The 461,373-nt window shown below is 60.2% G+C and carries 376 protein-coding genes, 2 tRNA genes, 1 other RNA gene, 12 pseudogenes and 2 riboswitches (2 of these 393 only partly in view); of the genes and pseudogenes, 189 read left to right on the plus strand and 202 right to left on the minus strand.

Annotated elements, in window-relative coordinates; all coding sequences use genetic code 11:
- Window positions 1-53: the final stretch of a LexA family transcriptional regulator gene (locus tag PCPL58_RS25345; protein ID WP_042930418.1), read on the plus strand. It extends 679 nt beyond the left edge of the window; the window shows 53 of its 732 coding nt (coding positions 680-732); its start codon lies off the left edge, out of view; its stop codon occupies window positions 51-53.
- Between the two features lie 409 nt (window positions 54-462).
- Complete coding sequence (locus PCPL58_RS25350; RefSeq protein WP_065350724.1) at window positions 463-705, plus strand: helix-turn-helix domain-containing protein; 243 nt, start codon at window positions 463-465, stop codon at window positions 703-705.
- A 92-nt stretch (window positions 706-797) separates the two neighbouring features.
- On the opposite strand, the gene PCPL58_RS25355 is transcribed toward PCPL58_RS25350, so the two are convergent.
- The 12 genes from PCPL58_RS25355 to PCPL58_RS25410 all read right to left on the minus strand — a co-directional run bounded on the left by PCPL58_RS25355 (window position 798) and on the right by PCPL58_RS25410 (window position 12,212).
- Window positions 798-1,649 carry an alpha/beta hydrolase gene (locus PCPL58_RS25355; protein WP_003431886.1) on the minus strand — a complete coding sequence of 284 codons (852 nt, stop codon included), beginning with the start codon at window positions 1,647-1,649 and terminating at the stop codon, window positions 798-800.
- On the minus strand, window positions 1,649-3,928 hold the full coding sequence (locus tag PCPL58_RS25360; protein WP_065350725.1) for an autotransporter family protein: 2,280 nt from the start codon (window positions 3,926-3,928) through the stop codon (window positions 1,649-1,651). The genes PCPL58_RS25355 and PCPL58_RS25360 overlap by 1 nt, the downstream gene beginning before the upstream one ends.
- 193 nt (window positions 3,929-4,121) lie before the next feature.
- Window positions 4,122-5,165, minus strand: a complete 1,044-nt coding sequence (locus PCPL58_RS25365) for a WavE lipopolysaccharide synthesis family protein (RefSeq protein ID WP_065350726.1) — start codon at window positions 5,163-5,165, stop codon at window positions 4,122-4,124.
- A gap of 54 nt (window positions 5,166-5,219) precedes the next feature.
- Complete coding sequence (locus PCPL58_RS25370; protein WP_065350727.1) at window positions 5,220-5,825, minus strand: hypothetical protein; 606 nt, start codon at window positions 5,823-5,825, stop codon at window positions 5,220-5,222.
- Window positions 5,822-7,597, minus strand: a complete 1,776-nt coding sequence (locus PCPL58_RS25375; protein WP_065350728.1) for a hypothetical protein — start codon at window positions 7,595-7,597, stop codon at window positions 5,822-5,824. Before PCPL58_RS25375 ends, PCPL58_RS25370 begins: the two co-directional genes overlap by 4 nt.
- 2 nt (window positions 7,598-7,599) lie before the next feature.
- Window positions 7,600-7,920: a hypothetical protein gene (locus PCPL58_RS25380; RefSeq protein WP_003317241.1), complete on the minus strand. Its 321-nt coding sequence runs from the start codon at window positions 7,918-7,920 to the stop codon at window positions 7,600-7,602.
- On the minus strand, window positions 7,917-8,648 hold the full coding sequence (locus PCPL58_RS25385) for a glycosyltransferase family 2 protein (protein ID WP_065350729.1): 732 nt from the start codon (window positions 8,646-8,648) through the stop codon (window positions 7,917-7,919). Before PCPL58_RS25385 ends, PCPL58_RS25380 begins: the two co-directional genes overlap by 4 nt.
- A complete protein-coding gene (locus PCPL58_RS25390) occupies window positions 8,645-9,283 on the minus strand; it encodes an HAD family hydrolase (protein ID WP_065350730.1) in 639 nt (212 codons plus the stop codon). The genes PCPL58_RS25385 and PCPL58_RS25390 overlap by 4 nt, the downstream gene beginning before the upstream one ends.
- Window positions 9,284-9,290: 7 nt before the next feature.
- A complete protein-coding gene (locus tag PCPL58_RS25395; protein WP_065350731.1) occupies window positions 9,291-9,905 on the minus strand; it encodes a PI-PLC domain-containing protein in 615 nt (204 codons plus the stop codon).
- Window position 9,906: 1 nt separating this feature from the next.
- Window positions 9,907-10,668: a glycosyltransferase family 2 protein gene (locus tag PCPL58_RS25400; protein ID WP_065350732.1), complete on the minus strand. Its 762-nt coding sequence runs from the start codon at window positions 10,666-10,668 to the stop codon at window positions 9,907-9,909.
- Between the two features lie 66 nt (window positions 10,669-10,734).
- The gene (locus PCPL58_RS25405) at window positions 10,735-11,439 is read right to left on the minus strand and encodes an ABC transporter ATP-binding protein (protein WP_065350733.1); all 705 of its coding nucleotides are present in this window, start codon (window positions 11,437-11,439) and stop codon (window positions 10,735-10,737) included.
- Complete coding sequence (locus PCPL58_RS25410) at window positions 11,436-12,212, minus strand: ABC transporter permease (protein WP_065350734.1); 777 nt, start codon at window positions 12,210-12,212, stop codon at window positions 11,436-11,438. Before PCPL58_RS25410 ends, PCPL58_RS25405 begins: the two co-directional genes overlap by 4 nt.
- A gap of 306 nt (window positions 12,213-12,518) precedes the next feature.
- On the opposite strand from PCPL58_RS25410, the gene yghU reads away from it, so the two are divergent.
- The 7 genes from yghU to PCPL58_RS25445 all read left to right on the plus strand — a co-directional run bounded on the left by yghU (window position 12,519) and on the right by PCPL58_RS25445 (window position 20,405).
- Window positions 12,519-13,361 carry a glutathione-dependent disulfide-bond oxidoreductase gene (gene yghU, locus PCPL58_RS25415; RefSeq protein WP_065350735.1) on the plus strand — a complete coding sequence of 281 codons (843 nt, stop codon included), beginning with the start codon at window positions 12,519-12,521 and terminating at the stop codon, window positions 13,359-13,361.
- 202 nt (window positions 13,362-13,563) lie between these two features.
- Window positions 13,564-14,580 (plus strand): PDDEXK nuclease domain-containing protein, encoded by a 1,017-nt coding sequence (locus tag PCPL58_RS25420; protein WP_003317233.1) that lies wholly within the window; start codon window positions 13,564-13,566, stop codon window positions 14,578-14,580.
- A 78-nt stretch (window positions 14,581-14,658) separates the two neighbouring features.
- Window positions 14,659-15,825 carry a cystathionine beta-lyase gene (gene metC, locus PCPL58_RS25425; RefSeq protein ID WP_065350736.1) on the plus strand — a complete coding sequence of 389 codons (1,167 nt, stop codon included), beginning with the start codon at window positions 14,659-14,661 and terminating at the stop codon, window positions 15,823-15,825.
- 102 nt (window positions 15,826-15,927) lie between these two features.
- The gene (locus tag PCPL58_RS25430; RefSeq protein ID WP_002551852.1) at window positions 15,928-16,173 is read left to right on the plus strand and encodes an exodeoxyribonuclease VII small subunit; all 246 of its coding nucleotides are present in this window, start codon (window positions 15,928-15,930) and stop codon (window positions 16,171-16,173) included.
- Complete coding sequence (locus PCPL58_RS25435) at window positions 16,170-17,057, plus strand: polyprenyl synthetase family protein (protein WP_010407759.1); 888 nt, start codon at window positions 16,170-16,172, stop codon at window positions 17,055-17,057. The genes PCPL58_RS25430 and PCPL58_RS25435 overlap by 4 nt, the downstream gene beginning before the upstream one ends.
- Before the next feature lie 162 nt (window positions 17,058-17,219).
- Window positions 17,220-19,112, plus strand: coding sequence for a 1-deoxy-D-xylulose-5-phosphate synthase (dxs, locus tag PCPL58_RS25440; protein WP_003366371.1), 1,893 nt, complete (start codon window positions 17,220-17,222; stop codon window positions 19,110-19,112).
- Window positions 19,113-19,184: 72 nt separating this feature from the next.
- A complete protein-coding gene (locus PCPL58_RS25445) occupies window positions 19,185-20,405 on the plus strand; it encodes an AGE family epimerase/isomerase (protein ID WP_065350737.1) in 1,221 nt (406 codons plus the stop codon).
- Between the two features lie 50 nt (window positions 20,406-20,455).
- Here the strand turns inward: PCPL58_RS25445 and PCPL58_RS25450 are convergent, their stop codons facing one another.
- From PCPL58_RS25450 to PCPL58_RS25475, 6 genes are all read right to left on the minus strand, one after another.
- Window positions 20,456-21,220: an SDR family oxidoreductase gene (locus PCPL58_RS25450; protein WP_003431917.1), complete on the minus strand. Its 765-nt coding sequence runs from the start codon at window positions 21,218-21,220 to the stop codon at window positions 20,456-20,458.
- A gap of 720 nt (window positions 21,221-21,940) precedes the next feature.
- Window positions 21,941-22,657 (minus strand): ABC transporter ATP-binding protein, encoded by a 717-nt coding sequence (locus PCPL58_RS25455; RefSeq protein WP_065350738.1) that lies wholly within the window; start codon window positions 22,655-22,657, stop codon window positions 21,941-21,943.
- Window positions 22,654-23,529 carry an ABC transporter ATP-binding protein gene (locus PCPL58_RS25460; protein ID WP_065350739.1) on the minus strand — a complete coding sequence of 292 codons (876 nt, stop codon included), beginning with the start codon at window positions 23,527-23,529 and terminating at the stop codon, window positions 22,654-22,656. Before PCPL58_RS25460 ends, PCPL58_RS25455 begins: the two co-directional genes overlap by 4 nt.
- Window positions 23,526-24,839 carry a high-affinity branched-chain amino acid ABC transporter permease LivM gene (gene livM, locus PCPL58_RS25465; RefSeq protein WP_003366361.1) on the minus strand — a complete coding sequence of 438 codons (1,314 nt, stop codon included), beginning with the start codon at window positions 24,837-24,839 and terminating at the stop codon, window positions 23,526-23,528. Before livM ends, PCPL58_RS25460 begins: the two co-directional genes overlap by 4 nt.
- A gap of 2 nt (window positions 24,840-24,841) precedes the next feature.
- Window positions 24,842-25,756: an ABC transporter permease subunit gene (locus tag PCPL58_RS25470; protein WP_065350740.1), complete on the minus strand. Its 915-nt coding sequence runs from the start codon at window positions 25,754-25,756 to the stop codon at window positions 24,842-24,844.
- Window positions 25,757-25,917: 161 nt separating this feature from the next.
- A complete protein-coding gene (locus PCPL58_RS25475) occupies window positions 25,918-27,054 on the minus strand; it encodes a branched-chain amino acid ABC transporter substrate-binding protein (protein ID WP_024662692.1) in 1,137 nt (378 codons plus the stop codon).
- A gap of 500 nt (window positions 27,055-27,554) precedes the next feature.
- Between PCPL58_RS25475 and PCPL58_RS25480 the strand changes: the two genes are divergently transcribed.
- The 3 genes from PCPL58_RS25480 to nadE all read left to right on the plus strand — a co-directional run bounded on the left by PCPL58_RS25480 (window position 27,555) and on the right by nadE (window position 30,637).
- Window positions 27,555-28,460 carry a LysR substrate-binding domain-containing protein gene (locus tag PCPL58_RS25480; RefSeq protein ID WP_003366356.1) on the plus strand — a complete coding sequence of 302 codons (906 nt, stop codon included), beginning with the start codon at window positions 27,555-27,557 and terminating at the stop codon, window positions 28,458-28,460.
- Between the two features lie 99 nt (window positions 28,461-28,559).
- Entirely contained in the window at window positions 28,560-29,783 is a 1,224-nt protein-coding gene (gene pncB / locus PCPL58_RS25485) for a nicotinate phosphoribosyltransferase (protein ID WP_065350741.1), read from the plus strand.
- A gap of 26 nt (window positions 29,784-29,809) precedes the next feature.
- Entirely contained in the window at window positions 29,810-30,637 is an 828-nt protein-coding gene (gene nadE, locus PCPL58_RS25490) for an ammonia-dependent NAD(+) synthetase (protein ID WP_003317217.1), read from the plus strand.
- 209 nt (window positions 30,638-30,846) lie between these two features.
- On the opposite strand, the gene azu is transcribed toward nadE, so the two are convergent.
- From azu to rnr, 12 genes are all read right to left on the minus strand, one after another.
- The gene (gene azu / locus PCPL58_RS25495; RefSeq protein ID WP_003366351.1) at window positions 30,847-31,293 is read right to left on the minus strand and encodes an azurin; all 447 of its coding nucleotides are present in this window, start codon (window positions 31,291-31,293) and stop codon (window positions 30,847-30,849) included.
- A 152-nt stretch (window positions 31,294-31,445) separates the two neighbouring features.
- Window positions 31,446-32,339, minus strand: coding sequence for a transglutaminase family protein (locus tag PCPL58_RS25500; RefSeq protein WP_003431929.1), 894 nt, complete (start codon window positions 32,337-32,339; stop codon window positions 31,446-31,448).
- Entirely contained in the window at window positions 32,339-34,834 is a 2,496-nt protein-coding gene (locus PCPL58_RS25505) for a circularly permuted type 2 ATP-grasp protein (RefSeq protein WP_065350742.1), read from the minus strand. The genes PCPL58_RS25500 and PCPL58_RS25505 overlap by 1 nt, the downstream gene beginning before the upstream one ends.
- Window positions 34,835-34,923: 89 nt before the next feature.
- Window positions 34,924-38,202, minus strand: a complete 3,279-nt coding sequence (locus PCPL58_RS25510; protein ID WP_065350743.1) for a transglutaminase family protein — start codon at window positions 38,200-38,202, stop codon at window positions 34,924-34,926.
- Window positions 38,203-38,696: 494 nt separating this feature from the next.
- Window positions 38,697-41,006 (minus strand): YgiQ family radical SAM protein, encoded by a 2,310-nt coding sequence (locus PCPL58_RS25515; protein ID WP_065350744.1) that lies wholly within the window; start codon window positions 41,004-41,006, stop codon window positions 38,697-38,699.
- 107 nt (window positions 41,007-41,113) lie between these two features.
- Entirely contained in the window at window positions 41,114-42,508 is a 1,395-nt protein-coding gene (gene dnaB / locus PCPL58_RS25520) for a replicative DNA helicase (protein ID WP_003366338.1), read from the minus strand.
- Window positions 42,509-42,631: 123 nt separating this feature from the next.
- Window positions 42,632-43,078 carry a 50S ribosomal protein L9 gene (rplI, locus tag PCPL58_RS25525; protein WP_003317208.1) on the minus strand — a complete coding sequence of 149 codons (447 nt, stop codon included), beginning with the start codon at window positions 43,076-43,078 and terminating at the stop codon, window positions 42,632-42,634.
- A 19-nt stretch (window positions 43,079-43,097) separates the two neighbouring features.
- Window positions 43,098-43,994 (minus strand): YybS family protein, encoded by an 897-nt coding sequence (locus PCPL58_RS25530; protein WP_065350745.1) that lies wholly within the window; start codon window positions 43,992-43,994, stop codon window positions 43,098-43,100.
- Between the two features lie 39 nt (window positions 43,995-44,033).
- Window positions 44,034-44,264 (minus strand): 30S ribosomal protein S18, encoded by a 231-nt coding sequence (gene rpsR / locus PCPL58_RS25535; RefSeq protein ID WP_002551829.1) that lies wholly within the window; start codon window positions 44,262-44,264, stop codon window positions 44,034-44,036.
- Window positions 44,265-44,292: 28 nt separating this feature from the next.
- Window positions 44,293-44,718, minus strand: coding sequence for a 30S ribosomal protein S6 (rpsF, locus tag PCPL58_RS25540; protein ID WP_002551828.1), 426 nt, complete (start codon window positions 44,716-44,718; stop codon window positions 44,293-44,295).
- 214 nt (window positions 44,719-44,932) lie between these two features.
- Window positions 44,933-45,694, minus strand: a complete 762-nt coding sequence (rlmB, locus tag PCPL58_RS25545) for a 23S rRNA (guanosine(2251)-2'-O)-methyltransferase RlmB (protein WP_003317206.1) — start codon at window positions 45,692-45,694, stop codon at window positions 44,933-44,935.
- Window positions 45,691-48,324, minus strand: coding sequence for a ribonuclease R (gene rnr, locus PCPL58_RS25550; RefSeq protein WP_065350746.1), 2,634 nt, complete (start codon window positions 48,322-48,324; stop codon window positions 45,691-45,693). The genes rlmB and rnr overlap by 4 nt, the downstream gene beginning before the upstream one ends.
- Before the next feature lie 225 nt (window positions 48,325-48,549).
- Here rnr and PCPL58_RS25555 point away from each other — a divergent pair.
- Window positions 48,550-48,636, plus strand: a tRNA-Leu gene (locus PCPL58_RS25555).
- A gap of 160 nt (window positions 48,637-48,796) precedes the next feature.
- Window positions 48,797-48,883 (plus strand) — tRNA-Leu (locus tag PCPL58_RS25560).
- 83 nt (window positions 48,884-48,966) lie between these two features.
- On the opposite strand, the gene PCPL58_RS25565 is transcribed toward PCPL58_RS25560, so the two are convergent.
- The 13 genes from PCPL58_RS25565 to PCPL58_RS25625 form a co-directional block, all read right to left on the minus strand.
- On the minus strand, window positions 48,967-51,801 hold the full coding sequence (locus PCPL58_RS25565; protein WP_065351106.1) for a hypothetical protein: 2,835 nt from the start codon (window positions 51,799-51,801) through the stop codon (window positions 48,967-48,969).
- A gap of 311 nt (window positions 51,802-52,112) precedes the next feature.
- Window positions 52,113-54,047 (minus strand): methyl-accepting chemotaxis protein, encoded by a 1,935-nt coding sequence (locus PCPL58_RS25570; RefSeq protein ID WP_024663640.1) that lies wholly within the window; start codon window positions 54,045-54,047, stop codon window positions 52,113-52,115.
- A gap of 171 nt (window positions 54,048-54,218) precedes the next feature.
- Window positions 54,219-55,511 (minus strand): adenylosuccinate synthase, encoded by a 1,293-nt coding sequence (locus tag PCPL58_RS25575; RefSeq protein ID WP_065350747.1) that lies wholly within the window; start codon window positions 55,509-55,511, stop codon window positions 54,219-54,221.
- Window positions 55,512-55,565: 54 nt separating this feature from the next.
- Complete coding sequence (locus tag PCPL58_RS25580; RefSeq protein ID WP_065350748.1) at window positions 55,566-56,753, minus strand: ATP phosphoribosyltransferase regulatory subunit; 1,188 nt, start codon at window positions 56,751-56,753, stop codon at window positions 55,566-55,568.
- A 270-nt stretch (window positions 56,754-57,023) separates the two neighbouring features.
- Window positions 57,024-57,893 carry a protease modulator HflC gene (gene hflC, locus PCPL58_RS25585; protein ID WP_003366315.1) on the minus strand — a complete coding sequence of 290 codons (870 nt, stop codon included), beginning with the start codon at window positions 57,891-57,893 and terminating at the stop codon, window positions 57,024-57,026.
- Window positions 57,893-59,098, minus strand: a complete 1,206-nt coding sequence (hflK, locus tag PCPL58_RS25590; RefSeq protein ID WP_003366313.1) for an FtsH protease activity modulator HflK — start codon at window positions 59,096-59,098, stop codon at window positions 57,893-57,895. The genes hflC and hflK overlap by 1 nt, the downstream gene beginning before the upstream one ends.
- A 96-nt stretch (window positions 59,099-59,194) precedes the next feature.
- Complete coding sequence (gene hflX, locus PCPL58_RS25595; RefSeq protein WP_002551820.1) at window positions 59,195-60,496, minus strand: ribosome rescue GTPase HflX; 1,302 nt, start codon at window positions 60,494-60,496, stop codon at window positions 59,195-59,197.
- A gap of 12 nt (window positions 60,497-60,508) precedes the next feature.
- Window positions 60,509-60,769 carry an RNA chaperone Hfq gene (gene hfq, locus PCPL58_RS25600; protein ID WP_002551819.1) on the minus strand — a complete coding sequence of 87 codons (261 nt, stop codon included), beginning with the start codon at window positions 60,767-60,769 and terminating at the stop codon, window positions 60,509-60,511.
- Between the two features lie 92 nt (window positions 60,770-60,861).
- Window positions 60,862-61,833, minus strand: coding sequence for a tRNA (adenosine(37)-N6)-dimethylallyltransferase MiaA (gene miaA / locus PCPL58_RS25605; RefSeq protein WP_065350749.1), 972 nt, complete (start codon window positions 61,831-61,833; stop codon window positions 60,862-60,864).
- Entirely contained in the window at window positions 61,834-63,780 is a 1,947-nt protein-coding gene (gene mutL, locus PCPL58_RS25610; RefSeq protein ID WP_003431939.1) for a DNA mismatch repair endonuclease MutL, read from the minus strand. It lies immediately after the preceding gene.
- On the minus strand, window positions 63,780-65,207 hold the full coding sequence (locus PCPL58_RS25615) for an N-acetylmuramoyl-L-alanine amidase (protein WP_197676929.1): 1,428 nt from the start codon (window positions 65,205-65,207) through the stop codon (window positions 63,780-63,782). The genes mutL and PCPL58_RS25615 overlap by 1 nt, the downstream gene beginning before the upstream one ends.
- A gap of 2 nt (window positions 65,208-65,209) precedes the next feature.
- Window positions 65,210-65,680 (minus strand): tRNA (adenosine(37)-N6)-threonylcarbamoyltransferase complex ATPase subunit type 1 TsaE, encoded by a 471-nt coding sequence (gene tsaE, locus PCPL58_RS25620; RefSeq protein WP_065350750.1) that lies wholly within the window; start codon window positions 65,678-65,680, stop codon window positions 65,210-65,212.
- A complete protein-coding gene (locus PCPL58_RS25625) occupies window positions 65,668-67,158 on the minus strand; it encodes a bifunctional ADP-dependent NAD(P)H-hydrate dehydratase/NAD(P)H-hydrate epimerase (protein WP_065350751.1) in 1,491 nt (496 codons plus the stop codon). The genes tsaE and PCPL58_RS25625 overlap by 13 nt, the downstream gene beginning before the upstream one ends.
- Window positions 67,159-67,221: 63 nt before the next feature.
- On the opposite strand from PCPL58_RS25625, the gene queG reads away from it, so the two are divergent.
- A complete protein-coding gene (queG, locus tag PCPL58_RS25630; RefSeq protein WP_065351107.1) occupies window positions 67,222-68,310 on the plus strand; it encodes a tRNA epoxyqueuosine(34) reductase QueG in 1,089 nt (362 codons plus the stop codon).
- Window positions 68,311-68,421: 111 nt separating this feature from the next.
- Here queG and PCPL58_RS25635 read toward each other — a convergent pair.
- Window positions 68,422-69,034 (minus strand): annotated as a pseudogene (locus PCPL58_RS25635) (trimeric intracellular cation channel family protein).
- 94 nt (window positions 69,035-69,128) lie between these two features.
- Window positions 69,129-69,665, minus strand: a complete 537-nt coding sequence (orn, locus tag PCPL58_RS25640) for an oligoribonuclease (protein ID WP_065350752.1) — start codon at window positions 69,663-69,665, stop codon at window positions 69,129-69,131.
- 108 nt (window positions 69,666-69,773) lie between these two features.
- Here orn and rsgA point away from each other — a divergent pair, with 108 nt between their 5' ends.
- A complete protein-coding gene (rsgA, locus tag PCPL58_RS25645; RefSeq protein ID WP_003366295.1) occupies window positions 69,774-70,805 on the plus strand; it encodes a small ribosomal subunit biogenesis GTPase RsgA in 1,032 nt (343 codons plus the stop codon).
- 61 nt (window positions 70,806-70,866) lie between these two features.
- Here the strand turns inward: rsgA and motB are convergent, their stop codons facing one another.
- Both motB and motA read right to left on the minus strand, forming a co-directional pair.
- Complete coding sequence (gene motB / locus PCPL58_RS25650) at window positions 70,867-71,937, minus strand: flagellar motor protein MotB (protein ID WP_065350753.1); 1,071 nt, start codon at window positions 71,935-71,937, stop codon at window positions 70,867-70,869.
- 3 nt (window positions 71,938-71,940) lie between these two features.
- A complete protein-coding gene (motA, locus tag PCPL58_RS25655; protein WP_003342993.1) occupies window positions 71,941-72,792 on the minus strand; it encodes a flagellar motor stator protein MotA in 852 nt (283 codons plus the stop codon).
- Between the two features lie 207 nt (window positions 72,793-72,999).
- On the opposite strand from motA, the gene PCPL58_RS25660 reads away from it, so the two are divergent.
- The 4 genes and pseudogenes from PCPL58_RS25660 (at window position 73,000) to PCPL58_RS25670 (ending at window position 78,454) form a co-directional block, all read left to right on the plus strand.
- Window positions 73,000-74,535 (plus strand): HDOD domain-containing protein, encoded by a 1,536-nt coding sequence (locus PCPL58_RS25660; RefSeq protein ID WP_003431943.1) that lies wholly within the window; start codon window positions 73,000-73,002, stop codon window positions 74,533-74,535.
- A gap of 45 nt (window positions 74,536-74,580) precedes the next feature.
- Window positions 74,581-75,393 (plus strand): annotated as a pseudogene (locus PCPL58_RS32250) (rhodanese-like domain-containing protein); the annotation flags it as partial.
- Window positions 75,394-75,549: 156 nt separating this feature from the next.
- Window positions 75,550-76,413: an archaetidylserine decarboxylase gene (gene asd, locus PCPL58_RS32255; RefSeq protein ID WP_032634688.1), complete on the plus strand. Its 864-nt coding sequence runs from the start codon at window positions 75,550-75,552 to the stop codon at window positions 76,411-76,413.
- Between the two features lie 256 nt (window positions 76,414-76,669).
- Window positions 76,670-78,454, plus strand: coding sequence for a molecular chaperone (locus tag PCPL58_RS25670; protein ID WP_065350754.1), 1,785 nt, complete (start codon window positions 76,670-76,672; stop codon window positions 78,452-78,454).
- 66 nt (window positions 78,455-78,520) lie between these two features.
- Here the strand turns inward: PCPL58_RS25670 and serB are convergent, their stop codons facing one another.
- On the minus strand, window positions 78,521-79,735 hold the full coding sequence (gene serB, locus PCPL58_RS25675) for a phosphoserine phosphatase SerB (protein ID WP_065350755.1): 1,215 nt from the start codon (window positions 79,733-79,735) through the stop codon (window positions 78,521-78,523).
- Window positions 79,736-79,865: 130 nt separating this feature from the next.
- On the opposite strand from serB, the gene PCPL58_RS25680 reads away from it, so the two are divergent.
- A complete protein-coding gene (locus PCPL58_RS25680; RefSeq protein WP_003431947.1) occupies window positions 79,866-81,410 on the plus strand; it encodes a HAMP domain-containing protein in 1,545 nt (514 codons plus the stop codon).
- 393 nt (window positions 81,411-81,803) lie between these two features.
- Here PCPL58_RS25680 and PCPL58_RS25685 read toward each other — a convergent pair whose 3' ends face one another.
- The 9 genes from PCPL58_RS25685 to PCPL58_RS25725 form a co-directional block, all read right to left on the minus strand.
- Complete coding sequence (locus tag PCPL58_RS25685) at window positions 81,804-82,499, minus strand: PqiC family protein (protein ID WP_024661443.1); 696 nt, start codon at window positions 82,497-82,499, stop codon at window positions 81,804-81,806.
- Between the two features lie 183 nt (window positions 82,500-82,682).
- Window positions 82,683-84,938 (minus strand): DNA topoisomerase IV subunit A, encoded by a 2,256-nt coding sequence (gene parC, locus PCPL58_RS25690; RefSeq protein ID WP_065350756.1) that lies wholly within the window; start codon window positions 84,936-84,938, stop codon window positions 82,683-82,685.
- 10 nt (window positions 84,939-84,948) lie between these two features.
- On the minus strand, window positions 84,949-85,470 hold the full coding sequence (locus PCPL58_RS25695) for a retropepsin-like aspartic protease family protein (RefSeq protein WP_044309298.1): 522 nt from the start codon (window positions 85,468-85,470) through the stop codon (window positions 84,949-84,951).
- Entirely contained in the window at window positions 85,467-86,444 is a 978-nt protein-coding gene (locus PCPL58_RS25700) for an esterase-like activity of phytase family protein (protein WP_003366272.1), read from the minus strand. The genes PCPL58_RS25695 and PCPL58_RS25700 overlap by 4 nt, the downstream gene beginning before the upstream one ends.
- Complete coding sequence (gene parE / locus PCPL58_RS25705; RefSeq protein WP_003431952.1) at window positions 86,441-88,345, minus strand: DNA topoisomerase IV subunit B; 1,905 nt, start codon at window positions 88,343-88,345, stop codon at window positions 86,441-86,443. The genes PCPL58_RS25700 and parE overlap by 4 nt, the downstream gene beginning before the upstream one ends.
- A gap of 85 nt (window positions 88,346-88,430) precedes the next feature.
- The gene (locus PCPL58_RS25710; protein WP_065350757.1) at window positions 88,431-89,048 is read right to left on the minus strand and encodes a YqiA/YcfP family alpha/beta fold hydrolase; all 618 of its coding nucleotides are present in this window, start codon (window positions 89,046-89,048) and stop codon (window positions 88,431-88,433) included.
- An 88-nt stretch (window positions 89,049-89,136) separates the two neighbouring features.
- Complete coding sequence (gene cpdA / locus PCPL58_RS25715) at window positions 89,137-89,943, minus strand: 3',5'-cyclic-AMP phosphodiesterase (protein WP_083188495.1); 807 nt, start codon at window positions 89,941-89,943, stop codon at window positions 89,137-89,139.
- Between the two features lie 145 nt (window positions 89,944-90,088).
- Window positions 90,089-90,541 (minus strand): DUF1249 domain-containing protein, encoded by a 453-nt coding sequence (locus PCPL58_RS25720; protein ID WP_003431956.1) that lies wholly within the window; start codon window positions 90,539-90,541, stop codon window positions 90,089-90,091.
- Complete coding sequence (locus PCPL58_RS25725; RefSeq protein WP_065351108.1) at window positions 90,532-91,149, minus strand: NUDIX domain-containing protein; 618 nt, start codon at window positions 91,147-91,149, stop codon at window positions 90,532-90,534. Before PCPL58_RS25725 ends, PCPL58_RS25720 begins: the two co-directional genes overlap by 10 nt.
- A gap of 207 nt (window positions 91,150-91,356) precedes the next feature.
- Here PCPL58_RS25725 and PCPL58_RS25730 point away from each other — a divergent pair, with 207 nt between their 5' ends.
- On the plus strand, window positions 91,357-92,103 hold the full coding sequence (locus PCPL58_RS25730; protein ID WP_065350759.1) for an RsiV family protein: 747 nt from the start codon (window positions 91,357-91,359) through the stop codon (window positions 92,101-92,103).
- Here the strand turns inward: PCPL58_RS25730 and cytX are convergent.
- Complete coding sequence (gene cytX, locus PCPL58_RS25735) at window positions 92,072-93,361, minus strand: putative hydroxymethylpyrimidine transporter CytX (RefSeq protein WP_065350760.1); 1,290 nt, start codon at window positions 93,359-93,361, stop codon at window positions 92,072-92,074. The genes PCPL58_RS25730 and cytX overlap by 32 nt on opposite strands.
- A 295-nt stretch (window positions 93,362-93,656) precedes the next feature.
- The gene (gene thiC / locus PCPL58_RS25740) at window positions 93,657-95,546 is read right to left on the minus strand and encodes a phosphomethylpyrimidine synthase ThiC (RefSeq protein ID WP_065350761.1); all 1,890 of its coding nucleotides are present in this window, start codon (window positions 95,544-95,546) and stop codon (window positions 93,657-93,659) included.
- Window positions 95,547-95,700: 154 nt separating this feature from the next.
- Window positions 95,701-95,805, minus strand: a riboswitch (TPP riboswitch).
- Between the two features lie 167 nt (window positions 95,806-95,972).
- Here thiC and PCPL58_RS25745 point away from each other — a divergent pair.
- Window positions 95,973-97,412 carry a TolC family outer membrane protein gene (locus PCPL58_RS25745; protein ID WP_065350762.1) on the plus strand — a complete coding sequence of 480 codons (1,440 nt, stop codon included), beginning with the start codon at window positions 95,973-95,975 and terminating at the stop codon, window positions 97,410-97,412.
- A 193-nt stretch (window positions 97,413-97,605) separates the two neighbouring features.
- Here the strand turns inward: PCPL58_RS25745 and waaA are convergent, their stop codons facing one another.
- Entirely contained in the window at window positions 97,606-98,886 is a 1,281-nt protein-coding gene (gene waaA / locus PCPL58_RS25750; protein WP_065350763.1) for a lipid IV(A) 3-deoxy-D-manno-octulosonic acid transferase, read from the minus strand.
- A gap of 69 nt (window positions 98,887-98,955) precedes the next feature.
- On the opposite strand from waaA, the gene PCPL58_RS25755 reads away from it, so the two are divergent.
- The 4 genes from PCPL58_RS25755 to PCPL58_RS25770 are packed head-to-tail and all read left to right on the plus strand — an operon-like array spanning window position 98,956 to window position 102,323.
- Entirely contained in the window at window positions 98,956-99,288 is a 333-nt protein-coding gene (locus PCPL58_RS25755) for an SMR family transporter (RefSeq protein WP_002551789.1), read from the plus strand.
- A 48-nt stretch (window positions 99,289-99,336) separates the two neighbouring features.
- Window positions 99,337-100,512 carry an NAD(P)/FAD-dependent oxidoreductase gene (locus PCPL58_RS25760; protein ID WP_065350764.1) on the plus strand — a complete coding sequence of 392 codons (1,176 nt, stop codon included), beginning with the start codon at window positions 99,337-99,339 and terminating at the stop codon, window positions 100,510-100,512.
- Window positions 100,509-101,324 carry an aldo/keto reductase gene (locus tag PCPL58_RS25765; RefSeq protein WP_065350765.1) on the plus strand — a complete coding sequence of 272 codons (816 nt, stop codon included), beginning with the start codon at window positions 100,509-100,511 and terminating at the stop codon, window positions 101,322-101,324. The genes PCPL58_RS25760 and PCPL58_RS25765 overlap by 4 nt, the downstream gene beginning before the upstream one ends.
- A 36-nt stretch (window positions 101,325-101,360) precedes the next feature.
- Window positions 101,361-102,323: a metal ABC transporter ATPase gene (locus PCPL58_RS25770; RefSeq protein ID WP_065350766.1), complete on the plus strand. Its 963-nt coding sequence runs from the start codon at window positions 101,361-101,363 to the stop codon at window positions 102,321-102,323.
- Between the two features lie 65 nt (window positions 102,324-102,388).
- Here the strand turns inward: PCPL58_RS25770 and hldE are convergent, their stop codons facing one another.
- Entirely contained in the window at window positions 102,389-103,810 is a 1,422-nt protein-coding gene (hldE, locus tag PCPL58_RS25775; protein WP_065350767.1) for a bifunctional D-glycero-beta-D-manno-heptose-7-phosphate kinase/D-glycero-beta-D-manno-heptose 1-phosphate adenylyltransferase HldE, read from the minus strand.
- Window positions 103,811-103,938: 128 nt separating this feature from the next.
- Window positions 103,939-105,741: a lipid A export permease/ATP-binding protein MsbA gene (msbA, locus tag PCPL58_RS25780; protein ID WP_003431965.1), complete on the minus strand. Its 1,803-nt coding sequence runs from the start codon at window positions 105,739-105,741 to the stop codon at window positions 103,939-103,941.
- A 178-nt stretch (window positions 105,742-105,919) separates the two neighbouring features.
- Here msbA and PCPL58_RS25785 point away from each other — a divergent pair, with 178 nt between their 5' ends.
- Window positions 105,920-106,558 (plus strand): BUD32 family EKC/KEOPS complex subunit, encoded by a 639-nt coding sequence (locus tag PCPL58_RS25785; protein WP_003366239.1) that lies wholly within the window; start codon window positions 105,920-105,922, stop codon window positions 106,556-106,558.
- 48 nt (window positions 106,559-106,606) lie between these two features.
- Here the strand turns inward: PCPL58_RS25785 and PCPL58_RS25790 are convergent, their stop codons facing one another.
- The 7 genes from PCPL58_RS25790 to PCPL58_RS25820 are packed head-to-tail and all read right to left on the minus strand — an operon-like array spanning window position 106,607 to window position 114,731.
- A complete protein-coding gene (locus tag PCPL58_RS25790; RefSeq protein ID WP_065350768.1) occupies window positions 106,607-107,776 on the minus strand; it encodes a hypothetical protein in 1,170 nt (389 codons plus the stop codon).
- Complete coding sequence (locus PCPL58_RS25795) at window positions 107,766-108,539, minus strand: glycosyltransferase family 2 protein (protein ID WP_044309310.1); 774 nt, start codon at window positions 108,537-108,539, stop codon at window positions 107,766-107,768. Before PCPL58_RS25795 ends, PCPL58_RS25790 begins: the two co-directional genes overlap by 11 nt.
- A 31-nt stretch (window positions 108,540-108,570) precedes the next feature.
- Window positions 108,571-109,527 carry a glycosyltransferase family protein gene (locus PCPL58_RS25800; protein ID WP_065350769.1) on the minus strand — a complete coding sequence of 319 codons (957 nt, stop codon included), beginning with the start codon at window positions 109,525-109,527 and terminating at the stop codon, window positions 108,571-108,573.
- A gap of 30 nt (window positions 109,528-109,557) precedes the next feature.
- The gene (locus PCPL58_RS25805) at window positions 109,558-110,967 is read right to left on the minus strand and encodes a PIG-L deacetylase family protein (protein ID WP_065350770.1); all 1,410 of its coding nucleotides are present in this window, start codon (window positions 110,965-110,967) and stop codon (window positions 109,558-109,560) included.
- Window positions 110,964-111,860: an antimicrobial resistance protein Mig-14 gene (locus PCPL58_RS25810; protein ID WP_024663062.1), complete on the minus strand. Its 897-nt coding sequence runs from the start codon at window positions 111,858-111,860 to the stop codon at window positions 110,964-110,966. Before PCPL58_RS25810 ends, PCPL58_RS25805 begins: the two co-directional genes overlap by 4 nt.
- Window positions 111,860-112,990 (minus strand): glycosyltransferase, encoded by a 1,131-nt coding sequence (locus tag PCPL58_RS25815; protein WP_065350771.1) that lies wholly within the window; start codon window positions 112,988-112,990, stop codon window positions 111,860-111,862. The genes PCPL58_RS25810 and PCPL58_RS25815 overlap by 1 nt, the downstream gene beginning before the upstream one ends.
- Window positions 112,974-114,731: a carbamoyltransferase family protein gene (locus PCPL58_RS25820; protein WP_003431977.1), complete on the minus strand. Its 1,758-nt coding sequence runs from the start codon at window positions 114,729-114,731 to the stop codon at window positions 112,974-112,976. Before PCPL58_RS25820 ends, PCPL58_RS25815 begins: the two co-directional genes overlap by 17 nt.
- 301 nt (window positions 114,732-115,032) lie before the next feature.
- Between PCPL58_RS25820 and PCPL58_RS25825 the strand changes: the two genes are divergently transcribed.
- Window positions 115,033-121,161 (plus strand): membrane-targeted effector domain-containing toxin, encoded by a 6,129-nt coding sequence (locus PCPL58_RS25825; RefSeq protein ID WP_065350772.1) that lies wholly within the window; start codon window positions 115,033-115,035, stop codon window positions 121,159-121,161.
- Window positions 121,162-121,288: 127 nt separating this feature from the next.
- Here PCPL58_RS25825 and PCPL58_RS25830 read toward each other — a convergent pair whose 3' ends face one another.
- The 8 genes from PCPL58_RS25830 to glnE all read right to left on the minus strand — a co-directional run bounded on the left by PCPL58_RS25830 (window position 121,289) and on the right by glnE (window position 131,358).
- Window positions 121,289-122,734, minus strand: a complete 1,446-nt coding sequence (locus PCPL58_RS25830; protein ID WP_003431983.1) for a lipopolysaccharide kinase InaA family protein — start codon at window positions 122,732-122,734, stop codon at window positions 121,289-121,291.
- Entirely contained in the window at window positions 122,734-123,513 is a 780-nt protein-coding gene (locus PCPL58_RS25835) for a lipopolysaccharide kinase InaA family protein (protein WP_065350773.1), read from the minus strand. Before PCPL58_RS25835 ends, PCPL58_RS25830 begins: the two co-directional genes overlap by 1 nt.
- A complete protein-coding gene (locus PCPL58_RS25840) occupies window positions 123,510-124,244 on the minus strand; it encodes a lipopolysaccharide kinase InaA family protein (protein ID WP_003431987.1) in 735 nt (244 codons plus the stop codon). The genes PCPL58_RS25835 and PCPL58_RS25840 overlap by 4 nt, the downstream gene beginning before the upstream one ends.
- Entirely contained in the window at window positions 124,244-125,050 is an 807-nt protein-coding gene (gene rfaP, locus PCPL58_RS25845) for a lipopolysaccharide core heptose(I) kinase RfaP (protein ID WP_065350774.1), read from the minus strand. Before rfaP ends, PCPL58_RS25840 begins: the two co-directional genes overlap by 1 nt.
- Window positions 125,050-126,171, minus strand: a complete 1,122-nt coding sequence (locus PCPL58_RS25850; RefSeq protein ID WP_065350775.1) for a glycosyltransferase family 4 protein — start codon at window positions 126,169-126,171, stop codon at window positions 125,050-125,052. Before PCPL58_RS25850 ends, rfaP begins: the two co-directional genes overlap by 1 nt.
- Complete coding sequence (waaC, locus tag PCPL58_RS25855; RefSeq protein WP_003366216.1) at window positions 126,171-127,235, minus strand: lipopolysaccharide heptosyltransferase I; 1,065 nt, start codon at window positions 127,233-127,235, stop codon at window positions 126,171-126,173. Before waaC ends, PCPL58_RS25850 begins: the two co-directional genes overlap by 1 nt.
- Before the next feature lie 2 nt (window positions 127,236-127,237).
- Entirely contained in the window at window positions 127,238-128,272 is a 1,035-nt protein-coding gene (gene waaF, locus PCPL58_RS25860) for a lipopolysaccharide heptosyltransferase II (protein ID WP_003366215.1), read from the minus strand.
- 128 nt (window positions 128,273-128,400) lie between these two features.
- Complete coding sequence (gene glnE, locus PCPL58_RS25865) at window positions 128,401-131,358, minus strand: bifunctional [glutamate--ammonia ligase]-adenylyl-L-tyrosine phosphorylase/[glutamate--ammonia-ligase] adenylyltransferase (RefSeq protein WP_065350776.1); 2,958 nt, start codon at window positions 131,356-131,358, stop codon at window positions 128,401-128,403.
- Between the two features lie 384 nt (window positions 131,359-131,742).
- On the opposite strand from glnE, the gene aceE reads away from it, so the two are divergent.
- The 5 genes from aceE (at window position 131,743) to yccS (ending at window position 141,548) form a co-directional block, all read left to right on the plus strand.
- Entirely contained in the window at window positions 131,743-134,388 is a 2,646-nt protein-coding gene (aceE, locus tag PCPL58_RS25870; protein WP_065350777.1) for a pyruvate dehydrogenase (acetyl-transferring), homodimeric type, read from the plus strand.
- A gap of 142 nt (window positions 134,389-134,530) precedes the next feature.
- On the plus strand, window positions 134,531-136,177 hold the full coding sequence (gene aceF / locus PCPL58_RS25875; protein ID WP_065350778.1) for a dihydrolipoyllysine-residue acetyltransferase: 1,647 nt from the start codon (window positions 134,531-134,533) through the stop codon (window positions 136,175-136,177).
- 300 nt (window positions 136,178-136,477) lie between these two features.
- The gene (gene dbpA, locus PCPL58_RS25880) at window positions 136,478-137,857 is read left to right on the plus strand and encodes an ATP-dependent RNA helicase DbpA (protein WP_065350779.1); all 1,380 of its coding nucleotides are present in this window, start codon (window positions 136,478-136,480) and stop codon (window positions 137,855-137,857) included.
- A gap of 176 nt (window positions 137,858-138,033) precedes the next feature.
- Window positions 138,034-139,212: a BaiN/RdsA family NAD(P)/FAD-dependent oxidoreductase gene (locus tag PCPL58_RS25885; protein ID WP_065350780.1), complete on the plus strand. Its 1,179-nt coding sequence runs from the start codon at window positions 138,034-138,036 to the stop codon at window positions 139,210-139,212.
- A gap of 137 nt (window positions 139,213-139,349) precedes the next feature.
- Window positions 139,350-141,548 carry a YccS family putative transporter gene (gene yccS / locus PCPL58_RS25890; RefSeq protein ID WP_065350781.1) on the plus strand — a complete coding sequence of 733 codons (2,199 nt, stop codon included), beginning with the start codon at window positions 139,350-139,352 and terminating at the stop codon, window positions 141,546-141,548.
- Here yccS and PCPL58_RS25895 read toward each other — a convergent pair.
- Window positions 141,511-142,266 carry a substrate-binding periplasmic protein gene (locus PCPL58_RS25895; RefSeq protein ID WP_058397739.1) on the minus strand — a complete coding sequence of 252 codons (756 nt, stop codon included), beginning with the start codon at window positions 142,264-142,266 and terminating at the stop codon, window positions 141,511-141,513. The two genes, yccS and PCPL58_RS25895, sit on opposite strands and share 38 nt — an antisense overlap.
- Before the next feature lie 294 nt (window positions 142,267-142,560).
- Between PCPL58_RS25895 and PCPL58_RS25900 the strand changes: the two genes are divergently transcribed.
- Window positions 142,561-143,019, plus strand: a complete 459-nt coding sequence (locus PCPL58_RS25900) for a GNAT family N-acetyltransferase (protein WP_065350782.1) — start codon at window positions 142,561-142,563, stop codon at window positions 143,017-143,019.
- A gap of 7 nt (window positions 143,020-143,026) precedes the next feature.
- Here PCPL58_RS25900 and PCPL58_RS25905 read toward each other — a convergent pair whose 3' ends face one another.
- The 3 genes from PCPL58_RS25905 to PCPL58_RS25915 are packed head-to-tail and all read right to left on the minus strand — an operon-like array spanning window position 143,027 to window position 146,045.
- Window positions 143,027-143,323 (minus strand): winged helix-turn-helix domain-containing protein, encoded by a 297-nt coding sequence (locus PCPL58_RS25905; protein ID WP_003366205.1) that lies wholly within the window; start codon window positions 143,321-143,323, stop codon window positions 143,027-143,029.
- 26 nt (window positions 143,324-143,349) lie between these two features.
- Window positions 143,350-143,874: a M48 metallopeptidase family protein gene (locus PCPL58_RS25910; RefSeq protein WP_003366203.1), complete on the minus strand. Its 525-nt coding sequence runs from the start codon at window positions 143,872-143,874 to the stop codon at window positions 143,350-143,352.
- A gap of 32 nt (window positions 143,875-143,906) precedes the next feature.
- Complete coding sequence (locus PCPL58_RS25915; protein ID WP_065350783.1) at window positions 143,907-146,045, minus strand: two-component system response regulator; 2,139 nt, start codon at window positions 146,043-146,045, stop codon at window positions 143,907-143,909.
- Window positions 146,046-146,362: 317 nt separating this feature from the next.
- Here PCPL58_RS25915 and PCPL58_RS25920 point away from each other — a divergent pair, with 317 nt between their 5' ends.
- The gene (locus PCPL58_RS25920; protein WP_065350784.1) at window positions 146,363-147,034 is read left to right on the plus strand and encodes a polysaccharide lyase family 7 protein; all 672 of its coding nucleotides are present in this window, start codon (window positions 146,363-146,365) and stop codon (window positions 147,032-147,034) included.
- An 83-nt stretch (window positions 147,035-147,117) separates the two neighbouring features.
- Here PCPL58_RS25920 and putP read toward each other — a convergent pair whose 3' ends face one another.
- On the minus strand, window positions 147,118-148,605 hold the full coding sequence (putP, locus tag PCPL58_RS25925) for a sodium/proline symporter PutP (protein ID WP_065350785.1): 1,488 nt from the start codon (window positions 148,603-148,605) through the stop codon (window positions 147,118-147,120).
- A 448-nt stretch (window positions 148,606-149,053) separates the two neighbouring features.
- On the opposite strand from putP, the gene putA reads away from it, so the two are divergent.
- On the plus strand, window positions 149,054-153,010 hold the full coding sequence (putA, locus tag PCPL58_RS25930; RefSeq protein ID WP_065350786.1) for a trifunctional transcriptional regulator/proline dehydrogenase/L-glutamate gamma-semialdehyde dehydrogenase: 3,957 nt from the start codon (window positions 149,054-149,056) through the stop codon (window positions 153,008-153,010).
- 226 nt (window positions 153,011-153,236) lie between these two features.
- On the plus strand, window positions 153,237-155,039 hold the full coding sequence (locus PCPL58_RS25935; protein ID WP_065350787.1) for an acyl-CoA dehydrogenase: 1,803 nt from the start codon (window positions 153,237-153,239) through the stop codon (window positions 155,037-155,039).
- A gap of 22 nt (window positions 155,040-155,061) precedes the next feature.
- Here the strand turns inward: PCPL58_RS25935 and PCPL58_RS25940 are convergent, their stop codons facing one another.
- Together PCPL58_RS25940 and PCPL58_RS25945 are read right to left on the minus strand one after the other, a co-directional pair.
- Entirely contained in the window at window positions 155,062-157,683 is a 2,622-nt protein-coding gene (locus PCPL58_RS25940; protein ID WP_065350788.1) for a dermonecrotic toxin domain-containing protein, read from the minus strand.
- 103 nt (window positions 157,684-157,786) lie between these two features.
- Entirely contained in the window at window positions 157,787-160,915 is a 3,129-nt protein-coding gene (locus PCPL58_RS25945) for a dermonecrotic toxin domain-containing protein (RefSeq protein ID WP_065350789.1), read from the minus strand.
- A 249-nt stretch (window positions 160,916-161,164) separates the two neighbouring features.
- Here PCPL58_RS25945 and PCPL58_RS25950 point away from each other — a divergent pair, with 249 nt between their 5' ends.
- Together PCPL58_RS25950 and mscK are read left to right on the plus strand one after the other, a co-directional pair.
- On the plus strand, window positions 161,165-162,907 hold the full coding sequence (locus PCPL58_RS25950) for a potassium/proton antiporter (protein ID WP_003432036.1): 1,743 nt from the start codon (window positions 161,165-161,167) through the stop codon (window positions 162,905-162,907).
- A 38-nt stretch (window positions 162,908-162,945) separates the two neighbouring features.
- Window positions 162,946-166,335 carry a mechanosensitive channel MscK gene (mscK, locus tag PCPL58_RS25955; RefSeq protein WP_065350790.1) on the plus strand — a complete coding sequence of 1,130 codons (3,390 nt, stop codon included), beginning with the start codon at window positions 162,946-162,948 and terminating at the stop codon, window positions 166,333-166,335.
- A 50-nt stretch (window positions 166,336-166,385) separates the two neighbouring features.
- Here mscK and PCPL58_RS25960 read toward each other — a convergent pair whose 3' ends face one another.
- From PCPL58_RS25960 to PCPL58_RS25980, 5 genes are read right to left on the minus strand one after another with little or no spacing between them, the layout of a single operon-like run.
- Window positions 166,386-168,119, minus strand: a complete 1,734-nt coding sequence (locus PCPL58_RS25960) for an acetyl/propionyl/methylcrotonyl-CoA carboxylase subunit alpha (protein WP_065350791.1) — start codon at window positions 168,117-168,119, stop codon at window positions 166,386-166,388.
- Window positions 168,116-169,720, minus strand: coding sequence for a 5-oxoprolinase subunit B/C family protein (locus tag PCPL58_RS25965; RefSeq protein ID WP_065350792.1), 1,605 nt, complete (start codon window positions 169,718-169,720; stop codon window positions 168,116-168,118). Before PCPL58_RS25965 ends, PCPL58_RS25960 begins: the two co-directional genes overlap by 4 nt.
- 9 nt (window positions 169,721-169,729) lie before the next feature.
- A complete protein-coding gene (locus PCPL58_RS25970; RefSeq protein WP_003366165.1) occupies window positions 169,730-170,524 on the minus strand; it encodes a putative hydro-lyase in 795 nt (264 codons plus the stop codon).
- Window positions 170,525-170,526: 2 nt separating this feature from the next.
- A complete protein-coding gene (locus PCPL58_RS25975; RefSeq protein ID WP_003366163.1) occupies window positions 170,527-171,291 on the minus strand; it encodes a LamB/YcsF family protein in 765 nt (254 codons plus the stop codon).
- A gap of 15 nt (window positions 171,292-171,306) precedes the next feature.
- Complete coding sequence (locus PCPL58_RS25980; protein WP_065350793.1) at window positions 171,307-172,539, minus strand: NRAMP family divalent metal transporter; 1,233 nt, start codon at window positions 172,537-172,539, stop codon at window positions 171,307-171,309.
- Window positions 172,540-172,792: 253 nt separating this feature from the next.
- Here PCPL58_RS25980 and PCPL58_RS25985 point away from each other — a divergent pair, with 253 nt between their 5' ends.
- Both PCPL58_RS25985 and selO read left to right on the plus strand, forming a co-directional pair.
- Window positions 172,793-173,458: a GntR family transcriptional regulator gene (locus PCPL58_RS25985; RefSeq protein WP_005778794.1), complete on the plus strand. Its 666-nt coding sequence runs from the start codon at window positions 172,793-172,795 to the stop codon at window positions 173,456-173,458.
- 138 nt (window positions 173,459-173,596) lie between these two features.
- Window positions 173,597-175,060 carry a protein adenylyltransferase SelO gene (gene selO / locus PCPL58_RS25990; RefSeq protein WP_065350794.1) on the plus strand — a complete coding sequence of 488 codons (1,464 nt, stop codon included), beginning with the start codon at window positions 173,597-173,599 and terminating at the stop codon, window positions 175,058-175,060.
- A 109-nt stretch (window positions 175,061-175,169) separates the two neighbouring features.
- Here selO and PCPL58_RS25995 read toward each other — a convergent pair whose 3' ends face one another.
- From PCPL58_RS25995 to pilG, 6 genes are read right to left on the minus strand one after another with little or no spacing between them, the layout of a single operon-like run.
- Window positions 175,170-175,640, minus strand: coding sequence for a chemotaxis protein CheW (locus PCPL58_RS25995; protein ID WP_058397746.1), 471 nt, complete (start codon window positions 175,638-175,640; stop codon window positions 175,170-175,172).
- On the minus strand, window positions 175,633-181,620 hold the full coding sequence (locus PCPL58_RS26000) for an Hpt domain-containing protein (RefSeq protein ID WP_065350795.1): 5,988 nt from the start codon (window positions 181,618-181,620) through the stop codon (window positions 175,633-175,635). The genes PCPL58_RS25995 and PCPL58_RS26000 overlap by 8 nt, the downstream gene beginning before the upstream one ends.
- 47 nt (window positions 181,621-181,667) lie before the next feature.
- A complete protein-coding gene (locus PCPL58_RS26005; protein WP_032609251.1) occupies window positions 181,668-183,710 on the minus strand; it encodes a methyl-accepting chemotaxis protein in 2,043 nt (680 codons plus the stop codon).
- A gap of 50 nt (window positions 183,711-183,760) precedes the next feature.
- Complete coding sequence (locus PCPL58_RS26010) at window positions 183,761-184,300, minus strand: chemotaxis protein CheW (RefSeq protein WP_003432055.1); 540 nt, start codon at window positions 184,298-184,300, stop codon at window positions 183,761-183,763.
- Window positions 184,301-184,314: 14 nt separating this feature from the next.
- On the minus strand, window positions 184,315-184,680 hold the full coding sequence (gene pilH / locus PCPL58_RS26015; protein ID WP_003316741.1) for a twitching motility response regulator PilH: 366 nt from the start codon (window positions 184,678-184,680) through the stop codon (window positions 184,315-184,317).
- 46 nt (window positions 184,681-184,726) lie between these two features.
- Entirely contained in the window at window positions 184,727-185,137 is a 411-nt protein-coding gene (gene pilG, locus PCPL58_RS26020) for a twitching motility response regulator PilG (RefSeq protein WP_002551738.1), read from the minus strand.
- Window positions 185,138-185,391: 254 nt separating this feature from the next.
- Here pilG and gshB point away from each other — a divergent pair, with 254 nt between their 5' ends.
- The 7 genes from gshB to PCPL58_RS26055 all read left to right on the plus strand — a co-directional run bounded on the left by gshB (window position 185,392) and on the right by PCPL58_RS26055 (window position 191,561).
- Complete coding sequence (gene gshB, locus PCPL58_RS26025) at window positions 185,392-186,351, plus strand: glutathione synthase (protein WP_003316740.1); 960 nt, start codon at window positions 185,392-185,394, stop codon at window positions 186,349-186,351.
- Between the two features lie 166 nt (window positions 186,352-186,517).
- The gene (locus tag PCPL58_RS26030; RefSeq protein ID WP_065350796.1) at window positions 186,518-187,420 is read left to right on the plus strand and encodes an energy transducer TonB; all 903 of its coding nucleotides are present in this window, start codon (window positions 186,518-186,520) and stop codon (window positions 187,418-187,420) included.
- A 75-nt stretch (window positions 187,421-187,495) separates the two neighbouring features.
- Window positions 187,496-188,068: a YqgE/AlgH family protein gene (locus PCPL58_RS26035; protein ID WP_003366147.1), complete on the plus strand. Its 573-nt coding sequence runs from the start codon at window positions 187,496-187,498 to the stop codon at window positions 188,066-188,068.
- The gene (gene ruvX / locus PCPL58_RS26040) at window positions 188,068-188,508 is read left to right on the plus strand and encodes a Holliday junction resolvase RuvX (protein ID WP_002551734.1); all 441 of its coding nucleotides are present in this window, start codon (window positions 188,068-188,070) and stop codon (window positions 188,506-188,508) included. The genes PCPL58_RS26035 and ruvX overlap by 1 nt, the downstream gene beginning before the upstream one ends.
- Window positions 188,509-188,763: 255 nt before the next feature.
- A complete protein-coding gene (gene pyrR / locus PCPL58_RS26045; protein WP_003366144.1) occupies window positions 188,764-189,276 on the plus strand; it encodes a bifunctional pyr operon transcriptional regulator/uracil phosphoribosyltransferase PyrR in 513 nt (170 codons plus the stop codon).
- 12 nt (window positions 189,277-189,288) lie between these two features.
- On the plus strand, window positions 189,289-190,293 hold the full coding sequence (locus tag PCPL58_RS26050; protein WP_003366142.1) for an aspartate carbamoyltransferase catalytic subunit: 1,005 nt from the start codon (window positions 189,289-189,291) through the stop codon (window positions 190,291-190,293).
- A complete protein-coding gene (locus PCPL58_RS26055; RefSeq protein ID WP_003366140.1) occupies window positions 190,290-191,561 on the plus strand; it encodes a dihydroorotase in 1,272 nt (423 codons plus the stop codon). The genes PCPL58_RS26050 and PCPL58_RS26055 overlap by 4 nt, the downstream gene beginning before the upstream one ends.
- 91 nt (window positions 191,562-191,652) lie before the next feature.
- On the opposite strand, the gene PCPL58_RS26060 is transcribed toward PCPL58_RS26055, so the two are convergent.
- Entirely contained in the window at window positions 191,653-192,057 is a 405-nt protein-coding gene (locus tag PCPL58_RS26060) for an NINE protein (protein WP_065350797.1), read from the minus strand.
- A 250-nt stretch (window positions 192,058-192,307) separates the two neighbouring features.
- On the opposite strand from PCPL58_RS26060, the gene PCPL58_RS26065 reads away from it, so the two are divergent.
- Window positions 192,308-192,985 carry a C40 family peptidase gene (locus PCPL58_RS26065; protein WP_003432065.1) on the plus strand — a complete coding sequence of 226 codons (678 nt, stop codon included), beginning with the start codon at window positions 192,308-192,310 and terminating at the stop codon, window positions 192,983-192,985.
- Between the two features lie 95 nt (window positions 192,986-193,080).
- On the opposite strand, the gene PCPL58_RS26070 is transcribed toward PCPL58_RS26065, so the two are convergent.
- On the minus strand, window positions 193,081-194,115 hold the full coding sequence (locus PCPL58_RS26070; RefSeq protein ID WP_065350798.1) for a type IV pilus twitching motility protein PilT: 1,035 nt from the start codon (window positions 194,113-194,115) through the stop codon (window positions 193,081-193,083).
- 55 nt (window positions 194,116-194,170) lie between these two features.
- Here PCPL58_RS26070 and PCPL58_RS26075 point away from each other — a divergent pair, with 55 nt between their 5' ends.
- The 8 genes from PCPL58_RS26075 (at window position 194,171) to PCPL58_RS26110 (ending at window position 200,549) form a co-directional block, all read left to right on the plus strand.
- Window positions 194,171-194,857, plus strand: a complete 687-nt coding sequence (locus tag PCPL58_RS26075) for a YggS family pyridoxal phosphate-dependent enzyme (protein WP_003366136.1) — start codon at window positions 194,171-194,173, stop codon at window positions 194,855-194,857.
- A gap of 21 nt (window positions 194,858-194,878) precedes the next feature.
- Window positions 194,879-195,697: a pyrroline-5-carboxylate reductase gene (gene proC, locus PCPL58_RS26080; RefSeq protein ID WP_065350799.1), complete on the plus strand. Its 819-nt coding sequence runs from the start codon at window positions 194,879-194,881 to the stop codon at window positions 195,695-195,697.
- A 25-nt stretch (window positions 195,698-195,722) separates the two neighbouring features.
- Window positions 195,723-196,313, plus strand: a complete 591-nt coding sequence (locus PCPL58_RS26085; protein WP_065350800.1) for a YggT family protein — start codon at window positions 195,723-195,725, stop codon at window positions 196,311-196,313.
- 297 nt (window positions 196,314-196,610) lie between these two features.
- Complete coding sequence (gene metX / locus PCPL58_RS26090) at window positions 196,611-197,750, plus strand: homoserine O-succinyltransferase MetX (RefSeq protein WP_003432070.1); 1,140 nt, start codon at window positions 196,611-196,613, stop codon at window positions 197,748-197,750.
- Window positions 197,751-197,757: 7 nt separating this feature from the next.
- Window positions 197,758-198,378, plus strand: coding sequence for a methionine biosynthesis protein MetW (metW, locus tag PCPL58_RS26095; RefSeq protein ID WP_003316724.1), 621 nt, complete (start codon window positions 197,758-197,760; stop codon window positions 198,376-198,378).
- A 33-nt stretch (window positions 198,379-198,411) separates the two neighbouring features.
- Window positions 198,412-199,005, plus strand: coding sequence for an RdgB/HAM1 family non-canonical purine NTP pyrophosphatase (gene rdgB, locus PCPL58_RS26100; RefSeq protein WP_003366128.1), 594 nt, complete (start codon window positions 198,412-198,414; stop codon window positions 199,003-199,005).
- Window positions 199,002-200,216, plus strand: a complete 1,215-nt coding sequence (gene hemW, locus PCPL58_RS26105; RefSeq protein ID WP_003366127.1) for a radical SAM family heme chaperone HemW — start codon at window positions 199,002-199,004, stop codon at window positions 200,214-200,216. The genes rdgB and hemW overlap by 4 nt, the downstream gene beginning before the upstream one ends.
- Before the next feature lie 9 nt (window positions 200,217-200,225).
- Window positions 200,226-200,549, plus strand: a complete 324-nt coding sequence (locus PCPL58_RS26110) for a DUF3392 domain-containing protein (RefSeq protein ID WP_002551720.1) — start codon at window positions 200,226-200,228, stop codon at window positions 200,547-200,549.
- A 69-nt stretch (window positions 200,550-200,618) separates the two neighbouring features.
- Here PCPL58_RS26110 and ilvD read toward each other — a convergent pair whose 3' ends face one another.
- Complete coding sequence (gene ilvD, locus PCPL58_RS26115) at window positions 200,619-202,466, minus strand: dihydroxy-acid dehydratase (protein ID WP_003432076.1); 1,848 nt, start codon at window positions 202,464-202,466, stop codon at window positions 200,619-200,621.
- Window positions 202,467-202,803: 337 nt separating this feature from the next.
- Between ilvD and alaC the strand changes: the two genes are divergently transcribed.
- The 7 genes from alaC (at window position 202,804) to otnI (ending at window position 210,111) form a co-directional block, all read left to right on the plus strand.
- Entirely contained in the window at window positions 202,804-204,012 is a 1,209-nt protein-coding gene (alaC, locus tag PCPL58_RS26120; RefSeq protein WP_065350801.1) for an alanine transaminase, read from the plus strand.
- 173 nt (window positions 204,013-204,185) lie between these two features.
- Window positions 204,186-204,641, plus strand: coding sequence for a YkgJ family cysteine cluster protein (locus PCPL58_RS26125; RefSeq protein ID WP_065350802.1), 456 nt, complete (start codon window positions 204,186-204,188; stop codon window positions 204,639-204,641).
- Window positions 204,642-204,866: 225 nt separating this feature from the next.
- Window positions 204,867-205,772, plus strand: coding sequence for an L-threonate dehydrogenase (gene ltnD / locus PCPL58_RS26130; protein WP_003316718.1), 906 nt, complete (start codon window positions 204,867-204,869; stop codon window positions 205,770-205,772).
- A gap of 10 nt (window positions 205,773-205,782) precedes the next feature.
- Complete coding sequence (otnK, locus tag PCPL58_RS26135; RefSeq protein ID WP_054081278.1) at window positions 205,783-207,072, plus strand: 3-oxo-tetronate kinase; 1,290 nt, start codon at window positions 205,783-205,785, stop codon at window positions 207,070-207,072.
- Window positions 207,072-207,710: a 3-oxo-tetronate 4-phosphate decarboxylase gene (gene otnC / locus PCPL58_RS26140; RefSeq protein WP_065350803.1), complete on the plus strand. Its 639-nt coding sequence runs from the start codon at window positions 207,072-207,074 to the stop codon at window positions 207,708-207,710. The genes otnK and otnC overlap by 1 nt, the downstream gene beginning before the upstream one ends.
- A 135-nt stretch (window positions 207,711-207,845) precedes the next feature.
- Window positions 207,846-209,303, plus strand: coding sequence for a GntP family transporter (locus tag PCPL58_RS26145; protein ID WP_003432081.1), 1,458 nt, complete (start codon window positions 207,846-207,848; stop codon window positions 209,301-209,303).
- 22 nt (window positions 209,304-209,325) lie between these two features.
- The gene (gene otnI, locus PCPL58_RS26150) at window positions 209,326-210,111 is read left to right on the plus strand and encodes a 2-oxo-tetronate isomerase (RefSeq protein WP_065350804.1); all 786 of its coding nucleotides are present in this window, start codon (window positions 209,326-209,328) and stop codon (window positions 210,109-210,111) included.
- Window positions 210,112-210,231: 120 nt separating this feature from the next.
- Here otnI and PCPL58_RS26155 read toward each other — a convergent pair whose 3' ends face one another.
- Complete coding sequence (locus tag PCPL58_RS26155; RefSeq protein WP_003316713.1) at window positions 210,232-210,627, minus strand: acyl-CoA thioesterase; 396 nt, start codon at window positions 210,625-210,627, stop codon at window positions 210,232-210,234.
- Between the two features lie 220 nt (window positions 210,628-210,847).
- Window positions 210,848-210,958: riboswitch (S-adenosyl-L-homocysteine riboswitch) on the plus strand.
- 23 nt (window positions 210,959-210,981) lie between these two features.
- Between PCPL58_RS26155 and ahcY the strand changes: the two genes are divergently transcribed.
- The 3 genes from ahcY (at window position 210,982) to PCPL58_RS26170 (ending at window position 215,588) form a co-directional block, all read left to right on the plus strand.
- Window positions 210,982-212,391 (plus strand): adenosylhomocysteinase, encoded by a 1,410-nt coding sequence (gene ahcY / locus PCPL58_RS26160; RefSeq protein WP_003366112.1) that lies wholly within the window; start codon window positions 210,982-210,984, stop codon window positions 212,389-212,391.
- 150 nt (window positions 212,392-212,541) lie between these two features.
- Entirely contained in the window at window positions 212,542-213,387 is an 846-nt protein-coding gene (gene metF, locus PCPL58_RS26165) for a methylenetetrahydrofolate reductase [NAD(P)H] (RefSeq protein WP_003346344.1), read from the plus strand.
- A 311-nt stretch (window positions 213,388-213,698) separates the two neighbouring features.
- The gene (locus tag PCPL58_RS26170; RefSeq protein WP_003366109.1) at window positions 213,699-215,588 is read left to right on the plus strand and encodes a DEAD/DEAH box helicase; all 1,890 of its coding nucleotides are present in this window, start codon (window positions 213,699-213,701) and stop codon (window positions 215,586-215,588) included.
- Between the two features lie 277 nt (window positions 215,589-215,865).
- Here PCPL58_RS26170 and PCPL58_RS26175 read toward each other — a convergent pair whose 3' ends face one another.
- From PCPL58_RS26175 to PCPL58_RS26185, 3 genes are all read right to left on the minus strand, one after another.
- Entirely contained in the window at window positions 215,866-216,444 is a 579-nt protein-coding gene (locus PCPL58_RS26175) for a YceI family protein (protein WP_002551707.1), read from the minus strand.
- 27 nt (window positions 216,445-216,471) lie between these two features.
- Window positions 216,472-217,020 (minus strand): cytochrome b, encoded by a 549-nt coding sequence (locus PCPL58_RS26180; protein ID WP_065350805.1) that lies wholly within the window; start codon window positions 217,018-217,020, stop codon window positions 216,472-216,474.
- 347 nt (window positions 217,021-217,367) lie between these two features.
- Complete coding sequence (locus PCPL58_RS26185) at window positions 217,368-219,242, minus strand: flavin monoamine oxidase family protein (RefSeq protein WP_003432088.1); 1,875 nt, start codon at window positions 219,240-219,242, stop codon at window positions 217,368-217,370.
- A 209-nt stretch (window positions 219,243-219,451) separates the two neighbouring features.
- On the opposite strand from PCPL58_RS26185, the gene PCPL58_RS26190 reads away from it, so the two are divergent.
- Together PCPL58_RS26190 and PCPL58_RS26195 are read left to right on the plus strand one after the other, a co-directional pair.
- Window positions 219,452-220,858: an adenosylmethionine--8-amino-7-oxononanoate transaminase gene (locus PCPL58_RS26190; protein ID WP_065350806.1), complete on the plus strand. Its 1,407-nt coding sequence runs from the start codon at window positions 219,452-219,454 to the stop codon at window positions 220,856-220,858.
- A gap of 134 nt (window positions 220,859-220,992) precedes the next feature.
- Complete coding sequence (locus PCPL58_RS26195) at window positions 220,993-221,712, plus strand: 16S rRNA (uracil(1498)-N(3))-methyltransferase (protein ID WP_003366101.1); 720 nt, start codon at window positions 220,993-220,995, stop codon at window positions 221,710-221,712.
- 106 nt (window positions 221,713-221,818) lie between these two features.
- Here the strand turns inward: PCPL58_RS26195 and trhA are convergent, their stop codons facing one another.
- Complete coding sequence (gene trhA, locus PCPL58_RS26200; RefSeq protein ID WP_065350807.1) at window positions 221,819-222,433, minus strand: PAQR family membrane homeostasis protein TrhA; 615 nt, start codon at window positions 222,431-222,433, stop codon at window positions 221,819-221,821.
- Between the two features lie 154 nt (window positions 222,434-222,587).
- On the opposite strand from trhA, the gene PCPL58_RS26205 reads away from it, so the two are divergent.
- Entirely contained in the window at window positions 222,588-223,514 is a 927-nt protein-coding gene (locus tag PCPL58_RS26205; protein ID WP_065350808.1) for a LysR family transcriptional regulator, read from the plus strand.
- Window positions 223,515-223,580: 66 nt separating this feature from the next.
- Here PCPL58_RS26205 and madM read toward each other — a convergent pair whose 3' ends face one another.
- The 9 genes from madM to mdcA form a co-directional block, all read right to left on the minus strand.
- Window positions 223,581-224,345, minus strand: coding sequence for a malonate transporter subunit MadM (gene madM / locus PCPL58_RS26210; RefSeq protein ID WP_003366094.1), 765 nt, complete (start codon window positions 224,343-224,345; stop codon window positions 223,581-223,583).
- 1 nt (window position 224,346) lies between these two features.
- Entirely contained in the window at window positions 224,347-224,763 is a 417-nt protein-coding gene (gene madL, locus PCPL58_RS26215) for a malonate transporter subunit MadL (protein ID WP_003366092.1), read from the minus strand.
- 69 nt (window positions 224,764-224,832) lie between these two features.
- Window positions 224,833-225,768, minus strand: coding sequence for a malonate decarboxylase subunit epsilon (gene mdcH / locus PCPL58_RS26220; protein WP_065350809.1), 936 nt, complete (start codon window positions 225,766-225,768; stop codon window positions 224,833-224,835).
- Complete coding sequence (locus tag PCPL58_RS26225) at window positions 225,765-226,403, minus strand: malonate decarboxylase holo-ACP synthase (protein ID WP_003432096.1); 639 nt, start codon at window positions 226,401-226,403, stop codon at window positions 225,765-225,767. Before PCPL58_RS26225 ends, mdcH begins: the two co-directional genes overlap by 4 nt.
- Complete coding sequence (gene mdcE, locus PCPL58_RS26230; protein ID WP_044308705.1) at window positions 226,397-227,197, minus strand: biotin-independent malonate decarboxylase subunit gamma; 801 nt, start codon at window positions 227,195-227,197, stop codon at window positions 226,397-226,399. The genes PCPL58_RS26225 and mdcE overlap by 7 nt, the downstream gene beginning before the upstream one ends.
- Window positions 227,194-228,045: a biotin-independent malonate decarboxylase subunit beta gene (locus PCPL58_RS26235; RefSeq protein WP_065350810.1), complete on the minus strand. Its 852-nt coding sequence runs from the start codon at window positions 228,043-228,045 to the stop codon at window positions 227,194-227,196. Before PCPL58_RS26235 ends, mdcE begins: the two co-directional genes overlap by 4 nt.
- Window positions 228,038-228,337, minus strand: a complete 300-nt coding sequence (locus tag PCPL58_RS26240) for a malonate decarboxylase subunit delta (protein WP_003414308.1) — start codon at window positions 228,335-228,337, stop codon at window positions 228,038-228,040. The genes PCPL58_RS26235 and PCPL58_RS26240 overlap by 8 nt, the downstream gene beginning before the upstream one ends.
- A gap of 1 nt (window position 228,338) precedes the next feature.
- The gene (locus tag PCPL58_RS26245) at window positions 228,339-229,214 is read right to left on the minus strand and encodes a triphosphoribosyl-dephospho-CoA synthase (protein WP_065350811.1); all 876 of its coding nucleotides are present in this window, start codon (window positions 229,212-229,214) and stop codon (window positions 228,339-228,341) included.
- Window positions 229,214-230,890 carry a malonate decarboxylase subunit alpha gene (mdcA, locus tag PCPL58_RS26250; protein ID WP_065350812.1) on the minus strand — a complete coding sequence of 559 codons (1,677 nt, stop codon included), beginning with the start codon at window positions 230,888-230,890 and terminating at the stop codon, window positions 229,214-229,216. The genes PCPL58_RS26245 and mdcA overlap by 1 nt, the downstream gene beginning before the upstream one ends.
- Window positions 230,891-231,309: 419 nt before the next feature.
- Between mdcA and PCPL58_RS26255 the strand changes: the two genes are divergently transcribed.
- A complete protein-coding gene (locus PCPL58_RS26255; protein ID WP_065350813.1) occupies window positions 231,310-231,714 on the plus strand; it encodes a PAAR domain-containing protein in 405 nt (134 codons plus the stop codon).
- Window positions 231,715-231,900: 186 nt separating this feature from the next.
- On the opposite strand, the gene PCPL58_RS26260 is transcribed toward PCPL58_RS26255, so the two are convergent.
- Window positions 231,901-232,680, minus strand: a complete 780-nt coding sequence (locus tag PCPL58_RS26260) for a ParA family protein (protein WP_003432106.1) — start codon at window positions 232,678-232,680, stop codon at window positions 231,901-231,903.
- Window positions 232,681-232,988: 308 nt separating this feature from the next.
- Here PCPL58_RS26260 and PCPL58_RS26265 point away from each other — a divergent pair, with 308 nt between their 5' ends.
- The 14 genes and pseudogenes from PCPL58_RS26265 to PCPL58_RS31770 form a co-directional block, all read left to right on the plus strand.
- Window positions 232,989-233,708, plus strand: coding sequence for a beta-ketoacyl synthase chain length factor (locus tag PCPL58_RS26265; protein WP_003366073.1), 720 nt, complete (start codon window positions 232,989-232,991; stop codon window positions 233,706-233,708).
- Entirely contained in the window at window positions 233,684-234,496 is an 813-nt protein-coding gene (locus tag PCPL58_RS26270) for a lysophospholipid acyltransferase family protein (RefSeq protein WP_044308707.1), read from the plus strand. Before PCPL58_RS26265 ends, PCPL58_RS26270 begins: the two co-directional genes overlap by 25 nt.
- Complete coding sequence (locus PCPL58_RS26275; RefSeq protein WP_003316688.1) at window positions 234,471-234,731, plus strand: phosphopantetheine-binding protein; 261 nt, start codon at window positions 234,471-234,473, stop codon at window positions 234,729-234,731. Before PCPL58_RS26270 ends, PCPL58_RS26275 begins: the two co-directional genes overlap by 26 nt.
- A gap of 9 nt (window positions 234,732-234,740) precedes the next feature.
- A complete protein-coding gene (locus PCPL58_RS26280; RefSeq protein WP_003432110.1) occupies window positions 234,741-234,995 on the plus strand; it encodes an acyl carrier protein in 255 nt (84 codons plus the stop codon).
- Window positions 234,992-235,537, plus strand: a complete 546-nt coding sequence (locus PCPL58_RS26285) for a COG4648 family protein (RefSeq protein WP_065350814.1) — start codon at window positions 234,992-234,994, stop codon at window positions 235,535-235,537. The genes PCPL58_RS26280 and PCPL58_RS26285 overlap by 4 nt, the downstream gene beginning before the upstream one ends.
- Window positions 235,538-235,547: 10 nt before the next feature.
- On the plus strand, window positions 235,548-237,230 hold the full coding sequence (locus PCPL58_RS26290) for an acyl-CoA synthetase family protein (RefSeq protein WP_065351109.1): 1,683 nt from the start codon (window positions 235,548-235,550) through the stop codon (window positions 237,228-237,230).
- Window positions 237,223-237,957, plus strand: a complete 735-nt coding sequence (locus PCPL58_RS26295) for a glycosyltransferase family 2 protein (protein ID WP_003366060.1) — start codon at window positions 237,223-237,225, stop codon at window positions 237,955-237,957. The genes PCPL58_RS26290 and PCPL58_RS26295 overlap by 8 nt, the downstream gene beginning before the upstream one ends.
- Window positions 237,954-238,901, plus strand: a complete 948-nt coding sequence (locus PCPL58_RS26300; RefSeq protein ID WP_003432116.1) for an LpxL/LpxP family acyltransferase — start codon at window positions 237,954-237,956, stop codon at window positions 238,899-238,901. Before PCPL58_RS26295 ends, PCPL58_RS26300 begins: the two co-directional genes overlap by 4 nt.
- A gap of 65 nt (window positions 238,902-238,966) precedes the next feature.
- Complete coding sequence (locus tag PCPL58_RS26305) at window positions 238,967-239,416, plus strand: acyl-CoA thioesterase (RefSeq protein WP_065350815.1); 450 nt, start codon at window positions 238,967-238,969, stop codon at window positions 239,414-239,416.
- Entirely contained in the window at window positions 239,413-240,027 is a 615-nt protein-coding gene (locus PCPL58_RS26310; RefSeq protein WP_065350816.1) for an outer membrane lipoprotein carrier protein LolA, read from the plus strand. The genes PCPL58_RS26305 and PCPL58_RS26310 overlap by 4 nt, the downstream gene beginning before the upstream one ends.
- Window positions 240,011-242,373: pseudogene (locus PCPL58_RS26315) on the plus strand (MMPL family transporter). The gene PCPL58_RS26310 and the pseudogene PCPL58_RS26315 overlap by 17 nt, the downstream one beginning before the upstream one ends.
- Window positions 242,374-242,427: 54 nt before the next feature.
- Complete coding sequence (locus PCPL58_RS26320) at window positions 242,428-243,675, plus strand: NAD(P)/FAD-dependent oxidoreductase (RefSeq protein WP_065350817.1); 1,248 nt, start codon at window positions 242,428-242,430, stop codon at window positions 243,673-243,675.
- On the plus strand, window positions 243,672-244,406 hold the full coding sequence (locus tag PCPL58_RS26325; protein WP_058397756.1) for a class I SAM-dependent methyltransferase: 735 nt from the start codon (window positions 243,672-243,674) through the stop codon (window positions 244,404-244,406). Before PCPL58_RS26320 ends, PCPL58_RS26325 begins: the two co-directional genes overlap by 4 nt.
- Window positions 244,403-244,825: pseudogene (locus PCPL58_RS31770) on the plus strand (hypothetical protein); the annotation flags it as partial. The gene PCPL58_RS26325 and the pseudogene PCPL58_RS31770, both read left to right, overlap by 4 nt.
- 545 nt (window positions 244,826-245,370) lie before the next feature.
- Here PCPL58_RS31770 and PCPL58_RS26335 read toward each other — a convergent pair.
- Window positions 245,371-246,261 (minus strand): LysR family transcriptional regulator, encoded by an 891-nt coding sequence (locus PCPL58_RS26335; protein WP_065350818.1) that lies wholly within the window; start codon window positions 246,259-246,261, stop codon window positions 245,371-245,373.
- A gap of 115 nt (window positions 246,262-246,376) precedes the next feature.
- On the opposite strand from PCPL58_RS26335, the gene PCPL58_RS26340 reads away from it, so the two are divergent.
- Window positions 246,377-247,645, plus strand: coding sequence for an MFS transporter (locus tag PCPL58_RS26340; RefSeq protein WP_083188500.1), 1,269 nt, complete (start codon window positions 246,377-246,379; stop codon window positions 247,643-247,645).
- Here the strand turns inward: PCPL58_RS26340 and PCPL58_RS32365 are convergent.
- The gene (locus PCPL58_RS32365) at window positions 247,642-247,776 is read right to left on the minus strand and encodes a hypothetical protein (RefSeq protein WP_269453973.1); all 135 of its coding nucleotides are present in this window, start codon (window positions 247,774-247,776) and stop codon (window positions 247,642-247,644) included. The genes PCPL58_RS26340 and PCPL58_RS32365 overlap by 4 nt on opposite strands.
- Between PCPL58_RS32365 and PCPL58_RS26350 the strand changes: the two are divergent.
- From PCPL58_RS26350 to PCPL58_RS26370, 5 genes and pseudogenes are all read left to right on the plus strand, one after another.
- A pseudogene (locus PCPL58_RS26350) lies at window positions 247,723-248,987 on the plus strand (AAA family ATPase). The gene PCPL58_RS32365 and the pseudogene PCPL58_RS26350 sit on opposite strands and share 54 nt — an antisense overlap.
- Window positions 248,984-249,631, plus strand: a complete 648-nt coding sequence (locus PCPL58_RS26355; RefSeq protein ID WP_065350819.1) for a retron system putative HNH endonuclease — start codon at window positions 248,984-248,986, stop codon at window positions 249,629-249,631. The pseudogene PCPL58_RS26350 and the gene PCPL58_RS26355 overlap by 4 nt, the downstream one beginning before the upstream one ends.
- Window positions 249,632-249,898: 267 nt before the next feature.
- On the plus strand, window positions 249,899-251,248 hold the full coding sequence (locus PCPL58_RS26360; protein WP_058416545.1) for a GntP family permease: 1,350 nt from the start codon (window positions 249,899-249,901) through the stop codon (window positions 251,246-251,248).
- On the plus strand, window positions 251,249-252,109 hold the full coding sequence (locus tag PCPL58_RS26365; RefSeq protein ID WP_003432135.1) for a MurR/RpiR family transcriptional regulator: 861 nt from the start codon (window positions 251,249-251,251) through the stop codon (window positions 252,107-252,109).
- Between the two features lie 3 nt (window positions 252,110-252,112).
- Window positions 252,113-253,588: an N-acyl-D-amino-acid deacylase family protein gene (locus PCPL58_RS26370; protein WP_065350820.1), complete on the plus strand. Its 1,476-nt coding sequence runs from the start codon at window positions 252,113-252,115 to the stop codon at window positions 253,586-253,588.
- 60 nt (window positions 253,589-253,648) lie between these two features.
- Here the strand turns inward: PCPL58_RS26370 and hemE are convergent, their stop codons facing one another.
- The 12 genes from hemE to PCPL58_RS26430 form a co-directional block, all read right to left on the minus strand.
- Entirely contained in the window at window positions 253,649-254,713 is a 1,065-nt protein-coding gene (gene hemE / locus PCPL58_RS26375) for a uroporphyrinogen decarboxylase (RefSeq protein ID WP_065350821.1), read from the minus strand.
- A gap of 139 nt (window positions 254,714-254,852) precedes the next feature.
- Window positions 254,853-258,113, minus strand: coding sequence for a dermonecrotic toxin domain-containing protein (locus tag PCPL58_RS26380; protein ID WP_065350822.1), 3,261 nt, complete (start codon window positions 258,111-258,113; stop codon window positions 254,853-254,855).
- Between the two features lie 425 nt (window positions 258,114-258,538).
- Window positions 258,539-259,957, minus strand: a complete 1,419-nt coding sequence (locus PCPL58_RS26385) for an FAD-dependent oxidoreductase (protein WP_065350823.1) — start codon at window positions 259,955-259,957, stop codon at window positions 258,539-258,541.
- Window positions 259,958-260,078: 121 nt separating this feature from the next.
- Window positions 260,079-264,524, minus strand: coding sequence for a glutamate synthase large subunit (gene gltB, locus PCPL58_RS26390; RefSeq protein WP_054081260.1), 4,446 nt, complete (start codon window positions 264,522-264,524; stop codon window positions 260,079-260,081).
- Between the two features lie 356 nt (window positions 264,525-264,880).
- Window positions 264,881-266,503: an SPOR domain-containing protein gene (locus tag PCPL58_RS26395; protein WP_058397764.1), complete on the minus strand. Its 1,623-nt coding sequence runs from the start codon at window positions 266,501-266,503 to the stop codon at window positions 264,881-264,883.
- A 10-nt stretch (window positions 266,504-266,513) separates the two neighbouring features.
- Complete coding sequence (aroB, locus tag PCPL58_RS26400; protein WP_065350824.1) at window positions 266,514-267,617, minus strand: 3-dehydroquinate synthase; 1,104 nt, start codon at window positions 267,615-267,617, stop codon at window positions 266,514-266,516.
- A gap of 115 nt (window positions 267,618-267,732) precedes the next feature.
- The gene (aroK, locus tag PCPL58_RS26405; RefSeq protein ID WP_003365999.1) at window positions 267,733-268,251 is read right to left on the minus strand and encodes a shikimate kinase AroK; all 519 of its coding nucleotides are present in this window, start codon (window positions 268,249-268,251) and stop codon (window positions 267,733-267,735) included.
- Between the two features lie 4 nt (window positions 268,252-268,255).
- Entirely contained in the window at window positions 268,256-270,361 is a 2,106-nt protein-coding gene (gene pilQ, locus PCPL58_RS26410) for a type IV pilus secretin PilQ (protein WP_003432146.1), read from the minus strand.
- 47 nt (window positions 270,362-270,408) lie between these two features.
- The gene (pilP, locus tag PCPL58_RS26415) at window positions 270,409-270,936 is read right to left on the minus strand and encodes a type 4a pilus biogenesis lipoprotein PilP (protein WP_003350151.1); all 528 of its coding nucleotides are present in this window, start codon (window positions 270,934-270,936) and stop codon (window positions 270,409-270,411) included.
- On the minus strand, window positions 270,933-271,556 hold the full coding sequence (gene pilO, locus PCPL58_RS26420) for a type 4a pilus biogenesis protein PilO (protein WP_003432147.1): 624 nt from the start codon (window positions 271,554-271,556) through the stop codon (window positions 270,933-270,935). Before pilO ends, pilP begins: the two co-directional genes overlap by 4 nt.
- Window positions 271,553-272,128 (minus strand): PilN domain-containing protein, encoded by a 576-nt coding sequence (locus PCPL58_RS26425; protein ID WP_003365994.1) that lies wholly within the window; start codon window positions 272,126-272,128, stop codon window positions 271,553-271,555. Before PCPL58_RS26425 ends, pilO begins: the two co-directional genes overlap by 4 nt.
- The gene (locus PCPL58_RS26430; protein ID WP_003365992.1) at window positions 272,128-273,192 is read right to left on the minus strand and encodes a pilus assembly protein PilM; all 1,065 of its coding nucleotides are present in this window, start codon (window positions 273,190-273,192) and stop codon (window positions 272,128-272,130) included. The genes PCPL58_RS26425 and PCPL58_RS26430 overlap by 1 nt, the downstream gene beginning before the upstream one ends.
- Before the next feature lie 209 nt (window positions 273,193-273,401).
- Here PCPL58_RS26430 and PCPL58_RS26435 point away from each other — a divergent pair, with 209 nt between their 5' ends.
- Window positions 273,402-275,843, plus strand: a complete 2,442-nt coding sequence (locus PCPL58_RS26435) for a penicillin-binding protein 1A (protein ID WP_414860623.1) — start codon at window positions 273,402-273,404, stop codon at window positions 275,841-275,843.
- Window positions 275,844-276,570: 727 nt separating this feature from the next.
- Here PCPL58_RS26435 and PCPL58_RS26440 read toward each other — a convergent pair.
- The 3 genes from PCPL58_RS26440 to rpmE all read right to left on the minus strand — a co-directional run bounded on the left by PCPL58_RS26440 (window position 276,571) and on the right by rpmE (window position 279,060).
- Window positions 276,571-277,839, minus strand: a complete 1,269-nt coding sequence (locus PCPL58_RS26440; protein ID WP_003365988.1) for a malic enzyme-like NAD(P)-binding protein — start codon at window positions 277,837-277,839, stop codon at window positions 276,571-276,573.
- 182 nt (window positions 277,840-278,021) lie between these two features.
- On the minus strand, window positions 278,022-278,825 hold the full coding sequence (locus PCPL58_RS26445; RefSeq protein ID WP_065350826.1) for a thermonuclease family protein: 804 nt from the start codon (window positions 278,823-278,825) through the stop codon (window positions 278,022-278,024).
- 13 nt (window positions 278,826-278,838) lie between these two features.
- A complete protein-coding gene (rpmE, locus tag PCPL58_RS26450; RefSeq protein WP_002551648.1) occupies window positions 278,839-279,060 on the minus strand; it encodes a 50S ribosomal protein L31 in 222 nt (73 codons plus the stop codon).
- Window positions 279,061-279,229: 169 nt separating this feature from the next.
- On the opposite strand from rpmE, the gene PCPL58_RS26455 reads away from it, so the two are divergent.
- The 6 genes from PCPL58_RS26455 to PCPL58_RS26480 all read left to right on the plus strand — a co-directional run bounded on the left by PCPL58_RS26455 (window position 279,230) and on the right by PCPL58_RS26480 (window position 286,591).
- Window positions 279,230-281,449: a primosomal protein N' gene (locus PCPL58_RS26455; RefSeq protein ID WP_003365984.1), complete on the plus strand. Its 2,220-nt coding sequence runs from the start codon at window positions 279,230-279,232 to the stop codon at window positions 281,447-281,449.
- 97 nt (window positions 281,450-281,546) lie between these two features.
- Entirely contained in the window at window positions 281,547-283,283 is a 1,737-nt protein-coding gene (gene argS, locus PCPL58_RS26460) for an arginine--tRNA ligase (RefSeq protein WP_003432149.1), read from the plus strand.
- A gap of 1 nt (window position 283,284) precedes the next feature.
- Complete coding sequence (locus tag PCPL58_RS26465) at window positions 283,285-283,980, plus strand: SPOR domain-containing protein (protein ID WP_002551645.1); 696 nt, start codon at window positions 283,285-283,287, stop codon at window positions 283,978-283,980.
- A gap of 206 nt (window positions 283,981-284,186) precedes the next feature.
- Window positions 284,187-284,717 (plus strand): ATP-dependent protease subunit HslV, encoded by a 531-nt coding sequence (gene hslV, locus PCPL58_RS26470; RefSeq protein WP_003392345.1) that lies wholly within the window; start codon window positions 284,187-284,189, stop codon window positions 284,715-284,717.
- Window positions 284,718-284,783: 66 nt separating this feature from the next.
- Window positions 284,784-286,121 carry an ATP-dependent protease ATPase subunit HslU gene (gene hslU / locus PCPL58_RS26475; RefSeq protein WP_003365974.1) on the plus strand — a complete coding sequence of 446 codons (1,338 nt, stop codon included), beginning with the start codon at window positions 284,784-284,786 and terminating at the stop codon, window positions 286,119-286,121.
- Window positions 286,122-286,213: 92 nt separating this feature from the next.
- Window positions 286,214-286,591, plus strand: a complete 378-nt coding sequence (locus PCPL58_RS26480; protein WP_065350827.1) for a gamma-butyrobetaine hydroxylase family protein — start codon at window positions 286,214-286,216, stop codon at window positions 286,589-286,591.
- 153 nt (window positions 286,592-286,744) lie between these two features.
- Here the strand turns inward: PCPL58_RS26480 and PCPL58_RS26485 are convergent, their stop codons facing one another.
- The 3 genes and pseudogenes from PCPL58_RS26485 to PCPL58_RS26490 form a co-directional block, all read right to left on the minus strand.
- Window positions 286,745-287,443: a phasin family protein gene (locus PCPL58_RS26485; RefSeq protein WP_065350828.1), complete on the minus strand. Its 699-nt coding sequence runs from the start codon at window positions 287,441-287,443 to the stop codon at window positions 286,745-286,747.
- A 10-nt stretch (window positions 287,444-287,453) separates the two neighbouring features.
- Window positions 287,454-287,652 (minus strand): annotated as a pseudogene (locus PCPL58_RS30285) (phasin family protein); the annotation flags it as partial.
- Between the two features lie 61 nt (window positions 287,653-287,713).
- Entirely contained in the window at window positions 287,714-287,992 is a 279-nt protein-coding gene (locus tag PCPL58_RS26490) for a polyhydroxyalkanoic acid system family protein (protein ID WP_003316638.1), read from the minus strand.
- Between the two features lie 144 nt (window positions 287,993-288,136).
- Between PCPL58_RS26490 and ubiE the strand changes: the two genes are divergently transcribed.
- The 13 genes and pseudogenes from ubiE to PCPL58_RS26545 all read left to right on the plus strand — a co-directional run bounded on the left by ubiE (window position 288,137) and on the right by PCPL58_RS26545 (window position 298,382).
- Window positions 288,137-288,907, plus strand: a complete 771-nt coding sequence (ubiE, locus tag PCPL58_RS26495) for a bifunctional demethylmenaquinone methyltransferase/2-methoxy-6-polyprenyl-1,4-benzoquinol methylase UbiE (RefSeq protein ID WP_002551635.1) — start codon at window positions 288,137-288,139, stop codon at window positions 288,905-288,907.
- Window positions 288,907-289,530, plus strand: a complete 624-nt coding sequence (locus tag PCPL58_RS26500; RefSeq protein ID WP_003316636.1) for a ubiquinone biosynthesis accessory factor UbiJ — start codon at window positions 288,907-288,909, stop codon at window positions 289,528-289,530. Before ubiE ends, PCPL58_RS26500 begins: the two co-directional genes overlap by 1 nt.
- Window positions 289,527-291,146 carry a ubiquinone biosynthesis regulatory protein kinase UbiB gene (gene ubiB, locus PCPL58_RS26505; protein WP_003365970.1) on the plus strand — a complete coding sequence of 540 codons (1,620 nt, stop codon included), beginning with the start codon at window positions 289,527-289,529 and terminating at the stop codon, window positions 291,144-291,146. The genes PCPL58_RS26500 and ubiB overlap by 4 nt, the downstream gene beginning before the upstream one ends.
- Before the next feature lie 67 nt (window positions 291,147-291,213).
- Entirely contained in the window at window positions 291,214-291,606 is a 393-nt protein-coding gene (gene hisI, locus PCPL58_RS26510; protein ID WP_003432368.1) for a phosphoribosyl-AMP cyclohydrolase, read from the plus strand.
- A 2-nt stretch (window positions 291,607-291,608) separates the two neighbouring features.
- Window positions 291,609-291,941, plus strand: coding sequence for a phosphoribosyl-ATP diphosphatase (locus PCPL58_RS26515; RefSeq protein ID WP_002551631.1), 333 nt, complete (start codon window positions 291,609-291,611; stop codon window positions 291,939-291,941).
- A gap of 44 nt (window positions 291,942-291,985) precedes the next feature.
- Window positions 291,986-292,261 (plus strand): twin-arginine translocase TatA/TatE family subunit, encoded by a 276-nt coding sequence (locus PCPL58_RS26520; protein ID WP_003316632.1) that lies wholly within the window; start codon window positions 291,986-291,988, stop codon window positions 292,259-292,261.
- Between the two features lie 4 nt (window positions 292,262-292,265).
- Complete coding sequence (gene tatB, locus PCPL58_RS26525) at window positions 292,266-292,742, plus strand: Sec-independent protein translocase protein TatB (RefSeq protein ID WP_003365964.1); 477 nt, start codon at window positions 292,266-292,268, stop codon at window positions 292,740-292,742.
- The gene (gene tatC / locus PCPL58_RS26530; protein WP_003365962.1) at window positions 292,739-293,539 is read left to right on the plus strand and encodes a twin-arginine translocase subunit TatC; all 801 of its coding nucleotides are present in this window, start codon (window positions 292,739-292,741) and stop codon (window positions 293,537-293,539) included. The genes tatB and tatC overlap by 4 nt, the downstream gene beginning before the upstream one ends.
- Window positions 293,536-294,243: a 16S rRNA (uracil(1498)-N(3))-methyltransferase gene (locus tag PCPL58_RS26535; protein WP_065350829.1), complete on the plus strand. Its 708-nt coding sequence runs from the start codon at window positions 293,536-293,538 to the stop codon at window positions 294,241-294,243. Before tatC ends, PCPL58_RS26535 begins: the two co-directional genes overlap by 4 nt.
- 178 nt (window positions 294,244-294,421) lie before the next feature.
- A pseudogene (locus PCPL58_RS32900) lies at window positions 294,422-295,345 on the plus strand (methyl-accepting chemotaxis protein); the annotation flags it as partial.
- 198 nt (window positions 295,346-295,543) lie between these two features.
- The gene (locus PCPL58_RS32905) at window positions 295,544-296,248 is read left to right on the plus strand and encodes a methyl-accepting chemotaxis protein (RefSeq protein WP_445323164.1); all 705 of its coding nucleotides are present in this window, start codon (window positions 295,544-295,546) and stop codon (window positions 296,246-296,248) included.
- 327 nt (window positions 296,249-296,575) lie between these two features.
- A pseudogene (locus tag PCPL58_RS32825) lies at window positions 296,576-296,686 on the plus strand (methyl-accepting chemotaxis protein); the annotation flags it as partial.
- 106 nt (window positions 296,687-296,792) lie between these two features.
- Window positions 296,793-298,382, plus strand: a complete 1,590-nt coding sequence (locus PCPL58_RS26545; RefSeq protein ID WP_414860604.1) for a methyl-accepting chemotaxis protein — start codon at window positions 296,793-296,795, stop codon at window positions 298,380-298,382.
- 711 nt (window positions 298,383-299,093) lie between these two features.
- Here PCPL58_RS26545 and mdoH read toward each other — a convergent pair.
- The 4 genes from mdoH to pip all read right to left on the minus strand — a co-directional run bounded on the left by mdoH (window position 299,094) and on the right by pip (window position 305,324).
- A complete protein-coding gene (mdoH, locus tag PCPL58_RS26550; RefSeq protein ID WP_065350831.1) occupies window positions 299,094-301,676 on the minus strand; it encodes a glucans biosynthesis glucosyltransferase MdoH in 2,583 nt (860 codons plus the stop codon).
- On the minus strand, window positions 301,669-303,612 hold the full coding sequence (locus PCPL58_RS26555; protein WP_065351112.1) for a glucan biosynthesis protein G: 1,944 nt from the start codon (window positions 303,610-303,612) through the stop codon (window positions 301,669-301,671). The genes mdoH and PCPL58_RS26555 overlap by 8 nt, the downstream gene beginning before the upstream one ends.
- Before the next feature lie 263 nt (window positions 303,613-303,875).
- Entirely contained in the window at window positions 303,876-304,313 is a 438-nt protein-coding gene (dtd, locus tag PCPL58_RS26560) for a D-aminoacyl-tRNA deacylase (RefSeq protein ID WP_003317268.1), read from the minus strand.
- 39 nt (window positions 304,314-304,352) lie between these two features.
- Window positions 304,353-305,324 (minus strand): prolyl aminopeptidase, encoded by a 972-nt coding sequence (gene pip / locus PCPL58_RS26565; protein ID WP_003365948.1) that lies wholly within the window; start codon window positions 305,322-305,324, stop codon window positions 304,353-304,355.
- 280 nt (window positions 305,325-305,604) lie between these two features.
- Here pip and PCPL58_RS26570 point away from each other — a divergent pair, with 280 nt between their 5' ends.
- The 6 genes from PCPL58_RS26570 (at window position 305,605) to PCPL58_RS26595 (ending at window position 314,736) form a co-directional block, all read left to right on the plus strand.
- Complete coding sequence (locus PCPL58_RS26570; protein ID WP_003365946.1) at window positions 305,605-308,055, plus strand: glycogen/starch/alpha-glucan phosphorylase; 2,451 nt, start codon at window positions 305,605-305,607, stop codon at window positions 308,053-308,055.
- Between the two features lie 267 nt (window positions 308,056-308,322).
- Window positions 308,323-311,127 carry a DUF2339 domain-containing protein gene (locus tag PCPL58_RS26575; RefSeq protein WP_065350832.1) on the plus strand — a complete coding sequence of 935 codons (2,805 nt, stop codon included), beginning with the start codon at window positions 308,323-308,325 and terminating at the stop codon, window positions 311,125-311,127.
- 26 nt (window positions 311,128-311,153) lie between these two features.
- Window positions 311,154-312,503: a DUF3999 domain-containing protein gene (locus tag PCPL58_RS26580; protein WP_065350833.1), complete on the plus strand. Its 1,350-nt coding sequence runs from the start codon at window positions 311,154-311,156 to the stop codon at window positions 312,501-312,503.
- 134 nt (window positions 312,504-312,637) lie between these two features.
- A complete protein-coding gene (locus PCPL58_RS26585; protein WP_003341445.1) occupies window positions 312,638-313,648 on the plus strand; it encodes a class 1 fructose-bisphosphatase in 1,011 nt (336 codons plus the stop codon).
- 251 nt (window positions 313,649-313,899) lie between these two features.
- On the plus strand, window positions 313,900-314,154 hold the full coding sequence (bamE, locus tag PCPL58_RS26590; RefSeq protein WP_003403102.1) for an outer membrane protein assembly factor BamE domain-containing protein: 255 nt from the start codon (window positions 313,900-313,902) through the stop codon (window positions 314,152-314,154).
- A 3-nt stretch (window positions 314,155-314,157) separates the two neighbouring features.
- The gene (locus PCPL58_RS26595; protein ID WP_003365938.1) at window positions 314,158-314,736 is read left to right on the plus strand and encodes a lipocalin family protein; all 579 of its coding nucleotides are present in this window, start codon (window positions 314,158-314,160) and stop codon (window positions 314,734-314,736) included.
- 180 nt (window positions 314,737-314,916) lie between these two features.
- On the opposite strand, the gene PCPL58_RS26600 is transcribed toward PCPL58_RS26595, so the two are convergent.
- The gene (locus tag PCPL58_RS26600) at window positions 314,917-316,281 is read right to left on the minus strand and encodes a formimidoylglutamate deiminase (RefSeq protein ID WP_003365936.1); all 1,365 of its coding nucleotides are present in this window, start codon (window positions 316,279-316,281) and stop codon (window positions 314,917-314,919) included.
- 204 nt (window positions 316,282-316,485) lie between these two features.
- Here PCPL58_RS26600 and hutC point away from each other — a divergent pair, with 204 nt between their 5' ends.
- From hutC to PCPL58_RS26630, 6 genes are all read left to right on the plus strand, one after another.
- Window positions 316,486-317,196, plus strand: coding sequence for a histidine utilization repressor (gene hutC, locus PCPL58_RS26605; protein WP_161420743.1), 711 nt, complete (start codon window positions 316,486-316,488; stop codon window positions 317,194-317,196).
- The gene (locus PCPL58_RS26610; RefSeq protein ID WP_065350834.1) at window positions 317,193-317,789 is read left to right on the plus strand and encodes a HutD/Ves family protein; all 597 of its coding nucleotides are present in this window, start codon (window positions 317,193-317,195) and stop codon (window positions 317,787-317,789) included. The genes hutC and PCPL58_RS26610 overlap by 4 nt, the downstream gene beginning before the upstream one ends.
- 49 nt (window positions 317,790-317,838) lie before the next feature.
- Complete coding sequence (gene nhaA / locus PCPL58_RS26615; RefSeq protein WP_065350835.1) at window positions 317,839-319,014, plus strand: Na+/H+ antiporter NhaA; 1,176 nt, start codon at window positions 317,839-317,841, stop codon at window positions 319,012-319,014.
- Between the two features lie 105 nt (window positions 319,015-319,119).
- A complete protein-coding gene (locus tag PCPL58_RS26620) occupies window positions 319,120-319,653 on the plus strand; it encodes a DUF3455 domain-containing protein (protein ID WP_003365928.1) in 534 nt (177 codons plus the stop codon).
- A gap of 104 nt (window positions 319,654-319,757) precedes the next feature.
- The gene (locus tag PCPL58_RS26625; protein WP_065350836.1) at window positions 319,758-320,324 is read left to right on the plus strand and encodes a sigma-70 family RNA polymerase sigma factor; all 567 of its coding nucleotides are present in this window, start codon (window positions 319,758-319,760) and stop codon (window positions 320,322-320,324) included.
- Complete coding sequence (locus PCPL58_RS26630; protein WP_044308739.1) at window positions 320,321-321,028, plus strand: anti-sigma factor; 708 nt, start codon at window positions 320,321-320,323, stop codon at window positions 321,026-321,028. The genes PCPL58_RS26625 and PCPL58_RS26630 overlap by 4 nt, the downstream gene beginning before the upstream one ends.
- Before the next feature lie 12 nt (window positions 321,029-321,040).
- Here PCPL58_RS26630 and epsC read toward each other — a convergent pair whose 3' ends face one another.
- Window positions 321,041-321,994: a serine O-acetyltransferase EpsC gene (epsC, locus tag PCPL58_RS26635; protein ID WP_003432332.1), complete on the minus strand. Its 954-nt coding sequence runs from the start codon at window positions 321,992-321,994 to the stop codon at window positions 321,041-321,043.
- Between the two features lie 197 nt (window positions 321,995-322,191).
- On the opposite strand from epsC, the gene PCPL58_RS26640 reads away from it, so the two are divergent.
- From PCPL58_RS26640 to PCPL58_RS26705, 13 genes are all read left to right on the plus strand, one after another.
- A complete protein-coding gene (locus tag PCPL58_RS26640; protein WP_060708552.1) occupies window positions 322,192-323,190 on the plus strand; it encodes a D-cysteine desulfhydrase in 999 nt (332 codons plus the stop codon).
- 220 nt (window positions 323,191-323,410) lie between these two features.
- Entirely contained in the window at window positions 323,411-324,208 is a 798-nt protein-coding gene (gene tcyJ, locus PCPL58_RS26645; protein ID WP_065350837.1) for a cystine ABC transporter substrate-binding protein, read from the plus strand.
- Window positions 324,205-324,873 (plus strand): cystine ABC transporter permease, encoded by a 669-nt coding sequence (tcyL, locus tag PCPL58_RS26650; RefSeq protein ID WP_003341471.1) that lies wholly within the window; start codon window positions 324,205-324,207, stop codon window positions 324,871-324,873. Before tcyJ ends, tcyL begins: the two co-directional genes overlap by 4 nt.
- 3 nt (window positions 324,874-324,876) lie before the next feature.
- The gene (tcyN, locus tag PCPL58_RS26655; protein WP_065350838.1) at window positions 324,877-325,620 is read left to right on the plus strand and encodes an L-cystine ABC transporter ATP-binding protein TcyN; all 744 of its coding nucleotides are present in this window, start codon (window positions 324,877-324,879) and stop codon (window positions 325,618-325,620) included.
- A gap of 577 nt (window positions 325,621-326,197) precedes the next feature.
- On the plus strand, window positions 326,198-326,917 hold the full coding sequence (locus PCPL58_RS26660) for a hypothetical protein (RefSeq protein ID WP_042930404.1): 720 nt from the start codon (window positions 326,198-326,200) through the stop codon (window positions 326,915-326,917).
- 388 nt (window positions 326,918-327,305) lie between these two features.
- Entirely contained in the window at window positions 327,306-328,628 is a 1,323-nt protein-coding gene (locus PCPL58_RS26665) for an SfnB family sulfur acquisition oxidoreductase (protein ID WP_083188504.1), read from the plus strand.
- Window positions 328,629-328,653: 25 nt separating this feature from the next.
- Complete coding sequence (locus tag PCPL58_RS26670) at window positions 328,654-329,859, plus strand: SfnB family sulfur acquisition oxidoreductase (protein WP_065350839.1); 1,206 nt, start codon at window positions 328,654-328,656, stop codon at window positions 329,857-329,859.
- Window positions 329,859-331,217 (plus strand): LLM class flavin-dependent oxidoreductase, encoded by a 1,359-nt coding sequence (locus PCPL58_RS26675; RefSeq protein ID WP_065350840.1) that lies wholly within the window; start codon window positions 329,859-329,861, stop codon window positions 331,215-331,217. Before PCPL58_RS26670 ends, PCPL58_RS26675 begins: the two co-directional genes overlap by 1 nt.
- Window positions 331,218-332,049: 832 nt before the next feature.
- A complete protein-coding gene (locus PCPL58_RS26685) occupies window positions 332,050-332,838 on the plus strand; it encodes a MetQ/NlpA family ABC transporter substrate-binding protein (protein ID WP_065350842.1) in 789 nt (262 codons plus the stop codon).
- Window positions 332,835-333,965 carry a methionine ABC transporter ATP-binding protein gene (locus tag PCPL58_RS26690; protein WP_065350843.1) on the plus strand — a complete coding sequence of 377 codons (1,131 nt, stop codon included), beginning with the start codon at window positions 332,835-332,837 and terminating at the stop codon, window positions 333,963-333,965. The genes PCPL58_RS26685 and PCPL58_RS26690 overlap by 4 nt, the downstream gene beginning before the upstream one ends.
- Window positions 333,955-334,599 carry a methionine ABC transporter permease gene (locus tag PCPL58_RS26695; protein ID WP_044308745.1) on the plus strand — a complete coding sequence of 215 codons (645 nt, stop codon included), beginning with the start codon at window positions 333,955-333,957 and terminating at the stop codon, window positions 334,597-334,599. The genes PCPL58_RS26690 and PCPL58_RS26695 overlap by 11 nt, the downstream gene beginning before the upstream one ends.
- Before the next feature lie 56 nt (window positions 334,600-334,655).
- Window positions 334,656-335,282 carry a class I SAM-dependent methyltransferase gene (locus PCPL58_RS26700; protein ID WP_054081245.1) on the plus strand — a complete coding sequence of 209 codons (627 nt, stop codon included), beginning with the start codon at window positions 334,656-334,658 and terminating at the stop codon, window positions 335,280-335,282.
- Window positions 335,283-335,419: 137 nt separating this feature from the next.
- Window positions 335,420-335,920: a hypothetical protein gene (locus PCPL58_RS26705; protein WP_003432318.1), complete on the plus strand. Its 501-nt coding sequence runs from the start codon at window positions 335,420-335,422 to the stop codon at window positions 335,918-335,920.
- A gap of 52 nt (window positions 335,921-335,972) precedes the next feature.
- Here the strand turns inward: PCPL58_RS26705 and PCPL58_RS26710 are convergent, their stop codons facing one another.
- From PCPL58_RS26710 to PCPL58_RS26745, 8 genes are all read right to left on the minus strand, one after another.
- Window positions 335,973-339,074, minus strand: a complete 3,102-nt coding sequence (locus PCPL58_RS26710) for an efflux RND transporter permease subunit (RefSeq protein WP_065350844.1) — start codon at window positions 339,072-339,074, stop codon at window positions 335,973-335,975.
- Entirely contained in the window at window positions 339,071-340,156 is a 1,086-nt protein-coding gene (locus tag PCPL58_RS26715; RefSeq protein WP_003365897.1) for an efflux RND transporter periplasmic adaptor subunit, read from the minus strand. The genes PCPL58_RS26710 and PCPL58_RS26715 overlap by 4 nt, the downstream gene beginning before the upstream one ends.
- Window positions 340,153-341,271: an efflux RND transporter periplasmic adaptor subunit gene (locus PCPL58_RS26720; RefSeq protein ID WP_065350845.1), complete on the minus strand. Its 1,119-nt coding sequence runs from the start codon at window positions 341,269-341,271 to the stop codon at window positions 340,153-340,155. The genes PCPL58_RS26715 and PCPL58_RS26720 overlap by 4 nt, the downstream gene beginning before the upstream one ends.
- Window positions 341,272-341,577: 306 nt before the next feature.
- Window positions 341,578-342,561 carry an RHS repeat-associated core domain-containing protein gene (locus tag PCPL58_RS26725; RefSeq protein ID WP_104685632.1) on the minus strand — a complete coding sequence of 328 codons (984 nt, stop codon included), beginning with the start codon at window positions 342,559-342,561 and terminating at the stop codon, window positions 341,578-341,580.
- A 614-nt stretch (window positions 342,562-343,175) separates the two neighbouring features.
- The gene (locus tag PCPL58_RS26730) at window positions 343,176-344,195 is read right to left on the minus strand and encodes an ABC transporter substrate-binding protein (protein WP_003432311.1); all 1,020 of its coding nucleotides are present in this window, start codon (window positions 344,193-344,195) and stop codon (window positions 343,176-343,178) included.
- Window positions 344,196-344,233: 38 nt separating this feature from the next.
- Window positions 344,234-345,100, minus strand: a complete 867-nt coding sequence (locus tag PCPL58_RS26735; RefSeq protein ID WP_002551588.1) for an ABC transporter permease — start codon at window positions 345,098-345,100, stop codon at window positions 344,234-344,236.
- A gap of 91 nt (window positions 345,101-345,191) precedes the next feature.
- Window positions 345,192-346,073 carry an ABC transporter ATP-binding protein gene (locus tag PCPL58_RS26740; RefSeq protein WP_065350846.1) on the minus strand — a complete coding sequence of 294 codons (882 nt, stop codon included), beginning with the start codon at window positions 346,071-346,073 and terminating at the stop codon, window positions 345,192-345,194.
- Between the two features lie 16 nt (window positions 346,074-346,089).
- Window positions 346,090-346,986 (minus strand): TauD/TfdA dioxygenase family protein, encoded by an 897-nt coding sequence (locus tag PCPL58_RS26745; protein ID WP_003432305.1) that lies wholly within the window; start codon window positions 346,984-346,986, stop codon window positions 346,090-346,092.
- Window positions 346,987-347,203: 217 nt separating this feature from the next.
- Here PCPL58_RS26745 and PCPL58_RS26750 point away from each other — a divergent pair, with 217 nt between their 5' ends.
- The 4 genes from PCPL58_RS26750 (at window position 347,204) to PCPL58_RS26765 (ending at window position 353,132) form a co-directional block, all read left to right on the plus strand.
- Complete coding sequence (locus PCPL58_RS26750; RefSeq protein ID WP_065350847.1) at window positions 347,204-350,302, plus strand: autotransporter domain-containing protein; 3,099 nt, start codon at window positions 347,204-347,206, stop codon at window positions 350,300-350,302.
- 159 nt (window positions 350,303-350,461) lie between these two features.
- A complete protein-coding gene (locus PCPL58_RS26755) occupies window positions 350,462-351,832 on the plus strand; it encodes a DUF6861 domain-containing protein (RefSeq protein WP_065350848.1) in 1,371 nt (456 codons plus the stop codon).
- 10 nt (window positions 351,833-351,842) lie between these two features.
- Window positions 351,843-352,460: a GAD-like domain-containing protein gene (locus tag PCPL58_RS26760; RefSeq protein WP_065350849.1), complete on the plus strand. Its 618-nt coding sequence runs from the start codon at window positions 351,843-351,845 to the stop codon at window positions 352,458-352,460.
- A gap of 54 nt (window positions 352,461-352,514) precedes the next feature.
- The gene (locus PCPL58_RS26765; RefSeq protein WP_024661533.1) at window positions 352,515-353,132 is read left to right on the plus strand and encodes a GAD-like domain-containing protein; all 618 of its coding nucleotides are present in this window, start codon (window positions 352,515-352,517) and stop codon (window positions 353,130-353,132) included.
- 120 nt (window positions 353,133-353,252) lie between these two features.
- Here the strand turns inward: PCPL58_RS26765 and PCPL58_RS26770 are convergent, their stop codons facing one another.
- The 5 genes from PCPL58_RS26770 to PCPL58_RS26790 form a co-directional block, all read right to left on the minus strand.
- Window positions 353,253-354,479 carry an MFS transporter gene (locus PCPL58_RS26770; protein ID WP_065350850.1) on the minus strand — a complete coding sequence of 409 codons (1,227 nt, stop codon included), beginning with the start codon at window positions 354,477-354,479 and terminating at the stop codon, window positions 353,253-353,255.
- A 345-nt stretch (window positions 354,480-354,824) separates the two neighbouring features.
- Complete coding sequence (locus tag PCPL58_RS26775; protein WP_003365877.1) at window positions 354,825-355,607, minus strand: MetQ/NlpA family ABC transporter substrate-binding protein; 783 nt, start codon at window positions 355,605-355,607, stop codon at window positions 354,825-354,827.
- A gap of 203 nt (window positions 355,608-355,810) precedes the next feature.
- Window positions 355,811-356,761 (minus strand): sigma 54-interacting transcriptional regulator, encoded by a 951-nt coding sequence (locus PCPL58_RS26780; protein ID WP_065350851.1) that lies wholly within the window; start codon window positions 356,759-356,761, stop codon window positions 355,811-355,813.
- Window positions 356,762-356,844: 83 nt separating this feature from the next.
- On the minus strand, window positions 356,845-357,426 hold the full coding sequence (locus tag PCPL58_RS26785; RefSeq protein WP_003365875.1) for an alpha/beta hydrolase: 582 nt from the start codon (window positions 357,424-357,426) through the stop codon (window positions 356,845-356,847).
- A 213-nt stretch (window positions 357,427-357,639) separates the two neighbouring features.
- The gene (locus PCPL58_RS26790; protein ID WP_065350852.1) at window positions 357,640-358,923 is read right to left on the minus strand and encodes an MFS transporter; all 1,284 of its coding nucleotides are present in this window, start codon (window positions 358,921-358,923) and stop codon (window positions 357,640-357,642) included.
- 637 nt (window positions 358,924-359,560) lie between these two features.
- On the opposite strand from PCPL58_RS26790, the gene PCPL58_RS26795 reads away from it, so the two are divergent.
- On the plus strand, window positions 359,561-360,553 hold the full coding sequence (locus PCPL58_RS26795; protein ID WP_003365871.1) for an AraC family transcriptional regulator: 993 nt from the start codon (window positions 359,561-359,563) through the stop codon (window positions 360,551-360,553).
- A 203-nt stretch (window positions 360,554-360,756) separates the two neighbouring features.
- Here PCPL58_RS26795 and PCPL58_RS26800 read toward each other — a convergent pair whose 3' ends face one another.
- The 4 genes from PCPL58_RS26800 to PCPL58_RS26815 all read right to left on the minus strand — a co-directional run bounded on the left by PCPL58_RS26800 (window position 360,757) and on the right by PCPL58_RS26815 (window position 365,185).
- Window positions 360,757-361,986: a 2-octaprenyl-3-methyl-6-methoxy-1,4-benzoquinol hydroxylase gene (locus PCPL58_RS26800; RefSeq protein ID WP_003432291.1), complete on the minus strand. Its 1,230-nt coding sequence runs from the start codon at window positions 361,984-361,986 to the stop codon at window positions 360,757-360,759.
- Window positions 361,987-362,037: 51 nt separating this feature from the next.
- The gene (gene ubiH, locus PCPL58_RS26805; protein ID WP_065350853.1) at window positions 362,038-363,225 is read right to left on the minus strand and encodes a 2-octaprenyl-6-methoxyphenyl hydroxylase; all 1,188 of its coding nucleotides are present in this window, start codon (window positions 363,223-363,225) and stop codon (window positions 362,038-362,040) included.
- Window positions 363,222-364,556, minus strand: coding sequence for a Xaa-Pro aminopeptidase (gene pepP, locus PCPL58_RS26810; protein WP_065350854.1), 1,335 nt, complete (start codon window positions 364,554-364,556; stop codon window positions 363,222-363,224). Before pepP ends, ubiH begins: the two co-directional genes overlap by 4 nt.
- Before the next feature lie 74 nt (window positions 364,557-364,630).
- Window positions 364,631-365,185: a YecA/YgfB family protein gene (locus PCPL58_RS26815; protein WP_003432285.1), complete on the minus strand. Its 555-nt coding sequence runs from the start codon at window positions 365,183-365,185 to the stop codon at window positions 364,631-364,633.
- Window positions 365,186-365,335: 150 nt separating this feature from the next.
- On the opposite strand from PCPL58_RS26815, the gene PCPL58_RS26820 reads away from it, so the two are divergent.
- The 4 genes from PCPL58_RS26820 (at window position 365,336) to PCPL58_RS26835 (ending at window position 366,786) form a co-directional block, all read left to right on the plus strand.
- A complete protein-coding gene (locus tag PCPL58_RS26820; protein ID WP_002551573.1) occupies window positions 365,336-365,545 on the plus strand; it encodes a TIGR02449 family protein in 210 nt (69 codons plus the stop codon).
- Window positions 365,542-365,871, plus strand: a complete 330-nt coding sequence (locus PCPL58_RS26825) for a cell division protein ZapA (protein WP_003317331.1) — start codon at window positions 365,542-365,544, stop codon at window positions 365,869-365,871. Before PCPL58_RS26820 ends, PCPL58_RS26825 begins: the two co-directional genes overlap by 4 nt.
- A gap of 30 nt (window positions 365,872-365,901) precedes the next feature.
- Window positions 365,902-366,080, plus strand: a non-coding RNA gene (gene ssrS, locus PCPL58_RS26830) — 6S RNA.
- Window positions 366,081-366,174: 94 nt separating this feature from the next.
- Window positions 366,175-366,786 carry a 5-formyltetrahydrofolate cyclo-ligase gene (locus PCPL58_RS26835; RefSeq protein WP_065350855.1) on the plus strand — a complete coding sequence of 204 codons (612 nt, stop codon included), beginning with the start codon at window positions 366,175-366,177 and terminating at the stop codon, window positions 366,784-366,786.
- A gap of 45 nt (window positions 366,787-366,831) precedes the next feature.
- On the opposite strand, the gene PCPL58_RS31620 is transcribed toward PCPL58_RS26835, so the two are convergent.
- The gene (locus PCPL58_RS31620) at window positions 366,832-366,984 is read right to left on the minus strand and encodes a hypothetical protein (RefSeq protein WP_003317333.1); all 153 of its coding nucleotides are present in this window, start codon (window positions 366,982-366,984) and stop codon (window positions 366,832-366,834) included.
- A 194-nt stretch (window positions 366,985-367,178) separates the two neighbouring features.
- On the opposite strand from PCPL58_RS31620, the gene PCPL58_RS26845 reads away from it, so the two are divergent.
- A complete protein-coding gene (locus tag PCPL58_RS26845; RefSeq protein WP_046718820.1) occupies window positions 367,179-367,628 on the plus strand; it encodes an EVE domain-containing protein in 450 nt (149 codons plus the stop codon).
- Window positions 367,629-367,634: 6 nt separating this feature from the next.
- Here PCPL58_RS26845 and PCPL58_RS26850 read toward each other — a convergent pair whose 3' ends face one another.
- On the minus strand, window positions 367,635-368,042 hold the full coding sequence (locus PCPL58_RS26850) for a flagellar basal body-associated protein FliL (protein ID WP_065350856.1): 408 nt from the start codon (window positions 368,040-368,042) through the stop codon (window positions 367,635-367,637).
- 130 nt (window positions 368,043-368,172) lie between these two features.
- Here PCPL58_RS26850 and PCPL58_RS26855 point away from each other — a divergent pair, with 130 nt between their 5' ends.
- The 4 genes and pseudogenes from PCPL58_RS26855 (at window position 368,173) to PCPL58_RS26870 (ending at window position 372,779) form a co-directional block, all read left to right on the plus strand.
- The gene (locus PCPL58_RS26855) at window positions 368,173-369,156 is read left to right on the plus strand and encodes an NADPH:quinone oxidoreductase family protein (protein WP_065350857.1); all 984 of its coding nucleotides are present in this window, start codon (window positions 368,173-368,175) and stop codon (window positions 369,154-369,156) included.
- An 895-nt stretch (window positions 369,157-370,051) separates the two neighbouring features.
- Window positions 370,052-371,683: pseudogene (locus PCPL58_RS26860) on the plus strand (S-type pyocin domain-containing protein).
- Window positions 371,680-371,949, plus strand: coding sequence for a bacteriocin immunity protein (locus PCPL58_RS26865; RefSeq protein WP_003350197.1), 270 nt, complete (start codon window positions 371,680-371,682; stop codon window positions 371,947-371,949). The pseudogene PCPL58_RS26860 and the gene PCPL58_RS26865 overlap by 4 nt, the downstream one beginning before the upstream one ends.
- Before the next feature lie 47 nt (window positions 371,950-371,996).
- Window positions 371,997-372,779, plus strand: a complete 783-nt coding sequence (locus PCPL58_RS26870; RefSeq protein ID WP_065350858.1) for a hypothetical protein — start codon at window positions 371,997-371,999, stop codon at window positions 372,777-372,779.
- Between the two features lie 70 nt (window positions 372,780-372,849).
- Here the strand turns inward: PCPL58_RS26870 and PCPL58_RS26875 are convergent.
- Together PCPL58_RS26875 and PCPL58_RS26880 are read right to left on the minus strand one after the other, a co-directional pair.
- Window positions 372,850-373,484: pseudogene (locus PCPL58_RS26875) on the minus strand (energy transducer TonB).
- A complete protein-coding gene (locus PCPL58_RS26880) occupies window positions 373,481-374,146 on the minus strand; it encodes an energy transducer TonB (protein ID WP_414860605.1) in 666 nt (221 codons plus the stop codon). Before PCPL58_RS26880 ends, PCPL58_RS26875 begins: the two are co-directional and overlap by 4 nt.
- Window positions 374,147-374,420: 274 nt before the next feature.
- Here PCPL58_RS26880 and glpT point away from each other — a divergent pair, with 274 nt between their 5' ends.
- Entirely contained in the window at window positions 374,421-375,770 is a 1,350-nt protein-coding gene (gene glpT, locus PCPL58_RS26885) for a glycerol-3-phosphate transporter (protein WP_054081231.1), read from the plus strand.
- On the opposite strand, the gene PCPL58_RS26890 is transcribed toward glpT, so the two are convergent.
- The 6 genes from PCPL58_RS26890 to PCPL58_RS26915 form a co-directional block, all read right to left on the minus strand.
- Complete coding sequence (locus PCPL58_RS26890; RefSeq protein ID WP_003365840.1) at window positions 375,771-376,439, minus strand: gamma-glutamylcyclotransferase; 669 nt, start codon at window positions 376,437-376,439, stop codon at window positions 375,771-375,773.
- A gap of 208 nt (window positions 376,440-376,647) precedes the next feature.
- Window positions 376,648-377,616, minus strand: coding sequence for a CDP-6-deoxy-delta-3,4-glucoseen reductase (locus tag PCPL58_RS26895; RefSeq protein WP_065350860.1), 969 nt, complete (start codon window positions 377,614-377,616; stop codon window positions 376,648-376,650).
- The gene (ubiD, locus tag PCPL58_RS26900) at window positions 377,616-379,082 is read right to left on the minus strand and encodes a 4-hydroxy-3-polyprenylbenzoate decarboxylase (protein WP_065350861.1); all 1,467 of its coding nucleotides are present in this window, start codon (window positions 379,080-379,082) and stop codon (window positions 377,616-377,618) included. The genes PCPL58_RS26895 and ubiD overlap by 1 nt, the downstream gene beginning before the upstream one ends.
- Before the next feature lie 127 nt (window positions 379,083-379,209).
- Window positions 379,210-380,469 carry a transcription termination factor Rho gene (gene rho, locus PCPL58_RS26905; protein ID WP_002551560.1) on the minus strand — a complete coding sequence of 420 codons (1,260 nt, stop codon included), beginning with the start codon at window positions 380,467-380,469 and terminating at the stop codon, window positions 379,210-379,212.
- 230 nt (window positions 380,470-380,699) lie between these two features.
- Entirely contained in the window at window positions 380,700-381,029 is a 330-nt protein-coding gene (gene trxA / locus PCPL58_RS26910; RefSeq protein WP_003365837.1) for a thioredoxin TrxA, read from the minus strand.
- A gap of 121 nt (window positions 381,030-381,150) precedes the next feature.
- Window positions 381,151-381,855 carry a FadR/GntR family transcriptional regulator gene (locus tag PCPL58_RS26915; RefSeq protein ID WP_003365835.1) on the minus strand — a complete coding sequence of 235 codons (705 nt, stop codon included), beginning with the start codon at window positions 381,853-381,855 and terminating at the stop codon, window positions 381,151-381,153.
- A gap of 250 nt (window positions 381,856-382,105) precedes the next feature.
- Here PCPL58_RS26915 and PCPL58_RS26920 point away from each other — a divergent pair, with 250 nt between their 5' ends.
- The 5 genes from PCPL58_RS26920 to ppx all read left to right on the plus strand — a co-directional run bounded on the left by PCPL58_RS26920 (window position 382,106) and on the right by ppx (window position 388,495).
- Window positions 382,106-382,891, plus strand: a complete 786-nt coding sequence (locus PCPL58_RS26920) for a transporter substrate-binding domain-containing protein (RefSeq protein ID WP_003432256.1) — start codon at window positions 382,106-382,108, stop codon at window positions 382,889-382,891.
- A gap of 29 nt (window positions 382,892-382,920) precedes the next feature.
- Window positions 382,921-383,586, plus strand: a complete 666-nt coding sequence (locus PCPL58_RS26925; protein ID WP_003365831.1) for an amino acid ABC transporter permease — start codon at window positions 382,921-382,923, stop codon at window positions 383,584-383,586.
- Window positions 383,583-384,233 (plus strand): amino acid ABC transporter permease, encoded by a 651-nt coding sequence (locus PCPL58_RS26930; RefSeq protein WP_032609283.1) that lies wholly within the window; start codon window positions 383,583-383,585, stop codon window positions 384,231-384,233. Before PCPL58_RS26925 ends, PCPL58_RS26930 begins: the two co-directional genes overlap by 4 nt.
- Window positions 384,220-384,954 (plus strand): amino acid ABC transporter ATP-binding protein, encoded by a 735-nt coding sequence (locus PCPL58_RS26935; RefSeq protein WP_003432251.1) that lies wholly within the window; start codon window positions 384,220-384,222, stop codon window positions 384,952-384,954. Before PCPL58_RS26930 ends, PCPL58_RS26935 begins: the two co-directional genes overlap by 14 nt.
- A gap of 2,038 nt (window positions 384,955-386,992) precedes the next feature.
- Complete coding sequence (gene ppx, locus PCPL58_RS26940; RefSeq protein ID WP_003367359.1) at window positions 386,993-388,495, plus strand: exopolyphosphatase; 1,503 nt, start codon at window positions 386,993-386,995, stop codon at window positions 388,493-388,495.
- Here ppx and ppk1 read toward each other — a convergent pair.
- Entirely contained in the window at window positions 388,482-390,692 is a 2,211-nt protein-coding gene (gene ppk1, locus PCPL58_RS26945) for a polyphosphate kinase 1 (RefSeq protein ID WP_065350862.1), read from the minus strand. The two genes, ppx and ppk1, sit on opposite strands and share 14 nt — an antisense overlap.
- Window positions 390,693-390,708: 16 nt before the next feature.
- A complete protein-coding gene (gene hemB, locus PCPL58_RS26950; RefSeq protein WP_003432248.1) occupies window positions 390,709-391,719 on the minus strand; it encodes a porphobilinogen synthase in 1,011 nt (336 codons plus the stop codon).
- A 231-nt stretch (window positions 391,720-391,950) separates the two neighbouring features.
- On the opposite strand from hemB, the gene PCPL58_RS26955 reads away from it, so the two are divergent.
- From PCPL58_RS26955 to PCPL58_RS26975, 5 genes are all read left to right on the plus strand, one after another.
- Window positions 391,951-392,613, plus strand: a complete 663-nt coding sequence (locus PCPL58_RS26955) for a DedA family protein (protein WP_003367362.1) — start codon at window positions 391,951-391,953, stop codon at window positions 392,611-392,613.
- A 208-nt stretch (window positions 392,614-392,821) separates the two neighbouring features.
- Window positions 392,822-393,490: an isoprenoid biosynthesis glyoxalase ElbB gene (gene elbB, locus PCPL58_RS26960; RefSeq protein WP_065350863.1), complete on the plus strand. Its 669-nt coding sequence runs from the start codon at window positions 392,822-392,824 to the stop codon at window positions 393,488-393,490.
- A gap of 120 nt (window positions 393,491-393,610) precedes the next feature.
- Entirely contained in the window at window positions 393,611-394,669 is a 1,059-nt protein-coding gene (locus PCPL58_RS26965) for a PA0069 family radical SAM protein (RefSeq protein WP_003432244.1), read from the plus strand.
- Window positions 394,670-394,876: 207 nt separating this feature from the next.
- The gene (locus PCPL58_RS26970) at window positions 394,877-395,617 is read left to right on the plus strand and encodes a carbonic anhydrase (RefSeq protein ID WP_003432243.1); all 741 of its coding nucleotides are present in this window, start codon (window positions 394,877-394,879) and stop codon (window positions 395,615-395,617) included.
- A gap of 104 nt (window positions 395,618-395,721) precedes the next feature.
- The gene (locus PCPL58_RS26975; protein WP_003432242.1) at window positions 395,722-397,254 is read left to right on the plus strand and encodes a SulP family inorganic anion transporter; all 1,533 of its coding nucleotides are present in this window, start codon (window positions 395,722-395,724) and stop codon (window positions 397,252-397,254) included.
- 119 nt (window positions 397,255-397,373) lie between these two features.
- Here the strand turns inward: PCPL58_RS26975 and PCPL58_RS26980 are convergent, their stop codons facing one another.
- Complete coding sequence (locus PCPL58_RS26980) at window positions 397,374-398,024, minus strand: hypothetical protein (RefSeq protein WP_003367366.1); 651 nt, start codon at window positions 398,022-398,024, stop codon at window positions 397,374-397,376.
- Between the two features lie 280 nt (window positions 398,025-398,304).
- Here PCPL58_RS26980 and PCPL58_RS26985 point away from each other — a divergent pair, with 280 nt between their 5' ends.
- Both PCPL58_RS26985 and PCPL58_RS26990 read left to right on the plus strand, forming a co-directional pair.
- Entirely contained in the window at window positions 398,305-398,799 is a 495-nt protein-coding gene (locus PCPL58_RS26985; RefSeq protein ID WP_065350864.1) for a cytochrome c oxidase assembly protein, read from the plus strand.
- Between the two features lie 69 nt (window positions 398,800-398,868).
- Complete coding sequence (locus PCPL58_RS26990) at window positions 398,869-399,501, plus strand: SCO family protein (RefSeq protein ID WP_065351116.1); 633 nt, start codon at window positions 398,869-398,871, stop codon at window positions 399,499-399,501.
- A gap of 234 nt (window positions 399,502-399,735) precedes the next feature.
- Here the strand turns inward: PCPL58_RS26990 and PCPL58_RS26995 are convergent, their stop codons facing one another.
- The 3 genes from PCPL58_RS26995 to PCPL58_RS27005 are packed head-to-tail and all read right to left on the minus strand — an operon-like array spanning window position 399,736 to window position 402,241.
- Window positions 399,736-400,509 (minus strand): MetQ/NlpA family ABC transporter substrate-binding protein, encoded by a 774-nt coding sequence (locus PCPL58_RS26995; RefSeq protein WP_065350865.1) that lies wholly within the window; start codon window positions 400,507-400,509, stop codon window positions 399,736-399,738.
- Between the two features lie 50 nt (window positions 400,510-400,559).
- Window positions 400,560-401,234 carry a methionine ABC transporter permease gene (locus PCPL58_RS27000; protein WP_065350866.1) on the minus strand — a complete coding sequence of 225 codons (675 nt, stop codon included), beginning with the start codon at window positions 401,232-401,234 and terminating at the stop codon, window positions 400,560-400,562.
- A complete protein-coding gene (locus PCPL58_RS27005) occupies window positions 401,234-402,241 on the minus strand; it encodes a methionine ABC transporter ATP-binding protein (RefSeq protein WP_065351117.1) in 1,008 nt (335 codons plus the stop codon). Before PCPL58_RS27005 ends, PCPL58_RS27000 begins: the two co-directional genes overlap by 1 nt.
- 307 nt (window positions 402,242-402,548) lie before the next feature.
- Between PCPL58_RS27005 and katE the strand changes: the two genes are divergently transcribed.
- Window positions 402,549-404,699 carry a catalase HPII gene (gene katE / locus PCPL58_RS27010; RefSeq protein WP_003367375.1) on the plus strand — a complete coding sequence of 717 codons (2,151 nt, stop codon included), beginning with the start codon at window positions 402,549-402,551 and terminating at the stop codon, window positions 404,697-404,699.
- A gap of 151 nt (window positions 404,700-404,850) precedes the next feature.
- On the opposite strand, the gene PCPL58_RS27015 is transcribed toward katE, so the two are convergent.
- Genes PCPL58_RS27015 through PCPL58_RS27030 form a run of 4 tightly spaced genes read right to left on the minus strand, consistent with a single transcriptional unit; the run spans window position 404,851 to window position 407,651 of the window.
- Window positions 404,851-405,567, minus strand: coding sequence for a PA5502 family lipoprotein (locus PCPL58_RS27015; protein WP_044309708.1), 717 nt, complete (start codon window positions 405,565-405,567; stop codon window positions 404,851-404,853).
- A gap of 38 nt (window positions 405,568-405,605) precedes the next feature.
- Window positions 405,606-406,394 (minus strand): zinc ABC transporter permease subunit ZnuB, encoded by a 789-nt coding sequence (znuB, locus tag PCPL58_RS27020; RefSeq protein ID WP_003367378.1) that lies wholly within the window; start codon window positions 406,392-406,394, stop codon window positions 405,606-405,608.
- Window positions 406,387-407,169, minus strand: a complete 783-nt coding sequence (gene znuC, locus PCPL58_RS27025) for a zinc ABC transporter ATP-binding protein ZnuC (protein ID WP_065350867.1) — start codon at window positions 407,167-407,169, stop codon at window positions 406,387-406,389. The genes znuB and znuC overlap by 8 nt, the downstream gene beginning before the upstream one ends.
- Window positions 407,169-407,651, minus strand: a complete 483-nt coding sequence (locus PCPL58_RS27030) for a Fur family transcriptional regulator (RefSeq protein WP_003425978.1) — start codon at window positions 407,649-407,651, stop codon at window positions 407,169-407,171. Before PCPL58_RS27030 ends, znuC begins: the two co-directional genes overlap by 1 nt.
- A 67-nt stretch (window positions 407,652-407,718) precedes the next feature.
- On the opposite strand from PCPL58_RS27030, the gene znuA reads away from it, so the two are divergent.
- Window positions 407,719-408,660: a zinc ABC transporter substrate-binding protein ZnuA gene (gene znuA, locus PCPL58_RS27035; protein ID WP_083188507.1), complete on the plus strand. Its 942-nt coding sequence runs from the start codon at window positions 407,719-407,721 to the stop codon at window positions 408,658-408,660.
- A 139-nt stretch (window positions 408,661-408,799) separates the two neighbouring features.
- Here znuA and PCPL58_RS27040 read toward each other — a convergent pair whose 3' ends face one another.
- Together PCPL58_RS27040 and PCPL58_RS27045 are read right to left on the minus strand one after the other, a co-directional pair.
- A complete protein-coding gene (locus PCPL58_RS27040; RefSeq protein WP_065350869.1) occupies window positions 408,800-409,750 on the minus strand; it encodes a homoserine kinase in 951 nt (316 codons plus the stop codon).
- 36 nt (window positions 409,751-409,786) lie between these two features.
- The gene (locus tag PCPL58_RS27045; RefSeq protein WP_003367388.1) at window positions 409,787-410,074 is read right to left on the minus strand and encodes a DUF2782 domain-containing protein; all 288 of its coding nucleotides are present in this window, start codon (window positions 410,072-410,074) and stop codon (window positions 409,787-409,789) included.
- Window positions 410,075-410,148: 74 nt separating this feature from the next.
- Here PCPL58_RS27045 and polA point away from each other — a divergent pair, with 74 nt between their 5' ends.
- A complete protein-coding gene (gene polA, locus PCPL58_RS27050; protein ID WP_065350870.1) occupies window positions 410,149-412,914 on the plus strand; it encodes a DNA polymerase I in 2,766 nt (921 codons plus the stop codon).
- 241 nt (window positions 412,915-413,155) lie between these two features.
- On the opposite strand, the gene yihA is transcribed toward polA, so the two are convergent.
- Window positions 413,156-413,791, minus strand: a complete 636-nt coding sequence (yihA, locus tag PCPL58_RS27055; protein WP_003341625.1) for a ribosome biogenesis GTP-binding protein YihA/YsxC — start codon at window positions 413,789-413,791, stop codon at window positions 413,156-413,158.
- 294 nt (window positions 413,792-414,085) lie between these two features.
- Here yihA and PCPL58_RS27060 point away from each other — a divergent pair, with 294 nt between their 5' ends.
- The 4 genes from PCPL58_RS27060 (at window position 414,086) to PCPL58_RS27075 (ending at window position 418,559) form a co-directional block, all read left to right on the plus strand.
- On the plus strand, window positions 414,086-414,730 hold the full coding sequence (locus tag PCPL58_RS27060; RefSeq protein ID WP_003432225.1) for a thiol:disulfide interchange protein DsbA/DsbL: 645 nt from the start codon (window positions 414,086-414,088) through the stop codon (window positions 414,728-414,730).
- 9 nt (window positions 414,731-414,739) lie between these two features.
- Window positions 414,740-415,615 carry an endonuclease/exonuclease/phosphatase family protein gene (locus PCPL58_RS27065; RefSeq protein WP_003367393.1) on the plus strand — a complete coding sequence of 292 codons (876 nt, stop codon included), beginning with the start codon at window positions 414,740-414,742 and terminating at the stop codon, window positions 415,613-415,615.
- On the plus strand, window positions 415,612-417,684 hold the full coding sequence (locus tag PCPL58_RS27070; RefSeq protein ID WP_065350871.1) for a GGDEF domain-containing protein: 2,073 nt from the start codon (window positions 415,612-415,614) through the stop codon (window positions 417,682-417,684). Before PCPL58_RS27065 ends, PCPL58_RS27070 begins: the two co-directional genes overlap by 4 nt.
- A 95-nt stretch (window positions 417,685-417,779) precedes the next feature.
- Window positions 417,780-418,559, plus strand: coding sequence for an N-acetylmuramoyl-L-alanine amidase (locus PCPL58_RS27075; protein WP_054081224.1), 780 nt, complete (start codon window positions 417,780-417,782; stop codon window positions 418,557-418,559).
- Between the two features lie 53 nt (window positions 418,560-418,612).
- On the opposite strand, the gene PCPL58_RS27080 is transcribed toward PCPL58_RS27075, so the two are convergent.
- Window positions 418,613-420,400 carry a KinB sensor domain-containing domain gene (locus tag PCPL58_RS27080; RefSeq protein WP_065350872.1) on the minus strand — a complete coding sequence of 596 codons (1,788 nt, stop codon included), beginning with the start codon at window positions 420,398-420,400 and terminating at the stop codon, window positions 418,613-418,615.
- Between the two features lie 10 nt (window positions 420,401-420,410).
- Entirely contained in the window at window positions 420,411-421,757 is a 1,347-nt protein-coding gene (algB, locus tag PCPL58_RS27085; protein WP_003367401.1) for a sigma-54-dependent response regulator transcription factor AlgB, read from the minus strand.
- A 197-nt stretch (window positions 421,758-421,954) separates the two neighbouring features.
- On the opposite strand from algB, the gene PCPL58_RS27090 reads away from it, so the two are divergent.
- The 4 genes from PCPL58_RS27090 (at window position 421,955) to PCPL58_RS27105 (ending at window position 424,000) form a co-directional block, all read left to right on the plus strand.
- A complete protein-coding gene (locus PCPL58_RS27090) occupies window positions 421,955-422,794 on the plus strand; it encodes a BON domain-containing protein (RefSeq protein WP_065350873.1) in 840 nt (279 codons plus the stop codon).
- Window positions 422,795-423,022: 228 nt separating this feature from the next.
- The gene (locus PCPL58_RS27095; protein ID WP_003432215.1) at window positions 423,023-423,310 is read left to right on the plus strand and encodes a hypothetical protein; all 288 of its coding nucleotides are present in this window, start codon (window positions 423,023-423,025) and stop codon (window positions 423,308-423,310) included.
- Between the two features lie 55 nt (window positions 423,311-423,365).
- Complete coding sequence (locus tag PCPL58_RS27100) at window positions 423,366-423,530, plus strand: DUF1328 domain-containing protein (RefSeq protein ID WP_002555679.1); 165 nt, start codon at window positions 423,366-423,368, stop codon at window positions 423,528-423,530.
- Window positions 423,531-423,532: 2 nt separating this feature from the next.
- Window positions 423,533-424,000, plus strand: a complete 468-nt coding sequence (locus PCPL58_RS27105; RefSeq protein WP_003367410.1) for an inhibitor of vertebrate lysozyme family protein — start codon at window positions 423,533-423,535, stop codon at window positions 423,998-424,000.
- Between the two features lie 254 nt (window positions 424,001-424,254).
- Here PCPL58_RS27105 and PCPL58_RS27110 read toward each other — a convergent pair whose 3' ends face one another.
- Entirely contained in the window at window positions 424,255-425,565 is a 1,311-nt protein-coding gene (locus PCPL58_RS27110; RefSeq protein WP_003432212.1) for an ATP-binding protein, read from the minus strand.
- Window positions 425,566-425,728: 163 nt separating this feature from the next.
- Entirely contained in the window at window positions 425,729-426,469 is a 741-nt protein-coding gene (gene ompR, locus PCPL58_RS27115; RefSeq protein WP_003318889.1) for an osmolarity response regulator transcription factor OmpR, read from the minus strand.
- A gap of 299 nt (window positions 426,470-426,768) precedes the next feature.
- Between ompR and PCPL58_RS27120 the strand changes: the two genes are divergently transcribed.
- The 3 genes from PCPL58_RS27120 (at window position 426,769) to gshA (ending at window position 431,305) form a co-directional block, all read left to right on the plus strand.
- Window positions 426,769-429,087, plus strand: a complete 2,319-nt coding sequence (locus PCPL58_RS27120; protein ID WP_003367415.1) for a Tex family protein — start codon at window positions 426,769-426,771, stop codon at window positions 429,085-429,087.
- Complete coding sequence (locus PCPL58_RS27125) at window positions 429,087-429,470, plus strand: PaaI family thioesterase (RefSeq protein WP_003367417.1); 384 nt, start codon at window positions 429,087-429,089, stop codon at window positions 429,468-429,470. Before PCPL58_RS27120 ends, PCPL58_RS27125 begins: the two co-directional genes overlap by 1 nt.
- Before the next feature lie 242 nt (window positions 429,471-429,712).
- Window positions 429,713-431,305 carry a glutamate--cysteine ligase gene (gene gshA, locus PCPL58_RS27130; RefSeq protein WP_065350874.1) on the plus strand — a complete coding sequence of 531 codons (1,593 nt, stop codon included), beginning with the start codon at window positions 429,713-429,715 and terminating at the stop codon, window positions 431,303-431,305.
- 330 nt (window positions 431,306-431,635) lie between these two features.
- Here the strand turns inward: gshA and argA are convergent, their stop codons facing one another.
- Together argA and argE are read right to left on the minus strand one after the other, a co-directional pair.
- The gene (gene argA, locus PCPL58_RS27135; protein ID WP_065350875.1) at window positions 431,636-432,934 is read right to left on the minus strand and encodes an amino-acid N-acetyltransferase; all 1,299 of its coding nucleotides are present in this window, start codon (window positions 432,932-432,934) and stop codon (window positions 431,636-431,638) included.
- A 139-nt stretch (window positions 432,935-433,073) separates the two neighbouring features.
- Window positions 433,074-434,222 (minus strand): acetylornithine deacetylase, encoded by a 1,149-nt coding sequence (argE, locus tag PCPL58_RS27140; protein WP_065350876.1) that lies wholly within the window; start codon window positions 434,220-434,222, stop codon window positions 433,074-433,076.
- A gap of 163 nt (window positions 434,223-434,385) precedes the next feature.
- Here argE and PCPL58_RS27145 point away from each other — a divergent pair, with 163 nt between their 5' ends.
- A complete protein-coding gene (locus tag PCPL58_RS27145; RefSeq protein ID WP_065350877.1) occupies window positions 434,386-435,753 on the plus strand; it encodes a CYTH domain-containing protein in 1,368 nt (455 codons plus the stop codon).
- A gap of 172 nt (window positions 435,754-435,925) precedes the next feature.
- Here PCPL58_RS27145 and PCPL58_RS27150 read toward each other — a convergent pair whose 3' ends face one another.
- Complete coding sequence (locus tag PCPL58_RS27150) at window positions 435,926-436,396, minus strand: Lrp/AsnC family transcriptional regulator (RefSeq protein ID WP_003305413.1); 471 nt, start codon at window positions 436,394-436,396, stop codon at window positions 435,926-435,928.
- 125 nt (window positions 436,397-436,521) lie between these two features.
- On the opposite strand from PCPL58_RS27150, the pseudogene PCPL58_RS27155 reads away from it, so the two are divergent.
- From PCPL58_RS27155 to PCPL58_RS27165, 3 genes and pseudogenes are all read left to right on the plus strand, one after another.
- A pseudogene (locus PCPL58_RS27155) lies at window positions 436,522-436,868 on the plus strand (hypothetical protein).
- Window positions 436,869-436,978: 110 nt separating this feature from the next.
- Window positions 436,979-438,763, plus strand: a complete 1,785-nt coding sequence (gene tfpB, locus PCPL58_RS27160; protein ID WP_003432204.1) for a type IV pilus assembly ATPase TfpB — start codon at window positions 436,979-436,981, stop codon at window positions 438,761-438,763.
- 140 nt (window positions 438,764-438,903) lie between these two features.
- Window positions 438,904-439,224, plus strand: a complete 321-nt coding sequence (locus PCPL58_RS27165) for a DUF2388 domain-containing protein (RefSeq protein ID WP_002551535.1) — start codon at window positions 438,904-438,906, stop codon at window positions 439,222-439,224.
- Between the two features lie 69 nt (window positions 439,225-439,293).
- Here PCPL58_RS27165 and gcvH read toward each other — a convergent pair whose 3' ends face one another.
- The 5 genes and pseudogenes from gcvH to PCPL58_RS27190 form a co-directional block, all read right to left on the minus strand.
- Entirely contained in the window at window positions 439,294-439,680 is a 387-nt protein-coding gene (gene gcvH / locus PCPL58_RS27170; RefSeq protein WP_003367432.1) for a glycine cleavage system protein GcvH, read from the minus strand.
- A 44-nt stretch (window positions 439,681-439,724) separates the two neighbouring features.
- Complete coding sequence (gene gcvT / locus PCPL58_RS27175; RefSeq protein ID WP_003367434.1) at window positions 439,725-440,807, minus strand: glycine cleavage system aminomethyltransferase GcvT; 1,083 nt, start codon at window positions 440,805-440,807, stop codon at window positions 439,725-439,727.
- Between the two features lie 154 nt (window positions 440,808-440,961).
- Window positions 440,962-442,578, minus strand: coding sequence for an ABC transporter permease (locus tag PCPL58_RS27180; RefSeq protein ID WP_003367436.1), 1,617 nt, complete (start codon window positions 442,576-442,578; stop codon window positions 440,962-440,964).
- A gap of 249 nt (window positions 442,579-442,827) precedes the next feature.
- Window positions 442,828-443,829, minus strand: a pseudogene (locus PCPL58_RS27185) (extracellular solute-binding protein).
- 116 nt (window positions 443,830-443,945) lie between these two features.
- Entirely contained in the window at window positions 443,946-444,656 is a 711-nt protein-coding gene (locus PCPL58_RS27190; RefSeq protein ID WP_024663333.1) for a Crp/Fnr family transcriptional regulator, read from the minus strand.
- An 81-nt stretch (window positions 444,657-444,737) separates the two neighbouring features.
- On the opposite strand from PCPL58_RS27190, the gene PCPL58_RS27195 reads away from it, so the two are divergent.
- Entirely contained in the window at window positions 444,738-445,262 is a 525-nt protein-coding gene (locus PCPL58_RS27195) for an Mpo1 family 2-hydroxy fatty acid dioxygenase (protein WP_065350878.1), read from the plus strand.
- A 54-nt stretch (window positions 445,263-445,316) separates the two neighbouring features.
- On the opposite strand, the gene PCPL58_RS27200 is transcribed toward PCPL58_RS27195, so the two are convergent.
- The 6 genes from PCPL58_RS27200 to dadA form a co-directional block, all read right to left on the minus strand.
- The gene (locus PCPL58_RS27200; protein WP_003432195.1) at window positions 445,317-447,248 is read right to left on the minus strand and encodes an acetyl-CoA hydrolase/transferase C-terminal domain-containing protein; all 1,932 of its coding nucleotides are present in this window, start codon (window positions 447,246-447,248) and stop codon (window positions 445,317-445,319) included.
- Window positions 447,249-447,533: 285 nt separating this feature from the next.
- A complete protein-coding gene (locus tag PCPL58_RS27205) occupies window positions 447,534-447,857 on the minus strand; it encodes a c-type cytochrome (RefSeq protein WP_060708519.1) in 324 nt (107 codons plus the stop codon).
- A gap of 24 nt (window positions 447,858-447,881) precedes the next feature.
- Window positions 447,882-448,430 (minus strand): cupin domain-containing protein, encoded by a 549-nt coding sequence (locus PCPL58_RS27210; RefSeq protein ID WP_003314015.1) that lies wholly within the window; start codon window positions 448,428-448,430, stop codon window positions 447,882-447,884.
- Window positions 448,431-448,555: 125 nt separating this feature from the next.
- The gene (gene alr / locus PCPL58_RS27215; RefSeq protein ID WP_065350879.1) at window positions 448,556-449,629 is read right to left on the minus strand and encodes an alanine racemase; all 1,074 of its coding nucleotides are present in this window, start codon (window positions 449,627-449,629) and stop codon (window positions 448,556-448,558) included.
- Window positions 449,630-449,703: 74 nt separating this feature from the next.
- Window positions 449,704-450,057, minus strand: coding sequence for a RidA family protein (locus tag PCPL58_RS27220; protein WP_003432191.1), 354 nt, complete (start codon window positions 450,055-450,057; stop codon window positions 449,704-449,706).
- Window positions 450,029-451,330, minus strand: coding sequence for a D-amino acid dehydrogenase (gene dadA, locus PCPL58_RS27225; protein ID WP_003367454.1), 1,302 nt, complete (start codon window positions 451,328-451,330; stop codon window positions 450,029-450,031). The genes PCPL58_RS27220 and dadA overlap by 29 nt, the downstream gene beginning before the upstream one ends.
- Before the next feature lie 157 nt (window positions 451,331-451,487).
- On the opposite strand from dadA, the gene dadR reads away from it, so the two are divergent.
- A complete protein-coding gene (gene dadR, locus PCPL58_RS27230; RefSeq protein WP_003314011.1) occupies window positions 451,488-451,976 on the plus strand; it encodes a transcriptional regulator DadR in 489 nt (162 codons plus the stop codon).
- A gap of 7 nt (window positions 451,977-451,983) precedes the next feature.
- Here the strand turns inward: dadR and PCPL58_RS27235 are convergent, their stop codons facing one another.
- Window positions 451,984-452,337 (minus strand): YkgJ family cysteine cluster protein, encoded by a 354-nt coding sequence (locus tag PCPL58_RS27235; protein ID WP_003314010.1) that lies wholly within the window; start codon window positions 452,335-452,337, stop codon window positions 451,984-451,986.
- Window positions 452,338-452,442: 105 nt separating this feature from the next.
- Between PCPL58_RS27235 and PCPL58_RS27240 the strand changes: the two genes are divergently transcribed.
- Window positions 452,443-453,756, plus strand: a complete 1,314-nt coding sequence (locus PCPL58_RS27240; protein ID WP_065350880.1) for an NAD(P)/FAD-dependent oxidoreductase — start codon at window positions 452,443-452,445, stop codon at window positions 453,754-453,756.
- 2 nt (window positions 453,757-453,758) lie between these two features.
- On the opposite strand, the gene PCPL58_RS27245 is transcribed toward PCPL58_RS27240, so the two are convergent.
- The gene (locus tag PCPL58_RS27245) at window positions 453,759-454,010 is read right to left on the minus strand and encodes a DUF1127 domain-containing protein (protein ID WP_003432188.1); all 252 of its coding nucleotides are present in this window, start codon (window positions 454,008-454,010) and stop codon (window positions 453,759-453,761) included.
- Between the two features lie 175 nt (window positions 454,011-454,185).
- On the opposite strand from PCPL58_RS27245, the gene PCPL58_RS27250 reads away from it, so the two are divergent.
- Together PCPL58_RS27250 and PCPL58_RS27255 are read left to right on the plus strand one after the other, a co-directional pair.
- Window positions 454,186-455,607 carry an aminotransferase-like domain-containing protein gene (locus PCPL58_RS27250; RefSeq protein ID WP_003432187.1) on the plus strand — a complete coding sequence of 474 codons (1,422 nt, stop codon included), beginning with the start codon at window positions 454,186-454,188 and terminating at the stop codon, window positions 455,605-455,607.
- 72 nt (window positions 455,608-455,679) lie between these two features.
- Window positions 455,680-457,260, plus strand: coding sequence for a phospholipase D family protein (locus PCPL58_RS27255; protein WP_046718806.1), 1,581 nt, complete (start codon window positions 455,680-455,682; stop codon window positions 457,258-457,260).
- Here PCPL58_RS27255 and PCPL58_RS27260 read toward each other — a convergent pair.
- Window positions 457,257-458,405: an MFS transporter gene (locus PCPL58_RS27260; protein WP_065350881.1), complete on the minus strand. Its 1,149-nt coding sequence runs from the start codon at window positions 458,403-458,405 to the stop codon at window positions 457,257-457,259. The genes PCPL58_RS27255 and PCPL58_RS27260 overlap by 4 nt on opposite strands.
- A gap of 306 nt (window positions 458,406-458,711) precedes the next feature.
- Entirely contained in the window at window positions 458,712-460,205 is a 1,494-nt protein-coding gene (locus PCPL58_RS27265; protein WP_058397904.1) for an aldehyde dehydrogenase, read from the minus strand.
- Window positions 460,206-460,444: 239 nt separating this feature from the next.
- Between PCPL58_RS27265 and PCPL58_RS27270 the strand changes: the two genes are divergently transcribed.
- A complete protein-coding gene (locus PCPL58_RS27270) occupies window positions 460,445-460,813 on the plus strand; it encodes a cupin domain-containing protein (protein WP_002551516.1) in 369 nt (122 codons plus the stop codon).
- A 77-nt stretch (window positions 460,814-460,890) separates the two neighbouring features.
- The gene (locus PCPL58_RS27275) at window positions 460,891-461,094 is read left to right on the plus strand and encodes an I78 family peptidase inhibitor (RefSeq protein WP_003367470.1); all 204 of its coding nucleotides are present in this window, start codon (window positions 460,891-460,893) and stop codon (window positions 461,092-461,094) included.
- A 164-nt stretch (window positions 461,095-461,258) separates the two neighbouring features.
- Here the strand turns inward: PCPL58_RS27275 and rpmG are convergent, their stop codons facing one another.
- A protein-coding gene (gene rpmG, locus PCPL58_RS27280; protein WP_002551515.1) for a 50S ribosomal protein L33 crosses the window boundary here: on the minus strand, window positions 461,259-461,373 show its 3' portion. 41 nt of this gene lie beyond the right edge of the window; 115 of the gene's 156 nt are visible here — the last part of the coding sequence; the start codon falls outside the window, past its right edge — the gene reads right to left on this strand; the stop codon is at window positions 461,259-461,261.

Consider the following 461,373-nt stretch of genomic DNA (forward strand, 5'->3'; position numbering starts at 1 on the left):
TATTCTGGTGGTCGACCCTGAACAGCCGACGCAATGCCATGCTGCTGTTATGAGGTGTTTACGGCTGAAAGGCATTCGGGCTGGGCATGGGAGGCGAAGTTCAGTATCCTGTTCGCCATCCAGAGCACCTGACGCAGTCATGCGATGCGGTGTTTGAACGGGGCATGTGATCCGTTTGCCCTGTTGCCTATTCGCGCTTCTTCAAGAGGCGCACCTGTTGAAGGCGATTGCGGTCTATCAAAAATAGATCAGAGCCGCCTACGAGAAGCCGGCCACAAGCCGGCTTTTTAATGTCTGCTGCTTTCTTCCTGCGGCTGGGCAGTGGATATCATCTGCTTGAGAAGCTTCCCGCCAAATCAGCCGCTGGCAGCACCTTGCTGGTTGTCCCGGTCGAAACCCACTTTAGGATAATCCCAAGTCAGGTTTATTCAGGTAGCCGGACTATTCAGACGGCGTGCCCAAGTGAAAACCATCCATAACGCTCGCTACCAGGCGTTGCTTGATCTTTTGCTGGAAGCGCGCAACGCAGCCGGTATGACGCAAAAAGAATTAGCGGTCCGGCTAGGGCGACCGCATTCGTTTGTCTCAAAGACAGAGAATGCCGAGCGCAGGCTCGATGTCATTGAGTTCATGGATTTCTGTCGGGGGATCGGGACTGATCCGTACACGTTGCTCAGCAAGCCGGACTCGATGGCTCGCCCATGATCGACAATCGCGAAGCTTTGCTGGATGAGCGCTTGCGAGAGGAATGACTCATAGCGATTCAATGCAGTCCGTTCTGGTCAGATACAGGACGATCACGGACAGCCTACTACGTCCCGCCCTCTCCACAGCTTCCAGACCTGTTCCCAACCGTCTTCGTGACTCGGCCCCGAGACGACAATCAGTTGGCTGCACGCACCGTTGCCCAGTTGCCTGCTGTAACCCTTTGCCAGTTCAGTCGGGATCATTTCGTCACGAGTGCCCGACAAGTGACGCTGAGGTATCAATGCCAGGCGCTGAATGTAATCGAGTGGGTCCAACGATCCATTGAGAGGCGAAAGTCCTTTTAGTGCTGTCCACTGATTCGGGGCCAGATTGCCAGCGATGGTCTGGATCCGGGTGATGTCGTTTCGTTGTCCAGCCAGTAGCAACGCGAGGGTTGCGCCGCCTGAATAACCAATCAGCTCGAACTCGTTATTACCGTAACGTTGTTTCATCTGGTCCAGCGCACTGCTGAGGCTGGTGACCACTGCCTGGGAGAAACGGCGATTGGTCCAGAGGGCAGCGTTGCAGGCCGGGGCCGTGATGAATTGGCAAGGTCGTGCCAGATAGGCGCTGGGCGTCGGGTCGTTGACTGCCAGCTGCGGCACGAGGAGCTTACGTGGGCTCGGGTCGAGACTGGGTTGAGTGGCGGTGGCCCAGGCATGACCGTCGCCTTCCAGATAGACCCGCAGACGGTTCGCTCTGAAGGTCTCTGGCGGTAACAGCGCCGCCAGAGGAAAGGGCTGTGCCGACAGAATCTGCATCTGTCGGCCATGCTGGTCGGCCAATTGCTGTAGATCAGCGCGCGGCGACTGACAACCGGCGATGGCTCCGCTCAACAGCAGCGCCATCACGACTGCAAGGGTACCGCCCAAGCGTTTTCGACCAAGGCGGTAACTCCACATCAAAAGTCGTAACGCACTTTTGCAGAGAACACATCGGCATCGAAGCCCGATTTACCGATGTAGTCGTAGTTGACGCCCAGTGTGACGGCCCCCAGTTTGTAATCGGCACCCACACCCGCTTCGTAACTGTCACGCACGGCCTTGGCGCCGCTGGTAACAAACGGTGTACTGCCGAGCAGAAAGGTGGACGTGCTCTGCGCTTCGGCGGCGGCGAAGTCGTGGTAGGCCATCAGTTTGGCCTGTGGCTCCAGCGTTCCGGCACCCAGGAGGAAGCTGCCAGCCACGCGCATGCCTGCGCCCAGCTCAATGGTTTCGTAACGCTGATCTTCAACCTTTAACGCAGCCGACGAGCCTTTCTCACGATAGCCGTCGATGTTCACTTGGCTGTAACGCGCCGCCAGGCGTGGTTCGACCAATACTTGCGAGTTGACGTGATAGGTGTAACCACCCACCAGATTCAGGCCCAGCAGGTCACTGTCGTAATCTGCCTTGGCACGCGTACCTGCAATGCTGCGTTTGCCCTGGTTGTCATTGAGGCCGTAAGTCAGGCTTGTATCGACAAAGTAATTGCCTTGTTCGAAGCCGCCGTACAGTGTGAATGCATGGCTGTCGACTTCGGTTTTGTTACCACTTTTGCCATTCACGTCGGTATTGATGAAGCTGTAGGCCAGCCCCAGCGTCAGGTTGTCGTTGAGTTTGCCGTCGGCGCCCACCGCAATTCCGCTGCTGTACGCGTTATAGCCCGCAATCCCGTCACGCTGGCCTTGAGTGGCGTCGCTGTAAAGCGACTGGACCCAGACACCTGCATTTTTGAAGCTCTCACCAGAAGAAGCACCGCGTATCGAGCTGGTGCGGCTGCCAGTCACGTTGCTGATCAGGCCCTGGCTGGTAGTAGCGGCGCTTCTGGCCCCGCCGTTGACCTCCGGCGATAGCTGAGAGGCCAGCTTGGCGAGCTGCCCACCGTCAGCGTTCAACAAAAGCTGTTTGAACGCATCACTGTCGTTCAGCTTGCTGATGATGCTGTCGCCGGTCAGGTTGACCAGTGTGGCCTGTTCATTGACTGAGCCACCGTTGTTGGCAACTACCTGAGCGACCTCTTCCTTGCCCTTGGCGGTGACCACAGCCACAACGTCTTTGCCGTCAACGGTATAGCTGTCGATTTTAAGTAGCGCCGAGGTACTGACTACATCCAGTTTGCCAGCAGGGTCGACCGCGCTTCCATCCTTGGTCAGCAGTTCGATCTTGCCTGATTCGATAAGCGTGTAAGCAGTGCCGTTGGCATTGAAGTCATCACCCTTGGCCGCGAGCTTTACTTGCGCTCCTGGTTCGAACTGAGTAGTGCCGGTAACTTTGAGCACCGCGGTTTTAGCATCAGTGGCCTTACTCAGATTCAGACCGAGCGCCGAATTGCCGTCGACATAGAGATCGCCGCCAATGCTGCTGTGTGCGGACTCGAAAGTCATGGTAGTAGGACTATCGGAGGTGCCACCAACGTAAACCGATCCGCCGCTCTTCAGGCGAATGTTGTAGCCATCTTTACGGCTGTCAGTACCCGTGAAGGAAGTATCCCCTTCCAGCTCGATATTGCTCACGTCGATCAGGTTACCGACAACGATGCTGCCCTTTCTCAGGATCAGCTCGATCGGACGATTGCTTCCAGAAGCGTCGATGGCCCTGTCAGCAGAAATGATCGAACCTTCGTTATAGATATTGAAGTCGCCCCGTTCGATGTACCAAGGCTGAGCGCCGATCATAGAGAACTTAGTGGTGCCCATCACAATAGCAGCGCTCTCGCCGCGGATCGTCCCGGTGTTGGTTATGTCCGCACTATTGCCTATCATGGTGGCCCCGTCGATTCGAAGACCTTGAGATCCCGCGCCGCTAGCGGAGAGGCCGCCATGGTTTTCGAAATATCTCAGACTCGTGGCGACATCCAGGGCCGTCGCGCCTTGACCAGTAACGTCAACCAGACCTCGGTTGATAACGTTGCCGCTAATCTTGCCGCCCTCAAGGCTGATGCCTTTGACTACTTCACCATTGGCAAAGGTGCCGGAACCGCTGATATTCGCGTTGAGGATCAGGTTCTTTTCAATGGTCGAACCACTTAGCTGAATCGCATCTTTAACCGCACTCCCCGTATAGGCACCGTTGATCTCAAGGTTGCCGGTATGGGTCTGACCCTCGCTTTTATAACCAGCGTTGGTCAGTTCGACTGTTTCAGCAAAAGCAGGAACAGCAGTTGCAGCTACAGCCATGGCGAGAAGGGTCCTGCGAAACATCACAGAGTTCACGATTCATTCCTTATGTGGGGGGGGGGGCGCTTCCATGCGTAGCGAACATGCCGCAGCAAAAAGTGGCGATTGGCCACACAGAAGAGCGCGGCGAGAATAAAGTAACCGACTTGAAATAACATCAAATATTATCGATACAGTTACACTTCGTTAAGATCGTTTAAGCACTCGGGTCAGATTGCTAGACCCGATACGACTCCGCATGCGCCACGTTCCTCAGCGTGCGCCAGTAAGAGCGAACGCGCTTCGCAAGAGTCGGCGAGGTGCTGAACAGTACGATGGTCGCAAAGGACACCCACCAGCCGGGGCGCAGGCAGGTCAGCAGGTATTGATTGAGCCAGATGCGCGCTATTCTCAGCCTGTAGCCCTTCGGATCGAGCCTTTGCAATTGCTCTATCGCAGAGGCTTTGTAGAGTGTCGTCAGTACTCGGGGGCTGGTCAGAAAACGTTCCGGGAAGTCGACGCCAGCCTCGCAGTGGTTGAGGACTCTGAAGTTGCGTCTCAAGACGTTGTCCCATAACTTCAGGTTGCTCAGCCCTACCTCGCAGGGTCGTGCGAGCCGGGCGTCGATGCCCTTCCTGCGCATGACACCCAGCATCAGTGCCTGCTCGCTCACCAGGCGCACGGACGTGTAGCCAATGAAGTTGTCAAACGGGTTGCGAGACGGCCTGTCGTTGAAAAGCGCGTCCCTTGCGAACAGTGGTTGCTCCCACATGGCGAGCATTGCTTCGCGCGTGCCGAATTGAACGAGATCCGATATGTGGAACAACATCGGCAACCGTTCAGGGTCGCGAATATAAAGCGTCGTGGTGGTGATGGGCGTGTCGAACAGCTGTGTCTCGCCCGGCTCGGTATCATCGGACTGACCTATGACAGCCAGTGCAGCGCTGGTCAGGTTGTGATCGGCGCGCATTTTCATGACATAGGGTCTTGAAGCGCTTTGAATACCGCATAGCGTCGACCGCAGCATGCGATTGATGTTGATCTGATTACCGGCGTCATCAACGAAGGCACCCGGATCATCCGACATGACGATCTGGTCCGACTTCACATCGGACGTATCTTCATGACGCCAGGTCGAAACGATGATTTCGGCATCTGGCAGGTGCGTCCGGATCGATGCGATGCAGGCGAAGATATTTCGTTTGGAACTGAGGTTGCGATACAGGGGCCCCTGAATAACCACGCTGATTTTTCTGGAGTCGACGGCCACAAGATGAGGCATGTGTTTAACCTTGTAATGAGAAGCGCCTGCTACCGACGGCTAGCGGCAGATCGGTCAATGGGATCTTGCAACACGCCGAAAGACGCGCAGAGCAACACGCCGCATTCGACGCAGGATGCCCGCCAGCAATGGAAGACTTATCAGTACTCTTTCAAGACGAGTGACCATGAATAGCCTGCCAATCTGAACGGAACGGGCTGAGGCTGTTGTGCTTGCCGGCAAATTGTTGAACGACGCATTGAGGGTTCGCGAATAAATGCCCAGGTGCATGGCGGGCACCATGATCACGAGGTTTCGCTTTCGCAGCTTGGTGCTCAGATAGTTGTAGCGAGCAATTTTCTGGATGAAGTCCATGCAGGTAGCAGAGTCATGCTGGCCAAAATCGATCAGCACCCAGTCGCTTTCGACTTTATCCATGTGCTGGGCAACTCTGTTTGCCACGATGCCGCTTAGAGCATTGCAGTGAAGAAAATCATCCAGGCTGAACAAAGCGTGTTCGGTCGATGAATCGCTGGCGGGTAGTTCGGCCAGGTTGTAACGGTCATCAATCACAAGGACGGGAACGGTCGTCCTATGCTCGTGCTGAATGCGCGCCAACTGACAGATCAACTGATGGCTGGCGGTGCTGGGGCTCAAATGAGAAACGACGAATACCTTCACTTCGCCCCCTTGCTGTAGGACATAAAGGGAGTCGAGTTGTAGATGGCCTTCACAGCAGCCCACAGGCTTTCAAAATAGAAACTTTTCCCGTTGTTTCGATAAGCCCGAATGGCCGAAATCAAAATGCCGGGGAGCGACAGAAGGTTGTGGTGAAAGTAATCATCCTGCTGGCGAGCAAACCAGGTCTGCGTGCCGCGTTGACGCAACATATTGCGCACCTCGGAGCTCTGTGTAATCAGTGTCTGTTTGGCCAGCACAGGGTCTGTGAGGAAGCGATTGACCAGAAACTCCTGACGCATGCTCGGTAGCTGGTCGAGCAACACGAGCCTCTCGAAGTCGTTGATAAACGCTCTGACCGTCTCACTGTCGTTTTTGAACGTGGACTGCTGCACCACATTATCGATCAGTTCGATCCAGGCTCGAACAGGGAGGTGATCAAGACCGGTTGGAATAACGACCGCCGACGGGTTGGCCAGGTATTTGTCAGCGAACTGCCGCAATCTGGCCAGTGCGGTCTCGGCAGACAGGTTCAAAAGAGGTTTCTTTTCCAGCAGGGACACATAACAAGGCCCGGATATTCCGAGACATCCGTCAACGGATTCGACCGGAGCATTGCCACCCAGCAGCGCCCGGGAGGTCATCGACTGAGTGATGCCAAAGGGATTGATACGGTTTGGAATACCCGAGCGCGACGCTCGCAACGCATGCTCAATGTCTTCGTACTCCACCCAGTGCAGGGACTCGTCCAGCGGGCAGGCATTCCAGACATCCTTGCGACAAATGTAGAGGCTGCCTGTCGGGTAACTTGCATCGTTGTTGTAGCGCATCGGGCTGGCGAAACAGAACCCGGTCCGGTCGACGTCCGGGAATATTGAAGGCGCAATGGACTGGGCATTACCGCTGGTGCGGTGCAGCCCCAGCAGCCCCTGCGCGACCTCGTCCATAGCCATGCCGTAATCCGAGTAACGCCGCGGATGCATGCTGATTCGGTTATCGAAGAACATGCTTTGCAAGGTCATCAACGGATAGCGCGGGCCAAAGCGGCGGACAACTTCCCCGAAGTGTTTTGGCAGAAAGACGCGGTCGTGCAGGATCACCAGATTGCTGTGTCTGGCCTCCAGTGCGAGACGGTTTTTCTTCTTGCAGATCTGCACGGGCGGGGCAGTGATGTCCTCCCCCACGATGCGGACCTTGTCGAAATAGGCGAAATTACTTCCCGGTGTGCCGCACAGCAGTATCTCCTTGTGCGGGATGTCAATTTCCAGAATGCGCTTCACGACGGCATTGAGAACAGTGGCGTCGCCTGGACCGACAGGAATGCCGAAGGTCCAGCTGTCGAGATCGTCGTTAGATTCCGCAGTCAGCCTGGATACTTTCCTGTAAGTGACCGAGTTGGCCGAACGCGCAATGACCTTGAGCGATTCCGCGAAGTAATCACGATCCAGATAACACTCGATTGGCGTGTCTTCGATAACCGTGATCTTTTCGCCAACATTCAGAAAGTGCGCACCGTCCCACAGCAGCAGCGGAGACAGCGGTGAATCACTCTGGACACCATAAAAACAATAGCTACCCGCGCCATACATACGCAGCGGACGCTGCGCGGCATGTAGTTTCCTGATCACCCGTTCAGGCTTGCGAAAGGGATGCGCGCGGAACGAGATGAAGCTGGAGCACTCATGAGGCAGCAGTAGCCCCACCGGGAGGCTGCGCAGACTGCCCGCCGCTATGTAACCGAGGCTTGGGTGGTGCTGGAGATGGGTCGTTTTCATGGTCAGACGACGTACTTGTCAGCAAGCGCACCCGGCACCTTCACGACAACGGTGGTCGCATCGGTGAGCGCTTCAAACGCCGTGATATCGCCCGGCTCCAGAACGATGATGTCGCCGGCATGCCAGACCTGATCGCGCATGTTGACCGACCCGGCAATGAGTACGGTTATCTCGGTGGCGACCTTGTGGTAATGAGCCGCTTCCTTTTCACCTGCCTTGTAGGTCTTGACCCCGACCTCACAGGACTCGGTACTGAAAACTGCAGGTTCGAATCCGCCCACGAACCAGCCTTTGACCATGTCTTCCAGTCTGGCCGTTTTCATCGCATGTCTCCTGCTTCGAAAGCGTGGAGCTGACTGTCGGTTTTCAGTGGCCGGTACTGATTGGGTTCGATCCGGTAGGCGCCGATCTTTTTCTGCAACAGCACCAGCTCATTGAGAGCGGGGGCTATGTAGAAGTTGTCGTTGACCCTGGCGTCCTTGCGAATCATCTCCTTGGCTGCCGATACGAATAGCGAGCCGGACTTGAACCAGTACACACCGGCAATGGCGTTTGAGCTGATCGGGTTCTTTTCGGCTGCTTCGATAACCCGGCAGTCGCTGTCCAGGCGCGCGAATGAATAACGAGGGTGCAGAGAATTGAAGATGACCACTCCGGCATCCTCATGACGTTGCCGAAACGCACGCACTGCATCCAGCAGCTGGATATCCAGAAAGTCGCTGACGCTGAGAATCAGCAGTTCGTCATCGTTGTCGATTTCTTCGCTCGCCAGAAGCGCTGTGCAAGCCGCACCACGGGTGATGTTGTGGACCGGTAGAACACTGGCCGACGGGTGCATTTGCGGGACCATGTTGCGAAGGTGCAGCCGGGCGATCTCGTTGTTCGAGAATGTGCAGATCATCCTGCGCGGCTGAAGTACTGCGCAGTTGTCTATCAGCGTATGAATCAGCGGCTTGCCTTTGTGTTCGCACAGGTAGTGCGGGTACTCGCCCTCATCATGCGGCGCCTCTGTCTGCCTGCCGGTCAGAAGAATGATATTCAACGCGCTCACAGGACTGCCGCCTTGTCGAAGTTGATCTGTTCAACTTTGCCAAGAATGTTATTGAGGTTTACATCGCAGGTTTCAGCCACGACCAGAAGATGTGCGCCTGAGTCTCTGGCGGCCTTGATGCCATTCTCGTTGTCCTCGACGATGAGGCATTCTTCAGGCTGAAGACCCAGTTGGCTGATGGCCTTGGTGTAGATATCCGGCGCTGGTTTGGCATGCTTGACGTCTTCGTTGGAGAGCCGCAGATCGAGGTATTGGTCGAGATCTGCCCTGTTCATCATGACCTCCACGGTGTTGCGAATGGAGTTGGACGCCACTGCCAGCTTGTAACCCAGCGTTTTCAGTGATGACAACGCGTACTGATGCACAAAGGTCGGTTTGCACTGGGCGTAAACGATCTCCATGGTGTACTGCTGCTTCATCTCGTTGATGAAGGCGTGCAACGCAACCGGCAGGTCGCGTTCGACACTCAGCATGTCGAGTTTGCGCGAGGTGGGCAGACCGTCGTAGGCGGTGAGATGTTCGTGGCGACTGATATTGTAACCGAACAGGCTGAGCGCTCTGTTGAGTGCGTTGTAATGCCATTCCTTGGCGTCGATAAGGACACCGTCCATATCGAAAATCACTGCCTTGATCATGATTGCCTCACGTGAAGAAAGTGGCTGCGTCTGCGGGAAGATCAGTACACAGCATCAAACGGTCCTGCGACCTGAACTCGAGCAATTGCTGCCACAGGGCGCCATGACCACGCCCGTGCAATTCGGGTGACACCACACAAACCTGCTTGCCCAGGGAAAAAAGATCGCCAATGATCTGGTTGGAGAACCACTCACCCTCAAAACCGTCAAGCCAGACGCCTGCAGCCTGTTTGAGCCAGGCTGGCGACGGCTCTACATCGCTGAGACGGGTGTAAGTGGTGAGGTTGGCGTTGAGGTAACTCCGCATGTCCGGCACCGCCATATCGAAGGCGAACCAGTTGGTATGGCCGTAACGGGCGAAGGTTGCAGCGAGAGCCTGTGCCAGGCCATCCGCCTTGACGTTGATGGCCAGAGGCAGGTTGCGGCCCGCCATGATGTCGAGCAGGCCGTCCAGCGTCAGCTCGCCGCCCGCAGGCATGTCGTGGGAGATGACCAACTGGCGAGCCACATCACGGACATCGGTTTCGGTGCCGAAGCCAAGGTCGAATGATCGATGAAAGGCTTCGGGCAGATTGCGCTGCGGCCTTTGCAGCCAATAGCCGCGATGGCTGATGATCTGCATGTCAGGCCTCTTTTCCCGAGGCTGCCTGCCTGCTCAGCGGCAACGACAGGAACTGGTTGAGGTCTGCCGGGATGCCCAGGCCATAAATGCCATGACCTTCTGCACCAATGCTGTAATGAATGACCCTGGCGCCCTGCCCGATGAGCTCGTTGTAAACCGGTGCGACATAGAACTCGCCGTTGACGCGAAGATCTTTCGCGACCATCGCCTCAATGGCCGATATCAGTTGACCTGCGCGGCGAACGTTATAGATGCCGACAGTGGCCTCGTCAGAGATAACCTCCTTTTCCACCACACGGTCGATCAGGCCTGCTGCACTGAAGCCAACGAAAGACCATTTCGGATCGTTGGCTTTCATGGTCATGATCAAACCCTCTGCATCGCTCTCGCTCATTGCCTGCAGATAGGCATTTATATCCACATCGACGTACTGGTCGCTGTTGGCAATCATCACTTGCTGGCTGTCGTCGAGCAGGTGCCGCGCTGCATACACCGAGCACGCAGCGCCCCCGGTCAGGCCGCCGAGCTCGACGATCTCGCAGCCGGGCGCCCAGGCATTCAGTCTTTCCCTCAGCCCGTAACGTGCGACCTGTTCCGACTGACAGATAAAGATGAATCTGTGCGGGCACTTCGGCGTCAGGTTGTCGATCACGACCTTGATCATCGGTACACCATGTACAGGGATCAAGGGTTTGGGGTCGGTGTAGCCCGCAACCGCAAAGCGACTCCCGGCCCCGGCCATCGGAACGATAATTTGCAACATGGAAATACCTTTATGAATTGAGTGATGGCCAAGTTGACTGGAAGCATGGCATCACGAAACAATGAATCAGTAATAACCCTGCTCGGTCATCCGGCCGCGCTCAAGCGTCAAGTAACGCTGGCAAAACTCTTTACCTTCTTCTACTGCGTGGGTAACAAGGATCAAGGCCATCCCGTCATCCTGCATCATTCGAATTCGTTCGTGGCATTTGCGCTTGAGCTCTTCATCACCCACCGCAAGTACTTCGTCAGCCAGTAATGTCTGAGGCTCGACATGAACGGCAACTGAAAAACCCAGCCTCATGTACATGCCTGACGAATAGTTCTTTACCGGTGTATCGATGAAGTTTCCCAACCCGGAAAAATCGACAATCTCGTTGAAGCGCGAACGCACTTCCTTGTTACTCAATCCAAACAGACTGGCATTGAGGTAGATATTTTCCTCGCCGGTCAGTTCAGGGTGAAAACCCACTCCTATTTCGATTAGCGGTGCTACTCGCCCCACACTGGTCAGCCGCCCACTGGTGGGCACAAGAATGCGTGAGACCAGTTGCAACAAGGTACTTTTACCTGAACCGTTATGCCCCACCAGTGCAAGCGACTCACCTTTGTGCAAGGTGAACGAGACATCACTGACTGCCGTGAATGTTTCGGCACGCTCACGATATCGAGTGTCAAACAGCCCCAGAAACTTCTTCTTCAAACCGCCTCTGTTATGGCGCAGAACAAACTGTTTGGTAAGGTTCTCTGCCTTGATGACGACGCGACTCATAGATATTCCACCACGCGGTCCACCTTCCTGAACATCAACAGGCCCACCAGCAGCGACGCAGCGCCCATGAACACGCACAGCAGCAAATCACGGGGCTCGGGAACGATTCCGGCATGCAGAATGCGGGTAAAACTGTTGAAGTACAGGCCTACCGGGTTATAGGCCGCAATGCGGGCGACACCGTCGGGCAGCGATGAGGTCACCCATACGATGGGTGTAAGCCAGAACAACAAGGGTAGAAACACATCGGTGAAGTGCTTGGCATCCCGTACGGTGACCTGGATGACGCTGAGTGCCAGACCAACGCCCATGATCAATGCCATGAATGCGATCAGCACAATCGGATAAAACAACAGTGCACGCGAAAAGACACCGCCCAGCATGGCAAATAGCGATGCATAGACGAGCATGCAGCCGGCCCAGAAAACGACGATGGCCAGCGCACCGGAAACAGGCAGTAAAAGACGAGGAAAGCGCAACTTTCGAATGAGGTTGCCGTTATTGATCAGCCACTCTCCGCTTTGCGAAACAATTTGTGCCAGAAGCATCCAATGGACAACCCCTGTCACCAGGTGCAGCGCAAAGCGGTCCTGACTACTGGGCAGAATATAAGTGAACACCGTGTAATACGTGAGCGTGACAACCAATGGGTTACCCAACGACCAGACAAAACCCAACGTTGCACCCATGTAACGGATTTTTATTTCCTTGGAAACAAGATTGATGATCAGGTCACGCCACTTCATCACGCCCGGACTGCAGAAAGACGGCATACGGTATCCAGCTATTAATAGGTAAATCAGAGAGAGCGACTTTGACAACCAAGATCATAAATGGATAACCTTATGACCTCACGCTGCGAACACATGTTCTCTTCTTTTACCCAGCTACAGCTATAGGACGCCGCCTTAGTTCCTGTGGGAATATTCCACAAGCTACCAACGGCAGCGAACTGAGCCCCTCGTTACACTCGTTCACGATCGCAAGGCACTTCCCTGCACGCGCGTTGATCTATAACATCAATGGTCCTTTGCAACACGACCGGTCCAGCGATCCCCCTTGAACAAGCGAGGCTTCTCATGACGCAAACGCCCTACACTCCGCCGAAGGTCTGGCACCAGCAAACAAAAGCGGGCGGCACGTTCGCCAGCATCAACCGGCCCGTCGCCGGCCCCACGCACGACAAGGAGCTGCCGGTCGGCAAACACCCGCTGCAGCTTTATTCACTGGCCACACCCAACGGTGTAAAGGTCACGATCATGCTCGAAGAGCTGCTGGCGCTCGGGCACAGCGGCGCGGAATACGATGCCTGGCTGATCCGCATCTCCGAGGGCGATCAGTTCTCCAGCGGCTTTGTCGAGATCAATCCCAATTCCAAGATCCCGGCATTGCTGGACCGAAGCCATGAAACACCTGTTCGGGTATTCGAGTCCGGCTCTATCCTGCTGTACCTGGCTGAGAAGTTTTCCAGCTTCCTGCCGGCCGACCCGGCAGGCCGTACCGAAACGCTGAACTGGCTGTTCTGGCAGATGGGCGCCGCGCCTTATCTGGGTGGCGGTTTCGGGCATTTCTATGCCTACGCGCCCGAGAAACTCGAATACCCCATCAACCGCTTCGCGATGGAGGCCAAGCGCCAACTCGATGTGCTCAACCGCCGCCTGGGCGAGCATCGCTACCTGGCTGGCGATACCTACACGATTGCCGATATCGCGGTCTGGCCATGGTATGGCGCGCTGGTGCGGAACAAAGTGTATTCGGCTGCCGAATTCCTCTCGGTACACGAATACCCGAACCTGATTCGCTGGACGGAAGAAATCGCCGCACGCCCGGCCGTTATCAAAGGCCAGAAGGTCAATCGCACCTGGGGCGAAGAAGCCGATCAGGTTCCGGAGCGGCATCAGGCATCCGATCTGGATAAATAAGGCACACGTCAAGTCCTTCGCGAACAGAAACCTGATGCTACAAACCCACAGGAAACTCTGGAACAGAACGTCCTGATCTGCACGTAAAGTAGCCGACCTTAACCACCGCCCAAGGACGCGCCTTTATGAGCCGAACAACCGTTCTTCCAGACTTTCGCTCGCAATCGCCCATCAGGTTGCTACGCAGTGGAGTACTTTCAGTATGAGTACTCCCAACACACCGCATACGCCTGTACATGATCGCTTTGATGAAGTGCTCGCCATGATCCGGAGCGCTCGACAGCAGGCCGCACAGGCGGTGAACACGCAATTGATCGAGCTTTACTGGCAAGTCGGCGCTTACATCAGTCGCAAGCTTGAAAACGCTGAATGGGGTGACGCGGTGGTCACCCAGCTTGCCGAACATCTGGCCACCACCCAGCCAGGACTGCGTGGTTTCACACGTCGTAATCTGTTTCGCATGCGCCAATTCTTTGAGGTCTACCGCGACGATGAGGTAGTGTCAGCGGTGCTGACACAATTGCCGTGGACCCATCACCTGATCATCTTCAGTCAAAGCAAGCGCCCCGAAGAGCGTGAGTTTTATCTGCGTATGGCAATCAGGGAAAAGTGGTCCAGTCGCGAACTTGAGCGCCAATTCAAGAACGCTCTATTCGAGCGCACTGTCACCCAGCCAGCCAAAGCCTCGGCGATGCTCAAGGAAACCCGGCCGGCCGCACTGGATATATTCCGTGATGCCTACATGGTGGAGTTTCTGGAGCTGCCACCGGGGCACGCCGAAGCGGACCTGCATGGCGGTTTGTTGAAACGCCTGAGGGACTTTCTGATCGAGCTAGGCCGCGACTTCTGTTTTGTCGGCTCCGAGTACGCGTTGCAGGTCGGCGGCCAGGACTTTGCTCTGGATCTGCTGTTTTTCCATCGAGGCCTCAATTGCCTCGTTGCCATTGAGCTCAAGGTCGGCCGCTTTGAGCCCGAATACCTCGGCAAACTGGACTTCTACCTGGAAGCGCTGGACCGCAACGAACGCAAACCCCATGAAAACCCGGCCATTGGCGTCTTACTCTGCGCCAGCAAAAACGACGAAGTCGTCGAGTACGCTCTGAACCGCTCGCTTTCACCCGCGTTGATTGCCGAGTACCAGACCCGCCTGCCGGACAGACAGTTACTGCAAGCGAAACTGCATGAGTTCTACGCGAGCGCTGTGTTGAACGATCAGTGATACCTGCCAGGCGCACGATGCATTACGCTTGCGGGTACCTGAGCCGCAGCCTGCAAGCCTTTTCACCCGGAGCCTCCAATGCCGCAAGACAAAGACCCTCGTGCCCACACCGCCCTTTCGCAACGCGGTCGCAGTGCTGCCAGCGGGCCGGGGATTGCGGTCAACCCACCCGTCGTGCGCCTCAGTACGGTGCTGTTCGACAGTCTGGAAAGCTTGCGGCAGGCGGAAATTCGCACCGCAGGACCGGAGCGCTCGCTGACTTACGGCGCCAACGGCAGCCCGACTGCGTTTGCCTTGCAGGACCTGATCTCCGAGCTCGAAGGTGCACACGGCACCTGCCTGTACCCGACCGGGCTGGCCGCAGTGGCACAGATGTTTCAATCGTTTCTACGCCCTGGCGATCATGTCCTGATCACCGAATCGGTCTATGGTCCTGTTCGGCGGCTGGCGAAAACCATGCTGACCGCCTTCGACATCCAGTTCGATTTCTACGCGGCCAACGGCAGTAACGTGGAATCGCTGATCAAGGCCAACACCCGGATGATCTATGCCGAAGTGCCCGGCTCGCTGACATTCGACATGTGTGACCTGCCATCCCTGTCACAGCTGTGCAAAGCAAGGAATCTGCTGCTGGCTGTGGATAACTCCTGGGGCTCGGGGGTGCTGTACAAGCCGCTGGAGCTGGGCGCGGACATTTCGCTGATGGCCCTGACCAAGTACGTGGCCGGCCACTCCGACGTGATGATGGGCAGCGTCAGCACCACCGAAGCGCACTGGCATACCCTGAAAACCATGAACACCGCCGTGGGCAATACCGTCAGCCCCGACGATGCCTATCTGGTGCTGCGTGGCGCCCGCAGTCTGGCGGCGCGCATGGCCATGCATGAGCGTCACGCGCTGCAGATCGCACAATGGCTGCAGACTCAGCCCCAGGTTGCCCGCGTGCTGTATCCCGCGTTGCCGGACGATCAGGGCCACGCGATCTGGAAGCGCGACTTCCATGGCTGCAACGGCTTGCTCAGTTTTGAATTCAACACCGTTGACCGGCAGGTGCTGGATCGCTTTACCGGCGCGTTGAAACTGTTCGGCGTCGGCTACTCCTGGGGTGGTTTTGAAAGCCTGATCACGGAAGTCGAACAACACGGTCCCGAGCACGGTAGCGGCCCGATGCTGCGGCTGCAGGTCGGCCTGGAAAGCCCGGAAGACCTGATCGCGGATCTGCAGAACGGATTCGCGGCAGGTTGACCCCGGCAGCCGCTTGAAGAGCGCAGGTCCGTCGCCGCAATTTGCCCAGACGCCAACGCTCTGCTAGTGTCGCGCGGTTTAACCTCTACCGGAAATGCCCTCATGGCCCGCAAGAAAGCTGCACTGGATTTCGAACAGTCACTCGCTGACCTGCAAGCGCTGGTAGAGCGGCTGGAGAATGGCGAGTTGTCGCTGGAAGACTCCCTGACCGCCTTCGAGCAAGGTGTACGCCTGACCCGCGACTGCCAGAGCGCCCTCACCCAGGCCGAGCAGAAGGTTCAGGTATTGCTGGAACGCGATGGCGAGCTCAGCGAAGAGCCGTTCGACGATGCGGAACTCCCCGAATGATCGCGAGCTATCAAGCGCAAAGCCAGACTCGCGTCAACGCAGCACTCGACGGGCTGTTCAAGGCCCCGGGCCCTGAGCTCGAACGCCTCTACGAAGCCATGCGCTACAGCGTGATGAACGGCGGCAAGCGCGTACGCCCGCTGCTCGCGTATGCCGCCTGCGAAGCACTGGGCGGTGTAGCCGAGGATGCCAACGGCGCCGCCTGTGCCGTTGAACTGATTCATGCCTACTCGCTGGTCCATGACGATTTGCCGGCAATGGACGACGACGACTTGCGTCGCGGCCAGCCAACCACACACAAGGCCTTCGATGAAGCCTGCGCGATCCTCGCCGGTGACGGCCTGCAGAGCCTGGCCTTCACGGCCCTGCTCGCCCCTCACCTAACGTCGCGCGATGCCGAGACGCGTCTGCAGATGGTCACGGCCCTCGCGACGGCGGCCGGACCGGCGGGCATGGTGGGTGGTCAGGCTATCGATCTGGGTTCAGTGGGACTGAAGCTCGATCAGGCGGCGCTGGAATACATGCATCGCCACAAGACCGGTGCATTGATCGAAGCCAGCGTCCGCCTTGGCGCACTGGCCAGCGGTCACGCCGATCAGCCCCGCCTCGATGCCCTACAGGTCTACGCGCGTGCGATCGGTCTGGCGTTTCAGGTTCAGGACGACATTCTCGATGTCGAAAGCGATACCGCGACCCTCGGCAAGCGCCAGGGCGCCGACATCGCCCGTGACAAGCCGACCTACCCGGCGCTGCTGGGCCTGGAAGCGGCCAAACACTACGCACTGGAACTGCGTGATCAGGCGCTGCAGGCGCTGAGCCCGTTCGATGCCGCCGCAGAGCCGTTGCGCCAGCTGGCACGCTACATCGTCGAACGTCGCCACTGATCACTGTCACCCGAACCGGAAAATCCGCTGAATCAACCACGCGTCACCGTGGTCTCAGTGAGTACACATGTCAGTCGGCAGGTCATCCGCCGACTCACTTCATGGGCAGCGTGCGATGCATAAGGTAAACTGCCGCCTCTTTTACTTATAACGATTCGCCTGATGCCCACGACGTTCAAAGAGATCCCACGCGAGCGCCCGGTCACGCCGTTGCTCGACCGAGCCGACACCCCGCACGGCCTGCGCCGTCTGGGCGAAGCCGAGCTGGAAACCCTGGCCGATGAACTGCGCCTGGAATTGCTGTACTCCGTTGGCCAGACCGGAGGGCATTTTGGTGCCGGCCTCGGGGTCATCGAGCTGACCATCGCGCTGCATTACGTTTTCGACACCCCGGACGACCGTCTGGTGTGGGACGTGGGTCATCAAGCCTATCCGCACAAGATCCTCACCGGCCGTCGCGCGCGCATGTCCACGCTGCGCCAGAAGGACGGGGTTGCGGCCTTTCCGCGTCGCAGCGAAAGCGAGTACGACACCTTTGGTGTCGGGCACTCCAGCACCTCGATCAGCGCCGCGCTGGGCATGGCGATTGCCTCGCGCCTGCAGGGCAGCGAGCGCAAATCGATTGCCGTGATCGGCGACGGTGCGCTGACTGCCGGCATGGCCTTCGAAGCGCTGAACCACGCGCCGGAAGTGGCCGCCGACATGTTGGTGATCCTCAACGACAACGACATGTCGATCTCGCGCAATGTCGGCGGGCTATCGAATTATCTGGCCAAGATTCTTTCCAGCCGCACCTACAGCAGCATGCGTGAAGGCAGCAAAAAGGTGCTTTCGCGCCTGCCCGGTGCCTGGGAAATCGCGCGGCGCACCGAAGAGTACGCCAAAGGCATGCTGGTCCCGGGTACGCTCTTCGAAGAGCTGGGCTGGAATTACATCGGTCCTATCGACGGCCACGACCTGCCGACCCTGATCGCCACCCTGCGCAATATGCGTGACCTGAAAGGCCCGCAGTTTCTGCATGTGGTGACCAAGAAGGGCAAGGGGTTTGCGCCGGCCGAAGTCGATCCGATCGGCTATCACGCCATTACCAAGCTCGAGCCGCTGAATGCGCCTGCCGCGCAGAAAAAGATCAGCGCACCGAAATACTCCGGCGTGTTCGGCCAGTGGATCTGTGACATGGCCGACGCTGACTCACGGCTGGTCGGCATCACGCCGGCGATGAAGGAAGGTTCGGACCTCGTTGCGTTCAGCGAACGCTTTCCCGAGCGCTACTTCGACGTGGCCATTGCCGAGCAACACGCAGTGACCCTGGCGGCCGGTATGGCGTGCGAAGGCAGCAAGCCGGTGGTGGCGATCTATTCGACCTTCCTGCAGCGTGGTTACGATCAGCTGATCCACGACGTCGCAGTACAGAACCTCGACGTGCTGTTCGCCATCGACCGCGCCGGGTTGGTGGGCGAAGACGGTCCGACTCACGCGGGCAGCTTCGACCTTTCGTACCTGCGCTGCATCCCCGGCATGCTGGTGATGACGCCGAGCGATGAAAACGAACTGCGCAAGCTGCTCAGCACCGGTTACCTGCATACCGGCCCCGCGGCAGTACGCTACCCACGCGGCACCGGCCCTAACGCGGTGATCGAGGCCAGTCTTGACCCGGTCGAGATCGGCAAGGGCGTTGTGCGGCGTCAGGGCCAGGGCGTTGCGATATTGGCGTTCGGCGTGCAACTGGCCGAGGCGCTGGTGGTGGCCGAGAAGCTCGATGCAACGGTGATCGACATGCGTTTCGTCAAGCCACTGGACGAAGCCTTGGTCAGCGAAGCTGCCGCCAACCACGAGTTGCTGGTCACACTGGAAGAAAACGCCGTCATGGGCGGTGCAGGTGCTGCGGTCAGCGAATTCCTGGCGCGCGCCAACATCCTCAAGTCGGTATTGCACCTGGGTCTGCCGGATGTCTACGTCGAGCATGCCAAGCCTGCGCAGATGCTCACCGAGTGCGGCCTGGATGCCCAAGGGATCGAAGCCGCGATCAATGAGCGACTGGCGCTGATTGGCTGACTGCCAGAGGTTCCTCACGCGCCTGGCGTGAGGAACGATCATCACCCGCCCTCGTGCAGCAATCCTGATAACATGCTGCGCACTTCGACACTGCCGCGATGCCAGCCGATGCCTCATGTGACCCGCTCCGCCTCCACGCCTGAATTGACCTCGTTGTTCGCCGCCTTGCAGCAGCACTTCATGCAGGTCGTCGTTCCGCTGTGGCAGGGTCCTGGCTGGAACGCACAATTGGCATTGCCTTACGAAGCACTCGACGCCGGCGATCAACCGTTGCCGCCGCAACGCTATCGCGCCATGGCCTGTGCGCGTCAGCTGTTTCTGTTTTCCAGCCTCATCGATCACGCACAAGTGCCGGATGCACGGGCGCGGGCGCGGGCCGGTGAATTGTTCCGCTCCCTGCAACAGCACTTCCACGATGCCGAGCATGGCGGCTGGTTCTACAGCATCGATCCACAGGGCAAGCCGCTGGATCGCCGCAAGGACCTCTACACCCACGCTTTCATTATTTTTGCCTGTGCACACTACTGGGCGAAAGCTCAGGACCCGCTGGCAGAGTCGGTGCTCAATGCAGCGCTCAACGTTGTGGCCGAACGCTTTGCCGACAACGACGGGCTGTACGAGGCGCAGCTCGATGAAGACTGGTCGATACTGGGCACCGGACCGTTGCAAAACCCCTTGATGCACTTGGCAGAGGCCTTTCTGGCCACCCTGTCGGTGCGTGCCGACCCTGCCACACAGGCTGCACTGGACGCGCTGGTTATCCACATGCAACGCCGTTTCGTCGATACGGCAACCGGCGTGATGCTGGAGAAGCCTCTGGGCGCTGTGGATAACTGGTACGAGCCAGGTCATCAGTTCGAATGGTTCTTCCTGCTGCAATCGTCCCCGGAACTGCACGGGCGCGAGCTGCATGAATCCATGACCCGCGCGTTCGTCTACGCTCAGGCGCAGGGTGTCGATCCTCACAGCGGGGCTGTGACGGCGATGCTGGCGCTCGATGGTACGGTGCGCGATGCCACCCAGCGTATCTGGGCCCAAGCGGAATACCTGCGGGCGATGGCCCTGCGCCCCGACTGCGAAGCGGCCTTGACCCGGCAGCTGTCGGCCTTCGAGCAGCGCTTTCTGCATGCCAGGGGCTGGAACGAGTGCGTCGAGCCCGATGGCAGGGTCAGCCGCAGCGATATGCCGTCGACGACGCCCTACCACTTGGCCACCTGCTACATCGGCTTGGCAGATTTCGTCGAAAATCGCTTCGTCAGCGCATTCCCGCCGCCAACGCCGGCAGATAGCTGATCAGACCCAGCTGATCGGACCGCATCTGCGCGGCCCGATCAGCACACCACTCAACCGCGGTTGCGATCAATCGCAAAGCCGGCCCAGGTCTGGCTGACTGGCATCAGTTCCAGGCTGTTGATGTTGACGTGCGCTGGCGTGTTCATGATCCAGAAGATGGTGTCGGCGATGTCCTGAGGCTGAATCGGCTCGGCACCTGCGTAGGTCGCATCGTACTTGGCCTGATCACCGCCGAAACGTACCAGCGAAAACTCGCTCTCGCACAGCCCTGGCTCAAGATTGGTGACTCGCACGCCCGTGCCGATCAGGTCGTTGCGCAGGTTCAGCGAGAACTGCCCGACAAAGGCCTTGGTGCCACCGTAGACGTTGCCACCCGGATACGGGTAGTTACCGGCGACCGAACCCAGGTTGACAATGCTCGCGCCGCGACCATGCGCGATCAGGCGTGGCAGCAGCAGACGCGTGGTGTAGACCAGACCTTTGACGTTGGTGTCGATCATGGTGTCCCAGTCATCCAGATCGCACTTGGGTGCAGGATCGATCCCCAGCGCCAGGCCGGCATTGTTGATCAGCCCGCGAATGGTGCCGAACTCTTCAGGCAAATCTGCGATGGCGCTCTCCATCGCCTTGCGGTCACGCACATCCAGCACCAGCGTATGCACCTTGGTCTGCTTCGACAGCTCGGCGCTCAAGGCATCCAGACGGTCCTTGCGTCGACCGGTCAGCACCAGCGACCAGCCCGCCTCGGCGAAACGGCGGGCACACGCCTCGCCAAAACCGGAAGTGGCGCCCGTGATGAATACAGTGGAAGTCATTTCATTCTCCTGACATGGCGCAAAAACAGCGCTGCCTGTTAATAAGTTTCTGGCAAGGGCAGCAGAATGCCCGTCAGCGGGACATCGATGCAACAACCGAGTGCATTTGTACAAAAAACAACCAACCCGGAGCAAGCCTTGCGCCACGGGCCCCGCAGGTACTTTTGCCCACCTTATCCACAGTCAGACCCACAATCTCTGGGGGCAAGTCAGTGGTGCTGGACATCACGTGTTTCGGGGCCTGCAGCGTATCAGGCGAAGTTTTTTCCTTGACTTTGCCCGACACTGACAAGAGGCCGGAAAGCGTCAGAAAACGGTGATGGCCTGTAGCCCAGACCCTATAACGTCCGGGGCAGTCTTTCCAAGGCTTGTTAACAGACTTATCCACAGGCTGCTCACCTAAAAACGCTGTATGAACGACCAGCCCCGATGCTGTTGACAAACGCCCCATCAGGCCGGTCGAAAACCACTGTGCGAAATTTAACCACTCTTCTACAGGCCTTATGCATAAAGGGCTGCAGGCAAATACTCCCAAGTTATTAACAGCCGGTTCCACAGTAAACCTGAACAAGTCAAAACGGTGACAAAACAACCATTTGCAGCGGTTTTATGTCGCACTTATCAGCCGCGCCAAAATTGTTTTCCACAATTGCATACGACCGCGCCCCGGATGTTTGAGCATCCAGAGCGCGCGAAGAAAACGGCAGGATTTTGACGAACTCAATGCCCGCCCAGATAAGCGTTCCTTACCTCTTCATTTACCAGCAATTCCTGCCCGGTGCCGGACAGGCGAATCTCGCCATTGACCATGACGTAAGCCCGGTCGGACAGCTTGAGCGCATGGTTGGCGTTCTGCTCGACCAGGAATATCGTCATGCCTGTGGCTGCCAGTTCACGCAGGGTCGAGAAGATCTGTTTGACGATGATCGGGGCCAGCCCCAGGCTTGGCTCATCGAGCAGCAGCAGTTTCGGACGACTCATCAGCGCGCGGGCGATGGCGAGCATTTGCTGCTCGCCTCCGGACATGGTCATGGCTCGCTGATTGCAGCGCTCCTTGAGCCTGGGGAACAGCTCGAACATGCGCTGCATGTCTTCGGCCGAATGCTTGTCGCCAATCGGAATGGTGCCCATCATCAGGTTTTCCTCGACCGACATGTCGGGAAAGACCCGCCGCCCCTCCGGCGACTGCGCAATACCGTTGGAGGCGATGTAATGCGAGGACTTCTGGGTGATATCGGTGCCCTGATAGATGATCTGCCCGCTGGCCGCGCGCGGCTGACCGAAGATCGACATCAGCAGCGTGGACTTGCCCGCGCCGTTGGAGCCGATCAGGCTGACCGTTTCGCCCTCGTTGATGTGCAGCGAGACTTTCTTCAGGGCCTGAATCGGCCCGTAAAACACATCGATCTCTTTCAGTTCGAGGATCGGCTTGCTCATACCAGCTCCTCTTCATCAGCGCCCAGATACGCGGCGATCACCTTCGGATCGTTACGGATCTGTTCCGGCCCACCCATCGCAATCACGTTGCCATGGTCGAGCACCACAATATCGTCGGAAATCCCCATGACCATGCCCATGTCATGCTCGATCAGCACGATGGTCATATCGTGCTCGTCACGCAGCAGACGGATCATGCCGCTGAGTGCCTCGGTTTCCTGCGGGTTAAGGCCGGCAGCCGGCTCATCCAGGCAGATCACCTGCGGCCGCGTGCACATGGCTCGCGCAATCTCCAGACGGCGTTGCTGCCCATAGGACAATTCGCCAGCCAGACGGTTGGCGCAGTCCACCAGGTCGACAACCTCCAGCCAGTAAAAGGCGGTATTCAGCGCGTCCTCTTCGGCCTTGCGATAGCCCCTGGTATTCAGGATCCCGCTGACCAGGCTGCGGTTGACCCACATGTGCTGGGCGACCAGCAGGTTTTCGACCACCGACATTTCCTTGAACAGGCGAATGTTCTGAAACGTGCGCGCCAGCCCTGCCCTGTTGACCAGATGGGTGCCGCCGAACATCTTGTAGTACACCCGGCTGAGGAAGCTTTTCGGCGACACGAAGTCGGTCGCCTGGAACGGCTCGCCCAATAGCTTGATCACATTGGTGGTCTTGCCACGAGTGTGCAGTTCGATGCGTCCGCCAGTGGCCTTGTAGAAACCGGTCAGGCAGTTGAAGACCGTAGTCTTGCCCGCACCGTTGGGGCCGATCAGGGCGAAAATCGAATTGCGACGGACCTTGAGGCTGACGTCGCTGAGGGCCTTGATGCCGCCAAAGTGCATCATCAGGTGCTCTACGGAGAGAATCACTTCAGTGCTCATCGCGCAGCCCCCTCAGTCACCAGCGCGCCCTTGCGCGGTTTCACCCCAGTGCGGCTGATGCGAATCAGGCCGCGTGGTCGCCAGATCATCATCAGCACCATCAGAATCCCGAACAGCAGCACGCGGTACTCGGAGAAGCTGCGCAGCAGCTCAGGCGCAACGGTCAGCACAAACGCGGCGATCACCACACCGACGGTCGAGCCCATGCCGCCCAGCACCACAATCGCCAGAATCAGCGCCGATTCGAAAAAGGTGAATGAGGTTGGGTTGACGAAGCCCTGATAGCTGGCAAAAAACACCCCGGCAAGGCCTGCGGTCGATGCGCCAATCGTGAACGCCGACAGCTTGACCAGCACGTGATTGAGGCCCATCGAACGACAGGCGATCTCGTCCTCGCGCAAGGCTTCCCAGGCACGCCCGATCGGCATGCGGGTCAGGCGATGCTTGATGAACAGCACCGCCAGCACGACCAGAAACAGCACGGCGTAGATGAAGATGAATTTCAGGTCAGGGTTGTAATCGAAGCCGAAATATTCATGGATCGGCACCCCGCCATCCTTGGCGCGTCGGCCGAATTCCAGCCCCAGGAAGGTGGGCGCGGGCACCGGCACACCGTTCGGGCCGCCGGTGAACGACAGCCAGTTGTTCAGCACCAGACGAATGATCTCGCCGAACCCGAGGGTCACGATGGCCAGATAGTCACCATGCATGCGCAACACCGGGAAACCAAGAATGCATCCGGCCAGCGCCGCCGCAATCGCCGCCAGCGGTAACGCCGACCAGAAGCCCAGCCCCAGATATTGATAGCCCAGCGCCAGGCCATAGGCACCGATGGCATAAAACGCCACGTAGCCAAGATCGAGCAGCCCCGCCAGACCGACCACGATGTTCAGCCCCAGGCCCAGCAGCACGTATATCAGACCGAGGATGACCACGGTCAGAATGTACTTGTTGGCGAAAATCGGGAACACGATGGCAATCACGATCAGCAGCGGAATGATCCAGTAAAGGCGCGATCGATGATCCGGTTTGAGCACATGCACGCCGGAGTCGGAGCTTTCGAAGCTCTGGGAAACACGCAGGCCGCTGGGCGTCTGCAGAAACAGACTGATCAGGAAGCGACCGATCATGACTACGCCCACCAGCCAGGCCACGCGGGTCGGTTGCAGGTTGAAGCTGTAGCCATCGAGCACGATCCCGACGATGGGGCCGAACACAATCAGCGCCAGCAACCCGGCAACCACGGCATCGATCAGACTCTTCTTGATGTCGACAGGTTTGGAAACAGGAACAGCAACAGGAACGGACATACTTATACCTTCGCCACGAGTGGGCGACCCAGCAGGCCTTGGGGACGGAAAATCAGGATCAGCACCAGCAGGCCGAAACTGAACACGTCTTTGTAATCGGAGTTGATCAGACCGGAGAACTGCGACTCGGCAACCCCCAGGATCAAACCGCCCAGCATGGCACCCGGCAACGAGCCGATCCCGCCCAGCACGGCGGCAGTAAACGCCTTGATGCCGATGATGAAGCCGGCATAGAAGTCGAACGTGCCGTAATTCATGGTGATCAGCACACCGGCCAACGCCGCCATGGCCGCGCCGATGATGAACACATAGGAAATGACCCGGTCGGTGTTGATGCCGAGAATCGAGGCCATCTTGCGGTCTTGCTGGGTGGCCCGGCACATGCGGCCCAGCTTGGTGTACTTGATGATGTAGGTCAGCACGCCCATGCCGACGAAGGCGACAATGAGGATGAAGATCTTGGTGTAGGTGATCTGTACGAAGCCGCTGCCGACTTCAAAGCGCCACGCACCTTCGAGCAGTGTAGGCACGCCTTGCTGGCGCGCACCCTGGCTGATCTGTGCGTAGTTCTGCAGGATCAGGGAAATACCGATAGCGCTGATCAGCGGCGCCAGACGGGTCGAGTTGCGCAGTGGCTTGTACGCCACGCGCTCGATGACGAAGCCATAAACACCGGTAACCACGATGGTGAAGATCAGCGTACCGAGAATCAGGAACGGAAAGGATTCCAGTCCGAAGAAAGACAGAACCGCGAGGCCGATGGCGGCCAGGTAGGCGGAAATCATGTACACGTCGCCATGGGCGAAGTTAATCATGCCGATGATGCCGTAGACCATCGTATAGCCGATGGCGATGAGGCCATAGACAGACCCGAGGGTGAGTCCGTTGACCATTTGTTGCAGGAAGATTCCATCCATCACGCACGCTCACACAAAAAGGCAGCTCAGCACCCTGTCAGTCACGCCCTCGTGAGGCATGACCGACAGGTCCGAAAACGATAAAAGAGATGCAGGCTCGCTCCTGGGCGAGCCCATCATCGGATCAGCGCCTGACGCGCAGGGCCGACGCGAGGTCTATCTCACTTCTGTTTTTCGAGTTGCTTGTACTTGCCAGCGGCGTCCCACTGGTAAACCACGTAGTCGGAGACTTTCAGGTCACCCTTGGCATCCCAGGCTTTCTCGCCCATGACGGTCTTGACCGGGTTGGCCTTGAGCCACGTGGCGGCTGCGTCACCCTTGTTGGACTTGGCACCATTGAAACCGGCCGCCAGGGCCTGTACCGAAGCGTACGCGTAGAGGGTGTAGCCTTCAGGCTCGTAACCGGCCTTGCGGAACTGGTCCACGACAGCCTTGCTGTCCGGCAATGCGCGCGGGTCAGCGCCGAAGGTCATGTACACGCCATCGACGTACTGTGCACCACCTGCAGTGGTCACCAGCTCGTCGGTCACGACGCCATCATCGGACATGAACTTGACGTCCTTGAGGCCCTGCTCGCGCATCTGACGAACCAGCGGACCGGCTTCCGGGTGCAGACCACCGAAGTACACGACGTCAGCGCCTACCGAACGAATCTTCGTGACCAGCGCACTGAAATCTTTTTCGCCACGGGTCAGACCCTCTTCGAGGATCGGCTTGACGCCCCGCGCGGTCAGTTGCTTGGCCGTTGCGTCAGCGAGGCCCTTACCGTAAGTGTCCTTGTCGTTGATAACGGCGACTTTCTTGCCTTTGAGCACGTCGACGATGTAGTCACCCGCAACGACACCCTGCTGGTCGTCACGGCCGCACATGCGGAACATCTCTTTCAGGCCACGTTCGGTCACGGCCGGGTTGGTCGAGCCTGGCGTAATGGCAATAACGCCAGCGTCGCCGTAGATCTCCGAAGCAGGGATGGTCGACGACGAGCAGAAGTGACCGACTACACCAATCACTTTTTCCTGATCCACCAGACGGTTGGCAACCGCCACGGCCTGCTTGGGCTCACAGGCGTCATCGCCCGCGACCAGTACTATTTTCTCCCCGTTGACACCACCTGCCGCATTGATCGCGTCGGCTGCTGCCTGCGCGCCCTTCATGTACTGCTGACCAAACGACGCGTTCGCGCCGGTCATCGGGCCCGCTACGCCGATTTTCACGTCCGCCTGTGCAAACGAAGACACGCCCAATGCAGTAGCCACTGCGATTGCCAGAAAACCTTTCCTGTAAAACGTATGCGACATAAGTGGTGCTCCTGAGGATATTTTTTTAGTTGGCACTTTCATGATCAAACAGATACAGAGTTGCTCAGAGCAAGGCGCGTGCCATCGCTTTTTAGTTGAGGGAGATGTCGTGTTCTTCGTGTCGATCCATCATGCAACGCCGCGCAACAGGGGCACTCTGGTTGCTTCGAGCACGCAAGGTGCAACCCCGGACGAAAAAAGAGCAACCCAAGCGTACTCGAGTAGCAACCAGCACATGCCGTGATGGGCAACCCACCTGTAACAGCACACGTCACCGAATTGCACACGCCCGGTGCGCGAACGCTACGAGACGCACCATTTGAGGCTAGCGGATTAAACGGGACCTGCTGCAGCCATCGTCAGATTCTGAAAAGCGCGTCACGCGGCGCCAGTAATAACCTCCCTGCATGCGCCCGACAAACGACCTTTAAGCGAGATATCATTCCGATAATTCATATTGCTTACGCCAGCCCCTTCGCGCCGCAAACAGAGAAGTCATCATGCTGAACAAACGTCATCTGCCCTCGATAGCCGCATTGCAATGCTTTGAGGCAGTGACCCGGCACCTGAGCTTCACGCGCGCGGCAGAAGAACTCAACCTGACCCAGAGCGCCGTCAGCAAGCAGGTCGCGCAACTCGAAGAGCTGGTTCAGCACCTGTTGTTCCAGCGCGTGCGCCGCCGTCTGCAACTGACGCCGGCAGGGGCGCTGTACCTGGCCGAAGTGCGCAAGATCCTGACCCAGATTGAGATGTCCACCCACTTCCTGCGCTCCTACGGCGGAGAAACCGAAGTACTGCGCGTCTCCACCCCGTCGACATTCGGCGCCCGCTGGCTGGTGCCGCGCCTCAAGGGCTGGCGCTTGCGTCACCCGCACATTCATCTGGACCTGATCAACGAGCAGGAATCCGATGATCTGATCAAAGGCCGTTGCGACGTGTCGTTCTATTTCGGCCAGGCCGCCACGCCCGGTGCAGAAAGCGTGAAGCTGTTCGGCGAGGAACTGGTGGCGGTGTGCGCCCCCGAAAGCCTGCCGGACGAGCCGCTCAGCGACCCGACCCAACTGAGCGAGCTGGTCCTGCTGCAGAATGCCTTCCGCCCCGAAGCCTGGCATGAATGGTTCGAAAGCCAGGGCTATCACACCGACCACAGCTATCACGGGCCGCGCTTTGAAACCTTCTATATGTGCATCCGCGCAGCCCAGGTTGGCTGCGGCGTTGCGCTGCTGCCACGCTTTCTGGTCGAGGAGGAACTGGCCGAGGGCAAACTGGTGATTGCCTGGGATTACGCATTGCCCAGCACTAACAGCGCCTACTACCTGTCCTATCCGGAACACACCGCCGACGTGCCCAAAATCCGGGTTTTTCTACAGTGGATGCTGGAACAGTTGGATCAACCCCCCGCTTAAGGGCGACAATGCACACCCATCCGGCCGTGAGCCTTCCATGGTGACAGACAGGAAGTCACGCGCCCTACTTTATCCGGCTGCTCTGGAGAGCCTGATTCAATGAGCGAGAGCGCCTTTTCCAATCGCATCGTGCAAAGCCTGCTCGATACCGATTTCTACAAGCTGACCATGATGCAGGCCGTCCTGCATAACTACCCGAACGTGGACGTCGAGTGGGAGTTCCGTTGCCGCAACGGGGAGGACCTTCGCCCCTATCTGGATGAAATCAAGCACCAGATCGAGCTGTTGTGCGAGCTGTCGCTGAGCCCTGAACATTTGGCTTTTCTGGAGCGCATCACCTTCATCAAACCGGATTTCCTGCGCTTTCTCGGGCTGTTCCGCTTCAATACCCGCTACGTGAAAACCACCATCGAGAATGACGAACTGTGCATTCGCCTGCATGGGCCGTGGCTGCATGTCATTTTGTTTGAAGTGCCGCTGCTGGCCATCGTCAGCGAAGTGCGCAACCGGCATCGTTACCCGAATACCCTGCTCAGTCAGGCGCGGGATCGTCTGTATGACAAGTTCGAATGGCTGACCACGCATGCCACGGCGGATGAACTGGCCGAGCTGAAAGTGGCGGACTTCGGCACGCGCAGGCGGTTTTCCTATCGTGTGCAGGAAGAAATGCTTGGTGTCCTGAAAAACGACTTTCCAGGTCAGTTCGTCGGCACCAGCAACGTTCATCTGGCCCGTCAGCTGGACCTGAAACCCTTGGGCACCATGGCTCACGAATGGATCATGGCCCATCAGCAGCTGGGACCGCGTCTGATCGACAGTCAGATCGCCGCGCTCGATTGCTGGGTCCGCGAATACCGCGGCCTGCTGGGGATCGCGCTGACCGACTGCATCACCACCGATGCCTTCCTGAACGACTTCGATCTGTACTTCGCCAAGCTGTTCGACGGTTTGCGCCATGATTCGGGCGACCCGGTGAAGTGGGCCGAAAAATGCATCTCGCACTACCAGAAGCTCGGTATCGACCCGATGAGCAAGACGCTGGTGTTTTCCGATGGGCTGAACCTGCCCAAGGCGCTCGATATCTTTCGTGCGTTGCGCGGACGCATCAATGTCAGCTTCGGTATCGGCACCAACCTGACGGCCGACATCCCCGGCATTGCGCCGATGAACATGGTATTGAAAATGACCGCTTGCGCCGGTCAGGCCGTGGCGAAAATCTCTGACGAGCCCGGCAAGACGCAGTGCAAGGATCCGAACTTTGTCGCCTACCTGCGACATGTGTTCAAGGTGCCGGATTTGCCGAGCCCGGAAAAACCCGCTTGAATTGTCCTATTTACGAGGAGTGAATCATGCACGCCGTACAGCGCCAGATTGCTGAACAGCTCAAGGTCCAGCCACCTTTCGCGGACCAGAACGCGCTGCAGGCCGAGGTCGCCCGCCGCGTCAACTTCATCAAGGAGTGCCTGCAGAATGCACGGCTCAAGACCCTGGTGCTCGGCATCAGTGGCGGGGTCGACTCGCTGACGGCCGGCTTGCTCGCTCAGCGTGCGGTCAAGGAACTGCGTGAAAGCACGGGCGACAACGCTTATCGCTTCATCGCGGTGCGCCTGCCTTATGTGGTGCAGGCCGATGAGCACGAAGCCCAGGCCTCTGTCGATTTCATCGAGCCGGACGAGCGCCATACCATCAACATCGGCAGCAGCGTCAAGGCACTGGCCGCCGAGGTGAAGGCGTTCGACGGACTTCCGGCGACCTCGGTGGATTTCGTGCTCGGCAACACCAAGGCGCGCATGCGCATGGTCGCGCAGTACACCGTCGCCGGGGCCTATCATGGGCTGGTGATCGGCACTGATCACGCGGCCGAAGCGGTGATGGGCTTCTTCACCAAGTTCGGCGACGGCGCATGCGACCTGGCACCGTTGAGCGGTCTGGTGAAAAACCAGGTACGCGCCATCGCCCGCCATTTCGGCGCACCGGAATCATTGGTCGAGAAAGTACCGACTGCGGACCTGGAAGACCTGTCACCCGGCAAACCGGACGAAGCCTCGCACGGCGTGACCTACGCCGAGATCGACGCCTTCCTGCACGGCGAGCCGGTGCGCGAAGAAGCGTTCCGGATCATTTGCGAAACCTACGCCAAGACTCAGCACAAACGCGAATTGCCGTACGCGCCGTGAGAGGGTGCGGAACGAGAGAGCGGCAACACTATCGTGCCCATGCTCCGCATGGGTACGCCTTTCTGGACGCTCTGCGTCCCTATCCGGAATGTACGGCGCGGCGCAGATCTGTGACGCAGAGCGTCACCCAAGGCATTCCCACGCTGGAGCCTGAGGAACGATAATCTCAACTCGTGCGACGCTCCTCACCCGCCTCAAGGGACCTGTCGTTACTTCAGGGTCACAGCGCCTTTCATCATGCTGATGTGCCCGGGGAAGGTGCAGAAGAACTGGTATTCCTGTGCCGGGTCGAGCTTCGACACGTCAAACGTCACCGCATCCTTTTCGCCAGCGCCGATGACTTTGGTGTGGGCGATGACGCGGCTGTCGTCCGGCTTCAAATAGTCCTTGTCGATGCCCGCCGCCATGCCGTCGGTGACGATTGCCTGGGTGTCGGCCTTTTTGCCCAGCACCCAGTTATGGCCCATGACATTCTTCGGCAGGCTGCCGGAGTGAGTCAGGTTGACGGTGAATTCCTTGCAGCTCTTGTCGATCTCAATGGCTTTGGTGTCGTACATCATTTGATCGGTCGAATCGACTGTGACCGAGCACTCGGCAGCCAGCAATTGACCACTGGCCAATGACAACAGCGAAATCGCTACAAGCTTGCGAATCATTTGAATCTCCAGGGCAGGACTTGATTAACGTAAAACTGATGTAAGAAGAGAGTGCCCGATCAGGGCCGGGGTTCCAAGAACGTGCGTCAAATGGTCCCGCGGACGCTCGCGACGGAGCGCCCTTCTGAAGAACGATTCACGGGAGCAGGTAATTAGGCGCTGACCGGCATCACCGTCACCCGCACCTCAGGATCATGCGTGCCGCCGCCCAGAATCACGCCACGCAACGGCGAGACATCAGAGAAATCGCGCCCCCAGGCCAGGCTGATGTGCTCCAGCGCAGGCTGCACATTGTTGGTAGGGTCGAAGTCCACCCAGCCAGAGGCCGGACAGAATACCGAGACCCAGGCGTGCGAGGCGTCTGCACCGATCAACCGGGGCTGGCCCGGTGGCGGCTGGGTCAGTAGATAGCCGCTCACATAGCGCGCCGCCAGGCCACGGGAGCGCAGACACGCCAGCATCAAGTGGGCGAAGTCCTGACACACGCCTCGCCGCCGCTCCAGCACTTCCACCAGCGGCGTGGCGACCTGAGTGGCCTCTTCATCGAAGGTAAACTCCTCGAAGATCTTTTCCATCAAGGCCTGCACACACAGCAACAACGGACGGCCCGGCGGGAAACAGACCTGCGAGAACTCGACGAACGAGCGCTTCAGGTGAACGTAGGGGGATTCGAAACGATAGCGGCAGGCCTCCAGAATATCTTCGGTCATCGGCTTGGCGCTGTATGTCAGCGCGCTGCGGGTCACCTCCCATTCCGGCGACAGGTTGAAGTCCAGAAACGGCTTCTCCATCACCTCGATACGCAACCGCGCATTGACCTGCAATTCATCATGTGGACGCTCGAAGGCCAGACGGGTCAGCGGGTTGCCGAATACATCCAGCTCATCGCGACGCGTGGTGGGTTCAGGAAGAATCTCCAGCGCCTGCTCGGTGCAACGCTGCCAGGGACTGCTGCGCGGCCACAGGTGCGCCAGTTGCTGGGCCAACGAGACCGGGCTGTCGTACTTGTAATGTGTGTCATGGAAAATCTGGTAGAAAGCGCTCATCAGACAGACACCGTACGTTGGCTGACATCATCGACGTGGGCAAAATGGCGCAACGCCAAGCGATCGGACGCCAGGCCACTGCTGTCGCCAATGCTCTGCAGCAGGTCCGCCAGCCCGTCGAGTACGGCGTCGATACTGCTCTGGCCAAACAAAGGATTCTCCAGGCTGCCCAGGTCGAACGCGGCAAGACGCTGCGCCAACACCGTCAGGCTGCTGTCACGTGGCGCATCGAACTCGTCGTTCAGGCGGCGCAACGAGCGCTGCACCAGTTTGAGCTGGAACAGCACCGCATGCGGGTTCTGCTCGTCGAGCAGCAACAGGTCCAGCACCGGAATCAGGTGCGGCACCGCCATGTAGCGCGAGCGATAGGTGATGCTGCTGTTGCCCAGCTCCAGCAACCACTCCAGCCCGGCCTGTTCGAAAACCACCAGCCCGCGCAAAAACGCCGACAGGCTGGTGCTGAGAAACTTCAGGCGCTCGATACGTCGCCCGATCATCAGGAAGCTCCAGCCTTCGTCGCGGGTCATGTCGTCCAGCGCAAAACCGGAGAGCGCTGCCAGCGACATCACCAGACGGTTGAGAAAATCCAGCAGTTCGCCGAAATCCGGCTCTTCGGTTTCCAGACTCAAGGCTTCGCGCTGCAACTCGACCAGCGCCTGCCAGTTTTCCTTGGATAACTTGCCACGCACTTGCGAAGCGGCCCACTGCAAACGCTGCAAATTGGCGCGCAGGCTGAACGGCCACTCGTCACCCATCAGCGCGACAAGCAGGCGATCCTTCAGCTCTTCGCCCTCCTGCGCCTCGGGCAGCATACCCAGGCTCTCGGCCAGCGCGACGGCGGCCTGCAGCGCGAGAGGGTCATCGTCGTCGACGTAGCGCGTCAGCATGATACGCAGCAGGCGTGCACTGTCGTCACAGCGCTCGCAGTAACGTCCGAACCAGAACAGGTTTTCCACCACCCGTGACGGCAGATAAGGATCGCGACGAATCAGGTCGTAGACACCCAGCTTACGCTGGCCTTTCCACGGTTCGCCGAGGTGCGAGCGCTCGCCCAGCACCCAGGTGTCCTTGCTCGCCCCGCCACGCTGCATCGATACCACGTCGGCGTCGGCTTCAGCGGCCACTCGGGTCAAGCCGCCCGGCAGCACACGATAGCCATCAAGGCTGGCCACTGCATACACACGCATGCCAATGGCGCGCGGCTGTAAACCGGTGCCATCAGCCTGTAGCACCGGAGCATGGGACAACTGCGCCAGCTCCTGCGCGACGTAGGCATAGGGCCGCGACTGCATGCGCTGGGCAAGGGCCAGACGCTGCTCCTCATTCAAATCACGGCCAAACACCGGCGCGAAATGTTGCGAGGGGAACGCCGGCTTGATCAACAGATCCGGCAGTTTTTCCAGCGCCTGGGCCAGCACCGGCGGCTCTCCGCACCACCAGGTCGCCACCGAGGGCAGGATCAGATCCTCGCCGAACAGGTATTGACTGATTTTCGGCAAAAAGCTCAGCAGCCCCGGAGACTCCAGCACACCACTGCCCAACGCATTGGCGACCAGCACGTTGCCCTGACGCACGGCCTCAAGCAGCCCCGGTACACCCAGCGCGGAGTCGGTACGCAATTCCAGAGGGTCGCAGAAGTCATCGTCCAGACGGCGCATGATGGCGTGAACCCGACGCAAGCCGCTGAGGGTTTTCAGGTAGACCGTGGCATCGCGCACCGTCAGATCACCACCCTCGACCAGCGGATAGCCCAGTTGTCGCGCCAGGTACAAGTGTTCGAAGTAGCTTTCGTTGAAACGGCCCGGCGTCAGCAGGACGATCAGCGGTGCCTCGTTGCTGGTGGGCGCCTGACGTGCCAGCGTCTGCTGCAACGCGTCGAAGAAACCCGACAGGTGCCGGACCTGCAGGTCGCGATAGGTCTCCGGCAAGGCGCGCGCGACGCTTTGGCGGTTTTCGAGCGCATAACCGGCACCCGAAGGCGCCTGGGTACGGTCGGCAGTGACCCACCAGCGTCCGTCCGGGGTACGCGCCAGGTCGACGGCGTACATGTGCAGGAACGTGCCTTCAGGGGGCTTCACGCCCTGGCACGGCCAGAGAAAGTTGTTGTGGCCAAACACCAGTTCGGCGGGCAGCAGGCCATTGGCGATCAGCGTCTGCGCGCCGTAAAGGTCCGCGAGCACTGCGTTGAGCAGCCGTGCACGCTGGGCAATCCCTGCCGCCACGTGCTGCCATTCATCCGCCGCAATGATGTGCGGCAACAGGTCCAGCTCCCACGGGCGATCGGCACCCTTGGGGTCGGCATAGACGTTGTAGGTGACACCGTTTTCCTGAATCTGCCGGGTCAGCAGGGCCTGGCGCTGGATCAGTTGCGCCGCGCTGCTGCGCCGCATGTGCTCGTACAGACGACGCCAGTGCGGGCGAACGGCTCCGTCGGCGTCGAGCATTTCGTGGTAAGTACCCTCGGACAGCGGGTAGTGGTCAAGCAGGTCGGGCATGGAAGGCTCGGCAGGCAACGTAAGGACTTCAGATTAGTGCAGTCAGATGTCACGTCCGTGTGCATCTGACGCACAGAGCCACTGTTTTTTTAATGCAGACGCATATCCAGCGTCATCGGCAGCTCGTCGTTAATGTTGAGCGACGGAACGTCCAGTTTGCCTGGGGTGTGGCCGGTGCGGAAGAAACGTGACAGGCGACGGCTTTCCGCTTCGTTGGCGTTGACCGGCAAGGTTTCGTAGTTACGGCCGCCCGGATGGGCGACATGATACTCGCAGCCACCCAGCGAGCGGTGCATCCAGGTGTCGAGCAGATCGAAAACCAGTGGCGCATGCACGCCAATGGTCGGTTGCAGGCAATTGGCCGGCTGCCAGGCGCGATAACGCACACCCGCGACGAACTCACCGACCCGTCCGGTCGGCTGCAGGGGCACTGCGACACCGTTACAGGTCAACACGTAGCGCTGCGGTGGCAGCCCGCTGATATGCACTTGCAGACGCTCCAGCGATGAATCGACGTAGCGCACCGCGCCGCCGGCCGAGCCCTCTTCACCCAGGACATGCCAGGGCTCCAGCGCCTGACGCAGCTCCAGCTCGATGCCGTTGACGGCGTAATCGCCTACTTTCGGGAAGCGGAATTCCAGGTGCGCGGAGAACCAGTCGGCCTGCACCGCGTAGCCTGCCGCGTTGAGGTCGGCGACCACATCGGCAAAATCCTGCTCGATGAAGTGCGGCAGCATGAAGCGGTCATGCAGTTGCGTGCCCCAGCGCGCCAGCTTCGCGGGTGCGTAGGGTTCACGCCAGAAGCGCGCCACCAGCGCGCGCAGCAGCAACTGTTGCGCCAGGCTCATGCGCGCATGCGGCGGCATCTCGAAGGCGCGCAGCTCGAGCAGCCCCAGGCGTCCGGTTGCGCCATCGGGCGAGTAAAGCTTGTCGATGCAGAACTCGGCACGGTGGGTATTGCCGGTGACGTCAATCAGCAGGTTACGCAGCAGACGGTCCACCACCCACGGCGCAACCTGCTCGCCTGGCTTCGGCATCTGTGCAAAAGCGATTTCCATCTCGTAGAGCGAGTCATTGCGCGCTTCGTCGATGCGCGGTGCCTGAGACGTCGGGCCGATGAACAGGCCGGAAAACAGGTACGACAGCGAAGGATGGTTGTGCCAGTAGCTGATCAGGCTGCGCAGCAGGTCCGGACGCCGCAGAAACGGCGAATCTGCCGGCGTTGCGCCGCCCAGCACGAAATGGTTGCCCCCGCCGGTGCCAGTATGACGGCCGTCGATCATGAACTTCTCGGTGGTCAGACGCGTGAGGCGCGCCTGTTCATAGAGAAACTCGGTGCGCTCGACCAGTTCGTCCCAGCTCGCCGAAGGCTGCACGTTGACCTCGATCACACCAGGGTCCGGCGTGATCCGGAAATTGCACAGCCGCGGATCGCTCGGCGGTTCGTAGCCTTCCAGCAGGATCGGGCACTGCAGTTCCTCTGCAGTCGCTTCGATCACCGCCACCAGTTCAAGGTATTCCTCAAGCTTTTGCAGCGGCGGCATGAACAGGTACAGCCGCCCCTCGCGCGCTTCGGCACACAGCGCCGTGCGGGTCAGCCAGTCGGCCGACTCGTCGATCTTCGGCGGGCGCTCGGCGTCCGTGTCTGTGGACTTGAGCGCTGAGGTCAACGAGTCGCTGTCGGCCAGTTCGGGGAAGTCCTGGTTATGGTCGGTCGGATGAATGAACGGGTATTCCGCCGCCTTGACCCAAGGCTGCGACGCCAGCGGCAATCGATAGCCCAGCGCAGAATCCCCCGGCACCAGACGGCAATGCTCGTCACGCAAGTACCAGCGGCCACTCTGCCAGCTGTCACCGTCCGCGTTGCGAGCCAGCGGCAGAACCTGACCGATCATCTTGTCCAGCCCCTGAGCGAAGACCTTGCGCAGACGGGCACGCTCCAGCTCGTCACCCAGCCGCGAATCTTCGGCGGTGACGTTGACCGGCAATGCGCCTTCGCGCCACAAGTAGTAGAAATTGTCTTCGTAAGCCGGGAAAACGAAGCGGGCCGGCAGCTTCAGGCGCTCGGCAACACTGGCGAGAAAACGCCCTGCCAGTTCGCCCGTAGCACCATAGTCACGGGTTTCATCGGCGATCAGCGCATTATTGCGCCACACCGGCTGGCCGTCCTTGCGCCAGAAGCAGTTCAGCGACCAGCGCGGCAACTGCTCACCCGGATACCATTTGCCTTGCCCGAAATGCACGATGCCCAGCGGCGCGTAATGCCCGCGCATGCGCTGGAACAGCTCGGCGGACAGCTCGCGCTTGCGCGGCCCCAGCGCGGCGGTGTTCCATTCGGCGCCATCGCGGTCGTCGATGGACACGAAGGTCGGCTCGCCGCCCATGGTCAGACGCACATCGTCGCGCAGCAGATCGGCGTCGATCTGTCGACCAAGCGCCTGAATGTCCTGCCATTGCGCTTCGGTGTAAGGCTTGGTGACGCGCGGCGCCTCCCAGATGCGTTCGACCGACATTTCGTGGCTGAAATCGGTTTCGCACGGCTCGACCAGACCACTGATCGGTGCTGCCGAGGAAGGCTCGGGGCTGCACGCCAGAGGAATGTGTCCTTCGCCAGCGAACAGGCCGGACGTGGCGTCCAGCCCGACCCAGCCTGCGCCCGGAAGATAGACCTCGCACCAGGCGTGCAGATCGGTGAAGTCGACATCCGTACCGGACGGCCCGTCGAGCGCCTCGACATCGGCCTTGAGCTGAATGAGGTAGCCCGACACAAAGCGCGCCGCCATGCCCAGATGACGCAACAGCTGCACCAGCAGCCATGCGGAGTCGCGGCACGAGCCCGATGCGTTTTCCAGGGTGAATTCCGGGGTCTGAACGCCGGGTTCCATGCGGATCAGGTAGGCGACGTCCTGACTCAGGCGCTGGTTGAGGCCGACCAGGAAGTCGATGGCCGGAATCGGCTCGCGACTGATGCTGTCCAGATACGCCTGAAATCTCGGGGTCAGCGGCAGTTTTTCGAGGTACGGCGCCAGCTCGTGCTGCTCTTCGCTGGCGTAGGTGAACGGAATGTTCTCGGCGTAGGGCTCCAGGAAGAAGTCGAACGGATTGAACACCGCCATCTCGGCGACCAGATCGACTTCGACACGGAATTCGTCGGTCTTTTCCGGGAAGACCAGACGCGCGAGGTAATTGCCTTGAGGGTCCTGCTGCCAGTTGATGAAATGGTTTTCAGGCAGGACTTTCAGCGAATAAGACAGCACGCGTGTGCGGCTATGAGCGGCCGGACGCAGGCGAACGATCTGCGGACCCAGTTCGACCGCGCGGTCGTAGCGATAGTGCGTGACATGGTGCAAGGCAATATGAATCGACACGGCGTGCCTCCTGCGAGCCTGAACGGTAATTGAGCCGCGCAAGACTTATGCCATCCGGTCAAAGTCGTGCGCCAACGAGAGTGGCATTCCCCGCCTGAACAGGCGCAGCACCAAAATCGTGCCGGCCGAAGCCAACGGTGCAAGGGTCGCACAGTAATAAGGCAGACAGTGTGGCAGAGGGATTGAGTGGGGGGTGAAGAATTGTGAAGGCGTTTGGATACGCATGCGGCGCGTTGCAGGTGTAAGACGCGCAGCTTCACCCAAGGCATTCCCACCCCGTGGGAGCGAGCTTGCTCGCGAAGGCGTCATCACTGAACCACCGCTTTCGCGAGCAAGCTCGCTCCCACAAGGGATTACAGGTGGGTTTTCAGCACTGCCCGACGCTACATTTTCGGCACTATCAGCACACGAGCACATGATAGGTACACCCACAGAACGAGGAACGATAATACCAACTATCGTGCGACGCTCTGCGTCTGCGCGGATACCTCGCCTTAGCGTGGCACTACTGGCTTGCGCTTGGGCGGTTTGGTGCCTTTGCCCTTGGCTGCATCCATGCGCTCCTTGGCGGCCTGCTTGTTGCGCGCCATAGCGGCAGCCTTGGCCTCTTCACGCTTGTCCCACGGCTTGCTGCCATCGCTTCCGCGTGGCGGCAGGCCGGTGTGCTGGGTCTGGATCAGCGTGGTCTTGGCATTTTTCGCAACCTTGTGGCTGCCCGCTGGCGTCGAGTTCTTGCGGCGCGCGCTCTGATAGCTGTCAGTAGCCGGCTGATGCAACGGGATCAGTTGATCCTTGCCCGGCCCGATCAGGTCGGCACGGCCCATGCGCTCCAGTGCCTCACGCAGCATCGGCCAGCCTTTCGGGTCGTGATAGCGCAGGAAAGCCTTGTGCAAACGACGCTGCGCTTCGCTTTTCACGATGGTGACCGCATCACTCTTGTAGGTGACCTTGCGCAGCGGGTTCTTGCCCGAGTGGTACATGGCGGTGGCCGTGGCCATCGGCGACGGATAGAACGCCTGCACCTGGTCCGCGCGGAAACCATTGCCCTTGAGCCACAGCGCCAGGTTCATCATGTCTTCATCGGTGGTGCCCGGGTGGGCGGCGATGAAGTAAGGAATCAGGTACTGCTCCTTGCCGGCTTCCTTGGTGTACTTCTCGAACATCCGCTTGAACTTGTCATAGCTGCCAATGCCCGGCTTCATCATCTGGTTGAGCGGACCTTCCTCGGTGTGTTCCGGGGCGATCTTCAGGTAACCACCTACGTGGTGAGTAACCAGTTCCTTGACATACTCCGGCGACTCGACCGCGAGGTCATAGCGCAGGCCGGAGGCGATCAGGATCTTCTTCACGCCCGGCAAGGCACGCGCGCTGCGATACAGCTGGATCAGCGACGAGTGATCGGTATTCAGGTTCGGGCAGATACCCGGGAATACGCAGGACGGCTTGCGGCAGGCCGACTCGATCTCCGGGCTTTTGCAGGCGATGCGATACATGTTCGCGGTCGGCCCGCCCAGGTCGGAAATGACCCCGGTAAAGCCCGGCACCTTGTCGCGGATTTCTTCGATTTCGCGAATGATCGACTCTTCGGAGCGGTTCTGAATAATCCGCCCTTCGTGCTCGGTGATCGAGCAGAAGGTGCAGCCGCCGAAGCAGCCACGCATGATGTTCACCGAGAAACGAATCATGTCGTAGGCAGGGATCTTTTCCTTGCCGTACGCAGGATGCGGGACGCGCGCGTAAGGCATGCCAAACACGTAGTCCATTTCTTCAGTGGTCATCGGAATGGGCGGCGGGTTGAACCAGACGTCCACGTCGCCATGTTTCTGCACCAGCGCGCGAGCGTTGCCCGGGTTGGTCTCCAGGTGCAACACGCGGTTGGCGTGGGCATACAGCACAGCGTCGTTACGGACCTTTTCCACCGATGGCAGGCGGATGACCGTCTTGTCGCGGGTCATGCGCGGGCTGGCGAGAATCTGCACCACCTTGGCTTCGTTGGGGTCCTCGACGTTGCCTTTTTCCTGCTCGATGGCGCAGGCCTGCGTGTCCTGGGTGTTGACGTACGGGTTGATGATCTTGTCGACCTTGCCTGGACGGTCGATACGCGTGGAGTCGACCTCATACCAGCCCTGCGGCGTGTCACGACGAATGAACGCCGTACCGCGAACGTCAGTGATGTCTTCGATCTTGTGGCCGTAGGACAGACGCTGGGCAACTTCGACGATCGCGCGTTCGGCATTGCCGTACAGCAGGATGTCGGCGCAGGCGTCAATCAGGATCGAGTTGCGAACCTTGTCCTGCCAATAGTCATAGTGCGCGATTCGGCGCAGCGAAGCCTCGATGCCGCCCAGCACGATCGGTACATGCTTGTAGGCTTCCTTGCAGCGCTGGCTGTAGACCAGACTTGCGCGGTCCGGACGCTTGCCAGCCATGCCGCCAGGGGTATAGGCGTCATCGGAGCGAATCTTCTTGTCCGCGGTATAGCGGTTGATCATCGAGTCCATGTTGCCGGCAGCGACACCGAAAAACAGATTCGGCTCGCCGAGCTTCATGAAGTCGTCCTTGGACTGCCAGTTGGGCTGCGCGATGATCCCGACCCGGAAGCCCTGGGATTCGAGCAGACGACCGATGATCGCCATGCCGAAAGACGGGTGATCCACGTACGCATCACCGGTAACAATGATGATGTCGCAGGAATCCCAGCCAAGCAGATCCATTTCTTCCCGGCTCATGGGCAGGAAAGGTGCTGGTCCGAAAAATTCGGCCCAGTGCTTGGGATAGTCAAATAACGGCTTGGCTGATTGCATGTTCAGGACCTACGTTTGCACGTTGGAAAAATCGCGGGCGCGGAATATAGCACATTTTTTGATCAAGTCCGACCACGGTGGTCGGATTTGATGGAGTCCACCCGAAGTCAATCGTCGTCGAAGTTGTAACTACCCGGCGCCAGGTTCTCGAAGCGCGTGTATTTGCCGATGAACGCCAGACGCGTGGTGCCGATGGGGCCGTTACGCTGCTTGCCGATGATGATCTCGGCAATGCCCTTGTGCTCGGTTTCCGGGTGATAAACCTCGTCCCGGTAAACGAACATGATGACGTCGGCATCCTGCTCGATCGCTCCGGATTCCCGGAGGTCGGAGTTGATCGGGCGCTTGTTGGGACGCTGCTCAAGAGAGCGGTTGAGCTGCGACAGGGCAATCACCGGGCAGTTGAATTCCTTGGCAAGCGCTTTCAACGAGCGCGAGATCTCGGAAATCTCGTTGGTACGGTTATCACCGCTGGAACCAGGGATCTGCATCAACTGCAGGTAGTCGATCATGATCATGGCGATGTCGCCATGCTCACGCACGATCCGCCGCGTCCGCGCGCGCATTTCAGACGGGCTGATACCAGCCGTATCGTCGATGAACAGCTTGCGGTCATTGAGCAGATTGACCGCCGATGTCAGGCGTGGCCAGTCATCGTCATCAAGCTGGCCGGCCCGCACCTTGGTCTGGTCGATGCGCCCCAGCGACGACAACATACGCATGATCAGCGATTCGCCTGGCATCTCCAGCGAGTAGACCAGCACCACCTTGTCACTGCGCAGCACCGCGTTCTCGACCAGGTTCATGGCGAAGGTGGTCTTACCCATCGACGGACGTCCGGCAACGATGATCAGGTCGGCGGGTTGCAATCCGCTGGTTTTTTCATCGAGATCGGTATACCCGGTCGACAGACCGGTAATGGCGTTGTCGCTGTTGAACAGGGTATCGATACGGTCGATGGCCTTGGTCAGCAGGTCATTGACGCTGACCGGGCCGCCAGTCTTGGGGCGGGCTTCGGCGATCTGGAAGATCTGCCGTTCAGCCTCGTCAAGAATCTCTTCGGCGGTCCGGCCTTCGGGGTTGAACGCACTGTCGGCGATTTCGGTACTGATGCCGATCAATTGCCGCAGCGTGGCCCGGGCCCGGACGATCTGCGCATAAGCCTTGATGTTGGCGACAGAAGGCGTGTTTTTCGCCAGCTCACTGAGGTAGCCCAGGCCGCCTACTTGCGAGGTCTGCCCTTCCTTGTCCAGCTGTTCAGCCAGCGTGACCACGTCAATCGGGCTGTTCTGGTCGGCCAAGCGGGCGATGGCGCGGAATATCAGGCGGTGGTCATGTCGATAGAAATCACCATCGGAAACTTGATCGAGCACCCGCTCCCAGGCGTTGTTGTCCAGCATCAAGCCACCGAGTACAGCCTGTTCGGCCTCGATGGAATGCGGCGGCACTTTCAGGGCAGCGGTTTGCAGATCGTATTGTTCGGGGGCGGAAATATCGTTCATGGCCACTTCAATTCGGGGTTTGCAGAATGGGGATGGCACAAAGACAAAGGGCACGACCTGTGAACAGGATCGTGCCCGATGTTAATCCTCTGATGTCAATGCCGCCAGACGATTACGTGTTGCTTAAGCAGCCACTACGACAACGCGTACGGTCGCTTCTACGTCGCTGTGCAGGTGCACGGCTACGTCGAATTCACCAACGTTGCGGATAGTGCCGTTCGGCAGACGAACTTCGCTTTTTGCAACTTCAACGCCAGAGGCGGTCAGTGCATCAGCGATGTCGTGGGTGCCGATCGAACCGAACAGCTTGCCTTCGTCACCAGCAGTGGCAGTGATGGTCACTTCCAGCTCAGCCAGTTGGGCAGCGCGAGTTTCGGCAGATGCTTTCTTGTCTGCAGCCAGTTTTTCCAGCTCGGCACGACGCTCTTCAAACGCAGCCACGTTGGCAGCGGTTGCAGCGGTTGCTTTGCCGTAAGGCAGCAGGTAGTTACGACCGTAGCCGGCCTTAACGTTTACTTTGTCGCCCAGGTTGCCCAGGTTGGCGACTTTTTCCAGAAGGATCAGTTGCATGTGGAAATCCTCTTAACTTTTAACCTTCACCGTTCGCAGGACCATTGCCGGGATCTTTCGAGCTCCGGCGACCGCGAAAATCAATCAGGCTGTCGACAATGGCAATTACCACGAGCAACGGATAAATCAGCTGCATGAACACCAGCAGCGTGATGTACATCCCCACCAGCCAGAACCTGGACAGACGCTTTTCAGCGACCAGTCCGTGAATCAGGGCCAGGCCCGCAAAGACCAGCGGTACGCTGCACAGCGGTGTAAGCATCGCTATCTGCGGACCGAAATTCGGCCCCACCAGCATGCACACCACCAGCACCAACGCCGGCACCAGCGGGAGTTTCACGGCGCGAAATTCACGCCCGAAACCACCAGGGTTGTACAACATCGCTTGCCAGTACCGCCCAAGAATCAGGCACAGCACACTGACGATTTGCAGCACAGCCGCTATCAGGCCATCCAGGACGGGTGCAATCAGTGCCCCCAGACGCGCTCGCTCTTCTACGTTCAACTGCTCGTAGAGCCCGGCCAGCATTGTCGGCAGATGTTTCTGCAACTCCTGCGACATTGCTTCCAGAGGTTCGCGAAAAACCGTGCCCAGAATTACTGCATACACCACACCCAACGCCACGCTGACCAGCAGCACACGGACCCAGGACTCGCTGGCACGCAAAACCATTGCCAAACTCAGTGACCCCGCCAGCACCATGGCTGTACGAGGCTCACCGAAATACCACCAGACCAAAGCCGGCAGCAGAGCCCAGGACAGGACACCAACGGCATCACTGAACCCGCGTCGCAGGAGCACAAGGCACCCTGCGGCAGCACTCAACCAGAACAACAGCGGCAATGCCGCACATCCAGCCACTACGAGAGTGGCCTGCATACGGCCGCGCATGATGAATTCAGCCAGGGCACGCATGCTTTCTATCCTTTGTTACGTTTTGTCGACTACCTGGTCTCAGCGGCCGTGGCTGTCGGTGTAGGCCAGCAGGGCCAGGAAGCGGGCACGCTTGATAGCGGTGGCCAGCTGACGCTGATAACGTGCTTTGGTACCAGTGATACGGCTTGGAACGATTTTGCCGGTCTCGGATACGTAGGCTTTCAGAGTGTTGAGATCTTTGTAATCGATCTCTTTGACGTCTTCAGCGGTGAAGCGGCAGAATTTACGACGACGGAAGAAACGTGCCATGTAATTGGCTCCTCAAAAGGTCCGTGGATTACTCGTCAGCGTTATCGCTAACGTCGCTGTTGTCGCCGTCATCGCCATCGGCGCTGTCGGAGTGCTCAGGACGGTCACGACGCTCACGGCGCTCACTGCGGTTCTCTTCAGCCTTGAGCATCTCGGACTGGCCGGTTACGGCTTCGTCGCGACGGATGACCAGGTTACGGATCACAGCATCGTTGTAACGGAAGTTGTCTTCCAGCTCGGCCAGAGCCTTGCCAGTGCACTCAACGTTCAGCATCACGTAGTGAGCCTTGTGAACATTGTTGATTGCGTAAGCCAGTTGACGACGGCCCCAATCTTCCAGACGGTGGATTTTGCCGCCGTCTTCTTCGATCAGCTTGGTGTAACGCTCTACCATGCCGCCGACTTGCTCGCTTTGATCCGGGTGGACCAAAAAGATAATTTCGTAATGACGCATGAATGCTCCTTACGGGTTGTAGCCTGCCGCTCAAATAGCGGTCAGACAAGGAGTGAATGACACTGTTGGTCTTGCTCAGGGACAGGCACATGCGCGCCTGCCGTGACAGCAAGGGGCGCAATTGTAGAGAAGGGTCGGGGGAGGCGCAAGGCAATTGGTGAATTAATGAGCAGATCGCATGGCGCGACCTGCTCACTCTGGCCAGAAGCCGCAATCAGGCTTTTTTGCCGGCAGCCTTGACACTGCGCTGGCGCAGCGCTTCGAACAGACACACGCCGGTCGCGACCGACACGTTGAGGCTGCTGACACTGCCCGCCATCGGCAGGCGCACCAGATAATCACAATGCTCACGGGTCAGGCGACGCATGCCCTTGCCTTCCGCGCCCATGATGATAATGGTCGGCCCGGTCAGGTCCTGCTGATACAGCTCGACCTCGGCCTCGCCCGCAGTACCGACCACCCACAATCCGCGCTGCTGCAGTTTTTCCAGGGTACGCGCCAGGTTGGTCACTGCCACGAGCGGAATGACCTCGGCTGCACCGCAGGCGACCTTGCGCACGGCTGGCGTCAGGGTTGCGGATTTGTCCTTGGGCACGATGACCGCCAGCGCACCTGCTGCATCGGCAGTACGCAGGCAGGCGCCAAGGTTGTGCGGATCGGTCACGCCGTCCAGCACCAACAGCAGCGGCGAGCCCTCACTGCGGTCCAGCAGCTCGTCGAGCATAGCCTCGCCCCAGACCTGACTCGGGCTCACATCGGCAACAACACCCTGATGCACGCCTTCGACCCAGGCATCCATTTCGCGGCGCTCGGCCTGCCCGATGGTGACGCGATTTTCGGCCGCCAGTGCGACCAGGGTCTGGACGCGAGGGTCGTTACGACCCTCGGCCAGCCAGATGTGCTTGACGCGTTTCGGATGATGACGAAGTAACGCTTCTACGGCGTGAACGCCGTAGATTTTTTCCAGCTGACTCATGACTTGGCCTTGGGTTTACGAGCGCCGCTGCTTTTCGCAGCTGGCGCGGAGCCCGTTTTTGACGAGCCTTTACGGTGTTTGCTGGCCGGTTTGCCCGATGAAGGCGCAGAACCCGACCTGTCAGACTTTCCCGACGATGCCTTGCTACCACCCTTCGCGTCTGCCAGAAGCGCTTTTTTCAGCTCGCGGCTTTTACGCACTTCTGCGTTTTTCGCGGCGGCATCGCTCGGGCGATACGCTTCGGTGCTGCTTTCCTTGGTCGAAGCGCTACGGCGTCCGGACTTGGCAGGCGCCTTATCCTTCTCAGCCGTGGTCGAGGCAGCAGGTGCCGCGGTGTCATGACCACGACGCTTGCGAGCCGTCGGCTTTGCAGCCGCTGCCGCTTCGGATATCTCGAAATCGATCTTCCGCTCGTCCAGATCGACGCGCATGACACGCACTTCAACGGTGTCGCCCAAGCGGAAGTTACGCCCGGTACGCTCGCCGGCAAGGCGGTGGTGCAGCGGATCGAAGTGGTAGTAGTCACCCGGCAAGGCGGTCACGTGGACCAGGCCCTCGACATAGATGTCGGTCAGCTCGACGAACAGACCAAAGCCGGTTACAGCGGTGATCACGCCCGGGAACGACTCGCCGACGCGATCCTTCATGTATTCGCACTTGAGCCAGTTGACCACGTCGCGCGTAGCCTCGTCGGCACGGCGTTCGCTCATCGAGCATTGTTCGCCCAACTGGTCGAGCAGCGCGTCGTCGTATGGGTAGATGCGCGCCTTCGGGATCGTGGCAGCACCGGCACGACGAACGTGCGGCGTATCCTGCTTGGAGCGAATGACACTGCGAATCGCACGATGGGTCAGCAGGTCCGGATAACGACGGATCGGCGATGTGAAGTGCGTGTACGCTTCGTAATTCAGACCGAAGTGACCGTTGTTGTCCGAGCTGTAGACCGCCTGGCTCAACGAACGCAGCATCACAGTCTGGATCAGGTGGTAGTCAGGACGATCACGAACGGTTTCAAGCAGCGCCTGATAATCCTTCGGTGTCGGACCTTCCTTGCCTTTATGCAACGTCAGACCCAGCTCACCGAGGAACGCACGCAGTTTTTCCAGGCGCTCCGGCGGCGGACCATCGTGGACGCGGTACAACGCAGGAATTTCGTGCTTCTTCAGGAACTGCGCGGTGGCCACGTTGGCGGCCAGCATGCATTCCTCGATCAGCTTGTGGGCATCATTGCGAGTGGTCGGACGGATTTCGGCAATCTTGCGCTCGGAACCGAAGATGATCCGGGTTTCCTGAGTTTCGAAATCGATCGCACCGCGCACATGACGCGCGCCCAGCAATACCTTGTACATCGCATAAAGCTGTTTGAGGTGCGGCACCACATCGCCGTATTCACCACGCAGGCTTTTGGCTTCAGCGGTTTTCGGCTGTTCCAGAATCGTGCTGACCTTGTTGTAGGTCAGGCGAGCGTGGGAGTGGATGATGCCTTCGTAGAACACGTAGTCAGTCATCTCGCCGGTCTTGGAGATGGTCATCTCGCAGACCATGGCCAGACGATCGACATGCGGGTTCAGCGAGCAGAGGCCGTTGGACAATTGCTCAGGCAGCATGGGCACGACGCGCTCGGGGAAATACACCGAGTTGCCGCGCACCTGGGACTCTGCATCCAGCGCCGAGCCGATCTTCACGTAGCTCGATACGTCGGCAATCGCCACGTAGAGCTTCCAGCCACCGGAGAACAGACGCAGCTTGCCCGGCTTGGCTTCGCAATAGACCGCATCGTCGAAGTCACGAGCGTCTTCGCCGTCGATGGTCACGAACGGCAGATGGCGCAGATCGACGCGGTGTTCCTTGTCCTTCTCTTCGACTTCCGGCTTGAGCTTGGCAGCCTCTTTGAGCACTGCTTCGGGCCAAACATGCGGGATATCGTAGGTACGCAGCGCGACATCGATCTCCATACCGGGCGCCATGTAGTTGCCCACCACTTCGATCACGTCGCCTTGCGGCTGGAAGCGCGGCGTCGGCCAATGGGTGATTTTCACCTCGACGAACTGACCGATCTTGGCGCCGTTGTTACGACCCGGCGTCACCAGCACTTCCTGCTGGATTTTCGGGTTGTCGGGCACCACGAAGCCGATGCCGCTTTCTTCGAAATAGCGACCCACGATGCTTTCGTGAGCACGCGAGATCACTTCGACGATCACACCTTCGCGGCGGCCGCGACGGTCAAGACCGGAAACACGGGCCAGTGCCCGGTCACCGTCGAACACCAAGCGCATTTGCGCTGGGCTCATGAACAGGTCGTCGGAGCCGTCGTCCGGCACCAGAAAGCCGAAGCCGTCGCGATGGCCGGAGATGCGACCCAGGATCAGGTCAAGCTTGTCTACCGGTGCATAAGCGCCGCGACGGGTGTAGATCAACTGGGCGTCACGCTCCATCGCCCGAAGGCGGCGGCGCAGGGCCTCGAATTGATCTTCGGTGGTCAGGCCGAATTCTTCGACCAGTTGCTCGCGACTGGCCGGCGAACCGCGCTCGGCAAGGTGCTGCAAGATTAGCTCACGGCTGGGAATAGGGTTTTCGTATTTTTCCGCTTCACGAGCGGCCTCGGGATCGAGGGACTGCCAATCGGCCATTAGATAGTTTTCACCTTGTATATATAGGGGTTAGTTTGGCATAGACCTCATGAAACGGGAAATTTCACGCTCAAACCACTCGACAAAAAGCCTCCCTGACCACGCTGCAACACCCGAAACACACCGCCCGCGAATTTTTTCGACTTTTTTTCATCGCCGGGGTTTACAGCCTAAAAAGCGCTCCGTATAGTGCGCGCCATCGGCAGGTTGATGCCTTCCGATACTGCCCAGATGGTGAAATTGGTAGACACGCCAGCTTCAGGTGCTGGTGACCGCAAGGTCGTGGAAGTTCGAGTCTTCTTCTGGGCACCAATTCAGGCAACAGACTACAACAGCCTCAAGCCTCACAAAAACCCGCGAAAGCGAGTTTTTGCATTTTAAGGTTTTGATTATTAAATCAAAACAGGGGTTTACAAAGCAAAATGATCGCCGTATAGTGCGCCCCATCAACGGCGGAGACGCTGCTGATGCTGCCCAGATGGTGAAATTGGTAGACACGCCAGCTTCAGGTGCTGGTGACCGCAAGGTCGTGGAAGTTCGAGTCTTCTTCTGGGCACCAATTCAAAAAAACCGAGCCAATGGCTCGGTTTTTTTTTGGGAATTGCAAAGTCATTTACTTCAACTCAGCAGACCGCATCCAGCTTATATCTTCAAACCAAAGCCATAGGCTGCATCGCCACCTATCACGATGTCTCTCAGATCCTTATCCTTGTCATCATCCGGGAAATAGCTCTTTCTGGTAAACGGAAGACTACCATTATCACTTGCCCAGAGCCGTCTGTCCCACTGCTGCCCCGCAGGCGCTGCCGTGAGGTCGATACTCAACTTTCCGCCACCCTCGGCACGGAGCTTGCGCCAAGTAGCCAGATCCGGAATGACAAGACCTCTGCTGTCGGCAATTTTCTTGCACTCCGTGTAAGTATCGAAATTCAGGTACTCCAACGTGGAAATACCTTGGACAGTGACCGTTACGTATACAACCTGGCCTAGGGAATCTCGCACCTGAACATATACAGATCCGTTCTTCCTGGCCATCAGCAGGCCTTTAGCATCGACCTCGACGATAGACGAATCTCCAGACACGAACGTATAGGGACCTTTACCGCCACTAACAACCATTAACTGACTTGAATCGGGCGGCACTGCAGCAGTGCTGCCTGGCTTCGGATACGCAGCGCTCAAAGAAACATCTGAAAACTTGACACTCAGCAAGCTGCCTTGCGGTTTGATTGTCAAACTCAGCGTAGGAAAGTCTTCAGCGTAGGTGTCACTGAAGTCACCATCGAACGTAACCTTTGCAAATACCTGCAACTGACTGCCCGCTGCCAAATTATCGAACTGGGCCCGAGTGATAGTAATAGCCAAGTCCTGCTTTGCATCGGCATCGGCATCGGTCAATATTCTGGCTGTCCAGACGTTGATCTCCACCGCACTACCATCCTGGGCAGTACCCTCCAGGCGCAACCACACCCGTTGACCGGCTGCCATGAATGGCCACTTCTTGAGCGTCACCACGATGTCGGTTTTTACCGAGGCCAGATCCAGCAGATCTGTGAGTGCCTGGCCGACCACTGGCAGAGACAGGTTATCCCCACCAAGTGTATCGACCTCAATGATGGTGTCGTCAGAATCTATCGGATTGATCAGCCCGTTGCGCGTGACCTGATAATAGACCCAGACCTCTGCCCCGGTATTGGAACCAATTGCCGAGGCTGGAATAACGAACTCTAATGCCTTGCTCACACTGCCGACAGTTTGTTCGGCTATAGCTGGCGTCCCGGGGCCGTCAGTACCAATCCAGAAGAGCCGAACCTTGTCGCCGACAGCAATGGCGGGGTAAGGCTGAACAACCACTGTTGTGCCATTTTGCACGGCCATCGGATCAAGAACCCAGTCAACAGACGCCGGAACCTCAGGAGCAGTAAGCAATAGACCAGCCACCTGAGTGCCTACCGAAAACAGTTCTTCCTGAGACCTGAACTTCTGAGTCTTGCCGCCAAGCCCTTTTCGCTCAATAACGTAATAGACAATGGCCTTTTTGTTGAGCGCTGTACTGACGGAGGCCGCGGGAACATTGAATACCAGGTCGATATTCACGTTGGCCGCATCAACAGCCTGAACACCCAGTGCGACCGGATCACCACCCTCGACCGGCTGCCAATAAGCCGTAACACTGTCTCCCACCTGAGTCTCGGCGTAAGGTACGGTGAGTTTTGTTCCAACGCTCGCAAGAGCAGCATCCATCTTGCCATCTTTGACACCGTCCACCACAGCGCCGGCCAAAACCCTGGAATCTGCAGCCTCCTGATCCTTCTGACTGCCGACGAAAAACTGATAGTCAGCAGAACGAAAGCTGACTTTCCGGCCATCTGGCAGAACGCGCTCAAGCAGGTAAAAAACCGTCACAACCTTGCCCCGGTTGAATTCAATGGGATTATCCAGATACACATCAAATGACATGTCGCCATCGACATTCTGCTGGGTAACAAGCCCCTCATCGGTAAACGTCTTCTGTTTTGACGAGTCACTCCAGAATAGCGTGATCTTGTCTTTTACCAAGGTTCCAGCGGAAGGAATATGAACATTGATAGAGTCAGCAATTTTGTCCGGATCGAGACGATTATCAGAAACTTCGTTGATAAATGGCGGCAAACCCGCAAGGCTGGGTCCTACATAGATATTGCGCCTGGGCGAGGTATACCAGTCGCCCTCTCTATACACCTTGTAGTAGATACTCATGATGCCATTGACCAGCGGCTTGATATCAGCATCTGTCCAGGTAATTTTCATTGGACGCCGCTGTAGATTACTTGCACTGATGGGGCGGTCTTTGTCAGTAAAGTTAATTGCATTCTGCTTGGCGTTCACGCCCTCCCTGACCAGTTTTACGGTGTCCCCAAGCTGAATACCTGGGTAATCGAGACTGACAGTGACAAAGTTGACTGTAGCCTTGGCACTGATGTGATCCGGGTCGATAGAGTCGTTGACGGCCTCCAACAGTTCGGGCGCCGGCAGATAAAGACCTCGAATCTGAAACTCAAGAGATTGCGATGTGCGAACCTTGCCAGTCTTGTTGGAACTTGCGGGCCTGACGACATACTGAACAGTCGCCGTTTGACCGGCGAGCGCTTTCACAATATCAGACGGAATCGTCACGGTGCGTACATCACCCCCCACGACAGATAGCGCTATGTAAGTCGTACTCCAACTAATCAGCGTTCCACTCTGAGACTTACCCTTGAAATTAATCTGAACGTGCTCGCCAGGAGCAAAACTCAAGTAATAGTTGTTCCATATCGACGGCAGCCTGACTCCGAGCCCCCGCCCTGCAAGGTAGGACATATCCGACGGCGAGGGGGGCGATGACGGCTTGTCGGGGTAGCCTAACTGAACATATTTTACTCCTGTAACCGCATCAGTTCTCCAGACGCCCCCAACACCTACCGGGGCAAGGGGACTTTCCAATAAGGCAGTCATATTCATTCCATCCATAGAAATAAAGTTAAATATCTGGCTGTGCGCTCTGAGGTAAGCACAGTACAAAGTGCTCATTCGCGATCATGAGCTCTTGCTCACTGTAGGGGGTCATTGCCCATAGGGTTACTATCAGAACTGACAGGTAGGCATTTCAAAAAACTTCCTGCGATTATCCAGACACAGCCAACCTCGCGTCCTTGAAAGTTAGCGCTCGATTATTCGCTTCGCTGTCAGCACGTGCTAGACATCGTGCTGGGTGCCTCACAGACTAAGGTGTAAACGAAGGCCTTTTCCCGAAAACGTTCTATACCTCAAGCCCGAAACTGCCCCAGGCTCGACTTCAACTGCGCAGCCAGCCCGTTTAGCACTTTGCCGCTAGCGGTCGTCTCAACCACCGCTTTTGCGGCTTTCTCGGCCTGAGCGTGAATCACCTCTACCCGACCGCGAACGGCCTGCGCGCCTTCAGCCTGATGTACAGCCGCCTTGGTCGCCAGACCAATGGCCGCGTGTACCTGCTCGACAGATACCTGCACGGTCTGCTGGCGCTTGGCACTGTCTCGCAGTACTTCCAGACCTTCCTTGGCCTGGCGTCCGGCGATGCCGATGGCGGCGACCGCCTCTTTCGCTCCACGCTGCAGGGCGATGATGTGCTCCTGGATATCGCCCGTCGAGCTTTGCGTCTTGCTGGCCAGCGCCCGCACTTCGTCAGCCACCACGGCAAAGCCCCTGCCCGTTTCACCCGCGCGTGCGGCTTCAATGGCTGCGTTGAGTGCGAGCAAGTTGGTTTGCTCGGCAATACCGTGGATAACTTCCAGCACGACCTCGATCTGCTGGCTTTGCTGCGCCAGACGCTCAATGACCTGCGCACCGGTTTCAACCTGCCCGGCCAGCGCCTCGATCAAACCGCCGACCTGATTGGACGTGCGGGTGTTTTCATCGGTCGCTTGTTTGATATCGATCACCTGACGCAAGGCTGCCTGCATCGCCTGGCTTTCCGACTGCGCCTCGTCGGCCATCTGCTCCAGCGCTTTCAGACTGGCCGCCACTTGGTCCCGCTGCAATTCGGCCGCCGCATCGGCGCCGGCGTTACGCTCGCTCATGACACCGATTTCCTGCCCGGTGCGCTGCGCCACCTCGCCCGCCTCACGAACGATAGGCTGCAACTTGTCGATGAAGCGGTTGACCGCCGCCGACATGTCGCCAATCTCGTCGTTGCTGTCCAGCTTGACGCGCTTGGTCAGGTCGCCCTCGCCCGCCGCAAGGTCATTGAGTGCCGCGATCAGCAGATGCAGCTTGCTGACGACCCGACGCCCGAGCACCACCGCCAGTAACAACAATACACCCAGGCCGACCAGGGCCAGACCCATGCCGATTCTCCAGCGCAGCGTTTCGGCAGCTTCCTGAACCGCCACACGCGTGTTGGCGGTCATTGCCGCTCCCGCCGCCTGAGCCGACTGCAGGCGCGTGCGTAGCGCGGCAGAGCTGTCCTTCGAGGCACTGGCAAGGCTGTCAGACACCAACTGTTCACCACTGGTGATCAGGGTCGCGAAACGCTTGTCCAGGGCAGTAAGATTCTCTTCGACCGTTGCCGTGGACACACCCATGCGCACCTTGCCGATCTCTACGCCGTTAGGGCTGATGGATGCCTCGACGTAATACACCGAAGGGTCGCTTTTCGCCGCATTGAGGACCTTGTCCATCGCCCGCTCGCCTTCGCCCTTGGCCAAAAGAGCCTTGACCAGCGGATTGTCACGGTTCATGTAACGCGTGAGGTGCTCACCTGCGGCGTCGTCATAAACGACGAACAGTACGTTGGGATTGCGCTGGGCACGGCGTGCGAATTCGGAAAGCGTGGGCGTGTCGTTGTCCCACATGGCACGCGGAGCAACGGCAGCCAGCAATTCGGCCATGTCCGTCGCGGACTCGCGCAGGTCTTTCTCCAGCGTGGCACGCAGTTGAGCCTGCTCTTCCTTCAGACGGGTAGAGAGCCCGACGCTCAGGCGCTGTCGAGTGCTGGCTGACAATGCATCGAGGCTCGATGTCACTTCGCTACTCGCCGACTCCAGCTCTGAGGACAGATGTTGCGAATCTACCCCCAGGCGGTTGGCGAGATCGGCCTCAAGCGCAGTGACTGTGCTCCGGGTAAGCGCAACCGCCACCACCACCTGCACCAAAAGAGCGATACCCAGCGCAATGAAGACCGGGCGCAGCAGACGGCTTTGCAATAGAGATAAGACAGCAGACACAGGAGAATCCCTCCACCCTCAGCGCCATTAAAATGCTGGCACTTTTCTGTCATCTTTGTAGCAAGCGCCGTGCCGTGACACAAGTCTCACTTTTCTGAGCTTCCCTGCCGTCGGTGCGACAATAAAAAAGGGCCGCACATGCGACCCTTTTTGGCACAGCCCGGTGACGTATCAGCCGAACGGATGACGCAGCACGATGGTTTCGTTGCGGTCAGGACCGGTCGAAATGATGTCGATAGGCGCACCCACCAGCTCTTCAACACGCTTGATGTAAGCGCGAGCGGCAGCAGGCAGCTCTTCGAGGGTCTTAGCACCCAGCGTGGATTCGCTCCAGCCTGGCATCTGCTCGTAGACCGGACGCAGGCCCAGATAGCTGTCAGCGTCGGTAGGCGCGTCGATGACGGCACCCTCTTCGTTCTCGTAGCCCACACAGATGTTGATGGTTTCCAGACCGTCGAGCACGTCCAGCTTGGTCAGGCACAGGCCCGAGATGCTGTTGATTTCGATGGCGCGACGCAGGATGACGGCGTCGAACCAGCCGCAACGGCGTGCACGACCGGTGGTGGCACCGAACTCATGACCACGCTTGGCCAGGAAGGCACCGACGTCATCGAACAGCTCAGTCGGGAAAGGACCCGAACCCACGCGCGTGGTGTAGGCCTTGGTGATACCCAGGATGTAATCCAGGTACATCGGACCAAAACCGGAACCGGTGGCAATGCCGCCCGCCGTGGTGTTGGAGCTGGTGACGTACGGGTAGGTACCGTGGTCGATGTCCAGCAGCGAACCCTGGGCACCTTCGAACATGATGTCCTTGCCGTCGCGACGCATCTCATGCAGCGCAGCGGTGACGTCGAGCATCAGCGGCTTGAGCATGTCGGCGTATTCCATGCACTCGTCGAGCGTCTTCTGGAAGTCGATGGCAGGCTCTTTGTAGTAATTGACCAGCACGAAGTTGTGGTAGTCGAGCAGTTCGCCCAGCTTGGCGGCGAAGCGCTCACGATGGAACAGGTCGCCGATACGCAGACCGCGACGTGCGACCTTGTCTTCGTAGGCCGGGCCGATACCACGACCGGTGGTGCCGATCTTGAACTCGCCGCGGGCTTTTTCACGCGCCTGGTCGAGTGCCACGTGGTACGACAGGATCAGCGGGCAGGACGGGCTGATGCGCAGACGCTCACGCACCGGAATGCCTTTCTCTTCCAGCTTGACGATTTCGCGCAGGAGCGCGTCGGGAGCAACCACCACACCGTTACCGATCAGGCACTGCACGCGTTCGCGCAGCACACCGGACGGAATCAGGTGCAATACGGTTTTCTCACCGTCGATCACCAGTGTGTGGCCGGCGTTGTGGCCACCCTGATAGCGAACTACGGCGGTAGCATGTTCGGTCAGCAGATCAACGATCTTGCCTTTGCCCTCATCACCCCATTGAGTGCCCAGGACTACGACATTCTTACCCATAACACTTGTCCTCATTCACGCAAACTTGGTGCCGGCGGCGGCCGGCAGGAATACTCAAGAAGCCAGCGGCATTACCTGCCAGTGCTCGCCATGCTGAATCAATTGCCGGTCACAGTCGGCTTCACGCGCGGCGCTCGCCTGCTGCCCAGGCAACGCCTGAACCACACGCTGACCTTCACTGCGCAACTGGCAAACCATCTGCCAGAGTGCCGCATCCGTACTGTCCGGCACCCAGATGCCACCAGACGGTAAGACGATTTCTGCCTGCCCCAGGGTAACCAGGGTTTTCAGGTCGGTGGAAAAGCCGGTCGCCGGACGGGCACGACCGAAGTCGGCACCGATGTCATCGTAACGACCGCCCTGAGCGATCGACTGGCCCACGCCCGGCACGAACACCGCGAACACCACACCGGTGTGGTAGTGGTAACCGCGCAGCTCGCCGAGATCAAAGTACAGCGGCAGCTGCGGGAAACGCGCAGCCAGACGCTCGGCAATCGACAGCAGGTCGTCCAGAGCGGCCAGCACTGGCGCCGGTGCGCCGGCCAGACGATCGCGTGCTGCGTCCAGCACCTCACGACCACCGCACAGATCAACCAGTGCGCGCAGCATGGCGGCCAGTTCTGGCGGCAGATCGGCGGTGAGGGCAATCACTTCATCGATGGCCTTGCGCTGCAGTGCATCGAACAGCTGCTGCTCGACTTCACCCGACAGGCCGGCGGCACGCGCCAGACCGCGATAGATACCGACATGCCCGAGGTCCATGTGCACATCCGGCACATCGGCCAGTTGCAGCATGACCAGCATCAGACTGATGACTTCAACATCGCTGCTCGGGCTCGCATCGCCGTAAAGTTCGGCACCCAGTTGTATCGGGCTGCGCGAGGACGACAGCGCGCGCGGCTGAGCGTGCAGAACGCTGCCCGCGTAGCACAGACGGCTCGGGCCTTCACGTTTCAGGGTGTGAGCATCGATACGTGCAACCTGTGGCGTGATGTCGGCGCGAAAGCCCATCTGCCGGCCCGATTGCGGGTCAATAACCTTGAAGGTACGCAGATCCAGATCCGAACCCGCGCCAGTCAGCAGGGACTCGAGATACTCGATATGCGGGGTGACGACAAACTCATAGCCCCAGCTCTGAAACAGATCCAACACCTGACGGCGCGCTACTTCAATGCGCGCCGCTTCCGGTGGCAGTACTTCTTCGATGCCATCTGGTAGCAGCCAGCGGTCGACCGTTGCCATTACGCCATTCCCCTGTGATCCAGGCGGCCAGCCTACAGGCCGACCTTGAGTGAAGCAGAAAGTGGTGCGCCGTATGACGGGCACGACAAATGCCCGAGACAGGCCTTGCAGACCACTTTCCTCGAAAAATCTTGCCGCGTTCCGATTCAGATACGGCCAATCAATCGTGCAGACGCAAAAAAGCCGGGAATTTCCCGGCTGCCGCATGATACACACGTTTCACCGTACGTTCACCCCACCGGGCGGTTTTGCCGCCCGGCGGGTGATTAATTACGGCTTGGCTTTTTCCATGTAGCGAAAGAATTCGCTGTTCGGATCAAGCACCATCACGTCGCTCTTGTTCGCAAAGCTTTCGCGGTAGGCACGCAGGCTGCGATAGAACGCGTAGAACTCCTGGTCCTGACCATACGCCTTGGAGTAGATCGCGGCAGCCTGGGCATCACCATCACCACGCGCTTCTTCCGACTCGCGATAGGCTTCGGCCAGCAGCACACGACGCTGACGATCGGCGTCGGCACGGATGCCTTCAGCCAGCTCGTTACCCTTGGCACGGTGTTCGCGGGCTTCACGCTCACGCTCAGTGCTCATGCGTTCGAAAACGCTGCGATTCACTTCCTTCGGCAGATCGATGGCCTTGACCCGGACATCGACCACTTCGATACCCAGTTCTTTCTCGGCCATGCGGTTCAGCGAACCGGTGATGTCCGCCATCAGCGCGTCTCGCTCACCCGACACGACTTCGTGCAGGGTGCGCTTGCCGAACTGGTCACGCAGACCGGATTCCAGACGACGCGAAAGACGCTCGTCGGCAATCTGCTTGAGGCCGGAAGTCGCGGTGTAAAAACGCTCCGCATCCTTCACACGCCACTTGGCGTAGGCATCGACCATGACCGCTTTCTTTTCCAGTGTCAGGAAGCGCTGGGTCGGTGCATCGAGGGTCAGCAAACGACCGTCGAACTTGCGCACCTGGTTCACGTAAGGAACCTTCACATGCAGACCCGGCTGAACGTCAGCCTGGACCACACGACCGAATTGCAGCAGAACCGCGCGCTCGGTCTGGGACACTATGTAAAAGCTGTTCCAGGCGATGACCGCCAGTACCACGCCGACAATAAGGGTGATCAGTGATTTGTTACTCATCAGCGAGTCTCCCTGGTACGTACTTCACCACGCTGCTGAGCCTCATTCGCCCGGGCAGCGGCGGCAGCAGCGGCAGCATCATTAGCCGACTGCGATGGCGTACCTGAATTGGAGCCATTGCCGTTACTGCTGCGACTGCTCTCGATCATCTTGTCGAGCGGCAGATAAAGCAGATTGTTCTGCCCCTTGTCGCCGGTCACGAGAACCTTGCTGGTGTTGCTGAAGACTTCCTGCATGGTGTCCAGATACAGACGCTGGCGGGTAACTTCAGGAGCCTTGCGGTACTCGGCAACCAGTTTGGTAAAGCGATCCGCCTCACCCTTGGCGCGCGAAACCACTTCATCGCGGTAACCGTTGGCATCTTCGAGAATACGCTGAGCCTGACCACGGGCTTCCGGGATCACACCGTTGGCATAGCTTTCAGCCTGGTTACGCGCACGCTGCTCGTCTTCACGGGCGCGGATCACGTCATCGAAGGCTTCCTGAACTTCACGCGGCGCGGCAGCGCTCTGTACGTTGACCTGAGTGACGGTGATGCCGGTACGGTAGGTATCGAGGAAACGTTGCAGACGCTCCTTGATTTCGCTGGCCATCAGTTCACGGCCTTCAGTCAGCACCTGATCCATCGCCGTGGAACCCACGACATGGCGCAACGCACTTTCAGTCGCGTGCTGCAGGCTGATTTCAGGCTGGTCGACGTTCAGCACGAACGCCTGAAGGTCGCTGATCTTGTACTGCACGGTCAGCGGCACTTCGACGATGTTCTCGTCTTCGGTGAGCATCTGGCCCTGCTTGCTGTAGGCACGCTCGCGAGTCACGTTCTCCATGTACTTGCGATCGAACGGCGGGAAGTAGATGTTAAGGCCCGGGCCCACGGTCTCGTGGTACTGACCGAAACGCAGCACGACAGCCTGCTCTTGCTCGTCAACCACATAGATAGCGCTGTAAAGCCAGAAAGCGACCAGTACGACAAGCCCGATGCCGAGCAGGCCGAAGCCACCGCCCTTGCCTGAGCCGCCACCACTGCCACTGCTGCCGCCATCGCTGCCGCGTTTGTTACCGCCGCCGAACAACCCCTTCAGGCTTTCCTGCAGCTTACGGAAGGCCTCGTCGAGATCAGGTGGTCCCTTGCGATCGCCGCCACGGCGTTTGCCACCCCAGGGATCTTGATTATTCGAGTTGCCACCCGGCTCATTCCAAGCCATAGCGCTCTCCATCTGATAAAGCAAAGACGCGCCCGCGGCGCGCCGACCAATGCTACAGAATGCTCGCGAAAGCCGTACAACGGCTTTCTCGTGCTTTTATTGCAAAGTGTGTTGCTCGATGAACTCCAGCGGCTGCAATCCTTCGCGACTCACCAGTCGATTGAGTTCAACGCGCGGCAGTCGTACGGCCAACACGCTGGCACCTTCCTCGTCATGCGTTTCGCTCTGCACCGCACCCAGCTCAAAGAACTGGGCACGCAGCCGGGCGAGACTTTGAGGCAGAAGCAGCGTGCCGACAAACAGGTCGTCGCCGAGCAATTCGGCGATAGCCTGCTTGAGCAGATCAAGCCCTCGACCATCACGGGCAGAAACCCAGACACGCTGCGGCTTGCCGTCGGCATCGCGCTGTATCTGAGGCTCTACGCCTTCAAGCAGATCGAGTTTGTTATAGACCTCGAGGATCGGCAAGCCCTCGGCTCCGATCTCACCAAGCACCGCCATGACCTGCTCGATCTGCGACATGCGATCCGGCTCGTGGGAGTCGATCACATGCAGCAATAAATCGGAGTTGCTCGATTCTTCAAGCGTCGCGCGAAAGGCCTCGACCAGTTTGTGTGGCAGATGGCGAATGAAGCCCACGGTATCGGCCAGCACGATCGGACCCAGGTCATCGAGCTGCAGACGACGCAGGGTCGGATCGAGCGTGGCGAACAGTTGGTCTGCCGCGAACACGTCCGAATCGGTTACCGAGTTGAACAGGGTCGATTTGCCGGCGTTGGTATAGCCCACCAGTGAAACCGATGGAATATCCGCGCGACGACGCCCGCGACGGGCCTGATCACGTTGGCTGCGAACCTTCTCCAGCCGTCCCTTGATCTGCCGCAGGCGAACCCGCAATAGACGTCGGTCGGTTTCAAGCTGGGTTTCGCCCGGACCGCGCAGCCCGATACCACCTTTCTGTCGCTCAAGGTGGGTCCAGCCACGGACCAGACGGGTACTCATGTGCTCAAGCTGGGCCAGTTCGACCTGCAGCTTGCCTTCGTGAGTACGCGCCCTTTGCGCAAAGATATCGAGAATCAGACCGGTACGATCAAGCACACGACACTCGAAAACGCGTTCGAGGTTGCGTTCCTGACTGGGCGTGAGGGTGTGATTGAAGATGACCAGATCGGCCTGTTCGGCCTTGACCTGATCGCGAAGCTCTTCGACCTTGCCAGAGCCGATCAGATACTTGGCCGAAGGCCGATGACGCGGCACGTTGATAAACGCAACGGTATCGGCACCGGCCGAGATGGCCAATTCCTGAAACTCCTGCGGATCTTCGCGCGCCTCAGGGTCCTGACCATCCAGATGAACGAGAATTGCACGTTCACCACCACTGTGGCGCTCAAAGAACAAGGCAGACTCCTATCAGGCGTTACCTGGCTCGGCGTCCGCGCCGTCAGCGTCTGTAGCGCTTGGCAGGCGGATCGGGCGAACCGGTACGACGGTGGAAATAGCGTGTTTGTAGACCATCTGGCTGACCGTGTTCTTCAGCAAAATGACGAACTGGTCGAAAGACTCGATCGTACCCTGCAGCTTGATACCGTTGACCAGATAGATCGATACCCCGACCTTCTCTTTACGCAAGGTATTCAGGTAAGGGTCTTGTAGCGAATGCCCTTTTGACATGTGCCGCACTCCTTTAAGGATCAATAAAATAATAAATCGAATTCGATTGGCTTACCGGCCACCCCCCAAGGATAGACGGCTATTGCAGGGACTCAGCTCAATATGGAGACCGATCCCAGGTATTTCAAGGCGCGCGACAGATTGTCGCTGGCCAGGCTGTCCAGCCAGTGCAAGTCGTCCCAGCTACGTAGCCAGGTGAACTGCCTTTTGGCCAGCTGGCGCGTCGCAATGATGCCGCGCTCCTGCATTTCATCCCGCGTCAGTTTCCCATCCAGGTGATCCCAGACCTGGCGATAACCGACAGCTCTTATCGATGGCAACCCTGAATGCAGATCACCTCTTGAGCGCAATGCCAGTACTTCGTCCAGAAACCCCTGATCCAGCATTTGCTCGAAACGTAGCGCGATGCGTTGGTGCAGCACCTTGCGATCAGCCGGAGCGATGGCAAGGTTCGCAACAGTATAGGGCAATTGCTGGCGCCCTGATGCGGCTGCTTCGGTACTTTGCGCAGTTTGTTGCTCGCGGTGTGCCGTCATGCTCATTCCGCTGACGCGATACACCTCGAGTGCCCTGATCAGCCGTTGCGGATCATTGGGGTGAATACGTGCCGCCGAAACGGGATCGACCACCGCCAGTTGATCGTGCAATGACTGCCAGCCGAAGGCCTGTGCATCCGCCTCAAGCTGCGCCCTGACCTGCGCATCGGCCGCCGGCATATTCGCCAGCCCGTCCAATAGAGCCTTGAAATACAACATAGTGCCGCCGACCAGCAAAGGAATATTTCCGCGCGCAGTAATTTCCGCCATGGCCGCCAGGGCGTCACTGCGAAAATCGGCGGCGGAGTAGCTTTGCGCCGGGTCGAGAATGTCGATCAGACGGTGAGGATATTCAGCCAGCTGAGCCTTCGACGGTTTGGCGGTACCGATGTCCATGCCGCGATAGACCAGCGCAGAGTCGACGCTGATCAGCTCGCAGGGCAGCACTTTGGTCAGTTCTATCGCAAGGTCGGTCTTGCCTGCAGCGGTAGGCCCCATGAGAAAGATGGCCGGAGGTAAAGCGTTCATTCATTGACCGCGCAGGAATAATTTATCCAGATCATTGAGACCCATCTGGGTCCAGGTAGGACGACCGTGGTTGCATTGCCCGCTGCGCTCGGTGTTTTCCATGTCACGCAGCAGGCCGTTCATTTCCGGGATGGCCAGACGCCGATTGGCGCGAATCGCGCCGTGGCAGGCCATGGTCCCGAGCAACTCGTTCATGTGCGCCTGCACCCGGTCGCTGGTGCCGTATTCCATGAGGTCGGCCAGCACATCGCTGACCAGCCGGTTGGCTTCGGCCTGCTTGAGCAACGCGGGGATCTGGCGGATCGCCAGGGTTTCCGGGCCGAGCCGTTGAAGCTCGAAGCCCAGGCGCTGGAAGGTCGCAAGATGCTCTTCGGCGCAGTCCGCTTCACGCTGGCTGACCGCAATGGACTCGGGCACCAGCAATGGCTGGCCGCTCAAACCTTCGTTGGCCATGGCTATTTTCAGTCGCTCGTACATGATCCGCTCGTGAGCGGCGTGCATGTCCACCAGCACCAGGCCGTGAGCGTTTTCAGCAAGGATATAGATACCCTTGAGCTGCGCCAGCGCATAACCCAGCGGCGGAATATCCCCGGGCGATTCAGGCAGCGACGCGGGCGCAGCACTGGGCAGCGGCGCGAAGAATTCACGATAAGCACTTTGCGCTTCGGCCACCGGCACGCCAGCGGTGGGCCGAGGCGTGTATTGATACTGATAACCGCTGCCAGCGCCGCCACCGGCAGCAGGCCGGGCAAACGACTCGCCCTGGGGCTGCTCCAGCACATTGTTGGCCAGACGCATTTCACCCTGCGGCCCGAATTCGCCCGCTTCAGGCCCGCTCGGGCGTGTCTCGGCGACAACCGGCACGCTGCCACCCAGCTGATTTTCAGGGCGCACATCGCCCAGCGCGCGGTAGAGGGTGCCATACAGAAAGTCGTGCACCATGCGCCCGTCGCGGAAGCGCACTTCGTGTTTGGTCGGGTGAACGTTGACGTCCACAGCGGCCGGATCGACCTCGAAGAACAGCACGAAGGTCGGATGACGGCCATTGAACAGCACGTCGCGATACGCTTGACGCACTGCGTGGGCGACCAGCTTGTCGCGCACTGCGCGGCCATTCACGAAGAAATATTGCAGGTCGGCCTGGCTGCGCGAAAAGGTCGGCAGCCCGACCCAGCCCCACAGATGCAAACCATTGCGCTCGATCTCGATAGGCAGCGCCTGCTCCAGAAAGCCAGGCCCGCAGATTGCCGAGACACGTCGCGCCCTAGCGGTGTCGTCATGCGCTTCATGCAGGCTCAGCACGGTCTTGCCGTTGTGACGCAGGTGGAAGGCCACGTCGAAACGCGCCAGCGCCATGCGCTTGATGACTTCCTGCAAATGATCGAATTCGGTTTTTTCGGCTTTCAGAAACTTGCGCCGGGCCGGCGTGTTGAAGAACAGGTCGCGCACTTCAACGGAGGTGCCTACCGGATGCGCGGCTGGCTGCACGCGCGGCGCCATGTCCCGACCTTCGGTTTCGACCTGCCATGCCTGATCGGCGTCGCGGGTGCGGGAGGTCAGCGTCAGGCGCGCTACGGAACTGATCGAAGCCAGCGCTTCGCCGCGAAACCCAAGGCTCATGACCCGCTCAAGGTCTTCCAGGTCGCGAATCTTGCTGGTCGCGTGACGTGCCAGCGCCAATGGCAGATCGTCCGAAGAGATACCGCTGCCATCGTCACGCACTTTCAACAATTTGATACCGGCCTGCTCGACGTCAACATCAATGCGCCGCGCGCCGGAATCGAGGCTGTTTTCCAGCAGCTCCTTGATCACGGAAGCAGGGCGCTCGACGACTTCGCCCGCCGCAATCTGGTTGGCCAGACGCGGACTGAGCAGTTCAATGCGCGCTGCGTTCAGGGCAGTCTGAGCGTTATCGGCTTCGGCGCCGTCGAGCAGGAGATCGGTCATTACTGAGTCGCCACCTCGGAACTTGGGATACGCAGGTCCTGGCCGATCTTCAATTCATCCGACTTCAGATTGTTGGCGCTGCGCAAGGTGGCGATGCTCATGTCATAGCGCGCAGCGAGCATGGCCAGGGTTTCGCCGGAACGAACGACATGATTGCGCGGCCCCTGGGCCAGCTTGCCGTTGTCACGTAGCCAAGCGATATAAGTGCCCTGCGGCGGATTCTGCTGGAAGAACTGCTTGACGCCCGACGTGATCGAACGTGCCAACGCCTGTTGATGCGACGCCGAACCGAGCTTGTTGGCCTCGTTGGCATTGGAGATAAAGCCGGTTTCCACCAGAATCGACGGGATATCCGGCGACTTGAGCACCATGAAGCCCGCCTGCTCGACACGTGACTTGTGCAGCGAGGTCACGCGGCCAATATTGCTCAATACCTTCTGACCAACGTTCAGGCTCGAAGACAGCGAAGCGGTCATGGACAAGTCCAGCAACACACCCGCGAGCATGCGGTCCTTGTCATCCAGGCTGACAGCGCCAGCACCACCGATAAGGTCGGAACGGTTTTCACTGTCCGCCAGCCAGCGTGCGGTTTCGGAAGTGGCACCGCGATCGGACAGGGCGAACACCGATGCGCCGAACGCCGCAGATGACGGGGCGGCGTCGGCGTGGATCGACACGAACAGGTCGGCGCCCTTGGAACGGGCGATCTCGGTACGTTTGCGCAGCGGAATAAAGTAGTCGCCGGTCCGCGTCAGTTCGGCGCGGTAGCCTTTCTCGGCATTGACCTGGCGCTGCAGCTCCTTGGCAATCGACAGCACCACGTTTTTCTCTTTCTGACCGGCACCGCCCGAGGCACCGGGGTCTTCCCCGCCGTGCCCGGCATCGATCACCACGACGATGTCGCGCTTGCCGTTCGGCACCGGGGTCAGCTTGATTTCAGGCTTGGCCGGGCTGACCGGGACAGCAGGCGCGGTGTTGGCGGCGGTATCCGGAATGACCGGTGTCGGATTGGCATCGGCGGCGTTGTCGTACAGGTCGACCACCAGACGGTTGCCGTATTGCTGATTCGGCGCCAGCGTGAAGCTCTTCGGGGTCACACCCTTTTTCAGGTCGATGACCACGCGCAGGTCGGTAGGCGTGCGCTGCGCAGAACGCATGCTGCTGATCGGCGTATTGGCGGTCGGTACGTTCAAGGGGCCGCCAAGCGTCGCACCATTGATATCGATCACCAGACGGTCAGGCGAAGTCAGGGTAAACAGGCTGTGCTGGACTGGCCCGGACAGGTCGAATACCAGACGTGTGTTGTCCGGTGCTCGCCATAAGCGGACACTTCGTACTTGCGTAGCGGCAACCGCCTCGACAGCCAGGGCCATCAACAGCAGACCAACTACAGTAACCAGCGCGCGCATGCGCATACCTAACCCCATATCTATTTGAATTCCACAGCCAAAGTGGCACACCAACGTTCGCCACGCGAGCCCAGCGGGCTCAATATCACGGAACGACCTTCTCCGTGCGGCCCAATGGTAATGGTCAGGTCGGGCTTTGGCAAAAAGCCTGCACCACGCTGGGGCCATTCAATCAGACAAAGTGCGTCGCCGTCGAAGTAATCACGCACACCCATGTACTCGAGCTCTTCCGGATCCACCAACCGATAAAGGTCAAAGTGGAACACCTTTACTGCACCGATTTCGTATGGTTCGACCAGCGTGAAAGTAGGACTCTTGACGGCCCCGACATGCCCGAAGCCGCGAATCAATCCCCGCGAAAGCGTGGTTTTTCCAGCGCCCAGATCGCCATCCAGAAAGATGACGCCAAGGCCTTCTGTCACCCTGGCCAGGCGTGCACCAAAATCCATCATTGCCTCTTCGCCCACCACATGCAGCGTTAAATCAGACACGGTTGCAGCTCCTCCAGTAACTGACGAATGGCAGGAATAATATCGCTGGCAGCCAGCCCGCGACCGCCCTCACCGGCTTTCTGACCGGCGCTTGCATGCAGCCACACGGCAAGACAGGCCGCGTCGAAAGGTTTGAGGTGCTGCGCCATCAACGCGCCGATCAATCCGGCCAGCACATCACCCAGTCCTGCGGTGGCCATGGCCGGATGGCCGCGGTCGCACAACGCCAGTTGCCCGTGTGCATCGGCAATCAGACTGCCAGAGCCCTTGAGCACACAAACCGTGTCGAATTTACGCGCCAACGCCCGCACCGCAGCGGCCCGGTCAGCCTGAACGTCCTTGATGCCCACACCCAGCAAGCGTGCCGCTTCGCCCGGATGCGGGGTGATGACACTGCCTTTGGGCAGGCTGACCAGCCCGGCGGACAGCATATTCAGCGCATCGGCGTCCCACACCTGCGGACGATCCGCGTTGGCGGCCGCCGACAGCAGGCTGCGCCCCCAGGCCGCCTGCCCCAGGCCGGGGCCGACCACCAACACGCTGGCCGGCTCGATCAAGCCCATCATCTGGTTGGCCGAGTGGATCGCCGCGCTCATGATTTCCGGCATACGCGTCAGAGCGGCCGGAACATGCTCGGGCCGCGTTGCCAGCGTCAGCATGCCTGCACCGCTGCGCAGGGCGCTTTCGGCGCTGAGCAACGCTGCGCCGCCAAAACCGTGATCGCCACCGATAACCAGAACCCGGCCAAACAGGCCTTTATGGGCGGTTCGCGGGCGTGCTGCCAGTTGCGGCAGGTTATGTTTATCGAGGCGCTTCGCGCTGAACGGCGCCTGCGCCACCAGCACCGGGGCTGCGCGCAGGTCGTCGAACATCAGCTCACCCACCAGATCTGCCGCGTCGCCCGTCAACAAACCCAGTTTGAGGCCAATGAACGTAACGGTCACTTCGGCACGCACCGCGACACCCAGCGTCTGGCCAGTATCTGCGCTCAAGCCGGATGGAATATCCACCGCAACGACGGGCAGACCGCTGTCGTTGATAGCGTTGATGGCCGAGACGTAGGGCTCGCGCACCTCGCCATCGAGACCGGTGCCCAGCAAGGCATCCAGTACGATACCGGCCAGCGGCTGTCCGGCCCATGCCTGAATATGAATACCGAAAGCCGCAGCATGCGCCGCAGCAGCATCACCGGTCAGTGCGGCCGGATCGCCGACGGCCAGCACCCTGACCTGCCAGCCGGCCTTGTGCGCCATGGCAGCCACCAGATACCCGTCACCGGCGTTGTTGCCCCGCCCGGTCAATACGGTCAGTTCAGTCGCCTCCGGCCAGCGCCGAAGTATCGTATGCCATAACGCCTGCGCAGCGCGCAGCATCAATTCCAGGCCGGGTGTGCCTGCAGCAACCAGCCGTGCATCGAGGTCGCGGACCTGCGCAGCACTGTACAGCGCGTCGGGTAAATGAGGTTTAGTGTCGAACATGCGTCTATGGGCTCCGATGTCTGGCAGAATTATACGCACCTTGGTCCCGGTTTCTCTCTGCGCATGTCCGCTATTACTGCTGTACTTCCTAGTTCCGATGATCTCGCCGCCCTTGCCGTCTCAATCAAGGCGTGGGGGCGTGAGCTGGGCTTTCAGGAAGTCGGGATCAGCGGCCTGGACCTGGCAGAGCACGAACAGCATCTGCAACGCTGGCTCGATGCAGGCTATCACGGGGAAATGGACTATATGGCAGCCCATGGCAGCAAACGTTCCCACCCCGCTGAGCTGGTCCCGGGAACGTTGCGCGTGGTGTCGCTGCGCATGGATTATCTGCCGGGCGACACCGAAATGGCGCAGCGCCTGACCGAGCCGGAAAAAGCCTACGTCTCACGTTACGCGCTGGGCCGTGATTATCACAAACTCATCCGCAAGCGCCTGCAGCAACTGGCCGAGCGTATTCAGCAGGCCGTAGGGCCATTTGGCTTTCGAGCCTTCGTGGACAGCGCGCCAGTGCTGGAAAAAGCCATCGCCGAACAGGCCGGGCTCGGCTGGATCGGCAAAAACACGCTGGTGCTCAACCGTAAGGCGGGCAGTTTCTTCTTTCTTGGCGAGCTGTTTGTCGATATCCCGTTGCCGGTCGACGCACCTCATGCAACCGAGCATTGCGGGCGCTGCACGGCCTGCCTGGACATCTGTCCGACGGCGGCGTTTATCGGGCCTTACGTGCTGGACGCGCGACGCTGCATTTCTTATCTGACCATCGAGCTGAAGACCGCGATCCCAGAAGAGCTGCGGCCACTGATCGGCAACCGGGTGTTCGGTTGCGACGATTGCCAGATCGTCTGCCCGTGGAACCGCTTCGCCCGGCCAACCGAGCAGAGCGACTTTCAGCCGCGCCACAATCTGGACAATGCAGGGCTGGCCGAACTGTTCCTGTGGGACGAAGAGAAATTCCTCGGCAGCACCGAAGGTTCACCACTGCGCCGGGCGGGCTATGAGCGCTGGCTACGCAACCTGGCCGTGGGGCTGGGCAACGCGCCCTCCACCATCCCGGTGATCGAAGCCCTGCACGCACGGCGCGACTATCCCTCGGAACTGGTCAGGGAGCATGTGGAATGGGCGCTGCAGCGGCATGGCGTGGCGCCGCTTTAAACCTGCCGCGCGGCGCAGGCGTGTGACGCGGAGCGTCACGAAAGGCATTCCCACGCTGGAGCGTGAGGAACGATAATTTTTCAACTATTGTGCCTGCGCCCTGCGTACGCCTCAGGGCTCGTCCTTGTAGACAAACTTGGGCATTTCCCAGCGGAAACGAATCGCCAGCAGGCGCAGCAGCAGGCCGCCGAACAGGGTGATCAGCACCGCTTGTTCGTTGGGCAGTTGCAGGTACTGACACAGCAGAAAACACCACGCAGCCAGAAAAGACACACTGGCATACAGCTCGCGGCGGAAGATCAGCGGGATGTCGTTGCAAAAGATGTCGCGCAGGATGCCACCGAAGACCCCGGTGATCACGCCGCACACTGACGCGATCAGCAGACCGTGCCCGGCCTCGAGCGCAGTCATGCAGCCGATCAGGGTAAAGGCCACCAGCCCCAGTGCGTCGAGCACCAGAAACAGTGAGCGCAGGTGGCGCATCAGTGGCGCAATGAAGATCGTCACCAGCGCCGCCACACTGGTCAGGACCAGGTATTCCGGGTGCTTGACCCAGGTCAAGCGGGTAATGACCGATCAGCACGTCGCGCACCGACCCGCCTCCCAGCGCCGTGACGCAGGCGATCAGCACCACGCCGAACCAGTCCATCCCGCGCCGCCCCGCAGACAGGGCCCCCGTCATGGCTTCAGCAGTGATAGCGATCAGATAAAGCATCAGCAACATGGCGGCGACTCTGCGACAAAAGCGCGCAGTCTAACCAGCCGACCAACGCACTGAAAGAGTGCAGCGAAGATTATTCACTGCACGCGCGTCTCGATCAGGCCTTGATGAAGTGCTCACGATAAAAGCGCAGCTCGGCAATCGACTCGCGGATGTCATCGAGCGCCAGGTGGGTGCTGCCTTTCTTGAATTTCAGCTCGGGGGACCAGCGCGCCGCCAGTTCCTTGAGGGTCGAGACATCCAGATTGCGGTAGTGGAAGTAGTTTTCCAGCGTCGGCATGTGGCGGTACAGGAAGCGGCGATCCTGGCAGATGCTGTTGCCGCAGATCGGCGAACTGCGCTCGGGGACCCACAGTTTGATGAACTCAAGGGTCTGCGTCTCGGCTTCAGCCATGCTGACGGCACTTTCCCGCACGCGCTGGGTCAGGCCCGAACCGCCGTGCTGGCGAGTGTTCCACTCATCCATCTTCGCCAACGTCTCGTCGCTCTGATGCACAGCGATCACCGGGCCTTCAGCCAGGGTGTTCAGCTCGCTATCGGTGATGATCGTGGCCATTTCGATAATGACATCGGTATCAGGGTCAAGACCGGTCATTTCCAGATCGATCCAGATCAGGTTCTGCTTGTTCTGCATGTGTCGACTCCTCAGCGTAGGCGCGCAGTTTAGCTCACCCTGCCGTGCTAGACTCCTGCCGATCCATCGTACTGCCTAATTCATCGGTTACATCACATCGGAACACCCATGGCCAAACGCCAACTCAATCGTCGTCAAAACTGGCGCATCGAAAAAATTCAGGGCGAGCGTGCTGCCCGCGCGGCAAAACGCGAGTCCGCTACGCTTGAAACACTCGAGGGTGGCGACCTCGGCCCCGAGCAGACGGGGCTGGTCATCGCTCACTTCGGCGTGCAAGTCGAAGTCGAGGCCCAGGAAGGCGAAGTGACCGGTCAGGTCTTCCGCTGCCACCTGCGCGCCAACCTGCCTGCACTGGTGACCGGTGATCGCGTCGTATGGCGCGCCGGCAATCAGGGCATTGGCGTCATCGTCGCGCAATTGCCCCGCACCACCGAACTGCGCCGCCCGGATTCACGCGGCCAGCTCAAGCCTGTGGCTGCCAACGTCGACCTGATCGTGATCGTCTTCGCGCCGATGCCCGAGCCGCATGCCAACCTGATCGACCGTTATCTGGTGGCCGCCGAGCATGCCGGGATTCGTCCTTTGCTGCTGCTCAACAAGGCAGACCTGATCGACGAGCAGAATGCGCCCGCGCTCAACGCCCTGCTGGCGGTCTACCGCACGCTGGGTTATCCAGTGCTGGAAGTGTCCGCGCACCACGGTGACGGCATGCAGAGCCTGCAAAGCCAGCTTGACGGGCACATCAGCGTGTTCGTCGGCCAGTCCGGCGTCGGCAAGTCCTCGCTGGTCAACAGCCTGTTGCCGGAAACCGACACTCGGGTCGGCCCGCTGTCCGAAGTTTCCGGTCAGGGCACGCATACCACGACCACCGCACGCCTGTTCCACTTCCCGCGTGGCGGCGATCTGATCGACTCGCCGGGTATCCGTGAGTTCGGCCTGGGGCACGTCAGTCGTGCTGACGTAGAGGCAGGCTTCATCGAGTTCAACGACCTGATCGGCACCTGCCGCTTTCGTGACTGCAAGCATGACCGCGAACCGGGCTGCGCCCTGCTCAAGGGGCTTGAGGACGGCCGCGTGCAACAGCAGCGCATGAACAGCTATCGCTCGATCATTGCCAGCCTGCCGCAAGACAGTTACTGAGCACCGAACGCCACACGCAAAAACGCCGCGATGATCGCGGCGTTTTTGTATCGGTTGCAGCTCAGTTCTGGGCTGGCTCGACCCGCAACTTGCCATCGTCAAAGATATTCAGCTTCTGCCGGATCTCGCGCGGCTGGGCGTAGGCCTGCGGGTCTGGCGGCACCGCTGTCGAAGCCCCCGGAGCAGCGGGCACGGCCGGTGCCGCCGGAGCTGGTGCGGGTGCGGGTGCTGCCGGCGCGCCAGGCGTGGCTGGCGTGGCTGGCGTGGCTGGCGCGCCGCCGGAGTTCTGATCGCCCTCGATACGCTGCTGGGCTTTTTTGGTCAGCACCACGATATCGATGCGGCGATTGACCGGGTTGGTCGGGTTCTGGTGATCATAAAGAGCAGACGACGCGTACCCTACCACCCTGGCCACCTGTGAGTCCGGATAGGTCCCCGCTACCAGTGCGCGGCGTGCAGCATTGGCACGGTTGGCCGACAGCTCCCAGTTGCCGAACCCGCCGCTGCCCACGAAAGGCGTTGCATCGGTATGGCCGCTGATGCTGATCTTGTTCGGCACACTTTTGATGGTGTCAGCCAGAGCCAGCAGAATGTCTTCGAAATAAGGCTTGAGACGCGCGCTGCCCGAGTCGAACATCGGTCGATTTTCCGCATCCATGATCTGGATACGCAAGCCGTCCTGAGTGATCTCGAACAGAATCTGGTCCTTGAATTTCTGCAGTTGCGGGTTTTCCTCGACCTTGTTCTGCAATTCCTGGAGCAGCATCTCCAGACGCTCCTGCTCTACCTCTTCAGCCTTGGTCTCGGCAGTTTCCGCCTCAAGCGGCACGGTGTCCGGCGAAGGCGTGGTCTTTACCTCGGGGTTCAGCGTCTGGTTCGGCGACATCTCCGGCGAACCGCCCAAATCGATCACATACGGCGAACCGCTGTCCGAAAAGCCGACAGGGTCCTTGAAATAACCCGCGACCGCGAGCAATTGCTCGGGGGTGGCGGACGACATCAGCCACAGCACCAGAAAGAACGCCATCATCGCCGTCGCGAAGTCGGCAAACGCGATTTTCCAGGCACCGCCATGATGTCCGCCACCAAAGCGCTTTACGCGCTTGATGATAATCGGCTGATTATTTTCCATGACTTAGCGACCGCGAACCGCTTGTTCCAGCTCGCTGAAGCTGGGGCGATGCAGCGGATAGAGAACCTTGCGGCCGAACTCGACAGCCAGCGAAGGCGGCATGCCGGAGGCCGAGGCCACCAGGGACGCCTTGATGGCCTCGTAAACGTTCATTTCTTCCTTGGCATCATGCGCAAGGCTGGTGGCCAGAGGACCGAAGAAACCGTAAGCCGCGAGAATACCGAAGAAGGTACCGACCAGCGCCGCACCTACGTGCATACCGATCGCAGCCTTGTCGCCGGAACCCAGCGACGCCATGGTCACCACGATACCCAGTACCGCAGCCACGATACCGAAGCCGGGCATACCGTCGGCGATACCGGTAATGGCATGGGATGGATGCTCAAGGTCTTCTTTCATGCTCAGCAGTTCCATGTCGAACAGACCTTCCAGCTCGTGGGGAGCCATGTTGCCGGACGACATGATCCGCAGGTAGTCGCAGATGTACGCAGTCATGCGTTCATCCTTGAGGACACCCGGGTATTTGGCGAAGATCGGGCTGGAAGCAGCGTCTTCGATATCTCCTTCAATCGCCATCATGCCTTCACGGCGGCTCTTGTTGAGGATTTCATAAACCAGGCCCAGCACTTCGAGGTAATAGGCATGCGTGAAGCGCGAACCGAACATCTTCAGCGACTTCTTGAACACGTGCATGAACATGTAGCCAGGGTTGGCCTGAAGGAACGCGCCCAGTGCAGCACCGCCGATAATCAAGACCTCGTACGGTTGGAACAGCGCCATGACCTTGCCATGGGACAGCACATATCCGCCGATGACACTTGCGAGAACGACAATGATGCCGATGATTTTAGCCATAGGAAAAAATACTTTACTGAGTCGGGTTCAGGGACAGTCCGGAAGTTGTTGAATCTCTTCTTCTCCTTATCGGCCTAACTGGGCCAGACTATAGCCGGTTCTTTTGAAAAACCCATTTATGCGCCTCCATAAAAGGAGGAAACTGGCCTCAGCGCCCCGTACGCTGGCGGTTTTCCAGCTCAGATAATCAGCAGCACAGGCCCTCGAATGCCGACAGTACACGCAGCACATCACCTCGTTCCGAAGACGCTGGATGCCTGGGTCAAACTGCTTGACGGTATCGCGTTGCCGGTCCCTGCCGTCAATCATGGACACGTCCGCTCCGCCTTGAACGACAGTCGTCGCTCACTGCGTGAAATCGCTGAAATGATGCAGGAAAGTCCTGCGCTGGTGCTGAGCGTGATGCGCGAGGCCAATCACCACACGCACGGTTTGACCGAGCAGGCCGAGAGCCTTGAGATTGCGATCAATCGTCTGGGTCTGGCGCGCACCGAAGTCCTTCTGGGCCGTTTGCCGGCCAAGCCGCCTGAAGAAATTCCTGCGGCCTATCGCCAGCTGATTCTGGTCAGTCAGCACGCCACGCAACAGGCCAACGGCCTGTTTGCCAGCCGCCTTGCGCGACTCTGGCAGGACATCCACATGGGCAGCCTGCTGTTTCTGTCACCGCTCTGGCCGATGGCGTTGGCCTATCCGAAGCTGCTCGAAGAACTGGAGCTGCGGGTTATCCACAAGGGCCATTCCAGCGTTGCCGTGGAAAAAGAGCTGTTCGGCGTCAACCTGCTGGAATTGTGCCTGGCACTCGCCGAGTTCTGGCGCCTGCCGATCTGGGTCACGCGCGGCTATAAACTGTTGATCAACGAGCGACGCGATCTGGCCAAGGCGCTGCGTATCGCCCGCGAAGAACACAGCCCGCTGCACCAGCAACAACTCATGGACGACGACCCCAACCTGCGGCGCTGGCTGAACCAGCCCGCCAATACCGTGTTGCTGGGCAATGGCCTGGCGCTGGCGGCGCAAAATGCCTGGAACAGCCCGCACTGCCTGCGCTGGGAACGGCTGACCAGCCTTTACCTGCAACAGTCGATCGGCGAAGTACAGCAACAGGCGCACCAGAATGCCGCCAGCAGCGCCCGCATCCATGCGGAAAAAGACCTCTGGCACCCGGCCGAATCGCTGATCTGGCCGTGGGACGCTCGTCGTGTAAGGCGTGACAATGAACCTGCACCGCCGCCATCGGCAGACGCCCTGCAACTGTGGCGCAAGCAGTGTGCCGAGCTGCTGCAGGATCCCAGCCCGTTCATCAACGCCATGCACCTGACCACTTCGGCGCGCGATGCATTTATCTCGTGTGGCATGGAGCGGGTCATGCTGCTGATGCTGGACAAGACGTCAACGGTGCTGCGCGTCAATCAGACTGCCGGGCTGCCGAAGGACGCCGCAACCTTGCAGTTGTTCATCAAGGAAAGCACCGTACTGCAGCGCCTGCTCACACAGCCGACACAGTTACGCATGACACCCGCCAACAGTGCGCAATTTGCCGCCCTGCTGCCCCCGCCGCTGAAAACCCTGTTCAGTGGTCAGCACTGGCTGATTCGCTCGCTGAGCAACAACGGCAAAGTCATGCTGCTGGTGGTCGCCGACCAGGGCGGCGGGGCCTTGTCGGAAATTTCCGTCCAGGCATTCGGAAAAACCGCGCAATGTATTGAACGGGCACTGGGCATCTTTAGTCATCGCAAAGCATGAGGCCTGGCGTACAATTCGCCCCTTTCCTTTCATCGGAGGCTGCAAATGTCCGCATTCACTGGCTTGTCGCTGGTCATCGAACCCAACGATCTGCTTGAGCGTCTAGACGCCCCGGAACTGATCCTCGTGGATCTGACCAGCAGCGCTCGCTACGAAGCCGGGCACATTCGCGGTGCCCGCTTCGTCGATCCGAAACGTACGCAACTGGGCAAGCTTCCGGCCCCCGGCCTGCTGCCCGACACTGCCAGCCTTGAGCAATTGTTCGGCGAACTGGGCCACAACCCCGATGCCGTGTATGTCGTCTACGATGACGAAGGCGGCGGCTGGGCCGGGCGTTTCATCTGGTTGCTGGATGTTATCGGCCACAGCCGTTATCACTATCTGGACGGTGGACTGCTGGCCTGGGAAGCGCAATTGCTGCCACTGAGCACCGACGTTCCGCCTGCTGCCGATACCCCGGTAACGCTGACGCTGCACGACGAACCTACCGCCACACTCGAGTACCTGCAAAGCCGTCTGGGCGCCGCCGATCTGGCGATCTGGGATGCTCGTGCACCGACCGAGTATTCGGGCGAAAAAGTGGTCGCGGCCAAAGGCGGGCATATACCCGGCGCCGTCAATTTCGAGTGGACGGCGGGCATGGACAAGGCGCGCAACCTGCGTATTCGCCAGGACATGCCGGAGATCCTTCGCGACCTGGGCATCACGCCCGACAAGGAAATCATCACGCACTGCCAGACCCATCACCGCTCGGGCTTCACCTACCTGGTGGCCAAGGCGCTGGGCTACCCAAGGGTCAAGGCCTATGCCGGCTCTTGGGGTGAATGGGGCAATCACCCGGAGACACCGGTAGAACTTCCGGAAGTGGCCGCCGCGCCCGCCGAGTCAGTCGAGGTTACGCAACCCGTCGCGCCTGCGCAGCCAGCACCAGCCGAAACCGTCGAACCTGTCCGCTCTAGCGAACCGCGACAGGCCTCGCAGAAATATTCAGGACACTCATCCTCAGGACCTTCAATGAAAGACCGCTTGTTCATCATCAGCCAGTACCTGCTGCCGCACCACCTGCTGTCCCGACTGGCAGGCTGCGTTGCCGAATGCCGCGTACGCTGGTTCAAAAACGCTTTCACCGCGTGGTTTGCCCGCCGTTATCAAGTGGACATGTCGCAGGCCCTGGTCGAAGACCTGACGTCCTACGAGCACTTCAATGCGTTCTTCACCCGCGCATTGAAAGCCGACGCCCGCCCGCTCGATACCACGCCGGGCGCGATTCTTTCGCCAGCCGACGGCGCCATCAGCCAGTTGGGCCCTATCGACCACGGCCGGATCTTCCAGGCCAAGGGCCACAGCTTCAGCGTACTGGAACTGCTCGGCGGTGACCCCAAGCTGTCAGCGCCCTTCATGGGCGGCGAGTTCGCAACCGTCTACCTGTCGCCGAAGGACTATCACCGCGTCCACATGCCACTGGCTGGCACGCTGCGTGAAATGGTCTACGTGCCGGGCCGCATCTTCTCGGTCAACCAGACCACGGCTGAAAACGTACCCGAGCTGTTCGCCCGTAACGAGCGAGTGGTCTGCCTGTTCGACACCGAGCGCGGACCAATGGCAGTGGTGCTGGTCGGCGCGATGATCGTGGCGTCTGTCGAAACGGTATGGGCCGGGCTGGTCACACCGCCCAAGCGTGAACTGAAAACGTTCAGCTACGACGAAGCGGCGCGCGCGCCGATCCACCTGGAAAAAGGTGCCGAAATGGGTCGGTTCAAGCTGGGCTCTACCGCCATCGTGCTGTTCGGTCCAGGTCAGGTGAAATGGGCCGAACAACTGACGGCGGGTTCCAAGGTTCAAATGGGACAGGCACTGGCTGTTCCGGCCCAGGCATGATCGCGGCCTGAGCCTCGCTGCATGAGCGTCCGATGATGGATATTGGCGCTCATGCAACGTGCCGCCGGACGGTAATAGCATGAGGCCATAGTTGCTGCGGGGTGATGTCGATACTGGTAAAGTCGTTACATCGATGCTGTAGGATACTTCTCACTTTCATGGGCGTATGCTCGGCACATCGCGGGTGCGCGATAACCTCGGCCCCCCATCTGAAGCCATCGTCCGCGCCAGTGAGTTGTTGGAGCTTGCCTGTCACATGAGTAATTTTAGCCTCCCTCTGCTATTGCGTGCCCCCACGCCGACGCAGTCGAGCCTGACATTCAGTGAAGCCAACCCCCGCGACCTCAAACGCTGGATCTCCAGATTGCCCAAGGCGAACCTCGGAGAAATGGCGCGCCAGCTCTATCAAGGGCTGACCGATCTGAACCAGTTGATCACCCCGAGCGAGAACCGCCTGCAATTGCTTGAATTGCTGCGGCCCGAGGTGTACTTCGTCTGCAAGCACCTTGAACGTCACTTTCTCAATCAGGCCATTGTGCTGGACGAGCGACCACGCAAGGTGGCCAACCTCTGCCAGGCGCTGCAAAACCATCTCGCAACCGGTTACAAGCAGATCATTCAGCAGGTCGCCCCGCGCTATACCCGAGACCAGGCCGGGCTGTTCAGCACTGCGCTGCAACGCGCACTGCATGGTCTCAACGGGCCATTGATACGCGCCAACCAGCTTTACTGTCCGGTTCAGGACGGCCTGTGGCTTGAGCTGCATCAGATCTACCAGATTGCCCGTCAGTACCAGTTGCACAACACGCCGGTCGAAGAGCCCCTGGCCCATCACAGCAAAGTGCTGAGCGTGGAACAGACCTACGTGATCGCGCTGCTGATGGGTTGCTCACGCTGCAACCAGATGCGTCAGTTGAACATCGGCAAACTGGCCGATGCGCTGGAGGCCTGGAGCCCTCTGGTAAAGCTGCAATTGCCGGTCACTGAAAGCAGCCTCTTCGCTCTGGACCCGACGGTCGACAAACCGCCGCTGTATCGCACCCTGTTCAGCGACGAACAATCTCCTCGGCTGCTGGGTATCAACACCTACGCGCTGGCTGAAGCGATCAATCAGTACCTGGCCCTGCCGGATGACCAGCGCACCCCTTCGCCGTTGCTGATTCCAACCGGTATCAACACCGACCTGCTGCAACATCTGGCGGTCGCCTGGGGTGATGTGGCCGAACGCACCTTTCAACGCACGCCCGGTCAGGGCACGCTGAAACTGTGCATCGGCATGAGCGCGCTGCATTTCTATGTCGCTGGCCAGAAGTCGTTCAGCGAGCTGTTGCAGTTGAACAGCGCCACCAGTGCAGCGAGCTTTTCGTTGAAGATGGCCAATGATGACGCGGACGATCCGTGGGCGTCTGCCTTCGACACTCAGCGCGGCAAGACTTCATCCGTTCTGCTGCCCTACGAAGAGATCGAATACCCGAAAAACGACGGCGACAGCGACTCGCTTTCCAACAACCAGCATACGTTTCCGACCTTCGACCTGAATATTGTCAACCACAGCCCGGGCGGATACTGCCTGGCGTGGCAGAAGGACGTGCCTCAGCAGTTGCAGGCTGGCGAACTGGTGGGTATTCAGGATGACGCCGGCCAGGGCTGGAGCATTGCCATCGTGCGCTGGATCCGCCAGGTACGCAGCGGCGGCACACAGATGGGCATCGAACTGATCGCCCCGTTTGCCCAGCCATGCGGCATGCAGCTGATTCGCGAACAGCAGAACAGCCAGTACCTGCGAACCCTGATGCTGCCGGAAGTACGCGCCATGGAAAAACCGCCCACCGTGCTCGCACCGCGTCTGCCTTTTCAGGAGGGCAACAAGGTGATGATCAACGTCGCCGGTGAAGAACGCCGCGCGTCACTGAGCAACCGGCAGGTCAGTAGCGCCAGTTACAATCAGTTCGAGTATCAGATGTACGACGCCCCGAAAGCGACCGAAACCGAAAAGGCCAGGCCGGATCAGGAATTCGATTCCTTGTGGGGCACGCTGTAGCGATCACTGCGACAGCCGTCGCGATTGGCCCCTCGCCATCAGGGGCAAACCACCACGGCCTGAGCGTCAGCGCTTTCCTTCGCGGTCGCGGAAACCCAGCAGATACAGCACGCCATCGAGTCCCAGCGTCGAAATGGCCTGTTTGGCCGATTGCTTGACCAGTGGCTTGGCACGGAACGCTACACCCAGCCCGGCAATCGCCAGCATCGGCAGGTCATTGGCACCGTCGCCGACCGCGATGGTCTGCTCCAGGCTCAACCCTTCCTTGTGAGCCAGTTCGCGCAACAGGTCGGCCTTGCGCTGCGCATTGAAAATCGGCTCGACCGCTACGCCGGTGACCTTGCCGTCAACCACTTCCAGTTCATTGGCAAAGACGTAATCGATGCCCAGCTTTGCTTGCAACTGCTTGGCGAAATAGGTGAAGCCACCCGACAGAATCGCCGTCTTGTAACCCAGCCGCTTGAGCTCGGAGAACAGCGTTTCAGCGCCTTCGGTCAAGCGCAGAGACGCGCCGATTTCATCCAGCACGCTCACATCGAGCCCCTTGAGCAGGGCCAGGCGCTCTTTGAAGCTTTCGCTGAAATCCAGTTCGCCGCGCATGGCACGCTCGGTAATCTCGGAAACCTGCTCGCCGACGCCTGCTGCCTTGGCCAGTTCATCGATGACTTCGGCCTCGATGAGGGTCGAATCCATGTCGAACACCGCCAGGCGCCGGTTACGACGGAACAGCGAATCCTGCTGGAACGCGATATCGACGTTGAGATCCTGGGCAACCGCGAGAAATTCGGCCTGCATGGCTTTCGGGTCGGCAGGCTCGCCGCGCACGGTGAACTCGATGCAGCCCTTGCCTTTGTCGGCCGGGGTGTCGAGCGGCATACGACCGGACAACCGATCGATCTGATCGATATTCAGCCCGTACTTGGCAGTAATGGCGCTGACGCACTGCAATTGCTCGGCCGTGACCTTACGGGTCAGCAGCGTAACGATGTGACGCGCCTTGCCCTGGCCTTCGACCCAGTGTTGATAGTCGGTTTCGGACACCGCAGTGAAACGGACTTGCTGATCCAGTTCGTAGGCGGTGAACAGGATGTCCTTGAGCACCGAGGATCCCTGCACGGTATCCGGAATTTCAACCAGGATGCCGAACGACAGGGTGTCATGGATCACCGCCTGACCAATATCGAGAATGTTCACGCCACCCTGGGCGAGGACGCCGGTGATGGCTGCAGTGAGACCGGGACGGTCGACACCAGTGATGTTAATCAGGACGATTTCGCGCAAGGCGCACCCCCGCAGTGGAAAAAAACCGCATTCTAACCACATTCAGTGACCACCGGGCACAGGCAGCGCTTTGCCGCCACTGGGTCGCTCGTTATACTGCGCGACAACTTCACCGAAAGAGCCGTGCTCTGTGAACCGGCCCACGCCCGTTAAAACCGATAATTTCTTCCTGCTCATCTTTCGTGCCCTGCGTCATCGCCGTGTACCGATCGCTTTGCGCATTGCCAGCCATAACGTGATCCTGGTCGCTTTGGCGCTGGTGATCTACGCCGGTGTCATGGGCCTGCAGTTCAAGCAGGCCATGCATGAACAGGCCGATGCGCTGGGGCAGGCCCTGACCACCCAGACCGCCACCTCGGCTACCGAGCTGTTGGTGTCCAACGACATCCTCAGTCTCAACGTGCTGCTGGGCAATCTGGTCAAGAACCCGCTGGTAGCGCATGCCGCTATCTACAGTGTGGATAACCGCATCCTCGCGGAGGCCGGCCAGCGTCCGAAAAACGGTCTGCTGGGGGAAGCTCAGGGTCTGTATGAAATCAAGATCACGTTCCAGGACGTGATGGCGGGCCATCTGCGCATCAGCCTCGACATGTCGCAGTTCCAGCAGCCGATGACCATCAGCCTGCAGAGCATGGGCATTCTGGCCGGTATCCTGCTGGCCCTGGCGCTGGCGCTGAGCCTGCGTCTTGGCCGCCACATCTCCACGCCACTGATGCAGATGCGTATCTGGCTGCGGGATATTGACCCGTATACACCAGCCACTGATCGCCAGGATGAAATCGGCGATCTGGCGCGCCAGCTGCGCACCTCGTTCGCGCCGCCGGTGCCGGAGCCAGAACCGCTGCCCGAGCCCGAGTATGACGGCGAGGAAGACGACAGCGAAGATCCTTATCTGGAGCCGGAAGAGAAGCCCGCACCAAAGGTTTCGGCACGCAGCAGCGAAGCAAAACCGCGCCTGCCGGCACCACCAGTGCAGCGCCGCATCGTTGCCGAGGAAGATGAAGACGACGATGAGGAGGATCCGTTCGCCGATCTGCGCGACCACTCGGACAACTCGCCAGCCGTTCGCCCGGCGGCTGCCTCGGTAGCGCCGGTCGAACCGCACAACAGTGCAGTGCTGGCCGTGCAACTGGGTGCGCAGGATCAATTGCGCCGCCTGCCGCGCGCACGCCTGACCGAATTGCTGCAACGCTACCGCGACTGCCTCGATCAGGCCGCCTCGCTGTATGAAAGCGAGCTGCACACGCTGAATGACGGCAGCACGCTGATGCTGTTCCACAGCCACGAAAGCGGTGATGACTACCTGACCAACGCGATCTGCTGCGGTGAGCTGTTGCGCGCACTCAGCCATGCCTTGCAGATCGAGGTGGCCGACAGCGGCATCACCTTGCAACTGCAACTGGGCCTGACGCTGGGCGAAGGCTTGAGCGGCCTGAGCCAGATCGATCTGTTGCTGACCGAAACCGCGCAGGATGCACTGGCGCTGTCTCAGCACAGCCGCAACCTGCTGCTGGTCGAACGCCGCATCAACGACGACCCGTTGATCCGTCAACGCGCCCGCATCCGCCCGATCGCCAGCCCTGAAGGTGCCTGCTGCGTAGAACGCCTGATGGAGCCTTACCCTTCGATGCTCGAACGCCAGCTGGCGCGCATGCACGAATCCAACAAGGCCTGATCTTCTCCTCCGCTCACTCTTCTCTCGTGCCCATGCTCTGCATGGGCACGCCGTTCCGGGATCTCGACGTCCGATCCTGACCGACCTGGTCCGGCGCAATCAGGTGACGCAGAGCGTCACGACCTGCATTCCCACGCGGAGCGTGAGGAACGATAGGTGCCCGCAAGACCACCATCGTACCCCTGCGCCAGCGCAGGCATGCCGTTCCGGAGCGTAAGGCGCGATAGGCGTCCGCAAGACCACCATCGTGCCCATGCTCCAGCGTGGGCATGCCGTTCTGGACGCTCTGCGTCCTATCCTGACTGTGCAGCGCGTCAGGAACGCCGGGGGTGAGAACCAGATGAGCGCCCAACAAAAAGCCCGCATCGCTGCGGGCTTTTTGTTGGGCCGACCCTAGAAGCGAAACACTTCAAGATCGGTGCGTATAGGGGACGCCAGTGGAATTCTTGGCTTGTCCGGCTCTTTGGCCTTGGCGACAGGCGTTTTTTTCGGCTCGTCGAGCGCCTGCCAGGAAATCGGTTTGATCGCAGTGCTGACCTGATCAGCCAGGCGCTGCAACAGCACGCCCTGAGCCTTGACCTGATCGGCAGAGCTGCCGGCATGGACTTGTTCCAGGTGCACCAGCCGGCTGTCCCGGACGTGACCCTTGCGGTCCAGAAGTCGCCATTGCGCGTCCAGTACCGCGGGCTGTTTGGCACCGGAGTCCAGGCGGGTGATGGACAGCACGACCTGAACATCGGGCGTGAAGCTGGCCGTCGCAGGCGCCATGACGACGCGCTGGCTGTCCAGCTTCCAGGCCAGCTGACGCAAGAGCAACTGGTCGATATCCGAAGACAGGTTGCCCGCCCAGCGCCCATCGGACGAAGCGGTCAAGGTGCCGTCAGGCTGGCGTTGCAGCAGTGTTTCGCGTTGCAGATAGTCGGCCACCGAAACAGGACCCAGCAATACTGCCAGACCACTACTCTGTTTCGGCTGACCAGGCTCACCACTATCGAGCTGATAAAGCGCGGTCGGCTGGCGCACACTGCAACCAGCCAGACCCAGAACGCCAGTCATCAGCAGGATCAAGGGAAGGCGTAGAAAATTCATCATCCCATCCAGGTGGCCGTCCAGAGACAGGCCACAGTATTAGTACTTTCAAGACCCATGCAGGCACTGAGCCACGCATGCACCCCAAGACCCCATATCATCCGTGAATATGCACCATGACTCCAGCGATTATGCATCGTACTTCATGGCAAAACGAAGAACCTTGGTGCCAGATCAATGTTTTCAGCTATTTTCCACCAATAATGCATCGACCCTCTGGAAGCCCCTTGGCAGTTTATTGCCACGTCTGCCACGCTCGCCCTTGTAATGTTCGAGGTCTTCAGGTTTCAGCGACAGCGTTCGTTTGCCCGCCTGAAGTACCAGCGTAGCGCCTTGCCCGATCACCGCAAGATCAGTCACATACTCTTCACGGCTGGCTACTCGCTCGCCCGGAATACCGATGATCTTGTTGCCCTTGCCTTTGCCCAACTGCGGCAGATCGCTGATCTTGAACACCAGCAGACGGCCTTCGGTGGTTACCGCTGCCAGCCAGTTCTGCTCACGATCAGGCACAGGGCGAGGCAGGATGACTTTCGCCCCGGCCGGCAGGCTCAGCAGCGCCTTGCCCGCCTTATTCTTGGCTTGCAGGTCTTCGCCTTTGACGACAAAACCATAACCGGCATCCGACGCGATCACGTACAGCGCATCGTCTTCCGGCAACAATACGCACTCGAAGGTCGCACCCGGTGGCGGTTGCAGCTTGCCCGTCAGTGGCTCGCCCTGGCCTCGCGCGGAGGGCAGGGTGTGGGCGGCAACCGAATAGCTGCGCCCGGTCGAGTCGATGAACACGGCGAACTGATTGGAGCGGCCAATGGACGAGGTCTTGAAACCGTCCCCGGCTTTATAGGAAAGCCCGGTCGCATCGATGTCGTGCCCCTTGGCACAGCGTACCCAGCCTTTTTCCGACAGGACGACAGTCACCGGCTCGGTGGGCATTAGTTCATTTTCAGACAGCGCCTTGGCTTCGGCACGGGCAACGATGGGCGAACGACGGTCGTCGCCATAGGTTTCAGCGTCGGCAATCAGTTCGGCACGCACCAGCTTGCGCAGCTTGGACTCGCTGCTCAGCAGCGCCAGAAGCTTGGCCTGCTCTTTGCGCAAGGCATCCTGCTCGCTGCGCAGCTTCTTCTCTTCCAGACGCGCCAACTGACGCAAACGGGTGTCGAGGATGTAATCGGCCTGAATTTCCGACAGATCGAAACGCGCGATCAGCTCCGCCTTCGGGTGCTCGGCGGTACGGATGATGTGAATCACTTCATCGAGGTTCAGGTACGCCGTGAGCAAACCGTCCAACAGGTGCAGACGGTGCTCGACCTTGTCCAGACGGAATTGCAGACGGCGACGCACCGTACCGATACGGAACGTCAGCCATTCGCCGAGCAATGTCTTGAGGTTCTTGAGCTGCGGCTTGCCATCCAGGCCGATGATGTTGATGTTCACCCGGTAACTGGATTCCAGCTCGGTGGTCGCGAACAGATGCTGCATCAGCTCGTCCAGCTCAACCCGGTTGGAGCGCGGGATGATCACGATACGGCAAGGGTTCTCGTGGTCCGACTCATCGCGCAGGTCGGCAACCATCGGCAGCTTCTTGGCCTGCATCTGCGCGGCGATCTGTTCCAGCACCTTGGCACCGGATACCTGATGCGGCAGTGAAGTGACGATAATGTCGCCATCTTCGATGCGGTAAACCGCGCGCATACGCACCGAGCCACGCCCGGTCTCGTAGATTTTCAGCAGGTCGGCACGCGGCGTGATGATTTCCGCTTCGGTCGGATAGTCCGGCCCCAGAATGTGCTCGCACAGCTCGGGAACCGTGGCCTTGGGATCGTCCAGCAGACGAACGCAGGCACTGGCGACTTCGCGCAGGTTATGCGGCGGCACATCGGTGGTCATACCGACGGCGATGCCGGTGGTGCCATTGAGCAGGATGTTCGGCAAACGTGCCGGCAACACCGCAGGTTCATCCAGGGTGCCGTCGAAGTTCGGCACCCAGTCAGCAGTGCCCTGGCCCAGCTCGCTGAGCAGGACTTCCGAGTAACGCGACAGGCGCGCCTCGGTGTAGCGCATGGCCGCAAAGGATTTGGGATCATCCGGCGCACCCCAGTTGCCCTGCCCGTCTACCAGCGTGTAGCGGTAGCTGAACGGCTGCGCCATCAGCACCATCGCCTCGTAACAGGCCGAGTCACCGTGCGGGTGGAACTTGCCGAGCACGTCGCCGACGGTACGCGCCGACTTCTTGTGCTTGGCGTCGGCACCCAGGCCCAGTTCGCTCATCGCGTAGATGATACGTCGCTGAACAGGCTTCAGGCCGTCACCGATATGCGGCAAGGCACGGTCCATGATCACGTACATGGAGTAGTTGAGGTAGGCCTGTTCGGTGAAGTCAGCCAATGATCGGCGTTCTACACCATCCAGGCTGAGGTCAAGGGAGTCGCTCATGCGGGCCTCATCATTTCGTTGACTGGCGCAACAGCAAATTGCCGCCACGCTGTGTGAATTCGAGTTGTTTCATTGCGCTCATACCGAGCAGCACCTGCTCACCGTCCAGACCGGGTGCCACCAGGGCACGCACATTGGTCAGGACGATATCGCCCAGTTGCAAGCGCTCAAGCGTGGTCCGAAAACCCTGACTGTTGCCATTGGCCGTGCTGACCGTGACCGGATAGCCACGTTTGAGCCCCAGGCGGTCAGCCATGTCACCGGGTACGGCCACATCGGTCGCCCCGGTGTCGATCATGAATTCCACTGTCCGGCCGTTGATCTGGCCGGTCGTGACGAAGTGCCCCTGACGATTGCCTGCCAGTTGCACCTCTATATAGCCGTCACCGTGTTGCGAGGTAACCACGGTGTTGGGGTTCTGCTGCCGGTCTTCCCAATCGCCGAAAAAGCGCGTCGCGAGAAACAGACCGGCCGCCCAGGCCACGATCATCAGCACCTTACCGGCGCGCTTGCCGGGCTGCACGTCGCTCATTGCCCAGCACTCCAGCCCGCCTCAGGTGCAGCGAAGCGCCAGACGATCGGGCGTTTCTCACCGTCGGCGCGTGCACCGAAGTTATTGTCGATGCCGATCCATGCGCCCTTCTCGTCGACCACCAGTGCCTCGGTCAGGCCGTAGGGTTGATCGTAACGACGCGACGGCACCATCGCCTCTTTGGCGAACGACCAGCAACGCTCGACCTGCCCTGTCTCAAGATCACGCCGACAGATGCGGTACACCGCGCGTTCCAGCGTGAACAGCTTGCCGTTGTACAGCGACACATCGGAAAAATCCGTGGACACCTTTTTGCTGCCCTGCTCCGGCGGCAACGCGTCCAGACCGGACTCGGACAGCAGCACGCAGCTTTGCCCGCAGGTCCACTGCTGCTTGTCGCGTTGCACCACCAGCAAGCCACGCTTCTCGCGTTCGGCCGCCAGCCAGAGACGGTCGCCCGCAGGACTCACGGCAATCCCTTCGAAAATCGCGTTGAAGCGCTGCAACATGCCCTGAGCGCGCGCCTGATCCACCAGCGCTTGCGGCAAATCCAGCCAGACCGGTTTACCGCTGACCGGAACCTTGAGCACCGTGCCGTAGGCCTCGCTGACCAGGTAGCGATTGCCAGCGGCGTCACAGCTGACACCTTCGAAATCCAGACTGCCACCGCGTATCAGCGCGGAAAGACCCGCCATGAAACGCAACTTCAACGGCAGATAGCTTTGTGGCGCAGGTGCGTCAATGTGATGTGACTGAGCCTTCCAGGTGTCTTGCGACACATCCAGGCTGTACAGCACATCATCGTCACGGTCGGACACGGTCCACAGTTGGCCGTTGCACATCGCCAGACCTGACAGATTGCCACCGGCCATGTCGTCTACCGGGTGCTCGGATTGCAGCTTCAGGGCCTCGAGTGGCGCAGCGACAACCGGCGTGGCAACCAGGATCAGGGCGGCGAGCCAGGCTCGTATCAAGTCAGAACCTCGGCAAGGTTGCCCTTCGACTCGAGCCAGGACTTGCGATCACCTGCACGCTTCTTCGCCAGCAGCATGTCCATCATTTCCGAGGTGGCCGCGAAATCATCCAGCGTGAGTTGCACCAGACGACGGGTGTTCGGGTCCATGGTGGTTTCGCGCAACTGCGGCGGGTTCATCTCACCCAGGCCCTTGAATCGGGTGACCTGCGGCTTGCCACGTTTCTTTTCAGCGACCAGACGGTCCAGAATCCCGTCACGCTCGGCTTCGTCCAGCGCGTAGTAGATTTCCTTGCCCAGGTCGATCCGGTACAGCGGCGGCATGGCGACATACACATGCCCGGCGTCGACCAGCGGGCGGAAGTGCTGCACAAACAACGCACACAGCAGCGTTGCAATGTGCAGACCGTCCGAGTCAGCGTCAGCCAGGATGCAGATCTTGCCGTAACGCAACTGGCTGATATCGGCTGCGCCCGGGTCAACCCCGATGGCCACGGCAATGTTGTGGACTTCCTGACTGGCAAGCACTTCGCCGCCGTCCACTTCCCAGGTGTTGAGGATTTTGCCGCGCAGCGGCAGGATCGCCTGGAATTCCTTGTCGCGCGCCTGTTTGGCGGAACCGCCGGCAGAATCACCCTCGACCAGAAACAGTTCGGAGCGCGCCGGGTCCTGCCCGGCACAGTCGGCCAGCTTGCCCGGCAACGCCGGCCCTTGAGTGATGCGCTTGCGCTCGACCTTTTTGCTCGCCTTGAGGCGCCGACCGGCGTTGTTGATCGCCAGATCGGCCAGTTGCAACCCCAGTTCGGAGTGCGTGTTGAGCCACAGGCTGAATGCGTCCTTGACCACACCGGAGACGAAGGCCGCCGCTTCACGGGACGACAGACGTTCTTTGGTCTGCCCGGAGAACTGCGGCTCCTGCATTTTCATCGACAGGACGAAGGCAATGCGTTCCCAGACGTCTTCCGGGGCCAGCTTCACACCACGCGGTAACAGGTTGCGGAACTCGCAGAACTCGCGCATGGCATCCAGCAGGCCCTGGCGCAGGCCGTTCACGTGGGTGCCGCCCTGCGCAGTCGGGATCAGGTTGACGTAACTTTCCTGAACGCTGTCGCCCCCTTCGGGCAGCCAGAGCAGCGCCCAGTCGACCGCTTCCTTGTTACCGGTGAAGCTGCCGCAGAACGGCTCGTCCGGCAGGCGCAGGAATTCGGTGACCGAGTCCTGCAGGTAGGAGCGCAGGCCGTCTTCGTAATGCCACTCGACTTTCTCGCCGCTGGATTTGTCTTCGAAGCTGACCAGCAGGCCCGGGCACAGAACTGCCTTGGCCTTGAGCACATGCTTGAGACGGCTGACGGAAAACTTCGGCGTATCGAAATACTTCGGATCGGGGGCGAAATAGACGCTGGTCCCGGTGTTGCGCTTGCCGACGGTGCCGACGACCGCCAGCTCGGTGGCCTTGTAGCCGTCAGCGAAGGTCATTTCATATTCGTTGCCATCACGCTTGACCCGCACCCGAACCTGGGTGGACAGCGCGTTGACGACGGAAATGCCCACGCCGTGCAGGCCGCCGGAGAACTGATAGTTCTTGTTGGAGAACTTGCCGCCTGCGTGAAGCTTGGTGAGGATCAGCTCGACGCCGGACACGCCTTCTTCCGGGTGGATGTCCACCGGCATGCCGCGGCCGTCGTCCGACACTTCGAGCGAATTGTCGGCATGAAGGATGACCTGTACCGAACGCGCGTGACCGGCCAGAGCTTCGTCGACGCTGTTGTCGATGACTTCCTGAGCCAGGTGGTTGGGCCGCGAGGTGTCGGTGTACATGCCCGGACGTTTGCGAACCGGATCGAGGCCCGAGAGGACTTCGATGGCGTCTGCGTTATAAGAGCTAGCGCTGGGATTGGCCATGGGTTCTCGTTATCAATCTTTCATGGAATTTCGGGGGTTCAATGTTCTTGCATTCATATGACCGGGCATCCATCACCTGCCGCACTTACAGCGCCGACAGGTCGATCTTCTGCAACAGATCGGGAGCAAATCCGGCAAACGTCAGCAGTGCCGGCATGCGCTCGGCAAAGCCCTGAAAACTGTGGTCGCCGCCCGCCTGAATGCGCAAGGCACAGGCCCGGTAAAACTTCTCGGCGCGACGATAATCGAGCGTCTCGTCACCGGTCTGCAGCCACACCTGAAACTGCTGCGGGTCCTGCGGCGCGGGTACTTCCAGCTCGGCCAGCGCCCGAATATGGTCTTCGGTCAACTGCCACTGCTCGCCGGTGTACAGGTTCTGTTGCACGCCGAGAAACCCGTCGAACAGCTGATGCGGATTGACTGCCGGGTTGATCAGCACCGCCTTGAGGCCGTGCAGCTGCGCCAAATGAGTCGCATAGTAGCCGCCGAGGGAGCTGCCGACCAGTAATGGCCGTCCCAGCGCCGTGATAGCCGCTTCAAGCTGGAACATGGCCTGGCGCGGATGGTGATGCAGTTCAGGGACTTGCAGACGATCAGCCAGACCCAGAGACTTCATCAGCGCACTCAACTGACAGGCCTTTCTCGACAGGGCCGAGCTGTTCAAGCCATGGATATATAGCAGTGAAGGTGTGTCGCTCGTCACGCTGTCGCTCCCGAGTGCAAGGCAAAGCCGTGTAGTTTACAGGGACTTACGCTACAACACCTCACCGGAAACGTATCCGCCAGCCCAATCAATAACCGGTGCCGCCGTAATCGACCTCGAACTCCAGGCCGACCACTCGGGAAACAGCCGTTTCCAGCCGCCCGTCGTCATGCAGTCGTAGCCAGCGATAGCCCGGCGCCGCGGTGTCGACCTTGAAATCCACGCTGCCCGGGGCGAACTGAATGCAGGTCGAAGGCGACGCCAGCAGGCGCACGCCGTTACGCATCTGATCGAATTCCTGATGCACATGGCCCCACAGTATGGCGCGAACCTGCGGAAAACGATCGAGCACGTCAAACAACGCATCGGCATTGCGCAAGCCGATCGGCGCCATCCACTCACAACCAATCGCCACCGGGTGATGGTGCAGGCAGATCAGGTGATGCCGCTCAGGCGCTTCGCTCAGCGACTGCTCCAGCAACTGCAATTGCGTAGCCGCGAGAAAACCTGGCACCGAACCGGGCACTGCCGAATCCAGCAGCGTCACCCGCCACTGGCCGACATCCACCACCGGGTCGAGCAACCCATTAGGCTGCGCAACCTGCTCCATCTGCGGCAGTTCGTCGTGATTACCGGCGAACCAGCGCGCAGGCGCGTCGATCCGCCCGCTTATCCGACGAAACGCTTCGTAAGACTCGACACTGCCGTCCTGCGAGATATCGCCGCTGGCGACCACAAGATCAATGTGCGGCTGCTCGGCCAGCACCTGATCAACGACTTTTTCCAGACTGTCCCGCGTGCTCATGCCCAACAACGCCTCGTCCGCCTCGGCGAACAAGTGGCTATCGGATATCTGCACCAGCAAAACTGACGATGAAAGGGCTGCGCTCGGCAAGACCGTCTCCCAGAGAGGATTCAGCGCGATTATGTGATGTGGCAACGGGCGGGTAAACCGGGAATGTGGGTGCAGACGAGCATTTGGTCACATTTGCTGATTCACGGTCCTGGGTGGCAAGAACCATCAGTGTATCGGGGGGCGATCAGCGCACCGCTTCAAACTCATGCCCACACGCCAGGCAGTGGCTCAGCCATTCACCGAGAAACAGGTTGAGCTGGGCCTTTTCGTCTGGTTGGTGCATGTCGGCGTTGGGGTAGGGATAGATGCCCCGGAAGCGCCGCGCATGTTCGGCGCCGATGACTTCGGCCATGCGGGCGTCGTGGTAGACCTGTACTTCGAGCTTGGGCACCGGCAGCCAGGGCAGGCTGTGCTCCTGGCAGACCTGCAAGGTGGTGGTGTACGGGCAGTCGAGCAACACTTCGACTGCCAGCACGCCCAGCATCTGATCACCCTGGGTAACGGCGACGCGGCGTGAGCGCTGTTCGTTGCGCATGTCGGGCAGCAGGCGCATCAGGCGCGCGTAGTTGGCCTCGCACGCAGCCTGCAGTCCGGCAAGATCGACACGGTAGCGTTCGCGCACTGGATTCACGACCATAAACCCCTTATCTCTGCACGATTCAGCGCCAGCCATTGCAAGGCGATGATCGTCGATGCGTTCTTGATTGTTCCGTCTTTCATCGCCTGCAATGCGTCATCGAATGACCAGACTGTTACCCGGATGTCTTCACCTTCGGCCTCGAGCCCGTGCAATCCGCCCGCCCCTTCACTGCTGCAACGCCCCAGAAACAGGTGAACGAACTCGTCGCTGCCACCCGGCGAGGGGAAGTATTTGGTGATTGGCCACAATGCCTCGAACTTCAGCCCAGCTTCCTCTTCTGCCTCGCGATGAGCAACTTCTTCCGGCTGTTCATCCTTGTCGATCAGACCTGCGACCAGCTCGATCAGCCAGGGGTTGTTGGTCTTTTTCATGGCGCCTACGCGGAACTGCTCGATGAGCACGACTTCGTCACGTTTGGCGTCATAAGGCAGCACGCAGACGGCGTCGTGGCGAACGAACAGTTCGCGGCTGATTTCCTTGCTCATCCCGCCCGCGAACAATTCGTGGCGCACATGCAGCTTGTCCAGCTTATAGAAGCCCTTGAAGCAGTTTTCACGCTTTGTGGTTTCAAAAGCGCTTGGTGCAGATCGTGTGGTCTGGGTCATGGGTTTCTCGCTTGCCGCCGTTTTTGACATCGGGCCATCCTAACGCGCATCGGCAGTCAGATGCAGCCCCCTTGAACATGCAGGGTAGACGGCCGGGGCTTAAAACAATTCTAATCTGCCATGATCGAACCGAAGACGTTGTTTACAGTCCAACCAGCCTGCATACGTACAACGCAACCGCCTTTACTGACACTGCCAAGGATCAACATGTCGTTATTGAGGATCACTTCACTGGCTTGCCTGGCCCTGTTGCTCGGCGCCTGCCAAAGCCTCTTCACGCCCAACATGCGCACACCGCTGCAAGTCCAGCGCGATGCTTCCGAGCTGATCAAGCCGGGCTGCACCACGGCCGACTGCCCGTTGGTCAACATCGATACCGTGCACTTCCCAGATGAGCCGCGACTGGACGCCATCGTTCAGAAGACGTTGCTGCAACTGACCGTTGCCGACAGCAGCGCATCGCCGCCTGCGTCGATCAAAGCCTATCAGGAACAGTTCCTGAGCCAGGCCCAGGGTCGCAACAGCAGCTATCTGCAGGCCAAGGTACGCGAACAGCATGACGGTATCGTAGTGGTCGAACTGTCCAGCTATCTGGATACCGGCGGTGCCCACGGCAACCCTGGCCGGGCGTTCATCAACTATTCGCGTCAGCAGCAGAAAGTCCTGACCCTGGCTGACATGATCATCCCGGGCAAGGAAAGCGAGTTCTGGCAGAAAGCCCAACTGGCCCACCAGGGCTGGCTGGTATCGACCAAGATGAATGAAGACAGCGAGTTCATAAAGACCTGGCCGTTCAAGCGCACGCCGCATATTGCGCTGACCTACGGCGCAGTGATCCTCAAGTACTCGGTCGACACCATCGCGCCGTATTCGATGGGCCACATCGAGCTGAAGATTCCTTATCCTCAGCTCAATGGCATCCTCAAGCCGGAACTGTTCCCCGGCCGCGGCTGATCGCACCGCCGATCAGCAGCTGCAACACGCCAGCGACAATGAGCGCTGGCAGTGTTGCGCCCACTTCGGGATAAAGATTGGCCAGCAGATGATAGGTGCTGAGCCCGCCGAGCCACGCCAGCAGGCTCATCCAGCGCAAACCGCCCTCCGTTGCCTGACCACTGCGACCACGCAGAATGAAATGGTCAACCAGCACGACGCCGAACAGTGGCGCGAATACCGAGCCGATCAATAACAGAAAGTTCTGATACTGCGCCAGCGGTGCCAGACAGGCAATCAGCGTACAGATCACGCCAATCACCAACGCCAGATGCTCGACCTTGATGCGTGACAGCAGAGCACTGGAGACCGCAGCCGAGTGAATATCGGCGAACGCGTTTTCCGTTTCGTCCAGCAGAATCAGCAGCAGCGGGATCCCCAGACCTGCGCCGGCCAGTGCCAGCAGCAAGGCATTGGCCTCGCCGCTCGGGGCGAACGCCAGGGTGTAGGCGACGCCCAAGCTCATCAGCCAGAAGTTGCCGATGAAAAAGCCTGCAGCCGTACCGCCGAAGACGCTTTTCGCGCGTTGCCCGAAACGCGAGTAGTCGGCAATCAGCGGCAGCCAGGACAGCGGCATGGCGATGGCAATGTCGAACCCCGAGGCAAACGGCAACGAACCATCGCCGGAGGTTGCCCACAGCGCGGTCAGATCAGCCTTGGCCAGCAGATTCCAGGTCAGCCATGCACACGCCGTCAGCAGTATCCACAGGCCCCACTTGCGCAGAAAACGGCGCACGAAGGTCAATGGCCCGCTGACTGCCAGCAGCGTGGCCAGTGCGCCGAACAACAGCGTCCAGAGCAGTGGACTGCTCCACAGGCTGCCCTCTGCAAAAGCCCGCGCACCGAGCAGACTGGCTGCGTCGCGCATGACGATGATCTCGAACGAGCCCCAACCGATCAGTTGCAGCAGGTTCAATACCGCTGGCAGCGACGCGCCCTTGCTGCCCAGGCTGAGCTTGAGCGCGGCCATGGACGACAGGCCGGTATCGCTGCCGATCACACCAACGCTGGCGAGCAGCAAGACGCCCACCAGCGTGCCGAGAAAAATCGCCAGCATCGAGCCGGACATGCCCAGCCCCGGCGCCAGCAAGGCCCCGGTCTGCAACACCATCAGGCCGATGCCGAGGGAAAACCACAGGGAAAACAGATCCCGCGCGCCGAACACCCGCTGGCTGGCGGGTACAGGGGTGTCAGGAGAATAGGTGCCGGGTGTGTTCACGTTTGTGTCTCGTATGGGGTGTTGATCGGTGATTCGGGATCGGACGCGGAGCTTCCAGAACAGCGCCACCACGCAGAGCGTGGGATCATCGCAATTATCGTGCGGCGCTCTGCGTCGCATGCCGTTCTGGACGCTCCGCGTCCTCTTGACGAAGCAGAGCGTCGAGAACTTCATTCCCACGCTGGAGCGTGCGGAACGATAATCTCAACTATCGTGCGACGCTCCGAGTCGTAAAGCCCAATGCTGGAGCGTAGCGATAACCGCCAGCGGTTTTCTGTCGTGCACCTGTCGCCCCCTACACCCTCTTGTACAACTGGCTGCCTTCCTGCTTGAAGCGCTCGGCCTGCTCGGCCAGGCCTTTGGCAACATCGACGTCTACCGCCTCGATGCGCTGATTGGCGGCGTACTCGCGGACTTCTTGAGTGATCTTCATCGAGCAGAATTTAGGCCCGCACATGGAGCAGAAATGCGCGACCTTGGCCGAATCCTTGGGCAGGGTTTCGTCGTGGTACGAACGCGCGGTGTCCGGGTCCAGGCCGAGGTTGAACTGGTCTTCCCAGCGGAACTCGAAACGCGCTTTGCTCAAGGCGTTGTCGCGGATCTGCGCACCCGGATGGCCTTTGGCAAGATCCGCCGCATGAGCCGCGATCTTGTAGGTGATGATCCCGGTTTTGACATCATCCTTGTTCGGCAGCCCCAGATGCTCCTTGGGCGTGACGTAACACAACATGGCGCAGCCGAACCAGCCGATCATGGCGGCACCGATGCCCGAGGTGATGTGGTCGTAACCCGGCGCGATGTCGGTGGTCAGCGGGCCCAGGGTGTAGAACGGCGCTTCGTCGCAGCACTCCAGTTGCTTGTCCATGTTCTCCTTGATCAACTGCATCGGCACATGGCCGGGGCCTTCGATCATGGTCTGCACATCATGCTTCCAGGCGATCTTGGTCAGTTCACCCAGCGTTTCCAGCTCACCGAACTGCGCCGCATCGTTGGCATCGGCAATAGAGCCCGGACGCAGGCCGTCGCCCAGCGAGAAGCTGACGTCGTAGGCCTTCATGATTTCGCAGATGTCTTCGAAATGGGTGTAAAGGAAGTTTTCCTTGTGGTGCGCCAGGCACCATTTGGCCATGATCGAACCGCCACGGCTGACGATACCGGTGACACGCTTGGCGGTCAGCGGCACGTAACGCAGCAACACACCGGCGTGGATGGTGAAGTAATCGACGCCCTGCTCGGCCTGCTCGATCAACGTGTCGCGAAACAGCTCCCAGGTCAGGTCCTCGGCTGCACCGCCCACCTTTTCCAGCGCCTGATAGATCGGCACCGTACCGATCGGCACCGGCGAATTGCGGATGATCCACTCGCGGGTTTCGTGAATGTGCTTGCCAGTGGACAGGTCCATGACCGTGTCCGAGCCCCAGCGGATACCCCAGGTCAGCTTGGCGACTTCTTCTTCGATGGAAGAACCCAATGCGCTGTTGCCGATGTTGCCGTTGATCTTCACCAGGAAGTTGCGGCCAATGATCATCGGCTCAAGCTCGACGTGGTTGATGTTGGCCGGGATGATCGCGCGGCCCCGGGCAATCTCTTCACGCACGAACTCGGCAGTGATTTCCTTCGGGGTGCTCGCGCCAAAGCTGTGCCCGGCATGTTGCTGGGTCAGCAGACCTGCGGCGCGGGCTTCCTGAAGCTTCATGTTCTCGCGGATGGCGACGTATTCCATCTCGGCGGTGATGATGCCCTGACGCGCGTAGTGCATCTGGCTGACGTTGGCGCCGGCCTTGGCCCGGCGCGGGTTGCGCACATGGGCAAAGCGCAACGCGGTGAGTTCGGCATCGCTCAGGCGTTGCTGGCCGAAGCTGGAACTCAGGCCCGGCAGACGCTCGGTGTCATTGCGCGAGTCGATCCATGGCGAACGCACGTCGGCCAGGCCTTTGCGCACGTCGATGATCACATTGGGGTCGGTGTAGGGGCCGGAGGTGTCATAGACCGTGACCGGGGCGTTGATCTCGCCGCCAAAGTCGGTCGGGGTGACGTCCAGGGTGATTTCGCGCATGGGCACGCGGATGTCCGGGCGCGAGCCCTGAACGTAGATTTTCTGCGAACGGGTAAACGGCTGTACCGATCCGGAATCGACTTGCGCCGACTCGCTCAAATGGGCTGCGTTTTTTGCTTTTATACTCATCACGGCTCTCCAGACATCCAGTTGCGGATTTATTGTCGGAGTGACCTGACATGACGGACGGGTGCACCAGTGCTGGTGCTGAGTATCGAAAGGAGGCGAAACTGTTCATTATTTGAACAATCGACCCCGGACGGCACTCAAGAGGACTCGCCGGGAGACGAGAAATCTTGTTCCCTACGCAGGCGCTAACCTGATCAGGTTCAACGGGATCCGGTTTAACCGATCTCAGCCTCATAGCAAGGCACCCCGACAAGAACGCCGCCAGTCTATGACGGGGTGCCGTCGCAACGCCAGCCTATTTGCACGGGGCTCGATAAATGGCGCAAATCGACGATTGTTGCCAAAAGCGTCTGGCTCTACACTCCCTAGCCCGGTTTCTCTTCAACCCGAACTGTAATTATTTTCTTCATGAACAGGGAATGCCTCATGTTGCGCAAACTTTCGTTGGTCGTGGCTGTTTCGTTTGCGTCCAGCGGGTTGACGTGGGCAGCCGAATTGCCAATGCCAACGCAGACAGGGCTGTTGAGCGTTTATCGGCAGGCTGTGGACAACAACGCCGACCTCGCAGCCTCGCGCGCCGATTACGATGCGCGCAAGGAAGCCGTGCCGCAGGCCCGCGCCGGTTTGCTGCCGAATATTTCCGGCAGCGCCCAGAACAGCAGCACCCGCACCAGCATCGATCAGCCCAGAGCCGTGGCCACCCGCAGCGGCAACCTCTATCAGGCCACGCTGAGCCAGCCGATCTTCCGCGCTGACCGCTGGTTCCAGTTGCAGGCTGCCGAAGCGAGCAACGAACAGGCAGCACTGGAACTGTCGGCTACCGAGCAGAATCTGATCCTGCAATCGGCGCAAAGCTATTTCAGCGTATTGCGTGCACAGGACAATCTGGCCTCGACCAAAGCCGAGGAAGCGGCCTTCAAGCGCCAGCTGGATCAGGCCAACGAGCGCTTCGATGTCGGCCTGTCGGACAAGACCGATGTGCTGCAGGCGCAGGCCAGCTATGACACGTCACGCGCCAGCCGACTGATTGCCCAGCGTCAGGTCGACGACGCCTTTCAGGCGCTGGTGACGCTGACCAACCGCGAATACAACTCGATCGAAGGCATCGTACATACCCTGCCGGTGCTGGCGCCGACGCCCAATGACGCCAAGGCCTGGGTCGATACTGCCGCGCAGCAGAACCTCAATCTGCTGGCCAGCAACTACGCAGTCAGTGCCGCCGAAGAAACCCTGCGTCAGCGCAAGGCCGGGCACGCGCCGACGCTCGATGCCGTGGCGACCTATCAGCGTGGCGATAACGATGCACTGGGTTTCAGCAACCCCAACTACACCGGCCGCAACTACGGCGGCGACGTCGAGCAGCGCAGCATCGGCGTGCAGCTGAATATCCCGATCTACAGCGGCGGCCTGACCAGTTCACAGGTACGCGAAGCCTATGCGCGCCTGAGCCAGAGCGAGCAACGCCGTGAAAGCCTGCGTCGTCAGGTGGTGGAAAACACGCGCAACCTGCATCGCGCGGTGAATACCGATGTGGAGCAGGTCCAGGCCCGCAAGCAGTCGATCATCTCCAACCAGAGCGCGCTGGAAGCCACGGAAATCGGTTATCAGGTCGGCACCCGCAACATCGTCGACGTGCTGGATGCGCAACGCCAGCTGTATGCCTCGGTGCGTGACTACAACAACACGCGTTACGACTACATCCTCGACAACCTGCGTCTCAAGCAGGCAGCAGGCACCCTGAACCCGGGCGACCTGCAGGACCTGTCGCGCTACCTGAAGGCCGACTACAACCCGGACAAAGACTTCCTGCCGCCGGAACTGGCGACTGCCGCGCAGAAGAACTTCGAGCGACCTGCTAAGCGCTGAGATTGCTGACCCATCTGGATGCTCTGCGCCCGACTTCAAGTCATGCAGCGCGACGCAGATTTGTGACGCGGAGCGTCACCCAAGGCATTCCCACGCTGGAGCGTGAGGAACGATAGGCGTCTGGACGAGCTCAACTATCGTGCCGACGCTCTGCGTCGGCATGCCGTTCTGGACGCTATGCCTCCTCCCCGATTCAGCGCCTGCCCATCAACCGCCCGATCCCGTCGAGCAGGCGTTGCAGTGCGCCCTGATTGGCCTTCATCACCTCAAGCCCGGCATCAGCCATGTTGCGCGCCTGCTGCGGCTGGTCGAAAAGACCCTGCACGGCGGTGGCCAGCGCTGCTGCATCGTTGACCTCTTGCAACGCACCGGCCTTGCGCAGCATGGCGGCGATCTCGAGGAAGTTGAACAGGTGCGGGCCGCTGAGCACCGGCTTGGCCAGTGCCGCAGGCTCCAGCAGGTTGTGTCCGCCATTGGGCACCAGGCTGCCGCCAACGAAAGCGATGTCAGCCAGTGCATAGAGAAACAGCAATTCCCCCATGGTATCGCCCATCAGCACCGAGACGTCAGACGTGACAGCCTGCGCGGATGAGCGCCTTACCGTCGCAAAGCCCTGCTGCTGACACAACGCATGCACACTGTCGAAACGCTCGGGGTGGCGCGGCACCAGAATCAGCAGCGCATCGGGGTGACTGGTCAGTAACGTGCGATGAGCCGCCAGCACGCTTTCATCCTCGCCCGCATGTGTGCTGGCCGCGATCCAGACAGGCCGCTGCGTGGTCTGCCATTGTTCGCGCTGGTGGGCGGCACGCTGCAGAAGCTGCGGGTCGATGCTCAGGTCGAACTTGATCGAGCCGGTCACCGCCACGCACTCGGGACGTGCGCCCAGATCACGAAAGCGCTGCGCCTCAGCTTCAGTCTGCACCGCAAACCAGGCCATTTCCGCCAGCATCGGTCGCGTCAGCCCGGCAAAGCGTGCGTAACCCCGCGCCGAACGCTCCGACAGCCGGGCGTTGGCAAGCACAACAGGAATCCCGCGCAGGGAACACTGATGGATGTGGTTGGGCCACAGCTCGGTTTCCATGATGATCCCCAGCCGTGGCTGTACCTGATCGAGAAAACCAGCAGCCGCCCACGGCAGGTCGTAGGGCAGGTAGCAATGCTGAATTCGTGGCTCACTGGCGAACAATGCCTTGATTCGCTCCGAACCTGTGGGCGTCATGCAAGTCACAGTGATCGGCAACTGCGGATATTGCACCAGCAGCGACCGAATCATGGGCGCTGCAGCGATGCTTTCACCCACCGACACCGCATGCACCCAGATACCGCCCCGCTGCATGACCGGCAAGCCGCGGGCGAAGCGCTCGCCGATGCGCTGGCGATACGCCGGAGCCTTGCGCGCACGCAACCACAGACGCAGGGCAACCAGCGGCAGGCCGAGATGAAACAGTCCGGTATAAAGAGTTCTATTCATGGGCGCGGAGTTTATCAGCCCGCCATCACAAGCCGCTAGAATGCGCAGCCTGACGAAAAGGAATGCACCATGAACGCTTATTACCTACTGGCTATCGCCGTTTGCGCGGAAGTCATCGCTACCACGTCCATGAAAGCCGTGAAGGGATTCAGCACCCCGCTGCCCCTGTTGCTGCTGATTACCGGCTATGCGATCGCGTTCTGGATGCTGATTCTGGTAATGCGCACGATCCCGGTGGGCATCACCTACGCCATCTGGTCGGGCATGGGCATCGTCATGGTCAGCATCGCCGCGTTCTTCATCTACGGCCAGAAACTCGACCTGCCCGCGCTGCTGGGCATGGGCATGATCGTGGCAGGCGTGGCGGTCATTCAGCTGTTCTCGAAAACCGCCGGGCATTGAAAACCCGATCCTTTATAATGCTCGTACTTTTCGCTCACTGAGGTGCTCATGCCATCGGTTATTTCCACTGACGTGCTGATTGTCGGGGCTGGCGTCGCCGGTCTCTGGCTCAATGCCCGGTTGCGTCGTCAAGGGTTCTCGACAGTGCTGGTAGAAAGCGCCAGCCTGGGTGGCGGGCAAAGCCTCAAGTCTCAGGGGATCATCCACGGCGGCGCCAAGTACGCGCTGCACGGCGCGCTGTCCGGCGCCTCCGAAGCCATTGCCGACATGCCGCGTCGCTGGCGTGAGGCCCTCGATGGCAAGGGCGAGCTGGATCTTTCCGGTGTACGCCTGCTGTCCGAGGCCCATTACCTGTGGTCGCCAGGCACCATCGCCGGCAATCTCACCAGTTTCTTCGCCAGCAAGGCCGTGCGCGGTCGCGTGGATCAGGTCAAGGGCGAGCAACTGCCGCCAGCCCTGCAAAACCCCAAATTCAAAGGCAAGGTCTATCGGCTTGCCGAGCTGGTGGTCGATGTACCCAGTCTGATCGGGCGTCTCGCCGAACTGGCCGGTGACAGCCTGCTGGCCGGTCAGCACATCGAGCCGCTCTTCGAGGACGATGAACTGATCGGTCTGCGCGTCGACGGTCGCGATATCCATGCACAGCGCATCGTACTCAGTGCCGGCGGCGGCAATGCCGACCTGCTGAACGCGCTTGGCGTATCGCAACCGCAGATGCAGCGCCGCCCGTTGCACATGGTGCTGGTCAAGGGGCCGACCCTGAAGCCGCTGTTCGCTCACTGCCTCGGCGGCGGGCCCAAGCCACGCATCACCGTGACCACGCACCCGGCAGCAGATGGCCAGTGGGTGTGGTATCTGGGCGGCGACCTGGCCGAAGCCGATGGCGTGGCGCGCCAACCGGACGAGCAGATCGCCGTTGCGCGCAAAGAGCTCGAGGCGCTGCTGCCGTGGGTCGATCTGAGTCAGGCGCAGTGGGCGACCCTGCGTGTTGATCGTGCCGAGCCTGCTCAATCAGGACTGGTGCGCCCGGACAACGCCTTCCTCGACAGCCAGCAACGTCTGATGATCGGCTGGCCGACCAAGCTGGCCCTGGCTCCGGACTTCGCCGACCGAGTCCTGTCGCAGCTGTCCAGAGACGGTATCCACCCGACCCCGCAAGCTCCGCTGAGCGATGTGCCACGGCCTCCAATGGCCATACCTGTCTGGGATGAGCTGCTGCCATGAGCCTGAAAACCCTGCACGATCTGCATCGCCCGCTGGGCAGTACCGGCCTGAACGTATCGCCGCTGGGGCTGGGCACCGTCAAACTGGGGCGCGACCAGGGCGTCAAATACCCCAGCGGCTTCAAGATTCCCGATGACCAGCAGGCGCAGATGCTGCTGCGCATGGCCCGCGACATGGGCATCAACCTGATCGACACGGCACCTGCCTATGGCACCAGCGAAGAGCGCCTGGGACCGCTGCTGCGCGGTCAGCGCCAGGACTGGGTGATCGTCAGCAAGGTTGGCGAGGAGTTCGTCAACGGCCAGTCGAGCCATGACTTCAGCGCCACCCATACACGCACATCGGTCGAGCGCAGCCTGAAACGTCTTGAAACCGACTTTCTCGATCTGGTCCTGGTGCATTCGGACGGCAACGATCTGGCGATTCTCAACGACGCCGAGGTGTACCAGACACTCGCTGATCTCAAGCGCGAAGGCAAGATTCGCGGTTTCGGCTTTTCCGGCAAGACCGTCGAAGGCGGCCTGCTGGCGCTGCGTGAGGGTGACTGCGCAATGGTCACTTACAATCTCAACGAACAGGATGAAAAGCCGGTTCTGGATTACGCGCAGGCTCATGGCAAAGGCATTCTGGTGAAGAAGGCACTGGCCAGTGGTCATGTCTGCCTGACACCCGGCATGGATCCGGTCCAAGCCAGTTTCCAGCTACTGTTTGAACATCCGGCGGTTGCCAGTGCTATTGTCGGCACCATCAACCCGTTGCACCTGGCACACAACGTTGCAACTGCCGCTGCCGTGATTTGCCGTCAAGCCTGATTAAGGCGGCCGACCCCAACGCAAGAAGGAGCCGTTATGCCGCGAACACTGATCCGGAAGAATCCCAGCAACTTCAAGACCCTGCCGCTGTTTGTCGAAGCCACTGCGGAAAGCCTGAGCTACCAGAGCGTCGGCATGCCGATGAACTTCGCGCAGACCTTGCAGCGGCGGCGCAAAATCGACGTGCCGGACACCGAACATTTCGCCACCGAGCTGGCCAATCTGGGGGTCTCCGTTCGCCTGACCGTCAGTTGGCAGAACCGCGACTACTGGGTGCTGGTCCGCCAGCGTCGTCAGGATCGCGGCGACGTCGTGCTCAAGCTGATCTCGGGTTATGTCCCGGCCCATGAGCTGACGCTGCCGCTGCACACCGCGATTCAGGAAGTGGCCGAAGAGTGCCTGATCGAAACACCGCAGGGCTGGCTCAGCGGGCTGTTCAAGGAGACCTGGCTGCCTGCGCCCTACGCCGCCGCGCTGCATTATCGCGAGGCCATGCCCTTTCGCCTGAGCCCCCTCTCCGGCGCCGCGAGACCGGTGCGAACCGGCAGCCTGACCCTGTTGGAACGTCCACGGGCCTATGTGCATTTGCCCACGGCGTCCTTGCAGCTGATTTACGACATGCGCCTGGAAATCCCCAAGGAAGCGCGCCCGGTCAGTCTTTTCCATGTCGACGAAGCTCTGGAAAACGATCAACTGGTCGCCCGCCTCAACCGTAGCAAACCTGACCTGTACCTGATGCCGCTGGAGAACGGCGCCCCTCTGCCCGAGCTGTACACGCTCAAGCGTGACAAGCTGAGTCCGGCCGGCACGAGAGGGCTGTACCTGGCCGAGAGCTTCGCTGCGCAGGATGGCTGGGTAGTGCGTGAAGAGCGGATTCGCTGGAAGGACTGGCTGCGTCAGCAGGGCATGGCCCCACCGGCGAAGAAGTCAGGGCTCAAACGCCTGACCGGCAAGGCCAGGGAGCTGCTGCAGATAGCGCGTGGCAGCCTGAGCAAGTAAGTCGGCCAGCGGCTGCAAGGCACTGAAACCTTGAGCGCGCCGGCATTCAAACGGCAACGTTGCGGTTACTGGGCGCGAATCTTCTCGACAATCGCGGTGGTGGAGCTGTTTTCCACCAGCCCCAGCACACGTACCTCGCCGCCGTAAGCCTGAACGATATCGGCACCGACCACCTGATCGACACCGTAATCACCGCCCTTGACCAGCACGTCGGGCTTGACGTGGGTCAGCAGGTTTTCCGGGGTTCCTTCCGGGAAGCTGATCACCCAGTCCACGGCCCCCAGACCTGCCAGCACCGCCATGCGCCGGTCAACGCTGTTGATCGGTCGGCCCGGCCCTTTCAGGCGGCTGACAGACGCATCGTCGTTGACCGCAACGATCAGGCGATCACCCAAGGCACGCGCCTGCTCCAGGTAGGTCACATGACCTGCGTGGAGAATGTCGAAGCAGCCATTGGTGAAGACGATCTTTTCCTTGTGCGCGCGCGCATCATCGACCGCCAGCAGCAGTTGCTCCAGCCCCAGCACGCCGCGCTCGGAGCCCTCTTCGCGCTGAATCGCCCGGCGCAGCTCGGGGGCGCTGATGGCCGCAGTGCCCAGCTTGCCGACCACGGTGCCCGCCGCCAGATTGGCCAGCGCCACCGCATGTGGCAGCTCCTCGCCGGCAGCAATCGCTGCCGCCAGGGTAGAGATCACCGTATCACCAGCGCCGGTCACATCGAACACTTCGCGGGCACGGGCCGGCAGGTGCAGCGCCTGCTGATCAGGACGCAACAGGGTCATGCCATGTTCGCCACGGGTCACCAGCAGCGCGCCGAGATCGAGCTCTTGCATCAACTGCGCACCCTTGGTGACCAGTTGTGCCTCATCGACACAATGACCGACGATGGCCTCGAATTCGCTGAGGTTCGGCGTGATCAGGCTCGCGCCGCGATAGATCGCGAAATCCTTGCCCTTGGGATCGGCCAGCACCGGAATGCCGCGCTTGCGGGCGGCCTGAATCAGCGTCTGATGGTTTTTCAGTGCGCCCTTGCCGTAGTCGGACAGGACCAGCACCTTGATGCCGTCCAGCAAGCTGTAAACCTCTGCGCTCAGGGCCAGCGGATCGGTCCTGAATGGTTCTTCGAAATCGATGCGCAACAATTGCTGGTGGCGACTCATGACACGCAGTTTGACGATGGTTGGCTGATCGGCGATGCGCTGAAAGCGCGCCAGCACACCAGCAGCCTTCAGGCTGTTGGTCAGACTTTCAGCCGCCTCGTCATCCCCCGTCACACCGACCAGCGAAGCGGGGGCGCCCAGCGCAGCGATATTCAAGGCCACGTTGGCAGCACCGCCCGGACGGTCCTCGATCTGATCGACCTTGACCACAGGCACTGGCGCTTCGGGGGAAATACGCGAGGTACCACCATGCCAGTATCTGTCGAGCATGACATCGCCAACCACCAGGACAGGGGCCTGATCAAAGCGCGGCATGGATAGCTTCATGGAACAACCCGTACTTGAAAAATGGACAGGGGCGGAATCTTAGCACAGGGGTTTGCAACCGACAGGCTGTTGAATCACGCCACCCAAAAGGCAGGCGGACCGCCTGGGTCCGCCCGGTGAACGTCAGGTCAGACAGCGCCGACAGGCGAAGGCTCGTCCAGCCCCATGGCATGCAGGCGGGCGTAATAGCCGTTCTGCGCCAGCAGTTCAGAGTGCGTACCGCGCTCGACGATCTGCCCGGCATCCATGACCAGAATCAGGTCGGCCTTCTCGATGGTCGAAAGGCGGTGGGCGATGACCAGCGTGGTACGGCCCTTCATGACGTGATCCAGCGCCGCCTGAATGTGCCGTTCGGACTCGGTGTCCAGCGCCGAGGTGGCTTCGTCGAGAATCAGCAAAGGAGCGTTCTTGAGCAGCGCGCGGGCAATGGCCAGACGCTGGCGTTGACCGCCGGACAGCAGCACCCCGTTTTCGCCCACCTGGGTATCGAAACCCTGCGGCAACTGGTCGATGAATTCCTTGGCATACGCATCAGCGGCAGCCGCTTCGATGTCGGCACGCGGCGCGCCAGCCAGATCGCCGTAGGCAATGTTGTTGGCAATCGTGTCGTTGAACAGCGTGACGTTCTGATTGACCTGAGCAATGTGCCTGCGCAGGTTACGCAAGCGATAATCGTTGATTTCAACGCCATCGAGCAGGATGTTGCCCATGTCGTGCCCGTAGAAACGCGGGATCAGGTTGGCCAGGGTTGACTTGCCGCTGCCGGAACGCCCTACCAGGGCAATCATCTGCCCCGGCGCAGCGGAGAAACTGATGTCGTTCAACACCTGACGCGCAGTCTGCGGGTAGAAGAAGCTGAGGTTCTTCACCTCGAGGTGGCCGGTCACGCGATCACGCTCGATGGTGCCGGTATCGACTTCCTCTTCCACATCCAGCTGTTCGAAAATGCTCTCGGCACCAGCGACACCTTTCTGGATCGTCGAACTGACTTCCGACAGCTGACGAATCGGCTTGGGCAGCAGGCCCGCAGCGGTGATATAGGCAACCAGATCACCCGCAGTCGCGTCGCCACGCAGGAACAGCACCAGGAACATCAGCACCGCCATGGCGCTGTAGATCACCAGTTGCAGCATCGGCGTGTAGATGGCGCCGGTCTTGGTCATGCGCAGCTGCTTTTTGGTGTTGCTGTTGCTGGCCTGGGCAAAGCGCGCCTGCTCGTAGGACTCGCCACCGAAGCTGCGGACTACGCGATAGCCCTGAATGGTTTCCGAGGCAACATGCGTGACATCGCCCATCGCCACCTGGATCTTCTTGCTCTGCTTGCGGAATTTCTTGCTCGCGGTGCCGACCATGACGGCAATCAACGGCAGAATTGCAAGCATCACCAGCGTCAGCTTCCAGTTCATCATTAGCAGATAGATGAACAGGAACACCACGGTCAGGCCTTCGCGAATCACCACCTTGATGGCATCGGTGGCAGCGCCGGTCACCATCGTGACGTTGAAGGTGATGCGCGAGATCAGATGGCCGGAATTGGTCGTGTCGAAGTAGCGATTGGGCAGCACCAGCAGCTTGTTGAACAGCTCTACGCGCAAATCATGCACCAGCCCGAGGGAAACCTTGGCCAGGAAATAGTTGCCCAGAAACGAGCCCAGCCCCTGCCATGCGGCGATCAGCACGATCAGCAGCGGCACGGCCTGCAACAGCTGCAACTCGCGCAGATAAGGGACATTGGGAAACAGCACCGCTTCGGGATTGGTCAGGCCGTCGACGAAATATTTCAGGATGCCGGCGAGCATCGGCTGGGTCGAGGCGAAGATCACGAAACCAATGATGCTGAGCAGGAAAATGCCCACATACGGACGCACATAAGACAACAGGCGGAAATAGATTTTCACGCTGGAGGTTGTGGACGATTCGGAGGTTGTCATGAGAATCCGTCGTGTTAAAAAGAGGCCGAATTGTATCACAGCAGTTTTCGCGGCTGCCTGCTGCGGTAACATAGGCGGCTCGTCCATTCCCCGGGGGTTCTGATCGCTGCCTGAAGCCTGCACGTCTGGCTTCTGTATGACGACCAGGAACCCCTGGGGCGTAAAAACCGGAGTATCGATGCAAGCGTTTGACCACGCCCATTACCTTGAACTGGTTCAAGGTGCCGAAGTGCTTGAAGCCGACGGCACGGGCGACAAAGTACTCCGTCTGCGTGACGGCTCCATGTTGAAGTTGTTTCGGCGCAAACGCATTGTCAGCTCCGCAGCCTGGTACCCCTACGCGCAGCGCTTCGCAGACAACTGTGAAACGCTGATCAAACGCGGCATTCCCTGCCCGCGCATACGCTCGGTCAGCCGCATCGCCGAGATCGAGCGCGATGCCGTGCATTATGATCCGCTGGCTGGCTTCACCCTGCGTCAGCTGCTGGGCAGTGCGGTGGCCGACGACAAGCTGCGCAGGCAACTGGGAAGCTTCATTGCCGGGCTGCATGAAAAGGGCATCTACTTTCGCTCGGCCCATCTTGGCAACGTGATACTCACGCCGGAAGGCAGCCTCGGCCTGATTGACATCGCCGACATGAAAACCTATCGCCGCGCCTTGCGCAAAAGCCTTCGCTTGCGCAACTTCAAACACATGCTGCGTTATCAGGAAGACCGCCAATGGCTGCTGGACAACGGCAACCCGGCTTTCCTCGATGGCTACATGAGCGCGCAGACCCTGTGCGACACCTCTGAACTGGCCCAGGCTGTTCAATAAACCTGCCCCATGAAAAATGGCCGCTTTCGAAGCGGCCATTTTTTGATGCTACTGCTGCTGCCTGAGCCGATGCGTCTGCACCACTCGCCCGAGCACCATGGTCGCCGGTAGCAGCACCAGCACCCAGAGCTCGTCTGGGTTGCCGACCAGCTGGCCGCCGTCGAAGTTAAGCATGACCAGCGCACACACCAGGTAGAGACCCCAGGCATCGCCGTTGCGCACCGCGTCCCACAGTGTCATCGCCATCACGACCAGAAACATCACCAGCGAAGCGGCACCGGTATACAGCCCCAGCGACACGAAAATATTGTGCGGGTGCTGGATCGGTATGCCGCCCGTCAGGGTCTGGGTCGTGTAGAAATCGACACCACAGCCGAGCACCCAGCCGCAGCGACGCCATTCACCGGTCATGATTTCAAACAGCTCGATGCGGTAGGAATCCCCTCTGACCATCAGCAGGGCGACCCACTGTTCATCCTTGACGAACCAGAAGGCTGCCGCTGCCACGACGCCCAGCGCCAACAAGGCGACTATCGTGCGCAGTGGAAAACGGTACAGCGCATAGGCAGTGCAGACGGCGAACAGAACCGCGCAACCCACCAGCGCAGTGCGCGTCTGCACGACAAAGGCGGTTATCACCAGCGTGACAAGAACGGCGCAGACGGCCTCGACCCAGCGCCGCTCTCTTGCCCACAGCGGCATGGCCAACGCCAGGCTGCAGACCAGCCAGGCACTGGCGTAGATCACGTTCTCCATTCGCCCCGGCAGAATCGCCACACGCTGGCCGAAATCGAACTGCCCGGTCACCCAGCTGTGAATGCTGCTGAGCAGGATGTACAGGCACAGCGCCCAGAACATGCTGCGCACGAATACACCGCGCCTGAAGAAACCGTTGTCGGTGATCCCGGCCACGATGAAGACAAACAGGCTGACGTAAATGATGTGCTTGTAATACTGGAACTCCTGCGCCTGCAGCGCGGGGACCAGAAAACAGGCCATGAACACCGCCCAGGCGATGCCCAGGGGCTTGGCAAACACGCAAGCGCCGCGGTACTTGATCAGGAAGAACAAGCCCGGCAGCGCCGTGAATGCATAAAACAGATTGTTGGTGATCTTGGCTGAGGGGTTGAGGATGAAACTCAGCAGGAAGATGACGATGGCAGCCGTAAAGTACTGCTGTACTTTGTTGCCGGGTACTCTTATCGGGTCAACTGACATTATTAAGCAACCAACCTGCTACTAGGCCAGCGAGCACTGCGACGATCAGCTTGATGCGATCCCGACGTTTGCGACGCTGTTTGTCAAGCCGCTCCTGCGGCACCTCCACGTGCTCACCAAACCCGGTGTGCAACACGGCATCATTTTCCAGAATCAGAGCGTAACGGTTTTGCGCGGCGAATAATTGTGAAAGTTTCTTCTCGCCACCGTGTTCGGCATAAGGCGCATGCTGCAGGTAATCAGCCAGGCGGCGCAGCCCCGGATTGAAGGAAAAACCCTGCCATTCCGGCTTGTGCGAGCCCAGTTTGTAAAACGGGATACCCTCGACCACTTCACGCTCGTTCAGGTAAACGTAAGGGCTGTGGATACGCAGATCATGATTGTAGCTGCGCAACCAGACCTGCAAGGCCTGAGGGTCGTGTTCCAGCAGCGTCATCGACTCTTCGATGAAGTGCGGACGGTAGAAATCCCAGTCGTCTTCGCAATGGAACACCCAGGACGTTTCGATCAGCGAATAGGCCGCATCGACAGAGCGCATCTGCCCCAGCTTGGGGTTGTTGATGATGAAGCGCGTATGCGGGTGCCAGTGCTCGGGAATGCACGCCTGGACCCGGGCATCGCCGGAATCTTCGGTAATCAGCACATGGCGTATGGGCGCAGTGTTGAAATGGTCGAACGTTTCCAGAGTGCGCTTCAACAGGTCGAATCGACCACAACTGGTGACAACCAGCGTAATGTCGCTGTTTTCGCTGAATACCATCATTCGTTCCCAATCATTGAATATTCATAATTCCCTACCATCCCAATCGTGACCGCAGGCGATCGACCCAATTCGCCGCCGGCATGCTGCGCAGTGGCGCACGCATGGCGTCCACGATGGCTTTTCCAAGGGCATGGAATGTAAAGCGTTCCTCGACCAAAGTCTGCCCATTACGGGATATTTCACTGGCCAGTGTGACGTTATCGCGCAATTTCGCCAGCTTTTCGCGAAGTTCGGGAATGTCGCGATAGAGCACGATGTTGTGCATGTCGACAAAGCCCAGCGCGCGGTTTTCTTCAGCGCCCTGATCGAAGGCAAGCAGCACACAGCCGCATGCCATGGCCTCGAAGTTCTTGATCATGTATTCGCCCATGCCCACGTCGGCACTGACGAAAAAACGGATACGGTTCAGGGTGTCGCAATATTCTTCGCCGGACTTGGTCCGCGTGACGAGCAGATTCTCGACCTGGCCCAACTCGTCCAGCAACGCCTTGCGGCCGCTGTAAGCGACACTGTTGGTGCTGCCCACGAAGGCCAGTTCGATGTCACGCTCGCGTGCCTGCAACTGCAGCAGGCTCTGGTCATAGCCCTTGGGCACGAACACCGCATCGAAGCCTTCCTGACGCAGACGCTCGCTGACCATGAACCCCGAACAGATCACCCGCGCCCAGGGCAGCTTGCGGTAGTGCGCGCTGAACTTGCCGGTGTATTTGCACGGAATGTAGTTCTGGTAGGCATCGTGTTCGAGGATGACCAGATTGGGAATCGTGCGGATGAAGCCGACCTGACGCACTTCCTGCTTGAAACGCAGGAAAAACACGATCCGGTCATAGCGGCTGAAGTCCACCTCACGGCGGAAATAGCCACGCAGGTTGCGTTGCTCCGCAGAGCTCAGCCAGCGCACTTCGCATTCACAGTGTGCGGCGATGCCGTCATAGAGACGGTCCAGAATCGCACGCTGCTCTTTCTGGACCAGCAGTAGAACTTTCATGGTTTTCCTTGCAGTACTGCGCCTGCTGAATCAGAGATCACGGCTGCACCAGAACAACTCGTGTCGTCGCACCGCCTTGCGGAAGAATTCGTTTTCGCCCTCGGCCGGCCAGTGGCGACCGGCCAGAACGCGCTGCAGCAGACGGCGCACACGGCGCTTGAACGGCATCGGCGGCAGCAGGTCATGCATCATGCCCAACGCCATGGCCTTGTCGCGTTGCGCGGCGACCGACAATTGCAGGCTGTACGGCACCAGCGGCAGCGCGGCATCGAATACCGGTGGCAGGCTGATGCCGCTGTAGGCATCGCCCATCGGCCAACGGTCGTTGTCGTGCAGGTGGTTGGCATAACCGAGCACTACGTCCGGCTGCCATTCGAGCCCGAGCAGGGCTTCACGCAGCGCAGCTTGGGCGCAGATGTGATCGGGATGGGGATCGATGGCAGGATGCGGCATCACCACAACCTGCGGCCGGGCCTTGAGAATCAGCGCGCGCAGGTCGGCGAGCAGGTTGTTCCAGGTCGGCTGGCCGTCGTCGCCGGGCAGTGGCAGGGTATTGAATTGACGGAACAGGCGGGTATCGGTCAGATCCGCCTCCCGCGAGCCAATCGGCATATCCGGCGCAGCCTGCATGGCGGGCAGTTGCAGGCAGAAATAGCCCAATTGCACACACTGCGACTCCGGCACCCCGCCCCAGCGCGCCACGGCGATACTGTCCCAGGCCCGCAAGCGGCCCTTCATGCGCGCAGCTTCGGCGCGCTCCATGCCCATCTGCCGATAATGCTCGGCCTCGATCTCACCGGCGGTCAGCGTGATGATCCACGCCTCCTCGGCCTGGCTGTACAGTCCGAACGCGGCCAGTTCGGCATCATCGGCGTGCGGTGCGATGACCATGACACGCTGTTTTCGCGCATCCGGCTGGCGAAACAGCCAGAGTCGCGGCGTGCCGGCCAGACGGCAGCAACGCCCGCGCAGTTTCAGCACACCTGCGGCCAGCGGCTCGCCCAGCCCGGTCAGGTTCAGATAACGCACACCACTGACGCCGCGCTCGAACGCCTGCCGGTCGCTCAGACCCTGACCTTGCAACTCGACCACCGGATCGAGAAAACGTCCGAGCCAGGTGCTTTTGACCGTCAGCGCCAGTACCAGCGTCTCATCGCCATTCAGTTGCACGGCGGGGTCGATCAGCAACGTGCCGCCGTCCAGGCGGACACCCGGCACCTCGCTGTCGGCAGCAAAGGTGTACTGATAGTCGTCAGACGGCGAATAGAACAGATGATCGGCAAACCAGGCCTCATGAGCGACCCAGGCACACACAGCCAGCAGCGGTGCCAGCCACCAGGCCACCAGCACGCCGACCGCAATCAACAGGAACAGACCACCCAGCAACGCCAGCCGCTTGTTACGGCGATGGCGTTTGAGTAGTTGCTGCTTGCGACTCAAATCTGGAACACCGGAACGGGGTTGCACCATCGGTCCTTGTACTCACGGTCGGCACGACCGAAGGAAAAACGCAGTGATTTGCCCAGTGCGCGGGCGTTCTCCCAGGCGGACTGGGTATTGACGAAGCTCAGCACGCTGCCCGGGCTGAAGTCCCGGGTTTCGGGATCGACACCGCCGTTGACGTACTCGATGCTGACCCACTGCGGCGCTTCGACGCGATACACCAGTTGAATGGCAATCGGCGCATCGTTGAGAAACACCACCGAACCGATCAGCAGTTCGCGCAACAGCTCGATGACCTCGGCCTTGTGCCGGGCACCGGTCGCTTCGAAGCCCCAGCGACGCTGAAACAGATCGCAGTACATACTCGCCAGTTCGGTGCTGCTGAACTCGCTGACAGGCCTTACCGTACCGCCAGCTTCTTCGAGCAGGCGAAGCTCACGACGCTGGTTGTAACGAAATTTCTTGGACAGCTCTTCAGGCGTGCGCGCCATCGCCAGGGATTCGGCCTGTGGCTTGAAGGTACTGATGCGGCCTTCGTTGAGCGAAGACACATAGCGGGCCCGATGGCGGACCGGCACCTGGATATCATCGGCCACCGGCAGAATCAGCTCGGCATTCCCCAGGTCGAACAGCCCTTTTTTGCCATGGCGCTTGAGTTCGTCCTTGGACAGCGCCAGCGAGCGATCCCAGGTGGCGATCGCGGCCTTTACTTCACCGCCCTGCTCCCAGGCCAGATAACGCACAGCGATGCCGGAAAAGGCCGACAGGCGCGCAACCACCAACGGATGAGTGGCGACGCTGCCGCCAAACCGCTGCCAGGCCTGCTCGTAGGCAGCCGCATCGATCTGCACCCAGCCACGCTCGCGCCAGCCTTTGAATCGATTGAGCATCAGGCCCCCGCTGTCAGGCTGGAGACTTGTGGCAGACGCCAGAAAACATTACGCACAGCATGGTCGGAAAACCGCTCGCGCAAGCGCAACAGCATGCGCTCGGCACAGTCCTGACGTTGTTCGGCGTCGAGGCCGGCCATATGCACCAGGCCGTTTGCCAGGCTATGTACATCACCCAGCGGGAACAGCAGGCCGACGTCTTCGACCACTTCCCTGGCACCGCCGCATGAGGTTGCAACCAGCGGGACACCGGCGACCATCGCTTCCAGCAGGACCATGCCGAACGGTTCGTGGTCCGAGCTCAGGGCGAACACGTCGAATGCCTTGAAGTAGCGGCGCGCATCAGGCACTTGGCCGAGGAAAAGCACCTGCGGGCCGATGCCCAGCTCCAGCGCCAGGGCCTTGAGGCTTTCTTCCAGGCGACCCTTGCCGAGAATCACCAGTTGGCTGTTCTCGGGAAGATCGGGCAGCGCCTCGGCAAAACCGCGCAACAGCGTGGCCTGATCCTTGTCGGGATGCAGGCGACCGACATTGGCGACAATCCAGGCAGATGCCGACAGACCCAGCTCTGCGCGGGCATCTTCAGCGGAAAACTGACTGCCCTGCAGTTGCTCGACATCGATCCGGTTGTACAACGTCTGAATGCGCTCGGCCGGCCACTTGGGGAGGCTGCTGCGCATGTCGTCGCGAACCGCGTCGGAAACACCGAGCAGGCTCAGGCGCTTGCGAAACAGGTTGGCGAACAGCTTGCGACTGCGCCGGTGGTAATCGCCGAACGCATGATGCACACCGATCACCGGCAACTTCGTCGCCAACAGGGCGATGTACACCGGCTTGAAGCGGTGCGCGATGCAAAAGCTGAACGAGCGCGTCGCGGCGATCTTGCGCAGGTCCCGAATGGCGCCCAGCTTCAGGCCACGAATGGCGCTGGAGCTGTATTCCATGAACAGCACTTCGTCCGAACCGCAGTCAGCGACGACATCCGGATCGGCGGCACCGGTCAGAAAAACCGTCGTCACCCGATAGCCCTTGCCGGCGAACAGGCTGGCGTATTGCCGCGCGCAGTCCAGAAACGGCCCGTCATAGCTGTGACAGAACTGCAGTACGTGACGTTCAACCGAGCGTGTCATAAGCCTCGACGCCCTCTTTTACCACCAGGATGTCTTCCATGATCAGGTACTCGAGGTCCGAGCCGAAGAACATGTTCAGCGCATCGGTCGGCGAGCAGATCATCGGTTCGCCACGGCGGTTCAGCGAGGTGTTCAGGGACACGCCATTGCCGGTCAGGTTTTCCAGCGCTTTCATCATGTCGTAATAGCGCGGGTTGTATTCGCGCTTGAGCACCTGGGCTCGGGAGGTGCCGTCTTCATGGACGACTTCCGGAACGCGGGTTTTCCACTCTTCGGCCACTTCGAAGGTGAAGGTCATGAACGGTGCCGGGTGATCGATCTTGATCATCTGCGGGGCGACGGTGTCGAGCATCGACGGGCAGAAAGGCCTCCAGCGCTCACGGAACTTGATCTGATGGTTGATGCGGTCGGCCACGCCGGTGACGCTCGGGCAACCGATGATGGAACGACCGCCCAGTGCGCGCGGACCGAACTCCATGCGCCCCTGGAACCAGGCAACCGGGTTGCCCTTGACCATGATCTCGGCAATCCGCTCCGGCGTGTTGTCGATCTGGCGCCAGACCGGCTTGCTCGGGTGACGGGCACAGGCCGCGATTACATCTTCGTTGCTGTACGCAGGGCCGAGGTAGACGTGTTCCATCTTCTCGACCGGCACACCGCGGGCGTGCGATACGTAAGCCGCCGCGCCCACCGCCGTACCGGCATCGCCGGACGCAGGCTGCACGAACAGCTCTTTGACTTCAGGGCGGGCGATGATGCGCTGGTTCAATTTGACGTTCAGCGCACAGCCACCGGCGAAGGCGATCTTGCCGGTTTCCTTGAGGATGTCACCCAGGTAGTGATCCATCATCTGCAGCGCGAGCTTTTCGAACAGCGCCTGCATGCTCGCGGCGTAGTGAATGTAAGGTTCGTCGGCCACGTCACCCACGCGTTTCGGGCCGAGCCATTCGATCAGCTTCGGCGAAAAGTAGAAGCCCTTGCCGTTCTCTTTGTAGCGACGCAGGCCGATGACGTTGGCCAGCTCGGTATTGATGACCAGCTCGCCATTCTCGAAGGTCGCCAGACGCGAAAAATCATACTTGCTGGCATCGCCGTACGGTGCCATGCCCATGACCTTGAATTCGCCGTCGAGCATCTCGAAACCGAGGAACTCGGTAATCGCGCCGTACAGGCCGCCCAGCGAGTCCGGATCGAAGAATTCCTTGATCTTGTGGATCTTGCCGTTTTCACCGTAGCCGAAGAAGGTCGTGGCGTACTCGCCCTTGCCGTCGATGCCCATGATCGCGGTTTTCTCGGTGAAACCGGAACAATGGTAGGCACTGGAAGCATGGGCCAGATGGTGCTCGACCGGCTCGATCTTGATCTTTTTCGGATCGAAGCCCAGTTGCTCGAGGCACCAGACAATCTTGTTGCGATAGCGCTTGTAACGGCGATTACCCATCAGCAGCGCATCGAGGGCGCGATCCGGCGCGTACCAGTAACGCTTGGCGTAGTGCCAGCGGGCCTTGCCGAACAGGCTGATCGGGGCGAACGGAATCGCGACCACGTCGACATCCGAAGGCTTGATGCCTGCCTGTTCCAGACAGAACTTCGCCGACTCGTAGGGCATGCGGTTCTTTGCGTGCTTGTCACGAACGAAGCGCTCTTCTTCGGCCGCTGCTATCAGCTTGCCGTCGATGTAAAGCGCTGCGGAAGGATCATGGCTAAGGGCGCCGGACAGGCCAAGGATCGTCAATGCCACTAGTGTCTAGCCTCTTTAGTCTGCATGCAGGCGCAGGGCGCCCGAGAAAAGGTGTGCCCCCGCACAGCGGGCTGAGGGCAGCTAAAGGGCGGGATTATAGCGTAATGACCAACGATTGGCTCGACGCGCTGAAATGTCACTGAGGGCGGCCCGCCAGACGGTGTACGAAACGTCTCTTTCGCCACGCTGCATATTTATCTACGGCGTTGCTGCCCGTTGCATCTGATTAATTGAGGCCTTTAGTCGCAGCCCCCGAGGCCGCCGATCAAACCTCAGCGCCTTGCGCAATGGAAAGCCTGTCATGACACAAACACCACCCTCTCTGGATTTCAACCTTTCAACGCCGAGCCCTGTACCGACGACGCCCGGCGATCCCCGGCCTGAAGCGTCCGCAGCGCTGAAAAGGCTCGACGAACTGCGCACCCTTCTGGCCAGGGAACTGGACGCGCTGCCCAGGGCCGACGAGGCCTTGCTGAGCGCCCTCGACAACGATGACGTGTCCGAACGCGAACCGGAGATCGTCAGCCTGTTGCAGCAGATCGACGACTACTGGACGGCCCCGGGCGAAACCGGTGAAAGCCGCCGTGATCGCCTCTTGCCAGCCCTGCAAAGGGCTGTGCATGACGAAGTCCACGTCAGGATTCACGAGCGCGATTTCGACAGTGGCTACCTGGCCTGCCTGCCCGAGGCGCCCGAGCAGGCGCAAGGCCCGGCGCTCGCCTGTTCGACCGTGTGGGTACAGTTGCACGATGACGAACAGATTGAAATGGCCGGCGTGCTGGTGATTTCCCAAGGTCAGGGGCGCACACTATTGATGCTGCCAGGGCTTGGTATCACCGCTTTTGCCACGCCGCCCATGATGGCCGAAACCCTTGCGCAGTGGCTCAACACGCCAACACTGCGCGATGCGCTGTTCAGCAACGCGGAACGACAGCATCAGGACTGGCTGGCCGAGATAGCTCAGGACGCCGACCTGTACCTGGAACCGTTCACGGCTGCCGATGTGCAATTGCAGCCCGTTACCACGGCACCGTTCCTTCACGCGTTCGACAGGCTGCTGAACAAACAGCGCAACGACATCCGTTATGCCTGCGAACAGCACGGCACGGCGGATCGGCTCACGCGTCAGTCGCAAATCCAGCAGGCCATCGACATGCCAGGCCTGCTAGGCCCCTCCGCCATGCTCGAGCTGCGGGAACTGACCAACAGACAACGTCAGTACCAGCGCAACTTGCCCGAATGGATGAAGATCGCCAGCGAGGCTGACCTGCAGACCTATGCCCGGCACCTGCAACGCTACGACGCGGCGCATGCCGCAATGCTGAGTGTGCTGGGCAGCGCAGCGTCGCCGGAGCGGTTTGCCGAAATGCAGTTGCGCGCACGCCTGGCCAATGACCTGGGCCATGATCTGGACCCTCGGGCCTTGATCATCGACACCCGTCGCATGCTGCCAGCGACGAGCGAGACCTACCACGTGACGCTGCCACTGACCGAACTGGCGCTCTATGGCCTGCATCCGGGCGACGAGACAGCAGGCTCGGACTTCCTCGACCAGACGGTTATTACCCTCGATGGCCAGCCGCTGGACGCTGCGTGCTCGACATTGAGCCCGACCTACCTTGCCGGGGTGATTGATGAACTCGACCTGCGCGCGGTGTTTGGCAATTTCCAGCGCGAGGCCTGTCAGCAGGAACACAACCAACGGATGCTGCGCGCACTGGCGCGGGTCCGAATGACCACGCTCGGCTGGGCGGCGAAGATGCAGGGGCATATCCAGCCCGATGATTTTGCCATTGTTGCAGCGCTGACCAGCACGGCGGCGAGTGCGCCTGATTCCACGGTGCGCGTGCAGCAGATCAAACTGAACGACCGTAACGTGATGGCCAGATTACTGGTGTTCCGCAAGCAGGATGCCCAAGGCCAGACGCAACGGCTGATCATGTTCGCCAGCGAGGCACCCGGGCAGCAGTATTTCAAGGCCTTCGACACCGACACCCAGCTATTGCATGAGGTGGTCGGCTGGACCGCATCGCCCGCAATGATGGCTTGGCTGCTTGATCAGGTAGCGGTCGCAGCGCGTCCGGAACTGGCCGCGCAACTGACGGCCCTCAGCGAAAAACCCCAGCCCGCAAAGGACTTTCTGCAATTCATCGATCACCCCTACTGCGAGACGGCACTGCGCAGTTTTACCGACGAGCAGACCCGCGTATTGCTCTCAGAGCAGGCCCGCCATACCCCGGACTGGTACCTGCGCGCCAGCCGTGCCCAGCGCCGGGAATTACTGGCCCTTGAACACGCCATCGATGGCGCGCTCGGCAACTATCAGGCCCAGCCGCACACCAGGGTTCAGTCGTTCCAGGATTACGTACACCAGCGTGCCAGCCAGCAGATCGGCACACTGCTGGGGGTCCCTGCAGGTACGGTAGACCCTGACCTGATCGTGATCAGCAGCGAGCGCGAAACGCTGACCTACACCGACATGCTGCTCAACGGCTACAACGACAGCATCGACCCCTTGCGCACGTCGGCAGCCACCGACGCCACGTTCAGCGGCCCGCCGGGTATCGACCTGAGCGCACTGTCACCTGCGGAGGTCGCAGGCTCGGTGCGTGGCCAGTGGCTGGCCGACGAGTACATTGCGCTGATCAGAAACACCCTGCTGAACAGCGAAAACGATGGCTACGCCTACCGCCGCCAATGCAGCGTGATGATCACCCAACTGCAGATGAAGGCCGCTGCACTGCGCAGCCTTCTGAAAGGTCATATCGAGCCCACGCAGTATGTCTGGCTCAAGCAATCACTGGATAACGCGCACCTGAGCGACTCGGCTTCACGCGAGCGATACCCGCTCTATCCCCTGCAAATACATGTGGATAAACCGCTGATCGCCTCGGGCCTGACCGATGTCGATCAACTGGTTATCCCCGGCCCGCTGCTGACCCACATCGAAACCGTTCAGGGCTGCCTGGTCATTTTGCCAACGCAGATCCGACACGCCGCGCTGCTTTATACGCCGCAGGCACCTGACGGTATCGAATTCCGCCTGTTCAGCGACTTCGTGAGCTCGCTGGATAGCGAAGGGATGATCGATTACTACAAGGATCGCTGCCGCATCAAGGCACGCCGGACCCTGTCGTTCTTCCTGCGGGACATGCAGAAGGGCAACGCCAACAAGCCTCCGGTCATCCCCAAGGCATTTATCTCAGACGTTGCCGATACCTGTTTCAACCGGCCGCTGGAGCGCAGGTTGCGTGATGTGGAAGAAACCACCACGGGTCGCAACGACATGCTGGCGAAGCTGATCTGGGTCAGTGTCGAAATCATTGCCACGGCCCTGACCCTGCCCTTTCCGCCGGCAAGCTTTGCGGTGGGCAGCCTGATTTCATTGCATGACAGCGGGCAGGCACTGGTTGCGCTGAGCGCGGGCGACCGGGAGCGCGCCACGAGCTACATGCTGTCGGCACTGCTCAACGGCCTCGGTGCAGGCAGCGATTTGCTGGTGGGCCTGAAAGGACTTGGCGGTGTGTTGCATCAACTTGAGAGCGGTCAGCATTCGACCCCGGTGCTGCGTTCGTTCCAGCGCCAGCCTTCTCTGCCGCGTTACGAGGATCTGTACCCGGTAGAGCTGCAAGAGCAGGTATTGCTGCTCGGCACGCCCAACGTCCACGGGCATGCTGCGGTTTTCCAAGCGTCCCCTGTCGCCTCGGCACCCCCGCGGGCAACCGGTCAGTTCGCTGCACGCGAACTCGGTGGCGCCTGGCAGCCACTTCTCCCCCTGCCCCCAGCAGCGCAGCGCGCACCATCCGGTTTGCGCCTCGACCTGGCCGTCGACATTTCGCTGGATAACGTGCCACGTATCGCCGATGGTCACGCAAAGGGCGTGCATGCGATCAATGGAAAACACTATATCCAGCTGTCAGACCGGGCCTTTGAGGTTCAATACGACGCACACGGGCGGTACTGGCAGATCATCGACCCGGCCAATCCGTTCGCCTTCTTCGGCAAACAGCCGGTTCGCCTGAATGACCAGGGCCTGTGGCAAGTCGTCCAACGGCAGCGCCTGGGCGGCGGCGGGCTGGACGGTCCGGGCACTTATCGCCCGCTGCCTGAGGACGCCAGCGCAAGCTCAAGCTCGCTGAATATCCTGAGCGACTATCAGATGCCTGGCGGCATGCGCGCGCATCTGGATGTCGTCATCAGCAAGGAAGCCTTCGATCCGACCGGAGCAGGCCTGGAAGTCTATTTCGAAACGTATTTCACCGAGGTGCGCCAGACCTTCGCGGCACGCCGGGAAAAGCTCTATCAGGACGCCCAGGCCTTTTTTGCCCGATTCACGCCTCCACCCAGGCCGCCCCTGCCCACCTATGAACTGCCCGGCAGTGTCGACACACTCATCAAGCACATCTTCAGTCACACTAACGGGCTGGTGTTCAGCGAAGCCCCGAAGTCGGTGGCCAGCAAGCGTCTGCTCCTGCTCAACATGCCCTTGCTCGCAGAGCAGCGTGTCGAGGTGCTGTACATCGAGCACCTGCTGATCGACAAACACCTTCGCAAGCTGGCCAGGTATCGCCAACTGGGTAAAAAGAGTCGCTCCGGCTCTCATGAACTCAAGTATTACCTGCAAGAGACCAATCGCGGCGCCCTGAATAACGCGAGCAGCGAATTCGATTACTACCACCTGATCAAGGCAGCCCACCGTTACGGGATCGAGGTGCGCCCGTTCAGTTCGTCGATCAGCTATCCGTTTCTCGGCCATACGGTGCTGAGCGCTGCCGATGACCCGGCAGCCGCCATGAAAATGAGCAATTTCTTCGGCCACAAGGTTATCAGCCACGACATCGAGCCGGCCTCTGCCAGACGCTGGGTAGCACTGCTCGACCAGAAGCTTGCCACGACCCACGATCAAGTGCCCGGCATCGCTGAAATGCAAGGGGCCGTCAGCGTGCATGTCCAGGACATACCCGCCGGACGACCGACACGCATCAGGCAAAGCGCGGACCTGCTGCATGAAAACACGCCGACTCACTATGACTTCAGCATAGCGTTTGCCGACCCGACGCTGCCCGCCCAACCGCTACCGCCTGCCACTGCGCTGGATGACGTGCTGATCCGCGAGCTGGGCGACCCGGCCGCGATTGCCGGGGGTGAGCGCTGGACGGGTGATTACGGGTTTGTTCTGGACGAAAACGATACCTGGCTACGCGTGGAGCCCGATGACTGGAGCGTTGACAGGCCGATGACCGCCATCCAGCAATCGCTGACCGATGCCACCTACGAAATGCCGATGGAGACCAGAACAACGCTGCATAGCCTGGCGAACTTCGAAAAGAAGGGCCTTGATATGGAGTATTTTTTTGAAGACATCGAACTCGACACTGTGCGCAATACATTCGACCTGCGGCGCACGACGCTACGACAGGACGCCGCCCGGATCAGCGCGGCTCAACTGCCGCCTCGCCCGACGTTACCGTCGATCGAAGCGCAGACAAGCACTGCCGGACTGCTTGAAATCCTGTATCGCCATACCGAAGGCCTGGTTATTGGCGAGTCACACTCTTCGCTCGCCAGCAAAAAGCTGATCATCGACAACCTGCCGCTGCTGTCGCAGCAGAACGTCAAAACGCTGTACATGGAGCACCTGCTGAGCGATCTGCATCAGGCGGATCTGGATCATTTCCTTGAAACGGGGCAGATGAGTAAAACCTTGCTGCATGACCTGAAAACCCTGGACCGCGGGTATCACACCGATCCGGCCGGGATCTACACCTTCGAACGGCTGATCATCAGGGCACGGCAGCAAGGTCTGGAGATTCGCGCCATCGATTGCGCAAGCAGTTACCACCTCAAAGGCATCGCCGATCAAGAGTCCATTACCCGCCAGCAAATGATGAATTACTTTGCCTCGCGCACGATCCGCAGGCATCAGGACGTGATGGGCTCGCATAAATGGATCGCGCTGGTGGGCAACAGCCACTCCAATACCTATCAGGGCGTCGTGCCTGGCATTGCCGAACTGGAAGGCGGTATCGGCCTGCGGGTCGTCGATGTGGCTCCGGGGCATTCGAGGGGAATAACGCTGGATCCGGGGGAGCTCGTCTCGGGTGGCATAGCGGATGAAAAGGTCTACATCAAAGCTGATTATCGGGTGGAGATGGAGGTACTGCGCTCAAAGCCGGTCAGGCTGCCAAGCATCGAGAAACGCCTTTCCAGGCCTGGAATGTTTCTGATACAGGAGGGTGAAGGTAATTTGCAAACCATCGTCCATCGCGCACGCGACACCTGGATTCACCATACACCGGTGCTGCGCAATGCCGAAGGCAAACTGTACATCGAACGTCTGCGCTGGCCGCGCATCCACCTCAAACCCTTCGACGACATCGATGCACTGGTGGCAGCACTCGAAGCAATGAACCTCACACGCATCACCTGAGGATGCCGATGCTCCGCGTCACACAGAGGACGCGGAGCGTCCGGAACTGCATGCCAACGCGGAGCATTGGCACGATAATCTGCACCTACCGGTGAGCGCTCTGCGCTGGCACGAGAGTCAGCTGGGCTCAGTCTGTCACAAGCTTCGGCAAGCGCTGTTCCAGCACCTGGTGCAGCGCGCTCTGCGTCGGCCAGTTGCGCATGAAGCGAGCCCGGTCTCGGGCGTAGGCCGCGGCGAATGACGATTGCGAGCTGTGCTGCTGCATGGCGTCAAGGTCGATCATCGCCCAGCGATCGATGTGCCAGAACAGGTTATGCCCCTTGAAATCGCCATGGCTGATACGCGCCTGGATAAGCTGCGCGAAAAGCCGGTCCAGCGCCAACAGTTCGACCTCTGGTGCATCACCACTTTCCACATAGGGAGCGAAGCGTTCGATGATGTCCGGCCCATCGATGAACTCGGTCACCAGCCAGGCCTTGCTGCGTAAGCCGAGAAAGCGCTTTTCCTGCACTGCCAGCGGTTTGGGTGTGGCAATGCCAAGGAACATCAACCGGTTGCCTTCGCGCCATGAATGCCAGGCTCGGCTGGGGCGCCAGAAGCGCTTGAGCCAGTGGCTGAAATTCTTGATGTTGTAGCGTTTGATGACCAGTTGACGACCATTGACCTCAACCCGCCCAACACTCGCCGCGCCACCGGTCTTGTACAGATGACCCTTGTCGAGCAAGGCATCCGCCTGACTCAGCACCGGCAGCATCGCAGGCTCTTCCTCGCGGCGAATGGCGCGGAACACCGAAGCGCTGTCCTCGACACTGAACAGACTGCAGTCGCGCACGGTCTTGCTCATGAAGTCCTTGAGCCGCCAGCTGCGCACTTTGTCGATCTGCTTTTGCAGCGCTTCCATCGGCAAACCATGCTCGGCATTGCTCAACAGGTAATGCACCAGCAGCTCTTCGGTGAAAGGTTCGAAAGACCTGGGCAACTGGGCAAAAAACACACCGAGGTTTTCCAGCACTTTTTGCCGGGACAACGGCGTGCCAGCCTGTTCAGCACGAATCCCGGCGCCATCGATCAAATACAGCTGCCCGTTGTGGCGCAGCAGGTTGTCCAGGTGCAGGTCTTCCTGCCACAGGCCTTTAGCGTGCTGCCGGGCAATGGCCGACAGCGCGTCGCCGAGCACCGCTTGCTGCTCGTCTGCCAACGGTGGCAGGTGCTGAACAGCGTTCCAGGCATCGCCCAGGCTCGGTGCCTGTTCCAGAAACTCGAACAACAGCCAGCCACCCTCGCCGTCCTGCAAACCGTCGGCCAGCAGCAGTGGTGTGGTCAGGCCCTGTTCGGCAAGCAGCCGTACCCCGGCCAGCTCACGCTGAAAGTGTCGGGCCGCCTTGTCGCCCACCAGCAATTTTGCCAGCACCGTTCGGCCTCGCCAGACACCGGCCCCGACATAGCGCTGCCCCGGCAATACGCGCAGCAGGGTCAGCAATTGCAGTTCAGCCGGTCCGGCAGCATCGGCCAGCGTCAGGCTCATCGGCAACTCGGGGGTACGTCCAGCGGTCTTGAGCTCAGACAAACGCATCAACGGGTCTCTTTATCATCGCGGTGTTGAATGTCTCGTTTGTGAGCGCCGCGCTTGCCCAGACGCGCACTCCAGGCGTCAACCAGCAGGCTGTTCGGCGTAGCTTGCAGATAAGCCGCCAGCAGCTCGCGCCGATCCGCCTCATTCCACATCGGCGCGCGGCGCAGCAGAGGTTCGAGGTCGCGGGCAAGGTCACGCTTGCCGAAGATCACCGGGCGGGTTTTTTCCAGGTCGATCAATTGCGCCTGATACCCCGTACCGGCTGCCTGAAGAAAAATATGCTTGGGATAGAAGCAGCCATGCACCTGTCCGGCGCCGTGCAGCGTGCGCGCCAGCTGCCCGCAGGCGTGCAGTATTGCCAGACGCTGAGCGGCCTCCATCTGGTTCCACTGCTGCAACAGTTCGTCGAGATCGGTCCAGCCGTCCAGCGCACGCGTCATCAGGATCGCCCGGCGCTCGCCGTCGACCTTGCGCTCGCCATAGAACACCGCTTGCAGTGCCGGAATCCCCAGCTTGCGATAGCGACTGATGTTACGAAACTCGCGCGAGAACGACGGTTCGCCAAACGGATGATGCAACGTGTGAGTCAGGTAATTGCTCTGACGCTTGAGGTAAAAACCCTGACCGTCCAGATCGAGGCGGAACACACTGCTCCAGCCGCCGCGCCCGGTATTGGGCTCATCGACCGCATCGAGTCTGATGTTCCAAAGCGATTCAAAATCAGCCAGTTTGTGACGCGCCAGTAAAGGCTGGTCGGCACTGGCAATAAAAACGCTCATTCACGGCCCTCGAAAAAGCTGACGATATGTCGGATACGTTTTTTGTCGGAGGCGTTCAAACGCGTTCGCTGGCGGTATTGCAGGTAGAAGCGCAGGCGCTGGGTGGCCGACAAGTGATACTTGGCGACCTTGTCCAGGCAGGCCAGATCCTTGGTGATCCGATAGCGCAGCATGAAGCTCCACCAGAATGCGCCGTTGGGGCAATCGATGAAAAACAGCTTGCCTTCGTTATCGACCAACAGGTTGCGCCATTTCAAATCATTATGTGTGAAATGGTTGTCGTGCATGATCCGGGTGAAGGCAGCCAGCTGGCGGCTGATCGCGTCGACCCAGTGGCGGTCGGTCAGTCGCGGATCCTTGCGTTGCGCCAGTGCCGACAAGTCTTCGGTGTTCGGCAAGCCACGCGTGATCAGTGCGCCGCGATCATACGCCGCGCCGTTTCGCTCCAGCCCCCAGGCCACCACCTCTGCGGTCGGAATCCCCCATTTGGCGAAGCGCTTGAGGTTCTGCCATTCGGACTTGACCCTCGGCCTGCCCATATAGCGGCGCAGACCCTTGCCCGCACCCACGTAGCGCTTGACGTAGTAGTAGACACCGGCGCGCTCGACGCGAATGACGTCGGACAGCGGGTCGCGGGTCAACTGCTGGCCCTGCAGGGCAAACACGGCGTCCAGGCTACCGAATTCCGGCTCCAGGAAAGCGTACTCGGGCTCGAGCTTCCAGCCCGCCATCAGAGTACATCTCCGTAGCGCACTTTGCGCTGATACAACTTGTCGGCTTTTTTATCCAGCCAGGTCAGCAATGCCGCTTCCTTGAGCAGGATTTCGCGCAACGGCTTCTGGAAATAGCCCTGGAGAAAACGCAGTTTGTCGCGGCGGGTCAGGCCAGTGTCCAGCGCCGAAAAGTACAGCGCGGCCAGGTCCTTGTTACGCCAGCGCGGCGTGATCGCACGGCGGGTCTGGGCACGGTGCAGGTCGATGACCGACAGTTTGAAATAGTCAGCGGTCACCGGCTTGTCGGTGTGCAACAGAAAATGGCAGATGTAGCAGTCGCGATGATTGACGCCTGCGCGGTGCATCATGCCGACCATGCGGGCGACTTCGGTAATGAAGGCTCTCTTCAGACGCGGCTCGGGCGGCTCGTTGCGCCAGTTGAGGCTGACATCTTCGAGGCTGGTGGTCGGTGCCAGTTCTTCGGTGACGATGAACGAGTGCTGCGCGGCGGGGTTGCTGCCACGTTCACCATAGGCCACGGCCGTCATGGTCGGGACGCCGACTTCATGCAGACGCTCGATGGCGTCCCACTCCTTGCCCGCGCCAAGTACCGGCAGCTTGGCGGTTGCCAGGTTCTTGGCGATCTCGCCCCAGCCAATGCCGCGGTGGATCTTGACGAAGTAACCGCGCCCGTCGACCTCGGTGCGCAGCGTGCGGCGCCCTTCCAGTTCACGGTAGACCTCGCCGCTCAGGCCTTCGACCTCGACGAACGCATCGCGCCCCGCCCACAGGCTCTTGAACGGCTCAGCAAGGAACAGCTTCATCAATAGTGCTCCGCCAGAATCACATCCGCAGCGTGTTGCGGCATGCTGTAAAGGTCCGCCGTGTCGGCAAAGGTCAGGCCATTGCGCGACCACGCGCTGCGTGCGGCACCGTCCTCAAGCATGTCCGACAGGTAGCGATTGAGCTGCGCCTGCTCGAACGGCTCGTCCAGCACCCGCCCGCAATCGGCCTCGGCTATATAGTGAGCGTAACCACAGACCGCGCTGACCAGGACCGGCAAACCGGCAACCAGCGCTTCGAGCAGCACGGTCCCAGTGTTTTCGTTGTAGGCCGGATGAATCAGCAGGTCGGCGCCCAGCAGAAAACGCGGAATATCGCTGCGCCCTTTCATGAAGGTCACCTGATCACCCAGGCCGAGCGCCGCGCTCTGCAATTGGAATACTTTGGGGTCGTCCTGACCGATTACAAACAGCCGCGTGCGTTTCTTGAGCTCGGCGGGCAGAGCCGCGAGTGCCTTCAGGCTGCGATCCACGCCCTTGGTCTTGAAACCGGAGCCGATCTGCACCAATAGCAGGTCATCGTCGGCCAGGCCGAATTCCTTGCGAAAGCCTGCACGAATGTCAGGGGCATCCGGCGGCGCGCGGCGATCCTGGGAAATCCCCGGCGGCAGCAAATGGAAGCGCGACGGCGGGGTGTCGTAATGCTTGATGAACAGCGGCTGCTGCACTTCGGAAATCATCAACACCTGAGTTTTCAAGTCTTTGGCGAACACCGCGCGCTCGTAGTCAGCAAAGTGGCGATAACGGCCCCACTTGCGATACAGCGGGCTGCGCAGGTTCTGCGCCTTGTCCTCGAAGCAGCCGTCGGCGGCGTAATACACATCCAGACCGGGCATCTTGTTGAAACCGATCAGGCGGTCCACCGGGCGTTTGGCCAGGTCCGCCTCCATCCAGGCGCTGAGCTTTTCATTGCGCCGATGATTGAAGAACGCCTTGACCGGCGCCACCAGCACCTCGAAACCGGGTGGCACATCGCCTTCCCAGATCAGGGTATACACACGGATCTGATGGCCGCGCTGCTGGCACTCCAGCGCGATGCGCATGAAGTCGCGTTGCAGGCCGCCGAACGGGAAGTATTTGTAGAGTACAAAAGCCAGTTGCATCAGCCAGGTTCCTTTGCCAGCAACAGCGCGCCCAATTGGCTCGCTACTCGCTCGGGATTCAAGCGAGTGAAGCACATCGGCCACTCGCGCTTAAGGTCGAACCGGCGCTGATCGTCGGCGGTCGGTTGGTACGTGCATTTCTTTTGCAGGCACGGCGTGCAGCCCGGGTAGTCGCTGGCCAGATGCACCTGCGACTTGCCGTAGGCCCCGGTCAGGCCCGGATTGGTCGGGCCGAACAGGGAAATGGTCGGCACATCCAGTGCAGCGGCCAGGTGCCCGATGCCGGTGTCTACCGCGACGCACGCCTGCGCGCTGGCCAGCACCCGCGCAACGCCTGCCAGATTGAGCTTTGGCAGCACGTGAGCACTGCTCAGACCCTCGGCAATGCGCTCGGCGCGGGCCTTCTCTGCCGGGTTGCCCCACGGCAACTGCACTTGCAGGCCGCGTGCTGCCATCAATTCGGCCAGCTGTCGCCAGTACAGCTCAGGCCAGTGCTTGGTGTCCCAGGTCGTGCCATGCAGGAACAGCACGAACGGGGCCTGCAAATTGTCATCCAGAGTCGCCAGGGGCTTGAGACCGTAATCGCCCATGCCGGACGGCTGTGAATAACCCAGTGCCTGAGCGAACAACTGGCGCAACCGTTCGACCGCATGCTGCCCGCGTGCCACTGGAAAAGCGCGATCATAAAAGCGACTGGCGACCGGCTCGCGTGCCGAATCGCGGTCCAGACCGGCCACCGGTGCATCGACATAGCGTGTCAGCCAGGCACTTTTGAACAAGCCCTGCGCATCGATCACCAGATCATAGCGCTGTTCGCGCACCTGCTGTTTGAAGCGCCGCCATTCCCCGGACCTGAAGGTTTGCCAGAGGTGCTTGCGCCAGCGGCGAATCGCCACCGGGATCACCCTGTCGACCGCCGGATGCCAGGCGGGAATCTCCGCGAAGCCCTCCTCGACCACCCAGTCGAAGCGAATGCCGGGCAACGCACGCGCCGCATCGGTCAGCGCGGGCAAGGCATGAATCACATCACCCAGTGAAGACGTCTTGATCAGCAGTACCCGCAAAATCAGGCAACCTCCACCGGCGTGCTACTCAGGCGGCTCAGCGCCTGAGTCACGGCGTCCGGCTCAAGCAGACGCATGCAGTTGTAATGGCCGAAACGGCAGGTGCGCTCAAAGCACGGGCTGCACTCGATGCCCAGACGCACCACCTCGACTGCGTCGGCCAGCGGCGGCGTGAAGCCCGGCGAGGTCGAACCGTAGACAGCCACCAGCGGACGGTTCAGCGCTGCGGCCACGTGCATCAGGCCGGAATCGTTGGACACCACGGCATCGGCGCACGACAGCAGGTCAATGGCTTCGGCCAGCGAGGTCTCGCCACTGAGGTTGACGGACTCCTCGCGCAGGCCGGGAATCAGCTCCTGACGAATGCTCTCACCGACCGGGTGATCTTTTTTCGAGCCGAACAGCCAGACCTGCCAGCCTTCGCGAATGCTCGCGTCGGCGACCTGTGCGTAATGCTCGGCGGGCCAGCGCTTGGACTCACCGAACTCCGCGCCGGGGCATAGCGCCAATACCGGGCGATCCAGGGTCAGACCGAATTTGCTCAGTGCGGCATCACGCGTGGTCGGGTCGATACGCAGGCTCGGCCGCGGGTAAGGACGCGGCAACTCGGTGCCCTTGTCGAAGGCCAGGGCCATGAAACGTTCGATCATCAGCGGGTAGCGCTGCTTGTCGAGGGTCCGCACGTCGTTGAGCAGGCCGTAGCGGAACTCGCCGCGCCAGCCGGTACGTTTCGGAATGCCGGCGAAAAACGGCACCAGCGCGGATTTCAGCGAATTGGGCAGCAGGATAGCCTGATCGTATTGGCCGGCCAGAGACTTGCCGATCCGGCGACGGGTCGCCAGTTCCAGGGCACCGTGCCCTAGCGGAAAACTCAGCGCAGCGCGAACCTCCGGCATGCGCTCCAGTATCGGACGGCTCCATTCAGGGGCCAGCACGTCGATTTCGCACTCGGGATGACGCTGTTTCAGACACTGGAACAGCGTTTGTGCCATCACCATGTCACCGACCCAGCTAGGCCCAACGATCAGAATTTTCATGTTCTATCCAAAAACGACCAGAAACGATCAGGGAGGCCGATCAGACTGCGTGACATTCCCACACAACCTGTCGCCTCCCTGTCATAGCTTTATAGAGTGTTGCAGTGGAATGTGGCGTGCCGTGAGGCTCAGCTCAACCCCATCTGCGTCCAGATCCGCATCACCTCACGCCGCTGGGCGTGAAACTGATCGCCGCTGACCACGCCCGCCTGCTTCTGCAAGGCTTGGCGATGTGCCGCCGAGCGATACGCCTTATAGGCTTCGCGCAACAGGCCGGCATCCGTATCCGGTAGCAGTCCGGCTTCTTCAAGCCCTTCGAGAATCCGGATGTTGTCGGTGTATTGCAGCAGCGCGGGATGCTCTCTGGACCACGCCAAGGCGGCGTATTGCACCATAAATTCGATATCGACGATACCTCCGGCGTCCTGCTTGAGGTCGAATGGCACCGCCGCCTCGAAGGCATTGGCCGCCCTGCCGGCCGCTGTCACGCGGGTACCGAGGTTGTCACGCATCTTGGCGCGCATTTCGCTGACTTCGGCGCGCAGCTTGTCCAGATCGCGTTCGCGCCCCAGCACATCGGCACGGACTTTCTCGAATTGCTCGCCCACATCCCGGCTGCCGGCCATGACCCGCGCACGAACCAGCGCCTGATGCTCCCAGGTCCAGGCTTCATTGGCCTGATAACGGGCGAAAGCCCCCACAGAGCTGACCAGCAGGCCGGATGCCCCCGAAGGCCGCAGGCGCATGTCGACGTCATACAGCTGACCGGAGTTGGTTTGCGTGGTCAGCAAATGGATCACACGCTGCCCCAGCCGGGTGAAGAACTGCGCGGTGTCGATCGGCTTGGCACCGTCGGTCTCGGCCTCCAGATCGCCATCATGAATGAACACCAGATCCAGATCGGAGCCATGCCCCAGCTCGATGCCGCCGACCTTGCCGTAGCCGACAATCACGAAACCCGGATCGCACAACGTGCCGTCCGGACGTAAAGGCGTACCGTGTCGGGCCACGCTGTAGCGCCAGGCCAGCGCGAGCACCTGATCGAGAATCGCCTCGGCCAGCCAGGTCAGGTAATCACTGACTTTCATCAACGGCAGGCTGCCGGATATCTCGGACGCCGCAACGCGCAGACTGTGCGCCAGCTTGAAATGCCGCAAGGCTTCCATCTGCTGCTCAAGGTCGTCCTCGGGGATACGAATCAGCCGCTCGCGCAGCTCGGCCGCCAGTTCCGGGGCCAGCGGCGGATTGAACAGGCGTCCCTCATTGAGCAACTCATCGAGCAACAACGGGAAACGCGCGATCTGCTCGGCAATCCACGGGCTCGCGGCGCACAGGGTCAGCAGCTGTCGCAGCGCGTCGGGGTTTTCCGTGAGCAGCACCAGGTACGCCGAGCGCCGGGCGACCGCTTCTACCAGGGGCAGCACGCGTTCGAGTACCAGGTCGGGCTTCTCATGTTCCACCGCCTGAGCCAGCAGACGGGGGATGAACGCGTCCAGCCGCTCACGGCTCAGACGCTGCATCGAACGCAGGTTGGGGCTGCTGCGCAGGCTGGCCAGATTTTTCAGCGCCTTCTCGGCGTCAACAAAGCCGGCCTGCAACAGTTGGCGACCTGCGGCCTCTTCGTCCTGGGACTCTTCCCAAAACGGCAGCCATTCGCCTCCCACCACCACTTCACCATCTTCTTCCTGCTCATCATCCGGGTCGGCGTCGGGGTCCGCAATGACCTGGCGGAAGTGCCAGGCCACACGGCCACGCCAGTGCATCAGCCGTTCGTGAAAGGCAGCCCAGTCAGCGAAGCCCATGATCAGCGCAACGCGCGCCTGATCCTGTTCGTTGTCCGGGAGCATCTGCGTCTGACGGTCGGCAATCGCCTGAATGGCGTGCTCGGTATAACGCAGAAACTCGTAGCCCTCGCGCAGCTCTTCGGTCACCGCCGAGGGCAGATAGCCCTGCCCCTCAAGGGTTTTCAGCACCTTGAACAACGGCCGCTGCTGCAGACTCAGGTCGCGGCCGCCGTGAATCAGTTGAAAGGCCTGGGCGATGAACTCCACCTCACGAATGCCGCCGGCGCCCAGCTTGATGTTTTCCGCCATGCCCTTGCGCTTCACTTCCTGCTGAATGAGCTGCTTCATGGTGCGCAGCGCTTCGATGGCCGAGAAATCCAGATAGCGGCGGTACACGAACGGACGCAGCATCGCCAGCAATTCGGCACCGGCAGCCTGATCGCCCCCGACCACGCGCGCCTTGATCATCGCGTAACGTTCCCAATCCCGGCCCTGGTCCTGGTAATACTGTTCCAGCGCATTGAAGCTGAGCACCAGGGCGCCGGACGAACCGTAGGGGCGCAGACGCATGTCGACCCGGAATACGAAACCGTCGACGGTCACCGGGTCGAGCGCCTTGATCAGCCGCTGGCCCAGACGAATGAAGAACTCCTGATTGTCCAGCGCACGCTTGGTGCCGACGGTCTCGCCGCCCTCCGGGTAGCCGAAGATCAGGTCAATGTCCGAGGACAGGTTCAGCTCGACCGCACCGAGCTTGCCCATGCCCAGAATGACCATGTGCTGCGGCTGCCCGGAATGACGACCGGTTGGGGTGCCGAACTGCTGGCAGTGCCGGGGGTACAACCACTGGTAAGCCAGATCGATCGACGCATCGGCCATGTCCGACAGGTCACGGCAGGTTTCGATCAGGTTTGCCTGACGGGTCAGGTCGCGCCAGATAATCCGTACTTGCTGGCGTGCGCGCTGTCGACGTAGATTACGCCCCAATTCATCATCGCTGGCAGCGCTCGACAGCGCGTCGGCAATCTGCCCGCGCAATTGGCCGGCAGAGAAGCTACGCTCCAGCTCGCCCGAATCGGCCAGCTGCAGGAGCATCTGCGGATCACGGCAGACTTGTTCGGTTACAAAATCACTGGCAGCGCAGACCCGGTCGAATGCTGCCTGCCGCGCCTCGGGCCAGGCCTTGAATGAGGCCTGCGCGTCCTCGGACAGGACAGTGAGCGCGGCCTGAAACATCTGGCGAGCGCGAGTAATCGATGGCAGCAGAATGGCCGGAAATTCGGCCAGTAAAGGCAGGCTCATGGTCTATCCTTGATCGGCGTGCAGACGCCCGTCCGTCGTTATGGCGAGACGCGTCTGCCAGCACCGCTTGTCGAACAAAGGTTATAAATTGCTGGAAAAATCAAATTAGAAGCATAAAAATCCGCTTTTTCCCTGCAAGATATTCAATAGCGATCAACAGTAACGTTTTAAGCTACACGACAACAGGAGCGATTAAGACGCTTCTCTGTAGTTTTACTACTGGGTCCGATACTCGGAGGGCTGAAATCGTCGTCGATTTGTAGTAAAACTACACGCCGCCGGATCCCACCCTCCGGTAATCCAAGAATTTATGTCGTCTGCCCACAAGGCCAGTCGCAAACTCAGGCAACCGATTCTGGAAGCCTTTCCGCCCTGGAGCAAGCCATGCAAGACCTCGATCCCGTCGAAACCCAGGAATGGCTGGACGCCCTGGAATCGGTTCTCGACAAAGAAGGCGAAGACCGCGCTCACTACCTGATGACCCGTTTGGGCGAGCTGGCCACCCGTAGTGGTTCGCAGCTGCCGTACGCCATCACCACGCCATATCGCAACACCATTCCTGTCACCCACGAAGCACGCATGCCTGGCGACCTGTTCATGGAACGCCGCATTCGCTCGCTGGTGCGCTGGAACGCATTGGCCATGGTCGTCAAAACCAACCTGAACGACCCGGATCTGGGCGGCCACATCTCCAGCTTCGCCTCCAGCGCCACGCTGTACGACATCGGCTTCAACTATTTCTTCCAGGCCCCGACCGACGAACACGGCGGCGACCTGATCTACTTCCAGGGTCACGCATCGCCAGGCGTCTACGCCCGTGCGTTCCTCGAAGGCCGCATTACCGAAGACCAGATGAACAACTTCCGTCAGGAAGTCGACGGCAATGGCCTGTCCTCTTATCCACACCCGTGGCTGATGAAGGATTTCTGGCAGTTCCCGACTGTATCGATGGGCCTTGGCCCGATCCAGGCGATCTACCAGGCGCGCTTCATGAAGTACCTGGAGCACCGCGGTTACATTCCGGAAGGCAAGCAGAAAGTCTGGTGCTTCCTGGGTGACGGCGAGACCGACGAGCCGGAATCGCTGGGCGCCATCGCCCTGGCCGGTCGCGAGAAGCTCGACAACCTGATCTTCGTCGTCAACTGCAACCTGCAGCGCCTCGACGGCCCGGTTCGCGGCAACGCCAAGATCATCCAGGAACTTGAAGGCGTGTTCCGCGGCGCCCAATGGAACGTCACCAAAGTCATCTGGGGCCGTTTCTGGGACCCACTGCTGGCCAAGGACGTCGACGGTATCCTGCAACGTCGCATGGACGAAGTCATCGACGGCGAATACCAGAACTACAAGGCCAAGGACGGCGCGTTCGTCCGCGAGCACTTCTTCAACTCGCCTGAACTCAAGGCGATGGTTGCCGATCTGTCCGACGACGAGATCTGGAAACTCAACCGTGGCGGCCACGACCCGTACAAGGTTTATGCGGCCTACCACGAAGCCGTCAACCACAAGGGTCAACCGACCGTGGTTCTGGCCAAGACCATCAAGGGTTATGGCACCGGCGCTGGCGAAGCAAAAAACACTGCGCACAACACCAAGAAGGTCGATGTCGACAGCCTGCGTCACTTCCGTGACCGTTTCGACATCCCGGTCAAGGACTCCGAACTCGAAGCCCTGCCGTTCTACAAGCCGGAAGAAGGCAGCGCCGAAGCCCGTTACCTGAGCGAGCGTCGTGCTGCGCTGGGTGGCTTCGTGCCTCAGCGTCGCGCGCAGAGCTTCAACCTGCCGACGCCGCCACTCGACACCCTCAAGGCCATCCTTGACGGTTCGGGCGACCGTGAAATTTCCACCACCATGGCTTTCGTGCGCATCCTGGCGCAGCTGGTCAAGGACAAGGAAGTCGGTCAGCGCATCGTGCCGATCATCCCGGACGAAGCGCGTACCTTCGGTATGGAAGGCATGTTCCGCCAGTTGGGCATCTACTCGTCGGTCGGCCAGCTCTACGAGCCAGTCGATAAAGAACAAGTAATGTTCTATCGCGAAGACAAGAAAGGCCAGATCCTCGAAGAAGGCATCAACGAAGCGGGCGCCATGTCCTCCTTCATCGCTGCCGGTACTTCGTACTCCAGCCACAACCAGCCGATGATTCCGTTCTACATCTTCTACTCGATGTTCGGTTTCCAGCGCATCGGCGACCTGGCATGGGCCGCTGGCGACAGCCGCACCCGTGGCTTCCTGATCGGTGGCACCGCCGGCCGTACCACGCTGAACGGCGAAGGCCTGCAGCACGAAGACGGTCACAGCCACATCCTGGCGTCGACCATCCCGAACTGCCGCACCTTCGACCCGACTTACGGTTACGAACTGGCAGTGATCATCCAGGACGGCATGCGCCGGATGTTCGAAGAGCAGCAGGACGTTTTCTACTACCTGACCGTGATGAACGAGTCCTACACCCAGCCAGCCATGCCGGCCGGTGTGGAAGAAGGCATCGTCAAGGGCATGTACCTGCTCGAAGAAGACACCAAGGAAGCGGCGCACCACGTCCAGTTGCTGGGCTCGGGCACCATCCTTCGTGAAGTTCGCGAAGCGGCGAAGATTCTCCGTAACGAGTTCAATATTGGCGCCGACGTCTGGAGTGTCACCAGCTTCAACGAGCTGCGTCGCGACGGTCTGGCTGCAGAGCGCAACAACCGCCTGCACCCTGGCCAGAAGCCGCAGCTGAGCTATGTCGAGGAGTGCCTCAACGGCCGCAAAGGTCCGGTCATCGCATCGACGGATTACATGAAGCTGTTCGCTGATCAGATTCGTCAGTGGGTTCCAACCAAGGAATACAAAGTCCTGGGCACCGACGGTTTCGGCCGTAGCGACAGCCGCAAGAAGCTGCGTCACTTCTTTGAAGTCGATCGTCACTTCGTGGTGCTGGCGGCCCTGGAAGCCTTGGCTGATCGTGGCGATATCGAACCCAAGGTCGTGGCTGAAGCCATCGCCAAGTTCGGCATCGATCCTGAAAAACGCAATCCACTGGACTGCTAAGAGTCTGCTTCAAGAGCGCTGATCAGAGCGTGGACAGCCGAGGATGCGGAATTTACTTGCCGTAAATGAGCATCCAACGCTGTTTCGTTGTAACTGAACCAGCGTATTCGTGAGTGAACAGGTTCTCCTAAGGAGAGACATAGTGAGTGAGTTAATTCGTGTACCCGACATCGGCAACGGTGAAGGCGAAGTCATTGAATTGATGGTCAAGGTCGGTGATCGCATCGAGGCCGACCAGAGCATTCTGACGCTTGAGTCGGACAAGGCGAGCATGGAAATCCCTGCCCCCAAGGCTGGCGTCATCAAGACCATGAAGGTCAAGCTGGGCGACCGCCTGAAAGAAGGCGACGAGCTGTTCGAACTGGAAGTGGAAGGCGAAGCAGCTGCGGCTCCGGCACCTGCTGCCGAACCTGCTGCGGCCCCGGCCGCCGCCGAAAAGCCGGCTGAAGCCGCAGCCGCTGCGCCTGCGCCTGCTCCGGCAGCCAGCGCCAGCGTTCAGGACATCCACGTGCCGGACATCGGTTCGTCGGGCAAGGCCAAGATCATCGAACTGATGGTCAAGGTCGGTGACAGCATCCAGGCCGATCAGTCGCTGATTACCCTGGAATCCGACAAGGCCAGCATGGAGATCCCTTCTCCGGCCGCAGGCGTTGTCGAGAGCATCGAAGTCAAACTGGACCAGGAAGTCGGTACCGGCGACCTGATCCTGAAACTGAAAGTCGAAGGTGCCGCGCCTGCCGCTGCTCCGGCGCCTGCCGCCAGCGCACCCGCTGCTGCCCCTGCCAAGGCTGAAGCCGCGGCTCCTGCCGCACCTGCTCCCAAGGCAGAGGCGGCACCTGCGCCGGCTGCTCCAGCGGCTCCGGCCAAAGACGGCGCCAAGGTTCATGCAGGCCCGGCCGTTCGTCAGCTGGCCCGCGAATTCGGCGTCGAGCTGAGCGCGGTCAGTTCCACCGGCCCGCACGGTCGTGTGCTGAAAGAAGACGTTCAGGCTTACGTCAAAACCATGATGCAGAAGGCCAAGGAAGCGCCAGCTGGCGGCGCAAGCGGCGGCTCGGGCATCCCGCCAATTCCGGAAGTCGATTTCAGCCGTTTCGGCGAGATCGAAGAAGTGCCGATGACGCGTCTGATGCAACTCGGCGCTTCCGGTCTGCACCGCAGCTGGCTGAACATCCCGCACGTCACGCAATTCGACCAGGCCGACATTACCGACCTGGAAGCTTTCCGTGTGGCGCAGAAAGGCGCTGCCGAGAAAGCTGGCGTCAAGCTGACCGTTCTGCCACTGCTGCTCAAATCCTGCGCCCACCTGCTCAAGGAGCTGCCGGACTTCAACGCTTCGCTGGCACCTAGCGGCAAGGCCGTGATTCGCAAGAAGTACGTGCACATCGGCTTTGCCGTGGACACCCCGGACGGCCTGCTGGTCCCGGTCATCCGCGACGTCGACCAGAAGAGCCTGTTGCAACTGGCTGCCGAAGCCGCCGCATTGGCGGAAAAGGCGCGCAACAAGAAACTGACTGCGAACGACATGCAGGGCGCGTGCTTCACCATCTCCAGCCTCGGCCACATTGGCGGCACCGGCTTCACGCCGATCGTCAACGCGCCGGAAGTGGCGATCCTCGGTGTTTCCAAGGCAACCATCCAGCCCGTCTGGGACGGTAAAGCCTTCCAGCCGAAACTGATGCTGCCGCTGTCGCTGTCCTACGATCACCGCGTGATCAACGGCGCAGCTGCTGCCCGCTTTACCAAGCGCTTGAGCGAATTGCTGGCGGACATCCGTACAATCCTGCTGTAAGCCCTGCAGGCCCGTTCCCGGACGGGCCTTGCTGTACACCTTTGCGAGCTGCCACGCTCGAACCTCAACCCCGCCCTCCAGCGGGGATTTTTTTGTCTGGCCATCGCGCCCATGCTCCGCGCTGATTGCTGGATCCTGTGGGAGTGACCGGGGCGGCGATCCGCATTGCTCACGACCCATCTTCGGGGGTTGTACGGACCCCTTCGCGAGCAAGCTCGCTCCCACGACCTTTATCGCGGTGCCAGGTCTGACTGGCGGGTGATACACTACGCGACATTTTTGTTTTGCAGGTTCACCGTCGTGACTAACACCGCTTTCAATTCTCTGCCCCTGTCTGCTGCCATGCTGGCTAACCTGGAGTCGCTTGGTTATGCCGAAATGACACCGATTCAGGCGCAGAGCCTGCCGGTGATCCTCAAGGGCATGGACCTGATCGCGCAAGCCAAGACCGGCAGCGGCAAGACCGCTGCATTCGGCATCGGCCTGCTCAACCCTATCAACCCGCGTTTCTTCGGTTGCCAGGCACTGGTCATGTGCCCGACCCGCGAACTGGCGGATCAGGTGGCCAAGGAAATCCGCCGTCTGGCGCGTTCCGAGGACAACATCAAGGTCCTGACCCTGTGTGGCGGCGTTTCATTCGGCCCGCAGATCGGCTCGCTGGAGCATGGCGCGCACATCATCGTCGGTACTCCGGGTCGCATACAGCAGCACTTGCGCAAGGGCTCGCTGGTCCTGGACGGCCTGAACACGCTGATTCTCGATGAAGCCGACCGCATGCTGGACATGGGTTTCTACGACGCCATCGCCGACATCATCGAGCAGACGCCGCAGCGCCGTCAGACGCTGCTGTTCTCGGCGACCTACCCGGTCGGTATCAAGCAGTTATCCTCGAAATTCATGCGTGATCCACAGACCGTGAAAGTCGAAGCACTGCACGCCGACAGTCAGATCGAGCAGATTTTCTACGAGATCTCTCCGGAGCAGCGCCTGGAAGCAGTGGTCACGGTACTCGGCCATTTCCGTCCGACGTCCTGCGTGGCGTTCTGCTTCACCAAGCAGCAGGTGCAGGAAGTGGTCGATCACCTGACCGCCAAGGGCATGTCTGCCGTTGGCCTGCATGGCGATCTCGAACAGCGTGACCGTGATCAGGTACTGGCCATGTTCGCCAACCGCAGCACCTCGGTACTGGTCGCCACTGATGTGGCCGCGCGCGGTCTGGACATCGACGCGCTGGACATGGTGATCAACGTCGAGCTGGCGCGTGACTCGGAAATCCACATTCACCGCGTCGGCCGTACCGGTCGCGCAGGCGAGAAAGGCATCGCGGTCAGCCTGGTGGCTCCGTCGGAAAGCCAACGCGCGCGTGCCATCGAAGAGTTGCAGAAAGCGCCGTTGAACTGGCAGCAATACGACAGACTGAGCATCAAGGAAGGCGGCAAGCTGCTGCCCGCCATGACCACCCTGTGCATCGGCTCGGGTCGCAAGGACAAGCTGCGTCCGGGCGACATCCTCGGCGCACTGACCGGCGAGGCAGGCATTCCGGGCACTCAGGTCGGCAAGATCGCGATTTTCGACTTCCAGGCCTACGTTGCCGTCGAGCGCAGCATGGCCAAACAGGCCCTGGAACGTTTGAACAACGGCAAGATCAAGGGCAAGTCGCTGCGCGTGCGGATTCTCTGAAATAGTCGTCGGCTGGATTATCGTCCCCACGCTCCGCGTGGGAACGCCGTTCTGGACGCTCTGCGTCCGATTTTGAATAGGCACTGCGGCGCAGGTATGTGACGCAGAGCGTCACGAGAGGCATTCCCACGCGGAGCATGGGAACGATCGTGACCTGAAGATCGAGGAACCACGCTGTGCCCGTTACTGACGTTGTAATCATTGGCGCCGGCGCTGCCGGTCTGATGTGTGCGTTCACCGCTGCCGCTCGCGGGCGCAAGGTGATGTTGATCGACCATGCCAACAAACCCGGCAAGAAGATCCTGATGTCCGGTGGCGGGCGGTGCAACTTCACCAATATGTACACCGAGCCGGCCAACTTCCTGTCGCAGAACCCGCATTTCTGCAAATCGGCCCTGGCCCGCTACACCCAATGGGATTTCATCGCGATGGTCGCCAAGCATGGCGTGCCTTATCACGAGAAGAAGCTCGGCCAGCTGTTTTGCGACAACAAGTCCAGCGACATTCTGGAAATGCTTCTGGAAGAGTGCCGCGAGGCCGGTGTCAGCCTGCACATGGACACCTCCGTGCAGCAGATCGAAAAGACCGACGCCGGCTACAGCCTGCAGACCACGCTGGGCCCCCTGAACTGCCAGTCGCTGGTGATTGCCACAGGCGGGCTGTCGATTCCGACGCTGGGCGCTACGGGTTTTGGCTATCAGATTGGCAAGCAGTTCGGCCACACGCTGCTGCCGACCCGCGCCGGGCTGGTGCCGTTCACCATCACCGATCAGCTCAAGGAGCTGTGCACCGAGTTGTCAGGCACCTCGGTGGATTGTCTGGTGAGCTGCAACGACACCAACTTCCGCGAAAACATCCTGTTCACCCACCGCGGCCTCAGTGGCCCGGCGATCCTGCAGATTTCCTCGTTCTGGCAGCCCGGTGACACGGTGGAAATCAACCTGCTGCCCGATCACGACGTGCCCGCTTGGCTCAACCAGCAGCAGGCCGAGCGCCCCAACAGTGAGCTGAAAACCCTGCTGGGCGAGATGTTCACCAAGAAGATGGCCAACCTGATCGCCGAACACTGGTTCGTTTCCAAACCGATGAAGCAGTACACCCACGCCGAGCTGGCCGATATCGCCGAAAAGCTGGCGAGCTGGCAGGTGGTGCCGGCGGGCACCGAGGGTTATCGCACGGCCGAAGTGACGCTGGGCGGTATAGACACCCGCGAAGTGTCGTCCAAGACCATGGAATCGCTGAAATCCCCCGGTCTTTATTTTGTGGGCGAAGTGCTGGACGTGAGCGGTCATCTGGGCGGTTTCAACTTTCAGTGGGCCTGGGCGTCGGCCTATGCTGCCGCACACTACGTGTGACGTAGTCGCTGATACGCAACATCACGACACGACAAACCGGTATAAATTTTGCGAGGCGGATGTACAGCCAGTCATTTGGTCTGTACATATCCTCCTGCACGATCGATCAATTGCGAACAGGGCCGTCAAGCTAACCCATGGCATCGAAATCTCTCCGTCATACATTCCGTCGATTGTGGGCGCTGGATAAATTCAGCTATAGCGTTCGAGTCTTTATCGCACTGACCGGCAGCATGGCGCTGTGCTGGTATCAAAACGAAATGGCATTACTGATCCCGCTGTTTCTGGGGATTATTGCCTGCGCCCTGGCCGAGACTGACGACAGCTGGCAGGGCCGACTCAATGCCCTGGCCGTGACACTGGTGTGTTTCAGCATCGCCGCCCTCGCCGTCGAATTGCTCTTCCCCTACCCCATCCTGTTTGTCTGCTCGCTGGCGCTGGCCAGCTTCTGCCTGACCATGCTGGGCGCGCTGGGTGAGCGGTATGGCGCAATCGCCTACGGCACGTTGATCCTTTCGGTCTACACCATGATCGGCGTCGATCAACGTGGCGGTGAAGTGCTGGACTTCTGGGATGAACCGATGCTGCTGGTGGCGGGCGCGGCCTGGTACGGACTGCTGTCAGTGCTGTGGCAGATGCTGTTTTCCAACCAGCCGGTGCAACAGGCGCTGGCGCGACTGTTTCGTGAGCTGGGCCAGTACCTGAAACTCAAGTCGACCCTGTTTGAACCGATTCGCACGCTCAACGTGGAGGCACGTCGTCTGGAACTGGCGCAGCAGAACGGCAAAGTGGTCGCTGCGCTGAACTCCACCAAGGAAATCATTCTGCACCGCGTCGGCAGCGGCCGGCCCGGCTCCAAAGTCAGCCGCTACCTGAAGCTGTACTTCATCGCTCAGGACATCCACGAGCGCGCCAGCTCGTCGCATTACCCCTACAACTCACTGGCCGATGCGTTTTTCCACAGCGACGTGCTATTCCGCTGTCAGCGCCTGCTGCGTCAACAGGGCGTTGCCTGCCAGGCGCTGTCAGAATCCATCCAGCTGCGGCAGCCGTTCGTGTATGACCCCAGCTTCGCCGAAGCCATGGAAGACCTGCACGCATCCCTTGAGCATCTGCGCATCCAGAGCAACCCTGCCTGGCGCGGCCTGCTGCGTTCGCTGCGCGCGCTGGCTGCCAACCTCGGCACCCTGGATCGTCTGATCAGCGACGCCAGCAACCCGGACGCCGTAGCCGATGCCACCGACAGCAGCCTGCTGGACCGCTCGCCGCGCAACCTCAAGGATGTCTGGACACGCCTGCGCCTGCAGATGACCCCGACCTCGCTGCTGTTTCGTCACGCCCTGCGCCTGCCGCTGGCATTGACCATCGGTTACGCGATGGTGCACCTGATTCACCCGTCACAGGGCTACTGGATCATCCTCACCACGGTGTTCGTCTGCCAGCCCAGCTACGGCGCCACCCGGCTCAAGCTCGGCCAGCGGATCATCGGCACCGCGATTGGCCTGACTGTCGGCTGGGTGCTGTTCGATCTGGTTACCAGTCCGATTCTGCAATCGATGTGCGCGGTGCTGGCCGGGGTGGTGTTCTTCGTCAACCGGACCACGCGCTACACCCTGTCGACCGCCGCCATCACAGTGATGGTGCTGTTCTGTTTCAATCAGGTCGGCGACGGTTACGGCCTGTTCCTGCCCCGGCTGTTCGATACCCTGCTGGGCAGCCTTATCGCCGGCCTCGCAGTGTTCCTGTTTCTGCCGGACTGGCAGGGGCGGCGCCTGAACAAGGTGCTGGCCAATACCCTGACCTGCAACAGCATCTACCTGCGGCAGATCATGCAACAGTATGCCAAGGGCAAGAGTGACGACCTAGCCTACCGACTGGCGCGGCGCAATGCCCACAACGCCGACGCGGCGCTGTCGACCACGCTGGCGAATATGCTCATGGAGCCCGGCCACTTCCGCAAGGAGGCCGACGTCGGCTTCCGCTTTCTGGTGCTGTCGCACACGCTGCTGAGCTACCTTTCAGGTCTTGGCGCGCACCGTGATACGCAGTTGCCGAGCGATGTCCGCGAACACCTGATCGATAACGTCGGCGCCACGCTGGCCGCCAGCATCGACGAAATCGCCGCAGGGCTGGCCGAGAAGAGGCCGGTTGCGGTACAGAGCGATGTCGAGGAAGGGCTGGCCGCGCAACTGGAGCAACTGCCCGAGGACATGGACGAGAGCCAGCGGCTGGTGCAGGCCCAACTGGCACTGATCTGCCGCCAACTGGCACCGCTGCGCACCCTCGCCGCGCACCTGATCAAAGCTCCGGAGACTGCTGCAACCCATGCAGTCTGAGCAATTCATCGTAGGTGCCGTCCGCTTTCATGGCGGCAATTTCGCGATCGAAGTCAGCGACGATCTTTTCGTGATGCGGATTTTTCAGACTGACCAGAATATGCAGGCTGTTATCGCTTAACGAACCCGGTAGAAACTCGACCCGGTCACGCACCTCGTCCGGTTCCATCGCCAGGTTGTAGCGAGCGACGTATTCGTCTTCCAGGGTCAGGTCGACACGCTCGGCAGCAAGCATGCGTATGGCGGTGGAGAAGTTTTGCACAGGGACTTTCTGCAACTCGGTGTCGTTGTCAAACGCAGGGGCATAAGCGTAACCGCGCACCACCGCGATCATGTACTTGTGCAATTGCTCATGGGTCAGGGTGCCAATGGGCGACTCCTTGCGCTTGATGAAACGCACCCGATTGAGCAGGTACTCCGCAGAAAACTGGCCAATTTTCGTGCGCTCCTCGCTGAACCAGGCATTGATCAGCACGTCATGACGCCCCTGGCTCAAGCCGAGCATCGCCCGCGCCCAGGGCACTTGCTCATACAGTGTGGTGTACCCGGCACGGCGCAGCGCCGTATTGACGATGTCGGTTGCCAACCCGCCGTTGAGCAGCAGCGCGTCGGTAAAAGGCGGCCAGGGGTCAGCGACAAGACGCAACTTTTCAGCTGCATTGGCGGGCGCCATCAGCATGAAGACCAGCAACCCCACCGCTCGAAGCAACTGCGACATGCTCAGGTTCCTGAAAGGGGCGGCGTGCCCGATTTAATCCTATCGGCAGGAAAACGCTCGCGCGTTAGGCTCTGTACGCAAAGTCGGCGAGCGTAGGTCAGGCGAGCCTGTTCCACTTTTCGTACAGAGCCTAGAGCACCTGCCGTTTTTAATTGAAGACCTGAAGCAGGCAGTAGACAAGCCGGGGGAGCAACATGCTCACCCGACGTAGCATTCATATCGTTGACGGCGTTTATTGGGAATGTCGCCGGATACGTTTAGACTTCGCTTCTGGTTTCCCTGCGAGTCTGCAACATGTCTATCAAATGGATCTGCAAACATCACACCGAGCTGAGCATCCAGCAGCTCTATGCCGTGCTGCAACTGCGTGCCGAGGTGTTTGTGGTCGAGCAGCAATGCGTGTATCTGGACGTCGACGGACAGGACCTGACGGGCGACACCTGCCACCTGATGGCCTGGCAGGAAGACCAGCTGGTCGCCTACCTGCGTTTGCTCGACCCCATCCAGCAAGGCGGCGACGTGACCATCGGCCGGGTGGTGACTGCGCCTTCGATTCGCAGTCGGGGTATCGGCCATGAGCTGATGGAGCAGGCCCTGGAAAACGCCGAACGCAAATGGCCCGACCAGCCCATCTACCTATCGGCCCAGGCCCATTTGCAGGGCTATTACAGCCGCTATGGCTTCAATCCGGTGGGCGAGATCTACCTGGAAGACGACATCCCGCATATTGGCATGCGTCGCGATCTGGACTGAAAACCGCTCAGGGATACTCCAGCACAGCCTTGATGCGTAGCAGATTGTCGGCAATCCAGCCCTTGTCAACGGCGCCCCAGTCACGGATCCGATAGCTGCCGGCGTGATTGCGGCCACCTTCGAGCTGCTCGAAGTCGCACACAATGTCCAGATCGGCAAGCGCACTGATGGTGTCCTGAGCGGTACGACGAGGCATGCCGGTTGCCGTCATCAGCTCAGGGACACTGCTGGCGATCCGTGAATCGATCAGATACGCCACGTACAGGCGGCGATAGAAACTGCTTTTGGTCTTGCTGACCTGCATCGTCGAATCCTTTTTCAGTGCGTGGTTCAGCATGGCGCATGTGCGGCCTGCAGATCGCGGTACGTCAGGTACACGCGCAAATCAAACTCCAGCTGGTGATAACCAGGCAACATGTGCTCGCACAACTGGTAGAACGCCTTGTTATGGTCCGACTCACGAAAGTGGGCCAGCTCGTGCACCACGATCATTTTCAGAAACTCCGGCGGCGCTTCCTTGAACAGCGCTGCTACGCGAATCTCGTTGCTGGCCTTGAGCTTGCCACCCTGCACTCTGGATATCTTGGTGTGCAGGCCCAGTGCGCGATGAGTCAGGTCAAGGCGATTATCGAACAGAACCTTCTTGATGGCTGGCGCGTTGCGCAGGTGATCCTGCTTGAGCGCCAGCGCATAGGCGTAGAGGGCCTTGTCGCTCTGAATCTGATGCCGCGCGGGGTAGCGCTGTTGCAGGTAATCCGCCAGGCGATCGTCGGCAATCAACTGCTGCACCTGGTCCTGCAGGGCCTGCGGATAGGCCTGCAGGTATTTGAGCGGAGCATGGCTGGATGCAGTCATGGGGCCTTTGCATGAGATCGAAAAACGTCATTCTACAACAATCTCGTCTGCCTCAAGCCTGCCACGTCAAAGTGCCCGGGAAAGCGCAACGCCTCTTCCGGGACCATCGGGTGAGCGATCAAAAAGCCCTGAATGACCTGACAACCGTTGTCGGCCAGCCATTGATATTGCTCAGCCGTCTCGACGCCTTCGGCGATGACCAGCATGTCGAGGTTGCGGCTCAGGTCGATGATACTGCTGGCCATTGCCGCTTCGCGCTTTGATCCTGCGATGCTGGCCACAAAACGCCTGTCCAGCTTCAAAGTGTCGAGCTGAAGATTGCGCAGATTCGACAGCGAGCATTCGCCCGTACCAAAGTCGTCGAGCGCAATGCGCACACCGACGTCATGCAACAACTTCAGCTGTTTATGGCTGTGCGTGAGGTTATTCACCAGAGCGGTTTCAGTGATTTCCACTTCGATCTGCCCCGGTTTCAACTCGAAGCGATCCATGGCGCGCTTCAATTCCGAAGCCAGATTGGGCAGACAGAATTGCGTGGGGCTGACGCAGACACTCAGCACCATGTCGGGCGCAAAGATACGGCTCCATGCCTGACGCTGCTCGGCGCCCTGATCAAAGATCCAGCCGCCGAGCCGATTGATCAGCCTGGTCTCTTCCAGCAGCGGAATGAACAGCGCAGGCGGGACCTCTCCGACCGCAGGATGCTGCCAGCGCAGCAAGGCCTCGAAACCACGCAAGCGACCATCCGCCATGTGAATCTGAGGCTGGTACACCACTGAAAAATCCCGGCCATCGATGGCCGTGCGCACGCTTTCCTCAAGCATCAGTCGCGAGCGGGCGCGCCCGTTCATGTTCTGATCATAGAACCGGTATTGCTGCCGCCCGGCACGCTTGGCCTCGTACATGGCAATATCTGCCGCGCGCAGCAGACCGTCCAGATTCGAGCCGCAGTCCGGGAAGGTTGCAATGCCGACACTGGCACCCAGCGTGATCTCGACACCGTCGACCTGACGTCTTCCGGACACCCGCTCGATGAGCTTTTCGGCGATCTTGGCCGCCTGCTCGGGGTAATCGAGCCCGTCGATCACCACAGTGAATTCGTCGCCGCCGATGCGCGCCAGCACATCATAGGGGCGCATGCTGTCCTTGAACTGCTCGGCGACCCAGAGCAGTACCTGATCCCCTGCTTCATGGCCAAGCGCATCATTGATCTGCTTGAAGCCATCCAGATCCATGAACAGCACGACCAGGTATTTATCAGCCCGCTCGTTACGCAACAGCATGCTTTCAACCGCCTGATAAAGCCCGCGGCGATTGAGCAGGCCAGTCAATGCATCGGTGACGGCCTGTTTTTCAAGCTGCTGATAAAGATCACGGACCACCGACATATCGAGAACCGTCAGTACCATTGCCTTCTGTTCGGCAGGCAGCGCCGCGCAGGACAACGCCACGGGCAGTTGTGTGCCTTGCGCAGTGCGCAGAATGGCGTCATGCACCCGATAGGTATCGGACTTGCGATAGTGCTGATAAAAGCCCGAGTCCAGCCAGTGCCCCTCCTTAGGCTCGATGATGTAGTCCAGCACCTGAGTGCCGCGAAGGTGATCGACGGAGGTGTTCAACAACTGACAGATGGCCGGATTGGCAAAGCTGATGGTGCCTGCTTCGTCAACGACCAGAATGCCTTCGGCGACATTGGCCAGCACCGATGCATTGAACGCACGAGCCGATTCCAGCTCCAGCGACAGCTGTTGCAGCGCACGGCGATTGCGCTGCTGTTCAAGCAAAGTCTGTACCTTGGGCTTGAGCACATTCGGGTCGAACGGTTTGAACAGATAATCCGTCGCACCATTCGCATAACCCTTCTGCACCGCATCCTGAGTCTGCTCATTGGCGGTGAGAAAAATAATCGGCGTAAGGCGGGTACGCTGACTGCCGCGCATCAGTCGCGCGACCTCGAAGCCGTCCATGCCCGGCATTTGCACATCCAGCAAAACCAGGTCGACTTCCTGCTCGAGCAGTACGGTCAATGCTTCGATTCCGGAACTTGCAGTCACAATGTGCCAGTCCGTTCTTTGCAGAACAGCACACATCGTCACCAGATTTTCCGGGTAATCGTCTACAACGAGTAAAACTGAAGAGCCATCATCTGGCTGGGTTGGCACGCGTTCCATGCTGCTTCTCTATGTGGGCATGACGCCTGAGACTCAGGACGACCGTCATACTTTGGAATAACTCTAGCCTCGTCTCGCCAAAAGCAGAAGCAAGGCGCCTGTTCCCTACTGTCAAAGTTCGATCTACCCGACTAACGGTCATTCGCTACACCCCTTACAGACTCTGCCCTGCAGAAGAAGTGACAGCACTTTGACGCCATCCGTTCGACATTTTTTTATTAACAAATTGTCCTACGAGCCGTATAAAACCCGCCTGAAGTCTCGCGCCAGAGGCTTTTTCTATGAGCGATATAAAGACATTTACGGACGGAGACAAAATGGTAGATCTTGGATCGTGGAATCTCAGCATCCCTGTGGGGTCGCCCCCCAATACCATCGAAACCGCTCAGTTAGTAAAAGGCTATGACGGTAAATATTTCAAATCAAAAACCGACTCCATTGTGTTCTGGTCGCCCGTCACCGGCAGTAAAACCGAGAACGCAAAATATGCCCGCAGCGAACTTCGAGAAACGTGGTCCGATGGCTCGTTGCATAATTGGGTATACCCGGATGCCGACAACTATCTGAATGCCAAACTGGAAGTCGACCAAGTACCTTCCACTGGCAAGGTTGTCATCGGACAAATACACGCATACGAGAGCACGGAGCCGCTCCTGAAAGTCGAGTTTCAATACAAGGAAGACACCAAAACTGGCGATATCGTTGCAAAAGTCCGCAATCGCTATGACGACGATGAAAGCAAGGTTTACACCATCGTAGAAGGTGTGAAGCTGAATGAGACATTCAATTACGTCATTCACCTGAGCAAGGGCGGCAAACTGTCGGTCAGCGCCAAGGATCAGGACTGGAGCACGCGCATCAGTGAGACCTGGCGGGACAAGCCTCTGTACTTCAAGGCGGGGGTGTATACCCAGGACAACACCGGGTACACCTCGGAGGGCGGCAAGGCGACGTTCTACAACCTGGATATCGATCACAACCAGAGCTGAGCGGCACGCGCCTTAAGCCCACATACAAAACGGCCCGCGCTTCACAAAGAAGAACGGGCCGTTTCTGTCTCAGTCAGACACTGTCAGCGGTTGGCTTTGAAGTCCTGCTCGGCTGCCAGGAAACGGGTCTGCATGGACGCAGAAGCAGGCTTGCCGATCAGGCTGAACACCATGATGGCGAGGCTGGCGAAGATGAACCCGGGGATGATTTCATACAGCCCCATCGTACTGAATTGCTTCCAGAACACCACGGTGGCCGCACCAACAATGACCCCGGCAAGTGCGCCGTTACGAGTCATGCCCTTCCACAGCACCGAAATCAGCACCACAGGGCCGAAGGCTGCGCCGAAACCGGCCCAGGCGTAACTCACCAGGCCCAGTACGCGGTTTTCAGGATTGGCCGCCAGCAGAATGGCAATGATCGCGATCAGCAGCACCATTGCCCGACCGACCCAGACCAGCTCGATCTGCGAAGCACCCTTGCGCAGATAAGCCTTGTAGAAGTCCTCGGTCAACGCACTGGAGCACACCAGCAACTGGCAGCTCAGCGTACTCATGACCGCAGCCAGAATGGCCGATAGCAGCACGCCGGCAATCCAGGGGTTGAACAGCAGCTTGGCCAGCTCGATGAATACCCGCTCCGGGTTTTCAGTCACCGGCCCGGCAACATCCGGATGCGCCGAGAAATAGGCAATGCCGAAGAACCCGACCGCCACGGTGCCGCCCAGGCACAGGATCATCCAGGCCATGGAGATGCGTCGGGCGCTGGCAATCGACTTGACCGAGTCGGCCGCCATGAAGCGCGCCAGGATGTGTGGCTGACCGAAATAACCCAGGCCCCAGCCGAGCAGGGAGATGATGCCGATGAAAGTCGTGTTCTTGAACATGTCGAAGCTGGTCGGATCTTTCGCTTCAATCGCCAGAAAGGTGGTGTCGACGCCGCCCGTTGCCAGCAGGACGATGATCGGCGTGAGGATCAGCGCGAAAATCATCAGCGTGGCCTGCACGGTGTCTGTCCAGCTCACTGCGAGGAAACCACCGACGAAAGTGTAGGCAATGGTCGCCGCAGCACCGGCCCACAGGGCGGTTTCGTAGGACATGCCGAAGGTGCTTTCAAACAGACGCGCCCCCGCAACGATGCCCGAGGCGCAATAGATGGTGAAAAACACCAGAATCACGATGGCCGAGATGATGCGCAGCAGACCACTGTTGTCTTCGAAACGGCTGCTGAAGTAATCCGGCAGGGTCAGTGCGTCGCCATTGTGCTCTGTCTGCACACGCAGACGGCCGGCCACGAACAGCCAGTTCAGGTAGGCGCCGATGATAAGACCGATGGCGATCCAGCTTTCCGACAGGCCGGACATATAGATGGCACCGGGCAACCCCATCAACAGCCAGCCGCTCATGTCAGAGGCACCCGCTGAAAGAGCGGTCACCACGCTGCCCAGGCTGCGTCCGCCGAGGATGTAATCCGAAAGGTTGTTGGTAGAGCGATAGGCCATCAGGCCGATCAATACCATTGCCGCTATATAGATCACGAACGTGATCAAGGTAGGGTTGCTGACACTCATGAGTTCTGCCTTGGCATTGTTTTTATGTTGGCACCCGATGCCAAAGGGAATAGCGACCGATATTCGGCACATCCCTGCTTTTGCACCCGACACCGCGTTGACTAGTCGCTCCGCAAGGATCGGCAATCAATGACTGGCGGTTGCACCGCGGGAACGAATCCTATTAAACAAACCAAACAAGGTGCAACCCATTTCATCACGCAAGTTGCACCTGTTACAAAAAACCTGACGCAGGTGCATTTACGCGCCATTTTAGGGCGTTTTAAATACTATTTACAAAAAATCGCGCACCAGCATTGCGCATAGCGCTGTTTTTATGAGCCGCTCGCCGGGCACATCACAAAATATTCTCCAAATCGGGTTGCACCCGGTTGCACCTCACCCCGTCCCGACGCTAATCTGCGCCAAAGCCGATGCCACTTCTGCGTGGCTATAAAGAGGACAACACATGGCCACCACCACTCTTGGCGTCAAACTTGACGACCCTACCCGCGAGCGATTGAAAGCCGCAGCCCACTCCATCGACCGCACGCCGCACTGGTTGATCAAGCAGGCGATTTTCAATTACCTGGAAAAGCTCGAGAGTGGTGCAACCCTGTTGGAACTCAACAGTGCCGCCGGCGCAAAGGACAACGAAGACCGCGGTGAGCTGGCAGAAGATGCCGGGCTGCAATGCTTTCTGGATTTTGCCGAAAGCATCCAGCCGCAGTCTGTATTACGAGCGGCCATCACCTCCGCCTACCGCCGCCCCGAGCAGGAAGTGGTGCCGATGCTGCTCGAGCAGGCCCGCCTGAGCGCCCCGGTTGCCGAAGCCACCAACAAGATGGCCGCGTCGATCGCGGAAAAACTGCGTAACCAGAAAAGCGCTGGCGGTCGCGCGGGCATCGTTCAAGGCCTGTTGCAGGAGTTTTCACTGTCCTCTCAGGAGGGCGTTGCGCTGATGTGCTTGGCCGAAGCACTGCTGCGTATTCCCGACAAGGGCACCCGCGATGCGTTGATTCGCGACAAGATCAGCAACGGCAACTGGCAGCCGCACCTGGGCAACAGCCCATCGCTGTTCGTCAACGCCGCCACCTGGGGCCTGCTGCTCACCGGCAGGCTGGTTGCCACTCACAATGAGGCAGGCCTCACGTCCTCGTTGAGCCGCATTATCGGCAAAAGTGGCGAACCGATGATCCGCAAGGGCGTCGACATGGCCATGCGCCTGATGGGCGAGCAGTTCGTGACCGGCGAAACCATCGGTGAAGCCCTCGCCAATGCCAGCCGCTTCGAAGCCAAGGGCTTCCGCTATTCCTACGACATGCTGGGTGAAGCGGCGCTGACCGAACATGACGCGCAGAAGTACCTCGCGTCCTACGAGCAGGCCATCCACTCCATCGGCAAAGCCTCCCACGGCCGCGGCATCTACGAAGGTCCGGGGATTTCCATCAAGCTGTCGGCACTGCACCCACGCTATGGCCGCGCCCAGTATGAGCGGGTGATGGATGAGCTGTACCCGCGCCTGCTGTCGCTGACCCTGCTGGCCAAGCAATACGACATCGGCCTGAACATCGACGCCGAAGAAGCCGATCGCCTGGAGCTGTCGCTGGATCTCCTCGAGCGCCTGTGTTTCGAACCACAGCTCACCGGCTGGAACGGTATCGGTTTCGTGATTCAGGCATACCAGAAGCGCTGCCCTTATGTGATCGATTACGTGATCGATCTGGCGCGCCGCAGCCGCCATCGCCTGATGATCCGTCTGGTCAAGGGCGCTTACTGGGACAGCGAGATCAAGCGCGCCCAGGTCGAAGGCCTGGAAGGCTATCCGGTGTACACGCGCAAGGTGTACACCGACGTGTCCTACATCGCCTGCGCGCGCAAGCTGCTCGCGGCACCGGAAGTCATCTATCCGCAATTCGCCACGCACAACGCCCATACCCTGGCGGCCATCTACCAGATTGCCGGTCAGAATTATTACCCCGGCCAGTACGAGTTCCAGTGCCTGCACGGCATGGGCGAGCCGTTGTATGAACAGGTTGTAGGCAAAGTCGCCGACGGCAAACTGAATCGTCCTTGCCGCGTGTACGCCCCGGTCGGCACTCATGAAACACTGCTGGCCTATCTGGTGCGTCGTCTGCTGGAAAACGGCGCCAATACGTCGTTTGTCAACCGGATTGCCGACCACTCGATCTCCATACAGGAACTGGTCGCCGATCCGGTCAACCAGATCGAACGCATGGCCACCCAGGAAGGCGGTTTCGGCCTGCCGCATCCACGCATTCCGCTGCCGCGAGACCTCTACGGAACCGAACGCGCCAATTCCAGCGGCATCGACATGGCCAACGAGCATCGTCTGGCGTCGCTGTCTTCGGCCCTGCTGGCTACCGCGCACAACGACTGGAAAGCCGCCCCGATGCTGGGCTGTCCGGCCAGCGCAGGCACGTTGAGTGCTGCGTTGAATCCATCGGATCTGCGTGACATGGTCGGTCATGTGCAGGAAGCGTCCCTGCAAGATGTCGATAACGCCATCCAGTGCGCCTTGAGCGCCGGTCCGATCTGGCAGGCCACCCCGCCTGTCGAGCGCGCCGCGATTCTGGAGCGTGCCGCTGACTTGATGGAGGCTGAAATCCAGCCGTTGATGGGCTTGTTGGTCCGTGAAGCGGGCAAGACCTTCGCCAACGCCATCGCCGAAGTGCGCGAAGCCGTGGACTTCCTGCGTTACTACGCCGTGCAGGCGCGCAACGACTTCACCAACGACGGTCACCGTCCGCTGGGGCCGGTGGTCTGCATCAGCCCGTGGAACTTCCCGCTGGCGATTTTCAGTGGTCAGGTGGCGGCTGCATTGGCCGCAGGTAACCCGGTGCTGGCCAAACCTGCCGAGCAGACACCACTGATCGCCGCGCAGGCCGTACGTCTGCTGCTTGAAGCGGGCATCCCGGAAGGCGTGGTGCAATTGCTGCCCGGTCGTGGCGAAACCGTAGGCGCCGGGCTGGTCGGCGACGAACGCGTCAAAGGTGTCATGTTCACCGGCTCGACCGAGGTCGCCCGCCTGCTGCAGCGCAACGTGGCAGGTCGCCTCGACTCGCAGGGTCGCCCCATTCCGCTGATCGCCGAAACCGGTGGCCAGAACGCAATGATTGTCGACTCTTCGGCGCTGACCGAACAGGTGGTGATCGACGTGGTGTCTTCGGCATTCGACAGCGCCGGTCAACGCTGCTCGGCACTGCGCGTGCTGTGCCTGCAGGAAGACTCTGCCGACCGCGTCATTGAAATGCTCAAGGGCGCGATGGCCGAGAACCGCCTCGGTAATCCTGAGCGCCTGTCCGTGGACATCGGCCCGGTCATCGACGCAGAGGCCAAGGCAGGTATCGAAAAACACATCCAGGCCATGCGCGACAAGGGCCGCACGGTTTACCAGGTGGCCATCGCCGACAGCGCCGAACTCAAGCGCGGCACTTATGTGATGCCGACCCTGATCGAGCTGGAAAGCTTCGATGAGCTGCAACGTGAAATCTTCGGTCCGGTGCTGCACGTGGTGCGCTACAAGCGCAAGGAGCTTGGCCTGCTGATCGATCAGATCAATGCCTCCGGTTATGGCCTGACCCTGGGCGTGCACACCCGTATCGACGAAACCATTGCCAAGGTCATCGACAACGTCAATGCCGGCAACGTCTATGTCAACCGCAACATCGTCGGCGCAGTGGTGGGTGTTCAGCCATTCGGCGGCGAAGGTCTGTCCGGCACCGGTCCCAAAGCAGGTGGCCCGTTGTACCTGTATCGCCTGCTGTCGACGCGCCCGCAGGATGCTATCGAGAAATCGTTCATCCGCAGCGACGCGCTGTCTGCACCGGATACCCGTCTGCGTGAAGTCTTCGGCAAGCCGTTGCAGGCACTGAAAGCCTGGGCTGCCAGCAACCAGCAAAGCGATCTGGATGCCCTGTGCAGTCAATACGCCGAGCAATCACAAAGCGGCATCACTCGCCAGTTGGCTGGCCCGACCGGCGAACGCAACAGCTACGCGATCCTGCCGCGTGAGCATGTGCTTTGCCTGGCTGACGACGAGAACGACCTGATGATTCAACTGGCAGCCGTACTGGCGGTCGGCAGCTCTGCCGTGTGGCAGGAGACCGACATCAGCAAGTCACTACGCGCTCGCCTGCCGAAGGACGTTCAGGCGCGCATCAAACTGGTACCTGACTGGGCCAAGGACGACGTCAACTTCGACGCCGTCCTGCACCACGGCGACTCCGACCAGCTACGTGCCGTCTGCCAGCAGATCGCACAACGCAGTGGTGCCATCGTCGGCGTCAATGGCCTGTCCCACGGCGAAACCAACGTGCCGCTGGAACGTCTGGTGATCGAGCGGGCATTGAGCGTCAACACCGCGGCGGCGGGTGGCAATGCGAGCCTGATGACGATCGGCTGATGCCGCTCGGTAACAGATGACGCAGCGCGTCAAGAACGGCATTCCCATGCCGGAGCGTGCGGAACGAGAGGTGTCGGAAAGACACCGACCGTTCCCATGCTCTGGACCCTCCACGTCCGCTCTCGATACCCCCTGCACACGCTCGACCATCACCCGAATCAATCTTGCTACCCTCCCCCCTCAACCCGACCTAGACTTGAGCCATTCCAAGAACAGGTACGTCATCATGTCCGAGTCGCTGCTCAGTTCCCGAAATCTGGCTTTCGAGCTGTATGAAGTGCTGGACGCCGAAGGTCTGACGCGTCGCGAGCGCTTTGCCGAGCACTCGCGGGAAACCTTTGATGCGGCGCTGGAAACGGCGCGCGCCATTGCAGAAAAGTACTTTGCACCGCACAACCGCAAGGCTGACGAAAACGAGCCGCGCTATGAAAATGGCGAAGCGATCCTGATTCCTGAGGTCAAGCCCGCGATAAACGCGTTTCTCGAGGCCGGCTTTCTCAATGCATCACGCGATTTCGACGCAGGCGGCATGCAGTTGCCTACCCTGCTGTCGCAAGCCTGTTTTGCCCACTTTCAGGCGGCCAATGTCGGCACAACGTCGTATCCGTTTCTGACGATGGGCGCCGCCAATCTGATCGAGAGCTTTGCCGACGACGAGCAGAAGCAGCGTTTTCTGCAACCGATGATCGAAGGACGCTTCTTCGGCACCATGGCGCTCACCGAGCCACATGCCGGCTCGTCGCTGTCAGATATCCGCACACGCGCCGAGCCGGCAGGCGACGGCACTTATCGGCTGCGTGGCAACAAGATATTCATTTCCTGCGGGGATCATTCGCTGTCGGAGAACATTGTGCACATGGTCCTGGCGAAACTGCCGGACGCGCCGGGCGGGGTCAAAGGTATATCGCTGTTCATCGTGCCCAAGTTTCTGGTCAACGATGACGGCAGCCTCGGCAAGCGCAACGATGTGCTGCTGGCGGGCCTGTTTCACAAGATGGGCTGGAAAGGTACTACCTCAACCGCGCTGAATTTCGGCGATAACGGTGAGTGTGTCGGCTATCTGATGGGCAAACCTCATCATGGCCTGAATTACATGTTCCAGATGATGAACGAAGCGCGTATTGGCGTCGGGCTAGGTGCGGCAATGCTGGGTTATTCCGGCTACCTGTACTCACTGGAGTATGCCCGCGAGCGGCCGCAAGGACGCCTGCCGGACAGTAAAAGCCCGAACAGCAAGCCAGTATCCATCATTGAACATGCAGATGTGCGGCGCATGCTGCTGACCCAGAAAGCCTACGTGGAAGGCGCGTTTGACCTGTGCCTCTACGCCTCGCGACTGTTCGATGACACGCAGACCGGCGAAACCGAAGACGATCGCAAGCACGCGCACGAACTGCTGGACCTGCTGACCCCGGTGGTCAAGTCGTGGCCGTCGGAGTTCTGTCTGAAGGCCAACGAACTGGCGATTCAAGTCCTGGGCGGCCACGGCTACACCCGCGAATACCCGGTCGAGCAGTATTACCGGGATAACCGCCTCAATGCGATCCATGAAGGTACTCACGGCATCCAGTCGCTCGACCTGCTTGGCCGCAAGCTGGCGCAGAATGGCGGCACCGGCCTCAAGCAACTGCTGCGCCTGATCTCGGCGACCTGCGAACGTGCCCAGACCCATCAAGCACTCGACGAATTGCGCCAGCCCCTGCAGCAACTGGTCGCACGCGTGCAGGCCGTCACACTCGGGCTGTTGACCGATCTGGCCCAGGGCAGAATCACCAGCACACTGGCCAATTCGGCGCTGTACCTCAAGGCATTCGGCCACACGGTAGTAGGTTGGCGATGGCTCGAACAGGCGATCCGTGCAGAAGAAGGCTTGATTAGCGGCAATCAGGCCGACAACGACTTTTACCGAGGCAAGCTGCAAGCCGCCCGATACTTCCTGACGTGGGAAGTACCGGGCTGCCATCATGAATTGGCCATTCTGGAAAACCGCGATGACACTTGCCTGGCAATGCGCGACGACTGGTTTTAAATAAACCCGGGCGCACGCTTGATCAATGAAGGCTAAACAGGTCAGTCAGCGGGTTTTGCGGAAAAAAACGATCGACCAGTACCCTGGCGTCTGCGCCCAGCTTGCGCGCGTACTGCTCCCGACTGAAGGGCTCGCCCGTGCGCATGTCGTAAAGCCCGCGCCCCGGATGAGGGCGATCGACCTCCTGCATCTGGATTTTCATAATGCGGTAAAACTCGCCGCTCACCTCTTCGATGCTGTCGATCTGAAAGTAGCAGCCGGGCAAAAAGATCGATTCGGCCTCTTCGGGAGAGGCTGAAAACGGCGCAATCGGTGTCGCCCGCAGGTATCGGCCCTTGGGCAAAACGAAGACCACCGAGGTGTCATCGAAGGTTACCGGCCCGATCATGGCGTTAGCGGGTGCACCGGCCCGGCTGCTGGCGAAGGCGCTGACCACGTAGGGATTTTCGCTGAACGAGGTGACATCAGTATTCACCAGCACATCACCGACCCTGATCTGACCGCTACGGAACACGGCACCCGAAGTCCCGCGAGCACCGCTGCCGCCTCGGTACAACTCGACATCATTGTTGTACCCCACCACCTGAATGTCCTCGGCCAGTCGTTCGATGAGTCGCACCTGATTGGCCTTATTGCTCTCGCCCGTACGCAGGAACCGATTGAATTCAGAATCGTCCTGGGTATAAAGCATGATATTTCTGCCGCAGTAGTCGTCCTCACCAAGCTTGAAAACCCGATGTTTGCCATGCCAAGGGTCCTTGTACACCTCATCGCCTTCGGGTGAAGAATCCGACATGGCCGCATCTTCAGGGCCTGGCTCCCAAATCGTCATCACGTCTTTCTGCCGGGCCAAGGCCATTTCGGCATAGTGTTGCTCATTGAACAGGTCCGTTTGCAGGTACGTGTCCCAAAACGCCGAGTGCACGGTCACATAAGGTTTGCCTGTCGCGGCGGATGTACTGCTTGACGGCACCTGCACATCCATCGGGGCTCCGCCCTGCAGACCAGCCGAGTCAAGTAACGTCCACTCCCCGCTGGTACTCAGGCGCACCGGCTTGCTGCCTGCGAACGCAAAAGGATTGTCCGGGTTGACGATAAACCAGCACTGCTGCAATTCGTTGAACATCACGCGATAAGGCAGTTGTGCAAGCTTGATCCAGGTTTCGCCATTACCCAGCGTGTAGATGCCACGAAACCGGCCCTCTGCAACTGAAGGCGTAAGGCTGTCGAGCAGCAGGTTACCCTCCATATTGTCCAGCGCATGGGCCGGCGCGCTGCTGCCTTCAATTACCTCGCTGGAGACCGGCTGGCCTTCGGTTGCGGCCACCGGCACAGGCTGGGGGACCGCACGTATGGACATTAAAAGAGGCAGATTGAACAGCAGATAAATGATGTTGATGATCGCGCCCAGCACGCCCGCCTTGCGCTGTGCTACGGTTTTGCCATTGAGCGCCTGATCGATGTTCAAACCGGTATTGGCGAGGCTTGCGCCAACCAGCGTCAAGGCGATCGGCCAACCCAGCGGCGCGAGCCCGCCAAACGCCTGCATGAACGCACCCAGGTAGCCGATCCACATCTGCTTGCGCAGATCAGCATTGGAGGTCAGCAGTTCACGCGCATCGGCGGCCATTCCCTGACGGGCGACGTCTCGCAGATACACGAAGGGGTCGCCCGCAATAGGTGCCTGCACCAGATTGACGAGTCGAACGTCGGCACGCCAATCATGCGTGAGCAACTGGCTCACCGCACGAAAGAACCGCTCACCGTCCTTTGTCCGCGACGCCTCCCCACGCAGAAACTGGCGGGTTATCGCCTTGTCTGCGTGCTCGTCCATAAACCGGGTCTTGAGCCAGCGGTACACCGCACGCTCACTGTCGAACGCCATGAAAGGCTGCTCGGCATCAGGCCAGTAGATGATCTCTCGGCCAGCGGCGGTGACAATACGCAACATGTCATGGGCCTTGATGCCATCGATATCCAGCGTGTGTACCGTGACACCGGGGGTTGAGGGAAGCGGGCTCTGCAACGCCTTAAGCGTAGGGGTCTGCAAAGGGTCTGCGGTGATAACGCACGTAACGTGCTTGAAATCGTCGGCTGAAAGATGGCCCTTGCGCAGACAGTGACTGGCGGCAACCAGATAGCGTGCCTTGACCAGGGTGCAAAAGTTCTCGCTGTGCAGGCTCCAGAAACGCTCCATACGGCGGGTGTACTGCGCGCTGAAATCAAGCGTCCACATGTCTTTGAGCACATTCTGAGGGAGCATGGGCACCTCATTGCGCTCGTCGAAAACCCCGTGATCCGGGCCATCGGTATAGAAACCGCCATACAAGGAAAGCTCGTCGCTGGCTTCCTGATCGTGGGCGCTGAAGTGCCGCATGAGCAGCTCGATAAAGGTCATCGACTGCTCCGGCGTTCCGGAATGCTGCCAGCCGGTAAACGTGCGCGGACTGCTGCTGGCACTGCTGAAACGATGCCAATACACCTGCTCCGGGGCGAACACTCGCTGGGTGTGCTGAAGAATGATCCTGCTGGCGGCGGTATGGGCCAGATCGTAAAGATCGGGATAATCGAGAACGAACTGCTGCGCACGTGCACGCAGCAGTTGCTGGTCGGTTTTGGATGTTTCCAGGGGGTTAGGTGCCATGACGTCTTCCTGTAAGAGAGAAGTCATGCACGTAATCATTCATAAGCGTGTTGGTGGCGCTAACTATCTATCACCCTCACCTGACGCTGCAAACACTGAAGCCCTACCAACCACTCTCGGAGCCCGGGGAAATTTTCGCCCTGCCCTTGAATGGAAAATAAAAGTCCACGGCCTCGTTCAGGTGTTCGATGTACAACACGGACAAGACCTCATCGACCGGCAAATAGGAACGCTCCAGCAGATCAAAATAGTCAGGTCGCAGCTTTCTCAAGACGTCTGACATGAGTTTGGGACCGGTCAGGTCGGAAATGCGCGTCATGTACGGTGTCATTCGGTCTCTAGAGGCGCTACGCAAGGCTTCGCTGCTGTGGTCGATGAAGGGTCTGCGTGTACTGAAAAACGCCTTGTTGGTCTGTTTTTCATTCTGGAAACGCGTATTTATTTCTTTCAGGATCCTCTTCAGGACCGGGTTGTCCGGGTGGCTGGCGAAATGGCTGTTACCCGGCCCGTTGTAACTTAATTGCGGCGCATCCAGACGCCTGCCCAGCAATACATCATTGGGCCCGGCCTTCAACGGAATGCCTGCAAAAGGGACATCAATGGTGTCATCGCAATCAAGATAAATGCCGCCGTATTCGTTGATCAGTCGATAACGCAGAATGTCCGAAGCGGCCGCATAATTACGATTATCCGAGTGCATGAAATAGTTGAAGGCTTCGCCATTTTCACCACTCAGGAACGTGGGAAAGAACGCTTCTTCCTTGAGCCTGGAAATCCGTATCTGTGGATGTGCGCTGAAGTAATCCAGCAATTGCTGATGCGCCGTCGGGTGGTTGATATCGATGTGCAGTTCGAAGCGCAAGTCCGGGCTGGTGCGTATGTTGTCGAGCATCCGTTCCAGCAGGTTATCGCCCGGCATGCGTTCGCCCAGCCATATATGATGAATCACACGGCTGATGGGCTCGGCATCTGCAGGCAACCTGGGCACGCGGGGGAAAGAAAAGATCTCGAAGCGGCGGCTCTGTGGCAGTTTTGCCTCCACCTTCCTAAATGCATCCTCCGACCCGCTGTTCCAGACTCTGTTGCGGTCCAGCCAGACCAGGCCGTTTGAAGACGGATCAGTGCGCCAGCATGGAATATCGGCATCGTAATACACGTTCTTCCTGATCCCCCCGATCTGAATGAAGTACTTCTCTACGACCGTCCCTTTTGCCTGGCTCAGTACTTCCTCGACCATGATCTGATCCAGTGGCACCTCGACCTGCACCTTGGGGCCCCAGCGCTGAATCTCGACGGCTGGTTCTTCAGGCACGACCGCCACCACGGCGCTCTCTGCCTCACTGGCCGGCGGCAATCGCGAGCCGTCAAAGCTTTCCCCGCCACGCAACCCGAGCTTGAGGTCAAGATCCCAATAGCCGGTGTCGATAGTCTTCACGTAGGGTCCCCAGACACGCGGATCAGAATCAGAGCGAATCCGGTACTGTTTTTCCTGTAGCACCCACTCGACCCGAAAAGCCTGATCATGCAGTTCGATGTAACTTTTGCCTTGCAGCGGATAGATACCTGTCACTTCGCCCGACGCCAGTCCCGGCAGGTCTTGAGTCACTTCCAGCGCGCGCAACAGGCGGCGCATTTTGGCATTGAGCGAACGCAAGGCAGGCGGCTCTTCCCTGAATACCGGAAGCGGCCCGACTTCTATAGCCGGATCGGTTGTTGAGGGGTCGAAAACCTCATAATCGCCTCGCGCCTCATCAATCAGTCCGGTTTCAGCGCCAGCCTCGACCGCAGTGCCCTCCTCGGCAAGGATCGGCAACGCGTTCAAAACGCCAAAGGCAATCCGCCCAAGCCCGGCCTGGCGCTCTTCGATCGTGCGACCATTGACTGCCGCATCGACGCCAAGCCCCACCAGCGCGAGAGACAGTCCCGCAATCACGGGCATAAGCTCGGGAAAGACGATGGCGACGCCGCCCAGAACAGACACACACTCGCTCAAGCCACTGCTGACTTCCTCTTTCCAGTAGTCGTCGTGGTTGCGGATTTTTTGCAGCGCATCGGTTTCGGACTTTGCCTTGACCCGATCCTTGAAGTGCGAGAACGGCCAGGGCTGCAGCGGTTCGCCAAACTGCACCAGTCTGCGCGGGTTCCACGCACCGGTCGCGGCGTCCAGCAGCTTCGGGTAGACAGCGAAGCCTCGGAGGGCGGTGGCAACACCACTGTAGAAAAAGCCATCGACGTCATCCGTGGCACTGAAATGCCCCTCTAAAGACCGGCGCTTGCCTGGATCCTTGCACATCAGCGCGACCCAGTCCTTGAGCGCATCGGCGTTGGCGAAGGTATGAATGGGTGACGAGTTGCCGGGGATGTAGAGCAGCACGGTTGGCGAATCGGCACTGCGGATGACCATGATGTTCACGGCGCTGTAGCCATGCACCTGCAATTCGGAAATCGTCACGCGAGTGGAAATCGGCGCGGCGACAAAAGCGTCGAAGCTCAGCTCTTTCCAACCCTGATCGGCGGGCAGCCCGAGCGCCTCCAGCACCATGTCCTTGTGCTCGGCCTTGAGCGTGTTTTCCTCAGCTTGCAGCCAGGCCGCCCTGAACAGACCGGCCTTGAGCATCAGGTTGTAGTCTTTGGCATGCGCCTGCCAGAACTGATTCAGGTAGGCGAGATAACCGGCTTGCAGGTTGTGATCCCAGATGTACTGCTTGAACGCCTCGGCAGTCAGGCGAAGTTGCGTCGTCGAATCGTAATGCTGCGGATCGGATTTGCGGTACACCGCTTCATAAGCGACGCAGTCATAGGGCGGCAGTTTTTTATCCACTATCTGACAGTCGAGACCGTCATCATGATGGGGCTGCAAATGCCCGAGGTGATCAAACCAGTCGCCATTGCCCTTTTGCTGCCAGTTGCGCAGCAGCGCCTCGGTCAGCGTCATCGAGTGAGCGACATTGGCGCGATGAGGGGCGGGATAGAGCTTCGGGTCTTCGATATACAGCGTGACGATCAGGGTGTCGTCCGGATCAATCTCGACACCCCATCTCGACTGGCATTCCTGGGCCACATCCCGCGCAGCAAGGGCGGCAGGTGACTGCAGGGCGATCGGGTTGAGGCGGAAGTAATCGCTGACCGAATAGTCATCGCGCACCCGCGCCCAGAACTCTGCGTCAGGGTCATCACCGCCATCCCTATTGTCATCGTCGAAGTCGTAATGTGCTGCAAACTCATCGTCCATGATGAAAAACCTGCTTGATGGTTGGAGCGCCTACAGTAGGGAGCAAGAAGGCCTGGTCTGCGGTATATAGGTATATGTCAGCCGCTGGACTGCAACCAATCGTGAGCCCGGGAATGCCGGTCTGGGTCAATCGCTCGAAATTGCTCTTTGACAGCCAAGCAATTCAACAGGTTAAATCCCTTGGCACGCGGACTGCATGGTCAGTTTTCGCCCCTCTCGCTTCAATTCAGTTTCTACGGAGTACCGCCCTTGGACGCCACCACCATCAACAGCCTGTTCCTGATCGGCGCGTTGCTGGTAGCCGCAAGCATCCTGGTCAGTTCTCTTTCGTCGCGCCTCGGCATTCCTATTCTGGTCATCATCCTCGCCGTGGGCATGGTGGCAGGCGTGGATGGCGGCGGGATCATCTTCGACAACTACGCGACCGCTTACCTGGTCGGCAACCTTGCGCTGGCGGTGATCCTGCTCGATGGCGGGCTGCGAACGCGGGTGGCCAGTTTCCGGGTTGCGCTGTGGCCTGCCTTGTCGCTGGCAACGGTGGGCGTGCTGATCACCACCGTACTGACCGGCATGGTGGCTGCCTGGCTGTTCAATCTCAGCGTCATTCAGGGCCTGTTGATCGGCGCGATCGTCGGCTCCACAGACGCCGCGGCGGTGTTCTCCCTGCTGGGCGGCAAAGGCTTGAACGAGCGTGTTACCGCCAGCCTCGAAATCGAGTCGGGCAGCAACGACCCCATGGCGGTGTTCCTGACCGTTACCCTGATCGGCATGCTCGCCAGCGGGCAGACCGGGTTGCACTGGGGGCTGCTGGGGCACCTGATCCAGGAATTCGGTATCGGCAGCTTCATCGGCCTGGGCGGCGGCTGGATCCTGCTGCAACTGGTCAACCGCATCAATCTGGCGGCCGGCCTCTACCCAATTCTGGTGATTGCTGGCGGCCTGGCGATCTTCGCCCTGACCAACGCCATCCACGGCAGCGGTTTTCTCGCGGTCTACCTGTGCGGTCTGGTGCTCGGCAACCGGCCGATTCGCAGCCGCCACGGCATCCTGCATATGCTCGATGGCATGGCCTGGCTGGCGCAGATCGGCATGTTTCTGGTGCTGGGCCTGCTGGTCACGCCACACGATCTGCTGCCGATTGCGATTCCGGCGCTGGGCCTGGCGCTGTGGATGATTCTGGTGGCACGCCCGCTGTCGGTGATGGTCGGCCTGCTGCCGTTCAAGGCCTTCCATGGCCGCGAAAAAGCCTTTATCGCCTGGGTCGGCCTGCGCGGCGCGGTACCGATCATCCTCGCGGTGTTCCCGCTGATGGCCGGCCTGCCCAATGCGCAGCTGTACTTCAACCTGGCGTTCTTTATCGTACTGGTTTCGCTGTTGCTGCAAGGCACCAGCCTGCCGTGGATGGCCAAATTGCTGAAAGTGACGGTTCCGCCTGATCCCGCACCGATTTCCCGGGCCGCGCTGGAGGTACACGTCACCAGCGAATGGGAGCTGTTCGTCTACCGCCTGGGCGCCGAAAAGTGGTGCATCGGTGCAGCACTGCGCGAACTGAAGATGCCGGAAGGCACGCGTATCGCGGCACTGTTCCGCGGCCAGCAACTGCTCCATCCGTCCGGCAGTACGACACTGGAAGTGGGTGATCTGCTGTGTGTGATCGGCCACGAACACGACCTTCCGGCGCTCGGCAAATTGTTCAGCCAGGCACCGCAGCGTGGGCTGGACCTGCGTTTCTTCGGCGACTTCGTGCTCGAAGGCGACGCAAGGCTGGGTGAAGTGGCGGCCCTTTATGGCCTGAAACTCGACGGCATCGACCCAGGAATGCCGCTCAGCCAGTTCATCGTGCAGAAGAACCGTGGCGAGCCGGTGGTGGGCGACCAGGTTGAATGGAATGGAACTATTTGGACCGTTGCCGTCATGGACGGGAACAAGATCCAGAAAGTGGGCGTCAAATTCCCCGAAGGAACCCGCCCGGGCCCCGGACTGTTCCTTTAAACTGCCAACCCACACGTATCATCATGCGATCGGTGTCTATGTTTTCCCTGCGTTCCTTTTGTGCTGCCGCACTGTTTGCGCTCTGCCTGTCTTCTTTCCCGGCGCTCGCCGCCGACCCGCCCAGCAGCGACGCTGTTCAGCAAAGCCTCGACAAGATTGCCGACCGCAAGCTGCCTGACGCCGAGCAAAAGGCACTGCAGCAGGTCCTCGAGCAGACACTGGCGTTTCTGAACAGCAAGCAGGACAGCGAGCAGAAGCTCGAAGCGCTCAAACAGCAGCTCGCCCAGGCGCCAAAACAGACTTCGGAAAACCAGCGTGAACTGGCCCGCCTGAAAGAAAGCAAAGTGGTGCCCGTGGCCCAGCGCTATGGCGGCCTCGACGTGCCGCAGCTGGAGCAACTGCTCAGTCAGCGCAGCACCCAGCAGAGTGATCTGCAGAGCGAACTCAACGACGCCAACAGTCTGGCCATTACCGCGCAGACCCGGCCTGAGCGCGCCCAGACTGAAATCAGCGCCAATCAGACGCGCATTCAGCAGATCAACGCCATCCTCAAGAATGGCAAGGACAACGGCAAGACCCTGAGCGCCGACCAGCGCAACCTGCTCAATGCAGAACTGGCCTCGATCAACGCCCTCAACCTGCTGCGCCGTCAGGAACTGGCCGGCAACAGCCAGTTGCAGGACCTGGGCAACAGCCAGCACGACTTGCTGACCGAGAAGGTGGCGCGTCAGGAGCAGGAAATTCAGGACCTGCAGACCCTGATCAACGACAAGCGTCGTGCCCAGTCGCAAAAAACGGTCGCCGATCTGTCTCTGGAAGCGCAAAAGTCCGGTGGCAGCAGCCTGCTGGCGACCGAAAGCGCCGCCAACCTCAAACTGTCGGACTACCTGTTGCGCGGCACCGATCGCCTCAACGAGCTGACCCAGCAGAACCTCAAGACCAAGCAGCAACTGGACAACCTGACCCAGACCGATCAAGCCCTCAGCGAGCAGATCAACGTGCTGAGCGGCAGCCTGCTGCTGTCCAAGATTCTCTACAAGCAGAAGCAGGCGTTGCCGCATCTGGAGCTGGACAAGGGGCTGGCCGACGAAATCGCCAACATCCGTCTGTATCAGTTCGACATCAACCAGCAACGCGAACAGATGAGCACGCCGACCGCTTACGTCGAAAAGCTCCTGGCTACCCAGCCGCCTGAAAACGTCACCCCGCAACTGCGCCGGACGCTGCTGGACCTGGCCATCACTCGCAGTGACTTGCTTGAGCGCCTCAATCGCGAGCTGAGCGCGTTGCTCAACGAGTCCATCACGCTACAGCTGAACCAGAAGCAGCTGACCAGTACCGCTCAGGGGCTGCGCGCCACACTCGACGAGCAGATGTTCTGGATCCCCAGCAACAAGCCGCTGGACGTGGAATGGTTTCAGAATATCTGGCCGCGCCTGCAAAAGCAGGTCGCCACCCTGCCGTGGACGTCCAGCCTCAGCGAACTGTCAGACGGCCTGACCCAGCGACCGCTGCTGTTCCTGCCCTTGCTGCTGTTGATCGGCATACTGACCTGGAGGCGCAAGGCGCTGTACCAGAAGCTTAATCGCCTGCATGCCGACATCGGCCACTTCAAACGTGACAGCCAATGGAAGACGCCACTGGCACTGCTGATCAACGTGCTGCTGGCCATGCCCGTCGCGCTGGGGCTGGCGCTGTGCGGCTACGCGCTGCAGATCGACGCCCGCGGTCAAAACGCCAACCTCGGCGAGGCCTTGCTGCAGATCGCCCTCGCCTGGCTGGTGTTCTATACCGCATATCGCGTGCTCGCCCCGTCAGGTGTTGCGCAACTGCACTTCCGCTGGGAAACGGCGCAGGTCGAATTCCTGCGTGGCTGGGTGCGACGCCTGGGGCTGGTCGTTCTGGCCCTGGTGGCGGTGGTGGCCGTTGCTGAACACCAGCCTGCCGCACTGGCCGACGATGTGCTGGGGATCGGCGTAGTCCTGACCTGCTACGCCCTGATGACCTGGCTGCTCGGTCGCCTGCTGATCTCAAGCCCCACGCATCACAATGCCTCACTGTTCCGCAAAACCGTCGGCGTGGTGTTCACGGCATTGCCGGTCGCGCTCTTCCTGGCGGTTTGCTTTGGCTACTACTACACCGCGCTCAAGCTCAGCGACCGTCTGATCGACACTCTGTACCTGATGATGATCTGGCTGATGGTCGAGGCGACGTTCGTCCGCGGCCTGAGCGTGGCCGCCCGACGTCTGGCCTATCAGCGCGCGCTGGCCAAGCGTCAGGCAGCCAGAGAAAACGGCGACAGCGACATTCCGGTCGAAGAACCCAAGCTGGACATCGAACAGGTCAACCAGCAGTCGCTGCGCCTGATTCGCCTGGCCCTGCTGGCCGGATTCGTCGGCGCGCTGTACCTGGTCTGGGCCGAGCTGATCACTGTGTTCGCCTATCTCGATAACATCATTCTCTACGAATACACCAGCGGCACCGGTGCCAACATGAGCATGGTGCCGATCAGCCTGAGCGACTTCCTCGGCGCTGGGGTGATCATCGTCATCACCTTCGTGCTCGCCGGCAACCTGCCCGGCCTGCTGGAAGTGCTGGTGCTGTCACGCATGAACCTCGCGCAGGGCAGTGCCTACGCGACGACCACGCTGCTGTCGTACACCATCGCCGGTGTCGGCTTCGTCACCACGCTGTCGACGCTGGGCGTGAGCTGGGACAAATTGCAGTGGCTGGTCGCAGCGCTGTCGGTGGGTCTGGGCTTCGGCATGCAGGAAATCTTCGCCAACTTCATCTCCGGCATCATGATCCTCTTCGAACGTCCGGTGCGGATCGGCGACACCATCACCATCGGCGCCCTGTCGGGGACGGTCAGCAATATCCGCATCCGTGCCACGACCATCACCGACTTCGACCGCAAGGACATCATCGTCCCGAACAAGACTTTCATCACCGGCCAGCTCATCAACTGGTCGCTGACCGACACCGTTACCCGCGTAACCCTCAAGCTGGGCGTGGATTACGGCTCGGACCTGGACCTGGTACGCTCCCTGCTGCTGCAAGCCGCCCGGGAAAACCCTCGGGTGCTCAAGGAACCAGAGCCGATCGTCTACTTCCTGAACTTCGGCGAAAGTACCCTCGACCACGAACTGCGCATGCACGTACGCGACCTGGGCGACCGCAACCCGGTACTCGACGAGATCAACCGCTTCATCAATCGCGAGTTCAAGAAGCAGCACATCAACATCTCGTTCCGCCAGATGGAGATCTACCTCAAGAACACCCAGGGCCTGGAATACAAACTGGTGCCCGCAGAGCCAAGCGACAAAGGCGATGCGCCGACCGGAAAAACCACCCTGCAGCCGGTGAACACTACCGTAACCCCGGCGACCAAGGATGCGCCCGAGCCGCCGGAGTTGCGGCTGGATTGAGAAGACTGACAGTGGGTGTCGACCGCGGTCGACACCCACCAGCAATCAAATCAGGCCTCAACCCGCCCAATCACCACCTTCGCTTCCAGATACCCCCCAGGCTCCTTGCTGATCTGCACGGTTCCGGCACACGGTGCCAGTATCGATGTTTCCATCTTCATCGCCTCCATGATCGCGATCACCTGTCCCTTCTCTACCGTCGCACCGTCTTCAACCGCCCAGGCATGCAGGTTGCCCGCGACCGGCGTCAGTACTGCGTGCGGGTCCGGGGCGTCGGCAGCTGGCTGGCTGGCGTCAGCCGGTGCGGCAGCGTTCAGGCTCATGCCGGCCAGCAGCGCAGCAGGCAGGCCCAGTTCGTGGCGTTTGCCGTCGATTTCAACGAAGGTGCGCAGCACGCCCGGGTCGGCCGGTTCTGCGTTGCGCGGGGCGATGGTGACGTGCTCGGCGAAGTCGGTTTCGATCCAGCGGGTGTGGACGGCAAAGGTATTGGCCGCGGTGAAGTCGTCATGGTCCATGACCGCCCGATGGAACGGCAACACGGTAGCCACGCCTTCCACCTTGAACTCGGCCAGCGCACGGCGGGCGCGGCTGATGGCCTGCTCGCGGGTTGCGCCGGTGACGATCAGCTTGGCGATCATCGAGTCGAAGTTCGGTGAGACCCGTGAGCCTTCCGTCACGCCTGTGTCCAGGCGCACGCCCGGGCCGGATGGCGGCTGGAATACCGCGATAGACCCCGGCGTCGGCAGAAATCCGTTGCACGCGTCTTCGGCATTGATGCGGAATTCAAAGCTGTGGCCGCGCGGCACAGGTGTACCGTCGAACGACAGCGGCAGGCCGTCGGCGACGCGAAGTTGTTCGATGACCAGATCCACACCGCTGGTTTCTTCCGTCACTGGGTGTTCGACCTGCAAGCGCGTGTTGACCTCCAGGAACGACAGGGTTCCATCACCGCTGAGCAGGAACTCCACTGTACCGGCACCGACATAGCCCGCTTCGGCGCAGACCGCGCGGGCCGACTCATGAATGCGCTGGCGTAGCTCGTCGGTCAGGTAAGGGGCCGGGGCTTCCTCGATCAGCTTCTGGTTGCGACGCTGCAACGAGCAATCCCGGGTGCCGACCACAACCACCCGGCCATGCCGGTCGGCGATGATCTGCGCTTCAATGTGCCTCGGGCGGTCCAGAAAGCGTTCGACGAAGCACTCGCCACGACCGAACGCGGTCACCGCTTCACGCACCGCAGACTCGTACAGCTCGCTGACTTCATCGAGCTTCCAGGCGACTTTCAGGCCGCGACCACCGCCGCCAAAGGCTGCCTTGATGGCAATCGGCAGGCCGTGCTGCTCGGCAAACGCGACCACCTCGGAGGCATCGTTCACCGGGTCTTCAGTACCGGCCACCAGCGGTGCGCCGACTTTCAGGGCTATACGCCGGGCCTGGACCTTGTCACCCAGTGCGTCGATGGTCGCAGGATCGGGGCCGATCCAGATCAGACCGGCATCGATCACAGCGCGGGCGAATTCGGCGCGCTCCGAGAGAAAGCCGTAGCCGGGGTGAACCGCGTCGGCACCGGCACGAGCGGCAACCGCCAGTAGCTTTTCGATATTCAGGTAGGTGTCGGTCGGGCGCTCGCCCTGCAACCCATAGGCTTCATCGGCCTGACGAACGTGCAGCGCGTCGATATCGGCATCGGCGTACACCGCCACCGAGGCGACTCCATAATCACGGCAGGCACGGGCAATACGAACGGCAATTTCGCCACGATTGGCAATCAGAACCTTTTTCATCTGTTTTTGGTCTCGTCTGAAGTGGCGGGGCGCACTGGCTCGAAGGCGCTCAGCGGATTGAAGCGAATGCGGGCATTGACCGGAATCTGCCCGGCCTTGTCGAGGTGGTAAGTGGCGACTGCGCCGATGACCGGGTAACCGCCGGTCAACGGGTGATCGGCCAGAAACAGCACCGGCTGGCCACTGGGCGGCACCTGAATGGCGCCGACCGTGGTGCCCTCACTGGGCAACTCGCCATCGACGGCACGTTGCAGCGATTGCTCGCCCGCCAGGCGAATACCGATACGGTTGGATTGCGGCGTGACCCGCCAGGTCTGTTGCGCCAGCAGTTGCTGGGCTTCGGCGCTGAACCAGTCACTGCGCGGGCCCATGACCACATCCAGGGTGATGACCTCATCGCTACGCGGCATTTCGAAGGCCGGTTGTTCGGCAGTCGATACTGAAAGGCCGCCAGTTCTGCGCGTGAAGCCCAGCCGGTCACCCGCTGCCAGCGCGGCGGGCCCAACCTGGGCCAGCGTGTCAGTGGACAGGCTGCCAAGCACCGGCTCATGAATGAAACCGCCACGAACCGCCAGATAATTGCGCAGACCGGCGCTGGGCGAACCGATGCTCACCTGATCGCCGCTCTGCAAGGCCAGCGGTGCATACAACGGCGCCTGCAGCTTTTGTCCTTCGGCGGTCAGCACCTCGACGCTGACCTGGGCCCCGGTAATCGCCACAACAGTCTGCCCCTGACAGGTGAAGGTCAGCCCGCCCATGAGAATTTCCAGGCACGCCGTCGCCGGATCGTTGCCCACCGCACGGTTGGCAGCACGCAAGGCGCCGCGATCCAGCGCGCCCGATGCGGACACACCCTGCCCTGCCCGACCTGGACGCCCCAGGTCCTGAAACAGGGTCTGCAGACCTGGCGTTACGATCTGCAGATAGTCCTCGTTGACTGTCGTCGCCTGCGGCCGGACAGGTGCGGCAACCTGCACACGGGTCTCCGGGAGCGGACCGGCATCCTGGAAACGCACGCGGTAGCCGGGCTGGAGCAAGGCAGGCTCGTCGCGGCCCAGATCCCACATGGTTGAGGGGGTCACCCCGATGATCTGCCAGCCGCCGGGGCTGGCCTGTGGATAAATGCCACTGAAACCACCGGCCAGCGCCACTGCGCCAGCCGGAATACGCGTGCGCGGCGTGCTGCGTCGTGGCACCACGAAGCCGGCGCCGCCGCTGAGGTAGGCAAAACCGGGCGCAAAGCCGCAGAACGCAACGTTGTAGTCGCTGCCGGTGTGGCGCTTGATCACTTCCTCGACGCTGATGCCCAGCTCGCGGGCGACATCGGCCAGGTCTTCGCCGTTGTAATGCACAGGTATTTCGATCAGTTTGCCCGCCTCGCGTGCCTTGCCACGAATGTCGCGCGAGGAGATCTGTGTGGCGAGGGCTTCGAAGCCGATGGCGGCTGGTCGAAAATGCACCAGCAACGTCCGGGCAGCCGGAACGATTTCCTCCACGCCAGCGATGGGCATCTGCTGTAACGATTCGAACAGGGCCAGGGTCTCGTCCAGATTCGACAGTTCAACCAGGAGTGCATCCAGGTTGGCCGGGTAGAAACGCATGAGCCTCTCCTATACGTGGTAGTAGCTGTCCGGAATATCGGTAATGAACATGTGGCCCGGCGCATGAGAAATCGCAAACGGCACACGGGACGCCATGACAACCGCCTGCGGGGTCACACCGCAGGCCCAGAACACCGGAATCTCGCCGGGCCTGATCGTCACCGCATCACCAAAATCAGGGTTCGCCAGGTCGTCGATGCCGAGCAGTCCAGGCTCGCCGACGTGTACCGGCGCGCCGTGCACACCGGGATAGCGCCCGGTGATGCGCGCCGCTTCGGCCACCCGGTCCGCCGCGATCGGGCGCATCGACACCACCATGTTGCCCTGCAGGCGGCCGGCCGGGCGGCAGATCCGGTTGCTGCGGTACATCGGCACATTGCAGCCTTCGCTGATGTGGCGCACATCGATGCCGGCGTGCATCAGGTCGGTTTCGAAGGTGAAACTGCAGCCGATCAGAAAGCTGACCAGATCAGTGTGCTGCGCCCAGATGTGGCTCACATCACTCAGCTCTTCGGCCAGTTGCCCATCGCGCCAGACCCGGTACAGCGGTAGGTCGGTGCGCAGATCAGCCTGTTCGGCCAACAGCGTGGTGTGGCTGCCGGGCTCGGTCACATCCAGCACCGGGCAGGCTTGCGGGTTGCGCTGCGCGAACAGCAGAAAGTCATACGCCCATTCACGCGGCAGCGTGATCATGTTGCACTGGGTCAGACCGGGCGCTTCGCCGGCGGTCGGCGCGACGAATCCCTGGCGATAACGGGCACGGGCGGCGCTGGCTGCCTCGCGGGCGAGTTGCAGTGAATTCATGATCAACCTCGATTGAATGCGCGGACAGTGACGCCTGCATCGTGCAAACGGTTTTTCAGGATGCGGGCGATGTTCACCGCGCCCGGGCTGTCGCCATGCACGCAGATCGAATCGGCCTGCAGGCTGATTTCGCGGCCGTCTTCAGCCTCGATGATGCCTTCGCGCACCAGGCGCAGCATGCGTTCGGCGATCAGTTCGGCGTCGTGCAGCACGGCACCGGGCCGCGAGCGCGAGACCAGCGTGCCTTCAGCGGTATAGGCGCGGTCGGCGAACGCTTCGGCGACGCAGGAAAGCCCGGCGTCGCGTGCCCAGTCGAGCAGCGGGGAATTAGCCAGGCACACCAGCTTCAACGCGGGGTCAATGCGCAGCAGCGCCTGAATGACTGCCGCGGCCTGACGCTGATCACCGGCAATGGTGTTGTACAGCGCGCCGTGAGGCTTGACGTAGCTCACGCGGGTCCCGGCGCTGCGGGCCAGGCCCTGAAGCGCGCCGATCTGATAAATGACGTCGGCGGTCAGTTGGTCGCTCGGGATGTCCATGTTGCGGCGGCCAAACCCTACCAGGTCCGGGTAGGCCACATGCGCGCCGATGGCAACGCCCCGGGCCGCAGCGGCCTCGAGGGTGCGCAGGATCCCGGCCGGGTCACCGGCATGGAAGCCGCAGGCCACATTGGCGCTGCTGACCACATCGAGAATCGCCTCGTCGTCGCCCATGCTCCAGGCGCCGAAGCTTTCACCGAGATCACTGTTGAGGTCTATTGCAGGCATTTTTATTCTCCGAAATCAGGCTGCATTGATGAAGGCAAAGATGGCACCCGCCGATTTGAACGCCATGTACCACGACAGCAGACAGGTCAGCACGCCCAGCACCAATAGCCAGCGCGGGTAGTGGTAGCCGTCCATCATGTCGGACCGGCGCCAGCCGACGTACATGAAAATGCTCAGGCCCAGTGGCAGGATCAAACCGTTGAAGCCCCCGGCAAAGACCAGCAGCGCGGCCGGTGGTTTGCCCCACATAACGTATACGACCACGGTGATCAGGATAAAGCCGACAGTTGCCAGGTTGCGCACGCGCTCGGTGATGCGTTTGGAAAATACCGTGATGAACGACATCGAAGTATAGGACGCGCCGATCACGCTGCTGATGCCGGCCGCCCAGAGCACCAGGCCGAACATGATCAGGCCGAAGTTGCCAGCGGCAGCGGTGAACGCCTGGGCCGCAGGGTTTGCGCCCTGGCCGGATACATCGATGACGACGCCGCTGGCGACCACGCCGAGGATCGCCAGAAACAGTATGTAACGAACAACCCCGGTGACCAGAATACCGGTCAGCGCCGCCTTGGACACGACATCGATGTTCTCGACCCCGACGGTGCCGCGATCCAGCAAGCGGTGAGCACCGGCGTAAGTGATATAGCCACCGACCGTGCCGCCGACAATGGTGGTGATGGCCGCGAAATCGACCATGTCCGGCAGGATCGTCTGGCGCAGAGCTTCGCCCAGCGGCGGATGCGAGGCAAAGGCGGCGAAGAGGATCAGGCAGACCTTCAGGGTGCCCAGCACCATCATGATGCGGTCCATGGCAATGCCGGCACGGGGCGATGAGAAAATCGCGATGGCGATCAGCGCGCTCAAGGCGCCCCCCCATTTGGGGTCAAGACCGGTCAACGCATTCAAGCCCAGGCCCGCACCGGCGATGTTGCCCAGACTGAACACCAGGCCGCCGAAGATGACCAGTACCGCGAGCAGATAACCGCTGCCCGGGATCGCTGCGTTGGCCAGATCGGCCGCGCGCATTCTGGTCAGCGTCACGATGCGCCAGACATTCAACTGCACCACGAAGTCGATCAGGATCGAGGCCAGAATGCCGAAGGCGAACGCCGCTCCCAGAGTCGCAGTGAACGTGGCTGTCTGGGTCAGAAAACCAGGACCGATGGCAGACGTCGCCATCATGAAGATCGCGGCGATCAAAGAGGCGCGGCGCGCCTTGGTGAACTCATTGGCAGTCTGTGTCACGGCGGCATTCCTGAGATGAGGGGTATTCTGCCAGAGCAACGACCATGCCAAAGGTCATTCAAATGCGCCAAGTTGTAGATCCATAAAGATAATATTGTTGAACAATGTAGGTGATATGGATCAACCATGTGCACCATGTTGTTACGCGGGGACTCAGATGTGCTACCTGATGAAGCATCTGCTGACCTTCGTCCTTGCCAGCCAATGAGCTGTCGTGGAATATCGACCTGGCTTTTCTTTCTCTGGACCCTTTATGAACGACGCTGCTTCTGCCCTCCCTCGCACCCTCGGAGAATCGATCACCACTGAGCTTCGCAGAATGCTGGTCGAGGGCGAGCTGGTACCCGGTCAGCGCCTCTCGGAAGCCGCGCTGGCCGAGAGTCTGGATATTTCCCGTAACACCCTCAGAGAAGCCTTCAGAGTGCTGACCCGCGAAGGACTGCTGACCCACGAACCCAATCGAGGGGTCACCGTGGCCAAGCCTGATATGGCTTCAATCATCGATATCTACCGAATTCGGCGCTTCATCGAATGCGGGGCGATTGCCCAGGCTTATCCACAGCATCCCGGTGTGCTGCACATGCGCAATGCGGTCGAGGCCGGCGTGCAGGCGCGTGAGGCCAAGGACTGGATTGCCGTGGGCACCGCCAACATGATGTTTCACAAGGCCATCGTCGAGCTGTCCGACAGCCCGCGACTGGCGGCGTTTTATGCGCAGATATCAGCAGAGTTGCGCCTGGCCTTCGGGCTGCTCAACGACCCGGAGCTGCTGCATTCGCCCTATCTGGACATGAATGCAGCGGTACTCGGGCGCCTTGACGCGGGCAAGACCGATGAGGCGACGCGCATGCTCGAGGATTATCTGGTGCAATCGGAACGAACGATTCTGGCCGCCTTCGAGCGAAGCCGGAACCGGTAGTCCGGGCGCAGGCCCGATCACCAGAACTACCACCCAGGGACCCGGTCTACGGGTTCTGACCGTTGCAACACGCCCGACGAGCCAGGCAGGCCGCCGCTTCGTTGAAAGCCTGAAATTCCCCTCTGGAGGCGATACGCTTTGAAAGCACTCGACGAACTCACTTTCGACAACCGCTTTGCCCGTCTGGGCGATGCGTTCTCCACTTCCGTGCTGCCTGAACCCATCGATGCGCCGCAGCTTGTGGTTGCCAGCCAGTCAGCGCTGGCACTGCTGGACCTGGCGCCTGAACAGGCCGATCTGCCGCTGTTCGCGGAAATCTTCAGCGGCCACAAGCTGTGGTCCGAGGCAGAGCCGCGGGCAATGGTGTATTCCGGGCATCAGTTTGGCTCCTACAACCCGCGCCTGGGCGACGGTCGCGGGCTGTTGCTAGGCGAGGTGTACAACGACGCCGGCGAGCACTGGGACCTGCACCTCAAGGGCGCAGGCCGCACACCGTATTCACGGATGGGTGACGGGCGCGCCGTACTGCGCTCGTCGATCCGCGAGTTTCTGGCCTCCGAAGCCCTGCACGCGCTGGGCATCCCCAGCAGCCGCGCGGGGTGTGTGGTCAGCTCCAGCACGCCGGTGTGGCGCGAAACCCAGGAACATGCAGCTATGGTGCTGCGTCTGGCGCAGAGCCATGTGCGCTTCGGCAGTCTGGAATACTTTTTCTACACCAAACAGCCAGAGCAGTTGAAGACCCTCGCCGAGCATGTGCTGACGATGCATTACCCGCACTGCCAGGAGCAGCCTGAGCCGTATCTGGCGATGTTCCGGGAAATCGTCGAGCGTAACGCCGAGCTGATTGCCAAGTGGCAGGCCTACGGCTTCTGTCATGGCGTGATGAACACCGACAACATGTCGATTCTGGGCATTACCTTCGATTTCGGACCGTTCGCGTTTCTGGACGATTTCGATGAGCACTTCATCTGCAACCATTCCGATCACGAAGGTCGCTACTCCTTCAGCAATCAGGTGCCTATCGCGCAATGGAACCTCAGCGCGCTGGCACAGGCGCTGACCCCGTTCATCAGCGTGGAAGCGTTGCGCGAGGCCATCGGTTTGTTCCTGCCGCTGTATCAGGCGCACTACCTGGACCTGATGCGCCGCCGACTGGGCCTGACCGTTGCCAAGGAGCAGGACGAACAACTGGTCAGTCAGTTGCTGAAGCTGATGCAGAACAGTGGCGTGGATTACACCCTGTTCTTCCGCCGCCTGGGTGACCAGCCAGCCGCCGAGGCGTTGCGCACGTTGCGTGACGACTTTGTCGATATCAAGGGCTTCGATGCCTGGGCAGAAGCGTATCAGACGCGTATTGCCGGCGAGGACAACGGCACCGAGCAGGAGCGTCAAACCCGCATGCATACGGTCAATCCGCTGTACATCCTGCGCAACTACCTGGCGCAGAACGCCATCGCCGCAGCGGAAAAAGGCGACTACGAAGAAGTCCGCCGCCTGCATCAGGTGCTCTGCACACCCTTCACCGAACAGCCCGGCATGCAAGGCTACGCCCAACGCCCGCCGGACTGGGGCAAGCACCTGGAAATCAGCTGTTCGTCGTGAGGCGTTTGTCCTCTATCGTGCCCACGCTGGAGCGTGAGGAACGATAATCTCAACTATCGTGCGGCGCTCCGCGTCGCATGCCGTTCTGGACGCTCCGCGTCCTCTTTACCTATGACAGCCCTGCATCCACCAGCCATTGCTCCAGGCCTTGGAGGTCGGGAATGCGGGCTACGGTTTCGCCGATCTGTACGGCGGCCAGCTCCAGTTCGGCCAGCGGAACGTCGACGTAGCTCAACTGGCTGTCGACCTTGCACGAGCGCGGGATGCCCTGGGTCAGCAGGGCGATGAACCTGACATCGTTGCGTCCGCCCAGTGCGTTGAGCACCACGATCCGGGCTCGACCGCCGACACGGGTGCGGCCTCCGCAGGCGGCTTCGAAGCTGAGCAGTGGCAAGGTCAGTTCGCGCCAGCTGATCGGTCCCAGGTACCACTCGGGGGCGCCCGGCTCTGCGCTGCAATCCTGGTAATCGATCAACTCGGCGACGGCGACGTTAGGCAGCAGCAGATGCCGGTCACTCAACGGCAGCAGCAGGCCGGTCAGACTGGTCAGCCGGCTGGTCTGGAACGTGCCTTCAGACATGCGCCTGGCTCCAGTAAGCGATGCTCTCCAGCAACACGGTTTCCTGATAGGGCTTGCTCAGGTATTCGTTGACGCCCACTGCCATCGCCCGATCGCGATGCTTCTGGCCCGAGCGAGAGGTGATCATGATGATAGGCAGTTCCTTGAGCTGTTCGTCCTGGCGGATCTGGCTGGCCACTTCAAAGCCGTCCATACGCGGCATTTCGATATCGAGCAGCATGATGTCAGGTGTGTGCTCCTGCAACAGGGTCATGGCATCGACACCGTCCTTGGCAGTCAGTACGTGCATGCCGTGGCGCTCCAGCAAGCGGCTGGTGACTTTGCGCACCGTCACCGAATCGTCCACCACCATCACCAGCAACGGTCTGGCGTGCTCGGCTTCGTGGTAGGCAGGCGCCAACCATCTGAAAGGCAAGCCCTGCAAGGTACGGATCTGCGCCATCAGATCGAGAATCAGCACCACGCGGCCGTCACCCAGAATGGTCGCACCGGAAATGCCCTGCACCCTTGAGAACTGCGTACCAAGGCTCTTGACCACGATCTCGCGCGAGCCTGCCAGCGCATCGACCTGCACCGCCACCCACTGATCCTGCAGATGCACCAGCAACACCGGCAGCGGCTGCAATTGCCCGGCCAGTCTGGGCGGGCTGCTGCCCAGCAATTCGCCCAGATAGCGCAACTCGTAACTGCGTCCGCCATATTGATAGCGCGGCGGGGTGGTCTGGTAATAGCCGTCCAGCTCATTGGCCATGACACGCACGATGCCATCGACGGTATTGAGCGGTACCGCATACTGTTCTTCGCCGCACGTCACCATCAACGCCCGGTTGACCGACACCGAAATCGGCAGCCGGATACGGAAGCGAGTGCCCTTGCCCGGCACCGAGTCGATGACCATGGAACCGCCCAGTTGCTTGACCTCGGCGTGCACCACATCCATGCCCACACCACGGCCGGAAATCTGGGTGATGATCTCGCTGGTGGAAAACCCCGCCTGCAGAATGAACGGCAACACTTCATGGTCGGACAGATCGGCATCCGGGTGGATCATGCCGCGCTTGATGGCCTTGCGACGTACTGCAGCGAGGTCAACGCCAGAGCCATCATCGCTCAGTTCGATGACCATATCGCCGCCTTCGTACATCAGTTCCAGACTGATATGGCCCTGCTCCGGCTTGCCGGCGGCGATGCGTTTTTCGGTGCTTTCAAGCCCGTGATCGACGGCGTTGCGCAGCATGTGCTCAAGAGGCGCGACCATTCGCTCCAGCACGTTGCGGTCCATTTCACCGTCGGCATTGCCCACTTCGAAATGGACTTTCTTGTGAAGTTCCGACGCCACTTGGCGTACCACACGACGCAGGCGTGGCACCAATCGCTCGAACGGCACCATGCGCGTACGCATCAGGCCTTCCTGGAGCTGGGTGTTGACCCTGGCCTGTTGCGACAGCAGCGTTTCTGCGTCGCGGGCGCGCGCACCGAGGGTTTCCTTGAGGTCCATCAGGTCGGACGCCGATTCGAACAAGGCGCGCGACAGTTGCTGTAACTGCGAATGACGGTCCATTTCCAGCGGGTCGAACTCTTCGTAACCCAGCCGCTCGGCCTGGACCTGCTCCCGGCTAAGGATGCGCCCCTGGGTTTCCATATCGAGACGACGCAATTGGTCGCGCATCCGCTCGATGGTGGTTTCCATCTCGACCAGAGCGATCTGAGAATCAATGATCTGCTGTTCGATGCGTCCACGGAAGATGGATGTTTCGCCGGCCAGGTTGACCAGGTCTTCCAGTTGCTCGGCAGGCACCTTGACCATTTCCGGGCCGCTGCGCTCGGCCTCCCCTTCGGCCACCGGGGCCACGGCGACGACTGACTCCGGACTGACTTCCGGGTCCTGCGCAGCCAGCGGTGCGCCCACCGGCTCATCGGTGGCCAGCCTGCGAATGCTCTCAATCAGCAAGGTGGCATCAGGCAACGGTTTTTCATTGCGCACGGCATCGAGCATGTCGGCCAGCACATCCTGACCGCTCTGCAACAGGCCGATCATCAACGGCGCGGGCTGCAGACTTCCGGTGGAAAGCCCCTCGTAAAGCGTCTCCAGCTCGTGAGCGAGGTCGCCTATCGGAGCGATTTCCACCATCCGCGCGCCGCCCTTGAGGGTGTGCAGGTCGCGCAGCAGGTTTTCGACTTCCAGCATGTTATGCGGATCGGCCTGCCAACGGGCCAATGCCGCGCCGGAGCTTTCCATGATGTCGAAACCTTCCTCGAGGAAGACTTCACGCAGCTCGGTGTCATGTTCGGGAAGATCTTCATTGGCCAGCGGCGAGGCCTGCACCTCGGGCCCGGTGCTCTCGAGCGTGCGGCAGCTGCGCAGCGCTTCGATCAAGGCCGAAGGGTCGCTGAGCGCTTCCTGCCGATACAGTTGCTCGAGCAGAATCGCCAGATGGTCGTGGCTCTCGTGCAGCAGCTCGGCCAGCGTCGGCGAATGGTTGAAGCGCCGGTCGATCAAGCCTTCGTAGAGGTTTTCCAGTTCGTGGGCCAGATCGCCCACCTCGCCCACCGCAGCCATCCGCGCACCGCCCTTGAGGGTGTGCAGGTCACGCTGCAACGAGGCCAGCGGCGCAGGGTTTTCTGGGTCGGCCAGCCAGCGCTGCAACGCTTGACCGGCACTGTCGAGGATATCGACGGCTTCCTCCAGAAATATCTCGACGATTTCGTCGTCCGGACCGGCAACGTCAGTGTCAGTGTCAGTGTGCCCGGCCTCGTTGGCCAATTGCTCGGTGGCGGCGTTGAGCTCGGTAACGCTCAACGTGCGATGGCCGTCGCTCTTGACCAGCCCGGTCGCCGACGGGTCAAGCGCCTGATCCAGCAACTGGTTCAAGGCACGCACGCATTCGGGACGCGGCTCGACATCCTGGCCGGCAGCCACCTGATCAAGCATGTTGATCAGCGCTTCGTGAGCATTTTCTGCCACATCGAAAAACCGTTCGCTGACCGCCAGACTGCTTTCCTCGACAGCTCCGTAGAGGTCGAGCAAGGCTTCGCACAGTTCATCGACCTGCGGCAGGTCGGCCAGATGCGCGCCGTGACCGAGGGTGGTCAGCTCATCGAGCAGCGCGCTCAGTTCCTGACGTTCGCCGGGGTGCTGCCGCCAGCGCCGCAGGAGGTTTTCCGCATCCAGCACGATGTCCATGCCTTCGGCCAGAAAACTGGCGAGCAGCGTGGGGTTGCGCTTGATCCGCAGGCCGCTGTCCGACTCGCGCAGCACCACGGTGAGGCGCTCGTTGAGCATCGCCAGGGCGGCCTCGATCAGCGGCGCGGCACCCGGAATATCGGCCAGCGGCGTGCTGTCGAGTTGCTCGAGGCCCTTGTGCAGCAACGGCTCGGCGCTGCGCAGCAGGACGAGTTCCGGTGAGCCGATATCGATGAGGTTGGCCTTGTACTCACGCACCAGTTGATCGAGCGGGCTGGCCAGTTCGGCAATCGGCAGCACCCCGGCCATGTGCGCGCTGCCCTTGAGCGTATGCAGCGCACGCAGCACCGCGTCGCTGATCGCCGGCGACGCTGATTGTTCGGCGTTGTCGAGGAAGCGGCCGAGGGTGTTCAGATGGCCGAGCGCTTCCTGACGGAAAATCTCCAGCAACTGTGGATCGAGCGCTTCGGCGGCAACAGGCTCGCCTGCCTCATGATCATCCGCGACCGGCAGCGTCGGCAGCTCCAGCCCATTGGCCAACGCATGGGCACGGGCCGCCAACAGGTCGACATCGTTACGCTGGCACTGTGCATCTTCGGCAAAGTCGCGGATGACCGACGGCAGCAGCGCCTGCACTTCGCTCATCAATTGCTGCACTTCGAGGCCCGGCAGTACGTCGCCTTCCAGCACCCGGTTAAGCAGGTTTTCCACCGCCCAGGCCAGTTCGCTGAGGATCAGTGCACGCACCATCCGGCCGCTGCCCTTGAGCGTATGAAACGCACGGCGTACCTCGGTCAGCGCTGTGCTGTCCCAATGGCCGTCGCTGCCAAGCGAGGTGAACCAGCGCGGCAGGTACTCGCGCAGCGCGTCGAGCACCTCGTCGGCCTCTTCGAGAAACACATCGCGCAACTCGTCGTCCACCGCCTCTTCCCCGGCCGCGGGCGGCAACAGGCTGGTGGGTACGTTACGGGCGGGAGGGTTGACGGCCGAGACCGGGCTGGCGAGGACCTGGGCAATAGTCTGCGTGGGGCTGACCAGCGCCTTGCGGTCATCCAGCTCCAGCAACTCGTCCTGAGTGATGATCTCTTCGAGCAACGGCACTTCGAGAGTGTCCGCAGCGGGCGTATAGCCCAGCCGTGCCAGGCTTTGCTGGGCCATGTCGAGTACCTGGTCACCCGGCGCCTGATGGTCTTCGAGCATGCGCTCCAGGTAATACTCGATGCCGGTGATGGTGTCGGCCAGGCAATCGAGCTGAACCCAGGTGGGACGGGTTTCGTCCACCAGCAGGTGTTCCTGAATGTATTCGTTACAAGCGGCCAGCAGGCTGGCAGCTCGGGCCAGCGGGATCATCGCCAGCGCACCCCGTACCTGCACGATCAGCGCGCACAGCGGATCGAGCCGCTGCCGGTCCCACTCGCCGTCGATGTAATCGAGGATCACGTCCTTGGCCTGCTGCAACACCGTGCGGGCTTCGCGAATCACCAGTTGATGAATCTGCGTCAGGTCGGTAGTCGGCAGGCGGCTTTCCTCGCGGCTGACCTGCTCGTGACTGCCGGCCATGCCGGCAAGGGTCGATTCGACGTAGAGCAAGGCACCCGCGACATCCATCAGCGCAGCGTCGCTGGGCTCGCGCTGCCCCTGCGCCAGACCGAGCACCACAGACAACTGATCGATGATCACCTTGCGCGGCTGGCCGAAACCCAGCACCGCCAGGGTATCGGCAATCTGCCGCAAAGGCGGCAGCAACGCGTTGAGCTCGCTGACATGCTGACGGTCGCCGCGCACGAACACGTCGAGCCGCTCCTTGACCCTGACCAGCCCTTCACACAAGGCGACGATCACCGAACGCATGGCGTCACGGTCCGGACCGGCCATGCGGGCGCGCTCTTCATTGACCACATCGTTGCCGGGCAAGGCATCGGCCAGCGCGTACTGGTCCTTGAGGTCGAGCATCTTCGGCGCCAGGCTGTCGGACTTGGCGATATAGAACAGCAGGCTTTTCAACAGCTCTTCGGGGGCGGGCTGGTTGATGCCGGTGACGCCCTGCTCGGCCAGACGCTTGAGTTCCTTGTCGGCGTCCTTCAGCAGACTGCGCAGCGCCGGGCTGTTGGTGAAGTTGCCGTTGAGCATGGTTTCGACCAGTGCCGAGGCGATCCGCCAGAGCGCACCGAGCGGCGCGTCTTCGCACAACTGTTCAAGCCGGGCAAACACCTTGGCCATGTAGCCGAGCTGGGTCTGCACGCCCTGCTCACGCATCAGGCCGGCCAGCGCCGCCTGCAGGGTCTGGCGCAGCTTGCGCAGCAGGTTGGGCAATTCCGGGGTATTGCGCCGCGCCAGCTCCTCGTCATCAAGCGGCGGCACGACGACCAGTTGCGGGGCGAACAGGCTGGTTTCCGAGAGCAGACTTTCGCCCCGCGCACTGCGCAGGTCATTGAGCAATGGCAAGACCACCAGCGGCAGGTCGCGGCGCGCGGAATGAATGCGCTCCAGGTAAACCGGCAACTGGCTCATGGCCTGGATCAACAGTTGCTCGGACTCGATCGGATGGCTGACGCGGTTCTGCTGGACCGCCAGCGCCAGTTGCTCGATTTCCTCGGCCAGCAACGCGGCGCCGTAGAACTCGATCATCTGCAGGCTACCGTGAACCTGATGCACCAGGTTCAGGCACTCGGCCATCGCTGCAGCGTTGGTCGGGTCTTCGATGAACGGGTCCAGCGCCTGTCGGGCCTGGCGCAGCGTTTCGGCGATCTCGCCCTTCAGCCACTCAAGAGCTACGTAATCGTGACGATCAGCCATGACGAGTACCGTCCGTTACCCAATCAAGGTTGTTCATGTGCGGTACATCATCCGGCTTTCTTCGATGACGGCAGGGCAAAGCCCGATACCGAGCGCCGCATTTCGCTGGCCATTTTCGCCAGGTTGCCTATGCTTTCGGCGGTGGCCGATGTGCCCGAGGTGGTCTGCGAAGTGGTCTGCTGAATGACGGTCATGATCTGAGAAATCTGCCCGGCAGACTCGGCCTGTTGGTGGGCGGCATCGGTGATACTTTCGATCAGCTCGGCCAGCACTCTGGACACCCCTTCGATTTCGCCCAGCGCCACCCCGGCGTCCTGCGCCAGCCGGGCACCGCGCACCACTTCGCTGGTGGTCTGCTCCATGGAGATAACCGCCTCGTTGGTGTCGTTCTGGATGGCCCGGACCAGCGTTTCGATCTGCTTGGTCGCAGACGACGAACGCTCGGCCAGCCGTTGTACTTCGTCGGCTACCACGGCAAACCCTCGTCCGGCATCACCGGCCATCGACGCCTGAATGGCGGCGTTGAGGGCCAGAATATTGGTCTGGTCGGCAATGTCGTCAATCAGGCTGACGATGTCGCCAATCTCCTGTGACGACTCGCCCAGACGCTTGATGCGCTTGGAGGTGTCCTGAATCTGCTCGCGAATGTTGTCCATGCCATGAATGGTGTTTTGCACCACCTCGTTGCCTTTATTGGCTATCGTCACGGAGCGCTCCGCCACGGCCGAGGACTCCGAGGCGTTGGTCGAAACCTGATCGATGGACGCCGCCATGTCGTTGATCGCTGTCGACGCCGCACTGATCTGCAACGCCTGGTGCTCTGAAGCAGCCGACAATTGCATGGCCGTCGCCTGGGTTTCGGTCACCGCAGCCGCTACCTGCTCGGCAGTCAGGTTGATGGTCACCACCAGCTCGCGCAACTGGTCGATGGAGTAATTGATGGAGTCGGCAATCGCCCCGGTGAAGTCCTCGGTCACCGAGGCCGTGACCGTCAGGTCGCCATCGGCGAGGTTCTCGATCTCGTCCAGCAGACGCATGATCGCCGTCTGGTTGCGTTCGCTCTTCTGCGCAGTTTCGCGCAACTGGCGATTGGTCTCGCGCACCATGACCAAACCGATGAGGATGATCGACGCCAGCGCCAGCAAGCCCAGCACATAGCCGCCGACGGTGTTCATGGTGCGGCGCTTGGCAAGGTTTTCCAGGCTGTTGGCGAGTACCGAGGTTTCATCCAGCAGGGTCTGTGAGGTGTTGAAGATGTTGCCCGAGGCCTCGCGCACCTGATACAGCTCGGGCGAGGTTTCGAGAATCTCGTCCACCGAGCCGGAGACGAATTCGAACAGCTCGGCGATCTCCGCCAGCCGCGCGCGCGCATCGCGGTCCTCGACCTGGGATATGCGCAGCGTGGCGTTGCCCTCCAGCATGCCGTTGAGCACACGACCAAACTGGCTGGCATCGCGACCAAAGGCGTCGGCGGCCTGCACAGCCGTTTCATCACCGGCCAGCACGGTGTTGACCGAGCCGAGAATTCGTTCTGCGAGCAGCGCCTGGCGTTGCGCAACCACCACCTGTGCGGCGGGCGCACGGCTTTGCAGCAGACTCTCGACGACTTTCTCGTATTCGGCCTGCAATTGCGGAATGGTTTCGGCCAGCGTTGCCGCCACCTGATGCAGCGACAGAACGGTCTGTTCGCTGGCCAGAATCACGTCGGTGCTCTTGCGCAGCCCTTCCCAGTCACGTTGCACGGTGCGCAATTCGTCGCGTATCAGGTCGGGGGCCGCAGGCAGGCCGGTGGCCGGGTCGCCTTTTCTCAGATAGCCCCAGCGCACGTCGAAATCATTGCGCGCATCGGCCAGCAACTTGAACGCCTGGGTTTTGCCGGCAGCCGCTTCGGTGGCGTTTTTCGCGATGCGTTGCGACAGGACGCGCAGCTCACCGGCATGCCCGATGTACTGTTTGTCGTAGTTGGACTGAGTGTTGAGGTAAGCGAAGTTGGCGAACAGCAACATGATGAAAACGATAAGCGCCACGAACAGCAGAATAATCTGCGTCCGGCTTCTTGCGCCTTCCCTTGACCGGTCTGTACTACTCATTAATCAGGCCCCCGCCTGGATCAATTGTGAAACACACCAGGCCCGACATGCTAGGAAGCCAGGTCCATGAACTCCGCAGACTGCACCAGCGCCCACGGGCTGAAGATCTGCCACGCCTGTTCGCGGATAAACTGCCCGCGCAGGAACGGCACCATACGCTGATCCATGTCCTGCGGGGTCTGGGGTATGAGGCTCAACTGACTGAAACGTTGCATGCCGAACACTTCATCGACCAGCAGACCGGCAAATACATCATGGTGCTCGACCACCAGCACGCGTCGCTGTTTGCGCACCGGCACCAGTTCGTGGCCGAAAAACCCGCACAGATCCATGAGTGGCAACAAGCGACCGCGCAGGTTGGCGATACCCGCCACCCAGAACTTCACACCGGGCATTACCGCATGATGGGGTTCGTGAAGGATTTCGGCGATCTCGCCGATCGGCGCTACAAACCGTTGCTCGCCCATGCGAAAGCCGATACCGACCCAGTCCTGCTGATGGGCTTCCTGCAGCGGCAGGCCCGCCGCCAGCGAACGACAGCGTCGATCCATATCCAGAAGCAGTTCAAAAGCGGTGCGCGGCTCGGCCATGGCGATTCCGGCAATCAGCCGGCCAGCACCGCATTCAGGGTTTTCATCAGGGTTTCTTCGTCCACCGGCTTGGTCAGGTAATCGCGTGCGCCCTGACGTTTGCCCCAGACCTTGTCGGTCTCCTGATCCTTGGTGGTAATCATGATCACCGGGATCATGCTGGTGTCGGCATCCTTGGTCAGCTGACGCGTGGCCTGAAAGCCGTTAAGCCCCGGCATGACGATGTCCATCAGCACGGCATCGGGCTTTTCCTGACGGGCCAGGGCCACGCCATCAGCGCCGTTTTCGGCCTTGAGCACTTCATGACCGTGCTTTTCCAGCATGCCGGTGAGTTTGTACATTTCAGTCGGCGAGTCATCGACGATCAATATTCGAGCCATGGGTGTTCCCCGTCAGATTACGAGCGCGCTACATCAGGCGCGGGCGTCATGATATGTGTTGTTCTGCTGCAACGAAGCCCGGCACATGAGCCTTGATCGCGCTGAGCAGTTCTTCCTTGCTGAAAGGCTTGGTCAAAAACTGATCGGAACCGACAATCCGCCCCTTGGCCTTGTCGAACAGGCCGTCCTTGGAGGACAGCATGATGACCGGCGTCGACTTGAATGCCCGGTTGTTCTTGATCAGCGCGCAGGTCTGATAACCGTCCAGACGCGGCATCATGATATCGACGAATATGATTCGCGGGTGGTTATCGGCAATCTTGGCCAGCGCGTCGAAACCGTCTATCGCAGTGATGACTTCACAGCCTGCGTTCTTGAGCAGCGTTTCGGCGGTGCGGCGGATGGTCTTCGAATCATCGATGACCATGACTTTCAGGGCGGAGGCGTGTTGTTCCATAGCTGCTCTTCCATCGCCGCAGCGAATTTTTGCGCATTCTGCGAGGCACTGGGAGCCTGACGGTATCGCTTCGTTGACCCACTGGGACCGAAGACCGGATGCCGAGCCTTTTTAGCACACTCTCCAGACGCAATCCATAAAGTGCACCTTGGCGCATCGCGGCAGGCCTGCCCCTTGACCGGGAGCAATCGGAGCGCCACCCTGATGCCAATTTTACGGCCGTTGCGGCCCTTACCGATCAGAGGATATTGCCCATGAGCGTTCGCCTAGGGATTGTCATGGACCCCATTGAGCGCATTTCCTATAAAAAGGACAGCTCGCTGGCCATGCTGCTTGCCGCCCAGGAACGCGGCTGGTCACTGTTCTATATGGAACAGAAAGACCTGTATCAGAACGCCGGCCAGGCCCGCGCACGCATGAAGCCGCTCAAGGTGTTTGCCGATCCGGCCAAGTGGTTCGAGTTCGAAGCCGAAGTCGACGCAGGTCTTGATGATCTGGACGTGATCCTGATGCGCAAGGATCCGCCGTTCGACATGGAGTTCGTCTACGCCACCTACCTGCTGGAGCAGGCCGAGCGTGCCGGCGTCCTGGTGGTCAACAAGCCGCAGAGCCTGCGTGACTGCAACGAGAAGCTGTTCGCCACGCTGTTCCCGCAGTGCACACCGCCGACACTGGTCAGCCGCCGCGCGGACATCATCCGTGAATTCGCCGAACAGCACGGCGACGTGATCCTCAAGCCGCTGGACGGCATGGGCGGTGCGTCGATCTTCCGCCATCGTGCGGGCGATCCGAACCTGTCAGTGATCCTCGAAACCCTGACCGCCCACGGCACGCAGCAAATCATGGCGCAGGGCTACCTGCCCGCCATCAAGGACGGCGACAAACGCATTCTGATGGTCGATGGCGAACCGGTCCCGTATTGCCTGGCGCGTATCCCGGCAGCCGGCGAAACGCGTGGCAATCTGGCGGCAGGCGGGCGTGGCGAGGCCCGTCCGTTGAGCGACAAGGACCGCTGGATCGCCGAACAGATCGGCCCGACCCTGCGTGAAAAAGGCCTGCTGTTCGTCGGCCTCGACGTGATCGGTGAGCACCTGACCGAAATCAACGTCACCAGCCCGACCTGCATCCGCGAGATCGACAACGCCTTCGGCACCAACATTGGTGGCCTGCTGATGGACGCGATCGAGAAGAAGCTGCAAGCACGCAAGGGCTGATCAGCCACTGACGCCGCCGGCCACGGTCAACACCGTGCGCCACGGCGTCAGATCGATTCCCTTCGTCCGATCCGCAGCAGAGCGGCGCGGCACATTGCGTTATCATGCGCCACCTGTAACACGACACGGATTTTGACATGCAGGCTGACGAGATGCTGAACCGCCAATGACATCCATGGCCAAAAACGACCTCCCCCTGGAACTCGCCAACGCCGGTGTGCGTCCTGCCGATCGCCTGGGCTTTACCATGATGATCGCGGCGCTGATTCACCTCGCGGTGATCCTTGGCGTGGGGTTCACCTATGTAAAGCCGGAGCAGATCTCGCAGACGCTGGAAATCACCCTGGCCACCTTCAAAAGCGAAGAAAAGCCCGAGCAGGCTGACTTTCTGGCGCAAGACGATCAGCAGGGCAGCGGCACCCTGGACAAGGCCGAAACGCTCAAGACCACTGAACTGGCGCCCTATCAGGACACCAAGGTCAACAAGGTCACGCCGCCCCCGGCCAGCAAGCCGGTGGTCAAACAGGAAGCGCCGAAGACCGCCGTCGCGACTACCGCGCCCAGCCAGCAGAAAACCGTTGCCAAACGCGATGAGGTCAAGCCCGAGCCCGCCACCAAGGCTGCACCGACCTTCGACAGCTCGGAACTGAGCAACGAAATCGCCAGCCTGGAAGCCGAACTGTCGACCGAACAGCAGCTTTACGCCAAGCGCCCGAAGATCCACCGCCTCAATGCGGCGTCGACCATGCGCGACAAAGGCGCCTGGTACAAGGATGACTGGCGCAAGAAGGTCGAGCGGGTCGGAAACCTGAACTATCCTGAGGAAGCACGACGCAAGCAGATCTACGGTAATTTACGACTTCTTGTGTCAATCAATCGGGACGGCTCGTTGTATGAAGTGCTGGTGCTTGAATCTTCAGGGCAGCCTTTGCTGGATCAGGCCGCACAGCGAATCGTGCGTCTGGCGGCGCCTTTTGCGCCGTTCACCGGCGATCTGGCGGATATCGATCGACTGGAGATCATCCGCACCTGGAAATTTGCACGCGGAGACAAGCTGTCAAGCAACTGAACTTTTTGCCCGCTGACGCTCGACACCCACACGTGTCAGTTGTCAGCCGCGCAAGGCAACGCCAAACTAGGGCTCATGAAAAAAGTCTCTCCGAGTTATCTCAAGCATCAGTTCCTCATCGCCATGCCTCACATGCACGATGAGAACTTTGCTCAGACCTTGACCTACATTGTCGAGCACAACGCCAATGGCGCCATGGGGCTGGTGATCAACCGCCCGCAAAGCCTGACCCTGGCCGATGTACTCGAACAACTGCGACCGGAGCTTCCGGCACCGAGACACTGCCAGGACATCGTCATTCATACCGGCGGGCCGGTGCAGACCGATCGCGGCTTTGTCCTGCATCCCAGCGGCCAGACCTTTCAGGCGACGGTCAATCTTCCGGGCGGAATTTCCTTGTCGACTTCTCAGGATGTGCTGTTCTCCATCGCCGATGGCTACGGACCTGATCAAAATGTGATCACCCTGGGTTATGCGGGATGGGATGCCGGTCAACTGGATGCTGAAATGGCCGACAATGCCTGGCTGACCTGTTCGTTCGACCCGGCCATCCTGTTCGATGTGGACAGCGAGCAGCGTCTGGACGCCGCCGCCAGACGTCTGGGCATCAATCTCAACCTGATCTCGACCCAGGCAGGGCACGCTTGATGGCCGCCTTACGGCTGCTGCTGGGCATTGATTACGGCACCAAACAGATCGGCGTTGCAGTCGGCCAGGCGATTACCGGCCAGGCACGTGAACTCTGCACGCTCAAGGCGCAGAATGGCGTGCCGGACTGGGACAAGGTCCAGGCGCTGATCAACGAGTGGAAACCTGATGCGATCGTGGTGGGTCTGCCGTTGAACATGGACGGCACGCCCAGCGACATGAGCGCGCGCGCGGAAAAATTCTCGCGCAAGCTCAACGGACGCTTTGGTGTAACGGTCTACACCCATGATGAACGCCTGACCACCTTCGAAGCCAAGGGCGAGCGCATGGCGCGCGGCGGCCAGAAGGGCAGCTATCGCGACAATCCGGTGGATGCCATTGCCGCTGCGCTATTGCTGCAAGGCTGGCTGGACGAGCACCCCGAACTGTTGAATGTGTGACTTTTTCTGTCTTTATCGCTTCGAGATACCCGGATTCCACGTTATCGCTTGAGCATCGCGCCACGGACCAGACTGTGTAAAAACCTCACGAGCGAAGGCAAGACAAGGCAAAAACAGGCGAAAACGGCCGGGGTCGCGACCGACTTTAGGTGTTCTAAATGAGCATTTTTCGCCTGTTTTTAACGCAGTATTGCCAAGCGCAGTAGTTTTTACACAGTCAGGGAAGGACGCTGCCCGAGCCTCTAAGGAGCAACCATGAGCCTGCCCGATCCCGCCGAACTGATTCGTCAGATGGCCACTGACCTGAACGCTCACCTGAGCAAGCGCGGCATCAGCGACCCTCGTTTCATCGGCATCCGCACTGGCGGTGTCTGGGTTGCCCAGGCGCTGCTCAAGGCACTGAACAACCCCGCTCCGCTGGGCACGCTGGACGTTTCGTTCTATCGCGATGATTTCAGCCAGAACGGCCTGCACCCTCAGGTGCGCCCTTCTGAACTGCCGTTCGAGATCGAAGGCCAGCACCTGGTGCTGATCGATGACGTGCTGATGAGCGGCCGCACCGTCCGCGCCGCGCTCAACGAACTGTTCGATTACGGCCGCCCGGCCAGTGTCACGCTGGTCTGCCTGCTGGACCTGGACGCCGGTGAACTGCCGGTGCGTCCGAACGTGGTCGGCGCCACCCTGTCGCTGGCACCGAATGAACGCATCAAGCTGTCCGGCCCCGAGCCGCTGGCGCTCGAACTTCAAGACCTCTCCACCGCCCTTTAAGAGTCCATTGCGATGACGCCTCTCGACGCCAAGCGCCCGCTGCAGCTCAACCACTTGGGCCAGCTGCGCCATTTCCTGTCTCTGGACGGCTTGCCCCGCGAGCTGCTTACCGAAATTCTCGACACGGCCGACTCGTTCCTTGAAGTCGGCGCCCGGGCGGTCAAGAAAGTCCCGTTGTTGCGCGGCAAGACGGTGTGCAACGTGTTCTTCGAGAACTCCACGCGCACCCGCACCACCTTTGAGCTGGCAGCCCAGCGCCTGTCAGCCGACGTGATCACGCTGAACGTCTCGACCTCGTCGACCAGCAAGGGGGAAACGCTGTTCGACACCTTGCGCAACCTCGAAGCGATGGCCGCCGACATGTTCGTCGTGCGCCACGCCGACTCGGGTGCGGCGCACTTCATTGCCGAGCACGTATGCCCGGACGTCGCGATCATCAACGGCGGCGACGGACGCCATGCCCACCCGACCCAGGGCATGCTCGACATGCTGACCATCCGCCGTCACAAGGGCGGTTTCGAGAACCTGTCGGTGGCCATCGTCGGTGACATCCTGCATTCACGGGTCGCACGCTCCAATATGCTTGCGCTCAAGGCGCTGGGCTGCCCGGATATCCGCGTGATCGGGCCGAAAACCCTGCTGCCGGTAGGCGTCGAGCAATACGGGGTCAAGGTCTACACCGACCTCAACGAAGGTTTGAAGGACGTGGACGTGGTCATCATGCTGCGTCTGCAGCGTGAACGCATGACCGGCGGCCTGCTGCCCAGCGAAGGCGAGTTCTACCGCCTGTTCGGCCTGACCACCGCGCGCCTGGCGGCTGCGAAGCCGGATGCGATTGTCATGCACCCCGGCCCGATCAACCGCGGCGTGGAAATCGAATCGGCAGTGGCCGACGGCGCGCATTCGGTGATTCTCAATCAAGTGACTTACGGTATCGCGATCCGCATGGCGGTGCTGTCCATGGCCATGAGCGGACAAAACGCACAACGCCAATTCGAACAGGAGAACGCCCAGTGAAGCTCAGCATCCTCGGCGCTCGCGTCATCGACCCGGTCAGCGGGCTGGATCAAATCACTGACCTGCACCTTGAAGCAGGCAAACTCAGCGCCATCGGTTCGGCCCCGGCGGGTTTCGAGCCCACTCAGACCATCGACGCTACCGGGCTGGTCGCAGCACCGGGCCTGGTCGACCTCAATGTGTCCTTGCGCGAACCTGGCTACAGTCGCAAGGGCAGCATCGCCAGCGAAACCCGCGCAGCGGTGGCAGGCGGCGTGACCAGCCTGTGCTGCCCGCCACGTACCAAACCGGTGCTCGACACCTCGGCAGTGGCCGAGCTGATCCTCGACCGCGCCCGTGAGGCCGGGTTCAGCAAGGTGTTCCCCATCGGGGCGCTGAGCAAGGGCCTGGAAGGCGAACAGCTGGCAGAACTGATCGCCCTGCGCGACGCAGGTTGCGTGGCCTTCGGCAATGGTCTGAGCAGCTTCAGCAACACCCGCACGCTGTGCCGGGCACTGGAATATGCGGCGACCTTCGACCTGACGGTGATTTTCAACTCGCAGGATCGTGATCTGGCCGAAGGCGGTCTGGCACACGATGGTCCGACGGCCAGTTTCCTGGGTCTGGCGGGCATTCCCGAGACGGCCGAAACCGTGGCGCTGGCTCGCGACCTGTTGCTGGTCGAACAGAGCGGTGTACGTGCGCACTTCAGCCAGCTGACCAGTGCCCGTGGCGCGGCGCTGATAGCCCAGGCACAGGCGCGCGGTCTGCCGGTGACGGCGGATGTGGCGTTGTATCAGTTGATTCTGACTGACGAGGCGCTGATCGACTTCTCCAGCCTCTATCACGTCCAGCCGCCGCTGCGCACCCGCGCTGACCGCGATGGTCTGCGTGAAGCGGTGAAGAGCGGTGTCATTCAGGCGATTTCCAGCCATCACCAGCCGCACGAACGCGATGCCAAGCTGGCGCCGTTTGGCGCTACGGAGCCGGGCATCAGCAGCGTCGAACTGTTGCTGCCGCTGGCCATGACCCTGGTGGATGACGGCCTTCTGGACCTGCCGACCCTGATCGCCCGCCTGAGCAGCGGCCCTGCCGCCGCGCTGCGCCTGCCAGCCGGCAAGCTGAGCGCAGGAGCGCCTGCAGACATCGTCCTGTTCGACCCTGCCGCCTCGACGGTTGCCGGCGAGACCTGGCTGTCAAAAGGCGAAAACTGTCCCTTCATCGGTCACTGCCTGCCCGGTTCGGTACGCTACACACTGGTGGATGGACGGATCAGCTACAGCCGTTGAGCCCGCTCCGGGCTCTCGCTCCCACGTTCCTCGTTGCATCACTGTGGGAGCGAGCCGGGCGACGCTCTGCGTCAGCCCCTCTGCCCAAGCTTTACCCGCGTCGGGCGTTCTTCATCGAGATCTGGTCATTCAATGTCCAGAAGTCATAGAGGATGCCCACCAGAAACAGCCCGCCGGTAAACAGGTAGATAAGCCCGGTAATCCACTTGCCCTGGTACATGCGGTGCACGCCGAACAGGCCGAGGAAGGTCAGCAGCACCCACGCAACGCTGTAGTCGGTGGAGCCGGGGGTAAAGCGCAGGTCGGCGTCACGGTCCATCGACGGGATCAGGAACAGGTCGATCAGCCAGCCAATGCCAAACAGACCGAACGTGAAGAACCAGATGGTCCCGGTGACCGGTTTGCCGTAGTAGAAGCGATGCGCTCCCAGGAAGCCGAAAATCCACATCAGGTAACCCATGACCTTGCTGTGTGTGTCTGAACGATAGGCGTTCATTTTTGCCCTCTTTGCGCTGATAGAAAAAAATACATAACAAAATTGTGACTTGGTTTCCCTATTCCGACGTATGGCACATGAGGCGGTTTAATGCCGCCAAGCCCTTGTCGCTAAAGGGATTAGCCCGAAAAAAGAAAGAGTCTGTCGCATAAAACGCAATGATGCCACTGTGATGCGCTCGACAAATGGGGTCAGTTTTTTTGAAAAAGCTGTTATAAAGTTGCGCGCTGACCACCATGAGCCCTGCCGAATGCGTCCTTTTTTCAAGACATGGCTAACCATTTGCCTATTTATGCCACTGGCCGCCCACGCCACCAATCGTGAGCAACAACTTCCTGCGAGCTTCACGGGCTACACCGCCAAAAGCCACTCTTCACCGGCACTCGCGACTCGCAATGCACCCAAGGAAGCCACCACCACCCGAACTCAGTACGGCGCTACCAGCGCCGTCCAGAAGCCGCTTTCACGCAAGAACGCCAAAAAAATCGCGGCCTTGCAGGCTTCTGCCCCTGCCAAGCAAGGCAGCGCCGTTGTAAAACGCGCCTTGCAGGCTGTGGGCACGCCTTATCGCTGGGGCGGCACCACGCCCGGCAAAGGCCTGGACTGCAGCGGACTGGTCAAATACGCCTACACGGATGTCCGTGAGGTCGACCTGCCACGCACCTCCAATGCCATGGCCCAGGGTCATGGTCAGACGGTGGATCGCAAGGATCTGAAACCCGGTGACCTGCTGTTCTTCAATATCAAGAGCCGCAACATCAACCACGTCGCCATTTACCTGGGCGACAACAAGTTCGTTCATGCGCCGCGCCGTGGCAAGGCCGTAACTGTCGATACGCTGAACAAACCGTATTGGAACAGTCACTACAAGATCGCCAAGCGCGTGCTGCCCAAGCAACCCGGACAGATGCGTGTGGTTCAGCGCTGATCCTGGTGTGAATCCGCGGTCCGCAAGCCGCATCTGAAAAAAGGGGTCTTGAACGCGTTCAAGACCCCTTTTTCGTTCCTGCAGCCTCCCTGCGATCAGAAGTTATCCGGCACCTTGGCACGTTCGCGCGCGCTTTCGCGGGTGATCAGCCCCTTCTTCACCAGATCGGCCAGGCACATGTCCAGCGTCTGCATGCCCATCGAGCCGCCCGTCTGGATCGACGAATACATCTGCGCCACCTTGTCCTCGCGGATCAGGTTACGGATCGCCGGGGTGCCCATCATGATTTCGTGCGCCGCCACGCGTCCGCCGCCGACCTTCTTGAGCAACGCCTGCGAAACCACGGCGTGCAGCGATTCGGAGAGCATCGAGCGAATCATCGATTTTTCCTGAGCCGGAAACACATCGACGATCCGGTCGATGGTCTTGGCTGCTGATGTGGTGTGCAGCGTGCCGAATACCAGGTGGCCGGTTTCAGCTGCGGTCAGCGCCAGGCGTATGGTCTCCAGGTCACGCATCTCCCCGACCAGAATCACGTCCGGGTCTTCACGCAACGCCGAGCGCAGCGCCTCCGAGAAGCCCAGTGTGTCGCGGTGCACCTCGCGCTGGTTGACCAGGCACTTCTTCGACTCGTGGACGAATTCGATCGGGTCCTCGATGGTCAGAATGTGGTGATGCTTGTTGTTATTCAGGTAGTCGATCATCGCCGCCAGGGTGGTCGACTTGCCTGAGCCGGTCGGACCGGTGACCAGAATCAGGCCACGCGCCACGTCGGTAATCTTCCGAAACACACTGCCCATGCCCAAGTCTTCCATGCTCAGGATTTTCGAAGGGATGGTCCGGAAGACCGCGCCAGCACCGCGGTTCTGGTTGAAAGCGTTGACCCGAAACCGCGCCACGCCCGACACTTCGAAGGAAAAGTCGGTTTCCAGCCGTTCTTCGAAGTCCTGCCGTTGCTTGTCGTTCATGATGTCGTAGATCAGCGCCTTGACCTCCTTCGCGTCCAGCGGAGGCAGGTTGATACGCCGTACATCGCCGTCGACGCGGATCATCGGCGGCAGACCTGCAGAGAGGTGCAAATCCGACGCGCCCTGTTTGGCACTGAAGGCCAGCAGCTCGGTAATATCCATACAGCTCCTCAATCACATAGAATGCCGCAGACTTTAGCCCTGCTGGCGCAAATCAATGTCCACGATAGCAGCGAACATTTCAACGCTCGAACAGCGAATTCGCGACGCAGCGCTTGCTGCTGAGCGCGATCCAGCGTCCGTCGGCCTGCTGGCGGTGAGTAAAACCAAGCCCGCCAGTGACCTGCGTGAAGCTTACACCGCAGGTTTGCGCGATTTTGGCGAAAATTATTTACAGGAAGCACTGGGCAAACAGCTCGAACTGAGCGACCTGCCCTTGTGCTGGCACTTTATTGGCCCCATTCAATCGAACAAGACGCGAGCTATCGCCGAGAACTTCGACTGGGTACATTCCGTGGACCGCCTGAAAATCGCTCAACGCCTGTCCGAGCAACGCCCCGAAGCGCTTGAACCGCTGAACATCTGCATTCAGGTGAACGTCAGTGGCGAAGCCAGCAAATCGGGCTGTACGCCTCAGGACCTGCCTGCGCTGGCCGCAGCCATCAGCGCCCTGCCGCGACTCAGGTTGCGCGGCCTGATGGCCATCCCCGAGCCTACAGACGATCCTGCGGCGCAGAACGCATCCTTCGCCGCAGTGCGCACGCTGCAGGAGCAATTGCACCTGCCGCTCGACACACTTTCCATGGGCATGAGCCACGACCTGGAAGCCGCCGTTGCACAAGGCGCGACCTGGGTGCGCATCGGCACCGCTCTTTTTGGCGCCCGCGACTATGGCCAGCCATAACCTCTTCACAAGGACCCCTTCATGAGCAAGACCCGTATTGCCTTCGTTGGTGCCGGAAACATGGCCGCCAGCCTGATCGGCGGCCTGCGCGCCCAGGGCGTGGAGGCGGCACTGATCAGTGCCAGTGCGCCGGGTGCCGAAACCCGCGAGCGCATCGCCAACGATCACGGCATCCAGGTATTCGCCGACAACGCCGACGCGATCAATGGCGCCGACGTGGTGGTACTGGCGGTCAAGCCGCAGATGATGAAAAACGTCTGCCAGGCCTTGAAGCCCAGTCTCGAACCTCACCAGCTGATTGTTTCGGTCGCGGCCGGCATCACCTGCGCCAGCCTGACGCAATGGCTGGGCGAGCAGCCGGTGGTGCGCTGCATGCCCAATACGCCCTCACTGCTGCGTCAGGGTGCCAGCGGGTTGTACGCGACCGACAACGTCACGCCAGAGCAGCGTGAGCAGGCCGAGGCGTTGCTGGCCGCAGTCGGCATCGCGGTCTGGGTCGAGCAGGAAAAACACATGGACGCTGTCACGGTAGTGTCCGGCAGTGGCCCGGCGTATTTCTTTCTGATGATGGAAGCGATGACCGCGGCAGGCGTGAAACTGGGTCTGCCAGAGGACATCGCTAAAAAGCTGACCCTGCAGACAGCACTGGGCTCGGCCTTGATCGCGACTGGCAGTGATTCGGGCGCTGGCGAACTGCGTCGTCGCGTTACATCGCCGGGCGGGACCACCGAGGCGGCCATCAAGGCATTTCAGGCGGGCGGGTTCGAGGCACTGGTGGAAACGGCACTGACCGCCGCAGACCATCGTGCAGCCGAGCTGGCTGAACAACTGGGCAAATAATTTTCGGGTTTTCTGGAGCAGATCGATGATCGGATTGAACACCGCTGCAATTTACGTCATGCAGACGCTTGGCAGTCTTTACCTGCTGATCGTGCTGTTGCGCTTTGTCCTGCAACTGGTACGAGCCAACTTCTACAACCCGCTGTGCCAGTTCATCGTGCGCGCCACCCAGCCGCTGCTCAAGCCACTGCGACGCATCATCCCCAGCCTGTTCGGGCTGGACATGTCGTCGCTGGTGCTGGCGATCATCGTGCAGATGATCCTGATGGCCCTGACCCTGCTGCTGATGTTCGGCACCACGGGCGACCCGCTGCACCTGCTGCTGTGGTCGATCATCGGCGTGACCGCGCTGTTCCTGAAGATCTTCTTCTTTGCCCTGATCATCAGCGTGATTCTGTCGTGGGTCGCACCGGGCAGCCACAACCCTGGCGCGGAACTGGTCAACCAGATCTGCGAACCGGCACTGGCACCGTTCCGCAGGATCGTCCCGAACCTGGGCGGCCTGGACATCTCGCCGATCCTCGCATTCCTGGTGCTCAAGCTGCTGGACATGCTGGTCATCAACAACCTCGCCGCCATGAGCGACATGCCGGATGTGCTGCGGCTGTTGATGTAAGCCACCTTGTTCCCGCGCTAGAGGTTCCCGCGCTGGAGCGTGACGTTCGAAAGAACGCCTATCGTGCCCATGCTCCGCGTGGGCATGCCGTTCTGGACGCTCCGCGTCCTATCCGGAGCATGCGGCACGGCGCAGATCTGTGACGCGGAGCGTCACCCTAGGCATTCCCGCGCTGGAGCGTGAGGAACGATCACCTCGTAACTATCGTGCCGTTGATTTACGTCTCACAATATCCCTTATTGCCGCTGCACCCCGCGGTCTTTAGACTTACGCCTCATTTATGCGAGAGCAGGGTCGATGCCCACGGTATTCCCTCACGATTCTGTCGGACTGGTCACACCGCAAACGGCGCATTTCAGCGAGCCTCTGGCGCTGGCCTGTGGTCGTTCGTTGCCAGCCTATGACCTGATTTACGAAACCTACGGTCAACTCAACGCCGCACGCAGCAATGCCGTGCTGATCTGTCATGCGCTGTCCGGGCACCACCATGCCGCAGGCTTCCACAGTGCCGATGACCGCAAACCCGGTTGGTGGGACAGCTGTATCGGTCCCGGCAAGCCTATCGACACCAACAAGTTCTTCGTCGTCAGCCTTAACAATCTGGGCGGCTGCAATGGCTCCACCGGGCCGAGCAGCATTGACCCGGACACCGGCAAGCCGTTCGGTGCCAATTTCCCGGTGGTGACCGTGGAAGACTGGGTCAACAGCCAGGCTCGACTGGCCGATTTGCTCGGTATCGACACCTGGGCTGCGGTGATTGGCGGCAGCCTGGGCGGCATGCAGGCGCTGCAATGGACCATCAGCTACCCGGATCGCGTGCGCCATTGCCTGGCGATCGCCTCTGCCCCCAAGCTGTCGGCACAGAACATCGCGTTCAACGAGGTGGCGCGTCAGGCTATTCTCACCGACCCCGAATTCCACGGTGGTTCGTTCCAGGAACGCGGAGTGATTCCCAAACGCGGCCTGATGCTGGCGCGGATGGTCGGGCACATCACCTACCTGTCGGATGACTCGATGGGCGAGAAATTCGGCCGTGGCCTGAAGAGCGAAAAACTCAACTACGATTTCCACAGCGTCGAGTTCCAGGTCGAAAGCTATCTGCGCTATCAGGGTGAGGAGTTTTCCGGGCGTTTCGACGCCAATACCTACCTGTTGATGACGAAGGCACTGGATTACTTCGATCCTGCGGCGAACTTCAACGACGACTTGGCCAAGACATTCGCCAACGCCACCGCCAAATTCTGCGTGATGTCGTTCACCACCGACTGGCGCTTCTCGCCAGCCCGCTCGCGAGAGCTTGTGGACGCGCTGATGGCCGCGCGCAAGGACGTCTGTTACCTGGAAATCGACGCGCCGCAGGGCCACGACGCCTTTCTGATCCCGATTCCGCGCTACTTGCAGGCTTTCGGTAATTACATGAACCGAATTTCGTTGTGAGGACGCCATGAGAGCTGATCTGGAAATCATTCAGGAATGGATTCCCGCGGGCAGCCGCGTGCTCGACCTGGGCTGCGGTGACGGCGAATTGCTGACCTGGCTGCGTGACCACAAGCAGGTCACCGGCTACGGGCTGGAAAACGACGCCGCCAACATTGCCGAGTGTGTCGCCAAGGGCATCAACGTCATCGAGCAGGACCTCGACAAGGGGCTGGGCAACTTTGCCAGCAACAGCTTTGACGTCGTGGTCATGACCCAGGCCCTGCAAGCGGTGCATTACCCGGACCGAATCCTCGACGAGATGCTGCGCGTCGGTCGTCAGTGCATCATCACCTTCCCGAACTTCGGTCACTGGCGCTGCCGCTGGTATCTGGCGAGCAAGGGCCGCATGCCGGTGTCCGAATTCCTGCCGTATACCTGGTACAACACGCCGAACATTCACTTCTGCACCTTCGGCGACTTCGAAGAGCTGTGCCGCGAGCGCGATGCGCAGGTGCTCGACAGGCTGGCGGTCGATCAGCAGCACCGTCATGGCTGGGCCAGTAAACTCTGGCCCAATCTGCTCGGCGAGATCGGCATCTACCGCGTCACCAGCCCTGGGCTGACGGACCACAGGATTGCCGTTTAACCGACCGTTCCCAAGCACCACGACAGGCCAACCATGAACCTCACACAACTCGTACTGGCCAGCCACAATGGCGGCAAACTCAAGGAACTCCAAGCCATGCTCGGCGGCAGTGTAACGCTGCGCTCGGTCAGCGAGTTCAGTCTGGTGGAGCCGGAAGAAACCGGCCTGTCATTCGTCGAGAATGCAATCCTCAAGGCACGCAACGCCGCGCGTCTGTCCGGCCTGCCTGCGCTGGCCGACGACTCGGGGCTGGCGGTGGACTTTCTCGGCGGTGCGCCGGGTATCTATTCCGCACGCTACGCCGATGGCCAGGGCGATGCCGCCAACAACGCCAAGCTGCTGGAAGCGCTCAAAGACGTGCCGGACGACCAGCGTGGTGCACAGTTCGTCTGCGTATTGGCGCTGGTACGCCACGCCGACGATCCATTGCCGATCCTCTGTGAAGGGCTGTGGCACGGGCGCATCCTGCACGCCGCCAGCGGTGAACACGGCTTCGGCTATGACCCGCTGTTCTGGGTGCCGGAGCGCAACTGCTCGAGTGCCGAACTGGGCCCGACCGAGAAGAACCAGCTCAGCCACCGCGCCCGCGCGATGGTCCTGTTGCGGCAACGCCTGGGTCTGCAATGACCCACGATTCGCCTGCGCAGCCGCTGTTTCTCGGCGAGAGCGGCTTCTCGTCAGAGAGCCCGCGCCCTGCACTGCCGCACCTGCCGCCGTTGTCGCTGTACATCCATATTCCGTGGTGCGTGCGCAAATGCCCGTACTGCGACTTCAACTCGCACACTGCCAGCCCGGTGCTGCCGGAACAGGAATACGTCGACGCCCTGCTCGCCGACCTGGACCTGGACCTGCCGCACGTCTACGGCCGCGAGCTGCAATCGATCTTCTTTGGTGGCGGTACGCCGAGCCTGTTCAGCGCCGATGCGTTGGGGCGCCTGCTGCAAGGCGTCGAACAGCGCATCCGCTTTGCCAGCGATATCGAGATCACGCTGGAAGCCAACCCGGGCACCTTCGAGCAGGTCAAGTTCAGCGCCTATCGCGGCCTGGGCATCAATCGACTGTCGATCGGCATTCAGAGCTTTCAGGAATCCAAACTAAAGGCGCTGGGCCGCATTCACAACGGCGACGAAGCAATTCGTGCCGCCGATATGGCGCGTCAGGCCGGTTTCGACAACTTCAACCTGGACCTGATGCACGGCCTGCCGGATCAGTCCCAGGACGAGGCTCTGGCCGATCTGCGCCAGGCCATTGCCCTCGCGCCGACCCACCTGTCCTGGTATCAACTGACCCTGGAGCCCAACACGGTGTTCTGGAATCAGCCACCGGTGCTGCCCGAAGACGACATTCTTTGGGACATTCAGGAAACCGGACAGCAGTTGCTGGCCACTCATGGCTACGCGCAATACGAAGTGTCGGCTTATGCACAGCCCGGAAAACCGGCGCGGCATAACCTCAACTATTGGGCGTTCGGTGATTTCATCGGCATCGGCGCAGGCGCACACGGCAAGCTGAGCCACCCGGACGGGCGCATCATGCGCACCTGGAAAACCCGGCTGCCCAAGGATTACCTGAACCCGGACAAGCCGTTTCAGGCCGGTTCCAAGCTGTTGCCGCTGGATGAATTGCCGTTCGAATTCCTGATGAACGCACTGCGACTGACAAATGGTGTGGACGCTGCGTTATTTCGCGAAAGAACCGGTCTAAGCCTCGATTCGCTGGCCGAGGCGCGTCGACAGGCTGAACAAAAGGGGTTGCTGCACCAGGACCCGACACGCCTGATCGCCACGCCACAAGGCCAGCTGTTCCTCAACGACCTGCTGCAATACTTTCTGATCTAAGGACCCTGCATGGATTTCGTACTCGATTTGCTCGCCACCGTCTCGCGCTGGAGCCGCAGCAATCTCTCGGAAATCGCGCTCGCGCTGGTGGGCTGTCTGCTGGTGCTGTTTGGCTCGGACATCAAAGGCTGGCTGGAACAGCGAATCAGCGGCATCACAGGTGCTCTGCGCATCCCGCTCATCGCCCTGCTGTGCGCCGTGGGCAGCGGCGCGGCGCTGATCTATGCCACGCCTTGGGTAGTGCGCGGCCTCAGCCAGTTCAACAACTACAGCCTGGCGCCGGTGCTGTTGGTGGTGCTGGTGCTGATCGGGGTAATTGCGGACCGCAAGTAAGCGCTGCTTTTTCAAACGCAGCAAAAAGCCCGGCATCTCTGCCGGGCTTTTTAGTGTTGCCGATGCAGATCAAGGCACCAGTTTGTCCAGCAACGCCTTGTCACGCACCGCGCCCTTGTCAGCGCTGGTCGCCAGCAGGGCGTAGGCCTTGAGGGCGGTGGTCACTTTGCGTGGACGCGACTCGACAGGTTTCCAGCCTTTCTTGTCCTGTTCGGTGCGACGCTCGGCCATCTCGGCATCGTCGATCAGCAGGTTGATCGAGCGATTGGGGATGTCGATCAGCACCTTGTCACCGTCGCGCACCAGACCGATCGCTCCGCCTGCCGCCGCTTCCGGTGAGGCGTGGCCGATGGACAGGCCGGACGTACCGCCCGAGAAGCGACCATCAGTCAGCAGTGCGCAATCCTTGCCCAGCCCCTTGGACTTCAGGTAGGACGTCGGGTAGAGCATTTCCTGCATGCCCGGGCCGCCTTTCGGGCCTTCGTAGCGGATGATGACAATGTCGCCCGCTTTGACTTCGTCAGCGAGAATCCCGCGCACCGCGCTGTCCTGGCTTTCGAAGATCTTCGCGTTGCCTTCGAAGACGTGGATCGACTCGTCGACGCCAGCGGTTTTCACCACGCAGCCGTCCAGTGCGATGTTGCCGTACAGCACGGCCAGGCCACCTTCTTGCGAATAGGCATGCTGGACGCTACGGATGCAGCCGTTTTCCCGGTCATCGTCCAGGCTGTCCCAGCGGGTCGACTGGCTGAACGCGGTCTGCGTCGGGATGCCCGCCGGGCCTGCCTTGAAGAAGGTGTGCACGGCCTCGTCGTCAGTCTGGGTGATGTCCCATTTGGCGATGCCTTCAGCCAGGGTCTTGCTGTGTACGGTCGGCAGGTCGGTGTGCAGCAGGCCGCCACGGGCCAGCTCGCCGAGGATGCTGAAGATCCCGCCCGCGCGGTGCACGTCTTCCATGTGGTACTTCTGGATGTTCGGCGCGACCTTGCACAGCTGCGGCACCTTGCGCGACAGGCGGTCGATGTGGCGCAGGTCGAAGTCGATCTCGGCTTCCTGAGCAGCGGCCAGCAAGTGCAGGATGGTGTTGGTCGAACCGCCCATGGCGATGTCCAGCGTCATGGCGTTCTCGAACGCCTTGAAGTTGGCGATGTTGCGCGGCAACACCGAGTCATCGTTTTCCTTGTAGTACTGACGGCACAGGTCAACGATGGTGCGGCCGGCCTGCAGGAACAGTTGCTCGCGGTCGCTGTGGGTGGCGAGTGCGGAACCGTTGCCCGGCAGGGCCAGACCCAGTGCTTCGGTCAGGCAGTTCATCGAGTTGGCGGTGAACATGCCGGAACACGACCCGCAGGTCGGACAGGCGCTGCGCTCGTACTCGGCGACTTTTTCGTCACTGGCTGTCGAGTCGGCGGCGATGACCATCGCATCGACCAGATCCAGGCCGTGGCTGGCCAGTTTGGTCTTGCCCGCTTCCATTGGCCCGCCGGAGACGAAGATCACCGGAATGTTCAGGCGCAACGACGCCATCAGCATGCCCGGGGTGATCTTGTCGCAGTTGGAAATGCACACGATGGCGTCGGCGCAATGCGCATTGACCATGTACTCGACCGAGTCGGCAATGATCTCGCGGCTCGGCAGCGAATAGAGCATCCCGTCGTGGCCCATGGCGATGCCATCGTCGACCGCAATGGTGTTGAATTCCTTGGCCACGCCACCGGCGCGCTCGACTTCACGCGCGACCAGCTGGCCCATGTCCTTGAGGTGGACGTGGCCGGGTACGAACTGGGTGAAGGAGTTGGCGATGGCAATGATCGGTTTCTTGAAGTCTTCGTCCTTCATGCCCGTGGCGCGCCACAGGGCACGGGCGCCGGCCATGTTACGGCCGTGGGTGGACGTTTTCGAGCGGTAATCAGGCATTGAAACACTCCGGCAAAAATAAGGCTGATCAGGAAGGGAGTGAGCTTCTATTGACGTCGCGGACGAGCGGTAGTGACCGCAGGCAGCGAAGAAACCGAACACCACGGGATCACCGTGTATTCAGCCTGAGCTCATAAACCCGCCGGGGATGACTGGCGATGAATAGCGCCGATTCTACACCGCCGGGTGGTTTGGTGGGGTCCGAATATCGGTCTTGGCACGGCGTTGCAAATCCCGATGGACAAAAGGCTGTCAGCCCATCTATCTTCCTCGGCAGGCCGCCTCATGTGGCCACGTCGCTCGGACGGTTCCGGGCGCTTACGTACGCGAGATACTCATGGCAGACCAAGGTTCGCCGCGCCGCTTTGCGCGCATCGATCGACTCCCCCCTTACGTGTTCAACATCACCGCCGAGCTGAAAATGGCTGCTCGTCGTCGCGGTGAGGACATTATCGACCTGAGCATGGGCAACCCCGACGGGGCGACACCGCCGCACATTGTCGAAAAACTGATCACCGTCGCCCAGCGCGAAGACACCCACGGCTACTCCACCTCGCGCGGCATTCCACGCCTGCGTCGGGCGATTTCCAACTGGTACAAGAAGCGCTACGAGGTCGACATCGACCCTGAAAGCGAAGCGATCGTGACCATTGGTTCCAAGGAAGGCCTGGCCCACCTGATGCTCGCCACGCTGGATCAGGGCGACACGGTGCTGGTGCCCAACCCCAGTTACCCGATCCACATCTACGGTGCCGTGATTGCCGGCGCCCAGGTGCGATCGGTGCCGCTGGTGCCAGGCGTGGACTTCTTTGACGAGCTGGAAAAAGCCATTCGCGGCTCGATTCCCAAGCCGAAGATGATGATTCTGGGCTTTCCGTCCAACCCGACTGCGCAATGTGTGGAGCTGGATTTCTTCGAGCGCGTGGTGGCTCTGGCCAAACAGTACGACGTGCTGGTGGTGCATGACCTGGCGTACGCCGACATCGTCTACGATGGCTGGAAAGCCCCGTCGATCATGCAGGTGCCGGGCGCCAAGGACATTGCCGTGGAGTTCTTCACCCTGTCCAAGAGCTACAACATGGCGGGCTGGCGGATTGGCTTCATGGTCGGCAACCCCGAACTGGTGAATGCACTGGCGCGGATCAAGAGTTACCACGACTACGGTACCTTCACGCCACTTCAGGTGGCGGCGATTGCCGCGCTGGAAGGCGATCAGCAGTGCGTGCTCGACATTGCCGAGCAGTATCGTCAGCGCCGCAACGTGCTGGTCAAGGGCTTGCACGAGCTGGGCTGGAGGGTCGAGAACCCCAAGGCCTCTATGTACGTCTGGGCGAAGATTCCACAGGCTTATGCGCACCTGGGTTCGCTGGAGTTCGCCAAGAAGCTGCTGGCCGAAGCCAAGGTGTGTGTCTCGCCGGGCATCGGTTTCGGTGAGTACGGCGACGATCATGTGCGCTTCGCCCTGATCGAGAACCAGGACCGCATCCGCCAGGCCGTTCGTGGCATCCGCAGCATGTTCAGGGCCGACGACAAGCTCAAGTCCTGAGTTCCTTCTGAGACACCGCGCCTGCTGACCGACTGCGCTCGGCAGGCGTGGACGCTGCAACCAACCGCCTCTCCACACCTGACCGACAGTCGCCTCGGCAATTTTTGATTTCTGCAAATCGCTGCAGACCGGTATGATCGCGCGCCCCGATACACCCGGAAGCCTGACCTGAAATGAAACCCACCTTGATCGCCGCCGCAGAACTCGATCGCATCGACACCTGGGCCAAATACTCCAGCCACATGTGCGGGGGCTGCGTGTCCAGTTGCTGCACGTTGCCGGTAGAAGTGAAGATCAAGGACCTGATCCGCATCGGCATCGTCGATGAGTTCGAACGCGGCGACCCGGCCAAGAACATCGCCAAGCGTCTGCAGAAAGAAGGCATCGTCGAGCGCTACAACCAGAAGTCCGAGATCTTCACCTTGCAGCGCATGAGCAACAACGACTGCCTGTACCTGGACCGCAAAAGCCGCCTGTGCACCATCTATGACAAGCGCCCTGACACCTGCCGCAACCACCCGAAAGTCGGGCCGCGCCTCGGTTATTGCGCGTACAAGCCCAAAGAAGTCGTGCGTCAGGAAAGCGGCTCACTGAGAAACGCCACCAGCGCGCCAGTGCCAAAATTCTGATTCGTGAAAGGCGGCGCAGCACGCCGGACATCATCGTTATCAATCAAGCCCCGCACAGGGGCTTTTTTGTGCGCGATGGAAAAAGCCTATCGATGTTAATTTTTGTGAAAAATAAAAATACTTCACATTATTTACTCATTGATTCACTATCAGATTCACAGATCAGAACAATAACGTCCGAATGTCGGCTTCACAGGCATCGGCACTGACTTCGAGGATTACTGCATGACTGGCAAAAACGTTGGCGTTATCGGCCTGGGTGCGATGGGTCTGGGCATTGCCCGCTCGTTGCTGCGTAGCGGCTTCACTGTGCATGCCTGTGATGTGCGCACCAGCGTGACCGAAGCATTCGCCCAGGAAGGCGGGGTTGCCTGTGATTCTCCGGCCAGCATGGCCGCTGCCTGCGATGTGATCATCACAGTCGTAGTCAACGCCGAGCAGACCGAAACCGTGCTGTTTGGCGAAAACGGCGCCATTGCCGCCCTGCGCCCAGGCTGCCTGGTCATCGGTTGCGCCACCGTCGCGCCCACCTTCGCCGTCGAACTGGGCGAGCGTCTGGCCGCACAGAACCTGCTGTACCTCGATGCGCCTATCTCCGGCGGTGCCGCCAAGGCTGCCGCAGGTCAGATGACCATGATGACCTCCGGCCCTGCCGAGTCCTACGCCAAGGCAGAAGCCATCCTCAACGGCATGGCCGGCAAGGTGTATCGCCTGGGCGACGTCCACGGTCTGGGTTCGAAAGTCAAAATCATCAATCAGTTGCTCGCGGGTGTACACATCGCCGCCAGTGCCGAAGCCATGGCCCTCGGCCTGCGCGAAGGTGTCGATGCTGATGCGCTGTATGAAGTGATCACCAACAGTGCCGGTAACTCGTGGATGTTCGAAAACCGCGTGCCGCACATCCTCAATGCCGATTACACGCCGCTGTCGGCCGTGGACATCTTCGTCAAGGACCTGGGTCTGGTGCTGGATACCGCACGCAGCAGCAAATTCCCGCTGCCGCTCTCGGCCACCGCGCACCAGATGTTCATGCAGGCATCCAGCGCCGGCTTCGGTCGCGAAGATGACTCGGCCGTGATCAAGATTTTCCCGGGCATCGAGTTGCCGAAAGCCAAGCCAGAAAAAGCCTGAGGAGCGACTGATGAGCCTGAATAACGCTCGCCCGCTGCTGGGCTGCATTGCCGATGACTTCACCGGCGCCACCGACCTGGCCAACATGCTGGTGCGGGGCGGCATGCGCACCGTGCAGAGCATTGGCATCCCCAGCGCCGAGATGGCTGCCGGTCTCGACGCCGACGCGATTGTCATCGCGCTGAAATCGCGTACCACGCCCAGCGCCGACGCGGTGGCTGAATCCCTGGCGGCTCTGGAGTGGCTGCGCGAGCGCGGCTGCGAGCAGATCTTCTTCAAATACTGCTCGACCTTCGATTCCACCGCCGCGGGCAACATCGGCCAGGTCAGCGAAGCACTGCTGGAGCAACTGGGCAGCGATTTCACCCTCGCCTGCCCGGCCTTCCCGGAAAACGGCCGCACGATTTTCCGTGGTCATCTGTTCGTACAGGACCAGTTACTCAGTGAATCGGGCATGCAGAACCACCCGCTGACGCCCATGACCGACGCCAATCTGGTGCGTGTGCTGCAAGCGCAGACCCGCCACAAGGTCGGCCTGTTGCGCTATGACAGCATTGCCCAGGGCGTCGAAGGCGTGCGCAACAGAATTGCCGAGCTACGCGCCGAAGGTGTGAGCATGGCGATCGCCGATGCCCTGTCGGATGCGGATTTGTACACCTTGGGCGAAGCCTGCGCCGACTTGCCGCTGCTGACTGGTGGCTCGGGTCTGGCGCTGGGCCTGCCGGGTAACTTCCGCAAGGCAGGCAAGCTGCGCGATATCGATGCCGCCAAACAGGTCGCCATCAGTGGCGGCGAAGTGGTACTGGCGGGTAGCGCATCGGTCGCCACCAACGGTCAGGTTGCGGCCTGGCTGGAAGCCGATCGCCCTGCGCTGCGCATCAATCCGCTGGACCTGGCCGCTGGCAAGCCAGTGGTCGAGCAGGCGCTGGCCTTCGCCAGAGATGCCGGGCAGACCGTATTGATCTACGCCACCAGCACACCGGATGAAGTCAAAGCCGTGCAGAAAGAACTGGGCGTCGAACGCTCCGGTGCCATGGTCGAAGCCGCACTCGGCGAAATCGCCAAAGGGCTGCTGGACGCAGGCGTACGACGTTTCGTGGTTGCCGGTGGCGAAACTTCCGGTGCCGTGGTTCAGGCACTGGGCGTGCAGTTGCTGCAGATCGGCGCACAGATTGATCCGGGCGTTCCGGCCACGGTGAGCAGCGGCGCACAACCGCTGGCTCTGGCCCTCAAATCCGGCAATTTCGGTGCGCGCGACTTCTTCGCCAAGGCGCTCAAGCAACTGGCGGGGGCGGCCTGATGATCGACGAAAACGCACTGCGTCAGGAAATCTGCGACGTCGGCCGTCTGCTGTATGGCCGTGGCTATACGGTGGGCAGCGCCGGCAACATCAGCGCACGACTCGACGACGGCTGGCTGATTACCCGGACCGATGCCTGCCTGGGCCGCATGGACCCGGCCGATATCGCCAAGGTCAATCTGGCCGGTGAATGGGTGTCCGGCAGCAAGCCGTCCAAGACCCTGGCCCTGCACCGCGAAGTCTACGACCGCAACCCGCAGGTCGGCGGCGTGGTGCATACGCACTCGACGCATCTGGTCGCCCTGACCCTGGCCGGAGTGTGGCAGGAGGACGACATTCTGCCGCCGCTGACGCCGTATCAGGTCATGAAGGTCGGGCATATCCCCTTGATCCCTTACGAACGTCCCGGCTCACCGAAAGTCGCCGAGCGCGTGGCGGAACTGGCCAACAGCGTGCGCGGCGTGATGCTGGAGCGCCTCGGTCCAGTGGTCTGGGAAAGCTCGGTGGCCAAGGCCTGCTATGCCCTGGAGGAGCTGGAAGAGACTGCCCGTCTGTGGCTGATGAGCAACCCCAAACCTGCACCGCTGGACCCGGCGGCGCTTGAAGAGCTGCGTCAGGTGTTCGGCGCCAGGTGGTAACGAGCACACGGTGATCGGGGAGCGCATTGCGCCTCCCGGTCGAAAAACAATAACAACAGGAATCGAGAGCATGACTCACCCCTACCCCGCTGTTTCGTTGTCAGTCTTTACCACCATTGACCGGAGTGCACGGGCATGACGCCGCTCATGTTGATGGTCGTGGCCGGTGCGGGCATCGCACTGCTGTTGTTTCTGGTGCTCAAGTACAAATTCCAGCCCTTCGTCGCCCTGATGCTGGTCAGCATTATCGTGGCGCTGGTCGCCGGTGTTAAACCGGCCGATCTGGTTGCCACCATCGAAGGCGGCATGGGCAAGACGCTCGGCCATATCGCGATCATCATCGCGCTGGGCGCGATGATCGGGCGCATCATCGAGCTGTCCGGCGGGGCCGAAGCACTGGCCAAGACCCTGATCAACCGCTTCGGCAACAAGCGCACGCCTCTGGCGCTGACTGTTGCGGGTTTCATGGTCGGTATTCCGGTGTTCTTCGAGGTCGGCGTGATCATCCTCATGCCGCTGGCTTACGGTGTGGCGCGTGCGGCACGCAAGCCGCTGCTGATTTTCGCGCTACCGATGTGCGCCGCACTGCTCGCCGTGCATGCGTTTCTGCCGCCGCACCCTGGCGCTGTTGCAGCCGCCAGCCAGTTGGGCGCGGACCTGGGCCGGGTGCTGATGCTGGGTATTCCGATCGTTGCCGTGCTGTGCATGATCGGCTACTTCGTCGCGGGCCGCATGACCCGCAAGACCTACCCGATGACCGATGACATCCGCGCCGAAGTCTATGGCCCGCACGTCACCAACGAAGACCTGGAAGCCTGGGCCCGTAACGATTATTCCGCTGCGCGTGAAGCGACCGAAACCCGAACAATGGGCGTCGAAGAAAGCGCCAGCAGCCTGGCAAGCAAGCTGCCGCCTGCGCCCGCACCGGGTTTCGGACTGATCATCGCGCTGATCCTGCTGCCGATCGTGCTGATTCTGATGGGCACACTGGCCACCACCATGCTGCCAGCCACGTCCACGCTGCGCGCAGTGCTGACTGTACTGGGTGCCCCCTTGGTTGCGCTGCTGATCGATACCCTGCTGTGCGCCTGGCTGCTGGGCTCACGTCGCGGCTGGAGCCGTACTCAGGTGTCCGATGTGATCGGCTCGGCCTTGCCGGGTGTCGCGATGGTGATCCTGATTGCCGGCGCCGGTGGCGTATTCGGCAAGGTGCTGGTCGACACCGGCATTGGTGCCGTGGTCTCCGAGGCGCTGCGCAACACCGGTCTGCCGGTACTCGCGCTGGGCTTCCTGCTGACCCTCCTGCTGCGCGCCGTCCAGGGCTCGACCACCGTTGCACTGGTCACTACTGCAGGCATTCTCAGCCCGCTGATCGCCACGCTGGACCTGAGCGCCAACCACCTGGCCCTGCTGTGTCTGGCCATGGGCGGTGGCGGCCTGGCCATGTCGCACATCAACGATGCCGGTTACTGGATGTTCACCAAGCTGGCGGGCCTCAACGTCGCCGACGGCTTGCGCACCTGGACCGTACTGGTCACGCTGCTCGGCACACTGGGCTTCGTGATCACCCTGCTGCTTTGGCCATTCGTCTGACCCTTTGAAGACTGGAGTTAACATGCCTCGTTTTGCCGCCAACCTCAGCATGCTGTACCCGCAGCATGATTTTCTTGAGCGCTTCGCCGCAGCCGCTGCCGATGGTTTCGGCGCGGTCGAGTACCTGTTCCCTTACGCCTACGGCACTCAGGAACTCAAGCAGCGCCTGAGCGACAACGGTCTGGTGCAGGCGCTGTTCAACGCTCCGCCGGGCGACTGGGAGGCAGGCGAGCGAGGCATTGCAACGCTGCCGGGCCGTGAAGCGGAATTTCGCAGCGGTATCGAGCAGGCGTTGGAATATGCGCAGGTGCTGGGCAATGACCGAGTGCATGTCATGGCTGGCTTGCTGGCCGATGAAAGCTTGCGTGAGCGTCATCAGGCGGTCTATCTGGAAAACCTCGCGTTCGCGGCTGAGCAAGCCAAGGGCGCAGGGGTCACGATTCTGATCGAGCCGATCAACACCCGCGACATGCCGGGCTTCTTCCTCAACCGTCAGGATCAGGCACAGAACATCTGCAAGCTGGTGGGTGCCGACAACCTGAAGGTGCAGTTCGACTGCTACCACTGCCAGATCGTCGAAGGTGACCTGACCAGCAAGCTGCGTCGCGACTTTGCAGGCATTGGTCATATTCAGATCGCCGGGGTACCGGATCGCCATGAGCCGGACCTGGGCGAACTGAACTACGAGCACCTGTTCAACGTCATCGACGAACTGGGCTACAGCGGCTGGATCGGCTGCGAATACCGTCCGAAAGGCGACACCAGCGTGGGTCTGGCGTGGTTGCGCGAGTTGCAGGCCAAGGGCTGAAACCAGCGGGATGGACGACGCGGAGCGTCATGAACGGCATTCCCACGCAGAGCGTGAGGAGCGATCATTCTGTAACGGTCGTGTCGGACGCTATGCGTCCGATGTTCAGCGACCTTAGCCTCAGTCCTCTACGTCGAACTGGTCCTTGATGTAGCGGATTTCAGTCCGCCCATGCGGCGCAGGCTGACCGTCTTCGTCGAGGTTGACGAAGACAATCTTGTCGACGGTCAGAATGCTCTTGCGGGTGATCTTGTTGCGCACCTGGCATTTGAGGGTGATCGAGGTGCGACCGAAATCCGTGGCGGTGATGCCCAGTTCGATGATGTCGCCCTGACGCGAGGCACTGACGAAGTTGATTTCAGAGATGTACTTGGTGACCACCCGCTGATTACCCAGTTGAACGATCGCGTAGATCGCCGCCTCTTCATCGATCCAGCGCAGCAGGCTGCCGCCGAACAACGTGCCGTTGGGGTTGAGGTCTTCGGGCTTTACCCACTTGCGGGTGTGGAAATTCATGGTCACTCCTGAGCGTCTGGCCGATGGATAGCTGCATGATGGCAGAGCCGGCGACCCGCGCCCATGCCTGCGTGATAGCGACTGTGCATCGACCCTATTACAGACAGATGGCAATTGGATGGCCTTTAAACCGACAGAAAGCCTTGGGTAGAATCGCGAGCACCGCTATACTGCCAAACGTTTCAAAACGGTCATCTACGCTTGATACCGTTCCCGCCACCTGTCCGAGGGGCGCTGCAGCAGGTTTTCCCTGTCAGGCTCGGATGGGGCGTTGTTTGCCAGGACGATCCTCGACCGGCAAACCTTAAACGCACAACGGCGCCCATTCGCATTTTTATGGAATGGAGACTCTCAATGAGTGCTGTAATGACGCCCGCAGAATTCAATGACTACAAGGTTGCCGATATTTCCCTGGCCGCCTGGGGTCGCCGCGAAACCATCATCGCCGAATCCGAAATGCCTGCCCTGATGGGTCTGCGTCGCAAATACGCTGGTGATCAGCCGCTGAAAGGCGCGAAGATTCTCGGCTGCATCCACATGACCATTCAGACCGCCGTACTGATCGAAACCCTGGTTGCCCTGGGTGCCGAAGTTCGCTGGTCGTCGTGCAACATTTTCTCCACTCAGGACCAGGCTGCTGCGGCCATCGCTGCTGCCGGCATTCCTGTGTTCGCCTGGAAAGGCGAAACCGAAGAAGAATACGAGTGGTGCATCGAGCAGACCATCCTCAAGGATGGCCAGCCATGGGACGCCAACATGATCCTCGACGACGGCGGCGACCTGACCGAGATCATTCACAAGAAATACCCGGCGATGCTGGACAAGATCCACGGCGTCACCGAAGAAACCACCACTGGCGTTCACCGCCTGCTGGATATGCTGGCCAAGGGCGAGTTGAAAATCCCGGCCATCAACGTCAATGACTCGGTGACCAAGAGCAAGAACGACAACAAGTACGGCTGCCGTCACAGCCTGAACGACGCCATCAAGCGCGGCACCGACCACTTGCTGTCCGGCAAGCAGGCGCTGGTGATCGGCTACGGTGACGTGGGCAAGGGCTCGGCCCAGTCCCTGCGTCAGGAAGGCATGATCGTCAAAGTGACCGAAGTCGACCCGATCTGCGCCATGCAGGCCTGCATGGACGGTTTCGAGCTGGTTTCGCCGTTCATCGACGGTGAGAACGACGGCACCGAAGCGAGCATCGACAAGGCACTGTTGGGCAAGATCGACCTGATCGTGACCACCACCGGTAACGTCAACGTTTGCGACTCCAACATGCTCAAGGCGCTGAAAAAGCGCGCTGTGGTGTGCAACATCGGTCACTTCGACAACGAAATCGACACCGCTTTCATGCGCAAGAACTGGGCATGGGAAGAAGTGAAGCCACAGGTTCACAAGATCCATCGTACCGGCCCAGGCTCGTTCGACGCACAGAACGACGACTACCTGATCCTGCTGGCCGAAGGCCGTCTGGTAAACCTGGGTAACGCCACTGGCCACCCAAGCCGCATCATGGATGGCTCGTTCGCCAACCAGGTTCTGGCGCAGATCTTCCTCTTCGAGCAGAAGTACGCCGACCTGGCACCGGCCAAGAAAGCCGAGCGTCTGACCGTTGAAGTGCTGCCGAAGAAACTCGACGAAGAAGTGGCCCTGGAAATGGTCCGCGGCTTCGGCGGCGTTGTGACCAAGCTGACCAAGACCCAAGCCGATTACATCGGCGTGACCGTCGAAGGTCCGTTCAAGCCGCACGCGTATCGCTACTGATTGAGCAGGCTCGGTCCGCTTCTTACGCAGAAGCGGATCGAGCGTGATCAGCCATCACCGGCAGCACTCGCTGCCCCGGTGATGCTCAGTATCTGAAGGCCGTTCCGGCCTTTTCGCGAACAAGTTCGCTCCTACGACGAGATCGGCTCCATGTCTCAAGAACGCCGCTTCAGCTTCGAGTTCTTTCCTACCAAGACCGACGCTGGACATGAAAAGCTGCTGACCGTTGCTCGTCAGCTCGCTACGTACAACCCCGATTTTTTCTCCTGCACCTATGGTGCCGGTGGCTCGACCCGCGACCGCACGCTCAATACCGTGCTGCAGCTGGAAAACGAGATCAAAGTCCCTGCTGCGCCGCATTTGTCCTGCGTGGGCGACAGCAAAGACGACCTGCGCAACCTGTTGGCGCAGTACAAGGATGCGGGCATCAAACGCATCGTGGCACTGCGCGGCGACCTGCCTTCCGGCATGGGCATGGCCAGCGGTGAGCTGCGTCATGCCAATGACCTGGTGAGCTTCATTCGCCAGGAAAGCGGCAGCCATTTCCACATCGAAGTCGCCGCCTACCCGGAAATGCATCCACAGGCGCGCAATTTCGAAGACGACCTAAAGCACTTCGTCAACAAGGCCAACGCCGGCGCCGACAGTGCGATCACGCAGTACTTCTTCAACGCCGACAGCTATTTCAACTTCGTCGAGCGAGTCGAGAAGATGGGCGTCAGCATTCCGATCGTGCCGGGCATCATGCCGATCACCAACTACAGCAAGCTGGCGCGTTTCTCGGATGCCTGCGGTGCGGAAATCCCGCGCTGGATCCGCAAACAGCTGGAAGCCTACGGCGATGACGTGCAAAGCATCCAGGCGTTTGGCGAAGAAGTCATCACGCAGATGTGCGAACGACTGCTGCAAGGCGGCGCCCCCGGCCTGCATTTCTACACGCTGAACCAGGCAGAGCCGAGCCTGGCGGTGTGGAACAACCTGCAACTGCCACGCTGAAAACGGCTGAGGCACCGCGGTCCGACCGGTGATTTCCGGGGGATCGCGGCCTCATACACCGTTGGGCAGCAGGAAAGCGGCGTATTGCGCTCGCTCTGTTATACTCCAGCCTTCCCGCCAGGCTTACGCCCGGACGCCCGGTCTTGCAATCGTCATCCGTTCACGCCAACAGCGCAATTTTCATCAAGCGCAGACGTCACGGAATGCACTGAAGACCCGGCAGGACCGGACGGGATCGCGTTGTCTTTACACGCCATTCGCGCCAGGCAAGACATCCCTTGAGCTTAAGCTCCAACAGAACAGGATTACTCATGTCCTTTGCTTCCCTCGGTCTCTCCGAGGCTTTAGTCCGCGCCATCGAGGCAGCGGGCTATACCCAGCCTACCCCCGTGCAACAGCGGGCCATTCCCGCCGTGTTGCAAGGTCGCGACCTGATGGTTGCGGCACAGACCGGTACTGGTAAAACCGGTGGTTTCGCCCTCCCTATTCTGGAGCGGCTGTTTCCCAATGGTGTTCCGGACAAATCCCAGCGTCACGGCCCGCGTCAACCACGCGTTCTGGTCCTGACCCCGACCCGCGAACTGGCCGCACAGGTGCACGAGAGCTTCAAGCTCTATGCCCGCGACCTGAAATTCGTCAGCGCCTGCATCTTCGGCGGCGTCGGCATGAACCCTCAGGTTCAGGCCATGTCCCGTGGTGTGGACGTCCTGGTGGCCTGCCCTGGCCGCCTGCTCGACCTGGCCGGTCAAGGCAGTGTCGACCTGTCCCACGTCGAAATCCTGGTGCTCGATGAAGCAGACCGGATGCTCGACATGGGCTTCGTGCATGACGTCAAGAAGGTCCTCGCGCGGCTGCCGGCCAAGCGCCAGAACCTGCTGTTCTCGGCTACCTTCTCCAATGACATCACGTCGTTGGCCGGCAAGCTGCTGCACAACCCAGAGCGCATCGAAGTCACGCCGCCGAACACCACGGTCGAGCGTATCGAGCAACGGGTTTTCCGCCTGGCAGCCAACCACAAGCGTTCGCTGCTCGCGCATTTGATCACTGTCGGCGCCTGGGAACAGGTGCTGGTCTTCACCCGCACCAAGCACGGCGCCAACCGTCTGGCCGAGTACCTGGACAAGCACGGCCTTGCGGCTGTCGCGATCCACGGCAATAAGAGCCAGAACGCCCGTACCAAGGCACTGGCCGACTTCAAGGCAGGTGATGTACGCATCATGGTCGCGACCGATATCGCCGCACGCGGCCTGGATATCGATCAGTTGCCGCATGTCGTCAACTTCGAGCTGCCCAACGTCGACGAAGACTACGTTCACCGTATCGGTCGTACCGGCCGTGCCGGTCGTTCGGGTGAAGCCATTTCGCTGGTTGCGCCGGACGAAGAGAAGCTGCTCAAAAGCATCGAGCGCATGACCAAGCAGAAGATCGCCGACGGCGACCTGATGGGCTTCGACATCACAGCAGTCGAGGCTGAGAAGCCGGAAGTGCGTGAGCGTCCGGATGTTCGCAACTCGCGTGGCGCACGCCCTGCACGTGGCGATGGTGACAAGAACAACGGTGGTCGTCGCGACAAGGGCAAGGATAAAGGCAAGGAAAAACCTGCCGCTGCATCCGCTACTGGCGAACGCCCTGCAAGGCAGCCACGCGAAAAAAAACCTCGTGAGGGCACGCCTCGCAGCGAACAGCGTGCATCGCAACCCGCCATACCGCGTCCGGCAGCCGATCGTGCGCCAGACGAGTTTCGCGACGACGAAGTAGACAACTTCGGCAATCGCGCTGACTACGTGAGTCCTTATCAGGGCAAAGGTCAGAACCGTGGTCGTCGCCCTGCTGCCGCGCCTGGTGCAGCCGCACCGGCCGCTGGCGGCGCAGCTCGCCCGGCCAACCAGGGTCGCCCTGCCGGTGGCGCTCGTAACGGCTCCGGCAGCGGCGCACCAAAGCGCAACGGCTCGGGTTCATCGGCACCACGCTCGCGTGATGGTCAGCCACGTGGCCGTCGTCCGGCACGTGAAGACCAGCCTTTGCCACGTGAAGGTCAGGAGCCAGCCGCACGTGCACCACGCGACGGCCAGCCTCAGCCGAAAATCGTGCACAAGGAATCCAAGATCGACCGTTTCCCGTCTGCCGAGCAACTGGACCAGTTGCCGAGCCGCCCACGCGGTGAAAAACCGGCCCTGCTGACCCGCAACCGCGACAGCTGACAGCCACGCAACACTAAAAACGCCCCGACCTGTTCGGGGCGTTTTTGTTTGTGGGCCCGGAGGATGTTGATCATCGCTCCCACGCTCCGCGTGGTAGCACAGCCCTGGACGCTCCGCGTCCGATCTTAAGCGGGTGGCGCAGCGCCGATCTGTGACGCAGAGCGTCACGAAATGCATGCCAACGCGGAGCATTGGCACGATAGTCATCTCAGGAAGTTTCATCGCACCCACAAAAACGCCGACCCAAGGGTCGGCGTTCTGTCGATCAAGCGTGCAATTACTTCTTCTGTACGCCTTCGAAGCTGATGTCCAGATCCAGCGTCTGCGACGTCGGGCCTGGGCCCTTGATGCCGAAGTCGTTCAGGTTCAGCGTCGAAGTACCGTTGAAGCCGGCACGGTAGCCGCCCCACGGATCCTTGCCTTCGCCGTTGAAGGTTGCCTTGATGACGATTGGCTTGGTCACGCCGTGCAGGGTCAGGTCGCCAGTGACGTCAGCCGTTTTCTCGCCAGTCGATTTGACTGCGGTGGAAACGAATTTGGCTTCCGGGTATTTGGCAACGTCCAGGAAATCCTTGCTGGAGATGTGCTTGTCGCGCTCGGCGTGGTTGGTGAACAGGCTGGCGGTTTTCAGCTCGACATTGATTTTGCTGGCTTCAGGCTTGGCAGCGTCGAAGCTGAACGTGCCGTCCCAGTCCTTGAAGGTACCGTGAATGAAGCTGTAGCCCAGGTGGCTGATCTTGAAGTCAACGAATGCGTGTTGACCTTCCTTGTCGATAACGTAGTCGGCGGCCATGGCCTGGCCAGCAGACAACAGTGCGGTACCCAGAGCCAGAGCGGCGAGAGACTTCTTCAACATGCTTTTATTCCCGTTTTGGTTGAACAATCAATTACGACCCAGCATGCGCTTGAGGGTCACATCGCGATCGATGAAGTGGTGTTTCAATGCAGCAAGACCATGGAGCCCCGCGAATATCACGATGACCCAGGCCAGATACAGGTGAATCCAGCCCGCCGTTTCTGCCTGATCAGGAAGGCCCGATACCAGCGCGGGCACATCGAACAGGCCGAATACCGGAATTCCCACGCCGTCGGCGGTGGAAATGAGATACCCGGCGAACATCACGGCAAACAGTACGACGTACAAAAACAGATGGCCGAATGCAGCACCGATGCGCGTCAACTTACTGTAGCTGGTCAACGGCGGCGGTGGCGGACTGAGCAGACGCCAGACCACGCGGATCAGCATGATCGCAAACAGCGTGATGCCGATGCTCTTGTGCAGATCAGGGCCCGCCTTGCGCCACGTATCGTAGTAATCCAGCCCGACCATCCACAGCCCCAGCGCAAACATTCCAAACACGACAGCAGCCACACCCCAGTGCAGCACCATGCTGACCAGACCGTAGCGAGAGGATGAATTACGTAGCTGCATTACCAGTACCTTGTCAGAAGTGTTACCAGACTAGCTTTTTATCTATCGAATGAAAGCGCAAAATTTCGCTCGGACATATCGAACAATACGATAGGTCTGGTGGGCAGTTCGTACCTCGATTCTGTTGCTTCCCTCAACACCTGAACCACTGTTCAGCCGTGTCAGGCTGTCCGCGCTGCAGCAGCATCCCGATAATTTGCCGTCAGTAACACTTTGCAATGACCATCGGCCTTTCGATGCCGATGAACGGCACGATCAGGCTTGAGCACAGGGATATAACGAATCGAGCACGCATAAAAAAAGGGATGCGGTATGAACCGCATCCCTTTCAGTCAGCCATCGGACGGTCAGTTATTGGCGTCTGCAGGCGCTGCTTCAGCAGGGGTCTTGGCGGGAGCCGGTTTGCTCTGAGCCTTTTTCGCGGCCTCTTTTTTGGCCGCTTCCTTCTTCGCAGCCTCTTTTTTAGCCGCTTCTTTCCTGGCCGCTTCCTTGCTCTGCACTTTCTTCGCAGGCTCGGCCTTGGTCGCCGGCTTCTTCGCTGGCTCGGCTTTTACCGGTGGCTTGGCAGGCTGGACAACCGGCGCAACCACGGGTGCCGGAGCGGCAGCCGGTGCAGGCGCTGGGGCAGGCTCTACAGCCTTCTCTACCGGCGCAGGGGCCGGGGCCGGTGCTTCATCACCACCGAACAGGCGCGAGAAGAAGCCTGGCTTGTCAGCCTGCGGCTTGGCAGGTTCGGCCGGCTTGTCGGAGGAACCACCGAACAGATTGCTGAAGAAATTGCCTTCGGACTTCTGCGAAGCCGGGGCCGGTGCTTTCGGCGGTGCAACCTTGACCGGTTCGAACGACTTGCCAGCGGCCAGATCCTGCACCTGACCGGCTGCACGCTGACCACTGCGCAGGGCGCCTTCCAGAGTGCCGGGGTACAAGGTGTCGGTGTGCTCGCCAGCAAAGGCTACACGCAGAATCGGCCGTTCCCACAGACGCCAGTATTTGCTGATCTGACCGGGGCCGAACGCCAGGTAAGAACCGCCAGTGGACGGATCGACGCTGTAGCGGCGGATTTCATAGCCGGTGTACGCACCGCGTGCTTCAGGGTAGAACGCATGCAGACGGATCAGCACCTGATCGACCATCTGCTTGTCGCCGAAGGCCTGCATAATGCGCGCGTTGTCGCCCGACAGGTTGATCACCACGTTGGCGCCACCTTTAAGCGCCGGCTCTACCCACAACATGCCCAGACCGGTGTTACTGAACACTTCACCGGACATGCGCGCCTTGCTGTCCCAGACCGGGGTCTTGAACTTGAGCATGATCTGGTCGCGCCAGCCGTAGTTGGTGCTCTTGATCGCGCCCATGTGCTGAGCGTCCAGTGCAGGTGTCATCTGGATCTTGCCCAGCGAACGCAACGGCACGGCCATGACCACGTAATCCGCCGTGTAGCTGGTCGCGCCAGCCTTGACGGTGACCTTGTCCTTCTCCTGGACGACTGCCGTCACCGGCGAGTTGGTCTTGACGGTCTTGAGTTGCTTGACGAACGCCTGGGTCAGCACCGCACTGCCTCCGGGCAGGCGCGCAGCACGCAAGTCACGCTCGTCGACCGAGCGATAAACCCGCGATTGCTGGGCGAGGTACAGCAACGACAGGCGCGAAGGCTCGTCGTAGCGGGTACGGATCTGCTGATTGATCAACTGACGCGCCGTAGCAGGCAGGTTCAGACGGTCCAGCCAGTTGGCGACGTTGATCTGGTCCAGCGCAAACAGCGTGCTGTTGGACGCCGGGTTTTCCGGGTCGTCAACCGAACGCGCGAGGTTGTCCAGCGTGTCGTTGTAGCGCTTGATGGCTTCGGCGGTCGCCGGCTGTTTGACGGCCAGGTCAGCCTGGGTGAAGTACACGCCGTCGATCAAGTAGCTGGGCGTGCGCACGAATTCAGGCGCGGGCACGGTCGTCAGCTTGAAGCTGTCCAGGTAGCGGTTCAGCACAGGCTGAGCCTTGGTGTTGCCGATCCACTCGCTGGTCGCCAGACCGGAGCGTCCACCCAGACTCGGCTTGGCTTCCAGCACCGTCACCTGCCAGCCTTTGGCCTGCAGTTCATAGGCGGCAGTCAAACCTGCCAGACCACCACCGACGACAATGGCGGTTCGTTGTTTTTCATCGGCGAGCGTCGAAACGCTGACCAACCCTGCCACTATCAGCGCACAGGCGCGCAGCCAACCAGAAAGCATTCGGCGAACTCCAGAAAACATAGGGAAGATAGGGCAAGTCAGCCCGACACATCGACTCGCTGCGCAGGATACGCGAGCCATCAAATAGCCGCCAGCAATGTCCATCGCCCGTTAAAACTGCATCAAAGGTTGTTCCGCAGCCGGGCATTGCATAGGCTTGCGCGATTGTTCGTCCTCGCATCAGGCGAGTCGCTACCCGGAGATTGAAAATGGGCCTCAATGACCAGTGGATGCAGCGTGACCTGAAGGTCCTGTGGCACCCCTGCACCCAGATGAAAGACCACGAAAATCTGCCGTTGATACCGATCAAGCGTGGTGAAGGCGTATGGCTTGAAGACTTCGAGGGCAAGCGTTATCTGGACGCTGTCAGCTCTTGGTGGGTCAACGTTTTCGGACACGCCAACCCGCGCATCAATCAGCGCATCAAGGATCAGGTCGACCAGCTGGAGCATGTGATCCTAGCTGGTTTCAGCCATCAGCCAGTGATCGAACTGTCCGAACGGCTGGTCAAACTCACGCCCGAGGGCCTGACCCGCTGCTTCTACGCCGATAACGGCTCGTCTTGCATCGAAGTCGCGCTGAAAATGAGCTTTCATTACTGGCTCAATCGCGGCCAGCCGGACAAGAAACGCTTCGTCACCCTGACCAACAGCTACCACGGCGAGACCATGGCGGCGATGTCGGTCGGTGACGTGCCGCTGTTCACCGAAACCTACAAGGCGTTGCTGCTCGATACCATCAAAGTGCCGAGCCCCGATTGCTACCACCGCCCGGACGGCATGAGCTGGGAAGAGCATTCGCGCAACATGTTCGTCGCCATGGAGCAGACCCTTGCCGAACACCACGCCAGCGTTGCGGCGGTGACCGTCGAACCGCTGATCCAGGGCGCGGGCGGCATGCGCATGTATCACCCGATCTACCTCAAGCTGCTGCGCGACGCCTGCGACCGCTATGGCGTGCACCTGATCCACGATGAAATCGCTGTCGGTTTCGGCCGTACCGGGACCATGTTCGCCTGCGAACAGGCCGGCATCCGTCCGGATTTCCTGTGCCTGTCCAAGGCACTGACCGGTGGCTACCTGCCGCTGGCGGCCTGCCTGACCACCGATGATGTGTACGACGCGTTCTACGACGACTATCCGACCCTGCGTGCGTTCCTGCACTCGCACAGCTACACCGGCAACCCGCTGGCCTGTGCGGCGGCGCTGGCGACCCTGGATATCTTCGAGCAGGACAACGTCATCGAAAACAACAAGGCCCTGGCGCAACGCATGGCGACGGCCACCGCGCACCTGGCCGATCATCCGCATGTCGCGGAAGTGCGTCAGACCGGCATGGCGATCGCCATCGAAATGGTCCAGGACAAGGCGAGCAAAACCGCCTACCCGTGGCAGGAACGTCGCGGCATGAAAGTCTTCCAGCATGCACTGGAACGTGGCGCACTGCTGCGGCCACTGGGCAGCGTGGTGTATTTCCTGCCGCCGTATGTGATTACGCCGGAGCAAATCGACTTCCTCGCCGAAGTGGCCAGCGAAGGCATTGATATCGCGACACGTAGCAGCGTCAGCGTTGCCGTGCGCGAGAACTTTCATCCGGACTTCAGGGATCCGGGTTAAAGGCTGGAATTAAATGCAGCCGGACTGGCGCCTTCGCGAGCAAGCTCGCTCCCACTGGCAGGGGCCTGTCCGGGCGACCTCAATTTGCTCGCGAATGCGTCATCACAAAACGAACACCAGAACCGAGACACACCATGAGACTGTCCCGCTTTTTTACTGAAACGCCGCTGAGTCTGGGCGAGCATGAACTGCCTGAGGCCCAGGCGCATTACATCAGCCGCGTGTTGCGCATGACCGAAGGTGACGCGCTGCAACTGTTCGACGGTTCGGGCCAGGAGTTTCGCGGCACCTTGCTGGAAGTCGGCAAGAAGCGCGTGCATGTACAGCTCACCGAGAGCTTTGCCGGGCAGCAAGAGTCAGGCCTGCGCATTCATCTCGGTCAGGGCCTGTCGCGCGGCGAGCGGATGGACTGGGCCATTCAAAAGGCCACCGAACTGGGCGTCAGCGAAATTACGCCGATTGTCAGCGAACGCTGCGAGGTGCGCCTGAAGGACGAACGTGCCGAGAAGCGTCAGGCGCATTGGCAGCAGATCGCAATCAGCGCCTGCGAGCAATGTGGCCGCTCCGTGGTGCCGGTGATTCATGCGCCGATGCCGCTGGCCGAGTGGATCAAGCACACCGAGGCCGACCTGAAACTGGTCCTGCACCCGGTGGCTGAACCTCTGACCAGTCATGACAAGCCTGCCAGCCTGGCCTTTCTGATTGGTCCGGAAGGCGGTCTGAACGATGCGGAAGTCGATCAGGCGCAAGACGCCGGCTTCCACGCCGCACGCCTCGGCCCGCGCGTGCTGCGCACGGAAACCGCTCCCGTGGTCGCGCTCAGCGTGGCGCAACAGCTGTGGGGCGATTTTTGATCATTTGATGCGTCCTCAAACGCGCTGCACGCTCAGAATCAGACCCCGGCTCGCTCCCACAAGGATTTGCATTTACCCAGCCATTGAGGCCTGAACCTGGCCACTTTCACAGCACATAAAAACAAATCGCCACGAAGTGCATCAAACTGCCGCCGATGACGAACAGGTGCCAGATACCGTGAAAGTGGCGGATCTGGTCGTAGGCGAAGAACAGGATGCCGACGGTATACAGCACGCCGCCTCCGGCCAGCCAGATGAAACCCGATACACCGAGTGCAGCCAGCAGTGGCTTGACGGCCACCAGCACGATCCAGCCCATCACGGCGTAGATCACGATGGACATGATTCGCGCTTCGGAGCGCGGTTTTATCTCTTGCAGGATACCGATCAGCGCCAGCGCCCAGACAATTCCGAACAGGGTCCAGCCCCATGCGCCGCGCAATGTCACCAGACAGAACGGGGTGTAGCTGCCGGCAATCATCAGGTAGATCGAAAAGTGGTCGACCTTCTGCATGATCGATTTCGAGCGTCCCTTGACGCTGTGGTAGACCGTCGAGACGCTGTACAGCGTCACCAGACACGCACCATAGATGGCCATGCTGACCACTTTCCAGACATCGCCATGCAGGCTGGCCATGACCAATAGCCAGATCGCACCGACGGCTGCCAGCACAGCGCCGACCAAGTGCGACCAGGCATTGAATTTTTCTCCGTAGTACATCCGCTCGATACCCTCTTGTGGCGAAAACACTGGAAACAGAGACTCCGGGTTATTGAAACAAACCGCAACACCCGTGTCAGTGACGGATATTTTAAGCAGCTATCGACGCATGAGTTGTGCACAATCAGCGCACCTCAACCATAAGCGCCACGACATGCAGATCGATGACGAACTGACGCTCAAGAAACTGGAAATATTCCTGGCCTTCATGCGCACCGGCAATCTGGCACTTGCAGCGGAGGAGCTGCAGACCAGTAACGTCAGCGTGCACCGCGCCATTCATTCGCTGGAAAGTGCGTTGCGTTGCCCGCTGTTCAAGCATGAGGGCCGCAACCTGACGCCGCTGGAAAGCGCTTATGTACTTGAAGAGCGTGCGCAGAAGCTGGTCCAGGACGTGCTCGCCACGGTGGAACTGACCCGTCAGGCGGCAGGCTTCTCAGCGGCGCGGTTTCGCTTGGGGGCGTTGTATTCGCTGACCGTCAAGACCGTGCCGCAGTTGATCATGGGCCTGAAGATCCGCCGCAGCGAGCTGAATATCGACCTGATTCTGGGCTCGAACATGGACCTGCTCTACAAGCTCAAGAACATGGAAGTCGATGCGATGCTGGTGTCACTGGATGAGAGCACCAACGACCCGGACTGCGAGCATCTGGCGCTGTTTTCCGACGACATCTTTCTCGCCGTCCCCACCGACTCACCGTTCGCCGAACACCCTGAAGTGGACCTGGGCGATCTGCGCGAAGCGACGTTCATCACCCTGACCCAAGGCTTTGCCACACACCGCGACGGGATCCGCGTGTTCCGGCAGGCCGGTTTCGAGCCCAAGGTGGCGATGCAGGTCAATGACATCTTCACCCTGCTGAGCATGGTCAGCTCCGGCGTCGGCTATGCACTGCTGCCGGGAAGAATCGCCGCGGTCTATGAAAACCGCGTGCGCCTGATCCCGTTGCAGAGCCGCTACCGGATGCAGCAACACATCGGCATTGTTTTTCTCAAGTCCAAACAGCGCGATCCCAACCTGCTCGCGCTGTTGGCCGAGTGCCGCATGTACGCGAACCGGCTGCTGGAACAGATGACCTGACCTAGGCTCTGTACGAAAAGTCGGCGAACGAAGCATCACCGAGCGCAGCCACTTTTAGTACAGCGCCTAGCCGACGATGGCGCGCACGATGAAGTACAGCACCGATGGCCCGAGCAGGCAGCCCAGACCGGTGTGGAACGTAGCGGTCAGCGCGCCATAAGGCACCAGACGCCGGTCGGTTGCCGCCAGCCCTGCGGTAACGCCGCTGACAGTACCCGCCAGACCACCGAAAACCATCGCTGAGCGCGGATTGTCCAGCCCCATCCAGCGCGCCGCCATGGGCGTGCCGACCATCACCAGAATCGCCTTGATCAGGCCGGTGGCAATCGACAGCGCCATCACATCGGAGGTGGCACCCAGCGCAGCACCGGTCACCGGGCCGACAATGTAGGTCACCGCCCCGGCACCGATGGTGGTCATGCTGATCGCGTCCCGATAACCGAACAGCCAGGCAATGCTCGCGCCGACGATAAACGGCAGAATCGTGCCCAGCAGCAAGGCGATGGCGCCGATCAGCCCGGCCTTGCGCGCTTCGGTGGCCTGCACTTCAAAAGCCGTCGCCACGATAGCGAAGTCACGCAGCATCGCCCCGCCCATCAGGCCGATACCGGAAAACAGCGTGATATCCGCCAGCCCTTTCTGGCCGCCGGTCAAGGTGCCGCCGACCCAGGCCAGAATCAGCCCGATGACAATCGCAATGGCCGAACCATGCACCCGGCCGAACGTCAGGCGTTTGGACAGCACCACAGACACCCACATGATGATGCCGACGAAAGCGAATGCGGTGATCAGGCCGTTGTGTTCAAGTCCCTTCTCGATGAGATCCCACATATCAGCGACCTCCAGCCGGGGCGATTTCAGGCGTCAGCAGCGGCTCTTCCTTGGGTAACGGCTCGCCGCGATTGGTACGACTGATCACTGCGATGGTGCAGGCACACAGCACCACCGAACCCACAGCGGCCAACACCGCCACCGGCCCGCCCTTGAGTGCGGTTACAACGTTTTGTTGTGCGGCCATCGCCACCACCACCGGGATGTACAGAGCGCCCCAGAAACCCACGCCCATTTCGCAGTCCTTGCTCATGCCGCCGTGTTTTTCCATCCACAGGCGCGCGCAGATCAACAGGATCATGGCGATCCCGACCCCGCCCACATTGGATTTCACGCCCAGCAGAACGCCGAGCATATCGCCGAGAATCACGCCCGCAAGCGTGCAGATGGCCAGTAGTGCAACACCATAGATAATCATTGTTGTTATTCCTCTGTTTGCATTGCTGAAGTTGTTGTTTTTGTCCTTCGTAGCAGCTGCACGGCGGCTCTATGGGGTGCGGCGACCCTCCTCGCGCGACAGCGCAACCAGGCTGTCCAGGCGCGCAGCCTGAAAAGCCAGCGCGGTTCCCTGCTGGAATACCTTGCGCGCCAGCCCGGTCAGCACGCTGCCGGGCGGCAATTCGATGTGCAGGCGCACACCCCGCTCCCAGGCGGTTTCCACGGTGCTGCGCCAGTCGATGACCCGACACATGTTGAACGCCAGGTCGTCACGCAGCTTCTCGGCATTGCGCACAGGTCGCGCCGTGCTGCCGCTCAGGTAACGTATCCTGGGTGCCGTTAGCGCGACCGTTGAAAAGGCCTCGGCCAGTTGTTGCGCGGGAGCGTCCAGCAAGGCGCAATGTGACGGCACGCTGACCGCAAGACGCTTGACCGCTGCTGCTCCGGCAGCCTTGGCCAGTTGACCGACCAGATGCATCGCCTCGGCACTGCCGGAGATCACCATCTGGTTGTCGGCGTTGATATTGGCGAGAAATACCGGTGTCTTCGCGCTGTGTACCTGCGCGATCAGCGCTTCTACCTGCGTCTGGTCCAGACCGATTAGTGCGGTCATGCCGTAACCCTGCGGCCAGGCGCCTTGCATCAGCTCGCCACGCAGCGCGACCAGGCGCACGGCGTCGTCAAAAGCCAGCGCCCCCGAAATCACCGCAGCCGGATAAGCGCCGATGGACAGCCCTGCCAGGTAGTCCGGCACACACTCACGCGCCTGCAGCACGCGCGCGCATGCGACGCCAGCGATCAGCAGGCAAAGCTGAACGGCACGGGTGGCTTGCAGTGCCTCGGCAGTGTCCAGCGCCAGAACGTCTTCGCCCAGCGCATCGGCCGCCTCCTGCAGGCAGTCGCGCACCGCAGCATCGTCCGGCAGCTGATGCAGCATGCCGGCTTGCTGCGCGCCCTGGCCGGGAAATACCCACAGGCTGCTCATGCGCACACCTGCCCCAGGTGCCATGGGTCTGCAACCAGCCGCGCGCCGCTGGCGGTCTTGAGCAGCACCCGCCCCGTTGGCCGCGCCCACTCACGCAGCGCCACGGCACCGTGTTCAAGTTGCAGCTGAACGTCGACCCGACAGACCGAGGTTTCCAGCGCCTCGACCAGCTCGGCGGCGCAGCGGCGACTCAGGCGCCCCGGGGTGCGCAAAATCAGGTCCAGATCGCTGTCCTGATGCAACGCCGCAATACCGCTGGCCAGCTCGAATCCGGCACTGCCGCCGACGCCCCAGTCCAGCTCCAGCGCCTCCATGACCGGACGGATCTGGCGCAACGCCTGCAACGCCGGCCATTGCTGAAGGCTCTCGGTCGGGGCTTCGATCAACTGCTCGGGCATGACCCTTCGGCAGACGTCGGCCAACGGCATGCTTGCGGCATAGCGTTGCTCCCGACCGCGACCGCGCAAACCCACCGCCACCTGCCCGGCGGGCATTGCCTGACGCCGGACCACCACCGGTTGCCCGGCCAGCACGGCCTCGACCGCCCATTTGGGCGCGTCGTCCGGCAACGCAGACAGCGGCATGCCCCACAACAAATCATGGGGCAGCACTGCGCCAGTGTTGCTGATCACCATTGCGCTCGCAGCAACTGACGCACATTGGCCGACGCCGCACGGTTGCTCGCACCCAGCCGGCTGCTCAGATCGACGCCGCGGGCCTGCACGTCCTTGATCGCACTGCTCAGCACGTTGCGCACCTGAATCAGGTCATCTGCAGCGGGCTGTTCGATCTGGCTGACCGCCAGGGTTTCCCACAGCAGACCGAGACTGGCGTAACTGTCGATGTCGTAAGCCATCGGCGGGATGCTGGCGGCGAGCTTTTCCAGGTCCTCGACGCTGCGCAGGGTTACGCGGGCTGCCGAGGCTTTGCCCATCGCATGCACCATCACGCCGGGATCACGCAGCGCGATCAATCGATTGGCCTGATAGCCGTGGGCCAGGAATGCGCCGGACATGGCTTTGCCCACCAATAGACCGATCACCGGATGTCCCGCCAGACGCGCTCGCGCGTAACTGTCCACAGCTCCGGCCAATGCCTGATGGATACCGAGCGCCTCCTCGCGACGCCCGTAGGCCTGGCTCGGCACGTCGACGATGGCAATCAATGCACGTTTTTCGGCGCGGTCGCGATCCTGCTCGATGGCCTCGTCCACCGCCTTGGCCAGGCCCCAGCCTTCCAGCAGGCCGACTTCGCCCTGACGCGCCCGGGGAAAGCGGTTGTCGGTATCGGCAATCACTGCAACAAAACGCACCGCCTGCTCGCCGAGAAAACCGTCGGCGACCTTGAGTGAGGCAGGCAGGCCAGTGACTTCACGGGCGCCTGCGCTCAAGGCGTTGAACCAGTTCAAACCCCGCTGTGAATGACTCATGACCGGGCTCCTTGATAGAGGGTACGCACGCTTTGCGGATCAATTTGCGGCTCAGTGTCCAGGCTGGCCAGTCGCTGCAGGAACAGTGGGTACTGACTGCTGCGATGCGTGTCGGGCACGCCCTGTTTGAGCCAGCCGCTGACCTGCTGGCGGACATCGGCGACATCATCGGCAGCAAAACCATCCACCAGAGCGCTGGCAAAACGTTGCTCGCCACCGGTCAGGCTCCAGATGAACGGACGGTCGCGGGAGTCGTATTCTTCGATGCCGGCTTCCTGCTCGATCACCTGCGGACCGTTCAGGCCCAGACGTGCTTCCTGAGTCACCAGCAGGTAACTGCACAGCCCTGCGGCGATGGACATCCCGCCAAAGCAGCCGACGCTGCCTGCCACCACACCGATCACCGGCTGGTACTGACGCAGATCGACTATCGCGGCATGAATCTCGGCAATCGCGGCCAGGCCCAGATTGGCTTCCTGCAAACGCACACCACCGGTTTCCAGCAGCACGATCGCGGCGGTGGGAATGCCGTTGCGGTTGTCTTCGGCAGCCAGTTCCAGCGCACCGGCCATTTTCGCGCCGCCGACTTCGCCCATGCTGCCGCCCTGAAACGAGCCTTCGATGGCGGCGATGACCACTGGCCGACCATCGACAGTGCCTTTGGCGACCACCACGCCGTCATCCGCCTGAGGCACCACGCCCTGCATGGCCAGCCACGGCGACATGACCCGATCAAACGGCCCCAGCAGTTCGCGGAAGCTGCCTGCATCCAGCAAGGCGCGGGCGCGCTGTCGGGCACCCAATTCGATGAAACTGTGCTGATTCAGCAAACGTGCGCTATCAGTCATGACCGATCTCCTCGAAGCCTTGCTCCAGGCGCAAACGCACGACGCCGGGCGTCGCGCCGAAGTCATGAATATCGATGCTCAGCGCAGGCGGGGTCTGCCCCTCGAACATGCGCTCGAACAGGTGTTGCCAGCGCAGCGAGGCACCGTTGACCGACGTCACCACCTGAATCGACAAGGTGCCCGGTTTACCGGGTTCCAGCAGCACCTCCAGATCACCGGAGCCCACCACACCCACCAGCGCACGGCCCTTGGGCGGCTGTCCGGCAGGAAATTCAAAAGACAGGGTTTCCATTTCAGGCACTCCTCGAAACAGGGCCGAGCGCAGGCTCAAGGCCATCGATGAACAGGCAGGCAGCCAGCAGATCCGCCGCGCCACCGGGCGAAGCATTGAGGGCCAGCAAGTGCTGATCAAGCTCGTTCAGTGCGCGGCGGCCCGCCAGACTGGCGCTGCCTCCGGCGTCGAGCACGCGCTGTGCCCCGTGCTGCATGGCATTCAGCCCTTCGATGCCGGCGCGATGCAGCACACAGGTGTCGTCCAGCGTAGTCATGATCGCCAACAGCGCATCCAACCGAGCGTTCTGCTCGCCGCTGCCTGCCGCACGGCTGCGTTGCAGTTGTGGCAAGGCGAACAGCCTGACCGCCGGGAACCCTTGCTGCGCCTGCTCTCTGGCGCCCATGACGCCGTAACGACGAACTACCTGATCACCGTGGCTACTCTGCGTGAGCACCTGGCGGTCGTTGATCTGGGCCAAAGCGGCAGCGCGCGCGCAGATGGCATCGGGCGCACAATCCCGAGCCTCCAGCGCGGCAGCGGTCACCAGCAGACCCAGCGCCCAGATCGCGCCGCGATGCGTATTCACCCCGCTGGTGGTGCGCAGCATGGTGGCTTCGCCTTCACGGCCAAGCCTGCCCAGTGCCTCACGCAATGGCCGGTCCACAACAGCGAACTGCGTGGCGGCGTCAGCCATCAACTTGAAAGTCGGCCACAATGACAGCGCCGAGGAATGCATCAGCCCCAGGTGCAAATCGCTGTGCGCGCCGCTGCCACGCCGGTCCACCAGGGCCGGTTTGGGCGACAGGTCGGCTTCGTCGATCAAGGCGTCGACGGCCAGATCGGCCAGTCGTACTGCCAGCGAGGCCGATTGCGGTGCCAATTGAAGTGCGCTCATTACCAGCTCCTGAATTTGGCAGGCGGGTTGTAGAGGCCACCGGACCACTGAACCAGGTCGGCAATGCTCTTGGCGGCGAGCAGTTCACGACTGGCGTCGGTGCGGCGAATGCCGAGGTCTTCGGGCAGCGCGATCAGCCCTTCACGGCGCATGCGCGCGGTGTCCTTGGGGTTGTGGCGCAAACCGATCACAGTCACGCCCGCCACTGCCGCGATCATCGCCTGGCGTTCCTCAAGGCTGCGCGCCTTGTAGAGATAGGCGATGCCTTCTTCGGTCAGCAGGTGGGTCACGTCGTCGCCGTAGATCATGATCGGCGCCAGCGGCATGCCGCTTTTCTTCGCCACTTCAACCGCGTCCAGGGTTTCGACGAAGGTCGGTTTGCCGCCTTCCTGAAACGTTTCGACCATCTGCACTACCAACTTCTTGCCGCGCTCCAGGTAGGCAGCCGGGCCGTCATCCTGCTGCTGACGCATATCGAGCCAGGCGGGCGTGGCGTGACGCCGGCCGCGTGGGTCATGGCCCATGTTCGGCGCGCCACCAAAGCCGGCCAGACGACCACGGGTGACTGTCGAGGAATGCCCGTCGCCATCGACCTGCAGGGTTGCGCCGATGAACAGGTCCACGGCGTATTGCCCGGCCAGCTGGCAGAGCTGGCGGTTGGAACGCAGCGAGCCATCGCGTCCGGTGAAGAACACATCCGGGCGGGCAGCAATGTAGTTCTCCATGCCCAGCTCGGTGCCGAAACAATGCACGCTCTCGACCCAGCCGCTTTCGATGGCCGGGATCAATGTCGGGTGCGGATTGAGTGTCCAGTTGCGGCAGATCTTGCCCTTCAGGCCCAGCGACTCGCCGTAGGTCGGCAGAATCAGCTCAATGGCGGCGGTATTGAAACCGATGCCGTGGTTCAGCGACTGGACATTGTGTTTCTCGTAGATGCCACGAATCGCCATCATTGCCATCAGCACATGCACCGGCTTGATGTGGCGCGGGTCGCGGGTGAACAGCGGCTCGATGTAGAACGGCTTGTCGGCGACCACCACAAAGTCGACCCACGAGGCCGGGATATCCACCCGTGGCAGCTCGCTGACGTCATCGACCAGCTGATTGACCTGGACGATAACGATGCCGTCGCTGAATGCCGCCGGTTCGATGAGTGCGGGGGTGTCTTCGGTACTGGGCCCGGTGTAGATGTTGCCGGCGCGGTCGGCCATGAAGCCTGCCGCCAGCACCACGTTGGGGATGAGGTCCACCACCAGCCGTGAATAGAGTTCGATGTAGGTGTGGATCGCGCCGATTTCCAGCAGGCCGTCTTCCAGCAACTGACTGATGCGCAGGCTTTGCGTACCGGCAAACGAGAAGTCCAGCTTGCGCGCGATGCCCTGTTCGAACAGGTCAAGGTGCTCGGCGCGGCCGACGCTCGGCATGATCATGTGCAGGTCATGCACCTTGCCCGGATCGACTTTGGCCAGCGCGCGGGAGAGAAAGTCCGCCTGCTTCTGATTGTTGCCTTCAAGCACCACGCGGTCGCCGGAAACCAGCAGGGCCTCCAGCGCGGCGACGATATTGCCGGTCGGCAACACCACACCATCGGCCAACGCCCGCACTTGCTCCAGACGCCGCTGCTTCTCGCTGCGACGACGTGTCCAGCGTGCGTCGGGGGAAGTTGTTGTTGTCATGATCGCTCCACGATTTTGCTGTCGTCGGCCACCTTAGGAGCCAGGGTGTGTAAAAACGTCACGAGCGAAGGCAAGACAAGGCAAAAACAGGCGAAAACGGCCGGGGTCGCGACCGACTCTAGGTGTTCTAAATGAGCATTTTTCGCCTGTTTTTAACGCAGTATTGCCAAGCGCAGTAGTTTTTACACAGCCTGGAGCGATAGCGGTCGGGCATCAATCAAGCAGCGCGTCGAATCATTACGGCTGGAGTAACGATGGGGAAACGGACGTTTCGCCGGGTGCGTCGTCGCGCATGCAACATGCTCGAAACGCCCGGCTGGTAATTGCGTAGGACCGGTCTTTAAAGGGCCCGGGGTGCTATCGGAATCCGTGTTTGCGCCTAGCCTTGAGGTTTTCCGTAACCCAGAGGCAGTAGCGCGATGTCATTTATAGTCAGGGAAGGCGATCTCACTACCACCGGCGGCTTCGTGCTGGCCGCATCGGCAAGCGAAGTCATCGAACTGCGTCGTGTGGCGCGCATGGGCGACCCGGTGTGGTGCCCGGCCTGCAGGCAGATTGGCTTCATCGCCCAGGGAAACCCCACCTACATCGACGAACTTGTGGCGGTCGCTACTCAGGGTCATGAGGTGCAGTGTGGCTGCGCACCCGGCAGCAACACGCTGACCACCTCGCAGGAGCACGTCCGGGCCGACATGGACGCGACCGTCGCCATCCCCGAAGAACTGGCCTCGACAGCGCGACTCTATGCCGAACATCTGGCGCGCTCATTGAGAGACGGCAGCTATACGCCCGAAGTACTCAAGCCTCTTTCGCAGCCATGTTGAGTTGCGAATCTCGTGCCCATGCTCCGTAGTCAGCATGCACATGCTTTGTGGGAGTGAGCTTGCTCACGAATGCGCTGGTTTAAACGCCCTGCTTTCGGGGTCTGTACCGGCCCCTTCGCGAGCAAGCCCGCTCCCACATGACTTGCGTTTCAACTATAGCGCCAAGGCTCCGTATAGGTATGCCCATCACGGATGGGCGTTGGTCTCGAGCAAGTGATGCAGTTCCATGAACTGCTGCGTCAGTTTGTGCCGTGGGTCGAGGTGGATCAGCGGCAGGTTGGCCTGATGCGACTCGCGCATTTTTACCGAGGCGTTGAGATAGACCGGCAGCACCGGCAGGCCTTCGGCAATCAGTTCGTCGAGCATCTGCTGCGGCAGGCTGGCTCTGGGCTGGAACTGGTTGACGATGATGCCTTCAACCTGAAGATCTTCGTTGTGGTCCTCTTTCAACTCCTCGATCTCGCGCATCAGCCCATACAGCGCCTGTCGCGAGAAGCTATCGCAGTCGAAAGGGATCAGCACCCGATCAGAGGCGATCAACGCCGAAACCGCATAAAAATTCAGGGCTGGCGGCGTATCCAGATAGATACGCTCGTAATCTTCACTCAACTCGTCGAGCAATTTACGCAGCTTGTTGATCTTGTGCTTGGCCTCAAGCTTGGGCTGCAGGTCAGCAAGCTCTGCAGTCGCCGTGATCACGTGCAGGTTGTCGAACGGTGTTTCGTAGATATCGACATGGTTCTTTTTGGCGACCGGTGAGCCGGACAGCGTGTTCTTGAAGAACTCGGCAATCCCCATCGGAATGTCCTGACCGGTCAGGCCGGTGAGGTACTGAGTCGAGTTGGCCTGGGCATCGAGATCGATCAATAACGTCCGATAGCCTTCGTGAGCGCTGACTGCAGCCAGATTGCAGGCGATGCTCGATTTGCCGACACCGCCCTTCTGATTGAATACCACGCGACGCATGCTTTGGATTCCTTGAAAGATGAAGAAACAGCAGGAGTGGCCGATAACGACCGTAAGAGGAAATCGAGTCTAGACAGTGCATGTGACAACGGTGAGCTTAACGCAAAACAGTTGCCGGCCGGTTGTCATACAGAAAAACGACTTCAACCTTAAAATACACGCCTGTAAACGGTTTTTATGTAACAAATTTGCTAGTAATGAGCCCCATCAGGATAATGCGCGCACTCGGTCAATTACCGCACCCAGGCTGATATCGACCTGATATCGATGTAGCGAGAAACAAGCCCGCAGGGGCGGGAAGAGAAGCCTTGATCACCTTCAACATTGCACGATGGCAAGCCTGGGCGCCGGGCCTGGCGAGCGCGGAAGACTGGCAGCGATGGAGCCTCGATCCGACGCTGCTGGAAACCAGTGATGCAGCGCCAGACGTGTCTTTTCTTCCTGCGATGCAACGCCGCCGCCTGGGCCGCATGGCGAGAATGGCGTTTGCCGTCGGCTGGCCATTGACTGAAGGGCTGGAGCGCGTCCCGCTGGTGTTTGTCTCGCGCCACGGAGAAACGCCAAGGACCTTTGAAATCCTGCGTGATCTGGCCGCCAACGAGCCACTTTCACCGACCCAGTTCAGCCTTTCAGTGCATAACGCCATCATTGGTCTGTGGTCGATCATGCGCGGTGAAACAAGTGAGATGACAGCCCTGGCCGCCACAGGCGACGGGCTGGAGTATGGAGCATTCGAGGCCGCAGCGTTGCTGGCCGAGGGAGCAGAAGCAGTATTGCTTGTGGTGACTGAAGAACAGCCGCCGCAAGCCTATGCCCAATGGATTGATGACGTGCCCTTTCCCTACGCGGTCGGCTTGCTGCTGACGCCGGGGAATGAGTGGCAACTGTCTCTGAACACCGATACGCAAGGCACCAAGCGCACTCAGTGGCCCCATGCCCTGAACCTGCTGCGGGCCTTGCACACTGATCAATCCGTCTGCCTGCACCCTTGGAATAACCGGTTATGGAACTGGCAACGCAGTCACTGAAAAAAGGTCGGGACGCCTATTACTGGCGTCTGCTGGCAACAGGCATCAGCTTTGCCCTGTTCGGGTTGAGCGGTTTATGCCTGCGGTTGTTCGTTTTTCCAGTATTGAGTTGCCTGCCTGGCAGTGTGGCCAGCCATCAGCGCCGCGCGCGGCGGACCATCAGCCGCCTGTTCTGGCTGTTCATCCGCATCATGGCGCGCATGCGGGTGCTGACCTATGACGTGCAAGGCGCCGAAAAGCTTGGTCGCCCAGGGCAGATGATCATCGCCAACCACCCGTCACTGATCGATGTCGTGTTTCTGATCGGGCTGGTGCGTGACGCCAACTGCGTGGTCAAACGCAGCCTGTGGGAGAACCCGTTCACCCGCGGCCCTGTGCGCTCCACCGGTTACATCAGCAACGACGGCAGCATGGACATGCTCGACGCCGCCGTAGAGCGCCTGCAAAGCGGCCAGACACTGATCATTTTTCCGGAAGGCACGCGCACCCAGCCAGGCCAGCCGCCGGTCTTTCACCGCGGCGCGGCCGCCATTGCGCTGCGTGGCGCAAGCGTCATCACCCCGGTGACGATCAAGGTCCAGCCGACCACCCTGACCAAGGCCGAGCCCTGGTATCGCATTCCGCAACGCCGCGTGCACTTCACTTTGCGCGTCGGTGCCGATATAGAACCAACCGCCTTCAGTGCGCTAGGCCCACCGCCCCTGGCGTCCCGCAAGCTCAACGATTACCTGCATGACTATTTCACCAAGGAGCTCGCCTCAGATGAGCGATCTGCACCAGGACATTAAATTGTTGATCATCGATGCCCTGGGCCTCGAAGACATCACCCCGGAAGATATCGGCAACGATATGACGCTGTTTGGCGAAGGACTGGGACTGGACTCGGTGGATGCGCTCGAATTGGGCCTGGCCATCCAGAAGCGTTATGGCATCAGGATCGATGCCGATGCAAAGGACACCCGTAACCATTTCGCCAGCGTCGACAGCCTTGCGGCCTTCGTCAGCGCCAGACAACCGGCCTGAGAATTGAACATGCAAACCCGTGAAGACATCTTCGAAATCCTGCGCACCGCAATGGTGGAACTGTTCGAACTGGAGCCTGAGCGAGTCACGCTTGAAGCCAACCTGTATCAGGACCTGGAAATCGACAGCATCGATGCCGTGGACCTGATTGATCACATCAAACGCAAGACCGGCAAAAAGATTGCGGCTGAAGAGTTCAAGTCGGTGAGGACCGTGAATGACGTGGTAGAGGCCGTCTACAAACTGGTCAACACCGCCGAATGAAGCGGCTGATTGGCCTGATTCTGGTGCTGGCCGGCGTGCTCTATCCATTCGCCGTCTATTGGGGGACCGAGCATTTCGCCCCTTGGCAGTTCGCGCTGCTGCTGGGCAGCCTGTGGCTGGCGCGCGCCCTGACCGGAGAGCGCAGGCAAGGCAGCCTGGCGATGGCGATTGTAGCGCTGGTCTTTTGCGCGGTGCTCGGCGCCCTCGACAGTCACATGATGCTGCGCTGGTACCCGGTACTGGTCAGCACCTTTATGCTCGGCCTGTTCGGCTCAAGCCTGGTCTACGGCCCGCCGATCGTGGAAAAGATGGCGCGCCTGAACCGTCCCGATCTGCCTGAGGCGGGTATCCGCTATACACGTAAAGTCACGCAGATTTGGTGCCTGTTCTTTCTCGTCAACGGCCTCACGTCAGCCATCCTGACACTGTGGGCACCGTTGTCATGGTGGACGCTGTACACCGGCCTGATTTCCTACGGCCTGATGGGCGTGTTATTCGCTGTTGAATGGATCGTCCGCCCACCCTCAGCGGGCGGCAAATGAAATGGATCGCATGAACTGGTTGAACCTGGAACACCTGCTGCTCGATGCGCTGCCCGACCGGCTGCTGACGCTGGCCCCGACCCTCGACCACGCGCAGTTTCGTGATCAGGCGCTCGGCGTGGCTGCGGGGCTGAACGCGCGCGGCATCACACGCCTTGCAGTGCACCTCGAGGATGCCGCCGACCTGGCCATTGCGTTGTTCGCGGCCTGGCGCGCAGGTGTGCACGTGTTGCTGCCCGCCGACTTGCAGGGCCAGACCCGCGAGCGCTGGGCGAATCAAGTCGACCTGTGGCTGACTGACCTGCCGGGTGACACCCACCTGAGCGACCTGCATGCCGCGCCTCTCCCCGCGGCAGCGCTGGACCTCGACCAGTGCCGGCTGAGCCTGTGCACCTCCGGCTCCAGCGGCGAGCCCAAACTGATCGAAAAACACCTGCGGCAACTGGCCAACGAAGTCTGCGGGCTGGAACAGCTGTGGGGCGCGGAGCTCGGCGCGGCATGCATGATCGGCAGCGTGGCGACGCAACATATTTACGGGCTGCTGTTTCGTTTGCTCTGGCCGCTGTGCGCGGCACGCCCGTTCGTGCGCCGTCAGTTGCCGTTCGCCGAAGACCTGCAACGCGCCAGCCGTGAATACCCGTCATTCGCCTGGGTCGCCAGCCCTGCGCTGCTCAAGCGCATGGGCGACAATCTCGACTGGCCGGGTCTTGCCGCCGTGCGCCGGGTGTTCTCTTCCGGCGGCGCATTGCCGGCCGAAGCCGCACAGAGCCTGCAGCAACGCCTCGGTCAGTGGCCGACGGAAATTCTCGGCAGCTCGGAAACCGGCGGCATCGCCTGGCGTCAGGGCGGGCAACGCTGGCAGGCCTTCGACGGCGTAGAGCTAAGTCAGGATGCGCAAGGGGCGCTGCGCATCAGCTCGCCCTATCTGCCGCCCGGCCATGTCGAGCAGACCGCCGATGCGGCGCTGATCGGTGCAGACGGGCGCTTCGAACTGCTGGGCAGGCTCGACCGCATCGTCAAACTCGAAGAGAAGCGCGTGTCCTTGCCGCTGATCGAGCAGGCCCTCGCGGCTCACCCGTGGGTGAGTGAAGCGCGCCTTGGCGTGGTGCAGGCAAACCGTGCCTCGCTGGGCGCGCTGCTGGTGCTGAGCGACGCGGGCTTGCTGGTCCTGCGCAATCAGGGCCGTCGGGCGCTCACCGAAGCCTTGCGGCAGTACCTGCAACCGCACTGCGAAACCATCGCCCTGCCGCGTCGCTGGCGTCTGCTGCGGCAGATGCCGCTCAACGCCCAGGGCAAGCTGCCTCAGGCAGAGGTCGAGGCGCTGCTGCTGGCGCCAAGCTCGAAACAGCCGGAAGTGCTTGAGCAACAGAACGTCGAAGGCGAGCTGCACCTGCAATTGAGCGTCCCGCCCGATCTGGCGTTTTTCAGCGGCCACTTTCCCAAGGCGCCGATTTTGCCGGGCGTGGTGCAAGTCGACTGGGCGATCAGCCTGGGCCAGCGACTGCTCGACCTGCCATGCGGATTTGCCGGCATGGAGGTGCTCAAATTTCAGCAACTGGTGCGTCCCGGTGATCGCCTCACGCTGACACTGCGCTTCGATGCGACACGCTCCAAGCTGCACTTCGCCTTTCGCAACGCCGACAACGCGCCCTGCTCCAGTGGCCGCATCCTCCTGGAGGACGACCATGCATAAGCCTTGCGTGATCATTCCGGTGTTTGACCACGAGCTGGCCGTGCCCAACGTGGTCAAGGCCGTGCGCAACGCCGGGTTGCCGTGCATTCTGGTGGACGATGCCAGCAGTCCGGCCTGCGAAGCCGTGTTACAGCAGTTGGCGCAGGGTGAGGCTATCCACCTGCTGCGCCTGCCGGTCAATCAGGGCAAGGGCGGCGCGGTAATGGCCGGCTTTCGCGAGGCGATCCGGCTGGGTTTCAGCCATGCGTTGCAGGTCGATGCCGATGGCCAGCATGATCTGAGTGATATTCCGGTGTTTCTGGAGCAGTCGCGCCAGCACCCGGATGCGCTGATCTGCGGTTATCCGCAGTTTGACGAGAGCGTGCCCAAAGGCCGTCTGTATGCACGCTACCTGACCCACGTCTGGGTGTGGATCAATACCTTGTCGTTGCACATTCGCGATTCCATGTGCGGCTTTCGCCTCTATCCACTGGCCCCGGTCCTGGCGCTGATCGACAGCGTGCAGATCGGCAGACGCATGGATTTTGACTCGGAAATGCTTGTGCGCCTATCCTGGCGCGGCCAGCCGATGCGCTGGCTGCCGACCCGCGTTCATTACCCGCAGGACGGCCTGTCGCATTTCCGCCTGTTTCATGACAACGCCCTGATTTCGAAAATGCACGCCAAGCTGTTCTTCGGCATGCTACTACGCCTGCCAATGCTCCTGTGGCGACGGTGGCGGCCATGAGCATCGACAAGTCGCCCAAGGAGCATTGGGCCAGTCATCAGGAGCGCGGCAGCTTCATGCTCATGAAACTCACCGCCTGGGGCATGCGGGTGCTCGGTCGGCGCCTGCTCAGCCCGGTGCTGTATGGCATCGTCCTGTATTTCTTTGTCTTCGGCCGACGTGCCCGGCACAGCATCTGGCAATACCAGCAGCACCTGGCGGACTGGAGCGGCAAACCCGAACTGCGGCCCAGCCAGCGCCGGGTGTTCGGGCAGTTCATGGCATTCGCCGATGCCTTGCTCGACAAGCTCGACGTGTGGAACGGCAGGCTGGGCATCGATCAGATCGAGATCGTCGACCAGGCCTTGCTGCGCCAGAACCTGCGTGGCCAACGCGGACAGATGCTGGTCGGTGCGCACCTGGGCAACCTTGAAGTGTGCCGAGCGCTGGCCGAACTCGGCGAAAAGGTCACCATGAACGTGCTGGTGCACACCAAACATGCCGAACGCTTCAATCGCCTGCTCGGTGAAGCCGGCGCGACCCATCTGCGCCTGATTCAGGTCAGCGAGCTGGACCCGGCCATCATGCTGCAATTAAGCCAGCGTCTGGACGAAGGCGAGTGGCTGGCCATCGCCGGTGACCGCGTCGCGCTGCATGGCGGGCGCAATGTGCAGGTCGACTTTCTCGGTCAGCCGGCCAACTTCCCGCAAGGCCCCTGGCTGCTGGCCGGGCTGCTCAAGTGCCCGGTCAACCTGTTCTTCTGCCTCAAGGGTGCGAAGGGCTATCGGGTGATTCTCGAACCGTTCGCCGACGCCATCGAGTGGCGGCGCAGCGACCGTGCCCAGGTCATCGAGCAGTGGGCCACGTGTTATGCCGAGCGTCTTGGGCACTATTGCCTGGAAGCGCCGCAGCAGTGGTTCAATTTCTACCCATTCTGGAAGTCTGCCGATGAATCAGGCTCATGAGCTGATCGCGCTCGGCGGTCATGTGCTGCGTTGTAAAATCAGCGCGGATCGCCACAGGAGGTTACATGCGCAGTAAGGGTTTCCTGCACATCGACACTCAAATCGTCGTGCCGTTTTTCGACGTCGACATGATGAACATCGTCTGGCACGGGCACTACGTGAAGTACCTCGAAGTGGCGCGCTGCGCGCTGCTCGATCATATCGGCCATAACTACATGCAGATGCTCGAATCCGGTTATGGTTGGCCGGTGATCGATCTGCAATTGCGCTATGTGCGCAGCGCCGTGTTCGGTCAGACACTGAACGTGCGCGCCAGTCTGGTGGAGTGGGAGAACCGTCTGAAGATCAATTACCTGATCACCGATGCACAAACCGATGAGCGTCTGACCCGCGCCAGCACTGTGCAGGTCGCCGTCGACAGCCAGAGCCGGGAAATGCAACTGGCCTCGCCGCAGGTGTTCATCGATGCCGTCAAAACTGCCCTTGAGAGCACAATAGAGAGCGCCTCGCCATGAACCGCCCGCTTCGTACCTTGATTCTGCTGGGTCTGCTGTGCCTTTCTTCTCTGGCGCAGGCGTTCGATCTGCAACAACTGAGCGATCAGCTCGCCAAGCCTGCCGTGGTGCAGGGTCGTTTCGTTCAGGAAAAACACCTGCGCGCCCTGCCGCAACCGCTGCTCAGCAAGGGCCGCTTCGTGCTCGCCAGGGATTTCGGGCTGCTCTGGCTGCTGGAAACACCGCTCAAACAGGATTACCGCATCAATGCCGACGGTATTGCCCGTCGTGAAGCCGATGGCAATGTCAGCACCTGGAAGCCGGTGCCGAACAAGAACGCCGGCGCCGAGCAGAACCGTCTGTTCCTGGCGGTCTTGCAAGGCGACAGCAGCGGCCTGCAGCGGGATTTCGACTTGCAGCTCAAGGGCGAGGCGAATGCCTGGCACCTCACCCTGACGCCGCGTTCGATGCTGCTGCAACAAGTGTTCAAACATATCAACATCGACGGTGGCGAACTGGTGCAGCGTATCGAGCTGCTGGAAACCCAGGGCGACAGCACGGTCCTGAAAATGATCGACAGCAGCAGTGCCCCGACCCTGACCGATGCGCAGCGTAATGACTTCAAAGACTGAGCGGCTGTTGCCGCGACTGTTCCTGCTGATTCTGGCGGGCGTACTGGCGCTCGCGGGCTGGCAGTGGCACGACCGCTCGCCGCTGTCGGCCAACCTGATGGAGCTGGTGCCGGGCACCGATAACGACGAACTGGTCGTGAGCGCCGAAAAGCGCATGCAGGAACCGCTCAACCGCGAAATGCTGGTGCTGGTGGGCCACAGCGATCGGCAGAAGGCTGTCGAACTGGCACGCAATCTGGCTGAACAATGGCAGTCGACCGGCCTGTTCGAGAAGGTCCAGTGGTCGCTGCAGGCCGATCTGCCCGCGTTGCGCACCCAGTTGCTGCAAGGGCGCATCGCCATGCTGCCGACAGCGGACCGCACACTGCTGATCGACGACCCGAAAACCTTCATCGAACAGCGCGTACAGACGCTGTTCGACCCGTTTGCCGGGTTCAGCCTGGTGCCTGGCCAGGATGACTGGCTGGGGCTGACCGGACGTATCCAGAACGGCCTGCCGAAGCAGGGCTCGGTCGAGGCGGACCTGGCCAGTGGCGCGCTGGTGGCTAGCGCCGAGGGCAAAAGCTGGGTACTGCTGCGTTCGCGAACCCGAACCGATGCCTTCGACATGCACCTGCCCGGCCAGGTCGCGGACCTGCTGGCGCAAGCGCGGGTGCAGGCCAGTCAGGCGGGTGGTCAATTGCTCGCGGCCAGCGGGCTGCTTTACGCTGCCGACGGGCAGAAGCAGGCCAGCCGGGAAATCACCTGGGTCGGCGGTGGCGCAACGGTCGGTATCCTGTTGTTGCTGTTACTCGCCTTCCGCCGCTGGAGCGTGCTGCTGGCATTCGTGCCGGTGGTGGTCGGCATGCTCTTCGCGCGGTGGCCTGCGTTGCGATATTCGGCAGCATGCACGTCATGACGCTGGTGCTGGGCTCGAGCCTGATCGGGGTGGCGGTGGATTACCCGCTGCATTACCTGTCCAAGAGCTGGAGCCTCAAACCCTGGCGCAGCTGGCCCGCCTTGCGCCTGACCCTGCCGGGCCTGAGCCTGAGCCTGATCACCAGTTGCATCGGCTACCTGGCGCTGGCCTGGACGCCGTTCCCGGCACTCACGCAAATTGCGGTGTTCTCGGCGGCCGGCCTGATCGGCGCCTACCTGACGGCGGTGTGCCTGCTGCCCGCGCTGCTCGTAAAAGTCGAGATCAGCCCTGCCCAGTGGCCGCTGAAACTGGCGCAATTGATGCTCGATTGCCGCGCCGCCTTGCTGCTGCGCATCAGCACACCGATCCTGCTGGTGCTGCTGTTGGTCTTCTGTGGCGGCGGACTCTGGCACCTGACCACCAAGAACGATATCCGCCAATGGGTGGCAGCACCTCAGGCGTTGACCGATGAAGCCCAGGCCATCGCACGGATCACCGGTTATCAGCCCACCAGCCAGTTTTTTCTGGTGCGCGGCAAGGACCAACAGCAGTTGCTGGATCGGCAGTCCGAACTGACCCAACGGCTCGACCAACTGGTCAGCATGGACAAGCTGCAAGGCTACATGGCGCTCAACCAGTTGCTGGATTCGCCTGCCGAGCAGCAACTGACCCGTGATGCACTGGGCAAATTGCCGCAACACTGGGAGCCACTGGTACAGCTTGGCGTTCCGGCCAACGCACTGAAAACCGAACTCGCGCAATTGCAGGCACTGCCAACGCAAGACATTGATCAGGCGCTTCAAGGCCCGCTCAGCGAACCGTGGCGCACGCTCTGGCTGGGCGCCAGCGAAGATGCCGAAGGCGACGCTCAGGTAGCCAGCATCGTCAGCCTGCGTGGCATGAACAGCATGGCGTTGCTGCGCGTGCAGGCCATCGGACTGGAGGGCGTGCAACTGGTCGACCGCCTGGGTGAGCTCAACGAGGTGTTTGCCCACACGCAGATCAGCGCAGCGGAATTGAAGCTGGCATCGTGCGTACTGATCGTCCTGCTGCTGATCGCTCCGTTTGGCTTCGGCGGTGCGTTGCGCATCGTCGCCCTGCCCCTGCTGGCGGCCCTGTGCAGCCTCGCCAGCCTGGGCTGGCTCGGTCAGCCGCTGACTCTGTTCAGCCTGTTCGGCCTGTTGCTGGTCACGGCGATCAGCGTCGATTACGCCATCCTGATGCGCGAGCAGATAGGCGGCGCGGCAGTCAGCCTGCTGGGCACGCTGCTGGCAGCGGTCACCACCTGGCTGTCGTTCGGCCTGCTGGCCGTTTCCAGCACCCCGGCGATCAGCAACTTCGGCCTGTCGGTCAGTCTGGGGCTGGCGTTCAGCTTCCTGCTGGCGCCCTGGGCCAGCCCGCGTAAAGCGCTTCATTCGCCAGCCAATGCTGAAGGGCCACACGCATGAGTCTTGCAGCGTTGTCGTCACTCCCAGCCACCGCCCAACCGAAAAGGAATACCTGTGCCCATCACTGATAGGGAAATTCGTCAGGTCGTCATCATCGGTGCCGGCCCGGCCGGTTCAATAGCGGCTGCCCTGCTCAAACGCCAGGGCCATGACGTGCTGATCATCGAGCGCCAGCTGTTTCCGCGCTTCTCCATCGGTGAAAGCCTGCTGTGCCACTGCCTGGACTTCGTCGAAGAAGCCGGGATGCTGGAGGCCGTGCAGGCCGCCGGTTTCCAGCCCAAAAATGGCGCAGCCTTCGCGCGTGGCGAGCAATACAGCGATTTCGACTTCAGCGATACGTTCAGCAACGGCAAGCCGACGACCTTTCAGGTGCAGCGCAGCGAGTTCGACAAACTGCTCGCCGATCAGGCTGCGCTGCAAGGCGTGGACATCCGCTATCAGGAAGAGATCGTCAGCGCCGACTTCGATGGTCCGCAGCCGGTTTTGCGTGTGAGGCGTGAGGACGGCAGCGAATACAGCGTGCAGGCCAGCTTCGTACTCGACGCCAGCGGCTATGGCCGTGTGCTGCCGCGCTTGCTGGATCTGGAAGCGCCGTCGGGTTTTCCGGTGCGCCAGGCGGTGTTCACCCATATCGAAGACCGCATCGAAAGCCCGCCCTTCGACCGCCGCAAGATTCTCGTCAGCATCCATCCGCAGCACAGCGATGTGTGGTTCTGGTCGATCCCGTTCAGCGAAGGCCGCTGTTCGATAGGCGTGGTCGCCTCGGCTGAACGCTTCAAGGACAAGCCCGAGGATCTGGATGCCTGCCTGCGCGCCTTTATCGATGAAACACCGCAACTGACCAGCGTGCTGAAAAACGCAGTCTGGGATACGCCAGCGAGAACCATCGGCGGCTACTCGGCCAACGTCAAGACCCTGCACGGCAAAGGCTTTGCGCTGCTGGGCAATGCGGCGGAATTCCTCGACCCGGTGTTTTCGTCAGGTGTGACCATCGCCATGTGTTCGGCGAGCATGGCGGCTGGCGTGCTGAGCCGCCAGTTGCAGGGCGAAAACGTGGATTGGGAAAGCGAGTTCGCGGTGCCATTGAAACGTGGCGTCGACACCTTTCGTGCCTATGTCGAGGGCTGGTATGACGGTACGTTCCAGAGCGTGATTTTCTACCCTGGCAGCGCTCCGGACATCCGCCGCATGATCAGCTCGATTCTGGCCGGTTATGCCTGGGACGAACGCAATCCGTTTGTCAGCGAGCCCAAGCGCCGCCTGCGCACACTTTCGGAAATCTGCGCGGACGGTGGTTCATGAGTCGACCGTTCCTGAGTGACAGTTATGTCGAGGAAACCCGCTTCGGCCTGTGGTTTCTGCGCAGCAACATCTGGCAGTACCGCGTGCTGCGCGTGGCGATAGACGACTTGCACAGCCTGTTCGCCAGCCCGCCGCCGGTTGCGCCGGTGTTGCTCGACGCCGGGTGCGGGCAAGGCCGCTCGTTCCAGCATCTGAACAAGGTTTTTCAGCCGTCCAGGCTCATCGGTGTCGACGCCGATCCGCACAGCCTCGAGATGAGTCGCGAAGAGGCGCGGGCCAGAGGCGTAGAGGTCGAGCTGATCGGCAGCGACTGCGCAGCTCTGCCAGTACCCGACGCCAGCGTCGATTTGCTGTTCTGCCACCAGACTTTCCATCATCTGGTGGAGCAGGAACAAGCGCTGGCCGAGTTTTACCGGGTACTCAAACCGGGCGGCTACCTGCTGTTCGCCGAGTCGACCGAGGCGTACATCGACACCTGGGTAATTCGCTGGCTGTTCCGCCACCCGATGCATGTTCAGAAAAGCGCGGCGCAGTATCTGCAGATGATCCGCGACCAGGGTTTCGAGTTCGATGCACCGAATGTTTCGTACCCTTACCTGTGGTGGAGCCGCGCCAGGGACTTCGGCCTGCTCGAAGTCTTGAAACTGCAAAAGCCCAGGCCGTTCGGGCAACGTGAGGAAACGCTGGTCAATGTCGTGGCCCGCAAACCCCTGGAAGTGGAAGCATCATGATTCGCATACTGTTTTTAGCCTTCCTGCTGCTCGGCGGCTGTGCGGCACAAGCCCCGCTGCCGACCAGCGCACCGACCATGTAATTGCCGATGCAGCTGCACATCGAGCGTCGCCAGGCCGATCAGCATCAGGACTGGTTACTGATCATCCAGCGCGAAAACGGCGGATTGCGCTGGTCGATGATGGACCCGCTGGGCATTCCCCAGGCGCGCCAGTTGCTGATCGACGGCAAATGGCAAGCCGACGGTTTGCTGCCGCCCAATCCCGAAGCCCGCGAGCTGTTCGCTGCGCTGATGTTCGCCATGACCCCGGACCTGGAAATGCATGGCCGCTACCCGACGGCTTACCGCCAGGGCATGCAGCGACGCCTGGACGATCGCTGGCTGGTCGAATATCAGTCGGCCAACGCATTCACTATGGAGTCATGGTTCAGCATCGAAATGCTCAACAGCGATCGCTATATCCATACGTTCAACCTGGTCGACATCGACCCACAGTGCGGTGAACTGGACTACATCGTCGGCGAACCAAGGTACATGAGCAACGAATACGTGATGAACAACAACTTCGCATTTGGCGGCGTGAACACCTCGCTGATCTTCAGGCGTTGGCACTAAGCGTGTTATCTGGGACGCCTGTCGTTCCTCATGCTCCAGTCCACACACTTATCGTTCCCACTCTCCGGCGTGGGAATGCAGTTCTGGTCGCTCTGCGTCCGATCTTTAGGTATCAACATGCCTACAAGAGAGGGCTGCTGCCCGCAGGACGTTCGGGAGGTTACGACCGGCTGAGAAGCGGCCCGGCCATGCCTGATGCACCGCATACACCGGTCTTGCTGCCGGTTCCCGGCAGATCGCGAGCAAGCTCGCTCCCACGGCCTGCGGCCAGAATCTCAACCATCGTACGGCGCTCTGCGTCGCATGCCGTTCTGGACGCTCTGCGTCCTATCATCAGTACCTTTGAATCACCCCACATTGCGCGTTAACAGCTCGGTGAACGCCTTGGCCATGGGCGATTGTTCGTCCTTGCGTTGCACCAGCCACACCGCGCTGGTTGCGCCGGGGTCGAGGACGTTGCGGTAGACCACGCCGTCGATGCGCATTCGCCGGTAGGACGCAGGCAGTACGGTGACGCCCAATCCTGCTGCAACCAGGCCGATGATGGTCATCACTTCGCCCGCTTCCTGGGTGATCAGCGGGCTGAACCCTGCGGCGCGCGCCAGGCTCAGGACTTGCGCGTAGATGCCGCTGCCGTAGGTGCGCGGGAAGAACACGAACGGCTCGGCGGCCAACGCTGCCATGTAGATCCCCTCCTCGCTTTCTGCCGCCAGAGGATGGTCGGCACGCATGATCGCCACCAGCGGTTCACTGAGCAATTCGAACACCACCAATGAATCGGGCAATGCCAGCGGGCGCATGATGCCGACCTGAATGGTTTTGTCCTCAAGACCTGCCGCCACTTCCTGACTGGTGATCTCGGTCAGGGTCAGGTGCACGTCCGGGTAGGACTGGCGGAAAGCAAAAATCGCCTGCGGAATGCTCGACGTAAACGGCGCAGATGAGGTAAAGCCGATTTTCAGCTCGCCGATCTCACCCAGTTGCGCACGCCGCGCCACGTCAGTGGCCTTGTCGACCTGCGCCAGCACCAGCCGTGCTTCGTCGAGAAACAGCCGCCCGGATTCGCTCAACTCGACGCGCCGGTTGGTGCGCTCGAACAAGCGCGTGCCCAGTTCCTGCTCCAGCGTCTGAATCTGCTGGCTGAGCGGCGGTTGCGAAATACCCAGCGCCTGCGCGGCGCGGCCAAAATGCAGCTCTTCGGCAACCGCGATGAAGTAACGCAGATGACGCAATTCCATGCGGCCTCCATTAAGTCGTTTTACCTATCAAACAGGTCGAACAATATATTGGATGGAATGATTAGCGAGCTATATGATTTTTTCATCGCCTGCTCAATCATGCCCTGAGGTCTTTGTGAACCCTGCCGTCGCCCCGCCCACCCCAGACCTGAACACCCCGTCCGTACAGTCGTCGACACTGCCCGGCGATACCTACATCGAAAAGAACACGCCGCTTTTCAAACGTACTGCACTGGCGCTGTTCGCTGGCGGGTTTTCGACCTTTACCCTGCTGTACTGCGTTCAGCCGATGATGCCGACGCTGTCCAGCGAGTTCTCCCTGACGGCAGCACAAAGCAGCCTGATCCTGTCCGTCGCCACGGCAATGCTCGCCATCGGCCTGCTGATCACCGGGCCGATATCCGATCGGCTGGGGCGCAAGCCGGTGATGGTCATGGCGCTGTTCTGTGCGTCGCTGTTCACCATCGCCAGCGCCTTGATGCCCAGCTGGGAGGGCGTACTGATTACCCGCGCCCTGGTAGGCCTGTCACTGAGCGGCCTCGCGGCGGTGGCCATGACCTACCTGAGCGAGGAGATCCACCCCACCCATCTGGGTCTGGCGATGGGCCTGTATATCGGCGGCAGCGCCGTCGGTGGTATGAGCGGAAGGCTGATCGTCGGGGTGATGATCGACTATGTCAGCTGGCACGCGGCAATGCTGGTAGTTGGCGGGCTGGCGCTGATCGCCGCAGCGGTGTTCTGGAGGATCCTGCCGGCCTCGCGCAACTTCCGCCCGCGCTCGCTGCACCCTCGCAGTCTGCTCGACGGGTTTGTGGTGCAGTTTCGCGATGCAGGCTTGCCGCTGCTGTTTCTGACCGGCTTTCTGCTGATGGGCGCATTCGTCACGCTGTTCAACTACATCGCCTACCGCTTTCTGAGCGCACCCTACAACCTGAGCCAGGCCGTGGTCGGGGTGTTTTCCGTGGTGTACCTGTCGGGCATCTACAGCTCGGCAAAGATCGGCTCGCTGGCTGACCGCCTTGGCCGCCGACAGGTGCTCTGGGCCGTGATCGTGATGATGCTGGCCGGCCTGCTGCTGACCCTGTTCACCCCGCTGCCGCTGGTGATCGTCGGCGTACTGATCTTCACTTTCGGCTTCTTCGGCGCACATTCGGTGGCCAGCAGCTGGGTCGGACGCAGGGCCACCACCGCCAGAGGCCAGGCCGCGTCCCTGTACCTGTTCTGTTACTACGCAGGCTCGAGCGTAGCCGGAACCGGCGGCGGCGTGTTCTGGCACTACGCGGGATGGAACGGCATCGGGCTGTTTATCGGCGTGTTGCTGCTGATCGCCCTTGGTGTGGCGTTGAGGTTGGCAAGGTTGCAGCCGCTGGGGGCGAAGGTTTAGTCACACATCGGGCGATGGCGCATAGAGTTAGCCAAGGTACACTGGCGCATCCGCCAGTTCTGGTAAAGGAAACCGACATGCGCCTCGACCACCTCCACCTGCAGAATTTTCGTTGCTACGAAGATGCTCATTTCGACTTCCAGCCGGGATTCAATCTGGTGGTGGGGTTAATGGCAGTGGGAAGACGTCGTTGTTGCTGGGGGTGGCGGGATGCTTCGGGAATCTACTTGGGAGCATTGGCGTCCATCAACCATCGATAGCCGAGTCCGATGTTCGGTTCGAGTTAGTAAAGTTCGAAGACAGGATTCGTTTTGAGCGCAGCTATCCTCTCGTGTTGACTGCCCAAGGTGGGGCGTTTGAACATCAGGAATGGCACGTATCGCTAGAACGCAACAGTCTTCAGACAAATTTTAGCGCGCTGAACAGTCTCGTATTTTCGGAAAATCTGATCAGCATCGACGGTGCTACTCACGGGGATTTGCCTGTATTCGCCGTCTATCAAGCCAATCGGCGCTGGCTGACGATGAGTGTAACCGCTGAGCATGCTGCACAGAGCAAACCATCAAGACTGGATGCCTACACCTCTTGGTTCGATGCCGCTTCCAACTTGAAAAACTTCGAGACCTGGTTCATCGGCAAGACACTGGAGCGCTTTCAAAGGCTATCCCGAGCAGGTTCTTCCAGCGTTTTCAACGACGAACTGACCTGGATAAACTCAGCCATCCAATGCGCACTACCCGACGCCACCGGAATAGAGTACGACATGGAGCTACGTGCGTTGGTAGTCGAAATGGATGACCGAAAAATCCCGTTCAACGACCTGAGCGACGGGCAACGCGGAATGGTCGCACTCTTCGCCGATATTGCTCGCCGTATCTGCCTGCTAAATCCGCACATGGGGAAGGATGTTCTAAGCAAGACAAACGGCATCATCGTGATTGATGAACTGGACATCCACCTGCACCCCGGCTGGCAACGCACCATTGCACCCGCGCTGAAAAAAGCATTTCCCAGCGTCCAGTTCATCGCAGCCAGCCACTCGCCACAGGTCATCGGCAGCTTACAGCCGGGCGAGGTCATCCTGCTGAATAACCATGACGGCTCTCACCCAAAAGCAACCTACGGCCTGGACTCCAGCAGCATTCTGGAAGAAGTCATGGGCGTGCCTCAGCGTGAGCCCGAAATTGAAGAGTTGCTCGATCAGCTATTCAGCACTCTGGAAAACAACGAGCTTGAAAAAGCCAGGTCGCAGCTTGATGCACTGAAGAAGAAGGCGCCCGATCTACCAGAGTTCGCGGGTGCCGAGGCGCTGCTCAAGCGCAAGGAGATCATTGGACGATGAGACGCATCATCAAAGGAACTGAGCCTGCGTCATTCACCGAATGGAAAGCCAGCGCAAACGAAGACTGGACGCCCACCTATCCAGCCTTGCAGAAACCGCAAAAACGCGACTTGCATGACGGGCTGTTGCGAGAGCAGAACTTCTCATGCTGCTATTGCGGCGGAGCGATAGATCTTTGTAGCAGCCACATAGAGCATTTCAGGCCGCAGGAGCACTACCTCCCACTTGCACTTGAATACAGCAATCTCCATGCGTCCTGTCTGCGTGACAAGAAAGCAGGTGGTGAGTTGCACTGCGGTCACTACAAAGGCAACTGGTTCGATGAGGACCTGCACATTTCTCCGACAGAGGACGATTGCGAACAGCGCTTCCGTTACTTGCTGACAGGGAAAATCCAGAGCACGTCCTACACCGACCTTCCCGCCACGACAATGATCGAAAAGCTCGCACTCGATATCGCGTATCTGACCAAAAGACGTCAGGAGGCCATCACGGGTGTGTTCGATGAACAATTCATATCCAGCGCCAGTGATGCGGAACTCGCTAACCTCGTAGACAGCCTGCGCTCGGGCACCGCTAATACCTCTATTGCTTTCGGCCATGTCGTTGCGCGCTATGCGGAGCAATTGCTGACGCAGCGGTAGGTCGCGCCTCAGCACCGCCCCCATTAGCGAGACACGACCCAAAAAAGAAAATTATTTTCATATATTTGTTTATATTTCATTTTCGTGTAATTTATTTTCATCACGAAAGCAGAGATAAAAACAATGAATACCTGTGATCGCCCTGAAACGCCCCTGCTCCACCTTATTGCGTTATCCCTGCCGAGTACCCCCGAGTCGCCTTCAGGCTGACGGCTTCAGCCGTCGGTATTGCGCTCTCGCCTACCCATTCTGCAAGGAACCGCCGCTATGTCGCCGTCTCCCGGTATTTCGCTGTTGGTCTACGCCGCTGTCGCCATCATCGCCTTGATCGTGCTGATCGCGCGTTACCGCCTCAATCCGTTTATCGTCATTACGCTTGTTTCGGTCGGTCTGGCCCTGGTCGCGGGAATGCCGGCCAGTGGCGTGGTCGCCTCCTATGAAGCGGGGGTTGGCAAGACGCTGGGGCATATCGCGCTGGTCGTAGCGCTGGGCACCATGCTTGGAAAGATGATGGCCGAGTCTGGCGGCGCCGAGCAGGTGGCGCGCACTCTGATCGACCGCTTTGGCGAACGTAACGCGCACTGGGCCATGGTCTGCATTGCGTTTCTGGTGGGCTTGCCACTGTTCTTCGAAGTCGGCTTCGTTCTGCTGGTGCCGATTGCCTTTACCGTGGCCCGGCGTGTCGGGGTGTCGATTCTGATGGTCGGCCTGCCGATGGTCGCCGGTCTCTCGGTGGTGCATGCGCTGGTGCCGCCACACCCTGCTGCGATGCTCGCGGTGCAGGCGTATCAGGCGTCGGTGGGGCAAACGCTCTTCTACGCCATCCTGATCGGCATCCCCACGGCGATCATCGCCGGTCCGGTGTATGCCAAATTCATTGTGCCGCGCATCCACTTGCCAGCTGAAAACCCGCTGGCCAAGCAGTTTCTCGACCGCGAACCACGCCAGAAGCTGCCCAGCTTCGGCCTGACCATGGCCACGATTCTGCTGCCGGTGGTGCTGATGCTGCTGGGTGGCTGGGCCAACCTGATCAGCACACCGGGCAGTGCGTTCAATGGCTTTTTGCTGTTCATCGGCAACTCGGTGATCGCCCTGCTGCTGGCCACCCTGTTGAGTTTCTGGACGCTGGGCATCGCTCAGGGCTTCAACCGCGACTCGATCCTGAAATTCACCAATGAGTGCCTGGCACCGACCGCCAGCATCACGTTGCTGGTCGGTGCCGGTGGCGGTTTGAACCGTATTCTGGTCGACAGCGGTGTCACCAACCAGATCGTTGGTCTGGCGCAGGACTTTCATCTGTCACCCCTGCTGATGGGCTGGCTTTTCGCTGCACTGATGCGTGTAGCGACAGGCTCGGCGACGGTAGCAATGACCACCGCATCGGGCATTGTTGCGCCTGTCGCGCTGGGGCTGGGTTACCCGCACCCCGAATTGCTGGTGCTGGCGACGGGCGCAGGCTCGGTGATCTTTTCCCACGTCAACGACGGTGGTTTCTGGCTTATCAAGGAGTATTTCAACATGACCGTCGCGCAAACGTTCAAGACCTGGACGGTCTTGGAGACGCTGATTTCTGTCGTCGCTTTTGCCCTGACGCTGGGCCTGGCGCAGGTGCTTTGAGTGGACATTCTGTACCAGATACGTGCCCGTCAGGATTCCCTCAGCGCGGGAGAGGGACGAATCGCCAGGCTGTTGCTCAGCGATATCGCCTTCGCGGCCAGTGCCAGTCTGGATGAGCTGGCCAGCCGCGCCGAGGTCAGCAGTGCGACGCTGTCACGCTTCGCACGCAGCATCGGTTGTCGGGATCTGCGCGATTTGCGCCTGCAACTGGCCCAGGCCAGCGGCGTCGGCAGCCGCTTCCTTCATCCTGAACCGGCGCCGGAGCAGTCGGCGTTTTTCACCCGGATCGTCGACGACATCGAAGCGACCCTGCGCCAGCACCTGGCGGGCTTCGATGCAACACGCTTTGCCGCCGCCATCGCCTGTGTCGCCGACGCACGCATGATTCACACATTCGGCATGGGCGGTTGCTCCAGCCTGTGCAGCGAGGAACTGCAAACCCGGCTGGTGCGCCTGGGTTACCCGGTGGCCGCCTGCCGCGACCCGGTGATGATGCGCATGGTCGCCGCTACGCTTGGCCCGCAACACAGCCTGATTGTCTGCTCGCTCAGCGGGCGTACACCGGAACTGCTCGACGCCGTGACCCTGGCCCGCAGCTACGGTGCCCGCGTGCTGGCCATCACGCTGCCTGACTCACCGTTGGCACAACTGGCCGAGGTTGTGCTGCCGCTGCAAATTGCTGAAACCAATTTCATCTATAAACCTACCGCAGCGCGTTACGGCATGCTGCTGACCATCGATGTGCTGGCCACTGAACTGGCGCTGGCGAGCCCTGAAGACAATCAGGAGCGGCTGCGCCGGATCAAGCTTGCGCTGGATGAATACCGTGGCGGTGAAGATGGCCTGCCGCTGGGAGACTGAACCATGCTTTATGACCTGATCATTCGCAACGCACTGGTCATCGACGGCAGTGACACGCCGGGGGTACGCGCCGATGTGGCGATCAGCGAAGGGCGCATCCAGCGCATCGGCAGTCTGACCGGTTCCAGTGCCCGGGAAGAAATCGATGCGGCCGGTCGCGTGCTGGCCCCCGGATTTATCGATGTGCACACCCACGACGATACGGTGGTCATCCGCAAACCCGAGATGCTGCCGAAAATCAGCCAGGGCGTGACGACCGTCATCGTCGGCAACTGCGGGATCAGCGCGGCGCCGGTCTCGCTGAGCGGCAATCCGCCCGACCCGATGAACCTGCTGGGCGACGCCGCGGCGTTCGTCTATCCACGTTTCACCGACTACCGCGCGGCGGTTGAAAACGCCCGGCCCGCCGTTAACGTGGCGGCCCTGATCGGCCATACCGCCTTGCGCAGCAACCACATGGATGACTTGTTGCGCAGCGCCAGCCCGGAAGAAATCGCCGCGATGCGCGAGCAGTTGCGCGACAGCCTGGAAGCGGGCGCGCTGGGGTTGTCGACCGGCCTTGCCTACGCTTCGGCGTTCTCGGCCGAAACCAGCGAGGTCAAACAACTGGCTGAGGAACTCAGCGCGTTCGGCGCGACTTACACCACCCATCTGCGCAGCGAATTCGAGCCGGTGCTTGAGGCCATGGCAGAAGCATTCGATATAGGTCGCCATGCGCGCTCACCGGTCATCATCTCGCACATGAAGTGCGCCGGTGCCGGCAACTGGGGACGCAGCCCGCAACTGCTGGCGGCCCTGGAAGAGGCCGCGCAGGACCATCCGGTAGGCTGCGACTGCTATCCCTATGCGGCCAGTTCTTCAACGCTGGACCTTAAACAGGTGACTGACGCATTTCGCATCACCATCACCTGGTCTACGCCACACCCGGATCAAGGCGGCAGAGATCTGCAGGACATTGCCGCCGACTGGGGGCTGTCATTGCTGGACGCCGCACGCAAGTTACAGCCTGCGGGTGCGGTGTACTACGGCATGGATGAGGGCGACGTCGAACGCATCATGTCTCACCCGCTGGCGATGATCGGCTCCGATGGCCTTCCGGAGGACCCGTTTCCTCATCCGCGCCTGTGGGGCGCGTTCCCGAGGGTGCTTGGGCATTTCAGCCGCGACAAGGGGCTGTTTGCGTTGCACACCGCCGTACACAAAATGACCGGGCTATCAGCCGCGCGCTTCGCCTTGCACGAACGCGGCCTTATTCGCGAGGGTTACTGGGCGGATCTGGTGTTGTTCAACCCGCAAACCGTGCGCGACGTGGCGGATTTCAAAGACCCTCAGCGAGCGGCGCAGGGCATCGACGGTGTCTGGGTCAACGGTCGCCTGAGCTACGCAGAAGGCAAGGCGCAAGGCGAGCGCCAAGGTAGATTCCTGCCACGCAGCGGTTCGCTGCGGCAGGGCTTTGCGGATGCAAAAGCGCCGACGTAGTCGTCGGCGCTTAAATCAATCGATGCGTCTTGAGGCATCGACGCCTCGTTGGCTCGGCAATTACTGGTGATACTGCGCCGACAACTCGTGCACCGCATTGATGAACGCGCCGGCATTGGCCGGGTCGACTTCAGGGGTGATGCCGTGGCCGAGGTTGAAGACGTGCCCGGTGCCGCTGCCGTAGCTGGCAAGGATGCGTGCGACTTCCTGGCGGATGGCTTCCGGGCGGGCGTACAGCACGGTCGGGTCCATGTTGCCTTGCAGCGAAACCTTGCTGCCGACACGCTGACGCGCTTCGCCGATGTCACAGGTCCAGTCCAGCCCGAGGGTGTCCGCACCGATGTCGGCAATGCTTTCCAGCCACAGACCGCCACCTTTGGTGAACACGATCACTGGCACCTTGAGCCCGTCGTTTTCGCGAATCAGGCCGTTGACGATCTTGCGCATGTAGGCCAGCGAGAACTCCTGATACGCCGCCGAAGACAGGCTGCCGCCCCAGCTGTCGAAGATCTGCACGGCTTGCGCACCGGCCAGAATCTGGCCATTGAGGTAGGAGGCCACTGACTGCGCCAGCTTGTCGAGCAGCAGGTGCATCGCTTGCGGGTTGTCGTAGAGCATGGCCTTGGATTTGCGGAAGTCTTTTGACGAACCGCCCTCGACCATGTAGGTCGCCAGCGTCCACGGGCTGCCGGCGAAACCGATCAGCGGTACGCGACCGTTGAGTTCGCGGCGAATGGTGCTGACCGCATCCATCACGTAGCCCAGGTCCTGCTGCGCATCGGGGATCGGCAACGCTTCGATGTCAGCCAGCGTGCTGACGGTTTTCCTGAAGCGCGGGCCTTCGCCGGTTTCGAAGTACAGCCCCTGACCCATCGCATCGGGAATGGTCAGGATGTCGGAGAACAGAATCGCCGCGTCCAGCGGGTAGCGATCCAGCGGCTGCAAAGTGACTTCACAGGCGAACTGCGGGTTCTTGCACAGGCTCATGAAGTCCCCGGCACTGGCGCGGCTGGCGCGGTATTCCGGCAGGTAGCGACCTGCCTGACGCATCATCCATACCGGCGTGACGTCTACGGGTTGCTTGAGCAAAGCGCGAAGGAAACGGTCGTTCTTCAGGGCAGTCATGTCGGCATCCGCAATAAAAGTGCCGGCATTTTCTCAGAGCTCGACGCAAAAGGCACGGCGAGAGCCGTGCCTTTTGTCTATCGTGCCGATTTGCTGTCGTTATGCACGGGCATGCGCCTTCAGAACCGGCTGATTTCCGTCACATTTGCTTATGGTTGAGGATATCGAAAGGCTCGAGCAGGCCTTTTTCCACACGCTTGAGCACCAGACGCCAATCCCCTCTCCCGGTGCTATCGCCAATGGAGGGCAAGTCCAGGAAAAAAAACTTTGCGTTTTTATCCAGTTTATTTTTTGCAGTGGGTTTCCATCTATGCAGGTGAGCGGCGCCATCAAGAACGTACTTCTCAACAGCATTCTTGACTGAGGCTTCCAGGTCTTTGGCCTGTATCTCCTTATCCGCTCTTTTGAATTCGGCAGCGTTGAAAAAATCACTCATGTGTATTTTGTACCTGAGTTTTCCAGCACTCTTGCCCGGTGTATCCGTACCGTTCCCTGTTTCCGTGGGCAGCTTGGTTATCCGGTGTCTGCCGCCACCGCGCAAACCGGCCGACGCGTGCACCCAGACACCTTGATCGTCGAGCTGGATCGGCAGTTGGTAATACGCATCCGGTCGCCGCGAATCAATAACCCGCCATGCCGCACAATCTGAGTCGTATCTGACGGCATAGACTTTTTCCTGTTGCACGGCGTAAAAGCGGCTCGGTACACCTTCTTGAGCTTTCTCATGGATGCCCCGGTAAATCCCTTCACTGCGCGCTTTCAGCCCGACAGGCGTTTTGGATACCGCTGTTTTCGGATCGAGCACAGAGCGGCCAACCGTTGCCGTAGAAGATGTTCTGACCCGCCGCCCTTTTGACAGCGTCAGCCCATCGGCCAGCAACAATGCCGCCTGAACCAAATACAACGGGGCACTCCCCTGTTCGCTGGACTTCTTTCCAACGCCCTGCCAGATAGCGTAAAAACTGCGAAGGGCAGCGATCGGCAGTTGCACTTTAAAAGGTGTGAAGGTGAGGAGGATGTCGCCAACGGTTTTGGTGATTTCCCAGGCACTTTCCCAATAGGTTTCCCAGTTGGTATTGGTCTGTTCATCGACAGCAGAAATGACCCGCGCGACTTCAGACTCATAGACCACCTCAATAAAACTCCCGGTACACGGCTGCAGTTCCATGAACAGCGTGTCACGTCCAGCGGTCAGTACCTGCCTGACATCGGCCTGTGAGGCCAAAGGTGCCCTGCTCACCAGGTAGTTCAGCAATTCGGGCTCAAGCAATATCCGCTGCCGGAACTCCTGCGTATCGCTCATTTCCCGGAAGCACATGCCGTCAGGAGCCTGCGGGGTAAAAACCACCACGTTGGCGACGCTGGGGCGCGACTCGGTGCCGATCACCAATACACCGCTCAATGACACACCATTGATGGATAACTGGCTGACCTGAATACGATGCCCCTCCACCGTCGCGCGATCATCACTGTCAACTGGGTGATCGAGCACAGCGGCAACCCATTTGTAGCCTCTGTTCGCCAGCTCGGGAGGAAGCCCGCCATCGCCCAGAAAGTCTCCCGCCATTTTCGCTTCGATCGCGTCGAGGCGCATTTGTGCGCGCATGACGCGTGCATAACGCTCACGGTGCCATTGTCCTGCCGCCGACGTGGACAGGACTATGCTGAGATACCTTGAGTAATCCTCACCAATGTTCAGCTCACGAATCAGGCCGAACAGATAACCGGCGTTGAGGAAACTGAGCAGTTGCCCCTGATCGTCAAACGCGCGACCGGTGAGTAGAAAGTTGATATTGGTGAGTGCAATGTTCTCCAGCGACAGATCTGTAAGGCTGCGCTCTTGCGTTTCGTAATGCGGCTCCAGCTCGGAAGGGCCGACATATTCATAATCGATATCAATGCCGATGCCCGGATCAATCTCGACGCTGGTGGTATGAACGCTGATGCGGTCAGGATCCACTGTAATGCCGTGGTCGAGCAAAATTCGCTCTTGCAGTTTTCCCCGCGCGTAGTTACGCAACCGGTCAGGCTGTCCGTAAACGGAAGGGTCCGGCAGGTCAGGTGCCTGGGCTTCGAGCAACGCCTGGCTGTAGTCCTGCACCGCCACTTTCCAGCTTTGTTTTTCGACATCGGTCGCGTTCGCGAACCAGTCAGGCAGACAATCGTTTTCGATTTCAGTGGGTTGCTCAGGGTCGAACCAGCCGCGATTTTTCTGAATGGCACGCCGGGTCAGAACGTCGCGAATGCCTTTCACATCCTGCTCGAACTGCATGCCCAGCGCAAAACGCTCTTCGGCTTTCAATTGCGAACTGATCGCAAGATAGAAGCTGTCGGTACCCGGCTTGAATGAGACAAACCCGCCGCTTTCGGTGTCCCGAGCACTGTAGTTGCCGTAGCCGTCATGCAGCAGAACGATACGGGTATCGTCAGGGTCTTCCGGAAAATACTCGCTCTCGCCGGGTTCGAAGATCACCAGCTCTCGCCCCGATTCGGCAGTCAGCAACTCTCTGATGATCTCGCGGGCCAGCTCATCCGTGTAGGTATTGAAGCTCCGCGTTCGCGACAGGCCGTCGATAGCCAGACTGCTGTTCCACTCATCCAGAGAAATGCTCATCGCCTCGTCGAAAGACTCCGGCAGAACAACATTATCCAGAAAGTCAGCTTCTTCCTGCTCTGTCAGCGGCATCTGCTCTAACAGTCCTTCAAGACGACCGGCCGGAACATCCGGGTATAAAGCGCATAGCTCGCTCAGGACCGCAGAAAGCAGAGTCTGCTGACGAACCCACAGTGGCAGGAAAGGATTGCGTGTGCGGGTATCCAGTTGCCCCTTCGAGGCGCCCTCGTCGGCCGCCACCAGTGCATCGAATAACAGCGGCCTTTGGTCATTTGCCAGACCCGCTATTTGCTCGCGCAGGGTAACGATTCGTCCGTCATCACTGTGACTGCCGGGAAAGTTGCCACCCATGCCGACACTGGAACCTGCCGGCAACTGACTGAACACCCAGTGCAGCAACGGCTCATCATTGGAGACCGGAACATCATCCGGAACGATATAGGCATCGGCGTTTTGCATCAGGACGATGCTGCCTTGAACGGCGCTTTCATCGCTGCCTTTCAAAAAGACCGCGAGCACTTCGTCGTTTTCGTTGTGAATCCTGATAGACAGGCTGGCAGGCCAGTCAGGCAACTGAACCAGCAAGGCGAATAACGCATCTTCACCGCCTTCAGGGAAAAAGTTCTTCTCTGTAAAGCGCCCGACGAATTGGTCGATTATCCGGTCCGCGCGTTCTCGAGCCCGGTGTTCGCGTACGGCAACCGTACTGGGCGTGAACCTGTCCGGCCCGAGAAGTTTCTGTTCTTTGGATAGAGCAAGTTTGCCCATGGGGGCGGCTTTCAACATGGCTATTTCCTTATAGCGACATGGATGGCGGGAGTGCCTGCACGGCAATTGGCATCCCGATGAAAGCGCAACAGCGTAACGCCTTCCGGAAGCAGAAACCGAGGGCAGAAACAAGGCGTTAACAATCGAGTATCGCGCCCCTTACGAACAGGTCGTGATCGGAGAATCGGGGTTGTTTCAGAAGATCTCAAACCCGCCACGTCGAGCGCACACGCGCCTGACGCATTCAAAAGCGCAGAAAACAGGCAAAAACGACTATTCATCACTGCCTTCACCGGTGGAAACGCTCTTCCTGAGCGAGTTACACCGAGTCCAGAGAGTAAGTGCCGGGCGGGATGTCAGAGACATTGGCACAGTGCATGCGAAGGGTAGACGCTTGTTGTCGGGGTGCGCGTCAGCAACGGCACACCCCGGCAACACCAGACTCAGACGCCCAGGTAATCCAGAATCCCTTCAGCCGCATTACGGCCTTCGAAGATAGCGGTCACCACCAGGTCGGAGCCGCGCACCATGTCGCCACCGGCGAATATCTTCGGGTTGCTGGTCTGGTGCTTGTACTGCGCCTGTTCCGGGGCCACGACACGGCCCTGGCTATCGGTGCTGATGGTGAACTGCTCGAACCATGGTGCCGGGCTTGGGCGGAAGCCGAAGGCGATGACCACGGCTTCTGCCGGGATGATCTCTTCGGAGCCCGGAATCGGCTCGGGACTGCGACGACCACGGGCATCCGGTTCGCCCAGGCGCGTCTCGACCACTTTCACGCCTTCAACCTTGCCCTCGCCGATGATGGCGATAGGCTGACGGTTGTAGAGGAACTTCACGCCTTCTTCCTTGGCGTTTTTCACTTCCTTGCGCGAGCCAGGCATGTTTTCTTCGTCGCGGCGGTAGGCGCAGGTCACTGACTTGGCGCCCTGGCGGATCGAGGTGCGGTTGCAGTCCATCGCCGTGTCACCACCGCCCAGAACCACGACCCGCTTGCCCTTCATGTCGACGAAGTCTTCCGGCGTCTTTTCGAAGCCCAGGTTGCGGTTGACGTTGGCAATCAGGAAGTCGAGCGCATCGTGCACACCCGGCAGATCCTCACCGGGGAAGCCGCCTTTCATGTAGGTGTAGGTGCCCATACCCATGAACACCGCATCGTATTCTTCGAGCAGTTGATCGATGGTGACATCCTTGCCGACTTCGGTATTTAGCCGGAATTCGATGCCCATGCCGGTGAACACTTCACGGCGATGGCTCAGCACGGATTTCTCCAGCTTGAATTCCGGGATGCCGAAGGTCAGCAGACCGCCGATTTCCGGGTTCTTGTCGAACACCACCGGGGTCACGCCGCCACGCACCAGCACGTCGGCACAGCCCAGTCCCGCAGGCCCTGCGCCGATGATCGCGACGCGCTTGCCGGTGGGCACGACTTTGGACATGTCCGGACGCCAGCCCATTGCGAAAGCAGTGTCGGTGATGTACTTCTCGACCGAACCGATGGTCACCGCACCGAAACCGTCGTTCAGTGTGCAGGCACCTTCACACAGGCGATCCTGCGGGCACACGCGGCCGCAGACTTCCGGCAGGGTGTTGGTCTGGTGCGACAATTCCGCAGCCGCGAGGATATTGCCCTCGGCGACCAGCTTGAGCCAATTGGGAATGAAGTTGTGCACCGGGCACTTCCATTCGCAGTACGGGTTGCCGCAGCCCAGGCAGCGGTGCGCCTGATCGGCAGACTGCTGGGGCTTGAAAGGCTCGTAGATTTCCACGAACTCTTTCTTGCGTTGACGCAGCAGTTTCTTTTTCGGGTCTTTACGTCCGACGTCGATGAACTGGAAGTCGTTACTGAGACGTTCAGCCATTCTCTGGAGCCTCTTTGCAGCAGCTTCAGGTTACAAGCCTGAAGCTGCGGGAATCATGATCGCAGGCAATTGGCGCACTGCTGTTAACGTGCGGCGTGAAGCTTGCCGCTCGCAGCTGCTGTTATTGCGGGTTGGCCCGAGTGCTGGAGAGCAGCGATTTCAGGTTGGCAGCCTTGGGCTTGACCAGCCAGAAACGACGCAGGTAATCGTCCAGGTTTTCCGCGATATTACGGCCCCATTCGCTGTCGGTTTCCGCGACGTACTCATTCAGGACGCTTTGCAGGTGAGTGCGGTAAGCCTCCATCGATTCGCCGCTGATACGCTGGATCTCGACCAGTTCATGGTTGACGAGGTCAACGAAGGTGTTGTCCAGGTCGAGCACGTAGGCGAAACCACCGGTCATGCCGGAACCGAAGTTGTAGCCGGTCTTGCCCAGTACGCAGACGAAACCGCCCGTCATGTATTCGCAGCAATGATCGCCAGTGCCTTCAACGACAGTGTGGGCACCGGAGTTACGCACAGCGAAACGCTCGCCAGCCGTGCCCGCTGCAAACAGCTTGCCGCCAGTTGCGCCGTACAGGCAGGTGTTACCGATAATCGCGCTTTCATTGGTCTTGAACGGGCTGCCCTTGGGCGGCACGATCACCAGCTTGCCAGCGGTCATGCCCTTGCCGACGTAGTCGTTGGCATCGCCTTCCAGATACATGTTCAGGCCACCGGCGTTCCACACCCCGAAGCTCTGGCCGGCAGTGCCCTTGAAGCGGAAGGTGACAGGTGCCTTGTTCATGCCCTGGTTGCCATGCAGTCTGGCGATTTCGCCGGAGATGCGCGCGCCGATCGAACGGTCGCAGTTGCAGATCTCCAGTTCGTAGTCGCCGCCGCTGAGCGACTCGATGGCCGGCCTGGCCATCTCCACCATCTTCTCGGCCAGCAGGCCCTTGTCGAACGGCGGGTTGCGATCCACCAGGCTGAACTGAGGCTTGTCGGCCGGAATATGGTCGCTGCCCAGCAAGGGTGTCAGGTCCAGATGCTGCTGCTTCTCGGTTTCGCCCGGCAGGATGTTCAGCAGGTCGGTACGGCCGATCAGCTCTTCCAGCGAGCGAACACCCAGCCTGGCCAGCCATTCGCGGGTTTCTTCTGCCACGTAGGTGAAGAAGTTGATCACCATGTCGACGGTGCCGATGTAGTGGTCCTTGCGCAGCTTTTCGTTCTGGGTCGCTACGCCGGTGGCGCAGTTGTTCAGGTGGCAGATACGCAGGTATTTGCAGCCCAGCGCGATCATCGGCGCGGTGCCGAAGCCGAAGCTTTCGGCCCCGAGGATGGCAGCCTTGATCACGTCCAGGCCGGTTTTCAGACCACCGTCCGTTTGTACCCGAACCTTGCCGCGCAGGTCGTTGCCGCGCAGGGTCTGGTGAGTTTCGGCCAGCCCGAGCTCCCACGGTGCGCCGGCGTATTTGATCGAGGTCAGTGGCGATGCACCGGTGCCACCGTCGTAACCGGAAATGGTGATCAGGTCGGCGTAGGCCTTGGCGACACCGGCGGCAATGGTGCCGACGCCCGCTTCTGCCACCAGCTTGACCGACACCAGCGCCGCCGGGTTGACCTGTTTCAGGTCAAAAATCAGCTGCGACAAGTCTTCGATGGAATAGATGTCGTGGTGCGGTGGCGGCGAAATCAGCGTCACACCCGGCACCGCATAACGCAGCTTGGCGATCAGCCCATTGACCTTGCCGCCCGGCAATTGCCCGCCCTCGCCCGGCTTGGCGCCCTGCGCAACCTTGATCTGCAGCACATCGGCATTGACCAGGTACTCGGGCGTCACGCCAAAGCGGCCCGTCGCGATCTGCTTGATCTTGGAGCTGCGAACCGTGCCGTAACGAGCCGGGTCTTCGCCACCCTCACCGGAGTTGGAGCGCGCGCCCAGACGGTTCATCGCCTCGGCCAGCGCTTCGTGGGCCTCGGGCGACAAGGCACCCAGCGAAATACCGGCCGAGTCGAAGCGCTTGAGGATTTCGCTCAGCGGCTCGATTTCGTCGATGTTCAAGGGCTGATCGAGTGTCTTGACCTGCAGCAGGTCGCGAATCATCGACACCGGACGCTGGTCCACCAGCGAGGTGTATTCCTTGAACTTGCTGTAGTCGCCTTGCTGCACGGCAGCCTGCAGAGTGCTGACCACGTCCGGGTTGTAGGCGTGGTATTCGCCACCAAACACGAACTTGAGCAGGCCGCCTTGCTGGATCGGCTTGCGCGGGCTCCAGGCTTCGGCAGCCAGCGCCTTCTGTTCGGCTTCGATGTCGACGAAGCGCGCGCCCTTCAGGCGGCTCGGCACACCGCGGAAGCTGACATCGCAGACTTCCTCGGACAGGCCGATGGCTTCAAACAACTGCGCGCCACGGTAGGACGCAACGGTCGAGATGCCCATCTTCGAGAGGATCTTGAGCAGGCCCTTGGTGATGCCTTTGCGATAGTTCTTGAAGACTTCGTACAGATCGCCCAGCACTTCGCCGGTACGGATCAGGTCGCCCAGCACTTCGTAAGCCAGGAACGGATAGACCGCCGAGGCGCCGAAGCCGATCAGCACGGCGAAATGGTGCGGGTCACGCGCCGTCGCGGTTTCGACCAGAATGTTACTGTCGCAGCGCAGGCCCTGTTCGGTCAGACGGTGGTGAACCGCGCCGACCGCCAGTGAAGCGTGCACCGGCAGTTTGCCCGGTGCGATGTGTCGGTCGCTCAACACGATCAGCGTATGACCGGAACGCACGGCCTCTTCGGCCTGGTCGGCAACGCTGCGCACAGCGGCTTCAAGACCCAGGCTTTCATCGTAGTTCAGGTCAATGATATGGCGCTCGAAGCCCGGACGCTCCAGGTTCATCAGCGAACGCCACTTGGCTGGCGAAATGACCGGCGAGCTGAGGATCACGCGCGAGGCGTGCTCCGGCGATTCCTGGAAGATGTTGCGCTCGGCACCGAGGCAGATTTCCAGCGACATGACGATGGCTTCGCGCAGCGGGTCGATCGGCGGGTTGGTCACCTGCGCGAACTGCTGGCGGAAGTAGTCGTAAGGCGAACGCACACGACGCGACAACACAGCCATTGGCGTGTCATCACCCATCGAGCCTACGGCTTCCTGACCCTGCTCACCCAGCGGGCGCAGCACCTGATCACGCTCTTCGAACGTGACCTGATACATCTTCATGTACTGCTTGAGCTGCTCGCTGTCGTAAAAAGCCGAACCGTGGTCGTTGTCTTCCATGGTGGCTTGAATGCGCAGGGCATTCTTGCGCAGCCATTGCTTGTACGGATGACGCGACTTGAGGCGGTTGTCGATGGCATCGGTGTCGAGGATCTGACCGGTTTCGGTGTCCACGGCAAAGATCTGCCCAGGGCCGACGCGGCCCTTGGCGATGACGTCTTCAGGCTTGTAGTCCCATACGCCGATTTCCGACGCCAGGGTGATGTAGCCGTTCTTGGTGGTGACCCAGCGCGCCGGGCGCAGGCCGTTGCGGTCGAGCAGGCAGACCGCATGACGACCTTCGGTCATGACCACGCCCGCAGGGCCGTCCCACGGCTCCATGTGCATGGAGTTGTACTCATAGAACGCCCGCAGGTCCGGGTCCATGGTCTCGACGTTCTGCCACGCAGGCGGAATGATCATGCGCACGCCACGGAACAGGTCGATGCCGCCGGTGACCATCAGCTCGAGCATGTTGTCCATGCTCGACGAGTCAGAGCCCACGCGGTTGACCAGCGGACCCAGCTCGTCCAGGTCCATCAGATCGTTGGTGAACTTGGTGCGTCGCGCCTGTGCCCAGTTGCGGTTGCCGGTAATGGTGTTGATCTCGCCGTTGTGGGCGAGGAAGCGGAACGGCTGCGCCAGCGGCCATTTCGGCAGGGTATTGGTGGAAAAACGCTGGTGGAACACGCAGATAGCGGTCTGCAGACGCTCGTCGCTCAGGTCCGGGAAGAAGGCCGTGAGGTCGGCCGGCATCATCAGGCCTTTATAAATGATGGTCTTGTGCGAAAAGCTGCAGATGTAGTGATCGGTATCTGCGGCGTTGGACACCGACGAGCGGCGACGCGCACTGAACAGCTTAATGGCGAATTCCTGATCGCTCAGGCCTTCACCGCCAATGAATACCTGCTCGATTTTCGGCAGGCGCTCCAGCGCCAGACGACCCAGAACGCTGGTATCGATCGGCACCTGACGCCAGCCCACCAGATCCAGGCCCTCGGCGAGGATTTCACGGTTCATGTTTTCGCGTGCGGCGTCGGCCTTGGCGTCGTCCTGATTGAGGAACACCATGCCCACAGCGTATTGGCGGGGCAGATCGACGGCGAAGTGTTCCTTGGCGATCGCACGCAGGAAGCCGTCGGGCTTCTGAATCAACAGACCGCAACCGTCGCCGGTCTTGCCGTCGGCGTTGATACCGCCACGGTGGGTCATGCAGGTCAGGGCCTGAACGGCCGTCTGCAACAGGTGATGACTGGGCTCGCCCTGCATATGAGCGATCAGGCCGAAGCCGCAGTTATCCTTGAATTCATCTGGTTGGTACAGACCTGCTTTCATAGACACTTTCTCACCAGGCTGCCTCTATTCGAGGCAAATTTCCTTTTAATTCAACCAATTACCTGTCACGCCGAACGTGCGCCAGCTTCGGACAGGCAAAACGGAGGTCATTGTACACAGCGACACAAGGGCTAACAAATTTAACGACGACTGGTTGATAATCAATGTCGCAATTATGAAAGTTTTAAAACGGGTCGCTGTGCTAGTCAAAGTATTTCTTCGTGAATCTGACTGACGCGACGGGAGACTGTAAGGCGCTTGTAACGCAGACGCCGCAAGGCGCGCCGACATGCGGCGCGCTCAGGCGGGTTAAGTCAGGTAGGTCGGCGGGCGGCCCGGGTAGGGCCGCTGCGACTTCAACGAGTGGCGCCGAGCTCTTGTTGGACGCTGGCGACAGTACGAGGCCAAGGTTTACCAGCCTGAACCTTGGCTGGCAATACCTTGATGGCTGCCAGGGCGGCAGCACGGTCAGGAAAGTTGCCGTACGTCACGACGTACAGCGGCTTGCCCTGTAGGGTTTTCTTGAAATAACGATACTCGCCACCCTGCTCTGCAACGTAGGCCTGAGCCGTCGCTTCGGAGCTGGTGCCGAGGATCTGGACCACGTAGTGACCGGGTGCCTGGCTGCTGTACCAGCTACCGCCGGCAGCCGGTTTGGCCGCCGCCGCTGCCGGTTTTTCAGCAGGCTTGGCAGCAGGAGCCGGAGTCGGGGCAGGCTTGGCTGTTGCGACCTGAGTCTGCGCAGGGGCCGGCTTGGCGGCTGGCGCAGGGGTCGGTGCCGGGATGGACGAGCGAGGCGTCTGTGCTGCGGCCTGACCTGCCGGCACACCCGCTGGCGGCGCCGTAGTGGTGACGGTCGGCGGCTGCGCAGGCGAACCTGTCGGCACTGCGTCTTCGTCGGAATCACTGGACCCGGCAGCCTCGGCCAGAGGACCGCGCATCACCGGCTGAGAGCCATTCATCGGTAGCGGCATCGGCTGGGAGTTACCAGCGAATTCGATGGCCGGGCTGCCGTTATTCGATTGTTGAGCAGTTGGCTTGCCTTCACCCAGCGGCAGTTGCGCCTGAGCGGAAGCCGGGGCATTGGCAGGTGTACCCGTCTTGTCGCCGCGACCCGGGATCAGCACGGCTGCTGCCACGGCCACTATGACAACGGCACCCAAGGCCAATACGTGTTTTTTCGGCATTTTGAACCCCACACTTGGACGCTTGACCGCGGAACGACTCGCGATCATCGCCTCGATCATTGAATCGCGGGCTACCTGGTTGATTGCGCCAGGCCAGCCATCGGACTGTTCATGAATATCGGTGATCTGGTCGGCGGTGAACAACGCGATTCCCTGCCCTGCACCCTCCAGACGCTGAGCCAGATACTCCCGGGTTTCCTCTTCCGTATAGGGTTGCAGCTCGATGACGTGAAAGCGTTCGCCTTCGACATCACCCTGCAGGTCGGCACACATCTGATCGAGACGATCGAGCAGCGATGGCTCTCCGAACAGGAATACATGCGGACGCCCTTCAGGCGTTCCCGCAGCAAGACCCAGCAACGCTTCGAGCGCCGAATCGCCAAGTTGTTCCGCATCGTCAACCAGCAGGTAGACTTCCTGGCCGGTCAGCCCGAGCTGCACGACCTGCGACAGGATCGACTGCATTTCAGCCTGCGCGACGCTCAGCGCCTGCGCGACCTGCTGCAGCACGCCTGCCGCATCACCTGCTCCGCGCGCAGAAATCACGACACTTTGCACCGACTGCTTGTTGGTGCTCGCCACCAGCGCCTGGCGCAGCAGGGTCTTGCCGCTGCCCTGAGGCCCGGTGACCGCCAGCAGCAGCTGGCTGTAGCGCGCCAGATGATGAAGCTGACCCAGCACAGGCTTGCGTTGGGCAGGAAAGAATTTGAAGCCAGGTACCCGCGCAGCAAAGGGGTCATGACTCAACTGATAATGGCCGAGGAAGGCCTCGTCGGCATGCAAACTAGTCATGGGGTTTCCGTTAACCTCTGAGCTGATCCACCAGGGCGCGATAATCCGCAACCAGAGTGGCCTGTAATACTTCTTTTGGATAATCGTCCGTGATGACCGCTTCACCCATCCGGCGCAACAGCACCAGACGCAGGCGACCGTCGATGACTTTCTTGTCGATCGCCATGTGTTCGAGGAAATTGTCTTCCGTCATGTCCTGCGGTGGCACGACCGGCAGCCCGGCACGCTGAAACAGACGAATGCCGCGATCCCGCTCCTGCGTGCTGATCCAGCCCAGGCGCGAGGACATTTCCAGCGCCATGACCGTACCGGCAGCAACCGCCTCGCCATGCAGCCAGACACCATAGCCCATATGCGTCTCGATGGCGTGCCCGAATGTGTGACCCAGGTTCAATGTCGCACGAACGCCGGACTCGCGCTCATCGGCGCCGACCACCAGCGCCTTGGCGGCGCAGGAACGTTCGATGGCTACGGTCAGCGCCGCCTGGTCCAGGCCGCGCAGTGCATCGACGTGCTCTTCGAGCCAGGTCAGGAAGGGCTCGTCGCAGATCAGGCCATATTTGATGACTTCGGCCAGCCCGGCGGACAGTTCACGCTCGGGCAGGGTATTGAGCGAAGCGGTATCGATCAGCACCACGCTCGGCTGATAGAAGGCACCCACCATGTTCTTGCCCAGCGGATGATTGATACCGGTCTTGCCGCCGACCGATGAGTCCACCTGAGACAGCAGCGTGGTCGGGATCTGGATGAAGTTCACGCCGCGCTGATAACAGGCGGCGGCAAACCCGGCCATGTCGCCGATCACCCCGCCGCCCAGAGCGATGACCGTGGTGCGACGGTCATGGCGGGCGGTCAGCAAGCCATCGAAAATGGTCTGCAGGGTTTCCCAGTTCTTGAACGCCTCGCCATCGGGCAGAACAATCGGCAGAACGTTGTAACCGGCCAGGGTTCGCGTCAGGCGCTCCAGGTACAGAGGTGCCACTGTCGTGTTGGAAACGATAGCCACCTGACGCCCGACGATATGCGGGGTCAGGAGCTCTGACTGATCCAGCAGGCCTTCGCCAATATGGATCGGGTAGCTACGCTCACCAAGCTCGACCTTAAGTGTCTGCATGTGTCCCCACATTGATTACCGATTGGACGGTTTGTGCTTCAGCATCTCATGACGCAAGGCCATGAACCGACGCTGTTTTGCTGGTCGACGAGAATAGCGCATTTTCGCCTGCGCTTTAACGGGGAGGAAGCTCTGCCAGTCGCGCCAGTATCTCGAGAACCACCATTCGGGGAGGCCGCTCATCGGTTTCAATCACGATGTCGGCGATTTCCCGATAGAACGGGTCGCGGATGGCCAGCAGCTCGCTCAGTACCCGGGCAGGATCGGCGGTACGCAGCAAAGGACGATTGCGATCACGCGCGGTGCGCCCCACCTGTTGCTCGATCGAGGCATGCAGATACACCACGCGCCCGCCGGCCCGCAGTGCCTGGCGATTTTCGCCGCGCATGACCGCGCCACCGCCGGTCGCCAGAACCACGCCATCGGCGTCGCACAGTTCGGCAATCATGGCCTGCTCGCGATCACGAAAACCCGGTTCGCCTTCCTTGTCGAAGATCCAGGGAATGTTGGCGCCCGTACGCAGCTCGATTTCCTTGTCGGAATCCTTGAACGGCAGTCGCAATTCTTTGGCAAGCAAACGGCCGATGGTGCTCTTGCCAGCACCCATCGGCCCCACAAGTATTAAATTTCGCACAAAATCAACGACTCACAGAAATCGCCTGGTTGTTCATGATACGCGGAGTCAGAAATACCAACAGCTCGGATTTGGACTCGGATACCACATCGCGCCTGAAAAGCCGGCCAAGATACGGTACATCGCCAAGAAATGGCACTTTATCGACAACTTTACTTTGCGTATTCGAGAACACACCACCGATGACGATGGTTTCGCCGTCGGAAATCAGCACCTTGGCGTTGACCTCGTTTTTCTTGATCGGCGGTACGCCCAGCACCGCATTCAGGTAGTCCGGCTCGTCCTTGGTAACCTTCACTTCCATGATGATGCGGTTGTCCGGCGTGATCTGCGGCGTTACCTCAAGCGACAGGGAGGCCTCCTTGAAGCTCACGGTGGTCGCACCGCTGGAGCTGGATTCCTGATACGGGATCTCCGTACCCTTGAGGATCTTGGCGGTTTCCTTGTCGGAGGTGACCACCTTGGGCTGGGAGACGATTTCACCGTTACCGGTTTTCTCCATGGCACTCAGCTCAAGGTCCAGCAGCGTGTTATTGGTCACGAAGCCCAGGCCGATACCGGTCGTCGCATCAGCGGCGCCCAGGTCCACGAACGGCACGTTGGAGGTAGTACTGCTGCCAGTGTTACCGGCCTCGTCACCGTTATTATCCAGCCCGTAGGTTGTCCATTTGCCGCTGCCGCTGGTGTTGGTAGAACCGCCCCAGCGAACCCCGAGTTGCTTGTTGTAATCGACGTTGGCCTCGACGATGCGCGCCTCGATCATCACCTGGCGTACCGGGATATCCAGTTGCGACACGATACGACGCAGCTCGTCGAGGCGCTCCTGGGTCTGGTAGGCAATGATGTTGTTGGTCCGGTCGTCCACCGTGATCGAACCGCGCTCGTCGGCCTTGGACTCGGCACTGGTCACGGACTGGAACAGCTTGGCGATGTCGGCAGCCTTGGCGTAATTGACTTGCAGCAGCTCACGGCGCAGGGGCGCCAGCTCGGCGATCTGCTTGAGCGACTCCAGCTCCTGACGCTCGCGGGCGGCAATTTCATCGGCTGGCGCAACCAGCAGCACGTTGCCGACCTTGCGCTTGTCCAGGCCCTTGGTTTTCAGCACCAGGTCCAGCGCCTGATCCCATGGCACATTCTGCAGACGCAGGGTGATACCGCCCTGGACCGTATCACTGGCCACCAGATTGAGGTTGGTGAAGTCGGCAATCAGCTGCAGCACCGAACGCACATCAATGTCCTGGAAGTTAAGCGACAGCTTTTCACCGGTGTACACCGGTTTGTCGGCGGCGCGGCGGTCCAGATCCTCATTGGTCAACGGCCGCACACTGATCGTCAGCTTGTTTTCGGTCTGGAACGCCGAGTAGTCGAAGGCGCCCGACGGCTCGATCAAAATGCTGGCCTTGTCACCCGACGCCGAAGCACTGACGAACTGTACCGGCGTGGCGAAGTCCTTGACGTCCAGCCGGACGCGCAGCGGTTCGGGCAGCTGGGTCTTGGCGAAGTCCACGCGGATCTTGCCGCCCTGCTCCTGAATATCCGGGGCAATGCTGGGGTTGCTCAGGTCGATGACCACATTGCCCTCACCCAGCTCGCCACGCTGGAAGTCGACATTGCGGATGGCCTTGACGCCTGCGGGAATGAACGGTTTGGCGGATGCAGGCGTGGGCGGAGGGACCGCGACCCGTTGCGCACCCATTGCGGTGGTCGGTTGGGAAGCTTGCGCGGCGCCGGCACCCTGGCCGATGACCACGAACAGGTTGTTGCCATCGACGCGGGAGCTGTACGGCGAAAGCGTGGTCAGGTTGATGATCACCCGGGTGCGGTCCTGAGCCTGTACCACAACCACACTGCGCGCATTACCGGTGCCCAGGTCACGACTTTTGGTCGCCAACTGGCTGGTAACACCCGGCAGATCCAGCGCAATGCGCGCTGGTTGCGACGTGGTGTAACCGCGCGGTGCCGGCACCGGGGCGTCGAATGCCAGCTTCAGCTCGATGCGGTCACCCGGCAGGGCGGCGACATCCAGGGTCTTGAGGTTGGCAGCCTGGAGAACCGGCGCCAGCACCGCGATGCATAACGACACGCCGATAATCGAGAGAATCCGGGTCATGATCAATTTCCGTTGAGCGCTACTGTGCATACTTGGCCTTGCCCACTTCATGAGCGTTCTTTGAGGGCGATAGTGCGCGGCCTTTCCAGCCACGCCCCCTCTCCATCAGGAACAATTTCGATGACATCAACCTGCGCGTCGCCGATCGACACTACCCGGCCGTTGTTACGCCCCAGATAATCGCCCACCTTGACGCGATGAACACCTCCGGCACCGCGCAGCAGGGCAAACGTCCCCGACTCGTTGCCAATCGTGCCGACCATCTCGAACGACTCGATATTGAAACCTTCAAGAAACTGCCTGACCCGGTGTTCGTCCGGCGCCACCAGCCGTGAACCCTTCTGGCGGTTGAGCAGGTCGATCTTGACCGGCGGCTGGAAAGGACTGCGCAGCGTGGAGGCGTTGTAGGTGAACGCCTCATACGGCCGAAACTTGGGTAAAGGTTCGATGTTGCCACTCGGGCGGGCTCTGGCCTGATCCATGAATTCGGACAGATCGGCAAAATCATTGTCATTACCGCAACCGGCCAGCCCTGCCAGAACCACACTGACGCACAGCAATCGCGCCGCCCTCATTTCTTCAGCCCTTCATCGTTGTAGCGGTAGGTCTTGGCCAGAATGCTCATGCGCAACTTGGTCGGCACTTTGGGATCGACCGGCTTGATCTCGAAATCATGCAGCGTGACGATGCGCGGCAGGCTGGCTACACCGCTGACGAAGGTCGCCAGGTCGTGATAACCACCGACCACGGTGATCTGTATCGGCAGCTCGATGTAGAACTGCTGGACCGCCTCGGGCAGCAGCTTGATTTCCTCGAACTCAAGCCCGCTTCCCAGCCCGGTGCGGGTGATGTCCTCAAGCAGGCCGGGCACTTCGGTGTCGCTGGGCAATTGCCGTAGCAGGGCGCCGAAGGTGTTTTCCATCTCTTCCATCTGCTTCTTGTACGGCTCGAGGTTGGCCGCCTGGAAGGCCTTGTTGGAGAACTGTTCCTTGAGCGTCACCTCGCTGTTCTGAGCACTTTCCAGCTGGGTTTCCAGGTCCTGGATAAAGAAGAAATAGCCCAGTGCGAAAATCATGACCGCAACCAGGAGCCCGGCAATGGCCTTGACCGCTGCGGGCCATGAGCCCAGGTTGTTCAGGTCCAGCTCGCTCAGATCGACCTTGCGCAGCCCTTCCAGCCATTCGGACATATTCATGGCTTGGCTCCTGGAGCAGCGGCAACCGGCGGCTGGGTCTGGCGTACGGTCAGCTGAAAGACATTGGCCTGATCCACGGCACCGGCCGTGGTGGCCTTGACCTCGGTCAGACTCGGCGCTTCCAGCCAGTCAGAGGCTTCAAGATTACGCATCAGGTCGGAAACCCGGTTGTTCGACTCGGCAGCGCCATTGATGGCAATCAGCTTGTCGGTCATTTTGACCTGTGAGTAGTAGACGCCGTCCGGCAGGGTCCGCGCCAGTTGATCGAAGACGCGCCCGGTGATCGGGCGGTTGCCTTGCAGGTCCTGAATGATCTTCATGCGCTCGAGCAGCTGTTTGCGCCGAGCCTTGAGATCACTGATCTCCTTGATGCGGATATCGAGCTGGGCAATCTGCGTCTGCAGAAAGGCATTGCGCGCCATCTGATGCTCGATCGCATTGCTGACGTAACGATCGATCAGAAACAGAATGCCGACTGACACCACCAGCACGCCGACCAGTGCGGTCAGGAAGCGTTTCTTTCGTTCTTCGCGAAGCTCTTCGCGCCACGGTAATAAGTTGATCCGCGCCATCAGTCGAAGCTCCTCAACGCCAGGCCACAGGCGATCATCAGGGCTGGCGCGTCACTGGCCAGGGCCCCGGCATTGACCTTGGCGCTCAGGGCCATGTCGGCAAACGGGTTGGCGACCATGGTCGGAGTGCCGATGCGTCGCTGGATCAGATGCTCCAGCCCTGAAATCGAAGCCGTGCCGCCTGCCAGCATGATGTGATCCACAGAGTTGTATTGACCGGCCGCGAAGAAGAACTGCAGGGAGCGGGAAACCTGCTGCACCAGCGCTTCCTTGAAGGGGTCGAGCACTTCGCTGACGTAGTCGTCGGGCAAGCCGCCCTGCTTCTTGGCAAGCCCGGCTTCCTCCATGGAGAGCCCATAGCGGCGCTGGATTTCGTCAGTCAGCTGGCGCCCGCCAAACAGCTGCTCGCGGGTATAGATGATCCGGCCGTGATGCAGCACGCTCAGGGTGGTCATGGTGGCGCCGATATCGACCACGGCCACCGTCAGTTCGTCATGGCCGTTGCCCAGTTGCGCAGCCAGCAGCCCGAAAGAGCGCTCAAGGGCGTAGGCCTCGACATCGACGACGCGCGCGGTCAGCCCGGCCAGTGCCAGCGCGGCCTCGCGCACTTCAACGTTCTCCTTGCGGCAGGCAGCCAGCAACACCTCGACGCGCTCGGGGTTGCGCACCGAGTAGCCCTGCACTTCGAAATCGATGGCGACTTCTTCCAGCGGATAGGGGATGTACTGATCAGCCTCAAGCTTGAGCTGGTTTTCCATGTCATCGTCGGAAAGACCGGCGTCCATCTCGATGGTCTTGGTGATCACCGCCGAACCGGCCACGGCAACCGCCACGATCTTGACGCTGGTCTTGGCCTTGACGAGTACGCGTGACAACGCCTGCCCGACCCCTTCGAGTTCGGCAATGTTCTTTTCGACGACGGCGTTGGCCGGCAAGGGCTCTACTGCGTAAGACTCGACCTTGTAACGGGTGCCGGAACGACTCAATTCCAGGAGTTTTACCGAGGTGGAGCTAATATCGATCCCTAGAAGGGTGTTGGCCTTCTTACTGAAGAGTTCGAACACAACCTGATTCCTATGAGTTTCCGTCACTTACGGAGTTATTTCGGGCCAACGTCACTGTCGACAGCCTTGACAGTAGCGCAAATCACGCTTGGGGACGAAAAATGCTTATAATGCCCAGCGTTTTTTTCATTTAACAAAGCTTCAAGGCGTGTTCATTTGTAAATGCCTGCGCTTAACCCATTATTTTTTCTGGAAATCCAAAAGCCTTGATACGCCTGCTGAAGTTTTTCTGGTGGTCCCTCGTCGCGGTATTCTGCTCGCTGTTGCTTGGCCTGAGCGGCGCGTTTCTTTACCTGAGCCCGACCCTGCCATCCGTTGACGCGCTGCGAAGCATTCAACTGCAAATCCCCCTGCGCGTGTTCACCAGCGACGGCAAGCTGATTGCCGAGTTCGGTGAAATGCGCCGCACGCCGATTCGCTTCGCGGAAATCCCGCCCAATTTCATCAACGCACTGCTGTCGGCCGAAGACGACAACTTCGCCAACCACTATGGCGTCGACCCGGGCAGCCTGATGCGCGCCGCCACTCAGTTGGTCAAGAGCGGCCATATCCAGTCAGGCGGCAGTACCATCACCATGCAGGTCGCGAAAAACTTCTTCCTGACCAGCGAGCGCAGCTTTTCGCGCAAAACCACCGAGATTCTGTTGGCCTTGCAAATCGAGCGCCAACTTACCAAGGACGAGATTCTCGAGCTGTACGTCAACAAGATTTATCTGGGTAACCGCGCCTATGGGATCGAGGCGGCGGCGCAAGTCTACTATGGCAAGTCGATCCGTGATGTAAGCCTTGCGCAAATGGCCATGATTGCCGGTCTGCCCAAGGCACCGTCACGTTTCAACCCACTGGCCAACCCGACCCGTGCCAAGGAACGTCGCGACTGGATCCTGGGCCGCATGTATCGCCTGGGCAAGATCGACCAAACGGCTTATCAGGCCGCTTTGAATGAGCCGCTCAACGCCAGCTATCACGTGCCGACGCCGGAAGTGAATGCACCGTACATCGCTGAAATGGCGCGGGCTGAAATGGTCGGCCGTTATGGCAGCGAGGCCTATACAGAAGGCTTCCGCGTTACCACCACCGTGCCGAGCGACCTTCAGGAACACGCCAACAAGTCCATTCAGCAGGGCTTGATCGATTACGACCAGCGCCACGGCTACCGTGGTCCGGAAAGCCGCTTCCCGGGCATGACCCGCGCCAACTGGGTACAGGAACTGACCAAGCAGCGCATGATCAACGGCCTCGAGCCCGGCATCGTGACGCAGGTCGACAAGACCGGTCTACGCGTTCTGACCCGCAACGGCGAGAAGGAAGAAACCGTCGACTGGGCCACCATGAAGTGGGCGCGTCCTTACCTGAATACCAACAGCCTGGGCGCCAATCCGAAGCAGCCGGCTGACGTTGCCAAGGTCGGCGACCTCGTTCGTCTGCTGCGCCAGGACGATGGCTCGCTGAAATTCAGTCAAATTCCCGTCGCGCAAAGCGCCCTGGTGTCGCTTGATCCGCAAAACGGTGCCATTCGCGCACTGGTCGGCGGCTTTGCGTTCGAGCAGAGCAACTACAACCGCGCCATGCAGGCCAAACGTCAACCGGGCTCCAGCTTCAAGCCGTTCATCTACAGCGCTGCGCTCGATAACGGTTACACCGCTTCCAGCCTGGTGAACGACGCGCCTATCGTGTTCGTCGACGAATACCTGGACAAGGTATGGCGTCCGAAAAATGACACCAACACCTTTCTTGGGCCGATCCGCCTGCGCGAGGCGCTGTACAAGTCTCGTAACCTGGTATCGATCCGCCTGCTCCAGGCCCTCGGCATCGACAGCACCATCGACTACATCACCCGCTTCGGCTTCTCCAAGCAGGATTTGCCGCGCAACCTGTCGCTGGCACTGGGTACGGCGACGTTGACCCCGATGGAAATCGCCACCGGCTGGGCGACCTTCGCCAACGGCGGTTACAAGGTCAGCCCTTATCTGATCCAGACCATCGAGAACCGTGACGGCCAGACCCTGTTTGTCGCCAACCCGCCAAGCGTCCCGGTCAATGACGTCAATACCGCGCCCAACACCTCGACCTTCGCGGTACATGACAGCCCGAGCGTGGTCACCGGTGAGCCAGGGGCACCTGCTCAGCCTCAGGCGCCCGCAGTGGCAGAGCGTGTGGTCGATGCGCGCACCACGTACATTCTGAACAGCATGCTGCAGGACGTGATCAAGCGCGGCACCGGGCGCCGCGCACTGTCCATGAACAGACCGGACATCGCTGGCAAGACCGGTACCACCAATGATTCCAAGGATGCCTGGTTCTCCGGGTATAACGCGGACTACGTGACCACGGTGTGGAGTGGTTTCGATCAGCCTGAAAGTCTTGGCCGTCACGAATTCGGTGGCACGGTCTCGCTGCCGATCTGGATGGACTACATGAGCGCCGCGCTCAAGGACAAGCCGCCGCATCAGCAGGCCGAACCGCCAGGCATTCTCAGCCTGCGCGTCGACCCATTGAGCGACCGCGCCGCCACGCCAAGCACGCCGAACGCATTCTTCGAGCTGTTCAAAAGCGAAGACACACCGCCAAGCGTCAACGAACTGGGCGGCAGCAGCGCACCGGGCAGCCCGTTGCCGGCAGATGAGTCAGCGCCGATCGATTTGTTCTGATAGCACAGACTTAATGGATCAGTAGATTTTCAGAGGCTGCACAGGCCTCTTCGTGAGCAAGCTCACTCCCACGGATTCGGAGACTTTCAGGACTATCCGAAGCTTTGTGGGAGCGAGCTTGCTCGCGAAGGCGTATTAGTGGGTCAGTAGATTTTCAGCGGCTGCACAGCCCTCTTCGTGAGCAAGCTCACTCCCACGGACTCGGGGACTTTCAGGATGATCCAGGGCTTTGTGAGAGCGAGCTTGCTCGCGAAGGCGTATTAGTGGGTCAGTAGATTTTCAGCGGCTGCACAGGCCTCTTCGTGAGCAAGCTCACTCCCACGGATTCGGGGACTTTCAGGATAATCCGGGGCTATGTGGGAGCGAGCTTGCTCGCGAAGGCGTATTAGTGGTCAGTAGTTTTTCAGCGGCTGCACAGGCCTCTTCGTGAGCAAGCTCACTCCCACGGAGTCGAGGACTTTCAGGATGATCCGGGGCTTTGTGAGAGCGAGCTTGCTCGCGAAGGCGTATTAGTGGGTCAGTAGATTTTCAGCGGCTGCACAGGCCTCTTCGTGAGCAAGCTCACTCCCACGGATTCGGAGACTTTCAGGATAATCCGGGGCTATGTGGGAGCGAGCTTGCTCGCGAAGAGGCTAGTTCAATCCCTGAAAATGCCCCACAAGAGCAGGGCATCCAAGGCATAAAAAAAACCCTGCATCGCTGCAGGGGTTTTTTATTGGGTCAGGGATCAGCCCTTGAACACATCATCCACGCTGGTCAGCGGGTAGTGCTTCGGATACGGCAGGGTGGCAACGCCGCTTTCGATAGCGGCCTTGGCCACTGCATCGGCGATCAGGCCCAGCAGGCGGGTGTCCATTGGCTTCGGAATGATGTACTCACGACCGAATTCCAGTTTGATGCCGCCGTAGGCGTCGCTGACTTCCTGTGGCACAGGCAGCTTGGCCAGTTCGCGCAGGGCGTTGGCCGCGGCGATTTTCATTTCTTCGTTGATGCGCTTGGCGCGAACGTCCAGAGCACCGCGGAAGATGAACGGGAAGCCCAGTACGTTGTTGACTTGGTTCGGGTAGTCCGAACGGCCAGTGGCCATGATCACGTCGCTGCGCGTGGCGTGAGCCAGTTCCGGGGAGATTTCCGGATCAGGGTTCGAGCAGGCGAACACGATCGGGTCCTTGGCCATCAGCTTGAGGTTTTCAGCGCTCAGCAGGTTAGGACCGGACAGGCCTACAAATACGTCAGCGCCATCCAGCGCGTCAGTCAGCGAGCGCTTCTCGGTAGCGTGAGCGAACGCAGCCTTGTACTGGTTAAGGTCGGTACGGCCGGAGTGGACAACGCCAGTACGGTCGACCATGAAGATGTTTTCGATCTTCGCGCCCATGCTCACCAGCAGCTTCATACAGGAGATGGCCGCAGCGCCAGCGCCCAGGCAGACGATCTTCGCCGAATCGAGGGTCTTGCCGACGATTTCCAGCGCGTTGATCATACCGGCAGCAGTCACGATAGCGGTGCCGTGCTGGTCATCGTGGAAAACCGGGATGTCGCACTGTTCGATCAGCGCTTTCTCGATTTCAAAGCACTCAGGCGCCTTGATGTCTTCCAGGTTGATGCCACCGAAGGTGATGGAGATACGTTTTACGGTGTCGATGAAGGCCTGTGGGCTTTCGGAATCGACTTCGATATCGAAAACGTCGATACCGGCGAAGCGCTTGAACAGAACGCCTTTACCTTCCATGACCGGCTTGGAAGCCAACGGACCCAGATCGCCGAGGCCGAGAATCGCGGTGCCATCGGAAATAACTGCTACCAGGTTGCCTTTGCCGGTGTACTTGTAAGCCAGCTCGGGGTCACGGGCAATTTCACGCACGGGTTCAGCAACGCCAGGGCTGTAGGCCAGAGCCAGGTCACGAGCGGTTGCGGTCGGCTTGGTGAGTTCGACGCTCAGCTTCCCCGGACGAGGATTGGCATGGTATTCGAGCGCGGCAGTTTTCAGATCTGACATGTATTGGATTCCGCTTTTTTTACTGTGGGACAGACGGACCGCCGAGGATACGCAAGATGCATAGTCCTAACAAGACTGACCAGTCACTGCTGTCAATAGGCTCGGGCTTAGACTTTACGCTTAGAGACCTGAAACGTGAACACTCGGTCACGCTCGTCAGATCACCGGTTTGAAGGCCGCGTCTAGCGACGTGAAACGTCCAGCATTGCGGGATGGGTCAGTGGCAGCAGCCAGCGAGACTGCCCCGCTTCAAGGCCTCCGCGTCGGGAGCGATCGACGACCCAGCCACGCGCTTCGACCTGCTGCCCTTCGAGGCGCTGGAGCATCGCCGTATCGAAGGCACTCAGGTGGTCAGGCGCGACACGCAAGACCAGCGACCCCTGCAACTCGATCCAGATACCACCGCGGTTGCGCTGCACACGCCTGACCTGACCGGACACAATCGCGAACCCGCTTTTATTCAGCCGGGTCGAGGACTGCACTGGCGAATTACGCCATACACCCAGACGCGCCTGACGTGCCTGACGCTCCGCGCCCTGCTGGCAAGCGACCAGCCTGACATTGGGCGCAACGGCCACCAGATAGCCCAGCCCTTCGCTGAGCAACTGCGCCTCAAGGTTGGCGCCTTTACGGTCATAGACGTTGGCCAGCGTGCGGCCGTAATGATCCTTGCCCTGCTGACCGATACGCAGACCAACCTTGCCGCCGCTTTCATTCACCAGCGCCTGCAAGCGCTTTTTGGCAGCCTCGGCAAACGGTTCGGCAGACCGGCCTTTCCTGCCGGTTTCAGGCGTATTGAGCCCAATCATCCGCACGCTGCGGCCATCGGTCAGCTTCAAGGTGTCGCCGTCGACTACACGCTGTACCTGTGCGAACGGCAACGAGGCAGGCGCCGGGCAGAAGGCCTGCGCGCCGGACACCCAAATCGCAGGCATAAAAAAGACGCCCACAAGGAGCGCCTTTTCAAGCAGTCTGGAGATGCCCATAGGGCAGCCAGTCTTACTTCGCTTTGGTAGCGCCGAACGCACCGAAACGGGATTTGAACTTGTCGACACGGCCGCCAACGTCAAGCGTCTTCTGCTTGCCGGTGTAGAACGGGTGGCACTCGTTGCACACGTCCAGGCTCAGAGGAGCGGCCAGGGTGGAACGGGTCTTGATGACATTGCCGCAGCTGCAGGTAGCGTCAATGGCTTCGTAAACTGGATGGATATCAGCTTTCATCGGTACTTCCTCGGTCTAACGCGCCGCCACTCAACACTATTGTTGAATACCGCACGGAAATAGGCTGCGGATAGTACCAGACAATTGCAACGACGCAAGCGAACCTTCACACCGGTCGTCTGCTAAGATCGCGCCTCCGTCATCACTTATCACCACAGGGAAACACCGCGTGCCCGACGCCATCCTGCGCCTTGCCCTGCCCTCGCCGCTTCGCCGCCTGTTCGACTACCGCGCCCCAGCGGGCGTGTCGCGCAGCGCCTTGCAGCCGGGCATGCGTCTGCGAGTGCCGTTCGGACGCCGGGAAATGATCGGCATTCTGGTGGAAGTGGTCGATCACAGCGAAGTGCCCGCCGACAAGCTCAAGCCGGCAATCGCCCTGCTCGACAGCGAAGCGCCGCTGCCACCCGCGCTGTTCAAACTGTGCCTGTGGACCTCGCAGTATTACCAGCACAGCCTCGGAGACACACTGAGCTGGGCCTTGCCGGTGCTGTTGCGTCAGGGCGAACTGGCCGAAAGTCGCCAGGAGCGCTTCTGGCATGTGGCCCCGGGCGCCAGCGTCGACGATCCGCGCATCGCCCGCGCGCCCAAGCAGCGCGAGGCCCTGACCACCCTTGCCCAGCACCCGCACGGGGTGGCGCATCAACTGCTCAGCAAGCTGATGCTCAACAAGGACAGCCTCAACCTGTTGCTGGCCAAGGAACTGGTGTACGTCGAGGTCCGCAGCCATGCACCCAGCGCACGCCATGAGCACTGGCTGGCCCAGCCTGAATTGCCGCTCAACACCGAACAACGCGCCGCTTACGAAGCGATCCGCGCCGGGTTCGACAGCTTTCATGCGTTCCTGCTGGCCGGCGTCACTGGCAGCGGCAAGACCGAAGTCTATCTGCAACTGATCCGCGAGACCCTCGAAGCGGGCAAGCAGGCGCTGGTGCTGATCCCGGAAATCAACCTCGGCCCGCAGACCCTGGCGCGCTTCGAGCAGCGCTTCAATGCGCGCATTGCGCTGGTCCACTCGGCGGTCAACGACCGCGAACGGCTGGATGCCTGGCTGGCGGCTCGCGATGGCGAGGCGGACATCATCATCGGCACGCGTTCGGCGCTGTTCACGCCGATGAAAAACCCCGGGCTGATCATCATCGACGAGGAACACGACGGCTCCTATAAACAGCAGGAAGGTCTGCGCTATCACGCCCGCGATCTGGCCTTGGTGCGGGCGCGTCAGGAAAACATTCCGATTGTCCTGGGCTCGGCCACGCCGTCCTTGGAAAGCCTGCATAACGCCTACACCGGCCGCTACGGCCTGCTGCGCCTGAATCAGCGCGCGGGCGGCGCACAGCAGCCGCGTTTCATGCGCCTGGACGTCAAGAGCCGACCGCTGGACAGCGGCATCTCCGGGCCCATGCAGCAGGCCATCGGTCAGACGCTCGCGGCAGGCCAGCAGGTATTGGTATTCCTCAACCGTCGCGGCTTTGCACCCACCTTGCTGTGCCACGACTGCGGGTGGATGTCCGGCTGCCAGCGCTGCGATGCACGCATGACCGTGCACCAGCGCTCGGGCGAACTGCGCTGCCATCACTGCGGGTATGTCGAGCGTGTACCGCGCCAGTGTCCGTCGTGCGGCAAGGTGGATTTGCGCCCGGTAGGCGCCGGCACCGAGCGCGCCGAAGAGCGCCTGGCGATTCTGTTTCCGGACTACCCCGTGCTGCGTGTCGACCGCGACAGCACGTCGCGCAAGGACGCCATGAACCAGCTGTTCACGACGATCCAGCGCGGCCAGCCATGCATTCTGGTCGGCACGCAAATGCTCGCCAAGGGCCATCACTTTCCCCGGGTCACGCTGGTATCGATTCTGGACGCCGACGGCGGGCTGTTTTCCGGCGACTTCCGCGCCAGCGAGCGCATGGCGCAACTGATCGTGCAGGTGGCAGGCCGTGCCGGGCGCGCCGAAGAACCTGGCAAGGTGATCATCCAGACCCACTTGGCCGACCATCCACTGCTGATTCAGCTGACCGAGCAGGGTTATTTCGCCTTTGCCGAACAGGCCTTGAGCGAGCGCCGTTCGGCGGGTCTGCCACCGTTTTCACACCTCGCACTGCTGCGCGCCGAAGCGCACAAGCCGGGACAGGCCGAGGCCTTTCTCGATCAGGCCTGCAGCGATGCGGAGCAACTGGTTGCGCAGATGGCGCTGGGCGGCATTGAGCTGCTGGGCCCGGTTCCGGCACCGATGGAACGCCGCGCCGGACGTTATCGCGCGCAGTTGCTGGTGCAGTCCAGCGCCCGTGCGCCCTTGCATAAATTGCTTGCCACCTGGCTGCTCGCGCTGGAGCAAATGCCCAGCGGCCGGCAGGTCAGATGGTCGCTGGATGTGGATCCTGTGGATCTTTATTAAGTCACGCCGTTGGCAAGCAGGCTTGAGCAACGGATAATGCGGAGTTTTTCCACCCGCGCATCGAAGCGCCACCGCGCTTGCGGTCGAAGAGAGCACCATGAAAGACACGATTCGCCAGCTGATTCAACAAGCCCTGACCCGTCTCGTCACCGAGGGCGTCTTGCCAGAAGGGCTGACGCCGGCGATTCAGGTGGAAAACGCCCGCGACAAGACGCACGGCGACTTCGCCAGCAATATCGCGATGATGCTCGCCAAGCCTGCCGGCATGAAACCGCGCGATCTGGCTGAAAAGCTGATCGCCGCACTGCCGGCCGACGAGCAGGTCAGCAAGGTCGAAATTGCCGGGCCGGGCTTCCTGAACTTCTTCCAGAACACTGCCGCGCTGGCCGCACGCCTCGACGCTGCACTGGCCGACGCGCACCTGTCAGTCCGCAAGGCGGGCGCTGCACAGCGCGTGGTCGTCGATCTGTCGGCACCGAATCTGGCCAAGGAAATGCACGTTGGCCATTTGCGCTCGACCATCATTGGCGACGGCGTGGCGAACGTCCTGACGTTTCTCGGCGACACGGTCATTCGTCAGAACCACGTGGGCGACTGGGGCACCCAGTTCGGCATGCTGCTGGCCTATCTGCAGGAAAAGCCAGCGACCAGCGACGAGCTGTCCGACCTGGAAAACTTCTACCGCGCCGCCAAGCAGCGCTTTGACGAGTCCGAAGAGTTCGCCGAGCGTGCTCGTGGTCTGGTGGTCAAGCTGCAGGCCGGCGATGCCGAGTGCCTGGCGCTGTGGACGCGCTTCAAGGACATCTCGCTGTCGCACTGCCAGGAGACTTACGAGCGCCTTAACGTCAAGCTGACCCCGGCCGACGTGATGGGCGAAAGCGCCTATAACGATGACCTGGCCAATGTGGTCAACGACCTGAAAGCCACAGGCCTGCTGGTCGAGAGCAATGGCGCACAATGCGTGTTCCTCGAAGAATTCCGCACCGCCGATGACACGCCGTTGCCGGTCATCGTGCAGAAGGCCGGTGGCGGTTATCTCTACGCCACCACCGACCTGGCAGCGATCCGCTATCGCAGCAAGGTGCTCAAGGCCGACCGCGTGCTGTATTTCGTCGACCAGCGTCAGGCCCTGCACTTCCAGCAAGTATTCGAAGTGGCGCGCCGCGCCGGTTTCGTGCATGACGGCATGCAGCTCGAACACATGGGTTTTGGCACCATGAACGGCGCCGATGGCCGCCCGTTCAAGACCCGCGATGGCGGCACGGTCAAGCTCATCGACCTGCTCGATGAAGCCGAAGAGCGCGCCTACACCCTGGTCAAGGAAAAGAACCCGGAAGTCGCTGAAGCAGAATTGCGCAGCATTGCCAAGGCCGTGGGCATCAGTGCGGTGAAATACGCCGACCTGTCCAAGCACCGCGCCAGCGATTACAGCTTCAACTTCGATCAGATGCTCAGTTTCGAGGGCAACACCGCGCCCTACCTGCTGTACGCCTACACCCGTGTGGCGGGCGTGTTCCGCAAGCTGGGCAGCGCGTTTGACGCCAGCAAGGGCCAGATTGTCCTCGCAGCGCCGCAGGAACAGGAACTGGCCGCACGTCTGGCGCAATTCACCGAAACACTGAACAACGTCGCAGAAAAAGGCACACCGCACGTACTTTGTGCTTACCTGTATGACCTTGCGGGTCTGTTTTCGAGCTTTTATGAAAACTGCCCGATCCTTGGTGCGGAAAATCCCGATCAGCAGCAAAGCCGTCTGCGTCTGGCTGCCCTGACCGGCCGCACCCTCAAGCAAGGCCTGGACCTGTTGGGTCTGGAAACTCTGGAGCGTATGTAAGTTGGCAGTTGCGAAGAAGAAACCGGCACCCAAGCGGGGCGCCAGCCGTTATCAGGCACCCGCGAAGAAGCCGATTCCAGGATGGTTGTGGCTGGCGATTGGCTTGACCGTGGGCGCATTCGTGGTCTTTCTGATGAAGCTTGAACCGGGCGGCGAAGACGTCAAGCGGGTCAAGGCGGACGCCAAGGCCGCGAAGATCGCCGAGGCGAACAAGACACCACCGAGCCCTACGGCGCCGGTCAAACCCAAGTACGACTTCTATACATTGCTGCCGGAATCGGAAGTGATCGTGCCGAACGAAGCCGTGCCGGAGAAGACCCCGCCGCCAGTGGCACCGACAGCACCGGTCTCGCCGGAACAGGCAGCCAAGATCGACACGGCACGTGCCCAGGCAGCCCTCAGCGGCTTGACGCCTCCGCCAGCGCCACCGGTTGCGACCACCAAGCCGGCCGCGGTGACGACGTTCTTCCTGCAGGCGGGCTCGTTCCGCAAACAGGCTGACGCCGAGAAGGTTCGTGCGCAAATCATCCTGCTGGGCCAGACCTCTACCGTCGAGTCGGGCACCGTCAAGGATGAAACCTGGTACCGCGTACTGGTCGGCCCGTTCAGCAACCGCGAACAACTGACCACCGCCCAGAAACAACTGGCAAGCGGCGGATTTAGTAACCTGTTGTTGCAACAGCGTCAGAGCCGCTAGCTGAAACAGAGCGCGCAAAGCGCTCTGCGCTATAGGTGGGAGTGAGCTTGCTCACGAAGAGGCCGTTACAACTGCCGGAGATTTATGCCTCCGGCAGTCAGCTGCCAGTTATCCCCGCTGTTCATCCTCAAGGTTGAAATACTCACCCACACCCCCATATGAGTTTGCATCAGGGCATTTTCGCCCCGCAGTGTGGAGACTCTCCCTTGACCACCATCGTTTCAGTGCGCCGCCACGGTAAAGTCGTCATGGCTGGCGACGGCCAGGTTTCTCTGGGCAACACCGTCATGAAAGGCAACGCCAAAAAGGTACGCCGCCTGTATCACGGTGAAGTGATCGCCGGCTTCGCTGGCGCGACCGCCGATGCATTCACGCTGTTCGAACGCTTCGAGGCCCAACTGGAAAAACACCAGGGGCATCTGGTTCGTGCAGCCGTCGAACTGGCCAAGGACTGGCGCACCGATCGCTCACTGAGCCGTCTTGAAGCCATGCTGGCCGTCGCCAACAAGGACGCCTCGCTGATCATCACCGGCAACGGTGACGTGGTCGAGCCCGAGGACGGCCTGATCGCCATGGGCTCCGGCGGCGCATTCGCTCAGGCCGCAGCACGCGCCCTGCTGCTCAAGACCGACCTGTCGGCCCGCGAAATTGCCGAGACTTCCCTGCATATCGCCGGCGACATCTGCGTGTTCACCAACCACAACATCACCATTGAGGAGCAGGACCTCGCTGGCTAAGCCGCTGCCGGGCCGCACACCCTGTGGCCCCACCGACTTGCCCGCAACAGAGGACCGTGAATAACCATGTCAATGACTCCCCGCGAAATCGTCCATGAACTCAATCGCCATATCATCGGCCAGGACGATGCCAAGCGCGCCGTGGCCATTGCCCTGCGCAATCGCTGGCGCCGCATGCAGTTGCCTGAAGAACTGCGTGTCGAAGTAACCCCCAAGAACATTCTGATGATCGGCCCGACCGGTGTCGGGAAGACCGAAATCGCCCGTCGTCTGGCCAAGCTCGCCAACGCACCGTTCATCAAGGTCGAAGCTACCAAATTCACCGAAGTGGGTTATGTGGGTCGTGATGTAGAGTCGATCATCCGTGATCTGGCCGATGCTGCGATCAAGCTGCTGCGCGAACAGGAAATCGTCAAGGTGCGTCACCGCGCCGAAGATGCCGCTGAAGAGCGCATTCTCGACGCCCTGCTGCCACCGGCCCGGGTCGGCTTCAACGAAGACCCGGCGCAGAGCAGCGATTCCAATACCCGTCAGCTGTTCCGCAAGCGCCTGCGCGAAGGCCAGCTGGATGACAAGGAAATTGAAATCGAGATCAACGAAGCCGTTGGTGTCGATATCTCCGCGCCGCCTGGCATGGAAGAGATGACCAATCAGTTACAGAGCCTGTTTGCCAACATGGGCAAAGGCAAGACCAAGAGCCGCAAGCTCAAGGTCAAGGAAGCGCTCAAGCTGGTACGCGAAGAAGAAGCTGGCCGTCTGGTCAACGAAGAAGAGCTGAAAGCCAAGGCACTGGAAGCGGTCGAGCAGCACGGCATCGTGTTCATCGACGAAATCGACAAGGTTGCCAAGCGCGGTAATTCGGGCGGTGTCGACGTGTCCCGTGAGGGCGTGCAGCGCGACCTGCTGCCGCTGATCGAAGGTTGCACCGTGAACACCAAACTGGGCATGGTCAAGACCGACCACATCCTGTTTATTGCGTCGGGCGCATTCCATTTGAGCAAACCGAGCGATCTGGTCCCCGAACTGCAGGGCCGCCTGCCGATTCGCGTTGAACTCAAGGCGCTGTCGCCACAGGACTTCGAGCGTATCCTCAGCGAGCCGCATGCATCGTTGACCGAACAGTATCGCGAGCTGCTCAAGACCGAAGGTCTGAAGATCGAGTTCAAGCCTGAAGGCATCAAGCGTCTGGCCGAGATTGCCTGGCAGGTCAACGAGAAGACCGAGAACATCGGTGCCCGCCGCCTGCATACGCTGCTTGAGCGCCTGCTTGAGGAAGTCTCGTTCAGCGCCGGTGACCTGGCCATCAACCCTGACGCAGCGCCGATCGAGATCGACGCGGAATACGTCAATAGTCACCTGGGTGATCTGGCAGAAAACGAAGACCTGTCGCGTTATATTCTCTAAGCCACACGCGGTTGGCATTTCAGGCTGCAAGAGGTTGTTCACTCTTGCAGCCTTTTGCTTCTGCCCGACGCTTAAAACCCGAGACTGCAGCCATGCCCGCTCTGCCCACTGCCATCCAGTTGCACAAGGCCTCCAAGACCCTGACGCTGAAATACGCGCCGGATGAGGAATACCATTTGCCCGCCGAATTTCTGCGGGTGCATTCCCCTTCTGCGGAAGTTCAGGGCCACGGTCGGCCAATCCTGCAATTCGGCAAACTGGGAGTCGGCCTGAGCAAGGTCGAGCCTGCCGGGCAATATGCGCTTAAGCTGACCTTCGATGACGGCCATGACAGCGGCCTGTTTACCTGGGAATACCTGTACGAACTGGCCACACGCCAGGCTTCGCTGTGGGAAGACTACTTGCAGGAGCTTGAGAAAGCCGGCAAATCCCGCGACCCTTCCGAACACGTCATCAAACTGATGCTCTGACCCCGCCTTACAGGTGTCCGCATGAACAGCATCGTGCCGATGCTGGAGCGTTAGGAACGATAGTCGCCCGTAAGAACACCATCGTGCCCATGCTCCGCGTGGGTATGCCGTTCGGGACGCTCTGCGTCCGGTCTTCTTTGTTGCAGCCGGGTATCAGGACTGAATCGCGGGTTTTTCCGATGCGGCCGGCGTAGAAGGCATGGCCGCAGGTTTGGCGGCCGGCTTTCTTGCCGCTGGTTTTTTCGCTGCGGCAGGCTTTTTGGCAGCCTCGACGGGCTTGGCCGCTGCTTTCTTGACGGCAGGCTTGGCTGCTACGGTTTTGTTGGCTGACTTGTCCGCCACTTTGGCGACAGGTTTGGCAGCAGCGACCAACGGTTTTGCCGCGCTCTTCGCCGCTGCCGGTTTGGCCGCCACAGTGCGCGAGGCAGCCGGCTTGGCTTTCGCGCCCACCAATAGCTCGATCTGTCGGGTCAGCTGGTCGACCTTGCTGTGCAGCGCCTGCACCTCAGTGCGACTCGGCACACCCAAGCGTGAAATCGCGCCATTCAGACGCTTGTCGAAAGCCTCTTCCAGCTCGTTCCACTTGCCAACCGCAAGGTCTTTCACGTCGTCCACCCGGGACTTGGCCGACTTGCTGGTGCTCTTGACGTCATCGAGCTGCTTCTGCGCTTCGGCCTTGGTCAGCTTCTCGGCCTTTTCGCCGTCCTTCACCAGGGTCTCGAAAAGCTTGCTGCCATCATTGCTGATCTTGGAATACGCGCCCAAACCAGCCAGCCAGATCTGACGAGAGTACTTCTCAACCTCGCCCATCCAGGAGCTGCCATCTTTGTCGGTTTTTTTCTTGCCAGCCATCCTGTTCTCCTTATCGTCCAGACTTGGAACACCCGAGTCGTTTCGGCACGCAGCGTTCGAGCTTTTATCGGCCCGACACGCTCGAGCAATGCCGTCAGCTCATCGAGCCTGGCAAAGAACGTGTCTACATCATGTTTAGACGGGATACCGACCCGGTTCAAGGCCTTTGCGACTCTAAGGTCGAAAGCACGCTCGATTCTGTCGATTTGCGCTCACAAAAGAGCGCATGGGCATACGGCGGCGAAGAAAAAAATGGGCTGCGTACAACGCTCAGGCAGCGAGCGCCTTGTCCAGAACGCGCTCGACTTCTGTCTTGATCGAACCGCTCATGGCCGACAGGATGAAGTTCAGCTCGATGTTGACGCGGATCAAAGCCTCTTCGACCTCGACCTCACCCTTGGCTCCCTTGCCCTCCAGTTTTACGGTATCGCCAGCCCATTCGTGAGCCAGTCCGTATCGGGTGGACAGCTTCTCGACCAGTTGCTCGGCCTTTTCGCGAGCCTTCTCAAGGCCCAGGGCGTGCGGGCGTTCAACGGTTATCTTGGCCATCGGAGGCTTCCTTGATCGTCATATGAAATGCGGCGCAACTATATACACCCGCCCGCATCCAAGAAAGCGTTGCAGGTGAGCCTTGTCAAGACAAAGCCGGCCTTGGCGATTAGAATGACCCGCAATCTATTCCGGTGAAGCGATATGAACGATCAGCGCAAAGGCAGCGATGCCGAACCTACGACTCACTTCGGTTACAAAAATGTACCGGAAAGCCAGAAGGCAGAAAAAGTCGCTGAGGTTTTCCATTCGGTAGCGGCCAAGTACGACCTGATGAACGACCTGCTGTCCGGCGGCATGCATCGCCTGTGGAAGCGTTTCGCAATCGAGCTGTCCGGCGTCCGCACCGGCAACCGCGTGCTGGATATTGCTGGCGGTACGGGCGATCTGACCCGCAAATTCTCCAACCTGGTCGGCCCGACCGGCCAGGTGGTACTGGCTGATATCAACGCCTCCATGCTCAAGGTCGGCCGTGACCGCCTGCTGGACCTGGGCGTGTCGGGCAACGTCGAGTTCGTCCAGGCAGACGCCGAAAAGCTGCCATTCCCGGACAACCATTTCGACTGCGTGACCATCGCGTTCGGCCTGCGCAACGTGACGCACAAGGAAGACGCCCTGCGTTCCATGCTGCGCGTGCTCAAGCCGGGTGGTCGTCTGCTGGTACTGGAGTTTTCCAAGCCGACCAACAAGCTGATGTCCAAGGCCTACGACGCCTACTCGTTCGCGTTCATGCCGTTGATGGGCAAGCTGGTCACCAATGACTCGGAAAGCTACCGTTATCTGGCCGAATCGATCCGCATGCACCCCAACCAGGAAACCCTCAAGTCGATGATGGTAGAAGCCGGTTTTGACCGCGTGACCTATCACAACATGACTGCCGGCGTCGTGGCCCTGCATCGCGGTATCAAACCCTGATGTTGCTCCGGGGGCTGCTCGCCAGCATCGAGCACGGCATCAATCGGGTGCTGCGCCTGGACAGCACCGCGCTGCCACGCATGGCGCGTCTGTCCGGACGTGTCATTGCGGTGGACTGTCGCGATCCGTCCCTGAAGCTGTTCATCCTGCCCAGCGACGAAGGCTTGCTGCTCGCCGCTGACTGGGCTGCCGAGGCTGACTGCACCCTGCGCGCGCCGGCTTCCAGCCTGGTGCGCCTGGCCTTGAGCAAAGACAAAACCGCTGTGTTGCACGGCCCGGATGTAGAACTCGACGGTGACAGCGGCGCGCTGCTGGAACTGGTCGGCATTCTTCAGGACCTGGAGCTGGACTGGGAACACGAACTGTCCAACTGGATCGGCCCGGTGGCCAGCCAGTTGTTCAGCAGCCACCTGCGCAACAGTGGGCGCTGGACGCGGGAAAGCTTCAACAGCCTCAGCCAGAACGTTGCCGACTACCTCAGCGAAGAATCGCGCACGCTGGTGGGCAAACACGAAGCCGAAGCACGATTCGCCGAACTCGACCAGATCAAGCTCGATCTGGAACGCCTCGAGGCGCGCTTTGCCCGCCTTGCCCACTCCCTCAATACCAGCGATAACGCATGAAGCTGCTTGCCGTCCGCCGTCTGTTTCGCATTCAACGTGTCGTTATCCGCTATCGCCTCGATGACCTGTTGTTCGCCCTGCCCCTGCCGTGGTGGATGCTCGCGCTGCGTTTCGTGCTGCCCTGGCGCTGGCTGCCACGGCGCAAATCCGAGCTGAGCCGGGGCGTACGCTTTCGTCTGGCGCTCCAGGACCTGGGGCCGATTTTCATCAAGTTCGGGCAACTGCTGTCCACCCGGCGCGACCTGTTGCCTGAGGACATCGCCGACGAACTGATGCTGCTGCAGGACCGCGTGCCGCCGTTCGATCAGCAACTGGCGATCAAGCTGATCGAAGAACAGCTCGGCGCGCGCATCTGCGACGTGTTCAGCCGCTTCGACGAGAAGCCGCTGGCATCCGCTTCGGTCGCTCAGGTGCATGCCGCCTGCCTGAAGACCGGCGAAGAAGTCGTGGTCAAAGTGGTACGCCCCGGCCTCAAGCCGATCATCGGTCAGGACCTGGCGTGGCTGTTCATTCTCGCCCGCACCGCCGAGCGCGTCTCCGCCGATGCCCGCCTGCTGCACCCGGTGCAGGTGGTGATGGATTATGAAAAGACCATCTACGACGAACTCGACCTGCTGCGTGAAGCGGCCAACGCCAGCCAGTTGCGGCGCAATTTCGAAGGCTCCGACCTGCTTTACGTGCCACAAGTCTACTGGGACTGGTGCCGCCCGAAAGTGCTGGTCATGGAGCGTATCTACGGGCTTCAGGTAACCGATCTGGCCGCGCTGGCCGATCAGCGCACCGACATGAAACTGCTCGCCGAGCGCGGTGTGGAGATTTTCTTCACGCAGATATTTCGCGACAGTTTCTTCCACGCCGACATGCACCCCGGCAACATTTTCGTCAGCACGGTCAACCCGTGGGCGCCGAAGTACATTGCCATCGACTGCGGTATCGTCGGCAGCCTGACCCCGGAAGATCAGGATTATCTGGCGCGTAACCTGTTTGCCTTTTTCAAACGAGATTATCGTCGCGTTGCGCAACTGCACATCGATTCGGGCTGGGTGCCGGCAGAGACCAAGCTCAATGAATTCGAAGCGGCCATCCGCACGGTCTGCGAGCCGATTTTCGAGAAGCCGCTCAAGGATATTTCCTTCGGCCAGGTGCTGATGCGTCTGTTCCAGACCGCGCGCCGCTTCAATATGGAAGTCCAGCCGCAACTGGTTCTGCTGCAAAAGACCCTGCTCAACATCGAAGGCTTGGGTCGTCAGTTGTACCCTGATCTGGACCTGTGGAGCACCGCGCAGCCTTATCTGGAGCGCTGGATGCGTGAACGGGTCAGCCCGAAGACCCTGCTGGGCAATCTGCAATCACAGGTCGAGCAACTGCCGCACATCGCGGGCATGACCCGTGACCTGCTGGAGCGCATGTCCCGCCCGCACGCCTCGGATCCGCCGCGCCCGTGGCACGATCGCAAGGACGAGCCGGTCCTGCGGCTGATCGGCGCGGCATTGCTGGTCGGCGGCGCGATACAGGGCTGGGTGATGAGCGAGGCCGCTACCCAGTTGCTGACGCTCACCGCGTGGCCGGCGGCGATCATGCTCATCGCCGGGCTGTATCTGATCGTTCGCCGATAGCCAGCAGCGGATGGCGCTGGCACACTGTTCAATCCGCCGGGCATGAACGCCGGCTGCCGGAGTAGATATGAAAGACTGGCTGGACGAGATTCACTGGAACAGCGACGGTCTGGTGCCTGCAATTGCTCAGGATCACAAGACCGGCCGGGTATTGATGATGGCCTGGATGAACCGCGAGGCCCTGAGCCTGACGGCGTCCGAGAACCGTGCCATCTATTGGTCGCGTTCGCGTGGCAAACTCTGGCGCAAAGGTGAAGAATCGGGTCATGTGCAAAAGCTGCATGAACTGCGCCTGGACTGTGACGCCGACGTCATTATCCTGATGGTCGAGCAGATCGGTGGCATCGCTTGCCATACCGGCCGCGAAAGTTGCTTCTACCGAGTGTATGAAAATTCAGGCTGGAAGACCGTAGACCCGGTTCTGAAAGATCCTGATGCTATTTACCAGGCAGGCCATTGAACATGACTGATACGTTGTCCCGTCTGGCCGAAGTGCTGGAATCACGCAAGGACGCCGCTGCCGACAGCTCCTATGTCGCAAGCCTGTATCACAAGGGCCTGAACAAGATTCTGGAAAAGCTCGGCGAAGAGTCGATCGAGACCATCATCGCTGCCAAGGACGCTGCGGTCAGCGGTGATTGCAGTGACGTGATTTATGAAACCGCTGACCTGTGGTTCCACAGCATGGTGATGCTCGCCGCGCTGGGTCAGCACCCGCAGGCCGTGCTCGATGAACTGGACCGCCGATTCGGCTTGTCCGGCCACGCGGAAAAAGCCGCTCGCACGGCAGAGTAACGCTCTCCCCTTTCAAGCTTGAAATCTTTTACGAGGACTGTTTCATGGGTATTTTTGACTGGAAACACTGGATCGTCATCCTGATCGTCGTTGTACTGGTTTTCGGGACCAAGAAACTCAAGGGCCTGGGCAGCGACGTCGGCGAATCGATCAAGGGCTTTCGCAAGGCGATGAATGACGACGACAAGCCAGCCGAACAGCCTGCACCTCAACCCCAGCAGGCCCAGCCAGCGCCACAGGGCTCGCCGCTGAATCAGCCACACACTATTGACGCTCAGGCGCACAAAGTCGACGAGCCGATCCGCAAAGACCAGGTTTAAGCCCATGTTCGGTATCAGCTTCTCTGAACTGCTGCTCGTTGGCCTGGTTGCCTTGCTGGTACTGGGTCCCGAGCGCCTGCCGGGTGCTGCACGCACCGCAGGCTTATGGATCGGTCGGTTGAAGCGCAGCTTCAATGCGATCAAACAGGAAGTTGAACGTGAAATCGGGGCTGACGAGATTCGTCGGCAGTTGCACAACGAGCACATTCTTTCGCTGGAAGACGAAGCGCGCAAAATGTTCGCGCCCAATCAGCCGCCCGAGAACGGCTCCGAGCCAGTAAACCCGTCGCCCGCACCGGCAGCAGCCGAAGCGGCAAGCCCCGCGCACGATGAAGCCGCACACCACGAAATCGGCCCGGCACAACCTGCGGCGCCGAAGACCGAGCTGTCGCTGGAGAAAACCGCGAAACCGGCTGACGCCGGCACACCGGTCCCGACGCCTCCCGCCCACGATTCGTCATTGCCACCGCGAGCACCATGAGCGCTGATATCCCGGAAAACGATCAGCAAATGCCGCTGATCTCGCACCTCACCGAGTTGCGTACACGTCTGTTGCGTTGTGTTGCGGCAGTGTTCCTGATTTTTGCCGGCCTGTTCTACTTCACGCAGAAGATCTACACACTGGTCTCGGCGCCGCTGCGAGTCTATCTGCCTGAAGGCGCAACGATGATCGCCACCGATGTGGCCTCGCCGTTCATCACGCCGTTCAAGCTGACCATGATGGTCGCGCTGTTTCTGTCCATGCCGGTTATCCTGCATCAGATCTGGGGCTTTATCGCGCCAGGCCTGTACAAGCACGAGAAGCGCGTCGCGGTGCCCCTGCTGGTGTCGAGTATCATCCTGTTCTACGCAGGCATGGCGTTTGCCTACTTTCTGGTCTTCCCGCTGATTTTCCACTTCTTCGCCAGCGTGACGCCGGAAGGCGTTTCGATGATGACCGACATCGCCAGTTACCTGGACTTCGTGATGACGTTGTTCTTCGCTTTTGGCGTGGCCTTCGAAATCCCGGTGGCCGTGGTGTTGCTGGTGTGGATCGGCATCGTCGACGTCAAATACCTGAAGAAGATCCGCCCTTACGTGATCATCGGCTGCTTCGTGGTCGGCATGATCCTGACGCCGCCGGACATCTTCTCGCAGACGCTGCTGGCGGTGCCAATGTGGCTGCTCTTCGAGCTGGGCGTACTGTGCAGCACGATGATCAAGAAGCGTGGCGAACATCCGGACGATGAGACCGAGGACGCTGACAAGCAGGACCAGCCGCCCGCGACCACACCGTGAACCTGCTGCTGCTTGAGGAAGCCGATTTCATTGCGGCTGACCGGGTGGTCCTGCGTGATCGCCGTCTGAAGCACATGCAGGAGGTGCACCGCGCAGAGGTCGGCGACAGTGTGCGGGTGGGCCGCGTCAACGGCCTGCTGGGCAATGCCGAACTGCTGCGCCTTGAACCCCATGAGGCAGAGCTGCGTGTCGAACTGCAGAGTGCTCCGCCGACAAAACTGCCGCTTACCCTGCTGCTGGCGTTGCCACGTCCCAAGATGTTACGCCGGGTGTTTCAGACCGTCGCGACCATGGGCGTGCCGAAAGTCATCCTGCTGAACAGCTACAGGGTGGAAAAAAGCTTCTGGCAGACGCCGTTTCTAGAGCCTGAAGCCATCCGCGAGCAACTGATTCTGGGCCTGGAACAGGCTCGCGATTCGGTGCTGCCTGAGATTGTGATCGAAAAGCGCTTCAAGCCTTTCGTTGAAGATCGCTTGCCGCAGATCGCGCTCGACACACTGGGCCTGGTTGGCCATCCCGGTGATTTCCCCGCCTGCCCTCGTGCGGTCACAGAGCAAGTCACGCTGGCCATCGGCCCTGAAGGGGGCTGGATACCCTACGAAATCGGTCTGTTGCGTCAGTCAGGTTTGCAGCCCGTGCAATTGGGCGAACGTATCCTGCGCGTCGAAACCGCTGTAACGGCCCTTCTCGCCCGCTTGTTCTAAGCTGTCAGTGTCGACTCAATCGCTTCAGTTAACCGATAACTGGCCGATGCAATTGCATACTTAGAGCAAAAGACGTCAAGGAGTGATCATGTCTCGTGGGTTATCCAAAAGCCTCGCCAATGCGAGTGTCAGCCTGAAATTGGCGATCGGCTTTGGCCTGGTACTGTTGATGACGCTGATGATTTCGGCCACCGGCTGGTTCAGCAATCAGGCCCTTATTGATCGTGGGGACCGTGTTACTGCGATTGCGCAGGTCAATGAGCTGACCCTTCAGTTGCGCATCAACCGTATGAGCTACGAGGCGCTGTACAACGCAGAGACCGCAGCGAAGGTCAGAAGTACACTCGATCAGCTGGACGCCGCGCTGCAAAGCGCCAGGAACCTGCTGCGATCCCCCGAGAACCTGCAGTTGCTGGATGCCCAGATTCAGGCCACCCGCGACTATCGCCAGTCGTTTGAGGACATGAGCAAGGCGATCGAAACCCGCGAAGCGAGCCGCAGCCAGATGGGCGAAAACGCCGACAAAGCGGTGGATCAGGCCGACAGGATCGAAGCCGAACTGCTCAAGGAAGATAACATCCTGGCCTTCAATGGCATCGTCGGCGTCAGCAAGCTGATTCAGCAGGCGCGTTTTCAGGTACGTGGTTACACCTACAGCGGCCGTCCCGATTTCGAAAAGGACGCCAATAAGGCCATCGATGACGCAGTGACCGGAATCAATACGCTGGCTGGCGATATTTCCTCCGATTATTCACCCATGCTGCAGCAGGCCATTGCCGGGCTCAATGGCTACCGCGCGGCTGTGGGCCGCTACCGCGATGCCCAGGCTGCCTCCAAGGCCGCGCTGGAAAAAATGACCACACTGGGCGTCAGCATGCTCGACACCAGCAACGACCTGATCATCCGGCAGAACAAGAGCCGTGACGCAGACAGCGCCAAGTCGGTCACGATGATCGCTGCCGCTACGGCGTTGGCGCTGGTGCTGAGCATTCTCGCGGCGTGGGTCATCACTCGCCAGATCACCACCCCGTTGCAGGAGACCCTCGAAGTAGTGGAGCGGGTGGCCTCGGGCGACCTGAGTCGCAACCTCAAGGTTGATCGCAAGGACGAACTGGGCAAACTGCAGGCCACGATTCAACGTATGACGGTGAGCCTGCGTGAGCTGGTCGGCGGGATTCGCGATGGCGTCACCCAGATCGCCAGCGCGGCGGAAGAGCTGTCAGCGGTCACCGAGCAGACCAGCGCCGGAGTCAACAGCCAGAAGGTCGAGACCGATCAGGTCGCCACCGCCATGCATGAAATGACGGCAACGGTTCAGGAGGTTGCGCGCAACGCCGAGGAAGCCTCGGAAGCAGCAGTGGCGGCAGACCGTCAGGCCCGTGATGGCGAACGAGTGGTCAACGAGGCCATTGCGCAAATCGAACGTCTTGCCTCCGCGGTGGGCAACTCCAGCGAAGCGATGGGCGCGCTGAAACAGGAAAGCGACAAGATCGGCAGCGTGCTGGACGTCATCAAATCGGTCGCCGAACAGACCAACCTGCTGGCCTTGAACGCCGCTATCGAGGCAGCCCGCGCCGGTGAGGCCGGTCGGGGCTTTGCGGTGGTTGCCGATGAGGTGCGCAGTCTGGCGCAGCGCACGCAGAAATCCACCGAAGAGATCGAAGCACTGATTGCCGGCCTGCAAAGCGGCACACAGCAGGCCACAACGGTCATGGACAGCAGTCGCGAGCTGAGCACCAGCAGCGTGGAACTGACACGTCGGGCCGGAGGATCGCTGGAAAGCATCACCAAAACCGTCTCGGCGATCCAGGCGATGAATCAGCAGATCGCCGCCGCCGCCGAAGAACAGAGCGCCACCGCCGAAGAGATCAACCGCAGCATCATCAACGTCCGCGACGTGTCCGAGCAGACATCTGCGGCCAGTGAAGAAACCGCAGCTTCCAGCGTAGAACTCGCAAGACTGGGCAACCACCTTCAGGTGCTGGTGAGCCGCTTCACCGTCTGACCTGTCAGCACACAGCCCGCGCCCGCACTCGGCGCGGGCCATTTTCCCCAACTAAATGTGACAGCGTTCACCCCTCCTTCGTACTCGGAAATCTCCTACGACCTTCTCAGGTCACGCAATGAGTCACCACGCCGATGCGCTCACAACGCACGTCCCGACGGGTTCGGAACGTGCGTTGTTCGCTCATTGCAGGAGATTCCAATGTTCCGACTGATCAATCAAGCGCTCGGCAACATGAACGTCAGATTCAAGCTGTCCCTGGGTTTCGGCCTGGTGCTGCTATTGACGCTGATCATCACACTGACCGGCTGGCATGGCCTGTACACCATGATCGACCGCTCGGAGTCGCTCTCGGACATCGCCCAGCTCAACGGTCTGACCAAAGACCTGCGCGCCGAGCGAATCACCGACCGCGTCGAAAAAACGCCGGAGAGCACCGCGCTGGTCACAGAAAAGCTCAATGAAATGAAAGCCCAACTCACCCTGCTGCACACACAGAGTGAGGAGGAGGCAAACCATCAAGCTGCTAAACGGCCAGTTCGAGATGCTGAACAGGCTGGAAAAGACCTTCGCGGACGTTCGCACCAACCGACAAACCCGCAACCAGATACGCGCGCGCCTGGAGCAGACGTCCGAACAGGCTTTGCAGGCCATCGCGCAGGTTGCGGTAGAGGTACTCAAAAGCGTCAGCCAGGAACAGGACAGCAGCGAGCGGATGGAGGAGTTCACCAACATTTCCCAACTGAGGCAGCAGGTGCAGACCGCTCGTTATCAGGTGCAGGCGTATACCTTCACCACCCGCGACGCGGATGAGCACGCGGCCATTGCGGCCATCGACGAAGCGCTCAAGGAGATCGGGCAGATCGCTCAGGATCAGGGCAATGAAAGCCTTCAGGGCCTGACCCCGGCGACCGCAGCCTTGCAGAGTTATCGGGAACGGCTTGGCGAGTTCAAGCAGATACAGACCAAGGCCGAAGCGGATCAGGAAATCATGGAAGGTCTTGGCGAAACGCTGCTGGACTCCGTCGCGGCGCTGAACCGCCTGCAGACTGCCCAGCGTGACAGCGAGGCGGCCAACTCCAGCGTCATGCTGAGCAGTGTTGCAGGCCTGGCATTGCTGATCGGATTGCTTGCCGCCTGGATCATGACCCGGCAGATCACCGTACCGTTGCAGCAGACTCTGGGGGCCGCAGCACGCATCGCCCAGGGCGACCTGAGTCGGGACATATCGGTCACACGCCGTGACGAAATGGGTCAGTTGCAACGCAGCATGCAGACCATGACCATCAGCCTGCGCGAACTGGTTGGCGGCATCAGCGAGGGCGTATCGCAGATCGCCAGCGCGGCCGAGCAATTGTCAGCAGTGACCAGGCAGACCTGCATCGGGGTCACCAGTCAGAAAGACGAAACCGATCAGGTGGCCACGGCCATGAATGAAATGGCCGCAACCGCGCGCAATGCGCAGGAAGCGTCGCAGGCGGCCGCTCAGGCGGATCAACAGGCGCGCAGTGGCGATGAAGTGGTCGGGCAGGCGATAAGTCAGATCGAGCAACTGGCTCGCGAGGTGCTGAACTCCACGCAGTCGATGAGCGCGCTCAAGCAGGAAAGCAACAAGATCGTTGGCGTTCTGGATGTGATCAAGTCTGTTTCACAGCAGACCAACCTGTTGGCCCTCAATGCGGCCATCGAGGCAGCCCGCGCGGGAGAGGCCGGGCGCGGCTTCGCGGTGGTTGCCGATGAAGTCCGTGGTCTGGCGCAACGCACGCAAAAGTCCACCGAGGAAATCGAAGAGCTGATCGCTGCCCTGCAAACCGGCACCCAACAAGTCGCAACCACCCTGGATAACAGCCGCACCCTGACCGACAACACGGTTGAGCTGAGCCGTCGCGCGGGTGGCGCACTGGAGCAGATCACCCGCACCGTTGCGACGATCCAGCACATGAACGAACAGATCGCTACCGCCAGCGAGGAACAGAGCGTAGTCGCCGAACAGATCAACCGTAACGTCATCAGCGTACGCGACATCTCCGAACAGACCGCTGCAGCCAGCGAGCAAACCGCAACCTCCAGCGTCGAACTCGCCAGGCTGGGAACGCACCTGCAGGCACTGGTGGGGCGATTCAGGGTGGGTTGAACCCATGCCATCACGCCGGTAGACGTCCGGACAACGCCATGGTGCCCGCAGGCATACCGGAGAACATCATCGTGCCCACGCTGGAGCGTGAGAAACGATAGTCGTCAGGAATAACACTATCGTACCCATGCTCCGCGTGGGTATGCCGGTCTGGACGCTCCGCGTCCTCTTGCGACGCAGAGCGTCGTGAAATGCATTCCCACGCTGGAGCGTGAGGAACGATCGTCGGCAGGGGTAACACCATCGTGCCCATGCTCCAGCGTGGGTATGCCGGTCTGGATGCTCCGCGTCCTCTTGCGACGCAGAGCGTCGTGAAATGCATTCCCACGCTGGAGCGTGAGGAACGATCGTCTTCAGGAATAACACTATCGTACCCATGCTCCGCGTGGGTATGCCGGTCTGGACGCTCCGCGTCTTCTTGCGACGCAGAGCGTCGTGAAATGCATTCCCACGCTGGAACGTGAGGAACGATAGTCGTCAGGAATAACACTATCGTACCCATGCTCCGCGTGGGTATGCCGGTCTGGACGCTCCGCGTCTTCTTGCGACGCAGAGCGTCGTGAACTGCATTCCCACGCTGGAGCGTGAGGAACGGTCGGGGTTCTGGAGAACCGGTCTTGACCATGTCCTGTGCATGTATGTGCCACAAAGCCCAATAAAAAAGCCCCCGACGCGCTAGGCGTCAGGGGCTCTTTTCGTAGCCGGGCGGTTTTAGACCGGGACCGGCTCCGATGCTTTACCTACAGGCTGCAAAGGCAGCAAAGGCGCGTGCGGATCGGCTTCGATGGAAGCTCTCCACGCGGCCAGCCACTCTTCGTGACCTTCGCTCCAGACGCGCTCGTGCAAGCGGCCAAGGGCGACCGGGTCGCTCAGCAGCATCAGGCGTTCCTGATTGCCGAGTTTTGCCGGGCCGACCTTGAGTGCCTGATCAACACGTTCCATACGCACCACTTCAATCGGCTGAGCCTGACGGTGACGCGACGTCGCCAGGGCGCAAGCCAAAGCGTTCTGTCGCGGGTCGACCACAGCCCGAATGAAGCCCTGCTTCAGCGCATGCCAGCGGTTCTCGTAGGTGTACTGGTCCGTCGAGATCAGCTCTTGCGGCGGCTCGAACTCTTCAGGAATCAGGAAGAACTTCTCGTCACGCGCCTTGACGCCCAGATTGGTACGGCTGGAAATCACCGACACCGGAATCGACAGCATCAACGACACCACGATCGGCGCAAGCCACCACAGGAAGCTTGGGTTCAACCAGAACACCAGCAAGGCCCAGCACGCGCCCAACAGGGTTTGCGGACCGTGGCGCTTCACCGCTTCGATCCACGGCGTGGAGTCATCGTCGCGTTGCGGCGAGTTCCAGGTCGCGGCCCAGCCCAGGAAAGCGGCCAGTACGAAGCGGGTGTGGAACAGCATGCGCACCGGAGCCAGCAGCACCGAGAAGAGCATTTCCAGCAGCATCGAAATGGTGACCTTGAACTTGCCACCAAAGCCTTTCGCGCCCTTGGCCCAGATAAGAATGACGCTGAGCAGTTTAGGCAGGAACAGCAGGACGATGGTCGTCGAGAACAACGCGACGGCTTTTTCCGGGTGCCATTGTGGCCACAGCGGATACAGCTGACGAGGTTCAAGGAAGTAGGTCGGCTCCATCAGCGTGTTCACCGCCAGCAGGGCCGTTGACAGTACGAGGAAGAAGAACCACAACGGTGCCGACAGATAAGACATCACACCGGTCAGGAACACCGCACGGTGAACCGGGTGCATGCCCTTGACCAGGAACAGCCTGAAGTTCATCAGGTTGCCGTGGCACCAGCGACGGTCACGCTTGAGTTCGTCCAGCAGGTTGGGCGGCAACTCTTCGTAACTGCCTGGCAGGTCGTAAGCAATCCACACGCCCCAGCCGGCACGGCGCATCAGCGCAGCTTCGACGAAGTCGTGGGAGAGGATCGCACCGGCGAACGCGCCCTTGCCGGGCAACGGCGCCAGGGCGCAGTGCTCGATGAAGGGTTTCATGCGGATGATCGCGTTGTGACCCCAATAGTGGGATTCACCCAACTGCCAGAAGTGCAGACCGGCGGTGAACAGCGGACCATAGACCCGGGTAGCGAACTGCTGCATGCGTGCATACAGTGTGTCCATGCCCGACGCACGTGGCGCGGTCTGGATGATACCAGCGTCCGGCGTGGCTTCCATCAGGCGAACCAGGCTGGTCAGACACTCACCGCTCATGACGCTGTCGGCGTCCAGCACGACCATGTAGCGGTATTCACCGCCCCAGCGACGGCAGAAGTCGTCGAGGTTGCCGCTTTTGCGTTTTACGCGGCGGCGACGGCGACGATAGAAGATCTTGCCGAAACCTTTGGTCTCGCGGCACACGTCCAGCCACGCCTGTTGCTCGGCAACGGCGATGTCGGTTTCGTTGGTGTCGCTGAGCACGAAGAAATCGAAACGATCCAGGTCACCCGTGGCAGCTACCGACTCGAACGTAGCGCGCAGACCGGCGAAAACCCGAGGCACGTCCTCGTTGCAGATCGGCATGACCAGCGCAGTACGTGCGCCCTTTTCGATCGGCTCGTTGCCAGCACTGGCACCCGAGATGCGGTATTTGTCGCGACCGGTGAGCAGCTCAAGGAAGCCCATCAGCGCGGTCCAGAAACCGGCCGATACCCAGCAGAACAAAATCCCGAACAGCAACAGGATACTGGTCTGCAAGGCATAAGGCATGACCTGCAAGGCGGTCTGCACGAAGGTCTGACGGGTGATTTCGTCGAGCGAAACCAGCGACCAGCCCTGATACGGCAGGATGCCCTTCATGTACCAGCCAGCCACGATCGTCTGGCCCAGCATGAGGATCAGCAGGATGTAGCGACGGATCGAGCCGACGGTGCGCCAGCGCGCCTTCGGCAGATCCCGCGGCAGATCATCATGCGCGGGCTTGGGCGGGTTGGTCTTGCCGGTCAGGCGACGCCAGCCGCGCACCAGAATGTTGGTGCGCCATGGCTCTGGCACGACCTTGGTCCGGCGAATCGGCGGTGTGGCCTTCAGGCACAGGCGACCGCTGGCATCGACGCCGAGCATCTCGGCGTCCTCCAACTGATCTGCAGTGGTCAGCGTCAGACGGCGACCCACCGAAGCCTGAGCGGCCTCGGCAGGGTCAGTGACCGGCTGCGCGGAAAGTCGCTCATGCAATTCGGCGAAGGTCGTGCAGCCGGCAAGTTCTGCCCGCTGCTCGTCGCTCATCGGTAAATGCGCCAGGTACTCGTTCAGAGACATTGGCACCGGTAGAGAATTACTCATCGCTCGGCAACTGATAGCTCCAGGTCTCGGTCATGACTTGCAACGTCTTGGCCGGTTCCGGATGGGTGGGCGCTGCCTCGGTTTCAGGCTGCTGAATTTCTTTACCGTCTTTATCCTTGGCTACTTCAGCCTTGGATGCGTCGGCTTTGCTTGCGTCGGCCTTGGCGACTTCGCCTTTGCCTTTGGCTGCGTCAGCTTTTGCTGCGTCAGCCTTGCCAGCTTCAGACTTGGCAGTCTCAGGCTTGGCAACTTCGGCCTTCGGCGCGTCGGCCTTGGCGATTTCTACCTGGTCGTTGGCGGACTCCTTGGCGACTGCCGGCTTGGCAGCTTCCTTGGCGGCAGCTTTCTTCTCTTCGGCCTTGTCAGCCACGAGCAGCGCAGGCTCCTTGCCTGGTTCGGCAGGGATTTCACGCAACAGGTAGGCGCGCATTTCGGTCGGCTTGCTGGAGTCCTTGACCTTCACCCGCAGGGTCAGGCGGTAGCCTTTGGTGACCGGGTTGTAGCGCAGGTTGTTTTCCACCAGCTCGACGTTGTCGTCAGTGGTCACCTGGCTGCGAATGGTCTTGTCTTCCGGCAGTGCGGCGAGAACCGGGCCCACGAAGTCGACCAGGAAGGCAAGGCTGCCGTCCGGCTGACGGATCAGGTTGGACTGACGCACGTCACCGATGGAGCGCTGGGTCTGCTTGACCCAGCCCAGATCCGGCGAGTGAATCGAGTTTTCCTGCATGGTCCAGTGCAAACGGTAGTCGAACGCCATTTCCTGGCCAGGTTCTGCCAGAGTTTCAGGCTTCCAGTAGGCCACGATGTTGTCGTTGGTCTCGTCGGCAGTCGGGATTTCGACCAGCTCGACAGTCCCTTTACCCCAATCGCCCTTCGGCTCGATCCAGGCACTTGGGCGCTTGTCGTAGCGGTCATCCAGGTCTTCGTACTGGCTGAAGTCGCGGCCGCGTTGCAGCAGACCGAAACCACGCGGGTTCTCGACCGAGAAGCTGCTGATGGACAGATGTTTAGGGTTGTTCAGCGGACGCCACAGCCACTCACCGTTGGCCGCCTGGATCGACAGACCGCTGGAATCGTGCAGTTCACGACGGTAGTTAGGCACACGCGAAGGCTGGTTGGCGCCGAACAGGAACATACTGGTCAGCGGAGCAACGCCCAGCTTGTTGACCTTGTCACGCAGGAACATGCGCGACTTCACGTCAACCAGGGTGTTGGTACCCGGACGCAGGGTCAGCTGATAGGCGCCAGTGGCACGCGGCGAGTCGAGCAGTGCGAAGATCACCAGATGGTTGTCATCCGGGCCCGGCTTCTCGATCCAGAATTCCTTGAAGCGCGGAAATTCTTCACCGGACGGCGAGGCAGTGTCGATCGCCATGCCGCGCGCGGACAGGCCATAAACCTGACCCTTGCCGATCACGCGGAAGTAGCTCGCGCCCAGCATGGTCATGATTTCGTCCTGCTTGTCATCCTTGTTGATCGGATACAGGACACGGAAACCGGCATAACCCAGTTTCTCGGTGGATTTTGGGTCGATCTTCAGATCGCCGAAGTCAAAACGACTCGGGTCGTATTTGATCTCGTCGACGCTGGTCGCGGTCACTTCGTTGATCTTGACCGGCGTGTCGAAGTGCATGCCCTGGTGGTAGAAAGACACTTTGAACGGAGTCTTTTCGCCCGCCCATTCGGCCTTGTCATCACGGAAGCGGATCTTCTGATAATCGGCGAACTTCATGTCGCGCAGCTCGTTCGGCAGATTGCTCCTCGGAGCCTCGAACTTCTGCCCGGCCATTTCTTTGGCCTTCGCCGCTACATCATCAAGGTTGAACGCCCACAGCTGACCTGCACTGAACAGGCATACAAGGGCCGAGCTTGCCAGAAGTGCACTACGCAACCGCTTGACAGGTGTCTTTGGAGCATCACAGGGACTAACAATCACGAGCAACCCTCGCCGAAAAACAGATGAAAAAACCAACGGCCAGCTATCAATGCCGGGTTGGCGAGCATTGTTCCGACTCCGAATGGGCTTAATGATTCCCCAACCCGGTGTCAGAACCGCTTTTGTCATACCAAATGGACCAACAGTGTCGATCCCCGTAGCGCGCGATTATCCAGTAGCACGCGCCACAACGCATCAGGTATGACAAAGAAATTTATTCCCGCAAGACAGATGAATTCAGGGGGACAAAGTGAAATCGTAGCTTATGTATCAAACAAAAATGTCACGGGGCCATCATTTATCAGGTGCACCTGCATGTCTGCACCAAACTGGCCCGCCGCTACCGTGGGATGCGCGATTCTGGCCTGGCTCAACAGATAGTCGAACAACTCGGCACCCAGCGCTGGAGGCGCGGCTTTCGAGAAGCCCGCGCGCAACCCGCTTTTGGTATCTGCAGCCAGCGTGAACTGGGAAACCAGCAACAAGCCGCCACCCACCTCGCGCAAAGACAGATTCATCTTGCCCTCGGCATCGCTGAACACTCGATAATTGAGCAACTTGTGCAGCAACTTATCGGCACTGGCGCGGGTGTCTTGAGGCTCTATTCCCACCAACACCAGTATGCCCTGTTCAATGGCACCCACGACCTCGGTGCCGACTTCGACGCGCGCACTTCGCACGCGCTGCAACAAACCTTTCATAGATGCCTTTCCAGACTCAAAACCAATACCGGATCACTGTCACGCTTCTTCGGGCGGCAGGTCGAGCAGGTTGCGTGCAACTTCTGCAGCGGCCCGCACCAGTGCGTCGGCGATACCGGGTTCGGCTGCCGAGTGCCCGGCCTCGCGAATCACCTGCAGCTCGCTGCCAGGCCAGTTCTGGTGCAGCTCCCACGCATTGTCCAGCGGACAGATGACATCGTAACGACCGTGGACAATGATTGCCGGCAGGTGCGCGATCTTCGGCATGTCGCGAATCAGCTGGTTGTCTTCCAGAAAGGCGTTGTTCATGAAGTAGTGGCATTCGATGCGCGCAATGGACAACGCACGGTGCGGCTCGGCGAAGCGATCGACCACTTGCGGATTGGGCCGCAAGGTGGCGCAACGCCCCTCCCAGGTCGACCAGGCCTTGGCGGCATGCATCTGGGCAATCTGATCCGGCCCGGTGAGCCGCTTGTGGAAGGCAGCCAGAATGTTGTCACGCTCGTCCAGCGGAATCGGCGCGACATAATCCTGCCAATAATCCGGGAACAGACGGCTGGCACCTGCCTGATAGAACCAGTCGATTTCCTGCTGACGGGCAAGGAATACGCCACGCAGGATCAGCGCGTGCACGCGGTCGGGATGGGTCTGAGCATACGCCAGGGCAAGGGTCGAGCCCCACGAACCGCCGAACAACACCCATTTGTCGATCCCGAGGTGCTCGCGGATCGCTTCAAGGTCTTCCACCAGTTTCCAGGTGGTGTTGTTTTCAAGGCTGGCATGCGGAGTGGAACGACCGCAGCCGCGCTGGTCGAACGTGACGATGCGGTACAGGTTGGGATCGAAATAGCAGCGACTGTGCGCATCGCATCCCGAACCCGGGCCGCCGTGGATGAACACCACCGGCAACCCTTCTGGCGAGCCACTTTCATCGACGTAAAGCACATGCGGTTGTTCCACGGCCAGATCGTGCCGGGCGTAGGGTTTGATCTGCGGGTACAAAGTCTGCATAAGTGCTCCATAAGTCCAATTTAGAGGCTTCTATTATTCTGCCGTGGGGCATCATAAACCCGAAACGAAGAATCAGCATGCTGCACGTCATCGATCAGGATGGAACGAACGATGCAAGCGTTTTGCCAATTTCAACGGTGCGCGAACCAGAGCCGTTACGCTGGGTCGAAGCGAGAGCTGTGCCGTCAATTATTTCTCTTTTTTTCAGGAAATAATTGACGACACGCCTACAGTCTAAGAATCCCGTTTTCCATTCGTCAGACTACTTGAGGTTTTACCGATGTCTCAGGAACCACTTGTTCGTGACGCTGATGTGGCCGCTTTTCGCGCCGCTGTGCTCGCCAAACTCACCTACTCGGTGGGCAAGGACCCCGACCATGCGTTTGAGCATGACTGGTTTGAAGCTGTTGCGCTTGCCGCCCGCGACCACATGGTCGAACACTGGATGGACCACACGCGGCAGATCTATCGCAAGGTTCAGAAACGCGTTTACTACCTGTCTCTCGAATTCCTGATAGGCAGGCTGCTGTACGACAGCCTCAGTAACCTCGGCCTGCTCGAAGTCGCTCGCGAGGCGCTGACCGAACTGGGTGTGGACATAGAGCGCATCCGCCTGCTTGAACCGGATGCGGCACTGGGTAACGGCGGCCTGGGTCGTCTGGCGGCGTGCTTCATGGAAAGCATGTCGACCCTGGGTATCGCGGGTCATGGTTACGGCATTCGTTACGAACACGGCCTGTTTCGTCAGGGCATCGTCGATGGCTGGCAGCAGGAACAAACCGAGAACTGGCTGGACTTCGGTAACCCATGGGAATTCGAACGCCCTGAGGTGGTTTACTCCATTGGCTTCGGCGGCAGCGTCGACACTGTCCCGACCGAAGCAGGCGACTCGCGTCAGGTATGGCGTCCAGGCGAGACCGTTCGGGCCATCGCCTACGACACCCCGGTGGTAGGCTGGCGTGGCAAGAGCGTCAACACGCTGCGCTTGTGGCGCGCCCGTGCAGTAGAAGACCTGCACCTGGAACGCTTCAACGCCGGCGATCACTTCGGCGCGGTTGCCGAAGTGGTGCGCGCCGAAAGCATTTCCCGCGTGCTTTACCCGAACGATGCAACCGAAGCGGGTCAGGAACTGCGTCTGCGTCAGGAATACTTTTTCGTCTCCGCGTCGCTGCAGGACTTGCTGCGCCGCCATCTGAACCAACACGCCACGCTGACGGATCTGTCCGAGCACGCGGCGATTCAGATGAACGACACGCACCCCTCGATCGCAGTGGCCGAGCTGATGCGTCAGTTGATCGACAACCACAACATCCCGTGGGACACCGCGTGGAAAATCACCGTCGGCACCCTCGGCTACACCAACCACACCCTGCTGCCTGAGGCGCTGGAAACCTGGTCGGTCGGTCTGATGGAGCGGATGCTGCCGCGCCACATGCAGATCATCTACCTGATCAACGCGCAGCACATTGACACACTGCGCGCCAAAGGCGTCGACGACGTCAACGTACTGCGTGCCGTATCGCTGATCGAAGAAGACAACGGTCGTCGGGTACGCATGGGCAACCTTGCGTTCCTCGGCTCGCACAGCGTCAACGGCGTTTCGGCGCTGCACACCCAGCTGATGCGCAAGACCGTGTTCGCCGAGCTGCACAAGATCTACCCGGAGCGGATCAACAACAAGACCAACGGCATCACCTTCCGCCGCTGGCTGTTCCAGGCCAACCCGAAGCTGACCGAGATGCTTGTCGAGTCACTCGGCGAGGATGTTCTGGACAACGCCGAGACGCGCCTCAAAGAGCTCGAGCCGTTCGCCGAGAAGTCGTCGTTCCGCAAGCAGATGGCCGATCAACGCCTGCACAGCAAGCGTGCGCTGGCCGCGATCATTCACGAGCGCCTGGGCATTGCTGTCAATCCTGCCGCGATGTTCGACGTTCAGGTCAAGCGGATTCACGAGTACAAACGCCAGTTGCTGAACCTGTTCCACACGGTTGCTTTGTATCAGGCCATTCGCGCCGAGCCGGGTACCGATTGGGTGCCACGGGTGAAGATCTTCGCCGGCAAGGCGGCGGCCAGTTATCACTCGGCCAAGCTGATCATCAAGCTGACCAACGACATCGCGCGGACCGTGAACAACGATCCGACGGTGCGCGGTCTGCTGAAAGTGGTGTTCATGCCCAACTACAACGTCAGCCTGGCGGAGAGCATCATCCCGGCGGCCGACCTGTCCGAGCAGATTTCCACCGCAGGCCTGGAGGCGTCCGGCACCAGCAACATGAAGTTCGGCCTCAACGGCGCATTGACCATCGGTACGCTGGACGGTGCCAACGTGGAGATGAGCGAGCAGGTCGGGTTGGAACACATGTTCATCTTCGGCATGTCCTCGCAACAGGTCGAAGCCCGCAAGCGTGCAGGTGAATTCAGCGCGCACGACGATGTGGCCGCCTCCGGACGTTTGAACGATGTCCTGCAGGCGATCCGTGGCGGTGTGTTCTCGCCGGATGATCCGAACCGTTATGTGGGGCTGATCGATCAGTTGCTGGCGTATGACCGCTTCCTGGTCTGCGCTGACTTCGACTCGTACTGGGCGGCCCAGGCCAAGGTCGAAGAGCGCTGGCACGACTCCAAGGAATGGTGGCGCTCGGCGGTCCTCAACACCGCACGCATGGGCTGGTTCTCCTCGGACCGGACCATCCGCGAGTACGCCGGAGACATTTGGAAGGCGCTGGACTGACGTCAGAGCCTGAAAAGACTCACAACCCCAGTGGGAGCGAGCCGGGCGACGCTTCGCTTGCTCGCGAAGAGGCCATTAAGGTCTCCGCAAAGAAGGCGCTCGAAACGACGCCTTCGTGAGCAAGCTCACTCCCACAAGCGCCACAAGGATCTGTCTCAGTCCTGCAGAGACTCTGGTGCCCCCGGCATAAAACATTACAAACGATGTCCGCCCGCCCCTATATACTTCGCTCGATGAACCTTCACACATCGAAAAGGATGTCGTCGCGTGCTTTGGATTTGTCTGGTGTTGGGCGGCGCGGCGCTGGGCTATTCGCTGAGTTATGACGAGTGGGCCGGTGCACTGATTGGTGCAGTCATGGGCTGGGCCGTGTGGGCCGGCGTTCGCGTGCGCGTGCTTGGCAGGCAATCGGCTGATCAGCAGCAACAACTGCTCGCAAACCGCAAATCCCTCGACGCCCTTCAACAGCGCCTGAGCGCACTCGAACGTCAGTCCGCGCCTGGCGTACCGCCTGCGCAGGACCCTTCGCCGCTTCCACTCGATGCGATCATTGTCGAAGCACCCGGCGACGGCCCCGAGCTGATCTGGGACCTGCCGGACGAAGCGCCGCAGGTAGCAACACCTGTCGAGCCCGCCCCGCCGATACACGAGCCAACCAACACAGCAAAAACCAACCCGCTGGACAGCGCGATCAACGCCGCAAAAGACTGGCTGTTGGGCGGGAATACAGTGCTGCGCGTGGGTGTCGTGGTGCTGTTCCTCGGCCTGGCGTTTTTGCTGCGCTATGCCACTGAGGGCATGGTCGTGCCGCTTGAAGCACGCTACGCCGCAGTCGCCGCCAGTGCGCTGGCCCTGCTCGGTCTGGGCTGGTGGCTGCGCAGGCGCAACGGTCCTTACGCCTTGATGCTGCAAGGCGCAGGCGTGGGGGTGCTGTACCTGACCGTCTTCGCTGCGATGAAACTGCACACGCTGCTGGACCCGACGCTGGGCTTCGCGCTGCTGGTCGCAATCACCAGCTTCTCAGCCATTCTGGCGCTGACGCAGGATTCGCTGGCACTCGCCTGCGCTGGCGCGCTCGGCGGTTTCGCGGCACCGTTGCTGGCCTCGACCGGGCAAGGTAGCCATATCTCGCTGTTCAGTTACTTTGCCCTGCTCAATGCAGGCATCATCGCCATCGCCTGGTTCAAGGCCTGGCGCATGCTCAACCTGATCGGCTTCTTCGGCACTTTCGGCATTGGCTTCGCCTGGGGCCTGCAGGCTTACACTCCGGCATTGTTCTGGAGCACCGAGCCCTTTCTGATGGTGTTCTTCCTGATGTATCTGGCCATCGGCCTGCTGTTTGCCCGCCGCAAACTGCTCGAACTGGACAGCGCGCCACCTGACCATACTCGCGAAGCCATGCTGCGCTGGGCTGCGCGTCAGGGCGATTACGTCGACGGCACGTTGTTGCTGGGCACGCCGATAGTCGGCTTCGGCCTGCAATATGCGCTCGTCGAACATTTGGAATTCGGCGCTGCGTTCAGCGCGCTTGGGTTGGGCTTGATCTACATGGCGCTGGCACGCTGGCTGGCAGCACGTGCACCGGGCCAAACCGCCTTGCTGATGGAAACCTGCCTGGCGCTGGGCGTGGTGTTTGCCACGCTGGCGATCCCGTTGGGCCTGGGTTCTCAGTGGACGACGAGCGCGTGGGCCGTGGAAGGCGCGGCGATTTTCTGGCTGGGTTTGCGGCAGCAGCGCAAGCTGGCACAGGCTTTCGGCCTGCTGCTGCAACTGTGCGCCAGCGTGATGTTGATCAATGCGTCAGGCAGCGCCGACTCGGCTGACGACTACTGGACGCCGATGATCCTGGCCATCGCTGCGCTGGTCAGTGCCTGGAGTGCGTACCGCTTCAACACCCTGACCCTTATCGATCAAAAAGTCGCCAGAACCGTGCTGACCGTATGGGGTGCGATCTGGTGGTCGGTTTCATTGATCAGCGTCGTGCAGTTGTACGTTCCCATTGGAGTGCAGACGTCTGTGCTGTTGATCGCCGCCGCGCTCAGCGTGGCAATCTGGACAGTGCTGTCCGTGCGCTTGCGCTGGCCAGACCTCGCCGCGCTGTGCAGCACGCTTACGCCCGTCAGCGCAGCATTACTGTCGGGTTCGCTGAGTGAGCATTACCACCCCGCCGCCCACTGGGGCTGGCTGGCCTGGCTGGTGGTGTTCGCCGTGCACCTGCTGACTCTGCGCTATCTGGCAGACCGGCAGCCCATCCTCGCACGACGTGTCGCTCACACCGCGGGCTGCCTGCTGATCATCGCCGTGCTGGCCCTGGAACTGCGCTTCGGCCTGCTGCAACTGTCCGAACATTACAACGCCTGGCGCTGGCTGGGCTGGGCGATTCTGCCGAGCCTGTTCCTGCTGGCGATGAGCTCGGCGCGCCAATGGCCGTGGCCGGTAAAAGCCTGCCCCGAAGCCTATCACCTCGGTGCCGCTGCGCCGCTGGCGGTGTTGATGCTGGCGTGGTTCTGGCTGGCGAATACCTTGAGCGACGGCGCAGCGGAACCACTGCCGTATATCCCGCTGTTCAACCCGCTGGAAATCGGTTTGCTATTGTCACTGACAGGGGTCTGCCTGTGGCTGCGCAAACAGGTCACGCGCCTTGGTAACGCTGCCTTGCTGGTGGCTGGCGCCTCGCTGTTCGCGCTGGTCACGGCAATGGTCATGCGCACGGCGCATCATTGGGCTGATGTGCCATGGAACACCGGGGCGCTGCTCGACTCGATGCGCGTCCAGGCCGGGTTGTCGATAGTCTGGACGCTGATGGCACTGGCCCTGATGATCGGCGGTCACATGCGCTCCAACCGCCAGCTGTGGCTGGGCGGCGCAGCGTTGATCGGGGTGGTGGTGGTCAAGCTGTTCTTCGTCGAGCTGAGCAATCGTGGCGGCATGGAGCGCATCGTCTCGTTCATCGGTGTTGGCATTTTGCTATTGGTGGTGGGATATTTCGCACCATTACCGCCGAAACACTCTGCCACAGAGGCCGGCGAAGAACCCGGCCCAGGCTCGACTGCCGCGCCGGACACGCTATGAGGAAACCGTTCTTGAGTCATCCTGCCATGAAGATCGCCGTGCTTGGCCTGGCCTTGTGCACGGCGATAACCGCCCTCGCTCAGGACAAACCGGCGGACTTTGCCAGCCAGACGCCGCTGAGTCTGAGCGGCGAAGGGCCGTGGTATCGCATCGAGTTGCCGCTTGCCGTCCAGTTGAATGCCCGGCAGACCGATCTGAGCGATGTACGCGTGTTCAATGCCGAGGGCCAGCCGCAGGCTTACTCGATCACGCCGCGCCAACCCGCCCCCGAACAGGAGCCGGTGCCGATTGAGGTCAACTGGTTCGCCCTGTACAGCACACAGGAATCAGCCGACGCCGCGCCGGTCATCCGTATCGAGCGCTCCAGCAACGGCAGCGTGATCGAGGTCCAGCCACAAAGCGATATCGAAGCGGGCGAAGAAGTGCTGCGCGGCTGGTTGCTGGACACCAGCGCAATCAAGGCTCCGCTGGAGCAGTTGGTTATCGACTGGAGCACCGAGCGGGAGGGCTTCCAGAACTTCAGCATTGAAGCCAGTGATGACCTGCAGCACTGGCGCAACTGGGGCGAGGGACAGGTTGCACGGCTGTCGTTTGCCGACGAAGTGGTCGAACAGCGCGAAGTCGGCCTGCCCGGCCAGAGCGCGCGCTATCTGCGCCTGCTGTGGCATTCCCCGCATAGTGCGCCGCTGCTGATCTCTGCGCACCTGCTGAGTGCCAGCAGCGACACTCCAGCCACGCCGCTGACCTGGTCGCCACCGGTCAAGGGCAGCGTCGAAAGCCCCAACGAGTATGTCTGGCAACTGCCCACCGGCTTGCCGATAGGCCGCGTCAGGATCGACATCACCCAGCCCAACAGCCTGGCACCGGCGACGCTCTACGGCCGGCTCGATGCCGGGCAGCCCTGGCAGCCAATCAGCAGCGGCCTGCTGTATCGGTTGTCGCAGAACAACAGCGATGTCCTGCAGGACCAGTTGCAATTGTCCGGACGCATCGTTCAGCAGCTCAAGCTGGTGGTGGATGATCGCGGCGGCGGACTGGGCAGTGAAGCGCCGCAGTTGAGTGTGGCCGTGCCTGCCACGGAGGTGGTGTTCCTGGCGCGCGGTAACGGGCCCTTCACCCTGGCAATCGGCAACCCGAGCGTCAAGGCTGCCAACCTGTCGCTGGCCACGCTGATTCCCGACCTGAGCCCGGAGAAGCTCGCGACTCTCGGCACAGCAAGCCCGGCCACGGCTACCATGGCCAACATGGCCGCTGCGCCGATCGCCGTGCAACAAACTACTGACTTCAAACGCCTGGGGCTTTGGGCCCTTCTGCTGCTTGGCGTGGTGTTCCTTGGCTGGATGGCATTCAGCACGCTGCGCGCTGCAAAACGCTAAAACGGGCGGCCTGTCAGGTGCGGTTCGCCTGACATCTGAACTGAAACAGTCTTAAGCCAGTCTCATAGCAGTATTACGTCGCCACTCGCGTTAAACTGCGCGGGTTTTCATACCCCCTATTTTCGGAGCTATCCATGTCCCGCGTTACACTAAGTCGTTACTTGATTGAGCAGACTCGCAGCAACAACACCCCTGCCGATCTGCGCTTCCTGATCGAAGTTGTGGCGCGCGCATGCAAGGAAATCAGCCACGCCGTCTCCAAGGGCGCGCTGGGTGGCGTACTGGGCAGCATGGGCACCGAAAACGTGCAGGGCGAAGTGCAGAAAAAGCTCGATGTGATCTCCAACGAGATTCTGCTCGAAGCCAACGAATGGGGCGGTCACCTGGCCGGCATGGCGTCCGAAGAAATGGACAACGCCTACCAGATCCCGGGCAAATACCCGAAGGGTGCCTACCTGCTGGTTTTCGACCCATTGGACGGCTCGTCGAACATCGACATCAACGCACCGGTCGGCACGATCTTCTCGGTACTGCGCTGCCCGAACGAATACCTGAGCCAGAACGAAGCGCTGAATGAAAAGGCCTTCCTGCAGCCAGGCACCGAACAGGTCGCCGCCGGTTACGCCATCTACGGTCCGCAAACCATGCTGGTCCTGACCCTGGGCGATGGCGTGAAAGGCTTCACCCTGGACCGTGAAATGGGCAGCTTCGTGCTGACTCACGAAGACATCACCATCCCGGAGTCCACTCAGGAGTTCGCGGTCAACATGTCCAACCAGCGTCACTGGGAAGCCCCGGTACAGCGCTACGTGAGCGAGCTGCTGGCCGGTGAAGACGGTCCGCTGAAAAAGAACTACAACATGCGCTGGGTGGCGGCGATGGTTGCCGACGTGCACCGTATCCTGACCCGTGGCGGCCTGTTCATGTACCCGCGCGACAGCCGCGAGCCTTCCAAGCCGGGCAAGCTGCGCCTGATGTACGAAGCCAACCCGATGTCCTTCCTGGTAGAACAGGCTGGCGGCGCGTCCACCGACGGCCATCAGCGCATTCTCGACATTCAGCCTGAAGGCCTGCACCAGCGCGTAGCGGTGTACCTGGGTTCCAAGGAAGAAGTCGAGCGCGCCACCGCGTATCACAAGGCGTAAGACGCCTTCTGCACCGGTAGTGATCGGGCCATGCTCGATCACTGCCGAGTGAGCCAATGCTCGGAAACACGAGCAGTCAGCCATTCGCTCAGCCCCGTCTGCGGGCCAACTATTTGATCCTCGGCACAAATCCTTGCGCCGTCCGGGAACCAGAGTCCCTTTTTCTCTTCTAAGCTTGCGGTACTGCGCCAGCGCCAGACTGCACCGGCTTGCACTGCGACGCGACCCCCTTCCGTTCAGGAGCTACATCCATGTCCTTGCGTTCTGTCGCGTTACTCTCGTTCTGCGTCCTGCTGGCTGCCTGCAGCAAGATCACTCAGGAAAACTATTCCAAACTGTCCGCTGGCATGCCCAAGGCTCAAGTCGAGTCCTTGCTGGGCAGCCCGACGGAATGTTCCGGTGCCTTGGGCATGTCGAGCTGCACCTGGGGCGACCAGAACACCTTTATCAGCGTGCAATACGCAGCGGACAAGGTGGTGCTGTTCTCGGGTCAGGGTCTGAAATAACCCATGATCAAGGTACTGGTACGTTTTGGAATTTGTGTCATGGCCAGCTTTTTGGCCATCGGTTTTGCCCACTCGGCTGACAACCTCGAGCCAAAGACTGTAGGTAGCGTCGACCTCAAGCAGTATCAGGGTACCTGGTACGAGATCGCCCGCTTGCCGATGTTTTTCCAGCGCAAGTGCGCTCAGTCCGAGGCGCGTTACACGCTCAAGGACGACGGCAACATCGCAGTGACCAACCGCTGCCGCACGATTGAAGGCAAGTGGGAAGAAGCAACGGGTACTGCTTCGCCGCAGGTTGCGGGCAAGACCGACAAACTGTGGGTTGTGTTCGACAACTGGTTCTCGCGCCTGCTGCCCAGCGTCGCCAAGGGTGATTACTGGATTCTGGACGTCAGCGAAGGCTACCGTACCGCCGTGGTCGGCAACCCGGATCGCAAATACCTGTGGCTGCTGTCGCGTACACCGACCGTCTCCGCATCGGTCAGGGAAGACATGCTGAGCAAGGCCCGCCAGCAAGGCTACGACACCTCACGCCTGATCTGGCGCGAGGATGACTCGAAGATCGGCAAGGGCGAGAAGTAACCGAATCGGGATTCTGGCTAAGCCCGGTAGGAGCGAACTTGTTCGCGAAGAAGGTCGTTCGAACGATAAATTTCAGAACGCTTTCCGACCCCTTCGCGAACAAGTTCGCTCCCACGGCCTGCGGCCAGAATCAGAAGCGGACTCGTGGATAACGCCGAGTGCTCTGCGTCCTCTCTTGCATCAGCCGAGCAATTCCCTCAACACCTGCGCGAACTCGCGGTTGCTTTGTTGTTCTGCGGCGTGTCGCCCCTCACGTATGACCCACCGCCCGTTGACCGCCACGTCGCGGATCTGCCGGTCGCTGCCGGCGAACAGCCAGCGGTTGAGGATGGCGTCTTCCGAGGCCGTGGCGATGTACGGGTCATTGCCATCCAGCACCAGCCAGTCGGCGCGTTGACCCACTTGCAGCGTACCAATCTGCTGCCCCAATGCCTGCGCGCCACCGGCAAGTGCAGCGTCATATAGCGTGCGGCCAACCATGGGCTGATCGCTGCGATACAGCCGGTTGCGGCGCTGATCGCGCAGACGCTGGCCGTATTCCAGCCAGCGCAGTTCCTCGACCACACTGAGCGAGACGTGACTGTCCGAGCCGATTCCCCAGCGACCGCCCTGAGCAATGTAGTCCACTGCCGGAAAGATCCCGTCGCCGAGGTTGGCCTCGGTGGTCAGGCATAACCCGGCCACCGCGCCGCTTTGCGCCATCAGAGCCACTTCATCCGCCTCGGCATGGGTCGCATGGACCAGGCACCAGCGGTTATCCACAGGCACGTTTTCATACAGCCATTGCAACGGGCGCCGACCGCTCCAGCTCAGGCAGTCATCGACTTCCTTCTGCTGCTCCGCGATATGAATATGCACCGGACACTGCCGGTCGCTGGCCGCCAGCACCTCACTGATCTGCTGCGGCGTCACCGCGCGCAGCGAGTGGAAGCAAAGACCGAGTTGCTGGGCAGGCTGAGCCGCCAGAACCGGACGCAGACGAGCCTGCACATCCAGATAGCTGTCGGTGCTGTGGATAAAACGCCGCTGGCCTTCGTTGGGTGCCTGCCCGCCAAAGCCGGAATGGCTGTACAGCACCGGCAGCAAGGTCAGGCCGATACCGACCGAACCGGCCGCCTGGCTGATCTGCAGCGCGAGCTCGGCAGGATCGGCATAGGGCTTGCCGTCACTGTCCTGATGCACGTAATGAAATTCGGCAACCGAGGTGTAGCCGCCCTTGAGCATCTCGATGTACAGCTGACGAGCGATAACGCCCAACTGCTGCGGGCTGATGCGCCCCACCAGGCGATACATGAGATCGCGCCAGGTCCAGAAACTGTCGTTGGGGTTGCCGGCCACTTCCGCAAGCCCGGCCATTGCACGCTGGAACGCGTGGGAGTGCAGGTTAGGCATGCCAGGCAGCAAAGGCCCGCTGACTTTCTCGGCGCCCTGCTGAGCGGCATCGGCCTCGACGCGGGTCAAAATACCGTCCTGACTGACCTCCAGACGCACATTGCTGGCCCAGCCGTCGGGGAGTAACGCGCGCTCGGCAAAGAAGGCTGACATTGACTTCACACCTCATCACTGTAATTTGTATATACATATATAGACGTTTCAGCGACCGGTAAACCGCCTGCACGCTTGCCGAGCAGCAGGTTAATGGTTAGCGTGAGCGCTTTGCAGCGTCTGAATGCGCTCAAAAACACCGTCTCGAACAACAAGGACTCCCACGTGTCGACTCCGCCCGCCGCTTCTTCCCTGGCAGCCCAGATGGGCGAAAGTCCCGCACCCTTGTACGCCCGCGTGAAACAGATGATCGCTCTGCAGATCCAGAACGGCACCTGGCCGCCGCATCACCGTGTGCCGTCCGAAAGCGAACTGGTGACGCAACTGGGCTTCAGCCGCATGACCATAAACCGGGCACTGCGCGAGCTGACCGCCGAGGGCCTGCTGGTGCGCATGCAGGGCGTCGGCACCTTTGTCGCCGAGCCCAAGAGCCAGTCGGCGCTGTTCGAAGTGCATAACATTGCCGACGAGATTGCCGCGCGCGGCCATCGCCACACTTGCAAGGTCATGGTCCTCAAGGAGGAAGCCGCTGGCTCCGAGCGCGCCCTGGCGCTGGACATGCGCGAAGGCCAGCGGGTCTTCCACTCGCTGATCGTTCATTACGAGAATGACATTCCGGTGCAGATCGAGGACCGCTTCGTGAACGCCCAGGTCGCTCCGGACTACCTCCGGCAGGACTTTACCCTGCAGACACCTTACGCCTACCTCTCGCAGGTTGCGCCGCTCACCGAAGGCGAGCATGTGGTCGAGGCGATTCTCGCCGAAGCCGATGAATGCAGGCTGTTGCAGATTGAGGCGGGGGAGCCCTGCCTGCTGATTCGCCGTCGGACCTGGTCTGGTCGTCAGCCGGTTACCGCTGCGCGCCTGATCCACCCCGGCTCCCGTCATCGCCTGGAAGGACGCTTTACCAAATGAGCCAGACCCGCATTTTGCGCGCCGTCGACTACCCGCGCATGCCGTGGAAAAACGGCGGTGGCAGCACGGAAGAGATCGCTCGCGACGCAGGCCAGGATCTGGACGGTTTCGGTTGGCGGCTGTCGATTGCCGACATCGAAACCTCGGGCGGCTTTTCGGTGTTCGCCGGTTATCAACGCATCATCACCGTCCTGCAGGGCACGGGCATGACGCTGGACGTGGATGGTCTGAGCAGTCGTCCGCTGCTGCCATCGGACCCGTTCGCATTCAGCGGTGACAGCCAGGTCAATTGCACCTTGCTGGACGGGCCGATTCGCGATTTCAACCTGATCTACTCCGCACACCGCTACACTGCACGTCTGCACTGGATAGACGTGCGTCACCCGCAACGCCTGTTCAGTTCTGCCAGCACCCTGGTGCTGTTCAGTATGGCCGAGCAAGTGGCGATCAGCATCGACAGCCAGCCGTGGGAAATTCTCGGCAAACACGATTGCGCTCAGGTGGACAATGCTGGCGGTCTGCTCGAAGTCGAACTGCAATCGCCTCGCGCCAGCCGTTGCTGCCTGATTGAGCTCACTGCCACAGGCCAGTAACCGCATTCCTGGCATTACGATAAAAAAGTGCTTCGTTTCAAGGACAACCATGACTCAAGCTCCGAACCGGGAAACGCCCAGAGGCATTGCCGTCCTCGCACGCTTCCTCGCCTCCGAATCAGCTGGCGGCATCGTGTTGATGGCCGCTGCGCTGGCGGCACTGATCGTTGCCAACTCGCCTCTTTCTACCGGCTATTTCTCGATCCTGCACAGCGTCTGGCTGGGCCTCTCGGTCGAGCTGTGGATCAACGACGGGCTGATGGCGATCTTCTTCCTGATGGTCGGCCTGGAGATCAAACGTGAAGTCCTCGCCGGTGGTCTGGCGACCTGGGGGCAACGAGCCCTGCCCGGCTTTGCAGCGGCAGGCGGCATGCTGGTGCCTGCGCTGATCTACATCGCGATCAATTGGGGCAATCCGCAGACCCTGAGCGGCTGGGCGATCCCGGCAGCCACCGACATCGCCTTTGCTCTCGGCGTGCTGTCGCTGCTGGGCAACCGGGTGCCGACCTCGCTGAAGGTGTTTCTGGCCGCGCTGGCGATCCTCGACGATCTGGGCGCCGTGACGATCATCGCCTTCTTCTACAGCTCCGGTCTGAACCTGCCGATGCTGGCTGCCGCTTTCGTGACCTTGGCGGTGCTGATCGTCATGAATCGTTTGAGCGTGCGCCGTCTGTTGCCCTATCTGCTGCTCGGCGCGCTGCTGTGGTTCTTCGTCCTGCAATCGGGCGTACACGCCACGCTGGCCGGTGTGGCCCTGGCGCTGTGCATCCCGATGGGCAAGCCCGAGGAAGAAGCCCGCTCGCCACTGCTGTTCCTCGAAGAAAAGATGCACTACTGGGTGGCCTTCGCCGTGGTGCCGATCTTTGGTTTTGCCAATGCGGGCGTGTCGCTGGCCGGCATTACCCTGGGCAATCTGGTCGATCCTGTACCGCTGGGCGTTGCGCTGGGGCTGTTCGTGGGCAAGCAGATCGGCGTGTTTCTCGCCGCCGTGCTGGCCATCCGCGCCGGGCTGGCGGTGTTGCCGGAGGGCAGCAACTGGGTGCAACTGTACGGCGTGGCGATTCTGTGCGGCATCGGTTTCACCATGAGCCTGTTCATCGGCAACCTGGCGTTCCCCGGCTCGCAACACCTGATCGACGAGGTGAAGGTCGGCGTACTGATCGGCTCGGGTCTGGCCGCGATTGCCGGGATTGTGCTGCTGCGCAGCCGTTTCAGCCGGCGCTGAAAAAATAGTTTCAAATCACTGCATCCAGATGGGTTTCTCGCGGGTAGTACATTCAGCAGCCACTTCGAGTTGCTGAGCGCGGTTAAACCTTCTGGAGATTTCTGCATGAACGCAAAACGCTTGCTCTGCCTTGCTGGTACCACTCTGGCCTTCACTTGCCTGTCGTCTGTTGCCATGGCTCAGACCGACCTCCCCGAAAGCGTCCGTGTGCCGGCTGGCAACAAGGTCGGCATGCAAACCACCGGGGTTGGCGAGATCACCTACGAGTGCCGCGCCAAGGCCAACATGCCCAACGAAATGGAGTGGGCGTTCGTCGGCCCCAAAGCGGTGCTCAATGACAAGAGCGGCAAACAGGTCGGCACCTACTACGGCCCACCTGCCACCTGGGAAGCCAAAGACGGTTCCAAAATAACCGGCACTCAAGTCGCCGTGGCCCCTTCGAGCGCTGGCAACCTGCCGTACCAGCTGGTCAAGGCCAACCCGGCTGAAGGCAAAGGCGCCATGACTGGCGTGACCTACATTCAGCGTGTGGCCCTGAAAGGCGGCGTTGCCCCGGCCAAAGCCTGCGCAGAGAGCAACAAGGGCGCGAAGGAAGTGGTCAAGTATCAGGCCGACTACCTGTTCTGGACTGCGAGCTGATAGCCATCATTCACCGGGTGACTGCGCAGCCAGTGGTCTATGCTGCTGCGCGGGAGCCTCGTGATGTCAACGAGGCAGTAGTCTTCCATTGATGGCGGATCATCTTGTCTTCGCACGAATCTCTCTTTGATTACGAAGCGACGTTGCAGGCCTGCGCTCGCGGTGAAAAGCAGGCCTTGCAGCGTCTCTATCAACAGGAAAGCGCCCGGTTGCTCGGCGTCGCTCAGCGCTTGGTGCGTGACCGCTCGCTGGCCGAAGACATCGTGCATGACGCGTTCCTGAAAATCTGGTCCCACGCGGCCAGCTTCGATGCCTCGCGTGGTTCGGCACGTGGCTGGATCTTCAGCGTGACCCGCCACCTGGCGCTCAACACATTGCGCAATACGGCTCGCGAAGTGCGTGTCGAGGACGACGGCAGTGAAGATCATCATGAACAGGCGACACTGGAAGGCTGGCAGGAAATCGGCGATGCCTTCGATTGGCAGGTCAATCCAGGACGGATCACGTCATGCCTGGAGCAGTTGGAGCCGGTAAGACGCAACTGTGTTTTTCACGCGTACGTGGACGGTTATTCGCATCAGGAAATCGCGCAGAAAATTGGCGCGCCATTGGGGACGGTCAAAGCCTGGATCAAGCGTAGCCTGACGGCTTTGCGGGAGTGCATGGGATGACCCGGCCTTTAGACGACAACATTCACGAGCTGGCGGGCGAGTATGTACTCGGCACGCTCTCGGCGCAGAAGCGGCTCGACGTACAGCGTCGCCTGTCGCGCGAGCCCGATCTGCAGGCCGCCGTCGATGCCTGGGAACAGCGTCTGCTGCCCCTGACCGAACTGGCCGAACCGGTGATGCCCTCGCCCGGCCTGTGGGATCGTATCGAACGTAACCTGCTGGACATGACCGCGCCTGCCAGCACGCCGCAAAGACCGCGCGTTCGCTGGTGGGACAACCTGTCGATCTGGCGTGGCCTGGCCGGAGCAGGCCTGGCTGCTTCACTGGTACTGGGCATGACGCTGCTGACCCGCGCACCGGCGCAACCGTCTTATCTGGTGGTCCTCGTAGGACCGCAGGACAAGGCTCCCGGCTGGGTCGTGCAGGCCAGTAACCCGCAGGAAATACAGCTTATCCCGCTGGGCGTGTTCGAGGTTCCGACCGACAAGGCGCTGGAGTTCTGGACCAAGGGTGACGACTGGCAAGGCCCGGTTTCGCTTGGGCTGGTCAAGCCGGGAGAGAGCCTGCATGTGCCGCTGGATAAACTGCCGCCGCTGCAACCCAACCAGTTGTTCGAGCTGACACTGGAGAAATCCACTGGCTCGCCAATCGGCAAACCCACCGGGCCGATTCAGTTCATCGGCCGGGCGGTGAAGGTGATCTGACGCGAAGGCCGCTTACTTGCGGCTGCAATCGTCCTGTTGCAGCAGGTTGGCCTGAGTCAGGTTGCAGTCTGCCGGTACGCTGCGCGTCAGCCAGACATTGCCGCCGATGGTCGAACCCTTGCCGATGGTGATGCGACCCAGAATGGTCGCACCCGCGTAGATCACCACGTCGTCTTCAACGATTGGATGCCGTGCATGGCCTTTCTGCAACTGACCGTCCTCGTCCGACGGGAAGCGCTTGGCGCCCAGGGTCACGGCCTGATAGATCCGCACCCGCTCGCCGATGATCGCGGTTTCGCCAATCACCACGCCTGTTCCGTGATCGATAAAGAAGCTCGGGCCGATCTGCGCACCCGGATGAATATCGATACCGGTCGCCGAATGGGCGATTTCCGAGCTGATACGCGCCAGCAACGGCAAGCCGGCGCGATACAGATAATGCGCCAGCCGATGGTGGATCACCGCCAGAATGCCGGGATAGCACAGCAGCACTTCATCGACACTGCGCGCCGCAGGGTCGCCGTGATAGGCGGCCAGCACGTCGGTGTCCAGCAACAGACGAATACCCGGCAGGGCCATGGCGAAACCCTGGATCAGCTCGAGTGCTCGCGCATCGATGCTCTTCAGGTCACCGCCCTGCTGATGGGCCACATAGCGCAATTCAAGCCGGGCCTGAGCCAGCAGTGCGTTGAGCGCCACATCCAGCGTATGGCCGACATAGAAGTCCTCGCTTTCCTCACGCAGGTCCACCGGGCCCAGGCGCATCGGGAACAGTGCGCCGCTCAAGGCTTCAAGAATCTCGCCCATGGCCGCACGCGAAGGCAGCTCACGCCCACCGTGTTCACCGCTCACTCGCCTGTTGCGAGCCCGCCAGTCTTCACGCGCGCTGCGCAACTGGCTGACGATGCGCTGCAACTGCCAGTGGCTGGAGCGGCCGTCGGCGGACGCTTCTGGAATATCGCTCACGCTTGACTCTCCTTGATGTGAAGGGTGGCGACCGACAGTACGGGCCGCTGCTGTTGCCACTCTACGGCAAACATTCAGACGAAAAAAACAACAATTTCTGTCGGAATACGCGAAGAGAGCCGTGCGCACAGATAAGTTGCCGTGCGAGAAACGTCTGCCTATAGTCCGCTGACTCTTTACACGGCTTATCGACCACCATGATCAAAAATCAGCTTGCCCGCTTCAATCGCCTGGACCTGATCAGCGCGCCAACGGCTCTGGAAAAGCTCGAGCGCCTGTCGGTCTGGGCAGATCGTGATATCTACATCAAGCGGGATGACACCACGACGCTGGCCCTGGGCGGCAACAAGGTGCGCAAACTCGAGTACCTGGCCGCCGATGCGCTGGCCCAGGGTGCCGACACACTGATCACCGCCGGGGCCATCCAGTCCAACCATGTCCGCCAGACCGCAGCGCTGGCCGCGCGCCTGGGCCTGGGCTGTGTGGCGCTGCTGGAAAACCCCATCGGCACCGAAGACCCCAGTTACCTGAAAAACGGCAACCGCCTGCTGCTGGAGCTGTTCGATGCCAAGGTCGAGCTGGTGGAAAACCTCGACAACGCCGACGAGCAACTGCACGCCCTGGCGGCACGCCTGCGTTCCAGCGGCAAAAAGCCTTATCTGGTGCCCATCGGTGGCTCGAGCCCGGTGGGGGCGCTGGGTTATGTGCGCGCGGGGCTGGAACTGGCCGAGCAGATCAAGCAGACCGGCATCGAGTTTGCTGGCGTCGTTCTGGCCTCCGGCAGTGCCGGCACGCACAGCGGTCTGGCGCTGGCTCTGGCTCACGAGCTGCCGCAATTGCCGGTCATCGGCGTGACCGTGTCGCGCAGTGAAGAAGCACAGCTGCCCAAGGTTCAGGGCCTGGCCGAGCGCACCGCAGAGTTGCTCGGCGCTCCGTTGCCCGAACACTTCAAGGTCGAACTGTGGGATGAGTATTTCGCGCCACGGTATGGCGAACCGAATGCCGGCACGCTGTCAGCCATCAAGCTGGTGGCCAGCCACGAAGGGCTGTTGCTCGACCCGGTCTACACCGGCAAGGCCATGTCCGGTCTGCTCGATGGTATCGGTCGTCAACGCTTTAACGACGGCCCACTGATCTTTCTGCACACCGGCGGTGCGCCAGCGCTGTTTGCCTATCCGGATGCGTTCGACCAATGACGTTTCAGCCAACGGGTCCTTTATGCTTTTGTGGAGGGAAAATAACTTTTTTTGTTATTTTTCCTCATAAGCTGATGGCTATATAGTCGCGCCCGGCAGACCACAACGCTTAACCTTATACCTGACGTAACTGCCTGAAAAAAAGCTGAATAATCAGCACGAAGTTGCTTGAGTCGGGTCAGAAAATGGCCAGACACTTCCACACCAACAAGGGGCTTGCATGAACATTTCCGCTATTCGTCGTACGTTTCTTTTCTCGGCAATGGGCTTGATGCTCAATGCCGGTATCGCCGGGCAAGCCATGGCTGGCGAGCAACTGCAGAAAATCAAGGACAGCGGTACGCTCAATGTAGGCCTGGAAGGCACTTACCCACCGTTCAGCTTCGTCGATGAGAGCGGCAAGCTCACCGGCTTCGAAGTCGAGTTTTCCGAAGCGCTGGCCAAGGAACTGGGCGTGAAGGCCAAGATCCAGCCGTCGAAATGGGATGGCATCCTGGCCGCTCTGGACTCCAAGCGTCTGGACGTGGTGATCAACCAGGTGACCATCTCCGACGAGCGCAAGAAGAAGTACGACTTCTCCGAGCCCTACACCGTGTCCGGCATTCAGGCGTTGGTTCTGAAGACGAACCAAGACAAGATCAAGACAGCCACAGACCTGACCGGCAAGAAGGTCGGTGTGGGCCTGGGCACCAACTACGAGGAATGGCTCAAGGCGAACGTTCCGGGCGCGATCGTCAAAACCTATGACGATGATCCGAGCAAGATCCAGGACCTGAGTGTAGGTCGTATCGATGCGATCCTCGTTGACCGTCTGGCCGCGCTGGAAATGGCTGCCAAAACGAAAAACAAACTCGTCCCTGCAGGCGACGCCTTCTCCCGCCAGGAATCGGGCATTGCCCTGCGCAAAGGCGAGCCTGAATTGCTGGCGGCCATCGACAAGGCCATCGACAAGCTGCGTGCCGACGGTACGCTGAAGAAATTGTCGGAAAAGTACTTCAACGCTGACGTTACCAAATGATTGAAGAGAGCCTTCAGCTCGCGCTGGACTCCGCGCCCTTCCTCCTCAAGGGCGCGTACTACACCGTCTTCCTCAGTATTGGCGGGATGTTTTTCGGTTTGCTGCTGGGCTTCGGCCTGGCCTTGATGCGCCTCTCGCGCATCAAACCGGTGAACTGGATAGCACGCATCTACGTGTCGTTCTTTCGCGGCACGCCCTTGCTGGTGCAGCTGTTCGTGATTTATTACGGCCTGCCGGAGCTGGGTATCCAGCTCGAACCGCTGAGCGCTGCGCTGATCGGTTTTTCCCTGAACATGGCCGCTTACGCCTGCGAAATCCTGCGCGCGGCCATCAGTTCGGTGGAGCGCGGCCAGTGGGAAGCCGCGGCCAGTATCGGCATGACCCGCTGGCAGACCATGCGTCGGGCGATCCTCCCGCAGGCCGCACGCACCGCATTGCCGCCACTGGGCAACAGCTTCATCTCGCTGGTCAAGGACACGGCGCTGGCAGCCACCATCCAGGTGCCGGAGCTGTTCCGTCAGGCGCAGTTGATCACCGCACGCACCTTCGAAATTTTCACCATGTACCTGGCCGCTGCACTGATCTACTGGATCCTTGCCACGGCGCTCTCGCACCTGCAAAACAAGCTGGAAGCCAGGGTCAACCGGCACGATCTGGAGACCTGACACATGATAGTGGTTGAAAAACTCACCAAGGCATTCAAGGGCAATGAGGTGCTCAAGGGCATCGATCTGCGTATCGAAGCCGGGGAAGTGGTGGCCATCATCGGGCCCAGCGGCTCGGGCAAGACCACCCTGCTGCGCTGCCTGAATCTGCTGGAAACGCCTGACAGCGGCAGGATCAAGGTCGGTGACATCGAGATTGATGGCACCCGCTCCATGAACCAGCAACAGGGGTTGATCCGCCAGTTGCGTCAGCAGGTCGGGTTCGTGTTTCAGAACTTCAATCTGTTTCCGCATCGCACCGCACTGGAAAATGTCATCGAAGGTCCGGTGGTGGTCAAGAAGGTGGCCCGCGAAGCTGCCGAGGCGCTGGGCAGAAAGCTGCTCGCCAAGGTCGGCCTGAGCGGCAAGGAAGACGCTTACCCGCGACGCTTTTCCGGCGGGCAGCAACAGCGCGTGGCGATTGCACGGGCGCTGGCGATGGAGCCGCAAGTGATCCTGTTCGACGAGCCGACCTCGGCTCTGGACCCTGAGCTGGTCGGCGAGGTGCTGACCACCATCCGCGCGCTGGCTGAAGAGAACCGCACCATGGTCATCGTCACTCACGAGATGAGCTTTGCCCGGGACGTCGCCAACCGGGTGATCTTCATCGACAAGGGAGTGATCGTGGAGCAAGGCGAAGCCAAGGCGCTGTTCGCCAACCCGAAAGAAGAACGCACCAGGCAGTTTCTTGAGCGTACCCGCTCCTGATCAGGACGATCAGCATCTGCAAAAAGCAGCGTCCATCCAGCGGCGCTGCTTTTTTCTTACATTTCCGGAAGGATTAATCGTTCAATATCCTTGCTGAATTCCCGCGTAATTTCCCGAAAAATCATCGAAATAATAAAATTAGCCCACGTCCTTCCTGCTCCTTGATTCGTAGCCGGGCGCGCCACTGCGCGTCCGTGTTGCCAGACTTTCCCTTCCGGACACTCTACTGTCGGTTACGGCCTGTTGCCATTGATACTTTGTGGTAGGACGGTTGTTTCGTGAGGAGTCAACGGTTCCAAACACACAGCGTAGGAAGTATCCGGTTTTCAAGTAAACAGTCCTTAAATGCACTTCGCACATTGACAAGTTCCCGCAAAGCCCATTAGCTCACTTACTTCACGCATTTCAGTGAGGCAGCAAAGTTTCAAGCACACTTTTCATACCGTTTGTAATGTTTGCCATAACTTGGATATTTAAGGTAATTATCCCACTGCCTGAAACGCACACTTCATTACTTGAACATGACAACTTATGACGATTCTTTACTTGAACCATTGATTATCTGGAGTACCCCGACATGCGTCAAAACACTTGCAACGCCAGCCCCTTGGGCTTGCCTATCCCTTCTGTTCCGCTGGCCAGCCGACATGGCATAGGCGTGAGGAACGCCTCTCAACTCGTTGTTCATGTTGAACCCTATGGCAGCATGGAAGAGGGCGATCTGATCGAACTGTTCTGGGACGGCTGTTACGTCGCGTCAACAATTTTGAAGGCATCCGACGTCGGCAAGCCTGTCGTCCTACGTGTGCCGGAAAGCTTTCTGCAGAATGGCAAGGCGAGAACCTACTACCGGGTCATGAAGATAGGCGGAGTGCCTGTGACCTCGCCCTGCCGCAAGCTATGGGTCAAGCTGAACGCACCGGGAGGGCGGCTGGTCAGCGCCAACACGGAAGAAAACCAGGGGCTGGCGCCACTCTATGTTGCGCCATCTGTCATACGCCACGGACTCTCGCGCAGGCACCTGGAAGGAGGCTTGCCGATGACCATCGAGCCTTATCTGAACATGGCTGTTCACGACGAGATCACCGTGCGCTGGGGCGATCTGCGCATGGACCTGCCGCCGCTCACTGCCGACGATGTCGGTGAGCCGGTCGACCTGGTCGTACCGCCTGAGTTGATACGCGAAGGCGGAGACGAACAACGGCTGGAAGTGAGTTACTGTGTTATCGACCGGGTGGGCAACAACTCGCTCTGGGCGCCACCCCGAATAATAAGGATCCAACCGCTGGGGCATTGAATGCCTGACGACGGCAAGTCGGACAAACCGCATCACTCGACAATACTGTTCAATGGACAACACCGCACGGACCATTCTAAAAACGAAGCGTTATTTATTCACGCTCATTACCTGTATTAAACATTGGCCACGCGTGTAAGAAAGTTCAACGTCGCTCCGGCATACGCCATGTTTCATCCGTACTTGGCTCTGCGCAGACGTCTAACATCGTGCGTTACGCGAGGTGAGGATATGAAGCGGCATTGGCGACTGACAATAACTGTCTATGCTTATTCCAAAAAGCACGTTTTAAAAACTTTTATACACGCTTAGGGTATATGAACCGGACCACCGGACATCGTGATGTTTTCCAGCCGCACCTGATGCGGCCTACTGCTACGAGGTTCCGATGGTCCCTTTCACAATTACCCCTGTGGATAAACCCAGGGTCGTATCGATTGACGGTGAGCGACGCGAGTCTGATCCGGCGACGGTAGCGACCCAACGCGTCGAGGCTTCACAAGAGCCTGACGCTGCTCCCCGCCTGCTGAAGGCCACCGTGTTGCAAAACGACGCGCAAGCCATTGCAGCAGCCCATGAACTGGCCGCAGCCGCACAGATCAATGCTGCCAATCGTGACAGACAACGTGCCTTGCCATGGGCTGAAATCGAACAGTTCACCCGCAGCGGACTGGGCAGTATTTCCATCCCGCGCGCATACGGCGGCCCGCAAGTGTCGTTCGTCACGGTGGCTGAAGTCTTCCGGATCATTTCTGCTGCCGACCCGGCACTGGGACAAATTCCGCAAAACCAGTTCGGCATTCTGCACCTGCTGCAGGGCAGCGCCACCGAGCAACAGAAGAAAACACTGTTCCAGAGCGTGCTGGACGGTTGGCGCATCGGCAACGCCGGGCCCGAGCGCGGCACCAAAAACACACTGGAACTCAAGGCACGGATCACCGCCAATGGCGACCGCCTGGCCATCACCGGACAGAAGTTCTACTCCACCGGCGCGTTGTTCGCGCATTGGGTTGCCGTCAAGGCGCTGGATGACCAGGGACGGCAGATCATGGCCTTCGTCCAGCGTGGCACACCGGGCCTGCGCATCGTTGATGACTGGTCGGGCTTTGGCCAGCGCACCACCGCCAGCGGCACGGTGCTGCTCGACAATGTTCCGGTGGACGCCGGGCTGGTGGTCGATAACTGGCGCCTGTCCCTGACGCCGAACATTCAGGGTGCCGTTTCGCAACTGATCCAGGCCGCAATCGATGCGGGCATAGCGCGCGGGGCCATCGACGATGCGATAGCTTTTGTACGCGAGAAATCCCGTCCGTGGATCGACGCCAACGTCGAGCGCGCCAGCGATGACCTCTATGTGATCGCCGACATCGGCAAGCTGAAACTCGAACTGCACGCCGCAGAAGCGCTGCTGCGCAAGGCGGGCCAGGAACTCGACGAAATCAGCGCTGCGCCTATCGATGAGCAATCGGCAGCCCGCGCCTCCATTGCAGTGGCGCGGGCCAAAGTCCTGACCACCGAGATCTCGCTACTGGCCAGCGAGAAGCTGTTCGAACTGGCCGGCAGCCGCGCGACCCTGGCCGAGTTCAATCTCGACCGCCACTGGCGCAACGCGCGCGTCCACACCCTGCATGACCCGGTGCGCTGGAAATACCACGCGGTCGGCACCTGGCATTTGAACGGCACCCTGCCTGCTCGCCATTCCTGGATCTGAACCAGACCACTGGAGAACACCCTTCATGAGTTTCAACCCAAAAGCGCGCGTTAACGCAGCGCTGATCACCAGTGACGCTCAGGCCCTGCACACAGCCCGCGAACTGGCCCTGCGATTGAAAACCGACAGCGCGCAACGTGATCGCGAACGCCGTTTGCCGCATGCCGAACTGGACCTGTTCAGCCAGTCCGGTCTGTGGGGCATCAGTGTGCCGCAAGCCTTCGGCGGCGCGGGTGTTTCCAATTTCACGCTGGCCAAGGTGATCCAGCTGATTTCCGAAGCCGATGGCTCGCTGGGCCAGATTCCGCAAAACCACTTTTACGCCCTGGAAGTGCTGCGCGTGAACGGCAGTCCGGAACAACAGGCGCGCTTGTACGCCGAGGCACTGGCGGGCGTACGCTTCGGCAACGCGCTGGCCGAACTGGGGACCAGAACCGCACATGACCGCACCACTCGCCTGAGCCGCGACGGGGACGGTTATCGCATCAACGGCCGCAAGTTCTACGCCACCGGCGCGTTGTACGCGCAACGTATTCCCACCTCGGTGATTGACGACGAGGGTGTGCAGCAACTGGTGTTCGTGCCGCATGACAGCGAGGGGCTCAGCGTCATCGACGACTGGAGCGGTTTCGGGCAGCGCACCACGGGCAGCGGCTCGGTGGTGTTCGACAATGTGTATGTCAGCGCCCGCGATGTGGTGCCGTTCCAGAGCGCCTTCCAGCGCCCCACCACGGTCGGGCCACTGGCGCAGATTCTCCATGCGGCGATCGACACCGGCATTGCCCGCGCAGCCTTCGAGGACGCCCTGACGTTCGTGCGGACGCGTACCCGGCCATGGATCGATTCGGGTATTGAAAAGGCCGTGGATGACCCGCTGACGCTGCACAGCTTCGGCAAGCTGGGTATTCGCCTGCACGCCGCCGAAGCACTGCTCGAGCGCGCCGGAGAGTTTCTCGATGTCGCTCAGGCCGACAGCAATGCCGAAACCGTCGCCGCTGCCTCGATAGCCGTGGCCGAAGCGCGCGCCATCAGCACGGAGATTTCCCTGGCAGCCGGCAGCACGCTGTTCGAACTGGCGGGCAGTCAATCCACGCTGGCGGAACACGGCCTGGATCGCCACTGGCGCAATGCGCGCGTTCATACGCTGCACGACCCGGTACGCTGGAAGTTTCACGCCATCGGCAATTACTACCTCAACGACACTAATCCTCCCCTGCGGGGGACGATCTGATGGCGCGTAAAAAGATCCTCCTCAACGCGTTCAACATGAACTGCATCGGCCATATCAACCATGGCCTGTGGACCCATCCACGGGACACCTCGACGCAATTCAACAGCCTGGAGTACTGGACTGACCTGGCGAAACTGCTCGAACGCGGGTTGTTCGACGGCCTGTTCATCGCCGACATCGTGGGCGTGTATGACGTGTATCAGAACTCGGTGGACGTTACCCTCAAGGAGGCGATCCAGTTGCCGGTCAACGACCCACTGCTGCTGGTCTCGGCGATGGCAGGGGTCACGAAACACCTGGGCTTCGGCCTGACCGCCAACCTGACCTACGACGCGCCCTATCTGTTCGCCAGGCGCATGTCGACGCTGGATCACCTGAGCCGTGGCCGGGTGGGCTGGAACATCGTCACCGGCTACCTCGACAGCGCGGCGCGGGCCATGGGCCTCAGCAAGCAGAACGAGCATGACCGCCGTTATGATCAGGCCGACGAGTACCTGGAGGTGCTGTACAAGCTCTGGGAGGGCAGTTGGGAAGACGATGCCGTGATCAATGATCGCGAGCAGCGCGTCTACGCCCAGCCGGGCAAGGTGCATAAGGTCCGGCACCAGGGTGAGTTCTATCAGGTCGAAGGTTATCACCTCTGCGAACCGTCGCCGCAACGCACGCCGGTGCTGTTTCAGGCCGGCAGTTCGGAGCGCGGCCTGCAGTTTGCGGGACAGAACGCCGAATGCGTTTTCATCAGCGGGCAGAACAAGGCAGCGACCCGCGAGCAGGTCGACAAGGTGCGCGCCAGTGCCGTGCAGGCCGGGCGCAACCCGGACGACATCAAAGTGTTCATGGGCCTGAACGTGATCGTCGCGGCCACCGAAGCACTGGCTAGGGAGAAGCACGCCGAATACCGCCGCCATGCCAGCGCCGAAGCCGGCGTGGCGCACTTCGCCGCGTCCACGGGCATCGATTTTTCTGAGTACGAACTCGACGAACCCATTCAGTACGTGAAAAACAACGCCATTCAATCGGCGACCAGGAACCTGAAAAACAACGACTGGACGCGCCAGAAACTGCTCGACCAGCACGCCTTGGGCGGCCGTTACATCACCTTGATCGGCTCGCCCGAACAGGTCGCCGACGAACTGGAGTCATGGATCGACGAAACCGGCCTGGACGGCTTCAACCTGACCCGCATCGTCACCCCGGAAAGTTACGAGGACTTCATTGACCTGGTGATCCCGGAGCTGCAACGCCGCGGCTCATACAAGACCGCTTACGAAGAAGGCAGCCTGCGCAAAAAACTGTTTCCGGAAGGCACCGACCGTTTACCGCAACGGCATGGGGGGGCGGCACACCGACATATTTGATGAAGACATGCGCGCCCACGCTAAAGCGCTTGGCGTTGTACACAGATTTTGTGGGAGCGAGCTTGCTCGCGAAAGCGATTGCCCAGACGCCCTGTTTTCTGCGGCTGCACTGGCCTATTCGCGAGCAAGCTCGCTCCCACAGGACCGGTGCGCTGCGGGGGATGCACACCGGCGTAGTTGATGACGACATGCGCACCTACGCTGAAGCACTTGGCGTTGTACACAGTTTTTGTGGGAGCGAGCTTGCTCGCGAAAGCGATTGCCCAGACGCCCTGCTTTCTGCGGCTGCACTGGCCTATTCGCGAGCAAGCTCGCTCCCACATGACCGATGCGCTGCGGGGGATGCACACCAGCGTAATTGATGACGACATGCGCCCCATGCTGAAGCGCCTGGCGTTGTACACAGATTTTGTGGGAGCGAGCTTGCTCGCGAAAGCGATTGGCCAGACGCCCTGCTTTCTGCGGCTGTACTGGCCTATTCGCGAGCAAGCTCGCTCCCACAGGGCCGGTGCGCTACGTGGGATGCACACCAGCGTAGTTGATGACGACATGCGCGCCCACGCTAAAGCGCCTGGCGTTGTACACAGATTTTGTGGGAGCGAGCTTGCTCGCGAAAGCGATTGGCCAGACGCCCTGCTTTCTGTGGCTGCACTGGCCTATTCGCGAGCAAGCTCGCTCCCACAGGGCCGATGCGCTACGGGGATGCACACCGGCGTAGTTGATGACGACATGCGCCCCACGCTGAAGCGCCTGGCGTTATACACAAGTCTCGTGGGAGCGATAAGCGCAAGACGTGGGAACGAGACTTAGGTATTTTTAAAAGGACCACATCATGAGCAAAACCCTCGCTGCACTGGCCCTCGGCCTGTTGACCCTGACCGCTTACGCTGACGATAAACCCCTGAAAGTCGGGACCACGGCAGCCTTCGCGATACCGCTGGAAGCCGCTGTCGAAGAGGCTGGCAAGCAGGGCCTGAAGGTCGAGCTGGTCGAGTTCACCGACTGGATCGCGCCCAACGTCAGCCTCGCTGCCGGCGATATCGACGTGAATTACTTTCAGCACATCCCGTTCCTGACCAATGCCAACGAAGCCGCTGGCTTCGGTTTGGTGCCTTACGCACCGGGGATCATCAACAACGTAGGTCTGTACTCGAAAAAGTACAAAAGCTTCGATGAGCTGCCGACCGGCGCCACCGTGGCCATCGCCAATGACCCGATCAACAGCGGACGCGGCCTGCAACTGCTGGCCAAGGCCGGGCTGATCACGCTCAAGGAAGGTGTTGGTTACAAGGCCACCGAAGAAGACATCACGGCCAACCCGAAAAAACTCAAGCTCATACAGGTCGAAGCCGTGCAACTGGTGCGAGCCTACGACGATGCCGATCTGGTGCAGGGCTACCCCGCCTACATCCGTCTGGCCAAGACCTTTCCCGCTGACTCGGCGATCCTGTCCGACGGTCTGGACCACCCGGAATACGTGATTCAGTTCGTGATCAAACCTGATCACAAGGATGACCCGCGGCTGGCGAAATTCGTCGACATTTACCAGCACTCGCCGGTCGTCCGCGCTTCGCTGGACAAGGTCAACGGCAAGCTTTATCAGGCCGGGTGGAAGGAATGACTGCGACCGCGCAATGCCAACGGCCACTCGACACTGCGGGCGCAGGTCAACGGGCGCAACAGGCCGAGTTGCACCCGGAGCTGAATCGCGCGCATGTGCGCTTCATCAACCTGGGCAAGACCTATCACGGCAAGCAAGGCACGGTGGAGGCGCTGGGCAATATCGATCTGGCCGTCCAGCGCGGCGAGATCTTCGGCATTATCGGCCGCAGCGGCGCAGGCAAATCCTCGTTGATCCGCACCATCAATCGCCTGGAACAACCGAGCAGCGGTCGCGTATTGATCGATCAGGTGGACATCGGCGAGTTCGACGAAGACAAGCTGGTGGAGCTACGCCGACGCATCGGCATGATCTTCCAGCACTTCAATCTGATGTCGGCCAAGACCGTCTGGCAGAACGTCGAACTGCCGCTCAAGGTCGCCGGTGTGCCCAAGGAGCAACGCGCGCGCAAGGTCGCGCAGTTGCTGGAACTGGTGGGTTTGCAGGACAAGCACAAGGCGTACCCCGCGCAACTGTCCGGCGGGCAGAAACAGCGTGTCGGCATCGCCCGCGCGCTGGTACACGACCCGGCGATTCTGTTATGCGACGAAGCCACTTCGGCACTGGACCCGGAAACCACCCAGTCGATCCTCGGCCTGCTGCGCGAGATCAACCAGCGCCTGGGCCTTACCATCGTGCTGATCACCCATGAAATGGCGGTTATCCGTGATATCTGCCACCGCGTGGTGGTGCTGGAACAGGGGCGAGTCGTCGAGCAGGGGCCGGTATGGCAGGTGTTTGGCGACCCGCAGCACGACGTCAGCAAAACCTTGCTGGCTCCGCTGCAAACCGGGCTGCCGAAAGAGTGGGCAGAGCGCCTGAGCGATCAGCCGCAAAGATCCGATGCGACCCTGCTGCTGGACGTGCATTTCACCGGTGTCAGTGACGAAGGGCCGGATCTGGCCGCGCTGTTTGCCGCGCTGGGCGGCAAGGTGCAATTGCTGCAGGGCGGCGTCGAGCGGATTCAGAAGCGGCCCATCGGGCATCTCATTCTGTCGGTTGCCGGCTCGCCACACAGCCGGGAAGAACTGCTGGCGCGAGCCCGCACACTGGCGCCACGCGCGGAGGTATTGGGTTATGTGGGTTGATCGCTTGCTGCAAGGCACCCTCGACACGTTTCTGATGGTCGGTGTGTCGTCATTGATCGCACTGCTGCTGGGCATTCCGCTGGCAGTGATTCTGGTCACCAGTTCCAAAGGCGGCATCTACGAAGCACCGGGGATCAACCGGGTGCTGGGTGGCTTCGTGAACCTGTTTCGTTCGATTCCGTTTCTGATCCTGATGGTCGCGCTGATTCCGTTCACGCGGATGATCGTCGGCACCACGTATGGCGTATGGGCAGCCGTCGTGCCGCTGACCATTGCCGCCACGCCATTCTTTGCGCGGGTCGCTGAAGTGAGCCTGCGGGAGGTCGATCATGGTCTGGTCGAGGCCGCGCAAGCGATGGGCTGTCGGCGCTGGCATATCATCTGGCATGTGCTGCTGCCGGAGGCGCGTCCCGGTATCGTCGGCGGCTTTACGATCACGCTGGTGACCATGATCAACTCATCGGCCATGGCCGGTGCCATCGGCGCAGGCGGGCTGGGCGATATTGCCTATCGCTATGGCTATCAGCGCTTCGACACGCAGGTGATGTTGACAGTGATTGTCTTGCTGGTAGCGGTCGTCGCGCTGGTGCAGCTGGGCGGGGACCGGCTGGCACGCAGCTTCGACAGGCGCTGAGCAGCCGCAACGCAGCGAGGGTATATTGGCGGTCTTCCTTTACCGGACCGCCCTTGATGAAACTCGATCCACAGACCCTTGCGCAGATCACCTCCGCGACCCTCGGCAATTACAACCGCGTGGCCGACGACTTCCGCGAAGGCACCCGCGACCACGACGTCAGCCAGAACATCGACGCCCTGCTGCGGCATATCGAAGGACCGGCACCCTGGCAGATTCTCGATTTCGGCTGCGGGCCGGGCCGCGACCTGAAAACGTTTACCGCGATGGGCCATGTGGCGGTCGGGCTCGACGGGTCCGAACGTTTCGCCGAGATGGCCCGTGCCGAGACCGGATGCGAAGTGCTGCAGCAAAACTTCCTCGAACTCGACCTGCCGCACAGCCGCTTCGATGGCGTTTTCGCCAACGCGGTGCTGTTTCACATCCCCAAACAGGAGCTGCCGCGCGTCCTGCGTCAGTTGCATGACGCGCTCAAGCCGGGCGGCGTGCTGTTCAGCTCCAACCCGCGTGGTGAGAATCAGGAAGGCTGGAACGGCGAGCGTTACGGCGCTTATCACGACCTTGAATCATGGCGCACATTGCTGACCGAAGCCGGCTTTATCGAACTGGAGCATTACTACCGCCCCGCCGGATTGCCGAGAGAGCAGCAGCCGTGGCTGGCGAGTGTCTGGCGGCGTCAGTGATGTCCGGCGCTGTGCAGTCCGCGTGCTGTTACTTCTGACAGTATCGGCAAATACTCACGCGCCTTAGGATGGACTCCCATCCGCCTACGCAGGCGGCTGGCAATGGAATCCATTTGAACCGATCAAAGGAACTGATCATGGCGACCGAATTCGTGAAAAACGGCAACTTCAGCGACGATCTCAAGTACTGGGCAGCACCGGAGGGCTTTGATCCTGACTTCAAGCCTTGGCCCGCAGGGGATGGGCAGAGCATCAAACTGGATGCGACTGGAGTGACCGTAAGCCAATTTATCAATGCGCTGCCTGACTCTACCCTGCATATCGAGTTCGATGTGCATAGCGCAGACCTGAAATTAGACGAGGCGCTCTTTGTTATAGCCGTGGGAGGTTACAACAAAGAGGGCGCGCTGAATCTGACACCGGTCATTGGCCTCGCCACTGAAGAGTGGGAACATTTTTCAGGCGACGTTACGTTCGGAGAAGCGCTTGAAAAATGCTTCGTGAATCTGTCGGCGCCTTCGAACACGTTCCGCTTCTCGCTCTCAAACTCAAGGCTGGCTTCACCGTACGGCCCGGTACGGTTCGCCAACCTCAGCCTGTCCACGATCGACGTCAAAGACGCAGACGAGACCGACTGATTGCCGGGTCGGCAGCCCTGCCCCGCGTCACAGGCGGCAGGGCACGCCGACCTCAATGCGTTGGCTGCGCGTGCTCGCCGTCATCCTTGTCAGCCGCTTCGCGACGCTGTTCGTCGGTCGGTTCCTTGATGCGATACCAGGCCACGTACAACGCTGGCAGGAACAGCAAGGTCAGCAGCGTGGCGATGATGATGCCGCCGATCATGGCGTAGGCCATCGGCCCCCAGAACACCTCACGGGCGATTGGAATCATGCCCAGGCTGGCCGCTGCCGCCGTCAACAGGATCGGACGACGGCGATGCTCGGTGGCTTCGACCACAGCGTCCCAAGGCAGATACCCACTGCGCTCATAGGCATCGATCTGGGTCACCAGAATCACCGAGTTGCGGATGATGATGCCGATCAGCGCCAGCACCCCGAGAATCGCCACGAACCCCAGTGGCGTCCCCGTCGGGATCAGCGCCAGCACCACACCGATTAGCCCCAGAGGCGCGACACTGGCCACCAGAAACATCTTCTGAATGCTGTGCAACTGAATCATCAGGAACGTCGCCATGAGGAACAGCATCAGCGGCGCAACGCTGGCAATCGGCCCCTGCGCCTTGCTGCTTTCTTCGACCGTACCGCCGGTTGCAACCTTGTAGCCGACCGGCAGACCTGCGGCAAACTTGTCGATTTCCGGTTGCAGCTGCTTGACCAGATCAGTCGGCTGAATTGCATCGCGGACGGCGCCTTTCACCGTGATGGTCGGCTTGCGATCGCGGCGCCAGACCAATGGCTGCTCCAGCTCGTAACCGACCGTGGCGAACGCCAGCAGCGGGATCGACGTGCCGGTCGGCGTCACGATCTGCAGGTTCTGCAGGGTTTCCGGTGTGCCGCGCTCGGCATCTTCAGCACGCCCGATCACGTTGATCAGGTAGATATCATCGCGCACCTGGGTCACGGTAGAACCACTGACCACGCTGTTCATCAGCTTGGCGACATCTTCCGACGACAGACCCAACTGCCGGGCCTTGTCCTGGTTGATGTCGATGCGCAGGACCTTGCCCGGCTCGTTCCAGTCGTAGATCACTTCGCCCACATGCGGGTTGTGATCGAGCAGCGTAGCCAGTTCGATAGCGTGCTGGCGTACCTTGTCGATGTTCTCGCCGCTGACGCGATACTGCAACGGACGACCCACCGGCGGGCCCATTTCCAGCGCCTGCACATAGGACCCGATGCCGACGAAGTCATCACGCAGGCGTTTTTGCAGACGGGCAGTCAACGCGCCACGCTCCTCCAGGCCTTTACTGACAATCACCAGCTGGGCGTAGAACGGATTTTCCAGCTGCTGATCGAGCGGCAGGTAGAAACGCAACGCGCCCTGGCCGATGTAGGTGCTCCAGCGCTCGATGTCCGGATCGTCCTTGAGGCTCGCTTCAAAACGATCCACCACCTTGCGCGTCTCGTTGATCGAGGCGTTCTGCGGCAGGTTCAGGTCGACCAGTATTTCCGGGCGGTCCGAAGACGGGAAGAACTGGTTCTGCACGAACTGCATGGAGAACAGCGACGCGGCGAACAACCCTACCGTGATGGCAATCGCCAGCCAGCGATGACGCATGGCCCAGAGCATGCTGCCATTGAATGCCCGGCCTATGCGGCCCGGCTCTTCGGATTTGGGCTTGATGTTGGCGCTCAGAATGTGCACGCCGATCACCGGCGCAAACAGCACGGCAACCACCCACGACACCAGCATCGCTACGGCAATCACGGCAAACAGCGTGAATGTGTACTCCCCCGCCGAGCTGTTGTTCAGTCCGATCGGCACAAAGCCAGCCACAGTCACCAGCGTACCGGTGAGCATCGGGAACGCTGTCGAGGTGTAGGCGTACGTCGCGGCCTGCTCCTTGGATTCGCCCATTTCCAGCCGTGTGACCATCATTTCCACGGTAATCATGGCGTCATCCACCAGCAGGCCGAGGGCGATGATCAGCGCGCCGAGGGAAATCCGTTGCATGGTGATGCCGCTGTATTCCATGAACACGAACACCATCGCCAGTACCAGCGGAATCGAACACGCAACCACCAACCCTGCGCGAAACCCGAGGCTCACGAAGCTGACCAACAGCACGATAATTACCGCCTCGAACAACGCGCTGGTGAAGCCGCCCACAGCCTTGTTCACCACCTCGGCCTGATCCGAGACCTTGTGCACACCAATGCCGACTGGCAGCTCCGCTGTGGTAGCGTCCATACGTTCGTGCAGCGCCTTGCCGAAGGACTGGATGTTGCCGCCCTTCTGCATCGCGATGGCCAGGCCGATCGCCGGTTTGCCATCGAAGCGGAACAGCGGCTTGGGCGGATCGGTGTAGCCGCGGGTGATGTCAGCAATGTCGCTCAGACGGTAAAAACGGTCATTGATGCGCAGATTGACCGCAGCCAGATCCTTCTCGGACGCGAACTGCCCGGAGGTGCGTACCGAGATCCGCTCCGGCCCGGCTTCGATAACACCGGCAGGCGTCACCGCGTTCTGCGATTGCAGGCTTTGCACCACCTGGCTCTGGTCGATGCCCAATGCTGCGAGTTTGCGTGTCGAGAAGTTCAGGTACACCACTTCGTCCTGCTGACCGATCATCTCGACCTTGCCCAGGCCAGGCACGTCGCGGATGTCGGCGCGAACCTTCTCGACGTAGTCCCGCAACTGACGCATCGAGAAACCGTCTGCGGTAAACGCATAGATCGAGCCGTATACATCGCCGAACTCGTCGTTGAACGACGGGCCTTGCAGCCCCTGCGGGAACTGGCCACGGATGTCATCGACCTTCTTGCGCACCTGATACCAGATTTCCGGTATCGCCTTGGCACTGGTGGTGTCACGCAGGTACACGAAGACTGTGGACTCGCCCGGTCGTGTGTAGCTCTTCACGTAGTCCAGCGAGTCCAGTTCTTCGAGCTTCTTCTCGATGCGGTCGGTGACCTGCTCGAGGGTCTCGTCCACCGTCGCGCCCGGCCAGCGGGTCTGGATAATCATGGTCTTGATGGTGAAAGACGGGTCTTCCTCGCGCCCAAGCTTCATGTAGGAAAACACGCCCATCAACAGCGCGACGAACATCAGGTACCAGACGAACGACTGATGCTTGATGGCCCACTCGGATAAATTGAAATTCCCTTTCATCGCGGGCTTTCCTCATCGACTTTGACTTTCTGGCCCGGCTTGAGGCTGTTGACGCCCGCGCTCACCACTTTTTCACCCGCTTTGACGCCATCGGTCAGCACGAAAGAGTCGCTGTCACGGCTGGCAATAGTGACGGCTCTGGGGTTAACCGTCTGGCTCTGCGAATCGACGATCCAGATCTGGCGTTTGCCATCGACTTCCTGCAGGGCATTGATCGGCAGGCGCATGCGCGGTGTGATGGTCGAACTGAGCGTCACGCTGATGGCCGTGCCCAGGCGGAACGCCGCTGGCGTTTGCGCCAGCGACAGACGCGCACGACGAGTACGCGTCGTGCGGTCGGCCTGGGGTTCGATTTCACGAAGGGTGGCGGTGGTGTTCACTTCCGGATTCAGCTGACTGGCGACGGTGAATACCACGTCGGACGGCAATTGGTCAGCCAGCGTATCAGGGAGGTCGATCACCGCTTCCTTGATGTCCGGCCGCGCCAGGGTCACGACTTCCTGTCCGGCTGTCACCACCTGCCCGGCTTCGACTTTCCATTCGGTGACCACTGCGTCGTGATCACTGCGCAGCTCGCTGTAACTCAATTGGTCGCGGGCCTGTTGAGCCGCGGCCTTGGCCTGTTCCTGCGATGAGCTGGCGGTCTTCAGATCGGTCAGGGCGATGTCCAGTTGCGCCTGGGCACCGACGCCGCGATCGAACAGTTCCTGCTGGCGGCGAGCATTGGCCTGGGCGTTGATGTACTGCGCCTGAACATTGGCCAGGTCGCCCTGCCGGGCACGCACTGTATTCTGTTGATCGGTCGGATCGAGGGTTGCGAGCAAATCGCCTTTCCTGACTTCAGCGCCTACGTCGACGTCGCGCCGGGCGATGCGCCCCGCGACCCGAAAGCCCAGCACACTTTGATAACGCGCCTGGATATTGCCGGCAAAGCGCCCGAAATCCTGGACGGACTCAGGTCGGGCTTCGACGAAGACGACAGGACGCACCGGTTCAGGAGGTGTTTCATCCTTGCCACAACCGCTCAATAGTAAGCCGCTCAACAAAAGGCTGCCCAGCGCTACGCATGACAGACGCTTCATGGCTGCACCTGTGCGTTCTGCTGCTTGGGCTGTTCGGCAATGTCGACCTGCATGTCCGGGTGTAACAACTGTCCGCCTGCCACCACGACTTTCTCTCCACTCTTGAGCCCGTCGCCGATGATGACTTTGGCGGTCAGGTAACGGGTGACGGTGACCTTGCGCAGATTGACCTTGCCCTGCTCGTCCACCACCCACACGGCAGGCTTGCCCAACTGCTCGCCGAGGTCCTTGGTCAGCGCCGCCCATGGCAACTCGACACTGGCATTGGCCGGTGCGCTCAGTGCCACGCTGACCACCGAGCCGAGGTCCATGCCTTCAGGCAGCGGGTCCAGCGCGATCTTGACCTGCAAGGTGCCGGTTTGCGCCGACACCGCCGGGGTCACTTCACGCACTTTGCCGCTGACCTTGATAGTCGGGTTATCGAGCAACGTGACCTGCACGGCCTGATCGGTGGGCGGCTTGACGAACAGGGACTCGTAGACGTTGAACACCGCATCGCGATCACCGTCGCGCGCCAGATCGAAAATCGGCATGGTGGCCTGCACCACTTGCCCGACTTCAGCCTGACGCGCGGTGATCACACCCGGTGCGTCAGCGACCAGAGCGGTGTAACCCAGTTGTTCACGGGCATTGGCCAATTGCGCCTGCGCCGCCTTCAACGAACTTTCACTGCCGCGCAAGGCGGCCTGTGCAGAGTCATATTCGCTGCGGCTGGTATAGCCCTTGGGCAACAATTTTTGTTGTCGGACGAAAGCAGCGCTGGCCTGATTCACGCGGGCCTGCTCGGCGGCCACAGCAGCAGCGGCCGAGTCGACATTGACCTGCAGATCCTTGGGGTCGAGCCGCGCCAGCACCTGCCGGGCAGTGACCCGGTCGCCCACATCGACATTACGCTGAATGATCTTGCCATTGACCCGGAATGAAAGCCGGGTCTGCACCCGCGCCTGAACATCACCGGTCAGGGCGACACTGGCGGCGAAGTCGGTACTTTTTACCGTCTGCACATAAACTCTGGGCAGTTCGGGCGCCGCCGGTTTTTCCTCGCCACAACCGGCCAGCGCCGCCAATGCAGCAGCCAGACCGAACGTAACCAGTCTTGAAATACGAACGGGCATGCAGACTCCTTGTGCAACTGCCGGATGCGGGCGTGATCAGGGCGAGAGAATAGCGTGAGTATGCGACTGTGTGCGAGAGGGAGGGTTCATTGGGGCTTGCGTTGTAGATGCGCCGGGAGACGGCTTGAGCGAGTGGCGTCAGCGAAGAAACGTGGTCCGGCGGGTCGTAAGTGTATCGGCAGAGGAGAGCCGTGATCGATCCCTGATGATGGAGTAAAGGCTTCAGCCTGAACCGATTCGGGATGAGGGGCTACTGCCAGAAATGTCAGTATCGGGGGGAAGGTGCCTGACAAGTGGTAGCAAATATCACAAGGCCGTTCGGATGACCGAAGCATTACTAATGTTCGACGCATTACTTGAGCGTCTCATGGCAGGGCCTTTAAGAAGCACAGGCACTGCTTTCTGGACCCGTTTGTCCATTATGGAACGAGCAATTGACCAGCCACGCAGCCCAGCCGTCGGGTAAGCAATAAGGATAGCGGCAATCCTCAGTGGGCGAATTGCTGGCGATTCAGGGTCAGTTTTTGTCAGAACGAAGGAAGTGGCCCATGCCGAAGTGGCAACCAGTGCAGACACTCCGGTGAATGCCGAGATTTTTTCCGCTGTATTCGCCGGTCTTCTTGTCTCCTGAACGGGAAAAGCCAGGTTATTGCTGGCGACAGCCTGAGGCTTCACTTTGACACCTTTTAGTACAGCTCTCATAGGTGCACGGACCGCCAGCAAACCAATAATGCCGCTCAGAATTGCAGCACCGATGTAGAGGGAAGTTTCCACATCCTCAAGAAAGCCATGCCCCGTCGGATCAGATCGATTGACCGGATCCCCCGCACAATACGCATAGGCATTTATTCCACCCTTGCCAAACGGACTCAGGCTGTCGGGACTGTTGAAGCGCATCAGAACAGGGTTATAGGCGCGATAGCCGTTGCCCAGCAGATAATGACCGGTCAATGGGTCGGGGCGCTCACCGTTGAAGCCTGGCAGTTGGTTCAACGCTTGCCCATGCCCATAGGGGGTGTAAGCGATAGGGTCAGACAAGCTGGCCGATACGGTGTGGAGCACGCTGTGCTGTTGGTCCGAGCCGATCAACAGCGTGGCGAGCGCTGACTGCGTGGCCAGCAACTGACGACCGTGATGCAGGAATCGAACGTGTTCTGCACCCTGAATCTCGCTGACCAAGGTGTCGGACTGATAGTACGAGCGGGCAATGGCACCTGCCATCGGCGTGCGAGTCGCGAGCCGGTCAAGCGCGTCGTAGCGGTAACGGCACAGAGTAGTTTGCTGGCGCATGGCGAGTAACCGGAGTGGTCTTGATTAGCGAGACAGGCCTCTTCAAGCACACAATGCATTGCAGGAACCGCAGCGGCTACTCGTAGAACTGCTAGGTTGCATCAGGGATGTCAGGGGTTCTGGACGCATTCCAGCTCGGCCTTGGCCATATTGATCAGATGCCTGCTGCTAAACAAACAAGGGTGGCGACTTTGACGCGGGTTAGCAGACCGGTAGAGAACACAGACCCGGCGCACTCGAAAGTGCCCCACGCAAAGCCGCCATAAAACGGTAATTGCGCTGCGTGTCTCTGGACAGGCTGCTAAACCCGATCGCTGAAAAACCAGCGACCGACGCAGCCTAGTGTGCGGATTTGGCAGGCGCAAGGGCCCGGGATTTTCTAGGAAAGGTCATACGCAGGAAAGAGAAAAGACTGAAAGAAAGGTCCTGCAGGACAGGTTTTTCGTGAGCGGAAGTAACCTGATTTGTTCAGAAGAGGACGCAGAGCGTCCAGAACGGCATTCCCACGCTGGAGCGTGAGGAACGATAGGCGCCCGGGAGATCTTCTATCGTTCCTCACGCTCCGCGTGGGAATGCCCTTCATGACGCTCCGCGTCATCTTCAAAACGCGTCGATCAACTGCCCTCGGTGCCGTGCGCTTCTTCGAAGAAGTAGTCCTTCCAGCTCGCCGCCTTGTTTTTCAACACGCCCAGCTCATGCAGTTTCTCGGCGTAGATAAAGGTGCGCTGCGGCGTGACGGTGAAGTCGATTTCCGGGTCGGCGACGATTTTCTCTACCAGTGGCAACGGCAGTTTCGATTGCTCGACGCGGATGTAGGTCTGCGCGGCAGCAGGCTTGTCGGCTTTGATGATCTTCTCGGCTTCGGCCAGCGCGTCGTAGAACGCCTTGTAGGTCTTGGGGTTTTCGTCGTGGAATTTCTCGGTGGTGTAGAGCACGTTGAACGTCGCCTGGCCGCCCAGCACGTCATAGGAACTGAGCACCTTATGCACGTTGGGGTTCTCCAGTTCCTGGTACTGGAACGGCGGGCTGGAGAAGTGCGAGTTGATTTCCGAACCACCGGCAATCAGCGCAGAGGTCGCGTCCGGGTGCGCGAGGCTGACCGAGATGTTGTCGAATTTCTTGTAGTTGTCGTTACCGAACAGCTTGGCGGTTTCGATCTGCAATGTGCGCGACTGGAAGCCTACGCCCGCAGCCGGTACGGCGATGCGGTCCTTTTCGGTGAAGTCCTTGAGGGTCTTGACGCTGGGGTTGTTGGTCAGCAGGTAATTGGGCATCGAACCCAGCGAGGCAATCGCCTTGACGTTCTGCTTGCCCTTGGTGCGGTCCCAAACGGTCAGCATCGGCGGCACGCCTGCCGACACCACGTCAAGCGCGCCGGCCAGCAGCGCTTCGTTCATCGCCGTGGCACCGGAGATGCTGTTCCAGTCGACCTTGATATCCAGACCCTGCTCCTTGCCGTGTTTCTCGATCAGCTTCTGATCGCGCACCACGTCGAGGATCAGGTAGCCGATGCCGAATTGCTGAGCGATGCTGATCTTGCCTTCAGCCTGAGCGCCGCCACTGAGCAGCGCGCCAAACAAGCCAAGCGTCGCCGCCAGCACAGTCAGTGCCGGGCGTTGAAATGCAGTGTTCATGTGGTTCCCACCCTGATTATTCAAAAAAAGACGGCGTTTCAACGCTGCATGCCCCAGCGCTTGACGGTCAGGCGCTCGATGTTGGCGAACAGCAGGTTCTCGACCAGCAGGCCGATGAGGATCACCGCTGCCAGACCGGCAAAGACCTTGTCGGTATACAACTCGTTACGGTTCTGGAAGATGTACCAGCCCAGACCGCCCTTGCCGGAGGACGCGCCAAACACCAGCTCGGCGGCGATCAGCGTGCGCCAGGCAAAGGCCCAGCCGATTTTCAGACCGGCGAGAATCGATGGCAGCGCAGCAGGAATCAGGATGTGCCAGACAAAGCGCAGGCCTTTGAGACCATAGTTGCGCCCGGCCATGCGCTGGGTTTCCGAGACACCGAGAAAGCCCGCATAAGTATTGAGCGCCAGCGCCCACAGCACCGAATGCACCAGCACGAAGATCAGGCTGTTCTGGCCCAGCCCGAACCACAGCAGCGCCAGCGGCAACAGGGCAATGGCCGGCAGCGGATTGAACATCGCAGTCAGCGTGCCGAGCAGGTCGCGGCCCAGTTGGGTGGACACTGCCAGGGTGGTCAGGGCGAACGCCAGCACGATGCCGATCAGGTAGCCCTGAATCAGTACGGTCAGGGAAATCCACACCTTGCCTGGAAGCTCGCCAGAGATCAGCCCGTCATAAAAGGCGGCCGCCGTTTGCAGAAAGCTCGGCAACAGCAGGTCGTTGTTCTGCAGACGTGCAGCCAGTTCCCAGATCACCGCCAGGGCGATCATGATGACGCATTTGCGCACCCAGCTCAGTTGCCAGATGCGCTGTGCCAGGGGCAGGTCGCGGGCCAGGTCTTCCTGAGTGAAAGGCTCCAGCGTGATTTCATATTCTTCGCGAGCGGGAGGTGCGAGGCTCATGATTCGGGTTTCCCGGTAATCGTGTAGATAGGACGCGGAGCGTCCTGAAAGGCATTACCACGCGGAGCGTGGGAACGATCAAGGCAGTCGCCTAGTAAGCAATCCGGATGTCCTGAAAATTCAGATCCTGCTCCACGGGCCCGGCCTCGCCCTCATCGAACAACAAACGATGAATACGCTGCGCGGTCTGCTGAAAACCAACGCCGCCCAGGCTTTTCAGGTCGTATTGATGGCTGTTGATTTCCGCCCGTACGCGGCCCGGATGCGGTGACAGCAGCAGGATGCGGTTACCGACCACCAGCGCTTCTTCGATGGAGTGCGTGACGAACAGCAACGTAAAGCGCACCTCTTCCCACAGCTCAAGCAGCTCTTCCTGCATCTTGCGTCGGGTCAGTGCATCGAGCGCGGCAAACGGCTCATCCATCAGCAGGATTTTCGGCTGCATGGCCAAGGCGCGGGCAATCGCCACGCGGGCTTTCATGCCACCGGACAAGGTGTGCGGGTAGGCGTCGGCAAACGCACTGAGGCCGACCTTTTCCAGGTAGTAACGTGCACGCTCCAGCGCTTCGGGACGCTTCAGGGTGCGTGATGCCAGCAGCGGAAACATGACGTTCTCGATCACGGTTTTCCACGGCGGCAACTGGTCGAATTCCTGAAACACCACGATGCGGTCCGAGCCAGGTTCGGTGACCTGATGACCCGCCAGACGAATCTCGCCCTCGCTGGGCCGGATGAACCCGGCTACGGCTTTGAGCAATGTGGACTTGCCGCAACCGGATGGGCCGAGCAGCACGAAACGATCGGCCGGATCGACTTCGAAACTGACCTGATGCGTCGCCCGTACCACACGTTCTGGTGTGCGGTATTCGAGGCTGACGCCGCGAACTTGCAGCAAGGCTTCAGCAGTCGGCTGTTCAGCCGGTTGCGGTTGGGTGCTGGTGCTGGCCGTGTGGCCTTGCGCGACAGCATTCATGAACGGCTCTCCTGGATCAAAATGGCGCGGTGCCTTGAATGGTCGTGCGATGCAGTTTGCGACGCAGGTGCGCCGGGCAGCCGGCAGCCAGATGGATCAGAGAACGGTTGTCCCAGAACACCATGTCGTCGGCCTGCCACTGGTGCCGGTAGATGTGCTCGGGCTTCACGCTGTGGGCGTAAATCTCGTTGAGAATCTGACGGCTCTCGTCTTCCGGCAGACCGAGGATGCGCGTCGTGAAACCCTCGCTGACGAACAGCGCCTTACGCCCGTTTTCAGGGTGGGTGCGAACGATCGGGTGGCTGACTTCCACCACCTGAGCCAGTTGCTCGGCGGTCAGGGTCGGACGCCAGTTGGCGGCGTTATGGCCCTCGGCGTAGCGTGCGGTGTAACTGTGCACCGCCGAGCGCCCTGCGACTGCATCGCGCAGGTGTTGCGGCAACGTTTCCCACGCCAGGTGCATGTCTGCAAACAGCGTATCGCCGCCTTCACTTGGCAGCTCCTGGGCGTAAAGCATCGAGCCCAGGCTCGGCAGCTCTTTGTAAGACAGGTCCGAATGCCAGTACTTGCCGGCGTCGCCCAGGCCCACAGGCTTATCGTTCTCGACAATGTTGGAGACGATCAGGATTTCCGGATGGTTGGCCAACAGAAACTGCTTGAGCACATGGATCTGCAGCACCCCAAAACGCCGGCTGAAATCGATCTGCTGTTGCGGAGTGATCTGCTGATCGCGAAACACCACGACATGGTGATCCAGATGTGCCTGATGCACACGAGCGAAGTCGGCATCGTTCAACGGCCTGGACAGATCCAGCCCAACGATTTCAGCGCCCACCTTTTCGGTGAATGGACGCACTTCGAACGATTGCGAAGCAGGTTGAGCGGACGATGAAGCGAGGGAGGCTGCTGGCATGAGAACTCCGACTCCAGGACTGTGTGACTGAAAGACGAAACTCTATAGATATAAGAAAGATAATTTAAATACCGTTAAGGAATATCCATAGTGCTGATTTTTTCACTGCCTCGCTGTGTAGCGTCAGCCAGCATAAATGTGTCACGACAGATACATCCAAGTGTAAGACCGCCTTGCTAGGGTCGGCGCCTCATCCGAATCGAGTGAAGCGCCCGCTATGCGATCCAATAAACCGGTTGCCCATGTAATGGTGTCGTCATTGATACTTTCGCTGCTTGCCGTCTCGGTTCAGGCAGCGAGCCGTGCCAATGACAATCGTATAAACGGTGTCGACCTGCTCTCCGGGTTCAACACCCTGTGGACGACCGGTGCGACCTGGGACACCGGCACGCCGACTGCCCTCGGTCAGAGCCTGCTGCGACGCAACCTGCAGATCGTGGTCGACCGCGCCAACTCGCGCACGCTGGCGCAGGAAACCGCCGCCTACTTCGATGACCGCCGCGACCAGAGCTACAGCGCCATCAGCGGCCTGGGCTCGCTGAGCGATGCTTACAAAGCCGGCGCGGGCGCGTTCACGACGATCACGCAATTCGACGACAGCAACAAAACCGTCAGGTACGACGACAAGGGCAATGGCGCAGGCAGTTCGTCTTCGGCGCTGGGCAAGGTGGTCGACCTGGTCGGTGCCGTGCGCAACGATGCCTCCACGACTCCGGCCAAGTCCCACTATCTGTATCCACGGCCATGGCGGCAGAGCCTCGACGGACAGAGCCTGGCATTCGTCGTCGCGCCGTCCCTGCGCCCGGCCGAAAGCACCACGCCGGCCAGTGACTCGGGCTTCCCCAGCGGGCACACCAACGCTGCCTACCTGTCAGCCTACGCATTGGCCTACGCGATCCCCGAGCGGTTCAGCGAGTTGATGCTGCGTGCTTCGGAAATCGGCGACAACCGCATCGAAGCGGGCATGCACTCGCCCTTCGACGTGATGGGCGGGCGAATCACCGCGACCTATTTCGCCATCGACAACCTGTCCAATTCCGCCAACACGCAATTGCGCGCCGATGCTCGCGCGCAGGCGCTGGCCTACTTCACCGCTCAGTGCGGCGGCGACGTCAACAATTGCATGACGGCCATTGACCCGGCCACCGATCGCACTTCCCAGCATGCGCAGGACAAGGCGCTGTATACCGCGCGCATGACTTACGGCTTCGACCCGGTCGGCCCGACCAATCTCGCGCCGGTCGTGCCGACCAACGCTGAAGTGCTGCTGGAAACACGCTTCCCGTACCTGGACGCCAGCCAGCGCCGCGAGATTCTGGCGACCACTGAGCTGTCGTCGGGCTACGCAGTGATCGATCAGTCAGGTGGCTACGGTCGCTTGAACCTGTATGCCGCAGGCGATGGTTACGGCGCGTTCAATTCCAACGTCACCGTCAACATGAACGCCAGTCTGGGCGGCTATAACGCCATCGACGCCTGGCGCAACGACATCAGCGGCAGCGGTGCGCTGATCAAGAACGGTACGGGCAACCTGATCCTGACCGGCAACAACACCTACTCGGGCGGCACGCTGATCAACGGCGGCACCCTGACCGGTCATGCCCAGGCCTTCGGCAGCGGCACGATCACCGACAACGCAACGCTGGTGGTCGATCAGTCCACCAACGACACCCTCGCCAACACCCTGACCGGCAACGGCGCGTTGATCAAACGCGGCGTGGGTTCACTGAACCTGACCGGCAACAGCAGCCTGTCCGGCGCGACCACCGTGCAGGCCGGTCGCCTGGCAGTGAATGGCAACCTCGGCAACTCCATCGTCAGCGTGCAGCAAGGCGCGACGCTGGGTGGCAACGGCACCGTTGGCGGCATCAACGTCGCTCAGGGCGGCGTGGTCGCACCGGGTAATTCGGTCGGGCAGCTGAACGTCAATGGTGACGTCAACCTGGCTCAGGGTTCGGTTTATCAAGTGGAATCGGACGCCAATGGCAATGCCGACCGCATCGTCGCCAGCGGCCGCGCGACGATCAATAACAGCACGCTGTCGCTGGTCGAAGGCGGTAACTGGCTGGCCGCCAGCCGTTACTCGATCATTTCCGCAGCCGGGGGCGTGAGCGGTGCATTTGCCGCCGTGCAAACCAACTTCGCGTTCCTTACCCCGACGCTGAACTACACCGCGACCGACGTAGGGCTGACGCTGGATCGCAACGCACAAACCTTCGCCAGCCTGGCGACCACGCGCAACGCCAAGGCGGTCGCGCAGGGTCTGGACAGCGCGGGCGCAGGCAACGCGCTGTGGCGTCAGGTGGTGCAGGACGACGCCTCGACGGCGCAGGCCACGTTCAGCGCGCTGTCCAACGAGCTGCATGCATCGACTCAATCTGCGCTGATCGAAGACAGCCGTCTGGTGCGCAACGCCATGAACGATCGCATGCAACAAGCGCAGTCCGCGCAGTCATTCGGCAGCACCACACAAACCCTGGCCGGTGATGCCTCGCGTGGCGTGGTGTGGACCCAGGCAATCGGCGCGACCGGGCAAACCGACAGCAGCCGCGACGCCTCGGGCCTGGAAACCCGCACCAGCGGCCTGTTGTTCGGCGCCGACGTACCGCTCGACGACACCTGGCGTGTGGGTGCATTGGCAGGCTTCAGCAACAGCAGCTTCGACCTGCGCCACGCGTCTGGCTCGACCGACAGCGACAACTATCATCTGGGTGTCTACGGCGGCGCGAAATGGGGCCAACTGGGCCTGCGCCTCGGCGCGGTACGCACCTGGCATGAGCTGACCGCCAAGCGTACGCTGGACCTGCCGGGCTCGTCCGAGCACTTCAAGGAAGACTACAAGGCAGCGACCAATCAGGTCTTCGGCGAACTGGGCTACTCCATCGAAATGGGCAATGCGCTGCTCGAACCCTTCGCCAACCTGGCGCATGTGCGCCTGGACACCGACGCCTTCGACGAGAACAGCAACGCCATCAGCCTGCAGAACAAATCCCAGGACAACCACATCACCTTCAGCACCCTGGGCCTGCGTGCAGCGACCCGCCTGAGCGCAGGCAGCGTCGTGATCAAACCCAACGCCACACTGGGCTGGCGTCGCGCCTACGGTGACGTCACCCCGGAAAGCCGTTCGGCCTTCAGCGGCGGCAGCACCTTCGAACTCTCCGGCGCCCCGATTGCCCGCAGCGCCGCCGTGCTCGGCGCAGGCGTCGACCTGGGGTTGAGCGATACGCTGAGCGTGGGCCTGAGTTACGACGGTCAGGTGAGTAACGATGCTTCGGATCAGTCGCTGAATGCTCGGGTGACGTTGGCGTTTTAAGGCTGAAGCGGCGGCTGCTCTCTGTAGGGGCGGAGAGTAGCCTGCAGGATTTCTAGACTCGGCATGTAGGACCCATCAGAAAATCCCAGGCTACTTTGACTTCATTATCGGCCTTCCCTATGGTGCAGCTACCAACCGGGGCAGTCAGGGAGACACCCAATGCAGCTATCGGGCATTGTGCCGTCGTGGCTCGATATAGAACGACGCATCAGCCGAAGCATGGGCTACCAGCCTGGAGCCAGCTTCCAGCGCAGACTCAACAATGAGCCGGTTTCAACATTACAGCTCAACCTCCGACGCGTCGGTAATATCAGAAGCGCGTTCAACCGCGCCGAACTGGAAGCGGCCCGCCGGCTTGGGCGGCGTTTCCTGGATATCGACATCGCCAGCATCATCAACGACCTGATAGACGTGGTCACCCAAATGGCCATGATCGTCGCGGGCAGCACGCTCGCAGGGGGCGCGATAGGTGCGGGAGTTGGCAGCTTTTTATCGGGTGCAGGCGCGGTGCCCATGGGCATGGCGGGTGCAGCAATAGGCCTGGAGCTCAGCACTTGGATCCTGGGCATTCTCGGCCTGGCGTCCATTGCCGAATTCTTCGTCGACGGCCTTCCGCGGATTGTCGACTATTACGTGCGTGGCATCACTGTCGCCTGGGAAGGCACCCGTGGCGAGCCAGGCCTCAACCCCTTCGGCGGCGACGATCCGCAGGTTGTAGACCGCGCAGCACACCACATCGCCCAAGGCCACGAAGAAGTGGTGGTACTGCTACTGGGCGCCATCGTCGCCTACCTGACGCGCGGCCGAGGCAGCGCAAGCGTACTTGCCAATGAAATGCAAGCCAGCAAAAAAGGTGCGAAGCTCGGCCAATGGATGCTCCAGCACGAAGACGCCCTGACAAGACACCCCGACCTGCAACATGCCGGCCCTCGTAAAAGTGCACTGGACAAACAGGAACCGCCGCCTCCGCCTCCGCCGCCCAATCGACGTGCGGACGAGCCCGAACCGAAAAGAGCGTCGGGCATGGCGGAGCATGAGGTGCCATGTTTTAGATTAAGTGAAAAGCACCGCAACCTTGCTAAAAAGTTTGATGACCAGCTAGAAGCTCAGCAAAATGGGTTGAATGACTTGACGGTGAATGATTATCTGAAAGGGCGGAAAGCTTTTACGGATGGGGACGTTGTGCGAGACCCTCAGTTGGCTGCAAAGGCGCGCGAGGAATTTCGCAATGAACTAGAGGAAAAAATGCAAGACGAACTAATCTCGGGCGGAGCTATGCCCGAGTGGGCAGAAGCAACAGCCAAAAAAATGGCCTCAGAAAAAATGGCAACTTTGGCCGCACTGCATAATCCTGATTTATTTGCTGGAGGGAAAGACATAATTGGTGGTTTTGGTGATCGGAGGATCAACTCTAGCTTGGGTGCACAATGGCCAAGCCGTATTACAGGCTTGGATAGTGCCGCACAGGAGGTGCCAGAGGCGTTGCGTAGGTCTACCAATATGAATGCCAAACTTAAAAAATGTGAATAGAGGGAAAATTATGGACGAGCACTATGCTTTTTTTCTCAAAAAGTTCGGCCCGGCGATGGAACGCCGTGAAGTACCCGCATCAAGCATTGCCAAGTATAAACACAGACTCCCTGATCAGCTACTTGATTACTGGGCTGATCACGGCTGGAGCGGGTATGCGGAGGGACTTTTCTGGACGGTAAACCCTCAAGATTATGAAGAAATACTTGACCAATGGCTTTCAGACACCAAATTCTGCAGCCAAGACAATTACCACGTTATAGCTCGAAGTGCGTTTGGAAAACTTTACGTATGGGGTGAGAAAAACGGATTCAGCTTAACTATAACCAGCTCTATGGCACGTTATGTAGAACGGGAATCTAAGTTTAAAGGCGACGCACTCGATTTGGGAATAAGAGCATTTTTCTCTACAAAAAGCCCGAAGACCAATGGTTTTGAAGAACTATTCCTACCCGCTCTTGAAACTCTCGGCTTACTTAAAGCGGATGAAATGTACGGCTTCGTTCCTGCTCTTGCCCTGGGAGGACCGATGGAACTGAAAAACTTGAAAAAAGTGAAAACTATCAAGCACTTAACATTCCTGTCTCAGCTCTCGCCACTTCAGGACTGGGGGTTTCCAGATGTCTAAATCCGGAAACCGGAGATTAGCCTTCTTCATGACGCTGTCAGTTCGGACTGCATGATGGACGAAGACTTTGCTTTCTTTCTAGAAAAATTTGGCCCTGCGATTGAGCGAGATGAAGTTCTGAAGTCAAGCATCATCAGATATAAAAACAAACTGCCTGACCAACTACTGACGTATTGGATAGATCATGGCTGGTGCGGATATGCAGATGGGATTTTCTGGACCGTGAACCCTCAAGATTATGAAGAAATACTTGAACACTGGCTTACTGACACAGATATCCATGGATTGGATAATTACCATGTTATCGCACGCAGCGCTTTCGGAAAGCTTTACGTATGGGGTGAAAGGAAAGGTAGCTGCTTGACTATTAACAGCTATGTAGCCAGATACACTCCTCGTACCTCTAAATTTACAGGCGAAAAACTCGATTTCGGAATAAAAGTTTTTTTCTCGTCAAAAAAACCTAATGAAAGCGATTTAGATGATCTATTCAAACCGGCTCTTGAAAAACTCGGGCCACTCAAAAGTGACGAAATGTACGGCTTCGTCCCAGCCCTGGCACTCGGCGGTCCGATGGAACTTAAAAATCTACAAAAAGTAAAAACCATCGAGCATCTAACTTTTCTGTCTCAGCTCTCCCCACTTCAGGATTGGGGGTTTCCCGATCTTTGAATACAGCAATGAAATCAATTCTTCACCGCGCTCTTAGCATTGCATCGTGGACAAGCACAATGCCTTTCCTCAAAAGCCCTGACTCTATCCAGATTCAGCGAAACGGACTCAGCTCCATTTTCATTTCCCGGCCTCCCGATCAGCCTCAACAATCGGGGTCGGGAATGGGCTGCGTGCCTTTGCAAACCACCACAGGGCACCCGCCCCGATAACGCTCGTCAGCATGGCCAAACTCAGGATGACCTGGCGAATGCCCAAAGGCGCTGCGAGCAGGGCCACCAGCAAACCTGCCAGAGGCTGCGACAGGTTGTTGAGCAACGTGATCACGCCCACCGTCTTGCCGAAGTCCTGAGGCGGTATCACCCGCTGCCGGAGGGTGCGCATGTAGACGTTGAACATCTTGTCGAAACCGACGATCAACAGAAACCCCAGCGCATAGCCAATCAGGTTCGGGCTCAGGGCGCTGATAAATGCCCCGATCGCGATCATTGAATACCCGACACCGCCCAGCACCCGCAAAGGCAGCACCACACGGGCCAGGAAGAACAGGATCACAATAGTGGTCACTGCCCCCGCCGCCTGCAGCCCTGCATAGTTATCTTTGCCTGCGCTGTACTCGCCGATGACCATGGCTGCCGAGGTCGCCAGCGTGACACCGACGATCAGGTTGACGCCTGCTGCCAGCGTGATGATCTTTTTCAATTCGGCCAGGCCACGGATATGCCCGAACGCAATCCGCAGTGGCTGCAGCCAGATGTCTTGATGCTGCTCGAACACTTCCAGCTTAAAACAGCCAAGATGTCGCCACGCCAACATGCAGAGGTCTGCCAGCAGGAATAGTCCGGCGGTCAACAGTACGACCCAGTACCAGGCCCACACCTCAAGTATCAGTGCCGCGACCAAGGGCCCGAGAACCAGCCCTGACTGGTCGGCGATCTGGGAATAGGACAACGTTTTGGTGTAGCTGTAGTGCTGAAAGATATGCGGCATGAGCACTTCGCGCGCCATGATGCCTTGCGTGGTCAGCACCCCGCACAATGCCGAGAGCACCACGAGCCATCCAATGCCACCAAAGAGTGCGTAGAACACCATCGCCAGCACGCAGAGCAATGCCCGGTAGACCTGGCTGATGTGCAGAATTCTGATAGGCGAATACTTGTCGCACAGCGCGCCGCACAACGGAAACGCGAGAAACCTCGGTAACGATTCGGCGAAAAACGCCAGCCCCGCCCATGAAGCGCTGTTGGTGGTCTGGAACACCACCAGCGGCACTATGAACAACAGGATCTGATCCGCCAGCCTGGACAGGAAAAGCGAGATGAAGAAAGCGAGGTAATCCTTGCGCATGCAAAACTCCTGTAGGCCGGGACGTGCATCGCTATTAACCGAGCCAGGCGTTGGAGCTTATTGGATTTGCGTGCGTAATGCTTAGAAGAGGACGCAGAGCGTCCAGAACGGCATACCCACGCGGAGCATGGGTACGATAGTGTTTGCCCGGACACCTCGCGCGCCACCCGTACAGCGATCTCCCTGACGACTATCGTTCCTCACGCTCCAGCGTGGGAATGCCTTTCGTGACGCTCCGCGTCACAAATCTGTGCCGCGCCGCACATTCAGGGTCGGACGCGGAGCGTTCAGAACGGCATGCGACGCGGAGCGTCGCACGATAGTTGGAGGAACGAAAGTCAGTGGTCAGAACGCAGGCAGTACCGCGCCGTCGTACTTCTTGTTGATGAAGTCTTTGACTTCCTGGCTGGTCAACGCTTTCGACAGTTTTTCGATGGCGTCGGTGTGAGCGTTGTCTTCGCGGGTCACGAGGAAGTTCACGTACGGCGAATCGGCACCTTCGATGATCAGCGCGTCTTTCTTCGGATTGAGCTTGGCTTCCAGCGCGTAGTTGGTGTTGATCAAGGCAAGGTCAACCTGCTTCAACGCACGTGGCAGTACAGCCGATTCCAGTTCGCGGAACTTGAAATTCTTCGGGTTGGTTGCGATGTCTTTCGGCGTGGACAGGGCGTTGGTCGGATCCTTCAGGGTGATCAGGCCACCTTTTTGCAACAGCAGCAGTGCGCGACCTGCGTTGCTGCCTTCGTTTGGAATGGCGATGGTTGCGCCTTCAGGCAAATCAGCCAGCTTCTTGTACTTGCTGGAGTAGCCGCCGAACGGTTCGACGTGTACGCCCACGCCAGTCACAAGATTGGTGCCTTTGCCCTTATTGAAGCCATCCAGATAAGGCTTGGTTTGAAAATAGTTGGCATCCAGGCGTTTTTCGCTCAATTGAACGTTTGGCTGCACGTAGTCAGTGAAGACCTTGATTTCCAGGTCCACGCCTTCTTTGGCCAGGGTCGGCTTGATCAGCTCAAGGATTTCCGCGTGCGGTACTGGCGTCGCGCCGACGACCAGCTTTTCACCTGCGTGAGCCAGGCCAATGGAGAACACAGCCGCCAGAGCGGTCAGCAAAAACGTCTTTTTCATGCAATGTCCTTAACGAAAATCCGAGAGCGTCATCCAGAAATGACACCTTATTATTCAATGGTTTGTCACAGCTATCCGAACCCTGCGACATCACGCTGACATTACCGGTGTTTTATATTCCGATAAAATACTTTTTAATCGAGTGCTTATGCTTTTTTGCATCAGCATCTACTCTACCTCATCAGTACCGTGCTGGGGCGCGCTCAAGCAGGACGCCGCGCCAGCTCTGAGGTGACTGTTTCAAGCAGTTGCCTGAGCGCGGACAGCTGCCTGCGATCACCACCATCGAGCAATAGCTGCGTCTGGCGCTCGATCAGCGTGAACGGATCGGCGATGTCCGGCAGATTGATATCTTCAGCCCGAATTTCATCACCGCTGCTGACCAGCAAGGCAAAGTGAATGACGTTCTCCAGTTCACGGGTATTACCGGGCCAGCTGTGAGCCTCCAGCGTGCGCTGCGCATCCTCGCCGATCAATTGCACCGGCAGATTCAGACGCTGGCTGTAGATCCCGACAAAATATTCGGCCAGCGGCAGGATGTTGCCCGGCTGCTCGCGCAACGCCGGCAGATCGAGGCGGCCCTCGCTGAGGTAGTGATAAAGCCGCTCGTGGAATTTGCCGGCAGCCACGGCCTGCGCCAGATCGATACTGGTGGCTGCGACCAGACGCACATCGACCGGGCTCGGCTGCTGCGCGCCCAATCGCGTGACTTCGTGATTCTCAAGCGCCGCGAGCAGCTTGACCTGAATCGGCAACGGCAGGTCGCCGATTTCATCCAGATACAAAGTGCCTCCGTTGGCCGAGCCAAACCAGCCTGCGCGGCTGCTGACCGAACCGCTGTGCGCTCCGGCGGCGTAGCCGAACAATTCGGCGTCGGCATAGGTCGGGCTGATCGCACCGCAGTTCACTGAAACGAACAAGCCCGAGCGATCACTGCCGCGATGAATATGCCGGGCCAGCAACTCCTTGCCGGTCCCGGACTCGCCACGGATCAGTACCGGTAGAGAACGGGGAGCCAGTTGCTCCATTTCTTCACGCAATCGGCGCGAGCGTGGGTCGATGAACACCAGCGCCTTGGCGCGAATGCTCAGTGGGCTTTTTTCCGCATCGGGAAAGGTCAGCAGCGGTTGGCCGAAGTTTTCGTGAAGGCTCATGACACACTCCCGCCTGAGCCCTTGCGATGGCTCAAGCGTTTAAAAAGACGGGACCCGGTGAGTCCGATAAACAGGCTGCCCGGTCATGCGCGACGACGCGCGTGTTGCTCCAGACGGTTTTGCAGGCGGTACAGGTAGGCGAACCCCTGCTCCCAGCGCTGATGACCGGACTTGACGTTGATATGCCCGGCCTGACTCAGAAACCCGACTTCCGCGCCCCAGTGACGGGCCATTTCCATGGCGCGCTGGGAGCTGACCGCAGGGTCGTTGTCAGAGCTGACAATCTGCGTCGGAAACGGCAACAGATCAGCAGGGATCGGCGCGAAATTACGCAACGCAGGCGGGCAATTCGGACGCTCGACGTCGGCCGGTGCCACCAGTAGCGCGCCCTGCACCTGACGCAAGGTTTCCAGCGGCGCGAGTTGAGCCCAATGCGCGACGGTGACGCAACCCAGGCTATGAGCGATCAGGATCACGGGTGTGTCGTGCGCGGCAATCGTGCGCTGCAACTCGCCGACCCAGTCTTCACGACGAGGCTTGAGCCAGTCGGCCTGCTCCACGCGTGTGCTGTTGGGCAGGCTGTTCTGCCAGTGGGTCTGCCAATGATCATCAGGAGACCCCTGCCAGCCTGGCACGATCAGATACCGGATCGACTCGTTATGCATGGATTCGCCTCCTGCATGTATGCGTTCATGAGACGAGTATAGGGATGGAAGTTATATTCGCTAAGGAATAAGAAGCTATTTGTTAATTCCCCAAACGAATATCAACCAATAGACAAAAAAAGAGGCCACTCCCTGCCTTCGAGGAACGGCCTCTAATAAAAATCACTTTCAGGGCAAAGACTATCCGTACTTCGTTACAGGATTACGACGGCCTCAGGTTGCAGGCACAGTACTCGGGCCCTGCTCGCCCGCAGGCAGCGGTACCGGCTCGTCGTGCTGCGGGACTTCACGGGCAACGTTCCACACCACGATCGCAGCGACGATGTCGAAGATTGCCAGCACCACGAACAGCGGGCTGTAGCCGATTTTGGTGACCAGCACGCCGAACACCATGGTGAACGCCGCCGCCCCGAAAAAGCCGAACATTCCGCCCATCCCGGTCGCTGTGGCCACCTCGTTCTTGCCGAATGAATCCGAGGTGATCGAATACAGCGCGCCCGACAGGGTCTGGTGGGCAAAACCGCCGATGCACAGCAAGGCAATGGCGGTGTAGGGGCTTTCGACCAGCCCGATGCACGCCGGCCCGATCATGCAGGAGCAGCCGAACAGCATGACCATCTTGCGCGAGGTGAACAGCGACACCTTGCAGTACTTGTGGAACAGCGGGCTGAGGTAGCCGCCCAGTACGCAGCCAATGTCAGCCGCCAGAAACGGCAGCCAGGCGAACATCGCGACTTCCTTGATGTTCATGTGGCGCTCGGTCATCAGGTACAGCGGGATCCACGCATTGAAGGTCTGCCAGGCAGGCTCGGAGAGGATTCGCGCCGAAGCAATCGCGTAGAAATTACGGTTTTTGAACAGTCGCTTCCAACTGCCTTTCCGGGCAGGTGCATCCTTCAGACGCGCTTCCTGGCCGCTGAGGATGTAGTCGCGTTCGGCATCGCCCAGACGCTTCTGATCGCGCGGATGCTTGTACAACAGCAGCCATAGGCCGCTCCACACAATGCCCAGACCGCCAACAATCAGGAACGCCAGCTCCCAGCCACTCTGCAGAATGGCCCAGACCACCAGCGGGGGTGCAAGCAATGCGCCGAACGACGAGCCAATGTTGAACCAGCCGATGGCGACCGAGCGCTCTTTGGCTGGAAACCATTCGGTGGTCGCCTTGACGCCTGCCGGCAGCCCCGCGGCTTCGGTCAGGCCGAGCATGCCGCGGAAGATCGCCAGACTCTGCCAGCCGGTTGCGAATGCAGCGGCAGCGCAGGCGGCAGACCAGGCGATGGCGAAAATCGCAAAGCCCATCTTGGTGCCGATTGCGTCGATGATGTAGCCCGCCACGGGCTGCATGATGGCGTAGCACAATTGCCAGGCGACCACGATGTGCGCGTACTGCTCGGTGGAGATGCTCAGCTCGCTCATGAGCGTCGGTGCTGCGACAGACAGCGTATTGCGTGCCAGGTAGTTGACGACCAGGCCGGCCGTGACCAGCCCCACCATCCACCACCGAATGCCTTTTATCTTCATCTCTTCACCCTGTTTATTTTTAGATTGGCGATGAGCGTCCCGCGGCCAAGGCCGTGAGGCGGCTGGTTTTATGTAACTTCAGATTACGGTTTTTTCAGAAGACTTTTAGGCGCTTTCTGCCGACGATCATGCGTAAAAACGGATTTTTCGCACGAGGAGCATGCCTTTACGGCCTGAGAATTCAGACTGATCATGAGGTTGTTACTCTTTGAATTATTTTTGTGGTTGTAATTTTATTCGAGTCTTATGTTGTCGTACAACATGGAGAACTTATAGTCATTTGCCGTTCCAGTGTCAAATGACAGAAACGCTCTGACCTGCATCAGCATGGGCTGGCGACGTGTTGAGACGGGAAGGAGCGTTTTCGCGTTATACGACGACTGCGCAATTGGCGACTGCTGATAGCTCGTTTGGGCCTATGGGGCACTGCTCAGCGATTAGAGCGCGAACTATTTTCTGTGTGACGGCAAGAAACGCGTCCTGGCACTTGCACAACTGTCACAAATGCTCTCATTCTTGGTGACGGCGTCAGGCAATGGAGTTGCCCGGTAGTGCCTTGTCGGCACCGGCCTGCTGCCGAAGTCACTTTATGCCAGGAAGAGGCGTCCGCATGCCTGAGCCAAGCAGTCTCGCCAGCTGGACCCCCGCTCTGCGCAAGCAGCTCATTGCCTTGGGTATGGACAGCGATGCGTTGTGCCGAAGCGCGGGTATTGACCTGAACAGGCTGAGTGAACCCGATGCGCAATTCTCGCCGGATGTCACCGCCGCGCTCTGGCAACGCGCAGTGCAAGCCAGCCTTGACCCTGCCCTGGGTTTGCGTGTTTCACGCTTTGTCAGCCCGACGGCGTTTCATGCGCTGGGCTACACGCTTGTCGCCAGCGGCTCGTTGCGCGAGGTTTTCGAGCGCATCGTACGGTACCGCTCGATGGCCGAGGACTCTCTGGAGCTGGATTTCAGAACAGTCGGCGAGCGTTATGAATTCCGCTTCGGTACGCCGCCATCCTGTCAGTCACCGGTTCATGAGCTGCTGGATGCATTTGCCGCCATTTACGTACGCACCTGCCGCAATCGGTTAGGCCGGGGCTATGCGCCACTCGCCGTGCACCTACAACGTCCGGCACCCGAGGATCCGCAGCCCTGGCACGACCTGTTTCGTTCACCGGTCACGTTTGCGGCGCAGGAGAACCTGCTGGAGTTTGGCGGTGATCAATTCGACAGCCATCTGGATGACGGGCCGGTACAGCTGAACGGCCAGGAATCCCAAGGAGATCCGTTACCGTCACTGATCTGGGAACAGCGCGTACGCTCGGCCATCGAAACCCTGCTGCCGGACGGCGAGCCCACCGCCCAAAGCATCGCCGAAGCCCTGCACCTGAGCACGCGCAGCCTGCAGCGCCATCTGGCCGACGAGGGCTGCTGCTATGACCTGCTGCTCAATCAATGCCGCCAGAACCTGGCGCTGCTGCACATGAACGATCAGCAAAGCTCGCTGAGCGAAATCGCCTACCTGCTGGGCTTTTCCGACACCGACTGCCTGAGCCGCGCCTTCAAACGCTGGACCGGACTGACACCAGAACAGTACCGCAGCGGCGTGGTGCGTTGAGCATTGTCAGGGACACACCATCGTGCCCATGCTGCGCGTCCACTCTTGATCAAGCGGCGCAGCGCACATCCATGACGCAGAGCGTCACGAAAGGCATTCCCACGCTGGAGCGTGAGGAACGATAGGTGTCTGGGGGATCGCGAGCGTAACGTGCCCGGAAGAACACCATCGTACCCATGCTCCGCGCAGGTATGTATTGGCTTCTAGTGTGCTTCGATCCGCGCCAGCTCGGGCAGGTCTCCCGACAACCCCAGCGCCTCGCGCACGAACAGCGATTTGGCTTCGGGCATGCGGTTGACCATTTTCAGGCCGGTATTGCGCAACCAGCGCAAGGGCAGCGGGTCGGCCTGGAACAGGCGTTCGAAGCCTTCCATCGCGGCCATCAGCGCGAGGTTGTGCGGCATGCGGCGGCGCTCGTAACGGCCCAGCACACGCAGGTCAGACCAGCGCTCGCCACGCTTTGCAGCATGGGTCAGTACTTCGGCCAGCACTGCGGCGTCGAGGAAACCGAGGTTCACGCCCTGCCCGGCCAGCGGGTGAATGGTGTGTGCCGCATCGCCAATCAACGCCAATCCGCTGGCAACGTAACGCTTGGCGTGACGCTGACGCAGCGGCACGCACAGGCGGCTATCGGCAGACAGCACCTGGCCCAGTCGCCCTTCGAATGCCTGCTCCAGTTCGCGGCAGAACAGGTCATCCTCCAGCACCATCAGGCGCTCGGCTTCGGCAGGTGTGACTGACCAGACGATGGAGCACCAGTGCTCGCCCTCGCGTTCCAGCGGCAGAAAGGCCAGCGGCCCGTCATCGGTGAAACGCTGCCAGGCGGTTTTTCTGTGGGGATCGGCGGTACGCACACTGGTGACGATGGCGTGATGCAGGTAATCCCATTCACGCGTCGGCGTTTCGGTCAGGCGGCGCACAGCGGAATTCGCACCGTCGGCGGCCACCACCAGCGGTGCGCGCAGCTGACGACCATCGGCCAGGGTCAGCAGCCAGTCATCGCCGGAGTGACGCATCTGTTCAAGCCGCGCATTGGCCAGCAGACCGATGTCGCTGGCATGCAGGCGGTCGAGCAGCGCGTCCTGCACCACACGATTCTCGATGATGTGGCCCAGCACGTCGGCATGCACGCTGGAGGCCGAGAAGTGAATCTGCCCGGTGCCGCTGCCGTCCCAGACGTGCATATGCGCATACGGGCTGATGCGCCGGGCTGCGATGCCTTCCCACACGCCCAGCCGCTGGAGGATTCGCTGGCTGGCCGCCGACAGGGCGCTGACCCGTGGCTCGAAGCCCGACTGTTGATCAAATGGCTCGACGCTCAGCGGCCCACCGTCAACCACCAGCACATCAAGGCCGCTGCCCTGCAATGCCAAGGCAAGGGCACTGCCGACCATTCCGGCTCCGACAATCAGCACATCTGCGCGCGTTTCCATGGTCAAACCGTTCTCGCTTGCGGCCGAAGCCCTGTGTTTAAAGTGTGTGATTCACACATCGGATCGAGTCCCCAACCCCATGGCCTGGCGGGCAAACCAGCGCTTGGCGGCAGGCAGCAGGTCGAGGCCGAGCAACCCGACGTTACGCCCGGTGGCAACCGCCGACCGGGAGCTGCCGAACAGGCGTGTCACCTTGTCGGAGAAGCCCACGGTCAATTGCTGATCCTGACGCTGACGCTCACGGTAGAGCTGCAGAGTCGACAACTCACCGGGCGGCGCGGCGCTGTCCAGCAGCGTCCCGGCCAGTGCATCGGCGTCACGCAAGGACAGATTGAACCCCTGCCCGGCGACCGGATGCAGGCTGTGCGCCGCATTACCCAGAATCACCAGATGCGAACGCACCTGCTCTTCGGCCTCGATCAGCGCCAAGGGGTAGACATGCCGTGCACCGACCTGACGCAGCGTGCCCAGGCGATAGCCAAACACGCCCTGCAGCTCTTCCAGAAAACTGCGGTCGTCCAGATCGGCCAGGCGCTGGGTATCGTTGCCCGGACGCGTCCAGACCAGCGCACAGCGGTTTTCCGGCAATGGCAGCAGCGCCATCGGCCCGTCCTCGGTGAAACGTTCGAACGCCTGCCCGCAGTGAGCTTCGCTCGGCGTGATATTGGCAATCAGCGCATGCTGGTCGTAGGGCCGTTGCCGCACCCCGATACCCAGCTGCTCGCGCAGGCTGGAACGGCCGCCGTCGGCCAGCACCGCCAGGTCACAGTCCAGCTCGCTGTCGTCACTCAGGCTCAGGCGATAACCGTCGGCCAATGGCTGCATGTGTTTGACCTCGGCCGGCACACGCCAACTGACCACATCACGATCCAGCCCGGCCCACAGAGCCTGACCGAGCCAGGCGTTTTCGACTACGTAGCCGAGCGCCGGAACGCCCTCTTCAATCGCAGACAGGCGAGTGGCGCCGAAGCGACCACGGTCCGACACCTGGATTTGCAGGATCGGCTCGGCGCGTCGAGAAATCTGCTGCCAGAGGCCAAGCCGTTCATAGATGCGTCGCGAGCCGAACGACAGTGCCGAAGAACGCGCATCGTAGCTGGGCTGCCAGGCCTCACCCGGCGCGAAGGGTTCGATGAGCACGATTTTCCAGCCGCGCGCCTTGGCACCGGCCTGCAGCGACAACGCAAGGCTTGCACCGACCAGCCCGCCGCCGACGATGGCGATATTGAAGCGGCTCATGCGACCTGTTCCTGTGCAGCCGCCATCAGCGCCTCGATCTCGGCGACGGTCTTGGGCACGCCGCCGGACAGAATTTCACACCCCTGCCTGGTCACAACCACGTCATCCTCGATTCGCACACCAATACCTCGCCATTTCTTCGCGACTTCCAGGTTGTCGGGGGATATGTAAATCCCGGGTTCAACGGTCAGCGTCATGCCGACCTCCAGTACGCGCCACTCGCCGCCGACCTTGTATTCGCCTACGTCGTGCACATCCATGCCCAGCCAGTGCCCGGCACGGTGCATGTAAAACATTTTGTAGGCCTCGCTTTCGATCAGCTCGCCAACGTCGCCGCGCAGCAGGCCCAGTTCGACCAGCCCGGCGGTAATGACCTTGACCGTCGCCTCATGTGCCTGGTTCCAGTGCTTGTCGAGGCCGATGGCCTCGAAGGCCGCATGCTGGGCCTTGAGCACCAGCTCGTAAATGGCTTTCTGCTCGGGGGAAAACCTGCCGTTCACCGGAAAGGTACGGGTGATGTCGCTGGCATAGCAGTCGATTTCGCAGCCGGCGTCGATCAACACCAGATCACCGTCCCTGAGCACCGCGTCGTTCTGCTGATAATGCAGGATGCAACCGTTGCGCCCCGAGGCAACGATCGAGCCGTAGGCAGGCATCTTCGAACCGCCCTTGCGAAACTCGTAGTCCAGTTCGGCTTCCAGGCTGAACTCGTGCAGCCCGGCGCGGCAGGCCTGCATCGCACGCACGTGAGCCCGCGCCGAAATATCTGCCGCGCAACGCATGACTTTGATTTCCGCAGCGGACTTGTACAGGCGCATGTCGTGCAGCAGATGGTCCAGCGCCACGAACTCCTTGGGCGGCTCGGCACCGAGGTGCGCTTTGGAGCGAATCACGTTGATCCAGTCCATCAGGTGCCGGTCGAATTCGGGATTGCTGCCCATCGCCGAATACACCCGATCCCGGCCTTCGATCAGGCCGGGCAGGATTTCATCGATGTCATTGATGGGAAACGCATCGTCTGCACCGTACTCACGGATCGCGCCTTCCTGGCCTGCGCGCAGACCTTCCCACAGCTCGCGCTCGGGATTGCGCTCGCGGCAGAACAAGACGTACTCGCCGTATTCACGACCGGGGATCAGCACCACCACCGCTTCCGGCTCGGGAAAGCCGCTCAGGTACTGAAAGTCACTGTCCTGCCGGTAGACGTGCTCGACGTCACGATTGCGAATGGCAACCGCAGCGGCCGGCAGGATGGCAATGCTGTCCGGCTCCATCTGAGCCATCAGAGCCTTGCGGCGGCGGGCGTATTCGGACTTAGGGATCTGAATCATGGGCAGCAGCGTCCTGATGGAGTCCACCGGCTCGCGCTATGGCACGCGCAGGCCGGTGTCGCAGTGATCGGCTATCAGTGCAGTGAAGGCTTGGGTTGCGGCGCGGACGGCTCGTTGAATTCAGTGAACAGCAGCAGCGGCGCTACGCGCATGTACTCCATGACTTCCATGTAGTCGGTTTCGCCGTCTTCGGACTCTTCCAGCGCGTCCTGAACCTGCGCAATCGCCGCCAGATCCTCAAGAACGGCCTTGGCCTCTGTACCCAGCGGCTTGTCACCGATGTTCAGACCGAAGCCTGTCAAAAATCCCTGACACCATTGGCCCAGCGCAGCAGCGCGCTCGGTCAGTGGTTCGTCGTCGCCCGGCAGCAACAGCACAACGGTCATGTCGTCGCCGGTGAGCTCGCCCTTGACCATCTCTTGCAGACCGATGAGCGCCTGACGGATATTGTCTTGCGGCTCGGTTTCCAGCAGTTGCGACGCGTCGGCGAACCAGCCTTCGTTGTCGAAACCGGCAGCTGCGCAACTGCGCCCCAGCAACAGGCCATGCAGCTCGGCAGGAGATACCTGGTGACCGCCACTGTTGAGCAGAGTGGCGAACGCTTTGTACGGAGAATTCTGAATGGGCATGGGTAGCTAGTCGCCAAACGGCGCAATGTCTAGAATGAAGGCCTTGTATCCTAGACTATCCGCGCGACAAGATCACCCGGACGGTGGTTCGAGCTTGAGCACAAGCATCGCTCCCCCTGCCATTCATCAGAAAGTATTCAGTGGAAAACAATGGAAGACACCGACCTGCAAGCGCTGATGAAACGTGTGGAGCTGCTCCTGAAGTATGCCGAGCAACTTAAAGGCCAAAACGCACTCTTATTAGCTCAGGAAAAGACCTGGCGCGAGGAACGTGCCCAACTGATTGAAAAAAACGAAATCGCCCGGCAGAAGGTCGAGTCAATGATTTCGCGCCTTAAAGCCCTGGAGCAAGACTCATGAGCAATGGCAACAGCGTTACCGTTCAGATCCTGGACAAGGAATATTCGATCATCTGCCCTCAGGAAGAGCGCACCAACCTGGTCAGCGCCGCCCGCTACCTGGATGGCAAGATGCGTGAAATCCGCAGCAGCGGTAAAGTTATCGGCGCCGATCGCATCGCCGTGATGGCCGCTCTCAACATCACTCACGATCTGCTGCACAAGGAACATCTGCCTGACGTACAGACCAGCGGTTCAACCCGCGAACAGGTCCGCGATCTGCTCGACAAGGTCGATCTGGTGCTGGCGACAGACACGCCCGGCACACCGGATTCAACTCGGGGCTGATTATTGCGGGGCATTTCTGTATACTCGCGCTGCTCCCTGGAGTGCTTGCCAGTCGGTCATGTCCCTGAGCCGATACGCACAACCACGGGGGTTGCACGTTGGGGTTGGTGTGCATGTCCGCTCGACGGAAAGCCTTAAAACCTCCTGCAATCTCCACCTTGAACTTTCGGGTTCAAGGGCTAAACCGACAGCGGTTCGTCGGGGAGTCCATATTCGGTCAGTTGCCAGCCCACTTGTCTGGCAACGACGACCCCGCTCAAGCTTCAACCTCCTTTCCGGATCAGCCTGCATGACCTCCTGCTCATGATCAGCGCCCAGTCACTTACACGTCCGCAATTGCGCCGCCAGCTACGCAAGGCACGCAAAGCGTTGAGCCGCAGCCAGCAACGCGAAGCCGCACGGGATATTTACCGTCAACTGGCGCAGCACCCACTGTTTCGACGTGCCCGACATGTTTCGCTGTACCTGCCGATGGATGGCGAGATCGACCCGCGGCTGTTGCTGCGCGAAGCCCAGCGCCGCGGCAAGGCAACCTATCTGCCGGTGCTCAACGCATGGCCGTGCACCCGCATGGTTTTTCAGCGCGTGCGTCCCGGCGAGACATTCATCCCCAACCGTTTCCGCATCCCCGAGCCGCGCATTGACCGGGCAAAACAGCGCACTATATGGGCGCTCGACCTGATTCTGATGCCGTTGGTAGGTTTCGATGACGAAGGCGGTCGCCTGGGCATGGGCGGAGGTTTCTACGACCGCAGCCTGGCGTACCTGGCGCGCAGAAAGACCTGGCGCAAACCGGTGTTACTGGGGCTGGCTCACGAGTGTCAGAAAGTCGATCGACTGGCGCAGGCCAGTTGGGATGTACCGCTGCAAGGCACGGTATCGGATAAAGGCTGGTATGTGGCGCAGACACTCTGATCGTTCAGCCAACAGGGCTATCAACGATCAGAGTACAAGCAGGGCTCAATGCCTGCCGGGGACTTTTTGCTGCTGCTGAGTGATCTCGACTGGAGCGTCATCCTTGGTGGACCACAAGCTTTGTGCATAACCGGTTGTCACGACACCCAAGCCAAACAAAATAACCAGAATCCAGAGTAAATCAGGCTTGCGTTTCATTGACTGCCCTCCTTAGGCAAATCAATACGATGTCAGCATCGGTTTTTGTATAGGCCGTGCAGCAGCGTGGAACTTTAAAGGGCGGCATTTTGCGGTAACGTGAACCAGTACGCAAATAGTGGCGCGAACCGATTGTCGGTTTGTCATCAAGCCATTCGAAATACCGTGAACTTTTTGTCTGTGGAGTGAGCACAATGGCCTATTGGCTGATGAAGTCCGAGCCTGATGAATTCTCGATCAGCGACCTGCAACGACTGGGCAACGCTCGCTGGGACGGGGTGCGCAACTATCAGGCGCGTAATTTTCTGAGAGCCATGACCGAGGGCGACGAGTTCTTTTTCTACCACTCCAGTTGCCCGGAGCCGGGAATCGCCGGCATCGCTAAAATCGCCAGGTCAGCCTATCCGGACCCTACCGCACTGGACCCCGAGAGCCACTATCACGACGCCAAGGCCACGGAGGAAAAGAATCCGTGGAGTGCCATCGACGTCGAGTTCGTGGAGAACTTCAAGCGCGTGCTGGGGCTGGGCTATCTCAAGCAACAAAGCCAGCTGGAGCAACTGCCTCTGGTACAGAAAGGCAGCCGGCTCTCGGTGATGCCGGTCACCGCCGAGCAATGGGCGGCGATACTGGCACTGCGCTGACGGACGTTATTGAACGATGAAGTTATTGAACAGCAGGTCTTCGACAATCGGCTTGCCTTCTTCATCGTTCATAACGCGCTGAACCTGCTTGAGTGCCTCCTGACGAATGTTTTCCTTCGCTTCGGCGCTGCTCATGGAATCAACGGTCTGCTGAGTGAACAGCGAAACCAGTTGATTGCGGATCAGTGCATCATTGCGCTTCACGGCGGCCTCGGCGTCGGCACCGGTCACACGCAAGGAAATGTCAGCCTTGTAGACACGCAGCTTGGGGCCGCCATCGAGCGCGTAGTTACCCACGAACGGAGGCGTCAGCGAGACATAAGCCGCCTTGGGCGCACCACCTTCTTCCTTGGCTTCCTCTTGCGCCATGACAGGCAATGACAAGGCCAGCAACATCAGAATCCACACTTTCACAGTTCACTCCTTAATACGGTTTGCCACGTAGCTTACAGCTTATGTGTGCTTATCAGGCAGGGCCATGCTTGTTGACCCGGGAACCCGCTTAACTGACTTTATCGGCCATTACCGGAAAAGGAATAGCCCGATGAAAGCCCTGTTATGCAAAGCCTTCGGTCCTGCCAGCACACTGGTGCTCGAAGACGTCCCCGGCCCCGCGATCAAAAAGAACGAAATTCTGCTCGACGTGCACGCCGCCGGGGTCAACTTTCCCGACACCTTGATCATCGAGGGTAAATACCAGTTCAAACCCCCCTTCCCGTTCTCACCGGGTGGCGAGGCCGCAGGCGTGATAGCCGCCGCCGGGGAAAACGTCAGCCACCTGAAACCCGGAGACCGTGTCATGGCGCTCACCGGCTGGGGCAGCTTTGCCGAACAGGTCGCCGTTCCCCACTACAACGTACTGCCGATTCCGCAGGGCATGGACTTCACCACGGCGGCCGCATTCAGCATGACCTACGGCACCTCCATGCACGCGCTCAAACAACGCGCCAACCTGCAAGCGGGCGAAACCCTGCTGGTGCTCGGCGCATCCGGTGGCGTCGGCCTGGCCGCCGTGGAAATCGGCAAAGCCCTCGGCGCCCGCGTCATCGCCGCCGCCAGCAGCGCAGAAAAACTCGAAGTCGCCAGAAACGCAGGCGCGGACGAACTGATCAACTACAGCGAAACCAGCCTCAAGGACGAAATCAAACGTCTCACCAATGGCAACGGCGCCGACGTGATCTACGACCCGGTCGGCGGCGACCTCTTCGACCAGGCCATCCGCAGCATCGCCTGGAACGGGCGCCTACTGGTCGTCGGCTTCGCCAGCGGCCGCATTCCGGAACTGCCCGTCAACATGACCCTGCTCAAGGGCGCCTCGGTGGTCGGCGTGTTCTGGGGCTCGTTTGCTCAGAGACAACCGCAGGACAATGCGGCGAACTTCAAGCAGCTGTTTGCGTGGTTTGAAGAAGGGAAATTGAAGCCACTGGTGTCGACGATTTATCCGCTGGAAAGGGCTGGGGAGGCGATTGATTTGTTGGGGGGGCGCAGGGCTGTGGGGAAGGTGGTGGTTTTGGTTGGCAAAGCCTGAAACTCACGCAAATGCACGCGAGATTCCCTGACATGGGGATGCGATCCAAGCGAAGCTTCGCTTGCTCGCGAAGGCGTATTCACAGGGCAACAACCATTTTCGTTGCCATGCTCGCTCATGCTTCTCTGGAGACTCCGCGTCCAATCTTGAATGTGCATCATGGAGCGAATGGTGACGCGGAGCCTTACGAAAGGCATTCCCGCTGACGCGTGCGAGACGAGAGATATCCGTCGGCTGTACCGACGTCTTCGTGAGCAAGCTCACTCCCACAAGTACGCGGCGCTCACGCTGTCCGTGACTGAAGCTTTGTACGCACCGAGAAGAAATCCTCACACTGCTCGCATAGCCTTCTTTATTAGAAGGTAAACGCGAAAATATATAAACCACTAAGGCAGCATCTTCAAATAATCACAGTGACTTTAGTGCAGGCAGTAAATTTGCGAACTTACTAAACACTATAAATCAGGAAGTTGGCACATCACCCATACATAATTATGGCTTTTCAGAAAAAAGCCTTTGTTAGCCTATCGCCATACAAAAAAAAGGAAATTGTATGAGCGAAAATAACAGTAACGATGACCCTCCGGAAAAAAACATCCTGGTAGACCGTGGTATTCCGATGCGCCCGGATTCGGATTTATCAAAAAACTTTCATATCGGTGCGGAAAGCAACGGCAGCAATTCCGGTTGGAACATTGGAGTCGTTGGTAGCGGCAATGGACCCAGCACTACCGGCCTAGGCCCAGGCCGCGGTCGCCGAAGAGGTATCACTAATAAACAGCTGAGACGTCTATTAAGGCAACAAGAGGCAGAGGCGCATGCGTTGGCACAGCGGCAAGCAGCAGAACACGCGGCTCATCTCGCAAGACTAGAAGCTGAGGCGCATGCTCGGGCAATGGCGGAAGCCGCCGAGCGAGAGCGCGTTGAAGCGCAGGTGCGCGCACAGGCCGAAAAAGATCAGGCACATCGACAGGCTCTTGAAACGCTGACAGCGTCCTATCCCTCGTTACAATCTGGATTGGCACAAAACTACTTACTGGCTTCTGCATCGCTGCCGAATGATCTTCAAAAAGAACTAGCGTCAGGTCATGATCTAAATGCTGATCCCCCACGCGACGAGCAGGCTCTTGAGCTTATACTTCAGAAAAAAACCAGGGTTAACTATTTACTTGCAATCAAACAACCGTTACTGGACGAGCGTCGCACTCAGGCTCTGAGTCTCACCGGTCAAGAGCTTGACCATGCTACACAAAAAGACCACCTGAACTACCTGGTGTACTACAGCCAGGGTGATCCGCCACGTGTGCAGCAGGCCCATGAAGCGTGGGTAAACGCTTTATCTCAAACCTACGAAGCAAAGCTTCTTGCCGAGTCGGTCACGCTGCTCAATGAACAATCAGCAGCGCTTTCCATGCGCCATGCTGAACTGTCGCTGGCCAATAAACCGGCGAGTCAGGAAGCACGACAGGCCGCTGGCATCGACAAGTTGTGGTCAGTTATTGCCCCCGCGTCAACCACCACCGCAGCACCAGGCATCAGAACCGTTGCGACCAACATCGCGAAGGATCAACTCATCAGGATTGCGACCAGAACATTGGGCAGCAATCTGGTTACGTTGCTGGCGATGTATCCACAACCGTTGGGCGACGCAGAACTGCCGCCCGCCGTTATCGCCACACCTCTGTCGCAGCTCAACCTGCCGCCGCATATCGATCTGCACTACCTTGCCAGCGTCAAGGGCACGCTGGATGTCCCTCATCGACTGACATCCGATGAAGCTGGCACAAGCGGCGCTGCACGCTGAGTAGCTACGGACGGTGTGAAAGTTGGTACCAAGGTTCGCGTAAGAACTTTCACCTATAACGCACAGAACAATTCCTACGAGTTTATCCGTGACGGGGAATCGACACCGGCACTGATATGGACGCCAATAGCACGACCGGCGGACAGCTCGACAAGCTCACCCGCAGGACCACCCGCTTTGCCGGTAAATCCAGGCAACGTGGTAACACCTTTTGTACCCGAGCTTGAAGCTTACCCGGCGATTGATCGAGATGATCCTGATGATTACATTCTCATATCGCCGATTGATTCAGGGCTGCCGAATAGCTACCTGCTGTTCAAGGACCCGAGGTCGATTCCGGGGGTTGCGAGTGGGTATGGTGAGCCGGTGACGGCTAGCTGGCTGAGGGGACCGACGGCAAGTCAGCCGACACCCATTCCTTCGAGCATCGCGGAAAAGCTGAGAGGACGACCATTCGCAAGTTTTGACAAGCTGAGGGAAGCGATCTGGCTAGAAGTATCCAAAGACCCGGAGTTGAGCCGACATCTTGGGGAATTAAGCCGTATTGAGGTATCAGATAAACGTGCACCTCTTGTCAGGGCAGCAGATAGGGTAGGTAAACGTGTGAAATATGAAATCCATCACAAACACTGGATTAGCGAAGGCGGAGCAGTTTACGACTTGGACAATTTGGTAATCATGACGCCGAAAGACCATATTCAAGCTCACAGGAAAAACCAATGAAACTCAAATCTCAATTGAGCGACTATACCGAAGCTGAGTTCATGGAAATCCTGAACGAACTTTTTAACGGCGTAAGCGCAACCAAAGAAAATGCTGAAGAATACGTCATTAGCCTTATCGATCACGTTGCAGAAGTGACTGAACATCCAGAAAAATCAGATTTATTGTGTTATCCACCCGAAGGCCGGGAGGATAGCGCCGCGGGGGTTATGAAAGAAATCAAAGAATGGCGAGCTAAAAATAGTAAGCCTGGATTCAAAAGTTAAGTACTTCACAAACTAACAGTTCAAACACTATAAAAAGGAAATCATCCATGGAAGAACTACATCATCACCTACGGCATTTACCTGGTTTTCTGCAAGCCGAGATTGCGGCTTACGTCGGCGACTGGAGCGGGATGAATTATATCGAAATAACCGACAAACACATACATGCCGTCAACCATCTGATAAATAGTAAACGAGCGCCCCTGCAGCCGATCAATATCGAGTATGCCCATACACTTTGGGGTGACCAACGCTCAACCAAAGAAGATATGGAAATGAGCGCACACCTACGAACTCTTCCTAGTGACGGTCGTATGGATTTAATTGCCGAAGCCAGATTCTTCATGGAAAGTATCCTGTTCCTAGAGAATTTCAAACGCAGCATCGAAGACTTACTTACTCGGCTATTGGAACTTGGTCGCCAACACGCAGAGCGCATGGCCCAAGAAGCCGCACAACGCCAAGCCGAAGAAGAAGCGCGCGCGCGAGCCGAGGCGGAAGAGGCGGCTCGCCGACTCGCGGAAGAGCAGGCTGCGCAGCAGCGGGCCATAGAGTCAGCGTTCCAGCTTGCACAGCGTCAGGTCGAAGAAGCCGAGCACGCATTGGCCCTACGCAACGCCGAGGAAGCTCGCGCTAAAGAGGCCGAATCCAACCGAGCGATAGAGATGACGTTCGGGCCTGAGGCGTCGCGAGAAATCGATAATGCGATCAAGGTGCTGAGGGGCACTATCGAAATCGCGATCACCGACTTCTCGAATACGATCAGCGCTCACGGGGCGTTCGATATGAGTCAGCTTGAAGCGATTCAAAATATGAGCGCGACTCACTAACCGCTCACCAACAGTGCGGGGACCAAGGCAATAATGCTTTGGTCCCCGCATTTCGCTAACGCGCCCTCCCTTACAACGCCTTCCTCACATTCTCCGGCAAATAATCAACATACCTGCGCATCGGATTTTTTTGGCATTGAGGACAATACCCGGCGTCGCTTCCAGCAGCTCAAGAACCAGGGCCTGACGCTCGTCCAGAGTGAGAAACTGCTCTACGACCGGACTGCTCGACAGGTACAGTTCTGTGCGCATCAGCGCATCCGGCTTGACGTCCTTGCGCCATTTGCGTCCCTCGAACATTTCCGTATTCAGCTGCCAGCACAACACCTGCTTCAGCTCGACATTGGCTGTCAGCGGCGGGTTGACATGTGGCCGCCCTGTGAAATTGAACGTGACCGTAACTGCTTCGCCCTCGGGGTGAGAGGCCGGCGGCTGCCAAGGTTCGAAGACCCACTGTTCGACAGCACTTCGGGTCAGGCTGATGAGCCTCGGATCGGGCGCCCCCAGCACTTCCAGGAAGCGCACGCCTCCATCGGCCTGAATGAAAACCCTGATGCTGACACTGCGTTTTACGGAGGAACGAAGCATTGATGTCGGATAGCCCGGCTCAGGCATATGCAACGGCACCGGATACGACGGCAACGCCTGTGCTCCCCCCGCCCAAAGCAACCCTGTAATCATCATGCAACCCAGCACGCGGCTCATTCGCCGCCCTCCGCTTGCTCGGCCAACCCGACCATCAACGCCTTGATCGGCGCTGGCAGATAGTCGCCATACAGACGATCGGGATTGCTTCGGCAATTGCTGACCATCATCGGTATCGCGGCGCCCAGTTGCTCAAGCAAGACCTGGCGTTGCGGCTCGCTACGCAGGTGGGCAACATGGCTGCCGAACAGTGCCTGCCCGGTGTGCCAGAACACGTCGACCTTGCTCAGCGGTTCCTTGGGATAGTCCTGGCGGGCGGATTTCACTTCGTCGTTCAGGTAGCCGCAGCGGATGTTGCCCAGGCCCACGGTCACTTCGGTATTGAAGCGCCGATAGCCGTGGGAACCAAAAATGACGGGCACGGTGATCGTGGTCATGGGCGGTGCGCCGACTGTTCCGACCCAGGGTTTATAGCGCCATTGGCGGAGTGCCTGCTCCACTGCTGCGGCGAGCTGCGGATGCCCGCTCTCGATCGCCCTAGCTTCACGAACCTGCCCGTCGGATTTGATCCACAGCTGGGCGCGGACCTTGCCTGCGTAGCGGGTCTTGACCAGCTCAGGCGGAAAAACCGGTGTCGGCGTGTATATCGGCACCAGAAATGGCTCTGCAGCGCCTGCGTGAGGGGCCAGTGATGCGGCAATCATGAACGCGGTCATTCTCATTGTTGTAGGGGCTCATCGTCGTGGTGCACCTCCAGGGCGCAGTGATGACGATGGTAAGAACCTGCCGACATATCAGTCAGCACACGACTTCCGATACGCCTGTAGGACCCATCCCAAATACTTGAAACACCTTTAAACATTTGCGCAATGTTCGTAAAAGAACAGCCGATCGCCTGCATTTCCTACAAGGAATCAGCCCGAAGGCACTGCTTTTTTCTGTAATGAAAATGTAATATTCGCATTCGCAAAAACAACAACAATCAGGAGCTTCTCCATGTTTGGGTTTTTCCGCCCTGCCAGGCATCAGGCACCCCTTCCCGAAGAAAAGGTCGACAGTACCTATCGCCGTCTGCGCTGGCAGATCTTCGCAGGCATCTTTATCGGTTACGCGGGTTACTACCTGCTGCGCAAGAATTTCTCGCTGGCGATGCCGTATCTGATCGACGAAGGCTATACGCGTGGCCAGCTGGGCGTGGCGATGTCTGCCATTGCGATTGCCTACGGCTTGTCGAAATTCCTCATGGGCATCGTTTCGGATCGCTCCAACCCGCGTTACTTCCTGCCGTTCGGCCTGCTGGTCTCTGCGGGGATCATGTTCATCTTCGGCTTCGCGCCGTGGGCGACGTCCAGTGTCACGATCATGTTCGTGCTGCTGTTCATCAATGGCTGGGCACAGGGCATGGGCTGGCCGCCGAGCGGGCGGACGATGGTCCACTGGTGGTCGCAGAAAGAGCGCGGCGGTGTGGTGTCGGTGTGGAACGTGGCGCACAACGTCGGCGGCGGTTTGATCGGCCCACTGTTCCTGCTCGGCATGGGCTGGACCAACGACTGGCATGCGGCGTTTTACGTGCCGGCGGCGGTTGCATTGCTGGTCGCGGTGTTCGCCTTCGCGACCATGCGTGACACACCGCAATCGGTCGGCCTGCCGCCTATCGAGCACTACAAGAACGATTATCCGGAAGGCTACGATGCCAGCCACGAAGAAGAATTCAGCGCCAGGGAAATCTTCATCAAGTACGTGCTGCGCAACAAATTCCTGTGGTACATCGCCATGGCCAACGTGTTCGTTTACCTGCTGCGCTACGGCGTGCTGGACTGGGCACCGACCTATCTGAAAGAAGCCAAGCACTTCACGGTCGACAAGACCTCATGGGCCTATTTCCTCTACGAGTGGGCGGGCATTCCGGGCACGCTGCTGTGCGGCTGGATGTCGGACAAGATCTTCAAGGGCAATCGCGGCCTGACCGGCATGGTGTTCATGCTTCTGGTGACCATCGCCACGCTGGTGTACTGGCTGAACCCTGAAGGCAATCCGACCGTCGACATGATCGCCCTGGTGTCCATCGGCTTCCTGATCTACGGCCCGGTGATGCTGATCGGCCTGCAGGCGCTGGAACTGGCGCCGAAGAAGGCAGCAGGCACGGCGGCAGGTTTTACCGGGCTGTTCGGCTATCTGGGCGGGTCGGTCGCGGCCAGCGCGGCAATGGGCTACACGGTTGACCACTTCGGCTGGGATGGCGGCTTCGTGCTGTTGATCGGCGCGTGCATTCTGGCGATGGTGTTCCTTGCGCCGACGCTGCGGCACAAGCAGGTCGCCAGCACGTCCCGCGACATCAAAGGCTGATCAGGCAGTCTCTGACTTGCAGCGCTTGAGCCGCGCCTCCAGATTCAGGTCTGGCATGGCGTGGCTACGCAGGGCCTTGGCGGTCTGCTCCACGTACTCGCGGGTGGTTCCATAGCGTCCTCTGGCGCTGGCGAGCACCTGGCTCAGCACGCTGTCCGGCAGGTTGCCTGCGTAGCTGGGCAGATGCCGCTCGAGCACGAAGCCCAGCGCTTGCACCTTCCGGCCATCTTCAAGGCGGCAATTGAGCCAGTGCGGGCGATACGAGGGGTACGGCATCTCGCGCTCCCACAAGGCCAGCAGCGACTTTTCCAGGCACTCATCCGGCAGACGATAGGCAAAGCCGGTGCATGAACCGCCACGATCCAGACCAAATACCAGCCCCGGGACTTCCGGCGTGCCACGGTGTTCGTGCGACCAGAGGTAAAGCCCGCGGTGGTAACCGTGCACTCGGGCGCGCTGGCTCTCCACGGCGGTGCACTCGGGACGCCAGATCAGTGAGCCGTAAGCGAACAGCCAGACCGGGCCGCCCTTGTGACGACGCATGGTGGCGTTCATGGATGCGAGCAACTGCTCGCGGGTAAGCTGTGGGCCCATATCGATAACGGGCGGGTACGTCAGGCCAAGGCCGTCATGCACTGCAACGGCCAACTCGTTGATTGGGTTCTCCATTTGCCTCCCTGACAGTCTGACTGTCAGTTTTTACCGAGCCCCGCCGACTCGCTCGTGGTTGAGCGGCATCAGGGTGTCGTGGTTCGGTTGTTGCCACAGGCCAAGGGCCTGCCGTTACTAAAGTTTGCCTGGCGACGAACAGGCGTCGCCATCGGTTGTAATCAGTTAAAGCAATTTACACTCCACTCATGCAGCCGTCAGTCCGGCATTACGGACGCGGTGCGTAGGCGAATACGTCTGCGCGCATCTGATGGGCATCCATTCCGGCGTCGACCAGAGCGTCCAGCGTTCCGTAGATCATCGCTGGAGAGCCGCTGGCGTAGACGTGGACGGCCGACAGGTCCTTGATGTCCTCGCAAACCGCCTCGTGCAGCAGACCGCAACGCCCCTCCCAGCCGCACAGGTCGCTGACAACCTTGTGCAGGAACAGGTTCGGCAGTTTCGCCCACTCATCCCAATGGCTGACCTGGTAGAAATCTTCGGGACGACGCACGCCCCAGTACAGGTGCACGGGATGACTGAAGCCTGTGGAGCGACAGTGTTCCAACAAACTGTTCATTTGCGCCATGCCCGTACCGGCCGCGATCAGCACCAGCGGCCCGTCCGGCAGCTCTGCAAGGTGGGTGTCGCCAAAGGGCAGCTTGACCCGTGCCATGCGGTTGCGTTGCAGCTGCTCGATCAGACTGCGCGCACTGTCTTCACGAGCCAGCACGTGCAGCTCCAGGTCGCGACCGCTGTGCGGCGCCGATGCGATGGAAAACGCCGACTTCTCGCCGTTCTCGCGCTCGATCATCAGGTACTGCCCGGCGTGATAACGCGGTGGCTTGCCGGCCGGCGCGCGCAGGCCGACCCGCCAGACATCACCACACACCTCGACACATTCGCTCAACTGGCAGGCAAAGCTGCGCACCGGCAGTTCACCCTTGGCCAGCACGCCATCCCACAGCACCACACACTCAGTCAGCGGCTCGGCCACACAGGTGTGAATTTCGCCGTGATCGAGCGTCTGCCCCGACTGCATCACACGGCCCTCGACCAGCAGAGCCGAGCAGACATGGCAGTTGCCATTGCGACAACTCTGCGGGCACTCGTAACCCAGACGCTGTGCAGCATCGAGTATCCGCTCGCCCGGCAGGGTTTCCAGCACCGCACCTGATGGCTGCAAGGTTACGCGCATCAATCTATTCCCAACTGAGTCCAGATTTCATCCACCCGGCGTGTGGTGGCTTCGTCCTTGACGATCGCCCTGCCCCACTCGCGACTGGTCTCACCTGGCCATTTGTTCGTGGCATCCAACCCCGTTTTCGATCCCAGGCCGGACACCGGCGAGGCGAAATCGAGGTAATCGATGGGCGTGTTGTCGATCATGACCGTGTCGCGCTTGGGGTCCATGCGCGTGGTGATGGCCCAGATCACGTCATTCCAGTCCCGTGCATTGATATCGTCGTCGGTGACGATCACGAACTTGGTGTACATGAACTGGCGCAAGAACGACCAGACGCCCAGCATCACGCGCTTGGCATGGCCGGGATACTGCTTCTTGATGGTCACCACCGCCATGCGGTACGAGCAACCCTCGGGCGGCAGGTAGAAATCGACGATTTCCGGGAACTGCTTTTGCAGAATCGGCACGAACACTTCGTTCAGCGCGACACCCAGAATCGCCGGCTCATCAGGCGGACGACCGGTGTAGGTGCTGTGGTAAATCGGCTTGATGCGGTGCGTGATGCGCTCGACGGTCAGCACCGGAAAGCTGTCGACTTCATTGTAATAGCCGGTGTGATCGCCGTAAGGCCCCTCGTCGGCCATCTCGCCCGGATGAATCACCCCTTCGAGAACGATCTCGGCGCTGGCCGGGACTTGCAGATTGCTGCCACGGCACTTGATCAGCTCGGTACGCGAGCCACGCAGTAGCCCGGCAAAGGCATATTCGGACAGGCTGTCCGGTACCGGCGTCACCGCACCAAGAATGGTCGCCGGGTCCGCGCCCAGTGCGACGGCGACCGGATAAGGCTCGCCAGGATGCTTGACGCACCAGTCGCGGAAGTCCAGCGCACCACCGCGATGGCTGAGCCAGCGCATGATGATCTTGTTGCGACCGATGACCTGCTGGCGATAGATGCCGAGGTTCTGGCGCTCCTTGTTCGGGCCTTTGGTGACCGTCAGGCCCCAGGTGATCAGCGGCGCGACATCGCCCGGCCAGCAGGTCTGCACGGGCAGCATGCCGAGGTCGACGTCATCGCCTTCGATGACGACCTCCTGGCACGGTGCATCCTTGACGACCTTTGGTGCCATGGCGATGACCTTGCGGAAGATCGGCAGCTTGGACCAGGCGTCCTTCAAACCCTTGGGTGGCTCAGGCTCTTTGAGAAACGCCAGCAGCTTGCCGATTTCACGCAGCTCACTGACCGCTTCGGCGCCCATGCCCATGGCTACGCGCTCTGGCGTGCCGAACAGGTTGCCCAGCACCGGGATATCAAAACCAACCGGTTTTTCGAACAGCAGGGCCGGGCCCTTGGCACGCAAGGTACGGTCACAGATTTCAGTCATTTCCAGCACAGGCGAGATCGGCATCTGGATGCGTTTCAACTCTCCGCGCTGCTCAAGCTGCTGCACGAAATCCCTAAGATCTTTGAATTTCATTAACCCGGCCATTTATCCAATAGACGCACATCGTACCTGCTCCAGCCCTTCAAGGCAGCTAATCGGCGGCATGCAGGCAAAAAAAATGGTGCCCCGAAGGGCACCATTTTTTGTTTCAGCCTGCCCGTTACTTGCGTTTCATGGACAGGAAGAACTCGTCGTTGGTCTTGGTCTGCTTGAGCTTGTCGATCAGGAACTCGATAGCCGCGACTTCGTCCATCGGGTGCAGCAGCTTGCGCAGAATCCACATGCGCTGCAGCTCGTCATCAGCGGTCAACAGCTCTTCACGGCGTGTGCCGGAGCGGTTGATGTTGATGGCCGGGAACACGCGCTTCTCTGCGATCTTGCGATCCAGAGGCAGCTCCATGTTGCCAGTACCCTTGAACTCTTCGTAGATTACTTCATCCATCTTCGAACCGGTTTCAACCAGTGCGGTGGCGATGATGGTCAACGAGCCGCCTTCTTCGATGTTACGCGCAGCACCGAAGAAACGCTTTGGCTTCTCGAGTGCATGAGCGTCGACACCACCGGTCAATACCTTGCCGGAGCTCGGGATGACGGTGTTGTAGGCACGAGCCAGACGGGTGATGGAGTCGAGCAGGATAACGACGTCTTTCTTGTGCTCGACCAGGCGCTTGGCCTTCTCGATCACCATTTCGGCAACCTGTACGTGACGGGTTGGCGGTTCGTCGAATGTCGAGGCAACCACTTCGCCGCGCACGGTGCGCTGCATCTCGGTCACTTCTTCCGGGCGCTCGTCGATCAGCAGAACGATCAGATGCACTTCCGGGTTGTTACGCGTGATGTTCGACGCGATGTTCTGCAGCATGATGGTCTTGCCCGCCTTCGGCGGAGCAACGATCAGACCACGCTGGCCTTTACCGATCGGTGCGCACAGATCGATCACACGACCGGTCAGGTCTTCGGTGGAGCCGTTACCGGCTTCCATCTTCATGCGGATCGTCGGGAACAACGGCGTCAGGTTTTCGAACAGAATCTTGTTCTTGGCGTTTTCCGGACGGTCGTAGTTGATCGTGTCGACCTTGAGCAGAGCGAAATAACGCTCGCCTTCCTTGGGTGGACGGATCTTGCCAACGATGGTGTCGCCGGTACGCAGGTTGAAGCGGCGGATCTGGCTGGGGGAGACATAGATGTCATCCGGGCCGGCCAGGTAGGAAGCGTCTGCAGAGCGCAGGAAACCGAAGCCGTCCTGGAGAATCTCCAGCACGCCATCACCGGATATTTCCTCGCCACTTTTGGCGTGCCGTTTGAGCAGGGAGAAAATGACGTCCTGCTTGCGCGAACGGGCCATATTCTCAATGCCAGCCTGTTCGGCCATTTCGAGCAATTCGGTAATCGGCTTTTGCTTGAGTTCAGTCAGGTTCATATGGGGAATGACGTAATCATGTATGGAGGGGGAAATTAAGCTTTTGGCTTAATGAGGCCGCGCCGCAGAGAAGGCGACAGGATCGCGTACTAAATCGAAAGGAGAGCGTCGGCGACGGCTAGCAGGGGGCAACGGAGAAGCCGTTGCGGGGCCGAATGTACCACCTGATTTTCCAGGCGTCTAGTACGACACCCGAAAAAACCCCGCGATTTGCGGGGCTTTGAAACGCCTCAGATGTTGGCGTCGAGGAACGCAGCCAGCTGCGACTTCGACAGGGCGCCGACTTTGGTCGCTTCAACATTGCCGTTCTTGAACAGCATCAGCGTAGGGATACCGCGAACACCATGCTTGGCAGGAGTGTCCTGGTTTTCATCGATGTTCAACTTGGCAACAGTCAGCTTGCCTTCGTAGGTGCTGGCGATTTCGTCCAGAACCGGGGCAATCATTTTGCAAGGGCCACACCATTCAGCCCAATAGTCAACAAGCACAGGACCCTGAGCCTTGAGTACTTCGGCTTCAAAGGTGGCGTCGGTGACGTGTTTGATAAGGTCGCTACTCATGGAAGTCTCCGAGGTCATAGGCTAAAAACGACGCTCATCATAGCGGGCCTCAGGTGATTCAGGAAGCGAAGGTTCATTGAGTCTGACTATGATGAGCCATGACTGCAGTTATGGCCGGCGTTCAGTTGGCGGGCGAAACGAACACGATACCGGTGCGCAGTGCCGCGCCACGAATATGGTCCTGCATGGCCTTTTGCGCAGGCCCTGACGCATGTCGGGCCAGCGCGCGAAGGATCTTGCGGTGCTCCTGCCAGGTTTCCATGACCCTGGCCGCCCGGATGAACGGCATCTTTTGGCTTTCCAGAAAGATGTCGGCCCCGGCAGTCACGATCCCGAGCATCGCCTGATTGCCGCTGGCGACCAGAATGTGCCGATGAAACTCGAAGTCGAGCCGCGCCGCAGCCTCGAAGTCACCGGCACGCAGCTCCAGGCGCATGGCTTCGACGTTGTCCTCCAACACATCCCGCTCGTCGGCGGTCAGGGTCACCGCTGCCATTCCCGCAGCAAAACCTTCCAGTGCATAGCGCAACTGAAAGGTGTCGGCCGGGGAAACTTGAGCTTCATAAGGCCAGGAAAAACCACCTGTGCGCTGTTCTGGTTCAGAAATCGACTGCACGAAGACGCCTTTGCCGGGCTGGACACTGACCACTCCGAGTGCGCTGAGCGATGACAAGGCTTCACGCAAGGATGCCCGACTGACCCCCAGCAAAACCGCCAGATCGCGTTGCGACGGCAGGCTCTCGCCGGGCTTGTACCCTTGCTCGGCGATCAATTTGCGAATGGCCCGGAGGGCTGATTCGGGTACTGCGAGTGAAGTGTGCGGCATCACTGTTCAGGCCAGTCAGTCCAGTAAAAATCCCTTTTATCTCCATCTCGAACATTCGGCAAGCGACGCCCAGCACTGGGGCAGCAAGGCTTTAAAGCGCGCCAAAGCAGGGCGAGGCCTCCTCCAGCTGGTCAGACCAGTAAGACCATAAATGCGCTGCAAACCTTGATTCATGGCAGGTAATGACCGAATGGCATGCGCTGTGCACTGGAGACAGGCCAACACCTTTCGTTTCGCCCGGAGACTTCATATGACCAAGCGTTACAGCGCCCTGCTTACTGCACTGTTTGCCAGTCTGATGCTGAGCCAGACACCCGCCCACGCCAACGGCCTGGACGACGTTGTAGCGCGCGGCACCCTCAAGGTGGCCGTTCCGCAGGACTTCCCGCCATTCGGCTCGGTCGGCCCCGACATGAAACCGCGCGGCCTGGACATCGACACCGCACAACTGCTGGCCGACAAGCTGAAGGTCAAGCTGGAACTGACCCCGGTCAACAGCACCAACCGCATTCCGTTCCTGACCACCGGCAAGGTCGACCTGGTGATCTCCAGCCTGGGCAAGAACCCGGACCGCGAAAAAGTCATCGACTTCTCACGCGCCTACGCACCGTTCTACCTGGCGGTATTCGGTCCACCTGATTCGCCGGTCAAGGACATCGCTGACCTGAAAGGCAAGACCATCAGCGTCACCCGTGGTGCTATCGAAGACATCGAGCTGTCGAAAGTGGCTCCGGAAGGCGCGGTCATCAAGCGCTTCGAAGACAACAACTCCACCATCGCAGCCTATCTGGCCGGTCAGACCGACCTGATTGCCAGCGGCAACGTGGTGATGGTCGCGATCAGCGAGCGCAATCCCAAGCGCATCCCGGCACTGAAAGTGAAACTCAAGGACTCGCCCGTGTATGTCGGCGTGAACAAGGGTCAGCCGGAACTGTTGGGCAAGGTCGATGAGATTCTGAATGCCGCCAAGGCTGACGGCTCGCTGGAAAATGCTTCCCAGAAATGGCTGAAGCAACCGCTGCCTGCCGATCTCTGATCACTGCTTTCCGGTAACAGGATTCACCAATGGCTTATCACTTCGACTTTACACCGGTCCTGCAGAGCATCGATCTGCTGTTGCGCGGGGCTTTGTTCACGCTGGAACTGACGGCCATTGGCACCCTGCTGGGCGTCAGTCTCGGTATTGTCGGTGCCGTCGTGAGGGCCTGGAAGATTCAGCCTTTTGCGACGATCTTTGCCATCTATGTCGAGCTGATCCGCAACACACCGTTTCTGGTCCAGCTGTTCTTCATTTTCTTCGGTCTGCCGTCGCTGGGCGTGCAGATCACGGAATGGCAGGCAGCGGTGCTGGCGATGGTCATCAACCTGGGTGCCTACTCGACCGAAATCGTGCGGGCGGGTATCCAGGCGATTCCCAAGGGTCAGCTTGAAGCGTCGGCTGCGCTGGCAATGAACCGTTACGAAGCCTTTCGCCACGTGGTGCTGGTTCCGGCGCTGGGCAAGGTCTGGCCGGCACTGAGCAGCCAGATCATCATCGTCATGCTGGGCTCGTCGGTCTGCTCGCAGATTGCCACTGAAGAACTGAGCTTCTTTGCCAACTTCATTCAGTCACGCAACTTCCGCTCGTTCGAAACCTACATTGTGACCACGCTGATCTACCTGGCCATGGCGCTGCTGATCCGGCAACTGCTGGCCTGGATCGGGCGTCGCTACATCTCGAGGAACAGCTGATGGATTTCACCCTCTGGGACATCGTGCGCAATCTGCTGATCGGCCTGCAATGGACCGTGGCCTTGTCGCTGGTGGCCTTCATCGGCGGCGGGCTGATCGGCTTGCTGATCATGGGCATGCGCACCTCGGAGAAATCCGGCCCGCGCGTGACTGCGAAACTCTATATAGAACTGTTTCAGGGCACGCCGCTGTTGATGCAGTTGTTTCTGGTGTTCTTCGGTGTCGCCCTGATGGGCATGAACATTTCGCCCTGGGCTGCGGCGGCACTGGCCTTGACGCTGTTTACCAGCGCCTACCTTGCGGAAATCTGGCGTGGCTGCGTCGAATCGATTTCCAAGGGCCAGTGGGAAGCATCCGCGAGCCTGGCGCTGACTCCATTCGAGCAGATGCGTTACGTGATTCTGCCGCAGGCGTTGCGCATCGCGGTCGCGCCGACGGTCGGCTTTTCCGTGCAGGTGGTCAAAGGCACTGCAGTGACGTCGATCATCGGTTTCACCGAACTGACCAAGACCGGCAGCATGCTGGCCAACGCTACGTTCGAACCTTTCATGGTCTATGGCTTCGTTGCTCTGGGCTACTTCATCCTGTGCTACCCCTTGTCGCTGTGCGCGCGCCATCTGGAAAGGAGACTGCATGCCTCTGCTTAGAATTTCCGCCCTGCATAAATACTATGGCGATCATCACGTACTCAAAGGCATCGATCTGTCGGTCGAAGAAGGCCAGGTCGTGGCGATCATCGGTCGCAGCGGCTCGGGCAAAAGCACCCTGTTGCGCACGCTCAACGGTCTGGAGTCGATCAACGATGGTGTGATCGAGGTCGATGGCGAATACCTGGACGCCGCGCGCGCCGACCTGCGCACGCTGCGCCAGAAGGTCGGCATGGTGTTCCAGCAGTTCAACCTGTTCCCGCACCTGAGCGTGGGTGAGAACGTCATGCTTGCGCCGCAGGTCGTGCAGAAAGTACCGAAGGCCGAGGCCGCCAAACTGGCGAGGAAGATGCTCGAACGCGTCGGGCTGGGCGAGAAGTTCGACGCCTTCCCGGATCGCCTGTCCGGTGGTCAACAGCAACGCGTAGCGATTGCCCGCGCGCTGGCGATGTCGCCCAAGGTATTGCTGTGCGACGAAATCACCTCGGCACTGGACCCGGAGCTGGTCAACGAAGTGCTCAGCGTGGTGCGCCAGTTGGCAGCCGATGGCATGACCCTGATCATGGTCACCCACGAAATGCGCTTCGCGCGTGAAGTGGGTGACAAGCTGGTGTTCATGCACCAGGGCAAGGTGCACGAAGTGGGCGATCCGAAAGAACTCTTCGCCAACCCGAAAACCCCGGAACTGGCGAACTTCATCGGCACAGTGGAGCACGCCTGAGGCTGAACGCAGAGCGTCCGGAACAGCATGCGCACACGGAGCATCGATAGTGGTCTTGCGCGCACCTATCGTTCCTCACGCTCCGCGTGGGAATGCATTTCGTGACGCTCCGCGTCACAGCTACATGCTGTATCGGGCTGGACAGAAATCTTGGTGGGAGTGAGCTTGCTCACGAAGACTTTGGTCCAAACGCCATATTTTCAGGGGCTGCACCGGCCTCTTCGCGAGCAAGCTCGCTCCCACGAAGACTTGTGTGTAACGATGAGCGCGGAGCATGTTGCGGGCACTCATCGTTCCTCACGCTCCGCGTGGGAATGCATTTCGTGACGCTCCGCGTCACAGCTACATGCTGTATCGGGCTGGACAGAAATCTTGGTGGGAGTGAGCTTGCTCACGAAGACTTTGGTCCAAACGCCATATTTTCAGGGGCTGTACCGGCCTCTTCGCGAGCAAGCTCGCTCCCACGAAAACTTGTGTGTAACGCTGAGCGCGGAGCATGTTGCGGGCACTCATCGTTCCTCACGCTCCGCGTGGGAATGCAGTTCGTGACGCTCTGCGTCACAGCTACATGCTGTATCGGGCTGGACAGAAATCTTGGTGGGAGTGAGCTTGCTCACGAAGACTTTGGTCCAAACGCCATATTTTCAGGGGCTGCACCGGCCTCTTCGCGAGCAAGCTCGCTCCCACGAAGACTTGTGTGTAACGCTGAGCGCGGAGCATGTTGCGGGCACTCATCGCTCCTCACGCTCCGCGTGGGAATGCATTTCGTGACGCTCCGCGTCACAGCTACATGCTGTATCGGGCTGGACAGAAATCTTCGTGGGAGTGAGCTTGCTCACGAAGGCGTTGGTCCAAACACCATATCTCCGGGGGCTGCACCGGCCTCTTCGCGAGCAAGCTCGCTCCCACGAAGACTTGTGTGTAACGATGAGCGCGGAGCATGTTGCGGGCACTCATCGTTCCTCACGCTCCGCGTGGGAATGCATTTCGTGACGCTCCGCGTCACAGCTACATGCTGTAGCGGGCTGGACAGAAATCTTGGTGGGAGTGAGCTTGCTCACGAAGACTTTGGTCCAAACGCCATATTTTCAGGGGCTGCACCGGCCTCTTCGCGAGCAAGCTCGCTCCCACGAAAACTTGTGTGTAACGCTGAGCGCGGAGCATGTTGCGGGCACTTATCGTTCCTCACGCTCCGCGTGGGAATGCAGTTCGTGACGCTCCGCGTCACAGCTACATGCTGTATCGGGCTGGACAGAAATCTTGGTGGGAGTGAGCTTGCTCACGAAGGCGTTGGTCCAAACACCATATCTCCGGGGGCTGCACCGGCCTCTTCGCGAGCAAGCTCGCTCCCACGAGAACTTGTGTGTAACGCTGAGCGCGGAGCATGTTGCGGGCACTTATCGTTCCTCACGCTCCGCGTGGGAATGCATTTCGTGACGCTCCGCGTCACAGCTACATGCTGTATCGGGCTGGACAGAAATCTTGGTGGGAGTGAGCTTGCTCACGAAGGCGTTGGTCCAAACACCATATCTCCGGGGGCTGCACCGGCCTCTTCGCGAGCAAGCTCGCTCCCACGAAAACTTGTGTGTAACGCTGAGCGCGGAGCATGTTGCGGGCACTTATCGTTCCTCACGCTCCGCGTGGGAATGCAGTTCGTGACGCTCTGCGTCACAGCTACATGCTGTATCGGGCTGGACAGAAATCTTGGTGGGAGTGAGCTTGCTCACGAAGACTTTGGTCCAAACGCCATATTTTCAGGGGCTGCACCGGCCTCTTCGCGAGCAAGCTCGCTCCCACGAAGACTGTGTATTACGCTGAGCCCGGCGCATAGACACGATGGCGTCTTAGGGATACCTCTCGTTCCGCACGCTTTAGCGTGGCAATGCATTTTGGTGAAGCCCTGCGTCACATGGCATTGATAGCCATACGCCACGCGCGCGAGTAATAACGGGTATTTCCGGTGCCTGAACAGCTTCGCGTTGGCGGCAAGCATGGATCGTGGCACGATGGTCCGGTTATCGAACCGGATTTCCTGACCATGCCGCACTCAACACCCAAGAATTTTTCACTGATCGCCGCTATCGACCTGGGCTCCAACAGCTTTCATATGGTTGTGGCAAAAGCCAATCAGGGCGAGATTCGCATTCTTGAGCGCCTGGGCGAGAAGGTGCAGTTGGCCGCTGGCATCGACGAAGAGCGCCAGCTGACCGAAGAATCCATGCAACGCGGTCTCGACTGCCTGAAACGTTTCGCCCAGTTGATCAACGGGCTGCCGCTCGGTGCGGTGCGCATCGTGGGCACCAATGCCCTGCGCGAGGCGCGTAACCGCAACGACTTCATTCACCGCGCCGAAGAAATCCTCGGCCACCCGGTGGAAGTGATTTCCGGCCGCGAGGAAGCGCGCCTCATTTATCTGGGCGTCTCCCACACGCTGGCCGATACCCCGGGCAAACGTCTGGTCGCCGACATCGGCGGCGGCAGTACCGAATTCATCATCGGTCAGCGCTTCGAGCCGCTGCTGCGTGAAAGCCTGCAGATGGGCTGCGTGAGTTTTACCCAGCGCTACTTCCGCGACGGCAAGGTGACACCGGCCCGTTATGCTCAGGCCTACACCGCTGCCCGTCTGGAAATCATGAGCATCGAACACGCACTGCATCGCCTCAAGTGGGATGAAGCGATTGGTTCGTCAGGCACCATTCGTGCTATCGGCCTGGCGCTCAAGGCCAATGGTTACGGCGCTGGCGAGGTCAACGCCGAAGGGCTGGCCTGGCTCAAGCGCAAGCTGTTCAAGCTGGGTGATGTGGAAAAGATCGACTTCGACGGCATCAAGCCCGACCGTCGCGCCATTTTCCCCGCAGGCCTGGCGATTCTCGAAGCCATCTTCGACGCCCTCGAACTCAAGCGCATGGATCACTGCGAAGGTGCCCTGCGTGAAGGCGTGCTGTATGACCTGATGGGCCGCCATCATCATGAAGACGTCCGTGAGCGTACGCTCAGCTCGCTGATGGAGCGTTATCACGTCGATCTGGAACAGGCGGCACGCGTCGAAGCCAAGGCGCTGCACGCACTGGAGCAAGTCGCCGAGAGCTGGGAATTACAGCACGAGAGCTACGCCGAACTGCTGAGCTGGGCGGCCAAGGTGCACGAAATCGGCCTGGACATCGCCCACTATCACTACCACAAGCACGGCGCGTACCTGATCGAGCACTCCGACCTGGCCGGTTTCTCACGCGAAGACCAGCAAATGCTCGCACTGCTGGTGCGCGGTCATCGCCGTAATATTCCCAAGGACAAGTTCGCCGATTTCGGCGACGAAGGCATCAAGCTGATTCGCTTGTGCGTGCTGTTGCGCTTTGCGATTCTGTTTCACCACATTCGCGGCACCCAAGAGATGCCACGTGTGGTGTTGCGTGCCGACGGCCCGAATCTGGACGCCGAATTCCCGAAAGGCTGGCTGGACAACAACCAGCTGACTCAGGCCGACTTCGCCCTGGAAGCGGAGTGGCTGACCCGAGTCGGCATCGTCTTCAGCGTACGCTGAGGACCGGGTTGCTCAGGCGCTCCAAAAGGGTCGCCTGGGCGCTTCGCGGGTTCTGATTACCGGTCGGCGTGCTGCGCACGTAACGCCCGTCCGGCTGCAACAGCCAACTGTGGGTGTTGTCGGTCAGATAGCTTTCCAGTTCCTTTTTCACACGCAGAATCAACTTCTTGCCTTCCACCGGGAAGCAGGTCTCGACACGCTTGTCGAGGTTGCGCTCCATCCAGTCGGCACTCGACAGGAACATCTGCTCGTCGCCGCCGTTAAGGAAGTAGAACACTCGCGTGTGTTCCAGGAAGCGGCCGATGATCGAGCGCACATGGATATTGTGCGAAACCCCGGCGATGCCCGGACGCAGACAGCACATGCCGCGCACCACCAGATCGATGCGCACACCGGACTGGCTGGCCTTGTACAACGCCCGGATGATCTTCGGATCGGTCAGCGAGTTGAACTTGGCGATGATGTGCGCAGGCTTGCCGTCGAGCGCAAATTGCGTCTCGCGGGCGATCATGTCGAGCATGCCTTTCTTGAGCGTGAACGGCGCGTGCAGCAGCTTCTTCATGCGCAGCGTCTTGCCCATGCCGATCAACTGACTGAACAGTTTGCCGACGTCTTCGCACAACGCGTCATCGGAGGTCAGCAAGCTGTAGTCGGTATACAGACGCGCGTTACCGGCGTGGTAGTTACCGGTCCCGAGATGCGCATAACGCACGATCTCGCCCGCTTCGCGACGCAGAATCAACATCATCTTGGCGTGGGTCTTGAAGCCGACCACGCCGTAGATCACCACTGCACCGGCGGCCTGCAGACGGCTGGCCAGTTGCAGGTTGGACTCTTCGTCGAAACGCGCACGCAGCTCGATCACCGCAGTGACTTCCTTACCGTTACGCGCGGCATCGACCAGCGCATCGACGATTTCCGAGTTCGCGCCGCTGCGATACAGCGTCTGGCGTACCGCAAGCACGTGCGGGTCTTTTGCCGCCTGGCGCAGCAGGTCGACCACTGGCGTGAAGGACTCGAAAGGGTGCAGCAACAGGATGTCCTGTTTGCTGACCACGCTGAAAACGTTTTCGCTGTTCTGCAGCAGCTTGGGAATGGCTGGCGTGAACGGCGGGTATTGCAATTCGGGGTGGCTGTCCAGGCCGGTGATGCTGAACAGACGTGTCAGGTTGACCGGACCATTCACCTGATACAGCTCGGACTCGTTCAGGTTGAACTGCTTGAGCAGGTAGTCCGACAGGTGTTTCGGGCAGGTATCCGCCACTTCCAGACGTACCGCATCACCATAGCGACGCGAGAACAACTCGCCACGCAGTGCGCGCGCCAGGTCTTCCACATCTTCGGAGTCCAGCGCCAGGTCGGCGTTTCGGGTCAGGCGGAACTGGTAGCAGCCCTTGACCTTCATGCCCTGAAACAGATCGTCAGCGTGGGCGTGGATCATCGACGACAGGAACACGAAGTTGTCGCCAGGCCCGCAGACATCTTCCGGCACTTTGATCACACGCGGCAGCAGACGCGGCGCGGGAATGATCGCAAGACCGGAGTCGCGCCCGAAGGCATCGATACCTTCAAGCTCGACGATGAAGTTCAGGCTCTTGTTGACCAGCAACGGGAACGGGTGCGTCGGATCGAGACCGATCGGGGTGATGATCGGCGCGATCTCGTCGCGGAAATAGCGTCGTACCCAGGCCTTGAGCTTGGCCGTCCAGTGACGGCGGCGAATGAAGCGGACCTGATGTTTCTCCAGCTCCGGCAGCAGAATGTCGTTGAGAATCGCGTACTGACGATCCACGTGACCGTGTACCAGTTCGCTGATCCTGGCCAGCGCCTGATGCGGCTGCAGACCATCGGCGCCCGCCTGTTCGCGGGCAAAGGTGATCTGTTTCTTCAGGCCCGCAACACGAATCTCGAAGAACTCATCGAGGTTGCTGGAGAAGATCAGCAGAAACTTCAGCCGCTCCAGCAATGGGTAGGACTCATCGAGCGCCTGTTCCAGAACCCGGATATTGAACTGCAGTTGCGACAGTTCACGGTGGATATACAGGCTGCTGTCGTCCAGGTTCGGGGCGACGATAGCGGGCACCGCAGCGGCGGGTGCCTCGATGGCCGGGATTACTTCGATGTCAGGTTCGACCACGGGCGTTGCCTCCGGGACATCGACTTGAACAGCGGCTTCGATGAGTACTTCGGTATTCATGAATGTTCCTGTGAGGCTATTGCCCCTTCAACAGTTGAGCGGCGCGGACAGCAAAGTAGGTAAGGATGCCGTCGGCACCGGCGCGTTTGAAGGCAGTGAGGGATTCGAGAATCACCCCTTCACTCAGCCAACCGTTCTGGATTGCGGCCATGTGCATCGCGTATTCACCGCTGACCTGATAAACAAAGGTCGGCACTTTGAACTCATCCTTGACCCTGTACAGAATGTCCAGATAAGGCATGCCAGGCTTGACCATGACCATGTCGGCGCCTTCGGCAAGGTCGGCTGCCACTTCGTGCAGGGCCTCGCTGCTGTTGGCCGGGTCCATCTGATAAGAGGCCTTGTTGGCCTTGCCCAGATTCAGCGAAGAACCCACCGCGTCACGGAACGGACCGTAGTAGGCACTGGCGTACTTGGCCGAATAGGCCATGATCCTGACATTCACATGCCCGGCCAGCTCCAAAGACTCGCGGATGGCCTGAATGCGACCGTCCATCATGTCCGACGGCGCGACCACCTGAGCACCGGCATCGGCGTGCGACAGCGCCTGCTTCACCAGCGCGTCGACGGTGATGTCGTTCTGAACATAGCCCTCTTCGTCGAGGATGCCGTCCTGACCATGGGTGGTGAACGGGTCCAGCGCCACATCAGTGATGACGCCCAGCTCCGGAAAACGGTCACGCAGGGCGCGGGTCGCGCGCTGGGCGATGCCGTCCGGGTTCCAGGCTTCGGCACCGTCGAGGGATTTCTTTTCCGGCGGTGTCACCGGGAACAGCGCCAGCGCAGGGATACCCAACGCGACCCAGTGTTCGGCTTCCTTGAGCAACAGATCCACACTCAAGCGCTCGACCCCGGGCATCGAGGCGATGGATTCACGACGGTTTTCACCATCGAGGACAAATACGGGAAGAATCAGATCGTCGACAGTGACAACGTTTTCACGCACCAGCCTACGGGAAAAGTCGTCGCGGCGATTACGGCGCAGACGAGTGAGAGGAAACAGGCGGTTGGCGGGGGTAAAGCTCACGGCGAGACTCCTGAGCCCGCTTACGCGGGCAAGCGCGACAGTTATAAGCCGCCATTATGACCAATGTGTGACAGTCATGGTTCGACCTGCGACTGCACGTCGCGGTCACGGCCTTCAAGGGGATACGACCATTGTGGTTGCAAGAATCTTTAACGTCGAGACACATATGGACACTTTCATGATTGCCTTGGGCGCGTTAGGCTGCGCGTTCATTTCGCCAGCATCCAGACAATGCTCCAGAATTTCTTGAACGAATTCGGCTACTTTGCCCTGTTCCTCGGCACCTTTTTTGAAGGCGAGACCATTCTGGTTCTTGCCGGATTCCTGGCGTTTCGCGGATACATGGACCTCAACATCGTCATCCTCGTGGCCTTTTGTGGCAGTTATGCGGGTGACCAGTTGTGGTATTTCATGGGGCGCAAGCACGGCCGCAAGCTCCTGGCGCGCAAGCCTCGCTGGCAACTCATGGGCGACAAGGCCCTGCGGCTGGTCCGCAAGCACCCGGATATCTGGGTATTGAGCTTCCGCTTCGTGTACGGGCTGCGAACGGTCATGCCCGTGGCCATCGGCCTGTCAGGTTATCCACCCGGGCGTTATCTTCTGCTGAACGGTATCGGCGCAGCTGTCTGGGCTGCGGCGCTGGGTTCGGCTGCTTACCACTTCGGCGCGGTTCTCGAAGGCTTGCTGGGCAACGTCAAGAAATATGAACTCTGGGTGCTGGGCGCGCTGGTACTGCTGGGGCTGGCCCTGTGGATACGCAGACGCATCAAGAACGCCCGCATCGCCCGTGAAGAGCGTGCAGAAAAGAGCCGCTTCTGCGCATCGGCAGCGGCCTCCGACCTGGAAACGCCGGTCACCGTGCCCGTCGATCTGACGAAAAAGTCCGACGAATAAACTCCCCCGTACCTCTCCCGAGCGCAGGCTGACAGGCCTCGCTCGGCGACAGCGCACAGACGCTGCCGACCTCGCGACCACCACCCTCTCCATGCACCTTGTGCGCAGCCAGCAATCCCTCAACTGAACACTCGGCCCGCAAAGCGATCAACTGAACAGACAAATTAAAAGAAGCCTTAGGTTGCTCAAGCACAAGGAGCCGAAATCGATGCAGAAAAAAGTGGCTGTAATCCTCTCCGGCTGTGGCGTCTACGACGGTGCCGAGATTCACGAAAGCGTTCTTACCCTGTTGCGCCTGGATCAGCGCGGTGCGCAGGTTCAGTGCTTCGCGCCTGACATCACTCAGCATCACGTCATCAATCACCTGAGCGGTGAGGAAATGCCCGAGTCGCGCAATGTACTGGTCGAGTCTGCGCGCATTGCACGGGGCGAAGTGAAGGACATCCGCGAGGCGAATGCCGAAGACTTTGACGCCCTGATCATCCCGGGCGGTTTCGGCTCGGCAAAGAATCTTTCCGACCTTGCCCTGCAAGGCCATGCCTGCCAGGTCGAAGCCGGGTTGCTGGAGCTCGCCGAGGCGTTTGTCGAAGCCGGCAAACCGGTCGGGCTGATCTGCATCACCCCGGTACTTGCGGCCAAGATCTATGGTCCCGGCGTGACCTGCACCATCGGTAACGACCCTGAAACCGCCGCGGCCATCACCAAAATGGGTGGCAGTCATTCAGAATGCGCCGTCGATGACATCGTCGAGGACGAAGCGCGAAAACTGGTCAGCACGCCTGCCTATATGGTCGCCAAAAGCATCAGCGAGGCGGCCTCGGGCATCAATAAGCTGGTTGACCGTGTGCTGGAGCTGACTCACGAGGGCGATGTCTGACCGTCGCCCTGTCTGCAAAACACCGCCCGTCAGGCGAGCGGTGTTTTGCAGGCCGACCTTAGTGATCCATCCGGGCTTTATGCTGTACTGTACGCATGAACAGTATATGAGTAATGCCAGATGTCCAGCCTCTATCCGGTTCGTGGCCGAGGTACTGCCAGCAATCCGCATAACCGTTTCGCACCCAGTCAATCAGTGGCTGAAGACGATGGCTGGTATCAGGAAGTGCCACTCACGCAAGGCACCCAGGTCACCAGCGAAACAGCCAAAAGCATCATCACCCGCAACAGCTCGCCGGATATCCCCTTTGACAGGTCGATCAACCCTTACCGGGGCTGCGAGCACGGCTGCATCTATTGTTTCGCCAGACCCAGCCACGCCTATTGGGACATGTCTCCCGGCCTGGACTTCGAGACCAAGCTGATCGCCAAGACCAACGCGGCGGCGTTGCTCGAGCAACAGCTCTCCAAACCCGGCTACCGCTGCGCGCCCATCACCCTCGGGGCCAACACCGACCCCTACCAGCCGATCGAACGGGAGTACCGCATCACCCGGGCGACGCTTGAGGTGTTGCTGCGCTATCGGCATCCGGTCAGCATCATTACCAAAGGCTCGCTGATCCTGCGCGACCTGGATCTGCTGGCAGAAATGGCCAGGCTGCGGCTGGTGTCGGTCTTCATCAGCCTGACGACGCTGGATGACGAGCTCAAATGCATCCTCGAACCCAGGGCAGCGGCGCCCAAGGCTCGCCTGCGGGCCATTCGGGTATTGCGTCAGGCAGGTGTCCCGGTCGGCGTGCTGTGTGCGCCGATGATCCCGATGATCAACGACAGCGAGCTGGAGGCGCTACTGAGCGAAGCGAAGGCTGCGGGCGCCCTGAGCGCCAGCTACGTCATGCTGCGCCTGCCGCTGGAAGTCGCGCCGCTGTTCGACGAGTGGTTGAAGACACATTACCCGCAACGCGCCGATCATGTGATGAGTCTGATTCGTCAAAGTCGCGGCGGAGCCGTGTACGACAGCACATTTGGTTCTCGAATGCGTGGCGAAGGACCGTTTGCCGACCTGCTGGCTCAACGCTATGCCTTGGCAATCAAACGACTCGGATTGAACAAACGTGGTGGATTTGCACTCGATTGCGATGCGTTTTGTCCGCCGGGAGGACAAATGTCGCTGCTGTGACGAACTTGGTACTATCGTGCAAACCCGCGTCCCAGAGCCATCGCATTCAGTTTCGTTTAAGCTTCGGCGATTAGTCTGTTACTCGGAGTGTCATCAGCGATAGCGCTCAAGGGATTTGTTCGTGATGCCCTTCAGAGAGGGATCACATCCGGCTCTGGTCAAACAGGCATGAAGAATCCACATCAATTCGTCAGAGAGGATGAAGACATGACAGACATCGGTAAACAGCATTCGGCTACGTCGTCCAGCACATCAAGCCATTCAGACAGCGCCGACGTAGCGTTGAAACATATCGTCGATGGCTTTGTACATTTCCGTAACGAGGTCTTCCCCCAGCAGGAAGAGCTGTTCAAGAAGCTGGCGACTGCCCAATCGCCACGGGCCATGTTCATCACCTGCGCCGACTCGCGCATCGTGCCCGAATTGATCACCCAAAGTTCGCCTGGCGACCTGTTCGTCACGCGTAACGTCGGCAACGTCGTCCCGCCGTATGGCCAGATGAACGGCGGCGTGTCCACCGCTCTGGAATACGCAGTGGTTGCACTGGGCGTGCAGCACATCATCGTTTGCGGACACTCTGACTGCGGCGCCATGCGCGCAGTGCTCAACCCTGACAGCCTGGACAAGATGCCTACGGTAAAAGCCTGGTTGCGTCATGCCGAGGTTGCCCGCACGGTAGTCGAGCAGAACTGCAGCTGCAGCGGCGAACTGGAAACCATGCAGGTCCTGACTCAGGAAAACGTGATTTCCCAGTTGCAACACCTGCGCACCCACCCTTCGGTCGCAGCAAAAATGGCCAGCGGCCAATTGTTCATTCACGGCTGGGTCTACAGCATCGAAACCAGCGAAATCCTGGCTTATGACGCCGAGCTCGATCGTTTCATACCGCTCGACGGTTCGGGACCGACGCCGATGGCTTCACCGAAAGCACGCTTTTCAGCCGACTGATCACCAGTCCGACTGACGGCAAGCCCTTCTTTATCAGCTGATGGCGGCTGCGCAGGATGCGCGTCGCCCGTCTTGCCTCGTCTGAAGAATTCCGGAGAAGCGTCATGGGTATTACAGCATTGAAAACCGCTTTACCACGGGAGCTGCTCGCTTCCGTGGTCGTGTTCCTGGTCGCCCTGCCGCTGTGCATGGGGATCGCCATCGCATCCGGCATGCCTCCGGCCAAAGGTCTGATCACCGGCATCGTGGGCGGGCTGATAGTCGGCTGGATAGCCGGTTCTCCGTTGCAGGTCAGCGGACCCGCAGCCGGTCTGGCAGTACTGGTTTTTGAAGTGGTACGCGAGCACGGCATGGCCATGCTGGGTCCTATTCTGGTACTCGCCGGGTTACTTCAGCTGCTGGCAGGTCGATTCAAGCTTGGCTGCTGGTTCCGGGTCACGGCGCCTGCGGTGGTCTATGGCATGCTCGCCGGTATCGGCGTGTTGATCGTACTGTCACAGGCACATGTGATGTTCGACAGCGGTCCCAAACCTTCCGGGCTGGACAATCTGATCGCCTTCCCTTCCACACTGATCCAGGCCTTCGGACCAGGCACCGGCATGCAGGCCGGTATGCTCGGTCTGGGCACCATGCTGATCATGTGGGGCTGGGAAAAACTTCGTCCGCAGTCTTTGCGCTTCGTACCCGGCGCGCTGCTGGGCGTGGGTATCGCCACCGGCATCAGCCTGTTCATGGCCTTGCAGGTCAAGCGTGTCGAAGTGCCTGACAACCTGGCCGACGCCATCGACTGGCTTCGCCCGGCCGACCTGATGAACCTGGCCGACCCGGCCATTCTGGTTGCCGCTATCGTTGTGGCGTTCATTGCCAGTGCCGAAACGCTGCTTTCCGCCTCGGCGGTTGACCGCATGCACAGTGGCCAGCGTTCGGACTTCGACAAGGAACTCAGCGCTCAAGGCGTGGGCAACATGCTCTGCGGCGTGCTCGGTGCGTTGCCGATGACCGGCGTTATCGTGCGCAGCTCGGCCAATGTTCAGGCCGGTGCCACCACGCGCTTCTCGACGATCTTCCACGGTCTGTGGCTGCTGGCGTTCGTGTTGCTGCTGTCGAGCGTACTGCAGAGTATTCCGGTCGCGAGTCTGGCTGGTGTGCTGGTTTATACCGGTCTGAAGCTGGTCGATCTGAAGGCGTTTCGTGGTCTGGGTCGCTATGGCCGGATGCCGATGTTCACCTATGCGGCGACTGCCGTGGCGATCATCTTCACCGACCTGCTGACCGGTGTACTGGTCGGTTTCGGTCTGACCCTGGTGAAGCTGGCGTTCAAGGCTTCGCGTCTGAAGATCAATGTGGTCGAACTGGCGGGCGAGAAGGAATTCGAGCTGCGTCTGGTCGGTGCCGCAACGTTCCTCAAGGTGCCGGCGCTGACTCAGGCACTGGGCACTATTCCGCAGGGCAGCACGGTGCATGTGCCATTGGGCAATTTGTCCTACATCGACCACTCGTGTCTGGAACTGCTGGAAGAATGGGGTCGTTCCAATGCCGCTCATGGCACCCGGTTGCTTATCGAATCGCGTGGCTTGAAGCGTCGTCTTGAAGGGCGGATCTACACGACAACGGGGATCGGCTCGGGCGCCGCCTGACAGTCGCTACCCTGTTATCACAGCTCTGGGACATGTGAGCCGGATGGGTCTTCGCGTAGCAGCGGAGCGATATCCGGCTCCTTCCATTGCGGGCGAAGACATTGATTCGGGCCTCTGAATCAGACCGCGGAGCGCTCCAGCTCCAGGCCGACGCCCAATTGCCGTGACAGGCTTGGCCAGCGCTGCCAGGCCGCACCCGTTTCAGGGCTGATCAGCTTCTCGCGGTAGGCCTCGACCGAGTCCAGCGCGAAACTCTCCTCATCAAGCAGCTCATCGACAGCATGGTGAACCGCTTCGTCCAGCTGGTTGGCAAATTGCTCGCCGATCAACTGGTGGGCAATTACGCTGGCAACCGTGGTATTTGACGGTATCAGCGGCTGACCGAAATGCTTGATGTACAGGTCATTCACTTCCTCGACCAGCCGATGCGCCAGATAAGCCTCGTCCAACAGGCTTTCCAGGCCTTCATGCCCATCCATGATGGAAGGCGGGGCCGCGAAAAAATGCTCGGCGATTTTCAACACCGGCTTTATCTGCCCTTCGATCCCGGCATGCAGCGCGACCTCATGGGCAGCATCCAGCAGATCGGGGACCAGATCGATGTAGGCCGTGACGAAACGCGTCAGTACGTCTTTCGCGTCGACTTCCGGCAGGTGGATGGCGGGATGAAGATGTGGGAGCTTTTGTTCCAACTGTTGCAGCAAGTGGCCGGTCCGGGCCTCATGTTGATGGGCTAGTTGTATCTGCTCGCGCAATGCGGCGGTGTTCATGGCTGCTGGGACTCCTTGAGGCGTCAGACCCCATGGTTCGTTGATGGAGAGTCATACGTTAGCTTGCTTAACTAAATGCCTAAGACGGTTTTGCTATATGCAACTCACATTTAGATACATTTGCGCTATCAGGGTATATTTTGCTCAATTTTTGACCGAAAACGACTGCCTTCCCCCGGCGATGCGGGTGCGCTGCAGTTCGCGTTTTGAATAAGCAGGCTACTCTGAAGTCGCCCGCAGCTATTTCGACACGCTGTCAGACATAAAAAGTGAGCCACGCATGAGCCAGCCTCTTTTGTCCAAACAGCTCGTTCTGCGTTTGACGTGTTTAATAGTGATCATGTTGATGTGCGGATTGGCATTGCCGTCGCTTTACGGCGCGCTGACCGGACACAACGACAATGGCGTAGCGGGTCAGGACGCTTCACGCCAGATCGATGTGCTGTTCACTGCCGGCAATGCGGCCGGGATGACCTGGGCGTTCTACCCGCAGTCGCGCCAGATGCAGGTCCATCCCGGTGCGCTCAACGAGGTGATCTTCATCGCGCAGAACCCGACCGACAGACCGATGAAAGCCCAGGCCGTACCGGGTATTTCGCCCGGAAAGGCCGCAGCGTGGTTTCACAAGACCGAATGCTTCTGCTTCACCCAACAGACATTACAGCCGGGCGAGCGCATCGAGATGCCGGTACGCTTCATCGTCGACCGTGACATACCCGAGGATGTAAAACGTCTGACGCTGGCCTATACGCTGTTCGATGTCACCACGCCCTAGATCTAGGCTCGGTGCGCAATATAGGCCATCATCCCCGGCCGCATGCCGATCACTACCCGCGCCGACACCATGACCCGTACTCAGAAAACCGTTTTCATTGTTGCTGCCATCGTCGCCCTGCTTCTGGGCGTGATCCTCAGCCAGGTGCTGACTGGCCGCAACTCACAGGACCAGGCGGCGCTCAACGACGCCGGTATTGTGCTGCTCCCCAAAAGCCGCCAGTTACCGGCCCTGAGCATGACCGACCAGAACGGCGCGGCTGTAGCGCTTGATGGCTTGAAAGACCAATGGACGTTGATGTTCTTCGGCTACACCTTCTGCCCGGACATCTGCCCCACGACCCTGGCGCAGATCAAGCAGATCAGGACCGAGCTGCCCGAAGAGACAGTCAAGCGCATGCGGGTGGTACTGGTCAGCGTCGACCCGAACCGCGACACGCCGCAGCAGCTCAAGCAATACCTGGGCTACTTCGACCCGCAGTACATCGGCCTGACGGCGCCTGTCGCTGATATCCAGACACTGGCCAATGCCGTGAGCATTCCGTTCATTCCCGCAGACACCAGCAAAGCGAACTACTTCGTCGACCACAGCGGTAATCTGGCTTTGATCGGCCCGGATGGTACGCAGCGAGGCTTTATCCGCGCACCGCTGAACAATCAGAAGCTGGTGAAGCAATTGCCGGGGCTGCTGGAAAGGGATTAGGGCCTGTGAGATTCCTGCGGGAGTGAACGGGGCGGCGATCCGCATTGCTCACGACGACTTGGTCCAAACGCTCTATTTTCTGGAGGCTTTACCGGCCTCTTCGCGAGCAAGCTCGCTCCCACTACGCGCCTGTATAACTATGAGCGCAGAGCGTGGGAGCGATAAGGTGTTCCCGACGCTCTGCGTCACAAGGGACGCAGAGCACTGGCGCGAGAACCGCAAGGTACAATCGGATCAGAACGCCGGAACCACAGCGCCTTTGTACTTCTCGGTCAGGAATGTTTTCACTTCCGGGCTCTGCAAGGCGGCCACCAGCTTCTTCATCGCGTCCGAGTCCTTGTTGTCCGGGCGGGCCACCAGAATGTTCGCGTAGGGCGAATCGGCACCTTCGATGATCAGCGCGTCCTTGGTCGGGTCGAGCTTGGCACTCAGGGCGTAGTTGGTGTTGATCAGCGCCAGATCGACCTGAGTCAGGACGCGGGGCAGCGTGGCCGCTTCCAGCTCACGGAACTTCAGGTCTTTCGGGTTATTCACGACATCCGAAGGCTTGGACAGGATGTTGCCCGGCTCTTTCAGGGTGATCAGACCTGCCTTGGCCAGCAGCAGCAAGGCGCGGCCTTCGTTGGTGGCGTCATTGGGCAGGGCGACATTGGCGCCGTTGGGCAGCTCTGCCAGCGTCTTGAACTTGTCGGAGTAAGCGCCGAAAGGCTCGATGTGCACCTTGGCCACGGCCACCAGATCAGTGCCTTTGCCCTTGTTGAACTCATCCAGATACGGCTGGTGCTGGAAGAAATTCGCGTCCATACGGTTCTGCGACACCTGCACGTTAGGCTGAATGTAGTCATTGAACACCTTGATGTTCAAATCCACGCCTTCTTTGGCCAGGGTCGGTTTGACGAACTCGAGGATCTCGGCGTGCGGCACGGCAGAGGCCGCGACGGTCAGGGTTTCCTTGGCTTGCGCGGACAAGGCGGTGACAGCGGCGAATATGGCCAATAGTTTCTTCATGCAACAACTCCTTCGGGCCCGCACAGGCGGGCCAATACCAACGGATTCGATCAACGATGTGTGAAATGCGCGACCAGTCTGTCGCCGATGGTCTGCAGAATCTGCACCAGCACCAGCAACAATACGACCGTCACGAACATCACATCGTTCTGGAAGCGTTGATAACCATAACGAATCGCCAGGTCGCCCAGCCCGCCAGCGCCTACCGCACCGGCCATGGCCGTGAACGACACCAGCGCAATGGCGGTCACCGTGATCGCCGCCAGAATGCCGGGGCGCGCCTCAGGCAGCAGCGCCTTGACGATGATCTGCCGGGTCGTCGCGCCCATGGCCTGCGTGGCTTCGATGATGCCGCGATCCACTTCGCGCAAGGCGGTCTCTACCAGGCGCGCAAAGAACGGCGTGGCACCGGCGATCAGCGGCGGCAACGTGCCGAGGATGCCCAGTGACGTACCGGTAATGATCTCGGTCAACGGCATCATCACGATCAGCAGGATGATGAACGGCAGCGCGCGCAGCATGTTGACGATCACCCCGACCGTCGCATACAGCTGCCTGTGCTCCAGCAACTGACGCGGCGAGGTGAGAAACATCAGCACGCCCAGCGGCAGGCCGAGCAGGATGGTGAAACCGAGCGATACACCGAGCATGATCAGCGTGTCGCCAGTGGCCACCCAGATCTCATACCAGTCGACATTGGAAAACAGGTTCAGAAAAGCGTCCATCAGCGCAGCACCTCCATATGAACATCAGCGGCGGTGAAGCGCGCGAAGGCGGCGTCCATGTCGCCGCCGGTAATGGCCAGCGTCAACTGCCCGTAAGGGGTGTCCTTGATGCGGTCGATACGACCGGCGAGGATGCTGTAATCGACGCCGGTTTCCCGCGCCACCGTGCCGAGCAACGGCGCGTAGGTGGCATCGCCCTGAAACGTCAGACGCACGATACGGCCCTGGACGTGAGCGAAATCATCGCGCTGTTCGTTTTCGTCGACCTGCTCGTCTTCTTGCACAAAGCGCCTGGTGGTCGGGTGTTGTGGATGCAGAAACACATCAGCGACCCTGCCGTGCTCGACAATCACCCCGGCGTCCATCACGGCCACCTGATCGCAGACGCGACGAATCACGTCCATTTCATGGGTGATGAGCACGATGGTCAGCTTCAGCTCACGATTGATCTCTGCCAGCAGTTGCAAGACCGACGCAGTGGTCTGCGGGTCCAGCGCGCTGGTGGCTTCATCGCACAGCAGGATTTTGGGTTTGGTAGCCAGTGCACGGGCGATGCCGACACGCTGCTTCTGGCCGCCCGACAGTTGTGCCGGGTACTTTTTGGCGTGATCGGACAATCCGACCCGCTCCAGCAACTCGGCCACACGCTGGTCGATCTGCTTGCGCGGCATATCGCCTGCCAGGGTCAGCGGCATGGCGACGTTGTCGGCCACGGTTTTGGACGCCAGCAGATTGAAGTGCTGGAAAATCATCCCGACCTGTTGGCGGAAACGGCGCAGGCCATTGGCGTCGAGCGCAGTGACGTCTTCGCCATCGACCACGATCTGTCCACCACTCGGGGTTTCCAGGCGGTTGATCAGACGCAGCAAGGTACTTTTGCCCGCGCCGGAGTGGCCGATGATGCCGAACACCTGGCCACTGTCGACGCGCAGGCTGGTGGGGTGCAGGGCCGGTATTTCCTTGCCTGCCACCCGATAGGTTTTGTGGACGTTATGAAACTCGATCACGGAGCGAACCTTGTGGGGGCGCGTTAAAAAATCAGCGCAGTGGATCAATTCCACTTGCTTCGTTACCTCGGCCAGATTGAGCCGGGCGCGCATTTTAGCCTGTCCTGCCCGCTGTGCTTAGCATTTATTTGCAGGCTGTCCTGTGCAATGGACATAACACGACCGTTGGTGATCGCAGGTCGAAAATAAAAGGAACGGCTGTTTTTTGCTCCGGTCACTTCTTGGATACCGTGATTTCCCGCTTACGCCAGGGAAGTCGTATTCAGCGAACCCAACTCAATGATTGGGGCGAGATAAGGAGTCTCTGATGGCTAGCAAGAACGCACCACCTGTAACCCAAACGCCCAAGAGCGAATTGGCAGGTACCGACACCCTGGACCGTGGCAATACCAACGAGAAGCTGGAAAGCCTTGAGCAGTTTCGCTCGGACGCGACCCAGCAGGCCCTGCGCACCAATCACGGTGTCAAGATTTCCGATAACCAGAACACACTGAAAGTCGGCAGCCGCGGCCCATCGCTGCTCGAAGACTTCATCATGCGTGAAAAGATCACGCACTTTGACCATGAGCGTATTCCGGAGCGTATCGTCCACGCCCGCGGTACTGCAGCACATGGCTATTTCCAGACTTACGAAGACCACGGCGCCCTGAGTAAAGCAGGCTTCCTGCGCGATCCGGGCAAAAAGACCCCGGTGTTCGTGCGTTTCTCCACCGTTCAGGGCCCACGCGGCTCGGGCGACACCGTGCGTGACGTGCGTGGCTTTGCCGTCAAGCTCTACACCGACGAAGGCAACTTCGACCTGGTGGGCAACAACATGCCGGTGTTCTTCATTCAGGACGCCATCAAGTTTCCTGACTTCGTGCACGCGGTGAAACCCGAGCCGCATAACGAAATCCCGACGGGCGGCTCGGCTCACGACACCTTCTGGGACTTCGTCTCGCTGGTGCCGGAATCCGCGCACATGGTGCTGTGGACCATGTCCGACCGTGCGATCCCGAAAAGCCTGCGCACCATGCAGGGCTTTGGTATCCACACCTTCCGCTTCATCAACACCGAAGGTAAGTCGAGCTTCGTGAAGTTCCACTGGAAGCCCAAGTTCGGCGTGTGCTCGCTGGTCTGGGACGAAGCACAGAAGCTCGCCGGCAAGGACACCGATTTCCACCGCCGCGACCTGTGGGAGTCCATCGAGATGGGCGACTATCCGGAATGGGAACTGGGTGTACAGATCGTTGCCGAGGAGGACGAGCACAAGTTCGACTTCGACCTGCTCGATCCGACCAAGATCATCCCGGAAGAGCTGGTGCCGGTCACCCCGCTGGGCAAGATGGTCTTGAACCGTAACCCGGACAACTATTTCGCCGAAACCGAGCAGGTTGCCTTCTGCCCGGGCCATATCGTGCCGGGTATCGATTTCTCCAACGACCCGCTGCTGCAAGGTCGCCTGTTCTCCTACACCGACACGCAGATCAGCCGTCTGGGTGGGCCGAACTTCCACGAAATCCCGATCAACCGTCCGATTGCGCCGAACCACAACGGTCAGCGTGACGCACAGCATCGCACCACTATCGACAAGGGCCGCGCGTCCTACGAGCCGAACTCGATCGATGGCGGCTGGCCGAAAGAAACCCCTGCCGGCCCGGTAGATGGCGGCTTCGAGACCTACCCTGAGCGCGTTGAAGCGCACAAGGTGCGTGAGCGCAGCGAATCGTTCGGCGATCACTTCTCGCAGGCCACCCTGTTCTTCCAGAGCATGAGCCACCACGAGAAAGAGCACATCATCGCGGCCTACAGCTTCGAGTTGGGCAAGGTCGAGCGCGAGTACATCCGTGCCCGTCAGGTCAACGAGATTCTGGCCAACATCGATCTGGAGCTGGCCAAACGTGTAGCTGCCAACCTGGGCTTGCCAGCACCGACAGCCGGTACCGTACCTGCGCGTCAGACATCGGTAAAAGAGTCGCCGGCGCTGAGCCAGGTCAACCTGCTGTCTGGCGATATCGTTTCGCGCAAGGTTGCCATTCTTGTGGCTGACGGCGTCGACGGCAAAGCAGTCGAAGCCATGAAAGCTGCACTGACTGCCGAAGGCGCACACGCCAAGGTATTGGGCCCGACCTCCGCACCGGTCAAGACAGCTGACGGCAAGAGCCTGCCAGTGGACGCATCGGCTGAAGGCCTGCCTTCGGTAGCGTTCGACGCAGTATTCGTGCCGGGTGGCAAGGCTTCGATCGAAGCCCTGAAAGGCGACGGCGTGGCACTGCACTTCATCCTGGAAGCCTACAAGCACCTCAAGGCCATCTCCTTTGCCGGGGAAGCCAAAGAGCTGTTGAGCCTGCTACGCCTGGAAGAAGATGCCGGGCTGCTGGAAGTGTCCGATAGTAAATCGTTCAAAGCGTTCTTCAACGCGATTGCTCAGCACCGTGTGTGGGATCGTGAAGTGAAAGCCAAGGCTGTTCCGGCTTGATCTGACGCTGCTACATCGCTCCCACGCTCCGGCGTGGGAGCGCCTTTCTCAACGTTCTCGCCCCCACATAGACTCCCCAACACTTCTCGTTCCTCACGCTCCGCGTGGGAATGCAGTTCTGGACGCTCTGCGTCAGCTTTGAAGGATCGACTCAGGACTTCGCTGGCGTCAGGATGATCTGCGCTTTTTCATTGCGCTCGATCTGGCGACGCAATTGCAACTCGAAATCCGGATTGGCCTTGACCACCCGCTTGGTCAGCAACGTGGCCAGCCACGGGTAGTCTTCGGTGCGCGGCACCACCATCAGCACTTCACAGTTGAACGCTACGGTATCCGCTGCGATATCGTCCAGTTGACGACGCAATGCACGCATATCGCCGATCTTGAGTTCAATTGTCGTGCTTTCTGCCGACGGATCGATGAGCTTGGCAACCCTTCTGGCTTCGGCCGCCTTCAAATCCGCTTCGGCCTTTTCCAGCTCGGCCTTGCGCGCATGAGCAATGGCGCCGTTGACGCCGCTGGTCAGCGCCGGTGCCTTGGGCATCAGGGCGCGTGCGCGGCTCAGCGCAGAGGCCGCCGCGTTCATGTCACCCTTCTGCAGGCTGATCTGGCTGCGGCTCAGATAGGCTTCGGCCAAACGACGCTGAAAAGGCTCAAGACGGATGTCGGCAGGATTGGCAGCCTGCAACGCCGCCAATTGGTCCTCAGCCGTTGCCAGCTCATTACCGGCGATGTTCTGCTCAAGCTGAGCGAACGCGTCAGGCTGGGCCTCGGAGGCAGGTGTCTCGACAGTGGGCGCACTCTGGCAGGCACCCAGCAGGATGGAAAATGCGACAAGCAGCAGATAGCGTGGGGCGAACGGCTTCATTCCTGCGATTCTCTAGTTTGCGCAAAAAACGAGCAAGTCTACACCGCTCGCCTGGGTAGAACAAAGCTGAGCAAGAACAACGCTGCAGCGCAAACCACTATAGACGGTCCGGCAGGGGTGTCCTTGAACCACGACAATGATAGCCCGGCACACACGGCTATCACGCCCAACAGGCTTGCGCCCAGCGCCATTTGCTCCGGCGAACGGGCGTGACGCTGTGCCGCAGCCGCCGGGATGATCAACAGCGAGGTAATCAGCAGAACACCGACGATTTTCATCGCCACCGCGATCACCACGGCGATCAGCAGCATCAAAGTCATGCGCAGTGTAGCAACCGGCAGGCCCTCGACCCGCGCCAGTTCTTCGTGCACGGTCATTGCCAGCAGTGGGCGCCACAGTGCGACGATCAGCACCAAAACCAACGTGCTGCCGCCCAGAATCCAGCCCAGATCAGCCGGGCTGATAGCCAGCAGATCGCCGAACAGGTAGGCCATCAGGTCGATGCGCACTTCGTGCATGAAACTGAGCACCACCAGCCCCAGCGACAAGGTGCTCGGCGCCAGAATCCCCAACAGCGTGTCCGAGGCCAGCGGTTGGCGCTGTTGCAACGTGACCAGCAACACCGCCAGCAGCAGACAGCCGACCGTCACCGCGATGGTCGGGCTGATATCCAGCAGGAAGCCCAACGCGACGCCGAGCAGCGCGGCGTGGGACAGTGTGTCGCCGAAATAGGCCATGCGCCGCCAGACCACGAATGACCCCAGCGGGCCAGCAACCACGGCCAGCGCAACGCCTGCGAGCAAGGCATACAGTAGAAAATCAGCCATGCTTGCAGCTGTCTCCGTGAACATGAGGGAGGGACGCAGCGTCATTCACCACCGCGCCATGCAGATCATGGGCGTGGTCGTGATGGTGGTGATAAATCGCCAGGCTCTGCGCATTGTTGCCGAACAGCTCGACAAAGGCCGGGTCATGACTCACTTGCTCGGGATGCCCGGAGCAGCAGACGTGACGGTTCAGGCACACCACCTGATCGGTGGTGCTCATGACCAGATGCAGATCGTGGGAAACCATCAGCACGCCGCACTGGTGGCGGTCGCGCAGCCGGGTAATAAGGCTGTACAGCTCGGCCTGTCCGGCCACGTCGACACCCTGCACCGGTTCGTCGAGGACCAGCAACTCAGGCTTGCGCAACAACGCGCGCGCCAGCAGAACACGCTGCATCTCGCCACCGGAAATGCCTTGAATCGGGCTGTCGATGACTTTCCCGGCGCCGACTTCTTCCAGCGCCGACGCTGCGGCCGTGCGATCCACACCGGGCACCAGACGCAGGAAACGCAGCACCGACAGCGGCAGCGTCTGGTCCACATGCAGCTTTTGCGGCATGTAGCCGACACGCAGCTTCGGCTTGCGCCAGACGCTACCGGCGTCGGGCTTGAGCAGTCCGAGCACCGCACGCACCAGCGTGGTCTTGCCTGCACCGTTGGGGCCGATCAAAGTGACGATCTCGCCGGGTTTGACGCTCAACTGGATGTTATCCAGGACGTTTTGCCCGGAAAGCGTAACGGCGACCTTGTCCAGACGTATCAATGCATCCGACATCAAGCGGCCTTGCAGCCAGCGCACACGCCGACGATCTCGACCGTCTGGCCTTCGACCGCGAAGCCGACGCCTGCGGCGGCATCGACCACCGCATTGCTGATGGCCGGGTGCTGCAGCTCGATTGCCGCATGACACAGGCGGCAAATCAGGAACTGGCCCTGATGCGCGTGGGTGGGGTGGTTGCAGCCCGTGAAGGCATTGAGCGAGGCAATACGGTGCACCAGCCCGTTTTCCAGGAGGAAATCCAGCGCACGGTAAACGGTTGGCGGGGCCGCACGGCGACCGTCTTCATCACTCAGCACTGCAAGGATGTCGTAGGCACCCAGCGGCTTGTGGCTTTGCCAGACCAGTTCCAGCACGCGACGGCGCAAGGTGGTCAGGCGCAGACCCTGTTTGGCGCACAGCGCATCGGCTTCGGCCAGGGCCGAATGCACGCAGTGAGAGTGGTCATGGGGGCGACTGGCCAGGGGAGTATTGGGCATGAGCAGCGACGATATTGGCTAGAGACGTTATTATGTTACCCGTTCCTGGCTGATATGAGTGATTCGAGTGCGCCGTCTTTTAAATCTTGCTGCTGTTTTCTGGGTCAGCCTGCTGATCATCGCCCCTGCTCAGGCCGAAGTCCGAGTGCTGACCAGCATCAAGCCTCTGCAACTGATTGCAGCGGCTGTGCAGGATGGCGTCGGGACACCGGAAGTGCTTCTGCCACCGGGTGCCTCACCGCATAACTACGCGCTGCGCCCATCCGACGTACGGCGTGTACAGGAAGTCGAGTTGCTCTACTGGATCGGCCCGGACATGGAAACCTTCCTGCCGCGCGTCCTTCAGGGCCGCAAACTGCCTGCAGTTGCCGTGCAGACGCTGCCGGGCATGCACTTGCGTCACTTTGGCGAAGACAATGCCTCGCATGATGACCACGAGCATGATCACGACAACGACGCAGACGAACATGACCACGACCACCGGCCCGGCAGTCTCGATTCGCACCTGTGGCTGTCGACCGTCAACGCGCGGGTGATCGCCGCAAAAATGGCCACCGACCTGAGCGCTGCCGACCCTGCCAATGCTCCACGCTACGCCAGCAACGCCGAGGCCTTCAGCAAACGCCTCGATACGCTGGACGGCCGTATCAAGCAGCGTGTCAGTGCAGTGGCAGGCAAGCCCTACTTCGTGTTCCACGAGGCCTTCGATTATTTCGAAGAGGCTTATGGGCTCAAGCATGCCGGGGTATTCGCCATCGCCGCCGAGATCCAGCCCGGCGCCCAGCACGTTGCCGCCATGCGCGAACGCCTGAAAGCTGCCGGCAAGACCTGCGTATTCAGCGAACCACCCCTGCGCCCGCGCCTGGCCGAAACCCTGAGCGCCGGCCTACCGGTCAAACTGGCCGAACTGGATGGACTGGGCGGCTACACCCCGGCCACCGCGCAGGGTTACGAGCAAGTCCTGCAAAAGCTGGCTGATGATTTGGCAGGTTGCCTGAGCAGTCTCTGACTGCCACCGCCCACATCGCAGCACTGCTGTGTGACGCAGAGCGTCACGAACTGCATTCCCACGCTGGAGCGTGAGGAACGATAGTCGTCAGGGATAACACTATCGTGCCCATGCTCCGCGTGGGCATGCCGGTCTGGTCTCAGAGCGCAAACGGCAACGCAATGTGCGCTTCCTGGCGCTCGGCCAGGCGGCGCTCGAACTCCGCAGGGTCATGAATCAGCACGTCCTGACCGGCGAAGGTTTCGGCGGCGATCAAACGTGACAGCCAGAAACGCACGCAAGCGATACGCAACATGGTCGCCCAGAGCTTCGATTCCGCCGCCGTGAACGGTCGCAAGCCCGCATAGGCACCCAGCAAGGCACGGGCGCGGACAGCATCGAGCTGACCGTTTTCGCGGGAACACCAATCGTTGAGAGCAATCGCCAGGTCATACAGCATCGGCCCCGAACAGGCATTGTAGAAATCGATCAACCCGGTCAGGTGCGTCCCTTCGAACAGTACGTTGTCACGAAACAGGTCGGCATGCAGATTGGCACGCGGCAGCGCCATGATCTGTGGTTTGAACGCCTCGATCTCCTGAAGGCTGTTTTCAAGCAGCGCCCGCTGGGTCTCGCCCAGGTGCGACAGAAAATTGCGCCCCTCGCTCAACATCCAGTCCAGGCCGCGATCAGTCTTGCGCTCGACGATCTGCCCACGGGTCGCCAGATGCAGGTTGGCCAGCAACTCGCCAATCTGCACGCAATGCTGGGTGTTCGGCCCGCTGATGTGCTTGCCCGGCAGACGCGGCTGCAAAAGCGCCGGTTTGTCTGCCAGCTCGCGCAGCGCCTGACCATCGGTGGTGCGCAGCGCATAAGGCACCGGCAGATCGGCTTCATGCAGCACGTCGAGCAGTTCGATGAAGAACGGCATCTCCTGAACCGGGCCGCGCTCGACCAGCGTCAGCACGAACTCGCCCTGCTCCAGGCTGATGAAGTAATTGGTGTTTTCACTACCGGCAGCGATGCCCTGATAGTCAAGCAGACGGCCGAGCCCGTAAGGGGCGAGAAATGTTTCCAGCTCGGGCCGAGCCAGGGGGGTAAAAACGGACATATCAGGACTGCCAACGATTGAAGTGAATGTAGGGTGCTACCAGCTGAATATTTCCCACTGCGGGATCAGCATGTCCGGTTGGTCCGAACGAATGAAATTGGGGCTTGTACCATCGGCGCGCACCAGAAAATAGGGTTTGCCGTGTTTCGGGGTGATTTTAACCGCATACAGAAAGCCGTTCTGGCGATATTCCTGAATGGTTCTGTCACCGTCGGTGCGAATAGTAACGTCCGGCGCCGCTGAAGGTGGATCTTCTGCTGCAATAGCGAACAAAGGGCAAAAGGCCAACAGTCCGGTCAATATCAGTCGATTTACCTTGCACATGATAACCTTGTCCCTTTGTCGTCAATGGTTCGCGCATTCTAGCGCCGACCCCGCCGAAAAGGTTGATTCTGCTCATGACCCAAGCGCCACTCGTCCTGGTAGACGGTTCCTCTTACCTCTACCGCGCCTTCCACGCACTGCCACCACTGGCCACCTCCAAAGGATTGCCGACCGGTGCCGTCAAGGGCGTGCTCAACATGCTCAAAAGCCTGCGGCGCCAGTATCCGGAAAGCCCGCTCGCGGTGGTGTTCGACGCCAAGGGCGGGACGTTCCGTGATGCGCTGTACAACGACTACAAAGCCAACCGGCCGAGCATGCCGGACGATCTGCGTGTGCAGGTCGACCTGCTGCATGCCTGCGTCAAAGGCATGGGCTACCCGTTTCTGTGCGTCGAAGGCGTCGAAGCCGATGACGTGATCGGCACGCTGGCACGCAGCAGCGCGGCGACCGATCGTCCAGTGGTGATTTCCACTGGCGACAAGGACATGGCGCAACTGGTCGACGGCCATATCACTCTGGTCAACACCATGACCGGCAGCGTGCTGGATGTGGCGGGCGTGAAAGAGAAATTCGGCGTCGGTCCGGAGCACATCATCGATTACCTGGCCCTGATGGGCGACAAGGTCGACAACATTCCCGGCGTGCCCGGCGTTGGCGAGAAGACCGCGGTCGGTTTGCTGGTCGGCATTGGCGGTGGCATCAAGGAGCTTTACGAGAACCTCGACAAGGTCGCCTCCCTGCCGATCCGTGGCGCCAAGACCCTGGCCGCCAAACTCGAAGAACATCGTGAGATGGCCTTTCTGTCTTACGAACTGGCGACCATCAAGATCGACGTCCCGCTGGACATCGAACTGGATCAATTGCATTGCGGCGAGCCCGACCGCGACACGTTGATGGAGCTGTACGCCGAGCTAGAATTCAAGAGCTGGATCGAAGACCTGCAACGCGACGCCAAACGTGCCGGCCAGGAGCTGACCGTCGAAGAGCCGACCGTTGAGGCCAGAGAAGCGGCTTATGAAGTCATTCTTGAACAGGGCCAGTTCGATGCCTGGCTGAAGAAGCTGCAGGCCGCGCCACTGTTTGCCTTCGTCACCCAGAGCAACGGCACCGATGCCCAGCGTGCGCAACTGGTCGGCCTGTCCTTCGCCATTCAGACCCACGAAGCCGCTTACATTCCGCTGACCCATTCATACATGGGCGTGCCGCAGCAGCTGGACCGCGACACCGTGCTCAAGGCGCTCAAGCCGCTGCTGGAAGACCCGGACAAAATCAAGGTCGGCCAGCACGCCAAGTTCGCCATCAACCTGCTTGCCAATTGCGCGATCGACGGCGATCAGGCTCAAGGCATCGACCTGCAGGGCGTGCGCTTCGACACCATTCTGGAATCCTACGTACTGGACTCCACCGCCACCCGCCACGACCGCGACAGCCTGGTGGCCAAGTACCTGACGCACACGCCGATCAATTTCCAGGAGATTGCCGGCAAAGGTGCCAAACAGCTGAGCTTTGACCAGATTGCACTGGAACAGGCGGGTAATTACGCCGCCGAAGAAGCGGACCTGACCCTGCGCCTGCATGAAGTCTTCGACGCACGGCTGGCCGCGATTCCGACCCTGCAGCCGGTATTGAACGATATCGAGATGCCGCTGGTGCCTGTGCTGGCGCGTATCGAGCGCCAGGGCGCGCTGGTCGATGCCAACCTGCTGGGTATCCAGAGCGTCGAACTGGGCGACAAGATGACTGCGCTGGAGCGCGAAGCCTTCGCCATTGCCGGCGAAGAGTTCAACCTCGGCTCACCCAAGCAGCTGGGCGTGATTCTCTACGAGAAACTCGGCATGCCGATTCTCAGCAAGACCGCCACCGGTCAGGCATCGACTGCCGAGGCCGTGCTTGCCGAACTCGCGGAGCAGGATTTCCCGCTGCCCAAGGTGTTGATGCAATACCGCTCGATGAGCAAGCTCAAGAGCACCTACACCGACCGCCTGCCAGAGCAGATCAACCCGCGTACCGGGCGGATTCACACCTCCTATCATCAGGCGGTGGCCGTCACCGGTCGCTTGTCGTCCAGCGATCCGAACCTGCAAAACATCCCGATTCGTACCGCTGAAGGCCGGCGCATTCGTCAGGCGTTCGTGGCCCCGAAGGGTTACAAACTGCTGGCCGCCGACTATTCGCAGATCGAACTGCGCATCATGGCGCATCTGGCCCAGGACGAAGGCTTGCTGCACGCGTTCCGCAACGACCTGGACGTTCACCGCGCGACGGCTGCAGAGGTATTTGGCGTCGAGCTGGAAAACGTCACCACTGACATGCGTCGCAGCGCCAAGGCGATCAACTTCGGCCTGATCTACGGCATGAGCGCGTTCGGTCTGGCAAAGCAGATTGGCGTCGATCGCAAGCAGTCACAGGCGTATGTCGACCGCTACTTCGCCCGCTACCCTGGCGTGCTGAACTACATGGAGCGCACCCGCGCCCAGGCTGCCGAGCAAGGTTTTGTCGAAACCATCTTCGGCCGCCGCCTGTACCTGCCGGACATCAACGCCAAGAACCAGTCCCTGCGCAAAGGCGCGGAACGCATGGCGATCAACGCGCCGATGCAGGGCACCGCTGCGGACATCATCAAGAAAGCCATGGTGGCGGTGAATGGCTGGCTGGACGAGTCCGGTCTGGATGCTCGGGTCATCCTGCAGGTTCACGACGAACTGGTGCTTGAAGTGCGCGAGGACCTGGTCGATCAGATCAGTGAACAGATCCGTCCACACATGAGCGGCGCAGCGGAACTGGCCGTGCCGTTGCTGGTGGAAGTAGGGGTTGGAAACAATTGGGACGAGGCTCACTGAGCCTGAAGAGGCGAACCTGTGCGCAGGTTCGTCAAATATTGTAGGAAATGTGAACTTTTCTTCACTGCTGGAACTTAACCGTTTGGACAGGAGTCAGACGTGTCGATTGGTTGAAAAATCGATCGTGCTCCTAGTTGTGTTAAGTGTTGGCAGTTATCCAGATCCCACCCTAAGGTCTGGACCTTAAGCCCCGGAACTTCCCCCTCCCCATGCGAAGTCCGGGGTCTTTTTTGCCTGCGATTTACTCCGCAGGCGCCTTGTCTTCCAGTTCCATCCAGTCGGCCAGCACGGTGTAAGCCTCTTCCAGCCCCATGCGCTTGGGGGCCGAGAACAACTGGATGCTCACTGCATCGCCCCAGCCTTTGCGAATCTCGGCCTGAACCTTGAGCAGTGTGTTCTTGGCCGCGCCGTAGGTCAGCTTGTCGGCCTTGGTCAACAGAATGTGCATCGGCATGTTGCTGGCGATGGCCCAGTCCAGCATCAGCACGTCGAAGTCGGTCATTGGATGACGGATATCCATCATCAGGATCAGACCCTTCAGGCTTTCGCGGCTGCCCAGGTAGGCTTCCAGGTGACGCTGCCAGTGCAGTTTGAGCGGGATGGGCACTTTGGCGTAGCCGTAACCAGGCAGGTCGACCAGACGGCGATCTTCGTCCAGGCCGAAAAAGTTCAGCAACTGGGTACGCCCCGGGGTCTTGGATGTGCGCGCCAGGCTGGCGTGGGTCAGGGTGTTCAGAGCGCTCGATTTGCCCGCGTTGGAGCGACCGGCAAATGCGACCTCAAAACCTTCGTCGTCGGGGCATTGGTCGACCTTGGCGGCGCTGAGCATGAACGTGGCCTGTTGGCACAGACCGAGAATGGGGTTTTTGAGTTGCATGTGATTTCCGGTGAAGACCTGCCTGCAAGGGGTGCGGCAAGAGGTGTCGGTTTCGTTTGGATGCGTGCGCATATAATGACACACCTGTCCCCCGGCCCACACTCACACCGTATCGCGCCGCTCTGACCGGTGTGCTGGAACATTCAGACATGACCTGCTTCACTCCTTATGCAAAAAGGCCGTCCGCGGTCGCCCATTTTTACAACCTCAGCGTTACACTAACGAACTCAGGCTTTCGCGTCCGGTCGAAACCACCGTCGCTTGAATGCGATTCAATCTGCTCAGGAGTAAAGCATGCGTAATCTGATCATCAGCGCCGCTCTGGTTGCCGCCAGTCTGTTCGGTATGTCCGCCCAGGCCGCCACGCCCATCGAGGCAGGCAAGCAATACGTCGAGCTGGCGAGCGCTGTGCCTGTTGCCGAGCCAGGCAAGATCGAAGTCGTCGAGCTGTTCTGGTATGGCTGCCCGCACTGCTACGCGTTCGAGCCAACGATCAATCCGTGGATTGAAAAACTGCCGTCCGACGTCAAGTTCGTACGCATCCCTGCCATGTTCGGCGGCCCGTGGGATGCACACGGCCAGCTGTTCATCACCCTCGACACCATGGGCGTCGAGCACAAGGTTCACGCGGCCGTATTCGAAGCCATCCAGAAAGGCGGCAAGCGTCTGACCGACAAGAATGACATGGCTGACTTCGTCGCCACACAGGGCGTGAACAAGGAAGACTTCCTGAAAACGTTCGACTCTTTCGCAGTCAAGGGCAAGATCGCCCAGTACAAGGAACTGGCCAAGAAGTACGAAGTGACTGGCGTTCCGACCATGATCGTCAATGGCAAGTACCGCTTTGACCTGGGTTCTGCCGGTGGTCCGGAAAAGACCCTGGAAGTTGCCGATCAACTGATTGCCAAAGAGCGAGCGGCTAGCACAGCCGCCAAGTAAGCGCACATCATGCGCCGCTGGGGCAAAGGCAGTACCCGTATCGTTGGCCTGCATGATCCGCAGGTCAACGAACATCATCTGCTGCAAAACGGCTTGCCGGAAGACGGCAGGCTGCGTTTGCTCAGTTTCAATATCCAGGTGGGTATCAGTACCCAGCGCTACCATCATTACCTGACGCGCAGCTGGCAGCATTTGCTGCCGCATGGCGGTCGAGCTGGCAACCTGCAGAAGATCGGCGATCTGATCAATGAATTCGATCTGGTGGCGCTGCAGGAAGTCGACGGTGGCAGCATGCGCTCCGGCTTTATCAACCAGGTCGAGCACCTTGCCCAGCTGGGTGGTTTTCCGTACTGGTATCAACAACTCAATCGCAACCTCGGGCGCCTGGCGCAGCACAGCAATGGTGTGTTGAGCCGTCTGCGCCCGACCAAGATCGAGGATCATCCGCTGCCGGGCCCTGCCGGGCGCGGCGCAATTCTCGTGCGTTTCGGCGAGGGCGAAGATGCTCTGGTCGTGGTCATGATGCACCTGGCGCTGGGGACCCGAACCCGAACCCGGCAGCTCGCCTACATTCGCGAACTGATCGGCGGTTACCGCCATCAAGTGCTGATGGGCGACATGAACACCCATGCCAACGACCTGCTGGAACACTCGCCGCTACGGGACTTGGGGCTTTTGGCTCCGCAGATAGAAGCAACCTTCCCCAGTTGGCGACCACAACGTTGCCTCGATCACATTTTGCTCAGCCCGACCCTGACGCTCGAACGTGTGCAGGTGCTGGCACAGCCCATTTCCGATCATCTGCCTGTCGCTGTCGAGATTCGCCTGCCTGACTCACTGCGTGGGGACTCACTGCCTGTGCCCTCTGGTGGAAGCCTTGCATGAGCGACGACGCGGAGCGTTGGAAAGAGAAATACCTTAAAGGGATCGAGCAACAGGACAAGCTCGAAAAGCGCTGGGATGCGCGGCTCGATTTGTTGCGACGCGGTCTGGTACGCAGCAGTCTGGCGGCAGAGGGCTCTGACCGCGCCGTCGACGAATGCATGAAGGAGATGCGCGAAATTGTCCGCAAGGATGATATGGACGCGGGCCTGGCAGCCCTGATCCCGCGCCTCGAAAAGGCCGTACTGGACTCTGAACAACGCCGCGAAGTACGGGCCGCGCAAATCAGCTCGGCACTGACCGCACTGGTTGCGCAACTGCAGTCATTGCCGCTGCCACGCGACGTACGCAAGCCACTCAAGCGCTTTGCCAAGGAGCTTGAAGAGCGTGCCTCACAAGCCCGTGAGCTGCCCCTGCTGCTCGGCGAGTTGAGCAATTTGCAGGGCCAGGCCCTGACCCAGGTTGAAAAACCCGAAGAAGGCCCGCGCCAGGGATTGCTGCAACGCCTGTTCGGTTCGCGCGAAGGCCAAGGCAACGATACTCATCCCGAGGCTGCTCACCCCGAAGACCCCACCTCGGCACCGGACACGCATGAGCCCGATGCAGAGCCGCAGGCAGCAAGCACTCACGCCCCGGCAGACATCGCTCATGGCGAAGCCGAGGTCGATGACTCACCTGCCACCGTAGCCACCGCGGCCACAGACAGCACACCGCCCACGCCTGTCCCGGAAACCGATACGCCTGCCGTCGTGATACCAGCCGCTGCAACGCCTGAAGAACCTGCACCATCGGTCACGGCTGCGGATATTGCTCCAGCAACGGCAGAGTCCTTCGCCGAACCTGCACCTGTCACTGTCGAACCCATCGATTTCGCGGATCTCCTGGCGCCTGGTCCGTCAGTGCCCTATCAACAACGGCCCGCGCCAATCGACGCGACAGTTGAAGAACCCGACGCAGAGGCCGAGCAGCAGCCCGAGACGGCAGAAGGCGAAGAAGGCTACGCGCTACCCTCATCACCCGAACCCAGCTACAGCTCGGTGGCTGCGCATATTGAACAAACCCTGCTGGGCCTGCTGGACGACCTGACCCTGTCCGAGCACTTTCGCCCGCAGGTCGAGGATATGCAGTTACGCTTGAAACATGGGCTTAACTGGTACGAATTGCTGCCGATCCTCGACGATATGGCGGTGCTGATGCTGGCGATCAACAACGGCGGTCAACAGGAGTTCGGCACCTACCTCAAGCAGCTCAATGAACGGCTCGAATCGTTTCAGAGCCACTTGCAGGCGGCCAGTGAAGATCACGCCGAGGATCAGTCCACCGCGCGCGACCTCAACGACCAGTTGCGCGAACAGGTGGGCGGTCTGCAAAGCAGTGTTCAGGACGCCTCCGATCTGCCCAGCCTCAAGCGGGTGCTCGACAATCGGCTTGAAGCCCTGCTCGGCACCATGGATCACTACCAGCTCAAGCGCGATGCCCGCGAGCGCGAAGTGGCCTCGCGACTGCAAGGTCTGGCAGCCCGCGTCGCGAGTATGGAACAGGAAGCCCTGGGTTTCAGGACTCACCTGGAAGAACAGCGTCAAAAGGCCCTGATCGACCCGCTCACCGGACTGCCCAATCGAGCAGCCTGGGGCGAGCGCCTCGAACAAGAGATGGCCCGGTGGCAGGAAGAAAAAAACAGTCTGTTGGTCTGCATTCTGGACCTGGACCATTTCAAACGCATTAACGATGGTTATGGGCATCTGGCTGGCGACAAGGTATTGAAGATTGTCGCCAATGTGTTCAGCAAACGCCTGCGCGCCAACGACTTCCTCGCACGCTTTGGCGGCGAAGAATTTGTCATGCTGCTGCCTGCAACACCTCCTGCCACGGGGCTGACGCTGCTCGACGAACTGCGCGCCGCCGTAGAGTCATGCCCCTTCCACTTCAAGGGTGAGCGAGTCACCATCACCGTGTCCATTGGCCTGACGGCTTTTCGCCCCGGAGAACGGAGCGACACCGCTATCAAACGTGCCGACCAGGCGCTTTACAAGGCCAAGGAGAACGGCCGGAACCGCATCGAACAAGGCTGACTGAAACATTTTGACCTGAACAAATAGTCGGCGGCCCATGCTATTTGTACACATTTTGTTATGATGTTTCATTTCCTGCCGACGCTGCCGACCTCATGAAGCTGTATTTCTCCGCCTTTATCATGCTCATCCTCACTGCCTGCGCCAGCGGCCCCAGGCTGGACACCAGCCACCCCTCGGTAAATTTCGATGGCCGTGCCCAGTATGTGGTGATGCACTACACCTCGGCGTCACTGGAACGCTCGCTGCAATTACTGACCCATGGCGAGGTCAGCGCCCACTACCTGATCGGTGACGACAGCAAGGCCACCATCTACAAGCTGGTCGATGAAAACGCGCGTGCCTGGCATGCCGGCGAAAGCGAGTGGGAAGGCCGCACCTGGCTCAACTCCAGTTCGATCGGCATCGAGATCGTCAACCCGGGCTTCAAGGAAACGCCGACAGGTCGCCTGTGGTATCCGTACACCGAAGCGCAGACCCAGTCGATCATTGTCCTGCTCAAGGACATCGTCAAACGTAACAGGATCGACCCCAAACACATCATCGGTCACAGCGACATCGCCCCGTTGCGCAAGCAGGACCCGGGGCCATTGTTCCCGTGGAAACGCCTCGCTGCCGAAGGTCTGGGGAACTGGCCGGACGAACGCCAGGTTGCCCAGCGTCAGGCATTGCTGGCAGCCAACCTGCCGAGCATCACCTGGTTCCAGCAGCAATTGGCACGCCTGGGCTACAGCACTCCGCAAACCGGTGAGCTGGACGTCGCTACGCGCCAGGTACTGGCCGCGTTCCAGATGCACTATCGCCCGGCACGCTTCGACGGAGAGCCCGACGCACAGAGCGCGGCCATCCTGCAGGTGCTCAATCACTCGAATTGAAGCGCATGGGGGCTGGCGCTCAGTCAGCCGATAAGGGCCTGGCGATCAAGCCCTCAGAGCGGTAAAGCCATATAGAACTGCGTGCCCTGCCCTGGCCTTGAGTACACGCCCATGCGTCCGCCGTGCAGTTGGACGATCTCCTTGCACAGCGCCAGCCCGAGCCCGGCGCCGCCTTTCTTGCGACCCACCTGGACGAAGGGTTCGAAGATCCGCCCCTGCTGTCCGTAGGCAATGCCTTCACCGTTGTCCTCGACACTGATGATCGCCCGCTCGCCGTGACGCCTGGCCTGCAGGCGGATCAGGCCGTTCGGCGGCGTGTGACGCAATGCATTGTCCAGCAGATTATCCAGCACCCGCTCCAGTTGGGACTGATCGGCATGCAGACGCGGCATGGGCTCCTGCATATCCAGCATCAGCACAATATCCTGCTCCTGGGCCTGATCCTCGAAGCGCGCCTTGGCGTCCTGCAGCAAGGTCTCGACGGAACAAGGTGCAAGTTTCAGCTTCTGCAGACCGTTCTGGTAACGCGAGAAATTCAGCAGGTCGTTGATGAGCTGCATGAGGCGCTGCATCTCTTCGGTGACTGTATTGAGCAGATCGGCCTCACGGGACTCGGGAGCGAAATGCAGACGCTCCTGAAGAAGGCCGAACGCCATGTGCATGCCCGTGACCGGCGTGCGCAACTCATGCGAGGCGCGCAGGACGAACTCGCTGCGTACCCGCTCGAAAGCACGCTGTTCGGTCACGTCGTGCAGCACCATCACAGCACCCAGGATGTGGCCCTTGGTGTGACTGACCGGTGTCATGCTGTAGGTCAGCAATCGAGACTCGCCGTCGATTTCGATGGCCAGATCTTCCGGCGCGCGCTCCAGCGTTCCGCCCCGCAGCACAAGATGCAGTTGCTCATCCAGTTCTGGACGGCTCAATGCCTCGCCGAGACTTTGCCCAAGGCGACTCTCGTCCCATCCGAGCTGGCGCTGCGCAACAGGGTTCAGGTGCTCCAGGTGACCCTGGCGATCGATCATCAACAGGCCGTCGTCGATACTGTCGAGGACCGCTTGCAGGCGCTGCTGGCCCGCCAGAAGCTCATCGACGTTGGTCGCCTGATGCTGACGCAGGGCTTCGGCCATGATGCCGAAGCGTCGGGTCAGCAGGTTCATTTCTGCGGCCGAGGAAATGGGCAGCGTGACCTCGTAATCACCTTCCCCAATGCGATCGGCAGCCTTGGCCAGCGCCTCGATCGGTGCACCGAAACGGCGGGCGATGCCGTGCGCGGTCACAAAGCCGATGCACAGCACCGCCAGCCCGACCAGCCCCAACAAGCCGGCGATCCACAATGCACGGTCCCTGGAATTGACCTCGGCGGTGCTGATGTTCTCCAGTGCCTTGCGATGCACACTCAGCAGACCGTTGCGCAGAGCGTCGAAACTCTCGCTCAGTTGCGGGTTGCCCCGTATGCCTCGCGGATCATCGCCATATTGCTTCCAGGTCGCAATGAATCGCTGATAATCGCCCCGGGTCTTCTCAAAACCGTTACGCACATTTTGCTGGGTGTCCTGCGCCGACCCTTCCTCCAGCAGCTCTTCGAACTGCTGCTGGATTCTGTCCAGCTCAGCCTCATTGCGATTGGCACCGGTCATCAACACCAGTTGATCACCCATGTTCTGACGCAACTTCAAACCCAGATCGAGGATGGCGAAGTTATGCTGAATCAGTGATTCCTGAGTACGGGCCATCTGCATGACACTGACGAGCCCCAGCAGCAGCCCGAGCAACGCGACCGTGATAAGCGCCGAGATGCTCAGGAAGAGGCGAGTGCGCAACTTCATGGCCAGCTTCATTTGAGGTATTTCATAGGTTGTACTGTTTTCGTTTGCGGTAAAGCGTCGAAGCATCGATACCCAGCGTCTTGGCGGCCTGATCGAGGGTTTCACTGGTTGCCAGTACGGCCCCGATGTGTGCCTTTTCAAGCTCGTCCAGACTCAAGGCCGCGCCCACACGTGGTGCATTGTTGGTCGGTTGCTCAGCCATGCCTAGATGACTGACCTCTACGCGATCCTGTGGACAGATGATGCTGGCACGCTCGATCACGTTGCGCAGCTCACGAATGTTGCCTGGCCAGCGGTAATTGAGCAGCGCGGCACGGGCTTCTTCGCTGAAGCCTCGGGCAGGACGCGCGTATTCCTTGACGAAACGCGCCAGAAAGCGGTCCGCGAGGGTCAGAATGTCTTCGCTGCGCTCACGCAGGGCCGGTAGATTCAGGGTGATCACGTTCAGGCGGTACAGCAGATCCTCACGGAAACGCCCGCTGCGCACCATGTCTTCAAGGTTGAGGTTGGTGGCCGCCAGGATGCGCACGTCGGCACGTCGGGTCACCGGATCACCGACGCGCTCGTATTCCTTGTCCTGAATGAAGCGCAGCAATTTGGGCTGCAGCGTCAGCGGGAAGTCACCGATTTCGTCGAGGAACAGGGTGCCGCCATCGGCCTGATTGACGCGGCCCAGCGTGCTTTCGCTGGCACCGGTAAAGGCGCCACGACTGTGGCCGAACAGTTCGCTTTCCATCAGTTCTGCGGTCAACGACGGGCAGTTGATGGTGACGCAGGACTTCTTGGCCCGTTTGCTCCAGCCATGAATCGCCCTGGCCAGCTCGCCCTTACCGGTACCCGATTCGCCCAGAATCAGGATGTTGGCATCGGTCACGGCAACCTGACGGGCCGTTTCCAGTATCGCCATCATCGAAGGGCTGTGGGAATCCAGACCATCCTTGGGCTTGCGAACCTCGCCTTCCAGTGCTTCGAGACGGGCAGACAGTTGCCTGACTTCAAGCTGCTTGGCCGTTGCAAGACGCAACTGGTCAGGACTGCACGGCTTGACCAGGTAGTCGGCTGCGCCCGCCTGAATGGCATCGACAGCGGTATCCACCGCCGAATGGGCAGTCACGATCACCACACGCATCCACGGCGCCTGAATCCGCATCTGCGCCAGCACGTCCAGGCCGTTGTCTTCGCCCAGACGCAAATCGAGAAAGCACAGATCGAATACTTGACGCTGCATGAGCGTGTCGGCCTGGGCTGCGCTGTTGGCAGTGGCGACACTGTAGCCTTCGTCTTCCAGACAGTACCGGAAAGTGCGGAGGATGGCGGACTCATCGTCCACAAGCAGAATACGGCCCTGATTCTCAGTGGCTGCTTCCATTTTTCCTACGCTCCTTAATGAATTGTCTCAGTTAGTCTCGGAATCATCGGGCAAGTTGCATGGTCAATTCTGATTGATTCTTCGGCATGCATGGTAGCTTTCTGATCAGCTAATGGCGAACAGCCTGATTAATCCGCGTTTATGCCGTTAAAACCGTCCATTCGGAGACGAGATCTCACCGCAAAAGGAACGCTCCTATGTTTTCACTGAAAAAGATTGCTCTGATCACGGCCGCCGCTGCGCTGCTGGGCGGCGGCCCGGTGCTCGCCCAGCCAGACCTGCCCACTCAACTCGCCGAGGCGCGTCAGGAAGGTTCGATCTGGACAGCTTTCGCACTGAACAAGCATCTGAGCCCGTTCAAGATGGATGTGGGTGTCGAACAAGGCACCGCGACGCTCAAGGGCAAGGTTGAAAACGAAGTGGACCGCGAGTTGGCCGAACGCATCGCGCTGGATACCAAAGGCATTGAAAAGGTCGACAACCAGCTGGAGGTAGATCCTTCTGTTGCCAGCGAGCCCGGCACACGGACCAACATGGCTCAGCGCTTCGAGGATGCGACGCTGGTCGCGACGGTGAAATCCAAACTGCTGTGGAGCAGCGTGACTGAAGCGCTGACCATCGATGTCGACAGCAAGGACGGCGTGATCACCCTCAAGGGCCGCGCGCAAAGCCCTGAAGCGAAGGAACTGGCGGGTAGCCTGGCGAGTAACACCGATGGCGTGGTCAGCGTCAACAACCTGATCAGCCTCAGCGCGGCCGACTCGATTGCGGCCAAGACCCAGCCACAGTCGCTGACCCCGACCGAGGAAATGAGTGACGCCTGGATCACCAGCAAGGTCAAGGCGAGCCTGATCTACAGCCGGACGCTGGATGGGCTGAATATCAAAGTAGACACCAAGGCAGGTGTAGTCAGCCTGAATGGGGTGGTTGCCAACTTCGCCGAGAAGGAACTGGCCGTGGAAATCGCGCGAAATATTCGTGGCGTAAAAGGCGTCAACGGCGACGCACTGAAGGTCATGGCGCGCAGCGCAGGCTGACAGTTCAGAGCCGGAGTGTCGAACGCTTCGTGCAGAACGCACGATTACAAAGGGGTAATCGTGCAGCTTGCTGGTAGGACGCTCTCGTCAAACTTAATAAGATGTTGATTTTAAAGGATTTTAAGTCACTCAAAAAACTGGCATGCAGTCTGCAATAACCTATTCAACAAGGTCGATACACAACGACCCATCAGATTGAATGCCCACTCAGGCCAGGGGAGTTTGCAGATGAACAGCCAGCGTATTTCACAATTGCGTATCTCTCCCCTGCACATCCAGCAAGGTCTTTTTCTGCTCCTTGCCCTGCTCGTCACTCTGATCGCCATTCAGCAGTTCCAGCGTTGGAATCAAGCCAACGAGGCAACTCAACCAAAACAGCAATTCATCCAGACCAGCAGCATCTCCTATCGCGGCGTCAGCGCTCCAGCGGTCAAGGACATGTCCTCAAGCCTGCGCAACGTTGACGGCCTGGTTTCTGTAGATGAAGTCGCTCCACAGCAAAAATGGGTTTTCTGACCCGACCTTAAAAGCTGCACCCCTTATTAAAACGGCATCAAAAAGGAGTATCACCATGTTGAGTTGGGCAATCACGTTTCTGATCATCGCTATCGTCGCTGCAGTACTGGGCTTCGGTGGTATCGCGGGCACGGCTACTGGTATCGCCAAAATCCTGTTCGTCGTCTTCCTGGTGATGTTCGTTGTGTCGTTCTTCTTCGGTCGTCGCGGTCGAGGCTGATAATGCACACGTCATTTCGCACACTGGCCGCCGCCCTGTTGATGGGTGGCAGTGTCATGGCCATGGCAGCCAATGATGGACAGTCTCGGGTCAATGAGCTTCTGAGCTCCGCCCCCGAGTACCGCACCACCTGGGCGAAAGTCGTCAAGAAGGAAGAGCGTTTGCCGGATTGGGTGATCAACCTGTCCGGTGCTTCCGAGCAGCAGATGACGGCGGCCACTGAAGATGGCGACAACTATCTGGTTGGGCCGCTTTGCGAAACGGCCGATACGTGCAAAAGCAAGCGCCTGATCGTGGCTTTCAGCCTCGACAAGGAAGATGCTTACGCTATGTTGGTTGAAGTGCCTGCCGGTCTTCCCGCAGACAAATCGCCAACACGTCACGCGACTTACCGTTATCTGGGTAAGCCTGACGAGGGTATGCAAAAGCTCTTGAACGAAGAGCTGCGCAAAGACCCTAACTGGTATTGATTCAGAAGAAAGGTGTCGGCTCCAGGAGTCGACACCTTTCGGCTTTGTGCGGCCTGAGGAAGGTACGCGCATGACCAGGGGGCCGGGACGCGTTGATCAAGTGGATCGGCGTGACCTAGGGGTACAGGGAGTACCTCCGCCAAGGGCCGGGTCAGGCAAGCCGCCGTGCAAGTCCACGAGAATGCGTCGACCTTTCGAACGCCTCCAGTGACCTTGCACGGCGCTTTATATTTCCTTCCTGCTTCTATCCCGTCTTAAATTGCATCCCTCGGCAACATCAGCCCCAGTGGCAACCTGACGCGTGCTTCAAGACCACCTCCCGAACGATTCCTCAACTCGACGTTACCCCCGTGCATGGCAGCAATACGCTTGACGATGGCCAGGCCGAGGCCGGTGCCCTTGCCACTGCGTGCGCGATCACCGCGAATGAACGGGTTGAAAATGGTGTCCAGTTCGGACGGATCGATGCCCGCCCCCCTGTCCAGCACACTCAACACTACGTAGGGCGCGTTTCGGTCACCGGATACATAGGCAGCGACTTCGATACCGTTGCCGGCATGATGCTTGGCATTGCCAATCAGGTTGGTCAGCAGGCGCTTCATCGACACCCGACGCAGCGGGAAGGGCGGAATAGGCTCCAGACACAGACGGATGCTGTCTTCATCGTCATTGAAGGGTGCAACCACATCGCGCACCAGATGCCCCAGATCGACCTCTTCGATCTCCTCGTCACGGCCATCGCGGATGAACGCCAGGAACTGATCGAGAATGGCGTCCATGTCCTCGATATCGCGCACCATGCCTTCGGAGAACTCATTGTCGTTCATCAGCTCCAGAGACAGGCGCAGGCGCGTCAGCGGTGTGCGTAGGTCGTGGGAAACCCCGGCCAGCATCAGCTCGCGTTCCTGCCCGGCCTGCTCGACGTCTTCGGCCATCTGATTGAAGGCCCGATAGACTTCGGTCATCTCGCTCGGCGTGTCACTCACCGGCAGCCGCACGCTGCGCCCCTGCCCCAACTGGCGCGCCGCAAACACCAGACGCTTGAGCGGCTGACTCAGTTGACGCACGAAAATCCAGGCTGATGCCGTGGAAAGCAACCCGATGGCCAGGAACCAGCCCAGGACGTTCCAGATTTTCTGACCGCGCAACGGGTGCGGATAAAGCGGCACTTTCAGCCAGCCGTCACCCAGGCTCGGCGCTCGCACCCACAGCGCGGGTGGCGCGTGTACCCGCAGACGCACTTCCGTGTCGGCGCCCAGCTCCGCCTGCATCTGCCGCTGATAGATCTCACTGTAAGGCCAGTGCTGCTCACCTTCCGGCACGCCACCGCCCACCACCCGAATCAGACCTGCCGCCTCGGCAATCGCATCGCGGTCGCTTTCACCGGCAGCCCAATAAGCACGCAGTGTCAGAGCAACGCCGTGGCTGTATTGCCTGTCGACCAGCACGTCTTCGTTCATCAGCAGATAAACCAGCGTCAGGGCCTTGGAAAACAGCACGACGATGAGCACCAGCCAGAGCGTGCGGGAGAAAAAGCTTTGCGGGAACCAGAGCGGAGTCTTCATAACTGCAGCCATACACTTTGCAGGGCGAGCGAGGCTCGCAGGTTTGCCGAACGCGGGCCGGACCCGATGGACGAACGCAAAAAACCAGTACGTCGATAAGCCTGTGAAAGATTATCGACGTAACTGGCAGCAATGACGGATGTCTGTGCCGACAACCGGGTTATCAGCGACTTCCGGCACCGTCCGGAACGAATACATAACCTACGCCCCAGACCGTCTGGATATAACGGGGCTTGGACGGGTCAGGCTCGATCAGGCGACGCAGACGGGAAATCTGTACGTCGATGGATCGCTCCAGCGCATCCCACTCCCGGCCACGCGCCAGGTTCATCAGTTTGTCGCGGGTCAGCGGCTCGCGAGCGTGCATGACCAGCGCTTTCAGTACCGCGAATTCACCGGTGGTGAGCATGTGCACTTCTTCACCGCGCTTGAGCTCGCGGGTTGCCAGAGACAGCACGTAGTCACCGAAACTGACCGACTCGTCTTCGCTGCCAGGGGCGCCGGGCACCGGTGCCGCCTGACGACGCAACACCGCCTTGACCCGCGCCATCAGCTCGTCCGGGTTGAACGGCTTGGCCAGATAATCGTCAGCACCCAGTTCGAGCCCCTTGATGCGGCTCAGCTCATCGCCCTTGGCGGTCAGCATGATAATCGGCACCTGATTGTTCGCGGCACGCAGACGACGACAGGCTGAAAGGCCGTCTTCGCCAGGCAGCATCAGGTCCAGCACCACAAGGTTGAAAACCTCACGGGCCAGCAGTCGGTCCATTTGTTCCACATTTGCCACGGCGCGGGCACGGTAGCCCTTGCTGGTGAAAAAACGTTCCAGGAGACTGCTCAGCCCCGGATCGTCATCGACAATAAGGATTTTTTCGCCTTCGGCATTTTGTGCGGTGCTGCTCATCGGATGCTCCTCTGATCTCGGGGCGCATTATGGCGTAGCTGCGGTGATGCGCACCTTGTGCATTGTTAGCAGATTTTACTGGAGGCGACACTTGTGCCTGCGTTTTCGCCGAAAAAACACCCCATTTGTCGGCCGATCCCCTAATCCGGCTTCGCTGGGTATAATGCGCCGCCCTCGAAGTCAGGCAACGCCGGACTCATGGCGGTTCGCCAGCCCTGAAAATAAATGCTGGCGCACGATACCCAGGCAAGGCAATTCGTACATAGCCCAGTTTTTTGCTCACAACTCCAGGTGGTTTTATGGACAGCATCAACAGCCGCATCGCCGAAGAACTCGGCGTACGCCCACAACAGGTCGCAGCGGCCGTAGCACTACTGGATGAAGGCTCGACTGTGCCCTTCATTTCCCGCTACCGCAAGGAAGTGACCGGCAGTCTTGATGACACGCAACTGCGCCATCTGGAAGAGCGCCTGCGTTATCTGCGTGAACTGGACGAACGGCGCGTCAGCATTCTTGCCAGCATCGAAGAGCAAGGCAAGCTGACCCCGGAGCTGGCGCGCGACATCAAGCTGGCCGATACCAAGACCCGCCTCGAAGACTTGTACCTGCCTTATAAGCAGAAACGCCGCACCAAGGGCCAGATCGCCCTTGAAGCCGGGTTGGGCGAACTGGCCGATGGCCTGTTCAACGACCCGAGCCTGGCCCCTGAAGCAGAAGCAGCCCGCTTCGTCGACGCGGAAAAAGGCGTAGCCGATGTAAAGGCCGCGCTGGAAGGCGCCAAGTACATTCTGATGGAGCGCTTTGCCGAGGATGCCTCGCTGCTGGACAAGCTGCGCAGCTTCCTCAAGCAGGAAGCGGTGATCAGCGCACGCGTGGTACCGGGCAAGGAAGAGGAAGGCGCCAAGTTCCGCGACTACTTCGAACACGACGAACCGCTCAAGAGCATGCCGTCGCACCGTGCGCTGGCGATTTTTCGTGGTCGCAACGAAGGCTTTTTGAGCTCCGCACTGAAAGTCGGTGAAGAATTGCCGGGCGCCATGCACCCGTGCGAGCTGATGATCGGTGAGCGCTTCGGCATCCAGAACCAGAACCGCCCGGCAGACAAATGGCTGGCCGAAGTGGTGCGCTGGACCTGGAAGGTCAAGCTGTACAGCCACCTTGAAACCGATCTGCTGGGTGAGCTGCGTGACGGCGCGGAAACCGAAGCGATCAATGTGTTCGCCCACAATCTGCACGACCTGTTGCTGGCCGCGCCGGCTGGTCAGCGTGCCACGCTGGGCCTCGACCCAGGTCTGCGCACCGGCTGCAAGGTCGCCGTGGTCGACGCCACCGGCAAACTGCTCGACTACGCCACCGTCTATCCGCACGTACCGAAAAACCAGTGGGACCAGACCATCGCCGTACTGGCCGCACTGTGCGCCAAGCATTCGGTCGACCTGATCGCCATCGGCAACGGCACCGCCAGCCGCGAAACCGACAAGCTGGCTGCCGACCTGATCAAAAAATACCCGGGCCTGAAGATGACCAAGGTCATGGTCTCCGAAGCAGGCGCTTCGGTGTACTCGGCATCGGAACTGGCCGCCAAGGAGTTCCCGGACCTCGACGTGTCGATCCGTGGCGCGGTATCCATTGCCCGTCGCTTGCAGGACCCGCTCGCCGAACTGGTGAAAATCGACCCGAAATCCATCGGGGTCGGCCAGTACCAGCACGACGTGTCGCAGCTCAAGCTGGCGCGCGGCCTGGATGCGGTGGTGGAAGACTGCGTGAACGCCGTGGGCGTGGACGTGAACACGGCCTCCGTGGCGCTGCTGGCACGCATTTCCGGCCTCAACACCACGCTGGCGCAGAACATCGTTGCGCATCGTGATGAAAACGGCGCGTTCAAGACCCGCGCGGCGCTGAAGAAAGTCAGCCGCCTGGGCGAAAAAACCTTTGAACAGGCCGCCGGTTTCCTGCGCGTCATGACCGGTGACAACCCGCTGGACGCCTCCGCCGTTCACCCGGAAGCCTACCCGCTGGTGCAGCGCATTGCGGCTGAAACCGACCGGGACATTCGCTCGCTGATCGGCGACGCCAGCTTTCTCAAGCGCCTGGACCCGAAGAAATTCACCGACGAGACCTTTGGTCTGCCGACCGTGACCGATATCCTTCAGGAACTCGAAAAACCGGGCCGTGATCCGCGTCCGGAGTTCAAGACTGCCGAGTTCCAGGACGGGGTCGAAGACCTCAAGGACCTGCAACTGGGGATGATCCTCGAAGGCGTGGTCACCAACGTCACCAACTTCGGTGCGTTCGTCGATATCGGCGTGCATCAGGACGGTCTGGTACACATCTCGGCGTTGTCCGAGAAGTTCATCAAGGACCCGCGTGAAGCGGTCAAGGCCGGTGATGTGGTGAAAGTGAAGGTCATGGAAGTCGATATCCCGCGCAAACGCGTCGGCCTGTCGATGCGCATGAGCGACACGCCCGGCGAGAAAATCGATGGCGCACGCGGTGCCCGTCCAGGTTCTTCGCCTCGTCAAAACAACGCTCCGCGCAAGGAAACCACTGCGCCAGCGCCCGCCAATAATGCGATGGCGTCGCTGTTCGCCAATGCCAAGCAACTGAAGAAGCGCTGATGGATATTCCTGAAGATCTGACCCACAGCGCCTATTTCAAGATGCTCGGCTGCGAGCTGCGGCGTCTGGACGAGGGCGTTGCCGAAGTTGCGTTGCCGCTGGAGGCGCACCTGCGCAATCGCGGCAACGTGATGCACGGCGGTGCAATCTTCAGCCTGGTCGATATCGCCATGGGCCTGGCCTGTTCCAGCGCTCACGGTTTCGACCAGCGCAGCGTGACCATCGAGTGCAAGATCAACTACGTGCGTGGCGTCTCCGAGGGCGAAGTCCTGTGTATCGCCAAGGTGCTGCACGCGGGTCGCCGCACGCTGGTGGTCGAGGCTGAAGTCGTTCAGGGCGACAAGCTCGTCGCCAAGGCCCAGGGCACATTTGCGGTGATCTAGACTTGATCAAGGGCTGATGAAAAGCATCCCTGCGAACTGAACCTAGCCGTACCGACATCATTTGGGTTAATTTCGGCACCATTAGCGTGGTGCCGAGTCCATTTGGGTAGTACGACAAAGAGCAGTGATTGTGAACAGGCGCTACCGACCCACCAGGCGACTACGCCAGTTCCTTTCTTCACCCTTGTAGACCGTCAAGTCCACCCCCATATCGGGGCGACCGATGCGTGAAGGATTACACCTTGAGCGAACTTTTAAACCGTCGTCTTGCATTGCTCGGCGAGCGTAACAACCTCTCTCTGCTGGAGCAGTGCTTGCACGGTATCGAGCGTGAGTGCCTGCGCGTTACCGCAACGGCAGAACTGGCCCGGACGCCCCACCCGCAAGCTCTGGGTGCCGCCCTGACCAATGGTCAGGTGACGACCGATTATTCCGAATCGCTGCTGGAGTTCATCACGCCAGCCTTGAAGAACCCGGCCGAGACCATCGACAACCTGGACCGGATCCATCGCTTCGTTTACAGCAAGCTGGACAACGAACTGCTGTGGAGTCCGTCGATGCCTTGCCCGTTGCCGGACGAAGAGCACATACCGATTGCCTATTACGGCACGTCGAACATCGGCAAGCTCAAGTACGTGTACCGCAAGGGCCTGGCGCTGCGTTACGGCAAGACCATGCAGTGCATTGCCGGCATTCACTACAACTTCTCGTTGCCGGAAGACGCGTGGGCGCTGCTCAAGCAGACCGAAGACTTTGCCGGCGATGCCCGCGACTACCAGTCGCATTCCTACATCGCGCTGATTCGTAACTTCCGCCGCTACAGCTGGCTGTTGATGTACCTGTTCGGCGCTTCACCGGCACTCGACGCGGGGTTCCTGCGCGGCCGCAAGCATCAGCTGGAGCAACACTTCGACGCCGACACCCTGTATCTGCCGTACGCCACCAGTCTGCGCATGAGCGACCTGGGTTATCAGAGTGACGCCCAGGCCGACCTGACCCCTTGCTACAACGATCTGGTCAGCTACACCGATAGCCTGCGCAAGGCCGTGGCCACGCCTTACAAGCCTTACGTCGAGGTCGGCACTCATGACCAGAACGGCGAGTGGGTGCAGCTCAATACCAACGTGTTGCAGATCGAGAACGAGTACTACTCCAACATTCGTCCCAAGCGTGTGACTTATAGCGGCGAACGCCCTATTCAGGCGCTGGTGGCCCGTGGTGTGCAGTACGTCGAAGTTCGCTGCCTGGACATCAACCCGTTCCTGCCGACCGGCATCAGCCTGGAGCAGTCGCGCTTCATCGATGCCTTCGTGCTGTATTGCGCCCTCGAGGAAAGCCATCAACTGGCCAGCCACGAATGCTCCAACGCAAGCTCGAACTTCCTGTCAGTGGTCAAGGAAGGGCGTCGCCCGGGCCTGAGCCTGATGCGTGACAACCGCCCTGTCGATCTCAAGACCTGGGCAACCGAACTGGTGGAGAAGATCACGCCGATTGCCCGCCTGCTCGATCAGGCGCAGGGCACCGATGAGCACCTCAAATCGATTGCCGTGCAACAGGCCAAGATCGACGATACCGCGCTCACACCGTCTGCTCAGGTGCTGGCCAGCATGGAAGCGCATAACGAGGGCTTTACCGCGTTCTCCCTGCGCCAGAGTCAGGTCCATGCCGAATACTTCCGCACTCACCCGCTGAGCGCTCAGGAACAGGCAGACTTCGAAGCCCAGGCCAAAACCTCGATCGAAGAACAGGCCGAACTGGAAGCGACCGAGGAAGTGGTGGATTTCGACACGTTCGTGGGGTCGTATCAGGCGAGCATTCTGTCGATCAGCAACTGATCGTGCAATTACTGTGGGGAGCTTGCTCTCGAAGGTGCCGGTGCAGGCGCGACTATCGTGCGGCGCTCTGCGTCGCATGCCTTTCTGGACGCTCCGCGTCCTCTTGACGACGCAGAGCGTCGAGAACTGCATTCCCACGCTGGAGCGTGAGGAACGATCATCTCAACTATCGTGCCCAATGCTCTGCGCTTCTGCCCGAAGGGCGTGGGTGAGCCGGCTCACGAAAGGGACGGTTCAAACGCCCCTTTCCGGAGGCTTGTACCAGCCTCTTCGTGAGCAAGCTCACTCCCACAAAATATAGCCAAGAGTGCTCTGCGTCCGCCCCCAGGCTTATATCGCCTTTTCGAAGATCTTCGAATTACGCTGGTAGTTGTACAGCGAGGCGCGGGCGCTTGGCAGACGGTCGACGCTGCTGGGTTCGAAACCGCGTTCGCGGAACCAGTGTGCGGTGCGGGTGGTGAGGACGAACAGGGTCTTGATACCCAGGGCCCGGGCGCGGTTTTCAATACGCTCCAGAAGCTCGTCACCACGGCCGCCGTGCCGGTATTCCGGATTGACCGCCAGACACGCCAGCTCGCCCGACTCCGAATCGGCAATCGGATACAGCGCAGCACAGGCGATGATCAGCCCTTCGCGCTCAACCACGCTGAACTGCGTGATCTCGCGTTCCAGCACTTCGCGGGAGCGACGCACCAGAATGCCCTGCTCTTCCAGCGGCGTGATCAGGTCCATCAGACCGCCGACGTCCTCGATGGCCGCTTCGCGCACCAGTTCGAACTGCTCCTGCGCGACCAGCGTGCCGCCGCCATCGCGGGTAAACAGTTCGGTGAGCAGCGCGCCGTTCTCGGCATAACTGACGATATGGCTGCGCGTGACACCGCCACGGCAGGCCTCGGCCGCGGCGTCCAGCAGTTCCGCCTGATAGTTGGCACCCAGGCGCTGCAGGTGCGCGGGCACCTGTTGCGGACGCAGTTCGCGCACCAACCGGCCCTGCTCGTCCAGCAAGCCGGTTGCGGCGCCGAACAGCAGCAGTTTGTCGGCGGCCAGATCGATGGCCGCGCGGGTGGCGACGTCTTCACAGGCCAGGTTGAAAATCTCGCCGGTCGGTGAATAACCCAGTGGCGACAACAGCACGATATGACGCTCGTCCAGCAGGCGATTGATGCCCTTGCGGTCGACCCGGCGCACTTCGCCGGTGTGCTGATAATCGACACCCTCAAGCACACCGATAGGCCGTGCGGTGACGACGTTGCCGCTGGTCACTCGCAACCGCGAGCCCTGCATGGGCGAGGCGGCCATGTCCATCGACAGACGCGCCTCGATCGAAATGCGCAGCTGACCCACGGCATCGATCACGCACTCCAGCGTTTCGGTATCGGTGATACGCATGTCGCGGTGGAAGCGCGGGGTGATACCGCGCTGAGCCAGACGGCTTTCAATCTGCGGGCGGGAACCGTGAACCAGCACCAGGCGCACGCCCAGGCTGTGCAGCAGCACCAGGTCGTGGACGATGTTGCCGAAATTGGGGTGTGCAACGCCGTCGCCGGGCAGCATGACGACGAAGGTGCAATCGCGGTGAGCATTGATGTACGGAGACGCGTGGCGAAGCCAGTTGACGTATTCGGGCATGACAACAAGAGCCTGTAGAAAAAATGGACGAAAAAAAGAAGCACGCACAACGGTGTGGTGGTTATCGTCGGAACAGGCTTGGCAGCACGCGCAGTCTCCTTTACTCAAGATGCTTTCATTAACACAGGTTATGCCTGACTCACTGGGGCGTCAGGCAGTAATGTTCGATCAATTGACGTAACAGACGCACTGTAGGGTCAAGACGTGACATTTCGAGGTATTCCCCCGGCTGATGCGCACAGGCGATGTCGCCCGGGCCGAGCACCAGTGTCTCGCAGCCAAGGCGCTGAAGATAAGGCGCTTCGGTGCCGAATGCTACTGCTGCGGCCTTATGACCGGTCAGACGTTCAGCGACACGCACGAGCTCAGCGTCAGCGACCTGCTCGAACGGCGCGCATTCGGGGAACAGCGGCGCATAGTCGATCTGTACCTGATGCAGCTCGGCCAGCGGCTGCAGCTTCTGCCGAATGGCCGAGCGCAGCACTTCCGGGTCCATGCCCGGCAGCGGACGCAGGTCGAATTCCAGCGAGCACTGGCCACAAATCCGGTTCGGGTTGTCGCCGCCATGAATACAGCCCAGGTTCAGCGTCGGCTGCGGCACCGTGAATTGCGGGTTGCGGTACTTCGCTTGCCACTGCGTGCGCAGGCCCTTGAGTTCGCTGATTGCGTCGTGCATGGCTTCGAGTGCGCTGTGCCCAAGGCTCGGATCGGAGGAATGGCCGCTGCGCCCGAGAATATCGATGCGCTCCATCATCACGCCCTTGTGCAGGCGGATCGGCTTGAGCCCGGTCGGCTCGCCAATCACCGCCGCACGACCCAGCGGGCGGCCGGCCTCGGCCAGCGCACGGGCACCGGCCATTGAGCTTTCCTCGTCGCAAGTGGCGAGGATCAGCAGCGGCTGCTTGAACGGCTGGTCAAGAAGGCCACGCACCGCTTCGATGACCAGCGCAAAAAAGCCCTTCATGTCGCAACTGCCCAGCCCGACCCAGCGGCCATCCACCTCGGTCAGCTTCAAGGGGTCGGTCTTCCACAGCGCCTCGTCGAACGGCACGGTATCGCTGTGCCCCGCCAGTACCAGACCGCCTGGGCCTGTTCCATAGGTCGCCAGCAGATTGAACTTGCCGGGGGACACTTGCTGGATGTCGCAGGCAAACCCAAGATCGCCGAGCCATCCGGCCAGCAGATCGATGACGGGGCGGTTGCTCTGGTCCAGAGAAGGCTGAGTGCAGCTCACCGAGGGTACGGCGATCAGGGCGGCGAACTGGTCTTTCATGGACGGCAACGGCATGGACGCTTCCTGTAATCGGGACGGAACACGGCCCATCATAGGGCCATAGCAACCCAGGAATAAACCGTTTCGGGCCATGTCCTGTACACTGACGGCCTCAGCAGCCGTTCAATCATGGGCTGCGCTCCCGTTTATCCGTATCAGCGTTTGGATTCCCCCGGCCATGCAAAAAGAAACAGAAATCAAACTCCGCGTCAGCCGCGAGACCCTCGCTGCACTGCGTGAACACCCGTTGCTCAAGAAGCGCAACAAGAGTGGCTGGGAGCGCCTTGAACTGTCGAACCAGTATTTCGATACCCCGCAAGGTGAGCTGGCGCAGGCCAAAGTCGCCCTGCGCATCCGCCGCGACGGCGATCAGATCATCCAGACCATGAAGACTCGCGGGCAAAGCGTGGCCGGCCTGTCCGAGCGCAATGAATATAACTGGGACCTGAGCAAGGCCAAGCTGGACCTGAAGAAGCTCGAAGGCGATTGCTGGCCCGAGCAACTGGCCGATCTGGACAAGAAAACCATCAAGCCTCTGTTCACCACCGATTTCGTGCGTGAGAAAGCAGAGATCGCCTGGGGCCGTGGCAAGGCCAAAGTGGTGATCGAAGCCGCACTGGACCTGGGCCAGGTGGTAGCGGGCAAGCAGAAGGAAGAAATCTGCGAGCTGGAACTCGAGCTGCGTGAAGGCGAACCTGCCGCGCTGCTGGAGCTGGCCGCCGAATTGGCTGCAACGCTGCCGCTGATGCCGTGCGATATCAGCAAGGCCGAACGCGGCTATCGTCTGCTCGATGCCAGCAGCTACTCGCTGAGCCTGCACGCTCCCGCTCTGCACGCAGAAACGCCGCTGGACGACGCTTATTCCGCGCTGGCCTGGCATCTGCTGGGCAGCAGCCAGCGTCTGGCCGAGCAATACCGTTTCAACGGCCACTGGCGTCTGCTGCAGGACTGGGTCGAGATGCTCGCCGAACTGCGCGCCCTGACCAGCAGCCTCGGCCAGGCCGCGCCACGCACCTCGACCGCACAACTGCGTACTGCGCTGGACGCCTTGCTGGAAGACTGGCGACCGCTGGTTCAGGCCGGGCAGGACGATGCCGATGTACGCGGTGCCGCCCACGAACAATTCCTGGAAGAATTGCAGGACACGCGCTGGGGCGAGTTCTCGCTGAATACCTCACGCTGGTTGCTGGCCCGCAGCTGGACGACCGAACGCAACACCCGCGGCAATCGTCAGGGCGCCGCACTGTTGAACAGTTGGCTGCCACGCCTGCTGGGCGAAGAAGCCACGTCCCTGCAATTAAGTCGTTATCAGCAGCAGCCGGAAGACCTGGCAGAGCAACTGCCCCGCATCGAGCGCATCCAGTCATGGCTGCACTGGGCACGCGGCGCGCTGGACCTGCCGGAACTGGATCGCCTGTATGGCGAACTGCGCAAGCTGGAAGAACTGGCGCATCTGGACATCAGCGACGAAGTCCTCGATGCCCGCGTGCAACAGGCCATCACCGTCTTCCAAAGCCGCGCCTGGAAGACCCTGCTGCGCTTGTAAGGCTGGATCAGAAGGCCGTAGAAGTGGGCCGGGCGACGCTGCGTTTGTACATGATCTCCCGTTTTTTGTCGGAGCGGACTTGTCCGCGAACCGCCGGGAACCGGCAGCAAAACCAGTCACCTCGGTGCACGAGGCACAACCGAGGCTGGCGCAACTCCGGGCACCAGCCTCGTCAGCGCAGCAGCGGCAGGCTGGTGGTGGATTTGATCTCGGAGAGGGCCACTGTCGAGTTCACTTCCTGGATGCCGGGCACCAGCGAAAGCTTTTCAAAGAAGAACCGCTCGTACGCCTCGATATCCGGGGTCACGATGCGCAGCAGAAAATCCACCGACCCCATCAGCACATAGCACTCCAGCACCTCCGGAAAACCACGAATCGCGTCGGTGAACTCGGTGAAGTTGGAGCGCCCGTGGGCATTGAGTTTTACCTCGGCGAATATTTGTGTGTTCAGACCGATTTTCTTGCGGTCCAGCAACGCTACCTGACGGCGAATCACGCCTTCATCCTTGAGCCGTTGGATGCGGCGCCAGCAGGGTGATTGCGACAGACCGACCTGCTCGGCGATCTGCGCACTGGAAAGCGAAGCGTCTTCCTGCAGCAGCGCCAGAATCCTGCGATCGTAACTGTCCAGCTCGATTTGCATAATTAATTTTCTCAAACAGTCTGTGGCGCATTAACAAGTCTTATAAAGACTAATCCACCCAATGATGGACCAGAAATTTCTTTTCACGCATGCAAAGATTTCCAGCATCCTTCTGGAGTACCAGCATGCCCAATCTCGAAGCCGTCACCCCCCTTCGCAGCGTCCAGATAGCTGGTCGTCGAGCAATGCGCAGTGCTGCGCACGCTACCGTGTCTGCGCCGAAGCCGAGCCTGCCTTGCTCTGTCAGGTGTTGAACCTGTTTGCCATGCAGTACCTGATTCCCGACCAATTGAGTGCCGTGCAGCAAGAGAACCTGCTGCTCATCGATCTTCAAGTCTCCAGATTGAGCTGGCATCGGGCACAAGTGATTGGTGAAAAAATGCGCAACCTGATCGACGTCTGCTCAGTGGAGGTCGAGCAAGTCGACGCCCGCAATACCGCGCAATCCCGTGTCGCCCTGGCGACGGGCTGAATCAATTCGCCTGCTCCGGCAATTCCCGGTCGCATAGAACGAACAACGCTGTCACGCTTGGCGTCTACTCTTGTTCATCGTCCAATGACGAATTGCCTCAAGGAGCGCACATGGCAGCCCTGGCCCCCTCTTCACAGGATCGCTGGCTCGATCTGAATGATGTGTTGCGTGATCTGGTTGCCGAAGGCTATCTCGGCCAGGACGACGCGGAAACGGCACTCACCCAACGTCGCAGCGCAGTGAACATCCAGCTGCATCCCCTCGAGTTTCTCGCTTCGCTGCAGTTTGACGACCTCAAGCGGCCGGGCAAGAAGCTGGACGTGGAAACCCTGACCGCCTGGCTGGCCAAAACCTGTGGCCAGCCTTACATGCGTATCGATCCGCTGAAGATCAACGTCGCGGCGGTCACGCCACTGATGTCCTACGCCTTTGCCCAGCGCCACAAGATTCTGGCCGTGGCGGTCGATCGCGAATCGGTGACCATCGCCAGCGCGCAGCCTTATGTGCGCTCATGGGAAGCCGACCTGGCGCATGTGCTCAAGCTGCAGATCAAACGCGTGGTCGCCAACCCGTCAGACATCCAGCGCATGGCGATGGAGTTTTTCAGGCTGGCCAAGTCGGTCAGCGGTGCCAGCGCCTCTGAGCAAAAAATGAGCAACATGGGCAACTTCGAACAGTTGCTCAAGCTCGGCGCCAGCGATCAGGAGCCTGACGCCAACGACGCGCACATCGTCAATATCGTCGACTGGCTGTTTCAGTACGCCTTCCAGCAACGCGCCAGCGATATTCACATCGAGCCGCGCCGCGAACAGGGCACCGTACGCTTTCGAATCGACGGGGTGCTGCATAACGTTTACCAGTTTCCGGCGCAGGTGATCATGGCGATTGTCAGCCGCCTGAAAAGCCTGGGGCGGATGAACGTCGCCGAAAAACGCAAACCACAGGACGGGCGGGTCAAGACCACCACGCCTGAAAATCGTGAAGTGGAGTTGCGCCTGTCGACCCTGCCGACCGCGTTCGGCGAAAAAATGGTCATGCGGATCTTCGACCCCGAGGTGTTGCTCAAGGACTTCGACCAACTGGGCTTCTCCAGTGACGACCTGCGGCGCTGGCAGGAAATGACCCGCCAGCCCAACGGCATCATTCTGGTCACCGGCCCGACCGGTTCGGGCAAGACCACCACGCTGTACACCACCCTCAAGAAACTGGCGACCTCCGAGGTCAACCTGTGCACCATCGAAGACCCCATCGAGATGGTCGAGCCGGCCTTCAACCAGATGCAGGTGCAGCACAACATCGAACTGAGCTTTGCCGCCGGCGTGCGCGCGCTGATGCGACAGGACCCGGATATCATCATGATCGGCGAGATTCGCGACCTGGAGACCGCTGAAATGGCGATTCAGGCGGCGCTTACCGGTCACCTGGTGCTGTCGACGCTGCACACCAACGACGCACCCAGCGCCATCAGCCGGATGCTCGAACTGGGTGTGCCGCACTACCTGCTCAAGGCGACCATCCTCGGCGTCATGGCCCAGCGTCTGGTGCGTACCCTTTGCCCGCACTGCAAGGCCCCGATCAACCTGAACGAAACCGACTGGCAAACCCTGACGCGCCCCTGGCAGGCACCGGTGCCACCCGGCGCGCATCAGGCAGTCGGTTGTGTGGAATGCCGAGATACCGGCTATCGGGGCCGGGCGGGTGTCTACGAGATCATGGTCATGTCCGACAACATCAAAGCATTGATCTCGGCGGACCTCGACCTGACGGCCATGCGTCGTCAGGCCTTCAAGGAAGGTACGCGCAGCCTGCGTCTGTCCGGCGCGCAGAAAGTCTCGGCAGGCCTGACTACACTCGAGGAAGTGTTGAGGGTGACACCGCAGAGCGAACAACGTTGATCAGGGTGAAAGCGTTGTTCCAGAAGGCCGCGCGGCATGGCGAGCCAGCTAAAGTGAACTACGCGGTACACCTTGATTGAACTAGTTCGTAGCTTTGGCTATCCAACCCCTCAGAACAACCACAGCTGGAGTAATTCATCATGCGTCTCAAGTTCGCTGTCGCCACCGTAGCCTTGCTTTCCATCCCAATGGGTTCAGCGATGGCTGACACCTTCTGGCGTAATGTGCTGTCTTCCGGTGCAACCACCGGCTCGACTTACCTGACCTTTAAGGATCACAAGCTGATCGTTGCCGCCCAGGACGACGCAGGCAGCTTCGTCGCCAGCGACGGTGGCATCCGCGGTCCGTTCCTGGAAGCGGCCATCGAGCAGGTGCGCAAAGACAATCCAGGCCTGAAAGCCACCGATATGGAACTGGCCAACGCGATCCTGGATAAGAATCTGGTCGCTGAAAACCAGTAAGTCTTGCCGATTAGCTTCGCGCATAAAAAATGCCGCTCCATGAGCGGCATTTTTGTGAGCGGCAATCGGTTATTCGCCGATAGCGCTCTTGTACCCGGCTGCATCCAGCAGCTTGGCCAGATCGCCGCTGGCGTCGCTTGGCTTGAGCTTGAAGATCCAGGCGTCGTACGGATCACTGTTGAGCGACTCGGGCGAATCGCCCAGCGCTGCGTTGACTTCGATCACCTCGCCCGCAACCGGCGAGTAAATATCCGAAGCAGCCTTGACCGACTCCACAACACCGGCGGTGTCAGCGGCAGCGAACACTTTGCCGATTTCCGGCAGTTCGACGAAGACCACATCGCCCAGTGCTTCCTGTGCATGGTCCGAGATGCCAACGGTCACGGTGCCGTCTGACTCCAGACGTGCCCACTCATGACTTTCGGCGAAACGCAGCTCGGCGGGAATATTGCTCATTTAGTCATCCTCAACATCGGGTCAGCGGAAAACCCGCCATTAGGTTAGATCAAGGTTTTGCCGTGGCGCACGAACGCAGGCTGCACCACGCGCACCGGGTACCATTTGCCGCGGATTTCCACCTCGGCCCGGTCAGCGGTCGCCATCGGAACGCGAGCCAGTGCAATCGATTTGCTCAACGTAGGAGAGAAACTACCACTGGTGATCTCTCCTTCGCCAATTTCTGCGACACGTACCACCTGATGCGCCCGTAAAACGCCGCGCTCTTCGAGCACCAATCCCACGAGTTTGAAGGCGGTTCCTTCAGCCCGTTCGCTCTCCAGTGCCTTGCGACCGATAAAATCACGGTCGGCAGGCTCCCAGGCGATGCTCCAGGCCATATTCGAGGCCAAGGGCGAAACATGTTCACCGATGTCCTGGCCATACAGGTTCATGCCCGCCTCAAGACGCAGCGTGTCGCGAGCGCCCAGGCCGATCGGCGAAATACCCGCGCCAACCAATTCATTGAAAAAGCTTTGAGCCTCTTCGGCAGGCAGCATGATCTCCAGGCCGTCCTCGCCGGTGTAGCCGGTGCGCGCGATAAACCAGTCACCGTCATCAAGCCCTTCGAACGGCTTGAGCTGGTGGATCAGTTCGGCGCGGGCGCTTGAAACCAGCTCGGCGATACGGGTTCTGGCCTTGGGGCCTTGAATGGCGAGCATTGCCATTTCACTGCGCTCGACCAGTTGCACGTCGAAGTCGCCCAGTTGCGCCTGCATCCAGGCAAGATCCTTGACGCCGGTCGCCGCGTTGACGACCAGCCGATAACCTTCAGGCGTGAGGTAGACGATCATGTCATCGATCACCCCGCCGCTCTCGTCCAGCATGGCGCTGTACAAGGCACGACCGGGGGTTTTGAGCTTGTCTACATCATTGGCCAGCAGACGACGCAGCCAGACCCGGGCCTGACGGCCGAGCACATCGATCACGTTCATGTGAGAGACATCGAAGACCCCACAGTCGCGACGCACCTGATGGTGTTCCTCGACCTGCGATCCGTAATGCAACGGCATGTCCCAGCCACCAAAATCGACCATTTTCGCGCCAAGGGCGAGGTGCAGGTCGAACAGGGGGGTACGCTGTCCCATGGGTTTCTCCTTCCGGGCGTGGCGAAGGTGCGGGCAGACGAGATCGGCAAGCCCCCCAATAAACCGGAGTTTGCATCACGTAACAGCTGACCGAATTGTCTGACAGACCGCACCAATTGCGGCGCATTGTAGCCGCAAGGTGAGAACCCCGCACCTAGCCAGTCTGACGGGCAGAGCGGCGAATCAGCCCAATGACGGGTAATAGTCCTACAAGCACCAGCGACAAAGCTGGCAACGCAGCCCTTGCCCACTCGCCCTCGCTGGTCATTTCGAAGATGCGTACCGCCAGCGTATCCCAGCCAAACGGGCGCATCAGCAGGGTTGCCGGCATTTCCTTGAGCACATCGACGAACACCAGCAGCGCCGCGCTCAGCGCCCCTGGCACCAGCAACGGCAGATACACGTTGAGAAACAACTTTGGTCCGCTGACCCCCAGACTGCGCGCCGCTTCAGGCAATGACGGGCGGATACGCGACAGGCTGTGCTCCAACGGACCGAAGGCGACGGCGATGAAGCGCACCAGATAAGCCAGCAGCAAGGCCGAGAGGCTGCCCAGCAGCAAAGGCTTGCCTGCGCCGCCCAGCCAGCCGGACAGCGGAATGACCAGTTCGCGGTCCAGGTAACTGAACGCCAGCATGATTGAAACCGCCAGTACCGAGCCAGGCAATGCGTAGCCCAAATTGGCGAGGCTGACGCCGGAGCGGATCGCAGGCGTGGGCGCCATACGTCGGGCAAACGCCAGAATCAGCGCCACACTGACGGTGATCAACGCCGCCATGCCACCCAGATAGAGCGTGTGCAGAATCAGCCCTGTGTAGCGCTCATCCAGATCGAAGCGGCCACGCTGCCAGACCCAGACGATCAGTTGCAGCATCGGCACCACGAAAGCACAGAGAAACACCAGCCCACACCAGAAGCTCGCGGCCAATGCCTTGAGGCCGCGCAACCGGTAAAGCGCAGCGCCACGCGGACGCTCGTTGGCCGGTCGGCTTGCACCCCGGGCGCGGCGTTCGCCGTACAGCAGCACCAGCACGGCCAACAGCAGCAGGCTGGCCAGTTGCGCAGCGCTGGACAGGCTGAAGAAGCCGTACCAGGTCTTGTAGATGGCAGTGGTGAAGGTATCGAAGTTGAACACCGACACCGCACCAAAATCGGCCAGGGTTTCCATCAGGGCCAGCGCCACCCCCGCGCCGATGGCCGGACGCGCCATTGGCAGCGCCACGCGCCAGAACGCCTGCAGGGGTGTGTTGCCCAGCACTCGCGCAGCTTCCATCAAGCCCTTGCCCTGCGCCAGAAACGCCGTGCGCGCCAACAGGTAGACGTAAGGATAGAAAACCAGCACCAGGACGATGATCACCCCACCGGTGGAGCGCACCCGAGGCAGGCGCAGACCGGAGCCGAACCATTCGCGCAACAGGGTCTGCACCGGACCGGAAAAATCCAGCAGCCCGACGAATACGAACGCCAGCACATAGGCGGGGATCGCGAAAGGCAGCATCAGCGCCCAGTCCAGCCAGCGGCGACCGGGAAATTCACACAGGCTGGTGAGCCACGCCAGGCTCACCCCCAGCAACGTCACGCCCACGCCGACACCCAGCACCAGGATCAGCGTATTGCCCAGCAGACGCGCCATCTGGGTTTCGAGCAGGTGCGACCATATCTGCTGGTCAACCGTCTCCCACGACAGCAGCAAAACGCTCAGCGGCAGCACGACCAGCGCTGCGATGGCGAAAACCAGGGGGTACCAGCGGCGTTGGGCAGGATGGGCCACGGTGTTCTCGAAATCGGGATGGATGAGTGAGTGACAAGTCTCTGCGTCATTCGTCTAGGGCGCTGGAGCGCCCACCGTTACACACCCGGAAAATGGGGGGGATGAACCGTAGTATCAGGCCGGACATACACCTTTGTGGGAGTGAGCTTGCTTACGAAAGCAACACATTTACGGGGCTGTGCCGGCCTCTTCGCGAGCAAGCTCGCTCCCACGAGTCTTATGTATAACGATAAGGCACTGGGTATTAAATCAATTCCAGCCCGCGCGATCCATCATGCGTATCGCTTCTGCCTGGCGCTTGCCTGCCACTTCGACCGGGATGGTGTCGGCCTTGAACAGCCCCCAGCTCGCCACTTCTTCTGAAGGCGCCACGTTCGGGTTGGCCGGGAACTCCTGATTGACGCTGGAGAAAATCTTCTGCGCCTCAGGGCCGGTCATCGACTCGACCAGTGCCTTGGCCGCTTCAGGGTGCGGAGCGTATTGGGTCAGACCGATACCCGACAGGTTGACGTGCACACCGCGATCCGCCTGGTTCGGCCAGAACAGCTTCACCGCCAGGTCCGGTTTTTCCTTGTGCAGGCGGCCGTAGTAATAGGAATTGACGATGCCCACGTCGCATTGCCCGGCATTGATCGCCTCAAGCACTGCGATGTCATCGGAGAACACGTCGGTGGACAGGTTGTTGACCCAGCCCTTGAGGATTTTCTCCGACGCTTCGGCACCGTGGGTTTCGATCAGCGTAGCGGTCAGCGACTGGTTATAGACCTTCTTCGCGGTACGCAGGCACAGGCGGCCTTCCCAGTTCTTGTCGGCCAGCGCCTAGTAGGTACTCAGCTCGGCAGGCTTCACGCGGTCGGTGGAATAGGCGATGGTGCGCGCGCGAAGGCTCAGACCGGTCCAGCCGTGCGTCGATGAGCGATACTGCGGCGGAATGTTGGCTTCGATCACCGGCGAGGTGAACGGCTGCAGGATACCCATCTGCTCGGCCTGCCAGAGGTTGCCCGCATCGACCGTCAGCAACAGGTCGGCGGTCGCATTCTGTCCCTCGGCCTTGATGCGCTGCATCAGCGGCGCTTCCTTGTCAGTGATGAATTTGATCTTCACCCCGGTACTGGCTGTGTACGCATCGAATACCGGCTTGATCAGCTCGTCGATCCGGGATGAATACACCACCACTTCATCGGCAGCCTGAGCGGTGCTGCCCAGTAAAGTCAGTGTCAGAGCAGCCAGAAGACGCTTGCTTGCCTGCATCGGGGTATCTCGCGTTCGCAAAGGAGGCGAAATGGTAGTGAATCCCATTTGCTATCTCAATCGAAGCGGCAGCGGAGCCGTTACCGGATGTGTCCAGGCTCGATCATGACCGGTGATCAGCACACAGCCCTGGCTCTGGAAAAGTTCGCGACCCGGCGCAGCTTGTCCACATCGAACACCTCCAGGTGCCCTTCTCCCAGGCGCACGATCCTGCGCTCATGCAGGTCCTGGAGCACTTCCAGCAAGGCCGGCGAGGCAAGCGCGAGACGCTGCGCGGCCTGAATGTCGTCCAGCGCAATCAGGCGTCTTGCCTGGCTCAACGGGCCATACCCCTCGCTGAGCATCAACAGGCGCCAGGCAACCCGCGCCCGCGGCGGCAGGCGACGCATTTTCTCGGGGCTCTGCAGTGGCAAGCCGACCTTCTGGCTGAGCAGTGCGGCAAACCAGCGCCAGTACTCGGGGTGCCTGTCGAGCAGCCGGGCCAGGAATGGCTGTGGGATATGCAGGAAGATGCTCTGTTCCAGCGAGCAGACTTCGAAACGGCGCGGCAGCCCGTCAAACAGCGAGACTTCGCCAAACCAGCACGGCGCGCTTGCAGGTTCCACGTGCCTCAGCAGCCGCTGCTCGTGGGCACCGCCGATCCGCACGCGGCCCTCCAGCAGCACATAAACACCGCAGGGCAGATCGCCCTTGTCGAACAGCCGCTGGCCGGGCGTCTTGCGGCGCTGGCGGGCAGCCTCCAGCAGGCTATCCTGCAGATCGGCAGGCAGATGGGAAAACCAGTAATCGGATAGCAATCGTGACCGCCACGACACTCCATTTGTCATTTTTGCTCCCTTCTCTTTCAGCCATGCATGTTGTACAAGAAATCAGGCTCACGCCGGCCATCGTCTCAGGCAGGAATAATAATGAAAAACCTTGTCGATCATCTCAGCCAATACGCGGCTTATCACCGTGATTCGCGCAATATCGTGACGCACTTCGTGGGTATCCCACTGATCGTGCTGGCCGTGGCGGTGCTTCTCTCACGACCGGGATGGAATATAAGCGGGCTGTGGCTTTCACCGGCGGCGCTTCTGGCCCTGGGCTCGATGGTCTTTTACCTGCGACTCGACCGCGCTCTGGGCATCGTCATGGCGATATTACTGGCGCTGTGCATCTGGGCCGGGGCCGACCTTGCGCAGCAGCCAACCATGGTCTGGCTGAGTGCGGGCGTCGGGCTCTTTGTGATTGGCTGGATCATCCAGTTCGTCGGCCATTACTACGAGGGGCGCAAACCGGCCTTCATCGATGACCTGACCGGGCTGATCATCGGCCCGCTGTTTGTGGTCGCGGAGCTGGCGTTCCTGATGGGCCAGCGCAAACCGCTGCAGCACGCCATCGAAGAGCGCGTCGGCCCGGTCGGGCGTGCGACCCGCAAGGCGACGACCTAGGCGCGAAGCGCCGGGCACCGATCGTCACCAGCAACAACGATCAGTGCCCGCCTCTTAGCCGGCAAGCCCGGTGCTGTTCTGCAACCCGGCCAGCAACAGCCGCTGATACAACTCTTCGCGCAAGCCCTGCGGCTGGTCGAGCTGCATGCGTTGCAAGTGCGCAAGGAAGGCTTCGGGGTCCGGAGCATCGAGGGTCGCCTTGCCCAGCTCGAGGATTTCAGTGAGCTTGAGCTTGCTCTTCAGCCAGTTCAGGGCTCTCAGTAGATCGCGTTCCTCGGCGGTAAAGTCGCACCCCAGCGGGTACTCGGTAAACAGCGACGGATAGCGTGATGCGGTGTCCTTGAGGCGCTCGGGTGTGTTGTCAGTGAAGCGCGGATCGAGACGGAAGTCCTTGGGTAGCTTGCCAGCCTTTTGCGCCTGCTCGATCAGGCCCGATTGAAACCGCGAGTCGGTGATGTTCAGAATCCGCTCGATCACCGTCGCATCGGTCTGCCCACGCAGATCGGCGATGCCGTATTCGGTCACGACAATGTCGCGCAAGTGTCGGGGAATGGTGGTGTGGCCGTACTGCCAGACGATGTTGGAGCTGACCTCGCCGCCCGACTCGCGCCAGCTGCGCAGCATCAGAATCGAACGGGCGCCTTCCAGTGCATGGGCCTGCGCCACGAAGTTGTACTGACCGCCCACGCCACTGAGCACCCGGCCATCTTCCAGTTGATCAGCCACCGCCGCGCCCATCAGGGTGACGGTAAACGCGCTGTTGATGAAGCGCGCATCGCGGCGTTGCAGGCGCTTGAGTTCTTCCTGGCCGTAAAGCTCGTTGATGTAGCTGATGGCGGTCATGTTGAACTGCGCCAGCCGCTCGGCGGGCAGCTCGCGCAGTCGCGCGTAGAAACTGCGCGGGCCGAGGAAAAAGCCGCCATGCACGACTACGCCACCAGGATGGGCATCCTCATCCAGCGTGCCCATGTTGGCCAGCCGTTGCAGCTCTGCATCGGCATACACCTTGCGCCGCACGATGCCGGCATCGGCGAGTACCAGCAGGCCGTTGACGAACATTTCGCTGCAACCGTAAAGGCCGCTGGCGAACGGCTGAACGCCGCCCTCCCGATCTATCAGGGTCTGCCAGTTACTCATGTTCAACTCGGCCAGCAGGCCGCGCCAGGTTTCGTTATCGGCCTGACGGGCCAGCAGCGCGCCGGTCAGTGCATCGCCCATCGAGCCGATGCCGATCTGTAACGTGCCGCCGTCACGCACCAGCGTGCTGGCGTGCAGGCCGATCAGGTGGTCCTGATAGCCGACTGGCATATTGGGGGTGGAAAACAGCGTACTGCGCTCGTCTTCATCGATCAGCACATCAAAGGCGTCGACATCCAGTTCCGAGTCGCCCGGCATGTACGGCAGATCGGCATGCACCTGGCCGAGCATCAGAATGGTCTCCCCGGCGGCCCGGCGCTTGGCGATCATGGGCAACAGGTCGAGGGTCACGTCCGGGTTGCAGCTCAGGCTCAACGTGCCTGGACGCTGCTCGTCACGGGCCACCAGTTGCGCGACCAGATTCAGGCCGTTGGCGTTGATGTCGCGGGCGGCGTGGCTGTAATTGCTGCTGACGTAGTCTTGCTGGGCTGACTGGCTGTTGAGCAAACTGCCTGGCTGCATGAAGAATTGCTGCACATGGATATTGGCAGGAAGTTTGTCGCGGCGCAGTGCAGCCAGGAAATCGAGCTCCGGATAGTCAGCGAAGACACGCTCCAGAAACGGTTCGAGAAACCGCGCCTGCAAACCCTCCCCCGGCGTCGGCCGCCCGAGTGTCAGCGCGGTGTAGATCGTCAGCCGTCGTTCGGGCAACTCGCTGATGCGCTGGTATAACGCGTTGACGAAGCGGTTGGGCTTGCCCAGCCCCAGCGGCATGCCGAGGTGGATATGTTCGGGTAGCTGCGCAAGAACGTGATCGACGGCATGCTCGATGGAACAGGAATACGGCATCCCAGCTCTCCTGAATTGTTATTGGGTGCAGGTTGGACCGACGACAACGTCAAAGTGCTGCATGCTCTGCCGCGCAGAGCATCATCGTTACGCCCGGAACAAAAGGCTCCCAGGCTTCTGCCCGAAGGGCGTAGGAGCGAACTCGTTCGCGAAAGGGCGTGCACTATCGCCAAAAATGCATCGATCTAAACATCATCTTCGCCAGCAAGCGAAGCGTCGCCCGGCTCGCTCTCACAACACGCATGTACAGCGCCAGGTGCTCTAGCGTATGAACGAGAGCTCACCTCACTTCAGCCCGGACATGCTCTGAATGGCACTCTTCAGTTCATCGTTTGTGCAATCGCCGCAGGTGCCTTTCGCGGGCATGATGCCGAGGCCTTTGATAGTGCTGGCCAGCAGTCCATCAAGGCCGCCTTTTTGCTGAGCTCGCTGTTCCCAGGCCGCCGTGTCACCGATCTTCGGCGCGTTGAGCAGGCCGACGCTGTGACAGGCGACGCAATGGGCCGCGATGATGTCGTCAGGCGCTCGGGCGGTATCGGCGGCTTGCGCGTTGAACGCCCACAACGCCAGAACGCCTGCGCTGCTCAGAATCTTTCGGGTCAGTTTCACGCATCACTCATCGCAAGGGGCGGGTCAGAAATTGGCCGGGGTGGCCGCACTGATCAATCGTGCCGGGACGTCGAACGGGTTACGAAAGCGATGCGGCCGGGTGCTTTCGAAATAGTAGCTGTCACCCGCTTCGAGCACATAGGTATCCAGCCCGACCACCAGTTCCAGCCGACCCTCGACGAGGATGCCGGTCTCTTCGCCTTCGTGAACGAGCATCTCTTCCCCGGTGTCGGCACCCGGTGGGTAGGTCTCGGTGAGAAAGGCGATGGCGCGGCCCTGATGCGATTTGCCGACCAGCTTCATGGTCACTGCACCGTCCGAGATATCAATCAGCTCGCTGGCCTTGTACACCACTTGAGCTGCGTTCTCGGGCACGGATTCTTCCGAGAAAAATTCGACCATGGACATGGGGATGCCGCCGAGCACCTTGCGCAGCGAACTGATCGAAGGGCTGACGCTGTTTTTTTCGATCATGGAGATGGTGCTGTTGGTCACACCTGCGCGCTTGGCGAGTTCACGCTGGGACAGGCCCTTGAGCTTGCGAATCGATTGCAGTCGTTCACCCACGTCCAATGCGATATTCCCCCAGGTTTTGTCAGGTCTAGTCGGTATGAACGCCATCATGGCAACAGCGTTCGATATTTACAACACTTCGACAGACACCTGACCCACTGCGGCCTGGGGCACAGAGAGATGAATCAGTCTTCGGAATAGATGCGCGGAACGCGACGCAGGTTGCAGAAGATTTCGTAGGGAATGGTTTCTGCACGCTGGGCCACTTCACTGGCGAGCACCTGCTTGCCCCACAGCTCGACACGGCTGCCAAGCCCGGCCTGCGGCACATCGGTGAGGTCGACGCAGAGCATGTCCATGGACACCCGTCCGAGCAGTCTGGACGGCTGGCCGTCGATCTGCACGGGCGTGCCGGTCGGCGCGTGACGCGGATAGCCGTCGGCGTAGCCCATCGCTACTACGCCGATACGCAAAGGCCGGTCACAGACAAATGTCGCGCCATAGCCCACGGGCTCACCAACGGGCAGTTCACGCACGCTGATGATCTTCGATTCCAGGGTCATCATCGGTTGCAGGCGATCCGCCAGCGGGTGCACCTGATCAAACGGCGTAGCACCGTAGAGCATGATGCCCGGACGCGACCAGTCGCTCGGGATCTGTGGCCAGCCCAGCACCGCCGGGGAGTTTTTCAGGCTGGTTTCCGCTGCCAGCCCCTTGCGAAAGGTCTCGAATACGGCAAGCTGCTCATCACTGCAGGCGCTGTTCAGCTCATCGGCGCGGGAGAAGTGGCTCATCAGCACGATTCTGGCCACTTTGCCGGTTGCCAGCAGACGCTGATAAGCCGCCTGGTACTCGTGAGGATGCAGGCCAACCCGGTGCATGCCGGTATCGAGCTTGAGCCAGACCGTTATCGGTTTGCCCAGGCGCGCCTGCTCGATGGCTTCCAGTTGCCAGGTCGCGTGTACAACGGTCCACAGGTCATGCTCGACAATCAGCGCCAGCTCGTCGGCCTCGAAAAAGCCTTCAAGCAGCAGGACCGGCGCACGAATGCCTGCCGCACGCAGCTCCAGAGCTTCTTCAATGCAAGCCACTGCAAAACCGTCGGCCTGCGCTTCAAGCGCCTGTGCGACGCGCACCGCGCCGTGACCATAGGCATCGGCCTTGACGACGGCGAGCGCTTTGCCGCCGCTGTTTTCACGGGCCAATTGGTAGTTGTGACGCAGTGCCTGAAGATCGATAAAGGCGCGGGCTGGACGCATGATGACGTTACTTGCCTGAAAGGATGGAAAGGGAGAGGACGAACCCGACGCAGGGACGCGCCGGGCAACAAGGCTCAAGGCAGCGCGGCGACCACCGACAGTTCAACGAGCATTTCGGGCTGGCACAGCTTGGCCTCGACCGTTGCGCGTGCAGGCGCGAAACCCTTGGGCAGCCATTTGTCCCAGACGCTGTTCATGCCGGCGAAGTGGGCATTGATATCTTTCAGGTAAATGGTGACCGACAGGATACGCGTCTTGTCGGTGCCGGCCAGGTCAAGCAGGCGCTCGATGCTGTTCAGTACCTCTCGGGTCTGCTGCTCGACATCCGCAGTCATGTCATTGCCGACCTGGCCCGACAGATAGACGGTGCCATTGTGGACAACGACCTGACTCATGCGCTCATTGGTGAGCTGGCGCTGGATTGACATGCTGTGCATTCTCCTGAGTGTTGCCGTAACGAGAGATATCAAGGCCTTCAGCACTGATACGGGGTGTCTTGCGGGCAATGAGGTCTGCCAGCAAGCGACCGGAACCACACGCCATCGTCCAGCCCAGAGTGCCATGGCCGGTATTGAGGAACAGGTTACGGAACGGTGTTGCACCCACAATCGGTGTGCCGTCGGGCGTGGTCGGACGCAACCCGGTCCAGAAATCGGCCTGGGTCAGGTCGCCGCCCTGAGGATAGAGGTCACCGACGATCATCTCCAGTGTTTCGCGTCGACGCGGATTGAGCGACAGGTCAAAACCGGCTATTTCCGCCATGCCACCGACGCGGATCCGGTTGTCGAAACGGGTGATCGCGACTTTATAGGTTTCATCGAGAATGGTCGAAGTCGGTGCCATGTCCGGGTTGGTGATCGGCACGGTCAGCGAGTAGCCCTTCAGCGGATAGACCGGCGCCTTGATGCCCAGCGGTTTGAGCAACTGCGGCGAGTAACTGCCCAGCGCCAGCACGTAACGATCGGCGGTTTCGAGCTTGCCGTCGATCCACACGCCATTGATGCGGTCGCCAGCGTGGTCGAGGCGTTCGATGTTTTGCCCGTAGCGGAACTCGACACCCAGCGCCACGGCCATTTCCGCCAGGCGCGTGGTGAACAACTGACAGTCACCCGTCTGGTCATTGGGCAGGCGCAATGCACCGCTGAGGATGCCGGTCACACCGGCCAGCGCGGGCTCGACACGGGCAATGCCTTCGCGATCCAGCAGTTCGTAAGGAACACCGGACTGCTCGAGCACAGCGATGTCCTTGGCGGCGTTGTCCAGCTGGGCCTGGGTCCGGAACAACTGCGTGGTGCCCAGGCTGCGCCCTTCGTAGGCGATGCCGGTCTCAAGGCGCAGTTCATCCAGGCAATCGCGACTGTATTCGGACAGGCGTACCATGCGTTCTTTATTGACGGCGTAACGGCTGGCCGTGCAGTTGCGCAGCATCTGCGCCATCCACAGGTACTGATCGATATCCGCCGTCGCCTTGATCGCCAATGGCGCATGGCGCTGCAGCAGCCATTTGAGCGCTTTGAGCGGAACACCCGGCGCAGCCCATGGCGAGGCATAGCCCGGAGAAACCTGGCCGGCATTGGCAAAACTGGTTTCCATGGCGGCAGCAGGCTGACGGTCAACGACGGTCACCTGGAAACCGGCACGCGCCAGATAATAAGCACTGGTTGTACCGATAACGCCACTACCCAGGACCAGAACGCGCATGTCGATGACCTCATCGCGGATATCCGCTGATAATTCGAAGTTTTAAGCAAGGATGTGCGCAGTATATTGAGCAATGGGCAGTGCTTCTCACTGTATAAAGATCTATATTTGGTGTTTATTCGCGGCGATAAACGCTTTGCTAGAGGGGAAATGACCCGTGCGCACTCAACACCAGTCAAATCGTGAGCTGGACAAGATCGATCGCAATATTCTGCGCATCCTGCAGGCCGACGGGCGCATCTCGTTCACCGAGCTTGGCGAGCGGGTCGGCCTGTCAACTACGCCCTGTACAGAGCGGGTGCGCAGGCTGGAACGCGAGGGGATCATCATGGGCTACACCGCCCGGCTGAATCCGCAAAGCCTCAAGGCCAGCCTGCTGGTATTCGTCGAGATCAGCCTGGACTACAAGTCTGGCGACACCTTTGAAGAATTCCGCCGTGCCGTGCTGAAGCTTCCCCATGTGCTGGAGTGCCATCTGGTGTCCGGCGACTTCGACTACCTGGTCAAGGCGCGGATTTCCGAAATGGCGTCCTACCGCAAACTGCTGGGCGATATCCTGCTCAAACTGCCGCACGTGCGTGAGTCCAAGAGCTACATCGTCATGGAGGAAGTCAAAGAGAGCCTGAATCTGCCGATTCCCGACTGATTGCCTGCTATACGAGTACCTGGCGAGTCGAGGCCATGTACTCATGAATCTGCTTTTCGACCCGTGGGTGGATCAACTCGACCGGCCGACGGCCATTCGGGCAGGGCAGGCTTGCGGTGGTGCCGAACAGGCGGCAGATCAGCGGGCGTTCGTCATACACGGTGCAGCCTTGCGGACCAAGGTGTACGCAATTGAGTTCGTCCAGTGCAGCGTCCTGTTCGGCGGCCGTCTTGCGCGGCAGACGCGACATTTCTTCGGGCGACGTGGTCACCGGCCCACAGCAGTCGTGGCAGCCGGGCACACACTCGAACGAAGGAATCTGGCGACGCAGATCCGCTATTTTCTGACGGTTGCAGCTCATTGACTCGACCACTCATACATAAGGCCGCAAGTTTGCCTCAGTTGGCAGGCTCATGACAGCGGCTTATCCTCCCGACACGCCATCCGCCACCAACAGGACACGCTCATGAACGCCCGCGTTCAGCACCCGACTCGTCACGATCAGCACGCTGCTTCCTACTACGCCGCCAGCAGTCATGCGCAAGCGGATCATCCTGCGCTGCAAGGTGAGGTGAAGGTGGATGTGTGCGTGGTAGGCGGTGGATTCTCCGGACTCAACACTGCCATCGAACTGGCCGAGCGCGGGTTCAGCGTGGCGCTGCTCGAAGCGCGCAAGATCGGTTGGGGGGCCAGCGGGCGCAATGGCGGTCAGTTGATTCGCGGGGTCGGTCATGGCGTCGAACAGTTCGCCAGTGTCATCGGCAGCGAAGGCGTGCGGCAGCTCAAGCTGCTGGGCATCGAGGCCGTCGAGATCGTACGTCAGCGCATCGAACGGCATGCTATCGATTGCGACCTGAAATGGGGTTATTGCGATCTGGCCAACAAACCGCGCGACCTGCACAGCCTTGCCGAAGATGCAGAAGAGTTGCGCGGCCTGGGTTATCGCCATGCACTGCAGTTGCTGCAACCCGAAGAGATGCACAGCGTGGTGGGCTCCTCACGCTATGTCGGTGGCCTGATCGACATGGGCTCGGGGCATTTGCATCCGTTGAACCTTGCCTTGGGCGAAGCGGCTGTGGCGCAGTCGCTCGGCGTCCAGTTGTACGAACACTCAGCGGTGACGAACATCGATTATGGCCCGCAGGTCCGGGTGCATACAGCGGGCGGTTCGGTGCAGGCGCAGACCCTGGTGCTGGGTTGCAACGCCTACCTCAATGACTTGAATCCGGAAATCAGCGGCAAGGTGTTGCCTGCCGGCAGCTACATCATCGCCACCGAGCCATTGAGCGAAGCGCAGGCCCGTGAAGTGTTGCCGCAGGACATGGCGGTCTGCGATCAGCGCGTGACGGTGGATTACTACAGGCTGTCTGCCGACCGCCGTTTGCTGTTCGGCGGCGCCTGCCATTACTCGGGGCGTGACCCTGAGGATATCGCCGCGTACATGCGACCGAAGATGCTCGATGTATTTCCACAACTGGCCTCAGTGAAGATCGATTACCAGTGGGGAGGGATGATCGGCATCGGCGCCAATCGCCTGCCGCAAATTGGCCGGCTCAAGCAGCATCCCAACGTATTTTATGCTCAGGCCTACTCGGGCCACGGTCTGAATGCCACGCATCTGGCAGGCCGACTGCTGGCCGAAGCCATCGCCGGGCAACACAGCGATGGCTTCGAGTTGTTCGCCAAAGTGCCGCACATGACCTTTCCCGGCGGCAAGCACTTGCGCTCGCCTCTGCTGGCATTGGGCATGCTCTGGCACCGCCTTAAAGAGCTGCGCTAGGCTCAGGGCCTCCAGAACGGCTTCATCGCCTCGACCCGCGCCTGGCGGAAATCCAGCCCGATGTCGCGCAACTGGTCGTCCGTCAGTGTCAGCAAGGTACGGCGTGACAACCAGCGGTGGCGATACAGTGCCCAGCGCCCCATGCCTGCCAACAGATCGGCCTTGTTCGAGCGGACCGTTCTGACCGCCGCTGGCCGATACTCATTCAATTCATGGCTGTGAAGCGCAAGGCGCACATCGCTGAACCCGTTCATGTCCTGTTCCCTCATCCTGGGTGGGTGTGGGTTCATGATGCAGCGAACAGCAAAACCAATACAGATTCAAAAGTTCTTTATATTTTCCATACAGAAGATTCAAAAACGCCACTGAATGCTATATTTTCGGCCAATCTGTATTGCTTTACCGCATTCGAATTTCTAAGAGTACGCCATGACGCTCTACGTCAACCTCGCCGAACTGCTCGGCTCGCGCATCGAAAACGGCTTCTATCGCCCCGGCGACCGCCTGCCCTCGGTGCGCGCATTGAGTGTCGAACATGGCGTCAGCCTGAGTACCGTGCAGCAGGCGTACCGGGTGCTGGAAGACAATGGCCTGGCCGCACCGAAACCCAAGTCCGGCTATTTCGTCTCGGTCAGCCGAAAAGCCCCTGCGCTGCCAGCGGTCGGCAGGCCTGTGCAGCGGCCTGTGGATATCTCTCAATGGGATCAGGTACTGGACCTGATTCGCGTGGCACCTCTTGAAGCCGTCACGCAACTGGGGCGCGGCATGCCCGATGTCACCAGCCCGACCCTGAAACCGCTGATGCGCGCGCTGAGTCAGTTGAGTCGCCATCAGGACATGCCGGGCCTGTATTACGACAACATCTACGGCGTGCGCAGGCTGCGCGAGCAGATTGCCAGGCTGATGCTCGACTCGGGCTGCAACCTGACCGCCAATGACCTGATCGTCACCAATGGCTGTCATGAAGCGCTGTCAGCGAGTGTCCGGGCCATCTGCTCGCCGGGGGACATCGTGGCGGTGGACTCGCCAAGCTTCTTCGGCGCCATGCAAACGCTCAAGGGCGTGGGCATGAAAGCCATGGAAATCCCTACCGACCCGTTGACCGGCATCAGCCTCGAAGCACTGGAACTGGCGCTGGAACAATGGCCGATCAAGGTCATTCAGCTGACGCCCAACTGCAACAACCCGCTGGGTTATGTCATGCCTGAAGCACGCAAGCGGGCACTGCTGACCCTGGCGCAGCGCTTCGACGTGGCGATCATCGAAGATGATGTGTATGGAGACCTGGCCTACAACTACCCTCGCCCGCGCACCATCAAATCCTTCGACGAGGACGGTCGCGTGCTGTTGTGCAGTTCGTTTTCCAAGACCCTGGCGCCCGGGCTGCGAATCGGCTGGGTAGCGCCGGGCCGCTATCTGGAGCAGGTGCTGCACATGAAATACATCGGCACCGGCTCGACCGCCCCGCAGCCACAATTGGCCATTGCCGACTTCATCGAAGGCGGCCATTACGAGCCACATGTGCGGCGCATGCGTAGCCAATATCAGCGCAGTCGCGACCAGATGATCGACTGGGTGATGCGCTACTTCCCTGAAGGCACCCGCGCCAGCCGACCACAAGGCGGCTTCATGCTGTGGGTGGAACTGGCCGAAGGCTTCGACACCCTGCGCCTGAACCGCGCCTTGCTGGGCAAGGGTGTGCAGATCGCTGTGGGCAGTATCTTTTCGGCATCGGGCAAGTACCGCAACTGCATGCGCATGAACTTCGCGACCAAACCCAACCGCGAAATCGAGAGCGCTGTGCGTATCGTGGGCGAGACAATTGCACTACTGAATGCGCAAACTGACTGATGCGGGCAAATCTTTCCCGGTTTTGCGGGTCATATCGCCAAGTCGAGCCATGTCCAGACGCGGAAGATCAATTTGAATAACTCATGGGCCTTGCCCTTTTGCTTGCTGGTTGCGTTATGCGTCAGCGGTTGCGCGCATCAACAGGTCGCCAGTGAGCCAAGCCAGGCCATGCCGTCTTCAGGCTCCGCGTTCGGCCGCTCGATCCAGGCCATGGCCATGCCCCACGAGGGACGTTCTGGCTTTCGTCTGTTGCCTGACAGCAGTGACGCTTTCAAGGCTCGCGCCGAACTGATCCGCAATGCCAAAAGCAGCCTTGATCTGCAGTATTACATCGTCCACGACGGCCTGAGCACGCGCGCCCTGATCGATGAACTGCTCAAGGCGGCAGACCGTGGCGTACGTGTGCGTATCCTGCTGGACGACACCACCAGCGACGGTCTGGATCAGGCCATCGCCACCCTGGCCGCTCACCCGAACATTCAGATTCGCCTGTTCAACCCGCAAAACCTGGGGCGCGAGACCGGCATCACCCGCAGCCTCGGGCGCCTGATGAACCTGTCGCGCCAGCACCGGCGCATGCACAACAAGCTATGGCTGGCCGACAGCAGCGTGGCCATCGTCGGCGGGCGCAACCTGGGCGATGAATACTTCGATGCCGAGCCGAACCTGAATTTCACCGATATCGACATGCTCAGCGTGGGGCCGGTGGCCGAGCAGCTCGGCCACAGCTTCGACCAGTACTGGAACAGCACACTCAGCAAGCCTATCGATGAGTTCATCTATTTCCGGCCAGACGGAGAGGATCTGGCCGAGGCCCGGCGCAAGCTGGACGATTCTCTGGAGCAGGCGCACCAGCAGCACAAGGCGCTGTATGAGCGATTGATGGCCTACAAGACTCAACCGCGCATGAAAACCTGGCTCAACGAGCTGGTCTGGGCTTACAACCAGGCGCTGTGGGATGCACCGACCAAGGTACTGGCGCAGGGCGAGCCTGATCCGCACCTGCTGCTGACCACGCAACTGGCGCCTGAACTGCTGAACACGCACAAGGAACTGATGCTGATCTCGGCCTACTTTGTGCCGGGCCAGGAAGGCTTGCTGTACCTGACCGGTCGGGCCGATGCCGGTGTCAATGTCAGCCTGCTGACCAACTCCCTGGAAGCCACCGACGTGCCTGCCGTGCATGGCGGCTATGCGCCGTACCGCAAGGCACTGCTGGAGCATGGCGTGAAGCTCTTCGAGCTGCGCCGACAGCCTGGCGATACCGAGACGATGCGCGGCAGCGGTCCGCATCTGTTCAAGAAAAGCCATTCTCTGGTCAGTTCCGAATCGAGCCTGCACAGCAAGGCGATGATCTTTGATCGGCAGAAGGTCTTTGTCGGCTCATTCAACTTCGATCCGCGCTCTGTGCTGTGGAATACCGAAGTGGGCGTATTGGTCGACAGCCCGCAACTGGCCGAACAACTGCGCGAACTGACCTTGCAGGGCATGGCCCCGTCGCTCACCTACGAAGCGCGGCTGGAGGACGGCAAAGTGGTGTGGGTGACCGAAGACAACGGGCAGATCCACACGCTGCATACCGAACCGGGCGACTGGTGGCGGCGTTTCAATGCGTGGATGAGCCGCGCCATCGGCCTGGAAAGAATGCTTTAAGCGGGCGCAGCCTGCGTATCGCCGAACGCGCCGCGTCGCCGGATCAGTATCAGCAGGCCCAAGGCACCTGCAGCCATCATCAGCGGCAAGGCCTCACCGCTGACCCACTGGCTGCCCGCGCCGGCTATCAACGGGCCGAGCAGGCAGCCGATGCCCCACAGTTGAGCGACATGCGCGTTGGCGCGGACCAGCGAATCATCGCGATAGCGTTCGCCGATCAGAATCAGCGACAGGGTAAACAGCCCACCGGCACTGGCACCGAAGACGGTCCATAGCGGCCAGATCAGAACAGTGTCGATCAGCAATGGCACCAGCAGACTGGACGCCAGCAGCAAGGCGGCACAGCCGGTGAACATCGCGCGACGTGAAATGCGGTCGGCGAGCATGCCGATCGGCAGTTGCAGCAGCGCGTCACCGACCACCACCACGCTGACCATGATCAGGGCGATTTCCGGGGTGAAGCCGTGGCGTATGCAGTAAAGCGGCAACAGGGTGAGGATCAGCGCTTCGAACGCAGCAAACAGGGCGACCGCCCAGGCGATGGCAGGCATGCCGCGACAGAAGCCGGACAGATCGGCAAACGTCACGTTGCAGGATTCGGTCGACGGCGCGCCGGTGCGCCCCAGCAGCAGAAACGGTGAGCCGACCAGCAGCGCCACGCCAATCCAGAAACCGTAGTCGGCCTCGGTGCCGATCACGCCGAGCAGCAGCGGACCTGCCAGTTGGCTCAATGCGTAGGTGCTGCCATACAGCGCCGCCAGACGCCCGCGCAGGCGCTCGATGACCAGCTGATTGATCCAGCTTTCACCCAGCACGAAGACGATGGTCAGAATGACCCCGAGGGTCAGGCGCAAGACCAGCCAGATCCAGTAATACGGTAGCAGCGCCAGCGCGCCGACCGAAAACGCCCCGGCCCACAGACACAGGCGCATCAGATTGGCCGTGCCGAAGCGCGCCGCCAGACGACTGGCCAGCGCCGCGCCGAGCAGCACGCCCACCGCAGGCATCGCCGCCATGATGCCAATGGCGAACGAGCCATAGCCCCAGCCTGCCAGCCGCAATGAAACCAGCGGCATGCTGACGCCCATTGCCAGACCAACGCCCAGCACGGACGCCAGCACAGCAAAATAAGTACCCCAACGCATTTCCACGCTCCTGCCCAGCGCCGCGCTACGCGCTCTTCGCCTTGTACAAATCCTGAAATGTCCATCGAGCCAATGGCACGCAGAGCTTGGGAACGATGAGCAATCTTGAGGTCCCATCGCGCCAATGCTTCGCGTTGGCATGCATCCCGTGACGCTCCGCGTCACAGAACTGCGCCGTTGCGCACATCCAAGCCAGGACGCGGAGCGTCCAGAACCACACGCCCACGCAGAGCGTGGGAGCGATGATCGTGAGACCCCATCTTGCCAATGCTCCGAGGGCAGAGCCTCGGAGCGATAGGCAAATGACTACAGCTTGATCCAGGTCGCCTTTAGTTCGGTGTATTTGTCGAACGCATGCAGCGACTTGTCACGACCGTTGCCCGACTGCTTGAAGCCGCCGAACGGTGCGGTCATGTCGCCGCCGTCGTACTGGTTGACCCATACACTGCCTGCTCGCAAAGCCTTGGCGGTCAGGTGTGCCTTGGAGATGTTCGCGGTCCATACGGCAGCCGCCAGACCATACTGCGTGTCGTTGGCGATCTGGATCGCCTCTTCGGCAGAATCGAACGTCAGCACCGAAAGCACCGGGCCGAAGATTTCTTCCTGAGCGATTTTCATCGCGTTGTTCACACCGTCGAAAATGGTCGGCTCGACATAGGTGCCGCCGGTCTCCTGCAGAATGCGCTTGCCGCCCGCAACCAGCTTGGCACCATCGGAGTGCCCCGCCTCGATGTAGGACAACACGGTATTCATCTGCTGGGTATCGACCAGCGCGCCTACGGTGGTCGCAGGGTCCAGCGGGTTGCCGGGCTTCCAGGCGCTCAGCGCCTCGATCACCATCGGCAGGAAGCGATCCTTGATGGAACGCTCGACCAGCAAGCGTGAACCGGCGGTGCAGACTTCGCCCTGGTTGAAGGCAATCGCGCTGGCGGCTGCGCTGGCGGCGGCCTGCAGATCAGGCGCGTCGGCGAAGACGATATTCGGGCTCTTGCCGCCGGCTTCCAGCCACACGCGCTTCATGTTCGATTCGCCCGCATAGATCATCAGCTGCTTGGCGATTTTGGTCGAGCCAGTGAAGACCACGGTGTCCACGTCCATATGCAGGGCAAGCGCCTTGCCGACGGTGTGGCCATAGCCAGGCAGCACGTTGAGTACGCCCGCGGGAATACCCGCCTCAATGGCCAGTTGTGCGATACGAATGGCCGTCAGCGGAGATTTTTCCGATGGCTTGAGGATGACCGAGTTGCCAGTGGACAGCGCAGGGCCCAGCTTCCAGCAGGCCATCATCAGCGGAAAATTCCACGGCACGATGGCGGCCACGACACCCACCGGCTCGCGCGTTACCAGGCCCAGTTGGTCATGAGGCGTTGCCGCGACTTCGTCATACAGTTTATCGATGGCCTCGCCGCTCCAGCTCAGGGCTCTGGCGGCACCGGGAATGTCGACGCCGAACGAGTCGCCAATCGGCTTGCCCATGTCCAGGGTTTCAAGCAAAGCCAGTTCTTCGGCATTGTGCTTGAGCAGCTCGGCGAAACGGATCATCGTTTCCTTGCGCTTGGCCGGAGCCAGTCGCGACCAGGCACCGGAGTTGAAGGCGCTGCGCGCACTGTCGACCGCGCGTTGTGCGTCAGCGGTATCGCAACTGGCAACCTTGGCAAGCATCCGGCCATCGACCGGGCTGATGCAGTCAAACGTCTCGCCGGAGGAGGCTGCGGTGTATTCACCTTGAATGAAGGCACGGCCTTCGATCTTCAAATTCTGGGCGCGTTGCTCCCAGTCAGCACGAGTCAGGGTGGTCATTTGCATGTCCTCCTCTTGTTGAATGTGGGTGTGTCATGGTTGATTAAAGACACAATCTGAAATTTTTCAGGACGGCCGTTACCCTAAACCAGCGGCCCGACAAAACCAATATATTTGACATAAATAGCCGCTACGGTGCTTTTATGTTGATTTTATTAAACAGCTCAGCACGCGCGCCGAGGCACTAACGCACTGCACGCACGTCAAACCTTCAACGCATTCAGGACAAGGGCCCCCTCATGAGCATCGAAAGCATCGTCGACTTCAGTGAAGCCAGCACCGCCGCCGAGCACTATCGCCCTGCACCGGAAAAGGTCTTCAAGGGTGATCCGGCACAAACCCTCTACAACCACTACAACAGCCCCTGCGGACAGATGAGCGCGGGCGTCTGGAATGGCGAGCCCGGGCAGTGGCAGGTGAGTTACTCGGAGCATGAGTATTGCGAGATTGTGCAGGGCGTTTCAGTCCTGCGCGACGAGCAGGGCAACGCGAAAACCCTGCGCGCAGGCGACCGCTTCGTGATTCCGGCCGGCTTCAAGGGCACCTGGGAGGTGCTGGAAACATGCCGCAAGATTTATGTGGTGTTTGAGGCGGCTGCAGATAAATAAGTACCGCATCACATCGGGCTTTCTGGAGGATTCTGAGCGCGTCCAGTGAGGACATTCACTCAAAAAGGATTTTGAAAATGACCAACGAAGTTATCGCCCAAGCGCTTCAGTACCTTGTAGGCAGCCGCTATGTGCCTACCGTCAAAGCCTATATCAGCGAAATTACCGGTCTTCAGAAGGTGATCGGCCCTGGCGACATCACGACCCAGGACCTCAACCCGAACCGTCTGTACGTCAATGTCGACAAGGACGGTCTGGTGGCCGGCTTCAGCTTCGGCTGATCAGGCGACCGTACCTTCGTCGCCCGACAGCAGCTTCACATGCTTGAAACGCCCGGCGCATCGCGTCGGGCGTTTTGCTGCCTGGATACTGCTGGCAGCTACGCCAGGAACGCAGGCACAAAAAAACCCGCCAAGGCGGGTTTTTTTGTAGCCGACAGAATCAATTACTTGATTTTGCCTTCTTTGTAGATCACGTGCTTGCGTACAACCGGATCGAATTTTTTGATTTCGATTTTATCCGGGGTAGTACGTTTGTTCTTGTCGGTGGTGTAGAAATGG

Origin of the sequence: Pseudomonas cerasi (assembly GCF_900074915.1) — a bacterium.
In the GTDB taxonomy this organism is placed as follows: Bacteria; Pseudomonadota; Gammaproteobacteria; order Pseudomonadales; family Pseudomonadaceae; genus Aquipseudomonas; species Aquipseudomonas cerasi.

Coding starts and splice junctions, on each gene's coding strand:
- PCPL58_RS26890 (WP_003365840.1), bottom strand. CDS start 376,439: ATGGAGAACCCAATCAACGAGTTGGCCGTTGCAGTGCATGACGGCCTT.
- PCPL58_RS26145 (WP_003432081.1), top strand. CDS start 207,846: ATGACGCCGCTCATGTTGATGGTCGTGGCCGGTGCGGGCATCGCACTG.
- argA (WP_065350875.1), bottom strand. CDS start 432,934: ATGCCCGAATACGTCAACTGGCTTCGCCACGCGTCTCCGTACATCAAT.
- PCPL58_RS26000 (WP_065350795.1), bottom strand. CDS start 181,620: ATGGCTGATCGTCACGATTACGTAGCTCTTGAGTGGCTGAAGGGCGAG.
- mdcH (WP_065350809.1), bottom strand. CDS start 225,768: ATGAGCAGCCTGTGGGTATTTCCCGGCCAGGGCGCGCAGCAAGCCGGC.
- pilQ (WP_003432146.1), bottom strand. CDS start 270,361: ATGACCCGGATTCTCTCGATTATCGGCGTGTCGTTATGCATCGCGGTG.
- PCPL58_RS27060 (WP_003432225.1), top strand. CDS start 414,086: ATGCGTAATCTGATCATCAGCGCCGCTCTGGTTGCCGCCAGTCTGTTC.
- PCPL58_RS26030 (WP_065350796.1), top strand. CDS start 186,518: ATGACATCCATGGCCAAAAACGACCTCCCCCTGGAACTCGCCAACGCC.
- miaA (WP_065350749.1), bottom strand. CDS start 61,833: ATGAACGCTTTACCTCCGGCCATCTTTCTCATGGGGCCTACCGCTGCA.
- PCPL58_RS25985 (WP_005778794.1), top strand. CDS start 172,793: ATGAACGACGCTGCTTCTGCCCTCCCTCGCACCCTCGGAGAATCGATC.
- ppk1 (WP_065350862.1), bottom strand. CDS start 390,692: ATGAATACCGAAGTACTCATCGAAGCCGCTGTTCAAGTCGATGTCCCG.
- parE (WP_003431952.1), bottom strand. CDS start 88,345: ATGGCCAATCCCAGCGCTAGCTCTTATAACGCAGACGCCATCGAAGTC.
- PCPL58_RS25830 (WP_003431983.1), bottom strand. CDS start 122,734: ATGCGTTTGTCTGAGCTCAAGACCGCTGGACGTACCCCCGAGTTGCCG.
- PCPL58_RS26180 (WP_065350805.1), bottom strand. CDS start 217,020: ATGCAGCTACGTAATTCATCCTCTCGCTACGGTCTGGTCAGCATGGTG.
- PCPL58_RS26515 (WP_002551631.1), top strand. CDS start 291,609: ATGACTGATACGTTGTCCCGTCTGGCCGAAGTGCTGGAATCACGCAAG.
- mutL (WP_003431939.1), bottom strand. CDS start 63,780: ATGACCGATCTCCTGCTCGACGGCGCCGAAGCCGATAACGCTCAGACT.
- PCPL58_RS26385 (WP_065350823.1), bottom strand. CDS start 259,957: ATGGCTGAACGTCTCAGTAACGACTTCCAGTTCATCGACGTCGGACGT.
- rpmE (WP_002551648.1), bottom strand. CDS start 279,060: ATGAAAGCTGATATCCATCCAGTTTACGAAGCCATTGACGCTACCTGC.
- PCPL58_RS26670 (WP_065350839.1), top strand. CDS start 328,654: ATGAGTTTCAACCCAAAAGCGCGCGTTAACGCAGCGCTGATCACCAGT.
- PCPL58_RS26520 (WP_003316632.1), top strand. CDS start 291,986: ATGGGTATTTTTGACTGGAAACACTGGATCGTCATCCTGATCGTCGTT.
- PCPL58_RS27145 (WP_065350877.1), top strand. CDS start 434,386: ATGCAAAAAGAAACAGAAATCAAACTCCGCGTCAGCCGCGAGACCCTC.
- PCPL58_RS26170 (WP_003366109.1), top strand. CDS start 213,699: ATGTCCTTTGCTTCCCTCGGTCTCTCCGAGGCTTTAGTCCGCGCCATC.
- PCPL58_RS26610 (WP_065350834.1), top strand. CDS start 317,193: ATGAGCCAGACCCGCATTTTGCGCGCCGTCGACTACCCGCGCATGCCG.
- glnE (WP_065350776.1), bottom strand. CDS start 131,358: ATGAGCCTGCCTTTACTGGCCGAATTTCCGGCCATTCTGCTGCCATCG.
- PCPL58_RS26665 (WP_083188504.1), top strand. CDS start 327,306: ATGGTCCCTTTCACAATTACCCCTGTGGATAAACCCAGGGTCGTATCG.
- PCPL58_RS27125 (WP_003367417.1), top strand. CDS start 429,087: ATGGATATTCCTGAAGATCTGACCCACAGCGCCTATTTCAAGATGCTC.
- nadE (WP_003317217.1), top strand. CDS start 29,810: ATGCACGCCGTACAGCGCCAGATTGCTGAACAGCTCAAGGTCCAGCCA.
- pilP (WP_003350151.1), bottom strand. CDS start 270,936: ATGAGGGCGGCGCGATTGCTGTGCGTCAGTGTGGTTCTGGCAGGGCTG.
- PCPL58_RS27195 (WP_065350878.1), top strand. CDS start 444,738: ATGAAAAACCTTGTCGATCATCTCAGCCAATACGCGGCTTATCACCGT.
- PCPL58_RS25365 (WP_065350726.1), bottom strand. CDS start 5,165: ATGCCTCATCTTGTGGCCGTCGACTCCAGAAAAATCAGCGTGGTTATT.
- hflK (WP_003366313.1), bottom strand. CDS start 59,098: ATGGCTTGGAATGAGCCGGGTGGCAACTCGAATAATCAAGATCCCTGG.
- PCPL58_RS26895 (WP_065350860.1), bottom strand. CDS start 377,616: ATGCGCGTAACCTTGCAGCCATCAGGTGCGGTGCTGGAAACCCTGCCG.
- PCPL58_RS25580 (WP_065350748.1), bottom strand. CDS start 56,753: ATGGCAACGGTCGACCGCTGGCTGCTACCAGATGGCATCGAAGAAGTA.
- tatC (WP_003365962.1), top strand. CDS start 292,739: ATGAGCGCTGATATCCCGGAAAACGATCAGCAAATGCCGCTGATCTCG.
- PCPL58_RS25565 (WP_065351106.1), bottom strand. CDS start 51,801: ATGACTGCCTTATTGGAAAGTCCCCTTGCCCCGGTAGGTGTTGGGGGC.
- dtd (WP_003317268.1), bottom strand. CDS start 304,313: ATGAAAGGTTTGTTGCAGCGCGTGCGAAGTGCGCGCGTCGAAGTCGGC.
- otnC (WP_065350803.1), top strand. CDS start 207,072: ATGATCGACGAAAACGCACTGCGTCAGGAAATCTGCGACGTCGGCCGT.
- PCPL58_RS26800 (WP_003432291.1), bottom strand. CDS start 361,986: ATGGAAACGCGCGCAGATGTGCTGATTGTCGGAGCCGGAATGGTCGGC.
- PCPL58_RS25380 (WP_003317241.1), bottom strand. CDS start 7,920: ATGAAAACGGCCAGACTGGAAGACATGGTCAAAGGCTGGTTCGTGGGC.
- ubiD (WP_065350861.1), bottom strand. CDS start 379,082: ATGAAATTCAAAGATCTTAGGGATTTCGTGCAGCAGCTTGAGCAGCGC.
- putA (WP_065350786.1), top strand. CDS start 149,054: ATGGCCACCACCACTCTTGGCGTCAAACTTGACGACCCTACCCGCGAG.
- nhaA (WP_065350835.1), top strand. CDS start 317,839: ATGACTCAAGCTCCGAACCGGGAAACGCCCAGAGGCATTGCCGTCCTC.
- PCPL58_RS27260 (WP_065350881.1), bottom strand. CDS start 458,405: ATGCGTTGGGGTACTTATTTTGCTGTGCTGGCGTCCGTGCTGGGCGTT.
- PCPL58_RS27090 (WP_065350873.1), top strand. CDS start 421,955: ATGTTTTCACTGAAAAAGATTGCTCTGATCACGGCCGCCGCTGCGCTG.
- aceE (WP_065350777.1), top strand. CDS start 131,743: ATGCAAGACCTCGATCCCGTCGAAACCCAGGAATGGCTGGACGCCCTG.
- PCPL58_RS26190 (WP_065350806.1), top strand. CDS start 219,452: ATGGGCCTCAATGACCAGTGGATGCAGCGTGACCTGAAGGTCCTGTGG.
- metF (WP_003346344.1), top strand. CDS start 212,542: ATGTCTCAAGAACGCCGCTTCAGCTTCGAGTTCTTTCCTACCAAGACC.
- PCPL58_RS26980 (WP_003367366.1), bottom strand. CDS start 398,024: ATGAACACCGCCGCATTGCGCGAGCAGATACAACTAGCCCATCAACAT.
- PCPL58_RS26240 (WP_003414308.1), bottom strand. CDS start 228,337: ATGGAAACCCTGTCTTTTGAATTTCCTGCCGGACAGCCGCCCAAGGGC.
- pilH (WP_003316741.1), bottom strand. CDS start 184,680: ATGGCTCGAATATTGATCGTCGATGACTCGCCGACTGAAATGTACAAA.
- PCPL58_RS26570 (WP_003365946.1), top strand. CDS start 305,605: ATGTCTCAGGAACCACTTGTTCGTGACGCTGATGTGGCCGCTTTTCGC.
- PCPL58_RS26370 (WP_065350820.1), top strand. CDS start 252,113: ATGCTTTATGACCTGATCATTCGCAACGCACTGGTCATCGACGGCAGT.
- PCPL58_RS26760 (WP_065350849.1), top strand. CDS start 351,843: ATGGACGAGCACTATGCTTTTTTTCTCAAAAAGTTCGGCCCGGCGATG.
- PCPL58_RS26710 (WP_065350844.1), bottom strand. CDS start 339,074: ATGAAAGGGAATTTCAATTTATCCGAGTGGGCCATCAAGCATCAGTCG.
- PCPL58_RS27250 (WP_003432187.1), top strand. CDS start 454,186: ATGACGCTCTACGTCAACCTCGCCGAACTGCTCGGCTCGCGCATCGAA.
- PCPL58_RS25850 (WP_065350775.1), bottom strand. CDS start 126,171: ATGCAACTGGCTTTTGTACTCTACAAATACTTCCCGTTCGGCGGCCTG.
- elbB (WP_065350863.1), top strand. CDS start 392,822: ATGCAGAAAAAAGTGGCTGTAATCCTCTCCGGCTGTGGCGTCTACGAC.
- hslU (WP_003365974.1), top strand. CDS start 284,784: ATGTCAATGACTCCCCGCGAAATCGTCCATGAACTCAATCGCCATATC.
- PCPL58_RS26765 (WP_024661533.1), top strand. CDS start 352,515: ATGGACGAAGACTTTGCTTTCTTTCTAGAAAAATTTGGCCCTGCGATT.
- madM (WP_003366094.1), bottom strand. CDS start 224,345: ATGTGGGATCTCATCGAGAAGGGACTTGAACACAACGGCCTGATCACC.
- PCPL58_RS26785 (WP_003365875.1), bottom strand. CDS start 357,426: ATGCATAACGAGTCGATCCGGTATCTGATCGTGCCAGGCTGGCAGGGG.
- PCPL58_RS26995 (WP_065350865.1), bottom strand. CDS start 400,509: ATGAAGAAACTATTGGCCATATTCGCCGCTGTCACCGCCTTGTCCGCG.
- PCPL58_RS25410 (WP_065350734.1), bottom strand. CDS start 12,212: ATGCCGTCTTTCTGCAGTCCGGGCGTGATGAAGTGGCGTGACCTGATC.
- hemE (WP_065350821.1), bottom strand. CDS start 254,713: ATGACTGCCCTGAAGAACGACCGTTTCCTTCGCGCTTTGCTCAAGCAA.
- PCPL58_RS26695 (WP_044308745.1), top strand. CDS start 333,955: ATGTGGGTTGATCGCTTGCTGCAAGGCACCCTCGACACGTTTCTGATG.
- PCPL58_RS25970 (WP_003366165.1), bottom strand. CDS start 170,524: ATGAATTCACTGCAACTCGCCCGCGAGGCAGCCAGCGCCGCCCGTGCC.
- PCPL58_RS26260 (WP_003432106.1), bottom strand. CDS start 232,680: ATGCGTCGCGTGGTATTCAATCAGAAGGGCGGTGTCGGCAAATCGAGC.
- PCPL58_RS26355 (WP_065350819.1), top strand. CDS start 248,984: ATGAGACGCATCATCAAAGGAACTGAGCCTGCGTCATTCACCGAATGG.
- hisI (WP_003432368.1), top strand. CDS start 291,214: ATGAAAGACTGGCTGGACGAGATTCACTGGAACAGCGACGGTCTGGTG.
- PCPL58_RS25790 (WP_065350768.1), bottom strand. CDS start 107,776: ATGTCAGTTGACCCGATAAGAGTACCCGGCAACAAAGTACAGCAGTAC.
- PCPL58_RS25760 (WP_065350764.1), top strand. CDS start 99,337: ATGCCATCGGTTATTTCCACTGACGTGCTGATTGTCGGGGCTGGCGTC.
- PCPL58_RS27105 (WP_003367410.1), top strand. CDS start 423,533: ATGCACACGTCATTTCGCACACTGGCCGCCGCCCTGTTGATGGGTGGC.
- PCPL58_RS27095 (WP_003432215.1), top strand. CDS start 423,023: ATGAACAGCCAGCGTATTTCACAATTGCGTATCTCTCCCCTGCACATC.
- PCPL58_RS26125 (WP_065350802.1), top strand. CDS start 204,186: ATGAAACCCACCTTGATCGCCGCCGCAGAACTCGATCGCATCGACACC.
- PCPL58_RS26700 (WP_054081245.1), top strand. CDS start 334,656: ATGAAACTCGATCCACAGACCCTTGCGCAGATCACCTCCGCGACCCTC.
- madL (WP_003366092.1), bottom strand. CDS start 224,763: ATGATTATCTATGGTGTTGCACTACTGGCCATCTGCACGCTTGCGGGC.
- PCPL58_RS27240 (WP_065350880.1), top strand. CDS start 452,443: ATGAACGCCCGCGTTCAGCACCCGACTCGTCACGATCAGCACGCTGCT.
- PCPL58_RS25575 (WP_065350747.1), bottom strand. CDS start 55,511: ATGGGTAAGAATGTCGTAGTCCTGGGCACTCAATGGGGTGATGAGGGC.
- PCPL58_RS26545 (WP_414860604.1), top strand. CDS start 296,793: ATGCTGAACAGGCTGGAAAAGACCTTCGCGGACGTTCGCACCAACCGA.
- dnaB (WP_003366338.1), bottom strand. CDS start 42,508: ATGAACGATATTTCCGCCCCCGAACAATACGATCTGCAAACCGCTGCC.
- PCPL58_RS26195 (WP_003366101.1), top strand. CDS start 220,993: ATGAGACTGTCCCGCTTTTTTACTGAAACGCCGCTGAGTCTGGGCGAG.
- rho (WP_002551560.1), bottom strand. CDS start 380,469: ATGAACCTGACTGAACTCAAGCAAAAGCCGATTACCGAATTGCTCGAA.
- PCPL58_RS27265 (WP_058397904.1), bottom strand. CDS start 460,205: ATGACCACCCTGACTCGTGCTGACTGGGAGCAACGCGCCCAGAATTTG.
- PCPL58_RS26580 (WP_065350833.1), top strand. CDS start 311,154: ATGAAGATCGCCGTGCTTGGCCTGGCCTTGTGCACGGCGATAACCGCC.
- PCPL58_RS26965 (WP_003432244.1), top strand. CDS start 393,611: ATGTCCAGCCTCTATCCGGTTCGTGGCCGAGGTACTGCCAGCAATCCG.
- PCPL58_RS26085 (WP_065350800.1), top strand. CDS start 195,723: ATGATCGGATTGAACACCGCTGCAATTTACGTCATGCAGACGCTTGGC.
- PCPL58_RS27275 (WP_003367470.1), top strand. CDS start 460,891: ATGACCAACGAAGTTATCGCCCAAGCGCTTCAGTACCTTGTAGGCAGC.
- asd (WP_032634688.1), top strand. CDS start 75,550: ATGAAAGACCGCTTGTTCATCATCAGCCAGTACCTGCTGCCGCACCAC.
- rdgB (WP_003366128.1), top strand. CDS start 198,412: ATGAACCTCACACAACTCGTACTGGCCAGCCACAATGGCGGCAAACTC.
- bamE (WP_003403102.1), top strand. CDS start 313,900: ATGTCCTTGCGTTCTGTCGCGTTACTCTCGTTCTGCGTCCTGCTGGCT.
- PCPL58_RS26740 (WP_065350846.1), bottom strand. CDS start 346,073: ATGAATGCTGTCGCGCAAGGCCACACGGCCAGCACCAGCACCCAACCG.
- PCPL58_RS25405 (WP_065350733.1), bottom strand. CDS start 11,439: ATGAGTCGCGTCGTCATCAAGGCAGAGAACCTTACCAAACAGTTTGTT.
- PCPL58_RS25400 (WP_065350732.1), bottom strand. CDS start 10,668: ATGTTGCAAATTATCGTTCCGATGGCCGGGGCCGGGAGTCGCTTTGCG.
- PCPL58_RS26490 (WP_003316638.1), bottom strand. CDS start 287,992: ATGGCCAAGATAACCGTTGAACGCCCGCACGCCCTGGGCCTTGAGAAG.
- PCPL58_RS25730 (WP_065350759.1), top strand. CDS start 91,357: ATGTCGTTATTGAGGATCACTTCACTGGCTTGCCTGGCCCTGTTGCTC.
- PCPL58_RS26255 (WP_065350813.1), top strand. CDS start 231,310: ATGTCATTTATAGTCAGGGAAGGCGATCTCACTACCACCGGCGGCTTC.
- metW (WP_003316724.1), top strand. CDS start 197,758: ATGAGAGCTGATCTGGAAATCATTCAGGAATGGATTCCCGCGGGCAGC.
- PCPL58_RS26660 (WP_042930404.1), top strand. CDS start 326,198: ATGCGTCAAAACACTTGCAACGCCAGCCCCTTGGGCTTGCCTATCCCT.
- PCPL58_RS26720 (WP_065350845.1), bottom strand. CDS start 341,271: ATGCCCGTTCGTATTTCAAGACTGGTTACGTTCGGTCTGGCTGCTGCA.
- pncB (WP_065350741.1), top strand. CDS start 28,560: ATGAGCGAGAGCGCCTTTTCCAATCGCATCGTGCAAAGCCTGCTCGAT.
- PCPL58_RS26920 (WP_003432256.1), top strand. CDS start 382,106: ATGACCAAGCGTTACAGCGCCCTGCTTACTGCACTGTTTGCCAGTCTG.
- livM (WP_003366361.1), bottom strand. CDS start 24,839: ATGTCCGTTCCTGTTGCTGTTCCTGTTTCCAAACCTGTCGACATCAAG.
- PCPL58_RS27065 (WP_003367393.1), top strand. CDS start 414,740: ATGCGCCGCTGGGGCAAAGGCAGTACCCGTATCGTTGGCCTGCATGAT.
- PCPL58_RS26880 (WP_414860605.1), bottom strand. CDS start 374,146: ATGAGAATGACCGCGTTCATGATTGCCGCATCACTGGCCCCTCACGCA.
- rplI (WP_003317208.1), bottom strand. CDS start 43,078: ATGCAACTGATCCTTCTGGAAAAAGTCGCCAACCTGGGCAACCTGGGC.
- ahcY (WP_003366112.1), top strand. CDS start 210,982: ATGAGTGCTGTAATGACGCCCGCAGAATTCAATGACTACAAGGTTGCC.
- PCPL58_RS25920 (WP_065350784.1), top strand. CDS start 146,363: ATGGTAGATCTTGGATCGTGGAATCTCAGCATCCCTGTGGGGTCGCCC.
- tatB (WP_003365964.1), top strand. CDS start 292,266: ATGTTCGGTATCAGCTTCTCTGAACTGCTGCTCGTTGGCCTGGTTGCC.
- PCPL58_RS26050 (WP_003366142.1), top strand. CDS start 189,289: ATGACGCCTCTCGACGCCAAGCGCCCGCTGCAGCTCAACCACTTGGGC.
- argE (WP_065350876.1), bottom strand. CDS start 434,222: ATGCCGTTGCCGTCCATGAAAGACCAGTTCGCCGCCCTGATCGCCGTA.
- PCPL58_RS25770 (WP_065350766.1), top strand. CDS start 101,361: ATGCCGCGAACACTGATCCGGAAGAATCCCAGCAACTTCAAGACCCTG.
- rnr (WP_065350746.1), bottom strand. CDS start 48,324: ATGGCCGATTGGCAGTCCCTCGATCCCGAGGCCGCTCGTGAAGCGGAA.
- PCPL58_RS26795 (WP_003365871.1), top strand. CDS start 359,561: ATGCCTGAGCCAAGCAGTCTCGCCAGCTGGACCCCCGCTCTGCGCAAG.
- PCPL58_RS25660 (WP_003431943.1), top strand. CDS start 73,000: ATGCCGACAGTACACGCAGCACATCACCTCGTTCCGAAGACGCTGGAT.
- PCPL58_RS25895 (WP_058397739.1), bottom strand. CDS start 142,266: ATGTCGCAGTTGCTTCGAGCGGTGGGGTTGCTGGTCTTCATGCTGATG.
- polA (WP_065350870.1), top strand. CDS start 410,149: ATGACCCAAGCGCCACTCGTCCTGGTAGACGGTTCCTCTTACCTCTAC.
- PCPL58_RS25450 (WP_003431917.1), bottom strand. CDS start 21,220: ATGACTTCCACTGTATTCATCACGGGCGCCACTTCCGGTTTTGGCGAG.
- rfaP (WP_065350774.1), bottom strand. CDS start 125,050: ATGAAGCTGTTCCTTGCTGAGCCGTTCAAGAGCCTGTGGGCGGGGCGC.
- PCPL58_RS26780 (WP_065350851.1), bottom strand. CDS start 356,761: ATGAGCCTTCACGAAAACTTCGGCCAACCGCTGCTGACCTTTCCCGAT.
- PCPL58_RS25355 (WP_003431886.1), bottom strand. CDS start 1,649: ATGTGGAGTTACCGCCTTGGTCGAAAACGCTTGGGCGGTACCCTTGCA.
- PCPL58_RS27000 (WP_065350866.1), bottom strand. CDS start 401,234: ATGGACGCTTTTCTGAACCTGTTTTCCAATGTCGACTGGTATGAGATC.
- PCPL58_RS25390 (WP_065350730.1), bottom strand. CDS start 9,283: ATGATCAAGGCAGTGATTTTCGATATGGACGGTGTCCTTATCGACGCC.
- PCPL58_RS26915 (WP_003365835.1), bottom strand. CDS start 381,855: ATGCCGCACACTTCACTCGCAGTACCCGAATCAGCCCTCCGGGCCATT.
- PCPL58_RS27040 (WP_065350869.1), bottom strand. CDS start 409,750: ATGTCCGTTTTTACCCCCCTGGCTCGGCCCGAGCTGGAAACATTTCTC.
- yihA (WP_003341625.1), bottom strand. CDS start 413,791: ATGCAACTCAAAAACCCCATTCTCGGTCTGTGCCAACAGGCCACGTTC.
- PCPL58_RS26300 (WP_003432116.1), top strand. CDS start 237,954: ATGAGCATCGACAAGTCGCCCAAGGAGCATTGGGCCAGTCATCAGGAG.
- PCPL58_RS26585 (WP_003341445.1), top strand. CDS start 312,638: ATGTCCCGCGTTACACTAAGTCGTTACTTGATTGAGCAGACTCGCAGC.
- glpT (WP_054081231.1), top strand. CDS start 374,421: ATGTTTGGGTTTTTCCGCCCTGCCAGGCATCAGGCACCCCTTCCCGAA.
- PCPL58_RS26110 (WP_002551720.1), top strand. CDS start 200,226: ATGGATTTCGTACTCGATTTGCTCGCCACCGTCTCGCGCTGGAGCCGC.
- dadA (WP_003367454.1), bottom strand. CDS start 451,330: ATGCGCGTTCTGGTCCTGGGTAGTGGCGTTATCGGTACAACCAGTGCT.
- PCPL58_RS25945 (WP_065350789.1), bottom strand. CDS start 160,915: ATGGACGATGAGTTTGCAGCACATTACGACTTCGACGATGACAATAGG.
- PCPL58_RS26775 (WP_003365877.1), bottom strand. CDS start 355,607: ATGAAAAAGACGTTTTTGCTGACCGCTCTGGCGGCTGTGTTCTCCATT.
- PCPL58_RS25615 (WP_197676929.1), bottom strand. CDS start 65,207: ATGGGGTTAGGTATGCGCATGCGCGCGCTGGTTACTGTAGTTGGTCTG.
- mscK (WP_065350790.1), top strand. CDS start 162,946: ATGTTTTCCCTGCGTTCCTTTTGTGCTGCCGCACTGTTTGCGCTCTGC.
- PCPL58_RS26075 (WP_003366136.1), top strand. CDS start 194,171: ATGTCCACGATAGCAGCGAACATTTCAACGCTCGAACAGCGAATTCGC.
- PCPL58_RS25670 (WP_065350754.1), top strand. CDS start 76,670: ATGAGTAATTTTAGCCTCCCTCTGCTATTGCGTGCCCCCACGCCGACG.
- PCPL58_RS27150 (WP_003305413.1), bottom strand. CDS start 436,396: ATGCAAATCGAGCTGGACAGTTACGATCGCAGGATTCTGGCGCTGCTG.
- PCPL58_RS26595 (WP_003365938.1), top strand. CDS start 314,158: ATGATCAAGGTACTGGTACGTTTTGGAATTTGTGTCATGGCCAGCTTT.
- PCPL58_RS26275 (WP_003316688.1), top strand. CDS start 234,471: ATGAGCGATCTGCACCAGGACATTAAATTGTTGATCATCGATGCCCTG.
- PCPL58_RS25725 (WP_065351108.1), bottom strand. CDS start 91,149: ATGACCCAGACCACACGATCTGCACCAAGCGCTTTTGAAACCACAAAG.
- PCPL58_RS26975 (WP_003432242.1), top strand. CDS start 395,722: ATGGGTATTACAGCATTGAAAACCGCTTTACCACGGGAGCTGCTCGCT.
- PCPL58_RS27015 (WP_044309708.1), bottom strand. CDS start 405,567: ATGAAGCCGTTCGCCCCACGCTATCTGCTGCTTGTCGCATTTTCCATC.
- PCPL58_RS26500 (WP_003316636.1), top strand. CDS start 288,907: ATGTTGCTCCGGGGGCTGCTCGCCAGCATCGAGCACGGCATCAATCGG.
- hldE (WP_065350767.1), bottom strand. CDS start 103,810: ATGAAGCTATCCATGCCGCGCTTTGATCAGGCCCCTGTCCTGGTGGTT.
- PCPL58_RS26005 (WP_032609251.1), bottom strand. CDS start 183,710: ATGAGTAGTACAGACCGGTCAAGGGAAGGCGCAAGAAGCCGGACGCAG.
- PCPL58_RS25505 (WP_065350742.1), bottom strand. CDS start 34,834: ATGCCCGACCTGCTTGACCACTACCCGCTGTCCGAGGGTACTTACCAC.
- aroB (WP_065350824.1), bottom strand. CDS start 267,617: ATGCAGACACTTAAGGTCGAGCTTGGTGAGCGTAGCTACCCGATCCAT.
- ubiE (WP_002551635.1), top strand. CDS start 288,137: ATGAACGATCAGCGCAAAGGCAGCGATGCCGAACCTACGACTCACTTC.
- mdcA (WP_065350812.1), bottom strand. CDS start 230,890: ATGACAACAACAACTTCCCCCGACGCACGCTGGACACGTCGTCGCAGC.
- otnI (WP_065350804.1), top strand. CDS start 209,326: ATGCCTCGTTTTGCCGCCAACCTCAGCATGCTGTACCCGCAGCATGAT.
- otnK (WP_054081278.1), top strand. CDS start 205,783: ATGAGCCTGAATAACGCTCGCCCGCTGCTGGGCTGCATTGCCGATGAC.
- PCPL58_RS26845 (WP_046718820.1), top strand. CDS start 367,179: ATGGCCTATTGGCTGATGAAGTCCGAGCCTGATGAATTCTCGATCAGC.
- metC (WP_065350736.1), top strand. CDS start 14,659: ATGCCGCAAGACAAAGACCCTCGTGCCCACACCGCCCTTTCGCAACGC.
- PCPL58_RS26070 (WP_065350798.1), bottom strand. CDS start 194,115: ATGGATATTACCGAGCTGCTGGCCTTCAGTGCCAAACAGGGCGCGTCG.
- gcvH (WP_003367432.1), bottom strand. CDS start 439,680: ATGAGCAATATTCCCGCCGAGCTGCGTTTCGCCGAAAGTCATGAGTGG.
- ruvX (WP_002551734.1), top strand. CDS start 188,068: ATGGCCGCCTTACGGCTGCTGCTGGGCATTGATTACGGCACCAAACAG.
- PCPL58_RS25975 (WP_003366163.1), bottom strand. CDS start 171,291: ATGCCTGCAATAGACCTCAACAGTGATCTCGGTGAAAGCTTCGGCGCC.
- argS (WP_003432149.1), top strand. CDS start 281,547: ATGAAAGACACGATTCGCCAGCTGATTCAACAAGCCCTGACCCGTCTC.
- hemW (WP_003366127.1), top strand. CDS start 199,002: ATGACCCACGATTCGCCTGCGCAGCCGCTGTTTCTCGGCGAGAGCGGC.
- PCPL58_RS25965 (WP_065350792.1), bottom strand. CDS start 169,720: ATGCGTTTCTACCCGGCCAACCTGGATGCACTCCTGGTTGAACTGTCG.
- PCPL58_RS26640 (WP_060708552.1), top strand. CDS start 322,192: ATGATCAAAAATCAGCTTGCCCGCTTCAATCGCCTGGACCTGATCAGC.
- PCPL58_RS26685 (WP_065350842.1), top strand. CDS start 332,050: ATGAGCAAAACCCTCGCTGCACTGGCCCTCGGCCTGTTGACCCTGACC.
- PCPL58_RS26225 (WP_003432096.1), bottom strand. CDS start 226,403: ATGGTGATCAGCAACACTGGCGCAGTGCTGCCCCATGATTTGTTGTGG.
- PCPL58_RS27190 (WP_024663333.1), bottom strand. CDS start 444,656: ATGACAAATGGAGTGTCGTGGCGGTCACGATTGCTATCCGATTACTGG.
- PCPL58_RS26310 (WP_065350816.1), top strand. CDS start 239,413: ATGAACCGCCCGCTTCGTACCTTGATTCTGCTGGGTCTGCTGTGCCTT.
- trxA (WP_003365837.1), bottom strand. CDS start 381,029: ATGAGTAGCGACCTTATCAAACACGTCACCGACGCCACCTTTGAAGCC.
- PCPL58_RS26790 (WP_065350852.1), bottom strand. CDS start 358,923: ATGGTGGGGCTGGTCACGGCCGGCCTGGTCGTCAACTACCTGGCACGC.
- gcvT (WP_003367434.1), bottom strand. CDS start 440,807: ATGGGACAGCGTACCCCCCTGTTCGACCTGCACCTCGCCCTTGGCGCG.
- PCPL58_RS26380 (WP_065350822.1), bottom strand. CDS start 258,113: ATGTTGAAAGCCGCCCCCATGGGCAAACTTGCTCTATCCAAAGAACAG.
- PCPL58_RS26235 (WP_065350810.1), bottom strand. CDS start 228,045: ATGACTGATAGCGCACGTTTGCTGAATCAGCACAGTTTCATCGAATTG.
- parC (WP_065350756.1), bottom strand. CDS start 84,938: ATGAGCGACTCCCTTGACCTCAGCCTGGATGGTGTAGAACGCCGATCA.
- orn (WP_065350752.1), bottom strand. CDS start 69,665: ATGCAGAACAAGCAGAACCTGATCTGGATCGATCTGGAAATGACCGGT.
- mdcE (WP_044308705.1), bottom strand. CDS start 227,197: ATGAGTCATTCACAGCGGGGTTTGAACTGGTTCAACGCCTTGAGCGCA.
- PCPL58_RS25530 (WP_065350745.1), bottom strand. CDS start 43,994: ATGCGTGCCCTGGCTGAATTCATCATGCGCGGCCGTATGCAGGCCACT.
- PCPL58_RS25435 (WP_010407759.1), top strand. CDS start 16,170: ATGATCGCGAGCTATCAAGCGCAAAGCCAGACTCGCGTCAACGCAGCA.
- hflC (WP_003366315.1), bottom strand. CDS start 57,893: ATGAGTAACAAATCACTGATCACCCTTATTGTCGGCGTGGTACTGGCG.
- PCPL58_RS25460 (WP_065350739.1), bottom strand. CDS start 23,529: ATGAGCACTGAAGTGATTCTCTCCGTAGAGCACCTGATGATGCACTTT.
- PCPL58_RS26935 (WP_003432251.1), top strand. CDS start 384,220: ATGCCTCTGCTTAGAATTTCCGCCCTGCATAAATACTATGGCGATCAT.
- PCPL58_RS27030 (WP_003425978.1), bottom strand. CDS start 407,651: ATGCCCAATACTCCCCTGGCCAGTCGCCCCCATGACCACTCTCACTGC.
- PCPL58_RS27220 (WP_003432191.1), bottom strand. CDS start 450,057: ATGTCAATCCAGCGCCAGCTCACCAATGAGCGCATGAGTCAGGTCGTT.
- PCPL58_RS26060 (WP_065350797.1), bottom strand. CDS start 192,057: ATGAACGCCTATCGTTCAGACACACACAGCAAGGTCATGGGTTACCTG.
- PCPL58_RS26035 (WP_003366147.1), top strand. CDS start 187,496: ATGAAAAAAGTCTCTCCGAGTTATCTCAAGCATCAGTTCCTCATCGCC.
- PCPL58_RS25765 (WP_065350765.1), top strand. CDS start 100,509: ATGAGCCTGAAAACCCTGCACGATCTGCATCGCCCGCTGGGCAGTACC.
- motB (WP_065350753.1), bottom strand. CDS start 71,937: ATGGAAAATAATCAGCCGATTATCATCAAGCGCGTAAAGCGCTTTGGT.
- PCPL58_RS25395 (WP_065350731.1), bottom strand. CDS start 9,905: ATGCAGATCATCAGCCATCGCGGCTATTGGCTGCAAAGGCCGCAGCGC.
- PCPL58_RS26600 (WP_003365936.1), bottom strand. CDS start 316,281: ATGTCAGCCTTCTTTGCCGAGCGCGCGTTACTCCCCGACGGCTGGGCC.
- PCPL58_RS27070 (WP_065350871.1), top strand. CDS start 415,612: ATGAGCGACGACGCGGAGCGTTGGAAAGAGAAATACCTTAAAGGGATC.
- dxs (WP_003366371.1), top strand. CDS start 17,220: ATGCCCACGACGTTCAAAGAGATCCCACGCGAGCGCCCGGTCACGCCG.
- PCPL58_RS26285 (WP_065350814.1), top strand. CDS start 234,992: ATGAAGCGGCTGATTGGCCTGATTCTGGTGCTGGCCGGCGTGCTCTAT.
- PCPL58_RS26985 (WP_065350864.1), top strand. CDS start 398,305: ATGAGCCAGCCTCTTTTGTCCAAACAGCTCGTTCTGCGTTTGACGTGT.
- PCPL58_RS25455 (WP_065350738.1), bottom strand. CDS start 22,657: ATGAGCAAGCCGATCCTCGAACTGAAAGAGATCGATGTGTTTTACGGG.
- PCPL58_RS26690 (WP_065350843.1), top strand. CDS start 332,835: ATGACTGCGACCGCGCAATGCCAACGGCCACTCGACACTGCGGGCGCA.
- PCPL58_RS31620 (WP_003317333.1), bottom strand. CDS start 366,984: ATGAAACGCAAGCCTGATTTACTCTGGATTCTGGTTATTTTGTTTGGC.
- PCPL58_RS25720 (WP_003431956.1), bottom strand. CDS start 90,541: ATGGTCGTGAATCCAGTGCGCGAACGCTACCGTGTCGATCTTGCCGGA.
- PCPL58_RS26425 (WP_003365994.1), bottom strand. CDS start 272,128: ATGGCGCGGATCAACTTATTACCGTGGCGCGAAGAGCTTCGCGAAGAA.
- PCPL58_RS26395 (WP_058397764.1), bottom strand. CDS start 266,503: ATGACTAGTTTGCATGCCGACGAGGCCTTCCTCGGCCATTATCAGTTG.
- PCPL58_RS26480 (WP_065350827.1), top strand. CDS start 286,214: ATGCCCGCTCTGCCCACTGCCATCCAGTTGCACAAGGCCTCCAAGACC.
- ubiH (WP_065350853.1), bottom strand. CDS start 363,225: ATGAGCCGCTTCAATATCGCCATCGTCGGCGGCGGGCTGGTCGGTGCA.
- PCPL58_RS27080 (WP_065350872.1), bottom strand. CDS start 420,400: ATGAAGCTGGCCATGAAGTTGCGCACTCGCCTCTTCCTGAGCATCTCG.
- PCPL58_RS26715 (WP_003365897.1), bottom strand. CDS start 340,156: ATGAAGCGTCTGTCATGCGTAGCGCTGGGCAGCCTTTTGTTGAGCGGC.
- PCPL58_RS26295 (WP_003366060.1), top strand. CDS start 237,223: ATGCATAAGCCTTGCGTGATCATTCCGGTGTTTGACCACGAGCTGGCC.
- PCPL58_RS25475 (WP_024662692.1), bottom strand. CDS start 27,054: ATGTCGCATACGTTTTACAGGAAAGGTTTTCTGGCAATCGCAGTGGCT.
- rpsF (WP_002551828.1), bottom strand. CDS start 44,718: ATGCGTCATTACGAAATTATCTTTTTGGTCCACCCGGATCAAAGCGAG.
- PCPL58_RS32365 (WP_269453973.1), bottom strand. CDS start 247,776: ATGAGCATCTTCGTAGCAACGAAAATTCTGCAGGTGGAGGTGGTCGAG.
- tcyL (WP_003341471.1), top strand. CDS start 324,205: ATGATTGAAGAGAGCCTTCAGCTCGCGCTGGACTCCGCGCCCTTCCTC.
- PCPL58_RS25835 (WP_065350773.1), bottom strand. CDS start 123,513: ATGAGCGTTTTTATTGCCAGTGCCGACCAGCCTTTACTGGCGCGTCAC.
- ompR (WP_003318889.1), bottom strand. CDS start 426,469: ATGAGCAGCACCGCACAAAATGCCGAAGGCGAAAAAATCCTTATTGTC.
- tcyJ (WP_065350837.1), top strand. CDS start 323,411: ATGAACATTTCCGCTATTCGTCGTACGTTTCTTTTCTCGGCAATGGGC.
- ubiB (WP_003365970.1), top strand. CDS start 289,527: ATGAAGCTGCTTGCCGTCCGCCGTCTGTTTCGCATTCAACGTGTCGTT.
- PCPL58_RS25745 (WP_065350762.1), top strand. CDS start 95,973: ATGTTGCGCAAACTTTCGTTGGTCGTGGCTGTTTCGTTTGCGTCCAGC.
- PCPL58_RS26815 (WP_003432285.1), bottom strand. CDS start 365,185: ATGCCCATTCAGAATTCTCCGTACAAAGCGTTCGCCACTCTGCTCAAC.
- PCPL58_RS26245 (WP_065350811.1), bottom strand. CDS start 229,214: ATGAGCGCACTTCAATTGGCACCGCAATCGGCCTCGCTGGCAGTACGA.
- PCPL58_RS25995 (WP_058397746.1), bottom strand. CDS start 175,640: ATGTCTGAAGGCACGTTCCAGACCAGCCGGCTGACCAGTCTGACCGGC.
- gltB (WP_054081260.1), bottom strand. CDS start 264,524: ATGAAAGCAGGTCTGTACCAACCAGATGAATTCAAGGATAACTGCGGC.
- PCPL58_RS27110 (WP_003432212.1), bottom strand. CDS start 425,565: ATGAAGACTCCGCTCTGGTTCCCGCAAAGCTTTTTCTCCCGCACGCTC.
- PCPL58_RS26705 (WP_003432318.1), top strand. CDS start 335,420: ATGGCGACCGAATTCGTGAAAAACGGCAACTTCAGCGACGATCTCAAG.
- mdoH (WP_065350831.1), bottom strand. CDS start 301,676: ATGAGTAATTCTCTACCGGTGCCAATGTCTCTGAACGAGTACCTGGCG.
- PCPL58_RS27165 (WP_002551535.1), top strand. CDS start 438,904: ATGCGTCTCAAGTTCGCTGTCGCCACCGTAGCCTTGCTTTCCATCCCA.
- ilvD (WP_003432076.1), bottom strand. CDS start 202,466: ATGCCTGATTACCGCTCGAAAACGTCCACCCACGGCCGTAACATGGCC.
- alaC (WP_065350801.1), top strand. CDS start 202,804: ATGGCAGACCAAGGTTCGCCGCGCCGCTTTGCGCGCATCGATCGACTC.
- PCPL58_RS25840 (WP_003431987.1), bottom strand. CDS start 124,244: ATGGCGGGCTGGAAGCTCGAGCCCGAGTACGCTTTCCTGGAGCCGGAA.
- PCPL58_RS25430 (WP_002551852.1), top strand. CDS start 15,928: ATGGCCCGCAAGAAAGCTGCACTGGATTTCGAACAGTCACTCGCTGAC.
- motA (WP_003342993.1), bottom strand. CDS start 72,792: ATGGCTAAAATCATCGGCATCATTGTCGTTCTCGCAAGTGTCATCGGC.
- PCPL58_RS27200 (WP_003432195.1), bottom strand. CDS start 447,248: ATGCCGTATTCCTGTTCCATCGAGCATGCCGTCGATCACGTTCTTGCG.
- PCPL58_RS26485 (WP_065350828.1), bottom strand. CDS start 287,443: ATGGCTGGCAAGAAAAAAACCGACAAAGATGGCAGCTCCTGGATGGGC.
- ppx (WP_003367359.1), top strand. CDS start 386,993: ATGCCGCACTCAACACCCAAGAATTTTTCACTGATCGCCGCTATCGAC.
- PCPL58_RS26010 (WP_003432055.1), bottom strand. CDS start 184,300: ATGGCCGAGCCGCGCACCGCTTTTGAACTGCTTCTGGATATGGATCGA.
- PCPL58_RS26730 (WP_003432311.1), bottom strand. CDS start 344,195: ATGAACACTGCATTTCAACGCCCGGCACTGACTGTGCTGGCGGCGACG.
- PCPL58_RS25685 (WP_024661443.1), bottom strand. CDS start 82,499: ATGAATTTTCTACGCCTTCCCTTGATCCTGCTGATGACTGGCGTTCTG.
- PCPL58_RS25445 (WP_065350737.1), top strand. CDS start 19,185: ATGCTGCGCACTTCGACACTGCCGCGATGCCAGCCGATGCCTCATGTG.
- yccS (WP_065350781.1), top strand. CDS start 139,350: ATGGCATCGAAATCTCTCCGTCATACATTCCGTCGATTGTGGGCGCTG.
- PCPL58_RS26725 (WP_104685632.1), bottom strand. CDS start 342,561: ATGCGCCAGCAAACTACTCTGTGCCGTTACCGCTACGACGCGCTTGAC.
- PCPL58_RS26835 (WP_065350855.1), top strand. CDS start 366,175: ATGATCAGCGCCCAGTCACTTACACGTCCGCAATTGCGCCGCCAGCTA.
- rsgA (WP_003366295.1), top strand. CDS start 69,774: ATGGCCAAACGCCAACTCAATCGTCGTCAAAACTGGCGCATCGAAAAA.
- pilO (WP_003432147.1), bottom strand. CDS start 271,556: ATGAATATGTCCGAATGGCTGGAAGGGCTGCGCAAGGTCGATCTGAGC.
- queG (WP_065351107.1), top strand. CDS start 67,222: ATGTCCGCTATTACTGCTGTACTTCCTAGTTCCGATGATCTCGCCGCC.
- PCPL58_RS25360 (WP_065350725.1), bottom strand. CDS start 3,928: ATGTTTCGCAGGACCCTTCTCGCCATGGCTGTAGCTGCAACTGCTGTT.
- PCPL58_RS25940 (WP_065350788.1), bottom strand. CDS start 157,683: ATGGCACCTAACCCCCTGGAAACATCCAAAACCGACCAGCAACTGCTG.
- PCPL58_RS27245 (WP_003432188.1), bottom strand. CDS start 454,010: ATGAACGGGTTCAGCGATGTGCGCCTTGCGCTTCACAGCCATGAATTG.
- PCPL58_RS26065 (WP_003432065.1), top strand. CDS start 192,308: ATGCGTCCTTTTTTCAAGACATGGCTAACCATTTGCCTATTTATGCCA.
- proC (WP_065350799.1), top strand. CDS start 194,879: ATGAGCAAGACCCGTATTGCCTTCGTTGGTGCCGGAAACATGGCCGCC.
- PCPL58_RS26630 (WP_044308739.1), top strand. CDS start 320,321: ATGACCCGGCCTTTAGACGACAACATTCACGAGCTGGCGGGCGAGTAT.
- waaF (WP_003366215.1), bottom strand. CDS start 128,272: ATGAAAATTCTGATCGTTGGGCCTAGCTGGGTCGGTGACATGGTGATG.
- trhA (WP_065350807.1), bottom strand. CDS start 222,433: ATGTACTACGGAGAAAAATTCAATGCCTGGTCGCACTTGGTCGGCGCT.
- PCPL58_RS25900 (WP_065350782.1), top strand. CDS start 142,561: ATGTCTATCAAATGGATCTGCAAACATCACACCGAGCTGAGCATCCAG.
- PCPL58_RS26155 (WP_003316713.1), bottom strand. CDS start 210,627: ATGAATTTCCACACCCGCAAGTGGGTAAAGCCCGAAGACCTCAACCCC.
- PCPL58_RS26925 (WP_003365831.1), top strand. CDS start 382,921: ATGGCTTATCACTTCGACTTTACACCGGTCCTGCAGAGCATCGATCTG.
- PCPL58_RS25480 (WP_003366356.1), top strand. CDS start 27,555: ATGCTGAACAAACGTCATCTGCCCTCGATAGCCGCATTGCAATGCTTT.
- PCPL58_RS25420 (WP_003317233.1), top strand. CDS start 13,564: ATGAGTACTCCCAACACACCGCATACGCCTGTACATGATCGCTTTGAT.
- alr (WP_065350879.1), bottom strand. CDS start 449,629: ATGCGTCCAGCCCGCGCCTTTATCGATCTTCAGGCACTGCGTCACAAC.
- PCPL58_RS26325 (WP_058397756.1), top strand. CDS start 243,672: ATGAGTCGACCGTTCCTGAGTGACAGTTATGTCGAGGAAACCCGCTTC.
- pepP (WP_065350854.1), bottom strand. CDS start 364,556: ATGATTCAGATCCCTAAGTCCGAATACGCCCGCCGCCGCAAGGCTCTG.
- katE (WP_003367375.1), top strand. CDS start 402,549: ATGGCTAGCAAGAACGCACCACCTGTAACCCAAACGCCCAAGAGCGAA.
- putP (WP_065350785.1), bottom strand. CDS start 148,605: ATGAGTGTCAGCAACCCTACCTTGATCACGTTCGTGATCTATATAGCG.
- PCPL58_RS26205 (WP_065350808.1), top strand. CDS start 222,588: ATGCAGATCGATGACGAACTGACGCTCAAGAAACTGGAAATATTCCTG.
- pilG (WP_002551738.1), bottom strand. CDS start 185,137: ATGGAACAACACGCCTCCGCCCTGAAAGTCATGGTCATCGATGATTCG.
- PCPL58_RS27045 (WP_003367388.1), bottom strand. CDS start 410,074: ATGTGCAAGGTAAATCGACTGATATTGACCGGACTGTTGGCCTTTTGC.
- PCPL58_RS25810 (WP_024663062.1), bottom strand. CDS start 111,860: ATGCTCAATCGATTCAAAGGCTGGCGCGAGCGTGGCTGGGTGCAGATC.
- PCPL58_RS26755 (WP_065350848.1), top strand. CDS start 350,462: ATGCAGCTATCGGGCATTGTGCCGTCGTGGCTCGATATAGAACGACGC.
- PCPL58_RS26290 (WP_065351109.1), top strand. CDS start 235,548: ATGAACTGGTTGAACCTGGAACACCTGCTGCTCGATGCGCTGCCCGAC.
- PCPL58_RS26970 (WP_003432243.1), top strand. CDS start 394,877: ATGACAGACATCGGTAAACAGCATTCGGCTACGTCGTCCAGCACATCA.
- rpsR (WP_002551829.1), bottom strand. CDS start 44,264: ATGGCACGTTTCTTCCGTCGTCGTAAATTCTGCCGCTTCACCGCTGAA.
- PCPL58_RS25915 (WP_065350783.1), bottom strand. CDS start 146,045: ATGGAACGCGTGCCAACCCAGCCAGATGATGGCTCTTCAGTTTTACTC.
- PCPL58_RS25800 (WP_065350769.1), bottom strand. CDS start 109,527: ATGAAAGTTCTACTGCTGGTCCAGAAAGAGCAGCGTGCGATTCTGGAC.
- PCPL58_RS26750 (WP_065350847.1), top strand. CDS start 347,204: ATGCGATCCAATAAACCGGTTGCCCATGTAATGGTGTCGTCATTGATA.
- PCPL58_RS27075 (WP_054081224.1), top strand. CDS start 417,780: ATGAAGCTGTATTTCTCCGCCTTTATCATGCTCATCCTCACTGCCTGC.
- PCPL58_RS25500 (WP_003431929.1), bottom strand. CDS start 32,339: ATGAGCGCTTTCTACCAGATTTTCCATGACACACATTACAAGTACGAC.
- gshB (WP_003316740.1), top strand. CDS start 185,392: ATGAGCGTTCGCCTAGGGATTGTCATGGACCCCATTGAGCGCATTTCC.
- PCPL58_RS25695 (WP_044309298.1), bottom strand. CDS start 85,470: ATGAGCGACGTGCAGCCCGGCAAGCGCGCCGGTAAGGTGCTGATGATC.
- PCPL58_RS32905 (WP_445323164.1), top strand. CDS start 295,544: ATGACGGCAACGGTTCAGGAGGTTGCGCGCAACGCCGAGGAAGCCTCG.
- PCPL58_RS26990 (WP_065351116.1), top strand. CDS start 398,869: ATGACCCGTACTCAGAAAACCGTTTTCATTGTTGCTGCCATCGTCGCC.
- rlmB (WP_003317206.1), bottom strand. CDS start 45,694: ATGAGTCAGCTGGAAAAAATCTACGGCGTTCACGCCGTAGAAGCGTTA.
- hutC (WP_161420743.1), top strand. CDS start 316,486: ATGGGCGAAAGTCCCGCACCCTTGTACGCCCGCGTGAAACAGATGATC.
- PCPL58_RS26675 (WP_065350840.1), top strand. CDS start 329,859: ATGGCGCGTAAAAAGATCCTCCTCAACGCGTTCAACATGAACTGCATC.
- PCPL58_RS26185 (WP_003432088.1), bottom strand. CDS start 219,242: ATGCTTTCTGGTTGGCTGCGCGCCTGTGCGCTGATAGTGGCAGGGTTG.
- PCPL58_RS27100 (WP_002555679.1), top strand. CDS start 423,366: ATGTTGAGTTGGGCAATCACGTTTCTGATCATCGCTATCGTCGCTGCA.
- pyrR (WP_003366144.1), top strand. CDS start 188,764: ATGAGCCTGCCCGATCCCGCCGAACTGATTCGTCAGATGGCCACTGAC.
- pip (WP_003365948.1), bottom strand. CDS start 305,324: ATGCAGACTTTGTACCCGCAGATCAAACCCTACGCCCGGCACGATCTG.
- PCPL58_RS26305 (WP_065350815.1), top strand. CDS start 238,967: ATGCGCAGTAAGGGTTTCCTGCACATCGACACTCAAATCGTCGTGCCG.
- PCPL58_RS27120 (WP_003367415.1), top strand. CDS start 426,769: ATGGACAGCATCAACAGCCGCATCGCCGAAGAACTCGGCGTACGCCCA.
- PCPL58_RS26735 (WP_002551588.1), bottom strand. CDS start 345,100: ATGAGCCTCGCACCTCCCGCTCGCGAAGAATATGAAATCACGCTGGAG.
- PCPL58_RS25785 (WP_003366239.1), top strand. CDS start 105,920: ATGCAAGCGTTTGACCACGCCCATTACCTTGAACTGGTTCAAGGTGCC.
- PCPL58_RS26955 (WP_003367362.1), top strand. CDS start 391,951: ATGCTCCAGAATTTCTTGAACGAATTCGGCTACTTTGCCCTGTTCCTC.
- PCPL58_RS27270 (WP_002551516.1), top strand. CDS start 460,445: ATGAGCATCGAAAGCATCGTCGACTTCAGTGAAGCCAGCACCGCCGCC.
- tfpB (WP_003432204.1), top strand. CDS start 436,979: ATGGCAGCCCTGGCCCCCTCTTCACAGGATCGCTGGCTCGATCTGAAT.
- PCPL58_RS25625 (WP_065350751.1), bottom strand. CDS start 67,158: ATGTTCGACACTAAACCTCATTTACCCGACGCGCTGTACAGTGCTGCG.
- waaA (WP_065350763.1), bottom strand. CDS start 98,886: ATGAATAGAACTCTTTATACCGGACTGTTTCATCTCGGCCTGCCGCTG.
- PCPL58_RS26360 (WP_058416545.1), top strand. CDS start 249,899: ATGTCGCCGTCTCCCGGTATTTCGCTGTTGGTCTACGCCGCTGTCGCC.
- metX (WP_003432070.1), top strand. CDS start 196,611: ATGCCCACGGTATTCCCTCACGATTCTGTCGGACTGGTCACACCGCAA.
- PCPL58_RS26335 (WP_065350818.1), bottom strand. CDS start 246,261: ATGGAATTGCGTCATCTGCGTTACTTCATCGCGGTTGCCGAAGAGCTG.
- PCPL58_RS25905 (WP_003366205.1), bottom strand. CDS start 143,323: ATGCAGGTCAGCAAGACCAAAAGCAGTTTCTATCGCCGCCTGTACGTG.
- PCPL58_RS25515 (WP_065350744.1), bottom strand. CDS start 41,006: ATGCAATCAGCCAAGCCGTTATTTGACTATCCCAAGCACTGGGCCGAA.
- znuB (WP_003367378.1), bottom strand. CDS start 406,394: ATGGCTGATTTTCTACTGTATGCCTTGCTCGCAGGCGTTGCGCTGGCC.
- PCPL58_RS26870 (WP_065350858.1), top strand. CDS start 371,997: ATGGAAGAACTACATCATCACCTACGGCATTTACCTGGTTTTCTGCAA.
- PCPL58_RS25795 (WP_044309310.1), bottom strand. CDS start 108,539: ATGATGGTATTCAGCGAAAACAGCGACATTACGCTGGTTGTCACCAGT.
- PCPL58_RS25960 (WP_065350791.1), bottom strand. CDS start 168,119: ATGAAAAAGGTTCTGATTGCCAATCGTGGCGAAATTGCCGTTCGTATT.
- PCPL58_RS27235 (WP_003314010.1), bottom strand. CDS start 452,337: ATGAGCTGCAACCGTCAGAAAATAGCGGATCTGCGTCGCCAGATTCCT.
- PCPL58_RS25910 (WP_003366203.1), bottom strand. CDS start 143,874: ATGACTGCATCCAGCCATGCTCCGCTCAAATACCTGCAGGCCTATCCG.
- hfq (WP_002551819.1), bottom strand. CDS start 60,769: ATGTCAAAAGGGCATTCGCTACAAGACCCTTACCTGAATACCTTGCGT.
- PCPL58_RS26745 (WP_003432305.1), bottom strand. CDS start 346,986: ATGCCAGCAGCCTCCCTCGCTTCATCGTCCGCTCAACCTGCTTCGCAA.
- tcyN (WP_065350838.1), top strand. CDS start 324,877: ATGATAGTGGTTGAAAAACTCACCAAGGCATTCAAGGGCAATGAGGTG.
- PCPL58_RS25825 (WP_065350772.1), top strand. CDS start 115,033: ATGACACAAACACCACCCTCTCTGGATTTCAACCTTTCAACGCCGAGC.
- PCPL58_RS25375 (WP_065350728.1), bottom strand. CDS start 7,597: ATGAAAACGACCCATCTCCAGCACCACCCAAGCCTCGGTTACATAGCG.
- PCPL58_RS26445 (WP_065350826.1), bottom strand. CDS start 278,825: ATGGGCATCTCCAGACTGCTTGAAAAGGCGCTCCTTGTGGGCGTCTTT.
- PCPL58_RS26855 (WP_065350857.1), top strand. CDS start 368,173: ATGAAAGCCCTGTTATGCAAAGCCTTCGGTCCTGCCAGCACACTGGTG.
- PCPL58_RS25755 (WP_002551789.1), top strand. CDS start 98,956: ATGAACGCTTATTACCTACTGGCTATCGCCGTTTGCGCGGAAGTCATC.
- PCPL58_RS25470 (WP_065350740.1), bottom strand. CDS start 25,756: ATGGATGGAATCTTCCTGCAACAAATGGTCAACGGACTCACCCTCGGG.
- PCPL58_RS25935 (WP_065350787.1), top strand. CDS start 153,237: ATGTCCGAGTCGCTGCTCAGTTCCCGAAATCTGGCTTTCGAGCTGTAT.
- PCPL58_RS26865 (WP_003350197.1), top strand. CDS start 371,680: ATGAAACTCAAATCTCAATTGAGCGACTATACCGAAGCTGAGTTCATG.
- thiC (WP_065350761.1), bottom strand. CDS start 95,546: ATGAGTATAAAAGCAAAAAACGCAGCCCATTTGAGCGAGTCGGCGCAA.
- yghU (WP_065350735.1), top strand. CDS start 12,519: ATGACGCAAACGCCCTACACTCCGCCGAAGGTCTGGCACCAGCAAACA.
- algB (WP_003367401.1), bottom strand. CDS start 421,757: ATGGAAGCAGCCACTGAGAATCAGGGCCGTATTCTGCTTGTGGACGAT.
- ltnD (WP_003316718.1), top strand. CDS start 204,867: ATGACTGGCAAAAACGTTGGCGTTATCGGCCTGGGTGCGATGGGTCTG.
- PCPL58_RS26820 (WP_002551573.1), top strand. CDS start 365,336: ATGGAAGACACCGACCTGCAAGCGCTGATGAAACGTGTGGAGCTGCTC.
- PCPL58_RS25815 (WP_065350771.1), bottom strand. CDS start 112,990: ATGACACGCTCGGTTGAACGTCACGTACTGCAGTTCTGTCACAGCTAT.
- PCPL58_RS26825 (WP_003317331.1), top strand. CDS start 365,542: ATGAGCAATGGCAACAGCGTTACCGTTCAGATCCTGGACAAGGAATAT.
- PCPL58_RS26440 (WP_003365988.1), bottom strand. CDS start 277,839: ATGTCAGATCTGAAAACTGCCGCGCTCGAATACCATGCCAATCCTCGT.
- PCPL58_RS26270 (WP_044308707.1), top strand. CDS start 233,684: ATGGAACTGGCAACGCAGTCACTGAAAAAAGGTCGGGACGCCTATTAC.
- PCPL58_RS26280 (WP_003432110.1), top strand. CDS start 234,741: ATGCAAACCCGTGAAGACATCTTCGAAATCCTGCGCACCGCAATGGTG.
- PCPL58_RS26175 (WP_002551707.1), bottom strand. CDS start 216,444: ATGTTGAAGAAGTCTCTCGCCGCTCTGGCTCTGGGTACCGCACTGTTG.
- azu (WP_003366351.1), bottom strand. CDS start 31,293: ATGATTCGCAAGCTTGTAGCGATTTCGCTGTTGTCATTGGCCAGTGGT.
- msbA (WP_003431965.1), bottom strand. CDS start 105,741: ATGACAACCTCCGAATCGTCCACAACCTCCAGCGTGAAAATCTATTTC.
- PCPL58_RS26770 (WP_065350850.1), bottom strand. CDS start 354,479: ATGCGCAAGGATTACCTCGCTTTCTTCATCTCGCTTTTCCTGTCCAGG.
- PCPL58_RS26620 (WP_003365928.1), top strand. CDS start 319,120: ATGAACGCAAAACGCTTGCTCTGCCTTGCTGGTACCACTCTGGCCTTC.
- znuC (WP_065350867.1), bottom strand. CDS start 407,169: ATGTCGGATGCATTGATACGTCTGGACAAGGTCGCCGTTACGCTTTCC.